Here is a 461,373-nt window from a genome sequence, read left to right on the forward strand (position 1 = left end):
TCATCAAGGCGCGCTCGCATGCCGTGCTCGCGAACCAGTCGGCCGGAGTCGCCGATGTGCTGCTCGAGCGGGTGGCATCGGTCGGAGCCACCGTCGTACGCGAAGGCATCGACTTCGGTGTGTCCGATCGCAACATCGCCGTCGGCGGTCAGCTGTTGACGATCGCGGGCACGGCTCGCTCGTACGACGAGATCTTCCTGCCCTTGCACGGCGCGTTCCAGGCGCAGAACGCCGCCTGCGCGATCGCGGCGGTCGAGGGTTTCGTCGGCGGTAAGGAGCTCGACGAGGACCTCGTACGCGAGGCGTTCGCATCGTTGACGTCGCCTGGGCGGCTGGAGGTCTTGCGCCGCAGCCCAACGGTGCTGCTCGACTCGGCGCACAACCCGCACGGAGTCCGGGCGACGGTCGAGGCGGTGCAGGAGGCGTTCGCGCTGAGCCCGTTGGTCGGCGTTGTCGGTGTGATGGCCGACAAGGAGGTCGACGACATCCTCGACGAACTCGAACCGGCACTTGCCCAGATCGTGTGTACGCAGAACACCACCGACCGGGCGATGCCGGCTGCCGAGCTCGCGGACATCGCCGAGGGGATCTTCGGCGTCGACCGCGTGCACCTTGCGCCGCGTCTCGACGACGCGATCGAGCGGGCCATCGAGCTCGCGGAGTTCGGCGGGGTGCTGATCACCGGGTCAGTCGTGACCGCCGGTCAGGCGCGGATTCTGCTCGGCGGCAGTGAGGACGATCGCTGATGCGCGGTATGTGTGCGGCGATGCTGTTCTTCGAGGCGATCGTTCTCGGCCTCGCGACGCCGGTGATGATCGCGGTCGAGGACGTCGACACGACGGTGGCCCTGGTCACCGGTCTCGGTCTGGCGCTCGCGGCGCTGGTGGTCTCCGGCCTGCTCCGCTGGCCGTGGGCGTACAACCTCGGGCACGCATTGCAGATCGCGGCGATCGCACTCGGGATCCTGGTGCCGATCATGTTCTTCATCGGTGCGATGTTCGCGGCGTTGTGGCTCGGGGCGTTCCTGCTCGGCCGCAAGATCGAGGCGGACAAGGCCGCGCGCTCGACCTAACCCCTCCCCGCTGGCCCGCACGTTTCGGCCCCGAAATCGCCGGATTTGGGGCAGGAACGTGCGGCCCACGGGGGTGGCGGTTGCGCGGTCGAGCGTTAGGTTAGGCTCACCTTCATGGTACGTTCCCGTCTCGCCGTTGGCTCGGCGCTTGCCCTCGCCGGCATCCTCGTCTCCACCACCCTGACCGCGTGCGGTTCCTCCGGCTCCGATGCGTCCGACTCGTCCGGGCCGACCGTCGAGGTCGAGCATCAGTACGGCACGACCGAGGTGGACGGAGTTCCGGAGCGGGTCGTCACCATCGACGTGCAGTGGACCGATGTGATGCTGTCGATGGGCGTCGAGCCGGTCGGCTACAGCGTCGACGGGCTCATGCCCGAGGGCGGCGAGCCTTGGCGAGAGGGCGAGCGGACCGGTGAGGAGCTGAGTCTCGACGACGGCGTACCTGTTGAGCAGATCGCCGCCCTCGAACCCGATCTGATCGTCGGCACGTACTCGATCGCCGACAAGCAGACGTACGAGCAGCTGTCGAAGATCGCGCCAACGGTCGCCGCGAAGTCGAAGATGGCGGTCGAGCCGTGGCAGGACCTGGTGACGACGGCCGGCGAGTTGCTCGATGAGCAGGACGAGGCGAAGGACGTGATCGCCGGCGTCGAGGGTGAGGTCGATTCGGTCGCATCGGACCTGCCGGGCCTACAGGGCAAGACGTTCGCTCTCGCGCAGTACCTGGTGAGCGACTCCTCACTGATCGCCGTCGCCGACGAGAACGACGGATCGAGCGTCCTGTTCAAGTCGCTCGGGATGACGATGCTGCCAACGCTGAAGAAGGAAGGGGAGGAAGCCGACATGCCGCGCGTCACCGTCTCGCCGGAACGTTCCGATCTGCTGGAGGCCGACTTCCTTGCCTTCCTCGTCAACGGTGGCGACGAGAGCGACCTCGTCGATATCCCCGGGTTCGACCAGCTGCCGGCGTCGAAGTCCGGGGCGGTCGCCGTGCTCGACTACGCGACGGTCGTCGGGATCAACACGCCCACGCCACTGTCGATCCCGTACGCCCTCGACCAGATGAAGCCCTATCTCGAGCAGGCCGCGAAGTAGTCGACACGCCGTACCGTCTAGTCTTTCGGCCATGTCAGAACGCACACTCGTCCTGCTCAAGCCCGATGCCGTCAGCCGGGGCCTCGTCGGAGAGCTCATCGGCCGCTACGAGGCGAAAGGACTGTCGATCGTCGCGCTGGAGTCACGCACGATCGACGGCGAGCAAGCAGACCGTCACTATGCCGAGCACGTCGAGCGCGATTTCTACCCGCCGTTGCGCGCGTTCGTGACCTCGGGCCCGATGGTCGCGATGGTGCTCGAGGGCGACGAGGCGATCGACGTCGTTCGGACCCTCAACGGCGCGACCGACGGACGCAAGGCGGCACCGGGGTCGATCCGCGGCGACCTGAGCCTGTCGAACCGCGAGAACCTCGTACACGGATCCGACTCCGCGGACTCCGCCAAGCGCGAGATCGCGCTCTGGTTCCCCGACCTCTGAGCCCGCTGACTAGCGGTGGCTGCCTTCCAAGGCAGCTTGTCGCTGTCCACGCTAAGTGTCCCTTGGGAGAGTGACCACTTGGCTTGGGCGTACGCCTGCGGGGTGCGGCGGTACGAGCGAATGAACTTCTGCCACGGGGGCCACGTACGTACCAACGAGCACGGCAACGACTCACTTTGCACTGCGTACCTGCCATGCGAAGCGGTGCTTCACCATGTTCACTTGGTAAAGCACCAAGGAGCGACCCCGCAATAGCCAGCCGAATCGGGAAAGCCGGCGAGCAACCCGAGCCGGTAGCTGCGGCTCCCGCGTCGCCGCGTCTTTTGCCCAGCCGAAGCAGGGGAAAAGCCGACAGCGATGCGGAATCGGGCAGACGGGTGATCGTACCGAAGATGCGGGAGAGCCGACAGCGACGAGGACTCGGACACCCGGGTAGTCGCACCGAAGGAACGAAACCGATCAGTGGCCGAAGGCCTCTGCGAGCCACCACGCTGGCTCATCGGTCGTGACCAGCGCGTCGACCAACAGCGGTGACGTACGTGGTCCGGCGAGCCACTCGTCGAGCGGGCCGAGATCGGCCGGGCTCCGCACCGTGACGGCCTGGTAGCCGTAGCCCCTGGCGATCGACGCGAAGTCGGTCTGCGGGAACCGTACGGTGGACAGGTCGGCCCCCGACGACGCGAAGTGGTGCACCTCGGCGCCGTATGCCGCGTCGTTGTACACGATGACGAGCATCGGCAGGCCAAGGCGTACGACCGTCTCCAACTCGGCCGCGGCCATCAGCAGCCCGCCGTCGCCGACTGCGGCGACGGGCAGCCGCTCGGGTTGCGCGAGCGCGGCACCGATGGCCGTGGCGAGACCGAGGCCGATCGACTGGTACGCCTGAGTGAAGCAGAAACCGCGCTCGTCCGGTACCCGCAGGAACATGCTCGGGTATCCCATGAAGTTGCCCGAGTCGACTCCGACGACGCGCTCGGCCGGTAGCCGTGCGTCGATGGCCGCGGTCAACGTACGCGGGTCGATGCGCTCGTCGGTGCTCGTATCGTCGTACGGAGTGCGCAGCCACTCGCCGCGCTCGGCGATCGCGGCGCCGACGGCGTCGGTCCGATAGCCGGTTGTCGTTCGTACGCCGAGCTCGTCGGCAACGGCGCGCGCAGTCTCCGCAACGTCGCCGAGCACGCCGAGGCCGATCTCGCGATGGGCGCCGAGCGCCTGTTGCTCATCGTCGACCTGGACCAAGTACGCATCCGGACCGATCAACCTGCCGTGCCGGGTGGTCCACATGTTCAGGGCGGTGCCCCAACCGACCACGACGTCCGCATCGGCGATCAGCTCGGCGGCCAGGGGAGATGCGAAGCCACCCGAGACGTCAAGCGTCCAAGGGTTCTCGCGGAGGAGGCCCTTCGCCACCGCAGACGTGGCGACCAGCGCACCGCATTGCTCCGCAAGGGTTTCGAGCGCCGTGCGGGCGGCGTCGCTGCGTGCACCACGACCTGCGATGAACACCGGCCGCTCGGCGCGGGAGAGCGCCGCGGTCAGCGCCTGTACGTCCGTTGGGTCGGGCGCGACGGGCGGAGGTGCCTCGGGGGCGGGGGTCGGCGCTGCGAGATCGCGAACCTCGGCCTCCGCTACGCCGATCGGCAGGTTCAGCAGCACCGTACGACGTTCGTGCCGTGCCATCGCAACGGCGCGTACGGCTGTCTCGACCGCCGACTCGGCGGCTTCGACCCGCAACGACCGGGCACCGACCGCCTCGGCGAGACCCGCTTGGTCGACGTAGAAGTTCGACCGCGGAGCCGTCGCCTCGGCCGCGACGACGACCATCGGTGTGCGGCTCTTCGCCGCTTCGGTGATACCGGTCATCGCGTTCGTCAACCCGCAGCCCTGATGCACGGTCACCGCTGCGACCCGGCCGCTCGTACGCGCGTACGCGTCGGCCATCGTCGCCGCGCCGCCCTCGTGCCTGGCTGCGACGAACGATGTGCCGGCGGCCACCATCGCGTTGGTCACCGCGAAGTTGCCGGATCCGACGACACCGAAGGTGCGCTCGATGCCGGCCCCGACGAGTGCCCGGCCGACGGCTTCCGCGACGTTCACGGGTGTTCGACCAGCGCGAGCACCCGGGCCGGTGCGCCGGAGCCGGTCACGATGGGGAGCGGCCCGGCGACGATCACCGCGCCCGTCGGCGGCAGCTGGGCGAGGTTCTGCAGCTGGGTGAGTCCGTACTTGTCGTTGCCCATCAGCATCGAGTGGCAGGGGAACATCGGGTCGAACCCGGCCGCCGCACCTGCGTCGGTGCCGACCGTCTCGACACCCATGCCGATGACCGGCGACTCCTCGGCCACCCACCGGGCTGCCTCGACCGACAGACCCGGCGTGTGCGGCCCGGACTCGTCGGCGTTGGTCATCTCCTTCTGGGAGTGAGATCGCGCATCCCACCCGGTGCGTACGAGCAGCCAGCCGCCGTCGGGGAGGGAACCGTGCTCGGCCTCCCAGCTGCGGATGTGGTCGACCTCGACCAGGAAGTCGGGGTCAGCGTCGGCCTCGGCGGAGAAGTCGAGCACCGCTGCCGGGCCGATCAGCCGGCGCGCGGGCACCGACGCGATGTCGGCGCCGTCCTTGCCGCTGACCCAGTGGTTCGGTGCGTCGAAGTGCGTGCCGGTGTGCTCGCCGGTACGGAAGTTGTTCCAGTACCACGCCGGCCCGCGGTCGTCGTACCGGCTGATCTCATCGAGCTCGAACTGTGCGGTCTGCCCGAACTGCGGCGGTAGCTCGAGTACGGGCGTCTCCGCCGACAGCGGCGCGGTCAGATCGACCACCTCGATCGCACCCGAGCGAAGTGCTGTGGTCAGGTCGGAAAGTACGGACATGGTTCCTCCTGCGGAGCGGTGGTGGCGGTAAGACTACGGCCTGGTGGTGGTTACAGAGCTGGGTCTGCGGATACGGGCTCCGAGGGGCGTTCCTTGACCTGGATGCCGCCGGGACCCTCGAACGTACGGCCCCACCCGGTGGCCACCGAGATCACCATGATCACGGTCAGCACGAGCGGGTAGAGGCAGGCAACGAAGATCGTGGTCGGCGAGAGATGTGGCATGCCGTCGACACCGCCGGTCAGCTGGCTTGCGATGAACAGGAACGCGCTCAGCGCCGGAAGGACGCAGGCGATGCCGATCGCGAAGCAGTCCATCACGTTGGCGCGGCGGTACGGATGGAGCCCGACGCTCGCACCGATGCGGTCGACGACCGAGCCGAACGTGACGATGGATGGTCCGACCGCGCCGGCGAACAGTACGGTCACGATGGACTGGCCGCCGGCGATCGCCACCTCGGCTCCAGTGGGCGTACCCGCGAACTTCGACTCGGTGATCTTCTTGATGACGAGCTCGAGTACGCCCGCGCGCTGCAGGATGCCGAGCATTCCGAACACGCTGAGGCTCAGCCCGATGATCGGCAACATGTCGGCGACCCCTGCGACCAGGAAGCCTTCGGCGACGCCGTCGGTTACCGAAGCGACTCCGCTGGGCTCCATCAGGCCCGTGGCGAGCGCGGTGACGGTGCCGACGATGAGGCCGACGGTGATTGCGAGGTAGAGGTTGCGCTTCCAGAACGCGACGACGAAGAGGGCCGCGATCGGGATCAACATCAGCAGGCCTCGCGGTGAGGCGTCCGCGTCGGCCGTTGCCGAGCTGTCGGAGCCGATGAACACGGCGCCGATGACGAGATACAGAGCGAAGCTGATCACTGCGGCGGTGAGCGCGTACTTGACGCGCGCGGCAACGACGCCGCCGACGTCGGCGACGCCGGGGCGTGTCCGGTACCGCTGCGTCGCCGCCGAGACGATCGACGTGTCGGAGATCGGCGCGAGGTTGTCACCGAACAGCGAGCCGGCCAGGATCGCTCCGGCGAGCAGCGTCGGACTGGCGTCGAGCGCCGCTCCTGCGGGGTAGAAGATCGGGAACGCCGTGAACATCGTGCCGAGCGACGTACCGGTCGACATGGACATGGCGCACGCCGCGAGGAACACGATCGCCGGGAAGATGTCGCCACCGACTCCGAGCTCGGTGGCTAGCCATACGAAGCCCTCGGAGACGCCCGTGGACTCGACCAGCGCCGCGAGCGGGCCGACGATGAACAAGATCAACGTCACGGTGATCGCGATCGGGGTCGCGATGCCGCTGACGACGCCGTCCCAGAATGCCTCGTAGTCGGTGGCGAACAGCGCGGCGATCATCATGCCGACGAGCGCGGACATGGTGAGTGCGTTCATGTCGAACGCGTTCAAGAACAGGAAGTACGACGCCGCTCCGATGATGAAGAACAGCGGGGCGATGAAGGCGCCGGCGATCCCTATCCGGAAGGTGAGCCGTTCGGGTCTGGTCTGTTCGGTTGTGTCCATTGGTGACTCCGTTGGTGGTCTGCGGTCCCCGTCGTGCCCCCAGGTGGTGTGTGGTGCCCCTCTTGCTCGGCTCGGTCGTGAAGGTTCAGTTGTCCAGCAGGCTCAGTTGTCTAGAAGAAAGAGCTTCCGGCCGGCCCTCGCCTCGAAGCGGAAGTAGCGGTCGGCGCGCATCCCGTCGACGGTCGTACGCGCGCGGTTGACGATCGCGACGAGCCGTTCGATCGACTCGACCTCGGCCAGGATGAAGAACGCGTACTGCAGCGAACCCGGTTGCCCGACGAGGAAATAGTCGTCGTCGAACGACGCGATCACGTCGAGGCCCATCTCGCGCCAGTCGTCGAGCAGCGCGCGAAGCGCAGGCAGCGCCTGCTCCTCCCGCTCGTGGTCGGATGCGGCGTACCACGTCTCTCGGCAGGCGCCGAAGACCATCACGCGTACGGGATGCTCGAGCGCCGGTGGGTCGTACATGCTCACCTCAGTTGGTGCGGCGGTAGTCAGCGATCGCCGCCAGGGCGGCTTCGACGTCGGTTGTGTCGTTGTAGTAGTGGAACGAGAGCCGCAGCACGTCGCCTCGCGGGCTGCCGACGATGCGGCGCTGCTTCAGGTACGCGCTCAATGCCTCGGGATCGGTGTCGCGCAATGCGACCTGCGGCCCTCGGCGGTCGTCGTCCGACGGCGATGCGAGTGATTCACCGGCGGCCTGCAGCCCGCTGCTGAGTTGGGCGCCGAGCTCGGTCACATGGGTACGTACGGCCTTGGCGTCGAGATCGGCGAGCAGCCGCAACCCCGCGACGGCGCCGTACGCCGACGGCACCGACGGCGTGCCCGACTCGAACCGGCGGGCGTCGGTCGGATAGTCGAGGTTGCGTGGGTCGAACTCGAACGGGTCACGGCGGCCGAACCAGCCCGTCGCGGGCGGGTCGACCTCGTCGTCGAGTCCGCCGCGTACGTACAGGAACGCGATTCCGGAGATTCCGAGGAGGTACTTCAGCGCGCCGCAGACGAGGTAGTCGCAGTCGAGGTCGGCGACGTCGACCGGCTCCGTTCCGAGGCTCTGGTACGCATCGACGAACACCTTGGCGCCGTGCCGATGTGCTTCGGCGGCGACTTCCTTGACCTCGAAACGGTATCCGTTGCGGTAAGAGGTCAGCGGCACGGACACCAGTGCGGTGTCGGGCCCGACGGCTGCGGCGAAGTCGTCGGCTCCGACGCGGCCGTCATGCTCCTGCGCGTACGCGATCTGGGCGCCGCGATCTCGCTGTGCGAGCCAGACATGGCCGATCGAGGGGAACTCGAGATCGGTCGTGACGAGCCCCGATCGCGTCGTCCAGTCCTGTGTCGACGCCACCTGGTACGCGCCCGCCGACGCAGACGGGACGACGGCGATCTCGTCCGGAGTCGCGCCGATGAGATCGGCGAACATGGCCCGGGCCTGCTCGACCTTGCCCATCCACAGGTCCCACGGCGCGCCGAACTCTCGGATGGTGTGCTGGAACTCGAACAGCTCGCCGCTGAGCTGATCTGAGAATGCGCCCTGGCTGCAGCTCGCGAGGTGCACAGTGTCGCCAAGGGCGGGGAAGTTGCGCCGGAAGTCTGCGGGGCTCGGGTGGTCCATGGGTACCTCTTCTCAGTAGCTCGGCGGGGTGATCGCCAGGGTGAAGCGGGTTGGTTCATCGCCGTCGTTGACATAGCGATGGGGGAGACGGGAGTCGAAGTAGCAGGAGTCGCCGGGCCCGAGGCGCTTCTGCTCGCCGCTCACCTCGACGACGAGCGTGCCTGTCGTGACGACGACGCATTCCTCCGACGGGTGCGCCCATGCATCCTCCGAGGAGCTGCCGCCCGGTTGGAGGACGCCCTCGAGCAGCTCGAGCCGCCCGGAGCCGGGGGAGAGGCGTTCGTACGTCAACGCGCCGTGCGGTGAACGGATCGACATTCGCGAGTCCGCGCGTACGATCGCGACGTCTTCGGGTTCTGCGTCGGCGAAGAAGTCGAACAAGGGCGTGTTCAGGACCTTCGCGATCGCGCGCAGCGTCTGCAGGCTCGGATCGGTCAGGCCGCGCTCGACCTGGCTGATCAGCCCGGCGGAGTGGCCCGAACGGGTCGCGAGCTCGCGTACGGAGAGCCCGCGTTCATCGCGCGCCCGGCGGATCCGCGCACCGACGGCCGGACCCGCGCCGCCCGTTTCGTCGCCCATATCTGCGCTCCCTGCGATGAACGGTGTTCAATGTGGGTGAACATGTGCAGCGTAGGCAGACGTCTATAGCAAAGTCAACGGTCGTCACGAATGCGCTATGTGGTGGCCGTCGAGCCAGCGCTCCATGAGTGCGCAGAAGTCAGCCGGACGCTCCATCGACGGCAGGTGTGCAACGTCGTCCCAGTCGACCCGACGCGCGCCGGTGATGCCCTCGACCACGCGTCGTGCGGCGTCGTGGATCGCATCGAGGTCGAGCGTGCCGAGGAGAACCAGCGTCGGTACGCGGATCTCGGAGAGACGCTCGAGCGCAGGCGGATCGAGCTCATGCTCGACGATCTCGTCCCAGTCGTCGGTCAGCTCGAATGCGCGGCACTGCATCTGCCGCACGAGCTCGCGGACCGCGGGGTCGACCTGGTCGGGCTCGCGACGGGGGCTATCGACCCACCAGCGCACGTCGGCGTCGGCTGCGGCGTCGAGGTCGCCCGCCTCCAGTGCAGCGTCCTCGGCCTCGACGAATGCGTGCAGCTCCGGCTGCTCCTCGGCAGTTGCGTCCGGGATCAGCGATCCGCCGGGAGCGGTGAGCAGCAGCGAGCGTACGAGCTCGGGGTGGGTCAGTGCGACCTCGACGGCGACCCCGGCTCCGAATGATGCACCCACCAGATCGCACGACTCGATTCCGGCGTCGGAGAGGGTCGCGACGACGTCGGCGATCGGGTCGAGTGCGTCGTCGGGACGGGTCACGGACTCGCCGAATCCGCGCAGATCGAGTCGGAGCACCTGGCGCTCGGCGGTGAGAGCGGACCACTGGGGGTCCCACATGCGTCGGTCAGCGATGCCGGCGTGGATCAGTACGAGCGGTGTCGTATGACGGGGTCCGGCGTGGTCGTATGCGATCCCGGTCGTTGTGAAGGTCGTCATCGGGAACCAACCAAGCAGGTCGCGACCGTCGGCACAACGCGATATCCGCGGCTCAGCGGCGGCGCTCCCTCGGCGGCAGCGAACGGGCGTACTCGACCCCGCGGTGGACCCATGCCGCCAGCGCGGACTCGGCCTCGAGCTGCTGCGTAGACACCTCGACCCAGCCACGCATGCGCCGGCCGCCCATGACCGCTGCAACGCCTTCGCCGGCGGCGACCAGCTCCTCGGCGTCGGCCGGGCTCATCCGGACGAGCATGTCGTCGGAGCCGATCGCGACCGCCATGTTGCCGCCGATCAGGAATGCCAACCCGCCGAACATGCGCTGCTCGCTCACCCGTGACTCTGCGCCGAGCAGCGCTCGCACCCGGTCGGAGAGATCCTCGTCGTACGCCATGCCCGTGACAGTACGCGCCGCCGCCGACAGGGTCGCTCAGTCGACCAGCTCGCCGCCTGCGCGTACCCAGCGCGCCAGCCCGCCGTCGATGCGAGCGGCAGTACGCCCGGACTCCAGCAGCGCACGGACAGCACGCGCAGATGCGAAGCAGTACGGCCCCTCGCAATACGCGATGACGTCTGCTCCGGCCGGTACCTCGTCGATCCGCCGGTGGAGCTCGCTCTGCGGTATCGACACGGCACCTGGTAGATGGCCCCGTGCGTACTCCGAGGCCGGGCGTACGTCGATCAGGATCGTGCTGCCGTCGGTGAGTCGGCGCTGGAGATCGTCGACGCTCACCCGCTCCATGGATCCCGGGTACGTATGGAGCCGGTCGAGCTCGACCCGCAGCCCGGACAGGCGTTCCTCGGCGAACGCCTGGAACCCGCCGAGAAACGTCGAGACCGACGGATCCGCTAGTCGGTAGTGCACGCGTACGCCCTCGCGTCTGGTCGCGACCAGCTGGCTCGCCCGGAGCTGTTGCAGCTGCGCCGAAGTGTTCTTGACGGGCAGTGATGCGGCGCTCGCGAGCTCCTCGACCGTGTGCTCGCCCTGTTCGAGCAGGTCGAGCAGTCGGATGCGGATCGGGTTCGACAGTGCCTTGCCGAGTCGGGCGAGCTGCTCGTAGACCTCGTCGTCCCAGTGCAGGTTGTCGGGGTCGAAGCCTTCGGGTTCACTGCCGTGCGCCGACGTGCTCATGGTGATTCCTCCCGACCGAGATGGCATGGACGGCGATCACGATGCCGAGTCCCGCCAGCGCAGCGTAGCCGAAGCCGAGGAGTCGAGCAGATCCCAGCGTCTCGGGTCCGCCCGCGGTGACCAGTACGCCGGCGAGCGCCGAGCCGAACGTGTTGGCGATGAGCTGGACGGTGTTGATCCCCGCGGCCGCCTTCTGTGCCTCTTCCGGATCCGGTGTGCTCGCCAGCGCCGCGGGGATCCATGCACCGAAGGCCATGCCGATTCCAGAGCCCGCCACGATCAAGGCGACGAACCACAGACCGATCCGCACAGCGCCGGCGTCGTCGGCTTGGAGCGCGGCGTACGCGGCGAGTCCGACGGCGAGCGACAACGGGCCGCCGACTCGCAGTGCGTTCACGGTTCGCTCGCGGTCAATACCGCTGGTCGCGATCTGGGCTGCGCTCCAGCCCCACGACAGCGAGGCGCCGAGCAGTCCGGCGCCGAGCGGAGACAGCCCGCCGAGGCGCTGACCGAAGAGCGGCAGGAAGGCCTCCGAGGTGGAGCCGATCGCGAGGATCGCGAGGCTCAGGTAGATCCACATCAGTGGTCCGCGGCGGTAGGTCACTGCCGGCAGGATGCGTACGTCCGATCCTCGCTCGCGAAGGATGAAGCCGAGCACCAAGAGCACCGCGACCACCATCAGGCCGCCGCGAAGCGCACCGGAGTCGACGATCGACGACAGGCTGATCGCGGTCGTGGCAAGCGCCAGCAGGATCAGTGCGCCGACGGCGACGGAGCTGCGTGAACTCGATCCGGCGACGGCGGGAAGGGAGCGTTGGGCGAGCCAGGCGATCACGAGTGCGGCAACGGCGAGCAGGACGAACGCGTACCGCCACGCTCCGAGCTCGGCGAACAGTCCGCCGATGATCGGTCCGGTCACGTTGCCGACTCCCCACATCGCCGACATCAGTCCGAACGCGCGCTTCCACAGGCGTTCCGGCAAGGCCTGTCGTACGACTGCGAAGCCCAGACCGGCGAGCAGGCCGCCGCCGAGGCCTTGCAGGGTCCGTCCGCTCAGCAGGACCGGCATCGTCGGCGCGAGCGCTGCGGCGACACTTCCGGCCCCGAACAGCAAGAGTGCGACGTGGTACGCGCGGCGCGCACCGCGACCGGTCAGCAGTCCGCTGACGAGCATCGAGCTGAACACCGCCGCGATCAGGAAGGTGGTCATCGCCCAGGCGTAGAACTGTTCGCCGCCGATGTCGTCGACGGCGTTGGGGAGCAAGCTGGTCGTCACGTACACGTTGGTCGAGAACAGGGCCACGCCGCCGGCGAAGACCGTCACCGCGGCGCGGTTGTCGCGGTTGAACAGCTCGCGCCAAGAGCCGCCGCGTTCCGAATGATCGCTAAGAGTCATGATCTAAGGATCTTTAGACTATCGGCAAATGTCAATCCCTGGCCGGCGCCGAAGTACGGAGTCCCGCCGATCAGGGTCGCTCTATCGGCGGGACTCCGTACCTCGACGCGAGCGTCGGAGCAGTCCCACTCGTCACATGCGTCACCGCCGGCCCGTGCGTGTCGCCCGAGATTCCGGGGTTACGCGGCTTAGCCTGACGGCATGGCCAACAGTCTCATCGGACGGGACATGGCCGTGGACCTCGGCACCGCGAATACTCTCGTGTACGTCCGGGGCCGCGGCGTGATGCTCAACGAGCCGTCCGTCGTCGCGCTCAACGCGCAGACCCGCGAGCTGCTCGCCGTCGGGACCGAGGCGCGACGGATGCTCGGGCGTACGCCCGAAGCGATCACCGCGATCCGCCCGCTCAAGGACGGCGTGATCGCCGACTTCGAGTCGACCGAGCAGATGCTGCGGAACTTCATCCGGCAGGTCCACCGCCGCCGCTACCTGGCCAAACCACGCCTCGTCGTCTGCGTGCCGAGCGGTATCACCTCGGTCGAGCAGCGTGCCGTCAAGGAGGCCGGGTACGAAGCGGGCGCCCGGCAGGTCTACATCGTCGAGGAGCCGATGGCCGCCGCGATCGGCGCCGGGCTGCCCGTGCACGAGGCGACCGGCAACATGATCGTCGACGTCGGCGGGGGTACGACCGAGGTCGCCGTGATCTCGCTCGGCGGCATCGTCACCAGCATGTCCGTTCGTACGGCCGGCGACGAGCTCGATCAGGCGATCATCTCGTGGTTCAAGAAGGAGTACTCGCTGATGCTCGGCGAGCGGACCGCCGAGGAGATCAAGGTTGCGGTCGGATCTGCGTTCCCGCTCGCCGACGAGCCCGAGGCCGAGATCCGCGGCCGCGACATGATCAGTGGACTCCCTCGTACGGTCTCGGTCTCCAGTGCCGAGGTGCGCCAGGCGATGGAGGAGTCGCTCCACGACATCATCGACGCCGTACGTACGACTCTCGACAAGACGCCGCCCGAGCTGGCCGGCGACATCATGGACCGCGGTCTCGTGCTCACCGGCGGCGGCGCGCTCCTGCGCGGACTCGATGAACGTCTGCGGCACGAGACCGGGATGCCCGTGCATCTCGCGGACGACCCGCTGCACTCGGTCGCGATGGGCGCAGGCAAATGCGTCGAGGAGTTCGAGGCACTGCAGCAGGTACTCGTCTCCGAGCCCAGACGGTAGACCGATGCGCAACCTACGAGACGACGAACGGTCGCGGACGGTCCTCGCCCTGCTCGTGCTCGCGTCGATCAGCCTGATCAGTATCGACGCGGGGTCGGGTGACGACTCGCCGGTCGACCCCGTACGCACGGCTACCGGCACGGTCGTCGGACCCGTTCAGTCCGGCTTCTCCGCGGCGACCCGGCCGCTGAGCGACCTCGGCGACACCTTCACCTCCGATGAAACGCTGCGCGACCGCAACGACGCGCTGGAGAAGGAGAACGCCGAGCTGAAGTCGCGTCTGCGCAGTGCCGGAGCCGACAGCGCACGTACGAGCGAGCTCCAGCGAGTCAACCGGGTGACGCGCGACGCCGGCTTCGACACGGTCAACGCGAACGTCGTCGGCTACGAGTCCGCGCAGTCTTTCGGGCGCACCGTCACCATCGACGAAGGTTCCAACTCAGGAATCGCAACCGATATGACGGTGCTCGAGTCCGACGGGCTGGTCGGCCGGGTGATCGATGTATCGCCCGACAACGCCACGGTCTTGTTGATCATCGACTCCGAATCGGTTGTCGGCGGCCGGCTGGGTGCATCGATGGAGCTCGGTTTCCTCACCGGCGACGGAGACCTGTCGGGTGACGCTCGGCTGCGGATGGCCGCCCTCGACAAGACCGCGAAGCCGAAGAAGGGCGACTCCGTTGTGACGTGGGGGTCGCGCAAGGGCGTCCCGTACGTCGCGGGCGTACCGATCGGAGAGGTCGTCGAGGTCGATGACGACCCACGTAACCAGTCGAGCGCGGCCGTGGTCGAGCCGTACGTCGACTTCTCCTCGCTCGATGTCGTCACCGTCGTCGTCGGCTCGGGCGCGGGCAACGACAAGACAGAGGCGGCAGGGGAGGAGTAGGCGGATGGCTCGTGCTGCCGTAGCCCTCGGGCTCGTCATCGTCGCGCTGACCCTGCAGGTCGGTCTGTTCGCGCAGCTGTCGATCTCCGGCGTCGTACCGAACCTCGCCCTGCTCGTCGTCATCGGCGCGGCGATCGTACGCGGACCTCAGTACGCCACGATCCTCGGATTCGTGGCCGGGCTTCTCGTCGACCTCGCACCTCCGGCCGACCACGTCGCCGGACGCTGGGCACTTGCGTTCGTGGTCGCCGGCTACCTCGCCGGTCTGGTACGCCGCGATGCCGAGGAGTCGGCTGTCGCCGCGGTCGCAACCGTCGCCGGCTGCTCCTTCGTCGCCACCTCGGTGTTCGCCCTCAGCGGCCTGCTTCTCGGTGACGACGGCGTCACGGTTGCCCGGGTGTTCACAGTCGTACCACTCGCCGTGCTCTACGACGTGATCCTCGCGCCGCTCGTGATGCCCCTAGTCATCGCCGCATTCCGCAAACTCGATCCACGCCCGCTGGAGGCGGTGCGATGAACAGCGTGCTGCGCGGCCGCATCGTCGTCGTTTACGTACTGGTGCTGTCCTTGTTCATCACGTTGTTCGCGCGGCTGTGGTACCTCCAGGTCGTCGGCGGCGACGAGTACCAAGCCAAGGCGGAGAGCAACGCGGTGCGCGACGTCGTCCAGCAGCCGCCGCGCGGCCTGATCGTCGACGACATGGGTCGGCCGATCGCCGCGAACCGAACCTCCTGGGTCGTCACCGTCGACCGTGACGTGATCGGCGATCTGTCGTCGGACGAGCGCGATCGGGTGCTCAAACGACTCGGGAAGCTGATCGACCTTGCTCCGAAGGCGATCGAGACACGAATCGAGTTGTGCGGTGCCGAGGGCGCGGCAAAGCCGCCGCGATGCTGGAACGGCTCGCCGTACGAACCCGTCCCGGTCGCCAAGGACGTACCGCGTACGACCGCGGCGGCGATCCAGGAGCGTGGTGAGGACTTCCCCGGCATCGCCGCTGACGAACGCCCCGTCCGCACGTACCCGAGTCCGTACGGGATCAACGCTGCACATGTGCTGGGCTATCTCACGCCGATCACGGGCGACGAGTACGACAAGGCGCAGCGCGATGATGTCGAGAGCCTCAACGCTGCTTCTGTCGTTGGCCGATCGGGGCTGGAGTACACCTACGACAAGTACTTGCGCGGCATGCCAGGCTCCGACGGCAAGACCGTCGACGCGATGGGGCGAGTCATCGGCGACGACGAAGGAACGCCCGCCAGGCCCGGTGACACTCTCGTCACGAGCATCGACTCTCGGGTGCAAGCGGTCGTCGAACGTCAACTACACAAGGCGATCATGACTGCCCGGCGTACCCACGACGAGATAACGGGACGCAACTACAAGGCATCGTCTGGCGCGATGATCGTGCTCGATCCGAACGACGGTCGAGTCGTCGCGATGGCGAGCTACCCGTCGTACGACCCGTCGGTGTGGGTCGATGGCATCAGCGACAAGCAACTCGACCGGCTGTACTCGAAGAAGGCCAGCGAGCCGCTGCTCTCCAGACCCACCCAGGCACAGCTGTCGCCGGGGTCGACCTGGAAGCCGATCATGACCGCCGGTGCGTTGACGCACGGCTTCAGCACGCAGACTCGTCTCAACTGCTCGAATGCCTTCCAGGTCGGCAACCAGACGTTCAAGAACTTCGAGTCCGAGGCGTACGGGATGATCGGTTTCGACCGTGCGCTGCAGGTGTCGTGCAACACCTTCTTCTACCGCGTGGGGTATGAGCTCTGGCTGCGGGCCGGCGGCGAGTCCAAGGGCGCGAAGGCCGACGCAGTGCTCGCCGACATGGCGAGGGAGTTCGGCATCGGCAAGGAGACCGGTATCGACCTGCCCGGCGAGTCGGACGGCCGGGTCGCCGACCCCGCCTGGAAGCAGGCGTACTACGAGCAGATGAAGGGCTACTACTGCAAGCGGGACAAGCGTCTGAGCAAGACCGACCCGCGCAGCTTCCAGGCCCTGTACGCGCATGAGTTCTGTCTCGAGGGATACAAGTACCGTGCCGGCGACGCGGTCAACTTCGTCATCGGGCAAGGCGACACGATCATCACGCCGATTCAGCTCGCGGTCGCGTACTCCGCGCTGTCCAACGGCGGCACGGTCTGGAAGCCCCGGATCGGCAAGGCAATCGTCAACCCCGCAGGCAAAGTGGTGAAGAAGATCGCGCCGGAGAAGGCGCGTGAGGTTCCGGTGCCCGCGGCGAAGCTGCGCTACATCGACCGTGCGCTGCAAGGCACGTCGCGAGTCGGTACGTACGCCTGGAAGCTGCAGGGGTTCCCGCTCGACAAGGTGCGCATCCGGGCGAAGACGGGTACTGCCGAAGTGCACGGTCGTCAGACGACCGGCTGGCTCGCGACGTACGACAAGAACTACGTCGTGGTTTCGATGATCGAGCAGGGCGGCACGGGCTCGGGGTCGTCCGGTGACGCGGTACGCCGTGTGTGGGAGGCGCTCTACGGCGTCAAGGGCTCCAAGGTGAACCGCGCCGATTCACTGATTCCGGGTACGCAGCCGCCCGCAGGGCTGCCGGAGTTCAAGCGCGACGGCACGATAGTGGCCCCGAGGGGACGCTGATGCACCGGTCGATGGCGGGTAAGAAGAAGGGCGGCGAGACCGTCTGGGCGGGGCTCGACTGGATCCTTATCGCAGCGGTCGCGGCGCTCACCGTCATCGGTGCCGTGTTGGTGTGGTCGGCCACGTCGGGGCGCGATGAGCTGACCGGGGGAGACAGCACGGCGTACCTGACGAAGCAGGTGATCAACATCGTCGTGGGCGCAGTGCTCGGTGCGCTTGTCGCCTCGACCGACCACCGCTGGCTGCGGGTGTGGGCGCCTGCGGTCTACCTGTTCTCGATCGTCGGCCTGCTGCTGATCTACGTGCCCTCGGTCGGCGCGACGATCAACGGCTCCCATTCGTGGCTGCTGATCGGCGGACTGTCGATCCAGCCGGCCGAGTTCGCGAAGTTCGGTGTCATCGTCGGGATGGCGCTGGTGCTGGCGGAGCGTACCGAGGGCGGCAACCGGGAGTCCGTACGCGCATCCGATCTGGTGCCCGCATTGGCGATCGCGGCCGTTCCGGCGGCGCTGATCCTTGCCCAGCCCGACCTCGGCACGCTGATGGTCCTGATCGCCGTCGTGTTCGGGGTGCTCGTCGTGGCGGGTACGCCGAAGCGGTGGCTCGCGGGGCTGCTCGTGGTCGCCGGAGGTGTCATCGCCGCGGCGATAATCTCGGGTGTGCTCGAGCAGTACCAGCTCGAACGGTTCTCCGCGTTCACCGACCCGACGCTCGATCCGCGCGGCGCGGGCTACAACACGATGCAGGCGCGGATCGCGATCGGCAACGGCGGCATCTTCGGGCAAGGTCTGTTCCACGGTTCGCAGACGCAGTCCGGCTTCGTGCCCGAGCAGCACACCGACTTCGTGTTCACCGTCGCGGGCGAGGAGCTCGGCCTGGTGGGAGCCGGCGCGGTGATCGCGTTGTTCGCGATCGTCCTCTGGCGCGGCCTGCGCATCGCGCGCAACGCCCACGACTTCTTCGGCCAGCTCGCCGCGGTCGGCATCGTCGTGTGGTTCGGGTTCCAGTCCTTCCAGAACATCGGAATGTGCCTGGGCATCATGCCGGTGACGGGCGTACCCCTGCCGTTCGTCTCGTCGGGTGGCACGTCGTTGTTCGCCTCGATGATGGCCGTCGGACTGCTGCTGAACATCCATCGGCGTACGGAGCAGCGGCACGGTCTCGGCGTGGTCGTACGCTCGCGGCTCCAGCGCTCGCGCTACTGACTCAGCGGGGTGTGGCGAAGGTCGACTCGAGGACCGTGCCGAGGTGTTCGGCGATCTGTTCTGCCGACCACCCGACGTCCTTGTGCAACGTCTCGACGACCTCGTTGGACGAGACCGCGAGGAGCATCTCGGATCCGGTTTCCACCGTCCACTGTGGCGACAGTCGATCGTCGTCGACGAGTCGCTTCACCAACGTCGTGCAGAGGCTGCGGCGGGCACGCATCGCGGTGGCCCAGTGGGCGGCAGCGCCTTCGTCGTGGCGGATGGCGTGGTAGATCGCGTTCGACACGGACAGGATCCGAATCCGAAACGTCGCAAGGAACTTCGCGTACTCCTGTAGGGCGCTGAGGGAGTCCGGCGCGTCGTAGACCGGTGCCAACGCCGCTCGGATGTCCTCGACCTCGTTCACGTAGTCGAACAATGCATTGACGAGCTTGGGCTGCGACGCGAAGTGCAGGTAGACCGCGCGGCGCGACACCCCCGCGCGGTCCGCGACCGACGCCATCGTCATGGCTGCGGGCCCGACCTCCTCGACCAATGCCCAGGCGGCGTCGAGCAGCGCCGTTCGCGTACGCCTGCCGCGCGCGTTGACGGGTTCGGGTCGAGACATCTCACGCACCTTCTCATCGCGACTCGGCACGAGTCCAGGAAATAACTTCACGCCATGTGTAGTTGTGTCTAAACTACACGCACTGTGAACTTTCTGGAGGAGTCGTGAACACGAGACGTACGAAGGCGACCGAGCCGAAGAACCGCTGGTCGGTCGTCGCCGCGATGGGGCTCGTCATCTTCATGGCAACCCTCGACATGAGCGTCGTGAACGTCGCGCTTCCGGTGATCGAGGACGAGTACGCCGTCGGTACCGACGCGAGTCAATGGGTGATCCTCGGCTACCTGTTGCCGCTCGTCGCCGTGACCTTGCCTTCGGGGCGCTACCTCGACCGCACTGGTGCGCGGGCGGCGATGCTGATGTCGGTCGGGGGATTCGCGATCAGCAGTCTTGCTGTCGGGTTCGCGCCGACGCTCGCGCTCATCGTCGCGGCACGCGCTTCGCAGGGCGCCTTCGCCGGCATGTTGTTCGCGCTGCTGCCGGTCGTCGTCACCGGAGCCGTGCGGCCGGAGGCCCGCGGTCGCGCCATGTCGATCGCCATCACGCTTGGCCCTCTCGGGTCGGTAGCGGGTCCGGTCGTCGGGGGCGTACTCGTCGAGACCTGGGGATGGCCCTGGATCTTCTGGGTGAACATCCCGGTCGCAGCCGCGGTCATGTACGTCGCTGCCACCCGGATGGACCGGACGGGGCCGCTCGCTCGGCCGGCGCGGTCGATGCTCGTCGAGACCGGACTCATCGGTGTTGCGGGCTCGGCGGTGCTCTTGGCGCTGACGTTCGCCGCGGGCGGTCAGCTCGCCTGGCTGTTGCTCATCGCGGCGGCCGTGCCAGCCCTGTACGCGTGGTACCGGATGCCGACGAGCCCAGCGATCGTCTCCGCCGTACGCGAGCGCACCGTCTGGTACGCGCATCTCGGTCTCGGTGCGGTCGCCACCGCTAACGCTGCGTTGCTCTTCCTCCTGCCGTTCTTCACGATCCGCGAACTCGACCTGAGCCCCGCAGAGGCCGGTGTGACGATCCTCGCGTTCCCCGCCGCGACCGCCGTCGTCGGACCGATCGCGGGCGTCCTCGCCGACGCCTGGGGTCTGGCGCGTACGACCACCGTCGGCGCCGTCGTCCTCGTCGCCGGATCCGCGACCTTGGTGCCTCTGTCCGGCGGCTGGTCGGCGATCGACGTCGCCTGGCGGCTCGCGGTGACAGGCGTCGGGATGGGCCTGTTCTTCGGCCCGAACATGACCCAGTTGATCGTCGCCGCTCCGCCCGCGTTCATCGGCACTGTCAGTGCCACCAGCAGTCTCGTTCGCGAGCTCGCCTTCTCGCTCGGTCCGACGCTCGTGACGGCCGTATGGGCGCTCGCCGGCGACGGGATCACCGGTCTGCGGGCCGCTGCGGTCGTACCCCTCGTCGTCACGGCCGGCGCGCTCGGCGCATCCCTGCGCCTGCTCCGCCCGATGCGGCGGACACCGATTTCGCAACAACCAACGAAGGAGAAGGTCTGATGACCGAAGTGAAAGCAGCGATCGTCTACTACAGCTCGACCGGTAGCGTGCATGCGCTGGCAACCGCCGCGTCGGAGGGCGCGGAGAAGGCGGGGGCGCAGGTACGACTTCGCAAGGTGCCCGAGTTGGCTCCGGCAGAGGCGATCGCCGCGAACGACCGATGGCTTGCTCACGTCGACCAGGCGCAGGAGGTTCCGGAGGCGACGGTCGAAGACCTCGAATGGGCGGATGCAGTGCTCTTCGGCACGCCGACCCGGTACGGCATGGTCTCGAGCCAGCTGAAGCAGTTCATCGACACCACCGGGGCGTCGTGGCATGCGGGACGTCTGGCCGACAAGGTCTACAGCGGGTTCGTATCGTCCGCGACGGCGCACGGGGGCCAGGAGACGACACTGCTCTCGTTGTTCAGCGTCTTCGCCGCGTGGGGCGGCGTGATCGTGCCGCCCGGGTTCACCGACCCCATCCAGTTCGCGATCGGCAACCCGTACGGCGCGTCGCATGTCAGCGGACAGGACGGGGTGCCCGGCGACGTCGAGCTGGATGCTGCTCGCTACCAGGCTCGGCGCGCCGTCGAGACGGCCGCGGCGCTTCGGAGCGGCCGGCGCCGGTGACCTCTGACCGCCGAATCCGTTGAGTCGTCGGTCACGTCCTGACGACTCAACGGTGCAGGCGTGACGAGTCAGCGAACGGAGTCTTCGAACCAGCGAGGTCGCGCGAATACCAGCCCGATCAGGAGCAGCAACGAAGCGCAGGCAACCGCAAGCATCGGCGCCGTCCAGGAGTCGGTCGCGTCATGTAGGAGCCCGACGCCGAACGGTCCGAGCGCCGCGAGGAGGTAACCGCCCGACTGCACGAACCCGGACAACGCGGCGGTGCCGGCCGGGGTCTTGGTACGAAGGGCGATCATCGACAGAACCCACGGGAACGAGCCGCCGCCGACGCCGAGCAGCACCGCCCACAGCCACGGCACGGTGTCGGCCGCGGCCATGACGCCGAGCCAGCCGCCGGCCGAGAGCACCGCGAAGCCGATCGGCAGCATCGTCTGATCGGGCAGTCGTCGGGTCAACTGCGGTAGCAGCAGGGCGATCGGTATCCCGAGTGCCTGGACGATGCCGACCATGACGCCAGCGGCCGCCCGGCTCAGGCCGGCATCGCTGTACGCCTGCGCGAGCCAGCCGAGCACGACGTACGCATTGGACGACTGAACACCGAAGAAGACCACCATCGCCCAGGCCATCGGTGAGCGAACGACCGCCGAGAGCGGAAGCTTCTTCCGGCGAGTCACCGATGGATGGACGTCGTGGCCGAGGAAGCCGAGCCAGGGCAACAGACAGATGGCCGCGAGGATGCCCCATGCAAGTAGTCCGGTGCGCCACCCGCCGGCGGCGTCCGCGATCGGGACGGTCACGGCAGGCGGCAGCGACGCGCCCGCGAGCAGGGCTGCGGTGTACACCGCGGTGATCGTGCCGACTCGGTCGGGGAAGTGCAGTTTGACCAGTGGCGGCAGGATGACGTTCCCGGTTGCCGCGCCCGCGAGGGCTACGGTCGTCGCCAGCATGAAGAGCCAGGTCGAGTCGACGAACGCGCGTACGACCATGCCGATGGCCAGCGCGGCCAGCGATGCGGCGGCGGTGCGATGCAGCCCGACGGTTCTCGCGATTCCGTTGGCGGTGGCTCCGAAGAACGCGAAGGCGAGCACCGGCAGGGTCGTCAGCAGGCCTGCGGCCGGTCCCGACATCGACAGCGCGGGCACGAGCGCCTCGAGCGACACGCCGACACTGGAAACCACGCTGCGCAGGTTGAGCGCGAGCGCGACCAGGCAGGTGAGTGCGAGGACGCGATGCGCTGGCCGCGGGTGAGCCGCAGGGGATGACACCACGGAACAATGGTGCACGACGCAACGACAGATCGCCGTGCCGGGCGCTCGGGTTCGGGATCCGGTCGCTGCGTGTGCGATACTGACGATGGTTGTGCGGTATGGCGTACGCCACCTCGCACAACCCGGCGATGCTTCGGCCGAGTCGCACAGACGCGATCGGCTACGGCGGCGACGAGATTGCACCCGACCGCGACACACGGCCAACGAGAGTTCGGCGTGTCGACCGCGGCGGCGCAGGTCGCTGAGTGACACCGTGGGTTTCGCCGCGACCGTAAAGCTTGCGTTCGCGCCTCCGTGGCAGCGAGCGACCGACACGGGCTTCCGTGAGGCGTACGCCCGGGAGCCAGAGGAGAGCAGATGCTCGACGAAGACAGCGGCTCGGCCACATCGACCGGCACTACGACCTCCGGTACGGCCGAAGCCCCCAAGCGTAGGCGCGCCGTTTCGCGCCCGGCGGGCCCACCGGCGGCGACGACTTTCTCGGCCGCCGAGCCACCCGCAAAGCCCGCGAAGAAGGCCTCGAAGGCCCGCAAACAGGAGCCGCCCGCCTCCGACGCGGCCGAGGCACCCGTCGCAGATCCGACTGCGGAGCCCGAGACCCCGAAGAAGTCCACGAAGAAGGCGGCCGCGAAGAAGACCACCGCGAAGAAGTCCACGAAGAAGGCCGCCGCGAAGGACGACTCGGGCGACGGTGAAACGGCCACGACGGCCGACGCCCCAGAGTCCGCGGAGGCACCGGCACAGTCCCCGGCGCCGTCACCTTTCGCCGCGCCGTTGTTCCAGGCACCCGATCCGGTGCGCGCCAAGGCGAAGCCCAAGGCCGCAGAGGAGCCGGCCCCGGAGCAGCCCTCCGGCGATGACTCACGCGATGACTCACGCGATGACGAGGACGGGTCCGAGGACGGATCCGGCTCCCGTCGGCGCCGCCGTCGCGGTGGGCGCCGTCGCCGCCGCAGCGACGACGACACGAGCGAGAACACCGGCGACAACGCCGCCAAAGACAAATCGAGCGACACCGAAACCGCTCCGAACGCCGACTCGGGCGATTCGTCGGACGACGACTCCTCGGAGAAGTCCGGCGAAGGTTCAAGCCGCCGGCGTCGACGCCGCCGGCGCCGCGGCGAGGACTCCGGCACTGCCACCGACGATCCGGCGAACACCGTCACGAAGGTCCGGGAGCGCCGCAGCGCCGAGGACGAGATCACCAGCGTGTCGGGCTCGACCCGGCTCGAAGCCAAGAAGCAGCGACGCCGCGAGGGTCGCGAGGCCGGGCGTCGTCGCGCGCCGATCGTGACCGAGGCGGAGTTCCTCGCCCGCCGCGAGTCGGTGAAGCGCGAGATGGTGATCCGCCAGCGCCCCGACATGTCACAGATCGCGGTGCTGGAGGACGACGTACTCGTCGAGCACTACGTTGCGGCGGCGTCCCAGTCGTCGATGATCGGCAATGTCTACCTGGGACGCGTACAGAACGTCCTGCCCAGCATGGAGGCGGCCTTCATCGACATCGGCAAGGGACGTAACGGCGTCCTGTACGCCGGCGAGGTCGACTGGAAGGCACTCGGCAACGGTAAGCCGCGCAAGATCGAGGAAGTGCTGAAGTCGGGCCAGACCGTGCTGGTCCAGGTCACCAAGGACCCCGTCGGTCACAAGGGCGCGCGCCTGACCAGCCAGATCAGCCTCGCCGGCCGCTTCCTGGTGTACGTGCCGGGCGGGCACACCAACGGCATCTCGCGCAAGCTGCCCGACACCGAGCGCAACCGGCTCAAGGGCTTGCTCAAGGAGATCCTGCCCGAGGAAGCGGGCGTCATCATCCGCACCGCGGCCGAGGGCGCGACCGAGGAGCAGCTCAACCGCGATGTGTCGGCACTGACCGCGCGATGGGGCGATATCGAGAAGAAGGCCGAGAAGCCGAACGCCCCGCAGCTGCTGTACGGCGAGCCGGATCTGATGATCAAGGTCGTCCGTGATCTGTTCAACGAGGACTTCGCGAAGCTGACGGTCGAGGGCGCCGACGCATGGGACATGGTCGAGGGCTACGTCCAGCACGTCGCTCCCGATCTGGCCGACCGACTCGAGCACTGGACGAACGACGACAAGGACGTCTTCGAGTCGTACCGGATCGACGAGCAGATCGCCAAGGCCGTCGACCGCAAGGTGTGGCTGCCGTCCGGCGGCTCGCTGATCATCGACCGCACCGAGGCGATGACCGTCATCGACGTCAACACGGGGAAGTTCACCGGCTCGGGAGGCAATCTCGAGGAGACGGTGACGAAGAACAACCTCGAGGCGGCCGAGGAGATCGTGCGACAGCTCCGGCTGCGCGATATCGGCGGCATCATCGTCGTCGACTTCATCGACATGGTGATGGAGAACAACCGCGACCTCGTACTCCGGCGGATGGTCGAATGTCTTGGACGTGACCGCACACGCCACCAGGTCGCTGAGGTGACCTCGCTGGGCCTCGTGCAGATGACCCGCAAGCGGATCGGCACCGGGTTGGTCGAGGCGTTCAGTGAGACCTGCGAGCACTGCAACGGCCGCGGCCTGATCATCCACAACGAGCCGGTCGAGCCGAAGAAGCGTACGGAGGAGTCGTCGCGCGGGCGCCGCCGAGGCAAGGGTCGAGGCGGCGACAACAAGTCGGCGACCGACTCCTCCGGTAGCGACAAGTCGGGCAACGAGAAGTCCGGCAACGAGAAGTCGGGCAACGACAAGTCGTCGAACAATGAGAAGTCGTCGAACAACGAGAAGTCGTCGAACAACGAGAAGTCGTCGAACAACGACAAGTCCGGTAGCGACAAGTCGAACAACGAGAAGTCGGGCAACGCCGACGATGCCCAGGCCGACTCGTCGGCCGGCGACGGCCAGATCAAGCAGCAGACCGACGGGGCCAAATCCGACACCGACAAGCCCAAACGCGGCGGCAGACGGCGTAGCGGTAAGCAGCGTGACGACGGCAACGAGCGTGACGACGATCAGTCGGGCGCTTCGGCCGACGGCGATACGCCGGCCGAGACACCTGTCGCGTGACCGGTCGGGCGTACGTACGAGCAGACCCGCTTTGACGGACCCAGCCGAGCATCCGTATTATTAGTCCTTGGTGTGCTATCGCGCGCCCCTTGTTCTCGTCGGCCCCGCGTCGACACCCGAAACACCACCCGAGGAAGTGAGTCGTGTTCGCGATCGTGCGCAGTGGCGGCGGCCAGCAGAAGGTCGCCGTCGGCGATGTCATCGAGATCGACAAGGTGGCCTCGGCCGTCGGTGAGTCGGTCGAGCTCCCGGCCGTGCTGCTGGTCGACGGTGAGACAGTGACGTCCGACTCCGCGTCCCTCGACAAGGCCAAGGTCACCGCAGAGGTGGTCGCCGCGACCAAGGGACCCAAGGTCAGCATCGTCAAGTACAAGAACAAGACCGGCTACCGCAAACGGCAGGGTCACCGCCAGCAGTACACCCAGGTCAAGGTCACCGGCATCTCCGCCTGAGGCCGCCTCACCGACTCAGTACGAAGGACTCACTCTCATGGCACACAAGAAGGGCGCGGCCTCCACGAAGAACGGCCGCGATTCCAACTCCCAGCGCCTCGGCGTGAAGCGGTTCGGCGGCCAGCAGGTCAACGCCGGCGAGATCATCGTCCGCCAGCGCGGCACCCACTTCCACCCGGGCACCGGCGTCGGGCGCGGCGGCGACGACACGCTGTTCGCCCTCACCGCGGGCGCGGTCGAGTTCGGCAGCCGCCGCGGCCGTCGCGTCGTCAACATCGTCCCGTCGGAGCAGTAGGCGTACCTACGTTTCTCGACGTCTGGGGTGGGCCGCAGTTGGCGGCCCACCCTTTTCGTACTCTCTGAGCCCGACAGGAGCAGCCATGGCCGTACCGACCTTCGTAGACACCGTGACGCTGCACGTCAGCGGTGGGGCAGGCGGTAGCGGTATCGCATCGGTTCACCGCGAGAAGTTCAAGCCGCTCGGCGGCCCCGACGGCGGCAACGGCGGTCATGGCGGCGATGTCGTCCTGCGGGTCGATCCCGATGTGACGACGCTGATCGACTTCCACCATGAGCCGCACCGACGCGCCGAACGCGGCGCGCACGGCCGGGGCGGCAACCGCAGCGGGTCCGACGGACAATCGCTGGTGCTGAACGTTCCCGACGGCACCGTCGTGCGTGACACCGACGCGAACGTGATCGCCGACCTCGTCGGTGCGGGCACCGAGCTCGTCGTGGCCGCCGGCGGACGCGGTGGGCTCGGCAACGCGGCGCTGGCATCGTCGAAGCGCAAAGCGCCGGGGTTCGCACTGAAGGGGGAGCCCGGCGAGGAACGTACCGTCACCCTCGAGCTGAAGGTCGTCGCCGACATCGGGCTGGTCGGCTTTCCGAGCGCGGGCAAGTCGAGCCTGATCGCGGCGCTGTCGCGGGCACGGCCGAAGATCGCCGACTACCCGTTCACGACGCTCGTCCCCAACCTCGGCGTCGTCGTCGCGGGTTCGACCACGTTCACCGTCGCCGATGTTCCCGGGCTGATCGAGGGCGCTAGCGAAGGGCGCGGCCTCGGCCATGACTTCCTGCGCCACGTCGAGCGTTGTGCGGCAATCGTGCACGTCATCGACTGCGCGACGCCCGAGCCCGGACGCGACCCGGTCAGTGATCTCGACGTGATCGAGTCGGAGCTGTCGGCGTACGGCGGGCTCGACGACCGCCCGCGGATGGTCGCACTGAACAAGCTCGACGTGCCAGATGCCCGCGAGATCGCCGACCTCGCGCGCGCCGACCTGCTCCAACGCGGTTACGAGGTGTACGAGATCTCGGCCGCGAGCCACGACGGGCTCAAGGAGCTCGCGCACGCGATGGCGGGGATCGTCCGGGTCAGTCGCGACTCCCGGCCGGTCGCGGAGCCGACCCGGATCGTGCTGCGACCACCCGGGCAGGGCGGTGACGACGACTTCACGGTCGAGCGGGTCGGCGATCAGTGGTTCGTACGCGGCGAGAAGCCGGTGCGCTGGGTTCAGCAGACCGAGTTCGGCAACGACGAGGCAGTCGGCTTCCTCGCCGACAGGTTGGCCCGGCTCGGCGTCGAGGAGCGACTGCTGACGCTCGGAGCGGAGCCCGGCGACGACGTCGTGATCGGCCCCGAGGGTGACGCTGTCGTCTTCGACTTCGACCCGCAGGTCGAGGCCGGCGCCGAGATGCTCGGTCGCCGCGGCGAAGATCACCGACTCGACCGGCCCACCCGGCGTACGACCAAGGAGCGGCGCGAGGAGCTCGCCGCCACGCGAGAGTTCGAGGCCGGCGCCGAGATGCTCGGTCGCCGCGGCGAAGATCACCGACTCGACCGGCCCACCCGGCGTACGACCAAGGAGCGGCGCGAGGAGCTCGCCGCCACGCGAGAGTTCGAGGCGTCCGCGCGCGCGGCACGTGAGGCCGAGGTAGACACCGAGAGCGACGACTGATGCGGGTCGTCGTCAAGGTCGGTTCGTCGTCGCTGAGTACGGCCGACGACGGAATCGACAACGCACGCCTGACCGCGCTGGTGAATGCGCTCGCCGATGCGCGCTCCCGTGGTGATGAGGTGGTGCTCGTCAGCTCGGGCGCGATCGCGTCCGGCATCGCACCGCTGGGCCTGCGCGGTCGTCCGAGCGACCTGCCCACGCAGCAGGCGGCCGCGAGCGTGGGGCAGGGCCTGCTGGTCGCGCACTACACCGAGCGTTTCGCGAGGCACGGCTATGTGGTCGGGCAGGTGCTGCTCACCCTCGACGACGTCACCCGGCGCAGTCACTACCGCAACGCGTACCAGACGCTCGCGAAGCTGCTCGAGCTCGGCGTACTCCCGATCGTCAACGAGAACGACACGGTCGCCACCTCCGAGATCAGGTTCGGCGACAACGACCGTCTCGCGGCGCTCGTCGCGCATCTGGTGCATGCCGACCAACTCGTCCTGCTCTCCGACGTGAACGCCTTGTACGACGGCAGGCCGCAGAGCCCTGGGTCGGCGCCGATCACCGACGTGTACGGCGAGGCCGACCTAGAACGCGTCGACCTGAGCTCGACCGGCTCGAAGGTCGGTACGGGCGGCATGGTCACGAAGGTCGAGGCCGCGCGCATCGCCACGGGGGCCGGCATCCCGGTGGTGCTGACCGACGCCACCCATGCTGCCGATGCGCTGAAAGGCAGCGAGGTCGGCACTCGGTTCCATCCGACCGGGCGCCGCCGGCCGACCCGCCTGCTGTGGTTGGCGCATGCGACCGAAGGGCGTGGTCGCATCGTCGTCGACGACGGAGCCGTACGCGCGTTGCGTGACCGCGGTGCGTCGCTGTTGCCGGCCGGTATCGTCGCCGTCGAGGGCGAGTTCGTCGCCGGTGACCCGGTCGACCTGGTGGCGGCCCGCGACGACGACGGCGATGCCGCCGAACCGGAGATCGTCGCCCGGGGGATCACCAACTACGACAGCGCTGAGGTGCCCAGGCTGATCGGCCGGTCGACCAAGGATCTCGCGGCCGAGCTCGGCCCGCAGTACGAACGCGAGGTCATGCACCGTGATGATCTGGTCGTACTCGCGCGCCCTGAGCGCGGCGCCGATGGTAACGAATCGGATGCAACCTGACCCCGCAGCGAGCGGGTGTCTAGGTTAGGTCCCATGAACAACGGGCCCGAGCGGCTGTGGCATGTGACAGTGACGGTTTCGGGCACCCCTCATGCGGCCGATGTCGTACGGGATGCGATGAGCCGACTGGGCGAGCAGCACGCGTTCCTGCATTCGATGCGTTACGCGACCGACCGGGCGGAGATCGCGTACTGGGAGCAGGCGGCCGAGATGCTCGATGCGGCGGCGATGGCGATGCGGGTCTGGAACGAGCATCGGGCGAGCGCCGGGCTTCCCGCCTGGGAGGTCGTCGGCCTCGAGGTTCTCGAACGCGACACGTTCCAACGAAGGGCCCCCGCGAGCGCGGGTCCGGCCGTCGGCCTGCACCGTCCCTCGCCGACCCCGTTCCCGTGACGGCGGTCTTCTATTCTTGAACAGTGACTGACGACACGGCGCGTACGCACGTCCAGACCCAAGCCCGTGCCGCGAAGGCGGCTTCGGCCGACCTCGCTGTTGCGACGCGCGTGGCCAAGGATGCTGCCCTGCATGCGATCGCCGCAGCGCTGACCGAGCGGCGTGACGAGATTCTTTCGGCCAATGCCGAGGATGTCGCCGCCGCCCGAGCCGACGAAACGCCGGAGCACATCATCGACCGGCTGCGGCTGGACGCCGACCGGATTCAGGCGATGGCCGACGGTGCTCGCGACGTCGCCACGCTGCCCGACCCGATCGGCGAGGTCATCCGTGGGTCGACGCTTCCGAACGGTCTGCAGCTGACGCAGTTGCGGGTGTCGATGGGCGTCATCGCGATGATCTACGAGGCCCGGCCCAATGTCACGGTCGACGCCGCCGCGATCTGCCTCAAGGCCGGCAGCGCCGTACTCCTTCGCGGATCGTCGTCTGCGCGGCGCTCGAACGCAGCGATCGTCGGCGTACTGCGCGACGCCGTCGAGTCGGCCGGACTTCCGGCGGATCTGATCTGCCAGATCGACCCGACCGACCGGGCGACGACGGAGCACCTGCTGCGGGCCCGGGGGCTCGTCGATCTCGCGATCCCGCGGGGCGGCGCGGGTCTCATTCAGATGGTCGTGGAGCGCTCGACCGTGCCCGTGATCGAGACGGGCGTCGGCAACTGCCACGTGTACGTCGACGCCGACGCCGATCTCGACAAGGCGCTCGACATCTTGGTCAATGCCAAGACCCATCGCCCGAGCGTCTGCAATGCGGCGGAGTCCCTGCTGGTGCACAAAGCGGTCGCCGACTCCTTCGTTCCGCGCGCGATCGTCGCGCTCAGCGAGCACGGCGTGCGCGTGCACGGCGACTCGACGTTCCAGGCGGCGTCCAGTGAGGTCGTGCCGGCGGAGGCCGACGACTGGTCGCGGGAGTACCTCTCACTCGACCTGTCCGCGGCAGTCGTCGAGTCACTGGACGACGCCGTCGAGCACATCCGTACGTACTCCTCCGGGCACACCGAGGCGATCGTGACGGAGTCGATCGACGCTGCCCGCCGGTTCTCGCTGCTGGTGGACGCGGCCGCGGTCATGGTCAACGCGTCGACCCGGTTCACCGATGGCGCGGAGTTCGGCTTCGGCGCCGAGATCGGCATCTCGACGCAGAAGCTGCATGCGCGGGGTCCGATGGGGCTCACCGAGATGACGACCACGACGTACGTCGTCACCGGATCGGGTCAGGTGCGCTGAGTCGTACGCCCCTGTCGGCGCGAGCGCCCGGACAGGATAGATTGGGCCCATGTCGATTCTCGCCGAAGCCGCCGAGCACGGCCCCGATGTGAACCCGTGGGTCGTCGGCATCGTCGTCCTGGCCTTCTTCCTGGTCCTGATGTTGAGTGTGCTGTCGTTCGGTAAGGGCCGCGAACACAGCTGATGAACCTGCCCCACGCTTCCGGGCAGCGCCCGCGGATCGGCGTCATGGGCGGTACGTTCGACCCGATCCATCACGGACACCTCGTCGCCGCGAGCGAGGTGCAGGCGTGGTTCGACCTCGACGAGGTCGTGTTCGTTCCGACCGGCGAGCCCTGGCAGAAGTCCACCCGTAAGGTCTCGCCGGCCGAGGACCGCTATCTGATGACGGTCATCGCGACCGCCGCCAACCCGAGGTTCTCGGTCAGTCGGGTCGATATCGAGCGTGGTGGACCCACGTACACGATCGACACACTGCGCGACCTGGAAGCCGAGTACGGCGACGCCGAGCTCTACTTCATCACGGGTGCCGACGCGCTGGCCGCGATCGTGACCTGGCGAGAGCCGGGCGAGCTGTTCGAGTTCGCCCACTTCGTCGGGTGTACGCGACCCGGCCACCAGATCGACGCGGCGACCCTGCAGGGGTTGCCGAGCGATCGGGTGACGATCGTGGAGATCCCGGCGTTGGCGATCTCGTCGACCGACTGCCGCGAGCGTGTTCAGCGCGGTGAGCCGGTCTGGTACCTCGTACCGGACGGCGTCGTCCAGTACATCGGCAAGTACCGCCTCTATCGTCCGTTACCCGACCCCGCCGAGCAGGAGACCCGACCTTGACGGCAACCGACCAGGCGCTCGAGCTCGCCCGTACGGCGGCCCGGGCTGCCGATGAGCGGCTCGCCGAGAACGTCATCGCGTTCGACGTATCCGAGCAGCTCGTGATCACCGATGTGTTCTTGATCTGCTCGGCGAAGAACGACCGGCAGGTACGCGCGATCGTCGACGAGGTCGAGAAGCAGTTGCTGGCGATCGGAGCCAAGCCGGTCCGCCGCGAGGGTCAGCGCGAGGGGCGCTGGGTGCTGCTCGACTTCGCCGATCTGGTCGTGCACGTCCAGCATGAGGAGGAGCGGTCGTTCTACGCGCTCGAGCGCCTGTGGAGCGACTGCCCGACCGTTGATCTCGGGGTCGGCGAATGAGCCGGCAGCTGATCCTCTGGCGGCACGGCCGAACCGAATGGAACGCCTCGGGGCGAGTCCAGGGGCAGACCGACGTACCGCTCGACGAGGTCGGCATGGCGCAGGCGGCCTCGGCAGCAGCGCGGCTCGCATCGCTTCGCCCCGACCGAATCGTCAGCTCCGACCTGTCTCGCGCGTACGTCACGGCGCAGGCGCTCGCCGCGTTCTCCGATCTCGAGGTCGAGGTCGATACCCGCCTGCGCGAGATGAACTTCGGTGTGCGTGAGGGCCTGACGATGCAAGAGGCGAAAGCCGCTCATCCCGAGCTGATGAGTCGCTGGCTCGCTGGTGAAGACATCGCGATGGACGGCGCTGAGACGTACGCGCAGACCGCGGAGCGCGTAGCTGCGGCCATTCGCGCCGCGGTCGACGTGATGGGCGATGACGAGACCGTCGTACTCGTGGCGCACGGTGCCGCGATCCGGGTTGGTACGTGTGCGTTCCTCGGTCTACCGCAGGAGCACTGGCGCTCGCTCGGCGGCTTCAACAACTGCGCCTGGGCCGCCCTGCAAGACACCCGTCACGGGTGGCGCATCGCCGAGTGGAACGCCGGCCAGCTCCCTGAGCCCGTGCTCTCCGACGAGATGCACGACGCCAACGGCTGACTCGTCGGTCTTGCACCGCTGACTCGGCGGTTCTGCACGGCTGAGTCGTCACTTCGGCGGAGGCGATTTCGTACGGGTGGGGCCGACGATATATAGTCGACTCCGCATCTGGGGCTATGGCGCAGTTGGTAGCGCGCCTCCATGGCATGGAGGAGGTCAGGGGTTCGAATCCCCTTAGCTCCACAGCTCGGTCTCAAGAGATCGGCGACAAGGCCGGACCGCATCGGGGTCCGGCCTTTCGCGTTCTCGAGGGTAGTCGTGGTCGGGTCGATGGTCAGTGTGCGGCCGAGGCCGTGACTCACCGGTCAGCCCGCGAAATAGCGAAGGTACACATAGATCCACGCCAGCACGGCGCTGAAGATCGTGACCGGGATGCCGTACTTCGTGAACTGCCAGAACGTGATCGGGTGGCCCGCTCGGCCGGCGAGCCCGATCGCAACGACGTTGGCGCTCGCGGCAACCGCGGTTCCGTTGCCGCCGAAGTCGGCGCCGAGTGCGAACGCCCACCACAGGGCATTGCCGGACTCCGGGTCGTCGATGTGGTCGTCGAGCCCTTCGACGATCGGTGCCATCGTTGCGGCGTACGGGATGTTGTCGAAGAAGGCGCCGAGCGCGGCGGATCCGAACAGCAGAGCGGTAGCGGCGCTGAAGTAGTCGTGCCCGATCACATCGACTGCCCAGTTGCCGATGCCGGAGATGACGTTCGTGTGACCGAGACCGGCGACCATCACGAACAGCCCCATGAAGAACACCAGGGTCGGCCACTCGACCTCGCTGAGCACATCGGAGATGTCGACTTCCGTCACGAGGAGCATCACCCCGGCGCCGACGAGCGCCACGATCGACGGCTCGACGTGTACGACGGCGTGCAGGCAGAAGCCGACGATCACCAGCCCCAGGACGGACAGACAGCGCACCAGCAGGCGTACGTCGGTGATCGCCCTGCGCTCCTGCAGCGCCATGACGGCCTCGACGTGCTCGGCGTTGTAGTCGAACGACTTGCGGAACAGGAACCAGCTCAACCCGACGAAGGCGATGAAGACGATCACGACGATCGGCGCCATGTGGATCAGGAAGTCATTGAAGGTCAGCCCGGCACGGCTGGCGATGATGATGTTCGGCGGGTCACCGATCAGGGTCGCGGCTCCGCCGATGTTGGACGCGAGCACCTCGGCGATGATGTACGGCTGCGCTGCGATGTGCAGGCGGTTGCACACGACGATGGTCACGGGAACGACCAGCATGATGATCGTGACGTTGTCGAGGATCGGTGACGCGATCGCAGTGATCGCCATCAGCAGCACCATCAGGCGGTACGGATGGCCGCGTGACTTCTTCGCCGCCCAGATGCCGAGATAGTCGAACAACCCGGTCTGCTTGATCACACCGACGATGATCATCATGCCGAGAAGCAGGAAGATGACGTTCCAGTCGATGCCTTCGTGTTCGGAGAAGAACACTTCCGACCCCGGGATGAGGCCGAGCACGGCCATCGCGCCCGCCGCAACGAGCACCACCTTGACCTTGTCCACCTTCTCGGTGGCAATGAAGTAGAACGCGACGACGAAGATCGCGAGCGCGATCGCCGCGCTCATCTGCGCCGCCCACGTACGAGCGGGGCTTCGCCCGCCGCTACTCGGGCACGGTCAGGATGTCCAGAAGTCGGTTGAGCGTGATTGCCCCGATCAGTACGCCCGCCTTGTCGACAACCGCGACCAGCGGACTGCGCTTGCGCAGCATCGAGGTGGCCAGTTCGAGCATCGTGGCATCGGGCAGCGCCGTGACGGCCTTCTCCGGTTTGGGAGGCAGACAGTCGCCGACGGTGCGGTTGCCCGGCTCCTGCCAGAACAGGTCGGCATGGGCCTCGTCGATCGTACGGACCAGTGCCGGGTCGTCCTGGTAGCTGTGCAGCACGGCCATCCGAAGCACTTGGGTTCCGGGAATCACGAGCCGCGGTTTGCGGTTCTCGTCGATGACGATCAGGCCCGGCAGATGATTCTTGGTCATCACACGTACCGCATGCGAAACCGGGTCGCCGAGCGTGACCGTCGGAACCTGCACGGCGATGTCGCTTGCCCGCATGACACCTATCCCTTGCGCTGGGCATGGCTCGAACCAGGGGCGCATCTGACGCCGGTGACGACGATACGCGCGGACCCGTCCTCTGTGGCGCCAGGCATGGCGATTGGTGCGAGCCCGTTATGAGCGACGCTGTGGCAGGGCCTCGCCACAGATTCCAACGTCGTGCATGGGCGGTCGGTAGTGGCATGGCGCGGGATTCCCGCCTGTCGATCGAGCCTCCGCAGGAGACAGCCGCATGGCGACTCGTAGGGACGCCGCCATCCTTTCATACTCGATTCGACGACCGGACACCTGTGCGAGCCGCCGCCCCGTCGGCCATCGGCTATCAGGTTCGAGCTGGGACCTCGCCCCCTGCCATCACCGCTCCGGCCTCGAAGAACATCGCGACCATGGCCGCTCCCGGATCGAGTACGCCCCGACCGAGCTCGCCGACGTAGCTCGCCCGGCCGCGAGCGGCGACGATGTCGGCGGTCGACTGCGCTCCCGCTCGCGCCGCTGTCGCGGCCTCGTGCAGCGCGCGTTCGGTCGTGCAGTCGGATCCGGCGAGCGCTCCGAGCGCATCCGCGGCCGGTGAGATCGCGTCGACCATCGTGGCGTCGCCGACCGCGGCTTTGCCGAGCCGCTCGACGGCTGCGAGGCCGTTCGCAACGCCCCGTGCGAGGGCCTCGACGGTCAGCTCGTCGGAGTCGAAGGCGTTGCTCATCTCCCGGAAGAACATGCCGAACAACGGGCCGCTGGTCCCGCCGGTGGCGAGGAAGCCGGTTGAGACGGCCGTGAACACGGCGCGCGGGGACGCGTCGCTTCGCGAGGGGAGCGCCTGGTCCACTCGGGTCAGCGCCGACGCGATGTTGGTGCCGAAGTCGCCGTCACCGAGTTGGCGGTCGAGGTCGGACAGCTGCTCCTGCGCACCGGCAAAGCGGTCGGAGAATCCGACTATCCAGTCGTAGGCGTTCGTTCCGTTCACAGTTCGTACCTCTTCTCGGATCTACCAGGTAAGTGCGGGCGTACGCACCGGGGCGTCCCATGCGCCGACGAGGGCGTCGTCGGCGACGGTCAACGTGACCGAAACGCCGTGCATGTCGAGTGACGTCACGTACGACCCGACGAGGGAACGCGCGACGGTGATGCCCGCAGCGTCCAAGAGTCGGTGGACGTTTCGAGCAACGATGTTGAGCTCGAGCGGGGACGCCCCGCCGAGGCCGTTGACGATCGCAATGACGGCGGCGCCGCGGTTGAGCTGCAGATCGGCCGCGAGCGGAGAGACCAGTTGCTCGGTCAGCTCGTCCGCAGAGGCGTACGAAACGCGAGCGGTGCCTCGTTCGCCGTGGATTCCGACGCCGAACTCGACCTCGTCATCGGATAGGTCGAAGGCGGGACGGTCGGCGCCCGGGTGCGTACAGGCTTCGAGCGCGAGTGCCAGGCTCCGCGAGCGCGCGGCGACATCCCGGCCGATCTTGGCGACGATGGCCAGCTCGGCTCCGGACTCGGCTACGGCGCCGCAGACCTTCTCGACGACGAGCGTCGCCGCGGTGCCCCGGCGGCCCGGTCCGTCCGCGCTGGCCGAAGCGAGGTCGTCGTCGACGAGTACGGCCTCGACCACGGTGTCTTCCTCGGCGGTCAGCTCCGCGGCGATCTGGAAGTTGAGCACGTCGCCGGTGTAGTTCTTCACGATGTGGAGCACGCCGGCGCCGTTGTCGGCGAGGGTCGTGCCACGATGGATCTGGTGCGCCGTCGGGCTGGCGAAAAGAGCTCCGCACACTGCTACGTCGAGCATTCCGTTGCCGACGAAACCGGCGTGAAGGGGTTCGTGTCCGGATCCGCCGCCCGAAACCAGCGCCACCTTGTTCGCTGCCGGTTTGGTACGCGAGACGAGCTGCATGGCGGGATCGAGCGTCACGAGGGAGGGGTTGACGCTCGCGAGACCTTCGAGCGCCTCGCGTACGGCAGAGTCGGGTTCGTTGATCAGTTGTCGTTGGCTTGTCGGCATGGGGTCTCCAGTCGTCGCAGGTGGACGTTGCGGTCAGGTGGCGGACACGGTGCTGAGGGGTGCGTACGAAGGGCGTACCTGCGCCAAGGCGCGGAAGAGCAGCTCGGCCGATGCTGCACCGGGATCGAGATGGCCGACGCTGCGTTCTCCGAGGTAGCTCGCGCGGCCCTTCCTCGCCAACAAGGGCGTGGTCGCGTCGCGCCCGGACATTGCGGCGCGATGGCAGGCGCGCAGAGCGGTGGCGAGCGAGGCGCCGTTGCTTGCCGAGCCCTGCATTGATCGGGCGACCGGCGCCAGGACGTCGACGAACGTTTTGTCACCGGGGCCCGCGTGTCCGCGGTCGATGACGCTGGCCAGTCCGCTCTCGAGCATGCCGGCGAGTGCGGTGACGTCGACCGCGGCCCATTTGCGCATGCCTGCGGCCATACCGAGGAAGAACGAGGCGTACAGCGCGCCACCCGCTCCGCCGGCGGTCTCGCGAATCGTTCGGCCACAGATGCTGATGAGCTCGCGCGGGCTCTCCGGCTGGGCGCTGTCGAGGCGGCGCAGGACGGCAGTGGCGCCGGATTCCAGGATCGTGCCGTGGTCGGCGTCGCCGATGGCCGAATCCAAGGCGTTCAGCCAGGCCGAGTTGCGGGCCACCTCGTCGGCGAATCCCTTGAGCCAGCACCCGAGGTCGTCGACGTCGAACAGGTCAGACCTTCTCGCCATCGTGGACTGACCCCCCGTCCTCGATGCCGAGGGTCAGCTCCTCGGGCTTGTTCGCCGGCACCCGGACGAGGAGCAGGAACACTGCACCTGCGACGATCCCGCCGAGCAGTTCGGCACTCACATAGACCGGCCACTGCTCCCAGTGCACGCTTGCGTCGAAGAGCTGCTGAACGACCATCGGACCTGTTGTCCGGGCCGGGTTGATCGACGCTCCGGTTGCGGGCGCGATCGGCACGATTGCCGCGAAGACGACCAGACCGATCACCAGTCCGGCGAACCCCGGTGTTGCGTTGCTATGCGTCACGCCGAACACGGTTAAGACCAGAATGAAGGTGCCGATGAACTCGGCGGTGAACGCCTGTCCGACCGGGATTCCCTCGTACGAGGCGACTCCAAGGCCGAGGTCGCTCGCGTGGGTCCCGAGCGCTCCTACGATCGCCAGTGCTCCGACGCCGGCGCCGACGACCTGCGCGATGAGGTAGCCCGGAACGGATCGCCAGGCGAACCTGCCGGTCGCGGCCAGAGCGAGGGTCACGGCCGGGTTGATGTGGCAGCCCGAGATCGAGCCGAAGACGTACACACATGCGATGACGGCGGTCGCGAAAGAGAGCGCGACGAACCCGACACTCGCCATCGTGAAGGGCGTCGTGCCGTTGAGGATCGTTGCGGCCGGGACGGACCCGACGCCGATGAAGATCAGGAAGGCGGTGCCCAAGCACTCGGCTCCCAGCCGTTGCCAGCCGGCAGGTGTGCCCATTGCCACCTCCCATTTTTCGGTAATGTCGAATAGTATTCGTGATGGATGAATGAAACAGGTCCGGTACGGTTGTGTCAACCCCCCAGGTGCGAAGGTCGGCCGACGACCGGGTAGTCCGCTGCGGCAGGAAGGGAAGACCGGCATGATCCAGTCGATCGACCGCGCCGCGAAGGTGCTCGGTCTCCTCGGCGGCGCACGTCGCCTCGGCATCACCGAGCTGTCCGGCGCGCTCGATCTGCCACCGCCGACGATTCACGGGATCGTCAAATCGCTACAGGCGCACGGCCTTGTTGCCAAGGAGCCCGGCGGGGTTCGTTACATGCTCGGTCCGGCATTGCTGAAGCTGTCCAGTGTCTATCTCGACTCGCTCGAGGTGCGTTCGCGCGCGATGCACTGGATGCACGGGCTGTCCGAGAAGGTCGGCCTCGCGTCCCGCATCGGCGTCGAGCACTTCGGTGAGGTCCTCGTCGTGCATCATGAGCCGCGGCCCGACGGCACTGCGCAGATGCCCGAGACCGGAATCGCGATCCCCAGTCATGTCTCGGCCATGGGGAAGGTGCTCTTGGCGTATGACGACGACCATGCCGCGGAGGTGCTGTCGCGTCCGCTTCGGAGTCTGACCGGTGCCACGCTCACCGAGCCCGACGCGTTGCGCGGCGAGTTCGCCGATATTCGCAGCAACGAGATCGCCTTCGAGAACGAAGAGGCGATCGTCGGCGAGGTGTCTGCCGCTGCACCGGTCTTGGGTGGGAGTGGTCAGGTGGTTGCCGCCCTAGCGGTCGTCGCTCCGTCGAGCGGCTGGCCGCTCGACGACGCTGTCGTCGCTGGGGTGAGGGATGCGGCGCGGAGCATCTCGCGGGAGCTGGGAGGCACTGCCTGGTCGGCCAGGTGACTGCGCCGAACATCGGGTCCGCGTGGCAGACCTACTACGCAGTGTCGTAGTGTGGTCCGTACTGTCGCCGCATGCCAGGAGAGCACGAATGAGCACCACCCAACGCCCAGCGACCGGTCGCGCCGTCGCGTGGTTCCGCGCGATCGCGATCGCTGAAGCCATCTCGTGGGCGGGGTTGCTGATCGGCATGCTGTTCAAGTACGTGCTCAGCGACAACGAGATCGGCGTACAGATCTTCGGGCCGATCCACGGCGCCATCTTCGTCGCGTACGTCGTGGCGACCTTGGTCGCCGGTCGCAGTTGCGGCTGGAGTAAGCCGGTGACACTGCTCGGGCTCGTCGCGAGCATCCCGCCGTTCGCGACATACGTATTCGAGGTCTGGGCCGAGCGCACAGGTCGGTTGCGTACGCCGGACGCCGTCGCGGTGTCGTGACCGCGTCACCGCCCGAGTCGGGGTCCTTCGATCGCCGGGCAGGCGTCCATCACGACATCGAGACCGGCGGCCTCGGCGCGCGCCGCGGCCGTCTCGTCCACGACGCCGAGCTGCAACCACACCGCACCCACCCCGAGATGGTCGCGCTCCGCGATGGCGTCGTCGACCACGCCGCCGACCCGCTTGCTGTTCACGAAGCAGTCGACCACGTCGATCGGGCCGGGCACATCGGCCAGCCGCGCGTACCCGGGCTCGCCTTGCCATGCCTCGGCGCGCGGATTGATCGGCACGATCCGCATGCCGAGGCGGTCACGGATGAACTCCGCGACCCCGTACGCGACGCGGTCGGTGTTGGCGGACAGGCCCACCACCGCCCACGTTGCGGGACTCGTCAGGAGGCGCCGGATCGTGGCGGAGCTGTTGACGTGTTGCATCCATCAACCCTCACATGCACCGACACGTCGTCGTCATCGGGTCCGCCTCATCGGTAAGGAGAAGCATGGAGACCTCAGTCGCGGTCGCGACCGCGATCACCTTTGTCTGGTTGGGAATGGTGCTCGGGATCTCTTTCCTGGAGACGCCGTTGAAGTTCCGCGCGCCCGGGGTCACGATCCCGATCGGTCTTGGCATCGGGCGGCTCGTCTTTCGCGCACTCAACACCGTTGAGGCAGTGCTCGCAGTCGTTCTCGTCGTCGCACTCATCGTCGGTGGGTCGGCGAGTACCGCAGCGGTCGCCGGGGGAGTGGCCGTACTGCTGCTGCTCGCGCAGCTGGCGCTCGTACGCCCGCGGTTGACGAAACGATCCGACCGGGTGCTCGCGGGCCAGGACGCTCCGCGTTCGCATGCGCATCTGGCGTTCGTCGGGTTGGAGTCGGCCAAGGTGGTCGCCCTGCTTGTCGCCGGGGTCGCACTCCTCGCCGGGTGAAGCTCCAAACCGAAAATGCGGTGGCGTCGTCGCCGCCGATGTTCGATGATCCTGGTATGGCCGACGCCGACCTCTGACCGGTTACGTATCCGCCCGAGCCCTCGACCCGATGGCTCGGCAGGCGACCGTGTCGGCAGGAGTCGAACATTTTGCACAGCATCGAGTACGAGACGGCACCGATCGAGATCGCGTGCGACGAGTCGGGATGGTCCGGCGAGAACCTCCTCGACGGCAACACCGACGTGTTCGCGCACGCGAGCGTACGGCTGAAGCCCGAGCACGCTGCATGGATCGTCGACGAGGCACGTCGGCGCATTCGCTCGCCCGCGACGGAGTACAAGGCAAACCACCTGCTCCGGACGAAGCACCGGCGCGTCCTGGAGTGGTTCTTGTCCGAGGACGGCCCGTTGAGCGGATCTGGAAGTGTCTACCTCGTCGACAAGCGCTACCTCGTCGTACGGAAGCTCATCGAGTTGGTGACCGGCGGATCTGACGGGGAAGTACCCGACTCTGCCGCCACAGACCTCTACCGCAGAGGCGAGCGTACGTTGGGTCATGACCGTTGGACTCGGTTGCTCACCGACGCGCAAGAGCAGATCCGCGATGTCCGTCACCCTCCCGGGCCGGCCGATCCCGTCCTGGACCCCCTGCCGACGGCGGTCGTACGCTCCGCTCAGCGCTGGAGCGGCAACCGGCAAGTATTGATCGTGCACGATCGCCAGTCCACGTTGAAGGGTGCGCGTCTCGCGCACGTCGTCGAGGATTCCGGGTCGGGCGTGATCGCCGATATCCGGTTCGCTGCCGCGTCATCGGATCCTCGGATCCAGGTCGCGGACTTCCTGGCCGGAACCGCCCGCGCGATCTCGTCGAACGAGCTGAAGGGGAACGGCGATTCGACACTCACCGACCTCGTCGCACCCTACGTCGACCCGGCGTCACTCTGGGCGGACGAACGGAGCGCATCTCGGTTGTTCCGCTGACGCTCAGGTCTCCGCGTTGCTTGCGATCTGCTCGATGCTGCGGATGTGATGCACGCCTTCGTGCGCGGCGTTGCGTACGAACCAGAGCGCCGTTCGGCGCTCGCCGGGGAGGCGGGTCGCGGTGCGCGTCCAGCCGTCGTCCTTGACCCGCGCGACCTCGTCCCCGAAGCCGTCTACGACCAGTTCGAGCTCGACCAGGACCGACAGGAGGTCGAGCTCGTTGTGCCGGAAGCGCCTCGTACGAAGGTCGTTGAGCATGGGCTCGAGCACTGGATCGTCCTCGGTACGTACGCGGTGCAAGCGAATCGTCGAGCTCACGTACACGTCGCGAAGATGGCACACCAACTCCAGGACCGACCAGACGTCCGGTTCCGGGCGGTGGCGTGGGTCGGCGGCCATGTGTGCCGTCGACCGTGCCCGATCGGGTACTGCTCGAACGATGCTCAGTGCCTCCGGGGCGCCCAGCTTCGCGTACGTGAAGCCGCACTCAACGCATTCGTGGTCTTCACCGGGAAGCGGGTTGATTGCTTGGTCCATCACAGGATTCTCTCCCGCGCCGATGACTTCTGTGGGATCGCGTCGTCTGATCACCAACCGACCAGCGCAACGACCTTTGACTGGGGAGCACCATGCCGCACGGCGGGGTGCTCGCGGTGCCCGATTTGTCCCGGGGGGGGGGAGTCGGGCCCCGCTGCACGCGGCACGAATCTGGGAGACTCTGACCATGGCCCTTCATCTCACCGGCGACACCACCGCCGACCGCCTGCTCGACGAGAACCCGCTCGCCTTGCTGATCGGCATGTTGCTCGACCAGCAGTACCCGATGGAGGCGGCGTTCTCCGGTCCGCACAAGCTGGTCGACCGCATCGACGGCTTCGACGCCGAGCGCATCGCCGCGTACGACCCGGACGAGTTCGCCGCGATCTGCAGCACGCCACCGGCCGTACACCGCTATCCGGGTGCGATGGCCAAGCGCATCCAGGCCGTATGCCGCGTCGTCGTTGACGAGTACGACGGTGATGCCTCGGGTATCTGGACGACCGGTGACCCCGACGCAAAGACGGTGCTGAAGCGGTTGAAGGCCCTACCGGGGTTCGGCGACCAGAAGGCCAGAATCTTCCTGGCATTGCTCGGCAAGCAGCGTGGCGTACGCCCGGTCGGATGGCGCGAGGCCGCCGGAGCGTACGCCGACGAGGGGTCTCGGCGGTCCATCGCCGATGTCGTCGATGAGCAGACCCTGCAGGAGGTACGCGCCTTCAAGAAGGAGCAGAAGGCCGCCGCCAAGGCGGCTAAGGCCACGAAGTAGCTCGCAAGCGGCTCTCCGGCTGGTACTCCGCGATCGGCTACCGCGAGCGCGCCATCCACAGCTGCACCAGCGCAACCAGCCCGGCGACGCACGGTAGCCACATCGCGGTGGCGAGGTATCCGGGCATCGGCACGTACGCCATGGCCATCGCGGCGATCAGGGCCAGGGCGAATACGGTGCTCGACACCCAGCGAATCCGTCGCCAGTCGCGACGCGCGGCGGTGGCCAGCCAGAGCCAGCACGCGATGCCGAGCCCGGCGATCACGTAGAGGCCGGCCGCAGTCGCCCCGGCCTCGGTGGCGACCTCACCGGAGGTGTAGTCCGGGTACTCCTCCCACATCGCGTCGCTGATGCCGTCGATCGCGATCTGGTCGATGAACGTGAGCACGGCGAGCAGTGCACTCAACGCGAGTCCTGCGTACATCGTCGCGGCGGCGCGATTCGTCGCGCCCGGAGTCCTGGTCGTGGTCGAGGTCTGCATCGCGGTCTCCTCCTGCTGGTAGCCTCAACCCCGTTGAAGCTTTGGACTTAGAACTTGAAACATCGTGTCTCAAAGGAGCGTACAGCGCAGTGAATGACGACGGCAACTCGCGTCAGGGGCCGACCCGCCGCCGGCGCCGCCTCTCCGACCAGGAGACCGAGCAGCGGATGGTCGATGCGGCCCTCGCCGTGGTGAACCGGATGGGGCTGACGGTCAGCCTGGAGCACATCAGCCTCGAGGACGTCATCCGTGAGGCCGGCGTCTCGCGTAGTGCGGTCTACCGGCGCTGGCCGTACAAGGACCTGTTCTTCAGCGATCTGCTCCGCGCGCTGGCCCGGGCGACGGGGCCGGCAGAGGTCCCCGATGCGCGGCCGTCGCTCGAGCACATTCGCTCGGTCGTTGTCGATCGGCCCGATTTGCTACGGACCGAGGAGGGCCGACACGCGCTGGCGGTCGAGATGCTGCGCATCGGCAATCTCACCGACCTTGCTGCGATGGCCGAGTCGACGGCGTGGCGTACGTACATGGCCCTGCACGCCACGTACCTCAGCCTGGACGACGGTGAGCTACGTGAGGAGATCGGCGAGAGTCTTGCCGAGTCCGAGCGTGCCTTGGTACGAAAGACCGCCAAGACCTTCGCGGGCTATCTCGACCTGATGGGCTACCGGGTCAGGCCCGAGTTGGACGCGGATGCGGAGACGGTGGCGGCGGTGACCATGCCGCTCATTCGGGGCGCGATCATCGTGGCGCCGGCGCTACCGCAGATCACGGCTCATAAGGTGCACTCGAGTCCGTTCGGGTCGCCGGGATCGGCCGAATGGTCGCCGGTTGCCATTGCGATGGCGAGTATCGCGCTGGCCTATATCGAGCCCGATCCGGACCTCGAATGGGACGAAGCCCGGGTTGCGCGCGTGCTTCTGGCCTTCGGCGAGTCGGCTGGGGTTGGCGCGCAGACCTCGCAGGAATAGACTCGTACCCGCAGTGGTTGAAGATTCAACAGAGACCACGAATGCGGAGGCGACATCATGCAGATCGGCATCTTCAGCGTCGGCGACCTGACCGTCGACCCCACCAACGGCAACCTGCCGACTGAGTACGAACGGATCAAGGCGATGGTCCGGATCGCGCAGAAGGCCGAGGAGGTGGGCCTGGACGTTTTCGCGACCGGAGAGCACCACAACCCGCCGTTCGTCGCACCCGCGAACCCGACCGTCCTGCTCGCGAACATCGCGGCGAAGACCGAGCGGTTGATCCTGTCGACATCGACAACGCTGATCACCACCAACGACCCCGTACGGCTGGCCGAGGACTACGCGTACCTGCAGCACCTGGCCGACGGTCGGGTCGACCTGATGATGGGCCGCGGCAACACCGCTCCGGTCTACCCGTGGTTCGGCAAGGACATCTCGCAGGGGCTCAACCTGGCGATCGAGAACTACCACCTCCTGCACAAGCTGTGGCGTGAGACCGACGTCGACTGGCAGGGGAAGTTCCGTACGCCGCTCAACTCGTTCACCTCGACGCCGCGGCCGCTCGACGGAGTCCCGCCGTTCGTCTGGCACGGGTCGATCCGCAGTCCGGAGATCGCCGAGCAGGCCGCGTTCTACGGTGACGGCTTCTTCGCCAACAACATCTTCTGGCCAAAGGAGCACTACATCCGGCTGATCAACCTGTACCGACAGCGGTACGCGCACTACGGCCACGGCACGCCGGAGCAGGCGATCGTCGGGCTCGGTGGCCAGGCGTTCATCCGCAAGAACTCCCAAGACGCTGTCAACGAGTTCCGGCCGTACTTCGACAACGCGCCCGTGTACGGCCATGGTCCGTCGCTGGAGGACTTCACGGCACAGACACCGCTGACCGTCGGGAGCCCGCAGCAGGTCATCGAGAAGACGTTGACATTCCGTGAGTTCTTCGGTGACTACCAGCGCCAGCTGTTCCTGATGGACCACGCAGGCCTGCCGCTCAAGACGGTGCTCGAGCAGCTCGATCTGCTCGGCGAGGAGGTCGTACCGGTGCTGCGCGAGGAGTTCGCGAAGCGGACCCCCGCCGGCGTACCCGATGCGCCGACGCACCAGAGCCTGCTCGCCGCACGAGAGACGTCCGCCGACGAGGCGGCCGAGGACAAGGAAGGTACGACCACCGCATGACCAGCAGCGAAGCCACCACGGGTACGAAGGTCGTCGTGATCTCGGCCGGACTCGGGCAGCCCTCGACGACGCGCATGCTCGGCGATCGGCTCGGCGAGTCGATCCGACGCCACGTCGGTGAGTCCGGCGGGCTTGCGAGCGTTGACACCTACGAGCTGCGCGGGCTCGCACACGAGATCACCGATGCGATGCTCACCGGCTTCGCGGGTGAGAAGCTGCGGCCGGTGCTCGCGGCTCTCGAAGAGGCCGATGCGCTGGTCGTCGTCACGCCGACCTTCCAGGGTTCGTACGGCGGACTGTTCAAGTCGTTCATGGACGTCGTCGACGCCGAGGCACTCATCGGCAAGCCGGTCTTGGTTGCCGCCACCGGTGGTACGGCCCGCCATTCGCTCGTACTCGACCACGCGCTACGCCCGCTGTTCGCCTACCTGCAGGCGCTCGTCGTACCGACCGGCGTCTTCGCCGGCCCGGGAGACTGGGGCGACGCGGGCGACGGCTCACGCGGCTTGAGCGAGCGGGTCGACCGTGCCGCCGCCGAGCTCGCCAACCTGCTCATCGGAGCGGGCACCGGGCGTCGTCGCGAAGACGAGTTCGACCTGTTCAGTGACTCGATGCTGGCGGCCGCCCGGCCGGTGTAAATCGCGGTCAGGGGGGCGTACCACTCCCTAGCAAACTGTCGCCGCTACCGGGCAAGTTTGCCGGTGAGCGGCGCGGTTTGCCATGGGCCCGTGGTATTCCACGCCGCTACGGCGCAAGTTTGCCGGTGAGTGGCGACAACTTGCCGGTGAGCGGCGTGGCTGAGTACGACCGGCGACGTTTCACCAGATGGAGACGCGCTGCTCCGAGTCGAGCCACAGTGCATCGCCGGGAGTCACCTCGAACGCATCGTAGAACGCGTCGATGTTGCGGACGACCTGGTTGCAGCGGAACTCCGGCGGCGCGTGTGGGTCGATCGTCAGGCGGCGGACGACTTCCGCGGGGCGTACCTTGCTCTGCCAGGCCTGCGCCCACGACAGGAAGAACCGCTGGGCGGCGCTCATGCCGTCGATCTCGGCCGGCTCGACACCGCCTTGCGCGATCCGGAAGGCCTTGTACGCAATGGACAGGCCGCCGAGGTCGCCGATGTTCTCGCCGATGGTCAAGGACCCGTTTACCGTACGGTCGGGTGCGTCTTCGGGCGACAGTACGTCGTACTGGTCGATGAGGCGCGTCGTGCGCTCCTCGAATGCGGTGCGGTCGTCGTCGGTCCACCAGTTCGCGAGCCGACCGTCGCCGTCGTAGTGCGACCCCTGGTCGTCAAAGCCGTGTCCGATCTCGTGGCCGATGACTGCGCCGATCGCGCCGTAGTTGACGGCGTCGTCGGCGTCGGGATAGAAGAACGGCGGCTGAAGGATCGCGGCCGGGAACACGATCTCGTTCATCGTCGGGTTGTAGTACGCGTTGACCGTCTGCGGTGTCATGAACCACTCGTTGCGGTCGACCGGCTTGGCCAGCTTGGCGAGCTCGTACGCGGTCGCGAACGCCGATACCCGGCGCACGTTGCCCCACAGGTGGTCGCGGTCGACGATCAGCGCCTCGTAGTCGCGCCACTCCAGCGGATGGCCGACCTTCGGCGTGAATGCATCGAGTTTGGCGAGTGCCTTCTTGCGGGTCTCCTCGCCCATCCAGTCGAGGGCGTTGATGGACTCGCGGTACGCCTCGATCAGGTTCGCGATCAGTTCATCCATGCGTACCCGGGCCGACGGCGGGTAGTGCCGTTCGACGTACAGCTTGCCGACTGCCTCGCCCATCGACATCTCGACCAGGCCGACGCCGCGTTTCCAGCGGTCGCGTAGCTGTGCGGTGCCACTGAGGGTGCGCCCGTAGAAGTCGAAGTTCTCGTCGACGAACGCCGCCGGCAGGTACGGCGCGGCCGCGTGCACGATGTTCCAGCGCGCCCAGTCGCGCCAGTCTTCGAGGCGGTCGTCGCGCAGGAGCCCGGCGAACTCCGTGAGGTACGAGGGCTGCGAGACCACGACCTGGGCGATGACCCCCGGGTCGAACTCAGAGCTGTCGAGCCACCCGGACCAGTCGAAGCCGGGGGAGAGCTCGTCGAGGCCCGCACGGTCCATCGGGTTGTACGTACGCTGCGCGTCGCGGCAGGCGACGCGGTCCCAGTGGGCTGCGGCGAGGTCGGTCTCGAGCCGCATCACCCGCTCTGCGCGCGCTGACGCGTCGTCGAGGCCGGCCAGATCGAGCATCGCAGCGACGTGGCGTACGTACGCCGCACGCACGTCGGCGAACTGCTCGTCGGTGTAGTACGACTCGTCGGGCAGGCCGATGCCGCCTTGTACGACGTGCAGGACGTTGCGCTCGGGATCGAGCGCGTCGGGCGCGACGTAGAGCCCGAACGCCCCGCCGACGCCGATGCGCTCGAAAACGCCGAGCTGGTGTACGAGCGCGGCGACGGTGGTCACGGAGTCGACGTCGGCGAGGTCGGCCTCGATCGGGCCGCGACCCGCCGCCTCGATCGCGTCTTCATTCATGAAGCTCGCGTACAGATCGCCGATCTTGCGTTGCTCGGTGCCCTCGGCGGCATCGGACGCCCGGGCCTCGTCGAGGATCTCGCGTACAGCGACCTCGGCATCGTCGCGCAGGTCGCTGAACGATCCGGCGACGGCACGGTCGGCCGGGATCTCCGTACGGTCGAGCCATCGGCCGTTGACATGTCGGAACAGGTCGTCGGCGGGGCGTACCTCGGGGTCGAGCTCGCTGGTGTCGATTCCATTCACGCGAGCCACGCTACGGCAGCCGACCAACCGCGCGTGCCGGGACCTGGAACCTCGTGAGTGCGGCGCGGTGATTGCTGCGTCACACCTGGTGGACAGGCGCTTGACCGTGACCGGTGGGTGAGAGTTAGGGTTGCCTCATCTAATAACCGCCCCGAGGAGTACGTTCATGCCCAAGTCCGACAGTAGTCGGAGATACCCGCGCGAGTTCACGGTCGTCGAAACGAGCTGGGTGACGCGGTCGATGCGTCGGGTCGTACTCACCACCGATGACTTCGAGACGTTCCTCTCCCGCGACGGCGGCTTCACCGATCGGTACGTCAAGCTGGTCTTCTGCGACCCCGACACGACCTACCCGCAGCCCCTCGACCTCGAGCAGGTACGCGAGACGCTGCCGCGCGAGGCCTGGCCGGTCCGCCGTACGTACACGGTGCGCTGGATCGACCGGGAGGCTCGCACGATCGCGATCGACTTCGTCGTACACGGCGACGACGGGATCGCGGGTCCGTGGGCCGCAGGTGCGCAGGTCGGCGACCGCATCCATCTGTTGGGGCCCGGCGGCGCCTACGCCCCGGCCGACGACGCAGACTGGCACCTGATCGCCGGTGACGACGCCGCGCTTCCCGCGATGTGTGCCGCCTTGGAGGCGATGCCCGACGGCGCGAAGGTGCAGGCGTTCATCGAGGTCGACGGCCCACAGGACCAGCAGCCGATCACGACGGCCGCGGACGTCACGGTGACGTGGCTGCACCGCGACGGCGCCCCTGCCGGCTCGACCTCGCTCATCACCGATGCGGTGCGCTCGATGGATTGGCCCCAGGGCCGTGCGCAGGTTTTCATCCACGGTGAGTCCGGCCTGTTGAAGGCCCTTCGCTCGCATCTGCTGGACGACCGCGGCGTCGACCGTGGCGACCTCTCCTTCTCCGGCTACTGGCGCAAGGGCGCCGACGAAGAGGGATTCCGTGTTTGGAAGGCCGAGCAGGCGAAAGCGGCAGTCGTCTGAGCGGGCATCCGCGGGCACTAGGTTGACGCCATGAGAACTCCTTGGATCCGTACGCTCGCCGTTCTCGCGGCGACGCTCATGGTCGCGGCAGGCTGCACCGACGACGACTCCGACCCGACCGATGCCGAGGACGGCGATGCACGCATCGTCGAGCACGCGTACGGCGAGACCACCATCGAGGGCACGCCGGAACGCGTTGTCAGCCTCGGATTGACCGACGCCGATCCACTTCTGGCGTTGGGGGTTGAGCCGATCGCCATCCGTCCTGGTTACGGCGTCGACGGAGTCGGTCCGTGGGCGGAGAAGGCTCTTGACGACGCAGACCCCGAGATCCTCGACTCCGGTCAGATCGACGTCGACGAGGTCGCCGCGCTCGACCCCGATCTGATTGTCGCCGTCAGCGCGGACGTCGACGAAGCGACGTACGACAAGCTCTCCGAGCTCGCGCCGACGATCGTCCGGCCAGAGGGCGCCATCGACTACGGCGTCTCCTGGGAGGTCGCCACGACGATGATCGGCACCGCGGTCGACAGACCCGACGAGGCGAAGACGATCATCGAGGACACCAAGGTCGCGATCAACGACACACTGCGGGCCAACCCGCGCATCGACGGTACGAACGGCGCGATCGTGCGGGCCAACCCGAAGGGCGGCTGGTACGTGTACACGCCGGTCGATGCCCGCGGGCAGTTCATGTTCGAGCTGGGTGTGAACCTGCCGCCGAAGCTCGCCAAGCTCGACGACGGCAGCAGCTACTGGATCGACATAGACGCCAAGAAGACCGATCTGCTCGAGGGTGACGTCGTGGTGGCGATCGGGGACGCCAAGGAGCAGAAGCGGTTCAAGAACGACAAGCCGTTCCAGCAGCTGTCGGTCAACCAACGCGGGGGAGTCGTCTACGTACCCTCCGCCCCCCTCGGTCAGTCCCTCGCGTACACGACAGTGCTGAGCATCCCGTACTCGCTGGAGCACCTCGCTCCGAAGATCTCGGGGGCGCTCGACTGATGTCCACTGCCACGGCGGCGCGCCACGACTCCGACCGCATCCAGACCCACGACGTCGAACGTCGCCGGTCTCGCGGTGTGCTGCTCGGCGGGCTTGCCGTGGCGTTGGTGGTGCTCTTCGTCGTGGCGCTGCTCAGCGTCTTTCTCGGCACCCGAACGATCGAACCCGGCCAGATCTTCGACACGTTCTTCCACTACGACAGCACCAACACCGACCACCTTGTCGTCTGGACGCTGCGGGTGCCGCGTACGTTGGCCGGCATCCTGGTCGGCGTCGCGCTCGGGCTCGCCGGTGCGGTGATGCAAGGCGTTGCGCGCAACCCGCTCGCCGACCCGGGCCTACTGGGCGTCAACGCGGGCGCCGCGCTCGCCGTCGTATGTGCGATCAGCATTCTCGGGGTCGGCACGGCGATGGGGTACGTGTGGTTCGCCTTCCTCGGTGCCGCGGTTGCCGCCGTCTCCGTCTACCTCATCGGATCGCTCGGTCGCGAAGGCGCCACCCCGGTGAAGCTGGCTCTCGCGGGAGCGGCGATGACCGCCGCGCTGCAGTCCATCACGACCGCGATCCTGTTGACCGACGTCGCGACGTTCGACAAGTTCCGCTTCTGGACGGTCGGGTCGCTCGCCGGCCGCAAGCTGGAGCTGGTCCTCCAGGTCGCGCCGTTCATCGCCGCTGGCGTCGTACTCGCCTTGTGCACCGGGCGCCTGCTGAACGCGTTGTCGCTTGGCGACGACGTCGCGCGTGGCCTCGGTCAGCGCGTTGTGTTTGCGCGGGCGCTGTCGGCCGGGGCAGTGGTCCTGCTGTGCGGAGCGGCGACCGCACTCGCCGGTCCGATCACCTTCCTCGGACTCACCATCCCGCACGTCGCGCGGCTCATCACCGGCCCCGACTACCGCTGGATCCTGCCGTACTCGATGGTGCTTGCGCCGATCCTGCTCCTCATCTCCGACATCGTGGGTCGCTTGGTCGCGAAGCCCGGCGAGCTGCAGGTAGGCATCGTGATGGCCGTCATCGGCGCCCCGTTCTTCATCGCCCTCGTGCGCCGTCGCAAGCTCGCGGAGCTGTAGCGATGACGACCTTGAAGGACGAGCTGTACGCAGAGCTCGCCGACCGCTCGCCGGTGGCGACGGTCCGCCGTGCCCGTAAGCGCCGCGCCGCGCGGGTCACCGCAGTCACCGCCGTGCTCGCGACGGTCTGCTTCGCGATCTTCTGCGTGTCGCTGTCGGTCGGTGACTTCAACATCCCGCTGCCCGATGTGGTCGCGACGCTCTTCGGCGGCGGCGACCGTGCGACGCAGTTCATCATCAGCGACCTCCGGCTTCCGCGCGCGCTGACCGCGGCACTCACCGGCGCGGCGTTCGGACTGTCCGGTGCGATCTTCCAGACGCTCGTACGCAACCCGCTGGCGAGCCCGGATCTGATCGGAATCACCCAGGGCGCGAGCGCTTCGGCGGTCATTTGCATCCTCGGCTTCGGCCTCAGTGGCTTCGCCGTCTCGGTCGGAGCGTTCGCCGGTGCGTTGGCGACGGCGCTCGCGATCTACTTGCTCGCCTGGCGCGAGGGCATCAGCGGCTACCGGTTCGTACTCATCGGCATCGCGATGGCGGCCATGCTGATGAGTGTCATCTCGTACCTCATGACCCGCGCCGAGGTGTACGACGCACAACAGGCGCTGGTCTGGCTGACCGGCAGCCTGAACGCGAAGACGTGGGCGACCGTGCAGATCGTCGCGTGGGCGAGCGTGGTGCTGATGCCGCTTGCGGTGATGTTCGGCCGTGGTCTGCACGCGCTGCAGATGGGTGACGACGCTGCGAAGAGCCTCGGCCACCGAATCGAACGCTCTCGACTGTCGCTGATCGTGATCGCCGTCGCCCTTGCTGCGGTGGCGACTGCGGCAGCCGGTCCGGTCGCGTTCGTCGCGTTCGTCGCCGGGCCGATCGCGCGGCGGCTCGTCGGCCACAACGGCCTCGCTCTCGTACCGGCGGCACTCGTCGGCGCCGTGGTGATGCTCGGATCCGACTTCGTAGCACAGCATGCGATTCCCGATACGCAGTTCCCGGTCGGCGTTGTCACGGGCATCGTCGGCGCCCCGTACCTGCTCTGGCTACTCGTGACGACGAACCGTGTCGGACGCGGTGGATGAGGAGACATCTGATGACGACCGAACACACCCTCGAAGCGCGCGACCTGAGCCTTTCGTACGACAGCCGCCCGGTCGTACGCGACCTCAGTGTTGCCGTGCCGGCGGGCATGGTCAGCGTGATCGTCGGCGCAAACGCCTGCGGTAAGTCGACACTGCTGCGCGGGTTGGCCAGGCTGCTCTCACCGGTCTCCGGAACCGTCTGCCTCGACGGCAAGAGCATCCATTCGATGCCGACCAAGACGGTCGCGACGATGCTCGGGTTGCTCCCGCAGTCGCCGGTTGCACCCGAAGGCATCAAGGTCGCCGACCTCGTCGGCCGCGGCCGCTACCCGCATCAGGGCTGGTTCCGCAGCTGGAGCAAGGACGACGATGAGGCCGTGGCACAAGCCTTGTTGGCGACAGACACCCTCGAGCTCGCAACGCGTTCCGTCGACGAACTGTCGGGAGGGCAGCGGCAGCGGGTGTGGATCGCGATGGCGCTCGCCCAGGACACCGACCTGCTGTTACTCGACGAGCCCACGACGTTCCTCGACGTCAGCCACCAGGTCGAGGTGCTCGACGTGCTCACCGACCTCAACCGTCGGCGCGGTACGACCATCGTGATCGTCCTGCACGATCTGAACCTCGCTGCGAGGTACGCCGACCACCTGATCGCCATGAAGGACGGCGAGATCATCGGCGAGGGCTCTCCCTCGTCGGTCGTGACCGAGGAGACCGTCGATGCGGTGTTCGGAATGGAGTCACAGGTCGTGACCGATCCGGTCTCCGGAACCCCGATGGTCGTGCCGATCGGTCGACATCACAGCCGACGCGACGACGACGCGCGAGTCGTCGACATCGCCTCGCACGACCTCGTAGAAGGAGCCGCTCGATGACCAGGCAACTCTCGTACTTCGAGACGACGCTACGCAGCAGCGAGCAGCTGACGCCACATCTTCGCCGCATCGTCCTGGGCGGTGGGCAGCTGGACTTCTGGCAGAGCAGCGGTGTGCCGGACGAAGCGGTGCTCCTCGTCGTACCCGATGCCGACGGATCGGTCGACCTCCCCTCCGAGCTCAACGGCCACAACTACGAGCGGTGCCGCTGGTACACCGTGCGTCATTTCGACGAGACACGCCGCGAGCTGACCATCGACGTCGTCGGCCATGACGTCGGTCTCGCGACGCGCTGGGTACGCCGCGCTCAGGTGGGCGACCGGCTCGGGCTGTCGTCGGTACGCAACTGGTACTCGCGCCCGGCCGATGCGGCGTGGCAGCTGCTCGTCGGCGACATCACGGCGGTTCCGGCGATCGCGCGCATCCTGGAGGAGCAGTCCGATTCGGTCCCGACGGTCGTCCGCATCGAGCTCGCCGACCCGGCCGACACGGTTCCACTGCCCGAGCGCGACAACGTGAGCGTCGAATGGGTGCACAACTCCGGTGAGAGCCGGCTCGACGATCTCGTACGTACGGCGGTCCTACCCGACGGCGACGGTTACACGTTCGCGGCGGGTGAGGCGGCAGCGACCCGCGGAGTGCGGCGCTACCTGCGTCACGAGTGCCGGTTGCCCGCGGCGCGGTACAGCGTCATCGGTTACTGGACGGCGCGTTCGGAGGAGTTCAACCGCCGGCTCGAGTCGTCGGGCATCGACCTGCGGGTGATCTACGAGGAAGGTGCCGCCGCGGGCAAGGGCGAGGAGGAGCTCGCCGACGAAGTCGACCGGCAGTTGGTCGCCGCCGGGCTGTGACCTCGTATGCGGGCGGGATGCCGCTCACCGGGGCACGGCTGATCGGGCGGGCTTACCGCCGCGAGTTCCCACGAGTCGTCGGCGGAGCGGCCAGTCTGTCGCTCCATCAGCTCTGTGAGGCGATGGTCCCGGTCGCGATCGGGCTGATCATCGACCATGCCGTCGTCCCGCGCGACACATCGGCGCTACTCGTCGGCATCGTCTGCCTGACGGCGCTGTTCACCGTGCTGATGCTCGCTTACCGTACGGGCGCCCGGGTGCTCTTCTACGGTACGCAGCGAGAGAGCCATCGGCTGCGCGTCGCGATCGCGGAGCATTCGCTGCACGGGCGCGGCGCACGGACGTCGTTGCGATCGGGTGAGCTGCTGTCGATCGCGGCGACCGACGCGGACCTGACCGGCATGACCCTGCGACTGTCGGCGTTCGCCGCAGGGGGAATCACCGCGATCGTGGCGTCGGCGGTCGTGCTGCTGCGCATCGACGTCGTACTCGGCGTCGGCGTCATCGTTGGGGCGCCCGCGATCGTCGGGTTGCTGCACCTCCTCGCGCCCTGGATGACGCGGCGTTCTGCCGCCCAGCAGGCGGCGATCGGACGGACGACCGCGATGGCGACCGACCTGGTCAGCGGAGTGCGGGTCCTACACGGCATCGGCGCCGAAGACCAAGGCACGCGACGGTATACGGACGCCAGCCAGGAGGCTCTCGGAGCCGCGCTGTGGGCGTCTCGCTGGCGAGGACTGCTACTCGGCGCCAGCGAGGCCGCGAGCGGGTTGTTCCTGGCGGCGGTCGCAGGTACGGCCGGCTGGTTCGCCCTCGAGGGGCGGATCTCCGTCGGCGAGCTGGTGACCGTGATCGGGTTGGCCCAGTTCATCTCCGAGCCCGTCAAGATGCTGGGCGGCGTTGCGGAGGACCTCGCATCGTTCCGCGCATCCGCCGACCGTGTCGCGACGGTATTGAACGCACCGCACCTCGCCGACGACGGCGATCGGGAGGCTCCGGGAGACAGCGGGATCGCGGTCGAGAGCCTGACGTACCGATCGCTGACCGGCCTGACCCTCAGGGTCGCTCCGGGAGAGTTGGTCGGTGTGGTCGCCCTCGATCCGCAGGACGCCGAGGCATTGGTCGAGGTGCTGTCCGGACGTGCCGACGCGGCAGCGGTCGAGGGCTCGGTGTCGGTCGGCGGCGTATCGGTCGCGGACGCGAGCCAGCAGAGCGTACGTGCGGCGCTGCTCGTCGAACCGCACCATGTGTCGCTGTTCGAAGGCGATCTCGAAGAGAACCTACGGCTCGCCGGAGTCGACCGCGGCGAGAGCGCACTCGATGAGGCACTCGCTGCGACGAGCGCCGACGACGTCGTTGCGTCGCATCCGGACGGGCTCGCCCGCGTTCTGTCCGAGCGCGGCCGTGATCTCTCGGGCGGACAACGTCAGCGCATCGCGCTTGCGCGCGCTCTCCTGGCCGATCCCGGCGTTCTCGTCCTGCACGACCCGACGACCGCCGTCGACGCCGTCACGGAGGCAGATATCGCGGCCGGCCTCACGGCGGTACGACATGCCGACGGCGGATCCCGCGCAACGATCATGGTCGCGGCCAGTCCGGCGCTGCTCGCCCGCGCCGACCGGGTTGTCGTCGTCGACGGCACCGTCGTGGCCGAGGGAACGCACGACGACCTGCTAGGAGAGCATGACGCGTACCGCGCGCTGGTGGCGCGATGAGCGATATCGAGTCGAGCGAGCATCGCGATGAGCGTCGGGTGCTCCCGATCGCCGACCGGCGTACGACCTGGCGCGTACTCGGACGCGAGCTCCGCGTGCGCCGGGGCACGGCGGTCGTCACCGTGCTCGCGTTCGCCCTCTCCAACATCTGCGGCCTGTTGGCGCCGTGGACCCTCGGCTGGTTGGTCGACGCGGCCATCGACGGCGCCGCACGTTCCGCTGTCGTCCTCGCGGTCGCGGTCCTCGCCGCAGCTGCGCTGGGCGGGGGCGGCTTCCTGCTGGTCGGTTACGTCATGATGGCGAGGCTCGGCGAGGGCGTTCTTGCGGCGCTGCGAGAACGCGTTGTGGCTCGAGCCCTTCGGCTGCCTACGTCGGTCCTCGACCGCGCCGGCAGCGGCGATCTGTTGACGCGGGTCGGAGACGACGTCGCGAACGTGACCCAGGCGATCAACAACACACTGCCCATGGTCGTGGGTGCGGGCCTGGCCACCGGGCTCACGGCGGTCTCGCTGTTCGGGCTCGACTGGCGACTCGGACTCGCCGGACTCGCCTGTGCGCCGATCTACGGACTCGCCGCACGCTGGTACGTACGGCGAGCCGTACCGCTGTACGAACGAGAGCGGCTGGCGGTCGCAGAGCGGGCGCAGACCGTCGTCGGTGCCCTCGACGGCACCGACACAGTACGCGCGTACCGCGCGGGCGATCGGATGGTCGCCTCGATCTCGGGCCGGTCGATGGAAGCGATGAACCTGCGGGTCCGCTCCTTCCGGCTCCTGACGACGTTCTCGGGTTGGATGAACCGGGCGGAGCTCGTCGGCCTCGGTGCATTGCTGTGCGTGGGTTTCCTGCTGGTCGATGCCGACGGCGTATCGGTCGGCCAGGTGACGACGGCCGCGTTGTTGTTCCACCGGCTGTTCGGGCCGATCGGCGTTCTGATGGTGACGCTCGACGACATTCAGTCCGCCGGAGTGAGCCTGGCCCGGTTGGTCGGGGTGATCGAGGTGGCCGAGACCGACGAGAACCCGACCCGTGGCGTGATCGGATCGCCGTCGATCCGAGTCGACGGGCTCAGCTACCGCTATGAGGGCGGACCCGAGGTGCTTCACGACGTATCGCTCAGCGTCGCACCGGGGGAGAGGCTCGCGCTCGTCGGTGCGAGCGGGGCGGGCAAGACGACCCTTGCCACTCTCATCGCCGGACGGCTGTCGCCGACCGAGGGCGAGGTGCGGATCGCCGACGTCTCCACCAGGGACCTCGGCGAGTCGGGTGCGCGTGGTTGGGTCTCGATGGTGAGCCAGGACGTGCACGTGTTCTACGGTCCGTTGCGCGACGACCTGCGACTTGCGGCGCCCGAAGCCGGTGATGACGACCTCCGCGCGGCGCTCGACGCGGTCGGTGCCTTGACCTGGGTGGCCGCGCTCCCCGACGGATTGGCGACGGTCGTCGGCGAGAACGCGCTCCAACTGACCCCCGCGCGCGCTCAGCAGGTCGCGCTCGCCCGACTCGTGCTCGCCGATCGACCGGTCGTAATCCTCGACGAGGCCACGGCCGAGGCGGGCAGTGCAGGAGCGGCCGAGCTCGAGCAGGCGGCCGACTCGGTGGTCGCCGGGCGTACGTCCGTTGTCGTCGCGCATCGCCTGACGCAGGCGCTGGTGGCCGATCGGGTCGCGGTCCTCGAGGCCGGTCGGGTCGTCGAGGTCGGTCCGCCGGCGGCGCTGATCGAGCGCGGCGGTGAGTTCGCCCAATTGTGGGACGCCTGGCATGCGGGCCACCAGCACGCCGATGCTCGGTGAGTGACTTTCGGGCGGGATGTGCACGAAAGCCGTCATTCAGCGCGATAACGTCTGCGGGTGGCTGGGATTTGGAGTCGGCGCGCGATCGTCGCAGCCGCGATGCATCCGGTGCGGCTGCTGCCGTTGGCGTTCGTCGTCGGCATCGTGCTGGGATCGCTCGTCCTGATGCTCCCGGTCTCGCGTACGGGCGATGGCGACGAGGTGGTGATGCCGGCTCTGTTCACGTCGACGTCGGCCGTCACCGTGACCGGGTTGAGCACGGTCGACACGGCGCATTTCTGGACCCCGTTCGGGCAGGGCGTGATTCTCGTGCTCGTGCAGATCGGCGGCTTCGGGATCATGACGCTCGCGACGGTCCTCGGCCTGCTCGTCGGCGGGCGCCTCGGCCTGCGTACCCGACTGATGGCGCAAGCGGAGATGCACATCGTCAACCTCGGCGAGGTGTGGCCGCTGCTGCGCCGGGTCGCGGTGACCATGTTCTCGTTCGAGTTGGTGATCGCGGTCATCCTGGCGTTCCGCTACCGCGCGGCGTACTTCGACGACTGGGGTACGTCGATCTGGCATGCGACGTTCAACTCGGTGATGGCCTTCAACAACGCGGGCTTCTCCTTGCACAGCGACAGCTTGGTGCGCTACCTCGGCGACGGATGGCTGATCCTGCCGATCTGCGTAGGCGTGTTCGCCGGGGCCGTCGGGTTCCCGGTCATGGCCGAGCTGTTCAAGAACTGGCGCAGACCGGCGAAGTGGACGATCCACACCCGCCTCACGGTGTGGGGCTCGATCGGCCTGTTCCTGATCGGCACGGTCACCTTCCTTGCCCTGGAATGGAGCAATCCGGCGACGCTCGGCACGCACGGGGTGTGGGACAAGCTGGTGACCGGCGTCGAAGGCGGCGTGATGCCGCGGTCCGGTGGGTTCAACAGCATCGACTACGCCCTTGCGCGACCGGAGACGCTCGGTATCGCGGACATCATGATGTTCATCGGCGGAGGTAGCGCCAGTACGGCCGGTGGCATCAAGATCACCACGTTCCTGCTGCTCTGGTACGTGATCCTCGCCGAGCTGCGCGGCGACCGGGACGTGATGATCGGTCATCGCCGGATCGGGTCGCAGACGCTGCGGCAGGCGGTCGCGATTGCGCTGTTGTCGGTCTGTCTCGTCGCCGTCTCGACGCTCTTCGTACTGCTCGTCACCGACTTCCGCCTGGAAGCGGTGCTGTTCGAGTGCACCTCGGCGTTCGGCACCGTCGGTCTCTCGATGGGCATCACCGGGGAGCTCCCGCACTCTGCCCAGGTCGGGCTGATGATCTTGATGTTCGTCGGCCGAGTGGGCACGATTACGGCAGCATCGGCGCTCACCATCAGACAGCGCATACGGCGCTACCGACTACCGGAGGAGAGGCCGATCATTGGGTAAGAAAACGCAGCCGCCGCCCGACGCGCCGGTCATCGTCATCGGCTTGGGCAGATTCGGAGCTTCCACTGCGGCATCGCTGATCCGGCTCGGACACGAAGTACTCGCGATCGACGAAGACGCCGAACTGGTGCAGAAGTGGGCGAGCGATCTGACGCATGCCGTCCAGCTCGACACGACCGACGAGGAGGCGCTTCGCCAGATCGGCGCCGACCAGTTCGACCGGGCGATCGTCGGCATCGGCAGCGACATCGAGGCGAGTGTGCTCACCGTGCTGACCCTCGTCGAGCTCGGCGTCAGCGAGGTGTGGGCGAAAGCCGTGAACATCAAGCACGGCAAGATCCTCAAACGGGTCGGCGCAAGCCATGTCGTCTATCCCGAACGCTCCATGGGCGAGAAGGTCGCGCACATGGTGAGCGGTCAGATGATCGACTACATGGAGTTCGACGACGGCTTCGCGATCGCGCGTACCCGCGCACCCGAAGAGGCGTACGACAAGACGTTGACGGAGTCGGCGCTGCGGAGTCGGTACGGCGTCACGGTCGTCGGCATCAAGCGGCCGGCCCAGGACTTCACGTACGCCCAGGCCGACACGATGATCCGAGAACGCGATGAGCTGATCGTCTCGGGCCCGACGCACAAGGTGGAGAAGTTCTGTGCGGTGACAGTCGCGTCGTGACGTGCGCGGCGCGACTGCCACCGACGAGTATTACGGCCAGTCGATGCCGAGCTTGCCCGGACCGCTGGCCAACCGGGTCGTACGCTCACACTTTCCGCCGACCGTGCAGCGAATGTTGGCGGCGACGTTGTGACCCTTGGCGGTGAACAGCACCTTGCGGTTCGACTCCCAGCGTGCCGATGAGGTTGCGATACGCCCGGCGGCTGAGAACGTGCGTACAACGGAGCCGTTGACGAGACTGCGAACCTGCAGCTTGTGCTCGCCGACCTTGGCGAGGAATCGCTTGCCGTCCGGTGAGGCGACGAGCGGACGTCCCTTGTTCCAGCCGGCGAGCGTCGTGGACGTTTCGTCGAATGCGACCAGGCGGTACTTGGCCTCACCGGGCTCGCTGCCGAACAGGACCATGCGATTCGCCGCTGGTTCGGCGAGTGCTGCGGTGCTATCGGTGAAGAAGGTGCGCTTGTCCTTCTTCGGCGCGTACCAATACGTCTCGGCGAGGTTCGAGACCAGCAGACGGTTCTTCCAGAACGCGACGACGCGGGTTCCTCCGATCCTCCAGCGGAAACGGATCTGCTTACCCGAAGGAAGCGCGCGTACCCACAGCATCTCCCTTCCGGTGCGCTCGGGCTCGGTGATCGCGAGGAGCTTCCCGTTGCCGCTGACGGAGTACCTGTCGCCGCCGTTGTACGCCGCCTGCGCAACGACGCCGAGGCGTCGGGCCTTGCGGTGCGGGCGGATCTGCCACAGGTTGCCGTTGTACCGGCCGTATCGGACCGCGGTGTAGCCGCCGGCGCCCTTGCCGACGAGGTCGAGCTGTTTCGGCCCCCGGATCTTGAACGACCGCTTGCCGTCGAAGATCATGCGCTTGTGCCTGTACAGCGACTGCGGACGCTCTCCTCGGTCGAGGGTGCCGGGTTCGATGGCGGTCTGCCGACTCTGCTCATCCGCTGGCGGCGCGCTCGCCTGTGCCGAAGGCTGAGCGAGCGTCGTACCGCAGACTGCGAGTACGCCTAGTGCCGCGACTCCGGCTCTGCGAATACCCATGTTTCCCCCTTTGAAGACTGCTGATCTCGGTCCGAGGGTAGCGCCAACGACGCCGGATTCGGGGCGAACGGAACTATCGAACGAGAGTGCTCGTCAGACGGTCACGCGCAGGATTCTGTCGTCGTCCGGCCCGGGCTCGGACCTTCCGTCGGTGTTGCTCGTGCTCACCCAGAGATCGCCGTCAGGGGCGACGGCGATCTCGCGGAGCCGGCCGTACTCTCCGACGAACCAGTCTTTCGGCGCACCCGTGCGGCGGCCGTCGAGCGGTACGCCGATGACGCGCTCGCCTCGCAGTGCGGCGACGTACGCGACTCCGCCGGTGATCGCGACGGCGGCGGGGGAGCACTTGTCCGGCGACCAGACCTGCAGCGGATTGGTGAACTCCGAGCCGTCCTTGCCTTCCACCTCCGGCCAGCCGTAGTTGTCGCCGCGTTCGATCAGGTTCAACTCGTCGAAGGACGAGTCGCCGAACTCCGAGGCCCACAACCTTTCTGAGTCATCGAACGCGATGCCCTCGACGTTGCGGTGGCCGTACGACCAGATCTCGTTGTCGAGCGGGTTGTTCGGCGCCGGTCGACCATCGGGGCGAATGCGCAGGATCTTGCCGCCGAGGTCGTCGGTGTCCTGCCCGCGGTCGGACTGCTCGGCATCGCCCGTCGACACGTAGAGCATGCCGTCCGGGCCGAATGCGAGACGACCGCCGTTGTGGTGAGTGCTGACGGGAATCCCGGTGAGCACCGGCACCGGTCGCCCGAGCCGACTCCCGTCGATCCGGATGCGGACGACTCGGTTGTCGGTGTTCGTCGAGTGGTACGCGTACACCGTGCGGGCATCGTCGGGGTCGAGGGCGAGGCCGAGTAGACCACCCTCGCCGAAGCCCTCGCTGGGTGCGACGCCGGGCACGTCGCCGAGCGGGCGTACGTCTCCATCGGCGCTCACGCGGACGATGCGGGCGTTGTCGCGCTCGGAGACGAGCGCCGTTCCCGCAGGTTCGAAGACGATCGACCACGGGACGTTGAGCCCGGTGGCGATGGTCGATGCGACTGTCAGAGTAGGGGATCCGGCGCTGTCCGATCCGGCATCCGGCCCGTCTGTATTCGCCTTGCTCCGCGATCCAGCGGTCTTGTCGGAGGGTTCGGCACCGGGGTCGTCGTCGGTGCACGCCGTACCGGTGAGCGCGACTGCGCCGAGCCCGACCAGGAAGCCTCGCCGATTCACCATGTTGCGATCATCTCCGACGCTGCGAGCATCGCCAAGCGCGGCGAGTACGCGCGGCCGTCGGGTGTAGGCCGACCCGATCGCGGTGGCGGCGCGCCGGTGAGCGGAGTGCGGTCGGCGGGCGTACCGTGTCGGGTGCAGGCTGCAACCGACGTTGGCTTCGAAAGGGATCGACGCGTGGTACTCGCACAGGAATCGCTCCGCCTCGACACCGACTTCTTCGACTACGCGCTGATCGCGCTCTACTTCGTCTTCGTGCTCGGCATCGGGTACGCCGCCAAGCTGCGGGTGTCGTCGAGTATCGACTTCTTCCTCTCGGGAAGGTCGCTGCCCGCGTGGGTCACCGGTCTCGCGTTCATCTCAGCGAACCTCGGCGCGGTCGAGATCATGGGTATGTCGGCGAACGGCGCGCAGTTCGGCATGGCGACGATGCACTACTTCTGGATCGGCGCAGTCCCCGCCATGTTGTTCCTCGGTGTCGTGATGATGCCGTTCTACTACGGGTCTGGCGTACGAAGCGTGCCGGAGTTCATGCGCCGACGCTTCGGAACCGGCGCACACCTGGTGAATGCGCTGAGCTTCGCTCTCGCCCAGATCCTGATCGCGGGCGTCAACCTGTACCTGCTCGCGTCGATCGTCGAAGCCCTGCTCGGCTGGGATCTCTGGGTCTCGCTCGTCGTCGCCGCGGTGGTCGTACTCAGCTACACCGCGCTCGGCGGCCTGTCGGCGGCGATCTACAACGAGGTGCTTCAGTTCTTCATCATCGTCGCGGCGTTGCTGCCGCTGACGATCGTCGCCTTGCACAAGATCGGCGGCTGGGACGGCCTGACCGACGCCGTCTCGGACAGCCCGGGCGGCTCCGAGCAGATGTCGTCGTGGCCCGGTCTCGGACTCACCGGCTTCGACAGCCCGTTCTGGTCGGTGGTCGGCATCGTGTTCGGGCTGGGGTTCGTGCTCAGCTTCGGGTACTGGACGACGAACTTCGTCGAAGTGCAGCGGGCCATGGCCTCGAACTCGATCTCGGCGGCGCGGCGCTCGCCGATCATCGGGGCGTACCCGAAGATGTTCATCCCGTTCATCGTGGTGATCCCGGGCATGATCGCGGCGATCATCGTCCCCGAGATCGCCGACTACAAGTCAGGTGCGACCAGCGACGGCGACTACAACGACGCCATCTTGTACCTGATGCGAGATCTGCTGCCCAACGGCATGCTCGGTGTGGCGATCGCAGGTCTTGTCGCCTCCTTCATGGCAGGCATGGCCGCCAACATCTCGGCATTCAACACGGTCTTCAGCTACGACCTCTGGCAGCAGTACGTGATCCGTGACCGGCACGACTCGTACTACACGTTGATCGGGCGGTTGGCGACGGTCGGCGCGACCGTTTTCGCCATCGGAACGGCCCTGATCGCGTCCAGCTACGACAACCTGATGAACTACCTGCAGACGTTGTTCGGGTTCTTCAACGCTCCGCTGTTCGCGACGTTCATCCTCGGCATGTTCTGGAAGCGGATGAGCGCGGCGGCCGGTTGGAGCGGTCTCGTCGCCGGAACGCTCGCGGCAGTTCTGGTCGGCATCCTCAGCGAGGACATGCTCGGTTCGTTGAGTACCGGTGCTCTCGACCTCACCGGACAGGGCGCGAGCTTTGTCGCCGCGGGTGCCGCGTTCGCCGTCGACATCGTGGTGAGCGTCCTCGTCACCCTCGTCACCAGACCGAAGCCGGAGTCGGAGCTGACCGGGCTCGTCTACTCGCTGACACCGAAGGAGACGTTGACCGATCCGGACCAGGAGCATCTACCGTGGTACCAGTCGCCGGTGAAGCTGGCGGGTGTCGCCCTGGTGCTCGTCATCATCTTGAACCTGTTGTTCCTGTGAGCGTACGAAGGGACTGACCGACATGGCATCGACGCAACGTCGCAGCAGCCGTACGGCCGGCGCGTTCGACATCCGACTCGTCATCGGGGCGCTGATCGGGATCTACGGGATCGTGCTGATCTGCCTCGGGCTCTTCAACGCCACCGACGCCGAGCTCGACAAGGCCGACGGCATGAACGTGAACCTGTGGGCGGGCATCGGCATGCTGGTTGTATCGATCCTGATGGCTTTGTGGGCATGGTTGCGGCCGACGGTCATCCCGGCTGACGACGACAGCTGACAGCGACAGCTGACGACGAGGATCCGTTTTCGGCGGTTTGGGTTGCTTGTCGGCTAGCCCGTTCCTTGGGTTGCCGGCCTTCATCGTTTCTCGTGCGCTTCGGTGCAGACCGCTTTGGCGGCGACGAGGATCCCGTTCCGGCTGGTTCGGTTGCTTGTCGGCTGACCCGATCCGCCGGTTTCCCGGTTGCCGGTCTGCCCTCAGCTGACCGGCCGAGAAGATTCTTCAAGAATCTTCGTTTTCCTTGTGGATAAGGGCTTCTGAGCCCTTCGACTGTCAGTGGCGGCTGGCATGATGACGGTTATGAGGACGGCGAACCTGATCGACGATGTCGAGACCACCGATGGTCTCGACCTCGCGGCGGCCGCTCGTGCTCAGCTCGCCCGCATCGAGGCTACACAGTTCGATGCGGTGTTGGCGTATCTGCGGCAGATCGCTGTCGAGCCGCTCGCCCGGGCGGGTGGGGTGAATGAATGGACCCGGTACGGCGGGTCAGGGACACCGTCGGTGTCGGAGTATGCGGTCGCCGAAGTCGGCCCCGTCCTCGGCCTGTCCGCCAACGGGGCACGGGCGCTGATCGCCGACGCGGTTGATCTGGCGTATCGGCTGCCGCGGCTGTATGCGTGTCTGCATGACGGGAGTGTGGATGGGTGGCGGATCCGGAAAGTCGCGCGTGCGACGCGGGAGTTCACCATCGCCCAAGCCTCCGATGCCGACCGGCGGCTGTCGGCTGCGAATGTCGACGGGACCCCGCTGATCGCACGGATCACCATGCCGCGGCTGCAGTTGGTGTTGGATCAGATCCGGTTCGTCGACGACCCCGACGGTGCCGAAAAGAAGCGCCGGGAGGCGCGCAGGCGGCGGGGTGTGACGATCTGGTTCGAAGACGGCGTCGCCCACATTACGGGCACCCTGTCGGTCGACGACGGCCAACGACTCGACCAACGTCTTGATCAGTTGGTGGAGTCGATGCGGTTCCTCGGCGACACCCGCCCTGATCACATCCTCCGGTCGGTGGCGATGGGCATGGTCCACGAACCCGACAACCTCGACGACCTCTACACCCTGGTCGCCGACAAAACCGACGACGTACCAGCCGAACCGGAATCTGAAACCGAGTCTGAGTCGAAGCCGTCGCGCAGGCGTCGCCGTCGTGGGTTGCGGGAGACGGTGCTCTACGTTCATTACGACCGGTGCTGGGGCACCTGGTCACTCGACGACGTCGGCGCCATCACCCGGTCGGAGGCCGAACAGATCCTCGGCAAATCATCGCGGGTGGTGGTGAAGCCGGTGATCGATTTGGAGACGACAATCTCGACCACCGGCTACGTCGCACCACCGCCGCTACGCGAGCAGACCGCACTGATGAACGGCCTCACCTGCACATTCCCGTACTGCAACCGACCGGCGAAACTCGGCGACTACGACCACATCCGCAACTACACCGACGGCGGCCCCACGGATTCCAGAAATGGACACAGGTTGTGTCGGTTCCATCACCGGGCGAAGACGTTCACCGCCTGGACCGTCACGTGCCCGGCACCCGGAATCTGGCTCTGGCTCTCACCCGCCGGACGTTCATACCTCGTCACCGCCGGCACCACCACCAAACTCCCCGGCCAAGTAGACACATGCGTCCACGAGAAGCGAAACGTAGCGCCGCCTGACACCCCGCCACCCGAGCACCACCGTGGCGGGGCACAGGCACGCTCTCGAAGTGCATGCACCTAATGCATCAGGTGGCGGGCGAAGAACCGCACCATGCTGTCCAGTTCGTACGCCGGAATCTCCCCGTGTCTACCCGGGTTGGCGTGCAGGGTCTTCTCGGTGGACCCGAGTCGGTCGAAGAGCTCGATGCACGTCTCGCGTGGCACCCGCTCATCGTCCCATTGCACCAGGAACTCGACGGGAACGGTGATCTGCGCCGCCGCCTCGGTCGATGCGATGGCGCCTCCGAGGCCGAGGACCGCTGCCCGAACCCGAGGCTCGGCGGCCACGAACGGAACGCCGAGCCCGCATCCGAGGGAGACGCCGAAGTAGCCCACCGGACCCGCGCCGACGTGATCGAGTTGCTGGACCTCGTCGAGTACGGCCCGCCATTCGGGCACTGTCTGGCGAGCGACGAGAGCTTGGAACTCCGCGATCAGCGGGGCCAGCTCTTCGCCGGCTTCGATGCGTTCTTGGTTCTCGGCTGCGAGTCGGTCGTACGCCGGCTCGCGCGGCCGGTCACCGTGGGCGGGAGCGTCGACCGCCACGACTGCAAAGCCGCATTCGATGACGAGACGTCGGGCGCGGACGAGCATGCCCGGGGCGAGCTTGTGCTGACCGCCGCCGTGACACATCAGGACAAGAGGCCGCGGGCCGCGGGCGTCAGCCGGAGACCAGAGCACACCGGGGATGTGCTCGAGGTCGAAGAGGTGCTGGGAGACGCCGTCGACAGACGACGCGGAAGTGAAACGCATTTGGGAATCCCCCTTCGGGATGCCTCCTGCGGGAACTCCCTAGGCCATGCGGGGAGGGAGACCCGACCTGTTCGAAGCGTTGATCGGTCTCACCTCCTGAGGTTGCAGTCGAGCACGGCGGGCCCGAACGTACCACGGTCGTTGCGGTACGATGACCTCGTGCACGTAGATGTACTCCTTCTTACGTAGCCGCACTGATCAACACCGACAGTGCGGCAAGCCCTCGTGACCGGGGGCTTTTTTTGTTGGAACGGGCACCTACGTCTGTCCGCGTCGAACGGTCGAACCTCAGCCCAGGAGAGAACCCAGTGAGCGTCGAAGACACCAACCCAGTGCCGCACCGTTACGACAGTGCGCTCGCTGCCGATATCGAGGCGCGCTGGCAGCGGCGTTGGCACGACGACGGAGTCTTCGAGGCGGCGAACCCGGTCGGCGATCTGGCGACCGGCGAAGACGTCTGGAAACGCGACAAGTACTTCATCATGGACATGTTCCCGTACCCATCCGGTGCGGGGCTGCACGTCGGCCACCCGCTCGGCTACATCGCCACCGATGTCATCGGGCGCCATCAGCGGATGCTCGGCAAGAACGTCCTGCACGCGCTGGGCTATGACGCGTTCGGACTGCCTGCCGAGCAGTACGCCGTGCAGACCGGCGCACATCCGCGCAAGACGACCGAGCAGAACATCATCACGATGCGACGGCAGCTGAATCGCCTCGGCCTGGCTCATGACGAGCGCCGCAGCTTCGCGACGATCGATCCCGAGTTCGTCCGCTGGACACAGTGGATCTTCCTGCAGATCTTCAACTCCTGGTACGACCGTGACGCCGATCGCGCCCGGCCGATCACCGAGCTGGAGGAGGAGTTCGCAAGCGGTGCGCGCGCAACGCCGTCGGGCCGCCCCTGGTCGGAGCACGACGCAGGCGAGCGCCGTAACGCGCTCGCGGAGTACCGACTCGCGTACATCGAGGAGACGCCGGTCAACTGGTGCCCGGGTCTCGGCACTGTCCTCGCCAACGAAGAGGTGACGTCGGAGGGCCGCAGCGAACGCGGCAACTTCCCCGTCTACACCCGCAATCTGCGCCAGTGGAACATGCGCATCACCGCGTACGCCGACCGGTTGATCGACGACCTCGACCGGGTCGACTGGCCCGAGCGGGTCAAGCTGATGCAGCGCAACTGGATCGGACGTTCGTCGGGCGCTCGGGTTCGCTTCCAGGTCGGCGCCGAGCAGGAGGTCGCGGTCTTCACGACGCGGCCCGACACGATCTTCGGTACGACGTTCGTCGTGCTCTCACCGGAGCATCCGACGGTCGCTGACCTGGTGCCCGCCGAGTGGCCCGACGCGACCCCTGATGCGTGGACAAACGGACTGGCCACGCCCAGCGAGGCCGTCGAGGCTTATCGCGCCGAGGCGGCGTCCAAGACCGACGCCGAGCGGCAGGACGAGAAGCGCGCCAAGACCGGCGTCTTCACCGGTGCGTACGCAACCAACCCCGCGAATGGCCAGCAGATCCCTGTCTTCGTCTCCGACTACGTTCTGATGGGCTACGGCACTGGCGCGGTGATGGGCGTACCCGGCGAAGACCAGCGCGACTGGGACTTCGCGACCAAGTACGGTCTGCCGATCGTACGAACGGTGCAGCCGCCCGACGACTTCGACGGTGAGGCGTACTCCGGTGTCGGCGCGATGATCAACTCGGCGAACGAGTCGGTCTCGCTCAACGGTCTCGACAAAGACGCCGCGATCGAGACGATCACGGGCTGGTTGGTCGAGCACGACCACGGCACCGCCACTACGACGTACCGGCTGCGCGACTGGCTGTTCAGCAGGCAGCGTTACTGGGGCGAACCGTTCCCGGTCGTCTACGACGAGCACGAGCAGCCGATCGCGCTGCCCGACAACCTGTTGCCGGTCGATCTGCCAGAGGTCGACGACTACTCGCCACGTACGTTCGAACCCGACGACGTGACCTCCGAGCCCGAGCCGCCGCTCGCGCGTGTGCCCGAGTGGGTCAACGTCGAACTCGACCTCGGCGACGGTCCGAAGATGTACCGCCGCGAGACCAACACGATGCCGAACTGGGCCGGCTCGTCGTGGTACGAACTGCGCTACACCGATCCGCACAACAGCGACGTGCTGGCCGACCCGGAGAACGAGCGCTACTGGATGGGCCCGCGCGCCGAAGGCGATGCCGGCGGCGTCGACCTCTACATCGGCGGCGTCGAGCATGCGGTGCTGCACCTGCTCTACGCGCGCTTCTGGCACAAGGTGCTGTACGACCTCGGCCACGTCTCGAGCGAGGAGCCGTTCCAGCGGTTGTTCAACCAGGGCTACATCCAGGCGTACGCCTTCACCGACGAGCGCGGCGTGTACGTGCCCGCGGACCAGGTACTGGAGGAGGCCGACGAGCACGATACGAAGTACCTGTTCGACGGTGAGCCGGTCAACCGTGAGTACGGCAAGATGGGCAAGAGCCTGAAGAACGTCGTCACGCCCGACGAGATGTACGACGAGTTCGGCGCCGACACGTTCCGGGTCTACGAGATGTCGATGGGCCCCCTTGCCGACTCCCGGCCCTGGGAGACGCGCGCGGTCGTCGGCTCGCAGCGCTTCCTGCAGCGGGTATGGCGGCTGGTCGTCGACGAGTCGACGGGCGAGACGATCGCCACCGAAGACGCGGTAGGCGAGGAGACGCTGCGGGCGCTGCACAAGACCATCGACGGCGTGCGTGCCGATATGGACCGCATGCACCTGAACACCGTCATCTCGAAGCTGATCGAGTACACCAGCCATCTGACCAAGTCGGGATGCACGGCGCGCGCGGCGGTCGAGCCCCTGGTGCTGATGCTGGCCCCGATCGCCCCGCACATCTGTGAGGAGCTGTGGTCGCGGCTCGGCCATGCCGAGTCACTGACGTACGAGGCGTACCCGGAGGCCGACCCGGCCCACCTGGTCGACGACACCGTCACCTGTGTCGTGCAGGTCAAGGGCAAGGTACGCGGGCGCATCGACGTGTCGCCCGAGATCGGCGATGACGAACTGCGCGAGCTGGCGCTCGCGGAGCCGAACGTCGCGAAGTACGTCGACGGTCAGCAGATCCGCAAGGTGATCGTGCGGGCGCCGAACCTGGTGAACATCGTCGTCTGACCGAACCCTGCAGCCGGGGGATCTGTCGGCCCGACGCCGATTTGACCCGGGTTGCTCGGGATGGGATATTGGACGGTGGCGCATGTGCTGCATTCTGCCGATCGGTACCGACAGCCGCGCCGCCACGACCCCACACTCGTACCGGAGGATGGATCGACCATGGCCAAAGCGCTGCTCGGCTACGTGGGGCACAACGACCCCGTGCTTACCAGCGAGAATGCCCGTCTTCGACTTCGTGTCCGCGACCTCGAGGCAGAGGTCTCCCGGCTGAAGAACGAGAACGACGCGCTCCACGCCAACCTGTCGGCGTCGCTGACGCCCGAGGATCTGCTCGAACCCGTCTCCCACTGACGGTCGACGCGACACGCGAACGATCACCGTCCGTCGGGCGGCGAGACCGGCGTCGTACGCTGCACTCAGAGGTTCCACGCACCTGCTCGCGGAACTTCTGGGCTCTTCCCCGATGCCCCGTCGCCCGCCGGCGGCCGATAGCATCGCCTCCGCCGAACCGACTGTCTCGAGGAGTCCGCGTTGTATCTGAAGAGCCTGACGCTCCGCGGATTCAAGTCCTTCGCCTCGTCGACGACGCTGCAACTCGAGCCGGGCATCACGTGCGTCGTGGGCCCGAACGGCTCGGGCAAGTCCAATGTCGTCGACGCGCTCGCCTGGGTGATGGGCGAGCAGGGCGCGAAATCGCTGCGCGGCGGCAAGATGGAAGACGTCATCTTCGCCGGTACGTCCGGGCGGCCGCCGCTCGGGCGGGCCGAGGTCGTCCTGACCATCGACAACGGCGACGGTGCGCTGCCGATCGACTACACCGAGGTCAACATCTCGCGAACGATGTTTCGCAACGGCGGCTCCGAGTACGCGATCAACGGGCAGTCGTGCCGCCTGCTCGACGTACAGGAGCTGCTGAGCGACTCGGGCATCGGTCGCGAGATGCATGTGATCGTCGGTCAGGGGCAGCTCGACTCGATCCTGCGCGCGACTCCGGAGGAGCGCCGCGGCTTCATCGAAGAGGCAGCGGGCGTACTCAAGCACCGCAAGCGCAAGGAGAAGGCGCTCCGTAAGCTCGACTCGACCGAAGGCAACCTGACCCGACTCGGCGACCTGCTCAGCGAGATCCGTCGTCAGCTCAAGCCGCTCGGACGTCAGGCCGAGGTCGCGCGCAAGGCGGCCGTCATCCAGGCCGACGTACGCGACGCTCGCGCCCGACTGCTCGCCGACGAGATCGTGACGGCGCGTACGGAGCTGCAGAGCGAGCTCGCCGATGAGTCCGCGATCAAGGAGCGGCGCACCGAGGTCGAGAAGGCGCTCACGGCCGCGCGCAACGACGAAGGCGCGCTGGAGGACCAGCTTCGTGCCGATGCTCCGCGGCTCCAGGCCGCGCAGGACACCTGGTACTCCCTATCGGGTCTGCGCGAGCGCTTCCGGGGCACTGCGAGCCTTGCGACCGAACGCGTACGCCGCGCAGCCGACGACGCCGAGGAGCTTCCGGAGGGTCGCGACCCCGACCAGATGGAGGCGGAGGCGGCACAGATCCGCGAACAGGAAGCGGCGATCGCGCAGGAGGTCGCCGCTGCCGATACGTCGCTGAAGGAGACCATCGAGCGTCGCAGCGGTGCCGAGGATGCGTACACGACCGAGGAGCGTCGCATCGCCGGTCTGGTACGTGCGGCGGCCGACCGACGCGAAGGTCTGGCGCGGCTGCACGGTCAGGTCAACGCCGCCAAGAGCCGTGCACGGGCGGCGGAGGAGGAGATCGGCCGCCTCACCCAGAGCCGTGCCGAGGCGGTATCCCGAGCCGACCAGTCCGACCACGACTTCGCGGCGTTGGAGAGTCAGGTCGCCGGGCTCGACGCGGGTGAGAGCGGGCTCGACGCAGAGCACGAGTCCGCGCAGTCCGAGCTCGACGAGGTCACTTCTCAGCTCACCGACGTACGCGAGCGGGCGCAGGTCGCCGAGCGCGACCGTGCTGCGCTGGTCGCCCGCAAGGAGGCGCTGGAGCTGAGCCTCACCCGCAAGGACGGCACCGATGCGCTGCTGGCGGCTGCCGAGCAGGTGGGTGGTCTGAGCGGTCCGGTCGCCGAAGCCGTCAACGTCCGCCACGGATACGAGACCGCGGTCGCCGCCGCGCTAGGCCCCGTCGCCGACGCCGTCATCGCCGACAGCCCGGCAACGGCCGCGCGCGCGATCGCCGAGCTCAAGCGCAACGACTCCGGCCGTGCCGGCATGTTGCTCGGCGGCAACGGCGGTACGCACACCGACTGGCCAGCGTTGCCCGGCAACGCGGCGTACGCGGTCGACGTACTGGAGGCGCCCGAGCAACTCCTGCCGGCACTGCGGGCGGCGTTGTCTCAGGTCGCCGTCGTCGACGATCTCGACGGGGCCCGCCAGCTCGTCGAGCAAGTACCGGACATCGTCGCCGTCACCCGCGACGGCGACCTGCTCGGTCGGCATTTCGCGTCTGGCGGATCGTCGTCCGCACCGAGCCTGCTCGAGGTCCAGGCCGCGGTCGACGAGGCCGCCGAGGCGCTGACCGAGGCCGGTCACACGGTGGAGCGGCTGACGTTCGACCTCTCCCGGCTGAGCGACCGCCAGAGTGAGGCGCAGAAGCGGGTCGACGTCGCCCTCGCCAAGCTGCACGAGTCCGATGCCGCGATGGCCGCGGTCGCGGAGAAGCTCGGCCAGTTCGGATCCACCGCACGCGCGGCCCGCGACGAGGCCGAACGCCTCGACCGGTCGATCGCGACCGCAGAGAAGAGCCGCGACGAGCACGTACGCACGCTCGCCGACCTCGAGGCGCGGCTGAACGACGCACAGCAGGCGCCCGATGAGGAGCCCGACACCACCGAGCTCGAGTCGTTGGCCGAGAAGGCGAAGCAGGCACGCGCGGCCGAGACCGAGGGCCGGCTCGCGCTGCGTACTGCCGAGGAGCGCGCGCGAGCCCTGCACGGGCGCGCCGACTCGCTGATCGCCGCCGCCACCGCCCAACGTGAGGCCCAGGCGCGGGCCGAGGAGCGTCGCCGCCAGCGCATCCTCGAGGCCGAGGTCGCCCGGGCGGTGCTGGTCGGCACCGACGCCGCGCTGCACCACCTCGACCGGTCGATCGACACCGCGGCGAATGCACGCGCTGAGGTCCAGCACGCACGTTCTGCGCGTGAAGAGCAGCTGACCGGTGTCCGCACCCGCGTACGCGAGCTCAGCGCCGACCTCGAGCGGCTCACCGACTCGGTCCACCGCGACGAGATGGCACGCGCCGAGCAACGGCTGCGGATCGAGGCGCTCGAGCAACGCTCGATCGATGAGCTCGGCCTCGAGGTCGAGGCGCTGATCGGCGAGTACGGCCCGGAGGTGCCCGTACCGGTTCAGTCCGAGGCCGCCGATGAGCGGCCCGCCGACGCCGGCGCCGAGTCGGGCGACCAGCAAGCCTCGTCGGACGAGACTGAGTCGACCGTCGAGACGGTGCCGTTCGATCGTGACGAGCAGCGCAAGCGGCTGCGCTCGGCAGAGCGTGCGATGGCTCAGCTCGGCAAGGTGAACCCCCTTGCGCTGGAGGAGTTCTCGGCGCTGGAGGAGCGGCACAAGTTCCTGACCGAGCAGCTGGAGGACCTTCGTAAGACCCGCAAGGACCTCCTCGACATCGTCGCGGACGTCGATGCGCGGGTCGAGCAGGTCTTCACCGAGGCTTGGCACGACACCGCCGCCGCGTTCGAGGGCGTCTTCGCCCGGTTGTTCCCCGGCGGCGAGGGTCGACTCGTACTCACCGATCCGGCCGAGATGCTGAGCACCGGCGTCGACGTCGAGGCCCGGCCCGCAGGTAAGAAGGTCAAGCGGCTGTCGCTGCTCTCCGGCGGTGAGCGCTCACTCGTCGCGGTCGCGTTCCTCGTCTCATTGTTCAAGGCCCGCCCGAGCCCGTTCTACATCCTCGACGAGGTAGAGGCCGCTCTCGACGACGTCAACCTCGGCAGGCTGCTGGAGATCTACGAGGAGCTGCGCGAGAACTCCCAGCTCGTCGTCATCACACACCAGAAGCGCACGATGGAGGTCGCAGACGCGCTGTACGGCGTGTCGATGCGAGGCGACGGCGTGTCGGCGGTCATCAGCCAGCGCATCCGCGAGGCGCAAGCATCCTGAGCGGCCCCAATCCCGTATCCATGCGATGCTGGAGCCGGTCCGGAAGTAGGTTTCCGGCGGAGGGATACCGACGCGGGTAGATGGGTGAGTCCGAGCGGTGCCGGTGAAGCGAGCCGGCGCGAGTGAGGCAGTGCTTGGACTCAGCCATCTAAGGGGGCACACGTCGCCGTTCACCGTGTTGTGCCTTGCGCCTTGCTTTGCAGGAGGTGTCACGACATGCCAACAACTCGAACAGGTCGCCTGATGGCGACTGTGCCGGTCGTAGCCTCGGCCCTCGTCGTGGGGGCGGTCGGCAGTCCACGAGTCACCGAGTCCGCCGCAGGCGAGCCGGCACAGCGGCAGCGAGTCGCGGACCCGTGCGAGAAGCGATGGCCGCCGAGCTCGACCGCCGAAAGGGATCGCAATCGCGGCCTCGGCCGTCCGGCGCCGTCGAACCGGCCGGCCGCGAAACCCCAGGGTCGCCCGAACATTCTGACGATCATGGTCGACGACATGCGCGCCGATGAGCTGCGCGGGCCGTGGATGAAGAACACCCGTGCGTTGATCGGCCAGCGCGGGGCGAACTTCCGCAACTCCTTCGCTCCGTACCCCTTGTGTGGTCCCGCGCGGTCGTCGTTCCTCACCGGGAAATACAGCCACAACCACGGTGTACGCGAGAACTCCGACCCGTCGGCGTTCAAGCGCTTCAACGACACGAACACGGTGGCGACCTGGCTCAACGGCGATGGTGCGAAGCGCAACTACAACACGGCCTTCCTCGGCAAGTACCTCAACGGCTATTCCAAGGCGAAGTACGTGCCCCCCGGCTGGAACCACTGGTATGCCTCGCTCGGCAAGACGAGCCAGCAGGCGCGGAACACCAAGCTCAGCCGGAACGGTAAGGGCGTGATCGACCTGTCCGGTCAGTTCCAGACCTCGGCGTACGGCAACCGCGCCCGGAAGCTGATCTCGAAGCTGAGCGGGAAGCGCAAACCGTTCTCGATGGTGCTGTCGTTCAGCGCACCGCACGCGGGCGGTCCGCGCGAACCCGACGATCCGAAGGACGTGCGTACGCCTGCCCGGCTGCCCAAGAACCGTCATCTGTACGAAAACCGCATCGTGCGGCCGCGCGGCGTACAAGGCGAACCCTGCAACGACGACAAACCGGCCGCCGTCCGCGATCTGACCAGGATCGACCGCGGTATGCAGCGCCAGATCGTCGAGCTCCGCCAGCAGCGGGCGCAGTCCCTGAAGACCGTCGACCGCCAGATCCCGAAGGTGATCAATGCGCTTCGGCGCTCCGGTGAGTTGTCGAACACGTACGTCATCTTCACCTCCGACAACGGCTTCTTCCTCGGAGAGTTCCGCCAGCGCGTCGGCAAGCGCCTGCTGTACGAACCGGCGTTGCGTACACCGACCCTCGTCCGCGGCCCCGGGATACCGCACGGCGCCCGCCCGCGAGCGCCGTTCACCAGCATCGACTTCGCACCGACGATCGCGGCGATGGCGAACGTTCGTAAACAGGGAAGCGTCGACGGCGTTTCGATGCTCGCGGCCGCCAAGCGCGGGCACGCGAAGTGGCGGCGTGCGATCCTGACCGACGCCGGCCCGTACGGTCTCGACGAATGGTTCGGTCGCGGTGTGCGAGTGCCCGGCTTCTCGTACGGCCGCTACCGCGACGTACTGGCGCCCGAAGAGCTGTTCGACCTCGGTACGGACCCCAACGAGAACCACAACGTCGTCCGCCGGCAGAAGTACGGCGAGGACGTCAGGCGGTTGCGCGCGGCGTATCGCGCATTACAGGACTGCGCGGGCAAGGAGTGCCGCCGAGTGCATCCATGAATGGGTGGTGACACGGATTTACCCCGGTTTGGGCTCCTGTGCGAAACTTGCCGACGGCAGACTTCCCCGCCCGGCCGACAGACCGGGTGTCTACCGGCATGCGTCGTGGTCACCACCATGACGCATGTCCTGTGTCATGGCCCCTACCCGGAGAATGTGCATGCCTCGCAATGGTCAACGAGCGGTTTCGCTCGGCGTCACGGCCCTCGCCGTCACGCTGACGGGCTCGCTGCTCAGCGATGCCGGTGCGGTGACGCCGGCGCCCGGCCCGAAACCGAATCCGGACCAGCTCCAGAAGCGCGGCGCGCAGGCGAGCAAGACCGCGGAGGTCGACGATCTCGGTGCGGCCCGTGGCAAGCGCCCGAACATCGTCTGGATCATGACCGACGACATGCGTGCCGATGAGCTGGGGCGAAAGTGGATGCGCCGCACCCGCCATCTGATCGGCGGTCAGGGCGTCACGTTCAAGAACTCCTTCGCGCCGACCCCGCTCTGCGCGCCGGCCCGCGCGTCGTTCCTGTCGGGCAAGTACATCCAGAACCACCGGGTCCGCGGGGTCAAGGACCCGTACGGTTTCCGGTCGTTCCGTGATCGCAACACGCTGCCGGTTTGGTTACGCAAGTCCGGCTACAACACCCTCTACCTCGGCAAGTACCTCAACGGATACGGGCGCCAGAAACGCCGCAACGGCAGGCCGTCGGAGCGCTACGTACCTCCGGGCTGGACCGACTGGCGTGCCTCGCTGGACAACCACGGCACGTACAACTACTACAACACCAGCCTGAACCGGAACGGCAAGCGGCAGTCCCTTTCCGGCAGGTACCAGACGAACGCGTACGGCCGGATCGGCACGAACATCATCAAGCGCTACGCCAAGAAGAAGAAGCCGTTCTTCTTCAACCTGTCGTTCACGGCGCCACACCACGGCGGGCCGCGCGAGCCCGACGACCGCAAGGGTCTGAAGACTCCGGCCCGCGATATCAAGTCGATCGGCAAGTTCGACCGGCAGACCCGGCGTCTGCCCGACCCCGACGGAGAGCCGGGCAACAGCCGCAAGCCATCGGTCGTGAGCGGTAAGTCGAAGCTCAGTAATCGGGCGAAACGCGGTGCACGCAAGGCCTATCGCCAGCGTGCCGAGGCCGGATCGACCGTCGACAAGCAGGTCAAGCGGCTGATCGGGGTGCTGCGACGGACCGGCGAGCTGAAGAACACGTACGTCATCTTCACCTCCGACAACGGCTACCTCTTGGGAGAGGCGCGCCGCATCCAAGGCAAGACGTTGCCGTACGAGGCATCGCTAGCGACGCCCCTGGCCATCCGCGGTCCCGGCATTCCGCGCGGGCGCGTACGCAAGGATCCGTTCACGTCGATCGACTTCGCGCCGACGATCGCGCGGATGGCGCGAGCGAAGGTACGTGCCAAGGTCGACGGGAAGTCGATGCTCAAGGTGGCGCGCAAGGGCGACCGTGGCTGGCGGCGACCGATCCTGACCAACACCGGAGCGCGTCGGGGCAAGAAGGCACTCGGCCAAGGCATCCGAGTCAAGGGATACCTCTACGCCGAGTACCGCACGCGCGGACGCAAACGCGAGCTGTACGACCTGCGGCGTGACCCGCACGAGTTGCGCAACGTGGCGGGTAAGAAGCGTTATCGCTTCACCCAGAAGCGCCTTCGCAAGGCGCTTCACCGCAGGTGGGACTGCTCCGGTGTGAAATGCCGCAAACCGATCGGCAAGTACGTCCGGTAGCGGAATGCACGATCTGAATATCTGACGCTCCCGACTGGCAACTTCGAGCGGGAGCAGTACGTCAGTACTGGTGAGAAGTACACAGCGCGGATGAGCCGTTTAGCTCGAACGGTCTCCACGCATGACGCGGAGGTGGTTCGGAAGTGTCGACGGTCCGACGACGGCTCAGGCGCACCGCAGTAGGAACGATGCTGCCGGTGGCGGCGCTGTCGTCATTGTTCGTGACGTCCACCTCACCCGCCCAGACAGCGGCCTCCGAACGTCAACCGCTCCCCGACACGCGCGATCAGCTGTGCGACGCCGAGTGGTCGAAGGTACCCGTGGTCAAGGACGAGCTGGATCGACTGCTCGGACTCTGGAGCGGTGGCGCGAAGGCACCGGGCGGCCGCCCGGCCAAGGGCAGCGGGGCCGCGAACGCGCCGGCCGGTAAGGCGCGGACGGCGCCGGCAGCATCGCCCCCCGACCGCGCCAAAGGCGACCCCAACGTCGTGGTGTTCATGGTCGACGATATGCGCGCCGATGAGCTTGCCGGGCCCTGGATGCGGCATACCCGCAAGCTGATCAAGGGCCAGGGAGTCACGTTCGCGAACTCCTTCTCGCCATTGCCGCTGTGCGGACCCGCCCGGGCGTCGTTCCTGGCCGGCCAGTACGCGCACAACACCGGCGTGCGCACCAACAACAGCCCGGCATCGTCGTTCGACCAGTTCGACGACCGCAACACGCTTCCGGTCTGGCTCAAGCGGGCCGGTTACCGCACGGCGTTCCTCGGCAAGTACATCAACGGTTACGCCCCGGGAAGTGCGAAGAAACCCGGTTCGTACGTCCCTCCGGGGTGGGACAGGTGGTACGCCTCAATCAACAAGGGCACCTATAAGTACCGCAACACCGTGCTCAGCAACAATGGTAAGGGCCTTCGCAACCTGAGCGGGCAGTACCAGACGAACGCCTACGGGCGCATCGGCTCCCAGCTCGTGTCCCAGATGGCCGGCAAGAAGAAGCCCTTCTTCCTGAACCTGTCGTTCACGGCGCCGCACAAGGGCGGCCCGAAGGAGCCCGACGACCCCGGCCTCGCGACCCCTGCCCGGCTGAAGAAGATGCGGGGCGCGTACGACGATCGCATCACGACTCCGGGCGGTGTACCCGGCGAACCGTGCAACGGCAGCCAACCACGGGTGGTGAGCGACAAGTCGCCGATCACTCCCGAGCAGCAGGCTGCGATCACCGAGGTCCGCAGGCAGCGCGCGGAGTCGCTCGCGACCGTCGACAAGGCGGTGCAGCGGGTCGTACGCAAGCTGAAGAAGACCGGCGAGCTCAAGAACACGTACGTGATCTTCACGTCCGACAACGGCTACTTCCTCGGAGAGTTCCGTCAGCGCATCGGTAAGAAGCTCAGCTACGAGCCGTCGCTGCGTACACCGACCATCATCCGCGGTCCCGGAATCAAGTCCGGGATCACCCGCGAGCAAGCGTTCACCACGATCGACTTCGCACCGACCATCGCCAAGATGGCCAATGCGCGAGCGGCCAAGAACGTCGACGGCAAGTCGCTGCTGAGAGCGGCGAAGACCAAGGCGAAGCCCTGGAAACGGCCGATCCTCACCGATCCGGGCAAGGGCCTCGGCGAGCTGAACTACGGCCGCGGCGTACGGATGCCCGGTGCGTTCTACGCCGAGTACCAAGACAGCCGGGTCCCGGAGCAGCTGTTCGATCTGTCGAAGGATCCGCACGAGAACCGCAACGTCGTCGCGGACAAACGCTACGAACGCACTCGTTCGACGATGGCACGAATGCTCGCGAACCTCCGAGACTGCAAGGGCGAGACCTGTCGAACGCCGTGGAAGTCGACGAGGTGAGCGCACGGGTGTCGTCGAGATCGGGCTCGCGTCTCGCCGTGCCGGTCGGTGCGGCGTGCGTTGCGGTCGTCGCGGCCGGACTCCCGTCGGGTGCCGCCCCGGGCCCGACCGAAACCGGCGGTGACCAGGCCCGCTCCGACGCCCGGTCGGCAGCCCCCGTCGCCTTCGCACGCGACCGAGCTGCGAAGATCCGCGACCTCTCGGTCGAGAACGTCGCCGACTTCGTCGCGGTGCGGGTACGTCATGCGGGCGCGTACTGGGACGGCCGGACCGACATCAAGATCGGCCTCGGCGGCCAGTCGATGTACCCGTACCGCGTCCGCGTGCACAAGGGCGAGAACTCCGCGGAGCTGAGTCGTTTCGGCGACCAGTCGTGGAAGTGCTCGGGAGTCCGCGCGAATGCCGCCGACTCCGGCTCGGAGACGCTCGTCGTCGTGCCGCGGTCGTGTTTCGACGGCGACACGCAGCAGGTGCGCGCCAAGGCGACGGCCCGTCAGCAGGGCGCCGGCACGTCGAATGCGTCGGCCGGTTACGTCGAGCAGACCGAGAAGCCGAACGTCGTCGTCATCATGTCCGACGACATGCGCGACGACGAGTACAGCGGACCGTGGATGAAGCGCACCCGCAAGCTCGTCGGCGACGCAGGCGTCCGCTTCGACAACTCCTTCGCGCCCCTGCCGCTGTGTGCTCCGGCGCGCGCGTCGTTCCTGACCGGGCAGTACCCCCACAACCACGGTGTGTGGGGCGTCAAATCGCCGTACGGCTTCAGCTCCTTCCGCGATAAGGAGACGCTGCCGGTCTGGCTCAAGTCGGGCGGCTACCGCACGTTCATGCTCGGCAAGTACATCAACGGCTACGGCAAGCCGGAGATGCCGGCGCCGGGCGGCGGCTCGTCGGTACGCTACATCCCGCCGGGGTGGGACGACTGGCGTGCCTCGATCGACAGCAAGGGCACGTACAACTACTGGGGCACCCACCTCAACAACAACGGCCGGATACAGGCGCTCAACCGCAAGTACCAGACCACCGCGTACCGCCGCATCGCCAGCGACGAGGTGCGCAAGCGGTCGAAGTCCGACAACCCGTACTTCATGTACCTCTCGTTCGTCGCGCCACATCACGGTGGGCCGCGCGAGAAGGACGACCCGTCCGAGGTCGAGGACCTCGAAGGTCACAAGTACCGGATCAAGACACCCGCCCGGCCAAAACGCGTACGCGGGGAGTGGAACGACGACATTTCGCGGGCGCCGGGAGCGGGTGCGGAGTCGGATATGTCCGATAAGCCGAAGTTCATGCAGCGCCTTCCCGGTATGAGCCAGAGCGAGCGTGACGGCGTACGCGAGCTCGCACGTCAGCGCGCGGAGAGTCTCGGCCTGCTGGACAAAGCCGTCGCGCGGATCGTCCGTACGCTGCGGTCGAGCGATGAGCTCGACAACACCTACGTCGTCTTCACTTCCGACAACGGTTACTTCCTCGGCGAGCACCGGATGCGGCAGGGCAAGACGCTGCCGTACGAGCCCTCGCTGCGGACCCCGACGGTCGTCCGCGGGCCCGGCATCCCTGCCGGGCAGACCCGGCACGACCCGTTCCTGTCGATCGACTTCGCCCCGACGATCCTCGAGATGACGGGGCTGTCGACCGATCGCAAACCCGCGATCGACGGCCGGTCGATGCTCGACGTCGCCCAGAAGGGCGATAACGGCTGGACTCGTCCGGTGGTCACCGAGAGCGGGCCCTCGACCGTCCCGACGCTGATGGATCTCGACGGGCAGACGTTCGGCCGGGATCCCAACGCGGCGTCCAAGAGCTCGCGGATGCACGGCATCCGCTCGCCGAATTTCCTGTTCAGCGAGACGAGTGGTCGCGAGCCGGAGCTGTACGACCTTCGTACCGACCCCGGCCAGGTCAACAGCGTCGTCGATGACGACCGGTTCTCCCGGGCCCGCGGCGAGCTGAACCAGCTGCTGGAACGCATGCACGCCTGCCTCGGCGCGGAGTGTCGCGACCCTCTGCCCTCGTGGCTCGACGATGTGCCCGATCGAGGCAAGGGTGAGAAGAAGGGCGACAAGGCGGGCGAGAAGAACGCCGAGAAGTCCCGCAAGTCCGACTGATGGGACATTGTCGGAGTTCGCAGGCGGGATTCGGGTCTTCATGAGAACCTGAGAGGGCGCGTAGCGTACCGGGACGGCGGTCCCGTCGGGGTTGTAATCGGGGAGTAGTTGTGATTGTCATAGTTGCGGTGATGGTGGTCATCGTCGCCGGCGCAGGTGCGTTGTTCGCCGTCGTCGCGTCGACACAGAACGACAGCGTCGGATTCGGCGCGAAGCTGGCCAAGCGCGTCGGGGTCAAACGCGTCGACGACCGCGGGACGCTCAGATCACTGAATGCCATGCGTGAGCAATCCACGGCACGGCAAGACTGACGGTCGGGCCGACCAGCACGCCCACCGCCAGCGCGTACGCGCAGGTCGCCTCGGCCAGATGCCGTCGCGGCCGGGCGGATAGCCGTTCGAGTCGTAATGCGGCAGCGGAGCCGGCGCCGAGCGCACCCGCCGGAGTCGGTTGATCGGCGAGTTTGACCAGTGCGCGGGCGAGCGGGAGCGTTCCGTACTCGCTGCGCGCGCGGTCATCGGCGAGGAGCTCGATCATCACGCGGCTCTGCTGCAGCGGCGCATCGCCGCGGGGAATCCTCGGGAACGCGTGGCGTAATGCGATGAAGGCCTCCAGCACGAGGTCGTGCCGGTAGCGGACGTGCGCCCGCTCATGTGCGAGTACCGCCGCCAGCTCCGATTCGTCGAGTTCATCGAGGGTGCCCGACGACAAGACGACCCGCGAGTTGCGGTGGGCCGGGACGCAGTACGCGATCGGCGTGCTTTCGAGCAAGATACGCGCACCGGGTGCGGCGGTGTCGGCGCGCGTGAGCAGGTCGACGCGTTCGCGGTGTCGGCGGCGGCGTCTGCGGGTCTCGCGGGCGACGGCCCACGTCGACCAGCCCAGGCGCGCGACGACGAGGATCGTCAGTGCGAGGACGAGGAAGTGCGCGCCCACGCGCCACCAGACCAGTTCGCCGTCGGGCGGGCGTACCAGCCACAGGGCGGTCGACAGCCCGGCGCCGAGTACCGCGAGTACCGCGGCGAGCGCCATCGCCTGCCACAGCACGATCGCGGCCCGCGGCACGCGGTACGGCCAGCGCATCCTGCCGAGTGCGGCCGGTATCGGATGAGCGAGTAGCAGGCCGATGACGCCGAGCAGGATCGGAGTCATGGCTCGCGCTCGTCGCTCGGGTGCTGCTTCTCGATCCGCGCCAGCGCCGTACGAAGTGCGTCTGCCTCGTCCGCCGAGACGGTCTCGGCGAAGTGCACGAGCGCGGCCGTACGGTCGCCTCCTGCGTCGTCGAGGACTTCGTTCAGCAGGTCTGCGGTCAGCTGCTCCCGTCCGCTGGCCGGCTCGTAGAGGTACGCGCGCCCGCGCTGGGTACGGCGGACGAGGTCCTTGCGTGAGAGCCGGTCGAGCACCGTCATCACGGTGGTGTACGCGAGTTGCCGCTCGGAGCTGAGTAGCTCGTGCACGTCGCGCACCGACAGCGGCTCTCCGGCCGCCCACAGTCGGTCCATCACGACGCGTTCGAGCTCTCCGAGTTGGGTCACGAGTCCATACTACGACGCGGCGTAGTACCCGCCTCGGACGGGCGTCGAGGGACGTACTACCGTAGTTAGTACGACAGCACGTAGTAGATAGGACGAGCATGGACGTACTCGACCTGGCGCGACTGCAGTTCGGCGCCACCACGGTGTTCCACTACTTCTTCGTGCCCATGACGATCGGGTTGTCCGGGCTCGTCGCGGGCCTGCAGACCGCGTGGGTGCGTACCGGTCAGGAGCGTTACCTTCGGCTGACCAAGTTCTTCGGCAAGCTGTTCCTGATCAACTTCGCGATGGGCATCGTCACCGGCATCGTGCAGGAGTTCCAGTTCGGGATGAACTGGAGCGACTACTCGCGCTTCGTCGGTGATGTGTTCGGCGCGCCACTTGCCCTCGAAGGGCTGCTGGCGTTCTTCCTCGAGTCGACCTTCCTCGGCCTGTGGATCTTCGGCTGGGACCGCCTCCCCAAACGCATCCATCTCGCCTGTATCTGGATCGCTGCAATCGGCACGGTCTTCTCCGCGTACTTCATCCTGGCCGCTAACTCGTTCATGCAGAACCCCGTCGGGTTCACCTACAACGCCGAGCGTGGCCGAGCCGAGCTCACCGACTTCGTGGCAATCATGACCAACAAGGTCGTGCTCATCACGCTGCCGCACACCATCTTCGCGGCGTTCATGGTGGGCGGCGCGTTCGTCGCCGCCGTCGCGATGTGGCACCTCGTGCGGCGAACGAAAGACCACGACGCGTTTCGTACCGCACTGAAGCTCGGCGCGATCACGGTCATCGTCGCCGGTATCGGCACCGCCGTCACCGGCGACACCCAAGGCAAGGTCATGACCGAAGTGCAGCCGATGAAGATGGCCGCGGCCGAAGGGTTGTACGAGGACGAACAGCCGGCGCCGTTCTCGCTGTTCACCCTCGGGAGCCTCGACGGATCAGAGGAGATCTACTCGGTCAAGGTGCCCTATCTGCTGTCGTTCCTCGGCACCGGCGACTTCAACGGCGAGGTGCGGGGCATCGACTCGCTGCAGCGGGAGTACGAGCAGACGTACGGGCCCGGCGACTACAGCCCGAACATCCCGGTCACGTACTGGACGTTCCGGATGATGATCACGGCGGGCGGGCTCGCGGCAGCGGTGGCCGCACTGATGCTGTGGTCGATCCGACGCGGTCGTACGCCGAGGTCACGATGGCTCGTGTGGTCGGCCATCGCACTGCCGCTGCTGCCGCTCGCGGCGAATGCCTTCGGCTGGATCTTCACCGAGATGGGACGCCAACCCTGGTTGGTGTTCGGGCTCCTGCCGACCGCGTCCGGGGTGTCGCCGGGTACGACAGTCGGCGAGGTCGCGACCTCACTGATCGGGTTCTGCCTGCTCTACCTCGTACTCGCGGTGATCGAGGTGCGACTGCTGCTCACCTACATCGGCAAGGGCCTGCCCGACGAAGCGCCACCGGAGCCGGGCGACGACACCGACGCGCCGCTGAGCTTCGCGTACTGAGCCGGACCGAAGGAGACAAAGATGGAACTCACTACGATCTGGTTCGCTGCGATTGCGTTCCTCTGGGTCGGCTACCTCGTGCTCGAGGGATTCGACTTCGGCGTCGGGATGTGGATGCCGATCCTCGGCCGCAACGACACCGAGCGGCGGGTCGTACTCAACACGATCGGCCCGGTCTGGGACGGCAACGAGGTCTGGCTCATCGTCGCGGGCGGCGCGATGTTCGCGGCGTTCCCGGAGTGGTACGCGACCCTGTTCTCGGGCTTCTACCTGCCGTTGTTCGCGATCCTCGTCGCCCTGATACTGCGGGCGACTGCGCTGGAGTACCGCGGCAAACGTGACGATCCGGCGTGGCGGCGGCGATGGGACCGGTGCATCGTCGGGGGATCGCTGGTACCCGCGTTCCTCTGGGGAGTCGCGCTGTCGAACATCGTGCGCGGTGTGCCGATCGACGCCGAGCACGAGTACGTCGGGAGTCTGTTCGACCTGCTCAACCCGCACGCCCTGCTCGGCGGACTCGCGATGGTCGTCTTGTTCTTGACGCACGGCGCGATGTTCATCGCCCTGAAGACGACCGGTGACATCCGGGTACGTGCGCACCGGGCGGGTCTGCGGACCGGTGTTGTCGCCGTCCTGCTCGACGTCGGCTTCCTGGCGTGGACGGTCGCCGACGCCGACGTCGCACGTACTGCACCGATCGCGTTCGTCGCCGCAATGGCCTTGCTGCTCGGACTTCTCGCGGCGTCGGTCGGTCGGGACGGTTGGGCGTTCGCCGGTACGGCGGTCGCCATCGCGCTGACGGTGGTGCTGCTGTTCGTCGCGTTGTTCCCCGACGTGATGACGTCGTCTCTGGACGGCGCGTACTCACTGACGACGACGAACGCGGCCGCGACTCCGTACACACTGCGGATCATGTCGTGGTCGGCGATCGTCTTCGTACCGTTGGTGATGCTGTACCAGGGATGGTCGTACTGGGTGTTCCGCAAGCGAATCGGCACACACCACATCCCGGAGGCGTCGTGATGAAGCCACTCGACCCGGAGCTCGTGCGACGGTCGGCGCCGGTCCGCCGGCACCTCGTCGCCGCGGTCGTGCTCGGTACGCTCACGGCCGGTGTGATCGTCGCGCAGGCGTGGTTCCTGTCCAGTGCGGTCGCTCGCGGGTTCGACGGCGACGGTTGGTCGGGCGGGGTCGCCGCCGTCGTGGTCGCAGTCGTGGTTTGCTTCGGCGGTCGGGCGCTCATCGGCTGGGCGCATCGGGTCGCGGCGGTACGCGCGGCGTCGGCGGTCAAGTCGGGGCTTCGGCGCGAGATCGTCGATGCACTGCTCGCGGGCGGGTCGCGCGGAGCGTACGAGTCGGGGCGGGTGATCGCCTTGCTCGGACACGGACTCGACGCGCTCGACGCGTACTTCGCGAAGTACTTGCCGCAGCTCGTGCTCGCGCTGACGGTGCCGGCGACCGTATGCGCGGCGATGCTGTGGGCGGATGTGCTGTCGGCCGTCACCGTGCTGGCGACCCTGCCGCTGATCGTGGTGTTCATGGTGCTCGTCGGTTGGCTCACGCGGGAGAAGACCGAACGGCGATGGGACGCGCTGAAGCGGCTCACCCACCACTTCGCCGACGTGCTCGACGGGTTGACGGTGTTGAAGGTGTTCGGCCGTGCCGCCGGCCAGTCCGACGGGCTCCGTACGACCGGCGAACGGCACCGGCGCGAGACGATGCGCGCGCTCCGGCTGGCCTTCCTGTCGTCGTTCGTACTCGAGCTGTGCGCGACCATCTCGGTGGCTCTGGTCGCCGTCGGGGTCGGACTACGCGTACTCGACGGCGGGCTGCCGCTGCAGACGGCGCTCTTCGTACTGCTGCTGGCGCCGGAGGCGTTCCTGCCCGTACGCCAGGTGGGTGCGCACTTCCACGACAGCGCCGAGGGTGCTGCGGCCGCGCGGGATGCGTTCGTACTGCTCGACGGCGCTCGTGATGGGGCTCCCGATTCTGCCCGCGACTTTGTATCCCTGCGTGAGAGATACGAACCTATTGGAGCTATCACGCATAGCTACAAAACGGGACCCCGAATCGAGCTCCACCACGTACGCGTGCGCTACCCCGACCGCGACGCCGACGCCCTCCCGGCGACCGAGCTGTCGGTCGCGCCGGGGGAGTTCGTTGCGCTCATCGGGCCGTCGGGCTGTGGCAAGTCCACTCTGCTGTCGGTACTGCTGGGCTTCGTCACACCGAGCGACGGCGACATCATCGCGGACGGGGTACGGACGAGCGATCCCGCGAAGCTGCGGTCACGGATCGCCTGGGTGCCGCAGCATCCGGCGCTCATCGCCGGCACGGTGGCCGACAACGTACGACTGGCGACGCCGGCAACCGACGCAGACGTACGCGCGGCTCTCGACGATGCCGCAGCCGCCACGTTGCAGCTCGACCGGCAGGTCGCCGAACGCGGCGCCGACCTCTCCGCGGGGGAGCGGCGTCGCGTCGCGGTCGCCCGCGCCTTGCTGCGCGTGCGCAATGCGGATGCCGACCTGCTGTTGCTCGACGAGCCGACCGCCGGGCTCGACATCGCAGCCGAACGCGAGGTCATCACGGCGCTCCGCAACGCAAACATCACCACCCTCGTCGTCGCCCATCGGGCCGCACTCATCGAGGCCGCCGACCGAACGGTGACGCCGGGCAGAAAGGCGGTGCCTGCATGAACCGCCAGCTCGTCCTCGGCGGGGCGCTCGGCGTGCTCGCGAGCTGGTCTGCGATCGGTCTCCTGCTCACCTCGGGGTGGTTGATCTCGCGGGCGGCCGAGCAACCGCCGGTGCTCTACCTGATGGTCGCGATCGTCGGCGTACGCGCGTTCGGGGTCGCCCGAGGCGCCTTGCGGTACGCCGAACGTCTGCTGACACATGACGGAGCCCTTCGTACGCTGACGAAAGTCCGGATCGCGGTGTACGAGCAGCTCGAGCGTCGTGCGCCCGCCGGGCTCGGCGACCGACGCCGCGGCGACCTCGTCGCAAGAGTCGTCGGCGACGTCGACTCCCTCCAGGACTCCCTCCTGCGCGTACGTCTGCCCTGGCTGGTCACGTCGACCGCGGCCGCCGGAACCACGGTCCTCGTCGCCGTGCTGCTGCCACCGGCGGGCTTGGTTCTGGTCGGGTCGGCGACGATCCTCGTCGCAGGTGTGCCCGCGCTCGTACGGATCGCGGGTGAGCGGACCGCATCGCAGGTCGCCCCGCTACGCGGAGACCTCGCGGCCGCGGCTGCGGAGACGGTGTACGCGGCGCCCGATCTGGTTGCGTACGAGGCAACTCCACTCGTTCGCGATCGGATCGACGTGATCGATGCCCGGCTGCGACGGACCGAACGGAAATGCGCGTGGCTCGAAGGCCTCGGCTCAGCGGTCGTCCTGGTCGTGCTCGGAGCCGCGGTCGGGGCGATGCTCTGGCTGGGCGTCCCTGCGGTCGAGAACGGGACGCTCGCACCCGTGTTGCTCGCCGTCATTGCGCTGGCACCGGTGGCGCTGCTGGATCCGCTCGACGGGCTGGCGGAGATGAGCCAGACCCGTGCTCGGGTCGCGGGTGCGCGCGAGCGGCTCGATCAGCTCGGCCGGTCGCCGCTACCGGTCACCGATCCGACCGAGGAAGCGCGACCGGCCGGGCATGCCGTCGAGGTTCGTGGTCTCGCGGCGGCCTGGCCGAACGGCCCGCTGGTACTGCAGAACGTCGCCCTCGACCTGCCCGAAGGCGGCGTCGTGACCGTGACCGGGCCGAGCGGCAGCGGCAAGTCGACGCTCGCCGCCGTACTGCTGAAGTTCCTCGAGCCGAGTGCGGGAAAGGTACGTATCGGCGGAGTCGACATCGAGTCGTTGACGGGCGACCAGGTGCGCGGCGTCGTGGGCATGCTCGGGCAGGACGAACACGTCTTCGACACCTCCATCCGGGAGAACCTGCGAATCGCCCGCGCGGATGCCGGCGACGAGAGGCTCTGGACCGCACTGGACGACGCCGGCCTGGGCGAGTTCGTACGTACGCTTCCCGCCGGTCTCGACACCGCGGTCGGGGAGAACGGCGCCCGGCTGTCCGGCGGCGAGCGCCAGCGACTCGGACTGGCGCGGCTGCTGCTCGGAGACCACCGGGTGCTGATCCTCGACGAGCCCACCGAGCAACTCGATGAGGAGACCGGTGACGCGCTGCTCGCCGACCTTCTCGCACTGGCCACCGAACGCTCGATCCTGCTCATCACCCATCGCCCGACGACGCAGCTGTCTCACGTCGTGAGAGGCGAAACGGCACTGCTCAGGCGGTGAGGAGTCGGTCAGTCGGTCGAGACGGTGCCGTCCCAGACTGCTCGGGCGCCCGAGTCGCCAACCCGAACGACGTGCACCACCGACCCGACCGCAGCGGCGCTGGCGATCAGCCCGATCACGACGCTGACGACGGTCACCCGAGCACCGACCGTCGTACGCCCGTTGCCGAGGTCGAGCCGCTCGCCGCCTTCGGCAGTGGACCCGACTGCACCGACCGGCTCGGGTCGGCGTTCGGCGCGAGTGCCGGCGGCACGGTCCGCGTACCACCGATGCCACGCCCACTGGCCGACGCCCGCGATCGCGACCGCGATGGACCAGCCCAGCATCAGGTTTCCGAGCTCCTCGTGGCGGGTGACCAGTGGCGTGCCACCGCCGAGCTGATCGCGCAGCCAATCACCGGCGTTCGTGGTGACGGGCACCATCGCAAGGGCGGCGAGGCACGCGATCGGCGTCAGCACACCGAGCCATCGACGAGCACGGGGCCACCACGCCGACAACACGACACACAAGGCTGCCGTAGGGATGAGCACGATCGTCAGATGCACCAGCAGTACGTGCGCGGGCAGTCCGTTGATCTCGACGGGTCCCATAATGCTACGTCGCCACGATCTCGTTGCCCTGGACCTTGACCGACACCTTCGCGAGCGGCTCCGGCGCGGGACCCGACTTCACCTGACCGGTGGCGGCATCGAAGATCGAGTTGTGACATGGGCAGTGCAGCTCCGCTCCGTCGGGCTTCACCGCGCAGCCCTGATGCGTGCAGACCGAGCTGAACGCCACGACCTCGCCCTTCGTGGGCTGCGACAGAAGGATCGCCTCGCCGTTCACATCGGCCTGCGTCGACCCTCCGACCGGCACGTCGCTGACCTTTGCGATCGACTCACCCGACTTCGGTTTCGGCGCATCGCCGGTAGTCGTCGAACCCCCGGAGCCGCCGTCGGACTCGCCGTCTGAGCTGCCGCCGCACGCGGCGAGCACTGCCGCGCCGACCGCGCCGCCGCCGATGCCGATGGCGTTGCGCCGGGTGATGGGATGACTGACGGTCATCTGCCTTCCTCTCCGTTGGTGACGTCTGTGACTACGACCTGCGCCCACGGATAGTTCAATGGGAAACAACATTTCCTCGAAATCGAACCAGATCCGCGTCCGCAGCGTAGAAGGTGGTGGAGGTGCCGATGCCAGACGCTCAGGCCGAGATGCTGCGGTCCTTGCACGACGAGTACGGCGCGGCGCTGTGGGCGTTCGCGCTGCGAGGCACGCGCGGCGACGCAGCGGCCGCCGAGGACGTCGTACAGGAGACCCTGCTGCGGGCCTGGCGCCACATCGACACCCTCGACCCCGAGCAGGGGTCGCCGCGGGCGTGGCTCTACTCCGTCGCGCACCGGGTCATGATCGACGGCTGGCGCAAGTCGTCACGGATGCGAGAGGTGGTCGAGGCAGACGTACCCGAACGTGCGACGCCCGACAACACCGACGGGCTGCTCGACGGATGGCTCGTCGAGGAGGCGCTGGGCCGGCTCAGCGCCGACCACCGCGCCGTACTGCTGGAGTGCTACTACCGAGGGCAGTCGACGCGTGCCGCTGCCGACCGCCTCGGCATCCCGGAAGGCACGGTCAAGTCACGTACCCACTATGCGTTACGGGCGTTGCGTCTCGTACTCGCGGAGATGGGGGTGACGTCATGACCGACCCGTACGCACAGTCGAGCGACCCGTTCGAGCAGTACGACGCGGCGTACGTGCTCGGCGCATTGTCGCCCGGTGACCGGCGTGACTTCGAACGCCACCTCGAGAGCTGCGACCGCTGCGCCCGGTCCGTGCGCGAGCTCGCCGGAATGCCCGGCATCATGGCGCATGCCGATCCGCTTGCCGATGACTGGCCGGCGCCGCCCCTTCCGGACACGTTGCTGCCGCGAATGCTTGCTATCCGCGAGAAGGAGCGTCGTCGGCGGAACTGGCTCGTACGAGGCCTGATCGCCGGTGCGGCCGCGGTGCTCATGGTCGTGGTGGGCGTCGCGGTGACGGTCTCCGACGATTCGGACGACGGGCCGAGTGGCTCCAGCGTGTCTGCATTGGCGTTCAAGCAGCTCGTCGAGAGTCCCGTGCACGCGAGCGGTGACCTGAACGCCGTCGACTGGGGTACGCGCATCGACATCGACTGCACCTACGACGCGGGCACCGGGTACGAGGAGCGCTCGTACAAGCTCGTGGTCGCCGACGCAGACGGCAGCCGCCAGCAGGTCGCGGTGTGGAAGGTACGCCCCGGTCAGGACGTCGCGTTGACCGGCAGCACCGACCTCGCCCCCGGTGAGATCACCGCCATCGACATCGTCGACGCTGACGGCAACAGCCTGCTGCGCGCGAAGCCCTGACCCGCGGTGACCGGTCAGACGTCGATGACCAGATCGCTGAGCGGCTTGGAGCAGCAGAGCAGGATCTTGCCGTCGGCGATCTCCCGCGGACGGATGCCGCCCGCGTGCTGCATATCGACCTCGCCTTCGAGCATGGACTGCTTACAGGTGCCGCAGACGCCTTCGCCGCAAGACGTCGGTACGACGACACCTGCGCCAGACACGGCATCGAGGATCGTCGAGCCGCCGTCGCAGGTGACCGTACGACCGCTGCGGCGCAGCTCGATCGTATGGCCGGTCGCAGATCCGGCGGCGGTTTGAGCTGCCGGCGTTGGCGACTCAGCGATCGTGAAGCTCTCCTCGTGACAGCGCTCCGGGTCCACACCAGCCGTACGAAGCAGCTCGCGCACCGCCTCCATGTACGGGGGAGGCCCGCACGTGAAGACCTCCCGCTCGTGCAGGTCGGGTACGAGGCGAAGTAACAGCGGCAGGTCGAGTCGCCCGCGTGGTCCGTTCCACAGCTCGGTCGACGCGTCGCCCTCGCAGATCGCTGTGACGGACAGAAACGCTTCGCGTGCAAGCGTTTCGAGTTCATCGCGGAAGACGATGTCGACCGGGGTGCGCGCGTTGTGCAAGAACACCACGTCGGAACGATCGCCCCGGTCGTACATCGCGCGCGTCATCGACATCAGCGGTGTGATGCCGCTTCCGGCAGAGAGGAACAGGTAGCGAGGTGCGGCATGGTTGGCGGTCGAGAACACCCCGAGCGGCCCGCGTACGTCTACCCAGTCGTCGACGCCGAGGTTGTCGTGCAGCCAGTTCGAAACCGGTCCGCCGGGTACGCGTTTGACGGTGATCGTGACCGCATCGGGTCGAGTCGGCGGTGACGAGATGGTGTAGCAGCGTTCGAGCGTCTGGCCGTCGACATCGACGACGAGCGTCAAGTACTGGCCGGCGTCGAAGCGCAGCGGTCGCGGCAGCGAGAACGTGAAGCTCCTTACGTCGTGGGTGATGTCGTCGATCCGCGTACACCGCAGCGGCTGGGCTATCTCGTCGACCCCGAGGTCGACTCCGAGGTCGACGGCGGGGGTGCGCGTGAGTATCTCGGTCATGAGTGCAGGTACCTCCCGACCTCGGTGATGTACCAGTCGCAGAACGCGTCGACCTGGTACTCGTTCGGCGCGTACGGCCCCGGCTCGTACGCGGGGCTCCGAACGCCGGTCTGCGCGCGTACGACCAGCTCGGCGTCCTGCTCGTTGGTGCGGATCCAGACCGCGGTCAGGTTGTCGACGTCGTAGTCGACACCTTCGACCGCGTCCTCGTGCACCAACCAGGTCGTACGTACGAGAGTGCGTTCGGCGCTGAGCGGGATCGCCATCGACGTCACGGCGTGGTCGGAAAGGAAGTGCGACCAGAAGTTCGGCTGGTGGTGCAGACTGCAGCGCCCGAGCCGAGTGATGTCGAGATCGCCGAGCAGCTTGCGAGATGCCGCGCTGCCGTCGAGCGTGTACGACTCGCCTGCCCCGTCGAGAGGCTCGCGTTGGATGCGGAACGCCGACTGCCGGCCGCTGATCTCCTCGATCGCCTCGTACGGCATGCCGCGCTGTTCGCAGGCCGCCTCGAGGTCGGCCTGCGCTTGGAGATACCGCGCATGCGCAGGCAGCAACCGCTTCGGGATCTCGTCCTCGGCGTAGCCGTACGTCGGGAAGAAGGTGCACATCAGCTCGGGGTGCCCGGCTTCGCAGTGGTAGCACTCGCGGTTGTTCTCCATCACCAGCTTCCAGTTGGCGTCCTCGATGGTGTCGGTCTGAGCGGCCACCTTGGTGCGGTGCAGCTGATGTGGTGCGAGGTACGGCAGCGTCCGCCCGGCGACCTCCGCGAAGTCGGCCGGCGGTTCCTGCGCGAGGCAGATGAAGATCAGTCCGCCGACGACACGGGTGTGAACGGACTTGAGTGCGAAGCAGCTCCGGTCGAAGTCGGGCGCCTGCTGACCCGCGTGCAGCAGGGTGCCGTCGGGTGCGTACGTCCACTGGTGGTAGCCGCAGACGATGTTGCCGGTCGAGCCGGTTGGCTCGGTGAGTACGCGGGCGCCACGATGCCTGCACACGTTGTGAAGTGCGCGTACCTCTCCATCGTCGTCGCGGATGACCATGACCGGGTACGGACCGATGTCGATGGTCAGATAGTCACCGGGCTCGGGCACCTCGGCGGTACTGGCGACGAACAGCCACTGCCGCGCGAAGATCGCCTTGATGTCCAGGTCGAAGAAGTCATCGCTGGTGTAGAAGGGCGCCTCCAGCGCCCTGCCGGGGACTCGGCTCTCGACGAGCCGTGCGGTCGAGGTGACGGGCGTCGGGTCCGCGAACGTGGTCATGGACGGCCTCCTTTGCGAAGTCAGGTTGCGAGACAGAGCCGCAGCGCGTCATAGATGGCTGCGTGGATGTTGCGGCTGGCGACCGCATCGCCGATGCGGAACAACTGGTACGTGCCGTCGGGGTTGGTGTTGACGGCCTGCGGCTGCCCTTGCAGCAGCGCCTGGTGATCGACCTCGCCGAGGTTCGTCGACCCGCCGACGAGGTCGAAGTACAGCTCGTCGTTGGCGAGCGTGCCGTGCTCGACGACGACGCGGTCGGCGATCCGCTCGGCCGTCGCGCCGGTGTACTCGTTGCACAACGTGACGGCCAACCGGCCGTCGCCTCGGCGGCTCACGGCGATGAGCCGGTAGGCGAGCGTGACCGTGACGCCGTACTCGTCGAACGCACGCAGGTACGCGGGGGAGTTCATGCTGCCGACGAGGGGAGCGACCATACGTTCGGGCGTGACGTACTCGACGTGCGCGCCACCGTGTAGGAGCATTTCGGTCGCATCGAGCGCGGGCTCGGCGCCGTTGTCGTCGTATACAAGGACCGTTCCGCCGGAGCGTACGGATCCATCCATGATGTCCCAGGTATCGAGCACCAGGTCTTGTCCGGTGGAGAGGAAGTCCCGGTTGGGTAGGCCGCCGGTCGCGATGACGACGAGATCGGGCTGCTCGGCGCGTACGTCTGCGACGTCTGCGTACACGCCGTACCGGAACTCGACGCCGGCGTGCTTCGCCTCGTCGATGCGCCAGTCGACGATGCCGATGAGGTCGCGTCGACGCGGTGACGACGATGCGAGCCGCACCTGACCGCCCGGTACGTCTGCCGCTTCGAGTACGACGACGTGATGACCGCGTTCACCCAGTACGCGCGCAGCCTCGAGTCCCGCCGGCCCAGCGCCGACCACAACCGCCTTGCGTGCTTGGGATCTGGTTGCTTCGATGACGTGCGTGAGTGTCTGCTCGCGACCTGTCGCGGGGTTGTGGATGCATTTCGCGTCGCCCGACTCGTAGATGGCGTCGAGGCAGTAGTTCGCACCGACGCATGGGCGGATGCGATCCTCATCGCCCGACGCGAGTTTCGAGACGAGGTACGGGTCGGCGAGTTGGGCCCTCGTCATGCCGACGAGGTCGAGCAGACCGTCGCGGATCGCGTGCCGGGCGGTCGCCACATCGGAGATCCGGGACGCGTGCATGACCGGGATTCTCACCGCTCGGCGTACCTCACCGGCGAAGTCGAGGAACGGCGCGGACGGCGTGCCCATCGACGGAATCACCTTGCTGAGCGTTGCGTCGCTCTCGATCGTCCCCTTGATGATGCTGAGGAAGTCGACGCCGTCGGCGGCGTACGCCTCGAGTGCGGCGACGGTGTCGTCGAGTACGAGTCCGTCGGGTCGGTCCTCGTCCATCGACATCCGGATGCCAACGATGAAGTCGGGTCCGACGGCCGCGCGTACTGCCTGGATCACCCGTCGCGGAAAGGACATCCGGTGTTCGAGGTCGCCGGCCAATTCGTCCGTTCGGAGGTTGGTCGACGGCGACAGGAACGCATCGTGCAGGTGCCCGTACGACTGGATCTCGATGCCGTCGAGCCCACCGTCGCGGCATCGCACGGCCGCCTCCGCGTAGTGAGCGACGATGCGGTCGAGGTCCCAGCGCTCTGCGACTTTGGGGAACGCCCGATGGGCGGGCTCGCGCAGCGGTGACGGGTAGACGACAGGTAGCCAGTCGCCGGCGTAGTTGCTCGTACGCCTGCCCAGATGGGTGACCTGACACATCACCGCGGCGCCGTGCTCGTGTACGTCGTCGGCGAGTCTGCGCAGCCACGGCACGATCTCGTCGCGATACAGCAGCAGGTTGCCGAACGCCGGGGGGCTGTCGGGCGAGACCACGGCGGAGCCACCGATCATCGTCAGTCCGACGCCCCCACGTGCCTTCTCCCGGTGGTACAGGCGGTAGCGGTCCTTGGGCAGCCCGTCCTCGGCGTACGCGGGCTCGTGCGACGTACTCACGACGCGGTTGCGAAGCGTCAGGTCCTTGAGCTCGTACGGCTCGAGGAGCGGGTCCATGGAGCGCATGGCATCAGTGTGAGCGGGATTACTCCTGAAGAAAAGCAAACGTTAGTCAATGAAACCATGCAAGCCGATTGCATGATCTGCGGTGCCGCTACTCGTCCCAGACGATGCCGACGTCCTGCAGGCTCGGTCGGTTGAAACCCCAGGCGATCTGCAGGGTCGCGGAACGGTCGTTGTGAATCCGGTGGCGCGTGCCAGCAGGGATGTAGAGGCCGGTGCCCGGCGTCCCTCTGACCTGCTCGTCGCCGACGGTGAACACGGCGGACCCGGCGATCACGTAGTACCACTCGTCGCCGTACGGATGGTGATGGAGCAGGTGGATGTCTCCCGGCTCGAACCAGGCGAGCCCGACCATGAGTTCGGTCGCTCCGGTCACCTCGCGAGAGAAGAGGTCGACCATGCGGCCCTGGTCGCGCGGGTCGCCGCCGGCCGCGATCCAGGCTTCTGCGTTGGGGTCCGAGAGATAGATCAACGGATGCTCGTCGGCCGATACGACCAGGCCGGCTTGGTCTGCTGTTGAAGTGGCTGCTTCAGGCTTTGGGCTCATGAAGTCAGTGTGAGCGCGGTGATTCCGAACGATAAGCAAACGTTTATCGATATATCTGTGCAAAATGATCGCATGATCGATCGGCGGCTGCATGTCCTCCGGGTGCTCGCTTCGGAGGGCACAGTCACGGCCGCGGCGGCCGCTCTCGACTACACGCCGTCGGCGGTGTCGCATCAGCTCCGCAGCCTCGCGCACGACCTCGGGGTGACGCTGCTCGAGCAGGACGGCCGCGGCGTACGCCTGACTCCTGCGGCGCGCATCCTCGTGTCGCATGTCGATGACCTGTACGCGCAGTGGGAGGAGATTCGCGGGGAGCTTGCTGCGGTCGATGAAGAGCGTGCCGGAACGCTTCGCTTGTGCGGTTTCTCGACGGCGGCGGCCGCGTTGCTGCCCGACCTCGCATTGCATGTCATGGAACGCTTTCCGCGTTGCACCGTGCACATCATCGAGGCCGATCCCCAAGAGTGCTTCGACCTGCTGGTGGCCGACAAGGCCGACATCGCTGTCGTCGTTGCGACTCCGTCGTTGCCCGCTCGATCGGACCCGCGCTTCGAGCAGCAGTCGTTGTTCGACGATCCGCTCGACCTGCTCGTATCGGCGGACCATCCGTTGGCGCGCGAGGAGTCGATCCTGCTCAGCGATGCTGCCGATGAGCCGTGGATCCTGGACCGTCCCGGACGACCACACAGGCAGCTGGTGCTCACCGCCTGTGCGGCTGCAGGTTTCTCGCCCGCCGAGGCGCATCAGTCGGCCGAGTGGGACACCGGCGCTGCGCTCGTCGCGGCCAGGCTCGGGGTTGCGCTGGTGCCGCGGCTCGCGCGTCTGCCTGACGACTACCGCATTGCGCGCGTACCTCTGCGTGGCGACCCGACTCCTGCCCGCCACGTGCTCACCAGCGTGCGGCGCGGCAGCGGTCGGCAGCCGATCATGGCCGATGCACTCGCGACGCTGCACGACCTCGCCGCAAGCGGCGTCGTTGGTCGCTGACTCGCGCTGTTGCGTCCTGCTCAACCCGGTACGCCGGTTGGTCACGATCCAGACACGTCTGGGCAGGCTTTCGGGGATGCCGAGTCTGGAGGACCGCCTGAGTGTTAGGTTGCTGGCTGCGACATTCCCGGGATGCGGACGCCGAAGAGCGGTGCGTTGCGGTGTCGTTGCCGAGGGCACCGGTGTCCGGGCCGGCGCTCGCTGCCACCGGAAGGTGTGTGACCGGGAGCGTGTCACTGATCGAGTTCGCCGACGTCTACAAGGTGTTTGGACGTCGACCACAGCGAGCGATTCAACGTCTCGAGAAGGGCGAGGATCGCGACAAGCTGCGTGAGGAGGGGCTCACCGCGGCCGTGATCGATGCGTCGTTCAAGGTGGAGCGCGGCGAGATCTTCGTCGTCATGGGACTATCCGGATCCGGTAAGTCCACGCTGATCCGGATGGCCAACGGACTCTGGGAGCCCACCGCGGGCACCGTGGAGGTCGCGGGTGACGATCTCACGAAGCTGAATCCCGCCGGCGTACGAGAGGTACGTCGCGAGAAGATCAGCATGGTCTTCCAGCACTTCGCACTGCTGCCGCACCGCACCGTCGGCGATAACGCCGCATACGGGCTGAAGGTCCGCGGCATCAACCGCGCCGATCGCGAACGCAAGGCCGAGGAAGCACTCGAGATGGTCGGCCTCGGCGGTTGGGGCGGCTACCTTCCCGGTGAGTTGTCGGGCGGCATGCGGCAGCGCGTCGGCTTGGCGCGGGCGCTCGCGGCCGAGACCGAGGTGATGCTGATGGACGAGGCGTTCAGCGCCCTCGACCCGCTCATCCGCCGCGAGATGCAAGACCAGCTGGTGGAGCTGCAAGACAAGCTGGACAAGACGATTCTGTTCATCACCCACGACCTCAACGAGGCCATGCGGCTCGGTGACCGGATCGCGATGATGCGCGACGGCCGGATCGTCCAGCAGGGCACTGCCGAAGACATCCTGAACGACCCCGCGACCGACTACGTCGCGCAGTTCATCCAAGACGTCGACCGTACGCGCGTACTCACCGCCGAGTCGGTGATGGAGAAGCCGGTTGCCGTCATCGGGCCCGAGCAGGGGCCCCGTGCGGCGCACAAGCTCATTCGTGAGAACCAGCTGTCGGCGGTGATGGTCGTCGACGCATCGCGGAAGTTGCGCGGAGTCGTCACGGAGTCGGCGGCTGCCGACGGCGTGTCTGCGGGCCGTAACGATCTCGCCGGCGTGATGGAAGAAGCGGCGACGGTGCCGCCCGACACGGCTGTCGCGGACTTGTTCTCGGCCTCCGCCGAGTCGACTGCGCCGCTCGCTGTCGTCGACGATGACCAACGACTGCTCGGCGTGATCGCCCGGGTGACGCTGCTGAGTGCGCTCGGCAGCGTCGGCCCGTCGAACGGTGACCACGCGCCCGAGCTTGCAAGTACGGGAAGTGAGCAGTGATGAGTACGGTCGCGGCATGGTGGGACGAGAAGGTCGACGGCGTACCCCGCATTCCCGTAGGTGAGTGGGTCGAAGACGCGAACGACTGGATCACCGAGCATTTCGGCGACGCACTCGGTTGGGTCTCGGATCGGGTCGAGAGCCTCGTTGAGGCTCTCATTGACCTACTCACGGTGCCTGAACCACTGATCATGGCGGCAGTGTTTGCTCTGCTGGCGTGGCTGGCCCGCGACTGGAGGCTGGGCATCGGCACCTTCCTCGGGATGGCGCTGATCATCTCGATGGAGCAGTGGGACAACGCCATGAACACACTCGCGTTGATCGGCGTCGCCGCAGTGATATGCCTGGTGATCGGCATCCCGCTCGGGATCATGGCTGCGCGCTGGGACGGGTTCAGCAGCGCGATTCGGCCGATCTTGGACCTGATGCAGACCATGCCGGCCATGTTCTGGCTCATTCCGGCCGTAGTGCTGTTCAGCATCGGCATCCCCGCGGGCATCGTTGCGACGGTCATCTTCGCGCTACCGCCTGGGGTTCGCCTCACCGAGCTCGGCATTCGGCAGGTCGACTCCGAGGTCGTCGAGGCAGGGCACGCGTTCGGTGCCACCCCACGTCAGATTTTGCGGGAGGTCCAGTTGCCTCTTGCGATGCCGACGGTCATGGCCGGCGTCAACCAGGTGATCATGCTGGCGCTGTCGATGGCCGTCATGGCGGGCTTCGTTGGTGCAGAGGGTCTCGGCGGCGAGGTCATCGCCGCGATCACCCAGATCCAGATAGGGCTCGGGTTCGAGGCAGGTTTCTCAGTCGTCATCCTCGCGATCTTCCTCGATCGGGTTACGGCGGCCGCCGGCAACTCTTCGACGGGCGGAGGTCGCCTCCGGGCTCTGCGCGAGCGCTTTCGCGGGCGTCCCGAGACCGGGCCTGGAGGCGACGCGTCCGAGCCGGAGCACTCGGAACCTGCGCGGGTATGACGCCAGCGCTCCACAACAATCGGGTCTCGGCCCGCAACGATCGGATGAAGATACAACGGACCGTCCTCACGACGAGAGACGATGGTGTGGGGACGGATGACGCCGTGCGGGTGAGCTGCACGAACGAGAAGGGACGACCGATGAAGAAGACGAACGTGCGGAGGAGAGTCGTCGCAGCCGTGATGGCGCTCGGCCTCGGCGTAGCGCTCGCCGCGTGCGGTGACGATGACAGTGATAGCGGCGGCTCCGGCGGCGGCAGCGGTGACAAGGACCTCACCGTCGGCATCATCGAAGGGTGGACCGACTACACCTCGATGGGCTACATGTGGAAGGACCTCCTCGAGGAGGACGGCTACAACGTCGAGATCAAGTCGATTCCGGACAACGGTCCGATGTACGCCGCCGTCGCCAAGGGCGATATCGACATGATGGCCTCCGGGTGGCCCGAAGTGACGCAGAAGAAGTACTGGGACCAGTACCAGGATGATATGGAGGACCTCGCCACCTGGTACGACAACGCGAAGCTCACCCTGGCTGTCCCCGAGTACACCGATATCGACTCGATCGACGAGCTCGCGGACAATGCCGACATGTTCGACGGTACGATCACGGGCATCGAGGCGGGAGCGGGTCTGACCGGTGTCGTCAAGGACAGCGTGATGCCGGAGTACGGCCTGGAGGACGACTACGAGTTGCAAACCTCATCGACGACCGCGATGCTGGCCGAGTTGAAGAAGGCTACTGACGCCAAGGAGGACCTCCTCGTCACGCTGTGGCGGCCGTTCTGGGCCAACACCGCTTTCCCGGTCAAGGACCTGGAGGATCCGAAGGGCGCGCTGGGCGAGCCGGAGGGGCTGCACGTCCTAGCTCGAACAGGCTTCAGCGATGATTATCCTGAGGTCGCCGACATGATCGGCAAGGCCAAGATGAACGACGAGCAGTATGGTTCGCTGGAAGATCTGGTCGCGAACAAGTACAAGGACGACCCGTCGAAGGCCGTCAGTGAGTGGCTGAAGGAGAACCCCGACTGGGCGAAGACCCTCCAGGGCTGATCCCAGCGACGTACTACAAAGGGTCCCCGGCGGCTGCCGGGGACCCTTTGCATTTCTCGGGACAACTCACTGCGTCGTCGGCGCCGCGTGCTGTCTGATCTCGGGTAGTGCAGACAGTCCCACGACGACGGCGATCACGCCGACGACCCAGGACGTCCAGGACGCTCCGCCGAGATCGGAGAAGCCGATCACCCACGGAGAGATGAACGCGAGCACGCCGAGCACGACATGGGCCGACTCGCTGCTCATGCTCATCGACTTCGGCATGGCCAATGACCACAGCGAAGCAAGGAAAAGTAACGCACCAACCACGATCATCGTTGCCATCGCGCCGTTGGTGGTATCCACCCAGATGGTCGCCAGGGCGAGGTACGCGCCGACGATGAGCGCGACCCAGTCCTGCCATCGGACCCAGGATCTCATGACAACCTCCAATTCCTCAGAGGCCGATCGCCTACCGGTCGACCAATAGTTGTAACGTGCAACTAGCGCGGATTGTTCCCGAGTAGGTACGGGGGAGGCTCGCTCACCGGTGGGCCGATAGGCTCTCCGGTTGTGATTGACTCCGCTTTGCTCTACGTCCTGATCGCCGTCGTACTGCTCGTCGTCGCGATCGGCGCTCTGCTCTACGTACGCGGCCGTGGTGGTCCTGCGGCTCCGCCGGCGGAGCGTACGGCTCCTCCCGTCGAGAAGCCGCCGGCCGACGATGATGCGGCCGAGGCGGTCGAGGTCGAGGAGCCCGCGGCGTCCACGGCGGCGCCGGAGATCGAGAAGCCCGAGCCCGCCGCCGGACGGCTGCAGCGGCTGCGTGCCCGGCTGGCGCGTTCGCAGGGCTCTCTCGGGCGTGGCCTGCTCGCGCTGCTCTCGCGCGACAAGCTGGACGACGACACCTGGGACGAGATCGAAGACACCCTGATCGCCGCCGATGTCGGAGTCGAGCCGACGCAGGAGCTGGTCGAGCACCTGCGTACACGCCTACGTGTCGACGGTGTCGATGATCCCGAGCAGGCCCGCGAGGTGCTCCGCGAAGAGCTCGTGAAGCTGGTCGACCCGTCGCTGGACCGCTCGCTCAACGCAACCGGCACGGATGGCGCACCGGGCGTTGCCCTCGTCGTCGGTGTCAACGGCACCGGCAAGACCACAACGGTCGGGCGTATCGCACGAGTGCTGGTTGCCGACGACAAGAGCGTGCTCCTGGCCGCCGCCGACACCTTCCGCGCCGCCGCGGCCGATCAGCTGCAGACCTGGGGAGAGCGCGTCGGCTGCGAGACCGTACGCGGACCCGAGGGCGGTGACCCCGCCAGCGTGGCGTTCGAGGCGGTCAAGCGCGGCACCGACGAGGCGGTCGACACCGTTCTCGTCGACACAGCCGGTCGGCTGCACACCAAGTCCGGTCTGATGGACGAGCTCGGCAAGGTCAAGCGGGTGATCGAGAAGCAGGCACCGGTCACCGAGGTGCTGCTGGTGATCGACGCGACGACCGGGCAGAACGGCCTGGTGCAGGCACGGGTGTTCTCCGAGGTCGTCGACGTCACGGGCGTCGTACTCACCAAGCTCGACGGCACCGCTAAGGGCGGCATCGTGATCGCGGTACAACGTGAGCTCGGCGTACCTGTCAAGCTGGTCGGCCTCGGCGAGGGCGCCGACGATCTGGCGCCGTTCGTACCCGAGGACTTCGTCGACGCGCTCCTCGACTGACGCTGACACGCGAGAAGCACCACGCTGACACGTGACAATCACCTCGCCGAGACGTGAGTATCGCTATCCAGAACTCACGTCTCAGGGCGAAACTTCTCGCGTGTCAGCGTGGTGCTGTCAGCGGGACTGGCGGAGGAACTGCTCGAGGATCGGGCCGGCCGTACCCGATCCGGACTCGCCGTTCTCCACGAACACCGCGACCGCAAGATCGCCCTGGAACGCAATCATCCAGGCATGCGTACGCGTGGCGTCGCCGTACTCCGCGGTGCCGGTCTTGGCGCCGACGGGCGGGCCCGGCACCGACGACAGGAACGCCCCGCTGCCATCGCGTACGACGCCGAGCATCAGCTTGCGCAGCGCCTTCGCCTCGGACTTCTTCAGCTCGGCGTCGGGCGACGCCTTCTCGGCCTCGTGCGTCTCGACCAGATTGGGTACGACGGTCTCGCCGCCCGCGACGGAGGCCGCGACGACCGCCATCGCCATGGGCGACGCCTGGACCTTGCCCTGACCGATCATCGACGCCGCGTGCTCGGTCGTCGGCGCCTTGGCAGGTACGGAGCCGAAGTAGCTGGAGAATCCCGTGTCGTGGTCCTCACCGAGGCCGAGTGAGGCCGCGGCGTCGGTCAACGCCGACTGCGGCACCTTGGCCTGCTCGTGGATCAGCGCCGTATTGCACGACTGCGCGATCGCCGTACGCATGGGGATCTTGCCGAGCGACGACGTCGGGTAGTCGTCGTAGTTCTTGAAGGATTTGCCCTCGACCGAGACCGTCGGCGAGCAGTCGAGCATGTCGCCGGGGGAGTAGCCGTTGCGCAGCATGGCCAAGCTGGTGACGATCTTGAACGTCGACCCGGGAGCGTACTGCCCGACGGTCGCGGTGGAATATCCCTCGCTACCCGGGCCGCTGGCCGCGGCGAGGATGTCGCCCGTCGACGGCTGGATCGCCACCAGACCGCTCGGTGACTTCACGCCGCTCAGCGACTTCTCGGCGACACCTTGCAGGTCGAGATCGAGAGTCGTACGCAGCGGTTTGCCGTTGGCGGGCTTGGTCGAGAAGAGCTTGCGTTCCTTGCCCGATTTGCGTACGGCTTCGACGAGAAGCCCTTGTTTACCGCGCAGCTGCTCGTCGTAACGCTGCTGCAACCCGGACAGCCCGGTGATGTCGCCCGGTGCGAGCTCGCCGTCGGAATCCTTGATCAGCTCCGCGGTGGCTTCGCCAACCGTGCCGAGGAGCGGCTCGGCGAAGTCGCTCGTCGGCGCGAGCGACATCGTGTCAGCGATCTGCGCGGCACCCTTGATGCTGTCGTACGCGTCCGGGTCGACGTCGCCGGCGTCCGGTTTGCGCAGCACGATCGCTTCGACGAACGCCTCGGGGCCGGCCGCTTTCGCCTCGGCGACGTAGTCGGACACGTTGATGTCGAGCAGTCTCGCGAGCTTGCGGGCCGACGACGGGACCTTCGCTGGTTTCACCTGGGTCTTGTCGATGCCCATGCGGACGACGGGGCGCTCCTTGACGATCGGCTGTTTCTTGCGATCGAGGATGTCGCCTCGCTTCGCGGTCTCGCCGGTGAGGCTCAGATGCTCGCCGTCCTCGAGGTCGGCGAGCACCGTCGGGTCCCATTCGGGCACCCACTCATCGCCGGCGCGTCGCAGGCTCGCCTCGGTCTTGTACGCCCACTCCGAACTCGATCCGGATTTGCCGAGCTTCCACGTGACATCGAGCGATGCCGAGGCGACGTCGCCGTCCTCGCTCACCTCGTCGACGCTGACCTCGGGGAGGTAGTCGCCCATACCGGAGAGCACCTCCTCGTACTGCGACTGGGCATCCTTGCCCGAGCTTCCCTCGAAGGTGAGGTCGCCCACGTCGCCGTCGGAGATCGCGGTCGCAAGATCCTCGGCGGCCGGCTTCGGGTCCGGATCGTCCGAGCCCGTGCACGCGGTCAATCCGGCAAGGCCGGTGACCAGGGCGCAAGACGTCGCCAGCGTACGTACCGACGAGCCGAATCGAATCATGCAGACCTCCCTGTCGTCCCGGGCCAGTCAAGCAGGTCAGGGCAACCCTGTTGCGCCCGGCCGAGCGACCGCGCGCCACGAAACTGGTGCGAAACGCGGGAGCCGAGCCGTCACGCGATCGAAACATCCGTGGACACCAGCCGAAACGCCGACGCCCCACGATGAGGCGCATGCCGATCCGGACAGCGCGGTTCGCCGGCCAACGATTCGGATTCGACCTATCGGAGGTTCCATGGATACCGGCCATGCCGCGTGGGTGCTCACGTCTGCGGCGCTCGTCCTGTTGATGACGCCTGGGCTTGCCCTGTTCTACGGGGGGATGACGCGGGCGAAGTCCGTGCTCAACATGATGATGATGTCGTTCGGCGTACTCGCCGTCGTCCCGGTGGTGTACGTGCTGTGGGGCTGGTCGATGTCGTACGGATCGCAGGACGTCGGCGGTCTGTTCGCCAATCCCTTCGAGCTGTTCGGCCTCGACGGGGTCGCAGACGGCGACTACATCTCGATCGCGTTCCAGGTGACGTTCGCGATCATCACCACTGCGCTGATCAGCGGCGCGATCGCCGACCGCGCGAGGTTCTCCACCTGGCTGGTGTTCGCCGCGGCGTGGGTGACGTTCGCGTACTTCCCACTGGCGCACATGGTCTGGGGAGGTGGGCTGCTCAGCGCCGACGGACCGTTCGCCGACATCGCCGCACCGATCGACTACGCGGGCGGGACGGTCGTACACATCAACGCCGGAGTCGCCGGTCTCGTGCTCGCGCTGCTCATCGGCGTACGACGAGGATTCGGTCGCGAACCGATGCGCCCGCACAACCTGCCGCTGACGATGCTCGGCGCCGGTCTGCTGTGGTTCGGGTGGTTCGGGTTCAACGTGGGCTCATTCGTACCGTCGGAGAGCGGAGACGCGTTCGCGGCGAACTTCGTCGGCGAAACCGGCCTGGTCTGGGTCAACACAACTGTCTGCACGTCGGCCGCGATGCTCGGTTGGCTGTTGCTGGAGAAGCTGCGCGACGGCAAAGCGACCAGCCTCGGCGCGGCGTCCGGCGTCGTCGCAGGTCTCGTTGCGATCACACCCGCGTGCGGCAGCCTCAGCCCGGTCGGCTCGATCGTGCTCGGTCTTGCCGCCGGCGTGCTCTGCGCGCTCGCCGTCGGACTCAAGTACCGCTTCGGGTACGACGACTCGCTCGACGTCGTCGGCGTACACCTCGTCGGCGGGTTGGTCGGGACGATCGGCATCGGCTTCCTTGCCCTCGACGGCGGGCTGCTCTACGGCGACGGCGCCCGTCAGCTCGCCGTTCAGGCGATCATCGCGGCCGTCGCGATCGCGTTCTCTGCGCTCGTGACGCTCGTCGTCGGGGGCGCTCTGAAGCTGACGATGGGCTGGCGGATCACTGCCGACGACGAGCTGGAAGGCATCGACGTGAGCGAGCACGGCGAGTCCGCGTACGACTTCGTCAGCACCTCCGGGTCACGGAGCGTGTCAGGTCCGTCGGCTAAAGTGACGAAACGAGCATCCGAGGGAGCGATCGTATGAAGCTCGTGACAGCAGTCATCAAACCGCACAAGTGGGACGACGTACGCGAGGCGTTGGAGACGTTCGGCGTCAGCGGGATGACCGTCACCGAGGCAAGCGGCTACGGCCGGCAGAAGGGCCACACCGAGGTCTACCGCGGCGCGGAGTACGACGTCGCTCTGGTGCCGAAGCTCCGGGTCGAGATCGTGGTCGAAGACGGCGAGGAGACCGATGTCGTCAACGTCGTCGTGAAGTCGGCGCAGTCCGGCAAGATCGGCGACGGCAAGATCTGGGTCTCGCCGCTGGAGTCGGTTGTCCGCGTACGCACCGGCGAGGTCGACGGAGAGGCGCTCTAATCGCATTGCTCGACGAGCGACCCGAGCGTGCCGCAGCCCGGGTCGACCGGGCACTGCAGATGGATGCGCGGTTGCGCGGGTTGTTCGAGTCCGCTGCGTCGGGCGTCGGGCTGTCGCCTTCGAACGGCTGCGGTCTGGCGCTCGTCGCCGTCGGCGGCTACGGGCGCTCCGAGCTGTCGCCGGCGAGTGATGTCGACGTCGTGCTACTGCACGATCCGGGTATGTCGGCGGCGACCGTCGCAGAGCTCGCCGAGCGGATTTGGTACCCACTGTGGGACGACGCGGTGCTGCTCGACCACGCAGTACGCAGCTCGACCGCCATGCTCGACGCGGCCGCGGTCGATGTACGTACGGCCACCGGCATGCTCGACGCCCGCGGTGTTGCGGGCGATATCTCGATGGTGCAGTCGCTGCGTTCGGCGGTGCTCGCGAGCTGGCGCCGCAACGCGCGTACGCGGCTGCCCGAGCTGCGCAGTGCCTGCGATGAGCGCATCGCGCGGGCAGGCTGGCTCGCCCATGCGGCAGTACCCGACCTGAAGGACTCCGGCGGCGGGCTCCGCGACGGTGTCGTGATGCGCGCGCTGGTCTCGACCTGGCTCGTCGAGGTACCCCGTCACCAGGCCGAGCCGCTGCGACGGGCGCTCCTCGACGTACGCGACGCTCTGCACGAGGTGACCGGCCGCCGTACCGACCGGCTCAGCAATGAGCTGCTCGCCGAGGTGGCCGAGGCGCTCGGCCTTCGACCCGCCGAGCTCGATCTGCACCTACGCGAGCTGGGTTGGCGCACTGCGCATCTGGCGCAGCTGGCGTGGCGGCGTATCGACGACGTACTCCACCCGCATGCCAGGCGCACCCGGTCGCCGACCGGGCCGAAGATCACGACGGTGGCGCGAGGCGTCGGGTTGCTCGACCGCGAGGTCGTGCTCACCCGTGACGCGCGACCGGCGTACGACGCGGAGCTTCCGCTGCGCGCCGCGGTGGAGGCGGCGAGTCGCGGGCGGATCCTCGCGCCCAGCGTCGCGGCACGTTGCGCGCGTGACGGAGCGGCGCCCGAGACTCCGTGGCCGCGTACGACCCGCGATCTGATGGTCGAGCTGCTGGCGAGCGGCTCGGAGCTCGTCTCGGTGTGGGAGGAGCTCGACATCGCCGGCGTCGTCGACCGGTGGCTGCCGGAGTGGTCCGAGATCCGGCTGCGCGGGTCGACGTCGCCCGTCCACACGTACACCATCGACCGGCACAGCCTGCAGACCGCGGTGAACGCGTCGCGCCTCGTACGCAGAGTGCGGCGGCCCGATCTTCTCGTCGTCGCGGCGCTGTTGCACGACATCGGCAAGGGGCGCGCGGGCGACCACAGCGTCGTCGGTGCGCCGATGGCCCGCGAGATCGCCATGCGGTGGGGGTTCGAGGCGGCCGACGCCGATCGGATCGCCGTCCTCGTACGCCGGCACCTGCTATTGCCGACCGCAGCGACCCGACGCGATATCGAGGACCCCGCGACGGCCGAGACCATCGCCGACATCGTCGGCGACCGTGACACCCTCGACCTGCTTGCCGCTCTGACGGAGGCGGATGCGACGGCCACCGGACCGACCGCGTGGACGAAATGGCGGGCCGGACTCGTACGCGGACTCGTCGAGAAGACGCATGAATGGCTACATTCGGGTGTCACGTCGCCCGACCCGGAGGACTACTCGGGCTGGGAGTTCGAGCCGGTCGCCCTCGACGGACGCTCGGTCGTCGTACGCCGCGTCGAGCACCACACCGGCGCATTGTTGTCGATCGTCGCGCAGGACCGTCCGGGTCTGCTGTCCGATCTCGCGGCCGGCGTCGCGCTCGCCGGGCTACGCGTGCGCTCGGTGCGTACCGGAGGCGACGAGGCCGCGTCGTCGCTGTGGGAGGTCGTGGGCGACGAGGTCGATGTGAGCAGACTCGAACCCTTGCTGCGGCGAGTGCTCGACGGTCAGGTCGATATCGCCGAGCGCCTTGCGTACGTCACCGACCCGGCCCGCCCGGTGCCCGTCGTCACCGTGCTGCGAGACCAGTCCGCCACCTCGAGCCTGGTCGAGGTACGCGCCGACGACGCGCGCGGCCTGCTGTGGCAGTGCTGCCGGGTGATTGCGGCGCAGGGGCACACGATTCGCTCGGCCCATGCCACCTCCATCGGGCCGCAGGCCGACAACGTGTTCTACGTCGTCGACGCCGACGACGAGCCGCTCGGTGGCCAGGCGATGGACCAGCTCGCCGTTGCGTTACGGCGTGGGCTCGGAGCCGGCTGAGGTGTTGCGGAGTTTGCGGACTTTTCGGTGCTGTCGCCCGCGCGTACGAACGAAAAGTCCGCAAACTCCGGTCGACCGGATCGGCGGAGCGTACGGCTCACGTGGATGCGTACGCCCGAACCGTTAGGCTGGACCGATGTGTGAGCCGTTGCGGCTCGCCACGACCCGATGCGGCTGCTCGGCCGCGCGACCACGAGGACCGACCCGTTGTTCGACACGCTGCAAGACCGCCTTCAAGCCACGTTCAAGAACCTCCGTGGCAAGGGGCGACTCTCCGAGTCCGATATCGACGCGACCGCGCGCGAGATCCGGATCGCGCTGCTCGAGGCAGACGTCGCTCTGCCCGTGGTCAAGGAGTTCATCGCTGCGGTCAAGGAACGCGCGCGAGGCGCCGAGGTCAGCCAGGCGCTGAACCCCGCCCAGCAGGTCATCAAGATCGTCAACGAGGAGCTCGTCGGAATCCTCGGCGGTGAAACCCGCCGCCTGGAGTTCGCGAAGAAGCCGCCGACGGTGATCATGCTCGCCGGCCTCCAGGGTGCGGGCAAGACGACTCTCGCTGGCAAGCTCGGCCGCTGGCTCAAGGACCAAGGCAACTCCCCGATGCTGGTGGCTTCGGACTTGCAGAGGCCTAACGCCGTCAACCAGCTACAGATCGTCGGCGAGCAGGCCGGTGTCACCGTGTACGCGCCGGAGCCCGGCAACGGCGTCGGCGACCCGGTCAAGGTCGCCAAGGACTCCATCGACGAAGCCAGGCGTACGCTCCACGACGTCGTCATCGTCGACACCGCCGGCCGCCTGGGCATCGACGAGGAGCTGATGAAGCAGGCCGCGGACATCCGCGACGCCGTCAGCCCCGATGAGACGCTGTTCGTCGTCGACGCGATGATCGGCCAGGACGCCGTGACCACCGCGCAGGCCTTCCTGGACGGCGTCGGGTTCACCGGAGTCGTACTCTCCAAGCTCGACGGCGATGCGCGTGGTGGCGCCGCGCTGTCGGTCGCGTCGGTGACCGGCAAGCAGGTGATGTTCGCCTCGAACGGCGAGAAGCTCACCGACTTCGACGTCTTCCATCCGGACCGGATGGCTTCGCGCATTCTCGACCTCGGCGACATGCTGACGCTGATCGAGCAAGCGGAGAAGGCATTCGACGCGGAGGAAGCCGCGAAGGCGGCGGCGAAGCTACAGGGCAAGAGCAGCGACTTCACCCTCGACGACTTCCTGCAGCAGATGCAGGCCGTACGCAAGATGGGCTCGATGTCGAAGATCTTCGGCATGTTGCCCGGCATGGGTCAGTTCAAGGACCAGATCGCCGACTTCGACGAGCGCGAGATCGACCGTATCCAGGCGATCATCTTGTCGATGACGCCCGCGGAGCGGGAGAATCCGAAGCTGATCGACGGTTCGCGTCGCGCGCGGATCTCGAAGGGCTCTGGTACGCAGGTCAGCGACGTCAACGGCCTCGTCGACAGGTTCTTCGAGGCACGCAAGATGATGCAGCAGATGGCCAAGGGCGGTGGCATGCCCGGGATGCCGGGAATGCCCGGGATGCCCGGCATGGGCGGCGGCAAACGATCGAAGTCGCGCCAGCCGAAGAAGTCGAAGAACAAGGGCAAGCGTGGCTCGGGCAACCCGGCCAAGCGGGCGGCGCAGCAGAAGGCCGATGCGCAGAAGCAGTCAGAGCAGCCGGCCGAGTCTCCGTTCGGCGTACCGACCGCAAAGGGTCAGGCCGACGACTTCGAACTCCCCAAGGAGCTTCGCGACCTGCTCTGAGGCCGTAGTGGTCGTACGACACGCGGTACGGTGCGCGAATGGCTGAACACTCCGGCACCCGCGCCCCGCTCGTCGTCATCATGGGTGTCTCCGCCGTTGGCAAGACAACGGTGGGCGAGCGTCTCGCGGCCCGGTACGGCGTGGAATACGCCGACGCCGATGCATTCCACCCGCAGGCGAACATCGACAAGATGAGCGCCGGCGTACCGCTGAGCGACGATGACCGCTGGCCGTGGCTGGAGGCGATCGGCCGGTGGCTGCATGAGCGGCGTGATACGGGAGGAGTCGTGAGCTGTTCGGCGCTCAAACGCGCGTACCGTGACGTGCTCGTCGAGGCCGCTCCCGCGCTTTGCTTCCTCCATCTCGACGGAGACCCAGAGATGATCCGCGAACGCATCGCCCGGCGCAAAGACCACTTCATGCCGCCGTCGCTGGTCGACTCGCAGCTCGCGACCCTCGAGCCGCTCGAACCCGATGAGTGCGGCGTTGCCATCGACCTGACCAAGCGACCCGACGAGATCATTGAGGAGTTCTGCAGGTACGCCAAGCTCCGCTGAGCGGGACGTACGAGTGCGACACGCCGGTGTGTCGCCGCGCGTACGTCCCGCCCAGCGGGGTGGTGGTCAGACGGTCGTACCGACCGCCGGCTCGGGTTCGGGCTCGGATTGTGACGCCGTCAGCTGGGCGATCTTCTCGCCTTCGATGTCGACGTTCGGCACTATCTTGTCGAGCCAGCCCGGGATCCACCAGGCGGCCTTGCCCATCAGGGCGAGCAGCGATGGCAGGATGACCATCCGGACGATGAAGGCGTCGAAGAAGACCGCCGCCGCGAGCGCGAAGCCCATCGACTTGGCCGTGACGTCCTCCTCCATCATGAAGGCACTGAACACCGAGATCATGATGATCGCGGCCGAGACCACGACCCGGGCCCCGTGGTGGTAGCCCTTCATCATCGCCTGGAGCGGTGATTCGCCGTGTACGTACTCCTCGCGCATCCGGGTGACGGTGAAGACCGTGTAGTCCATCGCGAGCCCGAACACCAACCCGATGAGCATGATCGGCATGAAGCTGACGACCGGTCTCGGATCGTCGATCAGGCCGAAGGCGCCCTCTTGGAAGATGACCACCGTTGCCCCGAACGTCGCGGCGACCGAGAGCAGGAACCCGAGTGCGGCCGTCAGCGGGATCAGCACGCTCCGGAACACGATGATCAGCAGTACGAACGCGGCTCCGGCGACGAGTGCCATGTACGGAACGATCGAGCCGAGCATGACGTCGTCGACGTCGGCGTAGATCGCGGTCGTACCCGTCACGCCGTACTCGATGCCGTAGTCAGCAGCCAAACCGTCCTCGGCGTCGCGTACCTCCTTGACGAGGTCCTTGGTGTCCTGGTTGTTCGGGCCAGACTTCGGAACGCCCTGGAAGATCGCGCCGGCGCCGTCCTCGCTCTGGAGCGGCCCGACGACGTAGTCCATGTCGTCGTGTGACTCGAGCTCGGTACGGAGGGCGTCGATCGCCGGCTTGCGGTCGTCCTGCGGTACATCGCTCAGGTCGGCCGCCACCTGGAGCACGCCGTTGCTGCCCTCTCCGAAGCCGTCGGTACGAATGTCGTACGCCTTGCGGATCGTGGTGTCCTTCGGCATGCTCTCGTCGCCGGGCAGACCGAGGCTGAGGTTCAACGCAGGGATCGACAACGCACCGAGTACGACGATGCCGAGCGTCAGCATGAGCGCGGGCCTGCGTCCGATCAGCCGGGCGAACCGGATGCCGTTGGTGACCGCTGTGTCGTCCTCCGGATCGTGTTGTGCAATCAGTGGCAGCTTCGGCTTGAACAGCGCCTTGCCGAACATACCGAGCAGCGCAGGCATCAGGGTCAGCGCGACGATCACCGCGAACGCGGCCGCGAGTGCGCCGCCGAGGCCCATGAACGTCAGGAAGCGCACACCGACGATGCTCAGACCGCCGAGCGCGATGATGACCGTCAGCCCGGCGAAGACGACGGCAGAGCCGGCGGTACCGAGCGCTCGCCCGGCCGCTTCTTCGCGAGTCGGCGCCACGTGCAACTCGTGTTTGTACCGCGAGACGATGAACAACGCGTAGTCGATCGACAGCGCGATGCCGATCATCGATGCCAGGAACGTGGTGAAGCTCGGGATCGAGGTCACCGAGGTGCCGAGCATGATGGTGATCGAAGCCATTCCGGTGCCGACGATCGCGGTGATGATCGGGATGAACGGCGCGATCAGGGCACCGAAGGCGATGATCATGACGATCAGCGCGACGCCCATGCCGATCATCTCGGCGGACCCTCCGGGTGCCTGCTCCTCCATCGCGAGCGAACCGCTCATCTCCACGGTCAGACCGGCGTCGCGGGCGCTGTCGGCAGCGTCGTACGCGGCGTCGCGGTCGGCCTCGGTGACGTCTTGCCAATCCTTGATCGTGAACTCGGTGTCGAGCACGGCCACGCTGGCGGGGTCGTCCTCGCTGAGCACGTTCAGCGGGGCCCCGCTACAGGTCTGCTGCAGCTCGTCGCTCTGCGCGTCGGCGCCGACACAGCCCATCTTCGCCGCCGCGTCGACGGGGTTCTGCAGCGGCTGCTTGTGGTCGATGATGTCGAGCTTGTTCAGATTGGCGACCAGCTCGTCGACGGCCGCCTTGTTATCGGGGTCGGTGAGCTTCTCGCCGGCCGGTGCTTCGATGACGTACGTACCGGTCACCGCATCGAAGTCGAACTCCTGAGACATGCCGGGAAAGTGCTTGTCCATGATGTCGGTTGCACGCTCGGACGGCAGGTTCGGCATGGAGAAGTCGTCCTCCATGGACTGCGAGACGGCGGCGGCCGTTGCGCCGAGGCCGACGAGCAGGAGGACCCAGACGGGTATGACGACCCACCAGCGTCTGAATGCGAACTTGCCGAACCTATAAAGCAGGACGGACACGGTTACTCCTTGAAAGCGATGCGGAAAGTTTCGAAACGTCTTGGGTGGTTGTGAGCTGACGGCCGGGGTACGCCGGCCGTCGAGCCGTCACCGCGACGCGAGTGGGTCGCGTGGGAGAGAGATCTGCCCGTAGTGCTGATGCGGTCGGGCGAAGTGGACGATCCGAGGCTCCGCATCGCAGCATGCATGCGTACTCGTTCTCGCTGCGAGCGCAGCCGGATGGTTTCGCACGTGCTTTCCCCCCTTGGAATGCGGTCGTCCGCCTGATCGACGGTACCCGCGTGGTCATCGATCGTCAAACTGATTAATGATTTCGAGCGTGCACACTTTGGGTGTACCTGTCATGAACGCAGAGTGGTGTCCGCGCTCACGGAACCGATCGTCGTGGACGACGGTTTCGCGGCGGTTTCACGCCGGTTGCGCGCCTCTAGGTCGCTCGGCTCAGAGGCCGACGAGGGCGGTCAGCAGCGTACGCAGCTCGGCGTCGCCCGCCGCTCCCAACCGCTCGGTCAACGAGTCCTGCTCGGTTGCGACGAGATCGACAGCCTTGGCCAGGCGCTCGATGCCTTGCTTGGTGAGGCTGAGGTCGTACGACCGGCGGTCCGAGCTGACCCGAGTGCGGACCACGAGCTCGTCGCGTTCGAGATCGTCGATCGCCCACAACACAGTCGGAGCGCTGACACCGAGCACATCGGCGACGTGCTGCTGTGTGCACGGGCCGTCGCGGTCGATGACTGCCATCACACCGAACTCGCGCGGCTCCAGCCCGAGGGGTTCGAGCAGGTCGATGGAGCGGCCGCGCTGGTCGAGGTGCGCGACGCTGATCAGGTAACCCGTGTGGTCGCGCAATGAGGGAAATGCCGCCAATGCGTCGTCGGGTACCACCGCGCGCAGCAGTGTGTTGAGGCGATCGCGCTGGTCACCGCTCAGGTCGGCGTTGAGCGCTGCATCCGCATCGGTCAGCTCCAGCAGCAGGTCGGCGAGCCGGCGGCGGCCCGACGGCGTGATCGTCAGTACGTACGCGCGTCGGTCGGCGGGATTGCGCTCGCGTACGAGGTAGCCCTCGGCCTCCAACGCCTCCGCCAGCTTGACCATCACGGTTCGGTTCGTCTGGGTACGGTCTGCGACGGCGCCCTGGGACATCGGGCCATGGCTCTCGAGAACCGTCAGCACCCCGACGTCGCGCATATTGGCGTCGGCGTCGAGGGACGTGCGTGCGAAATCCATGGTGCGGGCATACGCCCTGCGCAGCAGGAACCCGGTCAGTGACGACATCGCAGGAGTGCGAGCAGACACCTCCGAGCGCTCAGTCACGCGCAGAGCGTACCTGAACTCGGGCATCGGGGTGGGTAGTCGTACGTGACTCTGCGTTGCCCGCTCCCCGGCCCGTGGTAATCCCCGATGCGCCACCGTCACTGTGCGTGCAGGAAAATCTGATGACCGTCGCAACCAACAGTCGGTACGCTGTCGTCTCGTGCTGGTCTCCCTCCTCCGTACGCACCTGCGTCCGTACCGCGCTGCCATCGGACTCATCGTGGTGCTGCAGTTCGTACAGACGCTCGCAAACCTCTACCTACCCGGGCTCAACGCCGACATCATCGACAGCGGCATCGTCAAGGGCGACACCGACTACATCCTCGAAGTCGGCGGCGTGATGCTCGGCGTCACGGTCCTGCAGGTGGTGTGCACGATCGTCGCCGTCTACTTCGGCGCGCGTACGGCCATGGCCCTCGGCCGCGACCTTCGTACGGCCGTGTTCGCGCGGGTGCAGACGTTCGCTGCGCGCGAGGTGGCGCAGTTCGGCGCGCCTACCCTGATCACTCGCTCGACGAACGACGTCCAGCAGGTGCAGATGCTGGTGCTGATGACGTTCACGTTCATGGTCGCTGCGCCGATCATGTGTATCGGCGGCATCGTGATGGCGCTGCGGCAGGATGTCGAGCTGTCCGGTCTGATCGTCGTCATCATTCCGGTGCTGATCGTGAGCGTCGGCCTGGTGATTGCGCGGATGCGCCCGCTCTTCCGCACGATGCAGACCAGGCTCGACAGCATCAACCGGGTGCTGCGCGAGCAGATCATGGGCATTCGGGTGATTCGGGCCTTCGTCAAGGAGGACTACGAACGCGAACGCTTCGCCGATGCGAACGAGGCATACCGTGACGTCGCCATTGCGACCGGACGTCTGATGGCGTTGATGTTCCCGATCGTCATGCTGGTGATGAATGTGTCGAGCGTCGCGGTCATCTGGTTCGGTGGTCACCGAGTCGCGAGCGGAGATCTCCAAGTCGGCACGATGACGGCGTTCCTGGCGTACCTCATCCAGATCTTGATGTCGATCATGATGGCGACGTTCATGTTCATGCTCGTGCCGCGGGCCGAGGTCGCGGCCGAACGCATCAGCGAGGTGCTCGACACCGAGCCGAGCATCGTGCCGCCCGCCGATCCGGTCGAGCGTTCTGAGTCGGGCGGGTTTGTCGACATCGTCGCCGCCAGCTATGCGTACCCGGGGGCGGAGGAGCCGGTGCTGCACAGCGTCGATCTGATCGCGCGCCCAGGGCAGACGACCGCGATCATCGGCTCAACAGGTAGCGGCAAGTCCACGTTGCTGAGCCTGATCCCGCGGCTGTTCGATGCCACCGAGGGCGAGGTCAAGATCGGCGGCGTCGACGTACGCGATGTGATGCCCGACGACGTCTGGGCGCATATCGGGCTGGTGCCGCAACGCCCGTACTTGTTCACCGGCACGGTTGCGACCAACCTCCGGTTCGGGCGTACGGACGCCAGCGACGACGAGCTCTGGGAGGCGCTGACGATCGCGCAGGCACGCGAGTTCGTCGAGGCGATGCCCGAAGGGCTCGATGCGCCCATCGCGCAGGGCGGTACGAACGTCTCCGGCGGCCAGCGGCAACGCCTTGCGATTGCCCGCGCGATCGTGAAACGCCCAAGTCTCTATCTCTTCGACGATTCGTTCTCGGCCCTCGACTACGCGACCGATGCGGCGCTCCGTAGTGATCTCGCGACAGTCACGAGCGAGTCCGCGGTGATCGTCGTAGCCCAACGGGTGAGTACGATCCGCGACGCCGACCGCATCGTGGTGCTCGACGAAGGACGCGTCGTGGGCACCGGTACGCATGCGGAGCTGATGGACGCATGCGAGACGTACCGGGAGATCGTGCTGTCGCAGCTGACCGAGGAAGAGGCGGGGGTTCAGCGATGAGCGGGCGTGATCCATTGTCGGTGTCGGCGCCGCCGGCGAAGCCGTCCGACTTCAAGGGTTCGACGAGGCGCTTGCTGCGGTTGCTCGCTGCCGATCGCATGCTGCTCGGCGGCGTTCTCGTGCTGGGTGTCGTGAGCGTTGCGCTGAGCGTCGTGGGTCCGAAGATCCTCGGACACGCGACGGACATCGTGTTCAGCGGGTTCTTCTCTGACCAGCTTCCCGACGGCGTCACCAAGGAGCAGGCGGTTGCCGGGTTGCGTGAGCGCGGTGACGACCGGGTGGCCGACATGGTCGCCGCGATGGACATCCACCCCGGTGAGGGCATCGACTTCACGGCGCTCGGGTGGGTGCTGGTCGGTGTGCTCGCGATCTACGTCGCAGCGTCGGCGTTCGCCTGGGTGCAAGGCAGACTGGTGACTCTGACGGTTCAGCGCGCGGTCGCCGGCATGCGCAGCGACGTCGAAGACAAACTCGGCAGGTTGCCGCTTTCGTACTTCGACGGGCGTACGCGAGGCGAGATCCTGTCGCGGGTCACCAACGACATCGACAACATCGCGCAGTCGGCACAGCAGACCATGAGCCAGTTGCTCACGTCGCTGATGACCGTTGTCGGCGTACTCGCGATGATGCTCTTCATCTCGCCGCTCCTCGCGTTGATCGCGGTGCTGACGGTGCCGGTCGCGTTCCTGGTGACGAAGGCGATCGCGAAACGCTCACAGCCGCAGTTCATCGCGCAGTGGACTGCGACCGGCAAGGTCAACGGTCATGTCGAGGAGACGTACACCGGTCACGACGTGGTGAAGGTGTTCGGCCGGCAGGCCGAGGCGCGGCGGGAGTTCGACGAGCGCAATGACGAGCTGTTCGACGCGAGCTTCAAGGCGCAGTTCATTTCCGGGATCATCCAGCCGACGATGATGTTCGTCTCGAACCTCAACTACGTCGCGGTCGCCGTCGTCGGCGCGCTGCGGGTCGGCTCCGGTGCGATCAGCGTCGGCGACGTACAGGCGTTCATCCAGTACTCACGCCAGTTCACCCAGCCGCTCACCCAGGTCGCAGCAATGGTCAACCTGCTGCAGTCCGGAGTCGCCTCCGCCGAGCGCGTCTTCGAGCTTCTCGACGAGGACGAAGAGGAGCCCGATGCCGCGGATGCGCTCAGCCCTGAGCACGTCGACGGCCGCGTCGCGTTCGAGCGGGTGAGCTTCTCGTACGATCCGGACGAGCCGCTGATCGAGGATCTCGACCTGGTTGCCGAACCCGGACAGACCGTCGCCATCGTCGGGCCGACCGGGGCAGGCAAGACCACCCTGACGAACCTGATCTTGCGCTTCTACGACATCCAGTCCGGGCGGATCACGCTCGACGGCATCGACATCTCGCGTATCACCCGCCCGGCGTTGCGTGACGACTTCGGCGTCGTACTGCAGGACACGTGGCTGTTCGGCGGGACGATTCGCGAGAACATCGCGTACGGCGCGCACCGCGCGAGCGAGGAGGAGATCCTGGCGGCGGCCGAGGCCGCGCACGTCGACCACTTCGTACGCACGCTGCCCGACGGGTACGACACGGTGATCGACGACGAGGGTACGAATGTCAGCGCCGGTCAGCGACAGCTGCTCACCATCGCTCGTGCGTTCCTTGCCGATCCGGCGATCCTGGTGCTCGACGAGGCGACGAGCTCGGTCGACACGCGTACCGAAGCCCTTGTGCAGAAGGCGATGGAGCAACTACGCGTCGGTCGTACGAGCTTCGTGATCGCGCACAGGTTGTCGACCATCCGCGACGCCGACCGGATCGTAGTGATGGAGCACGGGCAGATCGTCGAGCAGGGTACGCACGATGAGCTGGTCGCTGCCGGCGGTGCGTATGAGCGGCTGTACGCCGCGCAGTTCGCCGGAGCGAGTACCTGAGGTCAGGCCCAGGGCGGGGGAGGCGGCCCGGGCGGGGGAGGACCGGGGTTCGCGGCGAACGGGCCGTATTGCCCCGCCTTCGCTGCTAGACGCGGGCGGTTCTTCGTACCGATGATCAGCAGCACAAGCAGCCAGACGTACGCCCCGATGAACACGACAGCGCAGAGTGCGGAGGCCTGACTGGATACCCGAAGAGTGCTGTCCGTACGGCCCACGATCTCGGTGAGAACCGACGCGTCCGACTCCGGTGCGTCGCCATAGTCGACCAGGAACGCCCCGAACCCGATCATGGCGGCCCATACGATCGTCTGCGCTATCGCCTGACCGAGCGTGATCCGGCCGCGCTCGTACGGGAGTTGCTGCACGAACACCAGGGCGGTCGTCAGCGTCAGCGCGAGCAGCAGAATGGGCACGAGGGCGAGCAGGACGATGAACATCCATCCGCCGACCCCGAAGAACGCGCGGCCGATCCACACCCACCCCACGCACAGGAGATTCATCGGGATCATCGACCAGAAGACGAGTCGTTGAACCATGATCACGGCGTGAGCGTATCGACCGGTGGTGCCACTACTGGTTAGGCTGTGCTGACCGGTTCATCGAGGGAGCGCGCCATGCCGCGGAGCGATCATCCGTCCCCGAAGCGTCGCCTCGCGCGTGGCCGGCGGCTCATATTCCTGATGACTTTCATCGCGGCGGGCGGGACAGTCGGGGCGTTCTTCGGGATGCGAACGATGTTGCCGGATTGGGGAGCCTTGCTCTTCGCGGCCTTTGCCGGCGGCGCATCGACCGTGCTGATGGGTTGGGTGCTGATCGAAGAGTTCCGCCGGCTGCCCGCGATCGATCCGGTCGCGCGTACCGCTCGGGTCACCGGCATCCGCCGTGCAGGCAGCGATGACGACGAACCGGACTCCGTGCGAGTTCGGGTGTCCGTGCCCGATGGGGACTTCGACACGGCGCTCGCCGACCGGATCCATCCCGACGACGAGGGGCGGTTCGCGGTGGGCTCGTACTGGCAGGTCTATGCCTTCGAACGCAGCCGGGCCTGCGTACTGCTGACCGAGGCGCACGACGACGTGCTGCGCGACGGGTGGAACCTCAGCGGCCTCCGGGCGGGCACTGAGGTCGGCGGCTCCACCGGATACGGATCGGAGCTGCTGGCGTGGGGGTTTCGACCGTCAGCAGGCAATCCGGCACCAGGGACCGCGCGATAGCGTCGGGCCATGAGCGAAGCACTCAAGGTTGCCGGCGTTGTGCTGCCCGACGGCGAGCGCCGCGATCTGTACGTCCGCGACGGCGTCGTCACGTACGCGCCGGTCGATGGCGCACGTGATCTCGGTGAGGGGTGGATCGTGCCCGGGCTGGTCGATGCGCACTGCCACATCGGCATCGACACTCGTGGCGGCGACACCGATGCGGCGAGTGCCGAGGAGCACGCCGTCGTCAACCGCGACGCCGGCACGCTGCTCGTCCGCGACTGTGGTTCCGTACACGACACGCATTGGATCGACGATCGTCCAGACCTCCCGCGGGTGGTGCGATGTGGCCGGCACATCGCGCGTACGAGGCGCTACATCCGCGGCTATGCGCACGAGATCGAGCCCGACCAGCTGGTGGCGTACGTACAACAGGAGGCGCAGCGCGGCGACGGCTGGGTGAAGCTGGTCGGCGACTGGATCGACCGTGGGATCGGCGATCTGGCGCCGGCGTGGCCGCGGGCGGCGTTGCGCGATGCCGTGGCAGCTGCGCATGATCTCGACGCGCGCGTGACCGTGCATGTGTTCGGCGAGCAGGCGCTGCCGGATCTGCTGGATGCCGGCGTCGACTGCATCGAGCACGGTGCCGGCCTCGGGCCGGACACGATCGCGCAGATGGTCGACCAGGGCACCGCGTACGTACCGACGGCGCTGCAGCTGAACAACTTCCCCGACTTCGCCGAGCAGGCCGGTGCGAAGTTCCCGGCGTACGCCAAACACATGCGCGACCTGCACGCGCGGCGCAAGGACACCGTGCTGGCGGCGTACGAGGCCGGGGTGCCGATCTACTGCGGAAGCGATGCCGGCGGCATCCGTCCGCACGGCACCGGCCGCGACGAGATCGCAGAGCTCGCGGCGTACGGGATCCCGGCGTTCGACGCGCTTGGCGCCGGCTCGTGGCGGGCGCGCGCCTGGCTCGGCTTCGACGACTCGCTGGCCGAGGGGAGCGCGGCCGACTTCCTGGTCGTACCCCGCGACCCACTGGCCGATCTGACCGCGCTCGCGAACCCGTCGTACGTCGTGCTGCGCGGCGCGGTCGTCAACCCGCGCTGAGCCGGACGGGGCAGGTGCGTCGGGTCAGATCGGGCGGGACACGTCTGCGGGCACGTTCTCGACGTGGCCAAGGTCGATGAGCGCTACCCGGATCCGCTCGGCAGCGTCATCGAGGCTCTCGTCGGACGGGCTCGGGTCGACGTGCTCGAAGCTGAAGTCGTGCAGGCTGTAGACCGGCCATACGTGTACGTGCAGGTGTGGGACCTCGAAGCCGGCGACCATGAGCCCGGTGCGGGGGCAGTCCCAGGATTCCTTCTGCGCGGTGCCGATCCTCTTGGCGACCGACATGAGGTGAGCGAGCAGGTCGTCGTCGGCGTCGACCCACTCGTCCACGGGTTCGCGGGGGACGACCAGTGCATGGCCGTGCGTGATCGGTCCGATCGTCAGGAACGACACGGCGCGCTCGTCGGACCACAGGAAGCGTCCCGGGATCTCGCCATCGATGATCTTGGTGAACAGCGTGGTCATGGGCGCAAGTCTGCCGTACGTCGTCGGGTGCGCGGCGCCGCCGGTGCCCGCGATTGGATGCGAGCGCGAGGCTCTGGCACAATGAGGGGTCGTATCCGTATCGCTCGGGGACCCTCTCATCCTCGTCCGTCCGGATCCGCCGATCAGGCGGCCCCGCACCCCACACGGCGCCTCCTGTTCACCACGCCTAAAGACTCAGAAGGAGACACCACACTCGTGGCCGTCAAGATTCGTCTGAAGCGGATCGGCAAGATCCGTCAGCCGTACTACCGTGTCGTCGTCGTCGACTCGCGCAAGAAGCGCGACGGACGCGTCATCGAAGAGATCGGCATCTACCACCCCAAGAACGACCCCTCGGTGATCGAGCTCGAGGGCGAGCGGGCGCAGTACTGGCTCGGCGTCGGCGCTCAGCCGTCGGAAGCCGTGCTCGCGCTGCTGAAGCTGACCGGTGACTGGCAGCAGTTCAAGGGCGAGGCCGCGCCGGCGCCGCTCAAGGTCGCCGAGCCGAAGAAGAGCAAGGACGACCTGTTCAACGAGGCGCTCAAGGACGTCGGTGTGGAGCCCAAGGAGGGTGCCACCACGACCAAGTCCTCGAAGAAGTCGTCGAAGAAGGCCGACGAGGCCAAGGCCGATGACGCCAAGGCCGAAGAGCCGAAGGCCGATGACGCCAAGGCCGAAGAGCCCAAGGCGGAAGAGCCGAAGGCCGACGAGGCCAAGGCCGAGCAGTCCGACGAGGGCTGACGCCGGTGATCGCCGAACTCATCGAGCATCTGGTGGGTGGCATCGTCGCGTACCCCGATGACGTCGACGTACGCGCGAAGCAGCTGCGTCGCGGCGTCATCTACGAGGTACGCGTGAACCCGAGCGATCTCGGCAAGGTGATCGGCCGCTCCGGTCGCACCGCCACCGCGATCCGCACGGTCGTCAATGCCGTCGCGGGCAAGGGCAGCGCCCGGATCGACTTCGTCGACGTCGACCGCCGCCGCTGAGAGGAAGCTCCTGCGATGCAGGTCGTGATCGGCCGCATCGGTCGCGCGCACGGGGTACGTGGCGAGACCAGTGTCGACGTACGCACCGATGAGCCCGAACGCCGCTTCGCGGTGGGCTCATCGGTGCAGGTCGAAGACACCGGCCGTACGCTGCGGATACAAGCGGTGCGCCGCCATCAGGGTCGGCTGCTCGTGCAGTTCGACGGGGTCGACGACCGCACCGCCGCCGAGACCCTGCGTGGGTGCGTGCTCGCCGTCGAGGTCGACCCAGACGAGGCGCCCGACGACCCGGAGGAGTTCTACGACCACCAGTTGGTCGGGCTCGAGGTCCGCTCGAACGCCGGCGCCGTCGTGGGAGAGATCCGCCAGATCGTCCATCTCCCCGCTCAGGACGCGCTCGAGGTACGCACGCCGGAGGGTCGCGACCTACTGGTTCCGTTCGTCGAGGAACTCGTGCCGACCGTCGATGTCGCCGCGGGGCACGTGATCGTGTCCGACGTACGCGGTTTGCTCGATCCGGACGTCGCCGACGAGGCTGGCTGATTCCGGTGCGCATCGACGTCATCACCATCTTCACCGACTACCTGAGTCCGTTGTCGGTCTCGCTCGTCGGCAAGGCGCGTGAGCGCGGATTGCTCGACGTCCGCGTACACGATCTGCGCGACCACACGCACGATCGACACCGGACCGTCGACGACACCCCGTACGGCGGCGGCGCCGGCATGGTGATGCGGCCCGAGCCGTGGGGCGAGGCGCTCGACGAGCTCACTGCGGATTCCGCGCAGCTGCCCACCCTGGTCGTACCCACGCCGTCGGGGCGCCCGTTCGGCCAGCGCGACGCCGAGCGACTAGCGGGTCTCGACTGGCTGGTTTTCGCCTGCGGGCGGTACGAGGGGATCGACCAGCGGGTGATCGACGACGCGGCCGAGCGGATGCCCGTCGAGGAGCTCTCCCTCGGCGACTTCGTGCTCAACGGCGGTGAGGTCGCGACACTCGCGATGATCGAGGCGGTGGCGCGGTTGCTGCCGGGCTTCATGGGCAATCCCGAGTCTCTGCGCGAGGAGTCGCACACCGAGTCCGGGCTGCTCGAGTACCCGGTCTACACCAAACCCGCGAGCTGGCGCGGCCGCGACGTACCCGAGGTGTTGCTGTCGGGCAATCACGCCAGGATCGCGCAGTGGCGCCACGAGCAGTCCGTGCAACGTACGAAGGACCGCCGGCCCGATCTGCTGTGACGCGTAGGCGCGAGCATCCGGCAAGGTGCCCGCGATAGCTCAGGTACGCCGGCCTTCTCGCCAGGCGAGCGGCGCGGTGGCCGCGATCAGCGCCGCCGACACGATGAATGCGGCCTCATGGCTCGCGAGTGCGACGACGGCGCCGAGGAGCACCGCACCGACGCCGGCCCCGCCGTCGTACGCCATGTTCCAGACGGTGCTGGCGAGTCCGCGTCCTTGCGTACCTGCGCGGTTGAGCATCACGACGAGCGTTTCGTTCTGAACGGCGCCGAACCCCACCCCGTACGCGAATGCCGCAACCGGGACGACAGCCTGCGGGCCTTCGCCGGTCAATGCGGCGACGCCTGCCATGCCCAGTGTGCCGGCGAGGACCGCGGGCAGCACCATGCGACCGGCGCCGATCTGGTCCGAGATGGCACCGACGCCGAGCCGACCGGCGTTGACTCCGATCGACATCGCGAGCAGCGCGGTCGATGCCGTCACAGGGTGACTGATCGCGAGCGGCAGGAACGTCGACAGACCTCCCAGACCGATCGACACTCCGATCATCAGCACGAATCCCGGTAGCAACGGCCCGAGACGTGCGGACGCCTCGTCGGTAGCGCTGCGATCGTCGCGACGCTCGCTGCTCCGTACAAAGAGCACAGTCGGCACTGCGACCAGGGTCGAGACCGTCATCGCCAAGAACACCGGCGCGAATCCGACTTCCTGTGCGACCCACACGCCGAGAGGCAAGCAGACGACGCTCGGCAGTCCGGTCGCGAGGCCGTAGAGCCCGACGCCCTTGCCGATGAGGGCGGCCGGGATCAGCTCGGCGGTCAGCGCGCTCCCGGCCACCACCACCATGCCGAAGCCGATGCCGCGTACGGCCGAGACCGCGAGAACGGGCGCGAGTGCGTCGGAGAGCAGGTACGCCGGGGTGGCGACTCCCATCAGCAGCGCGCCGACGGAGAACAACGTACGAAGCGACAGCAACCGGAACAGCCAGCTAATGCAGAGCTGGCTGACGACGGTTGCACCCATCATCACGCCAGTTGTCGAGCCGACACCGGTGCCGCCGCTCCCGCCCTCGGCGGCCCACAGTGGTACGACCGACAAGAGCGTGGCGTAGTTGCCGACCGAGAGGAACGTCGCGACCAGCAGGAGTAGGAAGCTCCGGCTTCGCAGCGGGCTCGCCCGTCCGGTTGGGCCAGAGACCTCGCGGGTACGACGCATCAGTCAGTTATAGGCCACCGGTTGACGCCGCGACATGCGTACCACTGCTCGGACGGCGCTCGATTTCGCCGCGTCGAGTCCGTATGGCAAACTTGGTCGTCGGTGCGCCGCCGGTTCTGCTGCCACAGGGGTATGACCACGCGCGTACGCGCCGCCCAATGACCGTCAGTTTCGTGGATGACCTGTGGCACCTGCGAGGAAGAGACTCCGATGACCAACCCGATCGATGCCGTCGCTGCCGAAGCCAAGCGCGACGACATTCCCGAGTTCCGCGCCGGCGACACACTCAAGGTGCACGTCCGCGTCGTGGAGGGCAACCGCTCTCGTATCCAGGTTTTCCAGGGTGTGTGCATCAAGGTCCAGGGGTCGGGCGTCGGCCGCACCTTCACCGTCCGCAAGGTGAGCTTCGGCGTGGGTGTCGAGCGTACGTTCCCGCTGCACACGCCGGTCGTCGACAAGATCGAGGTCGCCACCCGCGGCGACGTACGCCGGGCGAAGTTGTACTACCTGCGTAACCTGCGAGGTAAGGCCGCTCGTATCCGCGAGAAGCGCGAGACGACGCCAGCCAACTGATCCTCGACCCGGATAGGGGCCATCCGGTGCACGACGACAGCGAGACCGCCGCACAGAACGCGGCCGCAGACGCGGCTGCCGCTGATGCTGGGCCCGACCGGCCGGGGCCGAGCTCCGAAGAGTTCGCTTCGTCGCCGACCGGGGCGTCGAAGCGGACGAAGAAGACCCGGCCGTTCTGGCAGGAGCTGATCGTCCTGTGCGTGGTCGCTCTGGTGATCGCCTGGTTCGTCAAGGCGTTCTTCGTCCAGTCGTTCTACGTACCGTCGGAGTCGATGATGCCGACTCTCGTCGGCCACACACACGGCTCGAAGCCCGACGACAGGCTGCTGGTACAGAAGGTCTCGTACTGGAGCGGCGGCCCAGAACGCGGTGACGTGATCGTGTTCAAGGATCCGGGCGGGTGGCTCTCGGACGCCGAGACCCCCGATCCGAACGCGTTCCAACGCACGATGGAGTTGGTCGGCCTCTATCCGACGGGCGGCCATCTGGTGAAGCGCGTGATCGGTGTCGGCGGCGATGAGGTCAGCTGTTGTGACGGCCAGGGCCGCCTGCAGATCAACGGCGAGTCGATCGAGGAGCCGTACGTCAGGAACCCCGCCGCCACGAAGCAGCGCAAGTTCAACGTCACGGTTCCCGACGGCAAACTGTGGGTCATGGGCGACAACCGGGCCCACTCTGCCGACTCGGTGTACCACATCGGTGACAAGGACGGCGGGTTCGTCGACGAGGACGAGGTCGTCGGCAAGGTGTGGTCGGTCGTCTGGCCGCTCGACCGATTCGGCGGGCTGCCCGACGTCGGCGAGATCGGCGACCTGGACTAGTTCAGGGCACTAGGTTCAGGCGTAGGCGACGATCGGTGGTTCGCACCTCGGGAGGCACTGGTCGGGCTATAAGGTCGGGTACGTGAGCTCGTATGACGCCGACGGCGATGGACAATCAGCTGAGTCGCAGCGGCGAGTAGAGCCGGATGACCCGGGCGCGCCGAGACCTCCCGAATCAGCCGCCGAAGCGGAGGACGGTAAACGCGCCAAACGCAAGCATCTGCCGTTGTGGCAGGAGACGTTGCTGCTGCTCGGCATCGCCTTGGTGCTCGCCCTGATCGTCAAGACGTTCTTCGTACAGGCCTTCTACATCCCTTCGGGGTCGATGGAGCCGACCCTCATCAAGGACGACCGGATCCTGGTCGAGAAGGTGTCGTACTGGGCAGGCGACGTCGACCGTGGTGATGTGGTCGTCTTCGACGACCCGGGCGGCTGGCTCGACAAGGAGCAGAGCAGCGAGCCGAGCAATGCGTTGCAGAAGGGGCTCGAGCTGGTCGGGCTCTACCCGTCCGGCGGTCACCTGGTCAAGCGCGTGATCGGGGTCGGCGGCGATCGGGTCAGCTACTGCGGCGGAGCATCCCGGGTCCGGGTCAACGGGCAGCTGATCGACGAGCCGTACCTGCCCGATGGTGGCGAGGGGTTCGAGGTCCCGAAGCGGAGCAAACCCGACTGCTCCGTCGTCGATGTGCCCGCCGATGAGCTGTGGGTGATGGGCGACAACCGCGGCAACTCCGCCGACTCGCGCGCGCATACGGGAGGCCCGGGGGGCGGCACCATCAGCGTCGACGAGGTCGTCGGCAAGGACTGGCTGATCGTCTGGCCGTGGGACCGGATCGGCACGGTCAGCGACGACCACGCATTCGACAACGACGAGCTGGACGAGCTGCAGGCAGAAGTACGCTAGTGCACGGCACTGGAGCGTTGTGGCAAGGAGGTGTGAGCCGGTGACCGTGCGCCCGCGTGGCTCGACTGTGCGTCGCGACGCCGGACTCTACGGGTACGAACGTGCCCTGGGGCGAGCCGGTCTCGCGCCGATCGCCGGCGTCGACGAGGCCGGACGCGGAGCGTGCGCGGGTCCGCTGGTGGCAGCGGCCGCGGTGCTGCCCGAAGGCCGACGCGGCATCGTCCCCGGCCTCGCCGACTCCAAGCTGCTGACGGCGTTGCAGCGGGAGCGCTGCTACGACGAGGTGCTCGCCCGCGCGGTCGACTGGTCGGTGGTCGTGATCGAGTCGGCCGAATGCGATCGGCTGGGCATGCACGTCGCGAACATCGAGGCGCTGCGGCGCGCGCTGGCACGACTCGACGGCGACCCGCAGTACGTACTCACCGACGGTTTCCCGGTCGACGGCCTCGGCCGTCCGGGGCTCGCGGTCTGGAAGGGCGACCGGGTCTCTGCCTCGATCGCTGCGGCCTCGGTCATCGCCAAGGTGACTCGTGACCGGATCATGTGCGAGCTGCACGAGACCTATCCTGCGTACGACTTCGCGACCCACAAGGGATACATCACCCGCGAGCACACGCGGGCGCTCGACGCTCACGGGGCTTGTCCGCAGCATCGGCGGCGGTTCTCCAACGTGCGCGCGGTGCTCGGCGAGGCCGACGGGGCGGTGCTGGAGTCTGCTGCCGCGACGACATTGCGAGGAGAGGTATGAGCGCCGACGACCTGGAGCAGTACGAGGCCGATATGGAGCTCGCGCTGTACCGGGAGTACCGCGACGTGGTCGGCATCTTCAAGTACGTCGTCGAGACCGACCGGCGGTTCTACCTGTGCAACGCCGTCGACGTGAAGGTCCGCTCGGAGACGGGCGACGCGTACTTCGAGGTGTCGATGAGCGATGCGTGGGTGTGGGACATCTACCGCCCAGCGAGGTTCGCCAAACAGGTCAAGGTGCTGACGTTCAAGGACGTCAACGTCGAAGAGCTCGCGACGAGCGATATCGAGCCACCGAAACCCTGATCGGGGCCGCCGCGGAGCGCACGTACGCCGTGCGCTGACCGCTTCGAGCCGGATCTCGTCCACAGTCCTCGCGCAATCCACAGCTCGCCCGATCAGCCCGACACCTTCCCGCCGCACACACGCATGCTGCAAGGCGGAGGTGATCGCGGATGGCGACGTACGAGCAGCGCCGCTCGCTCGGAGAGTACGGCGAGCGACTCGCGGCCAGCCACCTGCGCGCGGCGGGCATGGTGATTCTGGATCGCAACTATCGGTGCAAGCACGGCGAGATCGATATCGTCGCGCGCGACGGAGACACCCTCGTCGTCTGCGAGGTGAAGACCCGGCGCAACCTGATGTACGGCGCCCCGATCGAGTCGGTGACACCGCAGAAGGCTGCCCGGCTGCGACGACTGGCGGCCCATTGGCTCGCCGACTTCGCGATGTCACCGCCGAGCATCCGCATCGATGTGATCGGCGTCGTGGTTCCCGTACGCGGTGCTCCTCGAGTCGAGTGTGTCGCGGGGGTGGCCTGACCATGGGGATGGCACGCACCCGATCCGTCGCGCTCGAGGGCACTCGCGGCCACCTGGTCGAGGTCGAGGCCGATATTTCGCCGGGTCTGCCGACGGTGACCGTCGTCGGGCTGCCCGATGCATCGCTCGGTGAAGCCCGAGCCCGCTGCCGCGCTGCCGTGACGAACTCCAAACGCGCCTGGCCGGACCGCAAGGTGACGATCGGCCTGTCTCCCGCATCGCTGCCGAAGTTCGGCTCGCACTACGACCTGAGCATCGCGATCGCCGTGCTCGCGGCCGCCGGGGAGGTTCCGCGGGCGGCGCTCGCCGACACCATCTTCCTCGGCGAGCTCGCCCTCGACGGAATGCTGCGCGGCGTACCCGGCGTGCTCCCGTCGACGCTGGCGGCAGTCGATGCCGGGTGTGCCCGCATCATCGTGCCCGAGGTGAATGCTCCCGAGGCCGAGCTGGTCGGTCAGGTCGAGGTGCACGCGGTGCGCTCGCTGCGCCATGTCGTCGCGATCCTGCGGGCAGAGCCGATCCCGGACGACCCTCCGGTGCTGCCGATGGTCGACAGCGCGAGCTCCTCCTGGTGCGAGCAGGACCGGCTGGCTCTGCTCGACATGCGCGACGTCGTCGGCCAGGATGCCGGCCGGATTTCGGTGACTGTCGCCGCAGCGGGCGGTCATCACCTTTTCCTGCACGGCCCACCGGGTGTCGGCAAGACGATGCTCTCCGAACGCCTGCCCGGCCTCCTTCCCGATCTCGGCCACCGTGAAGCGATGGAGGTCATGGCCGTGCACTCCGTCGCCGGCATCCTGGCGGCCGATGCTCCGCTGATTCGCCGCCCGCCATTCCTCGATCCGCATCACTCGGCGAGCAAGCCGGCGGTGATCGGCGGTGGCGGTCGCGTCGTACGCCCGGGTGCGATGAGCCTCGCACACAGGGGAGTGCTGTTTCTCGATGAGGCGCCGGAGTTCAACCGCGACATCATGGAGGCGTTGCGCCAACCACTCGAAAGTGGACGGGTCACGATTGCGCGCGCCGCGCGCACGGCAGAGTATCCGGCGCGGTTCCAACTCGTCCTCGCTGCCAACCCGTGTCCATGCGGCCGAGACGGCACGTCGACGTCCGACCTGTGTACGTGCACGACGACGTCCAAGCGCAAGTATCACGACAAGTTGTCAGGCCCGGTACTCGACCGGATCGACGTGCACCGCACAGTCGAGTCGATTTCCGTACGCCAACTGCACGAGGCGGTCGACGACAAGGTCGACACCGCGTCCATTGCGGCGCTGGTCGAGAAGGCTCGGCACCGTCAGCGCGATCGCTATGCCGGCACTCCGTGGCGAATCAACGCCGAAGCGCCCGGTGCCGAGCTGCGTAGACACTGGCCGATGTCGAGCGACGCCGACGCGCTGATCGACAAGGCGTTGGCGCGCAGCAGAGTTTCGCCGCGTGCGGCCGACCGGATCGTTCGCCTCGCCTGGACGGTCGCGGATCTGACCGGTGTCGAGCGTCCTGGTGTCGCGGAGGCACGCGCGGCCATGCAGCTGCGAATGGACGAGCCGATCGACGGCCCGCTGCTGGGAGTCCTGGAATGACCGACCCGCAGGAAGCGTCGTCGATGCAGCAGCCGAGCGCACGGATGCTGATGAGTTTGGTCACCGAACCCGGTGACGTTCGCCTCGTCGAGGCGATCGAGCAGTTCGGTGTCGACGACGTACTCGCGGCCTGCCGAGCGGGCGAGCCGCTCGACGAGGACGTGCTGAAACCGTCGTGGGTCCAGCGGGCGTCGGAGCTCGACCGCCTCGCCGACGACGCCCTCGCAGCGGCCGAACGCGCCGGGCTGCGGTGGATCGAGCCGGGTGCGCGAGGCTGGCCGGACCGCTTGGAGTCGCTCGATCTGGCCGAGCCGTTGAGCTCTGTCGGCGGGGCCCCGCTGGGCCTGTGGGTCCGCGGCAGCATCGAGCTCGCGGCCGTAACCGATCGGTCGGTCGCAATCGTCGGAGCGCGCAATGCGACGACCTACGGAACCCAGGTCGCCGCTGACCTCGCCGCCGAGGTCAGCGTCGACGGATGCACCGTCATCTCCGGAGGAGCGTTCGGCGTCGACATCGCTGCCCACCGAGGTGCGCTGGCCGTCGGCAAACAGACGGTGTGCGTGCTCGCGTGCGGAGCCGACGTCGCGTACCCACGTGCGCATTCCAATATCCTCGCGCGAATTGCCGACAACGGGTTGGTGATCAGTGAGCAGGCGCCCGGGGCGACGCCGACTCGCGGGAGGTTCCTGACCCGCAACCGCGTCATTGCGGCGCTGGCCCAGGGCACTGTCGTCGTCGAGGCGGCGCGTCGAAGCGGCGCGCTCAACACCCTCAACTGGGCGCAGCGCTGCAACCGGGTCGCGATGGGCGTGCCGGGCCCCGTCACGAGTCGGGCATCGGTCGGCGTGCACCACGTGCTGCGTGCGGGAGGCGCGGTGCTCGTCACTCGCAGCGATGAGGTGCTCGAGGCGCTCGGCACGATCGGATCTGTCGACGCGACGCTGCCGTGGGTTCCGCCGACAGGCATCGACCGGCTGTCCGTATCGACCCTGCGCATCTTCGAGCAGGTGCCCGCCGGGTCGAGCGCAACGACCGAGGAGATCGCTGCGGCAGTGCCGTGCCGACCGGAGGAGGTTCGACTTGCGCTCGGTGCACTCGTCGAAGCGGGGTTCGTCGTGGCCGGCGACGACTGCTGGCGGGCCATCCGCCCACAGCGGCGAGCCGACTTGTCGTGAGGGGCGCCAACCTGCACAGTGCGACACATGGGCACACAGTCGGCGGCGGAGGGTGCAGAGAGCACCGTCGCACGAGGCGAGCCGTCCCGCGGTTCGGCGTGGGCCGATGCGCTGACGGCGTACGAACGCCACCTGACAGCCGAGCGTGACCTGACCCCGCACACCGTGCGGGCGTACCTGACCGATCTGCGCGGACTCGCCGAGCATGCGACGGCACTGCGCGTCGAAGATCCGGCGGACCTCGACGTACGCACGCTGCGCAGCTACCTGGCGAACCTGCAGACCCGCGGGCGCGCCCGAACGACCCTGGCGCGGCGTGCGACGGCGGTGCGGGTGTTCGGGGCGTGGCTCGTGCGTACCGGTCGGGCGACGAAAGACCCCGGTGCACTGCTCGCGAGCCCCAAGGCACATCGAGATCTCCCCGCGGTCCTACGCGAGGACGAAGTTCGAGACCTGCTCGACGCAACGGCGGCCGCCTGCGTCGACGACGGAGCGGTCGGGCTTCGTGATCTGGCCGTGCTCGAGGTGCTGTACGCGACCGGCATCCGGGTCGGCGAGCTCGCCGGACTGGATGTCGATGACGTCGATGAGGAACGCCGAGTCGTAAGGGTCTTCGGCAAGGGACGCAAGGAGCGCATGGTTCCGTACGGTGCGCCCGCGGCTCGCGCGCTGTCCGACTGGTCCTCTCGGGGCCGGCCGGAGCTGGCCCGGCAGGGGAGCGGACCCGCGTTGTTCCTCGGCGCACGAGGCGGACGCATCGACCAACGAGCCGTTCGTACGTTGGTGCACCGGCGGCTCGGTGTCGTAGAAGGAGCGCCCGATCTCGGTCCGCACGGGCTTCGACACACCGCGGCAACCCATCTGCTCGACGGCGGCGCCGACCTGCGCACCGTTCAGGAGCTACTGGGTCATTCGTCGCTCGCGACGACCCAGATCTACACCCATGTGAGCACCGATCGGCTGCGCGCGGCCTATCGCCAGGCACATCCGAGAGCCTGACGTCAGAGCCAGGTCTCGGGGTCGACGGTGGTCCCGTTGACCTCGACCATGAAGTGCAGATGGCATCCGGTCGAGTAACCGGTGCTGCCGACAGATCCGATGACATCGCCACGCTGGATCGAGTCGCCGACACTGACTTCCCAGCTGGTCAGGTGGTTGTACGAGGTGGTCGCCGCGCTACCCGCGATCTGGCCGTGGTCGACGATGACCCGGTTCCCGTAGGCGGCGTCGGCGTACGCCTCGGCGACGACGCCGTCCTCCGCGGCACGTACGGGAGTGCCGCAGCCCACGCCGAAATCGGTGCCGTCATGCAGCTTCCAGACACCGAGGATCGGGTGTAGGCGCATGCCGTAGGGCGACGTGATCGGTCCGTCGACCGGCATGCCGAGGCGTCCGTCTCCGTCGACCGGGCCGACCGGCGTCACCGGGGCTACCGGCGGTGGCCCGAACGGTGTCACCAAGCGCACGGCCGAGGTTGACGGCAGCAGCTCGAGCGGGTCTGCGTACTCGCCGGCGACGATCCGACCGAGATGCAGACATGCATCGGGCGCGCAATGGCTCCCGGCCTCGGCGAGCGTGCCGATCGTCTCGCCGGCGGAGATGTCGTCTCCGCGGGTAACGGTCGCATCTACGGGCTGGTACGTGGACTCGGTGCCGCCGTGATCGATGGTGATCACACCCACGCCCGCGATCTTGCCGACGTACGTGACGGTGCCGCTCGCCACCGCATGCACGTCGGCGCCGACCGCGCCGGCAAGGTCGACTCCGCGGTGCCCGGCGCCGTACTCCTCATCGGGTGCGTCGAACGCCTCGACGACCGCGGGTTGGGGATCGAGCGGCCAGACCCAGGAGTCTTCGGCGTATGCCGGTAGCGCGACGGCGGCGAGCCCGGCGACAAGCAGAGCGGCGAGACAGAGCGTGAGAGCCTTCATGCCCGCAGCGTGCGTGTTCCGATACGCGTGTGGCCGGGCATCGCGCGATGCCTGTGGACAAGCCTGCCGATCGGCGCGCGCTGTGGACGATCAGCGGCCGCGAGCCGTCACCGTCGCAGCCGGGCGCGGACGTTCGCCAGGTCGGCATCGGTCGCGCCGCCGTCGCGGAGGTACGTCGGCAGGTCTACGCCGAGCGTCGCGCCGCCGACCAGCTCGTCGATGATGCGTGCCGGTGTCGTTCCGCGTTCGGCGTACAGATGGTCGAAGGCGGCAGGTGTGCGTACCTGGCCGTCGGGTAGGCAGACAGTGGCAACCAGTTCGTCACTCATCGCGTGGTCGTCGGCGATTCGCTCCGCAGGCACGTCGGCAAGGGCCAGAGCGAGCATGCTCACCAGACCCGTACGGTCGCGACCGGCCGCACAATGCACGAGCACGACTCCCGGCCCGGCCTGTGCGATCGCCGAGACCGCCGCTGCGCAGCGTTCGGGCTTGCGGCGCATGAACTCCGGGTAGTACAGCGGTCCGAGGCCGCCGTAGCCCTCGGACTCGAAGAAGTCCCACATCTGCGTGTCGGCCGCGTCGTCGATCGGCAGCCGCACGGTTGTCACCGAATCGGGCCGGGGCGCGTTGTCGGCGCCGAGCTCGTCGTCGTTGCGCAGATCGATCACCGTTCGCACGCCGTACGCCGCCAGTGCCGCCCAACCCGTTGTCGTCAGGTGCTCGACGTTCTCGGCGCGTACGATCCCGCGGAACTCGGTGCGACCGCCGTCGCGGGTTTCGATGCCGCCCAGATCGCGTACGTTGCAGCAGCCGTCCCACGGCAGGACCCGGTCATGACGCATGAGCGTCATCCTGACATGGCCCCGTGCCGCGCAGGTCGCGGTCAGGTATCGATCCGATTGGCGCCGGCGGCCCGGGCTCACGTAAACTACCTCCAGCACCTCTGTAACGAGGTGACTTCGCGTGCCCGCAAGTCATGTCTACCCGTAAGGCGCGATGTGGGCGCGGTCCTGGTCTCCACGAAACGTGGGGTGGGCCGCGTGCCGGGCACCAGGGCATCGGCGACCGTCGATGCGACAACCAGGACGGGGCGCCCGGCGCCCAGAAGGAGAACGGCCATGGCCGTCGTGACCATGCGACAGCTGCTCGAGAGCGGCGTCCACTTCGGACATCAGACCCGGCGCTGGAACCCGAAGATGAAGCGCTTCATCTTCACCGAGCGCAACGGCATCTACATCATCGACCTCCAGCAGTCGCTGAGCTACATCGACAACGCCTTCCAGTTCATCAAGCAGACCGTCGCCAACGGTGGCGTGATCCTCTTCGTTGGCACCAAGCGGCAGGCCCAGGAAGCGATCGCCGAGCAGGCGACGCGGGTCGGCATGCCCTACGTCAACCAGCGCTGGCTTGGCGGCATGCTCACCAACTTCCAGACGATGCACCAGCGCCTGCAGCGCATGAAGGAGCTCGAGGAGATCGACTTCGACGATGTCGCCGGCTCCGACCGCACGAAGAAGGAGCTCCTTCACATGCGGCGCGAGTACGACAAGCTGAACCGCACGCTCGGCGGCATCCGCGATATGGGCCGTACGCCGTCTGCGGTGTGGGTCGTCGACACGAAGAAGGAGCACCTCGCGGTCGACGAGGCCAAGAAGCTCGGTATCCCGATCATCGCGATCCTCGACACCAACTGCGACCCCGACGACGTCGACTACCCGATTCCGGGCAACGACGACGCGATCCGTTCGGTGACGCTGCTGACCCGCGTCGTGGCAGACGGCGTCGGCGAGGGTCTGATCGCGCGCGGTACGGCCAAGTCCGGTGAGGCACCGGCCGGTGCCGAGCTCGGTTCCGATGAGCCGCTGGCCGAGTGGGAGCGTGAGCTCGCCAAGGGCGGCGAAGGCGATGCCCCGGCGGCCGAGGCGCCGAAGACGGAGGCCCCTGCAGCCGAAGCACCTGCAGCCGAGGCACCTGCAGCCGAAGCACCCGCAGCGGAGCCCGCCAAGGACGACGCGGCCGCCGCAACCGAGGCGCCTGCAGACGACGCGAAGGCCTGACTCCACCCTCACGACACAGACGAGAAAGAAGACAATGAGCATTACCGCAGCGGATGTGAAGAAGCTCCGGGACGCCACCGGCGCCGGGATGATGGACGCCAAGAAGGCGCTCACCGAGGCCGAGGGCGACTTCGACAAGGCAGTCGAGAACCTGCGCATCAGCGGGGCAGCCAAGGCCGCCAAGCGCGGTTCTGAGCGCGATGCGACCGCCGGACTCGTCGCGGCGTCGGGCACTGCGCTCGTCGAGCTCAACTCCGAGACCGACTTCGTCGCCAAGAACGAGCAGTTCGTCGCACTTGCCGATGAGCTCGCGCAGGCGGCCGACCAGAGCAAGGCCGCCGACGCCGAGGCGCTGAGTGCGGTCACGCTGTCGGGCGGCAAGACGGTCGCCGAGGCGATCAGCGAGCTGGCAGCGGTCATCGGCGAGAAGATCGAGCTCGGCCGCGTCGCCGTGTTCGACGGCGACGTCGCGACCTACATGCACCGCCGGGCGAGCGACCTGCCGCCGGCGGTCGGCGTACTGGTCGAGTACGACGGCGCCGACGAGTCCGCGGCCCGCGGAGTGGCGATGCAGATCGCCGCGATGCGCCCGCAGTTCGTCTCGCGTGACGACGTGCCCGACGACGTCGTGGCCAAGGAGCGCGAGATCGCCGAGGCCACCGCCCGCGAGGAGGGCAAGCCGGAGCAGGCACTGCCCAAGATCATCGAGGGGCGGCTCAACGGCTTCTACAAGGAGGTCGTGCTCCTCGACCAGCCGGCCGTTCAGGACGGTAAGAAGTCGGTACGCGCGATCCTCGACGACGCAGGCGTACAGGTGAAGCGGTTCGCCCGCTTCGAGGTCGGCGCCTGAACGAGGCAGCCAGCCGTACGAAGAACCGAAGAACGCCCAGGAGGCCGGTGACATGGACCAGGACAACGCAGTCGATGTACCGGCCTCCGGGTCGTTTCGGCGGGTTCTGCTGAAGCTCTCCGGTGAGGTGTTCGGCGGCGGCAAGATCGGGGTCGACCCCGACGTCGTCAACGGCATCGCACAACAGATCGCCGAAGTCGCCCGGGAGGGCGTACAGGTCGCGGTCGTGGTGGGCGGCGGCAACTTCTTCCGCGGAGCAGAGCTGTCTCAGCGCGGTATGGACCGCGCACGCGCGGACTACATGGGCATGCTCGGTACGGTGATGAACTGCCTCGCGCTGCAGGACTTCACCGAGAAGCAGGGCGTCGAGACCCGCGTTCAGTCCGCGATCGCGATGGGGCAGGTCGCAGAGCCGTACATCCCGCGGCGAGCCATCCGGCACCTCGAGAAGGGCCGCGTGGTGATCTTCGGCGCGGGTGCCGGCATGCCCTACTTCTCGACCGACACCGTCTCGGTGCAACGCGCGCTCGAGATCAAGGCCGACAGCGTGCTCATGTCGAAGAGCGGCGTCGACGGTGTCTACTCCGCCGACCCGCGAAGCGACCCCGACGCGACCAAGTTCGACTCGGTGACCTTCGACGAGGCACTGCGCCTCGGCCTGAAGGTCGTCGATGCGTCCGCCTTCGCGCTGTGCATGGAGAACGAGCTGCCGATGATCGTGTTCGGCATGGAGGGTGACGGCAACGTCGCCCGGGTGCTGCGGGGCGAGAAGATCGGCACTCTCGTGCACGGTTAGGGTTGACGGACCGCCGCCTTTCAACTCACGACACTGGAGAGAACCGTGATCGACAAGACCCTGCGCGAGGCCGACGCCAGCATGGACAAGGCGGTGGAGCACGCCCGCGAGGAGTTCGCCGCGATCCGTACGGGGCGCGCGCATCCGGCGATGTTCGCGAAGATCAACGCCGACTACTATGGCGCGTCGACGCCGATCCAGCAGCTCGCCGGGTTCACGGTTCCCGAGCCGCGGGTCATCGTCATCAACCCGTACGATCTCAGCGCTAAGGGTGCGATCGAGAAGGCCATTCGCGACTCCGACCTCGGCGTGAACCCGACCGACGACGGCAAGGTGCTGCGCGTGACGCTGCCTGAGCTGACCGAGGATCGTCGCAAGGAGTACATCAAGCTGGCGCGCGCCAAGGCCGAGGAAGGCCGCATCTCGGTGCGCAACCAGCGCCGCAACGCCAAGCAGACGCTCGATAAGTCCGAGAAGGACGGTGAGATCGGCAAGGACGATCTGACCGGCGCCGAGAAGCGGCTCGACGGCCTCACCAAGAAGCACGTCGAGAAGATCGACGAGCTGCTGAAGAACAAGGAAGCCGAGCTGCTCGAGGTCTGATGAGCGAGTCATCGGAGACCGCGCCGGCGCCGGAGGCGAAACCGAGCCGCGCCGGTCGGAACGTCCCTGTCTCGATCGCGGTCGGCCTGTCGCTGCTCGCGGTGGTCGGGGCGTCGCTGTTCTTCGTCAAGGTCGCGTTTCTGGGCATCGTCCTGCTCGCGGCCCTGCTCGCACTCTGGGAGTTCTCCAACGCCCTTTCGACCGGCGGCATCCGCGTACCCGTCGTACCCGTTGCGATCGGCGGTCTGGCGATCCTGGTCGGCAGCTATCTCGGCGGCATCGAGGCGGTCGGCGTTGCGGTCGCCCTGACGGTCATCGGCACGCTCATCTGGCGGCTCACCGAGGGCGCCGACGGTTTCGTACGCGATGTGTCGGCGGGCATCTTCACCATTGCGTACATCCCCGTGCTCGGGTCGTTCGTACCGTTGATGTTGGCCGAGGACGACGGTCCGTGGCGCATCGTCGCGTTCGTCGTCTGCACAGTGGCCTCTGACACGGGCGGCTTCGTCGCCGGTGTTCTGGCGGGCCGCCATCCGATGGCTCCGACGATCAGCCCGAAGAAGTCTTGGGAGGGGTTCGGCGGCTCGTTGGTGCTCGGTATGGCCGCCGGCGCCCTCACCGTCTACTACGGTCTCGACGGCGAATTGTGGGTGGGTGTCCTGCTCGGCTTCGCGATCGTGGTGATGGCCACTCTCGGCGACCTGAGCGAGTCGTTGGTCAAGCGCGACCTCGGCATCAAGGACATGGGCAACCTGCTCCCCGGTCACGGCGGAATCATGGACCGGCTCGACTCGCTGCTCGTGGTTGCGCCGGTGTGCTGGCTGATCCTGCACCTGCTCGTCGAGGCCTGACAGATCCGCCCAGCGGGGCTGGGGTCAGGCGAGCAGGCCCCGCGCGTACGCCGCCTGACCCAAGTGCTGTAGGCAGTCGCCGAGCAGGCTGACCAGTCGCGCGCTCGCGGTCACGGGCGGGTCCCATCGAGTGTCGACGATCCGCGCGAGCTCGTCGACCGTGACGGTGTCGACGTACGCGAGGCTCATCTCATGAACCGCGGCCTGATACGCGACGAGCTGGTCAACCGGAACCGTCACCTGGCCGACCTGCTCGGGAGTGTGCCCGAAGCCGGTGTCTTCGAAGGCGAACGGCACACCCAGCCGTTCGTACCAGCCGTCGGCCCACACCTGCTCGCGCCGGGCGAGATCGGCGACGTGGTCATCCTGGATCCGGGTCAGATGCCACAGCAGCCAGGCGATCGAGTTCGCGTCGGGCGCCGGTCGCGCGGTGGCGGTGTCCTGATCGAGATCGCTGAAACGCGACATCAATCCGGTGATGCGGTTGAACGAGTCGGTAAGCAATTCTCGTACGGCGGTTGGCTGGTCGTTCGTCATTACCTCATCATGCCCGAGGTGCCGCGCTCGGCGTACCCGTGCAAGTGGCCGGATGAGAGGATGGACCCCGTCATGACAAGCCCAACCGAACCCGACCGTACGTCCGTGCTCCCCGCCGATGGGCCGGCCGATACGCCCGCCAAGCAGCTTCCGCTGGTCTTCAACGCTCCGCGCGGGCGCAAGAAGCCGCCGAAGCATCTCGCCGACCTCGATCCGGCCGCGCGCCGCGAAGCCGTCGAGGCGCTGGGCGAGCCCGCGTACCGCGCCAAACAGCTGAGCACCCACTACTTCTCCCGACTCATCGACGACCCCGAGCAGATGACCGATCTGTCGGCCGCAACCCGCGACAACCTCGTCGGAGAGCTGCTTCCCGACCTGCTCACTCCGGTACGTACGCTCGAGGCCGATCAGGGAACTACCCGCAAGACGCTGTGGCGGTTGTTCGACGGCGCACTCGTCGAGTCGGTCCTGATGCGCTACCCGGACCGCACCACGATGTGTGTCTCCAGCCAGGCGGGCTGCGGGATGGCCTGCCCGTTCTGCGCCACCGGCCAGGGCGGCCTGCAGCGCAACATGTCGACGGCCGAGATCATCGAGCAGATCGTGGCCGGCGCCCGAGCGATGCAACGTGGCGAGGTTCCCGGCGGCCCCGGGCGAGTGTCCAACGTGGTGTTCATGGGCATGGGCGAGCCGATGGCCAACTACAAGGCGATGATGGGGGCCGTGCGCCGCATGGTCGACCCGAGCCCGGACGGCCTCGGCATGTCCGCGCGTGGCATCACCGTCAGCACGGTCGGGCTCGTACCCCGCATCAAGCAGCTCACCGAGGAAGGCATCCCGGTCACCCTTGCGCTGAGCCTCCATGCGCCCGACGACGAACTGCGCGACGAGCTGGTGCCGATCAACACCCGGTTCAAGGTGCACGACGCCGTCGGCGCGGCCTGGGAGTACGCGAAGCGTACGAAGCGCCGGGTCTCCATCGAGTACGCGATGATCAAGGACATCAACGATCAGGCGTGGCGCGCCGACCTCCTCGGCGACGTACTCCGCTCGTACGGCGACTGGGGTTGGGTGCATGTCAACCTGATCCCGCTCAACCCGACGCCCGGTTCGAAATGGACCGCCTCGCGGCGTACCGACGAACGCGAGTTCGTACGCAGGCTCGAGGCGAAAGGCATACCGACGACCGTCCGAGACACCCGCGGCCAGGAGATCGACGGAGCCTGTGGCCAGCTCGCCGCCGTCGATGGGTAGTCGCCGGCCGCGCCTCGACCTCGCTGGGGCTCCGGTGCCGGATAACCAGCAGACGATCGGCCAGGTGTCCGTGGGGTCACCGGCCATCTGACCATTGACCTAGCGGCCATCTGACCACGGTGGCTGCGGCCAAGTGACCACGACCAAGCGTCGGTACTGCATACTTGCGGGTGGTGGGGACGCCAAAGCTGGCATGCGGGCGATCGCTTCGTTGCGGGTTACGTGCTGTACACCGGACATCAAACTCTGCCGTTCGGATCGAAGATCCGGGCGCTCCCGATTGACGCGCTTTGGAGGATGGGTCCGTGAGCAACATCGCCAGGAGATCGACGGAGCCTGTGGCCAGCTCGCCGCCGTCGATGGGTAGTCGCCGGCCGCGCCTCGTCGCGACAGATATGGACGGCACCCTGCTGCGCACCGACGGTTCGCTGTCGGAGCGTACGCGCCGGGCGATCGGCGCGGTTGAGGACGCCGGCGTGACAGTGGTGTTCGTGACCGCGCGACCGCCGCGGCGCCTTGACGGGTTCGCCGACGTGGTGGGAGAGCACGGCATCGCGCTGTGCGCCAACGGCGCGTTCGTGTACGACGTAGCACGGCGGTCCGTGATCGACAGCCAGGTCATCGACAGGTCCGTACTCGAGTCGGTCCTCGCCGATCTGCGTGCTGCAATGCCGGGGATCGTGTTCGCGGTCGAGCACGCTGACGGGATGTCGCGGGAGGACGGGTTCTCGACGGCGGTGTGGGGCAAGGAGGGCGATGTCGCAGAGCGGGTCGCCGACCTGAGCTCGCTACCGGTCGGCAAACTGCTCGGGCGGTCCGAGGAGATGGACCCGGCCGACTTCCACGATCGTGTCGAGGAGGTGGTCGGCGGTCGGGTCGAGCTCGCGTACTCGGGTGCGGTCGGCCTCGCGGAGATCACTGCCAAGGGCATCACGAAGGCGTCGGGGCTCGCGCGTTGGTGCGACGAGCACGGTATCGGGGCCGATGAGGTGTGGGCGTTCGGCGATATGCCCAACGATCTGCCGATGCTGACGTGGGCAGGTCGTGCATACGTCGTAGCCAACGCCCACCCGGACGTACTCGCCGTCGCCGACGAGGTCGTGCCCGCCAACGACGACGACGGGGTCGCGGCGACCCTCGAGCGGATCGCGGCGGTTGCGTCGTGACCTTTCATCACGTCGAGCTCTGGGTAGCCGACTTCGATGCGGCTGAGCCCCGGTGGTCCTGGCTGCTCGACCTGCTCGGTTGGCCGCGCCTCGACACCTGGGTACGCGGAGCGTCATGGGGCTCTGCGACGGCGGGCTATCTGGTGATCGAGCAGTCGCCGGACGTACGCGATCGGCCGCACGACCGTCTTCGTCCCGGGTTGAACCACCTCGCGTTCTGGGCCGCGGACCCCAGCGCAGTCGACGCCCTGTGGGATGCCGCCCCGCAGCACGGCTGGCGACATCTCTTCGCCGAACGCCACCCGTACGCGGGCGGCGCCCATCACTACGCCGCCTACCTCGAGGATGCCGACGGCTTCGAGCTCGAGATCGTGGCGAAAGCTCAACCAGACGGGAGAGTCGATGATCGAGACACGACGTGACGATGCCGTAGCCGTCATCACACTGCGCCGACCGGAGCGCCGCAATGCGCTCGACATCGAGCATTGCGATGCTCTTCGCGAGGCGGTGGAGGCCGCGACCGGAGACGGCGCGCGAGCGATCGTGATCACCGGCGAAGGCACCAGCTTCTGCTCCGGAGCCGACCTCGACGGCGTGTACGGCGAAGCCTTCCGGAGCAGCCTGTACGCCGCGTTGCTCTCGGTGGTCGACACGCCGGTGCCGGTGGTCGCGGCGGTCAACGGTCCGGCGATCGGGGCGGGTACGCAGCTCGCGATCGCCTGTGACCTGCGCATGGCCGCGGAGACGGCGGTGTTCGGTGTGCCGACGGCCCGCAACGGTCTCGCCGTCGATGTCTGGACCATGCGCCGACTCGCCGACCTTGGCGGTGGGGCTGTTGCTCGACGCGTGATGCTGAGTTGTGACCTGGTCGAGACGGCGGCCGCGCTGACCTGCGGGCTCGCCGACCGCAGCGGCGACACCGAGGCGGCGATCGCCTGGGCGAAAGAGCTCGCATCCCTTGCCCCGTTGACGCTTGCGTACAACAAGCTGGTCTTGAACACGCCCGATGCCGAGGCCGATGATGCTCGCTTGCAGGCAGCATTCGATGCGTGCTGGGGCAGCGATGACCTCGAGGAGGCCCGCATGGCGCGAAAGGAAAAGCGCGCGCCGGTCTTTCGCGGACGCTGACTCGTGGTCCATGATGTGGAAGCACCATGACCGAACGCTCTGAACACCCCCGGCTCGCTCGCCAGGTCGGCGCGCGGGAAGGTGCGGCGTACAACTACGAGGGCTCGCGCGTGATGCTGCGGCGTGACCTCATCGGTACCGTCGACGTACCGAGCGGCGAGTTGCTGTTGTGCGACGCCGGGGGATCCACCGACGACTCGGTTGCCGTACGAGTCCCGCGCGGCAGCTATCGCGTATACGTCAACTCTTTTCGCGGCGAGTACGCCGAGGTGCGCGAGCCCATCACCGTGACGGTCGCTGTCCGTCTGCGAGAGACCGGCGGCATCACGTTCGCACCGCTCGGTGACTACGCGCTTTCGTTGCCCGTCGAAGATCCGGACGACCCGGAGGATGACGATCTGCATTTCGTCGGCGTCGACGCTGGTGCGGTGTGCGTCGTCGACCGCAAGACATGGGCAGCCGGTGACGGACTTCCGCTGCGCTCCGACCTCGTGGCAGAGCAGTTGACGCTGGCAGACGGGGCACGTGCGGTTGTGTCCTCGACCGGTCTCGGCGGCGGTGGTTATCCGGTATTCGGCGGGTACGACCTGCATGGCGAGCTCGCGGTCGTGTACGTGTCGTTCGACATGGTCTTCGAGGGCGAGCGTGAGTCGGCCTACGACGCCGCTTCGGGTACATCTGCGGCCCCATACTGAGAGTTAGTGTCCTGCGTTTGAAGTGGTTTTACGGAAGGCGTCGTCCAGGTGGATGCATCCGCAAGGACGAGGAGGACGGGCATAGTCGGTCCTATTTCCGACGACGAGGACGCCGCGGGGCGCCGCCTGGGCGGCGAAAGACGTCAAGGTACTTCGAACGCAGGACACTAGGTATGCCGGTCGCGACCTTCCTGTACGACGGAGACTGCGCGTTCTGCTCGAGCTGTGCGAGGTTCCTCGAGCGTCGGATCGCCCGCGGCGTCGACATCGTGCCGTGGCAGCGAGCCGATCTGGACCGGCTGGGGGTGACCGCGGCGGAGTGCGATCAGGCGGTGCAATGGATGAGCGCGGCAGGGTCGCACAGCTCAGGTCCGGAGGCGATCGCCGATGTCATGCGCGCTGGGCGTACGTGGGCTCGACCGATCGGCTGGTTCCTCGGCCGGTCACTCGTGCTCAGAATCGCGTGGCCCGCGTACCGATGGGTCTCGACGCACCGCGACAAGATGCCGGGAGGCACGGCGACGTGCGCCCTGCCGGCGGCCGACCGGTCCGACCCGCCCGAGTGAGGCATGCCGTCGCCAGGTGCGCACCCGTTGCGTAACGGTGCGAGGATGCCGTCATGGGTGCATACGAAGAGACCTACGCGCGCAGTATCGACGACCCGGCGGGCTTCTGGCGTGACGCGGCCGGTCTGGTCGACTGGATAAGACGCCCGAAGCAGATCCTCGACGACTCGCGCCCGCCGTTCTACCGCTGGTATCCCGACGCCACCCTGAACACCTGCTACAACGCACTCGACCGGCATGTGGTCGCCGGTCGTGCCGACCAGCTCGCGCTCATCCACGACAGTCCCGTGACGGGCGACGTGCGCACCCTCACGTACGCCGAGATGGTCGAGCAGGTGGCGGCGTTCGCCGGTGCGTTGCGAACCCTCGGCGTCGACAAGGGCGACCGCGTGCTCATCTACCTACCGATGGTCCCGGAGGCGGCGATCGCGATGCTCGCGTGCGCGCGTATCGGCGCTGTCCACGCCGTTGTCTTCGGAGGCTTCGCCCCCAGCGAGCTGGCCGTACGCATCGACGACACCCGGCCCACGGTGATCGTCTCCGCCTCCTGCGGGATCGAGCCTTCGCGGGTGATCGAATACAAGCCGATGCTCGACGAGGCGATCGAACTCGCTGCACACGAGCCGGAGTCGTGCGTGATCCTGCAACGTGAGCAGGCCGTTGCCGATCTGATCGATGGGCGTGACATCGACTTCGATACGGCGATGAAGATCGGGCGCGCCGATCCGGCCGGCTGCGTCGCGGTCGCGGCCACCGACCCGTTGTACATCCTCCACACCTCCGGTACGACAGGTAGACCGAAGGGCATCGTTCGCGACAACGGCGGGCATGCGGTCGCGTTGACCTGGTCGATGCGCAACATCTACGACGTCGGCCCGGGCGAGGTGATGTGGGCCGCGTCCGACGTGGGCTGGGTCGTCGGCCACTCCTACATCGTGTACGCGCCGCTGCTCGCGGGAGCGACGACGGTGATGTACGAAGGCAAACCGGTCGGCACGCCCGATGCGGGAGCGTTCTGGCGGGTGATCGAGCAGCACGGGGTCGATGTGCTGTTCACGGCGCCGACCGCGTTCCGCGCGATCAGGAAGGTCGATCCGCGAGCCTCCCTGCTCGCCGACTACGACACGTCCAGCCTGCGTACGTTGTTTCTCGCGGGCGAGCGGCTGGACCCCGACACCTACGAGTGGGCGAGCAAGGTGCTCGGCGTACCGGTCGTCGACAACTGGTGGCAGACCGAGACCGGCTGGCCCATCGTCGCGAACCTCCGCGGGTTGGAGCCGCTTCCGCTCAAGGCGGGCTCACCCTCGGTGCGCGTACCCGGCTATGACGTGCGCATCCTCGATGAGCGTGGCGACGAGGTCGCGCCGGGCACCGAAGGGGCGATCTGCCTGAAGCTTCCAATGCCGCCGGGCACGCTGCCGAGTCTGTGGGAGGACGACGACCGGTACGTCGCGTCGTACCTCTCGGGGTACGACGGCTACTACCTGTCCGGCGACGGGGGAATGATCGATGACGACGGTTATGTGTACGTACTCGGGCGTACCGACGATGTGATCAACGTGGCGGGGCACCGGTTGTCGACCGGATCGATGGAGGCGGTGATCGCGGAGCATCCGGCAGTCGCCGAATGCGCGGTCGTCGGCGTGGCCGAGGAGCTCAAGGGTCAGGAGCCGCGTGGGTACGTCGTGCTGAAGTCGGGCGTCGAGATCGACCCCGAGACGCTCGCCGCGGAGCTCGTTGCGTCGGTCCGGGCGAAGATCGGCGCCGTCGCGGCATTCAAGAGCGTCACGGTCGTACCGGCTCTGCCGAAGACCCGCTCCGGTAAGATCCTGCGCCGTTCGATGCGCGAGATAGTCGATTCCGGATCGACGAGCGCCCCGTCGACGATCGAGGATCCGTCCGTACTCGACACCATCGCCCCGCTCCTACGCTGACACGTGACTAGTACCCCGGTGAGACGTGACTAGTACCCCGCTGACACGTGACTACCGCAGTGTGAAATCCACGTGTGGGCAGGGCACTTCTCACGTGTCAGCGGGGTGTTTCTCACGTGTCAGCGGACGCCCCAGGAGTACGTCTGCTTGCGCAGTTTCAGATAGACGAAGGTCTCCGTACGCTGCACTCCGTCGATCGCCCGGATGCGGTTGCTGATGATCTCGAGCAGCGCGTCATCGCTCTCGCAGACCACCTCGGCCAGTAGGTCGAACCCGCCGGCGGTGATCACCACGTAGTCGATCTCGGTGAGGTCGGCGAGCTTGTCGGCGATCGGCTCGATCGGCCCGTCGGCGGTGATCCCGATCATCGCCTGTCTGTCGAAACCGACCTCGAGCGGATCGGTGACGGCTACGATCTGCATAGCGCCACTTTCGATCAGCCGCTGGACGCGCTGACGCACCGCTGCCTCGGAGAGGCCGACCGCCTTGCCGATGGCCGCGTACGGCCGACGCCCGTCGACCTGTAGCTGCTCGATGATGCCCTTCGACACCTCGTCGAGGACGACGCCGCTGCTCGATCTGCGTTCGGTCATTCGCACATCCTGCCTCATCACTGGCCGACCTATGGATTTCGTTGCGAACTGGGATCATAACAACCGAATCGCTTGTCGACCGCCGACGAGTTTGCGACTATACGTTGTGACGCCGCTCACGTACGTCGTCCGGAGGAGTTACCAGCAGTGTTCGACAACGGTCATCAGTACATCGCGGGCGAGTACCGCGCCGGCACGGGGGAGCGGGAGGTCGACATCGTCAACCCCGCGACGGGAGCGGTGCTCGCAACGCCCGACCTCGCGTCGACCGACGACGTCGACCGGGCAGTACGCGCCGCTCGCGACGCGTACGCCGACTGGTCGACGGCGACACCTGCCGCGCGGTCGGATCTGATGCACGCCTTCGCCGCGGAGTTACGTACGCGTGAAGAGTCGCTCGCGCAGGCGGAGACGCTGCAGACCGGCAAGCCGATCCGGATGTCGCGCGAGTTCGACATCGCGGGAAGTATCGACAACGTCGCCTTCTTCGCAGGCATGGCCCGCCACCTGCCCGGGCTCGCGAGTGGTGAGTATTCCGGCGAGCACACCTCCACCATCCGGCGCGAGCCGATCGGAGTCGTCGGCTCGATCGCGCCATGGAACTACCCCTTGCAGATGGCGGCCTGGAAGGTTCTTCCGGCGATCGCCGCCGGCAACACCATCGTGCTCAAGGCGGCCGAGATCACCCCGTACACCTCGCTGATGTTTGCCGAGGCGGCAAGTGCGGCGGGCATTCCCGGGGGCGTCATCAACGTGCTCACCGGCACCGGTCCCGCTGCCGGCGAGGCACTCGTCGGTCACCGCGATGTGTCGATGGTCAGCTTCACCGGGTCGACGGCCGTAGGCTCTCGGGTCGGCGCGATCGCTGCCGGTGCTGCGAAGCGCGTCCACCTCGAGCTCGGCGGCAAGGCGCCGTTTGTGGTCTTCGACGACGCCGACCTCGAAGCGGCGATCCACGGAGCGGTCGCCGGTTCCTGCCTCAACACCGGTCAGGACTGCACCGCTGCAACGCGAGCCATCGTGCACGAGTCGCTGTACGACGACTTCTGTGCGGGTGTCGCCGACCTCATGGCGTCCATGCGACTGGGAGACCCGCACGACGACGACACCGACATCGGTCCGCTCTCGTCGCAGCGCCATCTCGAGCGCGTGCGTACCCATGTCGAGAAGGCGAAGGCCGACGGCGCCACCGTGCGGAGCGGCTCGCTGCCGCGCGATCCCGAGTTCGCTTCCGGGTCGTACTTCCCGCCGACGCTGGTCTCCGGCATCGACCGCGATGCGGCGATCATGCGTGACGAGGTGTTCGGCCCGGTGCTGGCGGCTGTGTCGTTCGGCACCGACGACGAGGCGATCGACATCGCGAACGACACCCCGTATGGCCTCGCGGCGTCAGCATGGACGCGTGACCTCAACCGGGCCAACCGGGCGAGCCGCGAGATCGAGGCCGGCTGCGTGTGGGTCAACGACCACATCCCGATCATCTCGGAGATGCCGCACGGAGGCTTCAAGCAGTCCGGATTCGGCAAAGACATGAGCGCGTACTCGTTCGAGGAGTACACCCAGATCAAACACGTCATGGTCGACAACACCGCCGTGCCCCGCAAGGACTGGCATCGCATCGTGTTCGCCGACCGCTCGACGGGAGGCAGCTGATGGGCAGAGTCAGCAGGCGTACGCTCCTGCGCGGCGCGGGTGCAACGGCATTCGGCGTCGGCAGTCTCGCGGTGCTACCGCTGTTCGACGCGCCGGGTACGCGCATCGAGGCGGGTACGTGCGTGAGCACGGATCTGTCGGACACCCAGCCCGACCTGATCATCTCGAACTGGCCCGCGTACATCGACCCGCCGAACAAGAAGGGTTCGACGCTTCGTACGTTCGAGGAACGCACCGGTATCTCCGTCACGTACAACGTCGACTACAACGACAATGCGGAGTTCTACGCGAAGGTGCGCAACCAGCTCGGTGCGTGCGAGCCGGTGAAGCGCGACATGTTCGTGTCCACCGACTGGATGGCCGCCCGGATGGTGAACTCGGGCTGGATCCAGAAGCTCGACGCGAGTCGCGTGCCCAACCTGCACGACAACCTGCTGCCGTCGTTGAAGGACAAGAAGTGGGATCCCGACCGGGAGTACTCCGCGCCGTGGCAGAGCGGGCTCACCGGCATCGCCTACAACGCCGCGAAGACCGACGAGCTCAAGTCGTTCGAGGAGCTGCTCACCCGCAGCGACCTCAAGGGCAGAGTCACGCTCCTGTCGGAGATGTACGACACGATGATCTTCATGCTGATCCGAGTGGGCGCCGACCCGCTCGACTTCGACGACACCGAGTGGGAGAACGCGATCGACAACCTGCGGGAAGTCGTCGACTCCGGTCAGATCCGGGCATTCACCGGCAATGAGTATCTGCAGGATCTCCAGTCCGGCAACATCGTGGCCTGCGAGGCGTGGTCGGGCGACATCATCCAGGCCCAGTTCGACAATCCCGATATCAAGTTCGTCGTGCCCGAGGAGGGCTTGTCGCTGTGGAGCGACAACATGATCGTGCCCAACAAGGCCGACCACTTGGGCAACGCCGAAGAGTGGATCGACTACTACTACGAGCCCGAGGTGGCCGCGAAGCTCGCCGCCTGGGTCAACTACATCTGCCCCGTGAAGGGTGCGCGCGAGGCGATGGAGAAGGTCGACCCGAGCCTGGTCGACAACGCACTGATCTTCCCCGACGAAGAGATGCTGGCGAACGCCGTCGACCTGATGCCGCTCGATGCGGATCAGACCCGCAGATACGAAGGAGACTGGGCCGATGTCACAGGTGGATAGCGACGCGAGCACCGAGAAGGGCGACCTGAGAATCGAGTCTTTGACCAAGGATTTCGGCACCTTCACTGCCGTCAAGAGCATCGACTTGGTCGTACCGCAGGGCGACTTCTTCGCGCTGCTCGGCCCGTCCGGATGCGGTAAGACCACGACCCTTCGCATGGTCGCGGGTCTGGAGGTTCCGACGTCCGGCCGCATCCTGCTCGGTGACCGAGAGGTGACGTACGAGAAGCCGTACCGTCGCCCAGTCAACACGGTGTTCCAGAACTACGCGCTCTTCCCGCATCTCGACATCTTCGAGAACGTCGCATTCGGTCTGCGGCGCCGCAAGGTCAAGAACGTACGCGATCGGGTACAGCAGCTGCTCGAGTTGGTCGAACTCGAGTCCCAGGCCAAGAAGAAGCCGTCGCAGCTGTCCGGCGGTCAGCAGCAGCGGGTCGCGCTCGCGCGGGCGTTGATCAACGAGCCCGAGGTATTGCTCCTCGACGAGCCGCTCGGCGCACTTGATCTCAAGCTACGCAGGGCGATGCAGATCGAGCTCAAGCGGATCCAGACCGAGGTCGGCCTCACGTTCGTACACGTCACCCACGACCAGGAGGAGGCCATGACGATGGCCGACACCATCGCGGTGATGAACGGAGGTGTGATCGAGCAGATGGGTCCGCCGTCGGTGCTGTACGACAACCCGGCAACGACGTTCGTCGCCAACTTCCTCGGCCAGTCGAACCTCATCGCCGGGCAGATCGTCGGCAACGACAGCGCCTCGTACGTCGTAGAGATGGCCGGTACGAAAGCCTCAATCCCCAAGGAGCGCTCGCATACCGACTCCGGCTCGGGCTGGGTCGGCATTCGCCCGGAGAAGGTGCTGATCTCCGAGGTCGACGGCGAGCTCGACGCACCGGGCAACCGGATCCCCGGCGGCGTCATCTCCGATGTGAGCTTTGTCGGCGTCAGCACGCAGTACCTCGTCGAGATGCCGTGGGGTCAGGAGCTGATGGTCTTCGAACAGAACACCGGCAGCCGAGGCCTCTTCCAGGTCGGCACACCCGTCGACCTGTCGTGGCGACCCGAGTACGCGTTCCTGCTCGACGCCGACCAGGACGTCAGCGCCGGACGACAGCTCGAGGATGCGCCGGCATGAGCACCGACGTACGCGAGACGCCCGGGGAGGCAGGCGTCCGACGCCGCAGGATCCCGACCGGCTACCTGCTGATGATCCCGGGCATCATCTGGCTGTTCGTTTTCTTCGTCGTACCGTTCTACTCACTTGTCGCGACGAGCCTGTACGACCCTGACGGCTCAGTGCTCGACGGGTACGAGATGACCTGGCATGTCGGCAACTATGTCGATGCGCTGAGTGAGTACTGGGGTCCGCTCGTACGCTCCCTCGTCTACGGCGGCATCGCCACGTTGCTGTGCCTGATCATCGGCTACGTGCTCGCGTACGCGATCGCCTTCAAGGCGGGGCGTTGGAAGAACCTCATGCTGGTGTTGGTGATCGCGCCGTTCTTCACCAGCTTCCTCGTACGCACGCTGTCGTGGAAGCTGATCCTCGCCGACGACGGCTGGGTCGTGAACACCCTGCAGTTCCTGCAGATCGTCGGCGACGAGGGCAGGGTGCTGGCCACGCCGGTCGCCGTCGTCGCCGGCCTCACGTACAACTTCCTGCCGTTCATGGTGCTGCCGCTGTACGCCAGCCTGGAGAAGATCGACGGCCGCCTGATCGAGGCAGCGACCGACCTGTACGCGTCGCCGGCGCGTGGGTTCTGGAAGGTGACGTGGCCGCTGTCGATGCCGGGTGTCGTCGCGGGCACGCTGCTGACGTTCATTCCGGCGGCGGGCGACTACATCAACGCCCAGCTGCTCGGCAGCCCCAACGAGCGGATGGTGGGCAGCGTGATCCAGAACCTCTTCACCGACGCGGGCGACTACCCGGCCGCAGGCGCGATGTCGATCACCCTGATGGCGCTGATCGTGGTGATGGTCGTGGTCTATGCACGCCGGTCCGGAGCGGAGGACCTCGTATGAGTCCTCTGCAGCGAATGGGCCGCTGGATCGCCGACCACCTCGTACTGGCGCTCGGCATCATCGTGCTCATCTACACGTTCATCCCGATCGCCGTCGTCGTGCTGATGAGCTTCAGCAAGCCGAGCAAGGCGTACGTCTTCAACGGGTTCACACTCGACAACTGGGCGAACCCATGTGCCTCGGAGGGCATGTGTCCTGCGGTCGTCCGCAGCGTCGAGATCGGTCTGCTGGCGACGATCTGCGCGACCGTGCTCGGTACGCTGATCGCGTTCGCGCTGGTACGCCATCGATTCGCCGGGCGTACGACCGCGAACGTGTTGATCTTCCTGCCGATGGCTGCCCCCGAGATCGTGATGGGCTCGTCGCTGTTGGCGTTGTTCGTATCGGCGGGCTTCGGCGGACGCCTCGGATTCTGGACCATCCTGATCGCGCACATCACGTTCTGCATCTCGTTCGTCGTGGTCACGGTCAAGGCGCGACTCGCCGGCCTCGACGGGTCGTTGGAGCAGGCCGCGATGGACCTCTATGCCAATGAGCGGGAGACGTTCTGGCGGGTGACCTTCCCGCTGGTGTTCCCCGGTATCCTGGCGGCGGCGCTGTTGAGTTTCTCGTTGTCGTTCGACGACTTCATCATCACGAACCTCAACGCGGGTACGACGACGACGTTCCCGATGTTCGTATGGGGTTCAGCGCTGCGCGGTGTTCCGATGCAGGTGAACGTCGTCGGCACGGTGATGTTCCTGATCGCGATCATCCTCGTCGTCGCGCCGGAGATCTCGCGTCGGCGTAAGGCGAAGGCTGGCGCATGACGTCTGTGCGCGAGCGGGTGCGTGCGGCGCAGCCCGAGCCGTTTTGGCTCGCCGATCCGGCACGCCCCCAGCCGATGCCGCGGTTGACGAGTGACGTTCGTACCGACTTGCTCGTCGTCGGCGGCGGGTACGCAGGTCTCTGGTCGGCGCTGCTCGCTCGTGAACGCAACCCGCACCGCGACGTAGTGCTCGTCGAGGCGGGTACGTGCGGCAACGAGGCGAGTGGGCGCAACGGCGGCTTCTGCGAGGCGAGCCTGACACACGGCTTCGACAACGGTGTGGCGCGCTGGCCGGACGAGCTGCCGGACCTGCTGCGATTGGGTCGCGAGAACCTCGACGCCATCGAGCAGACGGTCTCGAAGTACGGCATCGACTGCAACTTCGAGCGCAACGGCGAGCTCGACATCGCGACCGAGGACTACCAGGTCGACGAGTTGCGCGACGGAGTCGAGACGATGCGCGCGTACGGCGGCGCGGCGGAGTTTCTCGACAGAGACGCGGCACGGACCAGATTCGAGTCCCCGCTGGTCCGTGCGGCGATCTACGATCCGGACGTCGCCCTGGTCGAGCCGGCCCGGTTGGCCTGGGGCCTGCGAGCGGCGTGCCTCGAAGCCGGAGTCGAGATCTATGAGAACTCACGCGCGAGCGAGCTCGACCGCAGCGGCTCGGCTGTCCGTGTACGGGTCGGTGATCACGCGGTGACGGCGCGCCGGGTGATCCTCGCGACGAACGCGTTTCCGCCTCTCCTTCGCCGGCTTCGGCTGATGACCGTGCCCGTGTACGACTATGCGTTGATGAGCGAGCCGTTGACCGAGAGCCAGCTGAGCGAGATCGGGTGGTCCGGGCGCGAAGGCGTCGGCGACAGCGGCAACCAGTTCCACTATCTGCGGCTCAGTCGCGACAACCGCATCTTGTTCGGCGGGTACGACGCGATCTACCACTATGGCAACGGCATCCGGCGATCGTACGAACAGCGGCTCGATACCTTCGAGACGCTCGGCCGGCACTTCGATGCGTACTTCCCGAGCCTCGAAGGCATCGGGTTCACGCATCGTTGGGGCGGGGTGATCGACACGTCCACGCAGTTCTCCGCGTTCTATGGCACGGCGTACGGCGGGTCGGTCGCGTACGCGTTGGGCTTCACCGGTCTCGGTGTCGGTGCGACGCGTTTCGCCGCGCTCGTCATGCTCGACCTACTCGACGGCGCGACGACCGAGCGTACGGAGCTGGAGATGGTACGGAAGAAGCCGCTGCCGTTCCCGCCGGAACCGGTCCGCTACGCGGGCGTACAACTGACTCGTTGGTCGTTGGCACGCGCAGATGCCAACCAGGGCAAGCGAAACCCGTGGCTCAAGCTGACCGATGCGCTCGGGCTCGGCTTCGACTCCTGACACCGCACTCCGACCGCATCCGCTCGCGCCGAGGTACGCCGTCCTGCCACACAGGGGCGCTCTTGTGGCGGGATTACGTACCTCGGCGAGTAGTTGGGCGGATGCGACGGCGGCGCGAGTACGACCTAGCGAGTGCGCCTTGTCGTGGCGGGTTTGTGTCATAGCGCGTTCCCGCCACGTCCGGTTACTACCCGAGGCGGCGGTGACTTGCCAGGGTGAGCCGTACCATCCTCTAGCGCAGGAGTACCTCGATGTCCGCTTCTCGTCCCAGGACACGGCTCGGGCACCGCATCGGCGCCATCCTCGCCGCCGGCACCGTGGTGGTGACCGCCATGGTCGCGGTCACCTCGCCGTCGTCGGCCGACCAGCCCATCGGTGGCACCGCAGCCGGTACGCCGCCCTCGGCGGGCAAGGCCGTCACGCTCGTCACCGGAGACCGAGCGATCGTCACCCGGTCGAGCGACGGCACGCCGTCGGCCGTTCTCGACGGCAGCTCGAACTACTTCACCCGCCGCGACGGCAAGGACTTGTACGTCGTACCGGCTGATGCGACGCCGGCCCTGGCCGACGGCAGCCTCGACCCGGAGCTGTTCAACGTCACGGGCCTGCTGCGGCAGGGCTACGGCGACGACGATCGCGACACGCTGCCGCTCATCGTCAAGGGACCTGCCGCGACGACTCGTGCGCTGAACGGTGTCAGCGTCGACGCTCGTCTGGAGTCGGTCGGCGCGAGCGCTGTGAGTGCGACGAAGAGCAAGCTCTCGACGGCGTACGCTCAGCTGACCCGCAACCGATCTGCGCGCACGTCGATCTGGCTGGATGCGAAGGTGCGAGCGACCGACAGCGACCTCGACCCGGCCACCGGCGTCGAGCAGACCGGTGCTCCGCAGGTATGGGACACCGGCGTCGACGGAAGCGGCACGAAGGTCGCCGTACTCGACACCGGGTACGACGCCGACCACCCCGATCTGGCCGACCAGGTCGTCGCAGCCGAGGACTTCACCGGCGCCGGGGTAGCCGACAGCGATGGGCACGGTACGCACGTCGCGTCGACCATCGCGGGCAGCGGCGCCGCCGACCCCTCGAAGGTCGGGATGGCTCCCGGCGCCGATCTGTTGGTCGGCAAGGTTCTCGGAGTCGGCGGCGGACAGGCCTCCTGGATCATCGCCGGTATGGAGTGGGCCGTCGACAACGACGCAGACGTCGTGAACATGAGCCTGGGTACGTCCGAGCCGACCGAATGCGACGATCCGATCGCCGAGTCGGCGCAGAACCTCGCAGAGCGCAGCGACTCACTGTTCGTCGTCGCGGCCGGCAATGCCGGTATGCGTGACACGGTCAGTTCGCCCGGATGCGCCGAGGGAGTGCTGACGGTTGGTGCGGTTGACGACTCGGGTGCGACCGCTGACTTCTCGAGTCGCGGCTCGACGCTCGGCGACCACCGGATAAAGCCGGATATCGCTGCACCGGGTGTCGGGATCGTCGGAGCCGCTGCGGGCAGTCCCGACGGCGAGAACTACGTTGCGATGTCCGGGACCTCGATGGCGACCCCACACGTCGTCGGCGGCGCGGCTCTGGTCCGGCAGGCACACCCGGACTGGTCACCCCAACAGGTCAAGGACGCGCTCACCACGTCGGTGAAGGCGAAACCGCAGGCGGACGTGTACGAGCAGGGCGCCGGGGAGATGTGGGTTCCGGGCGCTGTGCAGACTCCGGTCGTCACCGACTCCAGCGTCGAGCTCGCGTCGTTCGACTGGCCGCACGACTTCGGCGAGCGAGCGTCGGAGAAGATCACGTACACCAACACCACCGACCGGCCGCTCCGACTCCGGCTCGACGTGGTCGACGTACGGGGAGCCGATGATCGCCGGGTGCCCGCACACGCAATCACGGTGGGTCGCCCGCTCCTCAAGATTCCTGCTGGCGGGTCAAAGCAAGTTGCGGTGACCGCTCGCGGTCATCTCGGTGAGCTCCGCGACGGTGCGTACGGCGAGATCAGCGGACGGGTGATCGCGAAGTCCCTTGGCGGCAAGCGGATCCGTGCAACGACAGCGGTCGGTTACTGGCTCGAACCCAAGACGGTGAACGTGACCGTTCGACCGATCGGCCGCGACGGAAAGCCCGCGAGCATCGGGTATCTCGATGTGACCGACATGCATCAGCCGCTGCGGCAAGCGTTCTACTTGAACGGTGACGACATCGACCTGCGACTCCGGGCCGGGAGCTACCACATCGCGGCGTTCATCGAGACCCGACCGGAGGGGGGAGTCCGCTCCATGGCGTACGTCGGAGATCCGCAGAAGCGCTTCACCAAGGACACGACGTACAAGCTCGACGCTCGCAAGGCAACGCGAGTCACCGTCGATACGCCGCGTCCGAGCGAGATCGACGCCGGGTCGCTGAACCTGACCCGCACTTGGGACAAATGGACCGTCGAGGGGACCGCTTTCGCCGAAGCTGGGAAGTTCTTCGTGTCGCCGACCGGCCGGCCGAAGCAAGGCGGCTTCGAGTTCGCGACCGCATTGCGAGCGCACCAGACCGGCGTACCGACGGAGAAGAGCAAGTACGTCTACAACCTGGCGTTCATCGAGAATGGCCGGATCGGCAAGGACCAGTCGCGGGTCGTACGCAAACGGGACGTCGCGACCGTGCAGGAGAAATGGCACTCGCAACGCAAGACCTGGGACGCCGAAGAATGGGCCAGGGTCCTTCCTGCGGACGGCGGTCAGGCGCTGTTCACCAGCTCCGGCAGTCCGATCACGACACCAACGCCTCGTACGTCGTACTTCACTACCGGACTGCCTTGGCAGCAGTTGGCGTCCAGCGGAGACTACCGGCTGCGGCCCGAGACCTGGTTCGACCCGGTCCGCACCTATCGCGCAGGAGACCGTCGCAAGACGGAGTGGTTCAAGCTGCCGACGCTCGGCGCACTACACACCAACGCCGACGGGTCTCCTTCGCGAGTTGCCGAGCGGCAGGGCAACCTCGTTGGGTTCTCGTTCGGGCCGTGGCAGGACACGGTCTCGGGTCGCACCGCCGCCGGGGGCTTCGGGGACATCGGTGGTCTCGACGTGTACGAGAACGGTGAGTTGCTCCGCCACAGCTCTTGGCCATCGGGCCAGTTCCGGCTGAGCGCCGACGATGTCGAGATTCGGGCCGAGGTGAGCCAGCGGCGAATCTCGCGGGAGCAGGTCTGGGAGCTGGGTCAGCGTACGAACACGTCGTTCACCTTCCGCTCCACCGCGCCCGAGGGCGACGAGGTCGTGCCGCTGCCGGTCGCCATGCCCCGGTACGACGCACCCGTCGACGGGCGCAACCTGGCACCCGCGGCTGAGGAGTTCCCGGTGTCGGTGACCTTCAACGGTCAGCAGGACTACGACCCGGGCGAGATCGAGTCGTTCAGCGCGAAGGTCACGTTCGACGAGATCGCCGAGAACGACCTCGACCTGAGCGATCAGAACTGGGTCGACGTCCCGGTCGTCAAGCGCAACGGCACCTGGGTAGCGCTGGTCGACAACACCGATCATGCGGGCGGCGTGGCATCGCTGTGGATCAAGGCGGTCGATGCGAATGACACTCGCACCGAGCAGTACGTCTTGGGCCTGTACGGCGTCGAGTGACCATGTGGCCGGCTGTTGCCAGGTCGCGTCTCCGCCAAGCAAGATTTGCGGGTGACGGCGCGAAAAGCGGACAGGATGCTCGGTGTGTTGGGGCTCGATGACCTGCAGGAGCGGGCGTACCGGCGGCTCGTCGAAGCCCCGTCGGATTCCGCCGACTCGATCGCCGACGCGCTCGGGGCGACGCTGTCGTCGACGGTCGCTGCGCTCGACGCGTTGGAGCTCAAGGGCATGGTGGCGCGGCCCGTTGCGGACCCTGACCGGTTTGTCGCGTCTCCGCCGGTCGTCGCCCTCGGGTCGATGATCGTGCAGCAGCAGGAGGAGATCCGCGCCGCCGAGCGTGAGCTCGGAGTGCTGGCCGCGCGATATCGGGAGTCTGCCGAGGGGCGTACGCACACCGATGTGATCGACGTCGTCGAAGGGTCACAGGCCGTGGCCCAGCGGTTCGCGCAGCTGCAACGCGGTGCGAGCACCGAGGTGCTGGCCCTGGTCAAGTCGGGGGTCGCGGTGGTCTCCGCCGAGGAGAACGTCGACGAGCAGATCGCCACCGATCGAGGTGTGTCGTACCGCGTCGTACTCGAACGCGCGGCTTTCGAAGCGCCGGGCTTCCTCGACCGTGCCTCTGAATCCGTTGCGGCCGGCGAGGAGGTGCGGGTGACGAACGAGGTCCCGCTCCGGATGATCGTCGCCGACCGTCAACTCGCTCTGCTCCCGCTGCGCCCGACCACGGAGTCGGCGACCGCGGGTGCGTTGCTGGTGCATCCGAGCGGGCTGCTCGATGCGATGGTCACGCTGTTCGATCTCGTGTGGCGGCAGTCGAACCCGCTCGTAGTCGGCGCAACCGGCCTCGACGACGGCGCGGCCGCGGAGGTCGACGACACCGACGTACGTCTGCTGTCGTTGCTGCTCGCCGGGCTCACCGATCAGGCGATCGGCGGCCAGCTCGGCTTGTCGCTGCGCACCGTTCAGCGTCGCGTACACCAGCTCATGCAGCGCGCAGGCGTCGCCACGCGCTTCCAGCTCGGGCATGCTGCCGCGACTCGGGGGTGGCTGGGCAGCGACGTCTGAGCCCGCTGCTCGTGCTGAGCGCACCAACCGCGCCGAGGTACGCCGTCGTGCCACACCGGGCCGCTCTTATGGCGGGACGCCGTACTTCGGCGGCTGCTTGGTACGTGCGGCTGCGGAGGTGGCGCCTGCGAAGATGTTCGGCGGATGAGGCAACCATCGGGGCTCGCCACCCGGTCGGGTAGGGCATGAGCGAGGAGGCCGCATTGGTTGAGGAGCTGGGCAATGCCCGAGCGCGTCCTCGAACGCCACAGCAGGTGCCGTTCGAGGGGTTCGTCGCCGCCCGCAGCGATCATCTGCTGCGCACCGCGTACCTGCTGACCCGCGATCATCAGCTCGCCGAAGATCTGGTGCAGACGTCGCTGGCCAAGGCGTGGGGTTCGTGGAAGCGGATCAAGACCGACCATGAGGCGTACGTACGGCGCATCCTCGTCAATACGTACAACAGTTGGTGGCGGCGCAAATGGAACGGTGAACGCCCGAGCGAGGTCCTGCCCGAGACCGGCGGGTCCAACCCGACCGATTCGGTCGGCGACCGGTTCGACATCTGGGACGCGATCGGCCGGCTGCCGAAGCGGCAGCGTGCAACGGTCGTGCTCCGGTTCTACGAGGATCTGAGCGAGGGCGAGACCGCCGATCTGCTCGGCTGCAGCGTCGGCACCGTGAAGAGCCAGACCAGCAAGGCGCTCGCCAAGCTGCGTATCGACCCCGCACTACTCGAGACGTACGCGTCTCATGGCAACGATGAGGGAGGGCGGTCATGAACCTCGACGATCTACGAGCCGAGCTCGACGCCCGTGCGAACGACGTGGACCCGCGCTCGACCGTCCGAATGGCCGGCATCCGCGCCAAGGTGGCCCAGCGCCGCCGGCGCAAGGCAGGCGCGACTGTCGCCGCGAGCGTCCTCGCCGTCGGCGCGATCATCGGCGTACCCGTCGTGAGCCATCTGTCCACAGCACCCGAGCCGGCCAAGGGCGGCCACTTCCCCGAGAAGATCGACGGGGACAGCAAGATCGCCGAGGAGCTGGGCGACAAGGGCGATGCGACGGTCACGTTGGAGTTCACGCCCGACGACACCGACTTCCTGCTCGATATCGACTGCGATGCGCTCGCTCCGGCCAACCGGAGCACTCGGGCGCTGCGCAAGGCGCCGACGGTCGAGGTCACGGTCAATGACGGGATCCTCACACCGCCGTGTGGCAAGCAGTACAACGTCGGTGTGGGCATGGGGCATGTCGGTGACCTGGCGACTCCTGACCGAGTTCGAAACTACTGGGAGGGAATCGGCGTCACGTCCGGCGAGAAGGTGACTGTGACCGTACGCGCGGCCAACGGGCTGATGGGACAGGGCGGACCGGCCGACATCTCGGGTCGGATCGGCATCGCCGCGTACGAGATGACCGGTGACCGGGAAATACAGGACGGCATCGCGTTCCCGACGTCGAAGACGTACGACGGCGACACCTACGAGCTGGATGGACACGATGTCGCCCGTGCGGGCGGAGGCACCGCAACGGTGTCGATTCCGTCCGGGGCGGATGCACCGCTCGTGACGTATGGATCCCCGTCATATCCCGGTGGGGTGCGCAGGGCGACGGTCGACGGTGAAAGGGGAGTCCTCACCGGCAAGGGGGGTGTGTTCAGTGAGACCTTGCCCGACTCGCGCGCACATACCGTGGAGGTCCGGGACAACGGCGTCGAGATGTCGCCCAAGGTCGTCGTCGCGTACTACACGAAGGTCGCCGATGACGAAGATGCTGAAGTGATGTTCCCGTCGACCCTCGACGGTGACACCAAGATCGCCGAGGAGTTGGGCGACGAGGGCGATACCACGGTCGAGCTGACCTTCACACCAGAGGACACGGACTTCCTACTGGACTTCGACTGCGACGATCTCAACAAGATGCGCGGTACCGACGGGTTTCGCGGTGGCAACGGTCCCAGCGTGCGGGTCACGGTCGGCGACGACGTCACCATAGCTACACCGTCCTGCGGCCAGTTCGCTGGTGGCGGTGTTTCGCACGGTGTGGTCGGCCATGTATGGACGCCCGACAGAGTCCGGCGCTTCTGGGAGGAGGCCGGCGTCCGCCCCGGTGAGTCCGTGACGATGCGAATGGATGTCATAGGCGGGCCGATGGCGCGTCCGCTCAAGCAGCAAATCGACGGTCGCATCGGCATTGCCGCGTACGAGATGACCGGCGACCGCCTCGAAACCGAAGGCGTTGCATTGCTGCGGAATCGAACCATCGACGGGACGACGTACGAGCTCGCCGGGCACGACGTCGCCACTGGGTCCGCGACCGGAGTCGGGGTCGACGTGCCGCAACTCGATGAACCCGCCTTGGTCACGTACGGCGCGACGAAGGATCGCCTCGGGCCGAGTGGGAAGCTGCAGGTCGATGGTCGTCGCGGTGTGTTGACGGGCCGCGACGGCATTCATACCGACGCACTACCCGACAGCAACGCGCACACGGTAAGGCTCAACAACCAGTCCGGCTTGGCCGACGACTCCGACCTTGTCGTCGCGTACTACACCCGCGTGGATGATGGCGACGAGGAGAGCGCGGACGCGATGTTCCCGACAACGCTCGACGGGGACAAACGGATCGGCACGGTGCAGCTCGAGGGCAAGAGCTGGACCGAGCTGACGATTGAACCGACGGACTTGAGATTCCAGTGGGCGCTGGAGTGCAACACGACTGCATCGGTGACGGTGCAGATCAAGGGGTACGCCATGGACTGGGGTACGCGCTGTCGGCCGCACACACTCGGCGAGCGACCATCGAGGTATCAGGTCGGAAACTCGTACTCACCTGCATTCCTTGCCGAGCGCCTTGCGCGGGACCTTGACGAAGGCGGTCCAGTGACGATTCGCGCGCGGGTCTCGAAGGTTCGATCGGCGCCGACGAACGGAGCAGAGCCGACGGTCGGACTCGCCGCGTACGACATGTCCGGTGCGCGTACCACGATCGGGGATGCGGCCATTCCGACCGTGAAGGACATCGACGGCCGTCGTTACGTGCTGGCCGACTACGCGACTGAGCCGACCGACAGCACGGAACGCTCGTTCAGCCTGGATCTCCCGGCTGCCGAGTCGCCAGGAGTTCTCGTGCAAGGAACCCCATCTGTAGCCGCGGGCGAGAACTACGAGATCGACGGACCGGCGGAGCTCGGACTCAAACCAGATTCAGGCGGCGGGTTTCGCAGCTATCGGCTCAAGTCCCAGCCGGAGTCGACCATCACCATGACGATGAAACCGCATGACACGTTCGATGGCAGTCCGGGCGTCCTGGCCTACTACCGGCCCGTGGATGACGTCGACTCCGGGACGCAGCAGTTGGCAATCCCGGACACCACTGACGCACGCGACCCGCTTGTCGCATCTCACATCAGTGAGCCTGGTGAGACCGTGTTCCGTTCGACCTTCACGCCACAGGACACCGATCTCGCGATCGGAGCCGCGTGCACACTCCGGTCGACGATGCCTCCCGACGACGTTCGCGTCGAGCTGGAGGTGAACGGCAATCGGCGGATCATCTCCGGCGGGTGCGAACCGTACGACGGCGAGGTGACCTTCGGCGACCGATCGGAGGCGAACCGTTCGGCGTGGAGCGATTTCGGAGTTCGAGCAGGGGAACCGGTCGAGGTAGTGATGAGAGCTCAACTCGCAACGGGCGCTCGCGGCTCGCTGAAGGACGTTCGACTTGGGTACGGCGCGTATGAGCGCAGCGCCCCCCGTACGGAGGTCGACGGGTTCCGGCTAGATGACTGCCAGCGATGGAACGGCCAGTGGTACAGGTTGGCCGACTACAAGACGGTCGCGGTCGACGATCAGAGTCGCAGTGCCACTCTGACGGTTCCCGAGAACGGCACGGGCGGCCTGGTCGGATTCGGCGATCGCGGAGTTCGACGGGGCCTGATCCGCCACTCGGTTGACGACGATGTCGTCGGGTTTGTGGAGCCATCGGGTGGGTCGTTCGGCGTCGAGCACGTCAACGGCGAGGGTCATGAACTGTCCGCTCGGGCAAACCCGAAGGTCGAAGGCGGTCACCTTGTGGTCGCGTACTACGAGCCCGAGAACTGAGACAAAGAATCTGCCTTTGACGACGGGGGAGCGTCAAAGGCAGATTCCGGTCGATCCGTACGTACCGGTGCTACGAAGGAGCCGTCTCGCGCACCGGCACGTACGAAGTTCTACAAGAGCTCCTGCGCTCGGGTGAGTACGTCGCGCAGGATGTTTTCCATCTCGTCGAAGTGCTCCTGGTCGCAGATCAGCGGGGGAGCGACCTGGATGACGGGGTCGCCGCGGTCGTCGGCGCGGCAGTAGAGGCCGCCATCGAAGAGCGCCTTGGAGAGGAAGCCGCGCAGCAGCCGTTCGGACTCCTCCTCGTCGAACGTCTCCTTGGTGGCTTTGTCCTTCACCAGCTCGATGCCGTAGAAGTAGCCGTCGCCGCGTACGTCGCCGACGATGTCGAGATCGGTCAGCTTCTCCAGGGTGGAACGGAAGCCGGCCTCGTTACGGAGCACATTGCCGTTGAGGTCCTCGCGTTCGAAGATGTCGAGGTTCGCCATCGCGACGGCCGCCGAGACGGGATGCCCGCCGAAGGTGTAGCCGTGCGCGAACATGTTGTGCCCGGTGAGGAACGGCTCCATCAGCTTGTCGCTCGCGATGAGCGCACCGAGCGGCGAGTAGCCCGACGTGAGGCCCTTCGCGCAGGTGATCATGTCCGGCTGGTAGCCGTACCGGTCGGCGCCGAAATAGTGCCCGAGCCGGCCGTACGCGCAGATCACCTCGTCGGAGATCAGCAGCACGTCGTTCTCATCACAGATCTCACGGACGCGCTGGAAGTAGCCGGGCGGCGGCGGGAAGCAGCCGCCGGAGTTCTGCACCGGCTCGAGGATCACGGCAGCGACGGTGTCGGCGCCCTCGAACTCGATCACCTCGGCGATGCGGTCGGCGGCCCAGCGCCCGAACGCCTCGGGGTCGTCGCCGTGCACCGGTGCGCGGTAGAGGTTGGTGTTCGGCACTCGGAACGTACTCGGCACGAGCGGCTCGAACGGCGCCTTCATCTCCGGGATGCCGGTGATCGAAAGCGCGCCCTGCGGCGTGCCGTGGTACGCGACGGCGCGGCTGATCACCTTGTGCTTGGTGGGCTTGCCGGTCAGTTTGAAGTACTGCTTGGCGAGCTTCCACGCCGACTCGACTGCCTCGCCGCCGCCGGAGGTGAAGAACACTCGGTTCAGATCGCCTGGCGCGTAGCCCGCCACGCGGTCGGCGAGCTCGATCGCCGACGGATGCGCGTACGACCACAACGGGAAGAACGCCAGCTCGCGGGCCTGCTTTGCGGCCGCCTCGGCGAGCTCCTCGCGACCGTGACCGGCCTGCACCACGAACAGACCCGACAGCGCGTCCAGGTAGCGCTTGCCCGACGCGTCGGTGATGTACGCGCCTTCGCCCTTGACGATGATCGGCACGTCAGCCGTTTCGTAGGACGAGTGTCGCGTGAAGTGCATCCACAGGTGGTCCTTCGCCTGCTTGTTCAGCACCTCCTTGTCGAGCATCGCGTTGTCAGGGGGCGGTGACGCGGTCATGGTGTCCTCTCATTCCTGGGCAGCCACCGCCAGTATGACCAATGAGCTCGCTCTTTCACAAGGGATTCCGTTGGACAAGCAGAGATTCTGTACGGATTTCGCAGCACACAGCACCGCGGGATGTGCGGTCTGTCAATCCGACACATACCCGATCGCGTGCAGCGCAAGCCAGAGATGCACGCGGTCGCGGGTCTGCGACAGCGATCGCCCGGTCAGACTTTCGATCTGGTCGAGCCGATAACGCACGGTGTTGCGGTGTACGAAGAGCCGCTCGGCCGTCTCGTTCACCGAGCCGCCGGTGTCGAGGAACGTCGTCAGCGTGGTCATCAGCGGATGGTCGGGCGGGTCCTGCTCGAGCAGCGGGCCGAGCGTCGCCTCGCCGAGCTCGCGCATGGGCAGCTCCGGGTTGGCCGTGAGTAGCCGCTCCAAGCTGAGCGGTGCGCCCTGGTGGATTCCCGAACCGCGAGACAGTGCGTCGCGCGCCTCAAGGAAGCTCCACCGGAGTCCGTCGACGCCGCTGTAGTAGCCGCCGATACCGACCGCGGCGTTGCGCCCGAGCGTACGAAGCGCGTGCAGCACCGTCGGCGCGGAGTCGCGGGTGACCTCCTCGCTACCGAAGATCAGCGCCAGGTAGCGGTCGACCTGGGCCGTCACGACGCGTCCCTCGGGGTCGATATCGGGTCCGAGCAGCGGCCACGGCAGCGTACGCAACGCGTCCGGATCGGCTTCGACGATGCCGAGCAGCACCCGGTGGCCGCCGGTGAAGTCGAGCCCGAACGCCTCCAGCCGTCGGGTCGCCTCGGTATGGGTCAGCGCGGAGCGTACGACGTCCTCCATGATCTGGCCGATCTGCTCGCGTCGGCCGTGCTGGACCGCTTGCCGTCGCTGCATCTCCAGGCCCACCAAGCTGACCGCGAACCGCAGGAGCTCCTCATTGCGCCGGCTCCCCTGGGTGGCGAGCACGGCCACCTGGCGCCCGTGCGTGCCGACGGGGAGCACGTACGCCTCCTGGTGCGCACCCTCGAAGATGTCGACCGTGGCGGGCTGGTGCATCTTGTGCAGGCGCCGGACGAGGGCCGGCGCCGGCCACGCGACCCGGATCGGCGCGCTCGCGAGTACGTTCGCCTGCTGGTCGATCACGGCGACGTTGCCGCCGAGCTGATGGCGAAGCTCCTCGCAGAAGGCGGGCAGCCCGCCGCCTGTGAGCAGATGTTCGGCGAGGCGGTCGTGCACAGACAGCAGCCGGCTCAGCTTGCGGGTGTGCGCGTCGACGTCGCGGTCCGATACCCACCGGGTGATCGCGATGAACGGCGTCTCGTACGGCACCTCGATCAGCGGGACGTGGTGCTCCTCGGCGGCGCTGACCAGCGATCGCGGGATCTTGTCGTGGCCGAGTCCGACGCCGAACCCGATCGCGGCGGCGCCGACCGATGCGGCGCATTTGACGAAATGCGCCTGGTCCTTGGTCGAACGAAGGCGTACGCCCGTCGTCAACACGAGCTCGTCGCGCTCCATGAACGGGGTCGGATCGACCTGCTCGGTCACCGAAGCCCAGGAAACGGGCTGGTCGAGGGCGGCCTCACAGGCGCGCAGGCGCAGTCCGAAGCGTTCTTCGGCTATGACGTCCCGAACCGTCGTCATCAGCCCAACGTAGTTCATGCTGTGCACCTGCACAGTGATTCGGTGCCATCTTGGGCAAATGCCTGTCGCCTGAGCATTCGTCAGTCCCTATCTTCTCGAACAACCTCATACGAGGTTCAACGAACACGTACCGCAAAGGCGACAGTGATGACGACACCTGCAGTATCGATCGCGGGGCTGCACAAGCAGTTCGGCGATGTCACAGCCGTCGACGGCATCGACCTGGAGATCGCCCCCGGCGAGTTCTTCTCGATGCTCGGCCCGTCTGGTTCGGGAAAGACCACGGTGCTGCGGATGATCGCCGGCTTCGAGGCGCCCACCGACGGCACGATCCACCTCGACGGCCAGGACGTCACCCGGCTGGCTCCGTTCGAGCGCAACGTGACGACCGTCTTCCAGGACTACGCGCTGTTCCCGCATATGTCCGTGGTCGACAACGTCGCCTACGGGCTGCGCGTACGAGGGGTCGCACGCGACGAACGCCGCGAACGCGCCTCCGCGGCGCTGCGGACCGTCGCCCTCCAGGGGTACGAGAAGCGTCGCCCCAGCCAGCTCTCGGGTGGACAGCGACAACGCGTCGCGCTGGCCCGGGCGCTCGTGGTCGACCCGGCTGTGCTGCTGCTGGACGAGCCGCTGGGCGCCCTCGACCTCAAACTGCGTGAGCAGATGCAGGTCGAGCTCAAGCAGATCCAGCGCGATGTCGGCATCACCTTCGTATTCGTGACTCACGACCAGGAGGAGGCGCTGACGATGAGTGATCGCGTCGCCGTCTTCAACGACGGTCGAATCCAGCAGGTCGGGTCTGCGCACGACGTGTACGAGCAGCCCGCATCGGAGTTCGTCGCCGGCTTCGTCGGTACGTCCAACCTGCTCGAGGGCGAGGCGGCACGCACGATCGTCGGTCGCGACGGCAAGTTCGCCGTCCGGCCGGAGAAGCTCGAGGTCCAACCGGACCTGTCACAACCGGTCGGCAGCGGACGGCTGAGCGCCGACGGCGTACTCGCGGAGAACGTGTACGCCGGCGCGACCACCCGCCTGGTCGTCGACCTGGATGCCGGAGCGCGGCTGACGGTTCTCACCCAGAACCGCAGCGGCGCGGCACGGGAGGTGACGCGGGGCGACCGCGTCCGGGTCGCCTTCGACGAGCAGGACTGCCTGGTTCTCAACGGTGAGCAGGCATAGGGGCCAACAATGCAAGGAGCCAAGCACATGACCAACGGACATGGTCGGACCAGAAGCGTGAAGGTCGCAGCGCTCGCCAGTGCGGCGGTGCTCGCACTCGCGATCGGCGGCTGCGGTACGAGCGGTGGTGACGACGACGAGTCGAGTACGCCCGGCGGGCAGGGATTCCAGCCGCCGGACGTACCGATGGCGAAGAAGCTCGGCGACGGAGAGGGCGAGGTGAACATCCTCGCCTGGCCCGGGTACGCCGAAGACGGCTCGAACGACCCGAAGGTCGACTGGGTGACGCCGTTCGAGAAGGAGACCGGCTGCAAGGCGAACGTCAAGTACTTCGGTACGTCCGACGAAGCCGTGAGCCTGATGGGTACCGGTGACTACGACGTGGTATCCGCATCGGGCGATGCGTCGCTACGGCTGATCGCGGCCGGCGACGTCGCGCCGTTCAACACCGAGCTCACCCCCAACTACAAGGACATCGCACCGTTCCTCAAGGACGGCGACTGGAACTCCGTCGACGGCCAGATGTACGGCATGCCGCACGGCTGGGGCGCGAACCTCCTGATGTACAACACGAAGGACGTGAAACCTGAGCCGACCTCCTGGGCGGCGGTCTTCGACGACGCCTCGAAGTACAAGGACCACGTCACCGCGTACGACTCGCCGATCTACATCGCCGACGCCGCGTTGTACCTGATGAAGCATGAGCCGGATCTGGGCATCGAGAACCCCTACGCGCTCGACGAGGAGCAGCTCGACGCGGCGGTGGACCTGCTCAAGGAGCAGAACGCCAACGTCGGCGAGTACTGGTCGGACTACACCAAGGAGGTCAGCGCCTTCAAATCGGGTACGTCCCAGATCGGCACGACCTGGCAGGTGATCCAGAACATCGCGGAGGCCGACGTGCCGGTGAAGTCGATCCTGCCCGAGGAGGGCTCGACCGGCTGGTCCGACACCTGGATGGTGGCGTCGGAGGCCGAGCATCCCAATTGCGCATACCTCTGGTCGGACTACATCGCATCGCCGAAGGCGAACGCACAGGTCGCGGAGTACTTCGGCGAGGCCCCGGCCAACCTCGAGGCGTGTGACGAGACGGCGAACAAGGAGCACTGCAAGATCTACCACGCCGATGACGCGGCGTACGCGGACAAGATCCTGTACTGGACGACGCCGATCAAGGAGTGCCTCGACGGGCGTACCGACACCGAGTGCACCGACTACGCCAAGTGGACCACCGCCTGGCAAGAGATCAAGGGCTGAACAGGTCAATTCCGATGGCAACTCCCGGAGCAGCGTTCCTGCACCGGCACCCCCGCCTGCGGTTGGCGGGGGTGCTGGGGGCGCCCCTCGTGTGGCTCGGTGTGGTCTACCTCGGCTCGCTGGCGGCCCTGCTGATCACCTCGCTGTGGGCGCAGGACCCGTTCACGACCGAGATCTACCGCACCTGGACGTTCGACAACTTCCGACAGCTCGTCACCGAGCCGCTGTATCGCGACGTGCTGGTACGTACGATCCTGATCGCCGCGTCCGTCACGGTGATCGACCTCGCGCTCGCGCTGCCGATCGCGTTCTTCATGGCGAAGGTCGCAAAGCCGCGTACCGCAAGGTTCTTGGTGATCGCCTGCCTGATGCCGCTGTGGGCCAGCTACCTGGTCAAGGCGTACTCGTGGCGGCTGCTGGTCCTCGACAACGGCGTCTTGGACTCGACCTTCGGATTCACGCCTGGCCTCGGGCTCGTCGCCGTGGTGCTGACTTTGTCGTACCTCTGGCTTCCGTACATGATCCTGCCGATCTACGCGGGGCTCGAGCGGCTGCCGGACTCCCTGCTGGAAGCCTCGGAGGACCTCGGCGCACGCCCGATGCGTACGTTCCTGTCGGTGGTGTGGCCGACGCTGATCCCGAGCATGATCGCGGGGTCGATCTTCACCTTCTCGTTGAGCCTCGGCGACTACATCACCGTCGATGTCGTCGGCGGCGCATCGCAGATGCTCGGCAACCTCGTCGACGAGAACCAGTCGTTGAACCTTCCGTTCGCCGCAGCGATAGCGACGTTCTCCGTCGTCGTGATGGCAATCTACCTCGCACTCGTACGTCGTACGGGCGCGCTCGAGAAGCTCTGAGGAGGCAGCCATGACGATCTCCGGACGTACGAAAGCCTTGCTGTTGAGCGCGGTCGGGTTCGTGCTCCTGGTCGTGTACGCGCCGTTGGCCGTCGTCGTGATCAGCTCGTTCAACGCTGAGAGCACCTTCGGCTGGCCGCCGTCGAGCTTCACCACCAAATGGTGGCGGTCGACGTGGAACAACCAGGGCGCAATGGATGCCGTCGGTACGAGCGTCGAGGTCGGCCTGCTCGCAACGGCCGTCGCCCTCGTACTGGGTACGCTCGCCGCGTTCGCGCTGACGCGCTACCAGTTCTTCGGCCGCGAGTCGATCTCGCTGCTGGTGATCCTGCCGATCGCGTTGCCGGGCATCGTGACAGGGCTTGCACTGAACAGCGCGTTCACGACCTTCATGGGCGTCGGACTCTCGATGTGGACGGTCGTACTCGCGCACTCGACGTTCTGCATCGTCGTCGTCTTCAACAACGTGAGCGCGCGCTTGCGTCAGCTCGGCGGCAACGTCGAGGAGGCGTCGATGGATCTCGGCGCATCTCGCTGGACGACGTTTCGGCTGGTCGTGTTCCCGCTGCTCCGCGGCGGCATCGTCGCCGGTGCGCTGCTGGCGTTCGCGCTGAGCTTCGACGAGATCATCGTGACCCGGTTCACCGCCGACGCCGCAACAGAGACCCTGCCGCTGTGGATTCTGAACAACCTGTTCCGTCCTAACCAGACGCCCGTCATCAACGTGGTCGGTAGTGTCCTCATCATGGCTTCGATCATCCCGATCTACCTCTCGCAGAAGCTCTCCGGGTCCTCGACCGGCGGGCGGATGTGACACCGTCCGGACCGCACAAATCACAAGGGAAATGACTATGGCCGAGCAAGTGATCCAGAACTTCGTCGACGGTGCCGTCGTGCCTGCCGCCGACGGCGCTACGTACGACGTCGTCGACCCGACCTCGGGCAAGGTGTACGCCGAGGCGCCCCTGTCCCGGGCGGAGGATGTCGACCGTGCGGTGAAGGCGGCCGAGCGCGCCTTCGAGACCTGGCGCGATACGACACCCGCCGAACGCCAGCAGGCGTTGCTCAAGCTGAACGCCGCGGTGGAGGAGCACGCCGACGAGATCGTCGCGGTCGAGAGCAAGGACACCGGCAAACCACTCGGCCTCACGTCGAGCGAGGAGATCCCACAGGTCGTCGACGCGCTGACGTTCTTCTCGGGTGCGGCGCGCGTGCTCGAGGGGCGCTCGGCGGGTGAGTACATGGCCGGACACACCTCGATGATCCGGCGCGAGCCGATCGGCGTCGTCGGCCAGGTGACGCCGTGGAACTACCCGCTGTTGATGGGCATCTGGAAGATCGCGCCGGCGCTTGCCGCGGGCAACACGGTCGTACTCAAGCCGAGTGACACGACGCCGGCATCGACCTCGCTGCTCGCGCGGCTGGCCGCCGACATCTTCCCGCCCGGCGTCTTCAACGTGATCTGCGGCGATCGTGACACCGGTCGCGCGCTCGTCGCCCACGACATCCCCCAGATGGTCTCGATCACCGGGTCGGTACGCGCGGGCCGTGAGGTCGCGAAGTCGGCGGCCGATGGGTTGAAGAAGCCGCATCTCGAGCTCGGCGGCAAGGCGCCCGTCATCGTCTTCGACGATGCTGATGTAGAGGCGGCCGCCGAGGCGATCGCCGAGGCGGGCTACTTCAACGCCGGACAGGACTGCACGGCCGCGACCCGCGTACTCGCCGGTCCTCGAGTGCATGCCGACTTCGTTGCCGCGCTCGCCGAACAGGCAAGGGGCTCGAAGACCGGTATGCCCGACGACGAGGATGTGCTCTTCGGCCCGGTCAACAACGCCGCGCAGCTGGAGCGCGTGAGCGGGTTCGTCGACCGCCTGCCCGACCACGCGAACATCGCCGCCGGAGGTGACCGACCGGGCGGAGAGCTGTCCGACGGCTACTTCTACAACGCGACCGTGCTCGACGACCTCCGCCAGGACGACGAGGCGATCCAGAACGAGATCTTCGGCCCGGTCATCACCGTGCAGGAGTTCAGCGACGAGGACCAGGCCGTACGTTGGGCCAACGGCGTCGAGTACGGTCTGGCGTCGTCAGTGTGGACGAAGGACCACGGACGCGCGATGCGCATGGCCAAGCGCCTCGACTTCGGTTGCGTCTGGATCAACACGCACATCCCGTTGGTCGCCGAGATGCCGCACGGTGGGTTCAAGCACTCCGGCTTCGGCAAGGACCTCTCGATGTACAGCCTCGAGGACTACACCCGCGTCAAGCACGTGATGACCAACCTCGACTCCTGACCCCCGCTGACACGTGAGAAGTGTCGCGCTGACACGCCGAAAGAGTCGGCCTGAGTTGCGCGTACTTCTCGCGTGTCAGCGCGACACTTCGCACGTGTCAGCGTCAGCGGGGTAGGACCTTCTCGATCGCGGTGGCGATCTCGGCGACCTGTGCGTCGGTCATCACGAACGGCGGCGAGACCTGGACGGCTCCGCAGCCGAGCGGCCGCGCGCAGACACCGGCGTCGCGCAGGTGGTTGGTGACCGTGCCGATGGCCGAGGCGTCGACCAGCTGAACCGCAGCAAGGGCGCCGACCCCGCTGCGTACCTCTTCGACCGCTGGGTGGTCGGCGAGCGGCGCGAGTACCTCCTGCATCGTGCGTTCGAGCCGAGCGGATTCCTCTAACAGGCCCTCGCTCTCGATGATGTCGAGGTTGGCGAGCGCCGCCGCAGCGGACCCGGGGTGCCCGCCGTACGTATAGCCGTGCCGCCACCACACTCCCGCGTCGGGCCGGAAGAACGGCTCGGCCACCCGCGGCGACACGAACAGGGCACCCATCGGGACGTAGCCCGAGGTGAGGCCCTTGGCCGTGACCATCAGATCGGGTTCGAGGTCGAAGCGCGTCGATGCGAACCAGGAGCCGCCGATTCGCCCGAACCCGGTGATGACCTCGTCGGCGACGAACAAGATGCCGTGGTCGCGGCAGATCTGGCGTACCTCGGCCAGATAGCCCTCGGGCGGCGGCACAACACCACCGGCGCCGATCACCGGCTCGCAGAAGAATGCCGCGATGTTGTCTGCGCCGATGCGCTCGATCGCCTCCAACAGTGCCTTGCCGGAGTCCCACCCGATCGTGATGGCATCTTCCATCAGTCGCCCGTAGTCGGCACGGTTGGCCGGGATGCCCGCGAGGGCGGTGCCGCCGACGTGCATGCCGTGGTACGCCTTCTCGCGCCCGAGCACAATGCGTTTGTCGGGCTTGCCGAGCTCATGCCAGTAGCGGCGCGCGAGTTTCACCGCACTGTCGATCGAGTCGGACCCGCCGGAGGTGAGGAAGATCTTGCTGCCGGGCATCGGCGCGATCGATGCGAGCCGCTCTGCCAGCTCAACGGTCGTGTCGACGGCGTAGTCGCCGAACGTCGAGTACGCCGCGAGGTTGGTCAGCTGGGCCGCGACGGCGTCGGCGATCTGCGTACGCCCGTGCCCGACGTTCGCAAACCACAAGCCTGCGGCGGCGTCGAGGTAGCGGGTGCCGTCGGTGTCCCAGACGTAGGCTCCCTCGCCGCGGGCGAGTACGAACTCACCGTCCCGCTCGAGCGCGCCCATATCGGCGAAGCCGTGCCACAGTGCACCCATCGGACCTGCCTCCAGTCAGCTGTCTGCATCGACCGAGCCACGATATGCCACGCCTCAGACGAGCCCGGCGTCGTGCACGAGGATGGCGATCTGGACGCGGTTCGTCGCGTCGAGCTTGGTGAACAGCCGCGAGATGTGCGCTTTCACCGTCGCGACGCTCATGTGCAGGCTGGAGGCGATCTCGGCATTGCTCAGGCCCTTGCCGACCGCAACGGCGACCTCGAGCTCGCGTTCGCTGAGTGCCGAGTCGAGGTCGACGCGGGCAGAGGTCTGCTCGTCCGGGCCCTCGTCGGCGATCCGGCGCATCAGCCGGGCCGTGACCTTCGGCGAGAGCATCGGCTCGCCTTCGTACACCTTGCGTACGGCGTCGACGATCGCGGGCGGCGGCGTGTCCTTGAGCAGGAAGCCGCTCGCGCCGGCACGCAAGGCGCGAGAGACGTCGTCGTCGGCGTCGAACGTCGTGAGCACGATGACCTTCGGCGGCGAGGGCTGTTGATCGATCAGTGCCGTCGCCTCCAGGCCGTCCATCCGAGGCATCCGGATGTCCATCAGTACGACGTCGGGCCGGTGCTCGGCGATCAGCGCCAGTGCCTCGCGCCCGTCACCGGCCTCGGCGACTACCTCGATCTCCTTCGCGCCGCCGAGGATCATCACCAGACCTGCGCGTACGAGAGCGTCGTCGTCGACGATGAGCACCTTGATCATGAGGGATACGGTAGCCACGCCCGCAGTTCGAACTCGCCGCGCCCGTTGATCCGGTGTCGCAGAGAGCCCCCGGTGAGCTCGGCGCGTTCTGTGAGCCCGACGAGCCCCAACCCGGCACCCGGGGGAGTCCTGCTGTGGCCGACGCGCAGCGGATTGCTCACGTCGACGTTGATCCCGGTGTCGTCGCGGCTGACGGACACCGTGACCCTTGCATCGGGGGCATGCTTGCGAGCGTTCGTCAGGCCCTCCTGCACGATGCGATAGACCGTACGTCCGGTGGCATCCGGCACTGCGTCGCTCGTGGCGATGCCGTTCTCGAAGTCGATGTGCATCCCCGACTCGACGGCCTCCGACACGAGGTCCGGCACATCGCACAACGTCGGCTGTGGACGGTTCGTCGTGACCGCGCCGTTTTCGCCGCGAAGGACGCCGAGGACGCTGCGCAGCTCGGTCAGTGCGTCGTGTGCGTTCGTCTGAATGATCTCGGCACTCCGCGCCACCTCGTCGCGCCCGAGGTCGGTGCGGTATGCCAGGGCACCCGCGTGCATGGTGACCAGCGAGATCCGGTGCGCGAGCACGTCGTGCATCTCGCGCGCGATCCGAGCGCGTTCGTTCGTACGCGCCTGGGTCACCCGTAGGTCCTGCTCCTGCTCGGCGCGGGTCGCCCGCTCCCGCAGCGTCCACAGGAGTTCTCGACGCGAGCCGATGTACATGCCGATGGCGACGAGAGCGACCGTGATGATGATGTTCGTCGTGAACGAGACCCAGACCGGTTCGTTGCCTCCGGCCTGCGCGGGCGCGACTCCGAGGAACGCCGCGCTGCCGACCAGCCCGGCGAGGCTGACGAGGATGATCTGCAGCCAACGACGCAGCGTCGCGACCGAGACCATCACGAGCGACGCCGGCCCGGCGATCGACATCGACACCGCCATGGCGAGGTTGAGCGCCAACGCGATCGTGAAGGGCCACCTGCGGCGGAACTGCATGGCGACGAGGCCGGCGACGCCGACGCTGAGGTCGACCCAGAACAGCGGGCGGTTGTCCTCCCACTCGGGCACGGCGTAAACCGACCACGCCATGGCGCTGACCAACACCACAGTGGCGATCCGCCACAGGTGGGACCACCAGCGAAGGCGCGGCTGGTACGCGGGCCGGTCCGATCTCACCGCACCAGCGTATGGCTGATCGTCGGGTGCGACCACGACCGCGGGGTCAGGGACACTCATACTTTGGTCTATTCGGAATCATCCGCCGGACCGATGTGGCGACCCGACCCGGTCCAGCAGGATATTCGTCATGATCACGGTTGAAGGTCTATCGAAGAGCTACGGAGAGTTCCGGGCCGTCGATGACGTGTCCTTCGTTTGCAAACCCGGGTCGGTCACGGGGTTCCTCGGTCCGAACGGCGCCGGCAAGTCGACGACGATGCGCATCATGGTCGGACTCACACCACCTACCAAGGGCAGTGCGACGATCGGCGGTGTCGACTACCACGCCGTGCCCAACCCGGGCACCAAGGTCGGCGTACTGCTCGACGCGTCGGCGCAGCACGCCGGTCGTACGGGCCGCGAGATCCTCACGCTCGGCGCGATGACGATGGGGCTGCCCAAGAGCCGGGTCGACCAGATGCTCGAGCTCGTCAGCCTGTCCGACAAGGAGTCGCGCCGCCGGCTCCGCAACTACTCGCTGGGCATGCGTCAGCGGCTCGGTATCGCACACGCGCTGATGGGTGACCCCGAGGTGTTGATCCTCGACGAGCCCGCGAACGGCCTCGATCCGGCCGGTATCCACTGGATGCGCGGACTTCTGCGCGACTACGCGAACCGCGGCGGCACGGTGCTGCTGTCCTCACACCTCCTGCACGAGGTCGAGGTGATCGCCGATGAGCTGATCCTGATCGGCAACGGTCGCATCGTCGCTCAGGGTACGAAGGCCGAGCTGCTGCAGACCGCGGGCACGTTCGTTCGCGCGATCGAGCCGGACGCGCTCGCCGCGGCACTGAGCCAGGCGGGTATCCACGCGACCCCGTCGGGTGACGCCGGTATGCGCACCGATGCGGAGCCTGCCGAGGTCGGCAAGGTGGCCGCCAGCGCCGGAGTCGCCCTTCAGGAGCTACGTCCCGCTGACGGCGCCGGACTCGAGGAGATGTTCCTCCAGCTCACCGCCGACAGCCAACGAGAAGGAGCAGAGGCATGAGCGCCGCAACGGTCGAAAACGCCGCGCCCAGTATGAAGGCGGGCTCGCGGATCCCGCTGACCCGGCTGATCGCGGTCGAGCTGCGCAAGTCGTACGACACGCTCGCCGGTCGTTGGCTGCTGATCGCCATCGGGGCGATCACCGCGACTGCGATCGTGATCTTCTTCCTCACCGCCGACTCGGCGGATCGTACGTACGGCAACTTCGCCGGCGTGACCGCGTCGCCACAGGCGATCCTGTTGCCGGTGCTCGGCGTCCTGCTGGTCACCAGCGAGTGGTCGCAGCGCACGGCACTGGTCACGTTCACCCTCGCGCCTAACCGTGGGCGGGTACTGACGGCGAAGATTGCCGCCGCCGTACTCCTCGGCGTCGGTGCGGTCCTGGTGGCGAACCTGTTCGCCGCGGTGTTCACGGTCATCGGTGGAGCCGATGACGCCTGGGGCAGCGGCTCGGAGCTCTTCGAGATCGCGTTCGCGAAGTTCGGGATCTTCCAGTTGATCCAGATCATGTGGGGCGTCGGGTTCGGCCTGCTGCTGCTCAACTCCGCCGCTGCGATCGTCGCGTTCTTCGCGGTGCCGATGGTGATCTCGATCGTCAGCGAGCTCTGGAGCGCGATGGAAGACATCGGCCCATGGGTCGATCTCTCCACCTCGTCGGGAGCGCTGTTCAACGAGGACGGCATGTCATCCGCCGAATGGCAGCACCTGCTGGTCGGGGTGCTGATCTGGGTGGGCATCCCGCTCGTCCTCGGCACCATTCGGCTACTGCGCAGCGAGGTGAAGTAGCCGCAATAACTCGGGGGGATACAAAGGTCCGGGCCGGTCGGGGGACAGCCCGGGCCTTTGCATGTCCTCGTGCTACGCGGGCAACTCTGCCGTGAGAGTGAAGGTCTCGCCGTCGAGGTGGGTGGTGAGTCGACCACCCGCCTCGACGGCGCGCTCGCGCAAGTTTCGGAGGCCGTTGCCGGCCGGCGTTGTGATCGGACCGGCGCCGTCGTTGCTGATGTGAAGGTACGTGGAGCCTCGCTCGTGGCGTACGCCGATGCTGCACAGGCGGGCGGTCGAGTGCCGAACGATGTTCGTGACTGCCTCTCGTACGACCACGGCGAGCACGTGGTCGGCGTGGAATGTCACGGGTTGGGCTTCGACGCCGTCGGCGACGACGCGTACGTCGGCCGCCTCGAGCAGGGTGCGTGCGGCCGCGACCTCGTCGGCGAGGGTGAGCCGGGCGTCTGACTCGATGTCGCGGAGATCGACGAGCGCCGCCTCGGCATGGCTGCGGATGTCGATGACGAGCCCACGGGCACGCTCCGGGTCGGTCGTGACGGTGCGTTCTGCGAGTTCTGCGTTCATCGTGATGGCCGACAGGTGGAAGCCCAGGAGGTCGTGTACGTCGCGCGCGAACCGAAGCCGCTCGGTGGTGCTGATGACATGGGCGAGCTCGTCTGAGGTCTCGTGCAGCCGGCGGCTCAGAATGGGCAAGCGGTCGACCGCATAGAACGTGAGCGGCCCCACTGTCATCCCGAGCACTGTCTGGATGTAGAGGAAGATCTCGGCTCGAATGCTCGGCTGCTGGCCGAAGATGAGCATCTGTGACATCGGTACAACCACCGTGACGGCGAGCCCCAGTGTGATGAACGACCACGGGGTGGGCAGTCGGACGACCATTGCCGAGAGCAGGAGAGTCAGCGCTATCGACATCCCCAGCAAGGTCGGGAACAGCATCGCGACCGGTACGACGAGAACCCACTGGAGGGTGAACGTCCACCACCACCAGCGCGGCGCCGTACCGTCTGGCCGGGTCACGCCGTGGTGGAGGTACAACGTGCAGGCAAGTGGGGTGATGACCGCGTGGACGACCAGCGCGGTCGTGGTGAGCCCACCCGGGATCAGGCCGACGTCTGAGACCGCATTGAGGCAGTAGCAAGTCAGTATTGCGAGCAGTATCGCTCGAGCGAAGCCGAACGGCACTTCGACCCGGTCGCTCTCGGCGAGATTCGGGTAGGTGCGCACCACCGGTGGCGCAGTCGTACGCGCCGCACTGCGTAGCGCCTTACGTGCGGACGTTGCGATCGTCGTGAGGTCGGCCCATCGGTCGCGCACGACCACGGTGTCGGCTCGCGCGATGATCGCCGACAGGCGCACGCCGACGTCGGCTCGCAGGCCGTGGCGCGCGCGGGCAACCTCCTCCTGAGCGCGAGCGGTGGCCAGCTCCGCGCGACGCTGCGCCGTCTCGTCGGCGAGTCGGGCGAGCCGGGTCACTGCCAGCAGGGCGAGCCCGAGGGTGCCGTTCGTGGAGAGATCCGCGAGACCGATCGCGAACGAGTCGTTGAGCATGCCGTGCACGGTCGCGTCGGCGACCGCGAACGCGGCGTACGACAGCCAGGACCACGGTGAGTCGAAGACGAGTAGCACCGCGCCGCACAGCATGCCCGCGAGTTCGACCCAGCCGGCGCCGAGGACGAGGTTCGGCGCGAAGGTGAGCACGACCAGTGCCGCGATGATTGACCGCGGATTGCCTCGCCGCACCACGATCAAGCCGGTGAGAGCGAAGATCGCGAGCGTCGTGCTCAGACCGACCGTCACCGTCACCGGCGTCAGCCGACCGAGGGACTCGAGCTTGTACAGGAGATCGCTGGCGCGCAGCGGCAGCATCATGACGAGCCAGCCGAGCGGGAGCAACGGAAGCCATCGTAGGTGGCCTCTGGCGTCGACGAGCATCAAAGAACTATACGAGTTGTATAGTAACCTGACTAGCGATGACCCGAGACCGCATCCTCGAACCCCGCAACGACCGAAGTCGTCGGACGCGCCGGGCATTGTTGGCGGCGGCGCGGGAGCTGCTCGAGGAGCGCGGATTCGACGCGCTGACGCTCGCCGACGTTGCGACGCACGCGGGAGTGAGCCGGATGACGGCGTACCTGCACTTCGCGAACCGAGGTGAGCTGGTGGTCGCGCTGTTCGACTTCAACGCGACGCTCGAAGGCCTGTCGGAGTCGATGGCGACGGTCTGGGCGTCGCCCGACGCCGTTGCGGCGCTGGACGAGTGGGGCGCGCATCTGGCTCGCTACCATCCTCGGCTGATGGCGGTCGACCGCGCGATCGAGAGCGCGCGTCGGGTGGACGACGATGTCGCAGCATTGCGCGAACGAGTTGTCGCCGCGAAGCTCGCCAGCTGTCGCCGGCTCGCCCGCTGGCTTGCAGACGAGGGGCGGTTGCGAGCCGAGTGGTCTCGCCGGTCGGCCACCGACATGTTGTTCGCGCTGATCTCGTCGGACCTGATCGAGGCGCTCACGGTCGATCGTCGCTGGTCGACGGAACGGCTCGCCGAGCACCTCGGGTTGATGTTCCGGTCGACGTTCGTCGCCGACGTAGGGGGCGCACACGAATGATTCGGGTGCTGATTGCCGAGGACATGCGCATCCTGCGCGACGCCCTCGGTGCGATCCTGGCCGCTGAGGACGATATCGACGTCGTCGGGGCGGTCGACACCGGCGATGCGATCGTCTCGACCGCCCGCCGCGTACGGCCCGACGTTGCTGTGATCGACATCGGGTTGCCCGGCATCGATGGCATCGACGCGGCAGTCGAGCTCAGCGTTGCTGTGCCAGCCTGTCGAACCTTGATCCTGACTGGCGTCGCTCGACCCGCGAACCTCCGCCGCAGCGTCGATGCGCGCCTCGACGGGTTCATGCTCAAGGATGCGCCGGCCGTTGAGCTTGTCGCTGCGATCCGCACGATCGCATCCGGCGGCAAGGTGGTCGATCCGCAGCTCGCGTACGTGGCTATGGACGCCCCTCGTACGCCCCTGACCGAGCGGGAGACCGCCGTGCTGCAACGCACTGCTTCCGGCGCCGCGCCGCGCGAGATCGCGCGCGAGTTGCATCTGTCGTACGGCACCGTAAGAAACTACCTCGCATCCGCGGTCACCAAGCTCGGTGCGCGCAACCGGGTCGATGCGGTGCGGATCGCGTCTGAGGCCGACTGGCTGTGAGGGCCGTGCATTCTGCACGTCCGTAGATGCACCAGGCACTGGTTGCGCCGGTCTGTAGCCGGAAGTCTGTTCGGCATGGCGAACAAAGAGACGACGAAGCCCACGAGCAAGAGGCGGCGGCCCCGGCAGGTCCGCTCCGCGGGTGACTACCTGGCACTCGGCGGCCTGACGGGCGTTCCGTCGCTGCATGGACCTGAGTCGTGCATCGTCGTGCTCCCCACGCCGGACGGACGAGCGAGCCTGAATGCGGCGTACGCATGCTGATCGAACGCAGAAGCCCAGAGGGGGACCGATGGTGGCTGGTCGCCGCCGCCGGCGTCGCGTTGTTCATCGGCCAGCTCGACTCCACGATCGTCAACGTCGCGCTACCGACGCTCGAAGACGAGTTCGCGACCTCGACGGAGGTCACCCAGTGGGTCGTTCTCGGCTGCGCGCTGCCGCTGATCGGCTTCGCGCTACCCGCGGGCCGCTGGGTCGATACCGTCGGCCTGCGGGCGGCATTGACCTTCGCCGTAACGGGGTTCGCGATCGCGAGCGCACTCGTAGGACTTGCCCCGGACATGGCATTTCTGATCGTCGCCCGGGTCGCGCAGGGAACGTTCGGCGCGATCATGTTCACCCTCGTGCCCGTGCTTGCCACCGTCGCCGTCTCCCCACGGGCCAAGGGGCGAGCGATGGCGGTCGTGATGACGTTGGGTCCACTCGGTGCGGTGTCGGGTCCGGCACTCGGCGGCATCGTGATTGACACCATCGGGTGGCGCTGGGTCTTCTTCGCCAACCTTCCGGTCGCGGTGGTCGTCGTCGCGATCGGGTACGCCCAGCTCGATGCCGGCGCTCGACTGCGCTGGCCGGACCGCGCCACGGTGGCCCAGGTAGCGCTGCTCGTCGGTGCCGCGGCCAGTGTGCTGGTGGCGCTTACGTTCGGCGTACGCCAACCTGCCTGGCTGCTGCTCGCAGGCCTCGCGGTTCCGCTCGTCATCATCTGGCTGCGGCTCGACGCGAGTCGCCCGGTCGTCGAGTTGCTCGCGACGCCGGGTCTGCGCGGCATTCACATGTCGCTGCTGCTGGAGATGAGCGCCGTCGCCGCGATGTCGTTCCTCATTCCGTTCCATCTCGTCCGCGATGTCGGCTCCTCGGCGGCCGAAGCCGGATTGGTCATGCTCGCTATGCCGGCGGTGATGATCCTCGCGGGAGGGCCCGCCGGGGCGGCGGTCGACCGCGGTGACGCCCGCCGCGTTGCCCATCGGGGTGCGTGGGTGGTCACGACGGCAAGCGCGATGATCGTCGGCGGTGCGGCGTTCGGCGGGTCGCTCGCGATCGCGGGGGCGCTTGCGCTCCTCGGGCTCGGAGCGGCGTACTTCGCCGGACCGAGCCAGGCGGCCGCGATGGGGGCTTCCGACGCGGGGCGGCTGGGCACGACGGCCGCGACGACGAGTCTCGCCCGTCAGCTCGGGGCCGCTGCTGGGCCGGCGATCGCGACGACCGTGTGGACTGTCGCGGGCGGCGATGAGACCGGCTTGTTGACGGCGCTGGCCGTCACGGTGCCCATCTGCCTGCTCAGCGCGGGCGCTCTTGGCGCGCGCCGTCCGCTGTTCGAGCCCGCGGAAGGCGTCGTCGGCCGGAGGGCGGCCCGATGACCCTGTTTCGTACCAACCCGGCGCCGTCGACGCGGCTCGACCTGGCCGCACGCATCGACCCCGACCTCGCGGCGCGCCGGGTTGTCGCCGACCACGACCGCTTGCTGCGTACTGTCGAGGGCCGAACGGACTTCGAGCTGTCAGCCAGGGACTACGCCGGCAGTGCACGTCCCAACGCGCTCTGGGACTCCTTGCACGATCTGCTGGCGCTGATGATCGCTGGCGACGAGGTCGCGCTCGGCATGCTGCACGAGGCGGATCGCGGTCGCACGCACTGGGCGCTCGACGACGAGTGCGAGACGCGAGACGTACGCAGGCGGCTCGACTCGTCGGGCGTCGCCGCGGGGCGCGTACTACCGGCGTGGCTATTGCTGCACCGGCTGGTGTCGGTACGCGACGCACTGGACCACGAGCTGCGCTCGGTCGACCCACGCCTGTGGCGCGGGGCGCTCGGCGCGGCCGTCGAGGACGCGCTCACCGCCGACGGAGCATCGCCCTTCCGAAGGGCCGGCCATCACCTTTGCCCACCGCTTACCCGGGTCACTTGGACCATCACAACGAAAGGAAGAACCGATGAGTGAGAACGTCAGACTGGCGGTCGTCTACTACAGCGCGACCGGCAACGTGCACCGGCTCGCGACCTGCGTCGCTGAGGGTGCCGAGAAGGCCGGCGCGGACGTACGCCTGCGCAAGGTCGCGGAGCTCGCACCCGCGCACGCCGTCGCTGCGAATCCGGACTGGTCTTGGCACGTCGAAAGCACCCGAGACGTCGAGGAGGCCGACGTCGACGACCTGACCTGGGCTGACGCCGTGATGTTCGGTACGCCGACGCGTTACGGGGCGATGGCCAGTCAGCTCAAGCAGTTCATCGACGTGACGGGGCCCGTCTGGCAGCAGGGCCTGCTTGCCGACAAGGTGTACGGCGCGTTCGGATCCGCGGGGACAGCGCACGGCGGTCACGAGAGCACGCTGCTTTCGCTGCACAACGTCTTCTACCACTGGGGCGGCATCATCGTGCCTCCCGGATACACCGACCCGATCCAGTTCGAGCTCGGCACCCCGTATGGCATATCGCACGTCAGCGGGGGTGGGGCGCCCGATGAAACCGTGATCGAAGGTGCGCGCTACCAAGCGCGGCGGGTGACCGAGACTGCCGCCAGGCTCAAAGCAGGGAGCCGCGTGCTCGCCGCGTGACGCGGACATGAGCCGTGCTGAGACACTTGGGATATGCAGACACGGCGTGACGTGATCGTCCTCGGTTCGACCGGTTCCGTCGGTACCCAAGCGCTCGAGATCGTCGCGGCGAACCCCGAGCGGTTCCGGGTCGTCGGCCTCGCGGCAGGGGGCGGCAACCCGGAGCTGCTGGCGCAACAGGTCGTTGCGGCCGGCGTACCCGCGGTCGCGGTCGCGCGTACGTCGGCCGTGCAGGATCTCCAACTCGCGTTGTACGCCGAGGCGCAGCGGCGCGGCTGGTCATCGGGCGAGTACGCGCTGCCGCGCATCCTGGCCGGGCCCGATGCCGCCGCCGACCTGGCACGGGAGACCTGCGACGTCGTTCTCAACGCGATCACCGGGTCGGTCGGCCTGATGCCGACGATCGCGGCTCTGGAGTCCGGTACGACCCTCGCGCTGGCGAACAAGGAGTCGCTGATCATCGGCGGACCCATCGTCACCGACCTCGCCAAGCCCGGCCAGATCGTGCCAGTCGACTCCGAGCACAGCGCGATCGCGCAGTGTCTACGCGGCGGGCGCCAGGACGAAGTGCGCCGGCTGGTGCTCACCGCGAGCGGAGGGCCGTTCCGCGGGCGTACGCGCGCCGAGCTCGGTGATGTCACGGTCGGGCAGGCGATGGAACATCCGAACTTCGCGATGGGCCCCGTCATCACCATCAACTCCGCGACCTTGGTCAACAAGGGCCTCGAAGTGATCGAGGCGCAGCTTCTCTTCGACGTCCCGATCGAGCGGGTCGACGTCGTCGTACACCCGCAGCAGGCGATCCATTCGATGGTCGAGTTCGTCGACGGTTCGACGATGGCGCAGGCATCCCCGCCGTCGATGGCGATTCCGATTGCGCTGGGGATGGGCTGGCCGGATCGTGTCGTCGACGCGGGCGAGGCGTGCGACTGGACGCGGCCGAGCTCCTGGGACTTCTTCCCGCTCGATGACGAGGCGTTCCCCGCCGTGCGCCTCGCACGTACGGCCGCGGCACACGGGCGCACGGCTCCGGCGGTCTACAACGCCGCGAACGAGGTGTGCGTCGACGCCTTCGTGGCCGGCGAGATCGGTTTTCCCGCCATCGTCGACACCGTGGACTCGGTGCTGCGCGAGCACCTTGGGGGTGACCGCGTACCCTCGGAAGGGGCCCAGTTGAGCGTCGAGGACGTGCTGTCTGCCGACGGATGGGCCCGCGAGACCACGACCGCCATACTGACCGGAAGCCGAGGAGAACGCCCGTGATTTATGCCCTCGGGGTGATCGTCTTCGTCGTCGGCGTGATGGTGTCGATCGCCTTGCACGAGGTCGGCCACATGCTGCCCGCGAAGAAGTTCGGGGTGAAGGTCACGCAGTACTTCGTCGGCTTCGGCAAGACAGTGTGGTCGGTGCGCCGCGGCGAGACCGAGTACGGCATCAAGGCGATCCCGCTGGGTGGCTTCGTCAAGCTCGTGGGCATGCTCCCGCCGCATGAGGGCGACGACCCGACGAAGGTGCGCAAGACCAACACCGGCATGTTCACCCAGCTGATCTCGGACGCGCGTACGAGCGAGTACGAGCACGTCGGCCAGGGCGAGGAAGACAGGCTCTTCTACCGCAAACCGTGGTGGCAGAAGCTGATCGTGATGGCCGGCGGTCCGATGGTCAACGTGGCGATCGCGCTGGTGCTCTTCGCTATCGCTTTCATGTTCATCGGTGCACAGAAGCCGACGACAATCGTCAACGCGGTCTCCGAGTGCGCCATCCCCGCCGATCGTACGGAGCAGACGTGCCAGCCCGGCGACCCCAAGACGCCCGCCAACAAGGCGGGGCTTCTCCCCGGCGACGAGATCGTGTCGTTCGGTGGTACGAAGGTCACCGACTGGGATCAGCTGACCGAGCTGATTCGCGACAACGGCGGCGACAAGACGACCGTAGTCGTCGAGCGCGACGGCAAGGAGCTCCCGCCGAAGCAGGTCGAGACGATCGTCGAGGTGCGACCGTCGCTCAGCGAGCCGGAGCAGTACGAGAAGGTCGGCTTCCTCGGCGTCTCGCCGACGACGGAGTACGAGCGGCAGGGTCCAGGCTTCGTGCTCTCCACGATGGGCGACTACACCAAGGCCACCGGCGAGGCGATCCTGCACCTGCCGCAGAAGATGGTCGAGGTGGCCGACGCGGCGTTCGGCGGTGAGCGCAAGGACGACAGCCCGATGAGCGTCGTGGGCGCCGGCCGAGTCGCAGGCGAGATGGTCACCATCGACGACACGACCTGGACCGACCGCGCGTTCCGGCTCATCACGCTGATCGCCGCGGTGAACCTCTTCATCGCGTTGTTCAACTTCATCCCGCTGCTGCCGCTCGACGGCGGTCACATCGCGGGTGCGCTGTACGAGGCGGTGCGCCGCGGCTTCGCGAAGATCGCCCGTAAACCCGACCCGGGCTACGTCGACGTTGCCAAGATGCTGCCGGTCGCGTACGTCGTCGGGGCGCTGCTACTGGTGATGGGCGTACTGCTCATCTATGCCGATATCGTCAACCCGGTCACACTGACGTAGCCGCTGAGGAGCATCGAAATGTCGACAGTCGACCTGGGTCTGCCCAGCTCGCCGCCACCGACGCTCGCGGAGCGTCGCAAGTCCCGCAAGATCAAGGTGGGCAAGGTCGAGGTCGGAGGCGACGCCCCGGTCTCGGTGCAGTCGATGACGACAACCGTGACCGCCGACGTCAACTCGACGCTCCAGCAGATCGCCGAGCTGACCGCGGCCGGCTGCGACATCGTCCGGGTCGCCTGCCCGAGCCAGGACGACGCCGAGGCGCTGCCGGCGATCGCCACGAAGTCGCAGATCCCGGTGATCGCCGACATCCACTTCCAGCCCAAGTACGTCTACGCCGCGATCGACGCCGGTTGCGCTGCCGTACGCGTCAACCCCGGCAACATCCGCAAGTTCGACGACCAGGTGAAGCAGATCGCCGCCGCCGCCAAGGACGCCGGCGTTTCGCTGCGCATCGGCGTCAATGCGGGGTCGCTCGACAAGCGACTGCTGGAGAAGTACGGCAAGGCCACTCCCGAGGCGCTCGTCGAGTCGGCCGTCTGGGAGGCGTCGCTGTTCGAGGAACACGACTTCCACGACTTCAAGATCTCGGTCAAGCACAACGACCCCGTCGTGATGGTGCAGGCGTACGAGATGCTCGCCGAGCGCGGCGACTGGCCGCTGCACCTCGGCGTGACCGAGGCGGGGCCGGCGTTCCAGGGCACCATCAAGTCGGCAGTGGCGTTCGGTGCACTGCTCTCGAAGGGCATCGGCGACACCATCCGAGTCTCGCTCTCGGCGCCGCCGGTCGAGGAGATCAAGGTCGGCACCCAGATCCTGCAGTCGCTGAATCTGCGGCCGCGCAAGCTGGAGATCGTCTCGTGCCCGTCCTGCGGACGCGCGCAGGTCGACGTCTACAAGCTCGCCGACGAGGTGACGGCCGGGCTCGAAGGCATGGAGGTGCCGTTGCGGGTCGCCGTCATGGGGTGCGTCGTCAACGGCCCCGGCGAGGCGCGCGAGGCCGATCTCGGCGTCGCGTCCGGCAACGGTAAGGGGCAGATCTTCGTCAAGGGTGAGGTGATCAAGACGGTCCCCGAGGCCAAGATCGTCGAGACCCTGATCGACGAGGCGATGCGCATTGCCGAGGAGATGGAGCCGGTCGAGGGCGGCTCGCCGGCTGTCACGGTCAGCTGACGGTCGTAGAGGCCCTGCGATGACCGCGTACGCCATCCGCCAGGCGACGCCCGCCGACGCACCGGCTCTGCACGACCTCGGCGAGGCGGTGACGATTCCGACGTACACGCCGATCGCGGGCGCCGAGTACGCGCGGTTCGTGCGCGACACCTGGTGGCGAGCCGACTACATCGCCGAGTCGATGGATCGTACCGCGCATTTCGTCGCTGAACGTGACGACGAGATCATCGGTACGGCCGTGGTCGGCGCCCTCGACGGCGACCCGGTGCTGTGGAAGCTGTACGTGCTGCCGGCAGAGCACGGCACCGGCGTCGGGTCGGCGCTGCTGGACACCGTCCTCGCGTGGGTAGACGGCGCAGAACGCCTGCTGTTGTCGTACATCGACGGCAACGAGCACGCGGCGGCGTTCTACCGGGCGAAGGGCTTCACGTACCTGAGCACCTCCGAGGACGCCGGCGGCATCGCGAACCACTGGATGGCCCGGCGGCTCTAATCGGTAGGCTCGGGCACCATGCGTGTCTTGGTCTCCGGAGGAGCCGGCTACATCGGCTCACACACCGTCTTGTCCCTCATCGATGCGGGCCACGATGTGATCGTGGTCGACGACTTCTCCAACAGCAAGCCGACCGTCATCGCGCGGCTCGAGGCGCTGTCCGGCCGGCACATTCCGGTCCACGCGTTCGATCTGACCGACGTCGACAAGACGGAGCACCTCTTCGCCACCGAGGAGATCGACGCGGTCATCCACTTCGCCGGGCTCAAGGCCGTCGGCGAGAGCGTGGAGAAGCCGCTCGACTACTACAGCAACAACCTCGGCTCCACGTTCTCCCTCGTACGCGCGATGCAGCGGCATCACGTACGCCTGCTGGTGTTCTCCTCGTCGGCGACGGTGTACGGCACCGACCAGGCGGGTGCCACCGAAGACCGCCCGACGTTCGCGACCAACCCGTACGGGTGGACGAAGGTCATGCAGGAGCAGATCCTTCGCGATATCGCCCAGGCCGACTCGGCGCTGCGGTTCGCGCTGCTGCGCTACTTCAACCCCGTCGGCGCGCATCCGTCGGGCACGATCGGCGAGGATCCGCAGGGCATCCCCAACAACCTGATGCCGTTCATCGCGCAGGTCGCAGTCGGTAAGCGCGACAAGCTGAGTGTCTTCGGCGACGACTACGACACGCCCGACGGCACCGGGCAGCGCGACTACATCCACGTCGAGGATCTCGCCGCCGGCCACGTCGCGGCCCTGGAGGAGTTGGCGCGTACCGACAGGCCGGTCAACACCTGGAACCTCGGTTCCGGGCGCCCGACCAGCGTGCTCGAACTGCTGCACTCGTTCGAGAAGGCCGTCGGCCACGAGCTGCCGTACGAGGTGGTCGAGCGACGCGCCGGCGATGTGGCCACGTCGTACGCCGATCCCTCGAAGGCGAACGCCGAGCTGGGCTGGTCCACCACGAAGACCGTTGACGATATGTGCGCCGACGTCTGGCGCTGGCAGTCGCAGAACCCCAACGGATACCCGTCCTGACCGGAGGCTCCGCTCGCGACCGGCGGGTTCGTACTCGCCGATAGCCGCTCGCGTGCGTACGTACCGGGGGGATAGGCTTCCCGGCACATACCAGACCTCACGGGCGCAGGAGGCACCGCATGCTCGGGACGGCCTCGGGGCTGCGCGTGCTCGGCCCCGACGATCTTCCGGCGCTTCGCGCGCTCGTGCACGAGGACCCGATCGTGAACGTGTTCGTCGAGCACCGGATCGAGGCGACCCAGCTGCAGCCGCGATGGCTCGGCGGCGAGATCTGGGGCTTCCAACGTCGGGGCGAGCTCGTATCGGCATGCCACGTCGCCGCGAACCTCGTGCCCGTGCAGGCGACCGACGAGGCGCTGGACGCGTTCGCTCGGCACGCCGAGGCGCTGGGGCGCACCTCCTCCTCGATCGTCGGGCTGCGCCACGACGTCGTCGAGCTGTGGCAGTCGCTGGAGGCGTCATGGGGGCCGGCTCGTTCGCTGCGCTTGAACCAGCCGTTCCTCGTCGCCGACCGCCCGGCCGAGGTGACGCCCGACCCGCGGGTACGCCGGGTGATGCTCGACGAACTCGACGTCCTTTATCCGGCGAGCGTCGCGATGTTCACCGAAGAAGTGGGGGAGTCGCCCGAGCTACACGGGCGACATTCGTACCGCGCTCGGGTCGCGCAGCTGATCAGCCGCGGCTGGGCGTTCGCGATCATCGAGGACGACCAGGTGTTGTTCAAGGCGGAGGTCGGCGCGGCCACGTCGTACGGATGCCAGGTGCAGGGTGTGTACGTACACCCTCGCGTTCGCGGCCAAGGGCTCGCGTCGCGAGCGATGGCCGGCGTCGTCCGGCTGGCCAGTCGCGATATCGCCCCCGTGGTGTCGCTGTATGTCAACGACCACAACGTCGCTGCCCGCAAGGCGTACGAACGGTCGGGGTTCACCCAGCACGAGACGTTCGCCTCGATCCTGTTCTGACCCACGCCGAGCCGGCGGGCCCCGTTCGATCGAGCCCCGGTGCCGGGGGAGCTGGACCATCGCTGGCGATACGCTGTGCGGTCATGTGCACAGCCCGGGGGATCAAAGCGAGTGCGGCGACGCTCATCGCATTCGCAGCGCTGACGACGGCAATGGCCGCGTGCTCGGGCCACGAGGCACCTGCGGAACCGTCGGCGAACGACAGCGACGAGCCGACCGAGGTCACGATCGCGATGTCCGGCGACGTACTGGTCCACAACACGGTCTGGGCATCGGCTGAGTCCGATGCGACGGCCGAGGGCAAGGACGGCTTCGACTTCGCGCCAATGTTCGCCTCCATGCGGCCGGTCATCGGCGGTGCAGATCTCGCGGTCTGTCATCTGGAGACCCCGCTGGCGTCGGCATCGGGGCCGTTCCAGAACTACCCGGTCTTCTCGGTGCCTCCGCAAGTTCTCGACGGCCTGAAGCAGACCGGGTACGACTTGTGCACGACCGCGTCCAACCACAGTGTCGACGTGGGTTTTGACGGCATTGTTCGTACGATCGACGCGTTCGAGAGTCGAGACCTACCGTTCTCGGGCACAGCCGCATCGCCTGCCCAGTCGAGGCGTACGCCGATCATCGATGTCGCGGGTGCGCGGGTAGCGGTGCTCAGCTACACGTTCGGTACGAACGGCATGCCGGTGGAGAAGCCGTGGTCGCTCAACCTGACCGACTCCGACGAGGTGATTGCCGATGCGGAGCAGGCCAAGGCCGACGGCGCCGACCTCGTGCTCGTCGCGCTGCACGACGGCGCGGAGTACGTCTCCGACCCGACCGAGCAGCAGCGTGAGCTCGTCGACGAGATCACTCAGTCGCCCGCCATCGACCTCGTCTACGGCCATCACGCCCACGTCTCACAGCCGTTCGATGTCGTCAACGGGACCTGGGTGGCGTACGGCCTGGGCAACTTCATCGCGCAGCAGGAGCTGACCCGCCCCGAGACCTACCGCGGGACCACGGCCGTGTTCACGTTCGCCGACGACGACGGCTGGAAGGTGACCGAGGCGAGGTTCGTGCCGACCCAGATCACGATGCCAGGTGAGTCCGCATCGGCGATGCGCGTACTCGACGCGGAGGCGGCGCTGTCGGACCCCGACACCGCGGAATCGTTGAAGCCCAAGCTACGCGAGACGATCGCCGCAGTCCGCCGCGTCACGTTCGACCTCGGAGCGCGTCGCGACGGCTTGCGGATGCTGGCACAAGGAGGACAAGGATGAACCAACGACCATCTCCTGACGTAGCGGCCTTGGCCGTGCTGCTCGCAGGATCCGGGGTGATCCATTTCGTACGCCCCGAGCCGTTCGAGCGGATCGTGCCGAAAGCGCTCCCGTACAAACGCGAGCTCGTCTATCTGTCCGGCGCGGCCGAGCTCGCCTGCTCGGCCGCGCTCGCAGGCACTCGTACGCGCCGCAGCGGCGGTTGGGCGACGGCCGCATTGATGGTCGCGGTCTTCCCGGCCAACATACAGATGTGTGTTTCCGCGATGCGGAGTCGGAAGTCACCCTGGTGGTTCAAGGCCGCGACCGTTGCGCGGCTGCCGCTCCAGGTGCCGCTGGTCAAAACTGCGATGAAGGCGGCCCGCACCGCGCGATAGGCTCGCACCGGTCAGTCTTCGAACACCATCAACCAGGAGTCATCAGTGGTCACTCGCATGTCGAGCCTGTTCGTACGCACACTGCGCGACGATCCGGCGGACGCCGAGGTGCCGAGCCACAAGCTGCTCGTACGCGCCGGCTACGTCCGCCGCGCCGCGCCGGGCATCTACTCCTGGCTGCCGCTCGGCTACACCGTGCTGCGCAACGTCGAGCGCATCGTGCGCGATGAGATGAACGCGATCGGCGCGCAGGAGGTGCACTTTCCTGCGCTGCTGCCCAAGGAGCCGTACGAAGCCTCGAACCGCTGGACCGAGTACGGCGACAACATCTTCCGACTGCAGGATCGTAAGGGCGCCGACTATCTGCTCGCACCGACGCATGAGGAGATGTTCACGCTCTTGGTGAAGGACCTCTACTCGTCGTACAAGGATCTTCCGCTCGCGCTCTACCAGATCCAGACGAAGTACCGCGACGAGCCGCGTCCGCGCGCCGGGATTTTGCGCGGTCGTGAGTTTGTGATGAAGGACTCCTACTCCTTCGACGTCTCCGACGACGACTTCTTGAAGTCGTACCAGGCCCACCGCGATGCGTACATCAAGATCTTCGACCGGCTGGGTCTCGACTATGTGATCGTCGCGGCGCTGTCGGGCGCCATGGGCGGGTCGGCGAGCGAGGAGTTCCTGGCGCGTGCCGAGAATGGCGAAGACACCTACGTGCACTGCACCAACTGCGACTACGCGGCGAACGTCGAGGCGGTACGCGTACCCGTGCCCGATCCGGTCGACTACGCCGATGCGCCCGCAGCACATGCCGAGAACACCCCTGACACACCGACGATCGAGACGCTTGTCGACCATCTCAACGAGCGGTTTCCGCGCGACGACCGCTCCTGGCACGCCGGCGACACGCTGAAGAACGTGCTCGTGATCATCGCCCACCCCGACGGGAGCCGCGAGCCGCTGGCGATCGGCGTACCGGGCGACCGCGAGGTCGATCTCAAACGTCTCGGGGGAGTGCTCGAGCCCGATGAGGTCGAGGCGTTCACCGAATCCGACTTCGAGGCCAACCCGAGCCTCGCCAAGGGCTACATCGGTCCGGGGGTACTCGGTTCGGAGAACACGAGCGGCATTCGCTACCTCCTCGACCCGCGAGTCGTCGAGGGCACCCGCTGGGTCACCGGGGCGGACCAGCCCGGCAGTCACGTCATCGACCTCGTCGCCGGGCGCGACTTCACGGCCGACGGCACCATCGAGGCGGCCGAGGTACGCGCGGGCGACTCGTGCCCGAACTGCGGGTCGACGCTCGACACCGCGCGTGGCATCGAGATGGGCCATATCTTCCAGCTCGGTCGTCGTTACGCGGATGCGCTCGGGCTGCAGGTGCTGGATGAGAACGGCAAGCTGGTCACGGTGACCATGGGCTCGTACGGCGTCGGTGTATCCCGTGCCGTCGCCGCCGTGGTCGAGAACTCCCATGACGACAGCGGCATCATCTGGCCCCGCGAGATCGCACCCGCGCACGTGCACCTGGTGGCGACCGGTAAGGACGAAGCGGTGTTCTCTGCGGCGGACAAGCTCGCCACGGATCTCGAAGCCGCGGGCACGACGGTGCTGTACGACGACCGGCGCAAGGTCTCGCCGGGCGTGAAGTTCAAGGATGCCGAGCTGATCGGGGTCCCGACGATCGTCGTGGTCGGCCGCGGTTTGGCCGACGGCGTCGTCGAGGTCAAGGACCGGCGTACGGACGAGCGCGTGAACGTACCGCTCGCGGACGCCGTCGCCCACCTCTCCGGTCCCGGCTGATCCTCTCCCCGCTGAGCGTGACGTTCGAGTGGCGACACGCCCGTGTGTCGCGCTCGAGCGTCACGCCCAGCGGGCGGCGGCGATGCGTGCGCGAAGAAACCCGGCCTGCTCATCGTCCACTGCGTTGGCGAGAGCTCGCTCGTACGCCGTCACCGCCTCCGCCGGCCGGCCGAGGTCGGTGAGCATGGCGCCGCGGGCCGCCTCGAGGTAGAGGTCGCCCGCGGTACGTACGATCGCGGCGACCACCCGCCCCCACTGCTCGCGATGGAGGCGGGCGATCGACTCGGAGACGGTCACTCCTCGGACATGTCCCACACGGGTCGGATCTCGATCACCGGCTCGGGACCGACCTTGGCGAGCGCGATCGCCTGGTCGAGGTCCTCGGCCTCGATGATGTAGAAGCCGCCGAGCGCCTCTTTGATCTCCAGGAACGGGCCGTCGGTGACGATCGGATCGCTTCCGGTACGTACGGTCGTCGCGGTCTTCGTCGAACGCAGGGCCTCACCGCCGACGATCTTCGCGCCAGCCGCCTGAACCGCCTTCGAGAACTCGTCGTGCAGGCGCATTCCCTCGGCGTACTCCTCCTCGGTCGCGTTCACCCACGGGTCCTCGTCGCCGAACAACACGAACATGTACTTCTGTGCCATTGATCCTCCCGGTTGCAACGGCCCGCCGAGTGCGAGCCTTTCCATCATGACGTCCGGAGGTGACGAGAATCGACATCGTGGCGAAACCCGTTCGCGAACTGTCGGCGCCGTACGCGACACTGCCTCGCATGGAAATCGACGCGGTGATCTTCGACTGGGGCGGCACCCTCACACCGTGGGCGACGATCGACTACAGCGATGAGTGGCGGTCTGTGGCCGAGGCGGCCGTCGCGCCGGCCGACGTCGATGCGGTGACCGCCGCCCTGTTGGGCGCCGCTGAGCACGTGTGGGCACGGGCGCGTGACGACCACCGCAGCGCGACCTTCGATGAGATCTGCTCACTTGCCGGGGTCGAGCCGAGTGCCGAGGCGGTCGCCGCCTACCGCGCGTTCTGGGAGCCGTCGACCGTGACCGATCCGGCGGCGCGCGAGTTGTTCGACGGCCTTCGTGCGCGCGGTATCAAGGTCGGCGTGCTGTCCAACACCGTGTGGCCGCGGGCATGGCACGAGGAGATCTTCGTACGCGATGGGGTGCACGACCTGATTGACGGCGACGTGTACACCTGTGAGCTCGCCTGGACGAAGCCGGACCCGCGTGCGTTCGAGGCCGCGATGTCCGCGGTCGGTGCGCAGAGCGCGCGGTCGTGCGTGTTCGTCGGAGACCGCCTCTTCGACGACATCTGGGGCGCAGCGTCGGCGGGCATGCGCACCATCCATGTGCCGCACAGCGACATCCCGACCGATCAACTCGGTCACTCGGTCGGGGAACCCGACGCCGTCGTGCAGCGTCTGTCGGAGGTAGCGCGGGTGGTCGACGACTGGACGGGCCGCGCTGAGACCAGTTGGTGACACGGTCGCCCGCTGCACCATCGCACCCTTAGACTCTGGTGCGCCTCGAGACGACTCGCGGCGACGCCGACGGAGGACCTACGGGGCGGCGAGCGCGCGGCGAGCAGCGGAGACCCGACGGTCTGGGTGCCAATAGCAGTGATGAGTGCGAAGGAACGCAGGGATGAGCAACCAACAACCACCGCCGGGCAACGGCGGCGGTAACGATCCGTACGGCCAGCAGTGGCCGCCGTACGGTCAGCAGCCGCCTCAGCAAGGTGGAGCGCCGCAGGGCCAATCGCCCTATGGTCAGCCACCCCAGCAGGGACAGTACGGTCAGCAGCCGTACGGCCAGCCTTCGCAGCAGGGACAGCACTACCAGCAGCCGCAGTACGGGCAGCAGTACCAGCAGCCGCAGCAGGGCTCGCCGCAGTGGATGCAGCAGCCCGGTCAGTACGAGTCGATGGGTACCTCCGGCGAGTCCGGAGGCAACGGCAACAAGCTGCCGCTGTTGCTCGGCGGCGCAGGCCTGTTCGTAATCGCGCTGATCGTGGCTGCAGTGTTCGTCCTTCGCGGTGGTGACGGCGGTGCGGGCTCGAGTGCCGACGAGGCGCTCGACACCTTCGTGTCGGCCTTCAACGACGCCGACTGTGATGCGGTCAAGGACGTCACCACTGCGTCCTTCCACGAGGAGATGGACATCGACACGTGCACCGACGACGAGTTCTCCGAGGGCGTCGGCTCGGCCGGCGACTTCGAGTTCGAGGCGGGTGACGTCGAGGAGAGCGGCGACTCCGCGAAGGGCACGATTGAGATCTCCGGCGACGCGAAGGGCATGGCCGGTGCTTCGTTCAACGTCGAACTCACGAAGGACGGAGATGGCTGGCTGGTCGACTCCTTCGAGGTCGACGCGTCCGAAATCGACCCTGACGACTTCTGATTCACATCGAGGACTGAACACATGAGCAACGAGCAACCACCACCCGGTTACGGCAATGACCCGTACGGTCAGCAACCGCCGCAGTACGGCCAGCAGCCGTATGGTCAGCAGCCGCAACAGGGGCAGTACGGGCAGCAGCCGCAATACGGACAGGGCCAGTATGGGCAGGATCAGTACGGCGGTCAGCAGCAGTACGGCCAGCAGCAGTACGGCCAGCAGCCCTACGGTCAGCAGCCGCAGTACGGCCAGGATCAGTACGGCGGTCAGCAGCAGTACGGGCAGCAGCAGTACGGCGGGCAACCCGGGCAGCAGTACGGCGGCCAGCAGCCCTACGGCGGGCAGCCGCCGGGCCAGTACCAGCAGCCCGGCCCGGGTCACAGCGGTGGTGGCGGCGGAAAGCTGCCGCTCATCATCGGCGGCGTCGTACTCGCGGTGATCGTGCTCGCGGTCGGCGGGTTCTTCCTGCTCAACGGCGACGATGACGGCGATGGAGACAGCGGCAACAGTAACACCGCGAGCTCGTCGAAGAAGGACTCCGACGAGGATGAGTCGAATAGCGATTCCGATGAGGACGATTCGACCAGCGAGGCCTCCGGCAGCCCCGAGGACACCATGAACGGCCTGGTATCGGCGATCGAGAATCAGGACTGCGACGCCCTGATGGGCCTTGTGTCGTCCAACTTCCAGAGCACCTACGGCACCGAATGCGATGCCAGCGCGATGTCCGGTGTGATGGAGGGCAACGAGATGTTCGACAGCTTGTCGATGAGCGTCGGTGAGGTCCAGGAGAACGGCGACACCGCCACCGGAGAGCTGGAGATGACGGTCGAGATGTCCGGCGCCGAGTCGAGCATTCCGATCCCGATCGACCTGGTCCAAGAAGACGGCGAATGGAAGATCGACGCTTTCCAGGCTCCGGACACCTCCGATATGGAGATGCCCGATCTGGAGGACTACGAGACCCCGTAGCTCCCCATCGACACCGAGTTAGGTGCGTAGTCGTTGATCCGGACGGCGTACACCAACGACTACGCGCCGAACTCTCCCGACGGGGCAAGCCCTGAGTGAGGGAACGCTCCGCAGTCAGGGCCGCTGCACGCCGGGAAGAGCCACCGGCGGCGCTCCCCACTCCAGACCGGCGACGGCCGATGCCTGCAGTGCGTCGATCGCGAAGGTCCTCGGGCCTCCGGTCGCCGTCGCGACGACGCCGGCGTAGAGCACCGAGCAGCGGTCCTCGATCTGTTGGCCCAGCCGTTGTGCGTCGGCATCGGAAGTGACATCGACCGGCAGATCGTACGCCGCTTGTGCGCCGACCGGATCGGCGCCGGCATCGGCGATGAGCCGGGTCAGCTCCTCGCGGCGGTCTCGATGGTCGCCATGCTGGCGGGCGGCGAGCTCCTGGTAGCGCGTGCCGTAGTCGAGGCGACCGCCGATCACACCGTACGCGTAGACGGCCGCGTGTTCGCCGGCGAGCGCGTCCTGCAATGCGTCCACGACTGCGTCCCCGCTCATGTCCGTACCTCCACGTCGATCATTGCTCGCCGATCGCCTGGTCGAGCAGGTACACATGCTGGGACTGTGATGCCGCGATCGCGGCGAGAACCCGGGCGAACTCCCCCGAGCGCGCCCGCCTCGCGTCGGAGGTTCGATGCTCGGCGGCGGTCTCCTCGAACCGGCGCAGCATCCGCAATGCCTTACCCGGCGCCTGCGGTACGTCGACCTGTGCCCGGCGCTTCGACACCTCGCCGCCGAGGATCTCCACATGCGTACGGTGATGTTCGACGACCGGGCTCAGGGTCTGGCGTAGCGACCGATGCGCCGCGCGTACGGCGAGCGCGCGGGCGAGTATCCGCTCCTGATCGGCCAGCGCCGAGGCGATCAGCCGGTCGTCGGCCGATTCGGACTGATCGGGGGAGGACGGCTCGGAATCGTCACCGAGTACGTCATCGATGGCGCCACATCCGCCGACCAACGTCGCTGCCGCCAGACCTCCGACCGCGAGGAAGGCGCGGCGGTCGAACGTACGCGGAACCCGTGCTTTCACCGCACAGACGGTACCCGACCCAGTTGCTACTCCAAGTCGGGATCCACCCTGCTGGTCGAGCGTGTATAGGGTGAGATCGCAGCGACAAATGAACAGACTAGGAGGCACATCGTGAGCAAGGCTCCCGTCCCCGAAGCCCTCGAACAGGCACTCGCGACGCGTACCTCCGAGCTGGGGCTCGACCTGGAGGCCGTCGAGCTGACACCGGCGGGTCGCCGACGTGTACTCCGCGTCGCGGTCGACCAGGACGGCGGCGTGACGCTCGACGACATCGCCGACGCCACCAAGGAGATCTCGGCGTTGCTGGATGCCAGCGATCTGATGGGCGAGCAGGCGTACACGCTCGAGGTGACCTCGCGCGGCACGGACCGGCCGCTGACCCTTCCGCGACACTGGCGGCGCAACGTCGACCGGCTCGTGCGGGTCACGTTCGACGACGAGGAGGCGGTCGAGGGCCGCATCGTCGAGGCCGACGACGCACCCGACGGCGGCGCGCGGGTGAAGACGGCCGCGGGCCTGCGATCTCTGGCCTACGATTCGGTCAAGAAGGCTCGGGTCGTCGTCGAGCTGAACCGAAAGGAAGGCTGACGTCGTGGACATCGACATGGCGGCGCTGCGCGCCCTCGAACGCGAGAAGGAGCTCTCGCTCGACGTCGTCGTCGGAGCGATCGAGCAGGCGCTGCTGGTCGCGTACCACCGCGAGGACGGCTCCAACCCGCATGCCCGAGTCGTGCTCGACCGAAAGAGCGGGCACGTCACGGTCCTGGCGGAGGAGCGCGGCCCGGACGGCACGGCGATCACCGAGTACGACGACACTCCGAGCGACTTCGGCCGCATTGCGGCGACGACTGCACGGCAGGTCATCCTGCAGCGGTTGCGCGATGCCGAGGACGACCAGCGCTACGGCGAGTTCTCCGAACGCGAGGGCGATCTGGTCTCCGGCGTGATCCAGCAGGGCCGCAACCCCGACGACGTGCTCGTCGACCTCGGCTCGCTCGAGGCGCTGATGCCCGAGGCCGAGCGGGTGCCGGGGGAGCGCTACGAGCACGGGTCGCGCATCAAATGCATCGTGATCAGCGTCCGCAAGGGCGTACGCGGGCCACAGGTACAGGTCTCGCGTACGCATCCGAACCTGGTCAAGAAGCTGTTCGCGCTGGAGGCGCCCGAGATCGCCGATGGCACGGTCGAGATCAGTGCGATCGCGCGGGAGGCGGGCCACCGTACGAAGCTCGCCGTGCGCGCGACGGCCGACGGCGTCAACGCCAAGGGCGCCTGCATCGGCCCGATGGGCCAGCGAGTACGCAACGTGATGAGCGAGCTGCACGGTGAGAAGATCGACATCGTCGATTTCGCCGACGACCCCGAGACGTTCATCGCGCAGGCGCTGTCGCCGGCGCAGGTCAAGAGTGTGACCGTCGTCGACCCCGCGGCGAAGGCTGCCCGGGTCGTCGTACCCGACTTCCAGCTTTCGCTCGCCATCGGCAAGGAGGGCCAGAATGCCCGGCTCGCCGCCCGACTGACCGGCTGGCGCATCGACATCCACTCCGATACGGAGGGAAATGCGCCGAGTGCCTGACGCGGTGTGCTCGCCGGGCGTGCGGAGCCGATGCGACTTCACGGGAGCGACCCGCTAGACTTGTCGGCGGTGCGTACCCCTCGATCTCGGATACCCGGTGGCTCGTCGCGCTCGCAACCCGTGCGTACGTGTGTCGGCTGCCGGAAACGAGAGGCCCGCACCGACCTGGTCAGGATCGTTGCGACCGGAGGCGAGGAGAAGTACTACCTCGCACCCGATCTCGATGGTTCGGCCAAAGGTCGTGGGGCGCACCTGCATCCCACGATCGAGTGTTTCGAGCAGGCGATGCGTCGCCGTGCATTCGGCCGCGCGCTGCGGATCGCGGCGCCGGTCGACGCGAGCGCGGTGCAGCGTTACCTCGAGACCGCACACCAAGACAGTTCAGTTCAGAAATCGCAACCACCTAACGGAAAGCGGAGCAACAGCTCATGAGCCCTCGATGAGTTCCTCGAAATGAGCGTGCACGTCTACTAGCGGTGCGAGACTCCTTCGCGATGTCTCGGACCGCACCAAGAAGGAGAGCAGTGGCTAAGGTCCGAGTCTACGAACTCGCCAAGGAGTTCGGAGTCGAAAGCAAAGTCGTCCTGTCGACGCTGAGTGACATGGGCGAGTTCGTACGTTCTGCGTCGTCGACGGTCGAAGCACCGGTCGTACGTCGCCTCAGCGAGCAGTACGGCGACAAGCTGCGCGAGCAAGGCGCCGCGAAGGCCGCGAAGAAGAGCGCGTCGAAGAAGCCGGCCAAGAAGGCGGAGAAGCCCGCAGAGACTTCTGAGTCTGCGGAGTCCTCGCAGGCCGCGCCTTCCGCGGAGGAGTCGGCCGCGCCGAAGGTCGAGGCCGAGGCGCCGGCGACCGCCGCGGAGACCGCGACGGAGGCGCCGACCCCCGCCAAGAAGCGCGCCGTACCCAGCCCCGGCCCGGTTCGCAAGAAGGCGGCGCCGGAGCCCGAGCCCGAGCAGCCGGCCGCGGAGGAGACCGCACCGGCCCCGGAGCCGAAGGCGGACGAGCCCCCGGCACCCGAGGCGCCCAAGCCCGACGCACGTCCGGGTGGCGCACCGCGTCCGGGTCCGCGTCCCGGCCCGAGCGGGCGCAGTGGGAGCGGCGGGAGCGGCGGTTCCGTACGCCCCGGCAACAACCCGTTCTCGTCGACGCACGGCATGCAGCGTCCCGGTCGGCCGTCACCCGGCAACATGCCCCCGCGGCCGCCGGCCTCGCGAGATGGCGGCGGCAGCGGCGGACGAACCGAGCGCGGTGAGCGCAGCGGCGGTCGCGGCGGCGATCGGCCGAGCGGGATGCCGCGTCCGAACCCCGCGATGATGCCCAAGCAGTCATCGAAGTCGCTCGGCAGCCCCGGCGGCGGTCGCGGTCGCGGTGGCCCCGGTGGGGGGCGCGGTCGCGGTGGCCCCGGTGGCGGCGGTGCACCCGGCGGCGGCGGTCGTCCCGGCGCACCTGCAGGTGGGCGTCCGGGCTTCGGCGGTCGCGGTCGTGGCGGTCGCGGTGGTACGCAGGGTGCGTTCGGTCGTCCCGGCGGCCCGACCCGGCGCGGACGCAAGAGCAAGCGCGCGAAGCGTCAAGAGTTCGACAACATGCAGGCACCCTCGGTCGGAGGTGTGCGCGTACGCAAGGGCGACGGTGAGACGATCCGGCTCGCCCGGGGCGCCTCGCTGACCGACTTCGCCGATAAGGCCGGAGTCGACGCCGCATCGCTGGTCCAGGTGCTGTTCGGCCTGGGCGAGATGGTGACTGCAACCCAGTCCGTCAACGACGAGACGCTGCAGCTGTTGGGCGAGGAGCTCAACTACGACGTGCAGGTCGTCTCGCCGGAGGACGAAGACCGCGAGCTGCTCGAGTCGTTCGACCTCGAGTTCGGCGAAGACACCGGAAGCGACGACGACATGGCACCGCGTCCGCCGGTCGTGACCGTCATGGGTCACGTCGATCACGGTAAGACCAAGCTCCTCGACGCGCTTCGCAACGCCGACGTCGTCGACAAGGAGGCCGGTGGCATCACCCAGCACATCGGCGCGTACCAGGTCGCGACCGAGGTCGACGAGAACGAACGACGGATCAGCTTCATCGATACGCCGGGTCACGAGGCGTTCACGGCGATGCGTGCTCGTGGTGCGCAGGCCACCGATATCGCGGTCCTGGTCGTTGCGGCCGATGACGGCGTCATGCCGCAGACGGTCGAGGCGCTCAACCACGCCAAGGCGGCCGATGTGCCGATCGTCGTCGCGGTCAACAAGATCGACAAGCCGGAAGCCGACCCGAGCAAGGTCCGCGGCCAGCTCACCGAGTACGGCCTCGTACCCGAGGAGTACGGCGGCGACACCATGTTCGTCGACGTGTCGGCCAAGGGCGGGCTCGGTCTCGACGATCTGCTCGAGTCGATCGTGCTCACCGCCGATGCTGCGCTCGATCTGCGGGCGAACCCCGATCAGAAGGCCGAGGGCACGACGATCGAGGGTCACCTCGACCGCGGCCGCGGCCCGGTGGCAACGGTGCTCGTCCAGCGCGGCACGCTGCGCGTCGGTGACTCCGTTGTCGTCGGCCCGGCGTACGGCCGGGTGCGCGCGATGCTCGATGAGCACGGCGAGAACGTCGAAGAGGCGACGCCGTCGCGTCCGGTCCTCGTCCTGGGCCTGACGGCAGTGCCGGGCGCGGGCGACAACTTCATGGTCGTCGCCGATGACCGGATCGCTCGCCAGATCGCCGAGAAGCGTGAAGCGCGTGAGCGCAACGCGATGCTCGCGCAGCGCACCGGCCGTCGTACGCTCGAGGACTTCATGTCCAGCATGGAGAAGGGCGTATCCGACGAACTGCTGCTCATCCTCAAGGGTGACGGCTCGGGTTCGGTCGAGGCGCTCGAGGAAGCCCTGAGCAAGATCGACGTCGGCGACGACGTACGGCTGCGGGTCATCGACCGCGGTGTCGGTGCGATCACCGAGACCAACGTCATGCTGGCCGCCGCATCCGATGCGATCATCATCGGCTTCAACGTGCGTCCGCAGGGCAAGGCGACCGAGGTCGCAGACCGCGAGGGTGTCGAGATCCGCTACTACTCGGTGATTTACCAGGCCACCGATGAGATCGAGGCGGCGCTCAAGGGCATGCTCAAGCCGGAGTACGAGGAGGCCGCGCTCGGCCAGGCGGAGATCCGCGAGATCTTCCGTTCCTCGAAGATCGGCAACATCGCGGGCTGCATGGTCACCGACGGCGTCATCCGGCGCAACGCCAAGGCTCGACTGCTCCGCGACGGCGCGGTCGTCAAGGACAACGTCGAGCTGTCCAGTCTGAAGCGGTTCAAGGACGACGCATCCGAGGTCCGCGAGGGCTTCGAATGCGGTCTGACCTTGCGCGGTTTCAACGACATCAAGGTCGGCGACATCGTCGAGAGCTTCGAGATGCGGGAGATCCCGCGGAGCTGACCCTCACCGGGGCTCCCGCCCCGTGAGCCCGACGTACGGGTGCGACATGCTTGGCGTGTCGCACCCGAACGTCGTTCTCGGCTAGTTCTCGCAGGCGGTCACCGTCTCGAATCTCTTGCACGTGTCGGTACCCGCGCCCCCGTTTCCGCGGTCTCGCCCGGGTCCGCCGTCGAGTGAGTCGTTGCCGCCCAGGCCCTTGACCAGATCGCGGCCATCGCCGCCCCTGATCCTGTTCGAGCCGTCGTCTCCGATGAGCGTGTCCCGGTGTGACGACCCGCGGATGTTCTCGATTCCGGTCAATCGGTGGCGTCCGTATTCACCGGCGTCCGCGCGGCCGCGGTTCAGGTTCACCTTGACCGGATGGTCGAGAACGCTCGGGTACGGCCGCCCGTACGAAACCGTATCTGATCCGGGTCCGCCGAGCAGGGCGTCGTTCCCGGGCCCACCGAACAGGGTGTCGGCGCCTCGTCCGCCGACGATTCGCGCGTCTCCCTTGCCGTTGCGCAATATGTCGGCGCCGGGCCCTCCACGCAGGAGGTCGTCCGAGGTCTCATGTGCCCAGCCGATCACGTCGTCTCCTCGGCGGCCGACGACTACGTCCTTACCGGAGTCGCCGAACAGGTAGTCGTTTCCAGCACTTCCGACGAGTCGATCTCGGCCTCGCCCGCCCCAGAGATAGCAGGTCCAGGGCTTCTCGGCCGTTCCCTCGGTGCGATTCTTCGGGCCCGATTTGATCCGCAGGGTGTCGTTGCCTGCAGCGCCGACTCCGGAGGCGTGGTCTCCTCCGACGGTGATCGTGTCGTCGTACCGGCTACCGATCGCGACCTTGATACCGCGCAGTCGGTCCTGGCCCTGGCCCGAAGCGGTGCCGCGTGGCAGGTTCACTCGTACCGAGCGCTTGGAGCCGTGGTACGTCACTCGATCGGCGCCCCACTTGCCGCCACCGACCATGACGTCATTTCCTGGCCCGCCGGAAAGTCGATCGCCGGTGAACCAGTCCCCGTAGTCCTCCCCGAATCCGTCCTGCTGGCCGTACAGCCGGTCGTTGCCCCGGCCGCCGATCAGGGTGTCGGCACCCCGGTCACCGCAGATGATGTCGTTGCCGCCGAGACCGCGGATCTTGTCGTTACCCCCGAAGCCGGCGATCACGTCGCGGCCCTTCGTACCACGGAGGTTGTCTGCCTTCTTGGTGCCGAAGATCGTCGGCTGCTTGCCGTGGCAGCGGTATTGCGAGTGCTCCGAACCGGACGGCTCGCCTACTGCCGCCGACCTCGCCGAACCGAGTGCGGTGACGAGTCCGATGAGTGCGAGCAGTACGACGACGCCGCGGATTCGCGGCCGAGCCTGCAGGTTGTCGAGCATGTGGTCATTCCCCCTTCCACCGCCCGGAAGCGGCGGTCGCCGGACGTTGCATCGCGACGGCGCCCGGGCCCGTCGTGGCCCGACGCTATCGATGAGTGGAATCTCGCGCAGCGTTTTCCTACGATCGCTGACGGTAACGGCTGCGCTGGTCCGGCACGGTCGGGCAACGATGGCTCGGCCTACTAGACTGGCGGGTGGTTTCACTTTCGACTCACCCACCAATGAGGACGCACCATGAGTTCGCCGCGCGTACGCAAGATCGCCGACCGCATCAAGGTCGTCGTCGCCGAGATGCTCGAGCGCCGAATCAAGGATCCACGCCTGGGTTTCGCGACGGTGACCGACGTACGCGTGACCGGTGACGCCCAGCATGCGACTGTCTTCTACTCCGTCCTCGGCGGCGCCGAAGAGATCGACGGTACGGCCGCCGCGCTCGCCAGTGCGACCGGTCTGATCCGTTCCGAGGTCGGTAAGCAGCTCGGCATCCGGCACACGCCGTCGATCGAGTTCATCCTCGACGGTGTGCCCGAGAACGCCCGACAGATCGAAGATCTGCTCACCAAGGCCAAGCAGTCCGACGCCGAGGTTGCGCGCAAGGCAGCGTCCGCGTCGTACGCAGGCGAGGCGGACCCGTACAAGAAGCGCGACGACGAGCTCGACGTCTGAGCCCGCAGGAGAAGCTCAGATGGCCGATGGGCTCGTGATCGTCGACAAGCCTGCGGGCTGGACCTCACATGACGTCGTCGCGCGGGTACGCCGCCTCGCCGGCACCCGCAAGGTGGGGCATGCCGGCACCCTCGACCCGATGGCGACCGGCGTGCTGGTCCTCGGCGTCAATCGGGCGACCCGTCTGCTCGGTCACCTGATGCTGACGCGCAAGGAGTACGCCGCGACCGCACGGCTCGGCGCGACGACGAACACCGACGACGCCGAAGGCGAGCTCGAGCAGGAGACGGACGCAGCCGGCATCGAAGTCGCCGATGTCGAGCTGGCACTCGCGCCCCTACGCGGCGCGATCGAGCAGGTGCCGTCGACAGTGTCGGCGATCAAGGTCGACGGTAAGCGGGCGTACGCACGCGCTCGCGCCGGCGAAGAGGTCGCGCTGGCGTCGCGCACCGTGCACGTCGACCGCCTTGAGATCGTCGACTCCCGCCGAACCCCGCCGTACCTCGACGTCGATCTCGAGGTCAGCTGCTCGAGCGGTACGTACGTCCGTGCGCTCGCCCGAGACCTGGGAGCAGCACTTGGCGTCGGCGGCCATCTGACGGCGCTGCGGCGCACCCGCGTCGGCCCATTCGGACTCGACGACGCACGCACCCTCGACGCCCTTGCCGACGACTTCGCGGTGCTCGACATAGGCGCCGCAGCTCGGGCGGCCTTCGAGTCGGTGACCCTCGATGATGAGGTCGCGCGCATGGTGCGCCACGGGCGTCCGCTGCCCGATCTGGTGCTCGGCGGCGGCGCGCCGGTAGCGATGTTCGCACCCGACGATACGTTCCTCGCGTTGTACGAACAAAGAGGCGAGACTGCCCGACCGGTTGCCGTGTTCGTCTGACCAGCATTGACGCGATTGACGTAGATTGTGCTCATGTCAACGGGGCACAACTCACGCAGACGCAGCGCGATCCGCGCGTTGCGAAAGGCATTCCGGCGCGGTCTGCTGGCGATGTTCGTCACCCAGCTCGCCATCATCATCTCGCTCATCGGAATCGACAACTGGCGTAAGCGCATCCGGCCGCGCAAGGTGCGTTTTCCCAGGACCGCACCCGCCGACATCGAGGTCGGTAGCTCCCAAGCCACCACGTTCACCTACGGCGAGGATCTGTACGACGACATGCTCGCGTCGATCCGCGCCGCCAAGAGCCGGATCCTGTTCGAGTCGTACATCTGGAAAGGCGACGAGGTCGGCCGCGAGTTCAAACAAGCGCTGATCGAGGCGTCCGAACGCGGAGTCGAGGTCCACGTGATCTACGACGGGTTTGCCAACCTCGTCGTTCCCCGTTCGTTCCTCTCCTTTCCGCCGGCGATCCACGTACTGCGCTATCCGCTGTTCCGCCCCGGCCTGTTGATGTTGAACGTACGAAAGTCCGGCCGCGACCACCGCAAGATCCTCGTCGTCGACGGCGAGATCGCGTACGTGGGCGGCTACAACATCGGGGCGACGTACGCGACCGACTGGCGCGACACGCATATCAAGTTCCGCGGGCCTTCGGCGTGGGACTTCGAGAACGCCTTCGTCGACTTCTGGAACATGCAGCGCGCCGACGGGCTGCCGCTGCTCGCCGATGAAGGTGCGCGTACGTGGGAGCCGCACATCCGTACGCATCGCAATGTGCCCGGTTTGCTGGTCTTCCCGATCCGCGGGATGTACCTCGAGGCGATCGACCGAGCGCGCGAGCACATCTACATCACCCAGGCGTACTTCATCCCCGATCGCGAGATCCTCGCGGCGCTGCTGGCGGCGGCCCGGCGCGGGGTCGACGTGCGGGTACTCGTACCCGAGACGTCCAACCACGTCGTCGCAGACTGGATGTCGCGGGGGTTCTACTCGACCTTGCTGCGCGGGGGCATCTCGATCTGGCTGTACGAGAATGCGATGGTGCACGCGAAGACCGCGACGATCGACGGCAAGTGGACCACGATCGGCACGGCGAACATCGACCGGTTGAGCCTCACGGGCAACTACGAGATCAACGTCGAGGTGTTCGACGAGGGCCTTGCCGAGCAGATGGAGAAGGTGTTCTTCGCCGACAGCTCGAACGCTCGGCGGCTGTCGATCGAGGAGTGGGACCGCCGCGCGATCGCGGCGAAGTTCAGCGAAACCGTGCTCGCACCGTTGCGCCCACTGCTGTAATCACCGTCACGCCGAAGATGAGAGCCGTCTCATGGATGGCTCATGGCCGTCTCACCGCTGCCGCGCATTGTTGATCCCGTAATCGACAAGAAGCGAAGGGGAGACCCATGAAGAAGCTGATCCAGTCCGGCATTGTCGGTGTTGCGGTGGCCGTGGGCGCCGGTGCGCTCGTCACGGGCGTTGCATCGTCCTCGAACGCCGACGCCAAGGACGCCGCGTACGCCAAGCGCGACGACGACAACACTTCCGTGGTGTTCGTCGCCGACGATGATGACGACGATGACGACGACGGCCTGCGGGACAAGTCGAGGTCGAAGAACACGAAGTCGAAGAACTCGAGGAACACCCGCTCGAAGAACTCGCGCGGCACGAAGCATTCGCGCAACAGCGCGAAGAGCCGCGACAAGACCAACAGCCGCAAGAGCCGGGTCAGCCGTGACGGGGAGAAGAGCCGCGCCGACAAGACGCGTGACTGGACCCGCGACGGCAAGGGCAAGAAGAAGCGCGACTGGAGTGTCAATCACACCAACGATCGCAGCAAGAACGACACGCGTCGCTGACGCGCACCGATCGTCGGGCGGGGCTCCCAACCTCGCGGAGCCCCCGCCCGGCGTCGTTCGTACCGATCCTCAGGAGGTTCTTGATGAGCGACAGTGAGTGGGGCTTCGAGCCCGGCGACCAGATCGTGCCGGATCTGATCGCGCAGAACCTGCTCGGCGGCGGCGAGGCGTACGAGGCGTACCTCGCGTTCGACGAGGTGCTCTTCACGCCCGTCGTCGTCAAGGTCGTACGCCCCGATCAGGTCGACAGCGAGTCGACGTTGCGCGGGCTGCGGCGAGAGATCGCTGCATTGGATCGGCTCGAGCATCCGGCGGTCGTACGGTACTTCCACGCCGACGCCGACTACGAGCGCCCGTACGTCGCGCTGGAGAACATCGACGGTCCGAACCTGTCGTCGCTGATCCGCCGGCACGGCGCGTTGCCGGTGCAGCAACTGCTCCCGCTCGGGCTCGAGCTCGCGTCTGCGCTGCATTACCTGCGGCAGCGCGACGTCGTACACCTCGATGTGAAGCCCAGCAACGTGATCATGGGCGCGCCCGCGCGGTTGATCGACCTGAGCGTCGCCCGCTCCGAGCAGGCGGCGGCGGAGCTGACGTACCCCATCGGCACCGACGACTACATGGCTCCCGAACAAGCCGACCCACAGAACTCCGGTACGCCCGGTTTTGCATCCGATATGTGGGGTCTCGGCGCGACGATGTTCCACGCTGCCGCCGGATACCGCGCGTTCGACGTCGGGTCGGGCGACGACGATGCGCCGGTCGAGCAGCGCTTCCGGCAGCTGGTCGACGATCCGTACGACTTTCCTGAATCAGTCGACCCCGTCGTCGCCAAGCTCATCTTGCCGTGCCTTGAACAGAACCCCACGAATCGCCCGACGCCGCGTGAGTTCGCCGAGGCGCTCGAACCGCTGCTCGCGGCGATGCCGAAGGCCCGGCTGTCCGGTTTCAAGGTCTCCCTCACCCGCTGACCAACAACGCTGACACGTGAGAAATACCCCGCTGACACGCTAGAACTACCCGCGTGTCAGCGGGGTACTTCTCACGTGTCAGCGTTCACCGGGGTCGAGGCGGTAACCCATCCCGCGCACCGTCACGATCGCGTCGCTGCCGAGCTTCTTGCGTAGGTAGCCGACGTACACGTCGACGACGTTGGAGCCGGGGTCGAAGTCGTATCCCCACACATGCGACAGCAGCTGCTCACGGGAGAGCACCTGACCCGAGTTGCGCAGGAACACCTCGGCCAGCTTGAACTCCCGCGCCGAGAGCTCCACCAGTTCGCCGTCGACCGTCGCCTCGCGAGTACGAAGATCGAGGCGGATCGGGCCGGCCGTCAGTTCGTCGTCGACGGTCGCCGCGGCGCTTGTCTCGCGCAACCGCAGACGTACGCGGGCCCGAAGCTCATCGAAGCGGAACGGCTTCGGCATGTAGTCGGCGGCGCCCCCCTCGAGCGCTGCGACCGTGTCGCTCACCGAGTCGCGCGCCGTCAGCACGATGACCGGCAGCGTCGCGCGTTCGGTCTGTAGCCGGCGAAGCACCTCGTAGCCGTCCATCCCCGGGAGCCCGATATCGAGCACGATCAGGTCGAACTCGCCCGTGAGCGCGTAGTCGAGCCCGGTGATGCCGTCTTCCGCGACGGTCGTCGTGAAACCGTCGGCCTTGAGGCCCTTCGCGAGGAAGGACGCGATGCGGGGTTCGTCCTCGACGATCAGGATCCGGCTCATCTCTCTCAATCTCTCGCATTCGCATCGATGGGTACGACGATTCGCAAGGTGGCGCCGATGGGCGGGTCGTCGAGCTGTACGTACCCGCCATGCGCCTCCGCGATGGCCGAGACGATCGACAGGCCGAGGCCGAATCCGTCGTCGCGGGTGGTGTCACTGCCGCGGCGGAACCGCTGGAAGATCCGGTCGCGGTCCTCCGGCGCGATGCCGGGACCCGTATCGCGTACCCAGAACTCCGCACTCCCGTCGCGTAGGCGGGCACCGATCGCGATCAGGTCGTCGTCTTCGGTGTGGCGTACGGCGTTGTGCGCAAGCTGCAGTAGCGCTTGGGTGATGCGTTGGCCGTCGAGGCGCACCGATGCGTCGGGGCAGGCATCGATCTTCCAGTTGCGTTCGCCCAGCGCACGGCACTTCTCGAGGACACTGCCTATGAGGTCCTTCAGATCGGCATCGCTCGGCTGGATGAAATCGGGTCGCTGAGACTTCGCCAGCATCAGGATGTCTTCGACCAGGCGGGTCATCCGGGCGATCTCGTCGAGCAGCAGCTCACGGGTCTGCTCGATCTCGGCGGCGTCGTTCGGATCGGTGAGCTCGAGGTGGCCTTGCAGGACGGTCAACGGCGTACGCAGCTCGTGGCCGGCGTCGTCGAGCAGCTGTCGTTGGGTCTGGAACGCCCACTCGATCCGGTCCAGCATGTCGTTGACCGTGACGGTCAGCTCGGTGAGGTCGTTGTTGCCCATGACCTCCATCCGCCTCGACAGGTCTCCCTGGGCGATCTGCTGCGCGGTGGACTGCATCCGGCGCACGGGTCGCAGCAGGCGACCGGTCAGCGCGAACGCGATCAGCGTGACGATCAGCCACGCGATGCCGGCGACGATGCCGAACGTACGCATCACGTCGTACAGCTCGCCGCGTTCGCGGTCGATGAGGTGGACGACGACGAACGCGCCCTCCTCGTCTGCGTCGCTCGCCGGTTGGACCATCACGATCGCCCTGCCCAGCGGGCTGTCGATGGTCTCGGTGCCGCCGCCCGCGCGAGTGAGCCGTGCGACCGTGTCCTTGAACTCGGCTCGCTCGCCGAAGGGCCTGGCCTCGTCGCGCAGACCGGGCCCGCCGAGGTAACGGCCTTGATGGCCCGACAGCGTCGCGAAGATCATCTCGTTGCCCTCCGGCACATTGCGAGACATGAAGGTCTCCATCAGCCGGTAGATGCTGGTGAACCGCTTACCGGTCGCCGGGTCCTCGCCGCGGCTCGCCAGAGTCTTGAACTCCTCGACCTCCTGCTCCATCGACGCCGTGACCTCACGGTCGAGACGACGCATCTCCACCACATACGCGGACACACCGGCGAGTACGAGCGCGAGCGCGGTGAGCAGTGCGACGACGATCGTGATGCGTGCGCGCACCGTCAGCGTCTTGAGTCTGCTCATGAGGCCCTCGAAGGTCGGTGATCTGCTGCGACCGTATCGCGGTACGCGACGAGTTCGGCTCAGTCATCGCCGCCGTCGTCATCCCCGTCATCGTCGTCGTCATCATCATCGTCGTACGTGCCGGGGCTCGGGTTGACCGGCGTCCAGTCATCGTCGTCGTCATCGTCTCGACCGCGTCCAGGGCCAGAGTCGTCGCGGTCGTCATCGCCGCGGTCGTCCTTACCGGAGCTGCCCCGGTTGTCCTTGCCCTTGCCCGGGTTGTTGCCCTTGTCCCGGTCGCTCTTTTGCTCACCAGAGCCAGCCGAGTCGTCCGGGGTCTTCTGCGTGTCGGAATCGTCCGCCGGGCGTACGACGACCGGATCGTCGACCTTCGGATCGGGGCCGCCGGTCGAGACGGCTCGTGCGACGGCGAATCCGCCGACAGCGGCGATCGCGACGACGGCGGCGACGAGGAGCAACTTACGTACTGCGGGCATGTCCCCAGCGTGTCAGGTCGGAGTCAGCATCCGATGAGATGCGAATGAGAAGCCTCTCATGTTCAGCCCGCGGGCGACATGGGAGAGTTGTGCTCGCAACATCTGGAGAGGAGATTCGCGGGTGACGGTGTGGCGCTCGATCGAGGAGGTCGACCTCGAAGACCGGCCCAGCGTGGTGACCATCGGCAACTTCGACGGCGTACACCTGGGCCATCGGCACGTGCTTCGGCGCGCCCATGAGGTCGCTGCCGACAGTCCGGCCGATGCGTCCGTCGTGGCCGTGACGTTCGATCCGCATCCGATGCAGGTGATCGCTCCATCGAGAGTTCCCGCGCGGCTGACGAGCATCGACGTACGCGTACGCCTGCTTGCGGCGGCCGGGGCCGATCACGTGCTGGTGCTTCCGTTCGACCGCGATATGTCGCAGTGGAGCCCAGAGGAGTTCGTCGACCGGGTCGTCGTGAAGGCCCTGCGCGCGGCCGCGGTCGTCGTCGGCGAGAACTTCCGGTTCGGCTCGAAGGCCGCCGGTGATGTTGCGTTCCTACGCGAACAGGGTGCCGCAAAGGGCTTCACAGTCGAGGGTCTCGCGCTCGACGGTGACGAGCAGCCGTGGTCATCGACGTACGTACGCTCACTCGTTGCGTCCGGCGATGTCGCCGCCGCGGCTCAGGTGCTCGGTCGCTTCCACGGCGTCGACGGTGTCGTCGTCGAGGGCGACAAGCGGGGGCGCGAGCTCGGCTTCCCGACGGCAAACATCCCGGCGTCGAACGCCGTTGCCGTACCCGACGACGGAGTCTACGCGGGGTGGCTGCGAGTCGACGGCGTGAAGGACGCCTTGCCGGCCGCGATCAGCGTCGGCACCAACCCGACCTTCGACGGCATCGACCGGCGCGTCGAATCGTACGTACTCGACCGCGACGACCTGGAGCTGTACGGCGTTCACGTCGAGGCGCTCTTCGTCGACCGAGTACGCGGCCAGGTCGCGTTCGACGGACGTGCGGCCCTGATCGAGCAGATGCACCGTGACGTAGCCGACGTACGACGCCTGCTCGCCGCCGCCCCCACCCCCTGAGCGGGACGTTCGCGCGGCGACACACAGGTGTGTCGCACTCGTACGTCCCGCTCAGGGGGCGGCAGGTCAGGCGGAGGTCAGGGGAGGAGTCGCACGAGCCGCTTCACAACGGCGCGGTTCGCAGTCGGTGCACCCGTGTCGTACGGCTTGACCCGTGCGGGTGCCTTCTCGCCGGTCAATTGGCGGTACGTCTGCTTGGCGATGCCGACCATGCCCTTTGCGAACGGGTGGAAACTCATCGCCCGCAGTAGGTCGATCTGCTTGCCGTTGACCCACGCGACGCCGCTCCCGCAGGCGTCGTGTCCGACGGAGGCGGGGTACATGTTGATGTACGTCGCGTCGTTGCGCGTGGCCCCGAGTCGCAGGGACTTGTTCAACCTGCGCTGCAGCTTGTTGCCCCATGCGTAGTCGCCGTCGGCGAACGGGATGGCGTCGCAGGTACCGATCGGCGGCAGAATCCGCAGGTAGCCGACGACGGCCACCTTTGCGTTCGGCGCATGCTTGTGGATCGCGCGGACGCTGCGCGCGATGTGTCCGCGGATGCGAGTCGCGTCGCGGAATTTCGTGTCGACGCCCTTCTTGGTGAACTTCTTCTTGCAGGGAGAGCCCTTGGGGTTCTGGTCGCGGACGGCGGTGCAGTCGGAGAGCAGGCTGCCGAACAGCTCGAAGTCGTTGCCCCCGATACCGAGCGTGACCAGATCGGTGTCCTTGCTGAGTGCGTCGAGCTGGCGCGCGTTCGTGCCGAGCGGCGTCTGCTGTGGCTTCCACAGGTGGCTGGAGTGTGCGGCGCTGCAACTGGCATCGGTGTACGTCTCGACGTCGAAGTACGAGGCGAGCAGAGCGGGGTAGTTGCGTGCGGATACGACGCAGCCGAGCGGGCGGTCGAGGCGGATCGGATGGATCAGCGGGCCGGCCGTGAACGAGTCGCCGAGTGCCACATAGTTGTCGTACTGCGTCTTGCGGGCGGCATCGTCAGGTTCGGCATTCGCACTCGTGGTGCCGGCGACGGTCGCGAGCAGCCCGACGAGCGCGGCCGCAACGGGTAGCCCCAGGGGTCTCCGCATCGGTGTGATCTCCCTCATGTGGATGAACGGTGACCGCAACCTACCAACGGGTAACCAGATGCGACAAGCAACGATGCTCAGTATCTGGACGATCGTCCCACTCGTCACGCAGAGCCGGACAGGTGTCACCCCCTCACACCTGTCCGGCTGGCCTCGGTCGGAGCTAACCGGCCGGGACCCGCTCCGGGGCCGGCGGCTCGACTCGTTCGGGGTTCTCCAGCTCCACCGTCGGTAGGGCACGATCGAGCCAGCGAGGCAGCCACCAGGCCGATCGGCCGAGGAGTCGCATGACTGCGGGAACGATCAGGCAGCGGATCACCAATGCGTCAAGCAGTACGACGACCGCGAGCCCAAGGCCCATCTGCTGCAGCATCCGGCTCGGGCTGGCGATGAAGGCGCCGAACACGACGATCATGATCGCGGCTGCGGCCGTGATGACGCCGCCGGTCGCCGCAAGGCCCTCGCGTACCGAATGGACGGCGTCGCGAGTACGCCGCCACTCCTCGTGCATGCGTGAGACGAGGAAGACCTCGTAGTCCATCGAGAGCCCGAACACGACCGCGAACATGATCACCGGCAGATACGCCTCGATCGGACCGGGCTGTGCGCCGAAGTGGCCGTCTCCGAACACGTACGTCATCACGCCGAGTGCGGCGCCGATGCTCAGCAGGTTCAGTGCCGCCGCCTTGAGTGGGATCAGGACGGATCGGAACACGGCCGTCAGGAGCACTGCCGAGACGGCGACGACCGCGGCGATGAACCAGGGGAGTCGCTCGCCGACGGCGTCGGCGAAGTCGATTGCGGCAGGAGTCGACCCGCCGATGCGGTACGTGCCGCCCGCATCATCGGAGACGCGCGGCAGGACGTCGTCGCGCAGGGTGTGCACTAGGTCGGTGGTCGCCTGATCCGCGGGTCCGGAGTCGGGGAAGACCAGCAGGGTCGAGGCGCCCTGCTCGTCCGTCGGGATCGGGCCGGCCACCCGTTCGACGCCGTCGGTCGTACGTAGCGTTTCTGCTGCGGCGCCGGCCGCGCGCTGGTCGGCTTCGGCAAGAACGATCAGCGGTCCGTTGGCGCCGTCGCCGAACCCGTCGGCCAGTAGGTCGTACGCCTGTCGGCTCGTCGAGTCGGGGGCGTCGGTGCCGGCGTCGGCGAATCCCAATCGCATATCGAGTGCCGGTAGTGCGAGCGCGATGAGCCCCGCGACCGAGACGACGAGTGCGGCGACCGGGCGGCGCTGCACGGCCGCCGCGAGCGACCGCCAACCGCTGCCGGGTGCGCGCTTCGACTTCGCGGCGCGCTTGCGTACGCTCTTCTCGATCCGTCGACCGAACAACGTCAACAGTGCAGGCAACAGCGTGATCGAGGCGACCATCGTCATCAGCACGGTGAGCGCGACCGCCAGCGCGAGACCCTGGATCGCTCCCATCCCGATCAACAGCAGGCCCAGTAGGGCGACGATGACCGTGCACCCTGCGAACAGCACCGACCGGCCGGCTGTGTCGAGGGCCGTACGCGCGGCCGCGGCTCGCGTGAAGCCGTGCAGCAACTCGGAGCGGTACCTCGAGAAGACCAACAGCGCGTAGTCGATGCCAACCCCGAGTCCGACCAGCATCATCATCGGCGCCGCATAGCTCGGGATCGTGGCCGCCTGCGATGCGAGGGCGATGATTCCGACGGAGGTGCCCACCGCGAAGATCGCGACTATGACCGGCAGAGAACCGGCGAGCAGCGATCCGAAGAGCGGAATGAGGATGATCAGCGCCGCGAGGATGCCGAGGCCTTCGGCAGCGCCGCCGCTTTCGCTCGCGTTGCGTACGGCGTCGCCGCCGAGCTCGACCTGCAGCCCGTCGCCGTCGGCTTCCTGTGCCGTGTCGATGATCGTTCGGACGTCGGTCGGGTCGGTCTCGCTCGGCTCGGTGTCGAGGCGTACGTCTGCGAAGGCGATTGTGCCGTCGGGTGAGACCGCGCCGTCGGCTGTGTAGGGGTCACTCACCTCGGACACCTGGGTGAGCGCGTCGACGTCGGCGAGCATCGTGGTCACCCGCGGCCGTATTTGCGACGAGGCGAGGCCGTCGTCGGCGTGCATGACGATCTGCACGGTGTCTGCGGACTCACGGGGGTTCTGGCTCTCGAGGGCGTCGGCGACCGCTTGCGACTCGGTACCGGGCAATGTGTTCTCGTCGCGGTAGTCGTTGCCGATCGAGACCGATGCTGCGGTGACGGCCACGAGGGCGATGGCCCACATTGCCAAGGCCCACCAGTGGTGGCGCTGGGACCAGGCGGCGAGCCGGACGAATCGACCCCGTTGCGTTGACATGCGTTCCCTCCGAATGTGTCGACTCCCAATATGTAAGCACACAACATATGGATTGTCTACGCATCCGATCTTGCGTAAGGTAGTTGATGTGAAGGCCGATGCGCTCCGTGGACAGATCGACGCGCTGATCCTCGCCAGCGTCGAGGATGAGCCGTTACACGGCTACGCGATCTCGGAGCGCATCGCGCGCCGGAGCGACGGCGAGCTCGATATGGCGACCGGTACGTTGTACCCGGCGCTGCGCCGGCTGGAGAAGGCGAAGCTGCTGCGCAGTACCTGGAGCACGGTCGGGGGACGGAAGCGACGTACGTACCAGCTCACGGCCGCCGGGCGACGCGCGCTGAGCGCCGAACGCGACTCCTGGAGACGACTGTCGGCAGTCGTCGAGGCCGTCCTGCGCCCGGCGAAGGGCGCCGGTTAGCGCACTATTCGGCTAGTCGTTGCACGACGTCGACACCGCGCAAGGCGCTGACGCACGCTGCCGTCAGCGCGGTCATGGGTGCCCAGGTCACCGCCGCGGCATAGGCGATGCCGACCAGAGTGGGTACGCCCGTCGCGACCATGGCCATCGCGGTGACGATGATCAGGACGCTGGACAGCGCGACGCTGGTGAGCGCGAGGCGCACGACCCAGTCGCGTACACCCAGGAACCGTGTGCCGATTCCGCAACCGACGACCGTGAGCAGGGCGAAGACCAGGGTGGCGGCGCCGACCGTTTCGACGTACGCGTCGAGGTACTCGAATACGCCACCGCGGGCGTCCGCGTACTGACCGTACGGCAGCGTTGCCCAGAACTCCCAGGCGAAGGGCTGCGCGACAATGGCGGCCAGCATCCAAAGCCCGACGCGCCGCGTCTGGCCGACGGACAAGATGGCTTGGTACGACGGTGCGACTTCCGGCAGCGTGCCGAAGTCGCGAACCGCCCGCTGCTCTGCCGCAGGCATCGTCATGCCCTCGTCGACATACGCGTCGGCAGCGTCGACAAGGTGGTCGCGGGCCTCTTGCAGCAGATCGTGCTTGGCACGCGCCGAACCATGCAGGGCGGCGCCGAGGTCGGCGACGTAGGTATCGACAGCGCTCACCCGACCATCGTCGCGCCCCGTACGACCCGGGACAAGTCGATTGGACCGATCTCAGGGCATCGTCAGGGACAACCCGGGACGGATCGCTCCGGTGTCAGCGCTGCAGCGCAGATCCGGTGATGCGCTTGTACGTCGCGTCGGCGATTCCGCGCATGCCCTTGCGGAACGGGTGATACGACGCGGCGCGATTGAGCTTGAGGTACTGCCCGTTGATCCAGGCTCGCTGGCCGTCGCACGCTGTGTGGCCGACCGAGGGCGGGTACATGCCGACGAACTTGGCGCCGTTCGCCTTCGCGGCGGTGCGCAACGACTTGTTCAGAGTCCGCTCGACGGAGTCGGCCCATTTGTAGTCGCCCTTGGCGAACGGCACGATCCTGCGGCAGTAGCTGCCGTCGACCGGAGCGATGCGAAGGTAGCCGACGACGACGATCTCGGCGTTCGGGGAACGATCGCGGATGTTCTTGATGGCACGCTCGATCCGCGGCTCGATGCGCTTGGCGTCGCGCTTCTTGAAGTCGATGCCCCTACGGTTGAACCACTTCTTGCACGGTGAGCCCTTGGGGTTCTTGTCGGCGAGCTCGGGGCATTTGGCGAGCACCGAACCGAACAATCCGTAGTCGTTGCCGCCGATGCCGAGCGTGACCAGATCTGTGTCGGCGGTGAGCGCGTCGAGCTGCGGGGCGTTCTCGCCGCCATTGATCGACTGCGGCTTACGTAGGTGCTTCGTACGCGCGCCCGAGCAGCTCGCATCGACGTACGAGTCGACGTCGAGCGCCTTCGCGACCATCGCGGGGTAGTTGTGCGTCGACCGAAGGCATCCGGCCGGGTCGTCGCGCATGTCGGGGATGAGGGGACCGGCGGTGTAGGAGTCGCCGAGCGCGACGTACTCGCCGTACGCGGGTGCCTGCTGCGGCTCTGCGCTGCCCGATGGTGCGGCGGCGAACGGAACGGTCGCGACCACGAGGGCGCTCACGAGCGCGCCGAGGCTGCGTAGGGACGGACGGGTCATGCGGACGGCTCCTTCTCGGCCGAGGGATCGGCGTCACCATACTCGCGGTCGGCTGGTTTCGTCCTGAACACGATCAACTTGTACGCCCAGTAGCGCGCGATCGTCGCCAGTAGTAACCCGATGACGTTGGCAGAGATGTTGTCGGCCATGACGGAGCTCTGGTCGAGGACGTATCGAGAGAACGCCAAGCAGAGCGACGGGATCGCGGTGGCTCCGACATTGACAAGTGCGAACCGGATGAACTCGGCGACGATCGTGTCGGAGTCGGCCGCATCGAACACCCACCAGCGGTTGCCCGCGAAACTGACGATCGTGCCGACCGCCATCGCGATGACGTACGCCTCGATCGGGTGATCGAGCAGGACGGGGCGCTCGCCGGTGTGCACCAGAAGGTTGAAGACGGCGATCGTGACGCCGGTGGAAACCAGCCCGATGACCGCGAAACGGAGCCCCTCTGGAAGCCTCCGGCGGTCTCCGACACCAACGTCCACTTCCACCATCGTGATAAAAGCGTACGCAACGGGTGGGTCGCTGCCCTCTACCGGCACCGGATCCGCGCGTGTTCGGGCCTGACGTTGCCCCGCGAAATACCACGGGCCCATAGCAAACCGCGCTACTCACCAGCAAACTTGCCCCCCTAGCGGCGTGGAATACCACGGGCCCATAGCAAACCGCGCGCAGTTTGCTATGGGCCCGTGGTAAACCGCGCCTCAGCGCGGCGCACGTACCCCGGCGGGAAGGGTGAAGTCGTCGAGTGGGGTCGCGGTGGTGGCGCTCGGGCCGCGAGTGCGGAGTACGCGGCCGTGCTCGTCGAACTCGTACCTGATCGGCTCGCTGTACGAACCGTAGCCGGACGTTTCAGCGATGCGCAGGGTCGTCTCGTCGACGACCTCGAGCCGGGTGACGTCCTCGACCGGGTCGGCGTCCGTCGGATCGACCAGATACAGCCGACCGCCGAGCAGGGCGACGTCCGCGACACCCCACAGCGTCGCGAACTGCCCGGTGAACCGCCGCAGGTCGGCACCGCTCGGGTCGGGCTCCGCCGCAGCGGCGAGGTCGATGAGTCGTACGCCCGCGTGCGCGAGCGTCTCCGACGGCCCGTCGATCGCGTTGGTGAACACCGAGACCGCGATGCGGCCGCTCGGATCCGCAACCGACGTCGTGATGTGGCCGGGGTATCCGCCGCCGTGTCCGATCGTCGACCGCTCGCCGACGCGCACCACCGCGAGCCCGTGCGCGTACTCGCGGTCACCTCTGCCCGTCTGCCAGACCGGATGCTGCATCTGGCGCTTCGACTGTTCATCGAGTAGCCGGTCGTCGCCCTCGAAGTGCGCGGAGAAGTACGTCACCGTGTCGGCCGCAGTCGAGTAGAAGCCGGTCGCCGAGGCCAATGCGCCGGTGTCGATGTGCTCGATCGGGACCCTCCGGTCGGAGTACGCCAGCGCGGTGTATCCCGTTGCGTAGTCGGCGCTGCGGGTCGGGTCGAGGTCGGTGCCGGTGTCGGGCAGGCCGAGCGGTTCGATCACCGCGCTGCGCAACAGCTGGTCGTACGAAAGCCCGCTCGCCGCCTCGAGGATCAACCCGAGTACGCCGTACCCGATGTTGGAGTACTTGAAGCGCTCGTTGCGCTCGATCACCGACGAAGCACTCGAACGAGCGATCTCTCGCAATTGGTCCCGGTCCGGAAACGCCCGCCGCAGCTGCCAGAAGTCGCCGTCGTCGCTGTCGCGGACAACGCCGCCACCGTGCGCGAGGAGCTCGCGAACCGTGACATCACCAAGAGGCGCGCCCGCGAGCTCGTCCACCCAGTCGCCGGCCCGGTCGTCGAGTCGTAGTGGTCCGCGCGCGACCAGCTGGAACACCGCCGTGCTGGTGAACGTCTTGGAATGCGATGCGATCCGGAACAGCGATCCGGTCGTCAGCGGCACCTCGTCATCGAGGTCGGCGTACCCGTACGCGGTGGACAGTGCGAGGTCACGGTCGACGAGTACGGCCGCCTGCACGCCGGGCACTCGCAGATAGCGTCGCCGGTACTCGAGCCAGCTGTCGTAGTACGCCATCGCCTCGCGGACGGCGGGCGGATCCGGCACAGTCGGCATGAGTCCTCGCTGTCGTACAGTGGCCGCGGTAGACCGACGCCATGATGGCAGTTGCGTGGCCCGTTGCACGCGATGGTGCCGATTAGGGGCGCCCGCGCTCGGCTGATAGCCTGACAGGTGCCGTATAGCGGCCACGGATATCAGAGTGCCCGGGTGAACAGGCCCCGGCGCGCCGTGCAACGAATCCTCGAAGGGACAATAGTGGCGACGAAGACTGCCAAGAAGAAGGTCAGCGCTTCGGTGACCGAGGCGACCAAGGCCGAGATCATCAAGGAGTACGCGACGAGCGACGGCGACACGGGGTCCCCCGAGGTCCAGATCGCTCTGCTGACCAAGCGCATCACCGGTCTCACCGAGCACCTCAAGCAGCACAAGCACGACCACCACAGCCGTCGTGGTCTGCTGCTGCTCGTCGGCCAGCGCCGGCGACTGCTGAACTACCTGCAGAACACCGAGATCGACCGCTACCGCAGCCTGATCGACAGGCTCGGCCTGCGCCGTTGACGCCGACGAGAGCGGCCCTGTCGCATGACAGCGGCCGCTCTTGTACGTAACAACTACATAGATCCAACGACCATGGAGCAGTTGGCTGTCCGTCCGGCATGCTCGGTCCTCGGTAGTGGCCCTCGGGAGGGCATCTCCCACCCGCAGGCCTCGATCGAAGACCGGCGCCGACCCCGATGCCAGCACTGACATCGGCGTGAACGCGACGCCGACCGCGGCAGCACTGCTCCGCGATCGCACACCAGATTCGTGTGCAGAGAGGGGTTTCCCATGGAGGGACCCGACATCACCTTCGCCGAAACAGTCATCGACAACGGCTCGTTCGGCACCCGCAAGATCCGCTTCGAGACCGGTCGGCTGGCTCAGCAGGCCGCCGGTGCGGTCTCCGCGTACCTCGACGACGACACGATGCTGCTGTCGACCACCGCGGCCGGCAAGCATCCGAAGGACCACTTCGACTTCTTCCCGCTGACGGTCGACGTCGAGGAGCGGATGTACGCCGCGGGCCGCATCCCCGGCTCGTTCTTCCGCCGCGAGGGCCGTCCCAGCGAGGACGCCATCCTCACCTGCCGGCTGATCGACCGCCCGCTGCGCCCCACTTTCAAGAAGGGCCTGCGTAACGAGGTCCAGGTCGTCATCACGGTGATGGCGCTCAACCCCGACGTCGCGTACGACGTGCTCGCCATCAACGCCGCGTCGGCTTCGACGCAGATCTCCGGCCTCCCGTTCACGGGTCCCGTCGGCGGTGTCCGGGTCGCCCTGATCGGTGACCAGTGGGTTGCGTTCCCGACGCACAGCCAGCTCGAGGAGTCCGTGTTCGACATGGTCGTCGCGGGCCGCATCGCCGAACAGCCCGACGGCTCCAGCGACGTCGCGATCATGATGGTCGAGGCAGAGTCCACCGAGTCGACCTGGGAGCTCGTCCGCGGTGGCGCGACCGCTCCGACCGAGGGCGTCGTGGCCGACGGCCTCGAGGCAGCGAAGGTCTTCATCCGCCAGCTCTGCGAGGCGCAGGCTGCACTCGCCGAGAAGGCCGCGAAGCCGGTCCAGGAGTTCCCGATCTTCCTCGACTACGAGGACGACGCGTTCAACGCGGTCGACAACGCGGTGCGCAGTGATCTCGCGCAGGCGCTGACGATCGCCGACAAGCAGGAGCGCGAGTCGCGTCTCGACGAGGTCAAGGCAGCGGCCATCGACAAGCTCGGTGCCGAGTTCGAGGGCCGCGAGAAGGAGCTGGGTGCTTCCATCCGGGCGCTCACCAAGACCCTCGTCCGCGAGCGGGTGCTCCGCGACAAGGTACGTATCGACGGGCGCGGCCTGGCCGATATTCGTACCCTCTCGGCCGAGGTCGGCGTGCTCCCGCGCGTGCACGGCTCGGCGCTGTTCGAGCGTGGCGAGACCCAGATCCTCGGTGTCACGACCCTGAACATGCTCGGCCTCGAGCAGAAGCTCGACACGCTGTCGCCGGAGAAGACCCGGCGCTACATGCACAACTACAACTTCCCGCCGTACTCGACCGGTGAAACCGGCCGGGTCGGTTCGCCGAAGCGTCGCGAGGTCGGCCACGGTGCGCTCGCCGGCCGGGCACTGCTGCCCGTGCTGCCCTCGCGCGAGGAGTTCCCGTACGCCATCCGGCAGGTCTCCGAGGCGCTCAGCTCCAACGGCTCGACGTCGATGGGTTCGGTCTGCGCCTCCACGATGGGTCTGCTCAACGCCGGTGTGCCGCTGCGCGCGCCGGTCGCCGGCATCGCGATGGGCCTCATCTCCGGTGAGGTCGACGGCAAACCCGCGTACGTCACGCTGACCGACATCCTCGGCGCCGAAGACGCCTTCGGCGACATGGACTTCAAGGTCGCGGGCACCCGCGAGTTCGTCACCGCGCTGCAGCTCGACACGAAGCTCGACGGCATCCCGGCCGACGTGCTCGCCGGCGCGCTCAGCCAGGCGCACGACGCCCGCCTGACGATCCTCGACGTGATGAGCGAGGCCATCGACGGGCCCGACGAGATGTCGCTGTACGCGCCGCGGATCATCACATTGCGCGTACCCGTCGACAAGATCGGTGAGGTCATCGGCCCGAAGGGCAAGGTGATCAACCAGATCCAGGACGACACCGGTGCGGAGATCTCGATCGAGGACGACGGCACGATCTATGTCGGCGCCGACAACGGCGAGGCCGCGGAAGCCGCCCGTACCGCGATCAACGCGATCGCCAATCCGACGATGCCCGAGGTCGGCGAGCGCTACCTCGGCACGGTCGTCAAGACGACGAACTTCGGTGCGTTCGTCTCGCTGCTGCCCGGCAAGGACGGCCTGCTGCACATCAGCAAGCTGCGCGCGCTGAACAACAACCAGCGCGTCGAGTCCGTCGAGGACGTCGTCTCGGTCGGCCAGAAGGTCCAGGTCGAGATCGGCGAGATCGACGACCGCGGCAAGCTCTCGCTCGTCCCGGTGATCGAGGATGCTGAGTCTGACGCTTCGGGCAGCGACGAGGAGAGCGCGTCTTCGGACGACGAGTGACACCTATCGCGCTCGCGCCCGACCAGGCGCCCGGCACCACGCGTACCGTCTTCGGTGAGGACGACGGCGGCCTTGTCCGCCGCACCGTCCTCCCGGGCGGGCTGCGCGTGGTGACCGAGGCGATGCCGGGCGTACGCTCCGCGACGATCGGCATGTGGGTCGGCGTCGGGTCTCGCGACGAGACGCCGACCCTCGCCGGTGCATCGCACTTCCTCGAGCACCTGCTGTTCAAGGGCACCCCGAGCCGGTCTGCCGTCGACATCTCCGCCGGGCTCGAAGCGGTCGGCGGCGAGATGAACGCCTACACCGCACGTGAGCACACCTGCTACCACGCGCGGGTGATCGACACCGACCTGCCGCTCGCGATCGACGTTCTCTCCGACATGATCACCAGCTCCCGGCTGGCTGCCGACGACGTCGAGGCCGAGCGTGGCGTGATCCTCGAAGAGATCGCGATGAACGACGACGATCCCGACGACGTCGTGCACAATCTCATCGTCGCGCAGTCGTGGCGCGGCTCGCGGCTGGCCGCACCGGTCGCCGGCGACCCCGACACCGTGACGACGCTGACCCGCCGCCAGATCGCGGGCTACTACCGTCGTCGCTACCAACCGTCGTCCATCGTCGTGGCCGTCGCCGGCAACGTCGACCATGCAGCGGTCGTACGCCGAGTGCGCAAGGCGTTCGAGTCCGCGGGCGCGCTCGACGATCCGGCGGGGACACCAGCGCCGCCCCGACGCGGCGGCCGCGCCGTCACGTTCACCGGCGGCGTGTCCGTGCTCGAACGCGCAACGGAGCAGGCGAACGTCGTGCTCGGTCTTGCCGGGCTCCGGCGCGGCGACGAACGACGACACGCATTGGGCGTACTCAACGTCGCTATGGGCGGCGGCATGTCGTCACGGCTCTTCCAGGAGGTACGCGAGAAGCGTGCCCTCGCGTACTCGGTCTACTCGTTCACCAACCAGTACGCCGATGCGGGCATGGTCGGCGTGTACGCCGGATGTGCCCCGAACAAGATCGACGACGTACTCGACGTGTGTCGTACCGAGCTCGCCAACATCGCCGCGCACGGGCTGACCGCCGATGAGCTGGCTCGTGGCAAAGGGCAGCTGCGCGGCGGCCTCGTACTCGGGCTCGAGGATCCCGCCTCACGGATGGCGCGCATCGGCAAGGCCGATCTGCTGCACGGCGAGATCGCCAGCATCGACGGCCTGCTCGAGTCCATCGACGCCGTCACTCTCGACGACGTACGTGAGGTTGCCGGCGACCTGCTGGCGACCGAGCCGGCGCTCGCAGTGGTCGGACCGTTCGACGATCCGTCCCGCTTCGCCTGACGTCCCGCTAGGCGAAGTTCGGTGCGTAGTCGTTGGTGTTGCGACCGAACACCAACGACTACGCGCCGAACTCCGGTTCATCGGTAGCGGGATTTGACGGTACGGAGCACGCCGTCGGCGTGCGCCAGTCGGTCGAGAACGGTCGCCCACGGGTGAGGGTCACAACCGTGACCAGGCACATGATCGCGGCGGCGACGAGCCCGTACGCAAGACCGCCGAAGGGTCCTCCGGCGAAGAGCGCCGCACTCACCAGCAGCGAACCGACCGTAGCGGCACACTCCAGTACGACGACGTCGATCCGAGTCGTTCCGCTGTCACGTCGCCGGGACAGGTAGTGCGCGCCCGGAACCAGGATCAGCGGCCACAACGCCCACGCCACCGCTGCCAGCCCGATGGCCCTTCGTACGCCGACGTCGAAGTCGCCGACCAGACCGAGCCCAACGGCCACAACCGCAGTAACGATCGCCATCGGCAATCGGATGATCGCGACGACGACGTACGCCACCGCCATCGAGCCGAACGTCGGTGTCGCGCTCTCGCTTGTCATGGTCGGTCCTCATCGTCGCCGCGTCCGAGTTCCTTGCGCAATCGTTGGATTTGCCGCTTAACATCAACGACCAACCCGGATCCGAGCAGCAGGAACGGTGATCCAAGAATGCCACCGAACGCGACGAACAGCAGTTGGCCGCCGATACCCAACTTCTCGTCGGTTGGCATCTGAGATTCCTATCATCGAGTGGCCTCTTGTGCAGAGTGTTACGAGGTGACGGCCGGATCTCGTTGCCCCGAATCGAGAGACGTTCTGACTGATCCATCACGCCAGATGACACCTGATAGACAGGGGGCATGAGCGAGAACTACCGCCCGATCGAGGAGGGCGTCGAGACCGATCTGCGTTCGCAGCTGACGTACGCGAGCTACCTCGACCTCGATCGGTTGCTCGGCGCCCAGCATCCGGTGTCGGGTCACCACGACGAGATGCTGTTCATCGTGCAGCATCAGGTCACCGAGCTGTGGCTGAAGCAGCTCATCCATGAGCTTCGCTCGGCGATCGCGCTGATCGCGGCCGATGACCTGCCGCCGGCGCTGAAGCGGCTTGCTCGCATCAAGCACATCCAGCGGCAGATGTTCGAGCAGTGGTCGGTGCTGGAGACGCTCACCCCGATCGAGTACGCGCAGTTCCGCGACTCCCTCGGCCATGCGTCCGGGTTCCAGTCGCTGCAGTACCGCACGGTGGAGTTCCTGCTCGGCAACAAGACGCCCGGTATGACGAAGGTCTTCGAGCACGATCCCGAAGGCCATGCTCGGTTGGAGGCCGATCTCGCGGCGCCGAGCCTGTACGAGGAGTTCCTCCGCTATCTGCGGCGCCAGGGTTTCGCCGTGCCGCCAGAGGTGGCCGAACGCGACTTCAGCCGTCCGTACGCCGCGAACGACGGGGTGACGGCGGTGTTCAAGACCATCTATGACGCGCCCGACGAACACTGGCAGGCGTACGAGGCCTGTGAGGAGCTGGTCGACGTCGAGGAGAGCTTCCAGCTCTGGCGGTTCCGGCATCTCAAGACGGTCGAGCGGGTGATCGGGCACAAGCGAGGCACGGGCGGATCGAGTGGGGTCGGATTCCTCAAGCGGGCTCTCGACCTGACGTTCTTCCCCGAGCTGTTGGCGGTTCGCACCCAGATCGGCACGTGAGCGCGACTACCATGTGCTCGGCCCAGGAGGTGGCATGACGCTCAGTTACCAGGATGCGCTCGCGCGCGACGAGGCAGACCCGCTCGGTGGGTTCCGTGACGCATTCCATCGGCTCGACGATCCGGTCGCGTACCTCGACGGCAACTCGCTCGGGCGCCCGCCGAAGGCGACGGTCGCGCGGATGAAGGAGGCCGTCGAGCGCGAGTGGGGTGAGCGACTCATCCGCGGCTGGGAGGAAGGCTGGGCCGATCGCGCGGAGCAGATCGGCGACCAGCTCGCGGCGACGTGTCTCGGTGCGGCTCGCGGTCAGACCGTCGTCACCGACACGACGTCGGTCAACATCTACAAGGTCGTGTACGCGGCGTGCGATCTGCAGGGCGGTCGCGACGAGATCGTCATCGACGATGCGAACTTCCCGACCGATCGCTACCTCGTCGAGAGCATCGCGCGCGCCCGCGGACTCTACGTACGCTGGCTGAGCCCCGACCCGGTCGCCGGCGTCACCGACCGCGACCTGGCCGCGGCGCTCGGACCGAAGACCGCGGTCGTCGTCCTCAGCCACGTCGACTACCGCTCGGGCGCCATCGCAGACCTGCCCGGTCTGACCGCGCTCGCCCACGACGCCGGAGCGCTCGTTGTGTGGGACGTCTGTCACTCGGTCGGCGTACTCCCGATCGAACTGGATCGCCACGGTGTCGACTTCGCCGTCGGCTGCACCTACAAGTACCTCAACGCCGGCCCCGGGGCACCCGCTTTCATCTACGTCGCACAACGGCTGCTCGCAGACGTACGCCAGCCGATCCCGGGCTGGTGGAGTGCGCGCGATGTGTTCGCCATGGCAGATACGTACGAGCCGGCGATCGGTGCGCGACGGATGCTGAGCGGTACGCCCGGCATCCTCGCCATGATCGGGGTCGAGGAGGGCGTCCGGCTGGTGGGTCAGGCCGGCATCGGAGCGATCCGGGCGAAGGCCGCCGACCTCACCGGCGTGTGCATCGCCCTGGTCGACGACTGGCTGGCGCCGCGTGGCTACGCCGTCGTCTCGCCGCGTGATGCGGCCAAGCGCGGCGGACACGTGAGCATCCAAGGTCCCGGGGCACGCAAGGTGCGCGACAAGATGGTCGCCGCCAGTGTCATCCCGGACTTCCGCAACCCCGACACGATCCGACTCGGCCTGTCGCCGCTGTCGACCTCGTACGCGGAGCTGTGGCAGTCGATGGATGTGATCCGCGGCATCGTGTCCTGACCGCGAGCCCCTGCGCCGTCAGAGGTACCGGCCGGTAACACCGTGCTGCCAGAGTTCGAGCCGACCCCTCATTTTGTATCTATCACGCACCGGTACAAACCTATTGGAGCTATGCGCGATAGATACAAAATGCGCCCGCCCGTCCCGTCGGTGAAAGGACTCTCCGATGAAACGACTCTGCCTGGGTGCTGCCGGCTCGCTGATCGCGGCCGGTCTCATCCTGCCCACCACGGCCGCGAACGCCAACGCCGCGAACGCGGCACCGTCCGACTCCGGCGACATCCGAAGCGTCGCCACCGACAGTTCCATCGCGCGCGACGCACTCGACGCCCTCGCGCAACACTCGGGCAAGGCCCGGCTGTCGAGCAACGACCGCTATCGGGCGACCGATGCGCTCATCGGTCCGTCGGGTGACCGGCACGTACGTGTCGACCGCTTCTACCGTGGCCTGCCGGTGATCGGCGGCGACATGGTCGTGCACCAGAGCCAGCGTGGCAGGTGGCAGGGGCTCAGCTCCACGCTGCGCCAGGTCGTCGACGTACGGGTGAGACCGCAGGTCGAGCGCAGGGCCGCAGTTTCCGCAGCCAAGAGCTTCGTACGTGCGGAGAAGATCCGTCGGGTGCACCTGCACGGCAAGCGCCGTCTCGTCGTCGATGCACGGGAGTCGGCTCCGCGGCTCGCCTGGGAGGTACGCACGACCGGCGTGCAGAGCAACGGCGTGCCGAGCTACCGCTTCACCTACGTCGACGCCCGTACCGGTGAGGCGATTCGCTCCGAGGAGCAGAACCGGACAGCAGAGGACGGCGAAGGTACAGGCCTGTACTCCGGCACCGTTCCGCTGACCACTAGGAAGTCCGGCGACCAGTACGAGCTGCTCGACCCGACCCGCGGTGGTACGCGCACCGAAGACAAGATGAACAAGATGGACCTGCTGTGCATCCCGTTCCTCGGCTGCCTCATCCCGACGCCGGGCGACAAGGTCATGGACGACGACAACACGTGGGGTGACGGCACTCCTGAGAACCGGCAGTCCGCAGCGGTCGACGCTCAGTACGCGGCGGCGGCGACCTGGGACTACTTCCGTGACGTACACAACCGGCACGGTGTCGCCGATGATGGCAAGGGCGGCTACAGCCGCGTGCACTACGGGAACGGTTACAACAACGCGTTCTTCAGCAAGCTGTGCAACTGCATGACGTACGGCGGCGGCGACGGTGAGACCACCGGATCGTTCGCGACGCTCGACGTCGGCGCGCACGAGTTCGCCCACGGCGTCACGAGCAGTTCGGCGAACCTGACGTACTCGGGCGAGTCAGGCGGGCTCAACGAGGCGACCAGCGACATCTTCGCGACGCTCGTCGACTTCCACGCCAACGCCGACGAGGCCAACTACAACATGGGTGAAGACGTCATGTTGGACGGCACTCCGCTGCGCTGGATGGACGATCCGGCTCGGGACGAGAAGTCGGCCAGTTGCTACACGCCGGATGTCGGCGACCTCAACGTCCACTACTCGTCGGGTGTCGGCAACCACTTCTTCTACCTGCTGGCCGAAGGCTCGGGCAAGAAGACGATCAACGGCGTCGACTACGACTCGCCGACCTGTGACGGGTCGACCGTCGAGGGCATCGGCATCGAGAAGGCCGGCGATATCTGGTACCTCGCCCTTACCGGCTTCATGACGTCCGACACGAACTACGCAGACGGACGCCAGGCGACGATCGACGCGGCCAGCGAGCTGTACGGCGCCGACAGCGCCGAGGTCAAGGCCGTCGAGGCGGCGTGGACGGCGGTGGGCGTCGGCTGACGTCACCCTGCTGCCACGGCGCAGAACCGCGAAGGCGCGATCCGGAGATCCCGGGTCGCGCCTTTCGCGTTCGGCCGGGTGCCGTACGTGCGTCACCGTGAGAGGATCGGGCACATGACTGACGCGGCGACGAAGGTGGGCGTTCTGGGCGCTCGCGGACGGATGGGATCCCAAGCATGCAAGGCGGTCGACGCAGCTGACGGCCTCGAGCTCGTCGCCGGCGTCGACATCCATGACTCGCTCGCCGGCCTCACGGGCGCCAACGCCGAGGTCGTCGTCGACTTCACCCGGCCCGACGTCGTGATGGACAACCTCGCGTGGTGCATCAAGCACGGAGTCAGCGCCGTCGTCGGCACGTCCGGGTTCACCGATGAGCGCATCGAGGAGCTGCGGAACCTGATCGGCGACCGCGACGATGTGACCGTTCTGATCGTGCCGAACTTCTCGATCGGGGCCGTGCTGATGATGCGCTTCGCCGCGCAGGCAGCGCCGTACTTCGAGTCCGTCGAGGTGGTCGAGATGCATCATCCCGACAAGGTCGATGCACCGTCGGGTACGGCGCAGCGCACTGCCGAGATGATCTCGAGCGCGCGTACGGACGCCGGTTGCTCGGCAATGCCCGACGCCACCACGTCGGATCCCGACGGCGCCCGCGGCGCAGTTGTTGCGGGCGTACCCGTGCACTCGGTACGCGCCCGCGGGCTGGTCGCGCACCAGGAGGTGTTGCTCGGCGCTCTCGGGGAGACGCTGACAATCAGGCACGACTCGATCGATCGGGAGTCGTTCATGCCCGGTGTTGTCGCGGGCGTACGCGCCGTGGCGGGCGCGGACCGATCTCTGCGCGGCGTCGTTGTCGGCCTCGAGCACGTACTCGGCGTCTGACGCGTCCGCTCAGCGGGAGCGGCGCGGAGACACGGTGAACGGCTTCTCGATCGACTCCGGTGGATGCGGGCTCGCCGGGGCGAGCAGCGGACCGCGGTCGGCGGCACGCCAGGAGTGCGGCACCGAGCGCAACCCGACAGGGTGCACGCGTACTCCATCGGGGCCGATCCGCAGACGCAGGTAGCTCTTGAAATCCTCGATGCGTAAGGCGGCGAACAGCTCGTTGCCGTGCAGGTCCTGCCACACCTGGCCGAGGTACAGGTAAGCGGCGAGTACGTACGCGCCGGAGATGCCGCAGCCGAGTGAGGCGAGCACAGTGATGAGTATGGCGGCGACGAAGCCGTCGTCCGGCCAGTTGATCGAGCCGACCAGCGAGGTCGCGCCGAGGAGCAGGGCGAGATGTGCGGCCGCATGCAGTACGCCCGCCAGTGCGCGTACGGGCTCTCGAGATCGAGGACGCGCGAGTCCGATCGTCATACCGAGCACCAGCAGACAACCGAACAGCGCGGGGAGCGAACGGGCGGCGAGCTGAGTGTCGGCGATCGAGTAGCCCAATAGGCGGTCGACCGCACCGTCGCCCGGTTGGGTCGCGGCGAGCAGCCAGATCAGTACGGCGTAGACCGGACCGAGCATCGCGGTCAGGGCGGGGTTGCGCCAAGGCAGCCGCCAGCAGCCGCGGGCGAGCCGTCGCGATTCGGCAACGGACGGGAACGTCTGCGTACGCTCGAACTCCGCCTCGCCGTCGCCGGACCAGCGTCCGAAGCGAGTCTTCTTCGGGAGGTGGTGCGTGGGGGAGAGGTACGCGCCTCCGCCGCCGCACGTCACCAGCGCCTGCGGTCCGTCGCCTGTCCGGCGGGAGTAGTGCGAGTAGTGGTGCCGGTCGCCCGACAGGATGAGGCGCACGGCGTCCGCCCGGTCGCCGAGGGCGCTGCTGACGAACTGCTCGATCGTGTCGCTGCCGTGCGGATCGACCCACGTCGGCTTGGCCGTGCACAAGATGATGCTGTCGCCCTCGCCGAGGTGACTCGCCGCCTCGCGGAAGTACGCGAGCTGCGGTGCGTCCAGGTAGGTGTCGAACTGGATGTCGGTGCCCCAGAGCCACCAGCCGTACGGGAGCTTGATCGCGAAGTAGCTGCGCGACTGGATGGTTCGCCACCCGCCGACGAACGACGACACCCGTCGATGTGGGTCGACTGTGCGAAGGGAGCCCTTCCGCGGGACGGGCAAGGGCACATCCGCGAGCCAGCCCTGGCAGAACACCCGCAGGAACGCAGTCAGCCCGTCGTACCAGTCGTGGTTGCCGGGTATCGCCGCAATCGCCGGTGACTGCTCGGAGCGTTCGGGCAGTGCCGCTCGGTAGACGGAGGTAGTGCGGTCGGTGTAGTTGGCCTGCGACGCGACCGGATACGCCTCGTCGCCGCCGAGTACGAGCAGCTCGCCGTGCGTACGGGCAGGATGCTCCTCGTCGGCGGCCCCGCCCGGCAGCGGATCGACGGCGATGCTCCGCGCGACCGCGTACGTGGAGTCGAACCCATCGCCGAGGTCGGCGGTGTAGTCGATCCAGCACTCCCGCTCGGGCAGCGAAAGGTCGTATAGTTCCGCCGGCAGCGCCGCTTCGTTCTCGCGCCGGGCTGCGAAGCCGCCGATCGTACGCGCCATCGCCACCTGCGCTCCGATGCGCGCGAGCTGAGCCGGATGCAGCCAACGGACCGGCGGGAGCCGCCGTAGCCGATTGCGCAGGCGGTCGCGGTCTGCCGCGTTCGGATCCATGCGGCCGAACGTATCGTGCCGGCGGTCGGTAAGGCGAGTGGCGCAACCTCGTTTCCCGGAAGCCCAGAAAACAACGGATCTGCGCCACTCCTGGCGCGATGGATCAGTCGTCGTCCACGACGAGCGAGGTGTGCAGGCGTACCTGTTTGATGGTGTTGGCGCCCGTGCCGTCGACATCGAGCTCACGGTGAGCGCCGTCCGGAGCCCAGCCGGTGCCCTCGACGAACGAGCGCAGTCGGTCGTCGGTCGATGCGATCCACCAGGTGGCCCGGGTGAACTTGTCGGCCCGCAACGTGTCGGTGCATGCCTGCAGTAGCCGCGATCCATGGCCCTCGCCATGGGCAGCCGCGTCGATGACGAACTCCACGATCTCGCCGTCGGCGATCGGGTCGGCGTCGGGGTCGTCGGCCGGAGAGGTCACTGCGAACCCGCGTACCGTCGCGCGCTCCAGGGCCACCAGAACCCGGTTGCGGGCGTCCCCGGGTTTGTCCATCGACGCAGCCCACTTGCGGGCGAAGTCGTCGACATCCAGCGAGTCGACCATCTCCTGCGGGAGTACGTCGGCGTACTGCTCACGCCAAGCCGCGACCTGGCAGCGCGCGACAGCAGGTGCGTCGTCGGCCCAGGCGACCCGGACACTGACGTCGGCGGTGGGGGAACTCATGCAGGCGATTGTGCCGCACGCCCGGCCTGCACCAGCGGGCGGTCATCGGCGGGCGACGATCCTGATCGCGGCCGCGGTGAGCGTGAGTGCCGCGCCGCCGACGGCGAAGCCGATCGAAGTGTCCGCCGATTCGATCAGTACGCCCGCGCCGGATGCGCCGAGTGCACTGCCGACGTTGTTGGCGGTGTTGACCCAGGTGCTCGCCTCGGTGCGTTGATGGGGCGGTGCGAGCTCGTCCGAGGCGAGGTACGCGACGACGAACAGCGGCGCGATCGCGACGCCCGTCAGCGCCATCACTGCGCCGAGTGACAGTAGTCCGGCCGTCGTACTCGCGAGCAGCATGCCGAAGCCGAGGTATCCGACGAGAGCGAAGAGTTGTGTACTCCGACTGCGGTGATGGTTCAGCCTGCCCCAGAGCAGGCCGCCGAGTACGCTGCCGGCGGCGATACCCGCCTCGATGAACCCGGCGACCTCCGGCGTGCCGTGCTCCTCTGCGCGGGCGGCGATGCAGGTGTACACGAGGCTGAGCGCTGTGGCTGTTGCCAGGATGGTTGCAAGCACCGGAGCGAACCCCGTCGCCCGGAGCGGTCCGGCGTCGAACCCCATCGCCGACGCCGGAGCTTCATTGCGTCGCCGGGCGGGTGGTGTGCGCACCATGCCGAGTGTTCCGACGATGAGCAGGCCTGCGGTCGTCGTGAGTGCGAACGCCCCTGAGGCGATGGCGAGTAGCAGTCCGACGAGCATCGGGCCGATCAGGTACAGCGACTCCTCGCACACCGAGTCGAGGCTGTACGCGCGTTGCTTGAGCGAGGTTCCCTCGGTGAGGTGTCGCCAGGTCGAGCGCATCGACGGACCAAGCGGTGGCGCGCAAAGGCCGGCGACGATGCCGAGCGCCACATACCCGTACGTGGTGTCGACATCGCTGCCGCCGAGCGCTGCTATCGCGCCGAGTGCGCCGCCGCTCGACACCGCGAGCGGTGGGAGGACCCGGGCTTGTCCGAGGCGGTCGACGAACCGTGACTTGTACGGCATCGACAGTGACGTGAGGCCGAAGGCGGCGACGACAGCGCCTGCTGTCGCGAACGAGCCGGTTGCGGCATGGACGGTGAACAGCAGGGAGAGCGGGAGCAGCCCGTACGCCAGGCGGCCGACGAGCGCAGCGGCGAACGTCGGCAGTGCGTACGGAAGTGCCAGCACGGCACGATAGCTCCCCGGATGGATATCGGGGGACACGATGGACTCCGGTGACTGGTTCGAGAAACGGGTCGGCAACGTGCGGACTCGAGTCCGCCGGCGTCCGCTAGTCACAGGGATGGTGCATGCCGACACTCTAGCGACTGCGGGTTCGTCTTGGCGGTCACGGCGCCGCGTCTCTCGGAACCGATGCGCGCGCGTGCCGGTCGCAACGACGAGACCGGGCGGCCGGATCTCAGTGGGGCATCACCGAACGAGGCGCCACGGGCGTGGACACGATGAACGAGCTCGTGGTCTGACCGTGTACGAGGAACTTGTCGAGCACGTCTTCGAGCGCCTCGATCGCGGCCACGTGGACCTTCAGCAGGAAACAGTCCTCGCCCGAGATGCGATGACACTCGCTCACCTCGGGCGTACGCGCAGCGAGCTCGGCGAGTTTGGGTAGCTGACCCGGACCGGGGCGGATCCTCACCCACGCGGCGACGGGGAGCCCGATCGCCGCGGGATCGATGTCGAGTCGGTAGCCACGGATGACTCCCGCCTCTTCGAGGCGACTCACCCGCTCGCGTACCGCGGGCGCGGACATGCCGATGCGGCGGGCGAGCTCCGACGTGGTCAGCCGAGGATCGGTGTCCAGCACCTCCAGAATGCGCCGGTTGACCTCGTCGAGGACGAACTTTCGAACAGCGATGTCATTTGGCATAGGTGTTCGTGATCCGGAAGCGGACACGGCGTTTCACCTTCATCTGCTCATGGTGATCTCTCGTTGTGACTCCCAGCATAGAGGTGTGTCCAGATCGCTTCCGCCGCATGCGTACTTCGTCGGCAGTGCTGTGTTCCACTACCTCGGGCCGGCATTCGCGGTGTTGCTCTTCGCCAGCATCGATCCGCTCGGCGTCGCGTGGTTGCGGATCGTGACCGCAGCGGCGGTATTCGCGCTGTGGCGGCGGCCGTGGCATGCGTATGCCCGATTGCGACCGTCGCAACGTCGCACCATCGTCTGGTGGGGCGTGGTTCTCGCGGTGATGAACTCGGCGTTCTATCTCGCGATCGACCGGTTGCCGCTCGGCACGGTCGCTGCAATCGAATTCTTGCCGGTCATCGTGCTCGCGGCAGTTGCCGCGCGGACGTGTCGCAATGCGGCCGCACTCGCATTCGCAGTAGCGGGCGTGTACCTACTCACCGACGTCGCATTCGTGACCGACCCGATCGGGCTCGTCTTCGCGGCGGCCAACGCGTTGCTGTTCGCTGTGTACGTCATGCTTGCGCATCGAGTCGCGAGCGACTCGTCGGTGGCAGGCATCGACGGGCTCGCGATCGCCATGCTCATTGCCGCCGCGGTCGGCGTACCGCTCGGGATCGCCCATGCCGGTCCCGCGTTCGTCGACCCGATGCTGCTCGCATCCGCGCTCGGCGTCGGCGTCGCGTCGTCGGTCGTCCCGTACGTCTGCGACCAATTGGCGATGGCGAGGCTTGCCCGGGCCACGTACTCACTGATGGTGTCGCTGCTGCCCGCAACCGCAACGGTGATCGGTGTTCTCGTTCTGGCGCAGCTGCCAACGCTGGTAGAGGTTCTGGGCATCGGGCTCGTCATCGGCGGCGTCGCGCTGCACCAGGAACGAAAGTCCAACCCGCGGCCGGCGGCTTCGCCGGACCACGTCGACGTCTGAAAGGACCCGATCATGGCCAGCAGGATCAACTCGATTCCCGTCGACTGCACCGACGCCGAGGCGTTGGCGCAGTTCTGGGCGGAGGTGCTCGGTTGGCGGGTCAAGGACCGCGGCTGGCAACGTACTGAGCACGGGCCGGACGGGGTGTCGATCGCCGCACCGGGGGAGGACCGCCTCGAGATCGACTTTCGGTGGACCCCGGACGGACCGCCGAAGGAGAAGAACCGACTTCACTTCGACATCAATCCGACCGATCGCGACCAGGAGTCCGAGCTCGTGCGCCTGCTCGCGCTCGGTGCACGCCGGGTCGACGTGGGGCAGCGCAGCGACTCGACCTGGTTCGTGCTCGCCGACCCGGAGGGCAACGTCTTCTGTCTGTGTTACAGCCGCGTGGGCCCGTGAGTCCTGCGTACGCGCAGTGTTGCGGTGCGAGCGGTCCGCGATAGCAATTCGCTATGAGGCCAAGTATTCGTGCACTGTCCCTGTCTGCGGCAGCCGTCGTCTCGGCGGCGACGCTGACTGCGGTGCCGGCCGCTGCGTACGAGACCAATGCGGCGAGCAACCCGGACGAAGCGTCCCAAGTCGAGGCGCCCGTGCCCGACCTGAACTGGGGCGCGTGCGAGGACGCCGAAGAGCCGGCGCAATGCACGACCGCCGAGGTGCCGCTCGACTACGACGACCCCGATGGCGACACGATCACGCTGAGCCTGATCAAGTATCCGGCGAGTGACTCCGCCGAGCGGATCGGGTCGTTGTTCATCAACCCGGGCGGACCCGGCGGATCGTCGGTGCAGAGCGCAGGTGGATTCATCGACGGGATCGGTGCCGACGTCACGTCGCGCTTCGACGTCATCGGGGTCGACCCCCGTGGCGTCGGCGGCAGCGAGAAGCTGGAGTGCACCAAACCGGCCGACGTCGAGGAGGTCCCCGCGCCGGACATCCGCTACCCCGAGGGGCCGGAGCAGATCAAGGCGAACCAGGAGTACGACGCGTACCTAGCGAAGAGCTGTGCGGCGACTGCCGGACCGATCATCGATCACATGTCGACCGCTGACACCGCTCGCGATATGGATCTGATCCGGCAGGCGGTGGGTGACGAGCAGCTGACGTACTACGGCGTCTCGTACGGCACGTACCTAGGAGCCGTGTACGCGAACATGTTCCCCGATCGCGTACGCGCCGTCGTGACCGACAGCGCGATCGATCCGGTGGAGTGGCAGACCGGCCGCGACGGCAGCGGCGAGACCGAGCCGATCACTACCCGGTTCGGCAGCGCGGAGGGCCTGCAGGACACCTATGAGTACCTGCTCGCCAAATGCGATGAGGCCGGCTTCTTCGCCTGTCCGCTGGCCGGTAATGCGAAGGGCCGTTTCGACCGCGTGGTGAAGAGCCTTCACGATCGGCCGATCGTACTGCCGGGCATCACCGTGACCGATCAGCACCTGAAGATGATTACTCATCAGGCGCTGTACAACAAACAGTTCTATCCGCTGCTCACCGGCCTGGTGAAGGTGATCGACGTACTGAGGTTCCCGTTCCAGCAGCCCGCTGCGACGCGAGCCGAAGGCGTACGCGCCATGCGGGTCGACGCCCGGCAGGACCTCCTCGGGATGCTCAAGCGGGCGGTCGAGGAGTTCGACCACCCGGTTCTGGGTACGTCGGTTGTCGACGACGTTCTCGATCTCTTCAAGCGGGGCCCGGCGACGGCGTTCGAGGGCGTCGCCTGCACCGACGGCGCGAACCCGGTTGACCCGGACGCGTGGACACAGGCGGCAGCGAGCAAGGACAAGGTCGCGCCCATGGGGATCTTGTGGGCCTGGATCTCGTCTCCGTGTGCGCAGTGGCCGGGGTCGGACGAGGACGCCTACCACGGCAGCTTCGACAACGAGCCGTCGACGCCGATCCTGGTCATGAACAACACCCACGATCCCGCGACCTCGCTGAAGTCGGCGCAGGGACTCCACGAGGTCAGCCCCGGATCGCGTCTCGTCACCGTCAACGGCGGTGGACACGGTGTGCTCGGTTCCAGCGAATGCGCGACCAAGGTCTCGTCCGCGTACTTGCTGGAACAGACCCTGCCGGACGATAACGTCACGTGTGACGCCGACGCGGGTCCGTTCGGGGTCGCGCCGTAGGGGGCCACGAGCACGGCCGTGGCGCGTGGTGGAGTGGTCTGCGCGTCACGGCCGTTCCACGTCCGAGTGCGCTGTTAGTGTCGGTCTGTGCGGCAGTATCTCGACTTGATGCAGCGGATCCTCAACGACGGCGTCGCGAAAGGCGACCGGACCGGCACCGGCACGCGTAGCGTGTTCGGCCACCAGTTGCGGTTCGACCTGAGCGCTGGCTTTCCGTTGGTGACGACGAAGAAGGTGCACGTACGCTCCGTCGTCGCCGAGCTGTTGTGGTTCCTGCGTGGCGACACGAACGTCAACTGGCTCCATGAGCACGGCGTGACGATCTGGGACGAATGGGCCGACGAGGCCGGCGACCTCGGCCCGATCTACGGCTACCAGTGGCGATCCTGGCCGACGCCCGGCGGCGACCATCTCGATCAGCTCGCTCAGGTGATCGAGCAGATCCGTACCGACCCCGACTCGAGGCGTCACCTCGTCAGCGCATGGAACGTCGCCGACCTCGACGCGATGGCGCTGGCGCCGTGTCACACGTTGTTCCAGTTCTACGTCGCCGACGGCCGACTTTCGCTGCAGCTCTACCAACGGTCCGCCGACGTGTTCCTCGGTGTGCCGTTCAACATCGCTTCGTACGCGTTGCTGACGCATCTGGTTGCGCAGGTGACCGGTCTCGAGGTCGGCGACTTCGTGCACACGCTCGGCGATGCGCATCTGTACGTCAACCATCTCGACCAGGCGCGCACCCAGCTCTCCCGTGAGCCGCGCGCGCTGCCGACGCTGCGCCTCGACCCGGGTGTCGACACGATCGACGGGTTCGGGGTCGACTCGATCGCGGTCGAAGGGTACGACCCGCATCCGGGGATCAAAGCGCCGATTGCCGTATGAGCGGCGAGGAGAGAGCGAGGGACGAGCGGCTCGACGAGCGCGACCAAACTGCACAGAGCGGCGAGGAGAGAGCAAGGGACGAGCGGCTCGACGAGCGCGACCAAGCTGCACGGAGCGGCGAGGAGAGAGCGACCGACGAGCGCGGTCCGGAGGCGCCGGTCGTCATCCTGCTCGCCGCGGTCGGCGAGAACGGCGTGATAGGTCGCGACGGCGGCCTGCCGTGGCATCTGCCCGGCGACCTGCCGCATGTCAAAGCCACGACGCTCGGCCATGTCGTGGTCATGGGCCGCAAGACGTACGACTCGATCGGCAAGCCGTTGTCGGGGCGTATGACGATCGTCGTGACCCGAGATCCGGCTTGGGCCGCGGCCGGTGTTACGACATGTGGTGACATCGAGTCGGCTCTGCGGGTGGCCGCCGAGTCACACGCCGAGATCTACGTACTCGGGGGAGCGGAGATCTACCGGCTGGCGATGCCGTACGCCCATCGACTCCTGATCAGCGAGGTGCCGCAGGCTCCCGACGGCGATACGTACTTCCCGGAGATCGACCCGCAGGGCTGGGTCGAGTCCGACCGCGACCCGCGCGAGGGCTTCGACGTCGTCACCTACGAGCGCCGACACTGACCCACCTGGGCAGACAGCGGCTCTGCTTACTCGGCGCGGGCTCGCGTAGTCACGTCGGACAGCGAGTCGAGTAGACGTCGCAGGTCGGCGCGGCTCGCGTTCGGGACATTGTCTCGGCCGACTTCGTCGAGGGTCGTGGTCGCACGCTCCCAGCTACGCCTGGCCGCGTCGGAGTCACCGAGTGCGTACTGGGCGACGCCGAGGTGTCGAAGAGCGACGATTTCGCTCGTACGGTGGCTGACGGTCCCCAGTGCCGTGAGTGCCTCCTCGAGCGCATCGACGGCGGCGTCGTTCTGGTCGGTTGCGATCAGCGCCTCGCCGCGAGTGATCAGGGCTTCGCCGAGAACCGTCTTGGCGAGACCGTCGACACCGCGTGCGTCTTGGAGCGCGAGGTCGATCTCATCGAGGGCCTCCTGCGGGCGATCGAGTGTGAGGTAGATGGTCGCCTGGTTGTTCACGATCCCCAGCGTGCCGGCGACGCTCCCGAGCTGGCGTGCGTGGCTCGACGCCCGGTCGTACGCGTCAAGGGCGTCCAGCGGCCGGTCGAGATAGGACAGGGCGAGGCCGAGCGCGGTCGCAGAGACGAGCTGTCCCGGCGCATTCTGCAGCGTCGCGAACCTGGTCTCGGCCGCCTCGAGATGGGTGACCGCCGTCGCCTGGTCACCGAGGTCTTGGTGGCTCTGTCCGAGGTAGCGCATGCACAATGCTTCGAGCATCGAGTCACCGACCGTTCGAGCCGACGCCAGTGCGAGGTCGAACAGCTCGATCGACGTGCTGAACGCGGCGGTCTGCTTCAGCAACCCGTAGCACTGCGGAGCCGTGGCACAGACGAACGCATGGTCGCCGTCTGCTGCGGCGGCCCACAGCACGGACAGGATCGCGCGCTGGTGGGCGGCAAGCCAGTCGAACGCCTCCGAGGCCGACTCGAACCGCGCCGGGTGTACGCCCGCGACGACGTCCGGAACGACGTAGTCGACCATCGGCGTATTCATCGTCGACTGTGCCGAGCGGGCGGAGTGGAGGTACCAGCTGCGCAACCGATCGAGCGCTTCGCCGCTCTCTTCGACGTGTTCGGCAGCGAGTTCGCGGGCGTAGGCGTGCGGAAGGTCGTGCAGCTCGTACCAACCCTCGGAGACCTCGGTCAGCAGATGCCGGTCGGTGAGCCGGTCGAGGGCGCGTTCGGCGGTGCGTTGATCTACGCCGGCTAATGCGGCCGCAGCGTCGGCCGCGGTCTGCGGATGGGGGTGAAGCCCGAGGAGACGGAACATCCGGGCGGAGTCGTCGGCGAGCGAGCGGTACGACCAGGAGAACACCGCGCGTACGTCGGTGAGTGGATCGTCTGCCCAGTCGGTGAGGGTGGCCAGTCGGTCGTACTCGTCGCGGAGCCGGCCGTTGACGTCGGCGAGGCTGGTTCGCTCATCCCGTCCGGCACGCTCGGCGGCGACCGTGAGCGCGACGGGTAGATATCCGCAGAGCTCGGCCAGCTCTCTGAGCTCGCTGTCGTGGGCGGTGACGTCGCGGTCGAAACGGCCGGCGAGCATGGTGACCGCTTCGTCGGCCGGCAGCGGCGCGACCGGGACTCGTCGGGCGCCGTCACGCGAGACGAGCCCGCGCAGCTGACTGCGGCTGGTCACGACGGTTGTGGTCGTACCACCGGCAAGGAGCGGACGCACCTGAGCGGTCTCGCGGGCGTTGTCGAGCACGACCAGGGCGCGTCGTCGGTTCAGCTCGGTACGAAGCATCGCGCTGCGGCCGTCGAGGTCGGCCGGGATCGTCGCGCCGGGCACACCGAGGCCGCGCAACAGGGTGTCGAGAGCGTCGACTGGTTCGACCGGCTCACCGGGCCCGTAACCGCGCAGGTCGACGAACAACCGGCCATCGGGAAACCTGTCGCCGTGCCGTGTCGCCCAGTGCACGATCAACGCGGTCTTTCCGACCCCGCCCGGGCCGTGTGCCGCGATCAGCGGCGCATCGTCTGTGACTACCGCCGAGTCGAGTGCGGCCAGCTGCGAGACGCGCCCGGTGAATCCCGCGACTGCCGGAGGCAGCTGCTGCGCAACACCGGCCGTCGGCGGATCAACGTCGGGAGCAGGCAGCGGTGCGGCGTTGTTCAGCAGCCGGTAGTAGTTGCGTTGCAGGTCAGGCGACGGGTCGACCCCGAGCTCGCCGGCGAGCCGGGTACGCAGCACTTCGTACTGATCAAGGGCCTCGGCGGTACGTCCGGCGCCATGCAGAGCGGTGAGCAGCCGCGCCCACAACGTCTCGCGTAGCGGATGGCGTTCGATGAGCTGGTGCAGCATCGGAATGCGCGTCGTCGCATCGCCCGCGGCCGTGTCGAGGTCGACGCGACGTTCGACGGTATGGAGGTAGCGCTCGGTGAGCTCCGGCACGATGTTCTGCTCGATCCACGTCGACGGAGCGACACCGAACGGGTCGCCGACCCAGAGCGCGAGCGCGGCGTCGAGTCTGTCGGCCGCATCGGCGGCGTCGTCGGAGACCGAGGCGAGCCGTTCGAACCGCAGCAGGTCGACTGCATCGACCGGTAGGTCCAGCCGATAGCCGATCGAGTCGGTCGCGACGGCGTTCGCGCCGAGGACCCGGCGAAGACGTGCCACGTAGGTCTGCAAGCTGCCGCGTATGCGCGCCGGTGGGTCATCGCCCCACAATCCGAGCGAGAGTGTGCTGACCGACACGGTTCGCCCGGTGGAGAGGGCGAGCATTGCGAGCAAGGCTCGGACTCGCGTACCGGGGATCGGCGCCGGGGTTCCGTCGCGTAGGGCGGCGATGGTGCCGCTCAATCGGATCTCGATCTCTGACACTGCACCTCCGACGACCCTCGCGACGATCACACTAATGCCCGGCTAGTCGTCGAACTCGATCGACAGGGAGCTGGCGTACGCGTCGTCGTCATCTCCGTCGTCCCAGTCGGCCCCGTCCGGATCCTCGTCGGGGTCGTGGAACTGCGCGGGTCCGGAAGCGAGCAGGCTGCGGGTCAGCGCCTCGCGATCCGAGAGCAGCTCGTCGAGCGCCTCCGCGAGGTGGGTGTCTGCCGGTGCGGTGTCCGCGATCGCCGCGGTGAGTACCGCGCGACGGATCAGCTCCTTGGCGAACGACGCGGTCACGCCCTCGGCCCGCCGGGCGGCCACACCGAGTGCGTCCTCGGAGAACGGCAGATCTCTTGCGTACAGGCCGAACAGCGCCCGCCGCGCCCCCTCGTCGGGCAGCGGAATCTCCACCGCGAGGTCGACTCGGCCCGGGCGCTGCGAAAGAGCGCGCTCCAGTAGGTCGACCCGGTTGGTCGTGAGCAGAAACGTCACGTCCGCATCGCCGTCGAGGCCGTCCAGCGCCTCGAGTACCTCGAACAGTGTCGTCTCGGGGCCGTCGTCGAAGTCGCGGTCCTGTGCGATCAGATCGCAGTCCTCGAGCACGATGATCGCCGGCTGCATGGCCCGGGCGATCTTGGTCGCCTCGCCGATGAGCGCAAGCGAGCCACCGGAGAGCATGATCGCCGTAGTGCCGCCCGTACGTGTCAGCAGGTGGCGAACTGTGTGGGTCTTACCCGTGCCCGGCGGTCCGTACAGCAGGATGCCGCGTTTGAGGTGCTGACCCGCCGAGCGAAGGCGTTCGCGCAGCTCGCCGAGGCGTACGACATGGCGGGTGAGCCGATCGAGCGTCCCGTCGGGCAGGATCACGTCGCCGGCGGCGACGTCGGGACGATGATGGAACGTGATGCCGCCGAGCGTCGCCTCGTACTCGTCGCCGCTGAAGGTCATCAGCTGTCCGCGCAGCACGCTGTGCTCGACCATCAGCCGCCGGATCTCGTTGAGCAGCCTGGTCACGATGTCTCGGTCGGCGGCGAGCACCTCGATGCTCGCGACGTCGGATCCCCACTCGGGGTTCGCATCGCGCTGCAGGATGGCGACCGGTGCGTCGTCGTACGCGAAGAGATGGATGCCGCGAGTGACGACCTGGCGGGTCGAGTCGGGGCCCGTCGGCAGGCTGATGTAGTCGACCGGACCGATGTCGACGTTGTGGCCGGCCCCGCGCAGGATCGCCGAGAACGACAGCTCGGCGAGCTCATGCCCGCCGGTGAATCCGAGGACGCGATGTGTGGAGCCCGCGATCGCCTCGATAGCGGCTTCGGCGTCGACGAGGCGCGGCCGCGACACCGACTCCTTGACGTGCGGAAGTTCGCGTACGTCCTGGCCGAGGTGCTCGGTCAGGACGGTGGTCAGCGGTGGTACGCCGCGGTCGTTCGCGTCGAAGTCGTGTACGACCTTCTCCAGGAAGGCCTTGTACGTGGCGATGAAGTCGGTTGTCTCGGTTGTCTCGGTCACGCGCCAACCTTGCCAGGTGCGAGACGAGCAGTCGTCCCATTTCGTGCGCAGGTGTCGTCCGCGTCCCCCTGCGGCGGGAGGTTTCGAATCGTCGCCGACGCGATCGTTGTGGAACACCTCGATCAGGGAGACCACATGAGCATGACCACCACCGCCGACCGCGCACCGACCGCCCGGGTACCGCATTGGGCCGTCGTCGCCGCGCATCTGGCGGCATTGGCGCCGGTGCTGTCGTCGCTCTGGCGGATTCCGCTGATGTTCGGCGGTTCGATGGGCCTGGACGACGCGATGATGGACGACCTGATGAGCCATCCGTTCTGGGAACGCGCCGCGTACCTGCTCGGCCTCGGCGTGCTGTCGGAGACCCTCGCGTTCCTGACGATCGGGTTGGTACGCCCGTGGGGCGAGTTCGTCCCACGCTGGGTGCCCGTCCTGCGCGGGCGGCGAATCCCGATCCTCGCGGTGGCCGTACCCGCTGCCCTCGGCGGCGTGGCCACGACGTTGCTGTTCACGATCACCGGACCCTTGGGCTGGGCGGGCAACTTCGACGGTGTCGACGGCTGGACCGTCCTGATGACCGCGTGCTACGCGCCGTTGACCATGTGGGGTCCGCTGCTGCTCGCCGTCACCTGGGCGTACTGGCGCCGTCGCCGCGGGTGAGCCGTGACACAACTGGAGATTTCTGCAGAAGTCGCGTCATAGCTTCACCGGCGGTGCGTCCCATCATCGAACGAACCCGCTCGGATGAGGAGGCGCACGATGCGCACGATGACTCGCAGCACTGTCCAGTACGACGTGACCGACCGGCTCTCGTACCTGCTCATCGGCGGCGGGGCACTCGCGATGGTGCTTGCCGTGGTCGCCGCGCTCACGATCTAGCGAGACCCACGTCCGTTCCGTTCGGTGGACGGTCCGTGGGCCGACTCGGGTGCTCACGGCCCGGACGCCGTACGTGCGTCGAGGTCAGAGGAGTACGGCGAGCTGATGTGACTCGGCGACCAGCGTGCCCGCCGAGTCCCACAGCTCGAAGTTCTCGTCGTGGTAGCCGTCGCGTACGAACCGGGTCGAGTGGCGGCAGGCAAGCCAGCCGGGCGCCGGAGTTGCGTGGATGTAGACCGTGAGCTGCACGGTCGCCGGGTTGACCTCGCCGATCTCGAACACCGCGGGCGCGTACCCGTCGACCATGAACGCGAGAGCGTATGCGTCGATCGGCCGGCCACCTTCGAGGCGCATCCAGAACTCGCCCGTCGGCGCGCCGGACGGCTTGCCGATCGCCCAGCCGGGCGGAGACGCAAGCCGGTACTCCGAACGCTCGAGGATGCTGACGCCCTCGAGTACGCCTGCCGGATTCGGGTCGAAGCAGTCCTCGACGGGCGGCAGCGCGGGTGGCTGCGCAAACGTCTCGGTACGTCCCGATGTCTTGGCGCGGTCGACGAAGCTGGCGACGAGGTGGGCGACGGGCGCGTCGTTCTGCGAAAGCGTCGCCTGCCCGGTGGCGACCGACCGTCCGGCGCGCAACGTCGAGGTACGGACCTGGGCCTCGCCGGGTACGCCGGGTTTGAGGAACGAGACCGAGCACGTCAGCGGATCGGCCAGCGGCATCGTCGAGCCGAGCGTACGAAGCAGTAGCGCGGTGAGGTAGCCGCCGTTGGGCGTCTTGTTGGCGGTCGTCCACCTGTCGGTGAGCTCGACCTGGAACAGGCCGGGCTCGACCGACTCGGCGGACGTGTCGACGTCGAAAGGATGGTCATGCACGCGGCCATCTTCTACGCCCGTTGACCGGCGAACGTGCGCGGGTGCTCGTTGGCCGCCGCGCAGCGCGCGCTCTCCACTTAGTTCCGGTCGAGGGCTACGCCTCGACCAGAACTAAGTGGCCCTCATGAGCGAGCCTGGCTCGGGTTGGTTAAGGTCACACGCGTCGTTCGATGCCGAAAGTCGTTGAAATCAATCCCGAGGGGCCATGCACTCACACACACACACACACCGATTTGGCCTGAGCGCGCTTGGGCTCGTGCTCGTAGTCGCCACCATTAGCGGTCCCGCCTCGGCCGATGCGGACGACTCGGCAATGCAGCGTCAAATAGGACCCGTGCAATCGGACGGCCCCGACCGGTCGCACAGGTCTCTCACGGACGCATCTGGCGGTGCCGCGATACCTGTCCTGTTCCGGGGCAGCGTCCCAGGCGACGCCTCCGAGCTCCAGGTCTACGCCCAACCGGCCAGACCAGATGGCTCAGGGCGGGACGTACGCGCCTGGCCCGTTCCAGCGAGGACGCAACGGACCGGAGATCAGGTCACGGCGTACGCCGATCCCGCCGACCTACCGAGGCGTGTGGTTCGTGCGGGAGGACTCGTCGACTTCGAGGTTGTCGCGCGCAATGACGATCATCGATGGAGTAGCTGGCTCACCGCCCGCCTGGTGCGGGTCGGGTCGGCATTCGAGTGGGCTGATCCCGTGGCGACGTCGGCCAGCGCGAGTGGCGAACGTGTGCGATTGACCACTCGCCATGGCTCGACGGTCAAGGTTCCGCGTCTCCAATCGCGCAGCGCGCTCAGAAGTCATGATGCGCAAGGAGAGGGCGTTTCGCTTGCCCGGTTCTCGGCTCCGGTGCAGGTGCCCGACCGAGGTGCCGCGCATCGAAAGGCCAGCGGACCGTGCAGGTACCCCCACTGGGTCTACACGAAGAAGTATCGGACCAGGCCCACAACGATCGGCACATCGTATCCGGTAGGTAAGGACAGGGCCCGGATGGTCGTGAGTAGCTCGCAGGGAGCTCACTACGGCATTGCCACCAGTGCCGAGAGCGCGCATGCGGGATTCCACGCAACCGGGGGCCGGTTCGTCGAGAGTGGTTGGGGTTTTACCTGGGCGTGGAGCAAGAGAAAGCGTTCGTATCGCAAGGGCATCAGGTACCGGCTCATGAAACTCGAGTGCTACGGGCAGCCGATCGGCACGATGCAATGGAGCTGGCACCCAGTCGGCGAGACTGGAGGTACGGGTACCAACCGTAAGCACGTGACGCGCCCCAGCTGGCATCGGTGTGCGCGGCAGAGCCGTGGCGTGTGGCGCCGGACCAAGGCGAATGGAAATTCGTACTCATATGGTGCGGCGGTCAAGTTCGCGTCACTGATTGGGATCGACCTTACGATCGATCGGAACTACTCATCGAAGCAGCGAATTGAGTACAAACTGAAGAAGCGCGGACGCTTCCTATGCGGGAACAACGCCAAACCAGCGACTGCCGGAAAGATCATGGAACGGCGGCATCGTTGACGGGACCGCGCCCGGCGACGCTCCGTACTCTGCTCGTCACGGTCATACTCCTGGGGTCATTGGTTGGTTGCGACGGTGACGGAGGGTCTGTCGGCGATCGGGTGCGCTTCGGTAACGGCGAGGGTCCGCTCCAGGTGTCCGGTGGTGGGGGCAACTCGATCATTGCGCCCAAGAGGGTGCCGTGGACCGCCACGTTCGGTTCGTCCGACCTGTGCAGGCGTTCGGGCGGTCCGATCACTCTCGAAAAGGTCAGGTACGAGTACTCGGTACGCGCGCGGTCGACGCGAACGGTGGTCTTCTTGGCGACGACGCCACGAGGTGGGTTGTCGTTCGGTTCCGCGATCGGGGCTCCGGAGGGACAGATCGGACCGCGCCGCAACCAGATACCGGGGCGGATACTGGGAGCGCCGGACGGTACCGAGGTCGAACAGCGTTGTGACGACGAGCCGTCTGCCGATGGAACCCTGCAGCTCCTCACGGTCCTGGACGTCGGCCGAAAGGGCGCGGAAGTTCCCCGCTACTACGTCGACTACTCGGCGGACGGTCGCAAGTACACGGTCGAGGTTCCGTGGCAGATGGTGGCATGCGGCTCGCGTACGCCGCGGGGCATGTGTCCACGAATGTGATGCGGATGCCTTGTCAGGGGCGGTAACGGGTTTGGCTGAACTTCTCGCCGCGTCCGAACGCGAGGATCTTCGCCGGGCGTACGCCGAACACCGGTACTGACCCGCCGGTTTCGACGTTCGGCGCGCGGCCGTCCGGCCGGTGGCGGAATCCGTCGTCGGCGACGCCGTACGGCCAGTCGAGTCGTTGCGCCCACATCGCCGCCAGGCGGGTCAGCGTCGAGCGGTCGGTGACGCGTTCGGCGCGTCCCTCGACGACGAGATCGAGCCCGCGCCGGTACTCATTGTGGCCGGTGGTGAGGATGCAGCTCGGGTTGCGTAGCAGGTTGCGACCCTTCTGTTCCTCGAGTCCGGTAGAGAAGTACAGCGCGTCATCAAGCCACATCGCCGGTAGCGGCGTCACATGCGGCCGCCCGTCGGGACGGACGGTGGAGATCCAGAACATCTCGGCAGCATCGAGAGCGGCGACGACGTCGTTCCACGGGGTCGCCATCGCTCCCGGCGTGCTGAAATCGGGATGGAGCTCGGGGTCGGGCTGCTGCGTCGCGGTCATCGGAAGCTCCAGAAGTTCAGCGCGCAGTCTGGTCGTCGAACACCGAGCGTCCGGTGGTGATCAGGTGCTGGAGAGCGTCGTCGATCACGCCGCTCCAGCCGCGTGAGCAGTCGTTGAAGCACTCCTTGTCCGGTGTCAGGCCCTCGTGGGTGAAGTGCAGCCGCGTGCCGTCGCCGTCGGGGGCGAGCTCGAATACGACCCTGGTGTCGTCCCATTCGGCCGGATCCTGCACGAAGCCCGTACGCGAGTCGACGACCTGCCAGACCATGCGTCGGGCGGGTACGACCTCGCTGAGCCGGAAATGACTCATCAGATCGGCGTCGCGGTACGTGAACTCGTCTCCCTCGCGCTCGAAATCGCCCGTCGCACCGGTGCCCCAGTACTGGCGGACGTTCGCGATCGCTGCGAAGACCGTGTCGGGTGTTTGATCGACGGTGAACTCGGTGGTGAAACTGTTGTTCTGCATGGCGGTGCCTTTCGTCTCGGCGGTTCGTCGGTTCAACCCACCGACGAACGGATGCCGAGCAGATCGACAGCCCGGTGAGAATCTCTTACAACTCATCGCGGCGGCGGGCGAGATAGCGACGCTCGGCCTCTGACGGAGCGAGTCGGATCGCCTCCTCGTACGCCGCGCGGCTCTCGTCGTTGCGGTCCGCGCGGCGGAGCAGATCGGCACGGGTGGCGGGGAGCAGGTGGTAATCGCCCAGGTCGCCGGCCGCGGCGAGATCGTCGACGCGCTGGAGTCCGGCGTCGAGGCCGTCGGTCATCGCGATTGCGACGGCTCGGTTGAGCTCGACGACGGGTGACGGCGCGAGCGCAGCGAGGCGTTCGTAGAGTGCGGCGATCTGAGGCCAGTCGGTTGCTGCCGCGTCGGGCGCGACCGCATGACAGGCGGCGATCGCAGCCTGCAGCTGGTACGGGCCCGGCCGTCGCAGCTCGACCGCCTCGTCGAGTACGGAGACTCCTTCGGCGACGAGGGCGTGGTCCCAGCGTGACCGGTCTTGATCCTCCAACGGCACAAGGGTTCTGGCTGCGGTACGCGCGCCGCGCCGCGACTCGGTGAGTAGCAGCAGCGCGAGCAGACCACGCGGCTCCGGCTCGTCGGGCATCAACCGGACGACGACGCGCGACTGGTAGATCGCCTCGGCCGAGAGATCGCGTACGCCGTCCGGTTCGTCGTAGCCCTGGTTGAAGACCAGATAGAGAACCGCCAGCACGGAGCCGAGCCGCTCGGGCAGCTGTTCGGCGGGTGGGACGCGGTAGGGGATTCCGGCGCCGGCGATCTTGCGCTTCGCCCGGACCAGGCGTTGGGCCATGGTCGACTCGGCCACCAGCAGTGCGCGGGCGATCTCGGCCGTGGTCAAACCGGCGAGCGTACGCAGCGTGAGCGCGACCCTCGCCTCCAAGGACAGCGCCGGATGACAACACGTGAAGATGAGCCGCAACCGGTCGTCGGGGATCTGCTCGGTCGGCGGCTCGCGGCGGTCGCGGTCGAGCACCGAGACCTCACGCAGCTTGGTCCGGCCGGTTGCGTCACGGCGAAGCCGGTCCATGGCGCGGTTGCGCGCCGTGGTGGTCAGCCACGCTCCGGGTCGGGCGGGCACGCCGTCGCGTTCCCAGACAGTCAGCGCGCTGGCGAACGCGTCCTGGGTGGAGTCCTCGGCGAGGTCCCAGTCGCCAGTGATGCGGATCAGGGTCGCGACCACCTGGCCCCACTCGTCGCGGTAGGCGGCCGTGACCGCGGCGCGTACGTCCGGGGGCGAGGCGGTCATCGGACGATCGGGGAGTGCTCGGTGCGGCGGCTGCGACGCGCGTACGTCATGGCGCCAGTGTGCCGCGGCGTACCGACAGACGGACATCGTTCGTCGGCAGTCTCGATGCTGCTCTGCATGGCAGACGGCCGGTTTGCACGGCGATTCCGGTGTGCAGAGCGGATGTTTACCACGTTTACATGGTAAGCAGCCGGAGAGCGGGAAAGAATTTCTGCAGAAAGTTGTAACGCTTCCCTCGGCCGCAACGATGTAGCGGTTGTCCCGGTGCTGTCCGGGCCCCCGAGCGGACAGCACCGGGACTGTCAATGTCCGGGCCGGTCTTCATCGCTCGACATCGGGACAGGTTGACCCGGCCCTCTCGGGCGGGCGGTAGCGTATTGCCATGACCTCCGCGTACGCCTCACCACAGCGGCCGTTCGGCCGCATCTTGACCGCAATGGTCACACCTTTCGGGCCCGACGGTGAACTCGATCTCGACACCGCGAAGAAGCTCGCGAACCATCTCGTCGACAACGGCAACGACGGCCTCGTCGTGAGCGGTACGACCGGCGAGTCGCCGACCACCAACCCCGATGAGGACGGCCGGCTGCTGTCCGCGGTACTCGAGGCCGTCGGCGACCGGGCGTCCGTGCTCGCTGGAGTCGGCAACAACGACACCCAGGCGTCGTCGCGTCTCGCGCGACAGGCGAAGGCCGCGGGGGCTCACGGCCTGCTGCTGGTCTCGCCCTACTACAACAAGCCGCCGCAGGCCGGTCTCGTACGCCACTTCGCCGCCGTCACCGAGGCCGGCGACGACGTACCCGTGTTGCTCTACGACATCCCGGGTCGCGCGGGCGTACGCATCGCACACGAGACGTACGCCGAGGTCGCCGAGGACCCCCGCATCGTCGGCGTCAAGGACGCCGTCGGTGACCTGGCCAGCGGCGCCTGGGTGATGAGCGAATGCGGTCTCGCGCTGTACTCCGGCGACGACGCGCTGAACCTCGCCTGGCTCGCCGTCGGCGCCGCCGGCATGGTCTCGACGGTCGGGCACGTCGGCTCCCGCAAGTACGCCGAGCTCGCCGACGCCGTCGAGAAGGGCGATCTCGCGACCGCGCGCCGGATCAACATCGAGATGTTGCCGGTCGTACAGACGATCATGGATCCCGTCACCCAGGGCGCGATCATGTGCAAGGCGGCACTGGAGCTGTCGGGTGTGCTGCTCAACCGCACCGTACGCTCGCCGCTCGTCGACGCCACCCAGGCACAGGTCGACACTCTGCGCGACGTACTCACCGAAGCGAGCCTGCTCTGAGCGCCGCCCGCATCCCGTCGCCGTGCCCGAGCAGTTCAGGAGACCTATGAGCCATACGCATCCAGAGCGCGGCACACCGCCGAAGCTGCAGCCCGGCGCTCTGCGCGTCACACCACTCGGCGGACTCGGCGAGATCGGTCGCAACATGACCGTCTTCGAGTACGACGGCAAGCTGCTCATCGTCGACTGCGGCGTTCTCTTCCCCGAAGACCATCAGCCGGGCGTCGACCTGATCCTGCCGGACTTCGAGTCGATCCGGCACCGGCTCGACGACATCGTCGGGATCGTGTTGACCCACGGCCACGAGGATCACATCGGCGGCGTGCCGTACCTGCTGCGCGAGCGCGGAAACATCCCGGTGATCGGCTCGAAGCTGACGCTGGCCCTTCTCGACTCCAAGCTCCGAGAGCACCGTCTCAAGGACATCCCGCACTACGTCGTCTCCGCGGGCGACGTCGAGGACCTCGCTCCGTTCGAATGCGAGTTCGTCGCAGTCAACCATTCGATCCCGGATGCGCTCGCCGTCGCCATTCGTACGCCCGCCGGCAACGTCGTGCACACCGGCGACTTCAAGATGGACCAGCTCCCGCTCGACGGGCGCATCACCGACCTGCGGGCGTTCGCGCGGCTCGGCGAGCAGGGCGTCGACCTGCTGCTCGCCGACTCCACCAACTCCGACGTACCGGGCTTCACCACCACCGAACGCGATATCACTCCGGTGCTCGACCGGGTGTTCGCGGCATCGGAGCAGCGGATCATCGTCGCCTGCTTCGCCTCCCACGTGCACCGCGTGCAGCAGGTGCTCAACGCCGCCGTCGCACACGGCCGCAAGGTCGCGTACATCGGTCGCTCGATGGTGCGCAATATGGCGATCGCGCGCGACCTGGGCTATCTGCACGTGCCCGACGACGTACTGGTCGACGGCAGGGCGGTCGAGGACTACCGCCCCGAGGAGCTCGTGCTGGTCTCGACCGGGTCGCAGGGCGAGCCGATGTCTGCGCTCGCTCGCATCGCCAACCGCGACCACGACAAGGTGCGCATCGAGCCCGGTGACACCGTCGTGCTCGCATCGTCGATGATTCCGGGCAACGAGAACGCCGTTTTCCGGGTGGTCAACGGGCTGACGCGTCTCGGTGCGACCGTGGTGCACAAGGGCAACGCGCTCGTGCACGTGTCCGGCCACGCGTCAGCGGGGGAGTTGCTCTACCTCTACAACATCGTTCGCCCCCGCAACGCGATGCCGGTGCACGGCGAGGTGCGGCATCTGCATTCCAACGCGGCGCTCGCCGTGGCGACCGGGGTGCCGGCCGAGCAGGTGATCATCGGTGAGGACGGCATCGTCGTCGATCTCGTCGACGGCGTCGCGCGGGTCGCCGGCCAGGTCGACTGCGGCTACGTGTACGTCGACGGGTCGACCGTCGGCGACATCACCGACTCCGAGCTGAAGGATCGCCGCATCCTCGGCGACGAAGGCTTCATCTCGGTGATCGTGGTGATCGACTCGACAACCGGCAAGATCGTGAGCGGCCCGCAGATCCAGGCCCGTGGCTTCGCCGAGGACGACTCGGTGTTCGACGACATCCGCCCGCGCCTGGAGGAGGCGCTGGAGGTCGCCGTACGCGACGGGGTACGCGATACGTACCAGCTGCAGCAGATCATTCGCCGTACGATCGGCCGCTGGGTCAGCGGTGCGCATCGTCGCCGCCCGATGATCGTGCCGGTCGTACTCGAGGCCTGAGCGGTCGCGTCCTGGGCGGTTTGCCTTGGTCCCAAGCCAAACCGTCACCTCCCAAGGGCCACACGCCGTGGGCAGTGACAACCCGCCCTGGGAAGCATCGACCGTACGTGTGCCCTTCCAGATCAGTTCGTAGCCTCGGGCAACCGAATACGGTTTCAACGCCTCTAGTTGGGTAAGAGTTCGCCCAACGAGGGGAGATCGTATGCCGCGCCGCCCGATGCCACCTGCTCGTACGAGATGGAGGCGCGCAGCTGCAGTCGGCGCGGCAGCGGTGGCCGTTGCGATCACGCCGATACAGGTGGTTCCCGCCACTGCGTCCTCCGGGGCACCGAGCGGCCCCGACCCGATCGCGACCGACCGGAGCGGGAGCTCTCGGGTCGTGACACTGGTGACCGGTGATCGCGTGCGCCTGCGCGAGTACGCGGGCTCCCGGACCACAGCTACGCTGCTACCCGGTTCGCCGTCGAGCGGAGACCCTGCCCAACTGGTGAGCTCTCCGGGTCACACATACGTGATCCCGAAGCTGAGCGTCGAGGCTCGTAAGCGGCTCGACTACTCCATGTTCGACGTGGCGACCCTGGCCGAACGATCCGGTCCGGTGGCGGTGCGCGTCCGCTTCGACCGTGATGTGAAGCCACGCGATGTCGTGGGCCTGCACGTCGATGAGTCCTCAGCACGTACGGTGGGCAGCGCCTCGGTCGTAGACGCGACCTACACGCCCGGTGAGGCCGTCGATCCAGCTGCGTGGACGGGTGTCAACTCCGTACGGCTTGCCTCGACGCAGCAGCCGACTCGGTCACCGGACTACGAGATGCGCACCTTGACCATCAAGGCCAAAGGTCCGGGCGGCGGTGACGCGCGGTTCGTAGACGCATACGTGCAGAACGCTCGTAACACCCGTCTGTTCCTGTATCCGGTTGCCGTAGTGAACGGCGTCGGCAAGGTGTCGGTGCCCAAGGGTGACTACTCGGTGGTCGGGCTCGGGTTCTCGAGATCCGATTCGTGGCTCAATATCGCGCCGGAGGTCAAGGTCGTCGATGACACCACGGTCACCTTGCGTGCGAAGCAGGCGGACGTTCATCCGAGAGTGTCCGTCGCCGGAGCACGGACCGTCGAGCGGAGCTTGAACCTCGTACGTACGTCGCAGCAGCACGGCAGCCTCGCGCTGGGCCTCACCGGGTTCGTGCCGAGGTTGCAGCCCGTGCCGGCGAAGCTCGCTCACGGTGGGCTTCGCGCGTACTTGGATTCGACGCTCCGATCGAGGAAATCGTGGCGTCATGAGATCTACACCAAGGACATGTGGGCGGGCATACCCAAGCGGATCTCCGTGCACCATCGACGTAAGGCATTCGCGCGCACCCAGCAGAAGTTCCATGCGCTCGGCGGCGGAGCGGTCTGGTCGGGCGTGTATGGCTTCGCACCCGGTGAGACGTCAGCCTGGGTGTCCGAGTACCGCGTGAAGACGCCTAGTCGGCGACGCATCTGGCTCCAGGCCCGAAAGAACGTGCGATGGCTCCAGTCCGCAAGCGTGGAGGGCAAGGGGCGGTTCGCATCGGTGTCCCACATCCGGCGGTACCAACGCGGAAGGGTGGCGGCCGAGAACTTCCAACGGAGTCCGATCGGGCCCGGGCTCGAACGCGGCAACGACTCGGCGGCCACCGGCCGGTACTGTTCGTTCTGCCGCGACGGCAAGGAGCTCCGCGGCTCGCTGCCGCTGTGGAACAGCGCCGGTACTGCGCAGTTCGGGTCGTTCTGGTTGCGGTCGATGGGGTCGTGGAGCCTGCATCATGGCAAGCAGACCCTAGCCAAGGGCGCCGGAGCGATCGCACCGAAGGTCACGCTGCCCGCGAAGCGCCGGAAGTATCGGCTGAGTGCGACGGCAAGGCCGGGCTTCGCGCCGAGAGCGTTGTCCGGGCGGGTGTCGACGTCGTGGGGCTTCTCATCGGCGAAGTCGAAGCGGGTCGTCCGACTGCTGATGCCGAGCTACGTGCCGCCCGCGGATCTGCGCGGTCGCGTGCGTGCGGGGAAGGTCAGCTACCGGCTGAACTTCGACAACCTCGGGCCGCGCGAGTCGCGGGTCAAGAGGGCCACCGTTCGCTACTCGACGAGCGGCGGTAAGAAGTGGCGGAAGGCCCGGGTACAACGGATCGACAAGAACTCGTTCCGAGTGCGATACCGCAACCCATCCGCCGTCGGTAAACGCCGCTACGTGAGTCTGCAGGTGAAAGGCAAGGACGCCGGTGGTCGCACGGTGAAGGAGACGGCGGTCCGGGCGTATCGCCTGCGGGCCGCGAACAGGTCGGAGACGTCTTCGGCGGCCGCGCCAGGGTTCACGGCGAGGTCGGGTTCGTCGGCCGCTACGACCACGGCGATCTCGGACGGTTCGGCCTCACCGCGTGACCGGCGACGGGCAGAGCACGCCAGACCTGCATGTGCGAAACCCGATCATCGGGCGTACCGCTGCTATGCGCTGATTGAGCGTTCCGGCCGTGAGGCGCTCACTCGTGCGGGTGATCCGGCCGGATGGGGCGCGACCGAGCTACGCGCCGCGTACGGTCTGCCGAAGGACCCGAAGCCGGGGCAGAAGGTCGGCGTTGTGGTGGCGGGCGATTACCCGACGGCAGCGGCCGATATGAACAAGTACCGTCGCCAGTACGGGCTTGCGCTCTGCAAGATCAAGGACGGCTGCTTCAAGAAGATCAACCAGCGCGGCAAGGCGGGCGCCTACCCGAGACCCGACCCCGGCTGGGCGATGGAGGCCGCGCTCGATCTACAGATGATCTCTGCGGCGTGCCCCACGTGCAAGATCGTGCTGGCAGAGTCCGACAACCCAACCGTCGCCTCGATGGGCAAGGCAGTCGACGCCGCGGTCGATGCCGGTGCGGTTGTCACCAACCACTCGTACGGCCTCTACGAGTACAAGGGAGTGAAGAAGGCGAACCGCAAGTACGCCCGCAGCGGCGTCACGGCGGTCTCCGCCTCGGGTGACTACGGGTTCGAGCCCGCGAGCTTCCCGGCGAGCTCGAACAACGTACTGGCCGTTGGGGGCACGACGCTCCATCACGCGGCCACCAAACGAGGCTGGCGCGAGAAGGTCTGGAAGTACGGCGGCTCGGCCTGCTCGGCGTACTTCTCCGGCCCGTCCGGTCAGGACGATCCGGCCTGTCAGATGCGCACCGTCGCAGATGCGGCCGCGGTCTCGGACGGCCTCGCGGTCTACAACTCCTTCAGCGGCGGGAAGAAGCGTCGCTGGTGGGTGATCGGCGGTACCAGCGCATCGTCGCCGTTCATCGCGGGCATGATCGCCGCCGCGAAGGCGGGCGGGCTGAAACCACGCGATCTGTACGCATCCGGAGGCGACGGGTTCAACGACGTACGCAAGGGCCGCAACGGCTTCTGCAAGCGCAGTTACCTGTGCACCGCCAAGCGCGGCTACGACGGACCGACCGGGTTCGGCACTCCTCGTGGACTCGCCACCTTCCGTACGCCCTGACCGGTGACGAGAGGGTTCGTGCGCGGTGCGGACAGACTCACCGCGTACGAGCCCTCTGCCCGTTATGCCCAAGCGCTCTTTGAGACCCGCGGGTTCAATCCGAACCCGCGGGTCGAGTTCGGCGGTAGAGCTTCTGGCCGCGACACGCCCGTCCGTCACTGGCAGACCGCGCGGCTCACGGCGGGTATCGGCGCGGAAATTCGCCGGATTCTCGGCGTGTAACGCGTGGGACTCCAGTGATTTCGGCCTAGGCTGCAGCCATGGCGACCCGCACGTCTTCCCCACCGCGGTCGCGAGGCTCCAAGACGTCCGCGTCGAAGAGCTCTCGATCACGGTCGTCCGGTAGCCAGGCACGCAGTACGTCGCGGCAGCGGTCCGCCGCCAAGAAGCGGACCTCGAAAGCGCGCAGCGGGCCTGGCCTACTTCCACGTCTGCTGATGGCCATCGGCAGGGGCATCGCCGCCGTCTGGCTCGGCATCGCCGGTGTGATCGGCGCGATCGCCCGCAGCATCGGCTCGACCGCTCGCGACCTGTCGCCCGAGCACCGTCGCGACGGCGTTGGGCTGGCGTTGGTCGGCTGCGGCGTCATCGTCGCCGCAGCGATCTGGTGGCAGATCCCGGGTCGCGCGGGCGACGTGCTCCGCGATGTCGTCACCGGAGCGGTCGGGATGGGCGGCTGGGCGGTTCCCGTCCTGCTCGGCGTCATCGCCTGGCGTACGCTGCGCCACCCCGATAAGAACGGTCCCGCGGGCCGTCAGGTGATCGGCTGGTCGTCGATCGCGGCAGGCGTACTCGGCATCGTGCACATCAGCCACGGCCTGCCCAGGCCGAACACCGTCGCCGGTACCGAGGCGATGAACGACGCAGGTGGTGCGATCGGCTACTTCATGTCGGCGCTGTTGGTCGACCTGTTCCGCACCGAGTACGTCGCGATTCCGCTGCTCGCGCTGCTGACCGTATTCGGCCTGTTGGTCGTCACCGCGACACCTGTGTACGCGATCCCGCGCCGGCTCGCGGCTGCCCGCGACACTCTGCTCGGCCGGCATCCGGACGACGAGAAGGAGCCCGAGCCGAAGAAGAAGCGGACCAAGCGCAAGGCCGACGAGCCGCGCGAGGACTCCAGCAAGCCCTACGACACGCCGCTCATCGAGGACGGCAGCGCGTTCGACGATCCGCCGAGCTCAGAGGTGTTCGACGCCGAGCAGCACACCGACGACGCGGCTCCCGCGCCTGCCGCCGAGTCGCGTACGCCCGCTGCCGAGCCCGAGACAGCACCGCCTCCACCGCACAACCCGCTCCCGGACCGCGCCGAGCAGCTGATGCTGTCCGGCGACGTCGTCTACGCGCTTCCCGGTGGCGATGTCCTGCGGCAGGGGACCCCCCACAAGGCCCGCTCTGCAGCCTCCGACGCGGTGGTCGATCGGCTCACCGAGGTGCTCGAGCAGTTCAACATCGACGCGAAGGTCACCGGCTACACCCGCGGTCCCACCGTCACGCGCTACGAGGTCGAGCTCGGCCCGGCCGTGAAGGTCGAGAAGGTCACCGCGCTCACCAAGAACATCTCGTACGCGGTCGCCTCGAACGAAGTACGCATCCTGTCGCCGATCCCCGGCAAGTCCGCGATCGGCGTGGAGATCCCGAACACCGACAAGGAGACCGTCTCGCTCGGTGATGTGCTCCGATCGGGCAAGGCCCGTGGTGATCACCACCCGATGGTCGTCGGCCTCGGTAAGGACGTCGAGGGCGGGTTCGTCGTCGCCAACCTCGCGAAGATGCCGCACCTGCTGGTCGCGGGCGCGACCGGCTCCGGTAAGTCGAGCTTCATCAACTCGATGATCTCCTCGTTGCTGATGCGGGCGACGCCCGACGAGGTGCGGATGATCCTGGTGGACCCGAAGCGCGTCGAGCTCACCGCGTACGAAGGCATCCCGCATCTGATCACGCCGATCATCACCAACCCGAAGAAGGCGGCGGAGGCGCTGCAGTGGGTCGTACGCGAGATGGACATGCGTTACGACGACCTCGCCAACTTCGGGTTCCGCCACATCGACGACTTCAACAAGGCCGTACGCAACGGCAGCATCGAGGCGCCGCCGGGCAGCGAACGCAAGCTGTCCCCGTACCCGTACCTCCTCGTCGTCGTCGACGAGCTCGCCGATCTGATGATGGTCGCACCGCGCGATGTCGAGGACTCGATCGTGCGGATCACCCAGCTCGCCCGGGCCGCCGGCATTCACCTCGTACTCGCCACCCAGCGTCCGAGCGTCGACGTCGTCACCGGCCTGATCAAGGCGAATGTCCCGAGCCGGTTGGCGTTCGCGACCTCCTCGCTGGCCGACAGCCGGGTCATCCTCGACCAGCCCGGTGCGGAGAAGCTGGTCGGCGGGGGAGACGGGCTCTTCTTGCCGATGGGTGCCAACAAGCCCATGCGGATGCAGGGTGCGTGGATCACCGAGTCCGAGATCGAGGCGATCAGCAAGCACTGCAAGGACCAGCTGCAGCCGGTCTACCGCGAAGACGTGACCGAGTCGCAGCAGAGCAAACGACAGCTGGACGACGACATCGGCGACGACCTCGACCTGGTCATCGCAGCGACGGAGCTGATCGTCTCGACCCAGTTCGGGTCGACGTCGATGCTGCAACGCAAGCTGCGAGTCGGGTTCGCCAAGGCCGGCCGACTGATGGACATAGTCGAGTCCCGCGGAATCGTCGGACCGAGTGAGGGATCGAAGGCACGCGACGTACTGATCAAACCCGATGACCTCGACGGCGTGCTCGCCAGCTTGAGGGGAGAGTCGTCATGACCGTTCAACCCGATGCCACCCAAGAGCCGATCGAGGTACGCCGTAACGCCGGCCTGCTCGCGCTCGTCGCGTTCGGCTCATTGGCGATGGCGCTCGCGTACGGATGGCGTGCGGCCGCCGACGGATCGGCCGTGCTGTGGATCGTCGTCGGCGCACTGTGCGTCATCGGCGCGCTGCACGTGGTCGCCTGGATCGATGCGCGCGCACCGCTTCTGGTTGCCGACGAACACGGCGTACGCCTGCGGGTCGGCCGCGACTGGCGCGGACTGCCGTGGGTGTCGATCGATCGAGTCGAGCTGGAGCCGCGCCGCGGCTTCCTTCGAGACGGTCGGATCGTCGTCGTACCCGAGTCGGACGAGGAGCCGCTGTCGCTGCCCATGGGGCTGTCGACGGCCGCGCGCGCCGAGGAGGTCGTCCGCCGGCTGACCGGACTCGCCAAGGACCGCACCGCGGTGTCGGTGCGTGTCTCTCACCCGGAGTCGGAGAGTGCGGCCGACCCCGATGCCCCGCACTGGGAGTCGTCCGCCGCCGAGTACGCCGCGACGCGCGACGAGTACGAACCCGACGTCGACTTCGGCGGTGATGGCGGTGGCGAGCTCGGTACCGATGACGCGGTCGACCACCGTGATGACGAACCAGCGATCAACCCAGCCGGCCCGGTGCTCACCCCCGGGCCGGCGGGTCCCCCAACCGAGCCGTCGCATCCGAGACCGCCGCGGCGCGCACCGGTGCCCGCGATCCAGGGCGCGGGTCGGGCGGTCCGCGCCGACATCGTCCGTACTGCACCGTCGTCGGTGGGCATGCTCGCGCTCAAGTCGGATCCGGCCGATCTACCGGAGGCACGAGAACTGCGCGGCACGGAGGGCCGGGTCGGCCTGGTGATCGAGTCGACGCCCGTGATCGAGAGCGCACCCGAAACGTCGCCGGAGCCGGTCGTCGACGAGGAGCCGGAGCCCGAACCGCTGGTTGAGCCCGAGGCCGAACCCGAGGTCGAGCCGCTGATCGGGCCGACCTTGCGCGAGGCACGCGAGCGGCTGCATCTATCGGTCGACGCGCTCGCGGAGCGTACGCGTATCCGCCCGCACGTGATCGAGTCGATCGAGATGGACGACTTCGCCCCGTGCGGCGGTGACTTCTATGCGCGCGGGCACCTCCGTAGCCTGTCGCGGGTACTCGGGGTCGATGCCGACGAGCTCATCCAGGTGTACGACGCCGCGTACGCGCAGGCGCCGATCGAGGCGCGAAAGGTATTCGAGGCCGAGCTCGCGACCGGGCCGAGACCCTCGATCCGGTTGACGACCGGCGGTCCGAACTGGGCCGCGTTGATCGCCGTGGTGCTGGTGCTGGGCATCGTGTGGGGCGCCGTCCAGTACTTCACCGACACCGGTGACTCCGATGGCGCGGCGGCCGGCAACGACTCGGTCAGCTCGGCGGGGCCCGGAGCCGATAAGTCCGAGCTGAAGAACTTCAAGGCCCCGACGCCCAACGACGTCGTACTGACCGGAGCGCCCGGGCGCCCGAGCCGAGTCGTCGTACGCACCTCCGACGGCGAGGTCGCCTGGAGCGGGATCCTGCGGAAGGGCCAGCACAAGCGCCTTGAGGTGCCCGGCAGAGCGACGGTCGAGGTCAAGAACGGCGCGGGCGTACGCACCGAGGTCAACGGCAAGCGCTCGGGAGTGCTCGACTCCAACGGGCCGAACAGCCAGGCGACGCTCGGCAAGAAGTAGCCGCCGGCGGGATCTGGGCGTAACCGATCGCAAACCGCGACCGCCGCCCGACCGACGATGTGACGCGTACGCGATAATGGCCGTCCCATGTCGACCGAAACCGATCCCACCACCGTCGCCCTGGTCACTCTCGGGTGCGCGCGCAATGAGGTGGACTCCGAAGAGCTCGCCGGCCGTCTCGAGAATGACGGGTTCCGCCTCGTCGCCGACGCGGCCGATGCCGAGGCAGTCGTCGTCAACACCTGCGGATTCGTCGAGTCCGCGAAGAAGGACTCCGTCGACACCCTGCTGCAGGCAGCGGAGCTGAAGGACGGCGGGCGTACGAAGTCCGTCGTCGCCGTCGGCTGCATGGCCGAGCGGTACGGCAGTGAGCTGGCCGACTCGTTGCCCGAAGCCGACGCGGTGCTCGGGTTCGACGACTATCCCGATATCGCCGGCAGACTGCGCACCATCATCGCCGGTGAACGGCCCGAGTCCCATGTGCCCGTCGACCGGCGTACGTTGCTCCCGATCAGTCCGGTCGAGCGTTCCGCCGCCGACGTCGTCGTCCCCGGCCATCAGCCGGCCGAACCCGATCTGCCCGCCGGCGTGGGGCCCGCATCGGGCCCGCGCATCGTCCGTCGCCGTCTCGACGACTCGCCGACCGCGCCGCTGAAGATCGCGTCCGGCTGCGACCGTCGGTGCAGTTTCTGCGCGATCCCGGCGTTCCGTGGATCGTTCCTGTCGCGACGCCCTGCCGATGTGCTGACCGATGCCCGATGGCTTGCGGCCAACGGTGCCCGAGAGCTGTTCCTGGTCAGCGAGAACTCCACCTCGTACGGTAAGGACCTCGGCGACCTGCGGCTGCTGGAGACCCTGCTGCCCGAGCTCGCGTCCGTCGACGGCGTCGAGCGCGTACGCGTGTCGTACCTCCAGCCCGCCGAGACTCGTCCGTCGCTGATCGAGGCGATGACCGGCACCCCCGGCGTGGTGCCGTACTTCGATCTGTCCTTCCAGCACGCGTCTGGGCCGCTACTGCGCCGGATGCGACGGTTCGGCGACGCCGACAGCTTCCTCGAGCTCCTCGGCCAGGTGCGAGATCGCGCACCGCAGGCAGGCGTACGCAGCAACGTGATCGTCGGCTTCCCCGGCGAGACCGAGGCCGATGTGGAGACGCTCTGCGAGTTCCTGGTCGCCGCGCGACTCGACGCGACCGGAGTGTTCGGCTACTCCGACGAAGACGGCACCGAGGCCGCCTCGCTCGACGGCAAGCTCGACGACGACGAGATCGCCGACCGGGTCGAGCACGTGTCCCGGCTCGTCGAGGAGCTGACCGACCAGCGCGCCGCCGACCGCCATGGCGAGGTCGTCTCCGTGCTCGTCGAGTCCGTCGATGACGAGGTGGTCGGGCGCGCCGAGCACCAGGGCCCGGAGGTCGACGGTTGTACGCTGTTGCGCGGCGCGTCGGCGGAGATCGTACGGGGCGCCACGGTGGCCGCACGTGTCACCGGCAACGATGGGGTGGACCTGATCGCCGATGTAGTGCAGGTGAGCTGATGCCCAATGGTGCAAGCGACGCGGCACCCGGCGGAGAGACACAGCCGAGCAATCTGAACATCGCGAACGCGCTGACCGTGCTGCGAATCCTGATGGTTCCGGTGTTCGGCTGGCTCCTGCTGGTCGACGACGGTGAGAGCACGGGTTACCGGCTGGCGGCGTTCGCGGTCTTCGTACTCGCGATGGCGACCGATCGCATCGACGGCGACCTTGCTCGCAGCCGCGGCCTGATCACCGACTTCGGCAAGATCGCCGATCCGATCGCCGACAAGGCTCTCACCGGTATGGCCTTCGTAGGGCTGTCGATCATCGGCGAGCTGTGGTGGTGGGTCACCATCGTCGTGCTCGTACGCGAGTGGGGCATCACCCTGATGCGCTTCTGGGTGATCAGGCGCGGCGTGATCGCGGCGAGCAGGGGCGGCAAGATCAAGACCGTGCTGCAGTCGGTCGCCTTGGGGCTGTACGTGCTCCCGCTGCCCGATTGGGCCATGTGGGTCGCCCACATCACGATGGCCGCGACCGTCGCCGTGACCGTCGTGACCGGGCTCGACTACATCCGACAGGCGATGACGATGCGTCGCACCGACGGCGACGCGAAATGACCGATCCGCGTGAGGTGATCGCGGCGCTGCGAACGGCCGGGCTCACCGTTGCGACCGCGGAGTCACTCACCGGCGGTCTGGTCTGCGCAACGTTGGTCGACGTACCCGGCGCCTCGGAGGTCGTACGCGGCGGCATCGTGGCGTACGCCGCCGACCTGAAGAGCTCGGTCCTCGGCGTCGACCCGGCCTACCTTGCGGCACACGGTACCGTTGACGGCGGTACGGCCGAGCAGATGGCCGTCGGTGTTCGGCAGCGTTGCGGAAGCGATCTCGGCGTTGCGACCACGGGGGTCGCCGGTCCCGACCCGAGCGAGGGTCGACCAGCGGGCACGGTGTTCGTGGCGGTTGCGAGCGAGACGCAGGTCGTCAGCCGTGAGCTCGCGCTAGACGGTGGTCGTTCCGCGATTCGTACGTCGACCGTTGCGGGGGCGCTCACCTTGGTCCTGGAGCGAATCTCGTTCGGCGGGAAGTAATTCGGCGCGTACCGTGTTGGAAATGGTGTCTAGTCAACGAGCGGAGGTCCGAGGGTGGTTGTGCTCCGAGAACTGATCGGCGAGACGCTCCGCACGCATCGCATGCGGCGCGGTATGACGCTGCGCGAGGTCTCCGCAAAGGCCCGGGTGAGCCTGGGTTACATCTCCGAGGTCGAGCGCGGGCAGAAGGAGCCGAGCTCGGAGCTGTTGGCCGCCCTGTGCGAGGCCCTCGAGGTGTCGCTGTCTCGGGTGTTACGCGACGTGAGCGTCCAGCTCGAGGTCGCCGAGCAGCTGGAGACGCTGGTGCCCGACGACGCCGCCAAGCTCGCCGTACCCGTTTCTGTCGGTTGACCCTCGGTCACGACAACGGTTGGCACGACGGGCACACGTAGCACGATCGTTCGGTATCCGGCCCGTCGCCGAGGTGATGACGTTCGACGGGCGTGCCGCAGCGACGGCACGGATGCCCCGCCCTTCCGTAGACCCAGGTCTGCTCGCCGCGACGCCGGTTGCCGGTGGTGACGATTGCGGCGTGCTCTCGATTGGCGTACAGCAACCGCCGGGCGAGCGAGACTAGCTCGGCGAGCCCACGGGTCGCAGCGACCGGCGTACGCGGATCGACGCCGCGTAGGAAGCACACCTCACTGCGGTAGATGTTGCCGATTCCGGCGAGGTTGCGCTGGTCGAGCAGAGCAAGACCGATCGGGCGTTCTCCGTCGGCGCGAAGGTTCGCGACGGCCCGTTCGGCGTCCCAGTCCTGTCCCAACAGGTCGGGTCCGAGATGGCCGACCAGCGTCGACTCGGCCGTACGCGGCACCACATCGAGCGCGCCCAGTGCGAAACCGACTGCCTGATGCTGTGCATTGAGCAGGACGACACGTGCCTGGTGGGCGGGACGCCGCCACCGCTGGCCGGGGCGATACACCTGCCAGACACCCTCCATCTTCAGGTGACTGTGCACTGTCACCGACCCGATTCGGATCAGTAGATGTTTGCCTCGGCTGACGACCTCGTCGACGTTGCGTCCGCTCAGATCGAGCGTGGCATGTGCCGGCACCCTGAAGTCGGTCGCGGTCAGGATCCGTCCGGACAGTGCCAGGTCGAGGGTGCGCGCGGTACGCCACACGGCATCGCCTTCGGGCACGGTCTCGACTCCTTCCGACCGTCGAATTCGGACCCTTTGTCTAGACCTGACCCCCCCTCCGTGCATGATATGCGTGCACGCGGCCAGTCCGGGTCGCATGTTTTCCATCAGGGAGGGAAACCCAGATGATCACCAAGAAGATGGTCGCGGCCACTGCCGTTGCGGCCGGCCTCACGGCCACCGCCGGCGCGTCGTATGCGGCGAACGATGGATCGGATGCGGAGCAGGCCGCAACGGCGAAGACGCAGAGTGCGGTCGTCAAGGCCGACCGGGCGAAGACCGCGGCGGCTGCCAAGACCTCGGCTGAGGCGAAGCGCAAGTGCGTGAGCGTCAAGAAGATGAAGCGCATCCGCGTGTTCATGCCGTACAAGAAGGTCATGAAGATCCTGCCCAAGGCCACCAGGAAGAGCCAGTCGGGCGGCCTGCGGTTCAGGTACTTCAACGCCTGCACGTCGTCGCTCAACACGGACTTCGATGTGGTCTTCAAGAAGCGCAAGGGTAAGTGGACGACTTACGACGTGAGCGTGTTCTGGAGCTGAACCGACAAACGTCGATGCGGCTGTGGGGCGTCAGCCCCGCAGCCGCATTCCTTTTGGCGTCGGATGGAAGCCCGCCGCATCGAGCGGCTCGGCGAGAAGACTCTGCATCGGCCGCTCGCCGTCCACCCGCTCGATGCTGAGGCCGCCGAGCGATCCGCCGGCGACCGCATCCGCAAGGGCACGCACGGCGTCATCGATGCCCTCAGGGGAGAAGGTCAGCACGGTACGCCCGCCGCGTTCGAGATAGAGCACGAGTCGCCCGTCGACCAACACGACGGTTGCGCCCGCCTTACGGCCCGGCCGGTGACCTGCGTCGGCCGAATTGCGTTCGGGCCACGGCAGCGCCGCGCCGAACGGATTCGCCGGATCGGTGGCCGCAAGTACGAGGGCCTCGGTTCGTCCGGCGTCGGTCGGCTCGCGGATGAAGGTGCGAAGCCGGTCGATGGAGCCCGAGGTGCCGAACTGCGCGGCGCCGAGCGAGTCCACGAAGTAGCCGCGTCGGCAGCGGCCGCTCTCCTCGAATGCGCTGAGCACCTTGTAGATGCCGCCGAAGCCACCCGGCGTGCGTTCGGCCATGACCGAGCCGCGGGTCACAACGCCGTAGCGTTCGAGCAGCAGCTCCGCGGCCGCGTGTGAGCGCAGCGTCGGGTCATTTTCGTGTTTGGGGAGCAGCGACCATCGCCCGGCCGCCGTCGGCGGGCCGGTTCGGCTGGGCATTCGTGGCCGGCCGATACCTCCGCGACGAGCCGTGCGGGTGCGCGGAGCGCGCGCGGCCGATCGATGTGAGGTCCGCCCGCCGGATAACAGCGTGCGTAACGGCGCCAGCGTGTCGTTGGTGATGCGCCCGGACCAGACCAGACTCCACAGCGCGTCGTGCAGCTCGTCGTCGGCGACGACCTCGCCGAGGGCTGCCGCAACGCTGTCGGACAGCCCGCGGAAGAAGTACGCCCCGCCGCCCGTGAGCGAATCGAGGACTGCCGATTCGACAGCCGTGAGCTCGTCATCGGCCGGCGGAGGCAGCGTCAGCGGCGCCGAGTCGGCGAGGTGCAGGCAGACCCAGCCGTCGTTGCCGGGTATCGACCCCGCGCCCGACCAGATCACCTCGCCGGAGGCCATCAGCTCGTCGAGCATCGCGGGAGAGTAGTCGCCGACCCGCGATGCGAGCACCAACGGCTCGAGCGCCGATGCGGGCACTGGGGAGCCCGCCAGCTGGTCGACCACCGAGGCGACGCCGTCGACGCCGCGCAGCCGGCCGCCGACGTGCTGCCACACCGGCAGGAACCGGGCAAGGGTGTCGGTCGAGACGGGCTCGACCTCCTTGCGCAGCGCTGCCAGTGAGCGACGGCGGATGCGGCGGAGGACCTCGGCGTCGCACCACTCGGAACCCCTCGCATGCGGGCGGAACTCACCCTCGACGACCCGTGCCGACGGTTCCGCGCGGCCGCCGGGTGGCGCCGTGACCGTGGCGAGCCGGCGCAGCGTGTCGAGTACGACGGCCTCGCCGATGCCCAGTGCGGAGGCCGCGTCGTGCGCGGCGAACGGCCCGTGCGTACGGGCGTACCGGCCGATGAGGTCGCCGAGCGGATCCTCGACCGGCTCGACGAACGCCTCGGGTGTGCCGACGGGGATCGGTACGCCGAGTGCATCGCGCAGCCGCGCGGCATCCTCGATGGCGGCGAAGCGGGGCGTGCCGCCGAGGTTCACCGCAAGGGCGCGGCGCCGATCGACGAGCTCGCTCAGCGCCTCGTCGACGTCGACGCCGGACGCACACCGGTCGCGGATCTCGTCGGGAGACAACGGACCGAGCAGCCGGAGCAGATCGGCGATGCCCTCGAGGTCACGGGCACGCCGGTCGGGTGCGAGCCGTTGCAGCTCGGATTCGACCTGGTCGATCACGTCGGCGTCGAGGAGCTCGCGTAGCTCGGCACGGCCCAACAGCTCCGACAGCAGCCGGGAGTCGAGTGCGAGCGCGGCGGCCCGTCGCTCGGCGAGCGGGCTGTCGCCTTCGTACACGAACGTGCCCATGAAGCCGAACAACAGGGCGCGCGCGAACGGCGACGGTTGTGCAGTGGTGGTCTCGTTGACCTGGATGGTGCGCGCGTCGATGCTGCTCATCAGGGTGTGCAGTGCGGGTACGTCGTAGACGTCCTGAAGGCATTCGCGTACGGCCTCCAGCACGATCGGGAAGCTCGGGTACTTGTGCGCGACCTCCAGTAGCTGCGCCGAACGCTGACGCTGCTGCCATAACGGCGACCGGCGGCCGGGGTCTCTGCGCGGCAACAACAGGGCTCGTGCGGCGCATTCGCGGAACCTGGCCGCGAACAGCGCCGATCCACCGATCTCGGCCGTGACGATCGACTCGATCTCGTCGGGTTCGAAGGTGAACAGCTCCGCGCCCGGCGGCTCCGCATCGGTCTCCGGTAGTCGCACGATGATGCCGTCGTCACCGGCGACGACCGCGCCGTCGAGGTCGTACTGCTCGCGGATCCGCGCACCGATCGCGAGCGCCCATGGTGCGTGCACCTGCATGCCGTACGGCGAGTGGAGTACGACCCGCCAGTCTCCGAGCTCATCGCGGAAGCGCTCGACCAACAGCTGACGGTCATGGGGTACGCGCCCGGTCGCGGTCTGCTGCTCGCCGACGAGCGAGGTGAGGTTGGCGATCGCCCAGTCGTCGAGGCCCGCCTCGCGGCAACGCTCGAGCGCAGCGCCGGAGTCGCGGGAGGCGAGTGCCCGCAGGAACCCGCCGACCGCCCGACCGAGCTCGACCGGTCGGCCGATCGCATCGCCCTTCCAGAACGGGAGGCGCCCGGGCTGGCCGAACGCCGGTGAGACGAGGACCCGGTCGTGGGTGATGTCTTCGATTCGCCAGCTGGTGGTGCCGAGCGCGAAGACATCGCCGACGCGCGACTCGTAGACCATCTCCTCGTCGAGCTCGCCGACGCGTGCCCCGCGGGACCCGGCCTCGGCGCCGGCGAGGAACACGCCGTAGAGCCCGCGGTCAGGAATGGTGCCGCCCGAGGTCACTGCTAGACGCTGGGCTCCCGGACGGCCGGTCAGCTCGCCGGTGACGCGATCCCAGACGATGCGCGGGCGCAGCTCGGCGAACTCGTCGGACGGGTAGCGCCCGGCAAGCAGGTCGAGGGTCGCGTCGTACGCCGACCGCGGGAGGGACGAGAAGGCGGCGCTGCGGCGAACGCAGTCGTACCAGTCGTCGACGTCGATCGCTTCGAGAGCGCAGGCCGAGACGGTGTGTTGGGCGAGTACGTCGAGCGGGTTGGACGGTATCGCGAGTTGCTCGATATCGCCGGCACGCATCCGCTCCGCGACGACGGTCGCGGAGACCAGATCGGTGCGGTGAGTCGGGAACACCACGCCGCGCGAGGTCTCACCGACCTGATGACCGGCGCGCCCGACTCGTTGCAGGCCGCTGGCGACCGACGGCGGGGACTCGACCTGGACGACGAGGTCGACAGCACCCATGTCGATACCGAGCTCGAGGCTGCTGGTCGCGATGACACAGGGGAGTCGGCCGCTCTTCAGATCGTCTTCGATCGCTGCGCGCTGCTCCTTGCTGACCGACCCGTGATGCGCTCGTGCCAGAAGTCCGGGGACGCCTTCGCTCGCGCCGCTCTGCGCCATGATCTGTGCGGGGGGAGGACTCGGGCCGGTCTGCGGCTCGCCGCTGCGCTCGGCGTGGATCTCGTTGATCCGTGCGGTCAATCGCTCGGCGGTGCGGCGTGAGTTGGCGAAGACGATCGTCGACGTATGTGCCGTGATCAGGTCGACGACCCGCTCCTCGATATGCGGCCAGATCGAGGGGCGAGTCGGCGCCTCCTGCGGGCCGGCATCGGTCGACGGCGACGTCAGCTCGGTCATGTCTTCGACCGGCACCGTGACAGACAGGTCGAAACGCTTGTCGGAGGATGGCGCCACGACGCGCACCGGTGCGGCACCGCCGAGGAACCTCGCGACCTCGTCGTGCGGTTGGACGGTTGCGGACAGGCCGATGCGTTGGGCGGGGTGCCGGAGCATGCCGTCGAGGCGCTCCAGCGACAGCGCCAGGTGCGATCCGCGTTTGGTGCCGGCGATTGCGTGGATCTCATCGACGATGACGCAGTCGACAGAACGCAATGACTCGCGGGCCGAGGAGGTGAGCATCAAGAACAGCGACTCGGGCGTCGTGATCAGGATGTCGGGCGGGTGCTGGCTCAGTCGGCGACGCTCGGCAGGCGGTGTGTCGCCGGAGCGTACGCCCGCGCGGACCTCCGGAGCCTCGACCCCGAGCCGCCGTGCGGTCTGTGCGATGCCGACGAGCGGCGCCCGCAGGTTGCGCTCGACGTCGACCGCAAGCGCCTTGAGCGGTGAGATGTACAGCACTCGCGTACCCGAATCGGCGTGATCGCCCTGCACACCGAGCCGGTCGAGTGCCCAGAGGAACGCCGCGAGGGTCTTGCCCGAGCCGGTCGGCGCGACGACGAGGGCGTGCGCACCCTCGGAGATCGCCTCCCAAGCGCCGATCTGCGCCGGAGTGGCCGACGGGAACGAACCCGAGAACCAGGCACGGGTGGGCTCGGTGAAGCGTTCGAGTACGTCGGCCATGCCCCTATTTTGACGGACGGCACCGACAACGGCTTGCGCCGCACAGAGTTCGGTGCGTTGTCGACGGTGTGGAGGGAGACACCAGCGACAACGCACCGAAGTGTTGGGTCAGCGGCCTACGGCAGCGACTCCACCCGCCAAGTCGCTCCCGCGTCGTCGGAGCGCGCGAGCGCGCCGCCGGTCGTCGTCGCGTAGCCGGTGCCGTCGGAGTCGAACCGGATCGAGGTGTAGCCGACCTTGTCGCCCCAGACCTTGTCGCCGGAGAAGGGCACGGTGGCCTCGGCCGTGACGCCGTTGGTGTCGAAGACGTAGAGCATCTTGCCGGACGAGACTATCGCGGTGCGCGAATCGATCCCGCCGAGTGCGGTGAGCTGCGGGGAGACTTCGAGCCTGCTGGACTTCCACGAAGCGCCGCCGTCGGTGCTCCACGACACCGTGCCGAGTCCGTTGGCGCGGCGACAGCCGAGCCAAACAGTGCCGTCGGCGGTGGAGCTCTCCACGGGCCGTGCGCACGGTGCGGGCGAGCGTACCCAGCGACTGCCATCGTGCCGGACGAATGCACTCTTGTCGGTGCCGTTGGTCGCCACGAATGCGACCTCGTCGTCGACTGCCATCGGCGTGGTGATCGTCTCGTCGGCTCGTACCGGTGCTGCCGCGGTGACCCAGTCGTCCTTGTGCTCCTCGGAGGAGGCGACGACCGCTCGACCGTCGGGCCGTGAACCGAAGGCCCAGACACGACCGCCCGCGGCCTGGACGTCATTGACGCTCATCGAGCCGGGCAGGCGGACGGCCTGCCAGGTCTCGCCGGCGTCGTGACTCGCGTAAAAAGCGTCGGTCCACGTCCATGAGTTCGACTCATCGTCGCCGACTTGGATGCCAGGGCGGGTCGCCGTCGATGCCGTGGCCCGCACCGTCACCGGCTTCAGCAGCCGCTCCGTCGTCGGTGCGACCCGGAAGTTGCCGGCAGACTCCGGAGCGCCGGTCACCAGGCAGGGGCCGTCGGAGCAGGAGCCCTGACCGATCAGGCTGAGATCACCCTGATCGCTCAGCGCGATATCGGACACGGCGAGGTCGGTCGCCTTGGTCGCCGAGCCGGCCGCGAGCGTTGCGCGCTCGGCGGTCGCCTTGCCCTTGCGGCGAGGGCTCTCGATAGCGGCACTGCCCTTCTTGTGGAGCTCGGTGCTGTGCAGTGGCTGCTTGTGGTGGGACTTGACCGATGCGGGTCCGTCGGCGACGTTGCTCTCCTGGTCGAACGTGGGTACGACCACGAAGGCGGTTGTCGCCACGGCCGCAACGCCGACGACCGCACCACCGATGCGCCGCCGGCGTACACGGCGACGGGCGCCGGTCTCGACCCGCGACAGCACGGCGTCGGCGTCAGCGTGGGGAGAGGGCACCTCTCGGAGGACCCGGCGAAGCCGCTCTTCGTACTCTGTGTCGTCGTGCTCAGTCATCGTCTCCACCTCGCCTTCGGGCAGACACATCTGCGAACGTCGGAATCAGTGCTCGCAACTTGGTGATCGCCTTCGACGCCTGGCTCTTCACGGTGCCGACGGAGCAGCCGAGGATGGCGGCGACCTCGGCCTCGGTCTTGTCCTCGTAGTAGCGCAGCGCGATCACCGCACGCTGGCGGGGTGGGAGAGTCAGCAGTGCTTCCCAGAGCTCGCGGTCGCGATGGCGGTCTGTGTAGCCGTCGTCGGGAAGCGTGTCGGTGATGCGCTCGCGGCGCAGGCGGCGCCAGATGCTGATGTTGCGGTTGACCATGACCCGGCGGACATAGCCTTCCGGGTCATCGCGTGACTCGACGCGAGACCAATGCATGATGGTGCGTTCGAGCGCATCTTGTACGAGGTCGGCTGCCGCCTCCTCGCTACCGGTCAGGACTCGTCCGAAACGGAGCAGGTCGGGTAGCCGTGCGCGTACGAATGCGTCGAACGTGGCGTCCACATCCGACACCGTCGCCCCCATTTCCTGATCTTTCGAACCAGGATGCCACAACGACTCCAGGCCGACGCGCTGTGGCGCACCGGCGTGGGGGGCAGCCATCGTCGTCGCGATGGTCATCGGGGGAACCTCACGCACGCTAGGACGTGTCACTGCCGACGATGGTTGCCCCTCGGCGGGCGCGAACCACGCAGCGTGACCGATTTCTCATGACGCGCCGAGCCGACCCGCCGAGGCGGGCTCAGCGGGCGAGCTCGTCGGCGAAGATCTGCTCGAGACCGGGCAGTGTGTCGGCATTGATTCCGATCGTTCGGCCGCAGTCGGCCACGACCGTGCGGAACAGCGCCGCGCTGTCGACGATGCCGGGGGCGATGTGGCCGAACACCTCGAGCGCGACGATGCCGAACAGGCGCGTCCACGCCTGGAGGAAGACCCACTGCACGCCCGGAGGTATCTCCGACTCTGCGGGTGTGGCGTCCGCTGGGACGAACGGGTTCATCGGGTCGTCGAGAACGGTTGCGAGCTCGCCGACCTCGGCTTCGTCGGGTAGGTCGAACGGCCGTCGCTGCCAGATCTCGACGAACAGGTCGGCGAAGAACCGGCGAAAGCGGTCTCCGGCGACTGCGCAGGCGTTCTGGTCGGGTTCGTCGGCATCGGTGATCTGGTTGACGAAGCACAGCACGAACTCGTCGCGATGACGCAACGCCCACTGCCGGTACGAGACCGCGGCCGCGATGATCTGTGCTTCCGGTGCCGTCGAGTGGCGGTCGGCGGCACCTCGGAGCACGCCGACGATCTCGTCATAGATCGATGCGGCGACGGTGAGCGTGAGGCCCTCGAGGCTCGAGACGTACCGGTAGAGCGCCGGTGCGGTCATACCCATCTCGTGGGCGATCGCGCGCAGGGAGAGGCCACCGGGCTCGGAGAGCTGGCCGCGAGCGGTACGCACGATCTCGTCCATCGTCGCCTGCCGTTGGCGCTCTCGGCGGCTGCTGCCCGCTTCGGTGGTCTGCCTCGTGCTCGGCACGCAATCTCCTTGACAACTTGGGTCGACGACGTCGATAGTAAACACCGTAAACGGTAAACACCTATAACGCTAGTGACAATGCATCACAGGGGGTACACATGTTAACTCGGTGGGGCGGCTTCATCGCCCGACGCGCCCGCGCCGTGCTGATCGTCGGCGTGCTCGTCGTCGCTGCCGCTGCTGCGTACGGAGGCGGTGTCTTCGACCAGCTCGGACAAGGGGGCTACAGCTACGACGACGCCGAGAGTACGAAGGCCGCACAGACCGTCGAGCGCGACTTCCAGGGTGGCGAGACCGACGTCGCCGTCATCTACTCCAGCGACTCGATGCAGGTACGTGACGCGGGCTTTCGTACCGCCGTCGAAGACGTCGTCTCCAGCCTTCCCGACGACGCGGTCGAGGCCGTCACGACCTGGTACGACACCGGGGCTCCCGGCATGATCGCCGACGACGGCCACTCCACCCTGATGACGATCTCGCTCAACGGCACCGACGACGACGCCCTGATGAGCGCGTACGAGGAGATCGAGCCCGACCTCGAAGCGACCGGCCTCGACACCCAGATCGCGGGGCAGATGGCGGTCTACGGCGATGTGAACGACACCGTCTCGGAGGACATCGAACGGGCAGAGCTGCTGTCGATGCCGCTCGTCCTGCTGCTGAGCCTGGTCATCTTCGGCAGCGTCGTCGCAGCGCTCCTGCCGGTCGGTGTCGGCGCGATCGCCGTCGTCGGCAGCTTCGGCGTCGTACGCCTGCTCACCGAGATCACCGATGTGTCGGTCTTCGCGATCAACATCATCACGCTTCTCGGCCTCGGCCTCGCGATCGACTACGCGCTGTTCATCGTGAGTCGCTTCCGAGAGGAGCGGGACAGTCGGGGGGACGACCGCGATGCCGTCAACGCAGCCGTCGCGGCAACGGTCGCGACGGCCGGGCGCACGGTGATGTTCTCCGGGTTGACGGTTGCGGCGGCGATGTCGTCGCTGCTCGTCTTCCCGCAGGGCTTCCTGCGCTCGATGGCGTACGGCGGCATCGCGGCCGTTCTGGTGGCGATGGTCGCATCGCTCACCTTGCTGCCGGCGGTTCTTGCCGTGCTCGGGCGCAGGGTCGAGGTCGGTGCGATGCCGTGGCGCCGCAAGCGCACCGCGGCGCTGACCGGCAGCCATGGCTGGGCCCGGTTCGCACGCGCGGTCATGAGGCGTCCGGTGGTCAGCATCGTCGTGGTGGGTGCCATCCTCGTCGGCCTCGCGCTGCCGTTCCTGCGCGCCGATTTCGGCAGCGTCGACGAGCGGGTGCTACCGACCGACGCACCCGCGCGGGTCGCGACCGAGGCGATGGAGAGCGGCTTCGACGTTCCGGTGTCGACCGCGTCGGTCGTCCTCACCGGGGCCGGAGACGCACAGGCGCAGGCGTACGCGAACGACCTCGCCGACGTCGACGGAGTCGATCAGGTACGCCCGGTCGAGACGGCCCAGACGGGTGGGTCGAGCGCCACTCTGCTCGAGGCATCGTGGGACTCCGACAGCCAGACGGGGAGGTCGCAGCAGATCGTGCGCGACCTGCGCGAGGTGCCGACGCCGGGTGACTCGACGGCGTTGGTCGGGGGTGAGAGTGCCCAGACGGTCGATCTACTCGACTCGCTGTCCGACCGGCTGCCTTGGATGGCTGCGATCGTCATCGGTGTGATGTTCGTACTGCTGTTCCTGGCATTCGGGTCCATTGTGCTACCGCTCAAGGCCGTCATCGTGAACACGTTGTCGATCGGAGCCTCCTTCGGTGTCGTGACGTGGATCTTCCAGGACGGTCACCTGTCCGGCCTGCTCGGTTTCGAGTCGCCCGGCTACCTGGATGCGACCCAGCCGATCCTGATGCTGGCGATCCTGTTCGGGCTGTCGATGGACTACGAGGTGTTCCTGTTGTCTCGCGTCCGCGAGCAGTGGGACGCAACCGGCGACAACACCGCGGCCGTCGCGGGCGGTGTGCAGCGCACCGGGCGCATCATCACCTGCGCTGCGCTTTTGCTCGCCGTGGTGATCGGTGCGTTCTCGACCTCGGGAATCCTGTTCATGAAGATGATCGGCGTCGGCATGCTGGTCGCGCTGCTCCTCGATGCGACCGTCGTACGTCTCGTGCTCGTGCCGGCGGCGATGAAGGTGATGAACCGCGCCAACTGGTGGGCGCCCGGGCCGATGCGCCGTTGGTGGCAGCGGTACGGCATCCGGGAGGCACCGGACAAGCCTGAGGCGACCGACGAACGAGAGCCCGCAGCGGTCGGCTGAGGCGCGACCAGCACTGCCGGGTACGCAAGTGTGTGTGTACCCGGCAGTGCATCGGTGCCCGTCAGGGCAGGTAGTACGTCGGGTTGGGCAGCTTGACCGAGCGGTCGGCGTACCCGCCCTTGAGATCGGAGAACTGGTCGCCGAAGTTGGCGATGATCCGATAGCCCTGTTTCTCGACGTGGGCCCGGGTCTGTGACTTGTACTCGATCGTGGTGCATTTGTCGGCGGCACAGTCGACGTAGTCGGGCTGGTCGGCCGCGTCGACCCACTTCGTGTAGTAGTTGTCTGCGCTGAAGCCGGTGTAGCCGACCTTCTCGAGGTTGCCGAGCGTTGCCTTCTCCTGCTCGGAGTTGCGCCCGGTCAGACCGACGATCGTGCAACCCGCGTCATCGGCGGCATTGACGAGGTCGACCATGCCCGGTGTCGCCGGGAACCGTTCGTCCTGCACCCAGACGTCTTGCAGGTCGGGGTCGAAGTTGAACCCCATCGCGGCGTCTTCCATGTCGTACGTCCACAGCGTCGTGTCGTCGGCGTCGAGCACGATCGCGGGCTGCTCGCCGTGGCGGTCCAGCCGCTCACAGGTGCGTTCGAGGCGAGGTGCCCACCGCGCCGCGAGCCGCTCGGTCTCGGAGATGTACGCCGAGGAGCCTTTGTCGGCGATGCCGTCGGTGGCCTTGTAGTACGTGCGAATCGTCGATTTCACCGAGTCGATGTTCGGTATCGCCTCGCCGCTCTGTGACAGGCCGCTCGAACCATCTGGCCGCATCGTGAAGTGTCGGCGCGGGCGCAGCTGCGGTTCGTGTCGCCCAGGGAGGTTCGGGCTCGGGAGGTAGTACGTCGGATTGGGCAGCTTGAGCACCTTGTCCGCGTACCCGCCCTGGAGATCCGACCACTGATCGCCGACATTGAGCACGATGTCGTAGCCGAGGTCCTTCTCGATGTGCTTGCGCGTACCGGCCTTGTACTCGACTGTCGTGCACTTGTCGGTCGCACAGTCGACGTAGTCGGGCTGATCGGCGGGATCGACCCATTTGGTGAAGAAGTTGTCGGCGTCGAACGGCGTGTATCCGACCTTGTCGAGGTTGCCGAGCGTGGCCTCCTCCTGGTTAGCGTTGCGTCCGGTGAGTCCGAACACGGCGTACCCCATGTCCTTTGCGTCATTGACGAAATCGACCATGCCCGGTGTCGCCGGGAACCGCTCGTCCTGCACCCAGACGTCTTGCAGGTCCGGGTCGAAGTTGAACCCCATCGCAGCGACCTCCATGTCATAGGTCATCAGCGTGGTGTCGTCGGCGTCGAAGACGAGCGCCGGCTTCTCGTGGTGCCGGATCGCACGCCGGTACGCATGGCGAAGATAGCGTTGCTCGGCGCGCTGGATCCGGTGCAGCTCGGAGATGTACGGCGACGCGGTCATGTTGGCCGTGCCGTCGCCCTGATCTCCGTAGTACGCGGCAATGGTGTCCTTCACGGAGTCGATGTTCGGAATGCCCTCGCCGTCGGCTCTGCGGCCGCTGGAACCGTCGGGGCTCATCGTGAAGTGGGTACGGGGCTCGAGGCGTGGGTGATCGCCGTGCTGGTCGCCCTGCTGGCCGCGGGGTTCTCCCGACGCGCCGGGTGATGCGAGCAGCATCGCCGCTGCGAGGGTCGCGGCGATGGCACCCGCGAGTGGCTTGCCTGGTCCGGACAGAGTCATAGGTGGGTCCTTAGTTTTAGCGTGCAACCGTCTGAACGTACGCCTCCGGCGGGACCTTGGGAAGGGCATCCCGTCGAAGGCGGTCGGACCCCGGCGTCATACTTGCCGCGTGAGGCACAGTGAGTTCTGGGACCGGATGTACGACCACCTCGGTGAGGGGTACGCGCGGGTGTGGGCAGACGACCAGGTCCTGCGCGAGCTCGACGGTCGTACCGTCGAGCAGGCACTCGCGTCGGGAGAGTCGCCCAAGACCGTGTGGCGCGCGGTCTGGTCAGCGCTGGAGCTGCCCGCCTCCGAACGATGACGGCGCTCTCCGATGCCGAGGTGGCATCGGTACAACGCCGTACGATCGGCACGCTGATCGGCAGCCAGGCACTCGGCGGGATCGGGGTCTCCACCGGAATCGCGGTGACCGCACTGCTGGCCGAGGACATCCTCGGCTCAGCAGATCTCGCGGGTCTCGCGCAGACCGCACAGGTGCTCGGCTCGGCTGCCGCCTCGTACCTCGTCGCTCGGATCACGGTGGCACGCGGCCGCCGGCCGGGCCTGACAACCGGTTACGTCGTCGGCGCTCTGGGGGCGGTTCTCTGCCTGGTCGCAGGAATTGTCGAGTCGTTCGGCGTACTCCTGGTCGGATCGACGCTGCTCGGCGCAGCGACGGCGGCGAACTCCCAGGCCAGGTTCGCCGCCACCGATCTCGCCGACCCGGCACACCGGGCACGAGCACTCTCGATCGTCGTCTGGGCCACGACGATCGGTGCAGTCGCGGGTCCGAACCTCGTCGGCCCTGCCGGTGACCTCGCCGAGCTCCTCTCACTGCCCCGACTGACCGGCGCGTACCTCATCGGTGCAACGGGCATCGGGCTCGGTGTCGTGTTCGTCAGCGTGCGAATGCGTCCCGACCCGCTGTTGGTCGCCCGCGACCTGGAGCAGGCATCCGGCGGCACGGTGCCTGTGCGTCGGCGTGCGATCGAGGCAGTACGCGAGCATCCGCGCGCATTGGCCGGCATCATCGCCATCGCGGCGGCGCACGCGACGATGGTCAGCGTCATGGTGATGACCCCGCTGCACATGGGCCACGGTGGCTCGGAGCTCGAGGTGATCGGCTTCGTGATCAGCGTGCACATCCTCGGCATGTACGCCTTCTCGCCGATCGTCGGTTGGTTGAGCGATGCCATCGGTCCGCGGCAGGTGCTCTTGGCTGGTGCGGCGCTGTTGTTCGGCGCAGTCGCGCTCGCCGGCACCGCGCACGAGGGTTGGTCGCTCGGGTTGACCGCAGGGCTGTTCCTGCTCGGTCTCGGCTGGTCGTTCGCGCTGGTTGCGGGTTCGGCGGTCGTCACGGCGGCAGTGCCGCTCACGGACCGGCCGGCCGTTCAGGGCTTCTCCGATATGACGATGGGCATCGCCGCCGGTGTCGGCGGCGCGGTCGCGGGCGTTGTCGTCGGAGCCTGGGGCTTCGCCACCCTCAACGCTTGCGCGGCGGTCATCGTGTGCGTCGTCGTGGCGGCCGCTCTCGCCGTACCGCGGAGCGAGCAGACACGCGTGTGACGAGGATCCTTTGAACGAGTGCGGTATCGCCTCGTAGGATCACGCGGGTGTCCACAGCAGTCCTGATCCGCGAGCGCGTAGGGCGCCGGGTGCCGGCATGGGCCTCGGAGTTCGCCGGCTTCGGTGCCGTCGGCGCCGTGGGGTACGCCACGGACCTGGTGGTGTTCAACCTACTGTGCTACCTCGGAGACCCGGGACTCCTCGCCGACCGGCCGGTCACTGCGAAGCTGATCTCGTCCGGAGTGGGACTCCTGGTCACCTACCTCGGCAACCGCCACTGGACGTGGCGCTGTCGGCCCAGCACCTGTCGCCATCGCGAGGTGATGCTGTTCGTACTGTTCAACCTGATCGGGTTGGCCATCGCGCTCGGCTGCCTCGGCGTCTCGCATCACGTGCTCGGGTTCACCTCGCCCCTCGCCGACAACATCGCGGCGAACATCGTGGGCGTCTCGCTCGGCGGACTGTTCCGCTTCTGGACGTACCGCACGTACGTCTTCCAGCCGGTCCCTGCTGCGGCGTGAACCACACCACGTCCTGAGCCTGACGTTCGCGCGCGACACGCTCGCGAGTCGGCGCTCGAACGTCCGGCCCACGGCGGGGGCGTCGGGAGCCTACAGTTGACTGCACTCAACCAGCCGCTGCTCGGAGGACGCGATGGCCCAGGCCAGCTCGATCAGGCGTCGTATCCGCCTGATCGGCGTGCTGGCTTCGGAATGGCGCCCGACCTGGCCACGGATTCGCGCCATGATCCGGTACGTCCTCACGTCGTACCTCGCGCTCGGTGTGGCTCTGTGGCTGCTGCCCGGTGTGCAGTCCTCGGACGTCGGTGCGGTCGCGCTGCTCGCCATCGTGGTCATCATCGTCGGCGCCGTGCTGCGTACGCTGCTACTCGCGATGACGATCGTCCTCGGATCGTTCGGATTACTGCTTGCCGGCGTCGTCATCCAAATGGTGATTCTCGGCATCGCTCTCTCGATCACGCCGGGGCTGGAGTCCGACAGCACGGCCGATGTCGTTCTCGCGGCATGGATCGCAACGGCGGCCGGCGCGATGATCAACTGGCTGTTCGACGCCGGCAGCGATGATGCGTTCCTCGCCCAGGTGCTCGGCCGCGCCATCCGGCTCTCCGCCGTCAACGGCGAGCGATCCGGCCGTCCGGGGTTGCTGATCATCCAGCTCGACGGTGTCAGCGCACCGCTGCTGCGTCAGGCGGTCACCGGCGGCACGATGCCGAACGTCTCGCGCTGGCTGCGATCCGGAAGCCACGAGCTCCGCGACTGGCACACCGGGCTGCCCGCGACGACACCCGCGGGACAAGCCGTGCTGTTGCACGGCGACACCCAGCACATCCCGTCGTTTCGCTGGTACGACAAGGAAACCGGCAAGATCCTCGTCGCGAACCGGCCGGGAGACGCCGCAGAGATCGAGAAGCGGATCTCCGACGGCCGAGGGCTGTTGGCCGATGACGGAGTCAGCGTCTCCAACCTGTTCTCCGGTGATGCTCCGACCCGGCTGCTCACGATGAGCGATGCCCGGCTCCCGTCGGCCAAGCACGGCGTTGCGGCGTACGCGGTCGCCCGCAGCGGACTCGCGCGGTCGCTTGTCGTGTTCGCGGGCGAGGTCATCACCGAGTGGTATCAGGGTCGTCGCCAGCGGCTTCGCGATGTGCAACCGCGGGTACGCCGGGGAGGGGTCTTCGTACTGCTGCGCGGCGTGACCACGGTGATCCTGCGGGATCTCAACGTGTCGATCGTCGCGGAGCAGATGGCGCATGGCGCTCCGACGATCTACGTCGACTTCGTCGACTACGACGAGGTCGCGCACCACGCGGGCCCGAGCCGACCCGAGGCCGTGCGTACCCTCGACGGTCTCGACCACGTGATCGGATTGTTCGAGCGGATCGCGCACGAGGTCGACCGTCGCTACGAGATCGTGCTGGTGTCCGACCACGGTCAGGCGCAGGGTGCGACGTTCCGACAGATGTCCGGGGCCACACTCGACGAGACCGTTGCGACGCTGGTCGCCTCGGCGTCGAGCGACGCTCGCGAGCACACGCCCGCAGAGCCATGGGGACCCGCTAACGTACTGCTCACGGGTGCGGCCAGATCGGACGACATCGTCGGTGGGGCGACCCGCGGGCTGATGCGTACGAAGGTCGAACCCACGCACGCTCCCGGTGACGTGCAGGTCGATCTCGGTCGTACGAAGCAACCGCAGGCGACGCGCGAATCACCCGACGTGGTCGTCGTGGTCTCGGGAAGTCTTTCGCATTTGTACCTCGCCGATGTGCCCGGCCGGGTCGACCGCGTCGATATCGAGAGACGGCATCCCGCGCTCATCGAGGGCCTCGCTCGACATCCGTACGTCGGCGCGGTCATCGTCCGAGACGGTGATGATCTCGTCGTGCTCGGCTCCGACGGTTGGCGGGTGCTTGTCGATGGCGCCACCATCGGTGGTGAAGGCGTGGATCCGCTTGCCGTGTATGGGGATCGCGCTGCCGGGGATCTGCTGGCGCTCGACCAGCGTGCGCACGTCGGCGACCTGGTGTTGCTCGGCCGGCACGACCCGAGCCTTGGCGATGTCGCGGCGTTCGAGGAGCTGGTCGGCTCGCATGGGGGCCTTGGCGGCGACCAGACCTCAGCCCTGCTGATCCATCCCACCGAGATGCGCGTACCGGAAGGCGATCTGAGTGGCCGCGATGTCTTCGAGGCCCTGCGGGCACGGCAGCGTACGCTCGGGCTGCGCGACGACGAGACGGAGGACTCGAGCAGATGAACATCTCCGTCTCGCTCACCTGGTGGGGACATGCGACCACGACGATCGAGATGGGCGGCGTACGGGTGCTGACCGATCCCGTCCTCACCAGACGCCTCGGCCACCTGAGTCGCATCCGCTCGACCACTCCGACCGGGCAAGCGCGAGAGGCCGATGTGGTCGTCATCTCGCATCTGCACGGTGACCACCTCCATCTACCGTCGATGAAGCTCATCTCCCCGGCGGCGCAAGTCATCGGCCCCCGCGGCACACGTGCGGTCCTCGGCGCCTCCCGAATGCGCGTACGCGAAGTGGAGCCCGGCGACGTCGTGGAGTATGAAGGACTCCGGATCAGAGCCGTGCCCGCCGCCCACGACCCGCGCCGGCACCAGCGGTCGCGCATCAGCGGGCCAGCGCTCGGCTTCGTCCTCGAGCGGGACGGCTGCCGGGTGTGGTTCGCCGGTGACACCGCATTGTTCGACGAGATGGCCGAGCTCGCTCCGGTCGACCTGGCGGTGGTGCCGATCGGCGGATGGGGACCGACCCTTGAGCCCGAGAAGCACATGAACCCCGATCACGCCGCCAAGGCCGTTCGTCTCGTCGGCGCCCGGTACGCCGTGCCGATGCACTACGGCACGTTCTGGCCGACCGGACTGCGGCACGTGCATCGGCCGAGCTTTCGCCGCCTGTTCGTTGAACCTGGCGAGCGATTCCGCGCCGCGATGACGGAGACCGACGCGCAGGCGCGCGTACTGCAGGTGGGCGAGACGACACGTTGGCCGGCGACGTGAGTGACGCGACCACCTTGACGTTCGGTTACCTCGTCGGGATGTTCGCGGTCGTGGCGTTCGGCTCGTTCATCCCGGTGCTGCCGACGGGAGCGGCCGTGAGCGTTGCCGCCGTCCTGGCGGAGCACAACGTCGCGGAGCTCGTCCTCGTCGTCGCGGTCGGCGCGCTGGCCGCGTACCTCGGCGACCTCGCCACCTTCGCCGTGTTGTCGCGCGCGGGTGCGTCGCTGGCGCAGCGGATCGGCTGGCTCAGCCGGGAGCGGCCCGCCGAGCGTCTGACTCAGATGCGTACCCAGGTGGAGCAGAACGAGGTGGCGGCGCTGATGCTCTCGCGGCTGTTACCGGCCGGACGGATACCGGTTCTGCTCGCCGCTGCGATCGGCGGCTACTCGTGGCGAAGGTATGTCACGGCCGACGTCGGCGCGGTGATTCTCTGGTCGAGTGTGTACGCCGCGATCGGCGTCGCCGGAGGGTCGATCTTCCCGCATCCGTGGGAGGCAGTCGTCGCAGCGATGGTGGGCGTGATTGCGTTCAGCCTGCTCGCCCGGTTGGTTCGGCGGTTCATGGTGCGCCTGTGAGGAAGCGTCACTGGACTGTCACGAGCACAGCGCACGCAGGGAGCCGCTACCTGGCAGGCTCGTGAGTATGGACAGTGCCTCTGCTGATCTCGCCGTCATCGGCGGCTCCGGGTTCTACACCTTCCTCGACGACCCGACGGAGGTCGCCGTCGACACGCCATACGGGCCACCGTCGGCACCTGTCGCGGTCGGCGCGATAGGCGACCGTGGTGTCGCGTTCCTGCCTCGGCACGGGCGTCGGCACGAGTTCCCGGCGCATCAGGTCAACTACCGGGCCAACCTGTGGGCGCTGCGCAGTCTCGGCGTACGCCAGGTGCTGGCGCCCTGCGCGGTCGGCAGTCTGCGGGCCGACCTGGTGCCTGGCGCGCTCGTTGTGCCCGATCAGCTCGTCGACCGTACGACCGGGCGAACCCAGACGTACTACGACCAGGGCGCATGTCATATCGGCTTCGCCGATCCGTACTGCTCGCGTCTCCGCGCGGCGATGCTGTCCGCTCTCGACGCCGTCGACGGAGGGACGATGGTCGTGATCGACGGCCCGCGGTTCTCGACCCGAGCGGAGTCGCAGTGGTACGCCGCGCAGGGTTGGTCGCTGGTGAACATGACGGGGCATCCCGAAGCAGTCTTGGCTCGCGAGCTCGCACTCTGCTACGCCAGCGTCGCGCTCGTCACCGACCTCGATGCGGGTATCGACGCGGAGCAAGCGGTCAGTCAGGCCGACGTCATGGCTGTGTTCGCCGCGCACCTTGACGCGCTGCGTACGGACCTGCGTACCGTCGCGGGAACTGTGCCGCAGGAGCGCGAATGTACCTGCGCATCGTCGCTCGACGGCTTGGACCTGCCGATGGAACTGCCATGAGGGTCTTGGTCACCGGGGCGGCCGGCTTCATCGGTGCGCGTACGGCCGACGCACTCGCCGCAGCGGGTCACGAGGTGATCGGGATGGACGCGCTCATACCCGAGGCGCATGGTCAGGAGGCGGTAGCCCCGCCTGACGTCCGCTTCGGTGATGTACGCGACGGCGCGTTGCTCGACTCGCTGCTCGGCGGCGTCGACGCGGTGTGCCACCAGGCCGCGATGGTCGGCAACGGAGTCGACGCGCAGGACTTCCCGCTGTACGCCGCGCACAACGATCTCGGTACGGCCGAACTGCTCGCGGCGATGGCGCGCAACGGCGTCGACCGACTCGTGCTCGCCTCGTCGATGGTCGTGTACGGCGACGGCGCCTATACCTGCGAGTACGACGGCAGCGTCCGACCGGCGCCGCGATCCGTCGAAGACCTCGCTGCGGGTTCGTTCGATCCGCGCTGTTCGGTTTGCGGCGGGCCCGCACGGTGGCGGCCGGTCGACGAGTCGGCGCCGATCCGCCCGCGTACGAGTTACGCGGCGTCGAAGGTCGCGCAGGAGAACCTCGCCGACGCTTGGTGCACCATGCAGTCCGCGCGGTGCATCGCGTTGCGCTACCACAATGTGTACGGCCCGGGCATGCCGGCGGATACGCCGTACTCCGGTGTTGCCGCGATCTTCCGGTCGGCCCTGGAACGCGGCGAGGCGCCGAGGGTGTTCGAGGACGGCAAGCAGCTACGGGACTTCGTACACGTCGACGACATTGCGCGAGCCAATGTCGCCGCGCTTGCGGCGCTCGACTCGCACGGTACGCGGGTGACGCCCTACAACGTTTGCTCAGGCACGCCGTTCACGATCGGCGAGATGGCGGAGGTGCTCGTGCGCGCAGCCGGGGGAGCGGTGCCGATCGTCACGGGTGAAGCGCGGCAGTTCGACGTACGTCATGTGGTGGCATCGCCGGACCGCGCGCGTACCGGTCTCGGGTTCGAGGCGCGCGTACGTCCGGAGACGGGCCTGGCCGAGCTCGCTTCCGCCCGGCTGCGCACTCGGTGACCCAGGCGGTAGGAGAGTTGAGGTGTCGCGGTGCGGGCGAGGTGTCACGCCGCCGGGAGCCGCACCGTGAAGCGACACCCGGGGCCGTGATTCGCGACCTCGATGGTGCCGCCGTGGGCGTCCACCAGGCCGCGGGCGATGGTGAGTCCGAGTCCTGCGCCGACCGGCTCGGCGCCGTTGGAGTCCGTACCGCGGGCGGTGCTCCCGCGGTACGCGAGGTCGAAGACCTGCGCGAGCTCCGATTCGGGTATCCCTCCGCATTCGTCATCGACGCGTACGAACACCGCTCCGGACTCCGTAGCGACCGATAGGGTCACGGTTCCTCCGGTTGGTGTGTGGCGAATCGCGTTGCCCAGTAGGTTCCTGAGCACTCGCACGAGCTCCGGCTCTCCGCCGAGGACGACTGCGTCGGCCTCCTCCACGAGTACGCGCACGCCCGCGGCGTCCGCGCTGGGAGCCGCCGACGTCGCCGCTTCTCGTACGACCGACCGCATCGGCAGCGGCTCGCGATCGACGGCGAACGCGCCGGCATGGATACGTGACAGCTCGAAGAGGTCGTCGACCATGCCCGACAACCGGCCGGTCTCGCGTCGGATCCGGCGCGCGTACTCGCGCACGTCATCCGGGTCGTGCACAACACCGTCGTCGAGCGCTTCGGTCATCGCGATCACTCCGGCGAGCGGTGTGCGCAGGTCGTGGCTGAGCCACACCAGCAGTTCGCGCCGCGACCGCTCGGCGGCGCGTTCGCGCTCGGCCGCCTCGTGTTCCCAAACGCTTTGCCGGGCAAGGGACCTGCCGAACAGGATCGCGGCCGGTACACAGATCAGGGTCACGACGATCCAGACCAGGATGCTCTGGCGCAGCTGGGCGGTGAACATGAAGCCGCTGGTCACGACGACGCCGGCGATGATCGCCAGGAGAGGCACCATCGTGACGACACTCATGGACAGCGCGAGTGTTCGCGAACGCAGCGTGCGTACGACGACGGCGCCCAGCAGCGTGACCGTCACCGAGCATGCGAGCGCGAGAAGTACCGCCTGCAGGTCCGCGGAGCTCATCTCGTCGTCCGCTCGTACCGATAGCCGACGCCGTAGACCGTAGCGATTCGATCGGGCGATGCCGGATCGCGTTCTATCTTGTGGCGTAGGCGTTTGACGTGCACCGTGACAGTGGAGTGGTCGCCGAACGACCACCCCCAGACCTTGTCCAGCAGGTCCGACCGGCTGTACGCATGGCCGGCGTTCGAGAGCAGGAACGACAACAGATCGAACTCGCGTACCGTCAGATGCAGCGGCTCGTCGCGCAGCGTGGCGGTACGCGCCGCACGGTCGAGGCACAGATCGCCGTCGACGAGCGGTGTGTCGTCGGCGACGTCGACGGAAGCGCGGCGCAGTACGGACCGGATCCGGAGCACGAGCTCCTTGGGACTGAACGGCTTCGTCACGTAGTCGTCTGCACCGAGTTCGAGCCCGGTGATGCGGTCGTCGACCTCACCGAGCGCGGTGAGCATCACGATCGGCACGTACGGGTCCGGCTGTCCGCGGATCGCCTTGCACACAGTCAGACCGTCGAGCTCGGGAAGCATCAGGTCGAGGACCACGAGGTCGGGGGAGTGCTCCTGGGCTGCGCGCAGCCCTTCGCGCCCGTCGTGTGCGAGCAGCACGTCGTACCCGTCGTGCTCGAGATATCGGCGTACGACGTCGCGTACGGACTCGTCGTCCTCGACGACCAGGACTCTCATGTCATCACCATCGCGTGAGCAGCAGTAGCTGAACAAGTAGACCTGTTGCGGCCTGGCCGACGAGCATCGGGGTTCGCCACCGGCTCGGTAGTAGCGCCGGGAGCAGCAGCGCCCACAGGGTGAACGGCATCCAGATCCGCTCGACCTCGGCCTTGCTCATACCCGAAAGGGTCGCGACCACGATGCACAGCAGAGACGCGCATCCCAGTACTGCAACTGGATTGCGCTCGCGCAGGCGCTCGAGCCCGGTGGGGATCGCGGCCCACGTGGCCAGGCCGGCGGTGAACGTCCAGGCGGCGAGATTCGCCCACACCCAGTACCCGTACTGGCGTCGGCTCGCCACACCGTCGTAGTAGCGCTCGTGCAGCACCGGGTACGCGTCCCACCAAGCGAAACCGGCGAGGGTGAACGCTGCGGCAACGGCCAACGCCCCGGCGCATGCCCACGGCAATGCGCGTACGGTGCCCGCGGCGATGAGGATCGCCACCGCGAGCAAGCCGAGAAGGACCAGCCCGTACGAGAGATACACGCAGTAGCCGAGGAGCACGCCCGCCGGCACCGCGTACGCAGCGAGGGTACGTCCGCGGCGCCGCGATGCGAGCGCCAGCAGGGCAAGCCCCCACGTCGTGACGGCGACGAACAACGCGTCTCCGCTGACGCCCATCCAGACGGCCATCGGCGCAAGTACCAGCCACGGTGCCGTACGTCGAGCGAGTGACTCGTCGCCGAGCGAGCGTACGGCGACAAGAGCGGCGATGACCGCGGTGGACCCGATGGTCATCACGGTCACGCCGATCCAGAACTCGTCGGTGATGCCGATGCGGTCGAGACCGACGAACGCGAGGAGTGCACCCGGCGGATGTCCAGCGACGTGGATGAACCAGTGGTCGGGTGCGTCGAGCGGAATGCGGTCGATGAATCCCGAAAGGGCGTCGCTCACCGAGGTGACCCGTCGAGCGTCGTACACGTACTCGCCCGGTCGTTCCCACTGCTCGCTCAGCCCCTTGGTCCCGTCGACGTAGGCGAGCGTGAACGTCCAAAGCCAGCTCGCAATCCAGGTGACGGCGACGAATGGTCGCCATCCGAGCCGTTCGATCCGGTTCCACAGCGCGAGAGTGCCGACGGCGACGGCTATCGGGAGGATTGCCCGCGCGTCGAGGCTGGGTACCCAGTTCGCGTGCAGGGGAGGGAACGGCTCGTACGCGGAGACTCCGACGTGCACATCGAGCCCCGACGTCAGAGGTATGAGGATCGCCGAAACGACGAGTGTCACGCCGACGAGGACAGATCCGAGCACCCATGCGTACGTATGGGTGCGCGGCGAGGTCATGGTTCGACGGTAGACGGCAACACCGGTGGATCGCGCCGTGCTGAGGCGATGTCACCGGCTTGTCATCGTTCGGCGCTGATCTGCGGCACGGACATCCCTAAGGTCCAAAGCATGAGCCAGTGCGACATCGTGATTCCGTGCCGCGACGAGGCGCCTGCGCTACCCGCGCTGTTGGCCCGGGTGCCCGCGGGCTTCCGGGCGATCGTCGTCGACAACGGATCGACGGACGACACGGCGACGGTGGCGCGTACGGCCGGCGCGACGGTGGTGTCAGAGCCGAGACCCGGGTACGGCGCGGCCGTCCATGCGGGAGTGCGCGCCGCGACCGGCGAGTACGTCGCGGTGATCGACGGTGACGGGTCGATGGATCCCGATGCACTCCGCAGACTGCATTCCGACGTGCGAGCGGGCCGTGCAGACCTGGCCGTCGGTCGCAGACGGGCAGTCAGCGCGGGCGTGTGGCCATGGCACGCGCGCGTCGGCACGGCGCTGCTCGCCTGCCTGATCCGGCGTCGTACCGGACTCGCAATCCACGACCTGGCGCCGATGCGGGTGTGTCGGCGTGCCGACCTGATCGCGCTGGACGTACGCGACCGGCGGTTCGGCTACCCGCTCGAACTGATGATCCGAGCGGCGCGCTCCGGGTGGTCGGTACGCGAGCACGACATCGTCTACACCCGTCGGGCGCCGGGCACGCGCTCCAAGGTGTCCGGGAGTGTTCGGGGAACGGCGCTCACGATGCTGGACTTCGCGGGCGTACTACGCGAGGTGGGCAGATGATGCGTTCCGATCCTGCCGTCCTGATCGTCGCCCGCGCCCCCGTACCGGGTGCGGCGAAGACCCGGCTGGCGGCGCACGTTGGCGACGAGGCGGCTGCGTCGCTCGCGGGTGCGGCCCTACTCGACACCATCGATGCCGCCGGCGCTACCGGTTGGCCGGTCTGTGTTGCCATGACGGGCTCGCTCTCGGAGTCTCCGATGGGTGCTGAGGTCGAGGATTCGCTGGCGCCGCATCGGCTGATCAGCCAACGCGGTAAGGGATTTGCCGCACGGTTGGCCGCCGCGCATGCGGATGCCGACTACGGTGCCGGTGTCGTCCAGATCGGGATGGACACGCCGCAGTTGCACCCAGAGCTGCTGCACGAGAGCGGACGAGCGCTCGCGGATCACGAAGCGGTGCTGGGCCCGGCGCATGACGGCGGGTGGTGGCTACTAGCCCTGCGGCACGCCGCACACGCCGAGTGTCTGCACGAAGTGCCGATGTCGACCGAGCGTACGGGCGAGTTGACCAGGTCGGCACTCCGTGCCCGTGGCGCAGGTGTTGTGGACGGCGCGGCGCTGACCGATGTGGACACGTGGGCGGATGCGCTCGAGGTGGCGACTATCGCACCGGACACACGATTCGGGCGCGCGGTCGCACGACTCCGGGGCGATGGTCTCGGGTGAGCGTCCCCGCGAAGAGCTCAGTGCAGTCTGAGCGATCGCTCCCGAGCGCGCTACTGCGACGGTCGTCGGAGCAAGTGCGCCGGTCGGCGGGGGAGGCGCTCGACGCCGCGTACGCCGGTGAACCCTGCGAGGTCGTCCTCGAGGACGGCACCATCCAGGCGCTGCCGGTCCGGCGTTGGCAGGATGACGCGGACGCGTCCGATCACGAGCTGTTCGTACGCCCCGCCGGGGGCGATGTACTCGACGTCGGTTGCGGGCCCGGCAGACTGACGTACGCGAACGCTGTCGCGGGTGCCCGGGCGACCGGGATCGACGTTTCGCACGAAGCGGTCAGGCAGACCCGCGCACGTGGCGCAAACGCCTTGCTGCACGATGTGTTCGAGTCGCTGCCAGGACGCTGGAACCACGTTCTGCTCGCTGACGGCAACGTCGGCATCGGGGGCGAGCCGGGCAGGTTACTGCGACGCTGCGCCGAGCTCGTTCACGAGGGCGGTCGCGTACTCGCTGAAGTCTCGGGTTACGGAGGCGTCGAACGACACGTACTGCGGCTGCGAGTCGGCGGGGACCTGAGCGAGGCGTACGCCTGGGCGACGGTAGGCGTCGATGCGATCGGGGCGTTGGCGATGACGGCCGGACTCCGCGTCGAGGACATCGCCTCGGTCGCCGGCCGCACAGTCGCCGTTCTCACCAGGGCGGTGTAGCCGATGCGACTACCGAACGTCGACGACTTCTCGAGCCGCTTGCGCGGCCCGCAGGTCACCAGCCGAGTGGGCGTCTGGCTCGGGGTCACGATGACGGTCGCCTTCGCCACCGGGCTGTGGAGTCATTACCAATACGAGACTCCGTCCTGGTTGACGCTGCCCGTGGGGCCGGTCTGGCTCTACCGGGTGACGCAGGGGCTGCATGTCATCTCCGGCACCGCGGCCATCCCGCTGCTGCTCGTCAAGCTGTGGTCGGTCTTTCCTCGGTTGTTCGTCCGGCCTCCCCGGCCGTCACGAGAGCTCGTGCTGCACCTGTTGGAACGCGGTTCGATCGCGTTGCTCGTCGCGTCTGCGGTCTTCCAGCTCGTCTCCGGAACGGTGAACATCTCGCAGTGGTACCCGTGGGACTTCAGCTTCCGGGCAACGCACTACGCGGTCGCATGGGTGTTCATCGGGGCACTTGCGATCCACATCGCAGTCAAGCTGCCGGTCGTACGCGAGGCCTTCTCGGGCGGTCTCGCCGAGCCGGGGGGTCCTGGCCTCAGCCGCCGCGGCCTGTTGCGCACGACCTGGGCAGCCGCCGGGCTCGCGATCCTCGCAACCGCCGGCCAGTCCGTTCCGTTGCTACGCAACGTCTCGGTTTTCGCGGTGCGATCCGGTTCGGGTCCGCAGAGCTTGCCGGTCAACCGCTCGGCGGCTGCGGCAGGTGTCGAGCCGGTCGATGCTGGCTGGACGCTCGAGGTCGCGTACGACGGAGTCACGCGGCGGTTCACCCGCGAGGAGCTCGAGCGTATGTCTCAGGCGACGGAAACGCTGCCGATCGCTTGTGTCGAGGGCTGGAGCGTTTCCGCGTCGTGGGAGGGGGTGCCGATCGCCGACCTGCTGGCGGCCGTCGGTGCGCCGACGTCATCTCGGGTCTATGTCTCGTCGATGCAGACCCGGGGTGCGTTCAGATCGAGCGAGCTTCCTCCGCAGTTCGCGGCTGACCGACGTACGTTGCTCGCGTTGCGGCTCGGTGGCGACGACCTCGATCTCGATCACGGCTACCCCTGCCGGCTCATCGCCCCGAACCGGCCCGGCGTCATGCAGACCAAATGGGTGGATCGGCTGGAGGTGAGCGCGTGAGAGCGCTGCGTGGGGTGCTCGTCGTCGCCGGGATAGCGATGGTGTGTTTCGGGCTCTGGTCGATGCGGGAGTTCGAACTGGATCAGTTGACGTCTGCGTTCGGCTGGCTGGCCGGTGGTGTCGTCGTACACGACTTCGTACTCGCCCCGGTCGTTGTCGGGCTCGGGCTCGTCCTGTTCAGGGTCGTTCCGGTGCGGATGCGTACGCCGCTCGTGGTGGCGTTCGTACTGTGGGGGTCGTTGACCTTGATCGCGCTTCCGGCGATGAGCGGTCTCGGGGTACGCCCCGACAATCCGACGCTGCTCGACCGCTCGTACTTCACCGCGTGGGTGGTGCTCAGCGGCGTCACCGCCGCGGTGGTGGGTGCGTACGCCTGGTTCCGTCGAGCGCGAGACTGAAGTCGAGCGGAACGAGCGGCGTGTCGGATTCGCATCGAACAGGCGTTCGGCCTATTCTCGTCCACAGGTCGACGTGATCACGCCGCTTTTCCACAGCGGGCGCTTCGATGCGCACCGTTGTCGGTGGCTCGATCTAACGTCGTAGATGACCGGCCGCGAACGAGAGATTGGGACCATTCAGATGGCTGCTGGAGACCGCGACAAGGCACTCGAGACTGCGATCGCGCAGATCGACAAGACGTACGGCAAGGGTTCGGTCATGCGGCTGGGCGACGGGTCGCGGGCGCCTGTCGAGGTGATCCCGACCGGCGCGACCGCACTCGATGTCGCGCTCGGCATCGGCGGCTTGCCGCGCGGGCGAGTCGTCGAGATCTACGGCCCTGAGTCGTCCGGTAAGACCACGGTGGCGTTGCACGCGGTGGCGAGCGCTCAGCGGGCGGGCGGTCTGGCCGCATTCGTCGACGCCGAGCATGCGCTCGACCCCGAGTACGCCAAGGCACTCGGCGTCGATACCGATGCGCTGCTGGTCTCTCAGCCCGACTCCGGCGAGCAGGCGCTTGAGATCGCCGACATGCTGGTCCGCTCCGGTGCGCTCGACATCATCGTGATCGACTCGGTCGCAGCGCTCGTGCCGCGCGCCGAGATCGAGGGCGAGATGGGCGATTCGCACGTCGGTCTGCAGGCGCGGCTGATGAGCCAGGCGTTGCGCAAGATGACCGGTGCGCTCAACTCCGCCGGCACGACCTGCATCTTCATCAACCAGCTGCGCGAGAAGATCGGCGTCATGTTCGGTTCGCCCGAGACCACGACCGGCGGTAAGGCGCTCAAGTTCTACTCGTCGGTGCGCCTCGACGTACGCCGGATCGAGACGCTCAAGGACGGCACCGACATGGTCGGCAACCGCACCCGGGTCAAGGTGGTCAAGAACAAGATGGCCCCGCCGTTCAAGCAGGCCGAGTTCGACATCATGTACGGCAAGGGCATCAGCCGCGAGGGCAGCCTGATCGACGTCGGCGTCGAAGCCGGCCTGATTCGTAAGGCCGGCGCCTGGTACACCTACGAGGGCGATCAGCTCGGCCAGGGCAAGGAGAACGCCCGCAAGTTCCTGCTCGACAACCCCGACCTCGGCAACGAGATCGAGAAGAAGATCAAGGAGCACTTCGGCGTCGAGGCCGCGGCCGATGAGCCGGCGGTTGTCGAGGAGCCCGTGAACGTCGACTTCTGAGCTGTCGAGCCGCGGTCATGAAACCCGATCCGTCCGATTGGCACACCCCCGCTGGCCCGCACGTTTCGGCCCCGTCTGCGCGCAAAACGGGGCAGAAACGTGCGGCCCACGGGGGCAGGCGGGGCAGGCGTACCCGCGAACCCGACGACGCCGAGGCACGCGATCTCGGGCCCGACGCCGATCCGGAGTCCGTTGCGCGCAAGATCCTGCTGCAGCGGCTGACCGAGCAGCCCCGCAGTCGTGCCGAGCTCGAGCGAGCGCTCGCCAAGCGTGATGTGCCCGACGACGTGGCCAGCCGACTGCTCGACAGATTCGAGGACGTCGGGCTGGTCGACGACGAGGCGTTCGCGCGGGCATGGGTCGACTCGCGCCAGCGCACCCGCGGGCTCGCCGGGCGGGCGCTCGCGCAGGAGTTACGTCGCAAGGGCGTCGAGGACGACGTCGTACGTGAGACCGTCGACGACATCGACCCCGAGACCGAACGCGAGAACGCGCGCTCGCTCGTCCGAAAGAAGCTGCGGTCGGTCCGCTCGCTCGACCGGCAGGTGCAGGTGCGCCGGCTCGCCGGCATGCTCGCGCGCAAGGGCTATTCGTCGGGCCTGGCGTACGCCGTGATCCGCGAAGAGCTCGACGTCGAGCTCGACCCCGACCTCTGAGCGGAGATCCGCGTACGCTCGGCATATGTGGCGCTACGCCGCGACGATGTCACTCGGCCTGGTACTGCTGACGGCCTGCAGCGACGAGCCCGATCGGCCGGAGCGGCCGTCGGAGCCTTCGGCCACTGAGTCGTCGACCGAGCCACCGGGCGACGACTCGATGGAGGGTTCGCCGAAACAGCAGCTGAAGCCGTTCGATCCGGACGCCGTTCGCGCAGACGTACGCCGACTCGCGAACGACATCGGGCCACGCGAAGCCACGTCGGCAGGCTTCCGACGCGCCACGCGTTTCGTCTCCCAGCGACTCGCGTCGCTGGGCTACGACGTGCGCCGCACCCGCGTGCCCGTGCCGGCGGGCGACTCCTGGGGCGTGCCGGTTGAAGCCGGCACGTCCTACAACGTGATCGCCGACCCGCCGGACTTCGACCCTCATTCGCCCTACCGCATAGTCGGCGCACACCTCGACTCGGTCGCGGTCTCTCCGGGCGCCGAGGACAACGCGTCCGGAACGTCCGTCGTCCTCGAGCTGGCTCGGGTCGCAGCCGAACGCACGCCGGCCGTACCCGTGCGGTTCATCGCGTTCGGCGCGGAGGAGCCGCGCGGGGAGGGTGACAATCTGCACCACTTCGGCTCTCGCAAGTTCGTACGCCAGCTGTCGGGCGCCGAGCGCAACAGCCTCGACGGCATGGTCTCGCTTGATCGGGTAGGAGTACGCGCTGCCGCGGTGCCGATCTGCCTCGCCGGTTCCGACGGTGGCGATCTGCGACGCGAGGTCGTACGCTCCGCGCGCGCTCTGCGCATCCCCTCCACACAATGCGAAGGCCGAGCCAGCGACCACTGGTCGTTCGAGCGGGCGGGCCTGTCCGCGGTCCGGCTCGGCAGCGTCCCGTACGCCGGCTACCACTCGGCGCAGGACAGACCGCACTACGTCGACCGTCGCCAGGTTCGGCGCGTCGGCCGCATCATGTGGCGATGGCTGCAGTCATCGCGTTGAGAGGTCACCGAGGATCTGTCGTGCTCGGGCGCCGGTCGCGATCCGTGGTGCGAAGTCGTCACCGATGACGTACGGCACCGGGTCGGCGCTGACGACCTCGCCGTCCCAGAGCACGATCTCGAGGAAGACGCCCTCCTGTGTCTTGCGCATGAAGTCCATGTCGAACACGAAGTTGCCGAGTGAGTAGGCGACCACGGCGTTCGGAGCCCGCTCGATCGGCTGCACCCAGTGCGGGTGGCCGCCTGCGACCACATCGGCGCCTGCCCGTACGAACGCAGCCGCCGCGCGACGCTGACTCGGCTCGGGCACATGCGTGTACTGCGTTCCCCAATGGGGCATGACGATCACGGTGTCGACCCGACGATCGAGGCGACGGAGGTCTGCGGAGATCTCTCGGAGTGCCGCGCGATCGAGCGGGCCCGTACGCGGCGGCATGTCGAGGCGGTTCGTTCCGGGGGAGCGTGCGGTGGCGCCCGGCGTCTCGCCGATGGAGTCGGTCGCGTAGAAGCCGATCCGGACGCCGTCGACCTCCCGGACCACCGGCGTACGCGCCTCCGCACGGTTGGCGCCTGCCCCCACGTACTCGACGCCCGTCGACTCGATGCGAGCCAGGGTCGTGCGCAGCGCCGGCACCCCGTAGTCGCCGAGGTGGTTGTTGGCGACGTCGAGGACATCGAAGCCCGCCAGCCGCAGCCCACGCCGCACAGACGGCTCGGCCGCGAACGAATCGTCGCCCTGGGTGGGTGCTCCGGCATCGGACAGCGTCGACTCGAGGTTTCCGACTGTCACGTCCGCGGATGCGAGGCGCCGAGCGAGCGGCCGGAACACCGCAGCCGGATCGTCGGCCGCGGTCAGCTGTTCGCCGACCCGGCGACCGAGCATGATGTCGCCGACGACCGTCACTGTCGTGACCGTGTCGGGTGACTGTCCCGCGTCGGATCGCAGCGGGTACTTCGACGGCGAACGCAGCGGACTCGTCCCGGCCACCTCGAGTACGCGTACGGACGCGTCGACGGCGGTGGCAGGGACGATGGCGAGCGTCGACGGATCCGTACGGACGGCCGCGACCGCTGCCTCATTCGACGACGCCACATGGATGCGACTCGACGATGACACGCCGGGCGCTGCGACCACATGCATCGAACCACCGTCGAGGCCGAGGCTCGACCAGCGCGGCGCACCGTTGGCCACCAGCCGGCGTGCTGCGCTCGTACTCACGCCGCGTCCGACGTCTCGGGACTCGTGCACGACGAGTGCGAGCGGTTCGTCGGGTGCCCCACTAGTCGTCGCTGCCGACTCGGCGGCCCTGGTTGATGCGGTGTCCGAGTCGGTGGGTTCGGGCTCGCCGCTGCACCCGCAAGCGACCAAAGCGATCAGGCCACCCGCGCCGGCGATCGCGCGACGGATCATGGTGCCGAGCGTACGCGCTCGGCGAGAGGTGCACGGCTAAGTTACTTGCTGGTAGCATTGGCGCATGGCATCCACGTACGACCTGTACCGGCGGCTGGCGAAGCTGCCGCTCGGCGATCGGGTCTTCTCCTTCGCGTTCACCAGACGTGCGCCGTACTTCCGTACGGTCAAACCACGAGTCGCCGAGATCCGACCGCATCGTGCGGAGGTGCACCTGCCGAAGCGCAAGGCCGTGCACAACCACATCGGCACCGTGCATGCGATCGCGGTGTGCAATGGCCTCGAGGCTGCGATGGGCATGCTCGCCGAGGCGACGACGCCGAAGGGCTGGCGCTGGCTGCCCAAGGGCATGGAGGTCTCGTACGTCGCGAAGGCGACCTCCGATCTCGTCTGCGTCGCAGAGTCGAGCCAGGCCGACTGGGACGCCGCGCCCGACGTACCTGTCAAGGTGTCCGCCAGACGTGACGACGGCACGGTCGTCGTCGAGGGTGTCATCCACCTCTGGGTCACCGAGAAGCCTGCTACGTAGGCACTCCCTCGCAAAGAGTTCGGCGCGAATTGCACCACTCAGCACCGCGCCAGTGGTGCAATTCGCACCAAACTCCGGTGGGTGGTTTACGAGGCGGCCTCACCGCGCCGCATGCGCTTCTCGTCGTACATGGCCCGATCGGTGCGCTCGATCCAGGCGGTCAGCGACTCGCCATGCCACTCGGTGACGCCGACCGACCAGGTCACCCCGGGCTCAGCTCGCTCGAGGCGTCGTACGACCTGGTACGCGTCCGCGAGCGGAGTGGCCGGCATGTACAGCGCGAACTCGTCGCCGCCGTAGCGGGCGAGTAGGTCACCGCGTCGCAGCACCCCGAGCCACGCGCTCGACAGGCGAGCGAGCAGTGCGTCGCCGCCGCCGTGGCCGATCGTGTCGTTGACCTGCTTGAAACCGTCGAGGTCGAGGATTGCGAGCGAGGGCGTCGCATTCTTGCGCGCCGAGGCGTCGAGGTCGTCTTCGATGTAGGAGAGGAACGCACTACGCCGCAACAGTGCGGTGAGCGGATCGAGTACGACGAGCTGCTGCATCTTCGATACGAGCAGGTTCGTCATCAGCGACAGCGCGCAGGCGGTCGCCATCATCACGCTCGCGACCAGCCCGGACGGCTCGAGTGGACTGACCCACAACGCGACCGCATAGCAACCGGCCATGAAGACGATGTGCACCAACGTGACGCCCTGCGAGAAGAAGCAGGCAACGTAGACGCCGATCCAGATGTAGCCGATCGTGGTGAGCAGTTGCTCCTGGAGGCTGGTCGCCTGAGCCACGAACGACGATGCGATGACGCTGGTGGTCGCGACGACCCCGTGGAGTACGAAGACCGGCGCGCGGCGTCCGGCCCGAAGCAGCGCAACGCCACCGAGTACGCCGGCGGTGCCGACGATCAGTGCCAGCCGGGTCGCCGATTCGGGGGAGTACGGGAACGCAGCACTCAACAGGCAAAGCGATCCACCCGCACAACACGCGAGTCCGAGTACCCGGGCCGGCAGCGACGCTCGCCCCGGCGTGGAACGGTACGCGACGTGCATGAACTCCCTCTCGAAGAGGTCACGCACAGTCTTACATCGGTTGCGTGGTGTTCGCGGAGGTTTCGGGAAGGTCACGCCCTGTCACACGGAGCGATTACACAGCGGCGCCACTCTGGCGCGTGCCGACGGCCGCGACCTCCAGTTGCTTCTTCTCGCCGACGATGCGCTTCTGCACCCAGGTGGCGATCGCGGTCAGGATCAGGTTGACCACGATGTAGATGCCGCCTATCACGAGCGCCGCCTCGAGCTGGTTACCGAACTCGCCGGAGATCGCCTTGTACGCGAAGGTGAGTCCGGGCGCAGTGATCACGTAGCCGAGGCTGGTGTCCTTCAAGGCGACGACCATCTGACTGATGATCGCCGGCAGCATGATCTTCACGGCCTGCGGCAGCAGCACGATGTTCATCACCTGCGTCTTCCGCATACCGATCGCGTACGCGGCCTCGGCTTGGCCGGCCGGCACCGCGAGGATGCCCGCCCGGAACACCTCGGCCAGCACCGATCCGTTGTAGAGCGTCAGCGCAATGACGACAGACCAGTACGGCCCGAATCCGTCGCCGATGCCGTAGGTGAAGAAGATGAAGAACATCAAGAGAAGGACGGGGACCGCACGGAAGAACTCCACGACTGCCCAGGACGGCCATCGCAGCCAGGCATGGTCGGAGAGCTTTCCGACTCCGAAGAGGACGCCGAAGACGAGTGCCGCGACGATGGCCGAGACGGCCATCTTCAGCGTGTCGACCAGCGCTTCGGCGATCACCTGCACGTAGTCGGGAGTGAAGAAGACCTCCCAGTACTCGGCGTAGTCGAGCTGGCCGTACTCATCCATTCGCAGAACGAACCATGCGAGTAGGCCGACGATGACCAATGCGCCGATGGCGGTGTAGATCCGGTGCCGCCGGCGTGCCTTCGGTCCCGGCGTATCGAACATGACCGAACTCATCGGCTCACCCTCCAGCGGCGCTCGAGGCGGTTCGACCCGAACGACATAGCCTCGACGATGATGATGTACCCGAGCGCGATGACTAGGAACAACACCAACGTGTCCTGCTCGCCTGGTACGTACTTCTTGACGCTCTTGAACCGAGCAGTCGCTTCGGCAAGCCCGAATGCGGCGCCGACCGAGGTGTTCTTCGCAAGCGCGATGAACACACTGGTCAACGGAGGTAGCGCGGCCCGGGTCGCTTGGGGCAGGATGACCTGACCCATCGTCTGCGTGAACGTCAGTCCGATCGAGCGTGCCGCCTCGGCCTGGCCGAGCGGAACCGAGTTGACTCCGGCCCGGAGCGCTTCGCATACGAACGCCGAGGTGTAGATGGTGAGCGCGATGCATCCCTTCATCAGGAACGGGATGTCGGCGAGTAGCCCGATTCTCGGTGCACCCTCGACCACGAGGACGAAGACCATCAGCAGCGGGATGTTGCGGAAGATCCATACGTACGCAGTGCCGACCCCGCGGACGACAGGCACGGGGCTCACCCGTGCCGAGACGAGCACCGTGCCGATGGCCATTGAGGCGACGGCGGAGATCACCAAGAGCTGGATGGTGAGCCAGAAGGACTCCAGGATCACGTCCATCGAGTCCCAGATGACGTCCATGAACAGGGTCCTCCTCTCGGTTCGGTTCGGGCTGCGGCGGGCAGATGTCAGCGTTGGTCAGCCGTGGGGCGGCGGTTGATGCCGCCCCACGGCGAGACCGATCGGATCAGGCGGACTTGCAGGCGTCCATCTTCGGCGGCTCGGGTGTCTCGACGCCGGACTGACCGAGGGTGGCCTCGAAGGCCTTCGCCCAGTCGCCGTTGTCCATCTTTTCCTGGACCAGATCGGTGATCCAGGTGCACATCTCCGGGCTGTCCTTCGCGTATCCGATCCCGTAGCGCTCCTCGGAGAACTCCGGCCCGACGACCTTGAGCAGGTCGGGGTCCTCGGCGACGTAACCGAGCAGGATCGAACCGTCGGTCGTCATCGCGTCGACCGTGCCGTCCTTCACCTGGTCGCGGCACTGCGAGTACGTGTCGAAGCCGCGCGGCTCAGCACCCTTGGCCTCGACCTGGTCGAGGGAGGTCGACCCGGTGACCGAGCAGACCTCTTTGCCCTTGACGTCGTCGACGGTCTCGATCTCGTCGTTGTCCTTCTGCACCATCAGCTGCTGACCGGTGACGTAGTACGGCCCGGCCTGTCCGACGACCGCGCGCCGCTCCGGCGTGATCGAGTACGACGCGATGACCAGGTCGACCTCTTCGTCCTCGATGAAGCGCTCGCGGTTGTCGGAGATGGTCTCTTTCCACTCCACGTCTTCGGGCTTGATACCCAGGTCGGCTGCCAACCACTTGCCGACCTCGATGTCGAAGCCGCTCGGGATGTCGTCCGTTGCGCCCTGGAAGCCGATGCCCGGCTGGTCGATCTTGACACCGATGGTGACGCTGCCGTCTTCGGCGAGCTGCTTCATTGCGGTGCCGTCGTCGAAGTTGTCGGCGGCGTTCTCTTCGACCTCCGCCTTCGGCGCGCTGCCGCCCTCATCGTCGTCGCCCGCATCGCCGCAGGCGCTCACTGCCACGAGCATCGATGCGGCCACAACCGCGAACGCGGTTCGCTTGAGTCTCATCTTGGTACTGATCCTCTCAGTGCTTGAGGATCTTGCCGAGGAAGTCCTTGGCGCGATCCGATTGCGGGTTGGTGAAGAACTCGTCCGGGGTGTTCTCCTCGACGATCTGGCCGTCGGCCATGAACACGACGCGGTTCGCGGCCGTACGGGCGAACCCCATCTCGTGGGTGACCACGATCATCGTCATGCCGCCCTCTGCGAGGTCGACCATGACGTCGAGGACTTCCTTGATCATCTCGGGGTCCAGCGCCGAGGTCGGCTCATCGAAGAGCATCACCTTCGGCTCCATCGCGAGAGCGCGGGCGATCGCGACACGCTGTTGCTGACCGCCGGACAGCTGCGCGGGGTACTTGCCCGCCTGCTCCTCGATGCCGACCCGACCGAGGAGCTCGCGGGCACGCTGCTCTGCTTCGTCCTTAGGCTGCTTGCGTACCTTGATCGGGCCGAGGGTGACGTTCTCGAGGATCGTCTTGTGCGCGAACAGGTTGAATGCCTGGAAGACCATGCCGACGTCGGCGCGCAAGTCGGCGAGCGCCTTGCCCTCGTCGGGAAGCTTGTCGCCGTCGACGGTGATGGTGCCTTCGTCGATCGTCTCCAGCCGGTTGATCGTGCGGCACAGCGTCGACTTACCCGAGCCGGACGGGCCGATCACGACAACGACCTCGCCGGGTGTGACGTGCAGATCGATGTCCTGGAGTACGTGCAGGTCTCCGAACCACTTCTGGACGCCGTCCATCGCGACCATGTACTGCGCATGCGAAGACGTCGCGGAACTTCCCGGGAGATCGGACATGGGCAGAAACCTACCGATGCCGCGGTTCAGGTGCCACCGCTGAGCGCCCGGGTAACCCGATCGTGACGTTAACGTGCCTTCACCCGCGGTGACACGCGACCTCCACCCCGGCGAGACGCGGCGAGTCGTACGCAGAACTCTCGTGTCGACGCGGAGCTTCTCACGTGTCAGCGGCGGCGGGCGTACGCACCCGGTGTCACGCCGAGTACGCGTTTGAAGTGCCGGGTCAGATGCGGTTGGTCGTGGAAACCAACCGCGACGGCGACGTCGGCGGCGGGCGTGCCGGCGAGCAGCAACCGCCGGGCATTGTCGACGCGCCGCCCGGTCAGGTAGCGGTGCGGCGGCATGCCGAACTCGTTGCTGAACGTACGTACGAGATGTGTCGGATGGGCCTGGAGCAACTCTGCGGCATCGGCGAGGCTGACGCCCTCGCTCACCCGTGCGTCGAGCAGCTCCCGAAGCTGCCGCGCGAGGCGGGCGTCGCGGACGAGCGCGGGCGGGTCCATCCGGCGGAGGTGTCCCTCTACCCGATCCTGGACCAGTGACAACAGCGACTCCGCCTCGAACTCGTCGCCCGGCCGCACCAGTGCCCGGTGGACACCCGCCAGCCGGTCGTACAGCGCCGGATCGACGATCTCGGGCCGGTCGACGGCGCGTCCGATGAGGCCCTCGCCGAGCACATCGGACTCGAGGTAGAGGACGCGCTTGCGAAACTCGCCACCGGTCGCCGAGCGGCCGTTGTGCGGTACGTGCGGCGGTAACAGTGCGACCGTCGAGCCGAGTACGCCGTGCTCGCCGTGGTCGAGGTCGTACCGGACCGCGCCACGGTCGACGATCAGGACCGTCCAGGTGTCGTGGGTGTGCAGCGGATACACGTGCTCGGTGAAACGTGCATGGAACACCTCCGCGACGCCGGGTACGTCCGGACGCCACGCGCGTACCTGCTCGCGCGGTCCCACGCTAGTAACGTACAAGACGCGCCCAGTCGACCACGCGGACGATGGTCGGTATGGAGAAGCGATTCGACACCAAGATCACCGTGATTCTGCGCGACGACCTGCTGCCGTGGCAGGCATTGAACGTCGCCGCGTTCCTCACCAGCGGAGTCGCGGCGGCCAACCCGGAGATCATCGGCGAGCCGTACGAGGACGGCGACGGCAACACCTACTACTCGTTGTTCCGCCAGCCGGTCGTCGTTCTCCAGGGTGACGGCGACGCGGTGAAGACCGCGCATGAGCGATGCCTGCGCCGCGGGCTGCGCGCGGCGGTCTACACGGCGGATATGTTCGCGACGGGCAACGACGACGACAACCGAGAGGTTGTGCGTGCGGTGGCCGCGGAGAAGCTCGACGTGGTCGGCATCGCGGTGCACGGGCCGCGCAGTGCCGTCGACAAGATCGCCAAGGGCTGCCGGATGCATCCCTGACCGGCGGTACGGGGCCTTGCGGGTCGTACCCTGGTGGGTGCCATGACGACCCTTTCCGCCGAGCAGCGCACGTACCAGGTGCGTACGTACGGCTGCCAGATGAACGTGCACGACTCCGAGCGACTGTCCGGGCTGCTCGAGGACGCCGGTATGTCGCCGGCACCCGAGGATGCGCAGGCCGACGTCGTCGTGTTCAACACCTGTGCGGTGCGCGAGAATGCCGACAACAAGCTGTACGGCAACCTCGGCCATCTCGCGTCGGTCAAGCAGAAGCACCCCGGCATGCAGATCGCGGTCGGCGGCTGCCTCGCGCAGAAGGACCGCAACGAGATCACCCGGCGGGCGCCGTGGGTCGACGTCGTGTTCGGCACCCACAACATCGGTTCCCTGCCAGCACTGCTGGACCGTGCGCGGGTGCAGCAGGAGAGCCAGGTGGAGATCCTCGAGTCGCTCGAGGTCTTCCCGTCGACCCTGCCCACCAAACGCGAGTCGGCGTACGCGGCATGGGTCTCGATCAGCGTGGGCTGCAACAACACCTGCACGTTCTGCATCGTGCCGTCGCTTCGTGGCAAGGAGAAGGACCGTCGGCCGGGGGAGATCCTCGCCGAGATCGAGGCGCTCGTCGCCGACGGCGTCGTCGAGGTGACGCTGCTCGGTCAGAACGTCAACTCCTACGGCGTCGAGTTCGGCGACCGGTATGCGTTCGGCAAGCTGCTGCGCGCATGCGGCGACATCGAAGGGCTCGAGCGGGTTCGCTTCACCTCCCCGCATCCGAAGGACTTCACCGACGATGTGATCGCGGCGATGGCCGAGACGCCGAACGTCATGCCGCAGCTGCACATGCCGTTGCAGTCGGGCTCTGATGCGGTGCTGAAGGGGATGCGGCGTTCGTACCGCCGTAAGAAGTACCTCGGCATCCTGGAGCGCGTACGCGAGGCGATGCCCGACGCCGCGATCACGACCGACATCATCGTCGGCTTTCCCGGCGAGACCGACGAGGACTTCGAGCAGACGATGGAGGTCGTACGCGAGGCGCGGTTCTCCAGCGCGTTCACCTTCCAGTACTCGAAGCGACCCGGCACACCTGCCGCATCGATGGACGAGCAGGTGCCGAAGGCCGTTGTGCAGGAGCGTTACGAGCGTTTGGTCGCGCTCGTGAACGACATCGCGTGGGACGAGAACAAGGCGATCGTCGGCCGGCGCGTACCCCTACTCGTCGCCGAAGGCGAGGGCAAGAAGGACGCAGAGACGCATCGGCTCACCGGCCGCGGACCCGACAACCGGCTCGTGCACTTCGCCCCCGGAGACACCGAGGTACGCCCAGGTGACCTCGTCGAGGTCGAGGTCACCTACGCGGCGCCGCATCACCTGGTGGCCGACTCGGGAGTTCTGTCCGTACGACGCACGCGCGCCGGTGACGCCTGGGAGGCGCGTACCTCCGATCCGAAGCCGGTGGCCGTCGGCCTCGGGATGCCTGCGATGGGCGTACCCGACCCGCTCCCGGAAGCCGACGCACCCGCCTGCCAAACCCGCTGACGGGCAGCTCCTCTCCTCACCGTTCTTCTGCGGTGGACGTGCCTGCGGTGGGATGATCAAGGCGCAGCCGCGGCGGAGGGAGCCTGCCATGACAGCCGCGAACATCGCCGACCGAATCGTTGAGACGGCGGTCGCATCCATGGAAGCGTCGTCGATCGTGATCGGCGTCCGGCTCGGCTGGTGGTCTGCAATCGCCGACGCCGGTGTGCCAGGCATCGACGCGAACGCACTCGCCAAACGCTCCGGCGCGCATCCGCGTTACGTACGCGAGTGGCTCGAGGCGATGGGCGCCGGAGGCTGGCTCGTCGTCGTGGCCGACGCCGGGCGGGACGCGCCCGACGACCGTACGTACGCGCTGGCACCAGGAGTCCGCGAGGCGCTCGTCGACACCGAGAGCGACGAGTACCTTGCGCCCCTGCTGCGCCAGGTCAGCGCCGGCCAGCTCTCGCTGCGCACCCTGGAGCGCGTGTACCAGACCGGTGACGGGTTCGCGTGGGCCGATCACGACCCCGACATGGTCGTCGCGCAAGGCGATATGAACCGAAATCCGTTGCGCAACGACCTGCCTCGGTGGGTACGCGAGGAGCTGCCCGATGAGGCGGCGGCACTCGACCGGGGTGCCTGGGTTGCCGACGTCGGGTGCGGGCACGGCTGGGCGTCGATCGGTCTCGCGGAGGCGTACCCGGACGCGACCGTCCACGCGTACGACCTCGACGAGCCGAGTGTCGCGGCCGCGCGTGCGCACGTTCATGACGCCGGCCTCGACGCCCGGGTCACCGTTCACGGGGAGTCGATCGCGCAGGCGGAGGGCACGTACCGCCTGATCGTGATGGCGGAGATGCTGCACGACGTACCCGATCCGGTCGGCCTGCTGAAGGCGTGCCGGGAGGCACTCACCGAGGACGGCGTTGTCTTCGTCGCCGATATGCGGGTGGCCGAGGAGTACGAAGCACCCGCCGAGCTGGTCGAGCGGATGATGTACGGCTTCAGCCTGCTGGTCTGCCTGCCCGATGCGATGACGGTACGCCCGTCGGCCGCGACCGGCACCGCGATGCGGCCGGCAATGTTCCGGTCGTACGCACAGCAGGCCGGGTTCACCGACGTACGCGAGCTTGCGATCGAGCACGACACCTGGCGGTTCTGGCGGCTTGCGGGCTAACCGACGTCAGAAGCCGCTGGACATGATCGCGGGGACGTCGCCGGATGCCAGCGCGTCGAGCACGTCGCGCTCGTGCGGCGCCATCGGCTCGGGCAGCGCAGCGAGCGGCCACCACCGCATGTCGGCGCACTTCTCGGGCTCCCGGATCGAGGGGCTGCCTTTCCAGACGGTTGCGGCGAAGAAGAAGTCGCAACGCTGCTCGATCGGGCCGCCCCCGCGCAGCGTCCGGTGCACGGTGGTCAACGCGAGCAGGTCTGCGGCGTCGACGCGTACGCCAGCCTCCTCGTACGACTCGCGTACCGCCGCGGCGTACACCGACTCTTCCGGCTCGACGTGTCCGGCGAGCAGCGCCCAGTGTCCGTCGCGGTATCCGGTGTTCTGCCGTAGGTGAAGGAGCACCTCGTCGCCGCGACGAAGGGCGACGTACGCGGCCGGAGTCAGGCTGAAGTCGGGCACGTGCGCGACCCTACCGACGAGCGGCGGACTACGGTCGAGGTGTGCGCATCGCCTTCTGCCCTCATCCGCCGGTCCTCGTGCCGGCGGTCGCCCAGGGCGCGTCCGCTGAGGTGGCCGACCTACGTACGGCCTGCGACGCGGTCGTCCGAGCGCTGATCGCAGGTGACTCCGTCAAGCGGGTGACGGTCGTCGGATCGGGGCACGCGTCGGGCAGGTGGGACGAGAGCGCGGGTGGAACCCTCGCCGGCTACGGCGTCGACGTCGGCGCGGGAGGTACGAAAGCCGCACTGCCGCTGTCCTTGACGATCGGCGCCTGGCTGCTCGACCGTGCAGGCTGGGAGGGCGGCCGTACGTACGTCGCGACCGCAGCTGACGAACCGGTCGACGTAAGCGGTGCGGTGCTCGTGATGGCCGACGGCACGGCGAAACGCGGTGAGAACGCACCGGGGCACGTCGACGACCGGGCGCCGATCTTCGACAAGGCGATTGCGCAGGCGCTTGCCAGCGGTGACGCCGATGCGCTCGGCAACCTCGACCCCGCTCTCGGCGAACAGCTGTGGGCGGCAGGTGTACCGGCACTGCGGGCAGTCGGGCGGCAGATCGTGGCAGCTGGCTCGCGGGTCATCGACGCGCGGCTGACCTACGACGATGCGCCGTACGGCGTCGGCTACTTCGTGGCCGAGTGGACGCTGTCCGAAATGGCTGGCCAATAAAAGCACGATCGTGCTACCTTCGGGAAATGTCGTTGACCAAAGGCGAGTCGACGCGCCTGGCCATCCTCGACGAGGCGCTGCAGCTGACCTCGCGCACAGGCGTGACCTCGCTGAGCATCGGCGGGCTCGCTCGCGAGACGGGCATGAGCAAGAGCGGGCTGTTCGCGCACTTCCGGTCCAAGGAGGAGCTCCAGCTCCAAGTCGTCGGCCGAGCCCGCGATCGCTTCGTCGACACGGTCGTACGCCCGGCCCTGGCGGCGCCGCGCGGTGAGAGCAGGGTGCGGGCGCTGTTCGACGGCTGGGCCCGATGGGAGCGCGAGGCTTTCGACGGCGGTTGCATCTTCGTGACGCTGGCCGCCGAGCTCGACAATCGACCGGGTCCGGTCCGCGACGCGCTGGTCGCCAGTGAGCGCGACTGGCTCGAGCTGCTCGCCTCGACGGCCGCGACGGCCGTCTCCGAGGGTCACTTCCGCTCCGACCTCGACACCGCACAGTTCGCCTTCGAGGTGCACGGCATCATGCTCGCCAACCACCATGCGAACCGGTTGATGGACGACTCGAACGGCCCGACACGTGGGCGCATCGCCTTCGACTCCGTCGTCGCTTCGGCCCGGCGTACCGACTGAACAGATCTATCCAAAGGGGGAAACATGAGCAAGTTCCGATTAAAAAAAAGCACGATCGGTCGCATTCGGCTCAGGGTAGTTCGCGCGGGGTTCCGCGCGGCAGAGGTGATCGCGCCGGCCATCGGGTCCAAGGTCGCGGCCTCGCTGTGGTTCAAGACGCCGAGGCAGCCGCCTGCGGTAGCGGTCCCGGACGGCGGCGTGGCCTTCGAGGTCGAATCGATGGGCAGCATTGTGCGCGGCACGCACTGGGGGAGCGGACCGGTCGTCTATCTCCTGCACGGCTGGGGCGGACGCGGTGACCAGTTGGCGAGCTTCGTAGAGCCGCTGCGCGCAACCGGTCATCGGGTTGTGATGTTCGATGCGTTGAGCCACGGCAGCTCGGAGCCCGGGCCGTCCGGCCCGGGGCGAGCACACGCCGTCGAGTTCGGACGCGCGCTCGATGACGTTGCCGCGAGGTTCGGCCCGGCACGCGCTGTCGTGGCACATTCGATGGGTTCCGTACCGGTCCTTCTCGCTTTGCGGGACGGCTGGATCGGCGTCGACCGCCTCGTGTTCATCTCGCCGATGAACGACCTCGCGACCTACTTCGACAGGTTCGGCGCGACTGTCGGCTTCGGCCCACGTATACGTCGCGGCCTGGACGACCAGACGCGGCGGCGCACGGGCTACCCGGTGGACGAGTTCGAGCTTCCCCGGCTGATGGCCGAGCTCGACGAAAGGCCGCCGACGCTGTTCGTACACGACCGAGGCGACCGGGAGACGTCACATGCCGCGAGCGCGGCCGTCGCCGAGGGCATGGCCGGCGCCAGCATGCTGAGCACCGACGGGCTCGGGCACAACCGGATCCTGCGCAACGCCGAAGTCGTCGACGCCGCGGTGCGATACGTACGCGCGGCGGCCGATCCCGACGGCCGCGAGTACGCCGCGTAGGTCGCTCAGGCCGGTTTGTCGCCTTCGCCTTCTGCGTTGGGCGGCTCATCGGCCTCGGGTGTCGCTGCGTCGCCGCCGCCGTCGTCGCCGGACTGGCCGACCTTGTCGACGCCTTCCTTGGCCTTATCGGTCGCCTTGTCGATCTTGTCCTCGAAGCGCCCGCCGGTGACCTTGTTCACCGCGTCGCCGGCCTTGTCGAGGCCCTGACCGATCTTGTCGCCGTGCTCGTTCGCGAGCTCACCGGCTTTGTGCTTGAGGTCTCCGCTCTTGCCGCGGAGCTTGTCGAGCCAACCCATCGTGCCCTCCCGGGGTGCGGATCCTGATTTCACGACACTAGTCGATCCGGACCGCAGGTGCCGGAGTGCAGGTAACACTCCGGCACCCACGTGCCTGCCCTAGAGGTCAGGCGTTGCTCTGATCGCCGCCCGACTCGTCGGCCTGCTTGTCGATGAAGTCCTTGGCGGTGTCCTTGCCGGACTCGATCTTGTCGTCGAACTTGCCGCCGGTCAGGTCGCTCGCCTTGTCGGCGGCCTTGTCGAGACCCTCTTCGATCTTGTCGCCGTGCTCGCTCGCTGCGTCGCCGGCCTTGTCCTTGAACTTGTCGAACATTCCCATTGGTGCCCCAATCCCTTCGTGAGGAAGCCCGAGTGGCCCCATTCCCCATTACGTTAACTGCCAGAATGTGGGCTGTGAACCGTTCAGCGCGTCCGGGTCGCGTGGTGGCCGTCGTCGGGCCGACCGCCGCGGGCAAGTCCGATCTCTCTGTCGCGCTCGCTCGCCGCATCGGTGGCGAGGTGGTCAATGCCGACTCGATGCAGCTCTACCGCGGGATGGACATCGGCACCGCCAAGCTCCCGCCCGATGAGCGACAGGGGATTCCACATCACCTGCTCGACGTACTCGACGTACGCGAGCCGGCGACCGTCGCGGAGTTCCAGGGCTGGGCTCGCGCAGCGATCGCCGACTGCGTCGCGCGAGGCGTGACGCCGATTCTGGTCGGTGGATCTGCGCTCTACGTACGGGCGGTTCTCGACGACTTCGAGTTCCCGGGCGCTGACCCGGACGTACGTGCCCGGTTGGAGCGTGAGCTCGATCGTGACGGGTCCGCGGCGCTGCATGCGCGGCTGGCCGAGCGGGATCCGGTCGCGGCCGGGAACATCCTGGTGTCGAACGGCCGGCGGATCGTACGGGCGCTCGAGGTCATCGAGATCACCGGCGAGCCGTTCAGCGCGACGCTGCCGAGCCAAACGTACGTCTACGACGATGTGGTCGTCCTCGGGATCGACGTGCCGCGCGACGTGCTGGCCGGACGCATCGAGCGACGCGTCGACCGCATGTGGCACGCCGGTCTCGTCGACGAGGTACGTGGCCTCGACGGGCTGCGGGAGGGACGTACGGCGAGCCGGGCGCTCGGATACGCACAGGTGTTGGCGTACCTCGCCGGCGAGTGCACCGAGGAGGAGGCCAAGGACCTGACCGTCCGGCGTACCCGCCAGTTCGCCCGGCGCCAGGACGCGTGGTTCCGCAAGGATCCCCGGATCCGATGGCTTTCGTACGACGACGTCGACCTGGTCGACCACGCCGTGCGACTGCTCGACACCAGATAGCCTTTCGCCATGACGCATGCGAAGACAGTCGACTGCGACGGTGGTTTGCTGATCGGGCACGACGGGTCGGAGTTCTCCGACGCCGCGCTGTCCTGGACGCTCGATCTTGCCGAGCGGCTCGGCACCCACGTGACGGTGGTCCGGGCGTGGGTGCTCACGACGGCCCCGCGGCCGAAGACCTGGAGCCCCGGCTACATGCCGCCGCTCGTCGACTTCGAGGAGGCGACGGTCGAGAAGCTGACGGCCGGTGTCGCCCACCTCGTCGCCGAGCATCCCGACGTACGGGTGTCGCATCAGGCGGTGCACGGGCGTCCCGCATCGATCCTGGTCGAGGGATCCGAGCGAGCAGACATGCTCGTTGTGGGGCCGCGCGGCCTCGGCGGGTTCCGCGGCCTGGTACTCGGATCGGTCAGCGAGCAGTGCGTACGCCATGCGAAGTGCCCGGTCGTGGTCGTACACGACCGTGGCGAGCCCAAGACGCCGGCCGCCGGTCTCGCCCTCGACGACAGCCTCACGCCCGACGACTGAGTCTGTCCAGGGCGACTGCAGGGCTAGTGCCCTGCGTTTGAAGTACCTTGACGTCTTTCGCCGCCCAGGCGGCGCCCCGCGGCGTCCTCATCGTCGGAAATAGGACCGACTATGCCCGTCCTCCTCGTCCTTGCGGATGCATCCACCTGGACGACGCCTTCCGTAAAGCCACTTCAAACGCAGGGCACTAGGCACGCGACCCCACCATGTAGTACCCATGGGGGACCACCGACGCTGGGAGCCCCATGCCGAAACGTGCAATGACCGCAGCCATCGCGCTGACCTCTGCCGCCGCGCTTGCGACGGTCTCCGCCCCTCTGGCGGTCGCCGGGCCCGACGACTCGGGCGACGCAGCCGCCGTCCGCAGCAGCAGCCCGCCGAAACCGGGTAAGCAGCACGTCGCGCGGGGTAGTGGCGGCGCGGTGGCGTCGGTGGACGAGAGCGCGACCCGGATCGGGGTCAAGGTGCTGAAGTCCGGCGGCACAGCCGCCGACGCGGCGATCGCCACCGCCGCTGCGCTCGGCGTCACCGAACCGTACAGCGCCGGCATCGGCGGAGGCGGTTACTTCGTGCACTACAACGCGAAGACCGGCAAGGTGCAGACGATCGACGGCCGCGAGACTGCGCCGGCGAAGTTCCCGAACGACGCGTTCATCGACCCCGAGACCGGTGACCCGTACCCGTTCTTCCCCGACCGGGTGACGAGTGGCGTCTCGGTCGGCACACCGGGCACCCTCGCCACGTGGAAGGCGGCGGCGGACCGTTGGGGCAAGCGGTCGCTCGCGCGCAACCTCTCCCCGGCGACGCGGCTTGCCCGCAAGGGATTCAAGATCGATCAGACCTTCTACGACCAGACCGAGGCCAACGCCGAACGCTTCGCCGCGTTCCCCTCGACCTCGGACCTCTATCTGCCCGGTGGTGAGCCGCCCGCGGTCGGATCGCGGTTCCGCAACCCCGACCTCGCGCGTACGTACCAGCAGATCGCGAAGCAGGGCCCGAAGGCGTTCTACCGCGGTCCGCTGGCCCGGGAGATCGCGACCACCGTGCAGGAACCGCCCACCTCGGACTCCACCGACCTGCCGGTGCCGGCCGGCTACATGACGCCGAAGGATCTGCACAACTACGACGTCAAGTGGCAGCAGCCGACGCATCTGAAGTACGAAGGTCTCGACGTCTACGGCATGGCGCCGTCGTCATCGGGTGGTACGACCGTCGGCGAGGCGCTGAACCTCCTCGAGAACTACAAGCTCGGAAAGGCACGTACGCCTCGGAGCCTGCATCTTTACCTCGAGGCGTCCGCGACGGCGTTCGCCGACCGGGGCGCGTACGTCGGCGACCCGGCGTTCACCGATGTGCCGACCGACGTGCTCACCAGCCAGAAGTTCGCCGACGGACGGGCCTGCACGATCGACCCGAAGCAGGCCGCCGAGAAGCCCGTTGCGGCGGGCGACCTCGACGGTGATCCGTGCGGTGGGGACGCGGCCGCCAAGCCCGACACCGAGGGCCTGTCGACAACGCACCTCTCGGTGGTCGACAAGTGGGGCAACGCGGTCGCGTACACGCTCACCATCGAGCAGACCGGTGGCTCTGGCATCGTCGTACCCGACCGGGGATTCCTGCTCAACAACGAGCTGACCGACTTCTCCGCGGAGTACGACGAGGCCGATCCGAACCGCCCGCAGGCGTACGCACGGCCGCGCTCCTCGATGTCGCCGACGATGGTGCTCGACGACGGTGAGGTGAAGCTGCTCGTCGGCTCGCCCGGTGGGTCGACGATCATCACGACGGTGCTGCAGGTGCTGCTGAACCGGCTCGACCTGGGCATGACGCTGCCGCAGGCCGTTGCCGCTCCGCGTGCGTCTCAGCGCAACACCGCCGAGGTGTCCGCCGAGCCGGAGTTCATCGACACGTACGGCGATGTGCTCGAGCCGTTCGGGCATGTGCTCGTGCCGTCCGGCGACGAGTTCACACCGGACGCGGAGATCGGAGCGGTCGCGGCGATCGAGGTGCGCCCCGACGGCACCCTGGTCGCAGCGGCAGAGCCGACGCGGCGTGGCGGCGGCACCGCTGGGGTCGTCCGTCCGCGCTGACCGGGCGGCGTAGCCTGGCCGGGTGAGTACGTTCGCATGGGCCAAGGGCCACGGCACGGAGAACGACTTCGTGATCCTGCCCGACGCCGACACCCGGGTCCACGGTGACCTGGCGCCCGATTTCGTTGCCGCTCTCTGCGATCGGCGCCGAGGGATCGGCGCCGACGGGGTGCTGCGAGTCGTACGCTCGTCTGCGGTCGGTGTCGACGACGGCTCGTTGTGGTTCATGGACTACCGCAACGCCGACGGCTCGGTGAGCGAGATGTGCGGCAACGGCGTACGCGTCTTCGCGGCGTACCTCGCTCGTGAGGGTCTCGCTGACGGCGCCGCACCGGTGGCGATCGGCACCAGAGACGGGGTCAAAACGGTCACGTACGAGCCCGACGGCCGATACACCGTCGACATGGGCGTACCGAAGACCTTCGGCGACTCGTCGGTATCGGTCGGGTCGTCGCAGTGGAGTGCGTTGCACGTCGACACGGGCAACCCGCATGCGGTTGCGTTCGTCAGCGATCTCGCCGACGCCGGATCGTTGATCGACGAGCCGGAGTACGACCGCGAGGAGTACCCGCACGGGGTGAACATCGAGTTCGTCGTACCGCGAGGTGAGCGGCACGTGCAGATGCGCGTACACGAACGCGGCTCGGGCGAGACCCGGTCGTGCGGCACCGGTGCGTGTGCGGTCGCGGTCGCAACGGCCGTACGCGACGGGGCGAACCCGTCCGAGACCGGTCAGCCCGCGACGTACCGGGTCGATCTGCCGGGCGGCACCCTCGACATCACCTGGCGACCCGACGGCCGGCTGCTGATGACCGGTCCCGCGGCGATCGTCGCCGACGGCGACCTGATCTGGCACGGCGAGTAGCTGTCCCGGTGCGGGGTGACGGGGACGTTGTGCAATAAGTCGGTCGCCCGTGGCGTTGAACCGTGCAAGGATCGACGTTACGAGCAATTCGATGAGGTGAGCATGACGGTACGACCCGAAGAGCCCATGAGCGACGAGCAGTACGAGGACGGCCTCGAACTAGAGGAACGCAACTCGCTGCGCCGGATCGCCGGGCTCTCGACCGAGCTGGAGGACATCAGCGAGGTCGAGTACCGCCAGCTTCGCCTCGAGCGCGTCGTGCTCGTCGGCGTCTGGACGGAGGGCTCGGCCGACGACGCGGAGAACTCTCTCGCCGAGCTGAAGCTGCTTGCGGAGACCGCGGGCTCCGATGTGCTCGAGGCCATGATCCAGCGCCGGCAGCGGCCCGATCCGGCGACGTTCATCGGCCGTGGCAAGGTCGACGACCTCCGGATTGCCGTCGAGTCGTCCGGGGCCGACACGGTGATCTGCGACGGTGAGCTCGCGCCGAGCCAGCTGCGTAACCTCGAGGATCGCGTCAAGGTGAAGGTCGTCGACCGCACCGCACTGATCCTCGACATCTTCGCTCAGCACGCCAAGAGCCGCGAGGGCAAGGCACAGGTCGAGCTCGCGCAACTGCAGTACATGAAGCAACGGCTGCGCGGCTGGGGCGGCAACCTCTCCCGGCAGGCCGGTGGCCGGGTCGGCGCCGACGGCGGTGGCATCGGCGGCCGTGGCCCAGGTGAGACGAAGATCGAGACCGATCGGCGACGGATCAACGACAAGATCGCGAAGCTGCGGCGGGAGCTCAAGCACATGGGCAAGACCCGCGAGACGAAGAAGTCGCAGCGTCGCCGTAACGCGATCCCGTCGGTATCCATCGCGGGCTACACCAACGCCGGCAAGTCGAGCCTGCTCAACCGCCTGACGAGTGCGGGCGTGCTGGTCGAGGACGCGCTCTTCGCGACTCTCGACCCGACCACCCGACGTACCGAGACCGCAGACGGGCGCGTCTACACGTTGTCCGACACCGTCGGGTTCGTACGCCATCTCCCGCACCAGCTCGTCGAGGCGTTCCGGTCGACGCTGGAGGAGGTCGCCGAGTCCGACCTGATCCTGCATGTCGTCGACGGGTCGCACCCCGACCCCGAGGGCCAGATCGCCGCGGTACGCGAGGTGTTCGCCGAGATCGGCGCGCATGACGTACCCGAGATCATTGTTATCAACAAGGCCGATGTCGCCGATCCGCTGGTCATCTCGCGGGTGCTGTCGAAGGAGCCGCACGCCGTGACGTGCTCCGCGCGTACCGGCGAGGGCATCGACAAGGTGCTCGCGACGCTCGAGGCAGAGCTGCCGAGGCCGTCGATCCAGGTTGACGTCGTGCTGCCGTACGACCGGGGCGATCTGCTCAACCAGATCCACACCCACGGCGAGATCGACTCGGTCGAGCACACCGGCGACGGCACCCATGTGATCGCAAGAGTCAACGACGACCTCGCCGGTGCGCTGGCGACGTACCGCTGAGCCATGGGGTCGGGGCGCCCGGAGGGTTTCGAGTACGTCGACCGGGGCGGTGAGGTCGTCGTACTGCACCACGGCAAGCGCGCGACCGTGCTACGCGGCGCGCGGGCCGAGCAGTTCCGGCGCGACATCGAGTACGACGACCCGCAGGAGCTGATGGCGCGGCTGACCGGCAACTACAAGCGCGGCAATGAGCGGATGGGCAAGAACCACCCGCGCAACCGCGGGGGTCGTCGTTGAGCACCTGTGGACAGACCCGCCGCGCGTACGTCGCGGGCGGTAACCTCGCAGCGTGACCGACACCCAGCCGCCCGCAACCGACGAACGCACCGTGCGGGGCGTACTACACGCGGCCGTGTCGGCGGTCGGTGGTCAGGAGCGTCCCGGCCAGATCGAGATGGCCGAGGCGGTCGCGACGGCACTGGAATCGGAGCAGCATCTGCTCGTCCAAGCGGGCACGGGCACCGGTAAGTCGCTCGGCTACCTGGTGCCGAGCATTCTGCACGAGAAGCGAGTCGTGGTCGCCACTGCGACGCTCAATCTTCAACACCAGTTGGTCGAGCGCGATATCCCCGCCCTCGTCGAGGGTGTCCGCAGCGAGCTCGGGTCGTCCCCTTCGTACGCGGTGCTGAAGGGTCGCGCCAACTACGCCTGTCTGCACCGTATTCGCGAAGGGGCGCCCGACGACCAGGGCGAGCTGATCGAGGTGCCGACCGGATCGCTCGGCTCCGAGGTCGTGGCCCTGCGCAACTGGGCGGAGGAGCAGGCCGACGAGAAGCAGACCGGCGATCGCGACTCCGCGCCCGCGCACACCGATCGCGCGTGGCGCCAGATCGCAGTTTCTGCGCGGGAGTGCCTCGGCGCGAGTCGATGCCCGTACGCAGCCGAGTGCTTCGCGGAGCGCGCCAGAGACCGCGCGATGGAGTCGCAGATCGTCGTCACCAACCATGCACTGTTGGCGATTGACGCCATCGACGGTGTGCCGATGTTGCCTGAGTACGACGCCGTCGTGGTCGATGAGGCGCATGAGCTGACCTCACGTGTGACGCAGGCGGCGACGAAGGAGCTCAGCCCGCCGATGGTCGAGCGTGCGGCGCGTCGTGCCCGCAATGTCGTCGAGGGGTCGGAGGCCGACGATCTCGAGGCGGCGTCCGACGACCTGCTCGAGGCGATCGCCGATCTGCAACCGGGCAGGGTCGATACGATGCCGGGCTTCCTGGCCGACGCGCTGGCCGGCGTACGCGATGCCGCCCGCGCCTGCTTCTCGGCGATCCCCAAGGAGAGCAAGGAGACGCTGCTCGGCTCGGACGACAGCGGCGACTCCGTGCGTACGCAGGCACGGGCACTCATCGACGAGATCCGTCAGATCGCCGACCGGATGGCCGCGAACGTCGAGACCGATGTGCTCTGGATGAGCGAGCGCGACGTCGTACGCGGCGGCAACGAGTTGTTCGTCGCACCGGTCGATGTCGCGGGCGCGCTGCACGAGAACCTCTTCAGCGAGAACACCGTGATCCTGACGAGCGCAACTCTCAAGCTCGGCGGAGGATTCGAGGCGATCGCTTCGTCGCTCGGCCTGGCGTTCGGCGACGACGACTCCTGGGCGGCGATCGATGTGGGATCGCCGTTCGACTATGCACGGCAAGGAATGCTGTACGTCGCGCGTGACCTTCCGCCGCCCGGTCGTGACGGTCTCGGGGAGAAGCAACTGGACGAGATCGCGTCGCTGATCGAGGCCGCCGGCGGGCGTACGCTCGGGTTGTTCTCGTCGCGTCGAGCGGCCGAGGCGGCGACGGAGTCCGTACGCTCGCGTCTTCCCGAGCTGGAGCTGTGGTGCCAGGGCGAAGCCCAGCTCCCGGAGTTGGCGCGACGCTTCGTCGACGACCCGGCGGCCTGCCTGTTCGGGACGCTCAGCCTGTGGCAGGGCATCGACCTGCCGGGGGAGACGTGCCAGTTGGTGATCATCGACCGGATTCCGTTCCCGCGACCCGACGACCCGCTGATGAGTGCTCGGCAGCGACTCGTTGAGCGTCGTGGCGGTAACGGCTTCATGCAGGTCGCGGCCAGCCATGCGGCGCTGCTGCTCGCGCAGGGCACGGGTCGCCTGATCCGCCGGAGTACCGACAGGGGCGTGGTAGCGATCCTGGACCCGCGCATCGCCACGGCTCGGTACGGCTCGTTCCTCGCCGCATCCTTGCCGCCGATGTGGCGTACGACCGACCGGGCGACCGTACTCGGTGCGTTAGAACGCCTCGACCAAGCAGCGAAGTCCTGACCCACCCGCCCCGCTGAGCCGCCCGGCCACCCGCCCGCCCGCCCAGGCCTCCCTCCCCGCTGAGCCGCACGTTTCGGCCCTGTTCTTCGAACTTTTGGGGCTGAAACGTGCGGCCCAGCGGGCGTGGATCGGCGGTCTGTGGATAGCGCCGACCCGACTGTCCATTCGGCACGCACACTGCCGATGTGAACCAACTCAGTCAGGTCCCCGCCATGTCTCGCCGAGTCGCGCGTCTGCGTGCGGACGGTTTGTCCGCCAAGCGCGTACGCGGCCGGCAGTACGCGCGGCCGTATCACGGTTTGCGCCGACCTGCGGACATCCAGCTCGAGCAGCCCGCGCTCCGAGTCGCGGACGCGATCGGGCTGATGGTCGACGGTTGTGTGCTCACCGGATGGGCGTCGCGCTGGATTCAAGGCCAGGCGTACTCCGACGGCTCGCTGTACGGCGAGGACCTGCCGGTCACGATCCTCTGCGCCCCCGGCACGCGCCTGCGCAACAGACCGGGTATCCGAGTGCGCGAGCGACGCCTCGTTCCCGGCGAGGTGATCGACCTCGGCGGGTTCGAGGCAACCACGATGGCGCGCGCAACGTATGACGACATGCTCGACGCGCCCAACCGCCTGGAAGCATTGGTCGCCGTCGAGATGGCGACGAGCACGGTCATCGAACAGGCGCGTACGGCTCTCGACAACGTCCGGGCGACCTTCGCGGCGCACGTGAAGACGCGTGGGCGCGCTCAAGCACGATGGGCGTTGGGTGCGGCGTCGACGCGGTCGGCGAGCCCGTGGGAGCCGCGGACCCGGATGCTCGCGACTGCGGCGCTCGGAATCGAGGACTGGTGCGTCAACCTTCCGGTCTTCGACCGCTTTGCGGAGCTGATCGGCATTCCCGACCTACGGGACCCGGAGACCGGATTGGTGATCGAATCCGATGGCGGTGATCATCGCCGGATTGAGCGACACAACGATGACAACGTGCGCGGAGACGCGTTCGAGAAGCACGGCATGCCGGTCGTACGCATCGGTGCCGCCCAGCATGCCCGAGCCGAGCGCTCGGAGACCATGCGGCGGATGGTCGACGGTCGGGCGCGCGCCGTCGCCGTCGCCGGACCACGGCGGTGGACGACGGACAAGCCGGCATGGTGGTGGGACTGGGCGCCGGGCCGTCAATGGGACTAGCCAGCCCGCCCTACCCACCCGCTGGGCCGCACGTTTCGGCCCTGTTTTTCGAACTTTTGGGGCTGAAACGTGCGGCTCAGCGGGGCGGGAGGCCAGCGGTCAGTCGCGGGAGCGGCGGCGGAAGGCGGCGAGCGCGAGTGGGGCGAAGATCGCCGCGAGCGCGACGGACCAGGCCACCGACATCAGAACCGGATGCTGCAACGCCCACGCGTCATTCGGCCCCGCTGCCGGACCGTTGCCCCACAGCTCACGGCACGCCTGTGCCAGCGCGGAGACCGGGTTCCACTCGGCGATCGGCTGCAGCCAGGACGGCATCTGCTGTGTTGGTACGAAGGTGTTCGCCACGAAGGTAAGCGGGAACATCACCGTGAACATCAGGCCCTGGACGGACTCGACCGTGCGCATCATCGAACCGACCCAGATGCCGAGCCAGATCATCGCGAAGCCGAACAACAGCAGCAGTCCGACCGCGATCAGCGCGTCGCCGAGCCCCTCGCGGATCCGCCAACCGACCAGTAGCCCGGTCACACCCATCACCACGATGCCGATGCTGGCATGGATCAGGCTGGAGATGCTGCGCCCGACGAGCACCGATGACCTCGAGATCGGCAGCGATTTGAAACGGTCGACGATGCCCTTCTGCAGGTCGTTCGTGAGCCCGATCGCCACCGTGGCCGACGAGAAGATCATCGTCTGCACCATGATGCCGGGGAGCAGGAACTCCTTGTAGTCCACATCGGACCCGGGTATCTGGATCGCGCCGCCGAAGACGTACGCGAACAGCAGCACGAACATCACCGACTGCACGGTGACATCGAGCAGCATCTCGGGTTGGCGCTTGATGTGGATCAGGTTGCGCCAGGTGATGGCCAGCGATGCCCGCCCCAGGGATGCGGGTGCGAGCGCCGGGCGCTCGGTCTGGACGGCGGTCATACGGGCATCTCCTGCGTCTCGGTCTCGGGTTGCTCGTCGTCGGTCGGCTCGGCGCGATGGCCGGTGAGGTGCAGGAACACATCGTCGAGACTCGGGCGCTGGAGCCCGATGTCGTCGAGCTCGATGCCGAGCTCCTCCAGACGTGCTCCGATCCGTGTCATATCGGCGAGGCCGCTCGCCTGCGCGGTCAACCGGCGCGAGTCCGCCTCGACGTGGACCTCCTCGCAGATGTCGCGCATGACCTTCTCGGCCTCCTCCAAGCGGGCCGCGTGCGTCAGGGTCACGACGACGGCCGCCTTGCCGGCCTGGTCCTTCAACTGGGTCGGCGTACCGTGTGCGATCACCTGGCCGCGGTCGATCACCACGATGTCGTCGGCGAGGTGATCGGCCTCCTCGAGGTACTGCGTCGTCAGCAGCAGGGTCGTGCCGTCGCGGACCAGATCGCGCAGTACGCCCCACAGTTCGGAGCGACTGTGCGGATCAAGCCCCGTCGTCGGCTCATCGAGGAACAGCACCGGCGGTGCTGCGATGAGGCTCACCGCGAGGTCGAGCCGGCGCCGCATTCCGCCGGAGTATGTCTTGATCGTGCGCTCGGCGGCATCGGTCAGCGCAAACCGCTCGAGCAATGTGTCGCTGGTCTCGCGTACGTACGAGCGTGGAAGACCGTAGAGGCGCCCGATCAGGCGGAGGTTCTCGCGCGCGGTGAGCAGCTCGTCGACCGTGGCCGCCTGCCCGGTCAGGCCCATGCTCCGGCGCACGGCCGAAGGCTCCTTGATGATGTCGTGGCCGGCGACTTTGCCGGTGCCGCTGGTCGGGATGCTCAGGGTTGTGAGCATCCGCACGGTGGTTGTCTTGCCGGCGCCGTTGGGGCCGAGCAGCCCGAGAACACTGCCCTGCGGGACGACGAAGCTGACGTCGTCGACGGCGGTGTTGTCGCCGAAGCGTTTGACGAGGTTGATGGCCTCGACGGCTGGGTCTGATGTCATGAGATCAAGCCTAAGGTCGGGGTCTGACAGGACGCTTGTCATTTTTCGTACGGTTCGATGGTTCAACCTGGAGTTTGGTTGAGGTCATCGCCGTTCGCTGCCGGCGAACGACTCAGACCACGCATTGCACACAACTACCGATCATCGCTGCCGGATGTCGAAGCGTCGTCGTCCCCGCGAACCGTTCTCGCCGTCGTCGTCGCGGACCCCGCCTACCGCCGCACTACATCCGAGGTAGTACGCGACGGCACCGGATGCTGCGGCATTCGGCAGGTCGCGGGTGCCGCCGAACACAAGCGGCCGGCGCGCACTTGGTGGACGAACGGGGTCATGACGTCAACCAAATGCGCACCGGCCGCTCGGGCAGATGCCGGTGTGGCGCTACATCCGGCGTAGCACCGTGGTGACCTTGCCGAGGATCGTCGCGTCGGTGCCGTCGATCGGGTCGTACGCCTCGTTGTGGGGGAGCAGCAACACCTTGCCGCGCTTGCGTTGGAAGGTCTTGACGGTCGCCTCGCCGTCGATCATCGCGGCCACGATCTCGCCGTTCTCTGCGGTCGGTTGCTGGCGTACGACCACGTAGTCGCCGTCGCAGATCGCGGCGTCGATCATCGAATCGCCCTTGACCTCCAGCAGGAAGAGCGTGCCCTCGCCGACGAGCGTGCGCGGCAGCGGGAAGACCTCCTCGACGCGCTCCTCTGCGAGGATCGGGCCGCCCGCCGCGATGCGTCCGACGAGCGGGACGTACGAGGGATCCGGGCGCTCGTCGCCGTAGTCGGTCTCGTCGAAGCCGAAGTCGGCCGACTGGCCGATGGACCGCCGCGCCGCCATCACATCGGGGAGCAGCACCTCGAGTGCCCTCGGGCGGTTCGGGTCGCGGCGAAGGAAACCCTGGCGCTCGAGCGTACGCAGCTGATAGGCGACCGACGACGAGCTGGTCAGACCGACCTCGTTGCCGATCTCGCGAATGCTCGGCGGGTAGCCGCGTGACTCGATCGACTCCCGGATGCACTCCAGGATGCGCCGCTGCCGGGGAGTGATGCCGGAGGCGTCTGCGGGACCGTCGGGGAGTTCTTTGACGTTGTCGGTTGACTTGGGCATCGGCGTTCGCTCCTGCTGGCATCGGCGGCTGCGGGTCGAGGATGAGACTAGTCGGATCGAACGACGCGATCAAACACGTGTTCGATCGCGTGTCGAGGTCGGTCAGTGGCGCCGCAGCGTGCCTTGGGTAGGCTCGCCCGGACGTTCGTCGAGGTCAGGAGTGCCGATGTCGCGCAGGATCCCCGCTCGGGTGCCGACGCACGCGCCGCGGTCGGCCGTCGTCACCGGCGGCGCCGGTGGTATCGGCCGAGCCGTCGCCGAGCGGCTCGTCGAGCTGGGCTACCTCGTCGTCGTGACCGACCTCGATGCGGCCGCGGCAGAGGCGACGGCCAAGGAGATCGGCGCCGCCGACGGATGCGCGTACGACGTCACCGACGAGGCCGCCGCGACCGCTACCGCGCAGCGGGCTCGTACGCACGCACCGCTGGGCGTATGGGTCTGCAATGCGGGTGTGGGATTCGACGGCACTGTCGCAGACCAGGACAGCGCGCTGGTCCGTACGCTCGTCGACGTCAATCTGCTCGGCGTGATCTGGGGCGCTCGGGCCGCCGCTGCCGCTATGCGCGAGCAGTCCGCCGACGGGATCAGGGGCGGCGAGATCGCGATGACCGCGTCGCTGTCAGCGCACGGTCCGGTACCGGGGTTGTCGGTGTACGCCGCCACCAAGGCCGCGGTGTTGAGCCTCGCGACCTCGATGGACACCGAGTTGCGCAAGGACAAGATCCGCATACACGCCGTCTGCCCGGACGGCGTCGACACGGCGCTCCTCGACTCGATGGAGCCCGGGGGTCAGGGCCTCAGCCTGGTGCGTTCGGGCGGACGGCTGTTGACCTCCGACGAGGTCGCCGACGCGCTCGTCGCGATGCTCGGCACGCGCCGCGTCTACCGCACGTTGCCCGTACGCCGCGGTCTCGTCATGCGTGCGTCCAGTCTCTTTCCGTCGGTGTTGATGCGCTTCGAGCCGCTCGCGCGCAGACAAGGGGCTCGCGCCGCGAAGCGCTCCACCTGACGGGTCGTGGTCGGCTCGGGCTGTCGGTGGCGGCTCGTACGTTGCCGGCATGCAGTCACGTGATTCCGCGCCCCGAGGCATGGGGAACATTTGTTCGATGAAGTCATGGACTTTGTCGGTGGCGTCGCGTACCGTCGTACACGTGTTCGATCGAACGCACGTACGACCGCCGCTGACTTCCCCGGAGGCACCGATGACCACCGCCGACCTGCACCTCTCCCGGCCCGCGCCCGTCACCACCGCCCGCCGAGCGGCTGGCCGCGGAGTCGAGGGGCCGCTGCGACTCACCCGTCGTGGGCGGGTCGTCGTCGTTGTGACCGCATTGCTGGTCGTGCTCGGTGGGCTCGTCGCGTTCGGTCCGTCGGTCGTCGCCACGAAGGACGCCGCGCCGGAGCCGGTGACCGTCACGGTGCATCCGGGCGAGACCTTATGGGAGATCGCCGGGCGGGTTAACCCCGACGGCGACGTCAGATCCACCGTCGACGACCTCAGCGAGCTCAACGGCATCACCGATGCCGGCGCTCTGCGCATGGGCACCGAGCTCAAGGTTCCGCGTTACTGATCCGTCGGCCGCGCCGTTGCGGTCTGCGCAGCGGGGCCAGTTTGTGGGTGAGCCGGTGCGCAACCCCGCGGCGCACCGGCTCACACACAACCCTGGGACACGCCCCCGAAGTGTCCCCACAGAAGGAGACGCGTTGGCGGGCCGATTGGTTTCATCCGGATGCAGATCTTTTTTCGTGAGTCCCGACCGGGGCGGATCCGACGAGTGTGCCGACGGTACGTGGCCGGGCGATGGACACCGACCGAAATTGACGCGACCTGCTTGTACGCGCGTCGTAGATTACCCCTATGGGGGTATTACTAAACGAATATCGGACTCCGGATCCGACAGGTCATCGGCCTTTTGCTCACCTCGCGTGGTGGCGCCGCCTCGCACTCGAGGTAGGCATCGTCGCGAGCCTGTGGATCGCCTACAACCTCGGACGCCTGCTCGCCTCTCATCACACGAGCTCAGCCTTCGACAACTCGAACCTGATCTGGCGGTTCGAACGCGCGCTGCCGCTGCCCAGTGAGGAGTGGGTGCAGAGCGCGCTGCTCGCGGCGTGGCCGCACGGCGTCGAAATCGCGAACATCTACTACATATCCGTGCACTTCCCGGCGATGCTCGCATTCCTCATCTACACGTTCATCCGCTTCCCGGCGGCGTACCTGTGGGCTCGACGAAGCTTCGTCCTGGTGACGGCGGCAGCACTCATCGGACATCTGACGTTCCCGCTGGCACCGCCGCGGATGCGACCCGATCTCGGTTTCGTCGACACCGGACACCTGTTCGGCATCACCCCGTACAGCGAGGTGACGACCGACAGCGTCGCGAACCAGTTCGCCGCGATGCCGAGTCTCCACGTCGGGTGGGCGGTTCTCATCGCCGTCGTGATGATCTCCGTCGGCCGCACCCGATGGCGATGGCTCTGGGCGCTGCACCCGATCATCACGATCGTCGTCGTCACCGTGACCGCGAACCACTACTGGTTCGACGGGCTCGTTGCGATCGCGCTACTGATCCCGTCGATGATGATCGCGCGTCGCGGCATCGTCGACCCGCCCCCATGGCCCTGGAAGCCGCGAGTACGCGCGACGCCGGCGACAAGCGGGGCAACGGAGCGTACACCGGAGACCACGCGCTGAGGCTGTCGGGGAACGACTACTCGACGCCGAGGTCGATGCGTACGGTCACGGGCACCGATCCGTGGATCGCCGCGGAGACGTCGACGAGTTTGGCGTCGGCGCGCCGGGCAAGACTCGGGTTCGCCTCGAGGATGGCGCGGACCCGAGCAGGTACGTCGTCGTCGGGCAGCACCTCGGCAGTGCCCGCGCGCCAGCACCCGGCGACCTTGACCCAGACACTCGGATCGGCCTGCAGGTTGCGTACGTAGTCGGCCTGCAGGCCGCGTTCGGCGATGACCCAGAAGGTGTCGTCGACCAAGCCGTTCCCGACCGGGGTGCGGTGCGGACGACCCGAACGCCGACCAGACGTCTCGAGCAGCGCGAGTGCGTCGGGGGCAAGACCGCGGTCGATGAGGCGCCGCATCGCGACGTTCACGCCGTACTTCTCCACGGCGAGGTACGCGCGCCGTGCGGCGCGTAGCGCGGTCGCGGGTACGTCGTTCAACACCTCAGTGCCCTGCACTAGTCATGGTCGTAAGAAGCCCCATCGTCGCAGAAGGACGCAGGGTCACAAAAGGACACGATCCGCGCGCATGAACACCGCGTGAACGGGGCAGGCTGGCAATCTCACCTGCGTAATCGGAGGCACCATGCTCGACGGGCTCGATCTCAGCGTCATCATCATCTACCTGATCGGATCGGCCGGCATCGGTCTGTGGCTCAGCGGCAGGCAGGCCAGCGTCAAGGGCTACTTCCTCGGTAACCGGGAGCTGCCGTGGTGGGCGGTGACTCTCTCGGTCGTCGCGACCGAGACCAGCGCTCTGACCGTCATCAGCACCCCCGCCATCGCGTACCTGGGTGACCTGTCCTTCCTGCAGCTCGCGATCGGCTATCTCCTCGGGCGGATCGTCGTTGCCTTCGTACTGCTGCCGAAGTACTACGCCGGCGACATGATCACCGCGTACGCCTATCTCGGTAAGCGGTTCGGCGGCGCGATGCAGGGCACCGCCTCGGTGACCTTCCTGCTCACCCGGCTGCTCGCCGACGGTGTGCGCATGTACGCCGCAGCGATCCCGCTGAAGTTCATCCTGGACGGCCTTGGCGCTGACATCTCGTACTTCTGGATCATCACCATCCTTTCGCTGGTCACCGTTGCGTACACCTACATCGGCGGTATCCGGGCAGTTGTCTGGGTCGATGTGTTCCAGATGGGTGTGTACCTGGTCGGCGGCGCGATCGCGTTGTTCGTGCTGTTCGACAAGACCGGCGGCTTCTGGTCGGACGCGGTCGACGCCGGCAAGACCCAGATGTTCGACTTCAGCTCCGACATCGTGACAGCGCCGTACGCCTTCGTGACCGCGATCCTCGGCGGTGCTCTGCTGTCGATGGCATCGCACGGTGTCGACCAGATCGTCGTACAGCGGCTCCTCGCGTGTCGTACGCGTAAGGATGCGCAGCTTGCCGTGATCGCCAGCGGCGTGATCGTGTTCCTACAGTTCGGGTTGTTCCTGCTGGTCGGCCTCGCGCTCTGGTCGTACTACGACGGAAAGGCGCTCGCGGACATGGGGCAGGTCGAATCCGGTGACGAGCTGTTCCCGACGTTCATCGTCGAGGATCTGCCGTCGGGCGTTGCCGGACTGTTGCTCGCGGGAATCCTCGCCGCCGCGATGAGCACCTTGTCGTCGTCGCTCAACGCGTTGTCGTCCTCGACGATGACCGACCTCATCGACCGCTTCCGGTCGACCCCGATGGACGACGCGAAGGCGCTCAGTGCCAGCCGGATCACCACGCTGGTGTGGGGCTTCGTGTTCATCCTGTTCGGGAACCTGTTCGTCGGCCAAGACACCCCGGTGCTGGAGCTCGGCCTCTCGGTCGCGAGCATCACGTACGGCGGACTGCTCGGTGCGTTCTTCCTCGGCATCTTCGTACGCCGGGCGCGGCAGCTCGACGTGATGATTGCGTTCGCCGTCGCGGTGGCCGCGATGTCGGCACTGTTCATCTACCAGCAGTGGGTGATCGACGACGGCGAGATCGTGGTCGGGTTCACCTGGTTCACCGCGATCGGCGTGGTCATCACGATGGTCATCGGCACGGCGCTGTCGATGCTCCACCCGGCAGACGCCGACCGCGCGGGGGCGGATGCCTCGGACCGAACCTGACCGTCGTCGGGCGACGACGGTCAGAGGCGTGACCGGCCGTCGTACCCGCCCCTTGGGCTCCCGAGGCCGAACACCTCTCCGATCGTCGGCGCGACGTCGATCGTGCGCGCCCGCGCGGTCGACGTACCCCGACGTACGAGCGGCGAACCTCCGGCGAGGAAGAACGGGATCGGCGCAGTCGCGGGATGCCCGTGGTTGCCGGGGATCGGGTTCGAGATCGGATCCGGATCGCTGAAGCGCCAGCCCGAGCGGCAGTACGCGACCAGGTCGCCGCCGCGCGAGCCCAGGCGCAACGACCGAGGGTCGTGCAGCGACAGGACGCCGTCGACCTCGCGGGCGATGTTTCGCATTCTCCGTACGGCCTTGTCACGCTGACGTTTCGGCCCGGTCCAGGTCAGCAGATCGGCGCCGCCGTTATCGGCGAAAGCGACATTGCCTGCGAGCAGCGAGTCGTCCTTGAAAGCATCCGCGAGGGAGACGAAGGCGAACGGATCCGACCAGTCCATGCTGTGGTCGGCCAGCACCACGAGGACGCTGTGCCGCCATCGCCCCGTGTCCTTCAGGAAGTCGACGAACTCGCCGATCAGCCGGTCGGTGTTCGCGAGCGCGAGTCGACGCAGCAGCTTGATGCTCCCACCCGTCAGATCGGCATGGCCGAAGCGGTCGATGTCACCGAAGTTCGCGAAAACGAAGTGCGGGTCGGCGTCACGCACCATCGCCTCGAGCGCCGCCTGGGTGAACCCGTCGAGCGCGTGCTCGGTGATCGGCAGCAGCGGCTCGGGCTCCCAGCGGTACGTGGCGCGTTCGCCGAAGAGGGTGTAGAGGTACTTCTTGCTCAGCACGCTGCCGGTCGTGAATCCCTTACGACGCAGGCGTTGCAGGATCGTCGGATACTCCAAGTCGCTCGGACGGTCGAGGTCGCGTACCTCACCGTCGGCAGGGTCGTACGCCGAGTTCGCGGGCACTCCGGTGCGGTCCGGGCGTACGCCCGTCATCATCATCGCGTGGTTCGGCAGCGTCTCCATGATCGGCACCGACCGCGCCTGCGGGTACGAAAGGCCTTCGCGCCGCAGCGCGGCGAGCCGTGGCGTCAGCGTGCCGCCGAGCTCATCGGGGCGGCAGCCGTCGATCACGAGTACGTACGCACGCGCGTCGTCGCGGCGAGTCGCGGCTGCCCACGGAGCACCGGCGGCCCCGGACAACACCACCGACGCCCCGCCCGCAGCGCCCGCGCGCAGGAACGTCCTTCTGCTCGGCATCGCGTCATTCATGATTCAGTCCTCCACCGGCGCCGACGCCGGGCGTACCTTTTGGCTGCCGGCCTCGACCGCCCACGACGCTTGATGTTCGACTCCCGTACGCCGATCGGCGCGGTCGCCGATCTTGTACCAATCCATCTGCGTGCGCGCCGCCGTCACAGTCAGCACGGAGTACCCGTGGTCGTCGAAGTTCAGGTAGCGCACATGCCGGTTCAGCGTCTGCAGCGCCGCCTCGACTGCCAGCGAACCGGTGCGCGGCGGGACTCCGAGTAGGTCGTCGAGGTTGTTACTCGTCACCGAGCTGCAGACCAGTTCCGTCGCGACTGTGTCGCCGAGTGGGTAGATCGCAGCATTGCGAGGGATGTCGCATGCCCACGACGAGTGGATGTCGCCGGTGAGGAAGACGGTGTCGGTGATGCCGTGGTCGGCGATGTGGCGGAGCAGACGCTTTCGGTCTGCGGTGTAGCCGTCCCATTGGTCGACGTTGTACGCGATGCCGTCGATGCGCCGGATCGACGCGTCGCCGACCGTACGCTCCACCGAGCGTCGGACATCAGCGCTCAACGGCGGGATCTGCACCGGGGCGATCATCACCGGGTTGCCGATCAGCTTCCACTGGGCGTCGGTCGCGAGACCCTGGCGTAGCCAGTCGAGCTGGCGCTTGCCGGTGATCGTACGGTCGGGGTCGCTCACTCCTCCGAAAATCGGGCTCGACGCCTGCTCGTCGCGGTACGAACGCAGATCGAGCATCGACAGCTCGGCGAGTCGGCCGAATCGCAGCCGTCGGTACAGCCGGACACCGTCTCCGAGGGTCGAGGTGCCACCCATGCGTACGGGCATCCACTCGTCGAACGCCTTGCGTGCTGCGGCCTTCCGTCGGGCCCAGCGGCCCTCCGTCTGCGGATCGTGGTTCTCGGCGCCGCCCTGCCAGGTGTCGTTGGCGACTTCGTGGTCGTCCCAGGTGACGATGAACGGCGCCTTCGCATGCAGCGCGCTCAGGTCGGCGTCGCGCTTGTACTGTGCGTGGCGCCGTCGGTAGTCGGCGAGGTCGACCATCTCATGTGGTGGCTTGTGCTCACGAACATCTGTGTCGTCTTTGCCGTACCCGTACTCGCCCGGGCCGTACTCGTACACGTAGTCGCCGAGGTGGATGACGGCGTCGAGGTCGTGGCGGGCAAGGTGACGATAGGCCGCGAAGTACCCGGCCTGCAGGTTGGCGCAGGAGACGACACCGAAACGCAGGCGCCGCGGTGACGCGTTGGTCGCCGGCGCCGTTCGAGTGCGGCCGATCGGGGAGGGCCGGCCGTCGTAGACGAACCGGAAGTAGTACGTCGTGGCCGGGCGGAGGCCGGTGGCGTCGACCTTGACGGTGTGGTCACGAGCCGGACCGGTACGCATGCGGCCGCTGCCGGCGATCGAACGGAATCGGCGGTCGGTCGCGATCTCCCAATGCACATTGATGTTCGGGCCGCGACCGGAGCCAGGTGATGCGGCCGCGGTGGGGGTGACCCGGGTCCACAGTACGACGCTGTGCGGCAGCGGGTCGCCCGAGGCGATGCCATGCCGGAAGTGCTCGCCGCGGGCGGCGGCTCCCGGTGAGGGAAGGGTGGCCGATACGGCACCGGCCGATACGGCTGCGCCGGTCGACAGGACATGTCGTCGCGAAAGCGTACTCACGGGTAGCATCTAAGCGGCCGCGCGCCGGGTTGTCCACGTACGCGCCGTTCATCCGCCGTTCGGCTGGTCTTGCCGTGCCGCAGACTCGGGTACGTGAGACCAATCCCAGGTCTGCAGGGTGACGAACCCCGTATATGGGAATCCTGGTCAAGAAGCACGCAGCCGGCGCCGCAAGCGGGCTGCTTGCCGCACTCGCGGGCCTCGGCGCGGGCAGCGGGGTTGCTGCGCTGCTCTCTGGCGCCGCGTCGCCGGTGGTGTCCGTCGGCAACGCGTTCATCGACGCCACGCCGGGCGCACTCAAGGATTGGGCCGTCGAGACGTTCGGAGAGAACGACAAGGTGGTCCTGATCGGGGGAGTGCTAGGTGTCGTGTTGTTGATCGCCGCGGGTGCCGGGGTGCTCGGCGTCCATCGTCGGCGTCTGGCGCTCGCACTTGCGGCCGTGCTCGGGCTGGTCGCGATCATCGCGGCCGTCACTGACCGTACGCTGCTCGCCGACTGGTGGGTCGCGCTGATTCCCGGCGTCGTCACCAGCGTCGTTGTCGTCGGTGTGTTCGCCTGGTTGTTGGGGTCGTTGGACGCCGCTCCGGAGCCCGCGGGGGAGACGGCCGGGATCGCCCGTCGTCGGTTTCTGCTCGGCGCGCTGGTGGCCGGCGCCGTTGCGCTCGGCGGTGGCGCCGTCGCTCGGCTGAACTCCGGGCTCGAGGCAGCGGCGTCGCGACTGCGCGTGACCATCCCGAAGCCGACCGACCCGGCGCCGCCGATAGCGCGCGGAGTTGTCACCGGGGTCGACGGCGTATCGCCGTACCTCACGCCGAACGCGGACTTCTACCGCGTCGACACGGCGTTGCAGGTTCCCGACGTACCGGCGGAGAGCTGGCACCTGCGCATTCACGGCATGGTCGATGAAGAGCTGACGTTGACGTATGCCGAGCTGATCGACCGGCCGCTCATCGAGCGGCGGATCACGCTGACCTGTGTCTCCAACCAGGTGGGCGGAGACCTGGTCGGTAACGCGACGTGGATCGGCGTCCGACTACGTGACGTGCTCGCCGAGGTCGGCATCGAGCCCGGCGCGGACGCGGTGCTGTCCACCAGTGCGGATGACATGACGATCGGGACGCCGCTCGAGGCGCTCACCGACGACCGCGATGCCATCCTCGCAGTGGCGATGAACGGCGAACCGCTTCCGCTCGAGCACGGCTTCCCGGTACGGATGGTGGTCCCGGGTCTCTATGGGTTCGTGTCGGCGACCAAGTGGGTCGTCGACCTGGAAGTGACCAGGTTCGCCGATATCAGCGCGTACTGGACGGACCGCGACTGGTCGGAGAAGGCGCCGATCAAGACGGCCTCGCGCATCGACGTGCCTCGTTCGTTCCAGTCGCTGCCGGCAGACGACGTACGTATCGCGGGCGTCGCGTGGGCACAGACCCACGGCATCGAGAGGGTCGAGGTGCGAGTCGACGACGGAGAATGGGCCGAGGCCGAGCTGGCAGCACAGGACAATATCTCGACCTGGCGGCAGTGGCGCTGGCGCTGGACGGACCCGACTCCGGGCACGCACGAGGTGACGGTGCGCGCGACGGACGCGAGTGGTTACACCCAGACAAGCGAGCGGGCCGAGCCCCGACCCGACGGGTCGACCGGGTGGCACAGCGTGCAGTTCACGGTCGACTGAAGCGCGGACTCGGACAGATTGCCCGCAGATCGAACCAATCCGCACCCGTCTCCGCACCGAACCATCCGTATCAAGCACGCGGCACTGTCCGCGTCAGACCACAACGGAAGGACCGATCATGCAGAGCATCCGCAGCAAATCGCTGGCGGTGGCGGCCGTCGCGTCGTTGACGCTTTTCGTCGCGGCGTGTGGTGGCGACGACGACAGCTCCGACTCGTCGTCGGACTCGTCGTCGAGCTCCGCTGACAACGGGTCCAGCAGCGACTCGAGCGGCGACGACAGCACGAACAGTTCGGACTCGGGCATGGACCCGGCGGCCGATCTCGTCGGCCCGGGCTGCGCCGGGTACGCGAAGCAGGTGCCGTCCGGCGCCGGCTCGGTCGAAGGCATGTCGGAGGATCCCGTCGCGGTCGCGGCGAGCAACAACCCGCTGCTGAAGACGCTCACAGCCGCGGTCTCCGGCAAGGTCAACCCGAAGGTCGACCTCGTCGACACGCTCAACGGCGACGAGTTCACGGTCTTCGCTCCGGTTGACGACGCGTTCAAGCAGATCGATGCGAAGACGATGAAGACCCTGTCGAGCCCGAAGGGCGCCAAGACGCTCACGTCGATACTCACGTACCACGTCGTTCCCGGTCAGCTCGCGCCCGACGAGGTCGCAGGTACGCACCCGACTGCCGAGGGCGAGAAGCTGAAGGTGTCAGGCTCCGGCGATGACATCACCGTCGGCGACGATCAGGCGAAGGTCATCTGCGGCGGAGTACACACCGCGAACGCCACGGTCTACTTGGTCGACTCGGTGCTGATGCCGCCGTCGATGATGTGACGGACCCGAGCAAAGTTTCGGAGCGGGCGGTGGCTACGGGGCCGCCCGCTCCGCTATTTACGTGGGGGAAGGGGTACGAACCCGCTCGTCCTTCGTACGTACTCGGCGTAGCCGGGTCGATGCTCGAGATGGGTTTCCATCAGGGGCTTTCCGGTACCCCGGACGAGCAACCAGGTCATCGCGACCGGTGAGAGGAAGGCGACCGCCGCAGCCGGTGCGGACGCGGCGCAGATGTAGAAGCCCCACCACACGCAGGCGTCGCCGAAATAGTTCGGGTGCCGGGTGTAGCGCCATAGGCCGGTGTCGAGTACGTGTCCGCGGTTCGCGGGGTCGGCGCGGAACCGCGTGAGCTGGGCATCGCCAACGGACTCGAAGAAGACGCCGACCAGCCAAAGGCCGACGCCTGGAATGACCCACCAGCGAACGGATGCCGTGCTCGCTTGTGCCAGCTGGACCGGCAGCGAGATGAACCACATGGCGAGTCCCTGTGGGAGACATACCCATAGTGCCGCGGTGCGCATTCGTCCGCCAGCATGGCGCTCGAAGAGGTCCGCGTACCGCTCGTCCTCGCCGGCACCGCGGCTGCGTCGACCGATGTGTTGGGTCAGCCGGAGACCCCACGCGGTCACCAGTACGGCGAGCAGGATCCGCAGCTCGTTGCCCGTCGAGTCCCACGTGATCGCCAGGCCGATCAGGGAGATCGCGGCGAATCCCGCTCCCCACACGGTGTCGATGACACTGACCTCGCCCGTGCGTCTGACCCGCAGCAGTACGAAGACCATCGCACCAGCCACCACTGCGGCGGAGGCAGTCAGCACCGAGACCACGACGTGCGGGTCACGCATTCGACGCGCCGTTGACAGGGGGCCGCACGGCGAGTATCTGGTCGACGCCCATCCGGTTCTCCTCGAACGCCAGCGCGCCGCCGGCCAGGTACAGGCGCCAGATCCTGGCCGTGCGCTCGCCCGCGACTCTCACGACGGTCTGCCAGTTGTCCTCGAGGTTGTGTGCCCAGGCGCGTGCGGTGAGCTGGTAATGGGTGCGTAGTCCCGCGATGTCGCGGATCTCGAATCCGGTCCGCCGCAGCATCGCGCATGTCTCGTCCAGCGGCCGCATGTGCATGTCGGGGGCGATGTAGCTCTCGATGAAAGCGCCACCGCCCGGGTTGCCCGTGCGAGACATCTGCTGCAGGAGCAGCCGACCCCCGGGTCGCAGCGCACCGAACATCGTCGACAGGTACGTGGGGTACTGGCGACGGCCGACATGCTCGCCCATCTCGATCGATGCCACCGCGTCCACGCGGCGAACATCGACGTCGCGGTAGTCGCGAACCTCGACGTCGATGAGGTGGTCCAGCCGATTGCGTTGCACGAGCTCGCGGACGTACGCCGCCTGCTCCGTCGAAAGCGTGACGCCGCTCGCGTGTACGCCGTAGCGCGTCGCCGCATGGATGAGCAGCGATCCCCAACCGCAACCGACATCGAGCAGTCGAGTGCCTGGACGCAGGTCGAGTTTGCGGCAGATGCGATCCAGCTTCTCGTACGACGCTTGCGCGCTGTCGGCGATGGTGGGCGGGTCGTCGGGTTCGTGGAGCCACAGCCCGCAGGAGTACGCCATCGTGTCATCGAGGATCGTCTCGTAGAAGTCGTTCCCGAGGTCGTAATGGTGGCGGATCGCATCGGCGTCGCGGCGCAGACTGTGCAACGGGCCCGAGAGCCGTGCCTCTTCCGGAGGCGGGGATGGTGGGCGTCTGAGCGCGCCTGCCCGGGCGAGCGCACGGACCGACTCGATGATCTCCCCGGACGCGTGCGGAAGCGTACGCCACAGCGGCGGTCTGACTTCGGACGTCCGGCGTACCGCTCGCAGCGCATCGGTCAGGTCGCCCTCGACATCGATCGCCCCGCTCACGTACGCCCTTGCAAGCCCGAGCTCTCCGGGCCGCCAGACGACGTGGCGGACCGCATCCGGTGAGTTGAGGCTCAAGCGTTCTGAACCCGAGCCGAACACGCTGCCGTCCCATGCCCGGATTCTCAGCGGCAGGGTCGTGCCGAGCAATGAGGATGCCGCGCGGTGGATGGCCTCCGCGATTGTTGGACTGGTCACGCGGTTCGTCCCTTCTCCAACACGATCTGCTCAACGTCGAGGTGACCGGAACTGAAGCCCGCTTCGCAGTACGCCAGGTAGAACTCCCACATTCGGCAGAACGTGTCGTCGAAACCAAGGGCGAGGACCTCCGAGTGCGCGGCACAGAAGCGGATACGCCATTGTCGAAGGGTCTTCGCGTAATGAGCGCCGAACGCCTGCCGGTCGCTGATCCGCAGGCCGTGGTCGTGGGCGTTGTCCGCGATTGCGCGTATCGATGGGATGAGACCGCCGGGAAAGATGTACTTGTGGATCCAGCCCCACGAGCGACGGGTGGCGAGCATGTGGTCGTGGTCCATGGTGATGGCTTGCAGGCCGATGCGTCCGTGCGGTTCGAGATGCTCGGCAAGACAGCGGAAGTACGCGTTCCAGTACCGTTCGCCGACGGCCTCGATCATCTCGACGCTGACGATCGCGTCGTACGTGCCTCGTACGTCGCGAAAGTCGCAGAGCTGTACGTCGATTCGATCCAGCAGACCCGCGTCCCGAGCGGCGGCTCGTACGTACTCGACCTGTTCGGTCGACAGGGTGACCGTCGTGACACTCGCACCGCGCTGCGCCGCTCGTAATGCGAGCGATCCCCAGCCGGTGCCGATTTCGAGTACCCGGGACCGCGGGCCGACGTCCGCGGCGTCGAGGAGCGTGTCCAGCTTGCGTTGCTGCGCACGCTCGAGGTCGTCGCCCGGCCCGAACAACGCTGCCGAGTACGTCATGGTGGAGTCCAGGAACAGACTGAAGAGATCGTTCGAGCGGTCGTAGTGATGCGCCGCGTTCGAACGAGCCCCGCGTCGGTCAGCATCTTCCGCAGCGGGCATGGGCCGGTCGTACCATCGCCGCAGGCGTTGCAGACGTGGCGGAACGAGATCGCGAAGGTGGATAGCGAACGCGTGCAGGAGGCCGTGCAGATCGTCGGTCGTCCAGGCGCCGCTCATCCAACCCTCGCCGACGCCGATCAGCCCGTTCGCGCCGACACGTGCGTAGAACTCCTCCGGACGCAGTAGCCGGATCGCGGGTCCGTTCGACTCCGCGTTCTCGAGGCCCGTGAGCACCCGAATACCGGCGATCGAGGCAGCGCGTCGCAAGAGGAGTCGCGCAACCGCTGCCTTGAATGGCGCGTACGGTACGGATGCCACCTGGGGCCAACGGGTGGCGTCGATACCTGCGTTGGGCGTGAGCACGGGCGGTGCTGGGCGTACGAAAGTCATACTTCCTCCTGCCGTCGACGTCTGTTGTCGTTTGTGATCGGTAGGCGGCGTAACCAGAGCCGCACACCTTGCCAACGGATCAGCGCGGACACCCGCAACGTGGGCAGCGGATAGCGCAGGGCCAACCAGAGCAGGGTGCTGGTGCGAGGAGCGTGTCGCTCGCCGATGAGGGTCGCGACGAAGGAGGTTCGCCCGCGTTGTCGGAGCTGTACGCTGACGTTCAGAGTCCTTCCAGGTATGGGGACACGGATCTCGTAGCGGCCGTCGTCGGCGAGGAACGGTGAGACCGGGAGTCGCTTGTCGGTACCGACTCGGCCGTCGGGGCCCGGGCTGAGGACATAGGCGTGCCGGGCGCCGTACGTGTTGTGCACCTCGGCCACCACCGCACGGAGCGCGCCGTCCGCGTCGTAGCACCAGAAGAGTGATAGCGGGTTGAACACGTAACCGAGGAACGCCGGCGAGGCGAGCATGATGACCGGGCCGTCGCCCGACCCGACGCCCGACCGGTCGAGCTCGCGATCGATGTTCGCTCGAAGGCTGCGGTGCGCGTCGCCGATGTGGTCGCGCGCGCGGAACCTCGCGAAAACGCCAAGTGGGGCTCGAAGCCGAGGGAGGTCATCGATGTCGACAAGCCACAGGTACAGGCCGTACCGGAACCGGCGGTGGACGGGTTCGCGGCGGACGTGCACGGTTGTGGCGTCGTACAGCATCGGCGTGAGCGGCGGGCCGGTCGTCACCAGACCACCCCGAGCCGAGCCGCCGCGCGCACACCCGACGCGCACCCGTCTTCGTGAAACCCCCAGCCCTGCCAGGCGCCGGCGAAGAGCACCCGCCCGGTCATCAGATCGGGTATGCGCTGCTGCGCCGCCACCGACTTCGGTGTGAAGATCGGATGCTCGTACGTGACTTCCGCCAGGATCTTGGACTCGGCGACCCGCCCTCGGAGGCCGAAGGACTCGAGCACCCTCGCGCCGTCGCCTCGAAGATGCTGCAACCTGGTCAGGTCGTAGGTGACTCGCGCATTCGTCGCGTGTTCGGCGCCGCAGTCGTCGGCGACATAGTTCCACGAAGCGGAGGCCCCCCGTGAGCGGGGCAACACGTTCGTATCGGTGTGCACGATGCCTTCGTTGCGGGTGGAGGCGAAGGAGCCGAGGACGGCGCGTTCGATGTCCGACGGGTCGTCGAGCAGCCGAAGCGCTTGATCGGCGTGCGTCGCCAGCACGACCTGGTCGTACGCATCGACCTCGTCGCCGTCGGTGCGGACATCGACCCGGTCGGCGCCTCGCTGCACGGTGCGGATCGGCGTGGCCGTGCGCACCGTATGCATCTCTTTGGCTATCCGTTCGACGTACGTACGCGATCCGCCCGCGACGGTGAGCCATTGCGGAGAGCCCGAAACCGACAACATGCCGTGGTTGTCGAGGAACGTGAACAGGTAACGCGCCGGGTAGGCCATTGCGTCACTCGTGCCCGACGACCAGACCGTGGCCACGAGTGGAAGGACGAAGTGGTTCACGGCGTACGACGAGAACCGGTGCGTACGCAGGAACTCGCCCAGCGTCGGTTCATCGCCGGTCGGCTGCTCGGCGAGGAACGTGCGCGCCGCCCGGTGAAATCGGCGGATCTCGGCCAGGAGTCGCAAGAATCGAGGGCGTGCGGCATTGGAACGCTGCGCGAATACACCTCGGATGCCGCGCGCACCTGCGTACTCCAGACCGCATCCGTCGCAGCGGACACTCATGGACATCTCGCTCGGCCGGGTCTGCACACCCAGCTCCGAGAAGAGCTTGGTGAGCAGCGGGTACGTACGCCGGTTGTGCACGATGAACCCGGTGTCGACGGCGACGGCCGCACCGCCCATCGCGAGGTCGTGCGTGTGCGCATGACCACCGAGCCGGTCGGCTTGCTCGTAGAGTGTCACGTCGTACTGGCGCTGCAGAAGGTACGCCGCCGTCAGGCCGGAAACACCGGATCCGACGACCGCGACTCGTGACCGACGTGTACCGCTCATGCCTTCACGTCCTCTCGTACCGGGACACCTGCTCGTTCGTGGTTCGGAGCCGAGCGGGGAGAGGTTTGGTGCGGGACCGAGTCGGATTTGCCGCGGCACCGAACGGCCGACGGTAGGGGGCCGCGGCGCCCGGGTTGCCACCCGCACGAGTCTGCGTGCATGGTGTGGCAATGACCTCGCATCCGGCGCCTCTATGACCACGACGGCGCTGGTGGTCTTCACCCGCGACCTGCGGGTGCACGACAATCCGACTCTGCGAGGTGCGGTCGACGCTGCCGACCGCGTTGTCGCGCTGTTCGTCATCGATGAGCGGATTGCGGATTCGGGTTTCGGCTGCCCCAACCGGGCGGCCTTCCTCGCCGACTGCCTGCACGATCTCGATGCGGGTCTCCGGCGCCTCGGCTCCTTTCTGGTGATGCGGCGCGGAGATCCCATCGATCAGATCGCCCAACTCGCCGACCGACTCGATGCGAGTTCGATCCACGTGTCGCTCGACTGGAGTGCGTACGCGCAACGGCGTTCGGAGCGACTCCGGGCCAGGCTCACGGCCGACGGACGCGCGCTGGTCGAGTATGCGGAGACGATTCCGTTGGTTCCACCGGGGAGTGTGCATCCACAGGACAAGGACCATTACTCGGTGTTCACGCCGTTCCATCGCCGTTGGAGCCAGGCGGTCGTACGTACCCCGTTGGACGCTCCCGAGCGCATATCGAGCAGGCGAGTCGACAGAGGCTCCGTGCCCACGGTGATGGAGTTGGGCGGCGGGAACCCCGCGCCCGAACTCCCTGCTGGCGGAGAGACTGCCGGGCGTGCCCGACTCGACGCGTGGATGCGGGACGCGGTACATCAGTACGCAGACCACGGCGACGATCTCTCCGCGGACGCGACGTCGCACCTGTCGGCGTACCTCCACTTCGGCTGTGTGAGCCCCGTCGAGGTCGCGGCGCGCGCGGGCGACTCGGCCGGCGGTGCGGCACTCGTCCGACAGCTCGCATGGCGCGACTTTCATCTGCAGGTGCTCGCGGCTCGCCCGGATGCGTCACGTCGTGACTACCGTGGTCGTGGCGACCGATGGCGTCGAGGTGGCGAGGATTTCGTCGCGTGGTCGGAGGGCCGCACCGGCATCCCCATCGTCGATGCCGGGATGCGACAGCTCGTTCGCGAAGGCTGGATGCACAACCGTACGAGGATGATCGTGGCGAGCTTCCTCACCAAACATCTGTACGTCGACTGGCGGGAAGGCGCGGCGTACTTCCTGAACCACCTGGTCGACGGGGACATCGCGCAGAACCAGCTGAACTGGCAGTGGGTTGCCGGTACGGGAACCGACACTCGTCCCAACCGGGTGCTGAACCCGATCCGTCAAGCCGAGCGGTTCGATCCGCACGGAACGTACGTTCGGCGGTACGTCGACGAGCTCGCGTCGATCGGCGGACGGCGCGTACACCGGCCCTGGGATCTCTCGCCGGAAGAACGTGCTGAACTCGATTACCCGTACCCCGTCGTCAACCTCGACGATGCTCGACGCGCGTTCCACACCGCCCGCGGCGAGACGCCGGATGCGCCGTGACGCCCGTGAAGTGGACGGGTTCGCGGCCGGACCAATCCGGGTCGACTTCGGCTTCGAACGGTAGTCAGCGAGGCCGTGTCGATGAGTGAGGAAGGTCTGCGATGCCAGAGTTCCGAATCGTGACCGGTCCGTCTCCGGACGACGGTTCTGACGAGACGGTCGGCGCGTTGCTGAACCGGGCGGCGCGCGGAGAGGTCGCCGCGTTCGAGCGAATCTACGATGAGGTCGCCGGCGCGGTGCTCGGAGTCGCGGTTCGGGTGCTCCGCAACCGAGCGATCGCCGAGGAGGTCGCTCAAGAGGTTCTGGTGGAGGTCTGGCGGACGGCTGCGCGATACGAGCCGCGCCGAGGCTCCGGCAAGAGCTGGATCCTGACGATTGCGCATCGACGCGCGGTCGATCGCGTACGCCACGAGCAGGCGATGAGCGAACGCGACTACAACGCCGCCAGCGCCTCGGAGTCACGCGGGTTCGACGAGGTGAGCGAGACCGTCGAAGGCGGCTTGGAGCGCGAGCAGGTACGACGCTGCCTCGAAGGACTCACGGACCTGCAACGCGAATCGGTGACGCTTGCGTACTACGACGGCTATACGTACCGAGAAGTCGCCAGGTTGCTCGACTCGCCCCTGGGAACCATCAAGACTCGAATGCGCGACGGGATCGCCCGGTTGCGCGACTGCATGGGGGTGGCCTGATGTCGAACGAGACAGACGCGCACACGCTCGCCGTTCCGTACGCTCTGCACGCACTACCGCCCGACGAGATCGCGCAGTTCGAGGAACACCTGCGGGAGTGTTCATCGTGTCGCGAGGAGGTCGACGAGGTACGGGAGGTGGCGGCTCGGCTCGGCGCAGCGGAGTCCGTCGATGCTCCAGCGCAGCTGCGGCGACGCGTACTCACAGAAATCGGCGGCGTACGACCGCTCCCGCCCGTGATCTCGGAGGACGATGCGCAGCCCGCTCGTCACCCCGGCAGGGTTCGGCGTTGGTGGCCGCGAGTTGCAGCGGGCGTCGCGGCAGCACTACTCGTTGTCGTCGGTGTGCTCACCTCGATCGTGGTCGACCAGGCCCACGAGCTCGACGAGAACGACGAGCTCCGCGCGGCGATCGGTCGGGTCGCGTCTGCGCCCGATATGAAGCAGGAGTCGGCGAAGGTGGACGGTGCACGAGTCATCTCGATGTCCTCACGAGCGCAGGACACCGCGGTCGTGTTCTCTACGGGCATGGCGGCGCCGCCCGAGGGCAAGGACTACCAGGCCTGGTTCATCGACGGCGATCGGATTCGTTCGGCGGGCGTGATGAACGCGGGTGACGACGGCGTACGTCCGCTGGTCGCCGCCGGCCTCGATGATGCGCCGAAGCTGGGTATCACCCTCGAGCCGGACGGAGGTTCGTCGCAGCCAACGACGAAGCCGATCGCGGTCGTAGACCTGCCTTCGTGACGCCAAGCCGTCCTCCGGCCTGCCTGGTTGCGCCGCGGGCGGTGCACGAGTGGCGAGTCAGCGGGGCTCGCCAGCCAGAGTGCGGGCGTACGAGGCGGCCTCGCCGCGAGTCGAGACATCGAGCTTGGCGAGGATGTTCGAGACGTGGACGCTCGCGGTCTTGGCACTGATGAACAGCTCCTCACCGATCCGGCGGTTGCTGTGCCCGGCGGCGACGAGTCGGAGTACCTCGACCTCGCGGGGAGTGAGCTCGACGGGGCCCGGCTGGGCGGTGTCGTCGCCGAGACCGGCTCTGCGGACGAGGTCGTCGACATAGCCGACAACGAGCCCGGCGCCGATCGTTCGGGCGGCGCCGGCCGCGCGCTCGAGCGCGTCGGTGGCCTTCGTACGTTCGCCCGTCTCGACGTACGACCTCCCCAGCCGGTAGGTCGCGTACGCACGCAGGTGCGCGGGGAGCCGCTCAGCCTCGGCGGCGCGCTGCCAGGCCGTGGTCTGGTCGGCGGTCGCGAGCTCGGCGTCGACGAGTGTCTGCCAGCTCGGCGCGGGCTCGTGAAGAGCGATCGGATCCAACTTGTCGCGCAGCCACCGCTCGGCCTCGTCGTCGGCGCTGCCTGTCCGTCGGCGCTCGCCGAGAACCCGAGCGCCGGTGCCGATCAGCGGGAGCACGTAGCCCGGGATGACGTTCGGGAGTTCGAGGCCTTTGCGTACGCAGTCCCACGCAGCGTCGGCGTCACCGCGGGCAAGGTCGAGCTCGGCGCCGATCCGGGCGCAGGGAATCGAGTACTGCGGATCGATCGCCGTACTCGCCGCGAGCGGCTGCAGCTCGCCGAACTCACAAGCGGCCGCAGCCACTTCGCCACGCCACAGCAGCAGGCTGACGCGTAGCGAGGCGAGCTGCCACCGATGTCGTACGGGCGGATCGAGGGAGAGTCCGCGGTCGATCAGCCGCTCGGCGAGGTCCCATTCTCCCAACGCCAGCAACGGCTCCGCCGCGTTGCCGAGGATGATCGCGCCGAGCGTGCGAGCGCGCCCGATCTCACGCGCGTCGTCGATGCCTGCCCTGGCGATCGCTGCGGCCTCCTCGTACCGCCCGAGCAGGCAGAGCGCGTCGGACGCATTGACGTGGTACGAAAGCCTGGCGCCGGGCGGTGCGGACTTGATGGTGCGGGCACGCTCGAACGCGGCGAGACCCTCGTCGACCTCTCCGAGGTTGACCTGCGCCGAGCCCAGCAAGGTCAGCGCCTTGAGCTGCGTGTCGTGTGCGCCGGTGGACTCCGCGAGAGCCACGGCTTCGGTCGCAGCGGCGACCCCCGTGGCGAAGTTCCCGTTCATCAATCGACGGGAGCTGATCACAGCAAGCAGCCGTGCCCGCCAGACGGCTTCTTCGGCCGGCAGCGAGTCGAGCACCGTCTGGAGCTGTGACTCGGGGAGTGGGCGGCCCAGGTCGCTCAAGATCCGGTACCGCTGCAGGACGAGGTCGGTGCGTACCTCTATATCGGCGTCGTCGCCGAACTCCTTCGTGGCCGCTTCGCCGAGGCTGAGTGCGCGCTCCAGCTCGCCGGCCTGCTTAGCTCGCTCCGAGGTGCGCGCGAGCAGCGTCGCGTGGTCCGCGCCTGCGACGTCGGCGGCATCGGGTACGAGCGACCAGAGCTCGAGCACTCGCTCGAGTGCGAACAGTGCTTCGGGGAACGCATAGGTCCTGGCGGCGTGATCGGCGGCGGCTAGGTACGCGCGGAACGCGCCGGCATGGTCGTTGGCGGCGAAGAGGTGGTACGCGAGCTGCATCGCCGAGGCAGCGGGTTCGCCGGGGTTGCCGTCCGGCTGTGCGGCGAGGGCCGTGGCGAATCGCAGATGGAGTCGGGCGCTCTCGCCGGGCAACGTGTCGTCCTGCACTGCCTCGCACAGCAACGCATGGCGGAACGAGTAGCCGTCGCCATCGACCTGCAGCACGTTGGCCGAGACCGCCTCGCGCAGGTACTCGTCGAGGTCGGCCGCTCCCAAGTCGCTGGCGCCGGCGAGCTGCCAGTGCGCGACTCGGCCCGTCTGCCCGACGGCGACCAGCCGGAGCAGTTGCTGAGTCTGCTCCGACAGCTGCTCGATACGTACCAGCAGGAGGTCGCGCAGGGAGTCGGGGAGTCCGGTCGGTGCGCCGCCTGCCTCGGCGCCGGCGAGCTCCTCGACGAAGAACGGCAGTCCCTCGCTTCGCCGGAACACTCGGTCGACGACATCCGTTTCCACCGGGCGGCCCCAGATACTCGCTACCTGCGCGGCGACGTCGTTTCGCGCGAGCCTTGGGATGGTCACCCGGCGAACACTGCGCAGTCGGTCGAGCTCGGCGAGCAGCGGGCGAAGGGGATGCGTGCGGTTGATCTCGTCGGTGCGGTAGGTGAGCAGGAGCAGTAGCGGAGCTTCGGCGAGCGCGCGTACGGCGAACCGCAGCAGATCGCGCGTCGAGCCGTCGGCCCATTGCAGATCTTCGATCACGACGGCGAGCGAATGTTCATTGGCCGCGCGTTCGAGAATGAGCGTGATGACCTCGAACAGCCTGCCGCGGCCCGGGTCCGGGGCGGGATCGTCGAGTTCCAGCTCGGGGATCAGTGCGGCGAGTGCGCCGGAACCTGCTCCCGCCCAGCCGATCACCGCCTCGGCGCCGAACTCCGCGATCATCGACCGGATGACGCCTGCGAGCGACGTGTACGCGAGACCGTCGCTACCCAGCTCGACGCAGTGTCCGGTGTGTACGCGTACGTCCCCGCGAATGCCGGCGGCGAACTCGGAGACGAGCCGGGTCTTGCCCGCGCCCGCCTCGCCGCCGACGAGGACCGCCACCGCATGACCGTCGCGACTGGTCGCCAACGCGTCGCGCAGCTCACCGAGTTGAACCGTGCGACCGACCATCTCGGGACTCACTACCGGCGGCGCCATGGTTGCCATTGTGTCACCGCGTACGCGCAGAGCGGCCCGCCAGTCGGCGCCCATCGCCGGTCACGCCGTGGTACGTGAGGCGTGGCGCAACCGGGCGAACGGACGGTGACGACGCCGCCGGGGTCGACGTGGCTGGGCGGTGCTGCGCACGAGCCGGCGCCGACGCGCCGCCACCAGATCCCGTTCGCGGTACTCCTGCGTCGAGCGGGCCATCATTTCGTTCAGGATCGGCTGGTTGAAAGACATGGTCGCGGCTCCTTGTGGATCTCGTTCCGACACCCACAAGAGTCGTCTCTGAGGTAACTGCCGCACATCGGACAAATGGGCTATCTCTACTGCACGGAGGTACCTCAGAGGTGTCCTACTCGCGAGCTAAGGCGCCCGCTCGACGCGTAGCGCATGGCTAAGGCGGTACGTTCGACGCCGGCGCCCGTACCTGCCGCTGCAACCGAAGGGGATCTCCGATGACCGATGTCTCACGCACGCTGAGAATCGACAATGCCCTCGTGTTCGACGGGAGCGGCGAGGAGCTGTCCTCCGGGTCGATCCTCATCGAGGACGGTCTGATCGCCGATACGACCGACGGCGATGCCGAGGTCGTCATCGACGCTGCCGGTCGCGTGGTCATCCCCGGGCTCATCGACGCGCACTGCCACGCGTACGGGAGCGGGCTCGACGAGATGGTGCTCGAGACGACACCGCTCAGCTATCTGGCTCTCAAGGGCGCGCAGCGACTCACGCGCGCTCTGATCCGCGGCTTCACGACCGTACGAGACGTCGCCGGCGGCGATCCGGGGCTCGCGAACGCGATCGGCGACGGGCTGATCTCCGCTCCGCGCTACCTCTACACCGGCGCAGCGCTGAGCCAGACGGGCGGTCACGGCGATCCGCGACCGGCCGACTCCGATATGTGCGCGCACGGCGGGCACATGGTCGAGGTGGTCGACGGCGTCGATCCGCTTCGACGGGCTGTACGCGACCGGTTCCGGCGGGGAGCGCACGCGATCAAGCTGATGACCTCCGGCGGCGTCATGTCGCCCGCAGATCCGCTCCGCAACCCCCAGTACTCCGCCGACGAGGTGCGAGCGGTGACCGACGAGGCGGCGCGGCGAGGAAGCTACGTCGCCGCGCATGCGTACTCGCCCGAGGCGATCGCGCACTCCGTAGAGAACGGCGTACGCAGCATCGAGCACGGCAACCTGCTCGAGCCCGACACCGCGCAGGCGATGGCGGCGGCCGACGCCTTCCTCGTCCCGACGCTCGCGGCGTACGCGGCGATCGACCGCAGCGGCGCAGAGCTCGGGTTGACCGCATTCCAGCTGCGCAAGAACCAACAGGTCCTGACCTCGGGGCAGGAAGCGATCGGCATCGCACGCGAGGTCGGCGTACGCATCGGCTTCGGAACCGACCTGATGGGCGATCTGGAGGTTCACCAGCTCGACGGTCTTCGCCTCCAGATCGAGGCCGCCGGCGTACTCGAAACGCTGCGGTCGTCGACGTCGGTCAACGCCGAGCTGCTCGGTCGTGACGACCTCGGCCGCATCGGCGCTGGAGCGGTCGGCGACGTGGTGATCCTCGACGGCAACCCGTTCGAGGATGCGTCGGTCCTGTGGGATCCCGCGCGGCCTCGTACGGTGATCCAGGCTGGCTCGGTCGTCGCCTGAGCCGGAGTCCGCGGAGCCGAGATTCTGACGCTGTGACCTCGGTGATCAGCGTGTCCGCGCCGTCACCAGCCCCGTTTCGTACGCGAAGACCACCAGCTGTGCACGGTCTCGGGCGCCGGCCTTCGTCATGGCGCGGCTCACATGCGTCTTGGCCGTCGTCGGGCTGACCACCATCCGCTCGGCGATCTCGTCGTTGGACAGACCATGGCCGACCAACGCGACGACCTCGCGCTCGCGGTTGGTGAGCTTCTCGAGTCCGCCTGCGGAGATGCTGTCCGGCGGTCGTGCCACGAACTCGCTGATCAGGGTGCGGGTCACCACCGGCGACAGCAGTGCGTCGCCACCAGCTGCGACACGTACGGCTTGGAGTACGTCGTCGGGCTCGGAGTCCTTGACCAGGAAGCCGCTCGCCCCGGCTCGTAGTGCGTCGAAGACGTACTCGTCGAGGCCGAAGTTCGTCAGGATCACGACGTGCACATCGCTGAGGTCGTCGTCCGCGACGATCTCGCGGGTTGCGGCGACGCCGTCGAGCACGGGCATCTGGATGTCCATCAGTACGACGTCGGGTCGGTGCTTCCTGGCGAGCCCGACACCTTCCTGGCCGTCGCCCGCCTCAGCGAGTACGTCGATGTCGTCCTCTGCGTCGAGCAGCGCGCGTAGGCCGGTGCGGATCAGGGGCTGGTCGTCGACCAGAACCACTCGGATCATGTGCTCACCGGGACCGGAATCTCTGCGCACACGCGGAAGCCGCCGTCGACGCGGTTCGCTGTCGACAGCTTGCCGCCGAGGGCCGTGACCCGCTCGCGCATGCCGACGAGGCCGAGGCCGGGAGACGGGTCGGCGTCGGGCGCTCCGATGCCGTCGTCGTCGATGCTGACGGTGAGCAGGCCCGTGTCGTAGGCGAGCTCGACGGTCGCCGTCGATGCCTCGGCGTGGCGCGTGACGTTCGTCAGCGCCTCCTGCACGATGCGATAAGCGGCCTTGTCGATGTCGTTGGGAACCGTGCGCGGCTTACCGGAGATGCGCACCGTCGAGGTCAGCCCGACCGAACGGGTGCGCTCGACAAGAGACGGGATGCGCTCGATGCCGTTGCCAGGCGTCGCGCTCTCCTCGCGGAGCACCTCGAGGGTCGCGCGCAGCTCGCGTACGGCGTCGGAGCTGGCCTCCTGGATGGCGAGAATGGCGTCGGACACCTCCTCACCGCGCTTGCGGGCGAGATGCGCGGCGACTCCGGACTGCACCTTGATCACCGAGATGCTGTGGGTGAGCGAGTCGTGCAGCTCCCGGGCGATCCGCAGTCGCTCCTCCGCTGCGCGACGGCGAGCCGCCTCCTCGCGCCCTCGCTCCGCGTCGACCGCGCGCTGCTCGGACTCGCGTACGCGGCCCTTCCACTGCCGCATCGCAATCGCGACGACGCCGATGGTGACGAACCATTCGGCGATGAAGTATCGCTTCCACCGATGGTCCAGTTTGCTCGTGACAACGCGCATGGGTGAATCGTAGTCGCCGAGTACGTGTCCGCCATCGCACCGAGGTTGCATCCGCCCCGTACTTCGCTCGTAGTACGAGATCTCCCTCGGTCGTGTCACACGACGAGGGGCAATACCCCTCTCATGTACGACGACACCGACCGGTGCCGCCGGTGAGGATCGAGCCATCGATCCGGGAGACCCAGGGGGACGACCAGATGACCGACACGACGACCGAGACAACGACGGCGATCGGCGCCGACCTGCGACGAACGTTCCACGGCGCCGTCATGGAACCGCACGACGAGCGGTACGACGAGGAGCGACTGTCATGGCACCGGACGATCGATCCGAAGCCGCTCGCCGTTGCCGAGGCCGCGAGCGGCTGGGATATCGCGTCGGCGGTCCGCGTCGCCCGCGATCACGGAGTGGAGTTGGCGATCCAGTCGACGGGGCACGGCACGATCGCACCCGCCCGCGGTCTGCTGCTGCGCACGTCGCTGCTGGCGGGAGTCGAGATCGACCCCGCCCGCCGACTCGCCCGGGTCGAGCCCGGCGCGCTGTGGTCGGACGTCATCGCCGCGGCCGCGCGGTACGGACTGGCTCCGCTTTCGGGTACGCCCGCGATCGGGGTGTTGGGCTACACGCTCGGCGGGGGAGCGGGCTGGCTCTCCCGTACGCACGGGTACGCGGCGGACAGCGTGACGGCCGCGGAGGTTGTCACGAGTGACGGAGAGGTACGAAGGGTCGACGCCGAACGCCACCCGGATCTGTACTGGGCGATCCGCGGCGGTGGAGGAGGGTTCGCGGCGGTCACGTCATTGGAGTTCTGTCTGTATCCGGTCGATCGGGTGTACTCGGGATTCGCGATGTATCCGCTCGAACGCGCCGGCGAAGTGTTCGCCGCGTACCGCGACTGGTCGCAGGTCGAGCCGGAGACCCTCAACACCTCGGTGTCGGTGATGCGCGTACCTCCGGTCCCGCAGCTGCCGGAAGCCGTCCGCGGCCGAGAGGTCATGGCTGTGCGCGTGTTCGGCGCGCACGGTGATGTCGCGAGCCAGGTCGAACCACTGACGGCGGTCGCAGGGGAGCCGCTGCTCGGTGGGTTCGGCCCGATGACCTTCGCGGAGGCGGCGAAGGCGGCCGGCCCGCCCCCTCCGCCGATGCCGGTACGCCAGCACATCGAGATGTACGACGTACTTCCCGATGCAGTGCTCGACACCGCAACGGGCGCCCTCGACGCGAACCCGGCGCTGATGTCGGTCGAGCTCCGGCACTGGGGAGGTGCGATGGCGCGTCCGGAGGCGGGGCATGGCCCGATCGGGCACCGCCAGGTTCCGTACTCGGTGCTCGTCACCGGCGTTGACGGCGCATCGAGCGATGCCGCCGACCAGGTGGCGACGGTCGCCGATCGGGTGGCGCCGCATGCGACCGGAGTCTCGTTCCGCAACTTCGAGACGAACCCTGCGCGGATGTACGCCGCGTACACGCCCGACGACTACGCGCGGCTGGCGCGAATCAAAACCACCTGGGATCCGGACGCCGTGTTCGGCCAGGACTATCTGGAGGAATGATGACCACGCAGCTCGAACTCGATGTACGTACGACCCTCGGCACCGCGACGGGGTCCCTACGCATCGTTCTCGGGGACGCCCACGCGGCCCGCCGAGCGGCTCTTGCGATCGAGGACCTCGGCTGGCAGCCGCTCCTCGGTCGTGGCGCCGTCACCGTGGCAATAGCCGAGGTCGATCCGAAGTCGGCCGTCGACGTACTGGCCGAACTCGCCTGGGCCGGGGTCTTGCCGATCGGCTTCTCGCTCGGCTGACGGCGCCACGAGCGGTAGGTCAGTACGGCCAGCTGGAAAGCCCGCAGCCGTCCTTGTTCAGGGCCAGGCTCATGTCCTTGACCCGGTGGTCGTCTCCCATCGCGAACCCGTAGTGAGCCGCCTTGTTACCGGGCGCCGGAGCGGCGTACATCGGGAAGATCCGCTTGTCGACGGCGTACCTCTTGTAGACGCGGCGGATCTTCTTCGCGAACGACCCCGTGGGAGAACCGACGGAGCCCATCCTGATGCCCTGAGGCGTGTGCATCTTCTCGGTGCCTGGGATGCTGACTACTCCGCGCTTCGGCGAGATCACCACGCCGTTTCCCACGTTCATCGCCCCTTCGGACGCGTCGAGGTAGTACCACGTGCACTTCCCGATCTTCTGCGGGTTGACGAGCAGTCCGGTCTTGAGCGCCTTTTTCTTCGGCATCCCGAGCCGAAGTCCCTTGTACCTCTTCGGACCGAGTGTCCACTTGTCGCGTTCGACCGTGATCGACGCTGCCGAGCCGAATGCCGGTGCGGAGCCCGTGGTACGTCCCGGCAGGCTGCGGCTCTCTGTAGCACGGTCGTTCGTCGCCGAGTCGTCGGCGGCGGCTGGCGGAACCATGAAACTTGCGGCGGCCACGACTGCGGCGACCCGGATCAAGTTGGCTGAGCGAGCTGTGGTGGTCATACGTTCCCCCTGGAGATCTCGCCGGAACGACGTCCGTTCCGGACCCAAGCGGGTCACGCTAGTAGCGAACGTGGAGGTTGTGAAGGGTGGCCGGAACCCGATGTCCGCTACCGGACGTCGATGCGTGTCGCGGCTGCGCCAACCCGATCGGGTGACCCGCAACACACGGAACCGGGCTGTGCAACGAGATGTGCCTGAGATCACAACTATATAAGGCGAAAGTCGAAATCACGGAGAGTGCGCAGACGTTACCATAGATGTACACAGTCGATCTGAAACGAGGAGGCAGCTCATGCGTGCTGACGCAGTTGGAACAGGTTCGGTGAAGGCACGTAAGGGCTACGGTGCTCGCTTTGCCCTGAGCATCGTCGCGGCCGTTGCGCTGGCTCTGCTGGTAGTGCCGATGCTGTCGGCCGGAGTGCCGTGGGTGCTGACCGCTGGCGCCGTGGCGCTCGCGATCGTCGCCGGAATCGACGCCGCTCTCGTGGCCGACCGGATGCTCAACGCGCCGGCACCGGCTCGTGAGTCGCTCGACCTCGCTGCCTGACACCTACTCCGACGAGGCCGCCACTACGCGTGGCGGCCTCGTCGTATTCACTGGTGTCTCCACGTCGAGGGAGTGGGATGCGCGCGTACGTCATCGCCGATGCAGACGACGGTGATCCGGGCTTTGTCGGAGCGCGGCTCGTCGATCACGGCTTCGAGCTGAGCTACCTCGACCGTGACGACCTGCCCGATCGCGTTCTGCTCGACGATGTAGGTCTGCTGCTGTTGCTCGGCTCGGTCCGCAGCGCTTGCGCCGATGACCAACGCGACGTCGTCGAGGCCGAGTCGGGCCTGGTACGCGACGTACTGAGCGCCGGGACGCCCGTCATGGGCATTTGCTACGGCGGACAGCTGCTTGCCCGGGCGCTGGGCGGTTCGGTTCAACGCGCCGAGACGGCGGAGTTCGGTTGGCATCGGGTCGACTCGGTCGATCCGCGGTTGTGTCCGCCTGGGCCGTGGGCGCAGTTCCACGGCGACTCCTTCGTGCCCGCCCCCACCTCTCGCGTGCTCGGTACCTCGGCGGCCGGCTGCCAGGGCTACGCCGACAAGTCGATGAAGGGTCGTGCCATCGGCTGGCAGTTCCACCCCGAGGTCGGCGGAATCCGGTTCGCGGAGTGGGTCGACGAGGTGGAGGCGTTCTGTCTCGAACGCGGTGGTGACCCCGACGACCTGCGTCGGCAGGCCGCGTCGTACGCCGACAGCGGCCGCAAACGGGCGTACGACCTCATCGACTCGGCCATCGGCTGGCTGAGCGTACGTCCGCCGCACTGACGACGACGGGCGTACCCGCCATCGTGGTGCGGACCGTGCGTACGGAGATGTCCGGTCCGGCGCCGAGACCGTGCTCTCGAAGCCAGACCGGGATCGGAACTCTGCAGGCCTTCGCGGCGCATTCGGCGCGGGTCCAGCGTTCCCAGAAGTCGTGGTCGCCGAACCGTCGAGCAAGGGCGGTCGGTGGCGGGCCGGTGGCGAGCTCGGCGTCGATCACGATTGCGGTGCCCGACCGATCGGCGGGGGCATGCCAGCCGACGCACCGCCCGTCCGCAAGGTAAGACCGAGCGTGCGCGTTGACGTCGGCGCGCGTACAGATGCGCAGACCGTCGAGCAGGGTGCGTTCAGATGGAGGCGGCACCGTCGACCACGATCGTCTGCCCGTTGATGTTGGTGTGCTCGAGCAGCAGCTGTCGTACGACGGGTACGACGTCGTCCGGGGCGGTCAGCAGCCCGGAGGGCGTACGGCGCAGGATCTGGTCGAGCTGCGTCTGGCCGAGGACGGCCGACATCTCGGAGGCGAAGAAGCCCGGTGCCACTGCGTTGGCGAGAACCCGGCCGTTGAACTCCCGGGCGATCGAACGGGTAGCGGCGTCCATTCCGCCCTTCGTTGCGGAGTACGCAACGAGGCCGGGGTAGCCGCGTTGACCGCAGATCGAGGTGACGTTCACGACGCGTCCGCGACCGGACTTCGCGAGGAGCCGTCGCAGCACCTGTCGGGTGAGCAGCAGCGGTGCCGTCAGGTTCGTCTCGATGATCGCGGCGATCCGCTCGGGGGACGTGTGCACGTGCAGCGAGTCCTGTCCGATCGCTGCGTTGTTGACGAGACCGTCGATGGTGCCGAGTCGCTGCTCCACGTCGCGGGTGAACGATCGGACCGCCGATGCGTCGTTGATGTCGACGGAGCCGAAGTATGCGGTGTCCGGGTACTTCTCGGCGAGCGCCGTCAGCTCCGGAGTCACCGTACGCGCGAACGCCGCGACGCGGACGCCTTCGCCGAGCAGGCTTTCGACAATCGCGAGCCCGAGGCCGCGTGATGCTCCCGAGACGAGCACGGTCTGCGCCGGCGGGACTCGCGGGTCGATGTCGGCGGCAGTCTCAGACATCACTCTTCAACGTCTCCTTCTCGGGTATGCGGTCGAGCAGCCGGATGCGACGAGGAACTCCGTGCTCCGGCAGCTGGCTTCGACACCAGCGGACGAGGTCTTCGCTCAGGCCGCGCGGGTCGTTGTTCGTACCGGCGACGACGCGTGCGGTCACGACCTGGCCGACGACCGGGGCGCTTCGGCCGGACACCGACGCCCAGGACACGCCGGGGTGACGAAGCAGTACGTCGCGTACCGCACTCGCTGAGACCTTCATGCCGCCTACGTTGATCTCGTCGCGGTCGACTCGCCCGACGATGTGCACGCGCCCGTCCCTGATCACCACCCGGTCGCCGGTGCGTACCGGCCCGTCGATGCCGTTTGCCTGGTGGCGCGATCGGACGACCAGCTCACCGTCTGCGACCGAGAGGGCAGTTGTTCCGGGCGCTTCCCGGTCGAGCCAGTTGGCGGGGAACCCGGCCATGCGGTCGTGTACGACGATCGATGCGCCGACCTCGGACGACGCGTAGATCCACGAGATGCGGGCATGCGGGAAGACCGCCGCGAGCTGGTCGAGTACCGCTTGGTCGACCGGTTCGCCGCCGAGCGTCACCTGTTCGAGCGGGACGTCGGCCAGGCGGTCGCCGTTGCGCATCAGCGCTTGGCGCCAGAACGTCGGCGTACCTGACACTGCATCCACTCGGTGCTCGATCGCGGTGTCGACCCAGGTATCCAGCGCGGACGGGTCGACGATGACGAGGTCCTGCCCGGGTTGCATCAGCCCGAGCGTGATCAGCTGCCACCACGCGTACGTGCCGGGGGAGTAGGGGCACAGCCAGCGGCGGGGCGCTTGTGCGCGGCTCACGGTGGTCAGGCTGGCGAGGGTATGGCCGATCCGCTTCGGGCGTCCGGTGGAGCCCGACGTCAGCAGCCACAGCTGTCCCGGCGCCTGCGGGCGCGGGTTTGTCGCGCCGTCGGTCTGGTCGGCTCCGGTGAGGCGGAAGCCGGCGTCGAGCAGCTCATCGCGCAGCGATGCGTCGAGCCGTGCTGCGGCGACGATCAGCAGCTCGACACCCGTACGAGCATGCGCCCAGACGTACGGGAGGGCGTCCATGCTGGTCTCGACCGCGGCCAGAATCGGGCCCTCGTCGTCGGGTGCAGGAAGGTCGCACCAGCGTGTGGCGAGACCGTTACGCGCATCGATGAGGGTGTTGCTCCGACCATCACCGGTTGACGGGTCGGCCCGCTGCGCACTACTGATGCTGCAACTCATCGAGGACGTCGAGTACGTCGGCGACCGTGGTGATGCGGCGTAGCTCCGCGGCCTCGAAGTTCAGCTCGTCGTCGAGCTCGTCCTCGACGCGAAGCGCGAGCTCGGAGAAGTCCAGGGAACGGAACCCGATTTCGCGTAGATCCGCAGACTCGTTGTCTGGAAGGGATTTGCCTTGCACCGCAAGTACCTGCACCATCAAGTCGCGGACGTCATCTCGAGACAGCTGAGCCATGACTCGGACATTACCGACGGCAGTCGTGGCGGAGGTGATCGTCCGATACGGGTAGATGAACTGTTGGGGAACAGATTGGGGTGGCAAGTGCTTCGTGCCGCAGAACCGGACGACGTCGACAATATCCTCCGGTGGCGTAACCAGCCGGCCAATCGCGAGGTCAGCACGTATCGGCATCTGATCTCCGAGGCCGAGCACGCGGCATGGTGGGAACGCACCGCAGCGGATCCGACCAGGCGGGTGCTCATCTTCGAGGAGGAGGCGCGTCCCCGTGGTGTGGTGAACTTCTTCGACCTTGATTTCGCGGGTGCGGAGCGGTCCGGGTCCTGGGGCTTCTTCCTGGACAACGAGTCGGCCGTTGCGGAGGGGACGGCGATGATGCTGTGGGTGCGGATCATGGCCGATGCCGTCGACTATGCGTTCGATGAGCTCGGGCTCGACGTGCTCGAGGGAGAGGTACTGGAGCACAACGAGGTTGTCCGCTTGATGAACCGCAGGTTTCGTTTCACCGAGGGCGATCGCGAGGAGCGGCTGGTGGACGGCCGTACGATCGCGGTGATCCCCATTTCACTGCGTCGCAGTGATCGACGAGTGCGTAGGAGCCGTTGATGTCGTCGCAGCAGACTTTGAGGTTCGGTCCGGTCGAGGTCGGTCCCGACCGGCCGCCGTTCGTGATCGCGGAGATGTCCGGTAATCACAACGGCGATCTCGAGCGGGCGTTGGACATCGTCCGCGCTGCAGCGGAGTCGGGCGCCCATGCGGTGAAGTTGCAGACGTACACCGCGGACACGATCACGCTCGACGTCGACTCGCCGAGGTTTCGGCTGAGCCCGGACCATCCGCTGTGGCCGGACCGTCGCCTCCACGACCTGTACGACGAGGCGCATACGCCGTGGGAGTGGCACGAGCCGATCTTCGACCTCGCTCGCGAGCTCGGCATGGTCGCGTTCAGTACGCCGTTCGACCCGACGGCGATCAGTTTCCTGATGGATCTGGACGTGCCGGTGCTCAAGTCTGCGTCCAGCGAGGTCACCGACCTGCCGTTGATCCGGCGGATCGCGGAGACCGGTAAGCCGATGATCATCTCGACGGGCACGGCCACGCTCGCGGAGATCGATGCGGCCGTACGCGCGGCCACGGAGACGGGTAACGAACAGCTCGTCGTGCTCAGCTGTACCGCGTCGTACCCGGCTCCGCCCGAGGCATCCAACCTGCGTTCGATCCCGGTGCTGCGTGATGCCCTCGACTTGCAGGTGGGGTTGTCCGATCACACGATGGGGATCGGTGCCGCACTCGCGTCGGTTGCGCTCGGTGCGACCGTGATCGAGAAGCATCTGACCTTGTCGCGCGCTGACGGCGGCGTCGACTCGGCGTTCTCGTTGGAACCGGACGATCTGGCCCGACTGGTCGCCGAGTCGAAGGTCGCCTGGCAGGCACTCGGCGAGGCGCGGGTGGGCCCGCGGTCGGTTGAGTCCGAGGGGCTGCGGTTTCGCCGGTCGTTGTTCGTCACGCGTGACGTACGCGCGGGTGAGCCGGTGAGCGCGAGCAACGTACGCTCCGTGCGCCCCGCCGACGGGCTGTCGACCGATGAGTTCGACCGGATCGAGGGACGCGTGTTCCGGGTCGACGTCGAAAAGGGCACGCCGATGTCGCTCGACCTGCTCTGAGTGATCAGGTCGCTAGGAATGCGGTGCGAGGTGCGCGTAGAGGTGCTGCTCTCCGGGTGATCGTCCGTCTGGTGTGATCGGGGTGAGCCACCTGGCGTCGATCCGTGGTCTCGGCGGTGGTTTCGGCACTGTCGGTCTTGGTTCGGCGGCGTCGCCGGTTTCGGCCGTCGTGTGGCGGATCCTCGCGATGAGGTCGCGGACACGTTGTTTCGTGACCCGGGCGTGGTCATCGATGATCGCGCCGGTAGACCGGTGGAACGTGAAGCCACCGTGCCCGTCGGTTCGGATGATCAGCCGGTTTTGGTGGACGAGGTGGTGGCAGCCGCCGCAGATTCCGACCAAATTGTCGAGATCGGTTTTGCCAGCATCGCGGTTCCACCAGTTGACGTGGTGGAACTCCAGGAAGGTCGATCCGCAGCCGGGGTTGGCGCAGATGCCGTCTTGGCGGGCGGTGATCGCTTTACGTTGCGCTGTGGTGGCGAGGCGGGAGGTGCGCCCGACGTTGAGGATGTTGGCCTGCGGGACCGGACCGTCGGTGACGCCGTGGGTGAGGATGCCCGACATGTCGGCGCCGCAGGTGAGGTAGCCGAGGAGCTGGGGGCCGATGGGTCCGAACCCGACGAGCGTGGCCGGACGGGCGCCGGGGAGGCGGAGGAGGGTTTCGAGGTCGGCCAGGACGAGCAGGGAGACATCGGCACGACGGCGCGGCTTCGACGGCTCCTGCTCGGATTGTTCGTCTGCGGGCTGCTGGTTGTCGGCTGGTGGTGGGGTGTTTTGGTCGTCGAGCATTCGTCCGAGTCCGTCGACACGTCGGTCGGAGGGTGGACGGTCATCGCCGTCGTATTCGGGTGCGGACACGGTTTTGAGCCATTGGGAGAATTTGGCGCCGGTGACGGGGTCGAGCATCCCGGACACGTAGTACCCGTCACCGCATTTGGTGGCGGTGATGTCGCGTTTGTTCATGCCGCGCTGGTAGGCCTTATCGCGTTCTTCGCAGTTCACGATGTCGTTGAGTTCGTTGATCGCGACCCGCAGATCCCGGGGCTCACACTCGCGGGCGAGTGGCAGAAGGACGTCTTGCAGGTCGGTCATGATGTCGGCGCCGACCTTGGTGACGCCGACGGTGAACTCGTCGACATGCGCGGCACGGATCTGACCGGCATCCAGAGCGGCGGTGACTTTCGGCAACGTCTTGAGGGTCTGGCCGGCTTTGGTGTACCGGCGTGACTCGCCGAGCCCCATCCGCAACTGCTGGCGGGCCCACCCGGCGACCGTGGAGGCGCCTTCGGTCTTGTGGGCTTCGGTCTCCTTGAGCTGGGCGAACAGGGAGGCGCGTACCCCGTCGAGCAGATCCAACGCGGCTTGCAGGTCCCGCAACGACTGACACAGCTGCTCATCGGTGGCCAAGCCGATCTGGTCAGAGACGCTCGCAGCCTGACCCGCGAGGTCGCGGAGGCGGGTGTAGGTCTGCGGCTCGAACATGCCACCCAGTCTATCGCACAGAGGTTCGATGAACAAGAGAAGGAGGCATCGAATCGCCTTGTTTTAAAGGGAAATCGGCGAATCGGGAAGCGGTGAAGGTGGCAACTGAAGTGGCGGGGATGGTCGCGGGGAGGCGGCCACCGGCGCGTACCCGGCGTCGTCGCCGCCAAGAGGAGAACCCCAGCGAACGGGAACGAAGAAGGAAGCAACCGCAGCGAACGGAAAACGATGAAGGACGGAACCGCAGCGAACGGAAAACAATGAAGGGCAGCAACCAAAGAAGCGCGAAACCTAACCCACCCGCAGCCCGAACACCTCCCCACGCCCGGCCTCAAAGGCAACCTCCCGACCGCTGAGCAGCCGGTTCGCAGGTAGCCGGTGTACGCGGTCGCGGCCGATCGTGACCGTCACTGGGCCGTTCGCCGCAGGTGCGAGAACGTGCCAGCGGGCTGCGATCCGCCCCTCGAGCGGTGCGTTGTGCTCGGCGGCGACGGTCTCGGCGACGAGCGCTGCCACGTCGAGCTCGACGGTGAACGTACGTCCGTCGGTCACTGTGTGGACTCTGTGCTCGATGGCATCGGTGGGCGTGACGAAACAGCGGAGGTCGATGTGCGCGGGGCAGGTCTCGCGGGTCGCTGCGTTGCCGATGATCTCGAGGCGATCGTCAGCGTGCCAGTTGACCGAATCGACCTGTGGGTGCGCGTACGACTCGACGATCATCAGGTTGCCGTGGCCGGTCCGGGTGGCGGCGACTCGGCGGGAGCCGGCGGTGACCTCGGCGCCGTCGAAGTCTGGTCCGCAGGCAAGGACGAGCTCACGACCGTCGTGGATGAGCCGGGGCGTCCACGCCGTGCTTTCCTCGACGGGGTCGTCGTGGTTGCCGTGGTCGATCAGGCTCGCTGCCGCGAGGGTTGCCCGGAACTCGTGGGTCGCCTCGGCGTCGGCTCCGGGCGTGACGTCGACCAGCACCCCCTCCGTCATGCCGCCTGCGGTCAACAGCAGATGGGTGGGGGATTCCGGGCGCGGTCCGTTGAAGGTCCCGCGGAGTTCGATCACCCCGTCGTCGGCTGTCGCGGCGGTGACTTGATGCGGCGCCCTTCGTACCCATAGCCCGAACGGTCCGCGGGCACGGAACTGAGGTTGTACGAACAGGTCGTGACCCAGCTCGAACGGCACTGGCCAGCGGGCGCGTCCAGGTACGACGGCGTTCGCCGTTCCGGTTCGCTCGATGCCGTTGGTCGAGGCCGTCACTTCGACGGCCCAGAAGCCTGCCGGATCGTCGTCGCGGCGGACCAGGTCGCCTACGTCGACTTCCACTCGCACGCCGCACAGGTCCGGTCCGAGGTGTTGCCGTCGCCGGGTGAACCGGACGACCGGGCACTCGAGCGCTTTATCGGCCGGCGCATTCGAGATTCGTACGCTCACTGCGGAGTCGGCCGACATGGGCAGCGAACCGATTCCAACCGAGAGATCCAGCAGGAGGCGATCCTCGCGCCATGCGCAGTCGACGACTTGGACATCGAGACCGAGCTGGCCGGGATCGACGCGGTAGACGGCACCGGGTACGCGCGACCTGCGGTCACCGCGGAACGGCAGATCGACCGCGAGCCGACGGGTCGGTCGCGTCCGTATGATCCGCCCCGAGGTGCCGTGCTCCGCGCGGTACTGCATCAGCTCGCCGAGCCTGCGTACGTCGTGTAGCTCGAGGAGGCGATTCTGGATCCGCTCGAACGGTGTGCCGTCGGCGAGCACCTCGGGAGCCATCCGGCCACGTAGGCGATCGGCGAGGCCGAGCACCTCGGTCGCGCTGGAGTCGTCGTTCTCCCGAACCGCCGCGGCGAGCGCGGAGAGGTCGATCTTGCGTAGATGCGCTTGGACGAGCGGCGCGATCTGCGGTGCGTTGTCGCGCAGGAAGTCGAGTACGTCAACCGCGGACTCGACGCGGTCGCGTAGGTTGTCGACCTCCCACTTGCGCTGGGTGATCGACTGATCGCCGCCGTCTCGCTCGCGCCAGTAGTAGACGGGTTCGGACAGCACGTCGACCGATTCGGCAAGCACGTGCGCGCGGATCGTGACGGGGTAGTCCTCGTACAGGATCGGCGGGAACGTCAGATCGTGCTCGTCCCAGAAGGTGCGGCGGAAGACCTTGTTCCATGCCATCCGGTCGAGCGCGATCCGTTCGTACTCGAGCACGTGGGTCTTCAACCGCTGCTGCGCGAACGCATGCCTGTGCACATAGGAGTCTCGTACGCCGAGCGTGGTGAAGCGCCTAGCGTCGCCGGCGGCGAGATCGGAACCCGTCCGGTCGAGAGACTCGATCATGTGCTGGTACGCCCGGCGCGGGACCAGGTCGTCGCTGTCGACGAAGGTGACGAACTCGCCTGAGGCGGCACGCACACCGGTGTTGCGCGCGGGCCCGAGGCCCTGGTTGTCCTGAGCGACGATCCGGAACCGCGCATCTTCCGCGCACACCTTCTCCGCGATCTCACGAGACGAGTCCTGCGACCCGTCGTCCACCAGGATCGCCTCGAAATCGGTGAAGGTCTGCCGCTGAAGGGACTCGAGGCAGGCCTGTAGGTACTTCTCGACGTTCCAGTACGGAACGACGATGCTCAACCGAGCCACACTGTCCCCGTTTCGTCGTCTGCTGATCGTTCGGCCGATGTCTGCGCAGAGGTGAGCCACCCCTAGCCGATGAGACACGATGAGTTTCCTCTTCGTACACAATCGGCAGTTACGGTCCGGCAACATGTCCGCGAACATCACGGGAAGTCGGCGCACGGCCCGACGTCTGTACCGGCATACGACAACCAGGATCATGGTGCTCGAGAGCCATCGGATCATGTTCCTGCCGCTTCCGAAGTCCGGGTGTACGTCGCTGTTGTGGATGCTCGCCGGCCTGGCCGGGTTGGACGGCTCTCGGTTTCGCGGGTCTACAACGGCCGAGGTGTCGCACGCGATGACGATTCACGACACCTCCCGCTGGGACGACCGGCACCGGTGGGCAGAGCACGACGCCGATGAGCAGGAGCGGATCCAGGCCGATGAGTCCTGGCTGCGATTCACGGTCGTCCGCGACCCGGCGCCGCGACTGTGGTCTGCGTGGCAGTCCAAGCTGCTGCTGAAGGAGCCTCGGTTCGTCGAACGCTTCGGCGATGCCGACTGGTTTCCGCACGAGGTTGCGGGCCTCGACGCCGCAGTCGCCGCTTTTCGGGCGTTCGTACGTGCACTCGACGTACCCGCCGACGACGCTCCGCACGATGCGCACTGGGGCCCGCAGAGCGGCCTGATCGAGAGATTCCGGCTCAATTACGTCGGCCGCGCGGAGCTGCCCGATGCAACCGTCGAGCGCATCGACGCCCACCTTGGTGACGGCGAGCGCCTCGACCCCGGCGTACCGCGTGAGAATTCGGCGCCGGTGCCGTACCACCCGAGCGTGTACGACGAGGAGACCGCGGCAATCCTCAACCGCGTGTACGCGCGCGACTTCGAGACCTTCGGCTACCCGCCGCTCTCGCCGGTCGGGCATGGCGAGTCCGCGGCGTGGCGGGCCACGGCCGAGACGGCCGCCGGTTTCGCCGCCCAACTTGCCGAAAGGCATCTGCGGATCGGCACCCTGCTCGCGGAGCTGGAGCGGTCGCAGGCCGCCGAACAGCGCCTTGCCGTTCGGCTGCAGACTGAGGCGGACCGCGTACGAGCGATCGAGGAGTCGCGTTCCTGGCGGGTCACGCGTCCGCTGCGTGCCATTCGCCGCGGATGACGGCGTTCCAACGACGACTACCCGCCGCTTCGCTCCTCGCCGCAGTCGGCATTCCCTGCTTGCCCAGCTGGGTAAAGACGCGGCAACGCGGGAGCCGCAGCTACGGGGCCGGGTTACTTGCCGGCTTTCCCGTTTCGGTTGGCTTTGCGGTTCGATGGGTGGTGGTTCACCAAGTAGACATGGTGATACTCCGCTTTGCATGGCAGGCCCATCGTGCAAAGTGGGACGTTGCCGTGCCCATTGGTACGCCAGCGACTACCGGTACGGATGTGACGCTGAAACCGAACGTTACCCCGACCCCATATTAAAGTGCTAAGAAGCTGCCAAGCAACCGAACCGAAGTGTCAGCCCGGGCGTTGCCGCGTCTTTTCCCGCCGAAAGATGGGGGGCCGACAACGGACAGCGCCGGGCAGGCGGGTAGTCGCACGGTCGAAGTGACGGGTATTCGCACCGAAGGAAGCGCGAAGCGCGAACCTAGTCGTGGGGGAGTCCCAGCTGGTCCTCGATCCGGCGCAGCCGCTCCTCGTACGTCGTGACGGCCGAGAGCCGGACCCGGATCCGCTCGTGCTCGCGCTGGATCGCGTCGACGAGGGTACGTGCGGCCGCGAGGTCGTCGTCGTCAGCGGTAGGCGGTGTGTCGAGTCGTTGGCGGAGGTCTTCGACCTTGGCTTCGAGAGCGGCCAACTGTGGCGCGACGCGGTTCAGCTCGCGTACGTGGGTCTCTGCGTCCTTCGCGGCTCGGTCGGTTACGCCCTCCACCTTGGTCGCCCGCTCGGAGACCCGGTCGACATCGTGGTGAACGGCGTCGATGCGTTCGTGTACGCCTTGCAGCTTCAGCCGCCTACGAGCCTTCGTGGGGACTTCGCGAATCCTCATCGGACGAACCGTACCTCTCCGTTGTCGATCCAACGCCTAAGCGTTCTGCTCTCGGCCGTGATGTAGTGGGCGCCGCCGATCGGTGACGAGTCGCCGGCCTGATGTCGCCATTCCGTTTGCTGAGGTTGGTCGATCATCGAAAAGCCGGTGATCATCAGATCGGCTGCGGGGAAGCAGGTCCGGGCGATGGCGATCGCCATCATCCCGGTCGTCGGCACGACGAGTCGTTCGCGCCACGGCAACCCGAGCTCGTCGAGCAGCGGAAAGGTGAACGGACCGTTCGGGACCGCAAGGAACCCGAGATCGCGCGGCCACCAGGTCGGCCATTCCTTGACGTAGCGAGCGAGGGCAGCGTCGGCGTAGATCCGCGACGGCTCCGTCACGAGGTACGCACAGTCGCGATACCTCGCGAAGGAGTACGCGGTCGGTAGTAGTCCGCGGCTGAACACGACCGCATGCACAGAGCTTCCCTGTGTCGGCGGGGCACCCGGATCGTCCAGCATGAAGCTGTTGCAGCGGATCACCAGGTCGGCGGCGTCCACCTGCTTCGCGCGTTCGGCGTCGGGTTCGAGCGGTGCGTTTCCGACGACGGCAACCGAGCCGACGCGCCGGCTCGCGGCGTACGACGCGAGTAGATCGCGGACCAACTGCGCCCCTGCGCCGGCACGGTCGCTCCGTACGGAGGTCGAGGTCATCAGCCCACCCGTTCCCTTCGGTCCATCAGTTCCACGACGGCATCGGCGACCCGACGTCGGCCGAGCCCGTCGACCAGACGCATGCCGCGCGTGCGTAGTTGCTCGCGTTGCCGCGGATCGGTGATGAGCGTACGAAGGCGTTTGGTGGCGTCCTCGCTACGATCGACGAGCTCATCGGCAGTCGCAACCCCGACTGCGACTCCGGCCTCCTGAGTGAGGTCGTACGCCTGCCGTTGGTTGTCGGCGACGCACACCAGGCCGGTAGCGGCGCCGAGGCACAGCAGCTCCCAGGTCGACGTACCGGCGGCGCTGACGACGACGTCGGCTCTGGTCACGTGGTCCGCCAGCTGGTCGGTCGGTGGGATCGCTTCGATTCGTTGCCCCGTTCGCGTCTGAAGGTTCGCGATCTCGGCGCGTTGGTCGGAGGAAGCGGCCACGATCGTCGCCGCGAACGATACGTCGGTGGCGATCAGCGCACGGGCGATCATCGCGGCGACTCCGGCAGGATCGGTGCCGCCGAAGAACCCGAACACGTTCGCGGGCCCGGCGCTCGGCCAGCTCCGCGGCTCGTCGGGGCGGGCGTTCACGATCTCATCGCGCAGCATTACGTACGAGGCCCCTGCCAACCGACGCGAGTCTGTCGCGATAGCCGGGTTCGTACGCTCGGCGCCGAGGTTCTGGTCGACGTACAGATCGGCCGAACGACCGGCGATGTCGTAGTCGACGATGGCGACGACGGGATAGCCCGCCGACCGGATCACCGCGTACATCGTGTCTGGCAGCCGGTAGGAGTCGAGCACCACGATGCTCGCGTCGAGCTCGGCCAGTCGCGTCGTGGCATCCGTCGCGTCTTTGAACCCGGCAACGCTCTCGAACCCCCGTCGCCGCAGCTGCTCGGCGGCCAGCGGGACCGCTTCGACCCCCGCGGCGAAGACGATGCGCGCACCGCGCGACCGCAGCTCCTCGGCGAGCGCAACGCAGCGCATGAGGTGCCCGATGCCGATGTCCGGCCCGATATCGCAGCCGAAGACAACTGTTTGCTTTGTGTACGACAACCCGTTTCCTTCTCGAAAGTCCCTGCCGGATTCGGACCGTAACGTCTCGACACGAACACAAAACGAACACCGTGCGTACGAGCAGTCGTCGAAAGGTTTCTCGGTTTGTCCGTCCTCAGTGGGTCTCGAATCCTGGTGACCGGTGGTACAGGTTCCTTCGGCAAGGCGTTCATCCGATATGCGCTGGACCACCTCGACCCGCAGCGTCTCGTTGTCTTCTCCCGCGATGAGCTCAAGCAGTACGAAGCGCGTCAGTTGTTCGACGACGACCCCAGGCTGCGTTGGTTCATCGGCGACATCCGCGACGAGCGCCGGCTGCTGCGGGCGTTGCACAACATCGACTACGTCGTCCATGCGGCCGCGCTCAAGCAGGTCGACACGGCCGAGTACAACCCGTTCGAGTTCGTGCGTACGAACGTCTTCGGCTCGCAGAACCTGATCGAGGCCTGTATCGACACGGGCGTCAAGAAGGTCGTCGCGCTATCGACAGACAAGGCTTCGAGCCCGATCAACCTCTACGGCGCCACGAAGCTCACCGCCGACAAGCTGTTCGTCACCGGCAACCACTACGCCGCCGCGTACGACACGAGGTTCTCCGTCGTGCGATACGGCAACGTGATGGGCAGCCGCGGCTCGGTCATCCCGTTCTTCCGCAAGCTCGCAGCGGAGGGCAGATCACTGCCGATCACCGACCTGCACATGACCCGGTTCTTCATCACCTTGGATCAGGCCGTGCGGTTCGTGGTCGACTCCTTCGACCAGATGCAGGGCGGGGAGCTCTACGTACCGCGGATCCCGTCGATGCGCATCACCGATCTTGCGCAGGCGATCGCACCCGGTGCCGAGATGCACAACGCCGGTCTGCGGCCGGGAGAGAAGCTGCACGAGGAGATGATCTCCGCCGAGGAGGGGAGACGAGCCGTCGAGCTGGGCGACCGGTACGTACTGCAGCCCGACCTCGCCACCTGGGGATATTCGCCGCCGGAACACGGAAAGCCGGTCGCCGACGGGTTCCACTACACCTCCGACCGCAACGACGAGTGGTACGCGCCCGATGAGATCCGGTCGCTGATCGACCATGCCTGCTGAGCCGATGCTTCCGTACGGCCGGCAGTCGATCGACGAGGCCGATATCGAAGCGGTCACGTCGGTGCTGCGCGGCGACTGGCTGACGACGGGGCCGGCGGTCGCCGAGTTCGAGACGGCCGTTTCGAGGTTGGCGCGCGGACACCAGGCCGTGAGTGTCACGTCCGGCACGGCCGCGTTGCACACTGCGTACGCGGCACTCGGTGTCGGGCGCGGCGACGAGGTCGTCACGACCCCGATGACATTCGTCGCGACTGCCGCAACTGCCTCGCTGCTCGGAGCAGACGTCACCTTCGTCGATGTCGAGGAGGACACCGCCCTGATCGAACCGGCGGCCGTCGAGTCAGCCGTGAGCGAGCGTACGAAGGTCATCGCGGCCGTCGACTACGCGGGCCATCCCGCCGACTACGAACGCATCGGGGTCAGCGCGGGGCGCGTCGGTGCCCACACCCTTGCCGACGCTGCGCATTCCGTCGGCGGAACGTACCGCGGGCGCCCGGTCGGCTCGCTCGCATCGGTCACCACGATGTCGTTCTTCCCGACGAAGAACCTCACGACCGGCGAGGGCGGGGCCGTCGTCGCGAAGGATCCCGACGTGGCCCGCCGTGCCGCGGAATTCCACAACATCGGGTTGGTACGAGACCCTGCGCGGTTCGAGGCAGGTGAAACCGGGGCTTGGCACCAGGAGGTACACGAGCTCGGCCTGAACTACCGGCTCACCGATCTCGGCGCTGCCCTCGGTCTGAGCCAGCTCGCCCGGCTCGACGGGTTCGTCCAGCGCCGCCGCGACATCAAGAAGCGGTACGACGCGGCTCTCGGTGGGCTCGACGCGATCCGCGTACCCGTGCAGCGAGACGGGGTCGAACCGGCATGGCACTTGTACCCGATCCGCGTTCTCGACGGTCGTCGTCACGAGGCGTACACGCGACTTCGTGAACGCGGCATCGGCGTCCAGGTCAACTACCTGCCGGTGTACTGGCACCCCGTGTACGAACGCGCCGGGTACCGCCGAGGTATGTGCCCGAACGCGGAGCGCTTCTATGCCGAGCAGCTGTCGCTGCCGATGTTCCCGGCGCTGAGTGACGACGACGTCGATCGGGTCATCGACGCGGTGCTGGAGTGCATGCGCTGATGGCACGCGTTGGGGTGATCACCCAAGCCCGCATGACGAGTACGCGTCTTCCGGGCAAGGTCATGATCGAGGTCGCCGGGCAGACGCTGCTCGATCACCACCTCGACCGGCTCGCGTGGAGTGGCCTCCCGATCCTCGTCGCGACAACCACCAACGACGCCGACGATCCGATCGTCGAGCTGGCGCGCGGGCGCGGGCTCGGGGTGCACAGGGGGAGCGAGCAGGACGTACTCGCGAGGTTCCACGAGTGTGCCGAGGTGTACTCGCTCGACGTCGTTGTACGTGTGACGTCGGACTGTCCGCTGGTCGACGGTCACGTGGTCGCCGACGTGGTCGAACGATTCACCGCCAGGAACAGCGAGTGGCTCTACCTGTCGAACGGTCTGGAGCGTACGTTCCCGCGCGGGTTGGATGTCGAGGTCTTCTCGGCCGCGGCGCTCGCCGACGCACACCGTAACGCCACGGATCCGGCGCAACGCGAACACGTGACTCCCTACCTGTACAGGCAGAACCATCCGCGAATGAGCGTGGAGCACGTGTACGCACGACCCGACAGCTCACGATTCCGGATCACGCTCGACACTGCGGAGGACCTGGAGGTCATCCGCCGGCTGATCGAGGACCACGCAGCTCAGAGACTCGCGTACGCAGACTTGGTTGTGCTGCTCGAACAGCACCCCGAGATCACGAGCTTGAACACCCACGTCGAACAGAAGCGCCTCCCCGATCGGACCGGACACGCATGACCAAAGCACAGACCCTCGTACTCCACTCGGGCACGTTCAAGACAGGATCGACCGCGGTCCAGCGCTTCCTCGCCAACAACACCGATGCGCTGCACGCCGCCGACGTCGCCTTCGCCAAGGCCGGACGGCAGGGCGGCGGCGCCCAGCACACCAACCTGATCGCCGATCTGCGAGGTACCCCCGCGTTCGCGGCGAAGTTCGGAGGATGGGACGACCTGTTCGCCGAGATCCGCGAGAGCGGCATCGACCAGACCGTGATCTCGACCGAGTGGTTCTCCGACCTCTCCGACGCCGACCTGGTGAAGCTCGGCCGGTTGTGTGACCAGGCGGGTATCCGGCTGGTATGGGTGTTCTACGTACGCGAGCAGGCGAGCTTCCTGAACGCCTTGTACGTCGAGCGCCTGATCACGATGCGACCCGAGTACGCCGATCGGGTCGTACGCCCATTCGAGGAGTTCCGCGACTGGAGCCCTGTTTCGCTCGACTTCTTGTACTACTCACGGTTCGCCGACCGCATCCTCGACGCGATCCCGGGGGTCGACCTTCGGGTGCGACCGTTCACCCGCTCATTGTTGGCGGGCGGCAACGTCGTCGACGACTTCTTCGCGGCCCTCGGCGTCGAGGTCGAAGGCGACACCGGATTCCAGGCGAACGTCGGCGCGGGCTGGCGTACGGTCGAGGTCGCGAAGTGGCTCACACCGCTGCTACGGCACGCGATGCTCGCCCGCAAACGTGCCGACGACGTCACACCGGCGACGGGGCGACTCCGCCGAATCAGCCGGGTACGCGGCGATCTGCTGCATGCGTCCAAGCTGCAGGGATGGAACGAGGAGTCGGCGGTGTACTGCACACCAGAGTTCCGCGAGCAGGTCCAGCGTGACTACTCCGACGACAACCGCCGGCTGTCGAAGTACGCTCAAGTCGACTTCGCCGAAGCGTTTGCGAACGAGCGACCCAAGCCGGTCAACCTCGGCCTGCTCGAGGAGATCCCGACAGCGGAGCTGACCGAGGTGCTGTCGTACGTACTTCCGACGGTCATTTCTCCGAAAGGGCAGCCGCGTCGAGAGCGTTGAGCTGCTCTTCGACCTGCCGGAGTCGCTCCTCGTACCGAGCCGCGGCGCTGATTCGCGCGCGCACGCGTTGGTGCTCGCGCCGGACCTCGGCCAGCACGGCGAGCGCCTCGGTGTCGCCGTCGCCGACCTCGATCGGCCGCGCCGCCTGGCGTCGGTCCTCGAGTCGGACCTCGATCGCCGCCACCTGGGTACCGATCCGGACGACCTCGCGTTCGAGCACGCCGATCCGGTGATGCTGGCGGTCGAACCGCTCTGCGACATCGAGATCATCCAACCGTCGCTGCAAGGACTCGACCGACTCGCGGAGCGCGCCGAGCTCGTCGTGTCGCCGTCGACGCAGGCGTCGGCGCACCCGGCCGGCCAACCGGCGGGCGCGTACCCACGATGACGAGCGCGCGTCGTTCGTACCGGTCATCGGACCAACCGTGCTTGGCCGCCGACCAGCCAGGAGCGCATCAGCTCGGCCTCGCTGTCGATGCGGTGCTCTCGCCCAACAGGGCACTCGTCGCCCCATTGATGCCGCCAGCTGGTCTGCGTCGGATCGTCGAGGAACGAGAACCCGCTGAGCACGACATCGGCGTCGGGATACAGCGTGACGGCGAGATACGCCGCGGTCAGCCCCGTCGTCGGTGCGATCCGCTCGTCGCGCCAGGGCACGCCGAGCCGCTCACAGAGCGGCATCGCGACCGAACGGTTGGGGAGGGCCACGAGACCGAGATCGTCCGGCCACGAGGTCGGCCACTCCTCGGGGTTTCCGTACATCCGCATCGGCTCGGCCATCAGGAAGAGCCGGTCGCGGTAGTCCGCGTACAGGAACTCGGTGGCGCGGGTGATCCGGTTCCAGAGCACGACGTCGACGCGGCTGCCTTGGCACGGCTCCGAGTCCGGCCGGTCGAGGACGAAGCTGTTGACGCGGATGACCAGGTCGGCGGAGTCGATTTCCGTTGCTCGCTTGCGGCTTGGGCGCATCGGAGCGTTACCGACCACGGCGACCTTGCGCACCGGCGTCGAGCGCGCGTACGCCGAGGTGAGGTCGCGTAACAACCCATGATCGGCTTCGGTCGATGGCCTTGCGACGGTGACCGTCATGATGACGTACCTCCAGAGCTCGCGAGTCGTTTGCGTAGTCGCTGCACCTGCTGTCGCAGCTCATCGGATCGGCTGACGTTCGCCCGCAGTGCCTCGATCGCGATGCGGGCGAGATCGGCGTCGGTGGTCTCGTCGTCTTCCGGTATCGGGGCCGACGGGCGAAGGTCGTCCCAGCTGCCGATGAAGTCACATTCGAGTGCCTGCAGCTCCGCGATCATCCGCTCCGCACGCTCGGCGACCCATGAGGTCCATTGCGGCGGCAGTGTGATGCGGCCGAGCTGTAGATCGGGCTCGCGCAGGTCGTGCAGCAACCCGAAGGAGACCGATCGGCGGTACGCGCGAGGTGCGGGTACGCGGTCTCCGAGACCTGCGTTGAACCGTCGCAGCAGCTCGATCTGGGCCGCGCCGAGTGATGCGTTGTCTCGCGGTACGTCGAGGTCGAGCCCGTCGGCGCCGATCCCGACGACCTGCGCGAACCGCTCCCACAGCGCGGTGTGCGAACTGCCAGGTGGCGGAACCGCGATGACGTGCAGCCGGTCGGCGGGCAGGTGCTCGCGCCATCGGCGGAGAACGGTCGGCGCATCGTGCCGGTTCCAGACCGGCGCGTCGTCGGCGGACAGCCATAGTAGGTACTCGTCGAAGGTGCGCTTGTCCCGGAACCGCACGGCCTGCTGCCAGACCGATGGTAGGTGCCGTGCGAGGTCTCGTACGGTCACGATGACGTGGATCTCGGTCGGCGCTAGGTCGTTTACCGCGCGGGCGACCTGCTCGTGGGTCGCGGACGCGAGCAGCTCGTCGCTCACCAGCGTCGTACCCGCTGCGGCGTGCGCGTCCTCGACGAGCCGCTGCCACGTCAGCCGCTCGGCAGCCGGGTTGCCGTGGAAGCGAGCGGGGTCGCAGAGATCGGCGGCGGCGTATCTGTGCGCCGCCGTGCTCTCTGCGGCGAGCGGAAGGTGAACGCGCTGTGTGGCGAGCGCGTCGCGGTTATGCCAGAGCAGCTGCTGTACGTACGTCGTACCTGTCTTCGGCAGACCGATGTGCAGATAGCTGCGATCGGGCCGCTCGCCCCTCGTCTCCGTACCCATGACATCGGCGACGCTAACCGCGGCGATCTGCCGGAGGGTTGCGCCGACGTGAACCGTCGGTGGACAACCGCCGACCCGCGACTTCTACAACGCTGACCCGCGACTTCTACAACGCTGACCCGCTGGTTCTGCAGGTCACCCGTCGTCGATGGGTGCGCCGAGGGCGATTGACACGCTGCGCGCGGTGTCGCGCGATCGCTCGCCGAGCTCCTTCGCCCGCTCGTCGCTCATCCGGATCAACGGCACCGACGTGCCGAGCGAGCCGATGACGGCGCCGTTGTGGTCGAAGATCGGTGCGGCGACGGAGCGGATGCCGGGCGTACGCTCCGAGGACGATCCTGCCCAACCGCACTCTCGCGCGACCTCGAGCTCGGCGCGTAGCTCGTCGGGGTCGGTGACGGTCGACTCCGTCACGGCATGGATCGGCGCTTCCAGGCAGCGGTCCTGTGCCGCCGGCGGGAGGAAGGCGAGAATCGCCTTACCGGGCGCGCCGTGCACCAGGTCGATCGGCACTCCGATCTCGGTGTACGTACGTCGCAGCTGCTGATGGCTCTCGACCTGGTCGACCACGACGCGTTGGTGCGTACCCAGCAGCTCGTGCAGACCGACCGTCTCGTCGATGGAGTCGCGTAGCTCGGTCATGTAGGGGAGCGCGGCATCGCGCAGCGCCGTCGGCAGTGCGCCGCTGCGGGCGAGCTGCATCAGCATCGGGCCGAGCCCGTAGCGACGATCGGCGGTCTGGCGGATCAGATGGTTGTGCTGCATCGCGGTGAGCAGTCGATGCACCGTACTCGTCGAAAGCCCTGTCATGCGGGCGATCTCGCTCGTTCCGAGCTCCGGGTGCTGCCCGTCGAAGCACCGCAGTACGGCGGCCGCGCGGTCGATCGACTGCACTCCCGATCGAGTGGCTTCTGCCGCCTTGTCTTTCGTACCTGCCATCGCCCCTCCGTTGTGATCAGTCACGGTATCGCTCTTGACGTGACCCGGCTCACCTCCGTACGCTTCCCGCAATTCAGTAAGTATATCCCACAATACGGGAAGGCGATATGTTGCCCCTCGACGGCTTCCGCGTCCTCGACCTGACCAGATTCCTTTCCGGGCCGTACTGCACCATGGTCCTCGCCGAGCTCGGCGCCGACGTGATCAAGGTCGAGCAGCCCGTCACGGGCGACGACTCCCGACGCCTCGCGCCGAAGGTCAATGGCGAGAGCTATCCGTTCGCGATGCCGAATCGCAGCAAACGCAGCATCTCCCTCGACCTGAAGGCGGATCGCGGTCGCGAGCTGTTCCTCGAGCTCGTCCGCTCCGCCGATCTGGTGATCGAGAACTTCCGCCCGGGTGTGGCGACCCGGCTCGGCATCGACTACGACGCCGTACGCGCCGTACGACCCGACATCCTGTACTGCTCGATCAGCGGGTTCGGCCAGACCGGGCCGTACCGTGACCGTCCGGGCTTCGACATCATGGCGCAGGGCATGGTCGGCTTCCTACGCATGACCGGCCAGCCCGACGGCCGCCCCGCCAAGGTCGGTATCGCGATCAACGACATCGCCGCGGGCGCGACCGCGATCTACTCCATCCTCGGCGCCCAGCTCGTCCGAGAGCGTACGGGCGAGGGGCAGAACATCGACATCTCCCTCGTCGACGCCGGACTCGCCTGGACGGTCTGGGAGTCGGGCGCGTACTTCGCTGACGGTGAGGAGCCCACCGCGACCGGCACCCGCCATCGCCGCTCGACCCCGTACCAGGCGTACCGCACCGCCGACGGGTACGTGACCATCGGCGCCAACAACGATCGGCTGTGGGAGCGGCTCGTCAACGGCGTGCTGAAGCGGCCGGACTGGCTGACCGACGAGCGGTTCGAGTCGCTGTCGGCGCGGATGGCCCACATCGACGAGCTGCAGGCCGAGATCGAGGCGATCACCGCCACCCTTCCCACCCAAGCGTGGATTGATCTGCTCGACGAGGCCGGTGTGCCCGGGGGACCGGTGCTCACGTACGCCGAAGCGCTTGCGGACCCGCATATCCAGGCGCGCGACATGATCACCGAGGTCGAGCATCCGATCATCGGCGCGATGCGCACGATCGGACCACCCACGAAGTTCTCCGGCCTCGAGACGCCGGTACGCGGGCCGGCGCCGTGGCTCGGCCAGCACACCCGCGAGCTATTGGCCGAAACCGGTGTCGACGGCGCAGAGCTCGACGAGCTCTTCGCCGACGGAACCATCTACGACGCACACCCCGAGATGAGCAGGAGCTGACGTGTCCGACCACCTCACGATCGAGCGCGACGAGGCCGTCGCGACCCTCACCCTGAACCGCCCCGACAGCCACAACGCGATCTCGCTCGGGATGTACCGCGAGCTGCCGGCACTCGTTGCCGAGCTGGACGCCGACCGCAGGGTCAAGGTGCTGGTCGTACGCGGTGCGGGAGCGAAGTCGTTCGCCTCCGGCGCCGATATCACCGAGTTTCAAGAGGTACGCGGGGACGCGGCCAGTGCCAAGGACTACAACGAACACGTCGCGGCCGCCGAGCACGCCCTCGAGTCGTTCAGCAAGCCGACGGTGGCGATGATCCACGGCTACTGCATCGGCGGCGGGTTCGGGCTCGCGCTGGCGTGCGACCTGCGCTTCGGCGACGAGCGGTCGCGGTTCGCGATCACACCCGCCAAGCTCGGTCTGGTCTACAGCCTCGAGTCGACCAAGCGGCTCGTCGACCTCGTCGGTCCGGCACGGGCCAAATGGGTGCTCTACTCCGGCCAGCAGATTCGCGCCGAGCGGGCGCTGCAGCTGGGCGTACTCGACGAGTTGCACGATGGCGCCGATCTCGAGCAGGCGACGTACGACTTCTGCAAGCTGGTGACCACCCGCGCGCAGTTCAGCGTACGCGCGGCGAAGGAGATCGTCGGCCGCATCGGCGACGGGCAGACCGCCGACGACGAGCACACCACACAGCTTCGCAACTCGTCGTTCGACACCGACGACTACGCCGAGGGCGTACGCGCGTTCCTGGCGAAGCGCAGCCCGGAGTTCACCTGGTCATGAGTGAGCAGCCGGCAACGATGACGGCGGTCGAACGCGCCGAGCGGGCGACCGCCGAGGCCGAACCCGAGTTCGGGAAGTTCTTCCTGGCTCGATTCCTCGACCTCGACATCAGCTATGACGACGAGCGGCAGACGTGTACGGTGCGCCTGCCGTATGCACCGCACCTGTGCAACCCACAGGGTTCGGTGCACGGGGGAGTGATCACGACGGCGATGGACATCTCGATGGGGCATCTGTGCCATCGCTACCTCCACACAGCCGTCACGATCGAGATGCAGCTGCGGTTCTTCCGTCCCCTGACGGGCGACGCAACGTGCGTCGGGCAGCTCCTGCGGCCAGGGCGCAGGATCGTGCATCTCGAGTCCCGTTTGTACGACGACGACAACCGACTCACTGCTGTCGGAACCGGTTCGTGGCATCGCCTCGACGCCGTGACGGCAGCCCCTTAGGAGACCCCGATGAATCGCATTCTCACCGCGGCGTCCGCGGCCGCGCTCGTACTCGGCCTGACGGCGTGCGCCGCCGGCGGCACGGACAGCGCGTCCGGCGACAACGAGAACTACCCGTCCGAGGACCTCGACTGGACGATCGCGTTCGGACCGGGCGGCGGCAACGACATCATGTCCCGCAAGATGGTCGACATCATCGAGAAGGAGGACCTCTACCCGGGCAACATCACCGTCGAGAACATGGACGGCGGTAGCGGTGCGAAGGGTTGGGGGCACCTGTACAGCCAGTCGGGCAGCGGGTACGACATCTCCACCACGTCGGGCTCGTTCCTCACTACGCCGCTGCAGGCAGACACCGGCTGGACGTACGAGGACTTCACCAGCGTCGGCCTGTTCGCGACCGACGACGCGTTGTTCGTCGTCGACGGTGACAGCAAGGCCAAGTCGTGGGACGACTGGGTCTCGTACGCCAAGAGCAAGGGCAAGGTCGTACTCGGCGGTATCGGAACAGTCAACGTCGACTTCATCTTGCACTCGCTGATCGCAGAGGCGGCCGGGTACGAGTTCGAGTACACACCGTTCAACGAAGAGGGCCAGATGCAGACGGCGCTGTTGAGCGGCGCGCTCGACGGCATCGTCGCCAACCCGGGTTCGATCCTCGGACAGGTCGAGTCCGGAGACGTACGGCCGCTGCTGTTCACGGGCAAGGAGCCGCTCAAGGCGGTTCCGGACGTACCGACCGGCGAGTCGATCGGGATCAAGGACCTTCCCTCGATGCCGCGCGGCCTGATCCTGCCGCCGGACGTACCCGACGACGTACGTGACTGGTGGATCGACACGGCCAAAAAGGTCGTGGAGACCGACGAGTGGCAGAAGTACCTGGAGTCGAACTACCTGAGCGAGGACGTCCGCTGGGGTGACGACTTCGACTCGTACCTGGAGGAGACCGTCGACGAGTTCGAGACCACGCTCGAGGAACAGGGCGCGCTGTGACCTCGCAGACGATGACGCGTCGGTCACGGTTACCGAGTTGGCTCACGCCGCAGGTCGCCTTCCTCGTCGTGCTGCTCATCGGCTTTCTCGCGTACACCGAGATGGCGTTCGGCATGGCGTGGCGGACTCCGGCAGGGCGCATCGGCGCGGGTGTGTTCCCACGGATCGTGGGGTGCCTCGCGATCGTCGCACTGGTCTACGCGCTCTATCGGGAGATCCGGTGTCCGAGTGCTCGTACGGAGACCGAGGCGGGCGAGAGCCGGCATCCGCTCGCGACGGTGGCGATGGTCGCTGCCGCGGCGATGGTGACGTACTGGTTCCTGCTGCTCGGTGCCGTTGCGACCGGTGCGTTGTTCCTCGTCGGCGCGCTGTGGGTGCTCGATCCGCAGCATCGAGTACGAGCGGTCGTACTCGGTATCGCGCTTCCGATCGGCCTGTACCTGCTGTTCCAGACCGGCCTCAACGCCGGATTGCCCGACGGCATCGTGCCGATGCCCTGACGCGTTGCCGATAGAGGAGTAGCTGATGGATCTCATCACCCACGGCATCGTCAACATCCTGACGGTGCACAACCTGCTCATTCTCGGCGCCGGTGTGCTGATGGGCATGGTCGTCGGCGTGATCCCGGGCCTCGGCCCGTCCGCGGGGCTCGCGATCCTGCTGCCGTTGACGTTCGGGCTCGACCCGACCAGTGCGATCGTGATGCTGGCGGCGGTCTACTACGGCGCGATGTACGGCGGCACCATCACGTCGGTGCTGATCAACACGCCCGGTGAGTCAGCGACGGTCGCGAGCACGTTCGATGGGTATCCCCTTGCACGTAAGGGACGTGCGGGCCCTGCCCTGGTGATGGCGGCGATCGCGTCGTTCGTCGCCGGTACGATCGGCGCGATCCTGATGAGCATCGCGGCGCCGGTCACCGCGTCGCTGGCGAGCAGCTTCGGGCCACCTGAGCTGTTCCTGCTGACCGTCGCGGGACTCCTCACTCTCGTCGTGATCCTGCAGGGCAACAAGCTGCTCGGACTCGTGTCCGCCTTGATCGGCTTCGCGATCGCGACCGTCGGCATCGACATCGGCGGCGGTGAGCAGCGGTACACGTTCGGGTCCACCGAGCTGATCAACGGCATCGACTTCATCCCCGTAGCCATCGGCCTGTTCGGCGTCGGCGAGATCCTCTACACGCTCTGGCAGGGCGGGCACCACGAGCGGCTGGGCTTCTTCGGCGTTGGCAGCAAGGGCCGGGAGTTCTGGCCGAACCGCGGCGACTATCGGGAGTCTCGTGGCCCGATGATGCGAGGCTCGTTCCTGGGCTTCGGGGTCGGTCTCGCACCCGGCGCGGGCGCGACCGTTGCCTCGCTGATGTCGTACAACCTGGAGAAGTCGATCTCGAAGACGCCCGAGAAGTTCGGCAAGGGCGCGATGCCGGGTCTCGTCGGTCCGGAGGCCGCGAACAACGCAGCGTCCGCGGGCGCGATGGTGCCGCTGATCACCCTCGGTATTCCGGGGTCGGCGTCGACCGCGGTGCTCGTTGGTGGCTTCCTGATGTGGGGACTGCAGCCGGGGCCGTTGCTGATGGAGCAGAACCCCGACTTCGCCTGGGGTCTGATCGCCAGCATGTACCTCGGCAACGTGATGCTGCTGGTCGTCAACATCTTCTGCATTCCGGCATTCGCGAGCATTGCCCGGGTGCCGTTCCGAGTGCTCGGTCCGATCGTCATCCTGCTGTGCATCTTCGGTACGTACACCGTCAACTCGAGCATCGTCGAAGTGCAGATCATGTTGGCTTGCGGCGTTCTGGGCTTCTTCATGCGTCGGGTCGGCATGTCGCCCGCGGCGCTCGTGATCGCCTTGGTTCTCGGGCCGTTGGCTGAGGAGACGCTTCGCCAGACGATGATCATCTCCGGTGGAGACCTGAGCATCTTCGTTCAGCGGGGCGGGTCGATCGGGCTGCTGATCGCTCTTGCCGTATTGCTCGCGCTGCCGTTGGTTGCGCGTCCGATATCGGCCGCCGTACGTCGCAGCATTGCCCGGGTCGGGCACGCGCGCCGTACCTCTGCCGACGATGTGAGTACGGACGACCGAGAGGATGCGAACCATTAGGTCGAACGGGATCCGGGCCGCGGTCGTCGGCGGTGGCATCGTCGGCGCCGCGGTCGCGCGCAGGTTGTTGCAGGTGGACGAGTCGGCGGCGGTGACGCTGTACGAGAAGGAGCCCGAGCTCGCCGCCCACCAGACGGGCCGTAACAGCGGTGTGGTCCACGCCGGGCTCTACTACACGCCCGGATCCGCGAAGGCACGTCTGTGTCGTCGCGGTGTCGGGATGCTCCGTGACTTCTGCGCCGAGCGCGACATCGCGTACGACGAATGCGGCAAGATCCTGGTCGCTCTCGACGATGACCAGCGGGCACGGCTCGCCGACATCGAGAAGCGTGCGCAGGAGAATGGTGTTCCGGGCGTACGTACCATCGGGCCGGACGAGATCGCCGACCATGAGCCACACGTACGCGGAGTCGCCGGGCTGTTGTCGCCGACGACGGCGATCACGGACTTCCCGGCAGTGACCCGTGCGCTCGCCGAGGAGGCCGCCGCTGCCGGCGCGACCATCCGGCTCGACACCCGGGTCGTCTCGCTCCAACGGCACGGGACCGAGGTGGTCGTCGGCGCGGAGACTCGGGGGAACAGGGACTCCGACGCGTACGACCTCGTGGTGCTGTGCGCAGGCGTGCACTCCGATCGGGTCGCGGCACTCGCCGACGACGCTGCCGATCCGCAGATCGTGCCGTTCCGCGGCGAGTACTACCTGCTGCGTGACGACCGCCGCGACCTCGTCAGAGGTTTGATCTATCCCGTACCCGATCCGCGATACCCCTTCCTCGGCGTACATCTGACGCCGACCGTCGGCGGCGACGTGATGGTCGGGCCGAACGCCGTGATGGCGATGGCCAGAGAGGGATACTCGTGGCGCGACGTCTCAGTGCGCGATCTCGCCGAGACGGCCCGCTCGCCGGGCTTCCGAAGGTTTGCGCGTACGCATTGGCGTACCGGCGTGCGTGAGATGGCAGGCTCGCTGAGCCGACGACGTTTCGTGGCGGCGGCGCGTGCGTACGTACCGTCGCTGCGGGACGAGGACGTCGTGCCCGGGCCGCGTGGCATCCGGGCGCAGGCGCTGGACCCGGACGGTAGTCTCGTCGACGACTTCCGGATTCACCGGCGCGGATCGGTGGTCGCGATCCGCAATGCGCCTTCGCCCGCGGCGACCTCGAGTCTCGCAATCGCCGAGCACATCGTCGACGAGGCACTTGTCGGGTGACCGTACGAGCAACGATCGGAGCAATGATGAACCTTGCGACCGTAACCGGACCCGAAGGCGAGTACACCGTGCTCGCCGGCGAGCGCGGTGTGGTGCGTGTATCGGAGGTTGCACCCGATGCGCCCACGACTCTCCTTGCGTTGTTGGAGAGTGGGCGTGCCGACGACGTCATCGCTGCGGCATCGTCGGCGCCCGACTCCGCGTACGCGCCGGTCGACTCGGTGCGTTTCACAGCGCCGTACCGGCGCCCGCACAAGATCTGGGGCATCGGGCTGAACTACGTCGACCATGCGGGCGACCTGTCTGAGTCGGTGCCGGAGGAGCCCGCGTCGTTCATCAAGGCCGACCACACCGTCATCGGCGTCGACGACCCGATCACGATTCCTGAGCAGAGTGAGCGTACGACCGCCGAGGCGGAGCTGGGGTTGGTGATCGGGCGCGAGTGTCGCGACGTTTCGGAGGCCGATGCCCTTTCGTACGTCTTCGGTGTGTGCACGATCCTCGACCAGACGGCGGAGGACATCCTGCAGCGCAACCCGCGGTTCCTCACCCGCTCGAAGAACTTCCCCGGCTTCTTCTCGTTCGGGCCTCAGATCGTGCCGCTGTCGGCGCTAGCCGGGTTCGCCGACGACCTGGGCGACGTCGAGGTGGCGACGATCCACAACGGTGAGGTGCATCGACGCAACACCGTTGCGCACATGCGATACAGCCCCGCGTACCTCGTCGCCTTCCACTCGCAGATGATGCCGCTGTACCCCGGCGACATCATCTCCACGGGCACGCCGGGCGCCGTCGTCATCAGCTCCGGCGACGTGGTCGAATGCGGCATCCCCGGCGTCGGCCGCCTCCGCAATCCGGTCGCCTGACGCCCTGCGGAATACCACGGGCCCATAGGAAACCGCGCCACTACCCAGCAAGTTTGGTACGTAGTGGCGCGGTTTCCTATGGGCCCGTGGTATTCCACGTACGGGTACGCGCGCTCAATGGCTCGCGCGCGGGTCAACGTCGTGCAGATGCGAAGAGGTACGCGACGACTCCGGCCGCTACGACGAGCATGCCCGCTGCGGAGACCGCCGCCGTGGCGTACCCGTGTACGGCTGCCTCCGTCGGCGCGCTGCCGGAGGCGATCGCGTCCGCGGTGGCGCTGACGGCGATGGTGTTCAGAACCGCCGTGCCGAGAGTGCCGCCGAGCTTCGGTCCGGTGTTCGCTACCGCGGATGCGACGCCCATCAGCCGGCGGTCGACACCACCGATCGCGACGCTGAACGCGGGAGTGGTGGCGCAGCCCATACCGACGCCGAGGAGCACCTCCGCCGGCAGGATCGAGGTCAAGTAGCCGCTGGTCGGGCTCAGGTTCCAGAGCAGCAGGAGCCCGACGGCAGCGGTGAGTAGACCGGGGACGATCAAGGTGCCGGGGGACACCCGGGTCATCAGTTTGCTCGCAATCCCGTACGCGCTCGCCGAGATCGCAAGCGCCATCGGCAGGAACGCCAGACCTGCCTTGACGGCGCCGTAACCCAGCACCACCTGGAAGTGGTAGGTCAGCATCAGGAACAACCCGAAGGATCCGAGTACGCCCGCTGCCGTCGCGACGAACGCCGCAGCACGCGTACGGTGGGCGATCACCTCGAGCGGCAGCAACGGGTCGTCGATCCTCGTCTGCCGGAACACGAAACCGGCGACGAGCGCAATGCCGGCGATTCCGGGTACGACCACCGTGGCCGAGGCCCAGCCGTTGTCGACGACCTGAGTGCACGCGAGCGTGACGCCGACAAGACCCGAGGTCACCAGGACGGCCGAGGTCAGGTCGAGGCGTTGTCCCGGGCGTCCCGGCATCGACGGCAGGTACGCGCGGCCCGCGACGAGGGCGGCGATCGCGACCGGAACGTTCACGTACAGGCAGTACCGCCAGTCGAGGATCTCGGTCAGCGCCCCGCCGATCAGCAGGCCGATGACGGCACCGCTGCTCGCCACCGCGCCGAACACGCCGAACGCCCGTGCGCGGTCGTCGGGGTCGGTGAACGTCATGCCGATCAGGGCGAGTCCGGCCGGTGCCATCAGGGCGGCGAACGCTCCCTGCATCGCGCGGCCGACGATCAGCATCTCGAGGTCGACAGCGGCGCCGGCGATCGCGGACGACAGCGCGAACCCGGCTAGGCCGATGAGCAGCGCTCGGGTTGCGCCGATGCGGTCGGCGATACGCCCGGCGACGAGGAGTAGCCCGGCGAGCGGCAGCGTGTACGCGGTGACGACCCAGGCGCGGGCGCCGTCGTCGAATCCGAGTGCTGTCTGTGCCGACGGCAGCGCGATGTTCACGATCGTCGCGTCGAGCGCCGACATCAGCTGTGCCACCGCGATGACGACGAGAGCGAGCCATCTGCGGTCTCGTACCCGGCTGGTGTCCGCCGGGCGGACGGTTTCGGTAGTCATGGTGTGGGCCTTTCCTAGAAACGGAGGAATGTACTCCGCTTTCAGAATGCGTGCAGCAACGCCGAGTGTCAACCCATTCGGAGGAAATTGCTCCGGTTTTGGTACGGTGGACTTCGTACGCACGGAGGTGTGAGATGGCAAAGTTGCGCGCCGATGCCAAGCGCAATCGGGACGCGATCGTCGTGTCCGCTCGTGATCTCGTGGTCGAGCGCGGATCGGCGGTGCCGCTCGATGAGGTGGCGCGCGCGGCAGGTGTCGGGATCGGGACCCTGTATCGCCACTTCCCGGATCGCGCGGCGCTACTGCGTGCGATTGCTGTCGACGCGCTCACCAAGACCTGCGATGCAGCGCGGCTGGCTACCGACGAGGGCGACGACGCGTTCGATGCGCTGGCGCGCTACCTACGCGCCGCGCTGGAACTCCGCGTCAGTGCGGTCATGCCCGCGCTGCTCGACTCGCTCGACTCTGACGATCCGGAGGTGTCTGCCGTACGCGAGGAGTCTGCCCACCTGGTCGAGACCCTCATCGAGACGGCCGTGAAGGACGGCGCCATCGCGTCCGACCTGAGCTTCGCCGACATCGCCACGATGCTCGTACGCATCGCTCGGCCACTTCCGGGCGACATCGATCGTGAGGTCAACCACCAACTGTCGAAGCGTCACCTGGAGCTGTTCATCCGCGGCCTACGCGCCGACCCCGGCCCCGACGCCGGCGAGCTACCGGGCTCCGGGCTCGACCGCGCCGGGCTGCGCGCCGCTCCACGTACCGAGTAGGTCAGGCGCCGGCGATCAGCCCGCCGTCGCACCGCACCTGACTTCCGGTGACGTACGACGCGGCGTCGCTGCAGAGGAACGCCGCCACTGCGCCGAACTCCGCGGGATCGCCGTACCTACCAGCAGGAATGGTCGCGATCGCGGCGTTCCGGGTGTCCTCGACGGTCTTGCCCGTGCGCTCGGCGGCCGCGGCGTCGAGGGACGCTACTCGGTCGGTCGCGATGCGTCCGGGCAACAGCATGTTGACGGTCACACCGTCGCTGGCGACCTCGGTGGCGAGCGTCTTGAGATACGCGGCGAGGGCGGCGCGTCCGATATTGGACGCAGCGAGTGTCGGGATCGGCTGCTGGACACCGCTCGAGCCGACGGAGAGGATCCGGCCCCAACCCGCGGCGCGCATGGCCGGCAGGGTCATGGTCAGGAGCGCGAGGTGCGTCTCGACCAAGAGGTCGACGGCTGCGCGGGCATCACCCGGGCCGAGTGTCGTCGCCGAACCAGGCTTCGGGCCTGGGCCGTTCAGCACGACGATGTCGGGGTCGCCGTACGCCGCGCGGGTCGCGGCGACGAGTCGCTCGGCCGCATCGGGTTCCGACAGGTCGCACTGGACCGCGGTCGCTGACGGTAGCTCGGTCGCGAGCTGCTCAGCGCGCTCGGCGTTGCGGCCGCTGACGACGACGTTGGCGCCTTCTGCACCGAGTGCCCGTGCGGTTGCCGCACCGAGGCCGCCGGTCGACGCGAGTACGAGGGCGGTGCGCCCGTTGAGTCCGAGGTCCATGTCAGGAAAGCTCCTCTGTCGTTTCGATGTGCTTTGCCAGCAGCGGCACCAATGAGTCGGGCAGCGTACGTGCCGGTGGGCGTACGCCGGACTGGGCGATGAGACCACGGCTGCGTAGACACTCCTTGCGGATCGCGAGCGCGATACCGGCTTGCTGCTCGAAGGTGATCAGCGGAAGGTAGTCCAGCAACGCCGCGCGACTCTTGGCCGGATCGCCGTCGGTCCAAGCTCCGACGCAGGCGACGAGCGCCTCCGGGTAAGAGAAACCGGTCATGGCGCCGGCCGCGCCGCAGGCGAGCTCATCGAGCAGGTTGATGCCGCCGAGACCGCCGAACACCGGTGCCTCGCACCGTGCCGTCAGCGCGGCAACGGACACCGGGGTCGGTGGCGACTCGGCCTTCACTGCTGCGATGAACGGCAACGTGCCCACGTCGCCGAGCGTGGAGGCGGGCACGGACACTCCGCTCGCGACCGGATAGTCCTGCACCACGATCGGCGCCTTTGTCGCTTCGTTGACGGCGCTCAGATGGGTCCGAAGGGTTGCGCCGTCGGCACTGTTCGCCTGCACCATGACTGCGGCAAGTCGGTCGCCGGCCACCTCGACGGCCATCTCCGCCTCATCGATCACCGGTGCGGTCGCGAGGCTCGTACATCCGACGACGAGGGGCAGATCGGTCGCGCCGAGCACGGTTTCGAGGACGAGGCGACGCTCCCGCCACGACAGGCGGGCGGCTTCGCCGAAGACTCCGAGCACGGTCAGCCCGGTCGCACCGGCGGCGGTGGCGTGCTCGGCGAGGCGTCCGACGCCGCTTGGGTCGAGGTCGAGGGTCGTACCGGTGAACGGTGTCGCGAGTACGCCCCATACTCCCGGGCTGAGGTGCGGGCTCATCAATGCCTCCACGTCGTCGGCCGCTTTGCTCAGAACGCCTGCTGAGTGGAGCGTACGTGACCACGACCGAGGCTTCGGCTGCCGTCTCGATGGGCGGATTCACAGCGCTCATCGATAGGGATCGGTGAGCAGCGCGGTCGCCTCCTTCACTTCGAGCGCGACGCTGGCGCCGGCGGCAGTGAGCGGATCGTCGAGCGTGTGCCAGTCGGCGCCGTCGGCACGCCAGCGAACCTCGTACGTGACGTCGACGCTCGGGCGTACGGTCACGTGCGCGTCGCTGTAGAGATGCACGATGTTCTTGTTGGGATAGGGTGCACCCGGCCCGTCGCTGGTCTGCGACGAGCCGTCGCCGTGGTGCCAAGTGTAGGTGGTCGCCGTCGCCTCGATGTCGACGGTGTAGCCGAGGAGCTGCACGGTACGCGCGAACTCCGGTCGCTCGGTGTAGAAGATGGTCTCGAAGTTGACCAGCGTCGCCCCGTCCGGCGGCTGGACCTGGATGGAGGCCTCCGGCAGCCCGATGCGCTTCACCTCGCGGAGCACGATCGCATCGGTGACCTGCGGTCGGACGTCGCCGCCGCCAGGACCCGGCGGCCTGCCCGAGTAACAGGCGCTGCCAACGATGTACCACTCGCCGCCGGGGAGCTCGCGCGCCCAGAGCGTCCATTTGGTCGCGTCGTCGGATTCGCAGGTGTACATGCCCGGGCACGTCGCCGGCGTCTCGCCCGGGCGGTTGATTCCGCATGCGGGGAGCCACTGATAGTCCATCGCCGGGCCCGAGTCGTCGGTGTCGACGTCAACGGTCCCGTCCGGATCGGGTTCGCCATCCGGTCCGCCGTCGACCTCGGTCTCACCCTCGATGTCGACTATGTCTGGGTCATTGGGGCGTACATCGACATCTGCTTCGGCGTAGGCCGCGGGGATAGTGCAGATTGAGAGAACCAGTGCGAGAAGGGCCTCAGTGCTTATCAATCTCCTCCTGCTGGCCAAAGTCGGTCACCACCCAGCGTCCGCTGAAGGAACGGAGTTCGAACCGCAGTTTGTAGGTGTCCTGCTTGCCAACCTTCTCCTCAGCCCCAGCGCGAAGTTTGAATCGCATCCTGGGCGCCCGCACCGTGGTCAGCACACCGACTGACCCATCGCCCTGAACAGCGGCGAACACCTCCGAAGGCTGCCAGCCCGGTTCTTTCATATAGCCGCCGCGCGCGTACGTGTCGCGATACAACGTTTCGTACTTTCGGCACCCGCCACATCCACGGGCAGCTCGGTGTAGCGCACGTACGTCCCCGGTGTTCGCGGCGTAGTTGAGGAGCTCGATGTAGTGCCGGATGAACGCCTCGGCGCCCTTGAGCGTGTCCTTGCGCGCGGCAGGCGGGAGAGTCGGCACTGAGGCGATCACATCGCGTTCGCTGCTTGTCGGCGACTCCGTCGGCGTCGGCGCCGGGTCGTCGGAGGCGGCATCGGAGCAGCCCGCGAGTACGCAGCCGAGCAGTGCGATGAGTGCCAGGGACCGTCGTCCGGCCATGCATCCTCCCAGGGATCGCGCCAGACGATAGCGAGATCGATCACGTTGCGTAACCCCTTGCGCCGCGCCTGTGGAAACCGGGCGGCGCGGAATCGGCGAGTCCTCGAGATCGTTGTGATGAGTAGGGCCGAAATCCTCTCCGGCGACCCGCGTACGACACGCCGGTGAGGCGTCCCGGCAAGCCGCTGACCTGCGAAAACGTGGCTTCTGCGAAAAAGTGTCAGACCCGCCTGGGATCGTCTTGCATGAGCCAGAACCGCGGCGTACGGTAGCCCCTACATCTAGTAGTTACAGGCGTGTAGTTCTCCACATCTAGTTCCACAACGCAGGTGGAGTTACACACAGAACGGGCCGGGATTTCCCCAGTCACTCCACAGTTCGATCCCCAGAAGGAGGGTGTCATGCATTGTCCGTACTGCCGCAACACCGACACCCGAGTGCTCGACAGCAGAGTCGCCGACGAGGGGTCGGCCATCCGTCGCCGCCGCCAGTGCCAGGAGTGCGATAAGCGGTTCTCCACCGTCGAGCAGATGCAGCTCACGGTGGTCAAGCGCTCCGGCACGACCGAGCCGTTCGACCGCGACAAGGTCGTCTCGGGCGTACGCAAGGCGTGCAAGGGCCGGCCGGTGAGCGACGACGACCTGAAGCGGATCGGGCAGCAGGTGCAAGACATTCTCCGCGAGTCCGGCTGTGCGGAGGTGCCGGCCCACGAGGTGGGGCTGGCCATTCTGCAGCCGCTCAAGGAGCTCGACGCCGTTGCGTACCTCAGGTTCGCAAGCGTCTACAAGCAGTTCGAGTCTCCCGACGACTTCGTCGAGGAGATCGCGACCCTCATGTCGGCAACGGCCGACGACGAGGCACAGCGGCTCAGCAACACATGAGGCGCAGGGGCAGGGCACGCGCAGCACGCAGCACGCAGATGACAACGGGGCAAGAAGGAGAAGGCATGACCGACACGGTGAGCGGATCCACGGGTAGAGCCGCACGGGGCACCTCGAAGGCGGGCAAGGGCCTGACCATCGAGCGTGTGTACACCACCGAGGGGGTGCATCCGTACGACGAGGTCACCTGGGAGCGACGCGACGTCGTCCAGACCAACTGGAAGACCGGCGAGTCGGTGTTCGAGCAGACCGGCGTCGAGTTCCCCGACTTCTGGAGCGTCAACGCCTCGACCATCGTCACCACCAAGTACTTCCGTGGTGCGGTCGGCACCGACCAGCGCGAGGGCAGCCTCAAGCAACTCCTCGACCGCGTCGTCTTGACCTACGTCAAGGCCGGTAAAGACAACGGCTACTTCGCCACCGACGCCGACGCCGAGGTGTTCGAGCACGAGCTGACCTGGATGCTGCTGCACCAGGTGTTCAGCTTCAACAGCCCCGTCTGGTTCAACGTCGGTACGTCGAGCCCTCAGCAGGTTTCGGCGTGCTTCATCCTGTCCGTCGACGACTCGATGGACTCGATCCTCAACTGGTACAAGGAAGAGGGCCTGATCTTCAAGGGCGGTTCGGGCGCCGGACTGAACCTCTCCCGCATCCGCTCGTCCAAGGAGCTGCTGCGCTCCTCCGGCGGCACGGCCAGCGGTCCGGTGTCGTTCATGCGCGGGGCCGATGCCTCGGCCGGCACCATCAAGTCCGGCGGCGCCACCCGACGTGCGGCCAAGATGGTCGTCCTCGACGTCGATCACCCCGACATCGAGGAGTTCGTGCACACCAAGGAGCGCGAGGAGGAGAAGATCCGCGTGCTCCGCGACGCCGGGTTCGATATGGACCTCGGCGGCAGCGACATCACCTCGGTGCAGTACCAGAACGCCAACAACTCCGTACGCGTCACCGACGAGTTCATGCGAGCCGTCGACGAGGGCACCGAGTTCGGGCTGCGGGCGCGTACGACCGGCGAGGTGATCGACACGGTCGACGCCCGCAAACTGTTCGCCGACATCTCACAGGCGGCATGGGCGTGTGCCGACCCGGGCATCCAGTACGACGGCACCATCAACGACTGGCACACCACGCCCGAGACGGGCCGCATCACCGCGTCGAACCCGTGCAGTGAGTACATGCACCTCGACAACTCGTCCTGCAACCTCGCCAGCATGAACCTGCTGAAGTTCGTCGCCGACGACGGTAGCTTCGAGGTCGACAAGTTCGTCAAGGCCGTCGAGCTGGTCATCACCGCGATGGACATCTCGATCTGCTTCGCCGACTTCCCGACCGAGCCGATCGGCGAGACGACCCGGGCGTACCGCCAGCTCGGCATCGGCTACGCCAACCTCGGCGCGCTGCTGATGGCATCGGGCCTTGCGTACGACTCCGACGGTGGCCGCGCGCTCGCCGGCGCCATCACCTCGCTGATGACCGGCACGTCGTACCGTCGCTCGGCCGAGCTGGCCGGCATCGTCGGCGCATACGACGGGTACGCCCAGAACGCCGAGCCGCACACCCGGGTGATGCGCAAGCACCAGTCCGCCAACGACGAGATCCGTACGATGCACGCGATCGACATAGCCGTGCACCGCGAGGCATCCAAGCAGTGGTCGCGCAACCTCGAGATCGGCCAGCAGAACGGCTGGCGCAACGCGCAGGCCAGTGTGCTCGCACCGACCGGCACGATCGGTTTCATGATGGACTGCGATACGACCGGCATCGAGCCGGACTTCTCGCTGGTCAAGTTCAAGAAGCTCGTCGGCGGCGGCTCGATGCAGATCGTCAACCGCACCGTTCCGGCTGCGCTCAAGCGCCTCGGCTACACCGGGGAGACCAGCGAGGCGATCGTCGAGTACATCGCCGAGCACGGTCACGTGATCGACGCGCCGGGGCTCAAGCCGGAGCACTACGAGGTGTTCGACTGCGCCATGGGTGAGCGGGCGATCAAGCCGATGGGCCACGTACGGATGATGGCGGCCGCGCAGCCGTTCCTGTCCGGCGCGATCTCCAAGACGGTCAACCTGCCGGAGGAGTCGACGGTCGAAGACATCGCCGACGTCTACCAGCAGGGCTGGCAGCTCGGCCTGAAGGCTCTCGCCGTCTACCGCGACAACTGCAAGGTCGGCCAGCCGCTCGCCGATGCGAAGGCCAAGTCGAAGGATGCTCCCGAGCCGGAGGTGCAGATCGTCGAGCGTCCGATCCGCAAGCGGCTGCCGAAATCGCGTCCGTCGCTTACTACGTCCTTCACGGTCGGTGGCGCAGAGGGCTACATGACCTCTGGTTCGTACCCCGACGACGGGCTCGGCGAGGTGTTCCTCAAGCTCGGCAAGCAGGGCTCGACGCTCGCCGGTGTGATGGATGCGTTCTCGATCGCCATCTCGATCTCGCTGCAGTACGGCGTGCCGCTCGAGACGTTCGTCGCGAAGTTCACGAACATGAAGTTCGAGCCGGCCGGTCTGACCGACGATCCGGACGTGCGGATGAGCCAGTCGATCATGGACTACATCTTCCGCCGCTTGGCGCTGGACTACCTGCCGTTCGAGACCCGCTCGGCGATGGGCATCCACTCCGCCGAGGAGCGGCAGCGCCAGCTCGACACCGGTTCGTACGAACCAGTCGAGGACGAGGCACCGGAGGCAGAGGCGCTTTCGACACCAGCTGTCGCAGCGGCACCCGAGCCGGATTCCGATCCGGTCGCCGAAACCGCCAAGCCCGCCCCGCGTACGGCTCACACCTCGGCGGAGTTGCTCGAGTCGATCACCGGCTCGACAGTCGATGCGCCGCTGTGCTTCACCTGCGGCACGAAGATGCGCCCCTCGGGCAGCTGCTTCGTCTGCGAGGGCTGCGGGTCGACGTCCGGCTGCAGCTGACGTCCGACAACCTGAGTTCGGTGCGTAGTCGTTGATGTTGAGCGCAAACACCAACGACTACGCACCGAACTTCTGATGCGGGTCAGCGGGTGGAAGCCGGTCGACGCTCAAAAAGTCGAGACCACTGCGAGTTGAAGACCGGCTCCGGTCCGGTGTAGCCACCCTCGATGAGGAGGCCGTACGCCCGGCGTACCACGTCTCGCGGAGCACGTAGCCGTTGGTTCGTCACTCGGTAGAAGCGCCAACCTGCGTCGTCGAATCCTTGGACGCGGTCGAGGTCGAGATTCCACTGGGCGGTGTCCTCGGCATGTTGTCGCCCGTCGTACTCGACGACCAGGCGGTACGCGACCCAGACGAGATCGCCACAGCCGAGGAATCGGTCGTCGTCGTAAACGTTGAGATTGCACGTATCCGGCCCGGGCAATCCGGCGAGTACGAGCAGCAGTCGCGTCACCGTCTCGCGCGGCGAGCGCACGTCCTCGCGTACGTATGGCAGTGCGATCCGTGCGTTGCAAATGCCCTCCCAGTTGTCCGTCGCCTCCACGAAGCGCGTCAACCGGGTGAGTGTCGTGGCGTTGTTGTGGATCAACCAGTCCGCGGCGATCACAGCATCGACGAGGTCGAGGTCCAAGCAGGCATCGACCCAACACTGCTCCGGGCACACAGCCGGACCTTGGCAATCGGCAACGCGCATTCGCCTGATGACCTGCACCCAGTCGCAGCGGCTTCGATGTGGTTGGGTGCTCGCGAACCGAACCGGCAATTCCGAGCCAACCTCGACGCCGTAGCATCGCAGGCCGGTCAGATGAGTGGCCCGCGCTTCGTCTCCGAGCAGGAGAATCCCTGCACTGAGGTAGGTCTCGAACGTCATCGGTACGTCTGCGCAGACGTAAACGCCCCGGACCAGACGCTTGAATCGGCTGCCACGTAACGCCTGATCGCTGAGCCCGAGGCGGAGAGCCTCGGCACGCGTGAACGGACGGTCGCGGAGTGCGGGTGGGATCGTCATGGCCAACATGTCGGGCAGTGTGATGGCCGGGCGCCGATCCTGTCGGCGTCGTCCACAGGTCCGCCCGATCATGCGAAGTTCGGTGCGTAGTCGTTGATGTTGAGCGCAAACACCAACGACTACGCGCCGAACTCCATTCGGCCTGGGCGCTCGGACGTCGAAGCGGTCACCGGTCCGCGAGCGAGTCGGACATCCGATCCGCAACTGTGCGCACGGCGTCTCGTAGCTCGGGGCCACCTTCGACGCGGAAGGGCAACGGGATGGCGGCGAGCCATTCGCCGGCGTACATCGATGGGTTGCCGGTGCTGCCGATCAGGACGCAACGACGTGCGTCGAGGGGTTCGAGCCGGCCCATCGGAGGTCGAACCCATGGGGCGACCTCCTCGAACGGAGCCTCGAAGACGACCCGGGTGTCGTACTCCCAGCCGATACCGAGCTGTTGCTCCAGCAGGCCCGCATGGTCGAGGTCGTCGGGAGCAACGAACGTCTCCGTGCGTTCGGCGACCGACTGGATCCGGTCGATGCGATAGGTGCGTACGGCGTCTGCGCGGTGGGAGTGGCAGAGCAGGTACCAGCGCCCATGCCGTACGACGACGGCCCACGGGTCGGCGGACTCCTCCCATTGTTTGCCCGACTGACTGCGGTACTCGATTCGTACGCCGAACCGGGCGGCGGATGCGGCGACCAGCGCACTGGTGATCTCCGGGTCGGGTCGAGCGGCACCGTGTTGTGGCAGCGACGCGGCATGCCCGCGCATCGTGGCGGCTTGCCGGCCGACGTGCTCCGGCAACGCTCGGATCAGTTTGCCCAGCGCCGATCCGACCGGGTCGTCGGCGTCGGCTGCCGCGTGGCTGCCGTCGAGCGCGGCCATCACCAGGCCGAGCGCCTCGGTGGCACTGAACCTCAGCGGCGGCAGCCGGATGCCTCGGCCGAGTCGGTACCCGCCGTAGCGTCCGCGTTCGGAGACGACGGGGATGTCGGCGTCTCTGAGGATCGCGACGTAGCGTCGTGCGGCGCGCTCGGTGACGCCGAGCGTCTCGGCGAGTTCGGACGCCGTGAGGCCGGGCCTGGCCTGCAGCAGTTCGAGCGTACGGAGGGCGCGAACCGTCGGACTCGTTTCGACCGCCATAGCTGCCCACCCTAATCCGGCTCTGAATCGTCCGGTATGCGGTCTACGGTCGACGCGGATTCGAGAACGCGAGAGAACGGAACTGCGATGGACATCGTGTTGGTCGGCGGACTGTGGCTGGACGGTTCGGCCTGGGACGAGGTCATACCTGCCTTGGAAGCGCACGGACACCGGCCGCGCCCGGTGACGTTGCCCGGGCAGGGCGACGGCAACGCATCGGCGACGCTCGACGATCAGATCGCCGCAGTGCTATCCGCTGTCGACTCGAGCGCCGGAAAGCCGATGGTGGTGGGGCATTCCGCCGCCAGCGGACTGGCCTGGATCGCAGCCGACAGGCGGCCCGACAAGGTCGCGAAGGCAGTCATGATCGGTGGATTCCCTTGCAGTGATGGCGAAACGTACGCCGACCTCTTCCCGCGACACGACGGCGCTATGTCGTTCCCCGGCTGGGAACCCTTCGCCGGCGCCGACACAGCAGACCTGGACGATGAGACGAAGTCGGCGATCGCGGCGACGCTGATCCCGGTCCCCGAGGGCGTGGCACTTGCGGCCGTCACCCTCACTGACGACCGCCGTTATGACGTGCCGCTCGTCCTGGTCTGCCCGGAGTTCACACCGGCCGAGGCCAAAGAATGGGTCGACGCGGGCGAGCTGCCGGAGGTGGCGAAGTCGCGCAACCTGTCGTACGTCGACCTCGACACGGGGCATTGGCCGATGTTCAGCGCGCCCGGCGAACTCGCCCGCGTGCTGGCAGAGCTCAGCTGACGAACCCTCCGTACGGCCGCAGGCCGGTGACCGTGAACTCCGAGAGCCCGGAGGCGGCCATCGGCAGACCGTCAACGATCTTGCGCGCATCCGACAGCGCGTCTGCCTCGACGATGAAGCAGGCACCGGGCACATCGTCGCGTAACCAGATCTGGCGTACGACCCCGTCGGCGTACAACTCACGTACGCGTGCCGTCTCCGCCGGTATGACGGCGTCGAAGTCACTGTCGGCGTACGTCTCTGTACGGCGCCTGCTGGTCACCATGAACTGCACGATGTTCCCCCTGCCGATCGGTCTTTACGGGCCGCTGCCCACGTTACGTCGACGGCTGGGCATCGAACTGTTCAGGCGACGCTCGCGGTCGAGTCGTCCGCAGACGTGCCGACCTCGCGGTCGGTGTCTGTGCCGTTGATGCGTCCGTCGAGTCGCGCGGGATCCAGGTCGTCGCGGTGTAGTCGCTGAAAGCCGCTCTTGTGGAAGACGAGCGGCGGCCGGTCCGGATCGGCGTGTACGTCGTGCACCTGCAGGAGCGCAATCACGTGGTCGCCCGCGTCGTACTCCTGATGCATCGAGCAGGTGAACGTTGACACGGCCTCGTCGAGGAGTACGGCGCCGTCGCCGCTGGTACGGATCACCAGGCCGTCGAAGCGTTGCTCGGCCGGACCGGCGAGCTGACGGCACAGCGCGTCGTGGTGGTCGGCGAGCACGCTGACGCCGACAGACCGCGCATCGCGCAGCGCCGGCCAGGTGTTGCTGGTCTTCGCAACGGAGAAGGAGACGAGCGGCGGATCGAGGCTGACCGAGGTGAACGAGCTCGCGGCGATGCCGATGAGCTGTCCGCCGACCTGCGCGCCGACGGCCACGACTCCGCTCGGAAAGGTGCCATACGCATCGCGAAGCGCGCGTCCGTCGAACTGCGTGGTCGTCTCCGTGTCGATGGTGGCAGTCATACGAGAACTCCTGTCGTGTCGTTGCGGTGTCGGAGGATTGCGTCGACCACGGGTCGGGCCGAGGCGAGCCACGGTTCGTACGCGGCGGGGTCGTCGTACTCGGAGTCGCGTACGTACAGCCCGCGTACGGGTGTCAGCGCGCCGAGCTCGGCGAGTACCGGACGCAGCGTGTACTCCGGTGCGAGCGCGTGGCCGGGGCCCGCGCCGAGCATCAGCGGCACGGCGATCCCGGTGAGGCTGCCTCCCGCGAAGCGATCGAGGAACAGCTTCAGCAACCCGGTGATGCTCGCCTTGTACGTCGGGCTGGCGACGATCACGAGATCCGCCGTTGCGATCTGATCGACCAGCCGGGCCACGTCTGCGTCCGCGAAGTCGAGTAACGACGAGCCGCGCTCGGCCAGGTCGACCACGAAGTCGGGCTCGCGTCCGGACAGCTCACGAGCAAGCCGACTGGCTGCGGCGAGCGTACGGCTCTGCGGCTTCGGGTTGCCGACGACGACTGCAACCCGCCGGGCGCTCACGATGCCGTCCTTCCCGCGGATGCGAACGGCACCGCGGCTGGGGAGTGCCGTGAGACCGGTCGCGGGTCCTTCCACAGTCCGCGGTCGGCGAGGATGGGCAGAACGCCCTCGCCGAAGCCGTACGCACCTTCCAGGTGCGGGTACGCGGACAGCACGAACTCCTCGATGCCGAGGTCCGCGTACTCGGCGATCCGGTCGGCGACCTCCTCGTGGCTGCCGACGAGCGCGGTGCCCGCCCCACCGCGTACGAGACCGACACCCGCCCACACGTTGGGGTAGATCTCGAGATCGTCCCGGCTGCCGCCGTGCAGCTCCAGCATCCGCCGCTGGCCTTCGGACTCGCTGCGTTGCAAGCCGGCTTGGATCTTCTGGATCGTCTCGCCGTCGACGTCGTCGATCAGCCGTTGCGCTTCCGCCCAGGCCTCCTGCGACGTACGACGGTTGATCGTGTGCATGCGGATCCCGAACCGGATCGGGCGGTCGCCGCGCGAAGGATCGGCTGCGGCGAGTCGTCGGATCCACTCGATCTTCTTCGCAACGGCCTCCGGCGGTTCGCCCCAGGTCAGATAGACGTCGGCGTGCTTCGCGGCGACGTCGCCGGCCGCCGGCGACGAGCCGCCGAAGTAGATGTCCGGGACCGGGTTCGGGATCTGGTCCAGCCGCGCACCCTCGACCTTGAGGTGCTCACCGTCGAAGTCGACGGTGACACCGGCCCACAGTCGACGGACGATGGTCAGGAACTCGTCGCAGCGCGCGTACCGCGCCTCCTTGTCGAGGAAGTCGCCGAACATGCGTTGTTCGTGACTCTCTCCGCCGGTGACCACGTTGAGGAGCAGCCGGCCGCCGGTGAGGTTCTGGAACGTACCCGACATCTGGGCGGCGAGGTACGGCGCGATGATGCCCGGTCGGAATGCAACCAAGAATCTCAGTCGCTCCGAGACCTGACTCAGCATCGCAGTGGACAGCCAGGCGTCGTCGCACCATGCGCCGGTTGGCGTGAGCGCGGCGTCGAAGCCGCTCTGCTCGGCAGCACGAGCGATCTGACCGAGGTAGGCCACGTCGGCGGGCCTGGTCGAGACGCCTGGGTTGACGCCGTGCCCGCCGCCGACGATGTGCTGGCCGTCGCCGCCGTTCGTTGGCAGGAACCAGTGGAACTTCAATGACATACGAGGACTACCTTTCAGATCTGGCCGTGGTTGGGCGGGAGGACGCCTTCGATCGCGTACCGGCCGAGGTGCTGCACCTTCCATGCGGCCGGGTCGTGGAGTGTGTGCGTACGCGCGTTTCGCCAATGTCGGTTGAGGTTCAGGCCTTCGAGCGCGGAGCGCGTACCGGCAACCTCGAACAACCGGGAGGTGACCGAGACGGATGCGTTCGTCGTTGCGGCGCGAGCAGCAGCGACGGCGAGGCTTGCGGCGCCGGCGGACTCCTCGCTGAGCTCTCGGTCAGCATCGTCGATCGTGCGGGCAGCGGCCGCGGTGAGTTGCTCGCAGCTTCTGACGGCGAGCTCCATCTCGCCGAACGCGTGCACGATCAGCGGGTCGTCGGCCGCCCGGTCCACGCCGGCGTCCGGGTACGGACGGCTCTTCGTGGTCACGAACTCCGCGGCCTCGCTGAGTGCTGCGCGGGCGATGCCGGCGTCGATGGCCGCATGCAGGACCTGTGCGAACGCCCCGTACGTCTGCGGTCCGTCGAAGTTCTCCGCGTACCCCATGACGAGTGCGTCGTCGACGGAGACGTCGGTCAGCCGTACGGTGCCGCTGGCGGTGGTGCGTTGTCCCATGCCCGCCCAGTTGTCGGTCACCTCTACGCCGTCGGCGGATCGCGGCACCCAGGCGACGCCCATCGGTCCGTCGACCCCGCGGTGTGCGAGTACGGGGATCCAGTCGGCGAACAACGCTCCCGTGCAGTAACCCTTCTCGCCGTCGAGCCGCCAGTTCCCGCTTCCGTCCGGCGTGAGCGTCGTGCGGAAGTCGCGTACGTGCTTCGTGCCGATCTCGGACTGTGCGTTGCCGAACGACCCGCCGTCGAGCAAGGCACGGAACAGCCGACGCTTCTGCTCTTCGCTGCCCTGGTGTTTGAGCGCGTTCACGTACACGAAGTGGCTGTGTGGGATCTGCGCGACGCTCGGGTCACCGGCGGCCACCAGCCGGATCACTTCGGCGAGCGTCTCAACGGGCAAACCGGGGCCGCCGTACTCCGGCGGCACGGTCACGGCGAGCAGCCCGGAGTCCTTCAGCGCTTGGACCTCCTGCGTTGGCAGGGTCCGCTCGGCATCTCGGCTGCCTGACTCCTTTGCCAGCAGCGCCGCCAGCTCCCGCGCGGCGACGATCGCGTTCGGCGTGTCGAGAATGGGTACGCTGGTCATGCGACACCTGCCTCTCGTACGTCGTCCGCGTCGATTCGCATGGTGGCGCCGCGATGCTCCGCCGGAAGCCGGTCGCCGCGGTTGAGCAGGCGGTGGCGCAGCGTTCCCTCGCCATAGGCCTTGGCGTACACACCGCGCTCCTGCAATACGGGAACGACGTGTTCGACGACGTCGACGAACGTGGCCGGGGTGATCGCGTACGCGAGGTTGAAGCCGTCGACGTCGGTATCGGCGACCCACTCCTGCAGCTGATCGGCGATCTCCTCTCCGGAGCCGACGATCGTCCTACCGAGTCCGCCGATCGCCGTCTGTCGCGCGATGTCGCGGATCGTCCATTCGTCGCCGTCCTCGTTGCCCTGCTGAAACCCGGCGACCACCGAACGGATCGCGTTGCTCTGTACGTTGCCGACCGGCTCGTCGGGGTCGTACGCGGAGAGGTCGATGCCCATCCAGCCGGAGTTCAGTACGAGCGCGCCCTCCTCGTCGGCGTACGTCAGGTAGTCGGCGTACTTGGCGTGCGCCTGCTCAGACGTCTCCGCGGTGACGATCGTCAGCAGCGAGTAGATGCGGGCCGAGTACGGGTGTCGACCGGCCTCGACGAGCGCGCTGCGGAACTTTCGTACGGTCTCCGCAAGCACCGTCTTCGTGGTCGAGCCGACGAAGATCGCCTCCGCATGCTTGGCGGCGAAGTCGATGCCGCGCGCCGACGCACCCGCCTGGTAGATCACCGGCGTGCGTTGCGGCGACGGCTCACACAGGTGGATGCCGGGTACGTCGAAGTGCTTTCCGTGGTGCTCGATCGGATGGACCTTGTCGGGATCGGTGAAGGCCCGGCCGTCCTTGTCGAGCGTCACCGCGTCGTCCTCCCACGATCCCTCCCACAGCTTGTAGAGCACATCGAGGTACTCGTCGGCGCGGTCGTAGCGCTCGTCGTGGTCGAGTTGGTCGTCGTCTCCCATGTTGCGGGCGGCGGAAGCGAGGTAGCCGGTGACGACGTTCCAGCCGACCCGCCCCTTGGTCAGGTGGTCGAGTGTCGACATCCGGCGCGCGAACGGGTACGGGTGCTCGTACGCGGTGCCCGCGGTGATGCCGAAGCCGAGATGCTCGGTCACGTGGGCCATCGCCGATACGAGCATCATCGGGTCGTTGACGGGCACCTGCGTACCTGCACGCAAGGCGGCTTCGTTCGTACCGCCGTAGACGTCGTACGTGCCCAAGACGTCGGCGATGAAGATGCCGTCGAACACGCCGCGCTCCAAGGTCTTCGCGAGGTCGGTCCAGTAGTCGAGGTCCTTGTAGCGGCGCGACTGGTCGTCGGGGTGCCGCCACATCCCGGCGGACTGATGGCCGACGCAGTTCATATCGAACGCGTTGAACCGGATCTGCCGTTTCCGGCCCTCGGGTGCCGTGCCCGAGTCGCTGTTGGGGCTCATCTCCGTCTCCTATAATGTCAATGTCAACTGACTTAGTGGACAATAATGGACGGTCGGCCGCGGACCAAGCCGTACGCGCGGTTCCGGCGCCTGGTTACGTCACAGGGGTGATCGGGAGAACCTGTCACCGTCGGGTCTCGGAGAGGTGGATTGAGTGCGGGTCGAACAGCTGGAGCATCTGGTCGGTGTCACCCAGAACGGTTCGCTGCGCCGAGCGGGCGAGCGGCTGCATCTGTCGCAGCCCGCGCTGAGCGAGTCGTTGTCGCGTCTCGAACGCGAGCTCGGCGTACTCCTTCTCGACCGACGGCGATCCGGTACGCGCATCTCAGAGCAGGGCCTCGAGTTGTTGCCGTACGTCGAGGCCGTGCTCGAAGCGGTGGATCGGCTACGCGGCGCGGCGGGGGAGCGGCGGGAGGAAGGGCGAGTGATCCGGGTGGGCACTGTCAGCGCGGCGACGTCGACCCTGCTGACGCCGTCACTTCGGGAGCTGGCGTCGCGCCACCCCAGTAGCCGGGTCGAGGTGGTCAATACGCGTCAGAACGTGATCGACGACGGCCTGCTCGGCGGCGGACTCGACCTCGGGCTCGTGAACGTCTTCGCGGGAGACGACCCGCCGGCCGGCCTTGTCGACCTGGCTCTGATCAGCGGGCCGGTCGTTGCTGTACTCCCGGGCGACCACCGGTTGGTCGACAGTGCGTCGGTCGGCGTCGACGACCTCCGCGCCGAGCCGTTCGTGTCGATGCGCGAGGGCTACATCATGCATCGGCTCGCGACTCGGATGTTCGGTGACGACTGGCCGCGCGCGTACGCGAGCACCGACGGCGCCGAGCTCGGCAAGGCGATGGTCGCCGACGGCGCGGGGCTCACCGTGCTCCCGCAGTACAGCGTTGACGGCGACGCTCTCCACCGGTCTGGGGCGATCGTGCACCGCCCGATCGAGGGGGTCGACGTCGAGGTCTCGTTGGTGCTGCGGCTGCGGCGTACGGCGAGAGTGCCAGCGCAGCTGGCGGTTCTCCGAGACATCCTGCTAGCGCGCACTGCCGAGCTGTCGGGGCGTATCGGTAGCAGATCCGCGTGACGTACGTACGTGCTTGCGACAGGTGACTCAGAGCGGATCCATCCGAGGTGAGATCGCTTCAGTTGAGCACGTTCTGCCCGTCGCTCATGTACACGTACATCCGCTTGAACTTGCCGTCCTCGAGGTAGAAGAAGTTGCAGTTCGTCAGCCGGATGTCATTGCCGTCGTTGTCGGTCAGCTCGACGGTGAACTGCGATGCGATGCGTCCGTTGTCGGGATCGGCGATGTGCCGGAAATGGATGTGGCGCATATGGGTGCGAAAGTTCGAGAACAGCTCTTCGTACATCGCCCGGACGCCCGTGTCTCGGCCCTCGTGGACGGAGTGCGCGGTCTGTACGGTGGCGACCGCGTCCTCGGTGAAGCAGCTCAGAACTCCGTCGAGGTCGTAAGTGTCCACGAAGTTGAAGTAGCGCTCCACCATGTCCACCAGATAGCCGTAGCTGGTAGCGCTCGAGCTGTTGGGCAACGTCGTCATCGCGGTCATGTCGATCTCCTCAGGGTCGTGCGACGCCCGCTCGCATCGTGCAGGTGTTCGGACGGTCGTCTCCGGCGGGCGCAAGATTGTATGCACTCAACCACGAGCGGCCCGTGGTGTCCAGACATTGCGGGGGATCGATCGATGAACTGTATGCAATGGCGGACGCCGGTGGTCAGTCCTCTTCGTTCGACGCGACCTGAGGGCGCAGCGACGACCATGCGGCACGGATATGAGACCGCATCACCGACTCGGCCCAGTCGGCATCGCCGTCAGCCAAGGCGTTCACCAGCTCGTGGTGATGGGCGAGGCTGCGCGACAACGCATCGGCCGAGTAGAGGGAGAACGTCTGGGAGACGAGCGGGACGCGAACGACCGACGCGACCAGGGCGCTCAGGCGTGAGTTGCCCGAGGCGTCGAGGATCGCGGTGTGGAAGCGGTTGTTGAGCTCCGTCAGCTCGGCGAAGTCGGGTCGTCGCTTCGACGCGACTGTGTCCATCGCGTCGGCGAGTGCGCCGAGCTGGTCGACGTCGGCCAGTCCGGAGGTCGCCGCGAGGTTGCATCCCCACGGCTCGAGGAGCGTACGAAGGGCGAAGATCTCCTCGAGGTCCTCGGTGCGCCAGCTCTGCACCTGCATGCCTCGGTTGGGCTCGTACAGCACGAGCCCTTCGGCGGCGAGTCGGCGCAGCGCCTCGCGTACGGGGGTGCGGCTGACGCCGATGTCGCTTGCGAGGTCGGCCTCGCGCAGCCAGTGCCCCCCGGGCAGGTCACCCGCGAGGATGCGCTCGCGAATCTTCTCGTACGCGTGCGTTGCGGCTTTGCCGGTCTCGACGTTGGCGGTGTTCTCGGTCATCTCGCCCCTGACCCTAGTGGTCGTGCGACAAGCAGTAGTCGGCCGATCGCATTGAGGAGCAATTGTATGCAATCTGTTTGACGACCCGCCATGCCCGTGCCTACGCTCGGCTTGAGCATTCCGGTCGGGATGCGGGTTGGTTATCGCAGAGTCGTATACGAAAGCAGGTTCTCGGTGACGAACGCGGATGGTCTCCCACTCGACGACCTGCGGGTGGTCGAGCTGGGCCAGCTGCTCGCCGGTCCGTTCTGCGGCCAGCTGCTCGGCGACTTCGGCGCCCAGGTGATCAAGGTCGAAGACCCTGGCGCCGGGGATCCGATGCGCCAGTGGGGTCGTGAGAAGCCGTACGGGCAGTCGCTCTGGTGGCCGGTCGTCGCGCGGAACAAACGGTCGGTCACGGCGAACCTCCGCGTTGCCGAAGGTCAGGATCTCGTCCGCCGGCTGATTGCCGGCGCCGACGTGCTGATCGAGAACTTCCGGCCGGGAACACTCGAGCGATGGGGACTCTCGCCGGAGCGTCTCTGGGAGCTCAACCCCGGGCTGATCATCACGCGCGTCACGGGGTTCGGCCAGGACGGTCCGTACGCACAGCGCGCCGGCTACGGTTCGATCGGTGAGGCGATGGGCGGAATCCGTTATGTGACAGGTGATCCGGACCGCCCGCCGGCTCGTACGGGTGTCTCGCTCGGGGACTCGCTGGCAGCGACGTTCGCCTGCCTCGGCACGCTGGTCGCTCTGCACCAACGAGGCCGCAGCGGGCGCGGGCAGATCGTCGACTCGGCGATCTACGAGGCGGTGCTGTCGCTGATGGAGTCGATGGTGCCCGAGTGGCAGGTGGCGGGCTATCAACGCGAGCGCACCGGTGCGACGCTGCCGAATGTCTCGCCGAGCAACGCGTACCCGACCGGCGACGGCGAGATGATTCTGATCGCCGCAAACCAGGACACCGTCTTCCGGCGACTCGCGGACGTGATGGACCGCAGCGACCTCGCCGGCGACGAACGTTACCGGACACACAGCGCTCGCGGGGCGAACATGGACGAGCTCGATGGGCTGATCGCGGAGTGGACGTCGACCCTGAAGGCCGACGACCTGTTGGAGCGGTTGCACGAAGGCGGCGTTCCGGCCGGGCGCATCTTCCGCGCCAAGGACATGTTCGCCGACCCGCACTTCGCCGCGCGCGAGGCGATCGTGCGGCTCGCGCATCCCGATCTGGGCGAGTTCGCCGTTCACAACGTTGCACCCCGACTTTCCGATACCCCCGGCGCCGTCCGTCACCTCGGCCCAGCGCTCGGTCAACACAACGACGAGATCTACCGCGACCTGCTGGGGCTGACCGACGACGAGCTGTCGTCGCTGCGCACAGACGGCGTCATCTGAAGGAGAGAACCATGACTCACAGGCTCGGCGTCGATGTCGGCGGCACGTTCACCGATGTGCTGCTGATCGATGAGCACACTGGTGCGACGTACCGCGAGAAGACGCCGTCGACGCCCGACGACCAATCCGTCGGCGTTCTGCGCGGGGTGACCAGCGTGTGTGCCGCGGCCGGCGTCGAGCTCGCCGACGTACGGTCGGTCCTGCACGGGACGACCGTTGCGACGAACGCGATCCTGGAGGGCAAAGGCGCGCGTGTCGGACTAGTCACGACGCAGGGGTTCCGGCAGGTGCTACAGATCGCGCGGTCATTCGTACCCGGCGGTCTCGCCGGATGGATCATCTGGCCGAAACCCGAGCCGTTGGCGGCACTCGAAGACACCGTCGAGGTCAGCGAACGCATCGGTCACGACGGTGCGGTCGTACGAGAGCTCGACGAGGACGACGTACGTACCCAGCTGCGCAAGCTCAAGGAGCGCGGTGTCGAGGCTCTGAGTATCAGCCTGCTGAACTCGTACGCCAACCCGGACCACGAGCGGCGGGTCGGTGAGATCGCCGCCGAGGAGCTTCCCGGCCTGCAGGTGTCGCTGTCGTCGACGGTGCTCCCGGAGCTGCGCGAGTACGAGCGAACCCTCACCACGGTCGCCAACGCCTGCGTACAGCCTCGCGTTGCGCGCTACGTCGACCACCTGGAGGCGCAGCTCGAGAGTGCCGGCGCTGACGGCAACCTCTACATCCTGCGCAGCGACGGTGGCCTGGTGTCGGCGAAGGCGGCCGAGGAGAACCCCGTGTCGATGTTGATGTCGGGGCCCGCAGGCGGCGTCACCGGAGCAGTCCGCGTCGCCGAGCAGACCGGATTCCCGGACTTCCTGACCTTCGACATGGGCGGCACGTCGACCGATGTTGCACTCGTACAGAACCTCGCCCCGAGAGTCGGCCGCGAGACCAGCGTCGGCGACCTCACGGTGCGCGCCACGTCGGTCGACGTACGCACCGTCGGCGCCGGCGGCGGGTCCATCGCGCACGTGCCGGAGCTGACCCAGGCACTGCGGGTCGGTCCGCAGTCTGCGGGCGCCGTGCCGGGTCCGGCGGCGTACGGCGCGGGCGGCACCGAGCCGACCGTCACCGATGCCAATGTCGTTCTCGGCTACCTGCCGACCGAGCTCGCCGGCGGTGAACTGACGCTCGACCGAGACGCTTCCGTTGCGGCCGTGAAGTCCATCGCCGACGGCACCGGACTCGGATCGGTGGAGGCGGCGGCCGAGGGCATCATCGACATCGTCAACGAGAACATGCTCGGAGCGCTCCGGCTCGTTTCGGTTCAGCAGGGCTTCGATCCGCGCGACTTCGCGTTGATCGCATACGGCGGCGCAGGGCCGTTGCACGGCAACGCACTCGGCAAGCTGACGGGAGCGTGGCCGGTGATCATTCCGCCGTCGCCCGGAGTGCTGTGTGCGCTGGGCGATGCGACCACCGGTCTTCGCGACGAGTCCGTACGAACGCTGGTGCGTACGTTCGGCCAGCTGAGTGACGACAGTTTGCGGCAGATCCTCGACGAGCTCGCTGCGGAGGTACGTGCCTCGCTCACCGAGCAGGGCGTTCCCGAGGCAGACCAGGAGATCACGTACGGGGCAGATCTCCGTTACCACGGGCAGGGCTTCGAGATCCCGGTCGACATCGACGTCACGGCGTTCGACGGCGCCGGCGCAGGGCTCGCCACGCTGCGGTCTGCCTTCGACGCCGAGCACGAGCGACTGTTCTCGTTCCTGCTCGACAACGAGCACGAGCTGGTGACCGTACGAGCCACCGGTAGTGGGCCGAGACCAACTGTCGCTGAGACCGTTCTGCCGGACGGCGACCCCGATGCGACTGGCGCAGTGGTCGGCCGACAGCCGATCTGGGTCGACGGCGCACAAGTGGAGGCCACGATCTACGACCGCGGCAAGCTCGCTGCCGACAACATCGTCACCGGCCCCGCCGTGATCACCGAGATGGACTCGACGACTCTCGTACTCCCCGGCCACGCGGCGACCGTTCATCGCAGTGGCAGCCTGTTGATCCGCCCGATCGACGAGAACAGCCAGGAGGGCTGAGGAATGGCACGTTTGATCGAGACGGCGACCGAGCCGCTGCGCAAGGTCGACGTAGACGTCGTCACCGTCGACCTGGTGGAGAACGCGCTTCGCAACGCGCGGTACGAGATGGACGAAGTGCTGTTTCGCACGGCGCTTTCGCCGGGCATTCGAGAGCAGCACGACGAGTTCCCGCTGATCGGCGACCCCGAGGGCAAGATGGTCGTCGGCCAGTTCGGGCTATCCATCCCGGACTTCCTGGAGAACTTCTCCGGCACCATCGAAGAGGGCGACGTGCTGCTCACGTCCGATCCGTACTCGTGCGGCGCGGCGATCAGCCACGCGAATGACTGGCTCGTCGTGATGCCGATCTTCTTCGAGGGCCGCATCGTCGGCTGGGCCTCGATGTTCGGCCACATGTCCGACGTCGGCGGCAAGACCCCGGCGTCGATGCCGACCGACGCGCGCACGATTTACGAAGAGGGCGTGGTCATTCCGCCGATCAAGATCTACAAGCAGGGCGTTCTCGACGAGGACGCGTTGTCGATCATCTTGAACCAGGTACGAAAGCCCGACTGGAACCGCGCCGACCTCAACGGTCTCGTCGCAGCGTGCCGCACAGCGGGCAGGCGGATTCAGGAGCTGTGCTCGCGATTCGGTCCCGATACGTACACCTCGACGCTCGACGCGCTGCTCGACCGCAACTACCGGGCCATGAAAGCCCTGCTGCAGATGGTGTTCAAGGACGGCGAGACGCTGTCGTTCACCGACTACATCTGCGACGACGGCGTCGGCTACGGTCCGTACGAGCTCAAGATGAGCCTGACTCGCAACGGCGACAAGGTGCTCATCGACCTGACCGGGAGCAGCCCGCAGGCACAGGGCCCGATCAACTACTTCATCAACGAGAACCTGATGCGGATGTTCTTCGGGATCTACATGATCACCGTCGCCGATCCGCAGATCCTGTGGAACGACGGGTTCTATCCGCTGGTCGACGTGAAGATCCCGGAGGAGTCGTTCTGGAAGCCGAAGCATCCGGCTGCGTTGAACGGTCGCAACCACGGCATCGGCCGGGTCTTCGACCTGTTCGGCGGGTTGCTGGGGCAGACGAACCCCGATCTGCTGAACGCCGCGGGCTTCTCGTCGTCGCCGCACTTCATGTACTCCGGCAACTACACCGATCCGGAGCGCAAGGGGGAGTGGTTCCAGCTGTACTCGATCGGGTTCGGTGGCATTCCCGGCCGGCCGATCGGCGACGGACCAGACGGACACTCACTGTGGCCGTCGTTCGTGAACATCCCGTGCGAGTACCTCGAGTCTTACTATCCAATGCGCATTGAGCGTTGGGAGACGATCAGCGACACCGGCGGGGCCGGTCTACATCGAGGCGGCAACGGCGTCGAGGTCGCGTACCGGTTCCTGGAGCCGGGCACGATCGCGATCCACGACGACCGCTGGCTCACGTACCCGTGGGGTGTCAACGGCGGCGCGCCCGGTGCGCGTGGACGCAAGTGGATCGACCGCGCCGACGGGAGCAGCGAGATCCTGCCCAGCAAGGTGCACGACGTTCACGTCCATCCGGGTGACGTGCTGCATTTCGTCACCTGGGGAGGCGGCGGTTGGGGCGACCCGCTCGAACGCGACCCCGAGCTCGTCTCGCTGGAGGTACGCCGCGGGTTGGTCAGCGCCGACGGAGCCCGCGAGTACGGCGTGGTGTGCGACCGAGACGGTGTCGTGGATGCGGTGGCGACCGAGGAGCTGCGTACGGCGATGCGCTCGTACCGGCCGGACGTACTGCCGACGTTCGACGCGGGACCGCCGCTTGCGACGATCCTCGAGCGGTGCCAAGAGGAAACCGGCCTGCCGGCGCCGAAGCCCCCGGTTGCGTTGTGAGCCGCAGATGACTGTCCATGCTTCAGGTTTCGCGGGCACGTTGACGCCAGGCGAGCGCCCGGCCGTACTCGCGATCGACCTGATGGCCGCGTACTTCACGCCCGGCAGCGAGTTCTGTCTGCCGTCGCGTGACTGTCTCGATTCGGCGGCTCGGGTCGTCGGGTCGGCGCGCAGTGCAGGAGTACCCGTGATTCACACGCGAGTCGAGTTCGCCCCCGCAGGGCTCGACGGCGGTGTGTTCATGCGCAAGGTACCCGCGTTGCGTGCCCTTGCGGGCGGTGGCGACCTCGGGCGGATCATGCCCGAGGTCGCCCCGCTCGCGGAGGAGCTGGTCGTGGTGAAGCAGTACGCGAGTGCGTTCTTCGGCACGTCCCTGGCATCGACGCTGAACGCGCTCCGCGTCGACACGGTCCTGATCACCGGGGTCAGTACGAGTGGCTGCGTACGCGCGAGTGCGGTCGACGCCATCCAGCACGGGTTCGTACCTCTCGTCGTGCGTGATGCGGTCGGCGACCGCGGGCCCGAACCGCACGAGGCGAACCTGTTCGACCTCCAAGCCAAGTACGCCGAGGTCGTCGACGAGGCGAACGCCGTTGCCTACTTGAAGGATCGATGATGGTGCAGATCCTGGAAGTCGCACCTCGCGACGGCCTCCAAAACGAGGCGACGCACCTGTCGACCGACGACAAGGTCGAGCTCGTGGCTCGCGCGGTGGCCGCCGGAGCGCGCCGCGTCGAGGTCACCAGCTTCGTCCATCCGAAGGCCGTGCCCCAGCTTGCCGATGCCGAGGACGTGATGGCGGCGGTCGAGCGCGTCGACGGCGTCAGCTTTGCGGGCCTGGTGATGAACGAACGCGGCCTCGACCGTGCGATCGCCGCCGGCGTCGACGAGGTCGATGTTGTCGTGGTCGCGTCCGACACGTTCTGTCAGCGCAACCAGAACATGACGACCTGGCAGGCGTGCGAGATCGCGACACGCCTGGTGGCGAAGGCGCGTACGGCCGGTTTGTTCACCACGGTGACGATCGGTGCATCGTTCGGATGCCCGTTCGAGGGCGAGGTGCCTGTCTCCCGACTGCGCGACGTCATCGCGCGCGTCGTCGACACGGGTCCGGATGAGCTCGCATTGGCAGACACGATCGGGGTGGGCGTACCGAGCGATGTACGGGAACGCGTCGGGGTTGCGCGGTCGATCGCAGGTGATGACGCCGCATTGCGACTGCACCTGCACGACACCCGCAACACGGGGGTCGCGAATGCCGTTGCTGGGTTGGAGTCTGGCGTACAGACACTCGATGCGAGCATCGGCGGCGCCGGAGGGTGTCCGTTTGCGCCGAATGCGACCGGCAACGTCGCAACCGAGGACCTCGCGTACGCGTTCGCCCGGATGGGCGTCGACACCGGTCTCGACCTGAACTCGCTGATCGACTCCGCCACCTGGTTGGAGGACCGACTCGGCAAACAGCTGCCCAGCGCACTCGCCCGTGCGGGCGACTTTCCGGCGACCTGATTCGGCGGAGTTCGGTGCGTAGTCGTTGGTCTGCGGGCGTGGCACCAACGACTACGCACCGAACTTTGCGGGCGGACTGGCAGTACGCCGGAGACTCAGCCCGATGACTCCCGCGAGCGCGGTGATGGCGGCCAGACAGATGCCCGCGCCGGTGAGACCGTAGAGCGCGAGTCCGAGACCTCCGGCACCGGCACCGATGAAGACACCGAGGCTCATCCCGGCTGCGGTCACGCTCAGCAGCTGTGTCGGCGAGCCCTCCGCGCGCGCGACGATCAACGATGTCACCGCGGCGGCGGTCGCGGCATGGCCGATGCTTATCAACGCTGTCGAGGCGAGTGCCGCGATCAGCTCGGTCGTCGTGAAGACGACCACCGTCCCGATCGACGCCACCGTCACACCAGCGGTGAGCAACACGTACGGTCGCGCGTTCTTGCCGGCGACATTGACCCAGCGACCGGAGACGAGGTTCGAGACAAAGAACCCAGCACCGCTGATCGTCCACACCATCGTCACCTGCTGTGGCGTCGTGTCGAAATACTCGGTGTACGCCACGGCGAGATAGGCGAGGTACCCCATCAAGCCGGCCGTACGAAGGGTTGCGATCACCACGAGCCGCCGTGCGACGGAATCGCGCATGAGCAAGGCGAACGACGCACGGTGCGTGAGAGGCGCCGTCGACGCGGCCGGTTGTGGAGGTCTGCGGAGTACCACCCAGCCAGCCAATGCGATGGCGACACCGGCGACCACGAGCAAGCAACCGCGCCAGCCACCCCACGTCGCAAGAACTCCCACCAGCGGCCCGGCCAGCACGGCTCCGAGCGACTGCGCTGCCGTGACGGTCGTGGCCGCCCGTCCGGCGAGCGCCGTGTCGGCGTGGCGGTCCGCGGCTGCAGCGAGCAGGCTCGGCGTCAACATCGCGATCGCCGTGCCGACGCCGAGGCAGAACAGCAGCGCGGTTGCGATCGAGGCGTACGAAGCCGCCAACGACACCAACGCAAGCAGGCCGAGTGAGATGCTGATACCGCGCGTACGTCCGAGCCGGTCGAGCAGTGGAGCGACCGCCACCCCCGTCACGAATGCCGCGACCCCGCCGACCCCGCGGAGTACACCGAGCACGCTCGCGTCCGTACCGACGTCTGCTGCGATGTCGACGAGGTGCGTGGAGTAGACCGTGAACGGCAGCAGGCCGACGACCGCAGCGAGGCACAGCAGCCTGAGGTCGTACGCCTCGCCCCGCGGAACCTTCGAGGAGGGCTCAGCCGTCGAGGTCACGGAGGTACGCCCCGAACTTCTCGAGCCCGTCGATGTTGCGCGGGCTACTGATGCCTTCGTTGTAGTCGAGGATGAAGTAGTTGTCGTTCTGCACGGCGGGGAGGTCACGGGTGATCGGCGAGCTCTCCAGGAAGTCGATCTTCTTCTTCGCCGGCAGGTCGCCGTAGTCGAGGATGACGATCACCTCCGGTTGTTCCTTCACGACGGACTCCCAACTCACCTGCGTCCAGCGCTCATCGAGGTCGGCGAAGATGTTGCGGCCGCCGGCGAAGCGCGTGATGTCGTTGGGCGGCACCTGGTTGCCGGCGGTGAACGGCTGGTCGGTGCCGGAGTCGTACAGGAACACCGGCACGGGGTCGCCTTCCGGTGCGTTCGCGCGTACGTCGGCGACCCGCTTCTTGAAGTCGGCGACCACCTCGGCGGCGCGGTCTTCGACGCCGAAGATCTCGCCGAGCCGGACGAGGTCGGTGTAGAGACCCTCGAAGGGCGTCACCTCGATCGGGTGCTCGGGGTAGTTGTAGCAGGACTCCGCGTGCATGAAGCTCTGGATGCTCAGGCCGTCGAGGATCTCCGGCGTGATGCCGCGATCGATACTGAAGCCCGACTCCCAGCCGGCGACGACGAAGTCGGCGTTCGCGTCGACGACGAGCTCGCGGTTGAGCAGATCGTCGCCGAGGAACTCGACCTTCTCGTACTCGTCCGCGTACGGCGACTCCTCGACGGGCGGGTTCGCGGGCGGCATGACGTAGCCGTGTACGTGGTCGGCGAGTCCGAGCGCGAACATCTTGTCGGCACTGCCCCCTTCGTACACGACCGCTCGCTCGGGTTCGGTGTACTCGACCTTCTCGCCGCAGCGTTCGACGGTGGCCGTACGACGACCTTCATCGCCGCTCACTTCGGCTCCGCAGGCGACGAACAGGGGACAGGTGATCGCGAGTAGCCCGATCGTGGTTCGTCTCCGGTGGTGGTTCCGCATTGCGGTGTTCCTTTCTGGCTGGTCCAGCGCCGCCAACGGCGTACAACAGCTGGGGCTGGCCGGTGAGTGGATGGCATACGAGCGTTGCGTCGACGCCGAAGACATCGCGTACGAGGTGCGGCGTGAGGATGTCCTCGACTTGGCCGTACGCGACGAGTCGTCCCTCGGACATCACCGCGAGGCGGTCGCACGTCGCTGCGGCGAGGTTGAGGTCGTGGAGCACGACGAGGATGGTGAGCTCCGTCGTGGCGAGATGTTCGAGCACGTCGATCTGATGGCGGAGATCGAGGTGGTTGGTGGGCTCGTCGAGAACGAGCACCGACGGCTCTTGGGCGAGTGCGCGGGCGATGAGCACGCGTTGGCGTTCGCCGCCCGAGAGCGTGGTGACGAGGCGATCGGCGAGGTCGAGAACGCCGAGCTTGCGCATGGCATCGGCGCAGACGTCGTGCTCCGAGTCCGAGAGCGCCTCGTTTCCGCGGTGGTGCGGCGCCCGGCCGAGAGCGACGACCTCCCAGGCGGTGAAGTCGAGATGGGTGTCGTGCTGCTGGGCGAGTGCGGCGAGCCTCAACGCGCTTTGTCGAAGGCTCTGCGTCGCGACGTCGGTGCCGCCGAGGCGCACGACTCCGGTGGTGGGCCGCAACGCGCGGTACGCGCAGCGCAAGACCGTCGACTTGCCGGAGCCGTTGGGTCCGATGATGCCGACCGTCTCGCCTCTTTCGACGTCGAGGCTCAAGGCGTCGACGATGCGCTTGCCGTCGGCGATGACGCCGAGGCCGTCGAACTGTAGGTCCATCAGCGACCCGCGAACACGTAGTTGCGACGCCGCATCAGCAGTATGAACACCGGTACGCCGACCAGCGCTGTGATCGCGCCGAGCGGCAGTTCGCGCGGAGCCGCGACCGTACGAGAGATGAGGTCGACCCACACCATCAGCACGGCTCCGGCAAGCGGAGCGACCGCGAGCACGCGTACATGTGCAGCGCCGACGACGAGGCGCACGATGTGCGGAACGATGAGCCCGACGAAGCCGATCGCGCCGCTGACCGCCACCATCGCGGCCGTCATCAGCGATGCGACGCCGAACAGGAGCGTACGACTGCGCGCGGCGTCGACGCCCAGCGACGCGGCGGATTCGTCGCCGAGCGCCAGTACGTCGAGGGTCCGGCTACGTCGCCAGAGCCAGCCGATCCCGAGCAGCGTGACGCCCGCGACGAGGGGAAGTGCATCCCAGGTCGCGGCGCCGAAGCTGCCCATCGACCAGAACAGCACGGTGCTCGTCGCCTCGGACGAGGGTTGGAGGTAGATCAGCACACTGGTGACGGCCTGGAACCCGAACGACATCGCGACCCCGACCAGTACGAGGCGTAGCGGCGAGACTCCGGTGCGGCCGGATGCAGCGACGTACACCAGAACGGTCGCCGCGAGCGCACCGAGGAACGCGCCGGTGGAAACCGCGTAGATGCTGAGTCCGGCGAGCAGCCCGAACGTCGAAACGACCACAGCACCGACGGATGCGCCCGAGGAGATACCGAGTACGAACGGGTCGGCGAGCGCGTTTCGTACCAGCGCCTGCGCCGCCACGCCGACGGCTCCCAACCCGGCACCGACGACAGCGGCCAGCAGCACGCGCGGCGTACGTATCTGCCAGACGATCTGGTACGTCGTCGCCTCATCGGACCCGACGGTGCCGCCCGTGATCGCGGCCCACAGGTAACGCGCGGTGTCCGAGACCGCTACGTACGCCGATCCGGTGCCGATCGCGACCAGAACCGAAGCAAGTAAGCAGCTGGCGAGGATGCCGCAGACGGCGAAGCTGCGAAGACCGCCGGTGCGGGCGGACGCAGATTGCCCGGGCGTGCCGGCCGTCGGGGCATTTGTACGAAGGAGCACCCGAGCACTCTAATAAGAATGACTCTCACATGCAATAAGGGTTCCCGATGATCCAAGCGCCGCGAAGCAGTCCGTGATCCGGTTATCGTCGAGTCGTGAGCGATGCCGCCTCTCCGTCGGTCTTGGTCATCGGGCTGGATCCGTACCGAGTTCCGGGGCCATGGGATCCGAAGCCGGTCGCCGACGGGATCGACGACGGCCTGGCCGAGTTCGCCCGGCATGGGGTGGACATCGAGACGTGTTTGATCGGCCTCGACGGGAGCGACGATGTCGAGGAGGTCGTACGCACCGCGCTGCGTTCGCGCCGCTGGGACTGCGTCACGGTGGGCGGCGGATTGAGGCATTCCGACGATCAGATCGAGCTGCTCGCAACCGTGGTGAATCTGATCCGCACGCATGCGCCGGATGCCGCCATCGCCTTCAACAGCAAGCCGACCGACACGTACGAGGCCGCAGCTCGCTGGATCGTGTGAGGCGTCGATGCGCTTGCGCGCGGGTTCCGGCACGAAGCAGTTTGGCGTCGGCTAGACACTGACGACCTGCACTAGGTCGTTGATACCGACGAAGTCGCCAGCATTGCGGGTGTACAGGCGTGCCGCATGTGCATGCGCAGTCGCCGCGATCAATAGATCCATCGTGCGCGCTCGAGGCTAGGGTCGACGACATCAGACGAGTGCGGCAGAAGAGGTCGAGCAACTCGTGTGAGCTCGCCTTCTTGCCGATGCATCACACGGCAGCGAGGTGTCCGTAGACGCACGCTCGGTCTCGTGGTCGCCCGCCTACACGTACCGCTTCGCGATCCGAGTGAGTGTGACGGCGCCGACGGGTCGGAGGGGGTGCAGCGGATCGGGGTCGGCCGAACCAGTCGGTCCGCCGAGCTCGGTGTGTGCAACGGCGCTCATGGCGACATACGCGTCCATCGGCTCCCACCCCTTACCGTCGACGAGGTGATGGAAGGCCGCCTCATACGCGGTACGCACCGACTCGTGAACCGGGTCTCCGAGCCCGACGAACACGAGTTCCTCGCCCGTGTCGAGGAACGGGAGGTCAATTCCTGCGGCCGGCAGCACGTCGACCGAAACCGTCGCACGCCCGGCGGCCTCGATGGCGACGAACGAGGACTCGCCACGGCTCATCACGGCGTGGATATCGCCGATCGACAACAGTGCGCCCTCTACCTGGACGGGGAGGTAGACGGTCGTCCCAGGGCGTGCGTCGGTGAGGTCCATGTTGCCGCCGGTCGGATACGACGGCATCACGGTCGATGCCTCGCCGCTCGACGGCGCGACGCCGATGCAGCCGATCATCGGTGCGGGTGCGACGACGAGGGTGTCGCTCAGATGTACGCCGTCGCTGTCGATCGGGATTCTGCGTACGATCATGTCGTCGCCCATGATCGGTGACAGCGCGCCGGCGCCGGGGAGGTAAACCGACCAGCCGTGCGGCGCGAGGTCGACGTCGTGGATGGTCACGGCGAGTGCGTCACCGACCGATGCACCCTCGACGTAGACCGGTCCCGTGATCGGGTTCAGGGGTGACGTCAGCTTCGCCAGGTCCAGGACGTCGGCCATTTCTGCGTACGCGGCGTCGTCGGTCTCGAATGTGATTCGATCACCCGCGCCGGCCACGACGCGCCGGGCCGGGTCGCGGTCCGCGGAGAAGCCGGTGGCGCTCTCGCTCTTGGCGATGAAATGCTCAGCCATCGTTTGCCTCCTGCGCGACCACTGCGTGGGCGGCCCGAATCCCCGTGCCCTTCGAGCGGTAGTAGAGCAACACAACGACACCGATCGCCAGCCAGACCAAGCCGCCGGTCTTCGCGTTGGCTTCGGCGTTCCACAGGACGTACCCGATGATGCAGAAGCCGATGATCGGCGAGACCAGATGGAGGAAGTATCGGCGGCTGCGCGTCCGTACCGTGTAGTGCGAGACGACGGAGACGTGGAGGAGTAGGAAGCTGGTCAACGCGCCGAAGTTGACCAGCGACGAGATCAGTCCGATCTGCCCGACGAAGAACACGCCCAGGATCAAGGTGAGCGCGCCGACGAGCAGGATCGCACGCTCAGGCACCTTGGTCTTGCTGTTGATGTGGGACAGGAAACCGGGAAGCTTTCCGTCGCGACTCATCGAGAACAGAAGGCGCGATGTCGCGCTCTGGGCAGCGACTGCGTTCGCGAGACCGACGGCCAGCGCATTCGCGAAGAGGAAAGCGATCTCCCAGCCATGGGAGCTCACGGACTCGACGATCGAAAAGAACGCGTTGTTTGCCTCGTCGTCGGGGAACGATGTCTTGTCGGGTACGAGTGACGCCGCCAGCCAGGTCTGGGTGACGAAGAACGTCGCGACGAGGACGAGCGCCGACACCATCGCAATGCCGGCCGACTTACGCCCGTGCTTTGCCTCCTCGCTGAGCGTGGCGATGCCGTCGAACCCGAGGAAACTCAAGACGGCGATCGAGAGAGCCGTTGCGGCGAGTCCCGGAGTGAACTCGGCCGAGTTGAAGACCGGCTTGATCGAGAACTCCGCGCCATTGGTGCCCTGCGCGATCGCAGCGACGGCCATGACGATGAAGATGACGACGAAGATGAGTTCGCCGATGAGGAACAAGCGGTTCACGATCGCGGTGAACGAGATGCCGATGTAGTTGATCGCCGTGTTGATGAGCAGGAAGAGGACGACCCACATGAACTTCGGTACGTCGGGGAATATGCCGCTCATCGACTCGGCGGCGAAGACGTACAGCAGGGTCGGGATCAGCAGGTAGTCGAGCAGGATCGTCCAGCCCGACATGAACCCGAGGTGTTCGTTCAGTCCTCTCCCCACATAGGAGTAGACCGACCCGGCGATCGGGAACGCTTTCGCCATCTGCGCGTACGAGAGTGCCGTGAAGATCATCGCGACGAGGCCGATGAGGTAGACCAGCGGCACCATGCCCTTCGACTCGTTGAACACGACGCCGAAGATCGCCCATGGCGCGATCGGCACCATGAAGACGAGGCCGTAGACGACGAGGTCGAGGGTCGACAGCGAACGGTCGAGCTCCTGCTTGTAGCCGAACTCGGCGAGTTCGTTGGAAGACGGCGCGGTGGGGGAGCGATCGGTCATGGAGGGTCCTAGCGGGTGATGTGATGGTGGGTCATGCGACGGAGTCCCCGCGGTCCGCGTCGTTCAGGAAGGAGCCGACGACGTCGAGAAACGCTTCGGGCTCCTCGACGTGTGGCATGTGGCTGGAGTCGGAGAAGACATGGGCACGTGCGCCATCGATTCGATCGAGGAACGGTTGCCAGGTGGCAGGCGTCGCCTCGTCGTGAGCGCCGGCGACGACGAGAGTCGGGACGCGGATCTCGTGGAGACGGTCGATCACCGACCAGTCCTTGAGGGTGCCGATGACGTGGAACTCGCTCGGCCCGTTCATCGTGTGGTAAACGGTCGGATCAGCATCGATCTGCGCGAAGCTGGCGGCGATGTCGGGCGGCTCGGGCACGATGCGGCATACGTGTCGCTCGTAGAAGACCTTCATGGCTTCGGCGTACGCGGGCGCGTCGGTCGTACCTGCGCGCTCGTGCTCGAGCAACGTCGCCTGCACCTCGGAGGGCAGTTGCGCGCGTAGCTCGTTCGCAGCCTTGAGCCACAGCGGCATCGACGCCGGGCTGTTGCAGAGCGTGAGGCTGCGTACGCCCGCTGGATGCGCGAGCACGTACTCCGGCGCGAGCATGCCGCCCCAGGACTGCCCGAGGAGATGGTAGTCGTCGGCGATGTCGAGGTGCTCGACAAGATGGGCGAGCTCGTCGACGAAGAGGTCGATGGTCCACATCGCCGGATCGGCGTTGGGGAGATGAGTGCTGTTGCCACAGCCGAGCTGGTCGTAGTGGATCACCGCACGGTCGTCCTTGGCGAGGTCGGCCATGGCGAGGCAGTAGTTGTGTGCGGCGCCCGGGCCGCCATGGAGGACGACGAGTGGCGTCTTGCCGGACCCCAGATCACCAGCGATCCGGTACCACGTTCGGTGACCGCGGAATGGCATCTCGCCGGTCGTCACCGCGTTGCCCGTGCTGGTCATGGCGCTCCCGTACGATCTGAATTCACAAACAGGCGATAGTGAAACACCTAAAAGGTCTGGTGACAATACCTTTGATGGAAAAGGCGGGGATATGACGGAGCGTGACGGCCCGCCCGTCGAGCTCGGGGGCGTGCAGAAGCTGTCGGCGGTGCAGCAGGTCTACGACAAACTCGTCACGGCCATTGCTGTCGGCGTGTACTCGCCGGGCGATGCATTGCCGGCCGAACGTGACCTCGCCCCGATGCTCGGCGTGAGCCGGGCGACCCTCCGCCAGGCCATCACTCAGATCGTCGACCTCGGACTCCTCGAATCGCGGCGGGGGCGCGCCGGCGGCACGTTCGTGACCCGAAAATCATGGAAAGAACTGGCGCCGGAAGCTGCGCGTCGTGCGCTCGAGTCGAACCTTCCCGATATGGAGGACCTCTTCGATTATCGCTGTCAGGTCGAGGGGATGATCGCGCGCACCGCAGCGCAGCGTTGTACCGAAATCGACCGTGCCGAACTGCGGTCGCTGATGAGCGAGTTCGCGTCCGCTACCGACGATATGTCTCTCGCGCGGCGAATCGACAGACGATTCCATGCCCGCATAGCGACTACAGCGCGTAACCGACATCTCGCTGAGTTGAGTCGGCGACTCACGGCCGAAGCGACGCTTGGCTTTGACTCCGAGCCGTACACCGAGGAGTTCTACGCGCTCGCGCTCGCCGAGCACCGCCAGCTCGCTGATGCCGTATGCGAAGGCGATCATGGACGCGCCAATGACATCGCGGTGCACCACTTCCGTATCACTGCGCTTACCCTTCGCTCGGCGCTCGAGCAGGTACGCAAGGGGTAGCCGAACGGGTTGTCTCCGCCTCTTTGCCTGTGACGCGTCGTCCACCCCAGAGGCGCTCATGCGTACAGGTTCGGAGTCCACGTTCGGGCAGCCGACCGGGTGGGCGCGTCGTCGGACTTGTCGCGTTCGGACTCGTCGAGACCGGTTGTTAAGTGCGCAAAAGTACGACATCTGCGATACTAAGTACGTAAAAATACGTAGTTAGCGGAGTTCTTCGTGGATAGTGTGCTCGTGTTCAGCGGTGACCTGCCGGCGTCCACCATCAGTGCGATGGTCGGGCGTGGGTCGTTGCAGCGCGTCGCAGCGGGCGTCTACGTACGAACCGGAAACGATCCGGCCGAGGTGGTGCGCCGAGAGTGGCACACCATTGTCGGTCGACTGTTCCCCAACGCCGTGATCACCGACAGGTCGGCGCCGTCGGGCGGCCCAGTCGACGGGGTTCTCTACCTCGCACGTGAGGCTCGTGCCCGCGATGCGACGTTGCCGGGTCTTCGCGTACGAGCACGTCGCGGCGCTGGGCCACAGGCCGATGACGTTCCACTTCCGGGCGGCCTTCACCTCGCGTCGGCCGCTCGCGGCCTCGCAGAGAACACTCGAGAGTCTCGGCAGCGTACGGGTGTCGCTCGCACCCTCGATGACCGGGAGCTCGGCGACTGGGTCGATCGGATCTGCCGTAACGAAGGCGAGCAACGCCTGGCGGAGCACCGGCAGCGGGCGAAGGACCTTGCTGACGTACTCGCTGTACCGGCCGGGAGATTGGCGCGTCTCGATGAGCTCGTCGGCCTTGCACTCGCTACGCGTAACGTGACGACGGCAAGCCCCGCCCTTGCATCCCGTTCGACAGGCATCCCCGTCGACCAGGGGAGAGTCGAGCTGTTCGAGAGCCTGGTCAACGCGCTATCTAGGGCGGCCCCGCAGAGTCGGCCCGCACCCGAACCGGAGCTCGTACGCTTCGAGCCATTCGCAGAGGCGTACTTCTCGAACTTCATCGAGGGCACGGAGTTCGACTTCGACGAAGCCGCTCAGATCGTGTTCGATGGCGAGATCCCTCAGGCGCGGCCACAAGACGCACACGACATCATCGGTACGTACCGCCTCCTTGCCGACACCTCGGAGATGCGGGTCGCTGTACGCGATGCCGCCGACTTCGAGGAGACGGTGCGGCGGCGGCATCGCCGGATCATGGAAGGGCGTCCGGAGGTCCGGCCGGGCGAGTTCAAGCAGCGCGCCAATCGGGCTGGTGGCACGACCTTCGTCGAACCGACCTTGGTACGTGGAACCCTTGCGGCCGGTTTTGCCCTACGGGAGCACCTCGATACGGCATGGGAGCGTGCCGTCTACATTGCCTTTGTGATCGCCGAGGTGCATCCGTTCGACGATGGCAATGGGCGAGTTGCGCGAGCCATGATGGCTGCCGAACTCGATATCGGTGCGCAGAGCCGCATCATCGTCCCGACCGTCTTCCGTACCGACTACCTTGACGGGCTACGAATGCTGTCGCGACGGGGAGACTCGTCGGTGTTCATCAAGGCAATGCGGTACGCCCACGACTTCACGGCGAGCATCGACTTCTCGGGCTACAACCAGATGCGTGAGCAGCTGGAGGAGGCGAATGCGTTCAACGAACCTGAGAGCGGTGACCGCCTCCGGATTCGTGGGTCGCATCTGTCCAACGAAGTCACCGCGCCGTGGCGCCGCCGGCGTTGAGGCTTCGTCGGCTGTGCCGTCGATGCGCTCGATGGAAGACCTCAGATCGCTGAGCGCCGGCTCATTGGGGAAGGAGCCTGACCCGGCCAGGCCAACCTGCGATGTCGCGCAGTCACAGTCGGCTCTCGCGGTCGTAGTTCTTGCCCAGGAACGCCGGCTGCCGCGCCCAGCGGAAGGCGAAGATCATCACGATCAGGGTCGCGACGTACGGAAGCATCAGCACGAACTGATGGGGGATCGCGATGTCCGCGACCTGTGCGCGCAGTGCGAGTACGTCCATTCCGGCGAAGAACGCTGCGCCGGCAACGACGTAGTGCGGGCGCCAGCCACCGAGGAAGGCTAGCGCGATCACGAGCCACCCACGCCCGCCGACCAGCCCTTCGGTGAACGTGCCCGTGTAGACCATCGGCAGGTACGCGCCGCCCATGGCGACGAGCGCGCTGCCGGCGACGCCCGCGTAGATGCGTGTGGCGTTGACCTTGATGCCGAGGCTGTCTGCGGCCTTCGGGTTTTCTCCGACCGAACGGAACTTCAGCCCCGCATTCGTACGGTAGAGGAACCAGTACAGCCCGCCCGAGAGCAGGAACGCGAAGTAGACGACAAGGTCGTGGTCGAACAGCGCCGGCCCGATCTCGGGGATCTTCGACAGCAGCGGGATCGGGTAGTCGGTGAGGGTCGGGATGAGCGGCGGTTCGAGCGTCACGCCGATCACCACACGGTAGAGCAGGGTCGCCAGGCCGAGCGACGCGAAGTAGAGCGCCAGGCCCACGACGAACTGGTCGAGTCGCAGCGCCGTGCTGGTGTACGCGAGTACGAGTCCGAAGAGGCCGCCGACGGCCGCAGCGACGAGTAGTCCGACCGTGTTGCTTCCGACCTCGAAGCTGGCCAGGAAGCCCACCGATGCGCCGAGCACCATGACGCCTTCCTGCGAGACGTTGAAGATGCCGGCGCGACCGCTGAGTACGGTGCCCTGGGCGGCAAGGAGGAACGGCACCATCGCCGGGATCATCAACGCAATGAAGTCGACTACCTCGTTCATGCTGCGCTCCTCACGCGATCACGTACGACATCGCTCAACAGAAGGAAGATGAGGATCAACGCCTCGACGATCAGCACTACTTCGACCGGCACCTGAGCGCTCCGTTGCATGGCGCTCGCTCCGACTTCGAGGACCGCGATGCCGAAGGCGACGAGCGGAACGGCCACCGCATGGCCGCGTGCCATCAACCCGACGATGATGCCGAGGATCAGGAAGTTCGACTGCATGCCCTCGAGCATGTTGCCGTGGACGCCGGCGACCTCGATCGCACCGGCAAGACCGGCGACTGCACCACCCAGGATCAGGCCGCCAAGAGTCAGCCGACGCGTTCGTACGCCGTGGACGAGCGATGCTCGTGCGTTCGCGCCGACCGCGCGGAGGTCGAACCCAGATGTGGTGCTGCGCATCGAGACCCCGATCGCGATGCTGAGTACCAGCGCAACGAGTACACCGGTGTGCATTGCCGGCTCACCGATGCCCGGGAGCATCCCGCCGTCGCCGATGGGTGTCGTGGCCGGATGTCCTGCGCCGACGTCCGGCCAGGTTTCGGACGCCACATAGTCGATCACCTCGAACGACACGAAGTTCAGCAGGACCGTGCTGAGGATCTCGTTGACGCCGAACCGCACCAGGAGCACTGCCGCGATACCGGCCCACACGGCGCCGCCGAGCACACCCGCGATGATGACCGCTGGAAGCAGTACGACGCCGGGCAGGTCGGAGAACGTGATGCCGACGGCGACACCGGTAGTTGCTCCGATCAGCAGTTGGCCTTCGGTTCCGATGTTGAACTTGCCCGACGCCAGGGGAATCGTGAAAGCGAAAGCACATAAGGCAATCGGGACCCACTTATGCAACGTCTCGACGAAGCCGAACGATGTCGAGAATGACGTGGTCACTACCGACTTGAAGGCTGCCATCGGATCGTTGCCGAGTGCCACGATGAGAAGCCCGCCGACCACCAGTGCGGCGATCACCGAGAGCGTGTACGGCACCACAGCCCATGCGATGCGCGAAGCGCGAGACTCATGCATCGGAGTGCTCCAATCCGGTCATCGCGCGGCCGACCACATACGGGTCGACGGCTCCGCGCGGCCATTCACCGGTGAACCGACCGGCATACAACGCGAACACTCGGTCCGACAGCGTGACGACCTCGTCGAGGTCCTCGGACAGCACGAGCACGGCGCAGCCGTCATCCATCGCCGCGCGTACCTGCTCGTAGACGAACTGGGTCGAATGCAGATCGAGACCGCGCGTCGGGTTGTGCAGGATCAACAGCTTCGGCTCGTGTGCGAATGCACGGGCGAGGATGACCCGCTGAATGTTGCCGCCGGACAGATCACCGGCCTGCGCGGACGGCCCGCTCGCGCGTACGGAGAACCGTTCGATCGTCTCGACGGCTCGTGCACGCGCCTTCCGCCAGTCGATCAGGCCGTATCGCTTGATCTTGTTGCTGGACTGCGATCCGAGCAGGAGATTCTCGGTGATGCTGGAGGTCGGCAGAATGCCGTCGCGATGCCGGTCCTCGGGTACGTACGCAACGCCGCTGCGCAACCACCGTGCGGTCGGCGCACCGGTCAGGTCGGCGCCGCCGACGTGGACGGTGCCGTGCTCGGCCACGCGTACGCCGGCGAGCGCTTCGGCGAGCTCCACTTGGCCGTTGCCGGATACGCCTGCAATTCCGACGCATTCGCCTTCGTCGAGGGTGAGGTCTAGGCCGTCGATCAGGCGCACACCGTGGTCGTTGCGTACGGTCAGGCGGGCAGCTTCCACGGCGACCGCGCGGTCACTGACCGATTCTCCACCGGTCGCCACGTCGGTGGCCTCGACGACTCCGGTCGCGACGACGGTTGCGCTTTCCTCGTCGCCGGTGTCATCGACCGACTCGCCGATCATCGCCGACGCGAGCTCTTCTGGGCTCGTGTTCGCGCGATCGTACGTTGCGACACGACGGCCCTCGCGCATCACGGTCATCCGGTCGCAGACCTGCATCGTCTCGCGGATCTTGTGTGTGATCAGGATGACGCTCATCCCGTCGTCGACCATCGCACGCAGTGACTCGAAGAGGTCATCGACCTCCTGCGGAGTGAGGTTGGTCGTCGGCTCGTCGAAGACCAGGACTTTCGAGCGTCGGTAGAGGGCTTTCAAGATCTCTACCCGCTGACGTACGCCGACCGGTAGGTCCTCGATGATCGCGTCCGGGTCGACGGCGAGCCCGAACCGTTCGCTCAGCTCGACGATTTCGGCGCGGGCAGGAGCAGTGTCGACTCGCAGCGCACCGGGTTGCCGCGTGCCGAGGACGATGTTGTCGAGTACGGAGTAGGACTCCACCTGCAGGAACGTCTGGTGCACCATCCCGACACGTACGTCGATCGCGTCGCGCGGTGATGAGATGTCGACTTGTACGCCGTCGATCGAAACGGTGCCGGAGTCGGCTTTGTACAGCCCGTACAGGACGTTCATCAGGGTCGTCTTCCCGGCGCCGTTGCCGCCGAGTAGCCCGTGCACCTCGCTGGGTGCGACGTGCAGGTCGACGCCGTCCAGAGCCGTGACGGACCCGAACTTCTTGATGATCTCGCGCATCTCGAGGCGCGGTGGGGGAGTCATCACGAACCCTCCGTCTGGTCGAGCTCAACCTCTATGTCGCCGCTCTCGACGCCGTTGATGGCTTCTTCGGTGGCTTTTCGTACGTCGTCGGGCAAGGCGTCCCCGAGGTCGATACTCGCGCCCGTACCGAAGTTCATCTGGTAGTAGCCAGAACGCTTGCCGTCGTCGATCTGCTTACGTATCTCCTCGATCGGCCCGGTGAAGTCGTAGACGACGGACGCGGCGTAATGGTCGGGGCCGTTCGCCGACTTGTTCGTGTACTTGACCGAGATCCATGCGTCGCCGGGGTCTTCCTCCTTGACCGCCTGGAAGGCGCCGACCACAGCGAGGTTCAGCGACGTGAGGATGACGTCGCTTCCGTCGGAGATGAGCTGGGACGTGAGCTGTTGCGCCCGGATGGTGTCGTTGAAGTCGCCGGTCCACACCCGTCTCAACTCGACGTCCTTGCCCGAGTCCTTGATGCCCTGTTCGACGGCGTTGACCTCTGCGTACGAAAAGGGAAGCGACAGTCCGCCGAGGTAGCCGACCTGGCCGGTCTCCGACAGGTTGGCTGCCATCGTGCCGAGCGGGTAGAAGACCGTGTGGAAGTTTCGGTCGAGGACCCAGACGTTCTTGGGTTGAGACTCGGGTTTGCCGTCGAACTCGCCGATGAACGTGACATCCGGATTGCGTTGGGCGACGGCCGCCGTGGCCTCGTAGAACTGCGATCCGTGGGTCCATACGATGTCGTACCCGTCGGAGACGTACTCCTCGATGACGCGCTCGGCGTCGGGGACCTCGACGCTCTCCGAGTACGCGATCTTGACCGAGTCGCTCTCGATGTCCTCGAGTGCCTTCGCACCGAGTGCGTTGTAGTCGGCATCCGTCGTCGGCCCGGAGAACACACCTGCCATGCGTACGTCATAGTCGTCCTCGACGAGCGAAGAGCACGCCGGCACCAGGATCAGCATCAGCGCCAGCAGTGGCCAGAACAGACGTCTACGACGCATGCGCCCTCATCACCGCGTCACACTCGGACGCGCTCGTGGCCGCCCCCCCATCGGCTCCATCGGATGTTGTACGCAACGTATGTGGGAGGTGACTCGAAGCACACCGTCAACTTCTGCCAGATGCTGGCGCCGAACTTGACGAACAACCGACAGACGAACTCCGCCGGTGCGCCGGCCGGTCGGGGTGTGCCGCATTGAGAGTTTGGTGCGCAGTCGTTGATCTGTCGGCTCAGCACCAACGATTCCGCACCAAACTCTCAGCGGGAGATGGCGAGCGAGGTTGTCGGGAGGTCGCGGAGCAGTCGTGCGATATGCGCTCGTCCGGCGGACTCTGCGACGTCGGGGTCGCCGAGCTGCAGTGCACCGAGGATGACCCTGTGCTCCGCGAGTGCCTGTGCCATTCCGCCGGGGGAGCGGTGGGTCTGATACATGCCGAGTCGGATCTGGCCCTGCAGCATGTCGAGTGACGAGATGAGGCGTGAGCTCCCCGCGACTGCTCGGATGGCGGCATGGAACGCGGCGTCGATCTCGTAGTGCCGGTCGACGTCGCCGGCCTCGATCGCTGAGGCATGTTGGGCCACGAGTGCTTCGAGTTCGGTCGCGGCGTCGTCGTCGAACCGCGGCGCGGCTAGCCGGCACGCCAGCCCCTCGAGCACCTCGCGCAGCTGGTAGATCTCGACGAGGTCGTCCTGGGCGAGGTCGGCGACCACTGCTCCGCGGTTCGGCGTGACGTTCGCCAGGCCCTCGTGCGCAATCCGCGCGATCGCCTCCCGCGCGGGGCTACGGCTGATACCGAGGCGATCCGCGACGACCGGAACCGACAGGCGGGTGCCGGGCCGAAGCTCGTGGGCAAGGATCGAGTCGCGCAGAGAGATGTACGCCTGCTCGGCGAGTCCTACCTCGACGCTGGCTTCGACTTGAGTCATGGTTGCTCCTCAATGCATGCAATCAATCACCCGGTGTGCGGAGTCTATCGTGCTTGTTCGCGGATCGTTGGACGCCAGATGCCCTATGAGTATGCATCAACGTGCCCAGTGATAGTGTATAAAGACACCTGACATATAGATATAACTTACATGCAGAATCTGGCATAGTGGCGGATGCGGCCGTCGCCGTGCCGGGGGCGGCGGCGGACCCAGATCCATCCGCCTCACGCGAACGGAGGAGGTTCCATGACGCAGACCGCCGTGGTCGAGACGCATGGACGTACGGGCGTACGCCATGCCGAGAGCATCGGCGTCGCATCCAGGAAGATCGTGCTGGGAGTGCTCGGGTTCGCGATCGCGATCGCCGTGTGGTGGCTGCTAGCCCTGTGGGGCGTGGGCAATGGACGAATACCTGCGCCGGGAGACGTGCTGAGTGCGACGCGGGCGATGTTCGCCAACCAGCAGCTACTGTTGGACATCAGGGTGAGCCTCACGCGTGTGCTGATCGGTGTCGCCATCGGTAGCGCGATCGCGCTACCCGTCGGATACCTCCTCGCGTGGTTCCGGCCCGTTCGCGAGACGTTCGAGCCACTCGTCAACTTCGGGCGTGCTATTCCTCCGATCGCTCTTATCCCGTTGGCGATCCCGATCTTCGGCATCGGCGAGTCAGCGCGCATCTCGATCCTTGTGTTCGCCGCGTTCTTCTCTGCGGTCATCGTCATGTTCGAAGGCATCTCGAGCGTCGACCCGGTTCTCGTACGCGCTGCACGCGCCCTTGGAGCGAACCGCTGGGAGATCTTCGCGAAGGTGGCGGTCCCCGCGGTTGTGCCCCACGTGTTCACCGCCGTACGCGTTGCGATCGGCGTCTCCTGGGCGACGCTGGTCGCCGCCGAGTTGATCGCGTCGGAGCAAGGACTCGGCGCCGTAATCAAGGACGCTCAGAACTTCAACCGGATGGCCGACGTCTGCGTCGGGATCATCCTGATCGGAGTCTGCGCGTTGGTGATGGACGCCGTGCTCAAGCTGGCCCAGCGTCAACTCACCAGATGGCAGGAGAAGAGCGGATGAGTCTCACCATGGACACGCAGTCGACCGTGACCTCGGATGCGATCACTTTCGACGGCATCGGCAAGCACTACGACCGATCCGGCGAACGCCTACAGGTCTTACAGGACTGCAGTTTCGAGATCAGCGAGGGCGAGTTCGTCTCGGTGATCGGACCATCCGGCTGCGGTAAGACGACCCTGCTGGGCATGGCCGCCGGGTTCACTCACCCTGACAACGGCCAGGTGCGCGTCGGCAGCCAGGTCGTACGCGAGCCGCACTCCAGCCGTGGCGTGGTCTTCCAGCAGTACGCGGTGTTCCCGTGGCTCACGGTTGCCCAGAACATCGGGTACGGCCTGACGCTGCGCGCGAACCGCGTCCCGCGTAAGCAGCGACACGAGATCGTTGCGCACTACGTCGAGCAGATGGGGTTGACCGGGTTCGAAGACGTACACCCAAAGGACCTCTCCGGCGGTATGCGGCAGCGAGTCGCGATCGCCCGGGCGTACGCGACGAATCCGCGCGTACTGCTGATGGATGAGCCGTTCGCCGCCCTCGACGCGCAGACCCGCGAGCACATGCAGGAGCTGCTGCACGAGACCCAGCTCGAGGAGCAACGCACCGCGTTGTTCATCACCCACAGCGTCGAGGAGGCGATCTACTTGTCCAACCGGGTCGTCGTCCTGAGCAACAGGCCGGCGAAGGTGCGCGAGGTGATCGATATCCCGATCGATGCGCCACGTACGCCCGACACTCGCCTTGCCAGGGACTTCGTCGACCTCCGACGCGATATCGAACGGCTGCTGCGCGACAGCTCGGCCGAGAGGAGCACAGCATGACATCACGGCTACGCAGGCGGGTGACGGGCATTGCGGCAGTCCTCGCGCTCGCGGCGATCAGCGCCTGTGCGCTCGAGGACGACGAGAGTGGCGCGACGACGAAGGACGGCGAGACCGTCGTCAAGATCGGGTACCTGCACACGGTAGCGGTCGATACCCATATGTGGCTCGGGATCGAGAAAGGCATCTTCGAGGAGCACGGTCTGAAGATCGACCCGGTGCCGTTCGACACGGGCATCGAGGAGAGCCAGGCGTTGAGCGGTGGATCTGTCGACGTGGCGATGATGGGCGGCGTCCTCTCGAACTTCCCGGCCACTGGCAGCGGCACGGTGTTCCTTGCGAACGACGTCGAGTTCGATACCGCACAGCTCTGGGTTGCCCCGGACTCCGGCATCAAGACCGTTGCGGACCTCGAAGGCAAGAAGGTCGCGACGACGGAGGGTACGACCGCGCATGTGTATCTCTACAACGCGATCAAGGAAGCGGGGATCGACCCGGACTCGGTCGAAATCCTGAACACCGACATGCCGGCTGCCGTGAGTGCGTTCGTCTCCGACAATGTGCCGGCCGTCGCCCTATGGGTGCCGTTCGACGAGACGGTCAAGAACGACGTCAAGGGTGCCAAGATGATCGACTCCGCCAAGGAGTACTACCCGGAGTCAGCGATCTTGGGCGGTTGGGCCGCCAGCGACGACCTTTACGACGGCGACAAGGAAGTACTGGAGAAGCTCTCGGCCGCGTGGCTCGACATCAATGACGAGCTCGTACAGAACACCGACCAGGCGCTGAAGACCGTGCACGAGTCGGCGTACTCCGACACTCAGGAGCTTGCAGACACCAAACGGCAGTTCAGCTTCGCCCGCCTGTACCCGAACGACAAATGGGCGCAGCTATGGAAGGGAGGCGATGTTGAGAAGTGGATCGGCCAAGCGGAGCAGATCTTCGTCGACGTCGGCGGCATCCCGGAGTTCGTCGAACCGAGTGAGTTCGTCGATACCTCGATCTTCCTGGACGCGTACGACGAGTGGAAGGCGGACAGCAAATGAGTACCGATCTCAGCATTCTCGGCCTCGGCACCATGGGCGGCCGGGTGGCAGTACGCGCGGTCGAAGCCGGCCTCGATGTCGTCGGGTACGACCCGGTGCCCGAAGCGCAGGAGCGTGCCGCAGCAGCAGGTGTGACGATTGCTGAGTCCGCCGAAGCATGCGCCGCATCGACCCCGATGGTGATCGTATCGGTGCCGAACCCCGAGCACGTCACCCAACTGGCGCGTGGTCCGCTGCAGAAATGCGTCGTCGGCTCCACGGTCGTGGACCTCTCGACGATCGACCCGATCACCGCACGCGAAGCGGCATCGACCGTCGCGCCAGGCGGCGTCACGTACCTCGACGCTCCGGTGCTCGGCCGTCCCGACAAGGTGGGCAACTGGACTCTCGTCGTGGGCGGTGAGGAGACCGCGGTCGAAGACGTCACTCCTTTGCTCCTTCGCGTGGCCGCAGCCAAGGTCGTACGCGTCGGAGACACCGGAGCGGGTTCGGTCGTCAAGTTGCTGAACAACCTGATGTTCGGCGCGATCAACGCAGTGACGGCTGAAGCGATCGCGCTCTGTCGCGACAACGACGTCGACCCAGCCGTATTCGTCGGTACAGTCGCGGACTCCGGCGCTGCGACGGTGTCGAACCTGTTCCGCGAGCTCGCACCGCGCATCGTCGACGGCGACGACGAACCGCTGTTCGCACTAGACCTGCTGACCAAGGACAACCGCCTTGCCGCCGAGCTCGCCAAGGCATCCGGATCGCGAGCGCCGATAGCCGAGGCGGTGAACGCCTTGAATGCCGAAGCAGTACGGCTCGGATTCGGCAAACGTGACAGCGGTGCGGTCTACCGCGCGTACGACGGCGAGCGGGCGTGACCGGCGGGCAGGCGTCGCTGCCCGTCGAGCTGGTCAGGATCTCGGTGCTTCGGGCACCGCTCGACGACGTGGTGCCGATGTCGTTCGGTCGGCTCGATGCACGGCAGACGTGTCTGGTCGAGTTGCGGGCCGGCGGCCTCACCGGCGTGGGTGAGAGCTGGATCAACTATCCCGGCTGGGCACCTGCCGAGCGGATCGCCACCCTGGCCGAAGGTGTCGCACCGTTGGTCGTCGGAGCCGATGCTACTGAGCCGACTGACGTGCTCCAGCGACTCACCGACGCCCTGTTGCCCATCGGACGTCAGTGGGGAGCTCCCGGGCCGGTGTGGCAGGCGATCAGCGCCATCGACATCGCTCTTTGGGACCTCGCCGCACGCGCCGAGGGGGTGCCGGTTGGTGAGCTGCTCGCCGATGATCCGTCGGCCGCGCGTACGTCGGTGCCAGCGTACGCGAGCGGCGTCGGGCCGACCGACGTCGCGCTCTTGTGCGAGCGGGGCCTGCGCGATGGTTTCACTGCGGTGAAGACGAAGATCGGGTTCGGGCGGGAACGCGATATCGCCACGCTTTCAGAGGCCCGCGCCGTGCTGGGCGATGATCACGGGCTCTTCGCAGACGCCAATCAGGCTTGGGCGATCGGTGATGCTATCGATATGCTCACCGTCCTCGACGCGTACCGGGTCGGATGGCTCGAGGAGCCATTGGCGGGCAACCACATCGACGACCTCGAGAAGCTCGCGTCGGCGACCGCTATCCCGATCGCGACCGGCGAGAACCTCTACGGTCTGGAGGAGTTCGAGGCGTACGCGTCGTCGCGCGCAGTCGGAATCCTGCAGCCCGATCTGGCGAAGTCGGGCGGGCTCACGATTGCCCGGCAGGTGGCGCGGGCGGCGTCCCACAGCGCGACCAGGCTCGCACCGCACTGCTACTCGAGCGCGGTCGGCCTCGTCGCCAGCGCACACCTAAGCGCCGCTTTCCCCGTCGTCGACTGGCTCGAGGTCGACGTACGTGACAACCCGTTACGCACAGAGCTGCTGAGTGAACCGCTCGGTTGGCATGACGGTGCGCTACAACCACCGATCGGTCCCGGGCTCGGCATCGAGCTGGATGAGGCGACCGTTCGCCGCTTTCGTACCCACGTCGAGGAGATCTCCTGATGAGCACCAACCCATTCCTGCCCTCCGCCACGGCCGTCCCGGCTGCTCGGATCGCCGGTCGTACGTATGAAGGCGAGCTGCACGACGTGCCCAATCCCGCAACCGGGGAGACGCTCGCGCAGGTCGGCTGGGCCGACGTCGGCGAGGTCGACGCCGCAGTTGCTTCCGCTCGAGGCGTTGCGTCGGAGTGGGCGGCGACACCTCCGCGCGAGCGTGCTGCGGCACTGCGCCGGATCGCGGAAAGCCTTCGAGACAACACCGGTGCACTTGCCGAGCTGATCTCCGCGGAGTCGGGTAAGCGACTGGCGGAGGCGACGGGCGAGGTCGGCTTCTCGGCGCAGTACCTGGACTGGTTCGCCGATGCCGCGACTCAGCCGCGCGATGAGCACTACGTGAACGCTGCTCGACGATTCATCGTGCAGCGCAGGCCGGTCGGCATCGTGGCGGCTGTGAGCCCATGGAACTTCCCGCTTTCGATTCCGGCCCGGAAGGTTGCTCCGGCACTTGCCGCCGGTTGCCCCGTTGTACAGAAGGCGTCCGAGTTGACTCCGCTGACGAGTGTCGCGTTCACCGAGCTCGCCGAGCCGCATCTGCCCGCGGGTCTGTTGTCCGTACTCGTCGGCGACGGCGAGAAGTTGACGACCGCGCTGGTTGACCACCCCGATGTAGCCGCGGTCAGCTTCACCGGGTCGACGCGCGTCGGTGTCGCAGTCGCCGAACGCGCCATGCGGACGATGACCCGAGTGACGATGGAGCTCGGCGGCAAGGCGCCGTTCATCGTGTGTGCGGACGCCGATCTGGATGACGCGATGGAGTCGCTGATGGTGGCGAAGTTCCGCAACAACGGAGCATCGTGCATTGCCGCGAACAACGTCTTCATCCATGAGTCGGTGTACGACGAGCTGGTCGGACGCCTGCGTGATCGGATCGATGGTCTGAACGTTGCCGACCCGTCGGATCCCGCGAGCGATCTCGGTCCGCTGTTGCGTCCCGAGCATGCGGAGCGGATGCGTACGTTGCTCGAGCGGGCAGCGCTCGACGGGTGTTCCGTCTCGACCGGGCCGGGGGGGCCGGCGACCGGTTGGTACGCCGCCCCCGCTCTGATCGAGGCCGATCGTGACACCGCCGCGTGGGAGGAAGAGATCTTCGGCCCGGTCTGTGCGGTACGCAAATTCTCAGCCGAGGATGACGTCGTGGCCGAGGTCCGCTCATGGCAGATCGGGCTCGGTGGATATGTGATGTCGAGCGATGCCGAGCATGCGGCGTCGCTGGCGTCACGTCTGACCGTCGGAATCGTCGGCATCAACAACGGTGCACCGAACACGCCCGAGGTGCCGTTCGGGGGCGTCGGCTACTCAGGTCTCGGTCACGAAGGCGGGCTCCGCGGGTTGCTGGAGTTCACCGAGGAGCAGACGCTGTCCTTCTCTCGGTGACCTGAGCGTCGCGTACGTGGCGAGTTCGCAGAGTGCGAAGTCTGCTGGCGTCAACCAAGCGATGGCGCAGGTCGCAGCGCGGACAGTCGGCGCCCCTCGGGAAGCAGTCCCGCGAAGAACGCCGGGACGGCCCCACTGGCCGCGACCAGCGGATCCGCTGTGAGGGGCAGTGAGGTCGCGACCGGCGAGCCACCGCCCGCAAGCCAGGAGTCGTCATAACGAGAGTCGACCCCACCCGAGGTGCGTTCGAGGTGGGCCGCGAGCCGACCGCCCTTGTAGACGTCCGCACGCTGGGCGGTGGTGTAGTCGGCCGGCAACCCACTGCCTTCGGCACGACACTCCGATATCATGGAACCTCGTCTTGACCAAGGTCGTACAGGTGGGCCAGCTCCTTGCCAATGGTCACGGTGCCTTCGCGCTGACCTCGCTCGAGCGCGAGGTGGAGCCCGAGCACTCGCAGCACGGAGAGGAGCTTGTCGAGTTGCAGCGTGGACTTCCCGGTCTCGATGGCATGCACGAACCGAGTCGAGCATCCGGCGAGCTCGGCGAGCTCGGCCTGGCGTAGGTCGAGCTCCTCGCGGCGCAGCGAGACGGTGGCCGCGAGCGCGCCATATTCAGATGCACGATCGTGCGCTGAAGTTCGTGATTTTCGTAGTGATGCCATGATGATCGTCCATTGATGCATGTACGTGCATCGGAACACTCCGAAACGGGATCGGATCGGAGATCCGTGGGTCAGAATGATCGTACGTGCATCTCAGTCCTGCAGTCAGCCCGTTGCGGCCCAGCGGCGCAAGCGCGAATGCGCGCCGCCGTACACCTCGTCGAACGGCAGCAGCTGCTTGTCGATCTTCGCGACCATCGTGTACGCGGTGTCGCATACGTTCGCCACCGGCGTGAGCGCCGTCTGCGACACCAGCTGGTACGCATCCATGCGGGAGAGCTCGCAGTTGTCGCAGATCAGGTCGATCAGATCGAGATGAGCGATGCGAAACGCATCTTCGAGCGGCCGGGTCGAGCCCGTGGACATGACGTAACGATCGCTTTCGAGTCGCGGCCAGGGTGTCGGAGTGCCCTTGATGAGCTCGACGATGAAGGCCGTGTCCATTGCGGTCTCGACGGCGACGCCGCACGTCTCGCCCTCGGCCTGACGCGCATGTCCGTCGCCGAGGCTGAGCATTCCACCGGGCACATTGACCCCGAGGTAGCACGTCACGCCGGCCCGCATCTCCGGTGTGTCCATGTTGCCGCCCCACGAGCCCGGCGTGAGCGAAGAGCGCACCTCGCCGAGCGGGGGAGCGACGCCGACGGTGCCGTGCATCGGATCCATCGGTAGGTCGATGGTGATGTCGGAGTCGAGCGCGTCGTAGCGTACGAGCCCGCGCTCGACGTCGAGGTCGTAGATCCACGTCCGTTCCGGAAGCGGATCGTGCAGGAGAGCCGTGAGCGGAGTCGCCGTGAGCGCACCGAACAACGGCACGGTCGTCGAGACTCCCCAGTCGACGCTCGGGGTGATGGACACGAAATGGACGGCGATCGTGTCGCCCGGTTCGGCGCCCTCGACGTAGAACGGCCCGGTCTGCGGGTTCAGGTAGGCGGGGTCGGTCACTACCGAGGTCATGTCGTCGGTCGTACGAACGGCTCCGTTGAAGCAGTCGGCTGTCCACGTCGTGACGAGCGTGCCCGGGCGGATCGAGGCGACCGGCTCGACACCCCCGAAGGTGTAGACGAGTCGCGATCGATCGGCGTCCCGGTCGACCTCGTGGTGCAGGTTGTACGGTGCGTTCACGTTGATCTGTCCGTTCTTGCTGTGCTCACCCGACGATGCATCGGATCCGACCGTAGCGGGTCGTCGGATCGGGCGGCGGTCGGTGTGTTGAGCAGATAGGGTCGAGTCGATGTTCGAACCGGCCCTGGGTACGCGATGCTGAGGCTGCATCGTGGCGAGCGGGCCGACGCGTTGGTCCGCGGGCTTGCGGAGGTGCTCGCCACACCGCCGGAAGACCCGTTCACGCCCGATGTCGTGGCAGTGCCGTCGCAAGGCGTCGAACGGTGGATAGCGCAGCAGCTGTCGACGGACCTCGGCACCGAAGCCGGTCGCCACGACGGCATCTGCGCGAACGTGGAGTTCCCGTCGCCGCGACGCCTCGTCGGCGACCTGCTCGCCGCGGCACTCGAGCTGGAACCCGACGACGACCCGTGGCGTGAACGCCGACTGCTCTGGCCGCTATTAGAGGTCATCGACGACTCCGTCGGCGAACCATGGGCGGCGACACTCGCGCGCCATCTGCACGTCCACGATGACGATTTCGACGCCGGCCGACGGGTGTCTGTGGCGCAGAAGCTTGCCGCGCTGTACACCGCGTACGGCGCCAACCGCCCGCAGATGGTGCAAGCCTGGGCGCGAGGTGACGACGCCGACGGCGCGGGCGCCTCGCTCGCGCCCGACCTGCGCTGGCAAGCGCAGCTGTGGCGCCGGCTGCGGAACCACCTCGCCGTCGAAAGCCCCGCGGAGCGCCTCGACCGCGCCTGCGAGCGCATCCGCGACGACCCCGGAGCCGTCGATCTGCCCGAGCGACTGTCGTTGTTCGGACCCACCCGGCTGACGAGCGAGCAGCTGTACGTACTCGACGCGCTGGCGGTCGGTCGCGACGTGCATCTCTGGCTGCCGCATCCGTCGCACGGGCTGTGGGATCGCCTGCAGGCAGTGTCCGACACACCTGTCGTACGTCGCGACGACTCGACCGCGAGGCTTCCCGCTCATCCGCTCGTGCGTTCCATGGCACGTGACGCACGCGAGATGCAGCTCCGGCTCGCGTCCCACACCGCGGTCGGCGATGACACCTACGAAGGCGACGACGGAACCGCAACGACACTGCTGGCGCAACTGCAGCGCGACATCCATACCGACCGCGCTCCGACCGGAGACCACACCGTGGCCCGCAACGATCGATCGGTGCAGGTCCATGCGTGTCACGGGCGGCAACGGCAGGTCGAGGTGCTACGCGAGGTGATCATCGGCGCGCTCGCCGACGACCCGACCCTCGAGCCGCGCGACATCGTGGTGATGTGCCCTGACATCGAGAGTTGGGCACCGCTCATGACCGCCAGTTTCGGTTTCGCGTACGCGACCGAGGAATCACGAGACGCCTCCGACCGATCTCATCCTGGCCAGCGGCTGCAGATCCGACTGGCCGACCGATCGCTGCGTCAGACGAACCCGGTGCTCTCGGTCGTCGCACAGCTCCTCGATGTCGCCGACGGAAGAATGACGGCGTCCGACCTACTCGATCTGGCCGCGATGCCCTCAGTACGCAGACGATTCACGTTCGACGACGATGCGCTCGAACGGGTCGGCGACTGGGTTCGCCAGTCCGGTGTCCGGTGGGGCCTCGATGCCGAGCATCGTGGGCAGTACGGGCTTGGCGGCTTCGCTGCGAATACATGGCGCACTGGTCTCGACCGGGTGCTCACCGGTGTGGCGATGGGCGCCGACGATCTGCAACCACTGGGGCTCGCGCTGCCTCTCGACGACGTCGACAGCACCGAGGTCGATCTTGCAGGGCGGTTTACAGAGTTCGTCGATCGCGTTGCAGCGTTGTCCGATCGACTCCGAGGGCGCCACCCGTTGCAGACCTGGATCGACACTCTGCTCGATGCGATCGACCTGCTGAACGACTCTTCGCCGTCGGAGCAATGGCAGCTCCTGCACGCTCGCCGACAGCTCACCGCGGCACTGACGGCTGCGGGAGAGCTCGCCGGTCAGATCGGCCTTCGCCTGCCCGATGTACGCGCGCTGCTCGCCGACCGGCTGCAAGGTCGACCGACACGGGCGAACTTCCGCACCGGACATCTGACGATCTGCACGATGGTTCCGATGCGGTCCGTTCCCCATCGCGTCGTATGCCTACTGGGTCTCGACGACGGGGTCTTCCCGCGCACCGGGCGTACCGACGGCGACGACATCCTCGCGCGTGCACCGCTGATCGGCGAGCGCGATCCGCGGTCGGAAGATCGCCAGCTGTTCCTCGACGCCGTGCTCGCTGCGCGCGACAACCTGGTGATCTGCTACACCGGCGCGGATGAGCGTACCGGCGCCGAACGACCGCCCGCGGTGCCAGTGGCCGAGCTGATCGACGCGATCGGACGCACGACTGACGAATCCGTCATCGACCAGGTAGTCGTACGCCATCCGCTTCAGCCGTTCGACGTACGCAACTTCGAGCCCGGAGAGCTCGGTTCAGACCGGCCGTTCAGCTTCGACGCGGCCGCGTACTCCGGTGCTCGGGCAACGCTCGATGACCGGACTCAGCCGAGGCCGTTCCTCCAAGCCCCACTCGAACCAGAGCGGCTCGAGCTCGTCGAGCTCGATGAGCTGATCAGATTCTTCGAACACCCGGTACGCGCATTTCTGCGCCACCGACTCGGTCTCTCGGGCATCCCTGAAATCGACGAGACCGTCGACGCGCTGCCCATCGAACTCGGTCCGCTCGAGGCGTGGAGCATCGGCGACCGGATGCTCGATGCGCGGCTGCGCGGCATCGACCAGGAAACGGCCGTACGCGCCGAGTGGTTGCGCGGCGGTATCCCACCGGGCGGCCTCGGCAGGGCCGAGTTGGACCCAATCGCCGCAGACGTCGAACTCGTCGTGAGCGCGACCGACGATCTCCGGCGAGGCGCGTCGACCACGGTCGAGGTGGCCGCCGACATCGACGGCGTTCGACTCGTCGGCGCGGTCACGAACGTCTACGAACGAGAAGTCGTCCGGATTCTCTACTCGCGGCTCGGCGCCAAGCACCGGATTCGCGCCTGGGTACAGCTGCTGGCGTTGGTCAGCGCTCAACCGCAAGATCGTTGGGGCGTCACAACAGTTGGCCGCAGCAGGGGCGGTGTGTCGATCTCGCGCATCCGCGACATCGACCCGGCCGTCGCGCGTACGACACTCGGGTCACTGATCTCGCTCTACGCGCAGGGCATGCGCGAGCCGTTGCCGATGCCTCCGAAGACGGCCTGCGCGTACGCCGAACGCCGCCGCGGAGGAGTGCGCGTCGACCCGAGCCTCAAGCTCGCCGAACGTCAGTGGCGGAGCTCATCGAACAACAGCGAGTACGGCGAGTTCGACGACGACAGTCACCGGCGCGTATGGGGCGACGCTCAGATCGGCGTGCTGACTGCTCAGCCGCGCATCGGGGACGAGTGGCCGGACGAGCCACACCGATTCGGCCAGCTCGCCCGGCAGGTCTGGGAGTCCCTCCTCGACGTCGAGGAGGTCAGCGGGCCGTGACACCGACGTTCGACCTCTACGGCGAGTTGCCGACCGGCACCACAGTCCTCGAAGCGAGTGCGGGTACGGGCAAGACCCATACGATCGCCACGCTTGCCGTGCGCTACCTGGCCGCAGGCGTGCCGATCGACTCGATGATGATGATCACCTTCGGTCGCGCGGCGACGGTCGAGCTTCGCGAGCGGGTACGCGAACGCATCACGTACGCGGCGCACGCGCTCGCACTGGGTGATGCGTCCGACGACCTCATCGCGTACCTCCTCGATGCCGACGCCGACGAGGTCGCCGAACGCCAGCGTCGCCTGGCCGCGGCCGTCGCCGACTTCGACGCCGCCACGATCGCAACGACACATGGATTCTGCCAACAGATGCTGGCAGGGCTGGGCATCACGGCCGATGTCGACCATGACGTCCGATTTGCAGAAGACACCTCGGACGTCGTCAGCGAGGTGGTCGACGATCTTTACGTGCGCGCGTACGGCGGCCCTCGCAGTTCCGCACCGGCATTCCCCCTCGCCAAGGCGGTCGCCATCGCGATGAACGCGGTCGGTGACCACAACGCCCGACTCGAACCGCAGGACGCCGACCGTGACTCTGTCGCCGACCTCTGCCGCCGCATCGCCGAGGCCTCACGCACCGGAGTCACCGAACGTAAACGGCAGCGCCGGTTGATGGATTACGACGATCTGCTCGTGCAGTTGCGCGATGCGCTCACCGACGACTCGACCGGCGCCGACGCACAGGCACGTATCCGCGCTCGCTACTCCGTTGTACTCGTCGACGAGTTCCAGGACACCGACCCGGTGCAATGGGAGATCCTCGAGAGCACCTTCCACGGCCATCGGACCTTGGTCCTCATCGGAGACCCGAAACAGGCGATCTACGCCTTCCGTGGCGCCGACGTCATCACGTACCTCGATGCGACGGCAGCGGCGGAGGCGACATCGACGCTCGGCACGAACTGGCGCAGCGACGCCCCACTCGTAAGCGCGCTGGGCAGCATCATGTCCGAGGTCAGTCTCGGGGATGAGCGGATCGCCGTGCACGAGGTCGACGCCGCGTACGAGGGCTCCAGCATCGTCGGTGAGCGCGCCACACCGATGCGCTTGCGTACGGTGACTCGCAACCAACTGGAAGTCGGGTCGAACGGCCTCATCCCGGTTGCCGCTGTGCGTACGCACATTGCTGCAGATGTTGCACAGGACATTGTCGCGCTGCTCGCTTCCAACACCATGATTCGAGACCGTGACGATGCCGAGCACGCGGTGAGCCCGGGCGACGTGGCGGTGCTCGTGCAGCGCAATGTCGACGGGCAGACGATTCGCGATGCGTTGCGGGACGTCGGCGTCCCCGCCGTGGTGACCGGTACGTCGAGCGTGTTCCTCTCCGATGCGGCGACCGACTGGCTCAGCCTGCTGACCGCGCTGGAGCAACCTCATCGTCCCGGGCTCATTCGATCGGCCGCGCTGACCTGCTTCGTCGGCTGGACGGCCGAGCAGCTAGCCGTCGATGAGTCCGGAGTCGACCGGCTCGCTGGCACCTTGCGGAGCTGGGCAGACACGCTTGCCAAGAGGGGAGTCGCCGCGCTGCTCGAAACAGTCAGCGCGACCACAGCGCTTGCCGAACGCCTGCTTGCACAGGCGAACGGCGAACGCGAGCTGGCAGACGTACGTCATATCGGGCAGATCCTGCACGCAGAGGCAGGTCGCGCAGAGATGGGCGTCAGCGCGCTCGTCGGATGGCTGCGGACGCGCATTCACGAAGCCCGCGGCGATGTCAGCGAGGAGCGCAGTCGGCGCCTCGAATCAGATGCGAACGCCGTCCAGATCGTCACCGTGCATCGCGCCAAGGGCTTGGAATTCCCGATCGTGTACGCGCCGTTCCTATGGGACCGCTACGTGCCGAAGAACCCAGACCCGTTGCGATTGCACGATGCCGACGGCCGGCGGGTGTTGGATGTCGGTGGCCCAGGCGGGCCCGGGTACGCCGAGCGGCGCCGTGCGCATGCCGACGAGGACGCCGGTGAGTCTCTGCGGCTCGCGTACGTCGCGCTGACGCGTGCACGGTCGCAGGTCGTTGCGTACTGGGCGCCGACCAGTAACACCCCGACCGCACCTCTGCACCGGATGCTGTTCGGCACCCGCGGGCTCGACGGTTCACTACCTGGCTCGGTGTCCGTACCAGCGGATGCGGCCGTACGAACCCGGCTCGCGTCGCTGGCCGAGCGAGCGAGCGGCGCGATCGGGGTCGAGACCGTGGTCGGCCGCGGTGATCTGACGTGGCGGCCGGAGACCGCGGGCGCCCCGGTGCTCGCAGTACGCGAGTTCGATCGTGCGATCGACGAGGCGTGGGCGCGCATGTCGTACTCGCGTCTGACGGCAGGTATGCACGAGTTCGACGACGGCACGACCAGCGAGGCTGCCGATCCCGGGACCGTCGACGAGCCGCCGGTCGACGTCAGCGCGACAGCTGAGGATCACGGACCGATCTCACCGATGGCCGGGCTTCCCGTCGGCGCGTCCTTCGGTACGCATGTGCACTCGGTGCTCGAACAGCTCGACTTCACCGACCCCGACGCAAGGCAGGCGATCATCGACCTGTCGGCGGACTCGGGGCGAGCCATTGGCATCGAACCCGACACCCTTGCCGATGCGATGCTTCCGTCGCTGGCGACGCCGCTGGGCCCGCTCGCATCGAACGCGCGTCTGATCGACGTCACCCGCCGCGACCGACTGGACGAGCTCGACTTCGAGCTGCCGCTTGCCGGTGGTGACCGGACGACATCCGATGTGCACGTTGGTGCGATCGCGGGCCTCCTGCGTGAGCATCTTCCCGCCGACGATCCACTCGCCGCGTACGCCCGAGACCTCGAGGTGCCGCAGCTGTCCTCGCGCCGACTGCGGGGCTTCCTGACCGGCAGCATCGACCTCGTGCTGCGCGTGCGCTCTGATGACGACACCTCACGCCATCTGGTGGTCGACTACAAGACCAACTGGATCGGCACCGATGAGCACCTGACTGCGTGGCACTACCGGCCGGAGGCACTCGTCGAGGCCATGCGGGCGGCGCACTACCCGTTACAGGCGCTGCTCTACTCCGTCGCATTGCACAGGTTCCTGCGCTGGCGCCAGCCTGCGTACGACCCCGATACCCATCTAGGGGGAGTGCTGTACCTGTTCCTGCGCGGCATGTGCGGTGCGGAGACACCCGTCGTCGACGGCGTGCCCTGCGGCGTCTTCTCGTGGCGCCCGCCCAGCGCCTTGGTGGTCGCCCTGTCGGACCTCTTCGACGGTGGTGTTGCCTCGTGACGGCTGGCGATCTCGATCTCAGGTACGACGCGCAACGGGTGCCGCGGGCGACCGGGCTGCTCGCCGAGTTCAACCGCGCAGGAGTCTTGGCGGCGGCCGACGTGCATGTTGCGGAGGCACTCGGGCGGCTCGGTGGAGAGGATTCAGCCGAGGTTCTGTTGGCCGCGGCAATGGCCGTACGCTCGGTGCGACTCGGCTCTGCATGCGTCGACCTCTCGACGGTTCAGGACACGACGGTCGTCGAAGACGTCGCGATCGCCGAGCTTGCGTGGCCTACTACGGCGAGTTGGTGCGATGCGGTTGCACGCAGCCCGCTGATTGCTTCGGGCGGCGATGACCCAGTCGGTGTGCCGCTGCGTCTCGAGGGTTCTGCGCTCTACCTCGACCGCTATTGGCGAGATGAGCGTCTCGTCGCCGAAACAATCGATGCAACCCACGTCCGTACCCCGCCGACGGTCGACGAGGATCGCCTGGGCGGAGCAGTGGCCCGACTGTTCGGAGAGGAAGGCGCCGACCGGCAGCGACTCGCCGCCGTGATCGCGGTGCGTCGCTGGTTCAGCGTGATCGCTGGTGGGCCGGGCACAGGGAAGACGACGACTGTCGCGAGGCTCCTTGCGCTATTGGCCGATCAGCCTGGCCCACCGCCGCGTATCGCTCTTGCGGCGCCGACCGGCCGAGCCGCGGCGCGCCTGTTCGAGGCAGTGACCTCGGTATCGGAAGGCTTCGAGAGCGGCGATCGCGACCGGGTCAGCGGTGTACGCGCACAGACGTTGCATCGCCTTCTTGGTTGGAAACCCGGATCGCGTACCCGCTTCCGCCATGACAACACCAACCCGCTTCCGTACGATGCGGTGATCGTCGATGAAGCATCGATGGTCTCGCTGACGATGATGGCCCGGTTGGTCGACGCGTTGCGGACTGACGCCCGGTTGGTGCTGGTCGGGGATCCCGACCAGCTCGCATCGGTCGAGGTCGGCGCGGTGCTCGGTGACCTCGTCAGGCGAGACGCCGTCGCCGATACGACGCCGGTCGACACGTCGCTCGTAGAGCGAGATGTGGCCGACCTCGACTCGTCAGATCGTCATGCAGTGTTGGCCTCCGGGGTCGTACGCCTATCGCATGTGTATCGGTTCTCCGGCGAGATCGAGTCGCTCGCCGAGGGCGTACGCGCGGGCGACTCGGATGCGGTGCTCGCGCTATTGGACCGCGGATCGCAGAGCGTGGAGCTGGTTGCGGAGGACTCGCTCGGCGCCCTGCGTGCTGATGTCGCGCGTGCTGGGGGAGAGGTGGTCGGCGCCGCGCGCGCGGGTGAGCCAGCTCTGGCGGTCGACGCTCTCGGCGGCCATCGGCTGCTGTGCGCTCACCGCGAAGGCCCGTACGGTGTCGCGCGTTGGAGTCTGCGCGTCGAGGAGTGGCTGCGCGATGACATCGGCGGGTACGGCGCCGACGGGACTTGGTACGTCGGGCGTCCGCTGCTCGTGACGGCAAATGACTATCGGCTCGGCCTGTTCAATGGCGACACCGGAGTGGTCGTCGACGTCGACGGCGCAGCGCGCGCGGCGTTCCGCCGTGCGGGAGGGCTCGACGTACTCCCGACGAACCGGCTCGCCGAGGTGCAGACGATGCACGCGATGTCGGTACATCGCAGCCAGGGCAGCCAGTTCGACCGCGTCACGCTGATCCTGCCGCCGTCCGATTCGCCGATCCTCACCCGCGAACTGCTCTACACCGCCGTCACCCGGGCGAAGGAGCACGTACGCATCGTCGGCACCCGCGAGGCGCTGGCACTGGCGATCGAGCGGCCGATCGTACGGGCCAGCGGCCTTCGTACCCGTTGACCGGGAGAGTTCGGCGCGTAGTCGTTGGTGTACGCCGTACGTATCAACGACTACGCACCGAACTCACTGTGCGCCGAGACTGTCAGCGGCGTGAGGATGCCTGCTCGGACTGGTCGATCGCGCCCGATGCACCGCCGAACTCATCGGCGACCTCGCCGGCGACGTCGGCCGGGTCGTCGTGCTCGGATGCCGGGTGACCGTCTTCGTCGAGTCCCTTGTCGGCGTGCTGCAGCATCGTGTGTGCGCTGAGGAGTACGCCCACCGCGCAGAACACCGCAAGCGAGCCGAGCGCGAATGGCACGTGCAGGTTGAAGTGTTCGACGAGCTTGCCGGCGGCGAATGGCGCAAGGCCGCCGCCGATGAACCGGACGAACCCGTACGCGGCCGATGCGACCGGACGCTCGACCGGCGACACGATCATCACGGCCTGGGTGGTGAGCGTGTTGTTGATGCCGATGAAGATGCCCGCGATGATCACGGCGGTCACCAGTACGGCCCGGGTGTCGGGCCAGATCGCTATGACCGCGAGGTCGATTGCGAAGAGCGTGAGCGCTACGTACAGCGACGGTCCGGTGCCGTATCGGGCCTGCAAGCGCGGGGCACCTGCGACGGAGAAGATCGCGACCAGCAGACCCCACCCGAAGAAGACGAAGCCGAGCTGAATTGCCGACAGCTCCATCGGGAACGGCGCATACCCGAGCATGGTGAAGAAGCCCCAGTTGTACAGGAGGGCAGCAATGCTCATCTTCAGCAACCCGCGATGCCGAAGTGCCTTGAGTGGTGCGGATATCGAGGTGTGGTGTGTTGGTTTGGGTGTCGCGGGCAGCAGGATCAACGTGGCGACGAGCGCGATACCCATCAGCACGGAGACGCCGAAGAACGGCCCGCGCCAGCTGATATCGCCGAGGAGCCCGCCCAACAGCGGACCGGCCGCGATGCCGAGTCCGAGCGCCGCTTCGTACAAGACGATCGCGCCGGCGAAACCGCCATGCGCGGAAGCGACGATGACAGCGAGCGAGGTGGCGATGAAGAGGGCGTTGCCGAGTCCCCAGCCGGCGCGGAAGCCGATGATGCCGCCGATCGACTGGGAGAAGCCGGCCAGTGCCGAGAACGTCACGATGATCGCGAGGCCGGCGATGAGCGTACGTTTGGCTCCGAGTCGACTGGAGACCCAGTTCGTGACGAGCATCGCGACGGCTGTGACGACCAGATAGCTGGTGAACAGCAGGGTGACCTGGCTGGGGGAGGCGTCGAGCTGCGACGAAAGTGCGGGCAGGATCGGGTCTACGAGACCGATGCCCATGAAGGAGATCACGCAGGCGAAAGCGACTGCGTACACCGCCTTGGGCTGGCGGAACATGCTGCTGCCGCCGTGTTCGGTCGTGGGCGCTGTCACCGAGGGTCCTCCTTGTGGCTGGTGTGTACGTGTGCCGCGTCGGCGAGGCGCCGTAGCGCTGGAAGCGCGTCGACGAGCCGGTCGAGGTCGTCGGGTTCGAGGGTGCCGACCATTTGCGCGATCGTGCCGGCGTAGTGCTGCAGCCGCTTGCCGACCAGCGCTTCGCCGGACAGGGTCAGGCCGATGATGACTGCGCGACGGTCGCTCGGGTCGGGCGTGCGGTTGACGAGGGACTGGGCTTCGAGGCGGCGTACGAGACCGGTCATGGCGGGCTGGGTGACCGCCTCGCGATCGGCGAGCGCGGTGAGGCGCATCGGGCCGAGCCGGTAGAGAGCTCCAAGAGTCGACGCCGCCGTGCGGCTCAGGCTGGAGTCGGGAGTGATCCGACGCCAGGCGAGCAACAGCGAGTCGAGCACCTCGGTCGCCTCTGTCAGCGGGGCGGAGACCGGCGTACGTTGTGGCACGCAACCAGTTGTATCACGTGCTTATGTAATTCCACGATTCGCCGTCGGTGACGCCGGAGATTGATTCTGCATGCTGTACGCAGGCATAATGCAAGCATGGTCCAGCTCACGATCCGCGACGTACCCGTCGAGGTCAAAGAAGCACTCGCGTCCGCAGCGACCTCGCGGGGCCAGTCGTTGCAGGCGTACGCGCTCGGCGTACTCAAACGCGAGGCGGATTTCATGACCAACGCCGACCTCATCGCCGAGGTGGATCTCGACCGCGCACACCTCGCAGGTGAGGATGCGCCCGACGCAGCGGAGATCATCGACCTCGAACGCAAGCGTCGCGAGTGATTGTCGTCGACGCGTCGGCGCTCACCGAGATGCTGGCGTTCGCCGGGGAGAGGGGTGAAGCCGCCGCCCGTGCGCTCGGGCGAGACGTCGAGTGGTGCGCCCCCGCGCACTGGTCGGCGGAGGTGTTCTCCGCGATCCGAGGGCTCACGCTCGGCGGCCAGCTCAGCGACGCTGCCGGGCGACAAGCCGTTGCTCGAATCCCGCGCCTGACCATCGATGGAGTCGGCCTCGAAGGGCTCATGGGGCAGATGTGGGCGTTGCGTCCGGAGATCAGCGGCTACGACTCTGCGTACGTTGCGCTCGCTCGCTTGCGTTGTCTGACCCTGGTCACGGCCGATGGGCGGTTGGCGCGAGCGGCCGTGCGCCATTGTCGGGTCGAGGCGCTGCATTGATCCCCGTGGCGTGTGCGGGGCGACGGACCTGTCGCCGTAGGCTGGTCGGGTGCCCTTTGCACTCACCTTGCTCGACGGCGTGCGCTGGCGTGGCGAACCGCTGGTCGGCGAGCGTCCGCGCGCGCTCATCGAGGCGCTGGTCGAGGCCGGCCCCACCGGCCTGTCCACCGATGCCCTGGTCGACGCGGTCTGGGCAGACAAGCCTCCGGCGAACCCGACGAAAGCACTGCAGGTGCAGGTCTCGCGGGTACGCGCGGCTACCGACCAACGGCTGATCGAACGCTCGCCGGCCGGGTACCGTCTCGGCCTCGCTCGCGACGAGGTCGACTTACTCACCCACCGGGACCTGAGTGCGGCCGCCCGCGCGGCGTACGACGACGGCCAGCTCGACAAGGCGCTCGTCGCCGCGCGCCGCGGACTCGAGATCGGGCCGTCCGACGACCTGCGGTTGGTGGTCGCACTTGCCGGCAGCCGATCCGGAGACCACGCCGCGGCGCTGCCGGTCCTCGAGGAGCTCTTCGCGCTCGACCCGACCGACGATGTGCTGTCCTGCCTGCTGCGCAGCGAGGCAGCCGTACACGGACCCGCGTACGCGCTCGATCGCTACGAGCGCCATCGCCGCGAGCTCGCCGACCGGCTCGGCACCGATCCCGGTCCGGCCGTCCAGAGCGTCTATCGGGAGCTGCTCGCCGCCGACCGGCCGGTACGCGACGGTGTGCAGTACGACGGAAACGCACTGGTCGGCCGAGATACCGACGTGCGCGCGCTGCACACCCTCATCGCAAGTGCACGAGTCGTCTCGATCGTCGGTGCCGGCGGGCTCGGCAAGACCCGGCTCGCGCACGTGCTCGGCCGCGATGCTGAGCAGCCGGTCGTCCATTTCGTCGAGCTGGTCGGCATCGCGGCTCCTGAGGACGTCGTCGGCGAGGTCGGATCAGTACTGGGCGTACGTGACTCGATCGTGGCCCGCAAGTCGTTGACGCCCGAGCAGCGCGCCGACGTACGCGCGCGGATCGCGCAGCAGCTGTCCGTTGCGCCGAGCCTGCTCATCCTCGACAACTGCGAGCACGTGGTCGACGCCGTCGCCGATCTGGTCGCGTTCCTCGTCGCGACGTGTCGAGACCTACGGGTGGTGACGACCAGCCGTGCGCCGCTGAAGATCGCCGCCGAGCGGGTGTATGCGCTCGGGCAGTTACGGCCCGACGATGCCGTCGAGCTGTTCGAGGAGCGCGCGGTCGCGGCGCGGCCGAACGTCGCTCTCGACGAGCAGGCCGTCGCGGAGATCGTCGAACGCCTCGACGGGTTGCCACTTGCGATCGAGCTCGCTGCGGCGAAGGCACGGGTCATGTCGGTCGAAGACATCGCGCGGCGGCTCGAGAATCGGTTCGCCTTGCTGCGCGGGGGAGATCGAAGCGCTCCCGACCGCCACCAGACGTTGATCGCGGTGATCGACTGGTCGTGGAACCTGCTTGACGATCCCGAGCGCAAGGCACTGCGTTGGCTGTCGGTCTTCAACGACGGCTTCACGTACGAGGCGGCCGAGGCGATGCTCGGGCCGACGGCTCTGGAGAGCGTCGAGAGTCTGGTGCACCAGTCGCTGTTGTCGGTGCACGACTCGGGCTCGAGCGTGCGGTACCGAATGCTCGAGACCGTACGCGAGTTCGGCCGGATGCAGCTCGTCGACACGGGTGAGGACGCCGACGCCGAAGAGGCGCAGCATTCGTGGATGCGTTCGTACGCAGAACGCCATCTGTTCGTGCTCTGGGGCGAGCGGCAGGTCGACGCGATGGACGCTCTGCGGATCGAGGAAGGCAACCTCGCCGACGTACTGCGTCGGGCGCTCGCCGCTCGCGATCGCGAGACTGCCGTCGTCGTCTTCGCGGCGGTCGGGTGCTTCTGGTCGATCGTCGGGGCGCACGGACGCATCATCGCCCTCATCGACGCGCTCGAGGACGCACTCGACGGTTGGCGTCCGCCGCCCGAGCTCGTCGACCTCGCCCGGGTCGCGCTCGCGATCTCGTTGACGAATGCCGTGATAGCGGTACCCGAAGCCCATCGCTCGGCGCGCTCCATGCTCCGGGACCTCGGCGCGGAGTCGAAGCATCCCGCGATCCGGGCGGTCTGCGAGGTGACGCTCGCGTTCGATCCGTTCGACCCTGACGGCAGCGCGGAGCGCCTCGAGTCGCTTGCCGCAGATCCGGAACGGTACGTCGCGATGCAGGCGACGCAGTACCACAGCCATCTGCTCGAGAACGACGGAGACCCGGCGGGAGCGGCCCGGGCTGCTGAGCGCGCGCTCGCTCTGTGGCAGCCCGACGACGGTCCGTGGATAGCCGCGATCCTGCGTACGTCGTTGGCACAGCTGCTCGGCCAGATCGGCGAGTTCGACGAGGCCGCGAAGTATGCGGTCGAGTCGATCCCGGTACTCGACCGGCTCGAGGCCGTCGATGATGCGATCCAGAGCCGGGCCGTGCTGCTCGGCCAAGCGCTGGCGCACGGATCGTCCGATCAGGCCGAGCGGATCTTCGAGGAGATCGAACGCTGTGATGCGCGAAGGCCGGGGTTCGCCACCGGCTCGATCATCACAACGGGCCGCGCTGAGCTACTGCTCGTACGTGGTGAGATCGAGGCCGGCCTCGCGGCGTACCGAGGGGCGATCGAGCAGTCGCGGACGATTCGCTTCCCCGGGCTCGGTGACGGGTACGTGGGCATGGAGCCCTGGATCCTGGCCGCGGAGTCGACGGCGCTCGCGGCGTACGCCTTGCACACTGACGACGCGGGCGAAGACCTCTGGCAGTTGGTGAGTGACAAGGTGGAGCGAGTATCGCGCCCGGACCGGCTCCACCTCGACTATCCGGTGCTCGGTGTCGTTCTGTTCGGTCTCGGGATGTGGAGCCTGCACCGTGCGTGTGTGCCCGCCGAGGACGGCGTACGACTCTGTGTGTTCGCCGACCGCTTCGGCTACCCGCGGCGAATGCCAACCCTCGCGTGGGACAACGCGGTCGCCGCTGCCGAACGGTTCGCGCCGGGCGCACTGGCGAAGGTGTCGGATGAGTACGCCGACCGCCGTGGTCCCGAGCTCCTGCCCGAAGCACGCGAGTTCATCCTGCAGACCTTCCCAAACCACGCTGACACGTGAGAAGTAGTGCGCCGAGACGTGACTTCTGCTGAGCAGAAGTCACGTCTCGGCGCGGCACTTCTCACGTGTCAGCGTGGAGCTTCTCGCGTCTCGGCGTACTACATCTTGCGTTGGTACGACTTCACCGACAGCGGAGCGAAGACCGCGATCACCGCGGCACAGCCGAGCAGCGCCCAGCCGACCTCGGCCGTGACCGCGCCGTCGTTGGCGAGATCGCGTACGGCGGTCACGACGTGGGAGACCGGGTTGACCTTCACGAACGCCTCCAGCCAGCCGGGCAGCGTGTCCGCTGGTACGAACGCGTTCGACAGGAACGTCAGCGGGAAGAGGATCATCATCGAGATGCCCTGCACGCTCTGTGCCGAGCGGCCGATCGTGCCGACGAACGTGAACGCCCAGGCGAGCGACCAGCCGGCGACGATCACCAGCAGTGTTGCCGCAGCGACGCCGAGCACTCCGCCTCCCGGGCGGTATCCCATCGCGATGCCGGTCGCGAACGTCAGCGACGCGGCGATCGTGTAGCGCAACAGGTCGGCGACCATCGGTCCGGCCAATGGCGAGATGCGTGCGATCGGTAGCGACTTGAACCGGTCGAACACGCCCTTGTCCATGTCCTCGCGCAATTGCACGCCGGTCGCCATGCAGGTCGTCAGCGCGGTCTGCGCGAGGATTCCGGGCACCATCAACGGTAGGTAGCTGGAGACGTCACCGCTGATCGCGCCGCCGAAGATGTACGCGAACATCGCGGTGAACAACAACGGCTGAGCCGTCACGTCGAAGAACTGCTCCGGGTTCCGGCGCATCTTCTTCATCGCCCGCCAGGCGAGCGCGAGCGTCTGGCTGACGGTCTCGCCGATCGACACATGCGGTCGCGTCGCGGCGACCGGGTCCTCTTCGCGGAACTGCGGGGTGAGGCCGACACCCCCGCGACCGGCCTCACTGGTCATCAGATCTGTCATCACGCAACCTCCTCGGTGTGTGTCTCATCGGAGTCCTGTGTTTCGTGGCCGGTGATCGCGAGGAACACCTCGTCCAGGCTCGGTTTCTGCACGCTGACCGACGTGATCGAGACGTCGGCGGTACGCATGGCGATGAGTACGTCGCCCGCTTGGTCGGCCGCGTCCATCGCGACGTTCAGCCTGGCGCGCTCCGGGCTGAGGACCGGCTCGACGCCGAGCACCTCGCGTACCACCCCGACCGCGACGGGAACGTCGCCCTCGGCGGCGAGTTCGAGCTGCAGGGTCGAGACACCGACCGACGACTTGAGCTCGTCGGACGTGCCTTCGGCGACCTTGCGTCCGCGGTCGATGACGGCGATCCGGTCGGCGAGCTGGTCGGCCTCGTCGAGGTACTGGGAGGTGAGCATCACTGTGCAGCCGTCATTGACGAGATCGCGAATGGTGTCCCACATCTGGCCGCGGGTACGCGGGTCGAGGCCGGTCGTCGGCTCGTCGAGGAAGATCAGCGGCGGGCGGGTGATCAGACTGGCCGCGAGGTCGAGCCGTCGGCGCATGCCGCCGGAGAAATGCGAGATCGGCTTCTTCGCCGCGTCCTGCAGGCCGAAGCGTTCCAGGAGATCGGCAGCGGTGCTCTTGGCCTTCGCCGACCGAAGTCCCTGCAGGCGCCCGAACAACCATAGGTTCTCGGTTGCGGTGAGGTTCTCGTCGACGGATGCGTATTGACCTGTCACGCCGAGGAGTTGGCGTATGACGTGCGGTTGCTTGCGTACGTCTACGCCGAACACCTCGGCATGCCCCCCGTCGATGCGTAGCAGCGTTGCCAGCATCGAGAGCATCGTGGTCTTGCCCGCACCGTTGGGTCCGAGTACGCCGAACACCTCGCCGGTGCGGACCTCGAGATCGATCCCGTCGACGGCGCGGTGGTCGCCGAAGACCTTGACGAGGCCTTCAGTACGCACTGCCGTGCGGGTCGCCGGGCGGATGGCCCGGGTTGAAGTCATGGTGTCTGTGCTCATGCCGATGATCGTGCACCGGCACGGTTTCATCGCGGCTTCGAGCCAGTTTCATGCGACTCCGCGCCGTGAGACCGACGTTCGAGTGCGACACGCCGCGCGTGTCGCACCCGAACGTCCGGCCCACGGGGGAGGAGCTGCCGGGGCGCGGCTACGGGATGTCGAGGCTCAACGGCTCCACGTCCGCGTCGGCCAACATCGCGGGCAGCTCACGAACCCAGCCGGCGGGATCCGCCGACGCACGACGCCCGGACGGTACGTAGACCGTCGCCGTATCGCCCGACCGTGCAATCCGTACCGTCTGAGCGTGGTCGCGGAGCAGGTCGGCGGCGGCATCGGCGTCCGAGCTCGCCACCCGGACCGCGACAACGGCGTCGTGCGGCCGGTTGAGTGCTTCGGCGGCCTTGCGTGCCTCGGTGACATCGGCGGACCTGGCTGCCGACCCCGCGCGCGGTGCGAATCCGGCGTCTCGCGCCTGGGTGCCGCGTGAGGTCAGGATCGCGTTGTACAGCAGACGTGCGGTGCCGTCGGAGAACGCTCGGAAGTTCGGATCGGAGGAGAACACCGTGACGTCTCCGCTCCCGACCGGCTCGCTGATCTCGAACGCCGTCTCGCCGATCTCCTCGGCACCCTCCTGGTAACCGGACACGTACCAGTCGGCGGAGTCCGCGGCCGGGTACGCCGCGACGACGCTCGCCGGGTCGGACGCCGTCATCACCGGGTCGGAGTTGTACATCACCCAGTCATCGGATCCGACACCCTTGGTGAGCGGCGAGTTGCCCTCGACGCCGGTGCGGAAGAGCGTGCCGGGAGCCTGACCGGTCGGCTCGGTGAGCACCGCGGTGGAGAGCCCGAGCTGCGCGGCGAGTTGGGTGCCGCCCTGCCACCCGATCAGATGACCACCGTCGCTGACCCAGGCTCGCAGCGCATCGGCGCCGTCCGCACCGATCAGGTCGGCCATGGTCTCGGCATCTGTGTCGGGGACGATGAGCGTGTCGAGGCTCGACAAGGTCGACTCAGAGACCTGCGCCGGTCGTACGTCGACGTGCGGGATCTCCCAGTCACGGTCGAGGCGCCAGCGCAGCCAGCCCGCGCTCTGCGAGGGGCGGAACGGGCTGGAGTCGCGACTGAGCACGCCGACCGCGGCCAGTTTGCCGGGCAGCGGCATCGGGCGAACGCGCTGTCGGGGCAGCAGCTCGAGCGCGGACGCCTTGACCTTCGAGCCGGTGTAGCCGCCTTCGAGGTTCGACAGCAAGGCCATGCTCCAGCCGCTGACATCGTAGAAGTACGGGAACGGTACGTAGGTGTTCTCGTTCAGCATCGCCTGCACCCAGTGCTTCTCGGCCTGGGCAAGCGGCACCCAGTACGTGCCGCGCTGCATGGTCGCCGCGGCCGGCGCGCGGCCGTACTCCCGGAAGTCGGAGACGCGCACCGGTTTGGTGAGGCGATAGACCTTGACGCCGGCATCCTGCAACCGCTGGATCACGACGGAGAGGTCGCGCTGTTTGGCCTTCGTACCCGCGGAGAGGAAGTAGCCACAGACGCGCCGGCTCGGAACCGGTTGCTGCACGGTGTTGCCAGGGTTGAAGACCTCGTTGGGTTCGAGGCGACACTGCTTGCCCTGCCGCTGCGCCTGCACATAGCTGCGATGCCAGTCGGTCAGCACGCTCTTGCGATGGGTTGCACCCGCGTAGAGCGAGGAGATTCCCGACAGGTAGTGCTTGCGCGTCTGCGCGGGGTACGTGGCGGCCTGTCCGACCTCGAAGGTCATCCCGGCCGCGCCGAACTGCGTCGTCGGGACGGTGTCGCCGTAGCCCTGGAAGAACAGGTCGTAGCCGGACTCGTACGTCTCGAACTCGAGGCCCTCCGAGGTGAACGACGCCGCATTGGCAGCGCCGTAGAGGTTGTTGACCCAGTTGACCGACTGGCTCGACGTCTCGTGGTACGTCGGATCGGTGTTGGGCGGGAAGAAGTAGCCGTCACCGCCCATGCCGTGCTCGTCGATGAACAGCTGCGGCGGGAACTTGCGCAGCAGTGCGAGTTTCGCGTTGGTCTCGGGCTGCGTCTGTGCGAACCAGTCGCGGTTCATGTCGAAGGCGTAGCTGTTCTCGCGGGTATCAGCCGTACGGCCGTCGGGGTTCTGGCTGGGCATGAAGCCGACGAGTGCGTTCTTGGCGACCTTCTTGGCCACACAGTCGGTGCGGTCGGCGAGTTCGTACATGATCTGCAGACCCGCGTCTCCCGCGGCGGGTTCGTTGCCGTGCACGTTGCCGGTGAGCCAGAGGATCGCGGGCATCCGCTTGGCGATGGCCTTCGCCTGACCCTTCGGCAGGTTTGGGTCACGGAGCTTCGCGGCGTCGCGGGAGATCCGCTTGAGTGCCGCGGGCTTGACGTTGCCACTCGTACTGAGCAGCGCGTACTTCAGCGCCGTACCTCTGGACGTGTGTCCAGCGGTGCCGGTGACGACCTTGTCGCTGTTGCGGTCGATGACGTTCATGTACCGATACAGCTGGCGAACGGTGGCCGGATGGTCGCCGAGCTCGAAACCCAACGACTCCTTCGGGCTCGGAACCTCGCCCGCATACTTCGGTGTGGTGGTGAGGACGCCGCACGGCGCGGACTGCTTATCGGCGCTCGGCGGGTCGGCGACCCCGGGGGACGTTCCCGCTGCGATTGCACCGCCGCCGATGATCAGTGCTGCCGTTGCCAAGCCGATGCTGATCCGCCGCATGGTGCCCTCTCGTCCAGGTCCGTCGTACGCGCCGAAAAACGTTTCCGTGTGGTCGAACCCCGCGAGAGTCCAGGTCTGGACGTCCGAGCGTGAGCAACGTATCCCGGGCTCGAGCACTCGTCAATGCGGGCTCGACAGCGAATAGACAGGGGATAGGCAGCGGTCTGCGGGACGCTCGGGTGATCGATGTTGACTACCTGGAGGTGTGCGATGCCAACGGAATACGTGTTCGACTCGGCGTCACATCCGTACCGGTGGTCGCTGTCGTACCAGCGGGCATGGCAACGTGTCACGTTGCACGGCGTGTTTGCCGTGGGGAGCGGATGCTTGCCGTGCAGAGCGCGCGGGAAGTGGCGCTTCACCATGCTTACTTGGTAAACGACCACCACCGAATCGGCGAAAACCCAACAGAAACGGGAAAGTCGGCGACGAACCCCCAGGCCGAGGCTCGCGGCCCGCGTCGCCGCGTCTTTGCCCGGCCGTCGAGGTAGCAAGGCCGAAAGCGACGAGAAATCGGGCAGGCTGGTAGTCGCACCGAAAGCGCGGTTGAAGCCGGCAGCGGCGAGGGGTGACGCGGCGGGTTGACGCCGGAGGAGCCAATCTCCACCGGGGCCGTACGAGCAGAAGCCCGGAGCGATTCGCGTTCCGTAGGGGCAGGGCGTTGACAGCGCGAACCGCGAGGGTTAGATTCTGCGCAATCCGTAAACGTTTACGGGCTTCGGCTCGGTCTGTCCTGTAAACGTTTCCGACCTCCGGGAGAAGCACGATGACGCAAGACCCCCATGCTGCGCCGACGATCCACACCGTCGCCGACGCCGCAGGCGTGTCTATCGCTTCGGTCTCCCGAGTCCTGAACGGATTGACGACCAACGAGGAGACGATCCAGCGCGTACGCGCAGCTGTCGATGAGGTCGGGTACGTGCCCAACTCGGCGGCGAAGTCGCTGAAGACCAGCCAGACCGGACAGATCGCGTTCGCGATGGAGAACATCGGCAACGCGGCGTATCTCGCAATGGTGCAGGCGATCCAGCCGGTGCTGCGTCAGGCGGGATACCGGCTGCTGTTGCACAGTACGAATGCCGACACCTCCGACGAGATCGACGTACTCCGCAGCCTCGGCCAGCGTTACGTCGACGGGTTGATCATGTGCCCGCTGCGGGTGACTCGTCGCCACCTCACCGAGCTCAAGCGCGCACAGTCGCCGGTCGTGGTGATCGGTCGGCTGCCCAAGTCCTGCCCCGTGGACAACGTCCATGTCGACTCGCGTCCCGGCGTCGCCCGTGCGGTGGCGCACCTCGCCGAGCAGGGGCGTACCCGGATCGCATTGGTCGATGGGCCGCTCGACACCGTGCCGGGCAAGTCCCGGTACGCCGGCTACCAGGACGGTCTCGCCGAAGTGGGCATGACCGAGGACGCCGCTCGGGTCGCGTTCACTGACTTCACCGTCGAAGGGGGAGCGAAGGCGGCTGCCGAGATGTTGAAAGCCAAGCGGCCGCCGGACGCGTTCTTCGCGGCCAACGACTTGATGGCTCTCGGCGTCCTACAGGCGGTCCGCGAAGCCGGGCTCGACGTACCCGGCGACGTAGCCGTCGTCGGCATGGACGATACGGAGTTGGCGACCTCTTCGTGGCCGCCGCTGTCGAGTGTGTCGCTCGGCGCGCGCGAGCGTGGTCGGCTCGCGGCGGAGCTGCTGCTCGAGCGGCTGGCAAATCCCGGGCGTACACCGCACCGGATCAGCGTCGAGCCCGAACTCGTCGTACGTGCGAGCTCCGGTACGGAGAGCACTCGATGACCGCGACGACAGCGCCGACGGCACGCAAACCGTTCGTCGGCAACGGTGCCTGGCTGCTGCTCCTTCCTGCGCTGCTGCCGATCCTCGTCCTCAGCGTCTATCCGCTGTTGCGCGGCGTCTATCTCGGCTTCACCGACGCTCGCGCCGGCTACAACCTCCAGACGAACTTCATCGGCCTCGACAACTACCGCGAGCTGTTGTCCGATGAGCTGTTCTGGGAGTCGTTCCGGATCGGACTGGTGTGGACGGTGTCGGTCACCGTGATCCAGTTCTTCCTCGCACTCGGCCTCGCTCTGCTCCTGAACCTCGACCTTCGGGGTCGCCTACTTGCCCGCACCCTTGCGGTCGTGCCGTGGGCGATGCCGCCCGTCGTCGTCGGCATCATGTGGTCGCTGGTGTACCGGCCGGATGCCGGTCTGCTGAACGAGATCCTGTACCGCGTCGGCCTCGAAGACCTCGGCGCGAACTGGCTGGGGGAGTTTCACACCGCGCTTCCTGCCGTGATCGTGGTGGGCGTCTGGGCAGGCATGCCGGTCACGACGGTCGTGCTGCTGGCCTCACTACAGGGTGTTCCGCACGAGCTGCACGAAGCGGCGGCGATCGACGGAGCCAGTGCGTGGTCGCGGTTCAAGAACATCACCTGGCCGCATCTGCGCAGTGTGGTCGCCGCCATCACGACGTTGAACTTCATCTGGAACTTCAACTCGTTCGACCTCGTGTACGTCCTCACCAAGGGTGGCCCCGGCGGCAAGACGACGCTACCGATGCTGTTCGCGTACGACGAGGCGTTCCGCTACGGCAACTACGGGTACGCGGCCGCGCTCGGCAACGTGATGGTGCTGATCGTGCTGGTGTTCATCCTGATCTACCTCCGCCGCCGGCTGAAGGAGTCCGCATGAGCACCGAAACGGCGAAGCCGGCGCGGGCGGTGAGCGATCCGGGTCGGTCGACCGCCACGCGCTCGCGGCGTCCGCGACGCCGCAACCCGATGAACCATGTGTCGCCAGGCGTACGCGCACTTCAGTACGCAGCCCTTGCGGCGTACCTGGTGTTCCTGGCGTTCCCACTGCTGTGGATGCTCTCGACCGCGTTCGCCTCGCCCCAGGATCTCGTCGCGTTGCATCCCGGGATCATCCCCGACAACCCGACGCTCGACAATTTCGTCGACGCGTTCACCGAGCAGGCGTTGGTGCGCTCGGCGTTCAACAGCCTGATCGTCGCGGTCGCGAGCGCCGCATTGACCGTCGTACTCGCGGTTCCGGCGGCGTACGCGTTGGTGCGGCTGCGCACGTGGATGACCAAGCCGGTGCTCGGTTGGGTGCTGCTCAGCCAGCTGTTCCCGTTCATCCTCGTGGTGATCCCGATCTTCCTGATGCTGCGTGACGCGCAGCTGGTCGATACGCGGATCGGCCTGATCCTGATCTACGTCGTGTGGATCATGCCGTTCGCCCTCTGGATGCTGCAGGGCTACGTGCGCGAGCTGCCGGTCGACCTCGAGGAGGCTGCGAGCATGGACGGCGCGGGGAGGGTTCAGATCCTGCGCGCGATCGTCTTCCCGCTGCTCCTGCCCGGCATCATCGCCACCACCCTGTTTGCGTTCATCACCGCTTGGAACGAGTTCTTCTTTGCACTGGTGCTGATCAAGAGCCCCGAGCTCGAGACGCTCCCGCTGACGCTCGCGCGATTCGTCGGTCTCGAAGGTGTCGCCCGTCTCGGCCCGCTCGCCGCCGGCTCGCTACTCGCAACGATCCCGAGCCTCGTCTTCTTCTCGTTCATTCAGCGCGGTCTCACCGGCGGACTGATGTCCGGTGCGACCAAGGGATAAGGAGCCCAACCCATGAAATCAAGACTTCTCAGCGTCGTCGCGGTCAGTGCGGCCGTCGTTGGGCTGACCAGCGCATGTGGCGGTGACGACGGCTCGGGCGACGGAGGAAAGGTCGAGCTTCGGTTCCAGAGCCTCGCGTGGCAGGACGCATCGATCGCCGCCAACAAGGAGATCGTCGCCGAGTGGAACGACGAACACCCGGACGTCCAGGTGACCTACGACGGCGCCGAGTGGGACTCCGTACACGACAAGCTGCTCACGGCCTTCGAGGGCGGTGACCCGCCGGACATCATCCATTACGAGGCATCGGCCGGACAGGTGTTCGCCGAAGGAGGCTATTTCGCGGACCTCGACCCGCTCCTCTCGGACGACTTCAAGTCCGGCATCGCCGACGATGTCTGGGACACCGTGAAGTACGACGACTACGGAACGGTCGGCGTACCGTTTCTGATGGAGAACCGTCTTCCGATCGCCAACGCCACGCTGCTGAAGCAGGCGGGCGTCAAGATCCCGACGCCCGATGACCCGTGGACGTGGGACGAGTTCGCGGCGGCGGCAAAGAAGCTCACGAACGACGACACGTACGGCGTTGCGTTCCCGCTCGGTGATCCGGCAAACGCCATGGTCACGCTGTCGCAGAACTTCGGCGGCGAGTACGTCGCCGACGGCCCCGAGATCTCGGCGGGCGACGAGGAGATCGAGGTACCCGAGCGTATTCACTCCATGCTGTACGACGACAAGAGCGCTTCGTCCGACACCGTCAGCTTGACCAGTACCGACGCGCTGCCCGGGTTCTTCGGCGGGAAGTACGCGATGGTCTTCGGCGCGACCTGGCTGCGCCAGCAGATGGTCGAGGAGTCTCCGGACGGCTTCGACTGGGTGACCATTCCACCGATCGAGGGCACCGAAGGCGCGACGCAGGCGGTCAACCCGCAGACCCTCTCGGTGGCCGCTCAGTCCGAGCATCCCGAGGAGGCCGCGGAGTTCATCGAGTTCTTCCTCGACGGCCAGAACATGGCCCGACTCGCCGAAGGCGACTGGCTCGTACCGACGAGTGACGATGCGCTCGACGCACTGCAGAAGCGGACCAACGGCAAGCAGGGATGGGATGTCGCGCTCGCGTCGGCAGATACGCTGACCGCCGCACCGTGGCGTCGTACGCCCGGTTTCCAGGAGTGGATGGACAAGATCGCGACGCCGGCGTTCCAGAAGTACTTCGGCGACGACATCGATGAGGACGAGCTCGTCTCCGAACTGGAGGACGGCAGCGACCTGTTGTCGGAGTCGCGTTGAGTACGAACGGGCCGAGCAGAGAGCGTGCACGCGGTTGCCTGGCGGGACTGGCGGTCGGAGACGCGCTCGGCCGTCCGGCGGAGGGCATGGAGCCCGACGAGATCGCCGAGCGCTGGGGGCGCATCGAGGGGTACGTCGCCGACACGCCCCTCGGCAGTGACGACACGGAGTACGCGTTGCTCACGGCGAAGGCGCTGCTGACGTACCGGGAGAGGTTCAGCGCCGAGACCGTCGCGGATCTGTGGTACGCCGAGGTCGTGACGCAACGCGGAGGTTTCGCGGGCGGCGGCTTCAGCGAGATGGCTACGATCCGCAACCTCGAGCGCGGGCATCGGCCGCCGCGTTCGGGGCAGCACGCGCACGGTTGGAGCGACGGGCTCGCGATGCGGGTCGCGCCGATCGGCATCGTCGCGACGGGCGACCCGCAGGAGGCTGCGCGCTTGGCCGAGCAGGATGGCCTCGTCAGCCACAGCCACGAAGGTATCTACGCGGGCCAGGCAGTCGCTGCCGCGGTAGCGGTCGCGATGGACGGGGCCGACGCCGACCAGGCCTATGCCGCCGCGCTTGCGGCGGTGCCGGAGGACTCCTGGACGGCGCGAGACCTACGCCGCGGGCACGAGATCGTGCGTACCTCGCCGGACTGGTCGACGGCAGGGCGAACGGCGGTCGCCGAGCTGGGCGTGCATCGTTACTACTGGGCAGACCTCGCACCCGAGGCGGTTGCATTGGCGTTCGTCGCCGTGCTGGCCGGTGCGGGTGACTTTCGCGAGACGGTCCTGAATGCGGTCAACCTCGGCCGCGACGCTGACACGATCGCGGCGATGGCCGGCGGTATCGCGGGCGCGATGAGCGGCATCGACGCGGTGCCCGCCGAGTGGCTGCCCGCCGTAGCTGTTGCTCCCGGCGTGTGCCTGCTGACGACGAAGGGGATGGATCCGATGGAGGTCGCCGACGACCTGTGCACACTGGCAGTCGAGTTGGGTGACGGGCGTGGCTGAGCGCAGCATCACCCAACGCACGTACGACACGGTCGCCGGTCTCAGCGCGGGCGATGCCGTGACGTGGTCGTCGTGGTGGCATCGCATGGCCAAACTCGGCCCGCGCCGGGCAGTACGTCTCGGTGAGGCGCGTGACCATGCGCGTGAGGCCGTGACGACCACCATTCCGACGCCGTACCTACATGCGTCGTCACCCGAACTGATCGACCCTGCGGGGCCGACCGACGACACCGAGTGGTTCGTGGTGGCCGTACGCCATCTGCTCGGGCAACGTCTCGACGGGACACCCACCGGCGAGCAGCACGGTGTCTGGGCAGAGCTCGCGGCGCTGCGGGCCGAGGGCGCCGCAGCGGTACGTGCCCGCATCGGTACGTCGATCGCGCTCGACAACCTGCAGCGAGGCGCGTACCCGCCCGTCAGCGGGCACGACAACCCGCACTATTTCGACGACATCGCATGCGTACGTGCCGTGGCGGCCGGTCTGTTGAGGCCGGGCGATGCGTCGGCGGCCGCTGGTCTCGCGGCGACCGATGCAGGGGTGACCCATGCACTCGACGGCGTCTGGGGTGCGCGGGCCACCGCGGCTCTCGTCGCGTTGCTGGCCGCCGGAGGCGATCGTCAGGCGGCCGTCGACGCGGCTCTTCGCGAGCTACCCGCCGAGAGTTGGATCGCGCACGTCGTGAGCGAATGCCTGTCGGTCGTCGAGCCGGCAGCGACTCCTGTCGACCTGGGTGCCAGGCTCGAACGCGAGGCAGTTGACCACGTCTACTCGTACGCGAACCAAGCGCCCGAGTCGCTCGGTCTCGTACTCGCGCATCTGAGCGTGGCCGACAGCTTCGATGCGATGCTGCTCGGTGCGCTCTGCCACCCACGGCACGCCGACGGGCTCGTACCACTCGCGGGAGCCGTTGCAGGTGCGGCGTTCGGCGGGCAGCGTCGCGACCTGCCGAGCCTCAAGGGCGTTTGCGTACGCGACCTCGACGGGGTCTCGCTCGACTCGGTCGTACACGAGATCATCGGCGGACAGGAGACGGTCTGATGAGTCTGCTCGACAAGACGCTCGGATGCCTTGTCGGCGCCGCGGTCGGTGATGCGCTGGGTGGCGCCACCGAAGGCTGGACGCCGGCGCAGATCCGGGAGCGCTGGGGTGGTTGGGTTGAAGGCATCGTCCCGCCGTACTACGACGACTGGCGCACTGCGCGGCCGATTGCGCCGTACCACAAGGGTGATGGGCATGTCACCGACGACACGTTGATGACGCGACTGCTGATGGACGTGTACGCCGACAAGTCCGACCACCTCGACGCGTACGACGTCGCGGAGCGGTTGGTTCCGCGGATGATCTCCGAGCAGGTGTGGATTCCCGAGCTGGAACAGCACGCGCTGCCGCTGCAACGCGTCTTCCTTGCGGAGAAGTACATGGCGCTGCGCCTGCACTGGGGGCACGTCGACCCACGCGAGGCCGGCATCGGCAACGCGGTCAACTGCGGCGCAGCGATGTACATCGCTCCCGTCGGTGTCGTCAACGCCGCCGACCCGGACTCCGCGTACGCAGAGGCGATCGATATCGCAGGCGCACATCAAGCGTCGTACGGACGTGAGGCGGCCGGGGTGATGGCCGCGGCCGTCGCGTCGGCGATGGATCCGGACGCCACGGTCGACTCGGTGTACGACGCGGCGATCCGTCTCGCGCGCGACGGCACCCGCTCCGCGCTCGTAGCCGTGTGGGACGCGGCCGGAAGCGTCGGGACCTGGGCTGAGGCGATCGAGTCCGGCGTACTGCGCGATGCGATGCGTCCGTACGACACGGTCGCCGATACGTACCGCGACCAGGGGCTCGGCGCGAGGCGGCCGAGCCGCGTGCACAGCATCGAGGAGCTCCCGCTCGCGTTCGGGTTCTTGCGTATCGCCAACGGCGACTGGCGGGAGACGGTTCTCGGAGGCGTGAACTACGGGCGTGACTCCGACTCGATCGCGACGATGGGCGGTGCGATCGCGGGTGCACTAGGAGGTGAGTCGGCGGTACCGAGCGATCTCGCTTGCGCGGTCGCCGAAGCGAGTGGTCTCGACCTCGCCGGTCCGGCGCGTGAGCACGCCGCCGTCGCAGAGCGGATCCGGGTCGGCGACCACGAGCGACGCGTACGGATCGAGAAGTCGTACGGGCGGCTGCTTGACGGGCAGAGCCGATGAGCCCGACCATCGCCGTCTTCGGCAGCGCGAACATGGACCACGTCGTACGGGTCGAGTCGGCACCGCAACGCGGAGAGACGCTCACCGGCCGGTCGTACGACCAGCTGGTCGGCGGCAAAGGCGCCAACCAAGCACTTGCCGCGGCGCGTGCGGGAGCGGCCGTACGCATGGTCGGTGCCGTGGGCGATGACGCGGACGGCGCGGCAATCAGAGACGTGCTCCGAAGCGACGGCGTGGATACGAGTTCGCTCGACACTGTGCACGTGTCGAGCGGTACCGCACACATCACCGTCGACGACCGAGGCGACAACTCGATCATCGTGGTGCCGGGAGCCAACGGCGAGGTGCGTACGCTCACCGATTCGCACCGGCACGCGATCGCCGGATCAGACATGCTCCTTCTCCAGCTGGAACTGCCACTGGAGGCGGTCGTCGAGGCGGCGGCGTACGCCCGAAGCGTGGGCGTGCCGGTGATGCTGACGCCTGCGCCGGTGCTGCCGCTGACCGCAGCCCAGCTTGACGACGTCGACGTGCTGGTGCTCAACGAGCCCGAGTCAGCGGGTCTTTCGGGCGTAGCCGATCCGAGAAGGGCCGCCCGCGCCCTCGTCGAGATGGGCGTCGACGTCGTGGTCGTCACCCTGGGGGAGCGGGGATGCCTCTGTGTTGCGTCCGACGCTGACGAGGTGATCGAGGAATCGGCTCCGGCCGTCGAGGCGGTCGACACCACGGCTGCGGGCGACACGTTCGCGGGCTGTCTCGCGGTCGCCCTCGCGGAGGGTCGCGATCGCCGCGCAGCGCTGCTTTGGGCAGGTACGGCTGCGGCGCTGTCCGTACAGAGTTTCGGAGCATCGACGTCGATGCCCACCCGGGCGGCGATCGAGGCCGCCTTGGCAGAGAGGGGCGACGAATGAGCGACACCGCAATGCCGCTCGACGGGTTGCGCGTCATCGACGTGTCGACCCTGTTCGCCGGACCCCAGGCAGCCATGCACCTCGGCGACTTCGGCGCGGAGGTGATCAAGATCGAGCATCCCCGAATGCCCGACCCGGCGCGCGGGCACGGTGCGGCCAAGGACGGCCACAACCTTTGGTGGAAGACGATCGGGCGTAACAAGCGAACGATGACCTTGGACCTCGGCCGGGCCGAGGGGCAAGAGGTCTTCCGCCGCCTCGCGGACACAGCCGACGCGGTGATCGAGAACTTCCGACCCGACACCTTGGAACGCTGGCAGCTGGGCCCGGACCAGTTGCAGGAAACGAATCCCGGGCTCGTCGTGGCCCGTCTCACCGGCTTCGGACAGATCGGTCCGTACCGACGCCGACCGGGCTTCGGCACCTTGGCCGAGGCGATGAGCGGATTCGCTGCTTTGACCGGTGAGCCGGACGGGCCGCCGACATTGCCGCCGTTCGGACTCGCCGACGGCATCGCGGGGCTCGCGACCGCCTACGCCGTGCTCACCGCGCTGCACGCGCGCCACTCGACCGGTCGTGGCCAGGTCGTCGACCTCGCGCTGATCGAACCGATCATGGCGATCCTGGGGCCGCAGGTGAGCCGTTGGGACCAGCTCGGCACGGTCCAGCCCCGCAGAGGCAATCGATCGAGCGATAATGCGCCCCGCAACACGTACCGCACGGCAGACGGCAACTGGGTCGCGATCTCCACAAGTGCGCAGAGCATCGCGGCGCGGGTCATGCACATCGTCGGTCGGCCGGATCTCGTCGATGAACCGTGGTTCGCTACGGGCAGTGGTCGGGTCGAGCACGCCGACCTACTCGACTCGGTCGTCGGAGACTGGGTCGGTCAGCACACGCGCGACCAGGTCGTCGCGACGTTCGAGCGTGCGGAGGCGGCGATCGCACCGATCTACGATGCGTCCGACATCGTCGAGGACCCGCAGTACGCCGCGCTCGGCACGATCCAGACGGTCGACGACCCGGATCTCGGCCCGCTCGCAATGCATAACGTGCTCTTCCGGATGTCGGAGACACCGGGTGGTATTCGCTGGACCGGACGCGGACACGGAGCCGACACCGACGAGCTCCTCGAGGAGCTCGGCGTCGGTGATGTCGACGCCCTGCGTGAGCAGGGGATCGTATGACGCCCGCCGCGCGCGAGCTGGCGGTCACGTACCTCTACGTGCCTGCCGATCGGCCGGAGCGAGTGGCGAAGGCCTTCACGCTCGGCGCCGACGTCGTCATCATGGATCTCGAGGATGCCGTCGCCCCGGAAGCGAAGGTGGCTGCGCGCTCCGCGCTGCCGGCTCTGGTGAGCGCCCGCGGCGAGCAGCGGGTGCAGGTACGCGTCAACGCTGTCGACACCGAGTACGCTGCGGCCGACCTCGCCACGGTCGCCGGTCTCGACACCGACATCGAGGTACGCCTGCCCAAGGTCGAGTCGCCGCAGACGATCGACGAGGTACGCCGACTACTAGGAGGCGAACGCCCGATCCATGCGCTGGTGGAAACTGCGATCGGCATCGAGCAGGCCTTCGACATCGCGAGGTACGGGCCGCCTTTGGCATCGATCGGACTGGGCGAGGCCGATCTCCGCTCGGCCCTCGGCGTCTCCGACGACCGGGCGCTGGAGTGGGCGCGTGGGCGCATCGTGGTGGCCGCCGCGGCGGCCGGCCTACCGGCGCCGGCCCAGTCGCCGTACTTGAACGTACGCGACCTCGTCGGCCTCAGTGAGTCGTCGCAGACCGGGCGTTCGCACGGGTTCGTGGGGCGTTGCGCCATCCATCCCGCGCAGCTGGCGCCGATCCGGGCGGCGTACCGTCCGGTCACTGAAGAGGTGGTGCGGGCGCAGGCGACACTCGACCGGCTGGCTCACGGCGCAGTAGACGTGCTCGACGACGGGAGCTTCATCGACCCCGCGATGGTCGGCGCTGCCCGCCGCGTACTGGACCTCGAACGACTCACTCGGGAGCCCGGCACTCGCTCGGGCTCGGCCAGCTAGCGTTCGGTTTCGGTGTCGCCACCGTACCGGTGGTCGCTGGCGTACCAACGGGCACGGCAACCTGCCACTTTGCATGGCGTCCCTGCCGTGCAGAGTGGAGTTTCACCATGTTTACTTGGTAAAGCACCACCACCGAAGCGACCGGGAACCGACAGCGAAGCAGCTAGCTAGCGCTTGCGGTGCTCGGCCAGCATGTCGACGGACTTGGCGATCCTGCGCTCGCGGGTGGCCGCTGCCTTCGCGCCCTCGATCGACTCCACATGGAAGCGTTTGAGGCTGTACGAAAGGGTCTCGAAGAACGCCTCAGCCGTTGGGTTCCGAGCCAACGCCGCCGCAAAGTCGGCCGGAACGCTCACCTCGCGCGGGGTGGTATCGAGGGTGAGCGTCACATCGAGCTCGTCGTTGGCCGCCACACCCGCCGCCTCGCGGTTTGCTGCACTGACGCCGACCATGAAACGCCCGCCCATCGAGGCGACCGTGCTCCGGTACGTGTGGCCGTTGATGTTCACCTGCACTGGTGGTCGTTTGCCGCCGCCGAGTCTGTCCACGACATCGTCCGGTACCACGATCCCTGTTGCAGTCTTGCCCGACTGCTCGAGGACCGCCCGGAACTCGACGCTCGGCGATTCGCTCATTGCGGCTCCTTCGCGCTCCATTCGGTTCTACCACAGCATGGCACCGGAGGTACGAACGCCGACGCCTCCGCTCCGAGCGATGCGGGTGGGATAGCGTGCGCTGCGGAGGGGGACCGACAGATTGCGAGACAACTGATGGTCCTGAAGAAGAACTCGTACGCCGCTGCGGCCGCATTGGTGTCAGGTCTGCTGCTACCCGCGGGGGCAGCGCATGCCGATGCCGACGCACAGGTCGCCGCTCGAACTGCGCACCAGAAGGTCAGCCTGGTCACCTACAACACCTGTCTCAACGACCGCTGTCGTGACGCATACGGGCTGAAGAGCCATGGCAAACGGTTGAGCAAGATCTGGAGCAACGTCGTCAACCGCAAGCGGGGCAAGAAGCGCGCCGATATCGTCGTCCTGCAGGAGACGGACTGGCGTGTCGTGGGAGCCGACGGCGAGAAGCTGGTCAAGGCGTTCCCCGGTTACCGGATCGCTTCCAAGCGCGATGGCCGATGGATCCTGTACCGAACGGCGAAGCTGAAGAAATTCAATGACGGGTACGTCAATGTGGCGGGGCCGAGCAAGGAGGAGAAGGCATTTCCCTGGGCTCAGTTCGCGAGTCGTGCACATCCGAGCAACAAGGTCACAGTCGTCGACGTGCACTTCGCGTCACGTACGGACAAGCCCGCACAGGCGGGCGAGATCCGCAGGCTGAAGCAGGGACTGAGCGATGATCTTCCGCTCGGTTCGCGCACGGTGTTCGCGGGTGACTTCAACATCCTTGCCGGCGAGCCCAATGCCCGGCTGTTCAGATCGAGCTTTGCGAGGGCAGCCGGCGGGTTGACCGACCGTACGCCCAAGCGCAAGCGCACCAACACGCTGAAGCCCGCAGACGTACCGAAGATCCCGTACCGACCGAGTTCGGGCAAGCCCATCGACCATGTGTACGTCGGCGGCGGGCTCGACGTCATGCGCGGCGTGCGGTACGGCGACGAGGGGGAGAAGCGAGTGACCAGCAAACGGGCCGAACGCAAGCGCTGGAACAAGCTCGTGCCCAAGCGGCGCTCGGACCACAACGCGGTGTACGCGCTGCTGCGCTGGTGACAGACCGTCCGTCGGTGCGGCATACCGCCTATGCCGCACCGACACGGCTCAAGCAGATCCTCGAACGGTCAGGAATCGCGATAGGCCAACGAGGTCGTCGGAGTTGAGATGATCGACACCCGAGTCGGCGAGAACCGACCAGATCGACGTACGCGCCTGCCCGCGAGCGTCCGGTGTTCCCCAGAAACGCAGGCGGTAGCCACCTGCGTGTGCACGGCGGATCAGCGAACGCAGTTTCGCGTGCTCTGCTGCGCCGATAGGGCCCTCGCCTCGCCAGGTGAAGTGGTTCGCCCAGTTGTCGCTGACGAGCGGCATCAGGTTCGGGCTCAGATCGGATCCGAGGTCTGAGAGCCTGCCGTCGTAGCCGGCGTAACGCTGTCGCTGCTGGCGCATCAGGTCGAGTGGTCGATTGCCGCTCACGACCACCTGCACCGCACCGTCTCGCACCTTCGGAGCGAACTTGGTCAGGATCCTCTGGTGTGTACGCAGCTCTCGGTGCAGCGCGCGATACGTACGCGGGCCGTTGCTCTTGAGGTCGACGAGCAACTGAAGGGGCTCGTCATGCCCGTCGTAGACCGTGCCGCCGTTGTCGCGTACCCGCCGCTCGAGCGGGTCGAGATAGAGCGACTCGAGCGTCCGGCTCGGATCTACGTCCTTGCGGTCGTGCGCGACCAGCAGTTCGCCACCGACCAGCCAGACATCCGCTTCGACGCTGGTGAATCCTTCCGCGAGCGCATCGGCGAGCGGGCGGTCGTGCTCATAGTCGTTGTGTGCATGGGCTTGTGCGACCGGCTGGACCTCACCGGCCGCGGGGTCGCGGTACTGTGCGGGCAGGTCGACGCCACGTCTGGACATCAGATCTCGAAGGACGCCGGGTCTGTCGGTGATGAGTCCGTCGACGCCGATGCGCATGAAGTGCTCCATCGTGTCGCGGTCATCGACGGTCCATGGAATCACCGGCATGCCGGCGTCATGGGCATCATCGACCATCGACCGGGTGACGTACGGCTCGAAGTCGGGATCGCCGATCGCACCGTCCTGCGGGAATCCCTGCACCGGCGACAGCGCATCGGCGTCGAAGCTGTCGACCGCCGCCACCAGATCGCCGTCGAAGTCGTCGATGTCGATGCCGCCCAGCCACGGTGACGCACCGGGCTGTCCGGTCTGCAGGAAGTCGCGGTTGGTGAGCGCGATGATCGGTAGTTCGGGCGCCACCTCTCGCATCATCATCAGTGCTCCCCAGTCGAAGCTCTGGATGGTCACCTGGTCGGCGATATCGGCTTCGTCGACGTCGGCGGCGACGGTACGTACGAACTGCGAACGCGGCGCCGTCTCGTCCGGTGCGCCGGCCTCGACCTTGGTCTCGACGTTGAGCATCACATCGTCGGCCTCGTAGGTGTCGACCAGGTCGAAGACCTCGCGCAGTGTCGGCATCCGCGCACCGGGCGCGGCCTCCTGGTCGGGGAACTTCGCCAAGGTGGTGCTTCCGCAGTCGAGGGTGCGTACCTGGTCGAGGGTGAGGTCCTTGACGTAGTCGCCGACGTACGGATACTCCGGATCGCAGGGATGGGCGGGTGCCGTGTCTCGGCATTTCTCATCGCTCACCACACGGTCGTGGGTGACGACTGCGACCCGGTCCTCGGTGATCTGCACGTCCAGCTCGAGCGTCGAGACGCCGACGCGCAAGGCACGGGCGAATGCGGGCAGCGTGCTCTCGACGGTGAGCGCGATGCCGCCCCGGTGCGCCTGCAGATCGAACTCGGAAGCCGGCTCGGCCGATGCTCTCGATGCCGGACTCGTCGGCGTGCAGAGCACCGCCGACGCGAGTAGTGCGGACACGGCTGTGAGCGCAGCAGGGCGTTTGCGCATCGCGAGGCTCCTTCGACTGGACGTCATGCTGCCGCCAGCCAACGGGTCCAGTCGTACGTCTACGTGAACGCCGACCGGAATGCGGGCCAACTTCGATCGAGCACGCAGACGTCGCCGCGCTCAGTCGGCGGCGAATGCACCGTCCAGGAGCTCGTCGGCGCTGCGCTGGTCCGCTGCGTCGCGCGGGCGAGAGACGTACAGGTCGGCGTGATAGCAGCCGTCCGACTCCTTGCCGGAAGGGTCGAGGCCGTGGGCGAGTACGCGCGACATCGCCCACTGGCGTTCATCTGAATCGATGAAGCGGCGCTGCGCGAACGTACGTGACACACGTTCGGTGCGTAGGCCGTGCTGAGCGAGCGTATCGGCGATCGGTGCGTAGTCGTAGGTACGCAGGCAGAATGCTGCCACCCACACCGGCCCCTTTCGGCAACGCATCAGACGGTCGAAGGTGCGTTCGGTGACGTACCCGACGCCACCCGTGGTCGTGATCAGGTCGACGTCGGCAACGAGCTCGGTGAGCCGCTCGGACGGCGGACCCTGCTCGAGGTTCTCGCTGCTGCCGGCGTCCATCGCACCGACGTCGACTCCGTACGCGATCGCGTTGGCCGCGACATCGAGGCCGACGACCCGAGGCGCATCGGGCCGACGTCGGCGCGCCAGCAGCTCGCGATCAGCTTCGCGCAGCGCGGTCGTCGACAGGCCGCTCTTATCGGGATCGGTGAAGTGCCGGTAGACATCGGCCAGCCGCAGATCTGTGCGGAGCAAGGCACCGACGATCCCGTACGAGCTGCAGACGTCGAGCACCGTCGGTGGTGCGTCGGATGGAATCACCTCGAGCAGCCGGGTGAAGGCCTCGGCACCGTGCTGGGGGATCTCGTACGCGTACGGCTGCAGGGTGGTGAAGTACGGGCGGGGGTCGGGCTGATCGTAGATCGCACCGAAATCGGCCTTCTGAAGTGGCTGGTCGCTCATCGTCCTCCAGTCGTTCGACTCGTCGTCTCGCATACTGTAGACAGATCCAGCGCCGCGCCATGCTCCGTCGTCGCAGCTACTCGTCCAACTGCTGGGTGAGGTTGACGGCGTTGCCATCGGGATCCTCGATATGCGCGACGCGCTGGCCCCATGGCATGTCGTTGGCCGGTCCGAGTGCGTGTCCGCCGAGGGACTCGACACGTTCGAGCGAGGAGTCGACCTCGGCCACGTCGATGCTCAGCAGCATCCGCTGGCCGGTCGCCCGTGCCGATCCGGTGTTGGCGTCGTCGCGGGCGACGATGCCGATCTCCGACCCACCGATGCGAAGCCCGAGATAGAAGATCGGGCCATCGTCGGGTACGCGAGTCGCCTCCGACGCTGCGAACAACTGGGTATAGAAGGTGCGCAGGCGCTCGACGTCGGGCGTAGACAGGATCGGGATCACGGTTGCAGCCATCAGGACTCCTCGTCGTAGGTCAGTACGTACTACGACGAAGCCCAGACATCGGACTCATCGGCCACGAGTCCGTTGGGTCACTCACCTGCAGTGCGGGGCGCTCAGCCGGGGAACGGCGGCAACGTCGTGCCGCGCCACCCGAACCGCTTCGCGGCCTTGTTGTCTCCGCGTACCTTGATGCGATGCGAGCCGCGCTTGCGCCAGTCGCCGTGTTTCCAGACGTACCGGGTCGCCTTACCACGCCAGACGGGCCGACTTCCGGCCCGCGAGAGGTGGCGCTCGGTCATCGACACCCGGCCGTGACTGGTGCGCCGGAGCCAACCCGACCCCATCATCGCGGCGCCGTCGGTGAACCAGAACTTGTCCGTGGGCGAATTCAGTCGTTTGAGCTTGCCGCGACGCCAAGTGAGAACGGTGTAGCTCAGCGAGTGGGCACCCGCCGAGGTGAGCAGTACGAGCTCACGTCCCGATCGCCCATCCAGCCTTGCCGCGCCGTACCAGTCTCCGAACTCGATGTACGGCGCGCGCACCACCCGCCGCCGTACCTTGCCGCGGTCGGTGCGCACCCGTACAACGAGCTTGTGCTTGCCGCGTTTCTTGAACCGCACGACATCTCGCTTGCCGTTGCCATTGACGTCGACTCGGGCAACGACGCGCGCCGCTGCCCGATCGGTCGCCTGGATGGGATCGTCTGCGTCCGCGGGCGCTGTCGTCAGGGTTGCTGCAAGCACACCGAGAACGCCTGCGGAGACGGTGAGATGTCGGACTGTCATGTACGTACGGTCTCATGTTCGGGTGTCGCTGGGGTGGTCATTGAGCCGGCTCGTCGTCCGGCTCGGGCTCGGATTCGATCGCGAGGGTGAGCTTGCGCAGGAGTGCGCTGAGCTGCTCGCGTTCGGGCTCATCGAGTACGCCGATCAGCTCCTCCTCGGTGTTTCCGCGCAATGCCATTGCCTTGCGCCAGATCCGGATTCCCTTCGCAGTGGCCTCGACCTCGACACGCCGCCGGTCGCCCTCGACCGTGCGGCGTCGTACGTACCCCGCCCTTTCCAGGGTGTCGAGGCGACCGGTCATGCCGGCGGGAGAGACGTCTGAGTCTGTGGCGAGCTCGCTGGGCGAGGCCGTACCGGGCGTATCGCGAATCATCAGGCTGTGCAGCGTGTCGTACTCGAACCCCTGTAAGCCGGCCTCGCGTACCGATCGCTGTTTGTCGTCGCGCAGATAGCGAATGATCGTGCCGATACGCGCCACGATCGCCTCGACCGTGTCATCGAACTCGACGTCGATCCAATGGTTGCGCCAGCGCGCCACATGGCGATCGGCGTCGTCCTCGGCGGGTGTCGGGGTACGCGGGTCGGTGGACATGTCTCCAAGGTTACAGGTATTTCGTTGACAGATAATTAGCTAGCGAAGTATATTCGTCTCATGACCGCATCCCTTCGGCCCGGCGTACGCGACGCTCTCGCCAGCACGGCCTATCGCTGGCTCGTCCTGGGTGGTGCGATCACGCGGTTCGGCAACGGAATCGCGCCAGTTGCGCTCGCCTTCGGCGTCCTCGACCTCGGCGGCTCCGCCGGCGACCTGGGCTTGGTCGTCGCGCTCTACGCGTTGGCCGACGTCGTGACCGTCCTGTTCGGGGGAGTACTCGGTGACCGGCTGCCGCGACAGTTCGTGATGGTCGGCACGACGGTCCTTGCGGCGATCGTCCAGGCGACGGCCGCGGCGTCGTTGGTCGGCGGGTGGGGAGCGATCTGGCTGCTCGGGGTCCTCGGCATGCTCAACGGTGCGCTCGGTGCGCTCAACGGGCCGAGCTCGATGGCAATCGTCAAGCAGACGATCCCCGAAGCCTGTCTGCAACCTGCAGTCGCGTTCCGGCGCACCCTGACCAACACCGCGCAGATCGTCGCGTACGGCGTAGCGGGTGTGCTCGTCGCA

Annotated in this window: 423 protein-coding genes, 1 tRNA gene and 4 pseudogenes (2 of these 428 only partly in view); 263 read left to right on the forward strand and 165 right to left on the reverse strand. The window is 67.3% G+C overall.

Annotated elements, in window-relative coordinates; translation table 11 throughout:
* From MU582_07285 to ndk, 4 genes are all read left to right on the forward strand, one after another.
* Positions 1 to 746 carry the 3' portion of a bifunctional folylpolyglutamate synthase/dihydrofolate synthase gene (locus MU582_07285; GenBank protein ID UPK76427.1) on the forward strand. The gene continues 568 nt to the left of window position 1, outside the view, so only the last 746 of its 1,314 coding nucleotides appear in the window; its start codon lies off the left edge, out of view; its stop codon occupies positions 744 to 746.
* The gene (locus MU582_07290) at positions 746 to 1,072 is read left to right on the forward strand and encodes a DUF4233 domain-containing protein (protein UPK76428.1); all 327 of its coding nucleotides are present in this window, start codon (positions 746 to 748) and stop codon (positions 1,070 to 1,072) included. Before MU582_07285 ends, MU582_07290 begins: the two co-directional genes overlap by 1 nt.
* Before the next feature lie 114 nt (positions 1,073 to 1,186).
* Positions 1,187 to 2,167 carry an ABC transporter substrate-binding protein gene (locus MU582_07295; protein UPK76429.1) on the forward strand — a complete coding sequence of 327 codons (981 nt, stop codon included), beginning with the start codon at positions 1,187 to 1,189 and terminating at the stop codon, positions 2,165 to 2,167.
* A gap of 31 nt (positions 2,168 to 2,198) precedes the next feature.
* The gene (ndk, locus tag MU582_07300) at positions 2,199 to 2,606 is read left to right on the forward strand and encodes a nucleoside-diphosphate kinase (GenBank protein UPK76430.1); all 408 of its coding nucleotides are present in this window, start codon (positions 2,199 to 2,201) and stop codon (positions 2,604 to 2,606) included.
* A 459-nt stretch (positions 2,607 to 3,065) separates the two neighbouring features.
* Here the strand turns inward: ndk and MU582_07305 are convergent, their stop codons facing one another.
* The 10 genes from MU582_07305 to MU582_07350 form a co-directional block, all read right to left on the reverse strand.
* Positions 3,066 to 4,703: a thiamine pyrophosphate-binding protein gene (locus tag MU582_07305; protein UPK76431.1), complete on the reverse strand. Its 1,638-nt coding sequence runs from the start codon at positions 4,701 to 4,703 to the stop codon at positions 3,066 to 3,068.
* Complete coding sequence (locus MU582_07310; GenBank protein UPK76432.1) at positions 4,700 to 5,476, reverse strand: cyclase family protein; 777 nt, start codon at positions 5,474 to 5,476, stop codon at positions 4,700 to 4,702. Before MU582_07310 ends, MU582_07305 begins: the two co-directional genes overlap by 4 nt.
* A gap of 50 nt (positions 5,477 to 5,526) precedes the next feature.
* Positions 5,527 to 7,002 carry a hypothetical protein gene (locus MU582_07315; protein ID UPK76433.1) on the reverse strand — a complete coding sequence of 492 codons (1,476 nt, stop codon included), beginning with the start codon at positions 7,000 to 7,002 and terminating at the stop codon, positions 5,527 to 5,529.
* Between the two features lie 102 nt (positions 7,003 to 7,104).
* Positions 7,105 to 7,470 (reverse strand): hypothetical protein, encoded by a 366-nt coding sequence (locus MU582_07320; protein ID UPK76434.1) that lies wholly within the window; start codon positions 7,468 to 7,470, stop codon positions 7,105 to 7,107.
* A gap of 7 nt (positions 7,471 to 7,477) precedes the next feature.
* Positions 7,478 to 8,617: an aminotransferase class V-fold PLP-dependent enzyme gene (locus tag MU582_07325; GenBank protein UPK76435.1), complete on the reverse strand. Its 1,140-nt coding sequence runs from the start codon at positions 8,615 to 8,617 to the stop codon at positions 7,478 to 7,480.
* A gap of 12 nt (positions 8,618 to 8,629) precedes the next feature.
* Positions 8,630 to 9,196: an XRE family transcriptional regulator gene (locus MU582_07330; GenBank protein UPK76436.1), complete on the reverse strand. Its 567-nt coding sequence runs from the start codon at positions 9,194 to 9,196 to the stop codon at positions 8,630 to 8,632.
* Positions 9,197 to 9,280: 84 nt separating this feature from the next.
* Positions 9,281 to 10,114, reverse strand: coding sequence for an alpha/beta hydrolase (locus MU582_07335; protein ID UPK76437.1), 834 nt, complete (start codon positions 10,112 to 10,114; stop codon positions 9,281 to 9,283).
* 52 nt (positions 10,115 to 10,166) lie between these two features.
* Positions 10,167 to 10,508 carry a TfoX/Sxy family protein gene (locus tag MU582_07340; GenBank protein UPK76438.1) on the reverse strand — a complete coding sequence of 114 codons (342 nt, stop codon included), beginning with the start codon at positions 10,506 to 10,508 and terminating at the stop codon, positions 10,167 to 10,169.
* Between the two features lie 36 nt (positions 10,509 to 10,544).
* On the reverse strand, positions 10,545 to 11,246 hold the full coding sequence (locus MU582_07345; GenBank protein UPK76439.1) for a metalloregulator ArsR/SmtB family transcription factor: 702 nt from the start codon (positions 11,244 to 11,246) through the stop codon (positions 10,545 to 10,547).
* Positions 11,221 to 12,642: an MFS transporter gene (locus MU582_07350; GenBank protein ID UPK76440.1), complete on the reverse strand. Its 1,422-nt coding sequence runs from the start codon at positions 12,640 to 12,642 to the stop codon at positions 11,221 to 11,223. The genes MU582_07345 and MU582_07350 overlap by 26 nt, the downstream gene beginning before the upstream one ends.
* A 201-nt stretch (positions 12,643 to 12,843) precedes the next feature.
* Between MU582_07350 and MU582_07355 the strand changes: the two genes are divergently transcribed.
* The 5 genes from MU582_07355 to rodA are packed head-to-tail and all read left to right on the forward strand — an operon-like array spanning position 12,844 to position 18,579.
* The gene (locus MU582_07355; protein UPK76441.1) at positions 12,844 to 13,869 is read left to right on the forward strand and encodes a rod shape-determining protein; all 1,026 of its coding nucleotides are present in this window, start codon (positions 12,844 to 12,846) and stop codon (positions 13,867 to 13,869) included.
* A gap of 4 nt (positions 13,870 to 13,873) precedes the next feature.
* Complete coding sequence (locus MU582_07360; protein UPK76442.1) at positions 13,874 to 14,755, forward strand: rod shape-determining protein MreC; 882 nt, start codon at positions 13,874 to 13,876, stop codon at positions 14,753 to 14,755.
* A gap of 4 nt (positions 14,756 to 14,759) precedes the next feature.
* Entirely contained in the window at positions 14,760 to 15,272 is a 513-nt protein-coding gene (gene mreD / locus MU582_07365) for a rod shape-determining protein MreD (GenBank protein UPK76443.1), read from the forward strand.
* The gene (gene mrdA, locus MU582_07370; protein ID UPK76444.1) at positions 15,269 to 17,374 is read left to right on the forward strand and encodes a penicillin-binding protein 2; all 2,106 of its coding nucleotides are present in this window, start codon (positions 15,269 to 15,271) and stop codon (positions 17,372 to 17,374) included. Before mreD ends, mrdA begins: the two co-directional genes overlap by 4 nt.
* Positions 17,374 to 18,579 carry a rod shape-determining protein RodA gene (rodA, locus tag MU582_07375; GenBank protein UPK76445.1) on the forward strand — a complete coding sequence of 402 codons (1,206 nt, stop codon included), beginning with the start codon at positions 17,374 to 17,376 and terminating at the stop codon, positions 18,577 to 18,579. Before mrdA ends, rodA begins: the two co-directional genes overlap by 1 nt.
* Position 18,580: 1 nt before the next feature.
* Here the strand turns inward: rodA and MU582_07380 are convergent, their stop codons facing one another.
* Positions 18,581 to 19,189: a TetR/AcrR family transcriptional regulator gene (locus MU582_07380; protein ID UPK76446.1), complete on the reverse strand. Its 609-nt coding sequence runs from the start codon at positions 19,187 to 19,189 to the stop codon at positions 18,581 to 18,583.
* Positions 19,190 to 19,293: 104 nt separating this feature from the next.
* Between MU582_07380 and MU582_07385 the strand changes: the two genes are divergently transcribed.
* Entirely contained in the window at positions 19,294 to 20,685 is a 1,392-nt protein-coding gene (locus tag MU582_07385) for an MFS transporter (protein ID UPK76447.1), read from the forward strand.
* Positions 20,685 to 21,296, forward strand: coding sequence for an NAD(P)H:quinone oxidoreductase (gene wrbA / locus MU582_07390; GenBank protein UPK76448.1), 612 nt, complete (start codon positions 20,685 to 20,687; stop codon positions 21,294 to 21,296). Before MU582_07385 ends, wrbA (MU582_07390) begins: the two co-directional genes overlap by 1 nt.
* A 68-nt stretch (positions 21,297 to 21,364) precedes the next feature.
* Here the strand turns inward: wrbA (MU582_07390) and MU582_07395 are convergent, their stop codons facing one another.
* Positions 21,365 to 22,564, reverse strand: coding sequence for an MFS transporter (locus tag MU582_07395; GenBank protein ID UPK76449.1), 1,200 nt, complete (start codon positions 22,562 to 22,564; stop codon positions 21,365 to 21,367).
* A gap of 357 nt (positions 22,565 to 22,921) precedes the next feature.
* Between MU582_07395 and MU582_07400 the strand changes: the two genes are divergently transcribed.
* The 11 genes from MU582_07400 to MU582_07450 all read left to right on the forward strand — a co-directional run bounded on the left by MU582_07400 (position 22,922) and on the right by MU582_07450 (position 32,857).
* Entirely contained in the window at positions 22,922 to 25,594 is a 2,673-nt protein-coding gene (locus MU582_07400) for an Rne/Rng family ribonuclease (GenBank protein UPK76450.1), read from the forward strand.
* A 143-nt stretch (positions 25,595 to 25,737) separates the two neighbouring features.
* The gene (rplU, locus tag MU582_07405; protein UPK76451.1) at positions 25,738 to 26,046 is read left to right on the forward strand and encodes a 50S ribosomal protein L21; all 309 of its coding nucleotides are present in this window, start codon (positions 25,738 to 25,740) and stop codon (positions 26,044 to 26,046) included.
* A gap of 37 nt (positions 26,047 to 26,083) precedes the next feature.
* Entirely contained in the window at positions 26,084 to 26,341 is a 258-nt protein-coding gene (gene rpmA / locus MU582_07410) for a 50S ribosomal protein L27 (GenBank protein UPK76452.1), read from the forward strand.
* Positions 26,342 to 26,426: 85 nt separating this feature from the next.
* Entirely contained in the window at positions 26,427 to 28,007 is a 1,581-nt protein-coding gene (obgE, locus tag MU582_07415; GenBank protein UPK76453.1) for a GTPase ObgE, read from the forward strand.
* Positions 28,007 to 29,158, forward strand: coding sequence for a glutamate 5-kinase (proB, locus tag MU582_07420; GenBank protein ID UPK76454.1), 1,152 nt, complete (start codon positions 28,007 to 28,009; stop codon positions 29,156 to 29,158). Before obgE ends, proB begins: the two co-directional genes overlap by 1 nt.
* 33 nt (positions 29,159 to 29,191) lie before the next feature.
* Entirely contained in the window at positions 29,192 to 29,551 is a 360-nt protein-coding gene (locus MU582_07425; protein ID UPK76455.1) for a hypothetical protein, read from the forward strand.
* A 23-nt stretch (positions 29,552 to 29,574) separates the two neighbouring features.
* The gene (locus MU582_07430) at positions 29,575 to 30,837 is read left to right on the forward strand and encodes a glutamate-5-semialdehyde dehydrogenase (GenBank protein UPK76456.1); all 1,263 of its coding nucleotides are present in this window, start codon (positions 29,575 to 29,577) and stop codon (positions 30,835 to 30,837) included.
* A 228-nt stretch (positions 30,838 to 31,065) separates the two neighbouring features.
* Positions 31,066 to 31,671 carry a nicotinate-nucleotide adenylyltransferase gene (gene nadD / locus MU582_07435; GenBank protein ID UPK77131.1) on the forward strand — a complete coding sequence of 202 codons (606 nt, stop codon included), beginning with the start codon at positions 31,066 to 31,068 and terminating at the stop codon, positions 31,669 to 31,671.
* On the forward strand, positions 31,668 to 32,030 hold the full coding sequence (gene rsfS / locus MU582_07440) for a ribosome silencing factor (protein ID UPK76457.1): 363 nt from the start codon (positions 31,668 to 31,670) through the stop codon (positions 32,028 to 32,030). The genes nadD and rsfS overlap by 4 nt, the downstream gene beginning before the upstream one ends.
* A complete protein-coding gene (locus tag MU582_07445) occupies positions 32,027 to 32,674 on the forward strand; it encodes a histidine phosphatase family protein (protein ID UPK76458.1) in 648 nt (215 codons plus the stop codon). Before rsfS ends, MU582_07445 begins: the two co-directional genes overlap by 4 nt.
* A gap of 110 nt (positions 32,675 to 32,784) precedes the next feature.
* Positions 32,785 to 32,857 (forward strand) — tRNA-Ala (locus MU582_07450).
* A 122-nt stretch (positions 32,858 to 32,979) separates the two neighbouring features.
* Here MU582_07450 and MU582_07455 read toward each other — a convergent pair.
* The 6 genes from MU582_07455 to MU582_07480 form a co-directional block, all read right to left on the reverse strand.
* Complete coding sequence (locus MU582_07455) at positions 32,980 to 34,269, reverse strand: ArsB/NhaD family transporter (protein UPK76459.1); 1,290 nt, start codon at positions 34,267 to 34,269, stop codon at positions 32,980 to 32,982.
* A 37-nt stretch (positions 34,270 to 34,306) separates the two neighbouring features.
* A complete protein-coding gene (locus tag MU582_07460) occupies positions 34,307 to 34,756 on the reverse strand; it encodes a CBS domain-containing protein (GenBank protein UPK76460.1) in 450 nt (149 codons plus the stop codon).
* Between the two features lie 325 nt (positions 34,757 to 35,081).
* Entirely contained in the window at positions 35,082 to 35,720 is a 639-nt protein-coding gene (gene dhaL, locus MU582_07465; protein ID UPK76461.1) for a dihydroxyacetone kinase subunit DhaL, read from the reverse strand.
* 21 nt (positions 35,721 to 35,741) lie between these two features.
* Positions 35,742 to 36,743 (reverse strand): dihydroxyacetone kinase subunit DhaK, encoded by a 1,002-nt coding sequence (locus MU582_07470; GenBank protein ID UPK76462.1) that lies wholly within the window; start codon positions 36,741 to 36,743, stop codon positions 35,742 to 35,744.
* A 33-nt stretch (positions 36,744 to 36,776) separates the two neighbouring features.
* The gene (dhaL, locus tag MU582_07475) at positions 36,777 to 37,454 is read right to left on the reverse strand and encodes a dihydroxyacetone kinase subunit DhaL (GenBank protein UPK76463.1); all 678 of its coding nucleotides are present in this window, start codon (positions 37,452 to 37,454) and stop codon (positions 36,777 to 36,779) included.
* Entirely contained in the window at positions 37,438 to 38,211 is a 774-nt protein-coding gene (locus MU582_07480; protein ID UPK76464.1) for an aquaporin family protein, read from the reverse strand. Before MU582_07480 ends, dhaL (MU582_07475) begins: the two co-directional genes overlap by 17 nt.
* Positions 38,212 to 38,353: 142 nt before the next feature.
* On the opposite strand from MU582_07480, the gene MU582_07485 reads away from it, so the two are divergent.
* Positions 38,354 to 39,103, forward strand: coding sequence for an IclR family transcriptional regulator (locus MU582_07485; GenBank protein ID UPK76465.1), 750 nt, complete (start codon positions 38,354 to 38,356; stop codon positions 39,101 to 39,103).
* Positions 39,104 to 39,191: 88 nt separating this feature from the next.
* Entirely contained in the window at positions 39,192 to 39,536 is a 345-nt protein-coding gene (locus MU582_07490) for a DUF3817 domain-containing protein (protein ID UPK76466.1), read from the forward strand.
* A 5-nt stretch (positions 39,537 to 39,541) separates the two neighbouring features.
* On the opposite strand, the gene MU582_07495 is transcribed toward MU582_07490, so the two are convergent.
* Positions 39,542 to 39,970 carry a CoA-binding protein gene (locus tag MU582_07495; GenBank protein ID UPK76467.1) on the reverse strand — a complete coding sequence of 143 codons (429 nt, stop codon included), beginning with the start codon at positions 39,968 to 39,970 and terminating at the stop codon, positions 39,542 to 39,544.
* A 65-nt stretch (positions 39,971 to 40,035) separates the two neighbouring features.
* Here MU582_07495 and MU582_07500 point away from each other — a divergent pair, with 65 nt between their 5' ends.
* Together MU582_07500 and MU582_07505 are read left to right on the forward strand one after the other, a co-directional pair.
* Positions 40,036 to 40,461, forward strand: coding sequence for a hypothetical protein (locus tag MU582_07500; protein UPK76468.1), 426 nt, complete (start codon positions 40,036 to 40,038; stop codon positions 40,459 to 40,461).
* 149 nt (positions 40,462 to 40,610) lie between these two features.
* A complete protein-coding gene (locus MU582_07505) occupies positions 40,611 to 41,441 on the forward strand; it encodes a DUF3800 domain-containing protein (protein ID UPK76469.1) in 831 nt (276 codons plus the stop codon).
* Between the two features lie 3 nt (positions 41,442 to 41,444).
* On the opposite strand, the gene MU582_07510 is transcribed toward MU582_07505, so the two are convergent.
* A complete protein-coding gene (locus tag MU582_07510; protein UPK76470.1) occupies positions 41,445 to 41,978 on the reverse strand; it encodes a DinB family protein in 534 nt (177 codons plus the stop codon).
* A 187-nt stretch (positions 41,979 to 42,165) separates the two neighbouring features.
* Between MU582_07510 and MU582_07515 the strand changes: the two genes are divergently transcribed.
* Positions 42,166 to 42,747, forward strand: coding sequence for a Fe-S cluster assembly protein HesB (locus MU582_07515; protein UPK76471.1), 582 nt, complete (start codon positions 42,166 to 42,168; stop codon positions 42,745 to 42,747).
* A 37-nt stretch (positions 42,748 to 42,784) separates the two neighbouring features.
* On the opposite strand, the gene MU582_07520 is transcribed toward MU582_07515, so the two are convergent.
* Positions 42,785 to 43,228 carry a hypothetical protein gene (locus MU582_07520; GenBank protein UPK76472.1) on the reverse strand — a complete coding sequence of 148 codons (444 nt, stop codon included), beginning with the start codon at positions 43,226 to 43,228 and terminating at the stop codon, positions 42,785 to 42,787.
* Positions 43,229 to 43,317: 89 nt separating this feature from the next.
* Here MU582_07520 and MU582_07525 point away from each other — a divergent pair, with 89 nt between their 5' ends.
* Genes MU582_07525 through MU582_07535 form a run of 3 tightly spaced genes read left to right on the forward strand, consistent with a single transcriptional unit; the run spans position 43,318 to position 46,016 of the window.
* Positions 43,318 to 44,196: a TetR/AcrR family transcriptional regulator gene (locus MU582_07525; GenBank protein UPK76473.1), complete on the forward strand. Its 879-nt coding sequence runs from the start codon at positions 43,318 to 43,320 to the stop codon at positions 44,194 to 44,196.
* Between the two features lie 57 nt (positions 44,197 to 44,253).
* Positions 44,254 to 45,378: an LLM class flavin-dependent oxidoreductase gene (locus tag MU582_07530; protein ID UPK76474.1), complete on the forward strand. Its 1,125-nt coding sequence runs from the start codon at positions 44,254 to 44,256 to the stop codon at positions 45,376 to 45,378.
* Positions 45,375 to 46,016, forward strand: a complete 642-nt coding sequence (locus MU582_07535) for an FMN reductase (protein ID UPK76475.1) — start codon at positions 45,375 to 45,377, stop codon at positions 46,014 to 46,016. Before MU582_07530 ends, MU582_07535 begins: the two co-directional genes overlap by 4 nt.
* Before the next feature lie 180 nt (positions 46,017 to 46,196).
* Here MU582_07535 and MU582_07540 read toward each other — a convergent pair whose 3' ends face one another.
* Positions 46,197 to 48,149, reverse strand: coding sequence for a peptidase M13 (locus MU582_07540; protein ID UPK76476.1), 1,953 nt, complete (start codon positions 48,147 to 48,149; stop codon positions 46,197 to 46,199).
* Between the two features lie 166 nt (positions 48,150 to 48,315).
* Here MU582_07540 and MU582_07545 point away from each other — a divergent pair, with 166 nt between their 5' ends.
* From MU582_07545 to MU582_07590, 10 genes are read left to right on the forward strand one after another with little or no spacing between them, the layout of a single operon-like run.
* Entirely contained in the window at positions 48,316 to 49,149 is an 834-nt protein-coding gene (locus MU582_07545; protein UPK76477.1) for a siderophore-interacting protein, read from the forward strand.
* A gap of 30 nt (positions 49,150 to 49,179) precedes the next feature.
* Positions 49,180 to 50,154: an ABC transporter substrate-binding protein gene (locus MU582_07550; protein UPK76478.1), complete on the forward strand. Its 975-nt coding sequence runs from the start codon at positions 49,180 to 49,182 to the stop codon at positions 50,152 to 50,154.
* Entirely contained in the window at positions 50,154 to 51,221 is a 1,068-nt protein-coding gene (locus MU582_07555) for an iron ABC transporter permease (GenBank protein UPK76479.1), read from the forward strand. The genes MU582_07550 and MU582_07555 overlap by 1 nt, the downstream gene beginning before the upstream one ends.
* 2 nt (positions 51,222 to 51,223) lie before the next feature.
* Positions 51,224 to 52,297 carry an iron chelate uptake ABC transporter family permease subunit gene (locus MU582_07560; GenBank protein UPK76480.1) on the forward strand — a complete coding sequence of 358 codons (1,074 nt, stop codon included), beginning with the start codon at positions 51,224 to 51,226 and terminating at the stop codon, positions 52,295 to 52,297.
* Between the two features lie 11 nt (positions 52,298 to 52,308).
* Complete coding sequence (locus MU582_07565; GenBank protein ID UPK76481.1) at positions 52,309 to 53,172, forward strand: ABC transporter ATP-binding protein; 864 nt, start codon at positions 52,309 to 52,311, stop codon at positions 53,170 to 53,172.
* Positions 53,169 to 54,023, forward strand: a complete 855-nt coding sequence (locus MU582_07570) for a siderophore-interacting protein (GenBank protein UPK76482.1) — start codon at positions 53,169 to 53,171, stop codon at positions 54,021 to 54,023. Before MU582_07565 ends, MU582_07570 begins: the two co-directional genes overlap by 4 nt.
* The gene (locus MU582_07575; GenBank protein UPK76483.1) at positions 54,020 to 55,738 is read left to right on the forward strand and encodes an ABC transporter ATP-binding protein/permease; all 1,719 of its coding nucleotides are present in this window, start codon (positions 54,020 to 54,022) and stop codon (positions 55,736 to 55,738) included. Before MU582_07570 ends, MU582_07575 begins: the two co-directional genes overlap by 4 nt.
* On the forward strand, positions 55,735 to 57,531 hold the full coding sequence (locus MU582_07580) for an ABC transporter ATP-binding protein/permease (GenBank protein UPK76484.1): 1,797 nt from the start codon (positions 55,735 to 55,737) through the stop codon (positions 57,529 to 57,531). The genes MU582_07575 and MU582_07580 overlap by 4 nt, the downstream gene beginning before the upstream one ends.
* A 57-nt stretch (positions 57,532 to 57,588) precedes the next feature.
* Complete coding sequence (locus tag MU582_07585) at positions 57,589 to 58,947, forward strand: TrkH family potassium uptake protein (protein UPK76485.1); 1,359 nt, start codon at positions 57,589 to 57,591, stop codon at positions 58,945 to 58,947.
* On the forward strand, positions 58,940 to 59,623 hold the full coding sequence (locus MU582_07590; GenBank protein UPK76486.1) for a TrkA family potassium uptake protein: 684 nt from the start codon (positions 58,940 to 58,942) through the stop codon (positions 59,621 to 59,623). Before MU582_07585 ends, MU582_07590 begins: the two co-directional genes overlap by 8 nt.
* Before the next feature lie 30 nt (positions 59,624 to 59,653).
* On the opposite strand, the gene MU582_07595 is transcribed toward MU582_07590, so the two are convergent.
* Positions 59,654 to 60,667 (reverse strand): hypothetical protein, encoded by a 1,014-nt coding sequence (locus tag MU582_07595; protein UPK76487.1) that lies wholly within the window; start codon positions 60,665 to 60,667, stop codon positions 59,654 to 59,656.
* 93 nt (positions 60,668 to 60,760) lie between these two features.
* Positions 60,761 to 61,888 carry a PQQ-dependent sugar dehydrogenase gene (locus tag MU582_07600; protein ID UPK76488.1) on the reverse strand — a complete coding sequence of 376 codons (1,128 nt, stop codon included), beginning with the start codon at positions 61,886 to 61,888 and terminating at the stop codon, positions 60,761 to 60,763.
* A gap of 174 nt (positions 61,889 to 62,062) precedes the next feature.
* Between MU582_07600 and MU582_07605 the strand changes: the two genes are divergently transcribed.
* From MU582_07605 to MU582_07615, 3 genes are all read left to right on the forward strand, one after another.
* The gene (locus MU582_07605) at positions 62,063 to 63,760 is read left to right on the forward strand and encodes a sodium:solute symporter family protein (GenBank protein UPK76489.1); all 1,698 of its coding nucleotides are present in this window, start codon (positions 62,063 to 62,065) and stop codon (positions 63,758 to 63,760) included.
* A 22-nt stretch (positions 63,761 to 63,782) separates the two neighbouring features.
* Positions 63,783 to 64,040 carry a hypothetical protein gene (locus tag MU582_07610; protein UPK76490.1) on the forward strand — a complete coding sequence of 86 codons (258 nt, stop codon included), beginning with the start codon at positions 63,783 to 63,785 and terminating at the stop codon, positions 64,038 to 64,040.
* A 279-nt stretch (positions 64,041 to 64,319) separates the two neighbouring features.
* Positions 64,320 to 65,771: an HNH endonuclease gene (locus MU582_07615; protein ID UPK76491.1), complete on the forward strand. Its 1,452-nt coding sequence runs from the start codon at positions 64,320 to 64,322 to the stop codon at positions 65,769 to 65,771.
* Here MU582_07615 and MU582_07620 read toward each other — a convergent pair.
* Complete coding sequence (locus MU582_07620; protein ID UPK76492.1) at positions 65,768 to 66,502, reverse strand: alpha/beta fold hydrolase; 735 nt, start codon at positions 66,500 to 66,502, stop codon at positions 65,768 to 65,770. The genes MU582_07615 and MU582_07620 overlap by 4 nt on opposite strands.
* A gap of 308 nt (positions 66,503 to 66,810) precedes the next feature.
* On the opposite strand from MU582_07620, the gene leuS reads away from it, so the two are divergent.
* The 8 genes from leuS (at position 66,811) to MU582_07660 (ending at position 81,634) form a co-directional block, all read left to right on the forward strand.
* A complete protein-coding gene (leuS, locus tag MU582_07625; protein UPK76493.1) occupies positions 66,811 to 69,654 on the forward strand; it encodes a leucine--tRNA ligase in 2,844 nt (947 codons plus the stop codon).
* A 159-nt stretch (positions 69,655 to 69,813) separates the two neighbouring features.
* Positions 69,814 to 70,005 (forward strand): hypothetical protein, encoded by a 192-nt coding sequence (locus MU582_07630; protein ID UPK76494.1) that lies wholly within the window; start codon positions 69,814 to 69,816, stop codon positions 70,003 to 70,005.
* Between the two features lie 180 nt (positions 70,006 to 70,185).
* Positions 70,186 to 73,791, forward strand: a complete 3,606-nt coding sequence (gene smc, locus MU582_07635) for a chromosome segregation protein SMC (GenBank protein UPK76495.1) — start codon at positions 70,186 to 70,188, stop codon at positions 73,789 to 73,791.
* 216 nt (positions 73,792 to 74,007) lie between these two features.
* Positions 74,008 to 75,612, forward strand: a complete 1,605-nt coding sequence (locus MU582_07640; GenBank protein UPK76496.1) for a sulfatase — start codon at positions 74,008 to 74,010, stop codon at positions 75,610 to 75,612.
* A 160-nt stretch (positions 75,613 to 75,772) separates the two neighbouring features.
* Entirely contained in the window at positions 75,773 to 77,359 is a 1,587-nt protein-coding gene (locus MU582_07645; protein ID UPK76497.1) for a sulfatase, read from the forward strand.
* A gap of 143 nt (positions 77,360 to 77,502) precedes the next feature.
* Positions 77,503 to 79,212, forward strand: coding sequence for a sulfatase-like hydrolase/transferase (locus MU582_07650; protein ID UPK76498.1), 1,710 nt, complete (start codon positions 77,503 to 77,505; stop codon positions 79,210 to 79,212).
* An 8-nt stretch (positions 79,213 to 79,220) separates the two neighbouring features.
* A complete protein-coding gene (locus MU582_07655) occupies positions 79,221 to 81,323 on the forward strand; it encodes a sulfatase (GenBank protein ID UPK76499.1) in 2,103 nt (700 codons plus the stop codon).
* Positions 81,324 to 81,433: 110 nt separating this feature from the next.
* Positions 81,434 to 81,634: a hypothetical protein gene (locus MU582_07660; GenBank protein UPK76500.1), complete on the forward strand. Its 201-nt coding sequence runs from the start codon at positions 81,434 to 81,436 to the stop codon at positions 81,632 to 81,634.
* Here MU582_07660 and MU582_07665 read toward each other — a convergent pair.
* Together MU582_07665 and MU582_07670 are read right to left on the reverse strand one after the other, a co-directional pair.
* Positions 81,585 to 82,475 carry a M56 family metallopeptidase gene (locus tag MU582_07665; GenBank protein UPK76501.1) on the reverse strand — a complete coding sequence of 297 codons (891 nt, stop codon included), beginning with the start codon at positions 82,473 to 82,475 and terminating at the stop codon, positions 81,585 to 81,587. The two genes, MU582_07660 and MU582_07665, sit on opposite strands and share 50 nt — an antisense overlap.
* The gene (locus MU582_07670) at positions 82,472 to 82,825 is read right to left on the reverse strand and encodes a BlaI/MecI/CopY family transcriptional regulator (protein UPK77132.1); all 354 of its coding nucleotides are present in this window, start codon (positions 82,823 to 82,825) and stop codon (positions 82,472 to 82,474) included. Before MU582_07670 ends, MU582_07665 begins: the two co-directional genes overlap by 4 nt.
* A 131-nt stretch (positions 82,826 to 82,956) precedes the next feature.
* Here MU582_07670 and MU582_07675 point away from each other — a divergent pair, with 131 nt between their 5' ends.
* The 4 genes from MU582_07675 to cydC are packed head-to-tail and all read left to right on the forward strand — an operon-like array spanning position 82,957 to position 88,651.
* Complete coding sequence (locus MU582_07675) at positions 82,957 to 84,354, forward strand: cytochrome ubiquinol oxidase subunit I (GenBank protein UPK76502.1); 1,398 nt, start codon at positions 82,957 to 82,959, stop codon at positions 84,352 to 84,354.
* 21 nt (positions 84,355 to 84,375) lie between these two features.
* Entirely contained in the window at positions 84,376 to 85,377 is a 1,002-nt protein-coding gene (gene cydB, locus MU582_07680; GenBank protein UPK76503.1) for a cytochrome d ubiquinol oxidase subunit II, read from the forward strand.
* Entirely contained in the window at positions 85,377 to 87,053 is a 1,677-nt protein-coding gene (cydD, locus tag MU582_07685) for a thiol reductant ABC exporter subunit CydD (GenBank protein ID UPK77133.1), read from the forward strand. Before cydB ends, cydD begins: the two co-directional genes overlap by 1 nt.
* The gene (gene cydC / locus MU582_07690) at positions 87,050 to 88,651 is read left to right on the forward strand and encodes a thiol reductant ABC exporter subunit CydC (protein ID UPK76504.1); all 1,602 of its coding nucleotides are present in this window, start codon (positions 87,050 to 87,052) and stop codon (positions 88,649 to 88,651) included. Before cydD ends, cydC begins: the two co-directional genes overlap by 4 nt.
* Before the next feature lie 8 nt (positions 88,652 to 88,659).
* On the opposite strand, the gene MU582_07695 is transcribed toward cydC, so the two are convergent.
* Positions 88,660 to 89,241 (reverse strand): hypothetical protein, encoded by a 582-nt coding sequence (locus tag MU582_07695; protein UPK76505.1) that lies wholly within the window; start codon positions 89,239 to 89,241, stop codon positions 88,660 to 88,662.
* A gap of 4 nt (positions 89,242 to 89,245) precedes the next feature.
* Complete coding sequence (locus MU582_07700; protein ID UPK76506.1) at positions 89,246 to 89,698, reverse strand: Rieske (2Fe-2S) protein; 453 nt, start codon at positions 89,696 to 89,698, stop codon at positions 89,246 to 89,248.
* 128 nt (positions 89,699 to 89,826) lie between these two features.
* Here MU582_07700 and MU582_07705 point away from each other — a divergent pair, with 128 nt between their 5' ends.
* A complete protein-coding gene (locus tag MU582_07705; protein UPK76507.1) occupies positions 89,827 to 90,336 on the forward strand; it encodes a sigma-70 family RNA polymerase sigma factor in 510 nt (169 codons plus the stop codon).
* Complete coding sequence (locus MU582_07710) at positions 90,333 to 91,022, forward strand: zf-HC2 domain-containing protein (protein UPK76508.1); 690 nt, start codon at positions 90,333 to 90,335, stop codon at positions 91,020 to 91,022. The genes MU582_07705 and MU582_07710 overlap by 4 nt, the downstream gene beginning before the upstream one ends.
* 14 nt (positions 91,023 to 91,036) lie before the next feature.
* Here the strand turns inward: MU582_07710 and MU582_07715 are convergent, their stop codons facing one another.
* From MU582_07715 to MU582_07730, 4 genes are all read right to left on the reverse strand, one after another.
* Complete coding sequence (locus MU582_07715) at positions 91,037 to 92,113, reverse strand: hybrid-cluster NAD(P)-dependent oxidoreductase (GenBank protein ID UPK76509.1); 1,077 nt, start codon at positions 92,111 to 92,113, stop codon at positions 91,037 to 91,039.
* Positions 92,110 to 93,375: an aromatic ring-hydroxylating dioxygenase subunit alpha gene (locus tag MU582_07720; GenBank protein ID UPK76510.1), complete on the reverse strand. Its 1,266-nt coding sequence runs from the start codon at positions 93,373 to 93,375 to the stop codon at positions 92,110 to 92,112. Before MU582_07720 ends, MU582_07715 begins: the two co-directional genes overlap by 4 nt.
* A gap of 20 nt (positions 93,376 to 93,395) precedes the next feature.
* On the reverse strand, positions 93,396 to 95,438 hold the full coding sequence (locus MU582_07725; GenBank protein UPK76511.1) for an NADH:flavin oxidoreductase: 2,043 nt from the start codon (positions 95,436 to 95,438) through the stop codon (positions 93,396 to 93,398).
* An 88-nt stretch (positions 95,439 to 95,526) separates the two neighbouring features.
* Positions 95,527 to 95,982, reverse strand: a complete 456-nt coding sequence (locus MU582_07730) for a cupin domain-containing protein (GenBank protein ID UPK76512.1) — start codon at positions 95,980 to 95,982, stop codon at positions 95,527 to 95,529.
* A 72-nt stretch (positions 95,983 to 96,054) separates the two neighbouring features.
* On the opposite strand from MU582_07730, the gene MU582_07735 reads away from it, so the two are divergent.
* The 4 genes and pseudogenes from MU582_07735 to MU582_07750 all read left to right on the forward strand — a co-directional run bounded on the left by MU582_07735 (position 96,055) and on the right by MU582_07750 (position 100,449).
* Positions 96,055 to 96,969, forward strand: a complete 915-nt coding sequence (locus MU582_07735; protein ID UPK76513.1) for a LysR family transcriptional regulator — start codon at positions 96,055 to 96,057, stop codon at positions 96,967 to 96,969.
* Positions 96,970 to 97,199: 230 nt separating this feature from the next.
* Positions 97,200 to 98,426, forward strand: coding sequence for a glycine betaine/L-proline ABC transporter ATP-binding protein (locus MU582_07740; GenBank protein ID UPK76514.1), 1,227 nt, complete (start codon positions 97,200 to 97,202; stop codon positions 98,424 to 98,426).
* A gap of 164 nt (positions 98,427 to 98,590) precedes the next feature.
* Positions 98,591 to 99,265: pseudogene (locus MU582_07745) on the forward strand (ABC transporter permease subunit).
* Positions 99,266 to 99,537: 272 nt separating this feature from the next.
* On the forward strand, positions 99,538 to 100,449 hold the full coding sequence (locus MU582_07750; protein UPK76515.1) for a glycine betaine ABC transporter substrate-binding protein: 912 nt from the start codon (positions 99,538 to 99,540) through the stop codon (positions 100,447 to 100,449).
* Positions 100,450 to 100,515: 66 nt separating this feature from the next.
* Here MU582_07750 and MU582_07755 read toward each other — a convergent pair whose 3' ends face one another.
* On the reverse strand, positions 100,516 to 100,872 hold the full coding sequence (locus tag MU582_07755; protein UPK76516.1) for an SPW repeat protein: 357 nt from the start codon (positions 100,870 to 100,872) through the stop codon (positions 100,516 to 100,518).
* 135 nt (positions 100,873 to 101,007) lie between these two features.
* On the opposite strand from MU582_07755, the gene ftsY reads away from it, so the two are divergent.
* Positions 101,008 to 102,147, forward strand: coding sequence for a signal recognition particle-docking protein FtsY (gene ftsY, locus MU582_07760; protein ID UPK77134.1), 1,140 nt, complete (start codon positions 101,008 to 101,010; stop codon positions 102,145 to 102,147).
* Positions 102,148 to 102,264: 117 nt separating this feature from the next.
* Here the strand turns inward: ftsY and MU582_07765 are convergent, their stop codons facing one another.
* A complete protein-coding gene (locus tag MU582_07765; GenBank protein UPK76517.1) occupies positions 102,265 to 104,160 on the reverse strand; it encodes a penicillin-binding protein in 1,896 nt (631 codons plus the stop codon).
* Positions 104,161 to 104,392: 232 nt separating this feature from the next.
* Here MU582_07765 and MU582_07770 point away from each other — a divergent pair, with 232 nt between their 5' ends.
* The 5 genes from MU582_07770 to MU582_07790 all read left to right on the forward strand — a co-directional run bounded on the left by MU582_07770 (position 104,393) and on the right by MU582_07790 (position 110,635).
* Positions 104,393 to 105,697: an ammonium transporter gene (locus MU582_07770; GenBank protein ID UPK76518.1), complete on the forward strand. Its 1,305-nt coding sequence runs from the start codon at positions 104,393 to 104,395 to the stop codon at positions 105,695 to 105,697.
* Complete coding sequence (locus MU582_07775; protein UPK76519.1) at positions 105,694 to 106,032, forward strand: P-II family nitrogen regulator; 339 nt, start codon at positions 105,694 to 105,696, stop codon at positions 106,030 to 106,032. The genes MU582_07770 and MU582_07775 overlap by 4 nt, the downstream gene beginning before the upstream one ends.
* Positions 106,033 to 106,037: 5 nt before the next feature.
* The gene (locus MU582_07780) at positions 106,038 to 108,308 is read left to right on the forward strand and encodes a [protein-PII] uridylyltransferase (GenBank protein ID UPK76520.1); all 2,271 of its coding nucleotides are present in this window, start codon (positions 106,038 to 106,040) and stop codon (positions 108,306 to 108,308) included.
* 207 nt (positions 108,309 to 108,515) lie between these two features.
* Positions 108,516 to 110,078 carry a signal recognition particle protein gene (ffh, locus tag MU582_07785; protein UPK76521.1) on the forward strand — a complete coding sequence of 521 codons (1,563 nt, stop codon included), beginning with the start codon at positions 108,516 to 108,518 and terminating at the stop codon, positions 110,076 to 110,078.
* Positions 110,079 to 110,116: 38 nt separating this feature from the next.
* The gene (locus tag MU582_07790) at positions 110,117 to 110,635 is read left to right on the forward strand and encodes a gluconokinase (GenBank protein ID UPK76522.1); all 519 of its coding nucleotides are present in this window, start codon (positions 110,117 to 110,119) and stop codon (positions 110,633 to 110,635) included.
* 66 nt (positions 110,636 to 110,701) lie between these two features.
* Here the strand turns inward: MU582_07790 and MU582_07795 are convergent, their stop codons facing one another.
* Together MU582_07795 and MU582_07800 are read right to left on the reverse strand one after the other, a co-directional pair.
* A complete protein-coding gene (locus MU582_07795; GenBank protein UPK76523.1) occupies positions 110,702 to 113,017 on the reverse strand; it encodes an MMPL family transporter in 2,316 nt (771 codons plus the stop codon).
* A gap of 441 nt (positions 113,018 to 113,458) precedes the next feature.
* The gene (locus tag MU582_07800) at positions 113,459 to 114,331 is read right to left on the reverse strand and encodes a MarR family transcriptional regulator (protein UPK76524.1); all 873 of its coding nucleotides are present in this window, start codon (positions 114,329 to 114,331) and stop codon (positions 113,459 to 113,461) included.
* A 160-nt stretch (positions 114,332 to 114,491) separates the two neighbouring features.
* Here MU582_07800 and MU582_07805 point away from each other — a divergent pair, with 160 nt between their 5' ends.
* Both MU582_07805 and MU582_07810 read left to right on the forward strand, forming a co-directional pair.
* Positions 114,492 to 116,234, forward strand: coding sequence for an ABC transporter ATP-binding protein/permease (locus tag MU582_07805; protein ID UPK76525.1), 1,743 nt, complete (start codon positions 114,492 to 114,494; stop codon positions 116,232 to 116,234).
* Complete coding sequence (locus MU582_07810) at positions 116,231 to 118,141, forward strand: ABC transporter ATP-binding protein/permease (protein UPK76526.1); 1,911 nt, start codon at positions 116,231 to 116,233, stop codon at positions 118,139 to 118,141. Before MU582_07805 ends, MU582_07810 begins: the two co-directional genes overlap by 4 nt.
* 2 nt (positions 118,142 to 118,143) lie before the next feature.
* On the opposite strand, the gene MU582_07815 is transcribed toward MU582_07810, so the two are convergent.
* The gene (locus tag MU582_07815) at positions 118,144 to 118,683 is read right to left on the reverse strand and encodes a hypothetical protein (GenBank protein ID UPK76527.1); all 540 of its coding nucleotides are present in this window, start codon (positions 118,681 to 118,683) and stop codon (positions 118,144 to 118,146) included.
* A 72-nt stretch (positions 118,684 to 118,755) separates the two neighbouring features.
* Between MU582_07815 and MU582_07820 the strand changes: the two genes are divergently transcribed.
* Positions 118,756 to 119,355: a hypothetical protein gene (locus tag MU582_07820; protein ID UPK76528.1), complete on the forward strand. Its 600-nt coding sequence runs from the start codon at positions 118,756 to 118,758 to the stop codon at positions 119,353 to 119,355.
* 9 nt (positions 119,356 to 119,364) lie between these two features.
* Complete coding sequence (locus tag MU582_07825; protein UPK76529.1) at positions 119,365 to 120,450, forward strand: amidohydrolase family protein; 1,086 nt, start codon at positions 119,365 to 119,367, stop codon at positions 120,448 to 120,450.
* Positions 120,451 to 120,474: 24 nt separating this feature from the next.
* Here the strand turns inward: MU582_07825 and MU582_07830 are convergent, their stop codons facing one another.
* Positions 120,475 to 120,918 carry an HIT family protein gene (locus MU582_07830; GenBank protein ID UPK76530.1) on the reverse strand — a complete coding sequence of 148 codons (444 nt, stop codon included), beginning with the start codon at positions 120,916 to 120,918 and terminating at the stop codon, positions 120,475 to 120,477.
* 216 nt (positions 120,919 to 121,134) lie between these two features.
* On the opposite strand from MU582_07830, the gene rpsP reads away from it, so the two are divergent.
* The 4 genes from rpsP to trmD are packed head-to-tail and all read left to right on the forward strand — an operon-like array spanning position 121,135 to position 123,142.
* Positions 121,135 to 121,659: a 30S ribosomal protein S16 gene (rpsP, locus tag MU582_07835; GenBank protein UPK76531.1), complete on the forward strand. Its 525-nt coding sequence runs from the start codon at positions 121,135 to 121,137 to the stop codon at positions 121,657 to 121,659.
* 5 nt (positions 121,660 to 121,664) lie between these two features.
* Positions 121,665 to 121,907 (forward strand): RNA-binding protein, encoded by a 243-nt coding sequence (locus tag MU582_07840; protein ID UPK76532.1) that lies wholly within the window; start codon positions 121,665 to 121,667, stop codon positions 121,905 to 121,907.
* A gap of 15 nt (positions 121,908 to 121,922) precedes the next feature.
* On the forward strand, positions 121,923 to 122,450 hold the full coding sequence (rimM, locus tag MU582_07845) for a ribosome maturation factor RimM (GenBank protein ID UPK76533.1): 528 nt from the start codon (positions 121,923 to 121,925) through the stop codon (positions 122,448 to 122,450).
* Positions 122,451 to 122,455: 5 nt separating this feature from the next.
* A complete protein-coding gene (trmD, locus tag MU582_07850) occupies positions 122,456 to 123,142 on the forward strand; it encodes a tRNA (guanosine(37)-N1)-methyltransferase TrmD (GenBank protein ID UPK76534.1) in 687 nt (228 codons plus the stop codon).
* A gap of 39 nt (positions 123,143 to 123,181) precedes the next feature.
* On the opposite strand, the gene MU582_07855 is transcribed toward trmD, so the two are convergent.
* Entirely contained in the window at positions 123,182 to 124,357 is a 1,176-nt protein-coding gene (locus MU582_07855) for an MFS transporter (protein ID UPK76535.1), read from the reverse strand.
* 210 nt (positions 124,358 to 124,567) lie between these two features.
* Here MU582_07855 and rplS point away from each other — a divergent pair, with 210 nt between their 5' ends.
* From rplS to MU582_07900, 9 genes are all read left to right on the forward strand, one after another.
* Complete coding sequence (gene rplS, locus MU582_07860) at positions 124,568 to 124,930, forward strand: 50S ribosomal protein L19 (GenBank protein ID UPK76536.1); 363 nt, start codon at positions 124,568 to 124,570, stop codon at positions 124,928 to 124,930.
* 26 nt (positions 124,931 to 124,956) lie between these two features.
* Complete coding sequence (lepB, locus tag MU582_07865; protein UPK76537.1) at positions 124,957 to 125,751, forward strand: signal peptidase I; 795 nt, start codon at positions 124,957 to 124,959, stop codon at positions 125,749 to 125,751.
* An 82-nt stretch (positions 125,752 to 125,833) separates the two neighbouring features.
* On the forward strand, positions 125,834 to 126,655 hold the full coding sequence (gene lepB / locus MU582_07870; GenBank protein UPK76538.1) for a signal peptidase I: 822 nt from the start codon (positions 125,834 to 125,836) through the stop codon (positions 126,653 to 126,655).
* Positions 126,656 to 126,695: 40 nt separating this feature from the next.
* Positions 126,696 to 127,403: a ribonuclease HII gene (locus tag MU582_07875; protein UPK76539.1), complete on the forward strand. Its 708-nt coding sequence runs from the start codon at positions 126,696 to 126,698 to the stop codon at positions 127,401 to 127,403.
* Entirely contained in the window at positions 127,400 to 127,708 is a 309-nt protein-coding gene (locus MU582_07880) for a DUF2469 domain-containing protein (protein UPK76540.1), read from the forward strand. Before MU582_07875 ends, MU582_07880 begins: the two co-directional genes overlap by 4 nt.
* Positions 127,709 to 127,857: 149 nt before the next feature.
* Positions 127,858 to 128,223 carry a YraN family protein gene (locus MU582_07885; GenBank protein UPK76541.1) on the forward strand — a complete coding sequence of 122 codons (366 nt, stop codon included), beginning with the start codon at positions 127,858 to 127,860 and terminating at the stop codon, positions 128,221 to 128,223.
* Positions 128,224 to 128,231: 8 nt separating this feature from the next.
* Positions 128,232 to 129,806: a YifB family Mg chelatase-like AAA ATPase gene (locus tag MU582_07890; GenBank protein ID UPK76542.1), complete on the forward strand. Its 1,575-nt coding sequence runs from the start codon at positions 128,232 to 128,234 to the stop codon at positions 129,804 to 129,806.
* Positions 129,803 to 130,981: a DNA-processing protein DprA gene (gene dprA / locus MU582_07895; protein UPK76543.1), complete on the forward strand. Its 1,179-nt coding sequence runs from the start codon at positions 129,803 to 129,805 to the stop codon at positions 130,979 to 130,981. Before MU582_07890 ends, dprA begins: the two co-directional genes overlap by 4 nt.
* 27 nt (positions 130,982 to 131,008) lie before the next feature.
* A complete protein-coding gene (locus tag MU582_07900) occupies positions 131,009 to 131,980 on the forward strand; it encodes a tyrosine recombinase XerC (GenBank protein ID UPK76544.1) in 972 nt (323 codons plus the stop codon).
* A 2-nt stretch (positions 131,981 to 131,982) separates the two neighbouring features.
* Here MU582_07900 and MU582_07905 read toward each other — a convergent pair whose 3' ends face one another.
* Both MU582_07905 and MU582_07910 read right to left on the reverse strand, forming a co-directional pair.
* A complete protein-coding gene (locus tag MU582_07905; protein ID UPK76545.1) occupies positions 131,983 to 132,912 on the reverse strand; it encodes a peptidoglycan DD-metalloendopeptidase family protein in 930 nt (309 codons plus the stop codon).
* A 107-nt stretch (positions 132,913 to 133,019) separates the two neighbouring features.
* Positions 133,020 to 133,754 carry a tyrosine-protein phosphatase gene (locus MU582_07910; GenBank protein ID UPK76546.1) on the reverse strand — a complete coding sequence of 245 codons (735 nt, stop codon included), beginning with the start codon at positions 133,752 to 133,754 and terminating at the stop codon, positions 133,020 to 133,022.
* 276 nt (positions 133,755 to 134,030) lie between these two features.
* On the opposite strand from MU582_07910, the gene rpsB reads away from it, so the two are divergent.
* From rpsB to MU582_07935, 5 genes are read left to right on the forward strand one after another with little or no spacing between them, the layout of a single operon-like run.
* On the forward strand, positions 134,031 to 134,969 hold the full coding sequence (rpsB, locus tag MU582_07915; GenBank protein ID UPK76547.1) for a 30S ribosomal protein S2: 939 nt from the start codon (positions 134,031 to 134,033) through the stop codon (positions 134,967 to 134,969).
* Between the two features lie 34 nt (positions 134,970 to 135,003).
* Positions 135,004 to 135,819: a translation elongation factor Ts gene (tsf, locus tag MU582_07920; protein UPK76548.1), complete on the forward strand. Its 816-nt coding sequence runs from the start codon at positions 135,004 to 135,006 to the stop codon at positions 135,817 to 135,819.
* A gap of 52 nt (positions 135,820 to 135,871) precedes the next feature.
* The gene (gene pyrH / locus MU582_07925; protein ID UPK76549.1) at positions 135,872 to 136,615 is read left to right on the forward strand and encodes a UMP kinase; all 744 of its coding nucleotides are present in this window, start codon (positions 135,872 to 135,874) and stop codon (positions 136,613 to 136,615) included.
* A gap of 48 nt (positions 136,616 to 136,663) precedes the next feature.
* A complete protein-coding gene (frr, locus tag MU582_07930) occupies positions 136,664 to 137,218 on the forward strand; it encodes a ribosome recycling factor (protein ID UPK77135.1) in 555 nt (184 codons plus the stop codon).
* Positions 137,218 to 138,069: a phosphatidate cytidylyltransferase gene (locus MU582_07935; protein UPK76550.1), complete on the forward strand. Its 852-nt coding sequence runs from the start codon at positions 137,218 to 137,220 to the stop codon at positions 138,067 to 138,069. Before frr ends, MU582_07935 begins: the two co-directional genes overlap by 1 nt.
* A 24-nt stretch (positions 138,070 to 138,093) precedes the next feature.
* On the opposite strand, the gene MU582_07940 is transcribed toward MU582_07935, so the two are convergent.
* Positions 138,094 to 138,606, reverse strand: coding sequence for a DinB family protein (locus tag MU582_07940; GenBank protein ID UPK76551.1), 513 nt, complete (start codon positions 138,604 to 138,606; stop codon positions 138,094 to 138,096).
* A gap of 72 nt (positions 138,607 to 138,678) precedes the next feature.
* On the opposite strand from MU582_07940, the gene rlmN reads away from it, so the two are divergent.
* From rlmN to MU582_07975, 7 genes are all read left to right on the forward strand, one after another.
* A complete protein-coding gene (rlmN, locus tag MU582_07945; GenBank protein ID UPK76552.1) occupies positions 138,679 to 139,860 on the forward strand; it encodes a 23S rRNA (adenine(2503)-C(2))-methyltransferase RlmN in 1,182 nt (393 codons plus the stop codon).
* A 305-nt stretch (positions 139,861 to 140,165) separates the two neighbouring features.
* On the forward strand, positions 140,166 to 141,026 hold the full coding sequence (locus tag MU582_07950) for a Cof-type HAD-IIB family hydrolase (protein ID UPK76553.1): 861 nt from the start codon (positions 140,166 to 140,168) through the stop codon (positions 141,024 to 141,026).
* Positions 141,023 to 141,448, forward strand: coding sequence for a VOC family protein (locus MU582_07955; GenBank protein ID UPK76554.1), 426 nt, complete (start codon positions 141,023 to 141,025; stop codon positions 141,446 to 141,448). Before MU582_07950 ends, MU582_07955 begins: the two co-directional genes overlap by 4 nt.
* Positions 141,429 to 142,154 (forward strand): enoyl-CoA hydratase, encoded by a 726-nt coding sequence (locus MU582_07960; GenBank protein ID UPK76555.1) that lies wholly within the window; start codon positions 141,429 to 141,431, stop codon positions 142,152 to 142,154. The genes MU582_07955 and MU582_07960 overlap by 20 nt, the downstream gene beginning before the upstream one ends.
* A 26-nt stretch (positions 142,155 to 142,180) precedes the next feature.
* The gene (locus MU582_07965; protein ID UPK76556.1) at positions 142,181 to 142,849 is read left to right on the forward strand and encodes a DUF4241 domain-containing protein; all 669 of its coding nucleotides are present in this window, start codon (positions 142,181 to 142,183) and stop codon (positions 142,847 to 142,849) included.
* A gap of 173 nt (positions 142,850 to 143,022) precedes the next feature.
* Complete coding sequence (locus MU582_07970; protein UPK76557.1) at positions 143,023 to 143,415, forward strand: DUF393 domain-containing protein; 393 nt, start codon at positions 143,023 to 143,025, stop codon at positions 143,413 to 143,415.
* 53 nt (positions 143,416 to 143,468) lie between these two features.
* Entirely contained in the window at positions 143,469 to 145,349 is a 1,881-nt protein-coding gene (locus MU582_07975) for a propionyl-CoA synthetase (protein UPK76558.1), read from the forward strand.
* A gap of 119 nt (positions 145,350 to 145,468) precedes the next feature.
* Here the strand turns inward: MU582_07975 and MU582_07980 are convergent, their stop codons facing one another.
* Entirely contained in the window at positions 145,469 to 145,942 is a 474-nt protein-coding gene (locus MU582_07980) for an Lrp/AsnC family transcriptional regulator (protein ID UPK76559.1), read from the reverse strand.
* A gap of 147 nt (positions 145,943 to 146,089) precedes the next feature.
* Between MU582_07980 and MU582_07985 the strand changes: the two genes are divergently transcribed.
* From MU582_07985 to MU582_08030, 10 genes are all read left to right on the forward strand, one after another.
* Entirely contained in the window at positions 146,090 to 147,595 is a 1,506-nt protein-coding gene (locus MU582_07985) for a gamma-aminobutyraldehyde dehydrogenase (protein UPK76560.1), read from the forward strand.
* The gene (locus MU582_07990) at positions 147,595 to 148,758 is read left to right on the forward strand and encodes a spermidine/putrescine ABC transporter substrate-binding protein (GenBank protein UPK76561.1); all 1,164 of its coding nucleotides are present in this window, start codon (positions 147,595 to 147,597) and stop codon (positions 148,756 to 148,758) included. Before MU582_07985 ends, MU582_07990 begins: the two co-directional genes overlap by 1 nt.
* A complete protein-coding gene (locus tag MU582_07995) occupies positions 148,742 to 149,896 on the forward strand; it encodes an ABC transporter ATP-binding protein (protein UPK76562.1) in 1,155 nt (384 codons plus the stop codon). Before MU582_07990 ends, MU582_07995 begins: the two co-directional genes overlap by 17 nt.
* Positions 149,893 to 150,783: an ABC transporter permease gene (locus MU582_08000; protein ID UPK76563.1), complete on the forward strand. Its 891-nt coding sequence runs from the start codon at positions 149,893 to 149,895 to the stop codon at positions 150,781 to 150,783. The genes MU582_07995 and MU582_08000 overlap by 4 nt, the downstream gene beginning before the upstream one ends.
* Positions 150,780 to 151,592: an ABC transporter permease gene (locus MU582_08005; protein UPK76564.1), complete on the forward strand. Its 813-nt coding sequence runs from the start codon at positions 150,780 to 150,782 to the stop codon at positions 151,590 to 151,592. The genes MU582_08000 and MU582_08005 overlap by 4 nt, the downstream gene beginning before the upstream one ends.
* A complete protein-coding gene (locus MU582_08010; protein ID UPK76565.1) occupies positions 151,589 to 152,983 on the forward strand; it encodes an FAD-binding oxidoreductase in 1,395 nt (464 codons plus the stop codon). Before MU582_08005 ends, MU582_08010 begins: the two co-directional genes overlap by 4 nt.
* Before the next feature lie 251 nt (positions 152,984 to 153,234).
* Positions 153,235 to 156,603: a S8 family serine peptidase gene (locus MU582_08015; protein ID UPK76566.1), complete on the forward strand. Its 3,369-nt coding sequence runs from the start codon at positions 153,235 to 153,237 to the stop codon at positions 156,601 to 156,603.
* Between the two features lie 51 nt (positions 156,604 to 156,654).
* The gene (locus MU582_08020; protein UPK76567.1) at positions 156,655 to 157,668 is read left to right on the forward strand and encodes a hypothetical protein; all 1,014 of its coding nucleotides are present in this window, start codon (positions 156,655 to 156,657) and stop codon (positions 157,666 to 157,668) included.
* Positions 157,669 to 157,853: 185 nt separating this feature from the next.
* On the forward strand, positions 157,854 to 158,429 hold the full coding sequence (locus MU582_08025) for a SigE family RNA polymerase sigma factor (protein ID UPK76568.1): 576 nt from the start codon (positions 157,854 to 157,856) through the stop codon (positions 158,427 to 158,429).
* Positions 158,426 to 161,749 (forward strand): hypothetical protein, encoded by a 3,324-nt coding sequence (locus MU582_08030; protein UPK76569.1) that lies wholly within the window; start codon positions 158,426 to 158,428, stop codon positions 161,747 to 161,749. Before MU582_08025 ends, MU582_08030 begins: the two co-directional genes overlap by 4 nt.
* Before the next feature lie 110 nt (positions 161,750 to 161,859).
* Here MU582_08030 and MU582_08035 read toward each other — a convergent pair whose 3' ends face one another.
* Together MU582_08035 and MU582_08040 are read right to left on the reverse strand one after the other, a co-directional pair.
* Positions 161,860 to 163,257 (reverse strand): aspartate aminotransferase family protein, encoded by a 1,398-nt coding sequence (locus tag MU582_08035; GenBank protein UPK76570.1) that lies wholly within the window; start codon positions 163,255 to 163,257, stop codon positions 161,860 to 161,862.
* A gap of 132 nt (positions 163,258 to 163,389) precedes the next feature.
* Positions 163,390 to 164,898 carry a PucR family transcriptional regulator ligand-binding domain-containing protein gene (locus tag MU582_08040; protein ID UPK76571.1) on the reverse strand — a complete coding sequence of 503 codons (1,509 nt, stop codon included), beginning with the start codon at positions 164,896 to 164,898 and terminating at the stop codon, positions 163,390 to 163,392.
* Positions 164,899 to 165,045: 147 nt separating this feature from the next.
* Here MU582_08040 and MU582_08045 point away from each other — a divergent pair, with 147 nt between their 5' ends.
* Genes MU582_08045 through MU582_08065 form a run of 5 tightly spaced genes read left to right on the forward strand, consistent with a single transcriptional unit; the run spans position 165,046 to position 170,491 of the window.
* Positions 165,046 to 166,080 carry an ABC transporter ATP-binding protein gene (locus MU582_08045; GenBank protein UPK76572.1) on the forward strand — a complete coding sequence of 345 codons (1,035 nt, stop codon included), beginning with the start codon at positions 165,046 to 165,048 and terminating at the stop codon, positions 166,078 to 166,080.
* Between the two features lie 27 nt (positions 166,081 to 166,107).
* The gene (locus MU582_08050; protein ID UPK76573.1) at positions 166,108 to 167,337 is read left to right on the forward strand and encodes an ABC transporter substrate-binding protein; all 1,230 of its coding nucleotides are present in this window, start codon (positions 166,108 to 166,110) and stop codon (positions 167,335 to 167,337) included.
* Positions 167,338 to 167,351: 14 nt separating this feature from the next.
* On the forward strand, positions 167,352 to 168,197 hold the full coding sequence (locus MU582_08055) for an ABC transporter permease (protein UPK76574.1): 846 nt from the start codon (positions 167,352 to 167,354) through the stop codon (positions 168,195 to 168,197).
* 10 nt (positions 168,198 to 168,207) lie between these two features.
* Positions 168,208 to 169,011 (forward strand): ABC transporter permease, encoded by an 804-nt coding sequence (locus tag MU582_08060; protein UPK76575.1) that lies wholly within the window; start codon positions 168,208 to 168,210, stop codon positions 169,009 to 169,011.
* A 37-nt stretch (positions 169,012 to 169,048) separates the two neighbouring features.
* Positions 169,049 to 170,491 (forward strand): gamma-aminobutyraldehyde dehydrogenase, encoded by a 1,443-nt coding sequence (locus MU582_08065; protein ID UPK76576.1) that lies wholly within the window; start codon positions 169,049 to 169,051, stop codon positions 170,489 to 170,491.
* A 103-nt stretch (positions 170,492 to 170,594) separates the two neighbouring features.
* Here MU582_08065 and MU582_08070 read toward each other — a convergent pair whose 3' ends face one another.
* The 3 genes from MU582_08070 to MU582_08080 are packed head-to-tail and all read right to left on the reverse strand — an operon-like array spanning position 170,595 to position 173,698.
* Positions 170,595 to 171,827: an aminotransferase class III-fold pyridoxal phosphate-dependent enzyme gene (locus MU582_08070; GenBank protein ID UPK76577.1), complete on the reverse strand. Its 1,233-nt coding sequence runs from the start codon at positions 171,825 to 171,827 to the stop codon at positions 170,595 to 170,597.
* 54 nt (positions 171,828 to 171,881) lie between these two features.
* Positions 171,882 to 172,532 (reverse strand): response regulator transcription factor, encoded by a 651-nt coding sequence (locus MU582_08075; GenBank protein ID UPK76578.1) that lies wholly within the window; start codon positions 172,530 to 172,532, stop codon positions 171,882 to 171,884.
* On the reverse strand, positions 172,529 to 173,698 hold the full coding sequence (locus MU582_08080; GenBank protein ID UPK76579.1) for a histidine kinase: 1,170 nt from the start codon (positions 173,696 to 173,698) through the stop codon (positions 172,529 to 172,531). The genes MU582_08075 and MU582_08080 overlap by 4 nt, the downstream gene beginning before the upstream one ends.
* 130 nt (positions 173,699 to 173,828) lie before the next feature.
* Here MU582_08080 and MU582_08085 point away from each other — a divergent pair, with 130 nt between their 5' ends.
* Both MU582_08085 and MU582_08090 read left to right on the forward strand, forming a co-directional pair.
* Positions 173,829 to 174,728 (forward strand): ATP-binding cassette domain-containing protein, encoded by a 900-nt coding sequence (locus MU582_08085; protein ID UPK76580.1) that lies wholly within the window; start codon positions 173,829 to 173,831, stop codon positions 174,726 to 174,728.
* Complete coding sequence (locus MU582_08090) at positions 174,725 to 175,513, forward strand: ABC transporter permease (protein UPK76581.1); 789 nt, start codon at positions 174,725 to 174,727, stop codon at positions 175,511 to 175,513. The genes MU582_08085 and MU582_08090 overlap by 4 nt, the downstream gene beginning before the upstream one ends.
* Positions 175,514 to 175,585: 72 nt before the next feature.
* Here the strand turns inward: MU582_08090 and MU582_08095 are convergent, their stop codons facing one another.
* Positions 175,586 to 177,448, reverse strand: a complete 1,863-nt coding sequence (locus MU582_08095; GenBank protein UPK76582.1) for a histidine kinase — start codon at positions 177,446 to 177,448, stop codon at positions 175,586 to 175,588.
* Between the two features lie 38 nt (positions 177,449 to 177,486).
* Here MU582_08095 and MU582_08100 point away from each other — a divergent pair, with 38 nt between their 5' ends.
* From MU582_08100 to MU582_08170, 15 genes are all read left to right on the forward strand, one after another.
* Positions 177,487 to 178,119, forward strand: a complete 633-nt coding sequence (locus MU582_08100) for a TetR/AcrR family transcriptional regulator (protein UPK76583.1) — start codon at positions 177,487 to 177,489, stop codon at positions 178,117 to 178,119.
* Positions 178,116 to 178,721 carry a response regulator transcription factor gene (locus tag MU582_08105; GenBank protein ID UPK76584.1) on the forward strand — a complete coding sequence of 202 codons (606 nt, stop codon included), beginning with the start codon at positions 178,116 to 178,118 and terminating at the stop codon, positions 178,719 to 178,721. Before MU582_08100 ends, MU582_08105 begins: the two co-directional genes overlap by 4 nt.
* 75 nt (positions 178,722 to 178,796) lie before the next feature.
* The gene (locus tag MU582_08110; protein ID UPK76585.1) at positions 178,797 to 178,985 is read left to right on the forward strand and encodes a hypothetical protein; all 189 of its coding nucleotides are present in this window, start codon (positions 178,797 to 178,799) and stop codon (positions 178,983 to 178,985) included.
* Complete coding sequence (locus MU582_08115; protein UPK76586.1) at positions 178,979 to 180,358, forward strand: MFS transporter; 1,380 nt, start codon at positions 178,979 to 178,981, stop codon at positions 180,356 to 180,358. Before MU582_08110 ends, MU582_08115 begins: the two co-directional genes overlap by 7 nt.
* Positions 180,355 to 180,939 carry a hypothetical protein gene (locus tag MU582_08120; protein UPK76587.1) on the forward strand — a complete coding sequence of 195 codons (585 nt, stop codon included), beginning with the start codon at positions 180,355 to 180,357 and terminating at the stop codon, positions 180,937 to 180,939. Before MU582_08115 ends, MU582_08120 begins: the two co-directional genes overlap by 4 nt.
* On the forward strand, positions 180,932 to 181,552 hold the full coding sequence (gene wrbA, locus MU582_08125) for an NAD(P)H:quinone oxidoreductase (GenBank protein ID UPK76588.1): 621 nt from the start codon (positions 180,932 to 180,934) through the stop codon (positions 181,550 to 181,552). Before MU582_08120 ends, wrbA (MU582_08125) begins: the two co-directional genes overlap by 8 nt.
* 33 nt (positions 181,553 to 181,585) lie before the next feature.
* The gene (gene dxr / locus MU582_08130) at positions 181,586 to 182,815 is read left to right on the forward strand and encodes a 1-deoxy-D-xylulose-5-phosphate reductoisomerase (GenBank protein UPK76589.1); all 1,230 of its coding nucleotides are present in this window, start codon (positions 181,586 to 181,588) and stop codon (positions 182,813 to 182,815) included.
* A complete protein-coding gene (locus MU582_08135) occupies positions 182,812 to 184,104 on the forward strand; it encodes an RIP metalloprotease (GenBank protein ID UPK76590.1) in 1,293 nt (430 codons plus the stop codon). The genes dxr and MU582_08135 overlap by 4 nt, the downstream gene beginning before the upstream one ends.
* An 18-nt stretch (positions 184,105 to 184,122) precedes the next feature.
* On the forward strand, positions 184,123 to 185,274 hold the full coding sequence (gene ispG, locus MU582_08140) for a flavodoxin-dependent (E)-4-hydroxy-3-methylbut-2-enyl-diphosphate synthase (GenBank protein UPK76591.1): 1,152 nt from the start codon (positions 184,123 to 184,125) through the stop codon (positions 185,272 to 185,274).
* A gap of 19 nt (positions 185,275 to 185,293) precedes the next feature.
* The gene (locus MU582_08145) at positions 185,294 to 185,767 is read left to right on the forward strand and encodes a GNAT family N-acetyltransferase (protein ID UPK76592.1); all 474 of its coding nucleotides are present in this window, start codon (positions 185,294 to 185,296) and stop codon (positions 185,765 to 185,767) included.
* A gap of 18 nt (positions 185,768 to 185,785) precedes the next feature.
* Entirely contained in the window at positions 185,786 to 186,799 is a 1,014-nt protein-coding gene (galE, locus tag MU582_08150) for a UDP-glucose 4-epimerase GalE (protein UPK76593.1), read from the forward strand.
* 119 nt (positions 186,800 to 186,918) lie between these two features.
* Complete coding sequence (locus MU582_08155; protein UPK76594.1) at positions 186,919 to 187,761, forward strand: GNAT family N-acetyltransferase; 843 nt, start codon at positions 186,919 to 186,921, stop codon at positions 187,759 to 187,761.
* 83 nt (positions 187,762 to 187,844) lie between these two features.
* Complete coding sequence (locus tag MU582_08160; protein ID UPK76595.1) at positions 187,845 to 189,020, forward strand: CapA family protein; 1,176 nt, start codon at positions 187,845 to 187,847, stop codon at positions 189,018 to 189,020.
* Positions 189,017 to 189,397 carry a hypothetical protein gene (locus tag MU582_08165; protein ID UPK76596.1) on the forward strand — a complete coding sequence of 127 codons (381 nt, stop codon included), beginning with the start codon at positions 189,017 to 189,019 and terminating at the stop codon, positions 189,395 to 189,397. The genes MU582_08160 and MU582_08165 overlap by 4 nt, the downstream gene beginning before the upstream one ends.
* A 45-nt stretch (positions 189,398 to 189,442) precedes the next feature.
* On the forward strand, positions 189,443 to 191,200 hold the full coding sequence (locus MU582_08170; protein UPK76597.1) for a proline--tRNA ligase: 1,758 nt from the start codon (positions 189,443 to 189,445) through the stop codon (positions 191,198 to 191,200).
* 60 nt (positions 191,201 to 191,260) lie between these two features.
* On the opposite strand, the gene MU582_08175 is transcribed toward MU582_08170, so the two are convergent.
* Both MU582_08175 and MU582_08180 read right to left on the reverse strand, forming a co-directional pair.
* Positions 191,261 to 191,497: a hypothetical protein gene (locus MU582_08175; GenBank protein ID UPK76598.1), complete on the reverse strand. Its 237-nt coding sequence runs from the start codon at positions 191,495 to 191,497 to the stop codon at positions 191,261 to 191,263.
* Positions 191,494 to 191,847, reverse strand: coding sequence for a YciI family protein (locus MU582_08180; GenBank protein ID UPK76599.1), 354 nt, complete (start codon positions 191,845 to 191,847; stop codon positions 191,494 to 191,496). The genes MU582_08175 and MU582_08180 overlap by 4 nt, the downstream gene beginning before the upstream one ends.
* Before the next feature lie 128 nt (positions 191,848 to 191,975).
* Between MU582_08180 and MU582_08185 the strand changes: the two genes are divergently transcribed.
* From MU582_08185 to MU582_08195, 3 genes are all read left to right on the forward strand, one after another.
* The gene (locus MU582_08185) at positions 191,976 to 192,695 is read left to right on the forward strand and encodes an HAD family hydrolase (protein UPK76600.1); all 720 of its coding nucleotides are present in this window, start codon (positions 191,976 to 191,978) and stop codon (positions 192,693 to 192,695) included.
* 163 nt (positions 192,696 to 192,858) lie between these two features.
* The gene (locus MU582_08190; GenBank protein UPK76601.1) at positions 192,859 to 193,614 is read left to right on the forward strand and encodes a hypothetical protein; all 756 of its coding nucleotides are present in this window, start codon (positions 192,859 to 192,861) and stop codon (positions 193,612 to 193,614) included.
* 21 nt (positions 193,615 to 193,635) lie between these two features.
* Positions 193,636 to 194,583 (forward strand): hypothetical protein, encoded by a 948-nt coding sequence (locus MU582_08195; GenBank protein ID UPK76602.1) that lies wholly within the window; start codon positions 193,636 to 193,638, stop codon positions 194,581 to 194,583.
* A 114-nt stretch (positions 194,584 to 194,697) separates the two neighbouring features.
* Here MU582_08195 and MU582_08200 read toward each other — a convergent pair whose 3' ends face one another.
* Positions 194,698 to 195,126 (reverse strand): ferritin-like domain-containing protein, encoded by a 429-nt coding sequence (locus tag MU582_08200; GenBank protein ID UPK76603.1) that lies wholly within the window; start codon positions 195,124 to 195,126, stop codon positions 194,698 to 194,700.
* A gap of 19 nt (positions 195,127 to 195,145) precedes the next feature.
* Entirely contained in the window at positions 195,146 to 195,658 is a 513-nt protein-coding gene (locus MU582_08205) for a hypothetical protein (GenBank protein ID UPK76604.1), read from the reverse strand.
* A gap of 111 nt (positions 195,659 to 195,769) precedes the next feature.
* On the opposite strand from MU582_08205, the gene rimP reads away from it, so the two are divergent.
* The 3 genes from rimP to infB all read left to right on the forward strand — a co-directional run bounded on the left by rimP (position 195,770) and on the right by infB (position 200,659).
* Positions 195,770 to 196,246, forward strand: a complete 477-nt coding sequence (gene rimP / locus MU582_08210) for a ribosome maturation factor RimP (protein ID UPK76605.1) — start codon at positions 195,770 to 195,772, stop codon at positions 196,244 to 196,246.
* Between the two features lie 4 nt (positions 196,247 to 196,250).
* Positions 196,251 to 197,234 (forward strand): transcription termination factor NusA, encoded by a 984-nt coding sequence (gene nusA, locus MU582_08215; protein UPK76606.1) that lies wholly within the window; start codon positions 196,251 to 196,253, stop codon positions 197,232 to 197,234.
* Positions 197,235 to 197,758: 524 nt separating this feature from the next.
* Positions 197,759 to 200,659: a translation initiation factor IF-2 gene (gene infB, locus MU582_08220; protein UPK76607.1), complete on the forward strand. Its 2,901-nt coding sequence runs from the start codon at positions 197,759 to 197,761 to the stop codon at positions 200,657 to 200,659.
* A gap of 81 nt (positions 200,660 to 200,740) precedes the next feature.
* Here infB and MU582_08225 read toward each other — a convergent pair whose 3' ends face one another.
* Positions 200,741 to 202,021 (reverse strand): calcium-binding protein, encoded by a 1,281-nt coding sequence (locus tag MU582_08225; protein UPK76608.1) that lies wholly within the window; start codon positions 202,019 to 202,021, stop codon positions 200,741 to 200,743.
* A gap of 234 nt (positions 202,022 to 202,255) precedes the next feature.
* Here MU582_08225 and rbfA point away from each other — a divergent pair, with 234 nt between their 5' ends.
* The 5 genes from rbfA (at position 202,256) to MU582_08250 (ending at position 206,406) form a co-directional block, all read left to right on the forward strand.
* Entirely contained in the window at positions 202,256 to 202,687 is a 432-nt protein-coding gene (rbfA, locus tag MU582_08230) for a 30S ribosome-binding factor RbfA (GenBank protein UPK76609.1), read from the forward strand.
* Positions 202,688 to 202,706: 19 nt separating this feature from the next.
* A complete protein-coding gene (gene truB / locus MU582_08235) occupies positions 202,707 to 203,576 on the forward strand; it encodes a tRNA pseudouridine(55) synthase TruB (GenBank protein UPK76610.1) in 870 nt (289 codons plus the stop codon).
* Positions 203,577 to 203,609: 33 nt separating this feature from the next.
* Positions 203,610 to 204,875, forward strand: a complete 1,266-nt coding sequence (locus MU582_08240; GenBank protein ID UPK76611.1) for a phosphatidylserine/phosphatidylglycerophosphate/cardiolipin synthase family protein — start codon at positions 203,610 to 203,612, stop codon at positions 204,873 to 204,875.
* Positions 204,876 to 204,982: 107 nt separating this feature from the next.
* A complete protein-coding gene (locus MU582_08245) occupies positions 204,983 to 205,435 on the forward strand; it encodes a hypothetical protein (GenBank protein ID UPK76612.1) in 453 nt (150 codons plus the stop codon).
* A gap of 83 nt (positions 205,436 to 205,518) precedes the next feature.
* Positions 205,519 to 206,406, forward strand: coding sequence for a serine/threonine protein kinase (locus tag MU582_08250; protein UPK76613.1), 888 nt, complete (start codon positions 205,519 to 205,521; stop codon positions 206,404 to 206,406).
* A 78-nt stretch (positions 206,407 to 206,484) separates the two neighbouring features.
* Here the strand turns inward: MU582_08250 and MU582_08255 are convergent, their stop codons facing one another.
* From MU582_08255 to MU582_08265, 3 genes are read right to left on the reverse strand one after another with little or no spacing between them, the layout of a single operon-like run.
* Positions 206,485 to 207,159 (reverse strand): response regulator transcription factor, encoded by a 675-nt coding sequence (locus MU582_08255; GenBank protein ID UPK76614.1) that lies wholly within the window; start codon positions 207,157 to 207,159, stop codon positions 206,485 to 206,487.
* 5 nt (positions 207,160 to 207,164) lie between these two features.
* Positions 207,165 to 208,589, reverse strand: coding sequence for a HAMP domain-containing histidine kinase (locus MU582_08260; GenBank protein ID UPK76615.1), 1,425 nt, complete (start codon positions 208,587 to 208,589; stop codon positions 207,165 to 207,167).
* Between the two features lie 59 nt (positions 208,590 to 208,648).
* Positions 208,649 to 209,065: a hypothetical protein gene (locus MU582_08265; GenBank protein UPK76616.1), complete on the reverse strand. Its 417-nt coding sequence runs from the start codon at positions 209,063 to 209,065 to the stop codon at positions 208,649 to 208,651.
* Between the two features lie 121 nt (positions 209,066 to 209,186).
* On the opposite strand from MU582_08265, the gene MU582_08270 reads away from it, so the two are divergent.
* Positions 209,187 to 210,137, forward strand: a complete 951-nt coding sequence (locus MU582_08270; GenBank protein UPK76617.1) for a bifunctional riboflavin kinase/FAD synthetase — start codon at positions 209,187 to 209,189, stop codon at positions 210,135 to 210,137.
* 77 nt (positions 210,138 to 210,214) lie between these two features.
* Here the strand turns inward: MU582_08270 and MU582_08275 are convergent, their stop codons facing one another.
* Both MU582_08275 and MU582_08280 read right to left on the reverse strand, forming a co-directional pair.
* On the reverse strand, positions 210,215 to 211,201 hold the full coding sequence (locus MU582_08275; GenBank protein UPK76618.1) for an SGNH/GDSL hydrolase family protein: 987 nt from the start codon (positions 211,199 to 211,201) through the stop codon (positions 210,215 to 210,217).
* Between the two features lie 163 nt (positions 211,202 to 211,364).
* On the reverse strand, positions 211,365 to 213,518 hold the full coding sequence (locus MU582_08280; protein UPK76619.1) for an MMPL family transporter: 2,154 nt from the start codon (positions 213,516 to 213,518) through the stop codon (positions 211,365 to 211,367).
* A gap of 70 nt (positions 213,519 to 213,588) precedes the next feature.
* Here MU582_08280 and MU582_08285 point away from each other — a divergent pair, with 70 nt between their 5' ends.
* Complete coding sequence (locus tag MU582_08285) at positions 213,589 to 213,939, forward strand: PadR family transcriptional regulator (protein ID UPK76620.1); 351 nt, start codon at positions 213,589 to 213,591, stop codon at positions 213,937 to 213,939.
* A 4-nt stretch (positions 213,940 to 213,943) separates the two neighbouring features.
* On the opposite strand, the gene MU582_08290 is transcribed toward MU582_08285, so the two are convergent.
* From MU582_08290 to MU582_08305, 4 genes are all read right to left on the reverse strand, one after another.
* Complete coding sequence (locus MU582_08290; protein UPK76621.1) at positions 213,944 to 214,600, reverse strand: permease prefix domain 1-containing protein; 657 nt, start codon at positions 214,598 to 214,600, stop codon at positions 213,944 to 213,946.
* Between the two features lie 94 nt (positions 214,601 to 214,694).
* Positions 214,695 to 215,609: an SGNH/GDSL hydrolase family protein gene (locus MU582_08295; GenBank protein UPK76622.1), complete on the reverse strand. Its 915-nt coding sequence runs from the start codon at positions 215,607 to 215,609 to the stop codon at positions 214,695 to 214,697.
* Positions 215,606 to 216,109, reverse strand: a complete 504-nt coding sequence (locus tag MU582_08300) for a GtrA family protein (protein ID UPK76623.1) — start codon at positions 216,107 to 216,109, stop codon at positions 215,606 to 215,608. Before MU582_08300 ends, MU582_08295 begins: the two co-directional genes overlap by 4 nt.
* Positions 216,110 to 216,319: 210 nt before the next feature.
* Positions 216,320 to 217,708, reverse strand: coding sequence for a beta-lactamase family protein (locus MU582_08305; protein UPK76624.1), 1,389 nt, complete (start codon positions 217,706 to 217,708; stop codon positions 216,320 to 216,322).
* Between the two features lie 201 nt (positions 217,709 to 217,909).
* Here MU582_08305 and rpsO point away from each other — a divergent pair, with 201 nt between their 5' ends.
* The 3 genes from rpsO (at position 217,910) to MU582_08320 (ending at position 222,066) form a co-directional block, all read left to right on the forward strand.
* Entirely contained in the window at positions 217,910 to 218,212 is a 303-nt protein-coding gene (rpsO, locus tag MU582_08310) for a 30S ribosomal protein S15 (GenBank protein ID UPK76625.1), read from the forward strand.
* 270 nt (positions 218,213 to 218,482) lie between these two features.
* Positions 218,483 to 220,732: a polyribonucleotide nucleotidyltransferase gene (locus MU582_08315; protein UPK76626.1), complete on the forward strand. Its 2,250-nt coding sequence runs from the start codon at positions 218,483 to 218,485 to the stop codon at positions 220,730 to 220,732.
* On the forward strand, positions 220,729 to 222,066 hold the full coding sequence (locus MU582_08320) for an insulinase family protein (protein UPK76627.1): 1,338 nt from the start codon (positions 220,729 to 220,731) through the stop codon (positions 222,064 to 222,066). Before MU582_08315 ends, MU582_08320 begins: the two co-directional genes overlap by 4 nt.
* 58 nt (positions 222,067 to 222,124) lie before the next feature.
* Here the strand turns inward: MU582_08320 and MU582_08325 are convergent, their stop codons facing one another.
* Together MU582_08325 and MU582_08330 are read right to left on the reverse strand one after the other, a co-directional pair.
* Positions 222,125 to 222,613, reverse strand: coding sequence for a hypothetical protein (locus tag MU582_08325; GenBank protein ID UPK76628.1), 489 nt, complete (start codon positions 222,611 to 222,613; stop codon positions 222,125 to 222,127).
* The gene (locus MU582_08330; protein ID UPK76629.1) at positions 222,610 to 222,783 is read right to left on the reverse strand and encodes a hypothetical protein; all 174 of its coding nucleotides are present in this window, start codon (positions 222,781 to 222,783) and stop codon (positions 222,610 to 222,612) included. The genes MU582_08325 and MU582_08330 overlap by 4 nt, the downstream gene beginning before the upstream one ends.
* 129 nt (positions 222,784 to 222,912) lie before the next feature.
* Here MU582_08330 and kynA point away from each other — a divergent pair, with 129 nt between their 5' ends.
* The 4 genes from kynA (at position 222,913) to dapB (ending at position 227,690) form a co-directional block, all read left to right on the forward strand.
* Positions 222,913 to 223,755, forward strand: coding sequence for a tryptophan 2,3-dioxygenase (gene kynA / locus MU582_08335; GenBank protein ID UPK76630.1), 843 nt, complete (start codon positions 222,913 to 222,915; stop codon positions 223,753 to 223,755).
* Between the two features lie 34 nt (positions 223,756 to 223,789).
* Positions 223,790 to 225,001, forward strand: coding sequence for a kynureninase (gene kynU, locus MU582_08340; GenBank protein ID UPK76631.1), 1,212 nt, complete (start codon positions 223,790 to 223,792; stop codon positions 224,999 to 225,001).
* A 166-nt stretch (positions 225,002 to 225,167) separates the two neighbouring features.
* Entirely contained in the window at positions 225,168 to 226,808 is a 1,641-nt protein-coding gene (locus tag MU582_08345) for a M4 family metallopeptidase (GenBank protein UPK76632.1), read from the forward strand.
* Positions 226,809 to 226,922: 114 nt separating this feature from the next.
* A complete protein-coding gene (gene dapB, locus MU582_08350) occupies positions 226,923 to 227,690 on the forward strand; it encodes a 4-hydroxy-tetrahydrodipicolinate reductase (GenBank protein UPK76633.1) in 768 nt (255 codons plus the stop codon).
* A gap of 9 nt (positions 227,691 to 227,699) precedes the next feature.
* Here dapB and MU582_08355 read toward each other — a convergent pair whose 3' ends face one another.
* From MU582_08355 to MU582_08370, 4 genes are all read right to left on the reverse strand, one after another.
* Complete coding sequence (locus MU582_08355; protein UPK76634.1) at positions 227,700 to 229,460, reverse strand: metallophosphoesterase; 1,761 nt, start codon at positions 229,458 to 229,460, stop codon at positions 227,700 to 227,702.
* Positions 229,461 to 229,563: 103 nt separating this feature from the next.
* Positions 229,564 to 230,124: a GNAT family N-acetyltransferase gene (locus MU582_08360; protein ID UPK76635.1), complete on the reverse strand. Its 561-nt coding sequence runs from the start codon at positions 230,122 to 230,124 to the stop codon at positions 229,564 to 229,566.
* A 42-nt stretch (positions 230,125 to 230,166) separates the two neighbouring features.
* Complete coding sequence (locus MU582_08365) at positions 230,167 to 231,357, reverse strand: MFS transporter (GenBank protein UPK76636.1); 1,191 nt, start codon at positions 231,355 to 231,357, stop codon at positions 230,167 to 230,169.
* 196 nt (positions 231,358 to 231,553) lie between these two features.
* Positions 231,554 to 232,021, reverse strand: a complete 468-nt coding sequence (locus MU582_08370; GenBank protein ID UPK76637.1) for an Lrp/AsnC family transcriptional regulator — start codon at positions 232,019 to 232,021, stop codon at positions 231,554 to 231,556.
* Between the two features lie 85 nt (positions 232,022 to 232,106).
* Here MU582_08370 and MU582_08375 point away from each other — a divergent pair, with 85 nt between their 5' ends.
* The 5 genes from MU582_08375 (at position 232,107) to MU582_08395 (ending at position 236,631) form a co-directional block, all read left to right on the forward strand.
* Positions 232,107 to 232,988 (forward strand): EamA family transporter, encoded by an 882-nt coding sequence (locus MU582_08375; protein ID UPK76638.1) that lies wholly within the window; start codon positions 232,107 to 232,109, stop codon positions 232,986 to 232,988.
* A gap of 12 nt (positions 232,989 to 233,000) precedes the next feature.
* Positions 233,001 to 233,390 carry a VOC family protein gene (locus tag MU582_08380; GenBank protein ID UPK76639.1) on the forward strand — a complete coding sequence of 130 codons (390 nt, stop codon included), beginning with the start codon at positions 233,001 to 233,003 and terminating at the stop codon, positions 233,388 to 233,390.
* 53 nt (positions 233,391 to 233,443) lie between these two features.
* Complete coding sequence (locus tag MU582_08385) at positions 233,444 to 235,123, forward strand: alpha/beta hydrolase (GenBank protein ID UPK76640.1); 1,680 nt, start codon at positions 233,444 to 233,446, stop codon at positions 235,121 to 235,123.
* Between the two features lie 108 nt (positions 235,124 to 235,231).
* Positions 235,232 to 236,005, forward strand: coding sequence for a thymidylate synthase (locus tag MU582_08390; GenBank protein ID UPK77136.1), 774 nt, complete (start codon positions 235,232 to 235,234; stop codon positions 236,003 to 236,005).
* Positions 236,002 to 236,631 (forward strand): dihydrofolate reductase, encoded by a 630-nt coding sequence (locus tag MU582_08395; GenBank protein ID UPK76641.1) that lies wholly within the window; start codon positions 236,002 to 236,004, stop codon positions 236,629 to 236,631. The genes MU582_08390 and MU582_08395 overlap by 4 nt, the downstream gene beginning before the upstream one ends.
* A gap of 26 nt (positions 236,632 to 236,657) precedes the next feature.
* Here the strand turns inward: MU582_08395 and MU582_08400 are convergent, their stop codons facing one another.
* The gene (locus tag MU582_08400; GenBank protein UPK76642.1) at positions 236,658 to 239,450 is read right to left on the reverse strand and encodes a winged helix-turn-helix domain-containing protein; all 2,793 of its coding nucleotides are present in this window, start codon (positions 239,448 to 239,450) and stop codon (positions 236,658 to 236,660) included.
* A 42-nt stretch (positions 239,451 to 239,492) separates the two neighbouring features.
* Positions 239,493 to 240,968: an ATP-binding protein gene (locus MU582_08405; protein UPK76643.1), complete on the reverse strand. Its 1,476-nt coding sequence runs from the start codon at positions 240,966 to 240,968 to the stop codon at positions 239,493 to 239,495.
* Between the two features lie 135 nt (positions 240,969 to 241,103).
* Between MU582_08405 and MU582_08410 the strand changes: the two genes are divergently transcribed.
* Positions 241,104 to 241,628, forward strand: a complete 525-nt coding sequence (locus MU582_08410) for a hypothetical protein (protein UPK76644.1) — start codon at positions 241,104 to 241,106, stop codon at positions 241,626 to 241,628.
* Between the two features lie 303 nt (positions 241,629 to 241,931).
* Here the strand turns inward: MU582_08410 and MU582_08415 are convergent, their stop codons facing one another.
* A complete protein-coding gene (locus MU582_08415; GenBank protein ID UPK76645.1) occupies positions 241,932 to 242,723 on the reverse strand; it encodes a thioesterase family protein in 792 nt (263 codons plus the stop codon).
* 1,818 nt (positions 242,724 to 244,541) lie between these two features.
* On the opposite strand from MU582_08415, the gene MU582_08420 reads away from it, so the two are divergent.
* Complete coding sequence (locus MU582_08420) at positions 244,542 to 244,868, forward strand: hypothetical protein (protein UPK76646.1); 327 nt, start codon at positions 244,542 to 244,544, stop codon at positions 244,866 to 244,868.
* Between the two features lie 13 nt (positions 244,869 to 244,881).
* Here the strand turns inward: MU582_08420 and MU582_08425 are convergent, their stop codons facing one another.
* The 3 genes from MU582_08425 to MU582_08435 form a co-directional block, all read right to left on the reverse strand.
* Positions 244,882 to 245,418 carry a pyridoxamine 5'-phosphate oxidase family protein gene (locus tag MU582_08425; GenBank protein UPK76647.1) on the reverse strand — a complete coding sequence of 179 codons (537 nt, stop codon included), beginning with the start codon at positions 245,416 to 245,418 and terminating at the stop codon, positions 244,882 to 244,884.
* A 16-nt stretch (positions 245,419 to 245,434) separates the two neighbouring features.
* Positions 245,435 to 245,884, reverse strand: coding sequence for an SRPBCC domain-containing protein (locus MU582_08430; protein ID UPK76648.1), 450 nt, complete (start codon positions 245,882 to 245,884; stop codon positions 245,435 to 245,437).
* 85 nt (positions 245,885 to 245,969) lie between these two features.
* The gene (locus MU582_08435) at positions 245,970 to 247,190 is read right to left on the reverse strand and encodes a sigma-70 family RNA polymerase sigma factor (GenBank protein ID UPK76649.1); all 1,221 of its coding nucleotides are present in this window, start codon (positions 247,188 to 247,190) and stop codon (positions 245,970 to 245,972) included.
* A 382-nt stretch (positions 247,191 to 247,572) separates the two neighbouring features.
* Between MU582_08435 and dapA the strand changes: the two genes are divergently transcribed.
* The 9 genes from dapA (at position 247,573) to MU582_08480 (ending at position 261,208) form a co-directional block, all read left to right on the forward strand.
* Positions 247,573 to 248,484 carry a 4-hydroxy-tetrahydrodipicolinate synthase gene (gene dapA, locus MU582_08440; GenBank protein ID UPK76650.1) on the forward strand — a complete coding sequence of 304 codons (912 nt, stop codon included), beginning with the start codon at positions 247,573 to 247,575 and terminating at the stop codon, positions 248,482 to 248,484.
* Between the two features lie 46 nt (positions 248,485 to 248,530).
* Complete coding sequence (locus MU582_08445; GenBank protein UPK76651.1) at positions 248,531 to 250,222, forward strand: ribonuclease J; 1,692 nt, start codon at positions 248,531 to 248,533, stop codon at positions 250,220 to 250,222.
* Between the two features lie 379 nt (positions 250,223 to 250,601).
* Positions 250,602 to 253,715, forward strand: coding sequence for a S8 family serine peptidase (locus tag MU582_08450; protein UPK76652.1), 3,114 nt, complete (start codon positions 250,602 to 250,604; stop codon positions 253,713 to 253,715).
* Positions 253,716 to 253,975: 260 nt separating this feature from the next.
* Positions 253,976 to 256,519, forward strand: coding sequence for a DNA translocase FtsK (locus MU582_08455; protein UPK76653.1), 2,544 nt, complete (start codon positions 253,976 to 253,978; stop codon positions 256,517 to 256,519).
* Complete coding sequence (locus MU582_08460; protein ID UPK76654.1) at positions 256,516 to 258,246, forward strand: DUF4115 domain-containing protein; 1,731 nt, start codon at positions 256,516 to 256,518, stop codon at positions 258,244 to 258,246. The genes MU582_08455 and MU582_08460 overlap by 4 nt, the downstream gene beginning before the upstream one ends.
* Positions 258,247 to 258,333: 87 nt before the next feature.
* Positions 258,334 to 259,782, forward strand: coding sequence for a 30S ribosomal protein S12 methylthiotransferase RimO (rimO, locus tag MU582_08465; GenBank protein UPK76655.1), 1,449 nt, complete (start codon positions 258,334 to 258,336; stop codon positions 259,780 to 259,782).
* The gene (gene pgsA, locus MU582_08470) at positions 259,782 to 260,384 is read left to right on the forward strand and encodes a CDP-diacylglycerol--glycerol-3-phosphate 3-phosphatidyltransferase (protein UPK76656.1); all 603 of its coding nucleotides are present in this window, start codon (positions 259,782 to 259,784) and stop codon (positions 260,382 to 260,384) included. Before rimO ends, pgsA begins: the two co-directional genes overlap by 1 nt.
* Complete coding sequence (locus MU582_08475; protein UPK76657.1) at positions 260,381 to 260,857, forward strand: nicotinamide-nucleotide amidohydrolase family protein; 477 nt, start codon at positions 260,381 to 260,383, stop codon at positions 260,855 to 260,857. The genes pgsA and MU582_08475 overlap by 4 nt, the downstream gene beginning before the upstream one ends.
* Before the next feature lie 102 nt (positions 260,858 to 260,959).
* Positions 260,960 to 261,208 (forward strand): helix-turn-helix transcriptional regulator, encoded by a 249-nt coding sequence (locus MU582_08480; protein UPK77137.1) that lies wholly within the window; start codon positions 260,960 to 260,962, stop codon positions 261,206 to 261,208.
* Positions 261,209 to 261,215: 7 nt separating this feature from the next.
* Here the strand turns inward: MU582_08480 and MU582_08485 are convergent, their stop codons facing one another.
* Positions 261,216 to 262,001, reverse strand: a complete 786-nt coding sequence (locus MU582_08485) for an Fpg/Nei family DNA glycosylase (GenBank protein ID UPK76658.1) — start codon at positions 261,999 to 262,001, stop codon at positions 261,216 to 261,218.
* 125 nt (positions 262,002 to 262,126) lie between these two features.
* On the opposite strand from MU582_08485, the gene MU582_08490 reads away from it, so the two are divergent.
* Positions 262,127 to 262,540 (forward strand): hypothetical protein, encoded by a 414-nt coding sequence (locus MU582_08490; protein ID UPK76659.1) that lies wholly within the window; start codon positions 262,127 to 262,129, stop codon positions 262,538 to 262,540.
* Between the two features lie 30 nt (positions 262,541 to 262,570).
* Here the strand turns inward: MU582_08490 and MU582_08495 are convergent, their stop codons facing one another.
* From MU582_08495 to MU582_08510, 4 genes are all read right to left on the reverse strand, one after another.
* Positions 262,571 to 267,142, reverse strand: coding sequence for an ATP-dependent helicase (locus MU582_08495; protein ID UPK76660.1), 4,572 nt, complete (start codon positions 267,140 to 267,142; stop codon positions 262,571 to 262,573).
* Between the two features lie 116 nt (positions 267,143 to 267,258).
* Positions 267,259 to 268,596 carry a glycoside hydrolase gene (locus MU582_08500; GenBank protein ID UPK76661.1) on the reverse strand — a complete coding sequence of 446 codons (1,338 nt, stop codon included), beginning with the start codon at positions 268,594 to 268,596 and terminating at the stop codon, positions 267,259 to 267,261.
* Positions 268,589 to 269,206: a SigE family RNA polymerase sigma factor gene (locus MU582_08505; GenBank protein ID UPK76662.1), complete on the reverse strand. Its 618-nt coding sequence runs from the start codon at positions 269,204 to 269,206 to the stop codon at positions 268,589 to 268,591. Before MU582_08505 ends, MU582_08500 begins: the two co-directional genes overlap by 8 nt.
* Before the next feature lie 121 nt (positions 269,207 to 269,327).
* A complete protein-coding gene (locus tag MU582_08510; GenBank protein ID UPK76663.1) occupies positions 269,328 to 270,113 on the reverse strand; it encodes a TetR/AcrR family transcriptional regulator in 786 nt (261 codons plus the stop codon).
* A gap of 98 nt (positions 270,114 to 270,211) precedes the next feature.
* Between MU582_08510 and MU582_08515 the strand changes: the two genes are divergently transcribed.
* Positions 270,212 to 272,392: an MMPL family transporter gene (locus MU582_08515; GenBank protein ID UPK76664.1), complete on the forward strand. Its 2,181-nt coding sequence runs from the start codon at positions 270,212 to 270,214 to the stop codon at positions 272,390 to 272,392.
* Between the two features lie 61 nt (positions 272,393 to 272,453).
* On the opposite strand, the gene MU582_08520 is transcribed toward MU582_08515, so the two are convergent.
* On the reverse strand, positions 272,454 to 274,085 hold the full coding sequence (locus tag MU582_08520; protein UPK76665.1) for a hypothetical protein: 1,632 nt from the start codon (positions 274,083 to 274,085) through the stop codon (positions 272,454 to 272,456).
* 109 nt (positions 274,086 to 274,194) lie between these two features.
* Between MU582_08520 and MU582_08525 the strand changes: the two genes are divergently transcribed.
* From MU582_08525 to MU582_08560, 8 genes are all read left to right on the forward strand, one after another.
* Positions 274,195 to 274,389 (forward strand): DUF3046 domain-containing protein, encoded by a 195-nt coding sequence (locus MU582_08525; GenBank protein ID UPK76666.1) that lies wholly within the window; start codon positions 274,195 to 274,197, stop codon positions 274,387 to 274,389.
* Positions 274,386 to 275,633 (forward strand): MFS transporter, encoded by a 1,248-nt coding sequence (locus MU582_08530; protein UPK76667.1) that lies wholly within the window; start codon positions 274,386 to 274,388, stop codon positions 275,631 to 275,633. Before MU582_08525 ends, MU582_08530 begins: the two co-directional genes overlap by 4 nt.
* Positions 275,634 to 275,680: 47 nt before the next feature.
* A complete protein-coding gene (locus MU582_08535) occupies positions 275,681 to 276,154 on the forward strand; it encodes a GtrA family protein (protein ID UPK76668.1) in 474 nt (157 codons plus the stop codon).
* 223 nt (positions 276,155 to 276,377) lie between these two features.
* Positions 276,378 to 278,408 (forward strand): alkaline phosphatase family protein, encoded by a 2,031-nt coding sequence (locus tag MU582_08540; protein UPK76669.1) that lies wholly within the window; start codon positions 276,378 to 276,380, stop codon positions 278,406 to 278,408.
* The gene (locus tag MU582_08545; GenBank protein ID UPK76670.1) at positions 278,405 to 279,178 is read left to right on the forward strand and encodes an MBL fold metallo-hydrolase; all 774 of its coding nucleotides are present in this window, start codon (positions 278,405 to 278,407) and stop codon (positions 279,176 to 279,178) included. Before MU582_08540 ends, MU582_08545 begins: the two co-directional genes overlap by 4 nt.
* Positions 279,175 to 279,753 carry a VTT domain-containing protein gene (locus MU582_08550; protein UPK76671.1) on the forward strand — a complete coding sequence of 193 codons (579 nt, stop codon included), beginning with the start codon at positions 279,175 to 279,177 and terminating at the stop codon, positions 279,751 to 279,753. Before MU582_08545 ends, MU582_08550 begins: the two co-directional genes overlap by 4 nt.
* A 67-nt stretch (positions 279,754 to 279,820) precedes the next feature.
* Positions 279,821 to 280,612, forward strand: a complete 792-nt coding sequence (locus MU582_08555; protein UPK76672.1) for an S-methyl-5'-thioadenosine phosphorylase — start codon at positions 279,821 to 279,823, stop codon at positions 280,610 to 280,612.
* The gene (locus MU582_08560) at positions 280,609 to 281,652 is read left to right on the forward strand and encodes an NAD-dependent epimerase/dehydratase family protein (GenBank protein UPK76673.1); all 1,044 of its coding nucleotides are present in this window, start codon (positions 280,609 to 280,611) and stop codon (positions 281,650 to 281,652) included. Before MU582_08555 ends, MU582_08560 begins: the two co-directional genes overlap by 4 nt.
* Positions 281,653 to 281,696: 44 nt before the next feature.
* On the opposite strand, the gene MU582_08565 is transcribed toward MU582_08560, so the two are convergent.
* Genes MU582_08565 through MU582_08575 form a run of 3 tightly spaced genes read right to left on the reverse strand, consistent with a single transcriptional unit; the run spans position 281,697 to position 284,723 of the window.
* The gene (locus MU582_08565) at positions 281,697 to 282,710 is read right to left on the reverse strand and encodes a HAMP domain-containing histidine kinase (protein UPK76674.1); all 1,014 of its coding nucleotides are present in this window, start codon (positions 282,708 to 282,710) and stop codon (positions 281,697 to 281,699) included.
* Positions 282,707 to 283,393: a response regulator transcription factor gene (locus MU582_08570; GenBank protein UPK76675.1), complete on the reverse strand. Its 687-nt coding sequence runs from the start codon at positions 283,391 to 283,393 to the stop codon at positions 282,707 to 282,709. The genes MU582_08565 and MU582_08570 overlap by 4 nt, the downstream gene beginning before the upstream one ends.
* Positions 283,394 to 283,397: 4 nt before the next feature.
* Complete coding sequence (locus MU582_08575; protein ID UPK76676.1) at positions 283,398 to 284,723, reverse strand: hypothetical protein; 1,326 nt, start codon at positions 284,721 to 284,723, stop codon at positions 283,398 to 283,400.
* A gap of 111 nt (positions 284,724 to 284,834) precedes the next feature.
* Here MU582_08575 and MU582_08580 point away from each other — a divergent pair, with 111 nt between their 5' ends.
* From MU582_08580 to MU582_08615, 8 genes are all read left to right on the forward strand, one after another.
* On the forward strand, positions 284,835 to 285,503 hold the full coding sequence (locus MU582_08580) for a glycosyltransferase family 2 protein (protein ID UPK76677.1): 669 nt from the start codon (positions 284,835 to 284,837) through the stop codon (positions 285,501 to 285,503).
* Positions 285,500 to 286,168: a DUF2064 domain-containing protein gene (locus MU582_08585; GenBank protein ID UPK76678.1), complete on the forward strand. Its 669-nt coding sequence runs from the start codon at positions 285,500 to 285,502 to the stop codon at positions 286,166 to 286,168. The genes MU582_08580 and MU582_08585 overlap by 4 nt, the downstream gene beginning before the upstream one ends.
* Before the next feature lie 20 nt (positions 286,169 to 286,188).
* A complete protein-coding gene (locus MU582_08590; protein ID UPK76679.1) occupies positions 286,189 to 286,869 on the forward strand; it encodes a methyltransferase domain-containing protein in 681 nt (226 codons plus the stop codon).
* A gap of 3 nt (positions 286,870 to 286,872) precedes the next feature.
* Positions 286,873 to 287,994 carry a molybdopterin-dependent oxidoreductase gene (locus tag MU582_08595; GenBank protein UPK76680.1) on the forward strand — a complete coding sequence of 374 codons (1,122 nt, stop codon included), beginning with the start codon at positions 286,873 to 286,875 and terminating at the stop codon, positions 287,992 to 287,994.
* Positions 287,991 to 288,392, forward strand: coding sequence for a hypothetical protein (locus MU582_08600; protein UPK76681.1), 402 nt, complete (start codon positions 287,991 to 287,993; stop codon positions 288,390 to 288,392). Before MU582_08595 ends, MU582_08600 begins: the two co-directional genes overlap by 4 nt.
* 181 nt (positions 288,393 to 288,573) lie before the next feature.
* Positions 288,574 to 289,617: a recombinase RecA gene (recA, locus tag MU582_08605; protein UPK76682.1), complete on the forward strand. Its 1,044-nt coding sequence runs from the start codon at positions 288,574 to 288,576 to the stop codon at positions 289,615 to 289,617.
* A 17-nt stretch (positions 289,618 to 289,634) separates the two neighbouring features.
* Positions 289,635 to 290,273: a recombination regulator RecX gene (locus MU582_08610; protein UPK76683.1), complete on the forward strand. Its 639-nt coding sequence runs from the start codon at positions 289,635 to 289,637 to the stop codon at positions 290,271 to 290,273.
* A 25-nt stretch (positions 290,274 to 290,298) separates the two neighbouring features.
* On the forward strand, positions 290,299 to 291,267 hold the full coding sequence (locus tag MU582_08615; GenBank protein ID UPK76684.1) for a M28 family peptidase: 969 nt from the start codon (positions 290,299 to 290,301) through the stop codon (positions 291,265 to 291,267).
* Here MU582_08615 and MU582_08620 read toward each other — a convergent pair.
* Positions 291,256 to 292,677 carry a CapA family protein gene (locus MU582_08620; GenBank protein UPK76685.1) on the reverse strand — a complete coding sequence of 474 codons (1,422 nt, stop codon included), beginning with the start codon at positions 292,675 to 292,677 and terminating at the stop codon, positions 291,256 to 291,258. The genes MU582_08615 and MU582_08620 overlap by 12 nt on opposite strands.
* Before the next feature lie 64 nt (positions 292,678 to 292,741).
* On the opposite strand from MU582_08620, the gene MU582_08625 reads away from it, so the two are divergent.
* On the forward strand, positions 292,742 to 293,206 hold the full coding sequence (locus MU582_08625) for a DUF4442 domain-containing protein (protein UPK76686.1): 465 nt from the start codon (positions 292,742 to 292,744) through the stop codon (positions 293,204 to 293,206).
* Positions 293,207 to 293,292: 86 nt separating this feature from the next.
* Here the strand turns inward: MU582_08625 and MU582_08630 are convergent, their stop codons facing one another.
* From MU582_08630 to MU582_08655, 6 genes are all read right to left on the reverse strand, one after another.
* Positions 293,293 to 294,159: a GGDEF domain-containing protein gene (locus MU582_08630; protein UPK76687.1), complete on the reverse strand. Its 867-nt coding sequence runs from the start codon at positions 294,157 to 294,159 to the stop codon at positions 293,293 to 293,295.
* 187 nt (positions 294,160 to 294,346) lie between these two features.
* Positions 294,347 to 295,183 (reverse strand): amino acid ABC transporter permease, encoded by an 837-nt coding sequence (locus MU582_08635; GenBank protein ID UPK76688.1) that lies wholly within the window; start codon positions 295,181 to 295,183, stop codon positions 294,347 to 294,349.
* 8 nt (positions 295,184 to 295,191) lie between these two features.
* Entirely contained in the window at positions 295,192 to 295,851 is a 660-nt protein-coding gene (locus tag MU582_08640) for an amino acid ABC transporter permease (protein UPK76689.1), read from the reverse strand.
* Between the two features lie 106 nt (positions 295,852 to 295,957).
* On the reverse strand, positions 295,958 to 296,857 hold the full coding sequence (locus tag MU582_08645) for a glutamate ABC transporter substrate-binding protein (GenBank protein UPK76690.1): 900 nt from the start codon (positions 296,855 to 296,857) through the stop codon (positions 295,958 to 295,960).
* 16 nt (positions 296,858 to 296,873) lie between these two features.
* A complete protein-coding gene (locus MU582_08650) occupies positions 296,874 to 297,602 on the reverse strand; it encodes an amino acid ABC transporter ATP-binding protein (protein UPK77138.1) in 729 nt (242 codons plus the stop codon).
* 215 nt (positions 297,603 to 297,817) lie between these two features.
* Positions 297,818 to 298,609 (reverse strand): AraC family transcriptional regulator, encoded by a 792-nt coding sequence (locus MU582_08655; protein UPK76691.1) that lies wholly within the window; start codon positions 298,607 to 298,609, stop codon positions 297,818 to 297,820.
* Between the two features lie 50 nt (positions 298,610 to 298,659).
* Here MU582_08655 and MU582_08660 point away from each other — a divergent pair, with 50 nt between their 5' ends.
* The 3 genes from MU582_08660 (at position 298,660) to MU582_08670 (ending at position 301,771) form a co-directional block, all read left to right on the forward strand.
* Positions 298,660 to 299,076 (forward strand): DUF2000 domain-containing protein, encoded by a 417-nt coding sequence (locus MU582_08660; GenBank protein UPK76692.1) that lies wholly within the window; start codon positions 298,660 to 298,662, stop codon positions 299,074 to 299,076.
* A gap of 42 nt (positions 299,077 to 299,118) precedes the next feature.
* Complete coding sequence (miaB, locus tag MU582_08665; protein ID UPK76693.1) at positions 299,119 to 300,612, forward strand: tRNA (N6-isopentenyl adenosine(37)-C2)-methylthiotransferase MiaB; 1,494 nt, start codon at positions 299,119 to 299,121, stop codon at positions 300,610 to 300,612.
* Positions 300,613 to 300,700: 88 nt separating this feature from the next.
* Entirely contained in the window at positions 300,701 to 301,771 is a 1,071-nt protein-coding gene (locus MU582_08670; protein ID UPK76694.1) for a class I SAM-dependent methyltransferase, read from the forward strand.
* Positions 301,772 to 301,777: 6 nt separating this feature from the next.
* On the opposite strand, the gene MU582_08675 is transcribed toward MU582_08670, so the two are convergent.
* Complete coding sequence (locus MU582_08675) at positions 301,778 to 302,227, reverse strand: NUDIX domain-containing protein (GenBank protein ID UPK76695.1); 450 nt, start codon at positions 302,225 to 302,227, stop codon at positions 301,778 to 301,780.
* Positions 302,228 to 302,268: 41 nt separating this feature from the next.
* On the opposite strand from MU582_08675, the gene MU582_08680 reads away from it, so the two are divergent.
* Genes MU582_08680 through MU582_08690 form a run of 3 tightly spaced genes read left to right on the forward strand, consistent with a single transcriptional unit; the run spans position 302,269 to position 304,496 of the window.
* Complete coding sequence (locus MU582_08680; GenBank protein UPK76696.1) at positions 302,269 to 302,940, forward strand: hypothetical protein; 672 nt, start codon at positions 302,269 to 302,271, stop codon at positions 302,938 to 302,940.
* A gap of 26 nt (positions 302,941 to 302,966) precedes the next feature.
* Positions 302,967 to 303,566, forward strand: a complete 600-nt coding sequence (locus MU582_08685) for a TetR/AcrR family transcriptional regulator (protein ID UPK76697.1) — start codon at positions 302,967 to 302,969, stop codon at positions 303,564 to 303,566.
* Positions 303,567 to 303,590: 24 nt separating this feature from the next.
* The gene (locus MU582_08690) at positions 303,591 to 304,496 is read left to right on the forward strand and encodes an alpha/beta hydrolase (protein ID UPK76698.1); all 906 of its coding nucleotides are present in this window, start codon (positions 303,591 to 303,593) and stop codon (positions 304,494 to 304,496) included.
* 5 nt (positions 304,497 to 304,501) lie between these two features.
* Here MU582_08690 and MU582_08695 read toward each other — a convergent pair whose 3' ends face one another.
* Both MU582_08695 and MU582_08700 read right to left on the reverse strand, forming a co-directional pair.
* A complete protein-coding gene (locus MU582_08695) occupies positions 304,502 to 304,825 on the reverse strand; it encodes an antitoxin (GenBank protein UPK76699.1) in 324 nt (107 codons plus the stop codon).
* A gap of 73 nt (positions 304,826 to 304,898) precedes the next feature.
* Positions 304,899 to 305,111: an antitoxin gene (locus tag MU582_08700; protein UPK76700.1), complete on the reverse strand. Its 213-nt coding sequence runs from the start codon at positions 305,109 to 305,111 to the stop codon at positions 304,899 to 304,901.
* Positions 305,112 to 305,176: 65 nt separating this feature from the next.
* Between MU582_08700 and miaA the strand changes: the two genes are divergently transcribed.
* The 8 genes from miaA to MU582_08740 all read left to right on the forward strand — a co-directional run bounded on the left by miaA (position 305,177) and on the right by MU582_08740 (position 314,539).
* Positions 305,177 to 306,103: a tRNA (adenosine(37)-N6)-dimethylallyltransferase MiaA gene (miaA, locus tag MU582_08705; protein ID UPK76701.1), complete on the forward strand. Its 927-nt coding sequence runs from the start codon at positions 305,177 to 305,179 to the stop codon at positions 306,101 to 306,103.
* A 9-nt stretch (positions 306,104 to 306,112) separates the two neighbouring features.
* A complete protein-coding gene (locus MU582_08710) occupies positions 306,113 to 306,631 on the forward strand; it encodes a universal stress protein (GenBank protein UPK76702.1) in 519 nt (172 codons plus the stop codon).
* 245 nt (positions 306,632 to 306,876) lie between these two features.
* The gene (gene ggt, locus MU582_08715; protein UPK76703.1) at positions 306,877 to 308,721 is read left to right on the forward strand and encodes a gamma-glutamyltransferase; all 1,845 of its coding nucleotides are present in this window, start codon (positions 306,877 to 306,879) and stop codon (positions 308,719 to 308,721) included.
* A 22-nt stretch (positions 308,722 to 308,743) separates the two neighbouring features.
* Positions 308,744 to 309,586, forward strand: coding sequence for a diaminopimelate epimerase (gene dapF, locus MU582_08720; GenBank protein ID UPK76704.1), 843 nt, complete (start codon positions 308,744 to 308,746; stop codon positions 309,584 to 309,586).
* Positions 309,587 to 309,688: 102 nt separating this feature from the next.
* Positions 309,689 to 311,089 (forward strand): GTPase HflX, encoded by a 1,401-nt coding sequence (gene hflX / locus MU582_08725; GenBank protein UPK76705.1) that lies wholly within the window; start codon positions 309,689 to 309,691, stop codon positions 311,087 to 311,089.
* A gap of 3 nt (positions 311,090 to 311,092) precedes the next feature.
* Positions 311,093 to 311,326 carry a hypothetical protein gene (locus MU582_08730; protein UPK76706.1) on the forward strand — a complete coding sequence of 78 codons (234 nt, stop codon included), beginning with the start codon at positions 311,093 to 311,095 and terminating at the stop codon, positions 311,324 to 311,326.
* Positions 311,327 to 311,378: 52 nt separating this feature from the next.
* Positions 311,379 to 313,361, forward strand: coding sequence for an ATP-dependent DNA helicase (locus MU582_08735; protein ID UPK76707.1), 1,983 nt, complete (start codon positions 311,379 to 311,381; stop codon positions 313,359 to 313,361).
* A gap of 185 nt (positions 313,362 to 313,546) precedes the next feature.
* On the forward strand, positions 313,547 to 314,539 hold the full coding sequence (locus MU582_08740) for a hypothetical protein (protein UPK76708.1): 993 nt from the start codon (positions 313,547 to 313,549) through the stop codon (positions 314,537 to 314,539).
* 99 nt (positions 314,540 to 314,638) lie between these two features.
* On the opposite strand, the gene MU582_08745 is transcribed toward MU582_08740, so the two are convergent.
* The 3 genes from MU582_08745 to lexA all read right to left on the reverse strand — a co-directional run bounded on the left by MU582_08745 (position 314,639) and on the right by lexA (position 317,559).
* Positions 314,639 to 315,472 carry an ABC transporter permease gene (locus MU582_08745; protein UPK76709.1) on the reverse strand — a complete coding sequence of 278 codons (834 nt, stop codon included), beginning with the start codon at positions 315,470 to 315,472 and terminating at the stop codon, positions 314,639 to 314,641.
* On the reverse strand, positions 315,469 to 316,458 hold the full coding sequence (locus MU582_08750) for an ATP-binding cassette domain-containing protein (GenBank protein ID UPK76710.1): 990 nt from the start codon (positions 316,456 to 316,458) through the stop codon (positions 315,469 to 315,471). Before MU582_08750 ends, MU582_08745 begins: the two co-directional genes overlap by 4 nt.
* Before the next feature lie 381 nt (positions 316,459 to 316,839).
* Positions 316,840 to 317,559, reverse strand: a complete 720-nt coding sequence (gene lexA, locus MU582_08755; GenBank protein UPK76711.1) for a transcriptional repressor LexA — start codon at positions 317,557 to 317,559, stop codon at positions 316,840 to 316,842.
* 166 nt (positions 317,560 to 317,725) lie between these two features.
* Here lexA and MU582_08760 point away from each other — a divergent pair, with 166 nt between their 5' ends.
* The 3 genes from MU582_08760 (at position 317,726) to MU582_08770 (ending at position 320,254) form a co-directional block, all read left to right on the forward strand.
* Complete coding sequence (locus MU582_08760) at positions 317,726 to 318,568, forward strand: SDR family oxidoreductase (protein ID UPK76712.1); 843 nt, start codon at positions 317,726 to 317,728, stop codon at positions 318,566 to 318,568.
* Between the two features lie 97 nt (positions 318,569 to 318,665).
* Positions 318,666 to 319,130: a LysM peptidoglycan-binding domain-containing protein gene (locus tag MU582_08765; GenBank protein ID UPK76713.1), complete on the forward strand. Its 465-nt coding sequence runs from the start codon at positions 318,666 to 318,668 to the stop codon at positions 319,128 to 319,130.
* Between the two features lie 287 nt (positions 319,131 to 319,417).
* Positions 319,418 to 320,254, forward strand: coding sequence for a phosphatase PAP2 family protein (locus MU582_08770; protein ID UPK76714.1), 837 nt, complete (start codon positions 319,418 to 319,420; stop codon positions 320,252 to 320,254).
* 16 nt (positions 320,255 to 320,270) lie between these two features.
* On the opposite strand, the gene MU582_08775 is transcribed toward MU582_08770, so the two are convergent.
* Positions 320,271 to 320,756, reverse strand: a complete 486-nt coding sequence (locus MU582_08775; protein UPK76715.1) for a nitroreductase family deazaflavin-dependent oxidoreductase — start codon at positions 320,754 to 320,756, stop codon at positions 320,271 to 320,273.
* A 127-nt stretch (positions 320,757 to 320,883) separates the two neighbouring features.
* On the opposite strand from MU582_08775, the gene MU582_08780 reads away from it, so the two are divergent.
* On the forward strand, positions 320,884 to 322,392 hold the full coding sequence (locus MU582_08780) for a sodium:solute symporter (GenBank protein ID UPK76716.1): 1,509 nt from the start codon (positions 320,884 to 320,886) through the stop codon (positions 322,390 to 322,392).
* A gap of 20 nt (positions 322,393 to 322,412) precedes the next feature.
* Here MU582_08780 and MU582_08785 read toward each other — a convergent pair whose 3' ends face one another.
* Both MU582_08785 and MU582_08790 read right to left on the reverse strand, forming a co-directional pair.
* A complete protein-coding gene (locus MU582_08785) occupies positions 322,413 to 323,663 on the reverse strand; it encodes an alkaline phosphatase family protein (GenBank protein UPK76717.1) in 1,251 nt (416 codons plus the stop codon).
* Between the two features lie 3 nt (positions 323,664 to 323,666).
* Entirely contained in the window at positions 323,667 to 325,328 is a 1,662-nt protein-coding gene (locus MU582_08790) for an alkaline phosphatase D family protein (GenBank protein ID UPK76718.1), read from the reverse strand.
* Between the two features lie 134 nt (positions 325,329 to 325,462).
* Here MU582_08790 and MU582_08795 point away from each other — a divergent pair, with 134 nt between their 5' ends.
* Positions 325,463 to 327,004 carry a molybdopterin-dependent oxidoreductase gene (locus MU582_08795; GenBank protein UPK76719.1) on the forward strand — a complete coding sequence of 514 codons (1,542 nt, stop codon included), beginning with the start codon at positions 325,463 to 325,465 and terminating at the stop codon, positions 327,002 to 327,004.
* A gap of 118 nt (positions 327,005 to 327,122) precedes the next feature.
* The gene (locus tag MU582_08800; GenBank protein UPK76720.1) at positions 327,123 to 327,830 is read left to right on the forward strand and encodes a fasciclin domain-containing protein; all 708 of its coding nucleotides are present in this window, start codon (positions 327,123 to 327,125) and stop codon (positions 327,828 to 327,830) included.
* 53 nt (positions 327,831 to 327,883) lie between these two features.
* Here the strand turns inward: MU582_08800 and MU582_08805 are convergent, their stop codons facing one another.
* From MU582_08805 to MU582_08825, 5 genes and pseudogenes are all read right to left on the reverse strand, one after another.
* Entirely contained in the window at positions 327,884 to 328,675 is a 792-nt protein-coding gene (locus MU582_08805; protein ID UPK76721.1) for a DUF1295 domain-containing protein, read from the reverse strand.
* Positions 328,668 to 329,933 (reverse strand): cyclopropane-fatty-acyl-phospholipid synthase family protein, encoded by a 1,266-nt coding sequence (locus MU582_08810; protein ID UPK76722.1) that lies wholly within the window; start codon positions 329,931 to 329,933, stop codon positions 328,668 to 328,670. Before MU582_08810 ends, MU582_08805 begins: the two co-directional genes overlap by 8 nt.
* Positions 329,930 to 331,177, reverse strand: a complete 1,248-nt coding sequence (locus MU582_08815) for a cyclopropane-fatty-acyl-phospholipid synthase family protein (protein UPK76723.1) — start codon at positions 331,175 to 331,177, stop codon at positions 329,930 to 329,932. Before MU582_08815 ends, MU582_08810 begins: the two co-directional genes overlap by 4 nt.
* The gene (locus MU582_08820; GenBank protein ID UPK76724.1) at positions 331,174 to 331,914 is read right to left on the reverse strand and encodes a DUF1365 domain-containing protein; all 741 of its coding nucleotides are present in this window, start codon (positions 331,912 to 331,914) and stop codon (positions 331,174 to 331,176) included. Before MU582_08820 ends, MU582_08815 begins: the two co-directional genes overlap by 4 nt.
* Positions 331,911 to 333,167 (reverse strand): annotated as a pseudogene (locus MU582_08825) (FAD-dependent oxidoreductase). The gene MU582_08820 and the pseudogene MU582_08825 overlap by 4 nt, the downstream one beginning before the upstream one ends.
* A gap of 214 nt (positions 333,168 to 333,381) precedes the next feature.
* Here MU582_08825 and MU582_08830 point away from each other — a divergent pair.
* From MU582_08830 to MU582_08840, 3 genes are all read left to right on the forward strand, one after another.
* Complete coding sequence (locus tag MU582_08830) at positions 333,382 to 334,758, forward strand: DNA photolyase family protein (protein UPK76725.1); 1,377 nt, start codon at positions 333,382 to 333,384, stop codon at positions 334,756 to 334,758.
* A gap of 101 nt (positions 334,759 to 334,859) precedes the next feature.
* Positions 334,860 to 335,450 (forward strand): ECF RNA polymerase sigma factor SigK, encoded by a 591-nt coding sequence (gene sigK, locus MU582_08835; GenBank protein ID UPK76726.1) that lies wholly within the window; start codon positions 334,860 to 334,862, stop codon positions 335,448 to 335,450.
* Positions 335,450 to 336,196, forward strand: a complete 747-nt coding sequence (locus MU582_08840; GenBank protein UPK76727.1) for an anti-sigma factor — start codon at positions 335,450 to 335,452, stop codon at positions 336,194 to 336,196. Before sigK ends, MU582_08840 begins: the two co-directional genes overlap by 1 nt.
* Before the next feature lie 57 nt (positions 336,197 to 336,253).
* Here MU582_08840 and MU582_08845 read toward each other — a convergent pair.
* Positions 336,254 to 336,445, reverse strand: a pseudogene (locus MU582_08845) (LuxR C-terminal-related transcriptional regulator).
* 2,205 nt (positions 336,446 to 338,650) lie between these two features.
* A pseudogene (locus MU582_08850) lies at positions 338,651 to 339,094 on the reverse strand (AAA family ATPase).
* 491 nt (positions 339,095 to 339,585) lie between these two features.
* Here MU582_08850 and MU582_08855 point away from each other — a divergent pair.
* A complete protein-coding gene (locus MU582_08855) occupies positions 339,586 to 340,785 on the forward strand; it encodes an amidohydrolase family protein (GenBank protein UPK76728.1) in 1,200 nt (399 codons plus the stop codon).
* Positions 340,786 to 340,830: 45 nt separating this feature from the next.
* Here MU582_08855 and MU582_08860 read toward each other — a convergent pair whose 3' ends face one another.
* Both MU582_08860 and MU582_08865 read right to left on the reverse strand, forming a co-directional pair.
* Positions 340,831 to 341,493 (reverse strand): response regulator transcription factor, encoded by a 663-nt coding sequence (locus tag MU582_08860; protein ID UPK76729.1) that lies wholly within the window; start codon positions 341,491 to 341,493, stop codon positions 340,831 to 340,833.
* Positions 341,490 to 342,275: a sensor histidine kinase gene (locus MU582_08865; protein UPK76730.1), complete on the reverse strand. Its 786-nt coding sequence runs from the start codon at positions 342,273 to 342,275 to the stop codon at positions 341,490 to 341,492. The genes MU582_08860 and MU582_08865 overlap by 4 nt, the downstream gene beginning before the upstream one ends.
* 152 nt (positions 342,276 to 342,427) lie before the next feature.
* On the opposite strand from MU582_08865, the gene MU582_08870 reads away from it, so the two are divergent.
* Complete coding sequence (locus MU582_08870; protein UPK76731.1) at positions 342,428 to 343,828, forward strand: FAD-binding oxidoreductase; 1,401 nt, start codon at positions 342,428 to 342,430, stop codon at positions 343,826 to 343,828.
* A complete protein-coding gene (locus MU582_08875; GenBank protein ID UPK76732.1) occupies positions 343,825 to 344,079 on the forward strand; it encodes a hypothetical protein in 255 nt (84 codons plus the stop codon). The genes MU582_08870 and MU582_08875 overlap by 4 nt, the downstream gene beginning before the upstream one ends.
* 19 nt (positions 344,080 to 344,098) lie before the next feature.
* On the opposite strand, the gene MU582_08880 is transcribed toward MU582_08875, so the two are convergent.
* On the reverse strand, positions 344,099 to 344,752 hold the full coding sequence (locus MU582_08880; GenBank protein UPK76733.1) for a hypothetical protein: 654 nt from the start codon (positions 344,750 to 344,752) through the stop codon (positions 344,099 to 344,101).
* A 292-nt stretch (positions 344,753 to 345,044) separates the two neighbouring features.
* Here MU582_08880 and MU582_08885 point away from each other — a divergent pair, with 292 nt between their 5' ends.
* A complete protein-coding gene (locus MU582_08885) occupies positions 345,045 to 345,299 on the forward strand; it encodes a hypothetical protein (GenBank protein ID UPK76734.1) in 255 nt (84 codons plus the stop codon).
* A 77-nt stretch (positions 345,300 to 345,376) separates the two neighbouring features.
* A complete protein-coding gene (locus MU582_08890; protein ID UPK76735.1) occupies positions 345,377 to 346,069 on the forward strand; it encodes a gamma-glutamyl-gamma-aminobutyrate hydrolase family protein in 693 nt (230 codons plus the stop codon).
* Here MU582_08890 and MU582_08895 read toward each other — a convergent pair.
* From MU582_08895 to MU582_08910, 4 genes are read right to left on the reverse strand one after another with little or no spacing between them, the layout of a single operon-like run.
* Entirely contained in the window at positions 346,023 to 346,430 is a 408-nt protein-coding gene (locus tag MU582_08895) for a hypothetical protein (GenBank protein ID UPK76736.1), read from the reverse strand. The genes MU582_08890 and MU582_08895 overlap by 47 nt on opposite strands.
* Entirely contained in the window at positions 346,414 to 347,175 is a 762-nt protein-coding gene (locus MU582_08900) for an SDR family NAD(P)-dependent oxidoreductase (GenBank protein UPK76737.1), read from the reverse strand. Before MU582_08900 ends, MU582_08895 begins: the two co-directional genes overlap by 17 nt.
* Positions 347,168 to 348,427, reverse strand: a complete 1,260-nt coding sequence (locus MU582_08905; GenBank protein ID UPK76738.1) for an AMP-binding protein — start codon at positions 348,425 to 348,427, stop codon at positions 347,168 to 347,170. The genes MU582_08900 and MU582_08905 overlap by 8 nt, the downstream gene beginning before the upstream one ends.
* Entirely contained in the window at positions 348,408 to 348,659 is a 252-nt protein-coding gene (locus tag MU582_08910) for an acyl carrier protein (GenBank protein ID UPK76739.1), read from the reverse strand. Before MU582_08910 ends, MU582_08905 begins: the two co-directional genes overlap by 20 nt.
* Positions 348,660 to 348,746: 87 nt before the next feature.
* On the opposite strand from MU582_08910, the gene MU582_08915 reads away from it, so the two are divergent.
* Positions 348,747 to 349,268: a GNAT family N-acetyltransferase gene (locus tag MU582_08915; protein ID UPK76740.1), complete on the forward strand. Its 522-nt coding sequence runs from the start codon at positions 348,747 to 348,749 to the stop codon at positions 349,266 to 349,268.
* Positions 349,268 to 350,326: a pseudaminic acid synthase gene (pseI, locus tag MU582_08920; protein UPK76741.1), complete on the forward strand. Its 1,059-nt coding sequence runs from the start codon at positions 349,268 to 349,270 to the stop codon at positions 350,324 to 350,326. Before MU582_08915 ends, pseI begins: the two co-directional genes overlap by 1 nt.
* Positions 350,327 to 350,338: 12 nt before the next feature.
* On the opposite strand, the gene MU582_08925 is transcribed toward pseI, so the two are convergent.
* Positions 350,339 to 351,808 carry an HNH endonuclease gene (locus MU582_08925; GenBank protein UPK76742.1) on the reverse strand — a complete coding sequence of 490 codons (1,470 nt, stop codon included), beginning with the start codon at positions 351,806 to 351,808 and terminating at the stop codon, positions 350,339 to 350,341.
* Positions 351,809 to 352,099: 291 nt separating this feature from the next.
* On the reverse strand, positions 352,100 to 354,424 hold the full coding sequence (locus tag MU582_08930; protein UPK76743.1) for a glycosyltransferase: 2,325 nt from the start codon (positions 354,422 to 354,424) through the stop codon (positions 352,100 to 352,102).
* Between the two features lie 133 nt (positions 354,425 to 354,557).
* Between MU582_08930 and MU582_08935 the strand changes: the two genes are divergently transcribed.
* A complete protein-coding gene (locus tag MU582_08935) occupies positions 354,558 to 355,568 on the forward strand; it encodes a sulfotransferase family protein (protein UPK76744.1) in 1,011 nt (336 codons plus the stop codon).
* A 474-nt stretch (positions 355,569 to 356,042) separates the two neighbouring features.
* On the opposite strand, the gene MU582_08940 is transcribed toward MU582_08935, so the two are convergent.
* The 3 genes from MU582_08940 to pseG are packed head-to-tail and all read right to left on the reverse strand — an operon-like array spanning position 356,043 to position 358,194.
* Positions 356,043 to 356,444 carry a hypothetical protein gene (locus tag MU582_08940; protein UPK76745.1) on the reverse strand — a complete coding sequence of 134 codons (402 nt, stop codon included), beginning with the start codon at positions 356,442 to 356,444 and terminating at the stop codon, positions 356,043 to 356,045.
* Entirely contained in the window at positions 356,441 to 357,139 is a 699-nt protein-coding gene (locus tag MU582_08945) for a hypothetical protein (protein UPK76746.1), read from the reverse strand. The genes MU582_08940 and MU582_08945 overlap by 4 nt, the downstream gene beginning before the upstream one ends.
* Positions 357,139 to 358,194 carry a UDP-2,4-diacetamido-2,4,6-trideoxy-beta-L-altropyranose hydrolase gene (pseG, locus tag MU582_08950; protein ID UPK76747.1) on the reverse strand — a complete coding sequence of 352 codons (1,056 nt, stop codon included), beginning with the start codon at positions 358,192 to 358,194 and terminating at the stop codon, positions 357,139 to 357,141. The genes MU582_08945 and pseG overlap by 1 nt, the downstream gene beginning before the upstream one ends.
* A gap of 105 nt (positions 358,195 to 358,299) precedes the next feature.
* On the opposite strand from pseG, the gene pseB reads away from it, so the two are divergent.
* Genes pseB through MU582_08970 form a run of 4 tightly spaced genes read left to right on the forward strand, consistent with a single transcriptional unit; the run spans position 358,300 to position 362,231 of the window.
* Entirely contained in the window at positions 358,300 to 359,283 is a 984-nt protein-coding gene (pseB, locus tag MU582_08955) for a UDP-N-acetylglucosamine 4,6-dehydratase (inverting) (GenBank protein ID UPK76748.1), read from the forward strand.
* A complete protein-coding gene (locus MU582_08960; GenBank protein ID UPK76749.1) occupies positions 359,273 to 360,412 on the forward strand; it encodes a DegT/DnrJ/EryC1/StrS family aminotransferase in 1,140 nt (379 codons plus the stop codon). Before pseB ends, MU582_08960 begins: the two co-directional genes overlap by 11 nt.
* 32 nt (positions 360,413 to 360,444) lie before the next feature.
* A complete protein-coding gene (locus tag MU582_08965; GenBank protein UPK76750.1) occupies positions 360,445 to 361,158 on the forward strand; it encodes a glycosyltransferase family protein in 714 nt (237 codons plus the stop codon).
* On the forward strand, positions 361,155 to 362,231 hold the full coding sequence (locus MU582_08970; GenBank protein UPK76751.1) for a hypothetical protein: 1,077 nt from the start codon (positions 361,155 to 361,157) through the stop codon (positions 362,229 to 362,231). The genes MU582_08965 and MU582_08970 overlap by 4 nt, the downstream gene beginning before the upstream one ends.
* Here MU582_08970 and MU582_08975 read toward each other — a convergent pair.
* From MU582_08975 to MU582_08990, 4 genes are all read right to left on the reverse strand, one after another.
* Complete coding sequence (locus MU582_08975) at positions 362,194 to 362,646, reverse strand: hypothetical protein (GenBank protein ID UPK76752.1); 453 nt, start codon at positions 362,644 to 362,646, stop codon at positions 362,194 to 362,196. The two genes, MU582_08970 and MU582_08975, sit on opposite strands and share 38 nt — an antisense overlap.
* On the reverse strand, positions 362,643 to 363,320 hold the full coding sequence (locus MU582_08980; protein UPK76753.1) for a hypothetical protein: 678 nt from the start codon (positions 363,318 to 363,320) through the stop codon (positions 362,643 to 362,645). The genes MU582_08975 and MU582_08980 overlap by 4 nt, the downstream gene beginning before the upstream one ends.
* On the reverse strand, positions 363,317 to 364,405 hold the full coding sequence (locus MU582_08985; GenBank protein UPK76754.1) for a sulfotransferase domain-containing protein: 1,089 nt from the start codon (positions 364,403 to 364,405) through the stop codon (positions 363,317 to 363,319). The genes MU582_08980 and MU582_08985 overlap by 4 nt, the downstream gene beginning before the upstream one ends.
* A 135-nt stretch (positions 364,406 to 364,540) precedes the next feature.
* Positions 364,541 to 365,368: an IclR family transcriptional regulator gene (locus MU582_08990; protein ID UPK76755.1), complete on the reverse strand. Its 828-nt coding sequence runs from the start codon at positions 365,366 to 365,368 to the stop codon at positions 364,541 to 364,543.
* Between the two features lie 83 nt (positions 365,369 to 365,451).
* Between MU582_08990 and MU582_08995 the strand changes: the two genes are divergently transcribed.
* Genes MU582_08995 through MU582_09030 form a run of 8 tightly spaced genes read left to right on the forward strand, consistent with a single transcriptional unit; the run spans position 365,452 to position 373,068 of the window.
* Positions 365,452 to 366,666 (forward strand): CoA transferase, encoded by a 1,215-nt coding sequence (locus MU582_08995; GenBank protein UPK76756.1) that lies wholly within the window; start codon positions 365,452 to 365,454, stop codon positions 366,664 to 366,666.
* 1 nt (position 366,667) lies between these two features.
* On the forward strand, positions 366,668 to 367,450 hold the full coding sequence (locus MU582_09000; GenBank protein UPK76757.1) for an enoyl-CoA hydratase-related protein: 783 nt from the start codon (positions 366,668 to 366,670) through the stop codon (positions 367,448 to 367,450).
* Entirely contained in the window at positions 367,447 to 367,899 is a 453-nt protein-coding gene (locus tag MU582_09005; protein ID UPK76758.1) for a PaaI family thioesterase, read from the forward strand. The genes MU582_09000 and MU582_09005 overlap by 4 nt, the downstream gene beginning before the upstream one ends.
* Positions 367,900 to 367,908: 9 nt before the next feature.
* Entirely contained in the window at positions 367,909 to 368,892 is a 984-nt protein-coding gene (locus MU582_09010) for a tripartite tricarboxylate transporter substrate binding protein (protein UPK76759.1), read from the forward strand.
* A complete protein-coding gene (locus MU582_09015) occupies positions 368,889 to 369,392 on the forward strand; it encodes a tripartite tricarboxylate transporter TctB family protein (protein UPK76760.1) in 504 nt (167 codons plus the stop codon). The genes MU582_09010 and MU582_09015 overlap by 4 nt, the downstream gene beginning before the upstream one ends.
* Before the next feature lie 25 nt (positions 369,393 to 369,417).
* Complete coding sequence (locus MU582_09020) at positions 369,418 to 370,992, forward strand: tripartite tricarboxylate transporter permease (protein UPK76761.1); 1,575 nt, start codon at positions 369,418 to 369,420, stop codon at positions 370,990 to 370,992.
* Positions 370,979 to 372,202: an L-2-hydroxyglutarate oxidase gene (gene lhgO / locus MU582_09025; protein UPK76762.1), complete on the forward strand. Its 1,224-nt coding sequence runs from the start codon at positions 370,979 to 370,981 to the stop codon at positions 372,200 to 372,202. Before MU582_09020 ends, lhgO begins: the two co-directional genes overlap by 14 nt.
* Positions 372,203 to 372,225: 23 nt before the next feature.
* Positions 372,226 to 373,068, forward strand: coding sequence for a fumarylacetoacetate hydrolase family protein (locus MU582_09030; protein ID UPK76763.1), 843 nt, complete (start codon positions 372,226 to 372,228; stop codon positions 373,066 to 373,068).
* A gap of 133 nt (positions 373,069 to 373,201) precedes the next feature.
* Here the strand turns inward: MU582_09030 and MU582_09035 are convergent, their stop codons facing one another.
* The gene (locus tag MU582_09035) at positions 373,202 to 374,632 is read right to left on the reverse strand and encodes an MFS transporter (GenBank protein UPK76764.1); all 1,431 of its coding nucleotides are present in this window, start codon (positions 374,630 to 374,632) and stop codon (positions 373,202 to 373,204) included.
* Between the two features lie 134 nt (positions 374,633 to 374,766).
* On the opposite strand from MU582_09035, the gene MU582_09040 reads away from it, so the two are divergent.
* Positions 374,767 to 375,405 carry a TetR/AcrR family transcriptional regulator gene (locus MU582_09040; GenBank protein UPK76765.1) on the forward strand — a complete coding sequence of 213 codons (639 nt, stop codon included), beginning with the start codon at positions 374,767 to 374,769 and terminating at the stop codon, positions 375,403 to 375,405.
* 1 nt (position 375,406) lies between these two features.
* Here MU582_09040 and MU582_09045 read toward each other — a convergent pair whose 3' ends face one another.
* The 4 genes from MU582_09045 to MU582_09060 all read right to left on the reverse strand — a co-directional run bounded on the left by MU582_09045 (position 375,407) and on the right by MU582_09060 (position 378,591).
* Positions 375,407 to 376,180 (reverse strand): SDR family oxidoreductase, encoded by a 774-nt coding sequence (locus MU582_09045; protein UPK76766.1) that lies wholly within the window; start codon positions 376,178 to 376,180, stop codon positions 375,407 to 375,409.
* Between the two features lies 1 nt (position 376,181).
* Positions 376,182 to 377,069 carry a dihydrodipicolinate synthase family protein gene (locus MU582_09050; protein UPK76767.1) on the reverse strand — a complete coding sequence of 296 codons (888 nt, stop codon included), beginning with the start codon at positions 377,067 to 377,069 and terminating at the stop codon, positions 376,182 to 376,184.
* Between the two features lie 108 nt (positions 377,070 to 377,177).
* Complete coding sequence (locus MU582_09055) at positions 377,178 to 378,038, reverse strand: hypothetical protein (GenBank protein UPK76768.1); 861 nt, start codon at positions 378,036 to 378,038, stop codon at positions 377,178 to 377,180.
* Positions 378,025 to 378,591: a DUF6318 family protein gene (locus MU582_09060; GenBank protein ID UPK76769.1), complete on the reverse strand. Its 567-nt coding sequence runs from the start codon at positions 378,589 to 378,591 to the stop codon at positions 378,025 to 378,027. Before MU582_09060 ends, MU582_09055 begins: the two co-directional genes overlap by 14 nt.
* Before the next feature lie 401 nt (positions 378,592 to 378,992).
* Between MU582_09060 and nrdR the strand changes: the two genes are divergently transcribed.
* Positions 378,993 to 379,472 carry a transcriptional regulator NrdR gene (gene nrdR / locus MU582_09065; GenBank protein ID UPK76770.1) on the forward strand — a complete coding sequence of 160 codons (480 nt, stop codon included), beginning with the start codon at positions 378,993 to 378,995 and terminating at the stop codon, positions 379,470 to 379,472.
* Positions 379,473 to 379,537: 65 nt separating this feature from the next.
* On the forward strand, positions 379,538 to 382,384 hold the full coding sequence (locus MU582_09070; GenBank protein UPK76771.1) for a vitamin B12-dependent ribonucleotide reductase: 2,847 nt from the start codon (positions 379,538 to 379,540) through the stop codon (positions 382,382 to 382,384).
* Between the two features lie 82 nt (positions 382,385 to 382,466).
* Here the strand turns inward: MU582_09070 and MU582_09075 are convergent, their stop codons facing one another.
* Positions 382,467 to 383,402, reverse strand: coding sequence for a DUF559 domain-containing protein (locus MU582_09075; GenBank protein UPK76772.1), 936 nt, complete (start codon positions 383,400 to 383,402; stop codon positions 382,467 to 382,469).
* Between the two features lie 157 nt (positions 383,403 to 383,559).
* Positions 383,560 to 384,522, reverse strand: coding sequence for a WYL domain-containing protein (locus tag MU582_09080; GenBank protein UPK76773.1), 963 nt, complete (start codon positions 384,520 to 384,522; stop codon positions 383,560 to 383,562).
* Positions 384,523 to 384,609: 87 nt separating this feature from the next.
* Between MU582_09080 and MU582_09085 the strand changes: the two genes are divergently transcribed.
* A complete protein-coding gene (locus tag MU582_09085; GenBank protein ID UPK76774.1) occupies positions 384,610 to 385,287 on the forward strand; it encodes an alpha/beta hydrolase in 678 nt (225 codons plus the stop codon).
* Here MU582_09085 and MU582_09090 read toward each other — a convergent pair.
* From MU582_09090 to MU582_09115, 6 genes are all read right to left on the reverse strand, one after another.
* Positions 385,280 to 385,552 carry a hypothetical protein gene (locus MU582_09090; GenBank protein UPK76775.1) on the reverse strand — a complete coding sequence of 91 codons (273 nt, stop codon included), beginning with the start codon at positions 385,550 to 385,552 and terminating at the stop codon, positions 385,280 to 385,282. The two genes, MU582_09085 and MU582_09090, sit on opposite strands and share 8 nt — an antisense overlap.
* 80 nt (positions 385,553 to 385,632) lie before the next feature.
* A complete protein-coding gene (locus MU582_09095) occupies positions 385,633 to 386,238 on the reverse strand; it encodes a flavin reductase family protein (GenBank protein UPK76776.1) in 606 nt (201 codons plus the stop codon).
* Positions 386,235 to 386,759 carry an NAD(P)H-dependent oxidoreductase gene (locus tag MU582_09100; GenBank protein UPK76777.1) on the reverse strand — a complete coding sequence of 175 codons (525 nt, stop codon included), beginning with the start codon at positions 386,757 to 386,759 and terminating at the stop codon, positions 386,235 to 386,237. Before MU582_09100 ends, MU582_09095 begins: the two co-directional genes overlap by 4 nt.
* The gene (locus MU582_09105) at positions 386,756 to 387,925 is read right to left on the reverse strand and encodes an LLM class flavin-dependent oxidoreductase (GenBank protein UPK76778.1); all 1,170 of its coding nucleotides are present in this window, start codon (positions 387,923 to 387,925) and stop codon (positions 386,756 to 386,758) included. Before MU582_09105 ends, MU582_09100 begins: the two co-directional genes overlap by 4 nt.
* A gap of 14 nt (positions 387,926 to 387,939) precedes the next feature.
* Complete coding sequence (locus MU582_09110; protein ID UPK76779.1) at positions 387,940 to 389,127, reverse strand: SfnB family sulfur acquisition oxidoreductase; 1,188 nt, start codon at positions 389,125 to 389,127, stop codon at positions 387,940 to 387,942.
* Positions 389,124 to 390,560, reverse strand: coding sequence for an LLM class flavin-dependent oxidoreductase (locus MU582_09115; protein UPK76780.1), 1,437 nt, complete (start codon positions 390,558 to 390,560; stop codon positions 389,124 to 389,126). Before MU582_09115 ends, MU582_09110 begins: the two co-directional genes overlap by 4 nt.
* 154 nt (positions 390,561 to 390,714) lie before the next feature.
* Between MU582_09115 and MU582_09120 the strand changes: the two genes are divergently transcribed.
* A complete protein-coding gene (locus MU582_09120; GenBank protein ID UPK76781.1) occupies positions 390,715 to 391,638 on the forward strand; it encodes a LysR family transcriptional regulator in 924 nt (307 codons plus the stop codon).
* A gap of 58 nt (positions 391,639 to 391,696) precedes the next feature.
* On the opposite strand, the gene MU582_09125 is transcribed toward MU582_09120, so the two are convergent.
* Both MU582_09125 and MU582_09130 read right to left on the reverse strand, forming a co-directional pair.
* Positions 391,697 to 392,122 (reverse strand): nuclear transport factor 2 family protein, encoded by a 426-nt coding sequence (locus tag MU582_09125; protein ID UPK76782.1) that lies wholly within the window; start codon positions 392,120 to 392,122, stop codon positions 391,697 to 391,699.
* 166 nt (positions 392,123 to 392,288) lie between these two features.
* On the reverse strand, positions 392,289 to 392,966 hold the full coding sequence (locus MU582_09130) for a GntR family transcriptional regulator (GenBank protein UPK76783.1): 678 nt from the start codon (positions 392,964 to 392,966) through the stop codon (positions 392,289 to 392,291).
* Between the two features lie 174 nt (positions 392,967 to 393,140).
* On the opposite strand from MU582_09130, the gene MU582_09135 reads away from it, so the two are divergent.
* The 5 genes from MU582_09135 to MU582_09155 are packed head-to-tail and all read left to right on the forward strand — an operon-like array spanning position 393,141 to position 399,820.
* Positions 393,141 to 394,346, forward strand: a complete 1,206-nt coding sequence (locus MU582_09135) for a CoA transferase (GenBank protein ID UPK76784.1) — start codon at positions 393,141 to 393,143, stop codon at positions 394,344 to 394,346.
* 11 nt (positions 394,347 to 394,357) lie between these two features.
* Complete coding sequence (locus MU582_09140) at positions 394,358 to 396,436, forward strand: hydantoinase/oxoprolinase family protein (GenBank protein ID UPK76785.1); 2,079 nt, start codon at positions 394,358 to 394,360, stop codon at positions 396,434 to 396,436.
* A 3-nt stretch (positions 396,437 to 396,439) separates the two neighbouring features.
* Entirely contained in the window at positions 396,440 to 398,311 is a 1,872-nt protein-coding gene (locus tag MU582_09145; GenBank protein ID UPK76786.1) for a hydantoinase B/oxoprolinase family protein, read from the forward strand.
* Between the two features lie 7 nt (positions 398,312 to 398,318).
* Positions 398,319 to 398,927, forward strand: a complete 609-nt coding sequence (locus tag MU582_09150; GenBank protein UPK76787.1) for an isochorismatase family protein — start codon at positions 398,319 to 398,321, stop codon at positions 398,925 to 398,927.
* On the forward strand, positions 398,924 to 399,820 hold the full coding sequence (locus MU582_09155) for a hydroxymethylglutaryl-CoA lyase (GenBank protein ID UPK76788.1): 897 nt from the start codon (positions 398,924 to 398,926) through the stop codon (positions 399,818 to 399,820). Before MU582_09150 ends, MU582_09155 begins: the two co-directional genes overlap by 4 nt.
* Positions 399,821 to 399,871: 51 nt before the next feature.
* Here the strand turns inward: MU582_09155 and MU582_09160 are convergent, their stop codons facing one another.
* The 4 genes from MU582_09160 to MU582_09175 are packed head-to-tail and all read right to left on the reverse strand — an operon-like array spanning position 399,872 to position 403,958.
* A complete protein-coding gene (locus tag MU582_09160) occupies positions 399,872 to 401,092 on the reverse strand; it encodes an MFS transporter (GenBank protein ID UPK76789.1) in 1,221 nt (406 codons plus the stop codon).
* Entirely contained in the window at positions 401,076 to 401,987 is a 912-nt protein-coding gene (locus MU582_09165; protein UPK76790.1) for an ABC transporter substrate-binding protein, read from the reverse strand. The genes MU582_09160 and MU582_09165 overlap by 17 nt, the downstream gene beginning before the upstream one ends.
* The gene (locus MU582_09170; GenBank protein UPK76791.1) at positions 401,974 to 402,861 is read right to left on the reverse strand and encodes an ABC transporter ATP-binding protein; all 888 of its coding nucleotides are present in this window, start codon (positions 402,859 to 402,861) and stop codon (positions 401,974 to 401,976) included. Before MU582_09170 ends, MU582_09165 begins: the two co-directional genes overlap by 14 nt.
* The gene (locus MU582_09175) at positions 402,861 to 403,958 is read right to left on the reverse strand and encodes an iron ABC transporter permease (GenBank protein ID UPK76792.1); all 1,098 of its coding nucleotides are present in this window, start codon (positions 403,956 to 403,958) and stop codon (positions 402,861 to 402,863) included. The genes MU582_09170 and MU582_09175 overlap by 1 nt, the downstream gene beginning before the upstream one ends.
* 95 nt (positions 403,959 to 404,053) lie before the next feature.
* Here MU582_09175 and MU582_09180 point away from each other — a divergent pair, with 95 nt between their 5' ends.
* Positions 404,054 to 404,431, forward strand: a complete 378-nt coding sequence (locus MU582_09180) for a hypothetical protein (protein ID UPK76793.1) — start codon at positions 404,054 to 404,056, stop codon at positions 404,429 to 404,431.
* Between the two features lie 306 nt (positions 404,432 to 404,737).
* On the opposite strand, the gene MU582_09185 is transcribed toward MU582_09180, so the two are convergent.
* Genes MU582_09185 through MU582_09195 form a run of 3 tightly spaced genes read right to left on the reverse strand, consistent with a single transcriptional unit; the run spans position 404,738 to position 408,015 of the window.
* Complete coding sequence (locus MU582_09185; protein UPK76794.1) at positions 404,738 to 405,661, reverse strand: acetamidase/formamidase family protein; 924 nt, start codon at positions 405,659 to 405,661, stop codon at positions 404,738 to 404,740.
* Positions 405,654 to 407,060 carry an APC family permease gene (locus tag MU582_09190; protein ID UPK76795.1) on the reverse strand — a complete coding sequence of 469 codons (1,407 nt, stop codon included), beginning with the start codon at positions 407,058 to 407,060 and terminating at the stop codon, positions 405,654 to 405,656. Before MU582_09190 ends, MU582_09185 begins: the two co-directional genes overlap by 8 nt.
* A 31-nt stretch (positions 407,061 to 407,091) precedes the next feature.
* Positions 407,092 to 408,015 (reverse strand): proline iminopeptidase-family hydrolase, encoded by a 924-nt coding sequence (locus tag MU582_09195; protein UPK76796.1) that lies wholly within the window; start codon positions 408,013 to 408,015, stop codon positions 407,092 to 407,094.
* On the opposite strand from MU582_09195, the gene MU582_09200 reads away from it, so the two are divergent.
* Together MU582_09200 and MU582_09205 are read left to right on the forward strand one after the other, a co-directional pair.
* Complete coding sequence (locus tag MU582_09200) at positions 408,014 to 408,850, forward strand: FCD domain-containing protein (protein UPK76797.1); 837 nt, start codon at positions 408,014 to 408,016, stop codon at positions 408,848 to 408,850. The two genes, MU582_09195 and MU582_09200, sit on opposite strands and share 2 nt — an antisense overlap.
* A 216-nt stretch (positions 408,851 to 409,066) precedes the next feature.
* Complete coding sequence (locus MU582_09205) at positions 409,067 to 410,557, forward strand: Fic family protein (protein ID UPK76798.1); 1,491 nt, start codon at positions 409,067 to 409,069, stop codon at positions 410,555 to 410,557.
* A 112-nt stretch (positions 410,558 to 410,669) separates the two neighbouring features.
* On the opposite strand, the gene MU582_09210 is transcribed toward MU582_09205, so the two are convergent.
* From MU582_09210 to MU582_09230, 5 genes are all read right to left on the reverse strand, one after another.
* Complete coding sequence (locus MU582_09210; protein UPK76799.1) at positions 410,670 to 411,596, reverse strand: ABC transporter permease; 927 nt, start codon at positions 411,594 to 411,596, stop codon at positions 410,670 to 410,672.
* Positions 411,593 to 412,630 carry an ABC transporter permease gene (locus tag MU582_09215; protein ID UPK76800.1) on the reverse strand — a complete coding sequence of 346 codons (1,038 nt, stop codon included), beginning with the start codon at positions 412,628 to 412,630 and terminating at the stop codon, positions 411,593 to 411,595. Before MU582_09215 ends, MU582_09210 begins: the two co-directional genes overlap by 4 nt.
* Complete coding sequence (locus tag MU582_09220) at positions 412,623 to 414,206, reverse strand: ABC transporter ATP-binding protein (protein ID UPK76801.1); 1,584 nt, start codon at positions 414,204 to 414,206, stop codon at positions 412,623 to 412,625. Before MU582_09220 ends, MU582_09215 begins: the two co-directional genes overlap by 8 nt.
* Entirely contained in the window at positions 414,206 to 415,195 is a 990-nt protein-coding gene (locus MU582_09225) for a BMP family protein (GenBank protein ID UPK76802.1), read from the reverse strand. The genes MU582_09220 and MU582_09225 overlap by 1 nt, the downstream gene beginning before the upstream one ends.
* A gap of 257 nt (positions 415,196 to 415,452) precedes the next feature.
* The gene (locus MU582_09230) at positions 415,453 to 416,121 is read right to left on the reverse strand and encodes a GntR family transcriptional regulator (protein UPK76803.1); all 669 of its coding nucleotides are present in this window, start codon (positions 416,119 to 416,121) and stop codon (positions 415,453 to 415,455) included.
* A 246-nt stretch (positions 416,122 to 416,367) separates the two neighbouring features.
* On the opposite strand from MU582_09230, the gene MU582_09235 reads away from it, so the two are divergent.
* The 6 genes from MU582_09235 to MU582_09260 are packed head-to-tail and all read left to right on the forward strand — an operon-like array spanning position 416,368 to position 422,503.
* Positions 416,368 to 417,189: an ABC transporter permease gene (locus MU582_09235; GenBank protein UPK76804.1), complete on the forward strand. Its 822-nt coding sequence runs from the start codon at positions 416,368 to 416,370 to the stop codon at positions 417,187 to 417,189.
* Positions 417,186 to 418,004 (forward strand): ABC transporter ATP-binding protein, encoded by an 819-nt coding sequence (locus tag MU582_09240; protein UPK76805.1) that lies wholly within the window; start codon positions 417,186 to 417,188, stop codon positions 418,002 to 418,004. Before MU582_09235 ends, MU582_09240 begins: the two co-directional genes overlap by 4 nt.
* Complete coding sequence (locus tag MU582_09245; protein ID UPK76806.1) at positions 418,001 to 419,050, forward strand: ABC transporter substrate-binding protein; 1,050 nt, start codon at positions 418,001 to 418,003, stop codon at positions 419,048 to 419,050. The genes MU582_09240 and MU582_09245 overlap by 4 nt, the downstream gene beginning before the upstream one ends.
* Positions 419,047 to 419,916, forward strand: coding sequence for an NAD(P)-dependent oxidoreductase (locus MU582_09250; protein ID UPK76807.1), 870 nt, complete (start codon positions 419,047 to 419,049; stop codon positions 419,914 to 419,916). The genes MU582_09245 and MU582_09250 overlap by 4 nt, the downstream gene beginning before the upstream one ends.
* Complete coding sequence (locus tag MU582_09255; protein UPK76808.1) at positions 419,913 to 421,070, forward strand: mandelate racemase/muconate lactonizing enzyme family protein; 1,158 nt, start codon at positions 419,913 to 419,915, stop codon at positions 421,068 to 421,070. Before MU582_09250 ends, MU582_09255 begins: the two co-directional genes overlap by 4 nt.
* Complete coding sequence (locus tag MU582_09260; protein ID UPK76809.1) at positions 421,070 to 422,503, forward strand: aldehyde dehydrogenase family protein; 1,434 nt, start codon at positions 421,070 to 421,072, stop codon at positions 422,501 to 422,503. The genes MU582_09255 and MU582_09260 overlap by 1 nt, the downstream gene beginning before the upstream one ends.
* A 50-nt stretch (positions 422,504 to 422,553) precedes the next feature.
* Here the strand turns inward: MU582_09260 and MU582_09265 are convergent, their stop codons facing one another.
* From MU582_09265 to MU582_09275, 3 genes are all read right to left on the reverse strand, one after another.
* Positions 422,554 to 422,853, reverse strand: a complete 300-nt coding sequence (locus tag MU582_09265; GenBank protein UPK76810.1) for a HipA N-terminal domain-containing protein — start codon at positions 422,851 to 422,853, stop codon at positions 422,554 to 422,556.
* Positions 422,850 to 423,167 carry a helix-turn-helix domain-containing protein gene (locus MU582_09270; GenBank protein UPK76811.1) on the reverse strand — a complete coding sequence of 106 codons (318 nt, stop codon included), beginning with the start codon at positions 423,165 to 423,167 and terminating at the stop codon, positions 422,850 to 422,852. Before MU582_09270 ends, MU582_09265 begins: the two co-directional genes overlap by 4 nt.
* 105 nt (positions 423,168 to 423,272) lie before the next feature.
* The gene (locus MU582_09275; GenBank protein ID UPK76812.1) at positions 423,273 to 424,292 is read right to left on the reverse strand and encodes an acetamidase/formamidase family protein; all 1,020 of its coding nucleotides are present in this window, start codon (positions 424,290 to 424,292) and stop codon (positions 423,273 to 423,275) included.
* A 135-nt stretch (positions 424,293 to 424,427) separates the two neighbouring features.
* On the opposite strand from MU582_09275, the gene recC reads away from it, so the two are divergent.
* From recC to recD, 3 genes are read left to right on the forward strand one after another with little or no spacing between them, the layout of a single operon-like run.
* On the forward strand, positions 424,428 to 427,787 hold the full coding sequence (gene recC / locus MU582_09280; GenBank protein UPK76813.1) for an exodeoxyribonuclease V subunit gamma: 3,360 nt from the start codon (positions 424,428 to 424,430) through the stop codon (positions 427,785 to 427,787).
* Positions 427,784 to 431,095 carry a UvrD-helicase domain-containing protein gene (locus MU582_09285; protein ID UPK76814.1) on the forward strand — a complete coding sequence of 1,104 codons (3,312 nt, stop codon included), beginning with the start codon at positions 427,784 to 427,786 and terminating at the stop codon, positions 431,093 to 431,095. The genes recC and MU582_09285 overlap by 4 nt, the downstream gene beginning before the upstream one ends.
* A complete protein-coding gene (gene recD / locus MU582_09290) occupies positions 431,092 to 432,933 on the forward strand; it encodes an exodeoxyribonuclease V subunit alpha (GenBank protein UPK76815.1) in 1,842 nt (613 codons plus the stop codon). The genes MU582_09285 and recD overlap by 4 nt, the downstream gene beginning before the upstream one ends.
* 82 nt (positions 432,934 to 433,015) lie before the next feature.
* Here the strand turns inward: recD and MU582_09295 are convergent, their stop codons facing one another.
* Positions 433,016 to 434,329 (reverse strand): MFS transporter, encoded by a 1,314-nt coding sequence (locus tag MU582_09295; protein ID UPK76816.1) that lies wholly within the window; start codon positions 434,327 to 434,329, stop codon positions 433,016 to 433,018.
* Complete coding sequence (locus MU582_09300; GenBank protein ID UPK76817.1) at positions 434,326 to 434,793, reverse strand: MarR family transcriptional regulator; 468 nt, start codon at positions 434,791 to 434,793, stop codon at positions 434,326 to 434,328. The genes MU582_09295 and MU582_09300 overlap by 4 nt, the downstream gene beginning before the upstream one ends.
* A 96-nt stretch (positions 434,794 to 434,889) precedes the next feature.
* On the opposite strand from MU582_09300, the gene MU582_09305 reads away from it, so the two are divergent.
* The 3 genes from MU582_09305 to MU582_09315 are packed head-to-tail and all read left to right on the forward strand — an operon-like array spanning position 434,890 to position 438,660.
* Positions 434,890 to 435,129: a hypothetical protein gene (locus tag MU582_09305; protein UPK76818.1), complete on the forward strand. Its 240-nt coding sequence runs from the start codon at positions 434,890 to 434,892 to the stop codon at positions 435,127 to 435,129.
* On the forward strand, positions 435,126 to 435,521 hold the full coding sequence (locus MU582_09310) for a type II toxin-antitoxin system VapC family toxin (protein ID UPK76819.1): 396 nt from the start codon (positions 435,126 to 435,128) through the stop codon (positions 435,519 to 435,521). Before MU582_09305 ends, MU582_09310 begins: the two co-directional genes overlap by 4 nt.
* A 49-nt stretch (positions 435,522 to 435,570) precedes the next feature.
* A complete protein-coding gene (locus MU582_09315) occupies positions 435,571 to 438,660 on the forward strand; it encodes an NB-ARC domain-containing protein (GenBank protein ID UPK76820.1) in 3,090 nt (1,029 codons plus the stop codon).
* A gap of 98 nt (positions 438,661 to 438,758) precedes the next feature.
* Here MU582_09315 and MU582_09320 read toward each other — a convergent pair whose 3' ends face one another.
* The 3 genes from MU582_09320 to MU582_09330 form a co-directional block, all read right to left on the reverse strand.
* The gene (locus MU582_09320; GenBank protein ID UPK77139.1) at positions 438,759 to 439,619 is read right to left on the reverse strand and encodes an ABC transporter permease; all 861 of its coding nucleotides are present in this window, start codon (positions 439,617 to 439,619) and stop codon (positions 438,759 to 438,761) included.
* On the reverse strand, positions 439,619 to 440,635 hold the full coding sequence (locus MU582_09325; protein ID UPK76821.1) for an ATP-binding cassette domain-containing protein: 1,017 nt from the start codon (positions 440,633 to 440,635) through the stop codon (positions 439,619 to 439,621). The genes MU582_09320 and MU582_09325 overlap by 1 nt, the downstream gene beginning before the upstream one ends.
* Positions 440,636 to 440,783: 148 nt before the next feature.
* On the reverse strand, positions 440,784 to 443,363 hold the full coding sequence (locus tag MU582_09330) for a hypothetical protein (GenBank protein UPK76822.1): 2,580 nt from the start codon (positions 443,361 to 443,363) through the stop codon (positions 440,784 to 440,786).
* Between the two features lie 766 nt (positions 443,364 to 444,129).
* Here MU582_09330 and MU582_09335 point away from each other — a divergent pair.
* From MU582_09335 to MU582_09380, 10 genes are read left to right on the forward strand one after another with little or no spacing between them, the layout of a single operon-like run.
* Positions 444,130 to 445,155, forward strand: a complete 1,026-nt coding sequence (locus MU582_09335; protein UPK76823.1) for a LacI family transcriptional regulator — start codon at positions 444,130 to 444,132, stop codon at positions 445,153 to 445,155.
* Positions 445,152 to 446,054 (forward strand): sugar ABC transporter permease, encoded by a 903-nt coding sequence (locus MU582_09340; GenBank protein UPK76824.1) that lies wholly within the window; start codon positions 445,152 to 445,154, stop codon positions 446,052 to 446,054. Before MU582_09335 ends, MU582_09340 begins: the two co-directional genes overlap by 4 nt.
* Complete coding sequence (locus MU582_09345; GenBank protein ID UPK76825.1) at positions 446,051 to 446,980, forward strand: carbohydrate ABC transporter permease; 930 nt, start codon at positions 446,051 to 446,053, stop codon at positions 446,978 to 446,980. Before MU582_09340 ends, MU582_09345 begins: the two co-directional genes overlap by 4 nt.
* Before the next feature lie 12 nt (positions 446,981 to 446,992).
* The gene (locus MU582_09350) at positions 446,993 to 448,273 is read left to right on the forward strand and encodes a sugar ABC transporter substrate-binding protein (protein UPK76826.1); all 1,281 of its coding nucleotides are present in this window, start codon (positions 446,993 to 446,995) and stop codon (positions 448,271 to 448,273) included.
* A complete protein-coding gene (locus tag MU582_09355; protein UPK76827.1) occupies positions 448,270 to 449,271 on the forward strand; it encodes an ADP-ribosylglycohydrolase family protein in 1,002 nt (333 codons plus the stop codon). The genes MU582_09350 and MU582_09355 overlap by 4 nt, the downstream gene beginning before the upstream one ends.
* Positions 449,264 to 450,310 (forward strand): ADP-ribosylglycohydrolase family protein, encoded by a 1,047-nt coding sequence (locus MU582_09360; protein UPK76828.1) that lies wholly within the window; start codon positions 449,264 to 449,266, stop codon positions 450,308 to 450,310. The genes MU582_09355 and MU582_09360 overlap by 8 nt, the downstream gene beginning before the upstream one ends.
* Positions 450,310 to 451,461, forward strand: a complete 1,152-nt coding sequence (locus tag MU582_09365) for an ADP-ribosylglycohydrolase family protein (protein UPK76829.1) — start codon at positions 450,310 to 450,312, stop codon at positions 451,459 to 451,461. The genes MU582_09360 and MU582_09365 overlap by 1 nt, the downstream gene beginning before the upstream one ends.
* Positions 451,458 to 452,372, forward strand: a complete 915-nt coding sequence (locus tag MU582_09370; GenBank protein UPK76830.1) for a ribokinase — start codon at positions 451,458 to 451,460, stop codon at positions 452,370 to 452,372. The genes MU582_09365 and MU582_09370 overlap by 4 nt, the downstream gene beginning before the upstream one ends.
* Positions 452,369 to 453,559 carry a CoA transferase gene (locus MU582_09375; protein ID UPK76831.1) on the forward strand — a complete coding sequence of 397 codons (1,191 nt, stop codon included), beginning with the start codon at positions 452,369 to 452,371 and terminating at the stop codon, positions 453,557 to 453,559. Before MU582_09370 ends, MU582_09375 begins: the two co-directional genes overlap by 4 nt.
* Positions 453,556 to 454,416, forward strand: coding sequence for a CoA ester lyase (locus tag MU582_09380; protein UPK76832.1), 861 nt, complete (start codon positions 453,556 to 453,558; stop codon positions 454,414 to 454,416). The genes MU582_09375 and MU582_09380 overlap by 4 nt, the downstream gene beginning before the upstream one ends.
* Before the next feature lie 167 nt (positions 454,417 to 454,583).
* Here the strand turns inward: MU582_09380 and MU582_09385 are convergent, their stop codons facing one another.
* On the reverse strand, positions 454,584 to 455,051 hold the full coding sequence (locus MU582_09385; GenBank protein ID UPK76833.1) for a YdeI/OmpD-associated family protein: 468 nt from the start codon (positions 455,049 to 455,051) through the stop codon (positions 454,584 to 454,586).
* 135 nt (positions 455,052 to 455,186) lie between these two features.
* Between MU582_09385 and MU582_09390 the strand changes: the two genes are divergently transcribed.
* Positions 455,187 to 456,140 carry an endonuclease/exonuclease/phosphatase family protein gene (locus tag MU582_09390; GenBank protein UPK76834.1) on the forward strand — a complete coding sequence of 318 codons (954 nt, stop codon included), beginning with the start codon at positions 455,187 to 455,189 and terminating at the stop codon, positions 456,138 to 456,140.
* Positions 456,141 to 456,188: 48 nt separating this feature from the next.
* Here the strand turns inward: MU582_09390 and MU582_09395 are convergent, their stop codons facing one another.
* The 5 genes from MU582_09395 to MU582_09415 all read right to left on the reverse strand — a co-directional run bounded on the left by MU582_09395 (position 456,189) and on the right by MU582_09415 (position 460,803).
* On the reverse strand, positions 456,189 to 458,009 hold the full coding sequence (locus MU582_09395; GenBank protein UPK76835.1) for a glycerophosphodiester phosphodiesterase: 1,821 nt from the start codon (positions 458,007 to 458,009) through the stop codon (positions 456,189 to 456,191).
* A gap of 120 nt (positions 458,010 to 458,129) precedes the next feature.
* Positions 458,130 to 458,981 carry a hypothetical protein gene (locus tag MU582_09400; GenBank protein ID UPK76836.1) on the reverse strand — a complete coding sequence of 284 codons (852 nt, stop codon included), beginning with the start codon at positions 458,979 to 458,981 and terminating at the stop codon, positions 458,130 to 458,132.
* A 76-nt stretch (positions 458,982 to 459,057) separates the two neighbouring features.
* The gene (locus MU582_09405) at positions 459,058 to 459,438 is read right to left on the reverse strand and encodes a VOC family protein (protein ID UPK76837.1); all 381 of its coding nucleotides are present in this window, start codon (positions 459,436 to 459,438) and stop codon (positions 459,058 to 459,060) included.
* Between the two features lie 101 nt (positions 459,439 to 459,539).
* Complete coding sequence (locus tag MU582_09410; GenBank protein ID UPK76838.1) at positions 459,540 to 460,211, reverse strand: hypothetical protein; 672 nt, start codon at positions 460,209 to 460,211, stop codon at positions 459,540 to 459,542.
* Between the two features lie 37 nt (positions 460,212 to 460,248).
* On the reverse strand, positions 460,249 to 460,803 hold the full coding sequence (locus MU582_09415; GenBank protein ID UPK76839.1) for a MarR family transcriptional regulator: 555 nt from the start codon (positions 460,801 to 460,803) through the stop codon (positions 460,249 to 460,251).
* 60 nt (positions 460,804 to 460,863) lie between these two features.
* Here MU582_09415 and MU582_09420 point away from each other — a divergent pair, with 60 nt between their 5' ends.
* Positions 460,864 to 461,373, forward strand: the beginning of a protein-coding gene (locus tag MU582_09420; GenBank protein ID UPK76840.1) for an MFS transporter. The gene runs 750 nt beyond the window's last position; the window shows 510 of its 1,260 coding nt (coding positions 1-510); it begins with the start codon at positions 460,864 to 460,866; the stop codon falls past the right edge of the window.

It is taken from the genome of Nocardioidaceae bacterium SCSIO 66511 (assembly GCA_023100825.1).
In the GTDB taxonomy this organism is placed as follows: Bacteria; Actinomycetota; Actinomycetes; order Propionibacteriales; family Nocardioidaceae; genus Solicola.

Bases quoted from the DNA above. Each gene is read 5' to 3' on its own strand.
- MU582_08015 (UPK76566.1), top strand. From the start codon at position 153,235: ATGTCCGCTTCTCGTCCCAGGACACGGCTCGGGCACCGCATCGGCGCC.
- MU582_08070 (UPK76577.1), bottom strand. From the start codon at position 171,827: ATGGGTGCACTGTGGCACGGCTTCGCCGATATGGGCGCGCTCGAGCGG.
- MU582_08445 (UPK76651.1), top strand. From the start codon at position 248,531: ATGAGCCATACGCATCCAGAGCGCGGCACACCGCCGAAGCTGCAGCCC.
- MU582_08745 (UPK76709.1), bottom strand. From the start codon at position 315,472: ATGACCGCCGTCCAGACCGAGCGCCCGGCGCTCGCACCCGCATCCCTG.
- MU582_09080 (UPK76773.1), bottom strand. From the start codon at position 384,522: ATGGCGGTCGAAACGAGTCCGACGGTTCGCGCCCTCCGTACGCTCGAA.
- MU582_07610 (UPK76490.1), top strand. From the start codon at position 63,783: ATGGCATCGACGCAACGTCGCAGCAGCCGTACGGCCGGCGCGTTCGAC.
- MU582_07290 (UPK76428.1), top strand. From the start codon at position 746: ATGCGCGGTATGTGTGCGGCGATGCTGTTCTTCGAGGCGATCGTTCTC.
- MU582_07315 (UPK76433.1), bottom strand. From the start codon at position 7,002: ATGGACACAACCGAACAGACCAGACCCGAACGGCTCACCTTCCGGATA.
- MU582_09140 (UPK76785.1), top strand. From the start codon at position 394,358: ATGACTCACAGGCTCGGCGTCGATGTCGGCGGCACGTTCACCGATGTG.
- MU582_08390 (UPK77136.1), top strand. From the start codon at position 235,232: ATGCAGCGGATCCTCAACGACGGCGTCGCGAAAGGCGACCGGACCGGC.
- pseI (UPK76741.1), top strand. From the start codon at position 349,268: ATGTCGTCGCAGCAGACTTTGAGGTTCGGTCCGGTCGAGGTCGGTCCC.
- dprA (UPK76543.1), top strand. From the start codon at position 129,803: ATGACCGACCCGCAGGAAGCGTCGTCGATGCAGCAGCCGAGCGCACGG.
- MU582_08075 (UPK76578.1), bottom strand. From the start codon at position 172,532: ATGATCAAGGTGCTCATCGTCGACGACGACGCTCTCGTACGCGCAGGT.
- MU582_07970 (UPK76557.1), top strand. From the start codon at position 143,023: ATGCCGGTCGCGACCTTCCTGTACGACGGAGACTGCGCGTTCTGCTCG.
- MU582_09035 (UPK76764.1), bottom strand. From the start codon at position 374,632: ATGACTACCGAAACCGTCCGCCCGGCGGACACCAGCCGGGTACGAGAC.
- MU582_07425 (UPK76455.1), top strand. From the start codon at position 29,192: ATGAACAACGGGCCCGAGCGGCTGTGGCATGTGACAGTGACGGTTTCG.
- MU582_09190 (UPK76795.1), bottom strand. From the start codon at position 407,060: ATGACCGATCGCTCCCCCACCGCGCCGTCTTCCAACGAACTCGCCGAG.
- MU582_07445 (UPK76458.1), top strand. From the start codon at position 32,027: ATGAGCCGGCAGCTGATCCTCTGGCGGCACGGCCGAACCGAATGGAAC.
- MU582_08815 (UPK76723.1), bottom strand. From the start codon at position 331,177: ATGACTTTCGTACGCCCAGCACCGCCCGTGCTCACGCCCAACGCAGGT.
- MU582_09235 (UPK76804.1), top strand. From the start codon at position 416,368: ATGACGCAGACCGCCGTGGTCGAGACGCATGGACGTACGGGCGTACGC.
- MU582_08240 (UPK76611.1), top strand. From the start codon at position 203,610: ATGTCAACGGGGCACAACTCACGCAGACGCAGCGCGATCCGCGCGTTG.
- rplS (UPK76536.1), top strand. From the start codon at position 124,568: ATGACCAACCCGATCGATGCCGTCGCTGCCGAAGCCAAGCGCGACGAC.
- MU582_08025 (UPK76568.1), top strand. From the start codon at position 157,854: ATGAGCGAGGAGGCCGCATTGGTTGAGGAGCTGGGCAATGCCCGAGCG.
- MU582_08565 (UPK76674.1), bottom strand. From the start codon at position 282,710: ATGAGCTCCGCGGACCTGCAGGCGGTACTTCTCGCGCTCGCATGCTCG.
- MU582_08155 (UPK76594.1), top strand. From the start codon at position 186,919: ATGCTCGGGACGGCCTCGGGGCTGCGCGTGCTCGGCCCCGACGATCTT.
- MU582_07295 (UPK76429.1), top strand. From the start codon at position 1,187: ATGGTACGTTCCCGTCTCGCCGTTGGCTCGGCGCTTGCCCTCGCCGGC.
- kynA (UPK76630.1), top strand. From the start codon at position 222,913: ATGAGCGAGAACTACCGCCCGATCGAGGAGGGCGTCGAGACCGATCTG.
- MU582_08580 (UPK76677.1), top strand. From the start codon at position 284,835: ATGAGCCAGTGCGACATCGTGATTCCGTGCCGCGACGAGGCGCCTGCG.
- MU582_09110 (UPK76779.1), bottom strand. From the start codon at position 389,127: ATGACCAGCGTACCCATTCTCGACACGCCGAACGCGATCGTCGCCGCG.
- MU582_08795 (UPK76719.1), top strand. From the start codon at position 325,463: ATGGGAATCCTGGTCAAGAAGCACGCAGCCGGCGCCGCAAGCGGGCTG.
- ndk (UPK76430.1), top strand. From the start codon at position 2,199: ATGTCAGAACGCACACTCGTCCTGCTCAAGCCCGATGCCGTCAGCCGG.
- MU582_08840 (UPK76727.1), top strand. From the start codon at position 335,450: ATGTCGAACGAGACAGACGCGCACACGCTCGCCGTTCCGTACGCTCTG.
- MU582_09320 (UPK77139.1), bottom strand. From the start codon at position 439,619: ATGACAGATCTGATGACCAGTGAGGCCGGTCGCGGGGGTGTCGGCCTC.
- MU582_08980 (UPK76753.1), bottom strand. From the start codon at position 363,320: ATGACGGTCACCGTCGCAAGGCCATCGACCGAAGCCGATCATGGGTTG.
- MU582_09390 (UPK76834.1), top strand. From the start codon at position 455,187: ATGGTCCTGAAGAAGAACTCGTACGCCGCTGCGGCCGCATTGGTGTCA.
- MU582_07675 (UPK76502.1), top strand. From the start codon at position 82,957: ATGGACGTACTCGACCTGGCGCGACTGCAGTTCGGCGCCACCACGGTG.
- MU582_07715 (UPK76509.1), bottom strand. From the start codon at position 92,113: ATGACCGAGATACTCACGCGCACCCCCGCCGTCGACCTCGGAGTCGAC.
- dhaL (UPK76463.1), bottom strand. From the start codon at position 37,454: ATGGCGAGAAGGTCTGACCTGTTCGACGTCGACGACCTCGGGTGCTGG.
- MU582_08710 (UPK76702.1), top strand. From the start codon at position 306,113: ATGACGCATGCGAAGACAGTCGACTGCGACGGTGGTTTGCTGATCGGG.
- MU582_08770 (UPK76714.1), top strand. From the start codon at position 319,418: ATGGGGGTATTACTAAACGAATATCGGACTCCGGATCCGACAGGTCAT.
- nrdR (UPK76770.1), top strand. From the start codon at position 378,993: ATGCATTGTCCGTACTGCCGCAACACCGACACCCGAGTGCTCGACAGC.
- MU582_09115 (UPK76780.1), bottom strand. From the start codon at position 390,560: ATGAGCCCCAACAGCGACTCGGGCACGGCACCCGAGGGCCGGAAACGG.
- MU582_07810 (UPK76526.1), top strand. From the start codon at position 116,231: ATGAGCGGGCGTGATCCATTGTCGGTGTCGGCGCCGCCGGCGAAGCCG.
- MU582_09210 (UPK76799.1), bottom strand. From the start codon at position 411,596: ATGAACGAGGTAGTCGACTTCATTGCGTTGATGATCCCGGCGATGGTG.
- MU582_08255 (UPK76614.1), bottom strand. From the start codon at position 207,159: ATGAGCCGGATCCTGATCGTCGAGGACGAACCCCGCATCGCGTCCTTC.
- MU582_07620 (UPK76492.1), bottom strand. From the start codon at position 66,502: ATGCGTTTCACTTCCGCGTCGTCTGTCGACGGCGTCTCCCAGCACCTC.
- MU582_08670 (UPK76694.1), top strand. From the start codon at position 300,701: ATGACAGCCGCGAACATCGCCGACCGAATCGTTGAGACGGCGGTCGCA.
- proB (UPK76454.1), top strand. From the start codon at position 28,007: ATGCGGGTCGTCGTCAAGGTCGGTTCGTCGTCGCTGAGTACGGCCGAC.
- MU582_08880 (UPK76733.1), bottom strand. From the start codon at position 344,752: ATGACCACCACAGCTCGCTCAGCCAACTTGATCCGGGTCGCCGCAGTC.
- MU582_08855 (UPK76728.1), top strand. From the start codon at position 339,586: ATGACCGATGTCTCACGCACGCTGAGAATCGACAATGCCCTCGTGTTC.
- MU582_08995 (UPK76756.1), top strand. From the start codon at position 365,452: ATGTTGCCCCTCGACGGCTTCCGCGTCCTCGACCTGACCAGATTCCTT.
- MU582_08645 (UPK76690.1), bottom strand. From the start codon at position 296,857: ATGAGACTCAAGCGAACCGCGTTCGCGGTTGTGGCCGCATCGATGCTC.
- MU582_09365 (UPK76829.1), top strand. From the start codon at position 450,310: ATGAGTCTGCTCGACAAGACGCTCGGATGCCTTGTCGGCGCCGCGGTC.
- MU582_08975 (UPK76752.1), bottom strand. From the start codon at position 362,646: ATGACCGGTACGAACGACGCGCGCTCGTCATCGTGGGTACGCGCCCGC.
- MU582_09375 (UPK76831.1), top strand. From the start codon at position 452,369: ATGAGCGACACCGCAATGCCGCTCGACGGGTTGCGCGTCATCGACGTG.
- MU582_08260 (UPK76615.1), bottom strand. From the start codon at position 208,589: ATGAGCAGACTCAAGACGCTGACGGTGCGCGCACGCATCACGATCGTC.
- MU582_07630 (UPK76494.1), top strand. From the start codon at position 69,814: ATGGCCAAAGCGCTGCTCGGCTACGTGGGGCACAACGACCCCGTGCTT.
- MU582_09270 (UPK76811.1), bottom strand. From the start codon at position 423,167: ATGGCATCACTACGAAAATCACGAACTTCAGCGCACGATCGTGCATCT.
- MU582_08640 (UPK76689.1), bottom strand. From the start codon at position 295,851: ATGGACGTCATCTGGGACTCGATGGACGTGATCCTGGAGTCCTTCTGG.
- MU582_07500 (UPK76468.1), top strand. From the start codon at position 40,036: ATGGAGACCTCAGTCGCGGTCGCGACCGCGATCACCTTTGTCTGGTTG.
- MU582_08730 (UPK76706.1), top strand. From the start codon at position 311,093: ATGGGGTCGGGGCGCCCGGAGGGTTTCGAGTACGTCGACCGGGGCGGT.
- MU582_08750 (UPK76710.1), bottom strand. From the start codon at position 316,458: ATGACATCAGACCCAGCCGTCGAGGCCATCAACCTCGTCAAACGCTTC.
- MU582_07320 (UPK76434.1), bottom strand. From the start codon at position 7,470: ATGTACGACCCACCGGCGCTCGAGCATCCCGTACGCGTGATGGTCTTC.
- MU582_08970 (UPK76751.1), top strand. From the start codon at position 361,155: ATGACCAAAGCACAGACCCTCGTACTCCACTCGGGCACGTTCAAGACA.
- MU582_08120 (UPK76587.1), top strand. From the start codon at position 180,355: ATGACCCTGTTTCGTACCAACCCGGCGCCGTCGACGCGGCTCGACCTG.
- hflX (UPK76705.1), top strand. From the start codon at position 309,689: ATGACGGTACGACCCGAAGAGCCCATGAGCGACGAGCAGTACGAGGAC.
- obgE (UPK76453.1), top strand. From the start codon at position 26,427: ATGGCCGTACCGACCTTCGTAGACACCGTGACGCTGCACGTCAGCGGT.
- MU582_08925 (UPK76742.1), bottom strand. From the start codon at position 351,808: ATGTTCGAGCCGCAGACCTACACCCGCCTCCGCGACCTCGCGGGTCAG.
- MU582_07545 (UPK76477.1), top strand. From the start codon at position 48,316: ATGCCCAAGTCCGACAGTAGTCGGAGATACCCGCGCGAGTTCACGGTC.
- MU582_09250 (UPK76807.1), top strand. From the start codon at position 419,047: ATGAGTACCGATCTCAGCATTCTCGGCCTCGGCACCATGGGCGGCCGG.
- MU582_07830 (UPK76530.1), bottom strand. From the start codon at position 120,918: ATGACCACGCTGTTCACCAAGATCATCGATGGCGAGATCCCGGGACGC.
- MU582_08570 (UPK76675.1), bottom strand. From the start codon at position 283,393: ATGAGAGTCCTGGTCGTCGAGGACGACGAGTCCGTACGCGACGTCGTA.
- MU582_08910 (UPK76739.1), bottom strand. From the start codon at position 348,659: ATGGCTCAGCTGTCTCGAGATGACGTCCGCGACTTGATGGTGCAGGTA.
- MU582_07400 (UPK76450.1), top strand. From the start codon at position 22,922: ATGCTCGACGAAGACAGCGGCTCGGCCACATCGACCGGCACTACGACC.
- MU582_08385 (UPK76640.1), top strand. From the start codon at position 233,444: ATGAGGCCAAGTATTCGTGCACTGTCCCTGTCTGCGGCAGCCGTCGTC.
- rpsB (UPK76547.1), top strand. From the start codon at position 134,031: ATGGCCGTCGTGACCATGCGACAGCTGCTCGAGAGCGGCGTCCACTTC.
- nadD (UPK77131.1), top strand. From the start codon at position 31,066: ATGGGCGGTACGTTCGACCCGATCCATCACGGACACCTCGTCGCCGCG.
- MU582_07755 (UPK76516.1), bottom strand. From the start codon at position 100,872: ATGAGATCCTGGGTCCGATGGCAGGACTGGGTCGCGCTCATCGTCGGC.
- MU582_08000 (UPK76563.1), top strand. From the start codon at position 149,893: ATGAGCACCGACGTACGCGAGACGCCCGGGGAGGCAGGCGTCCGACGC.
- MU582_08965 (UPK76750.1), top strand. From the start codon at position 360,445: ATGACGAGTACGCGTCTTCCGGGCAAGGTCATGATCGAGGTCGCCGGG.
- MU582_09325 (UPK76821.1), bottom strand. From the start codon at position 440,635: ATGAGCACAGACACCATGACTTCAACCCGGGCCATCCGCCCGGCGACC.
- MU582_07470 (UPK76462.1), bottom strand. From the start codon at position 36,743: ATGCCGACAAGCCAACGACAACTGATCAACGAACCCGACTCTGCCGTA.
- MU582_07555 (UPK76479.1), top strand. From the start codon at position 50,154: ATGTCCACTGCCACGGCGGCGCGCCACGACTCCGACCGCATCCAGACC.
- MU582_08185 (UPK76600.1), top strand. From the start codon at position 191,976: ATGGAAATCGACGCGGTGATCTTCGACTGGGGCGGCACCCTCACACCG.
- MU582_07515 (UPK76471.1), top strand. From the start codon at position 42,166: ATGGCCCTTCATCTCACCGGCGACACCACCGCCGACCGCCTGCTCGAC.
- rimM (UPK76533.1), top strand. From the start codon at position 121,923: ATGCAGGTCGTGATCGGCCGCATCGGTCGCGCGCACGGGGTACGTGGC.
- MU582_09005 (UPK76758.1), top strand. From the start codon at position 367,447: ATGAGTGAGCAGCCGGCAACGATGACGGCGGTCGAACGCGCCGAGCGG.
- recC (UPK76813.1), top strand. From the start codon at position 424,428: ATGCTGAGGCTGCATCGTGGCGAGCGGGCCGACGCGTTGGTCCGCGGG.
- MU582_09305 (UPK76818.1), top strand. From the start codon at position 434,890: ATGGTCCAGCTCACGATCCGCGACGTACCCGTCGAGGTCAAAGAAGCA.
- MU582_07350 (UPK76440.1), bottom strand. From the start codon at position 12,642: ATGACTCTTAGCGATCATTCGGAACGCGGCGGCTCTTGGCGCGAGCTG.
- MU582_07455 (UPK76459.1), bottom strand. From the start codon at position 34,269: ATGAGCGCGGCGATCGCGCTCGCGATCTTCGTCGTCGCGTTCTACTTC.
- dxr (UPK76589.1), top strand. From the start codon at position 181,586: ATGCAGACACGGCGTGACGTGATCGTCCTCGGTTCGACCGGTTCCGTC.
- MU582_07885 (UPK76541.1), top strand. From the start codon at position 127,858: ATGGCGACGTACGAGCAGCGCCGCTCGCTCGGAGAGTACGGCGAGCGA.
- rbfA (UPK76609.1), top strand. From the start codon at position 202,256: ATGAGTTCGCCGCGCGTACGCAAGATCGCCGACCGCATCAAGGTCGTC.
- MU582_09385 (UPK76833.1), bottom strand. From the start codon at position 455,051: ATGAGCGAATCGCCGAGCGTCGAGTTCCGGGCGGTCCTCGAGCAGTCG.
- MU582_08460 (UPK76654.1), top strand. From the start codon at position 256,516: ATGACCGTTCAACCCGATGCCACCCAAGAGCCGATCGAGGTACGCCGT.
- MU582_09030 (UPK76763.1), top strand. From the start codon at position 372,226: ATGATGAACCTTGCGACCGTAACCGGACCCGAAGGCGAGTACACCGTG.
- MU582_09260 (UPK76809.1), top strand. From the start codon at position 421,070: ATGAGCACCAACCCATTCCTGCCCTCCGCCACGGCCGTCCCGGCTGCT.
- MU582_07340 (UPK76438.1), bottom strand. From the start codon at position 10,508: ATGGCGTACGACGAGGATCTCTCCGACCGGGTGCGAGCGCTGCTCGGC.
- MU582_08355 (UPK76634.1), bottom strand. From the start codon at position 229,460: ATGGATCCGAACGCGGCAGACCGCGACCGCCTGCGCAATCGGCTACGG.
- MU582_09060 (UPK76769.1), bottom strand. From the start codon at position 378,591: ATGGCCGGACGACGGTCCCTGGCACTCATCGCACTGCTCGGCTGCGTA.
- MU582_09130 (UPK76783.1), bottom strand. From the start codon at position 392,966: ATGACCGAGAACACCGCCAACGTCGAGACCGGCAAAGCCGCAACGCAC.
- mreD (UPK76443.1), top strand. From the start codon at position 14,760: ATGGCTCGTGCTGCCGTAGCCCTCGGGCTCGTCATCGTCGCGCTGACC.
- MU582_08860 (UPK76729.1), bottom strand. From the start codon at position 341,493: ATGATCCGAGTGGTTCTGGTCGACGACCAGCCCCTGATCCGCACCGGC.
- MU582_09220 (UPK76801.1), bottom strand. From the start codon at position 414,206: ATGACTCCCCCACCGCGCCTCGAGATGCGCGAGATCATCAAGAAGTTC.
- MU582_08765 (UPK76713.1), top strand. From the start codon at position 318,666: ATGAAGTCATGGACTTTGTCGGTGGCGTCGCGTACCGTCGTACACGTG.
- MU582_07820 (UPK76528.1), top strand. From the start codon at position 118,756: ATGCCGCGGAGCGATCATCCGTCCCCGAAGCGTCGCCTCGCGCGTGGC.
- MU582_08935 (UPK76744.1), top strand. From the start codon at position 354,558: ATGTCCGCGAACATCACGGGAAGTCGGCGCACGGCCCGACGTCTGTAC.
- MU582_09170 (UPK76791.1), bottom strand. From the start codon at position 402,861: ATGGACCTACAGTTCGACGGCCTCGGCGTCATCGCCGACGGCAAGCGC.
- MU582_09075 (UPK76772.1), bottom strand. From the start codon at position 383,402: ATGTTGGCCATGACGATCCCACCCGCACTCCGCGACCGTCCGTTCACG.
- MU582_09195 (UPK76796.1), bottom strand. From the start codon at position 408,015: ATGACCAGCACGGGCAACGCGGTGACGACCGGCGAGATGCCATTCCGC.
- MU582_07665 (UPK76501.1), bottom strand. From the start codon at position 82,475: ATGACTCCGATCCTGCTCGGCGTCATCGGCCTGCTACTCGCTCATCCG.
- MU582_07900 (UPK76544.1), top strand. From the start codon at position 131,009: ATGGGCACACAGTCGGCGGCGGAGGGTGCAGAGAGCACCGTCGCACGA.
- tsf (UPK76548.1), top strand. From the start codon at position 135,004: ATGAGCATTACCGCAGCGGATGTGAAGAAGCTCCGGGACGCCACCGGC.
- MU582_07335 (UPK76437.1), bottom strand. From the start codon at position 10,114: ATGACGACCTTCACAACGACCGGGATCGCATACGACCACGCCGGACCC.
- MU582_08280 (UPK76619.1), bottom strand. From the start codon at position 213,518: ATGTCAACGCAACGGGGTCGATTCGTCCGGCTCGCCGCCTGGTCCCAG.
- MU582_07720 (UPK76510.1), bottom strand. From the start codon at position 93,375: ATGACCACGTTCGCGGACCCGACGCCCGTCACCTCGACCGCACGGCTC.
- MU582_08010 (UPK76565.1), top strand. From the start codon at position 151,589: ATGACGTCTGTGCGCGAGCGGGTGCGTGCGGCGCAGCCCGAGCCGTTT.
- pyrH (UPK76549.1), top strand. From the start codon at position 135,872: ATGGACCAGGACAACGCAGTCGATGTACCGGCCTCCGGGTCGTTTCGG.
- MU582_08985 (UPK76754.1), bottom strand. From the start codon at position 364,405: ATGGGTACGGAGACGAGGGGCGAGCGGCCCGATCGCAGCTATCTGCAC.
- MU582_09090 (UPK76775.1), bottom strand. From the start codon at position 385,552: ATGGTGACCAGCAGGCGCCGTACAGAGACGTACGCCGACAGTGACTTC.
- MU582_09145 (UPK76786.1), top strand. From the start codon at position 396,440: ATGGCACGTTTGATCGAGACGGCGACCGAGCCGCTGCGCAAGGTCGAC.
- MU582_07990 (UPK76561.1), top strand. From the start codon at position 147,595: ATGGGCAGAGTCAGCAGGCGTACGCTCCTGCGCGGCGCGGGTGCAACG.
- MU582_08495 (UPK76660.1), bottom strand. From the start codon at position 267,142: ATGGCCGACGTACTCGAACGCTTCACCGAGCCCACCCGTGCCTGGTTC.
- MU582_08660 (UPK76692.1), top strand. From the start codon at position 298,660: ATGGAGAAGCGATTCGACACCAAGATCACCGTGATTCTGCGCGACGAC.
- MU582_08960 (UPK76749.1), top strand. From the start codon at position 359,273: ATGCCTGCTGAGCCGATGCTTCCGTACGGCCGGCAGTCGATCGACGAG.
- MU582_07485 (UPK76465.1), top strand. From the start codon at position 38,354: ATGATCCAGTCGATCGACCGCGCCGCGAAGGTGCTCGGTCTCCTCGGC.
- MU582_07965 (UPK76556.1), top strand. From the start codon at position 142,181: ATGACCGAACGCTCTGAACACCCCCGGCTCGCTCGCCAGGTCGGCGCG.
- MU582_08530 (UPK76667.1), top strand. From the start codon at position 274,386: ATGACGGCGCTCTCCGATGCCGAGGTGGCATCGGTACAACGCCGTACG.
- MU582_08410 (UPK76644.1), top strand. From the start codon at position 241,104: ATGAGCATGACCACCACCGCCGACCGCGCACCGACCGCCCGGGTACCG.
- MU582_09020 (UPK76761.1), top strand. From the start codon at position 369,418: ATGGATCTCATCACCCACGGCATCGTCAACATCCTGACGGTGCACAAC.
- MU582_09070 (UPK76771.1), top strand. From the start codon at position 379,538: ATGACCGACACGGTGAGCGGATCCACGGGTAGAGCCGCACGGGGCACC.
- MU582_08700 (UPK76700.1), bottom strand. From the start codon at position 305,111: ATGGGAATGTTCGACAAGTTCAAGGACAAGGCCGGCGACGCAGCGAGC.
- MU582_09200 (UPK76797.1), top strand. From the start codon at position 408,014: ATGGCGCTCCCGTACGATCTGAATTCACAAACAGGCGATAGTGAAACA.
- MU582_08515 (UPK76664.1), top strand. From the start codon at position 270,212: ATGTTAACTCGGTGGGGCGGCTTCATCGCCCGACGCGCCCGCGCCGTG.
- MU582_07535 (UPK76475.1), top strand. From the start codon at position 45,375: ATGACCAGCAGCGAAGCCACCACGGGTACGAAGGTCGTCGTGATCTCG.
- MU582_07695 (UPK76505.1), bottom strand. From the start codon at position 89,241: ATGGGACCCGTCGAGATCAACGGACTGCCCGCGCACGTACTGCTGGTG.
- MU582_07880 (UPK76540.1), top strand. From the start codon at position 127,400: ATGAGCGCCGACGACCTGGAGCAGTACGAGGCCGATATGGAGCTCGCG.
- MU582_07735 (UPK76513.1), top strand. From the start codon at position 96,055: ATGATCGATCGGCGGCTGCATGTCCTCCGGGTGCTCGCTTCGGAGGGC.
- MU582_09410 (UPK76838.1), bottom strand. From the start codon at position 460,211: ATGACAGTCCGACATCTCACCGTCTCCGCAGGCGTTCTCGGTGTGCTT.
- rimO (UPK76655.1), top strand. From the start codon at position 258,334: ATGTCGACCGAAACCGATCCCACCACCGTCGCCCTGGTCACTCTCGGG.
- MU582_08830 (UPK76725.1), top strand. From the start codon at position 333,382: ATGACCACGACGGCGCTGGTGGTCTTCACCCGCGACCTGCGGGTGCAC.
- MU582_08635 (UPK76688.1), bottom strand. From the start codon at position 295,183: ATGTTCGATACGCCGGGACCGAAGGCACGCCGGCGGCACCGGATCTAC.
- MU582_08295 (UPK76622.1), bottom strand. From the start codon at position 215,609: ATGACCCGTCCGTCCCTACGCAGCCTCGGCGCGCTCGTGAGCGCCCTC.
- MU582_08090 (UPK76581.1), top strand. From the start codon at position 174,725: ATGAGCGCCGCAACGGTCGAAAACGCCGCGCCCAGTATGAAGGCGGGC.
- MU582_08305 (UPK76624.1), bottom strand. From the start codon at position 217,708: ATGCCGACTGTGCCGGATCCGCCCGCCGTCCGCGAGGCGATGGCGTAC.
- MU582_08275 (UPK76618.1), bottom strand. From the start codon at position 211,201: ATGCGGAGACCCCTGGGGCTACCCGTTGCGGCCGCGCTCGTCGGGCTG.
- MU582_07360 (UPK76442.1), top strand. From the start codon at position 13,874: ATGCGCAACCTACGAGACGACGAACGGTCGCGGACGGTCCTCGCCCTG.
- MU582_07520 (UPK76472.1), bottom strand. From the start codon at position 43,228: ATGCAGACCTCGACCACGACCAGGACTCCGGGCGCGACGAATCGCGCC.
- cydB (UPK76503.1), top strand. From the start codon at position 84,376: ATGGAACTCACTACGATCTGGTTCGCTGCGATTGCGTTCCTCTGGGTC.
- sigK (UPK76726.1), top strand. From the start codon at position 334,860: ATGCCAGAGTTCCGAATCGTGACCGGTCCGTCTCCGGACGACGGTTCT.
- MU582_08900 (UPK76737.1), bottom strand. From the start codon at position 347,175: ATGTCTGAGACTGCCGCCGACATCGACCCGCGAGTCCCGCCGGCGCAG.
- rlmN (UPK76552.1), top strand. From the start codon at position 138,679: ATGACAAGCCCAACCGAACCCGACCGTACGTCCGTGCTCCCCGCCGAT.
- MU582_08865 (UPK76730.1), bottom strand. From the start codon at position 342,275: ATGCGCGTTGTCACGAGCAAACTGGACCATCGGTGGAAGCGATACTTC.
- MU582_08055 (UPK76574.1), top strand. From the start codon at position 167,352: ATGGCAACTCCCGGAGCAGCGTTCCTGCACCGGCACCCCCGCCTGCGG.
- MU582_09380 (UPK76832.1), top strand. From the start codon at position 453,556: ATGACGCCCGCCGCGCGCGAGCTGGCGGTCACGTACCTCTACGTGCCT.
- MU582_07855 (UPK76535.1), bottom strand. From the start codon at position 124,357: ATGCGTCGTACCCGCGAGGTCTCTGGCCCAACCGGACGGGCGAGCCCG.
- MU582_07595 (UPK76487.1), bottom strand. From the start codon at position 60,667: ATGGGTATTCGCAGAGCCGGAGTCGCGGCACTAGGCGTACTCGCAGTC.
- MU582_08360 (UPK76635.1), bottom strand. From the start codon at position 230,124: ATGAGTTCCCCCACCGCCGACGTCAGTGTCCGGGTCGCCTGGGCCGAC.
- MU582_08330 (UPK76629.1), bottom strand. From the start codon at position 222,783: ATGCCAACCGACGAGAAGTTGGGTATCGGCGGCCAACTGCTGTTCGTC.
- MU582_08325 (UPK76628.1), bottom strand. From the start codon at position 222,613: ATGACAAGCGAGAGCGCGACACCGACGTTCGGCTCGATGGCGGTGGCG.
- MU582_07705 (UPK76507.1), top strand. From the start codon at position 89,827: ATGCCAGACGCTCAGGCCGAGATGCTGCGGTCCTTGCACGACGAGTAC.
- MU582_08200 (UPK76603.1), bottom strand. From the start codon at position 195,126: ATGAGCGGGGACGCAGTCGTGGACGCATTGCAGGACGCGCTCGCCGGC.
- MU582_07460 (UPK76460.1), bottom strand. From the start codon at position 34,756: ATGCGGGCAAGCGACATCGCCGTGCAGGTTCCGACGGTCACGCTCGGC.
- MU582_09240 (UPK76805.1), top strand. From the start codon at position 417,186: ATGAGTCTCACCATGGACACGCAGTCGACCGTGACCTCGGATGCGATC.
- MU582_08085 (UPK76580.1), top strand. From the start codon at position 173,829: ATGATCACGGTTGAAGGTCTATCGAAGAGCTACGGAGAGTTCCGGGCC.
- MU582_08035 (UPK76570.1), bottom strand. From the start codon at position 163,257: ATGACCGCGTCACCGCCCCCTGACAACGCGATGCTCGACAAGGAGGTG.
- MU582_07980 (UPK76559.1), bottom strand. From the start codon at position 145,942: ATGACCGAACGCAGATCGAGCAGCGGCGTCGTCCTCGACGAGGTGTCG.
- MU582_08110 (UPK76585.1), top strand. From the start codon at position 178,797: ATGGCGAACAAAGAGACGACGAAGCCCACGAGCAAGAGGCGGCGGCCC.
- MU582_09330 (UPK76822.1), bottom strand. From the start codon at position 443,363: ATGCGGCGGATCAGCATCGGCTTGGCAACGGCAGCACTGATCATCGGC.
- MU582_08490 (UPK76659.1), top strand. From the start codon at position 262,127: ATGATCACCAAGAAGATGGTCGCGGCCACTGCCGTTGCGGCCGGCCTC.
- MU582_08685 (UPK76697.1), top strand. From the start codon at position 302,967: ATGTCGTTGACCAAAGGCGAGTCGACGCGCCTGGCCATCCTCGACGAG.
- MU582_08425 (UPK76647.1), bottom strand. From the start codon at position 245,418: ATGACCGCGACGCAGCAGCCCGACCCCGAGCTCCATCCCGATTTCAGC.
- MU582_08180 (UPK76599.1), bottom strand. From the start codon at position 191,847: ATGGCACAGAAGTACATGTTCGTGTTGTTCGGCGACGAGGACCCGTGG.
- MU582_07530 (UPK76474.1), top strand. From the start codon at position 44,254: ATGCAGATCGGCATCTTCAGCGTCGGCGACCTGACCGTCGACCCCACC.
- MU582_08165 (UPK76596.1), top strand. From the start codon at position 189,017: ATGAACCAACGACCATCTCCTGACGTAGCGGCCTTGGCCGTGCTGCTC.
- MU582_07790 (UPK76522.1), top strand. From the start codon at position 110,117: ATGGCTGAACACTCCGGCACCCGCGCCCCGCTCGTCGTCATCATGGGT.
- MU582_08505 (UPK76662.1), bottom strand. From the start codon at position 269,206: ATGACCATCGCGACGACGATGGCTGCCCCCCACGCCGGTGCGCCACAG.
- MU582_08345 (UPK76632.1), top strand. From the start codon at position 225,168: ATGAAACGACTCTGCCTGGGTGCTGCCGGCTCGCTGATCGCGGCCGGT.
- MU582_07730 (UPK76512.1), bottom strand. From the start codon at position 95,982: ATGAGCCCAAAGCCTGAAGCAGCCACTTCAACAGCAGACCAAGCCGGC.
- MU582_08575 (UPK76676.1), bottom strand. From the start codon at position 284,723: ATGACCTCGCCGCGCACCCATACGTACGCATGGGTGCTCGGATCTGTC.
- MU582_07325 (UPK76435.1), bottom strand. From the start codon at position 8,617: ATGGACCACCCGAGCCCCGCAGACTTCCGGCGCAACTTCCCCGCCCTT.
- MU582_08785 (UPK76717.1), bottom strand. From the start codon at position 323,663: ATGAATGACGCGATGCCGAGCAGAAGGACGTTCCTGCGCGCGGGCGCT.
- MU582_09040 (UPK76765.1), top strand. From the start codon at position 374,767: ATGGCAAAGTTGCGCGCCGATGCCAAGCGCAATCGGGACGCGATCGTC.
- MU582_08030 (UPK76569.1), top strand. From the start codon at position 158,426: ATGAACCTCGACGATCTACGAGCCGAGCTCGACGCCCGTGCGAACGAC.
- MU582_07570 (UPK76482.1), top strand. From the start codon at position 53,169: ATGACCAGGCAACTCTCGTACTTCGAGACGACGCTACGCAGCAGCGAG.
- MU582_07345 (UPK76439.1), bottom strand. From the start codon at position 11,246: ATGAGCACGTCGGCGCACGGCAGTGAACCCGAAGGCTTCGACCCCGAC.
- MU582_08250 (UPK76613.1), top strand. From the start codon at position 205,519: ATGAGCGACAGTGAGTGGGGCTTCGAGCCCGGCGACCAGATCGTGCCG.
- MU582_07330 (UPK76436.1), bottom strand. From the start codon at position 9,196: ATGGGCGACGAAACGGGCGGCGCGGGTCCGGCCGTCGGTGCGCGGATC.
- MU582_08690 (UPK76698.1), top strand. From the start codon at position 303,591: ATGAGCAAGTTCCGATTAAAAAAAAGCACGATCGGTCGCATTCGGCTC.
- MU582_08760 (UPK76712.1), top strand. From the start codon at position 317,726: ATGTCGCGCAGGATCCCCGCTCGGGTGCCGACGCACGCGCCGCGGTCG.
- MU582_08890 (UPK76735.1), top strand. From the start codon at position 345,377: ATGCGCGCGTACGTCATCGCCGATGCAGACGACGGTGATCCGGGCTTT.
- MU582_07580 (UPK76484.1), top strand. From the start codon at position 55,735: ATGAGCGATATCGAGTCGAGCGAGCATCGCGATGAGCGTCGGGTGCTC.
- MU582_09400 (UPK76836.1), bottom strand. From the start codon at position 458,981: ATGAGCGACCAGCCACTTCAGAAGGCCGATTTCGGTGCGATCTACGAT.
- MU582_08585 (UPK76678.1), top strand. From the start codon at position 285,500: ATGATGCGTTCCGATCCTGCCGTCCTGATCGTCGCCCGCGCCCCCGTA.
- MU582_07480 (UPK76464.1), bottom strand. From the start codon at position 38,211: ATGGGCACACCTGCCGGCTGGCAACGGCTGGGAGCCGAGTGCTTGGGC.
- MU582_08475 (UPK76657.1), top strand. From the start codon at position 260,381: ATGACCGATCCGCGTGAGGTGATCGCGGCGCTGCGAACGGCCGGGCTC.
- MU582_07380 (UPK76446.1), bottom strand. From the start codon at position 19,189: ATGTCTCGACCCGAACCCGTCAACGCGCGCGGCAGGCGTACGCGAACG.
- MU582_08005 (UPK76564.1), top strand. From the start codon at position 150,780: ATGAGTCCTCTGCAGCGAATGGGCCGCTGGATCGCCGACCACCTCGTA.
- cydD (UPK77133.1), top strand. From the start codon at position 85,377: ATGAAGCCACTCGACCCGGAGCTCGTGCGACGGTCGGCGCCGGTCCGC.
- MU582_09225 (UPK76802.1), bottom strand. From the start codon at position 415,195: ATGCGTCGTAGACGTCTGTTCTGGCCACTGCTGGCGCTGATGCTGATC.
- MU582_07750 (UPK76515.1), top strand. From the start codon at position 99,538: ATGAAGAAGACGAACGTGCGGAGGAGAGTCGTCGCAGCCGTGATGGCG.
- MU582_08885 (UPK76734.1), top strand. From the start codon at position 345,045: ATGCGTGCTGACGCAGTTGGAACAGGTTCGGTGAAGGCACGTAAGGGC.
- MU582_08040 (UPK76571.1), bottom strand. From the start codon at position 164,898: ATGACGACGGTTCGGGACGTCATAGCCGAAGAACGCTTCGGACTGCGC.
- wrbA (UPK76588.1), top strand. From the start codon at position 180,932: ATGAGTGAGAACGTCAGACTGGCGGTCGTCTACTACAGCGCGACCGGC.
- MU582_09185 (UPK76794.1), bottom strand. From the start codon at position 405,661: ATGGCTGAGCATTTCATCGCCAAGAGCGAGAGCGCCACCGGCTTCTCC.
- MU582_09340 (UPK76824.1), top strand. From the start codon at position 445,152: ATGACCGCGACGACAGCGCCGACGGCACGCAAACCGTTCGTCGGCAAC.
- MU582_07645 (UPK76497.1), top strand. From the start codon at position 75,773: ATGCCTCGCAATGGTCAACGAGCGGTTTCGCTCGGCGTCACGGCCCTC.
- MU582_07560 (UPK76480.1), top strand. From the start codon at position 51,224: ATGACGACCTTGAAGGACGAGCTGTACGCAGAGCTCGCCGACCGCTCG.
- MU582_08520 (UPK76665.1), bottom strand. From the start codon at position 274,085: ATGACTCTGTCCGGACCAGGCAAGCCACTCGCGGGTGCCATCGCCGCG.
- MU582_08615 (UPK76684.1), top strand. From the start codon at position 290,299: ATGTGGCGCTACGCCGCGACGATGTCACTCGGCCTGGTACTGCTGACG.
- MU582_08190 (UPK76601.1), top strand. From the start codon at position 192,859: ATGAGCAACCAACAACCACCGCCGGGCAACGGCGGCGGTAACGATCCG.
- MU582_08545 (UPK76670.1), top strand. From the start codon at position 278,405: ATGAACATCTCCGTCTCGCTCACCTGGTGGGGACATGCGACCACGACG.
- MU582_08800 (UPK76720.1), top strand. From the start codon at position 327,123: ATGCAGAGCATCCGCAGCAAATCGCTGGCGGTGGCGGCCGTCGCGTCG.
- MU582_07670 (UPK77132.1), bottom strand. From the start codon at position 82,825: ATGGACCGACTGTGGGCGGCCGGAGAGCCGCTGTCGGTGCGCGACGTG.
- MU582_09335 (UPK76823.1), top strand. From the start codon at position 444,130: ATGACGCAAGACCCCCATGCTGCGCCGACGATCCACACCGTCGCCGAC.
- MU582_09370 (UPK76830.1), top strand. From the start codon at position 451,458: ATGAGCCCGACCATCGCCGTCTTCGGCAGCGCGAACATGGACCACGTC.
- MU582_07640 (UPK76496.1), top strand. From the start codon at position 74,008: ATGCCAACAACTCGAACAGGTCGCCTGATGGCGACTGTGCCGGTCGTA.
- MU582_08650 (UPK77138.1), bottom strand. From the start codon at position 297,602: ATGGTCGCGATGGACGGCGTCCAGAAGTGGTTCGGAGACCTGCACGTA.
- MU582_09045 (UPK76766.1), bottom strand. From the start codon at position 376,180: ATGGACCTCGGACTCAACGGGCGCACCGCCCTCGTACTCGCGTCGACC.
- MU582_09010 (UPK76759.1), top strand. From the start codon at position 367,909: ATGAATCGCATTCTCACCGCGGCGTCCGCGGCCGCGCTCGTACTCGGC.
- MU582_07565 (UPK76481.1), top strand. From the start codon at position 52,309: ATGACGACCGAACACACCCTCGAAGCGCGCGACCTGAGCCTTTCGTAC.
- lexA (UPK76711.1), bottom strand. From the start codon at position 317,559: ATGCCCAAGTCAACCGACAACGTCAAAGAACTCCCCGACGGTCCCGCA.
- MU582_07775 (UPK76519.1), top strand. From the start codon at position 105,694: ATGAAGCTCGTGACAGCAGTCATCAAACCGCACAAGTGGGACGACGTA.
- MU582_08430 (UPK76648.1), bottom strand. From the start codon at position 245,884: ATGCAGAACAACAGTTTCACCACCGAGTTCACCGTCGATCAAACACCC.
- MU582_08395 (UPK76641.1), top strand. From the start codon at position 236,002: ATGAGCGGCGAGGAGAGAGCGAGGGACGAGCGGCTCGACGAGCGCGAC.
- MU582_08315 (UPK76626.1), top strand. From the start codon at position 218,483: ATGGAGGGACCCGACATCACCTTCGCCGAAACAGTCATCGACAACGGC.
- MU582_08595 (UPK76680.1), top strand. From the start codon at position 286,873: ATGCGACTACCGAACGTCGACGACTTCTCGAGCCGCTTGCGCGGCCCG.
- pgsA (UPK76656.1), top strand. From the start codon at position 259,782: ATGCCCAATGGTGCAAGCGACGCGGCACCCGGCGGAGAGACACAGCCG.
- MU582_08805 (UPK76721.1), bottom strand. From the start codon at position 328,675: ATGCGTGACCCGCACGTCGTGGTCTCGGTGCTGACTGCCTCCGCCGCA.
- MU582_07905 (UPK76545.1), bottom strand. From the start codon at position 132,912: ATGAAGGCTCTCACGCTCTGTCTCGCCGCTCTGCTTGTCGCCGGGCTC.
- MU582_07725 (UPK76511.1), bottom strand. From the start codon at position 95,438: ATGCGCTCCATGGACCCGCTCCTCGAGCCGTACGAGCTCAAGGACCTG.
- MU582_07940 (UPK76551.1), bottom strand. From the start codon at position 138,606: ATGACGAACGACCAGCCAACCGCCGTACGAGAATTGCTTACCGACTCG.
- miaB (UPK76693.1), top strand. From the start codon at position 299,119: ATGACGACCCTTTCCGCCGAGCAGCGCACGTACCAGGTGCGTACGTAC.
- rpmA (UPK76452.1), top strand. From the start codon at position 26,084: ATGGCACACAAGAAGGGCGCGGCCTCCACGAAGAACGGCCGCGATTCC.
- MU582_07310 (UPK76432.1), bottom strand. From the start codon at position 5,476: ATGTCCGTACTTTCCGACCTGACCACAGCACTTCGCTCGGGTGCGATC.
- MU582_09405 (UPK76837.1), bottom strand. From the start codon at position 459,438: ATGGCTGCAACCGTGATCCCGATCCTGTCTACGCCCGACGTCGAGCGC.
- MU582_08555 (UPK76672.1), top strand. From the start codon at position 279,821: ATGGACAGTGCCTCTGCTGATCTCGCCGTCATCGGCGGCTCCGGGTTC.
- MU582_09345 (UPK76825.1), top strand. From the start codon at position 446,051: ATGAGCACCGAAACGGCGAAGCCGGCGCGGGCGGTGAGCGATCCGGGT.
- MU582_07355 (UPK76441.1), top strand. From the start codon at position 12,844: ATGGCCAACAGTCTCATCGGACGGGACATGGCCGTGGACCTCGGCACC.
- MU582_08100 (UPK76583.1), top strand. From the start codon at position 177,487: ATGACCCGAGACCGCATCCTCGAACCCCGCAACGACCGAAGTCGTCGG.
- MU582_09105 (UPK76778.1), bottom strand. From the start codon at position 387,925: ATGTCATTGAAGTTCCACTGGTTCCTGCCAACGAACGGCGGCGACGGC.
- MU582_09350 (UPK76826.1), top strand. From the start codon at position 446,993: ATGAAATCAAGACTTCTCAGCGTCGTCGCGGTCAGTGCGGCCGTCGTT.
- MU582_09150 (UPK76787.1), top strand. From the start codon at position 398,319: ATGACTGTCCATGCTTCAGGTTTCGCGGGCACGTTGACGCCAGGCGAG.
- rodA (UPK76445.1), top strand. From the start codon at position 17,374: ATGCACCGGTCGATGGCGGGTAAGAAGAAGGGCGGCGAGACCGTCTGG.
- MU582_07825 (UPK76529.1), top strand. From the start codon at position 119,365: ATGAGCGAAGCACTCAAGGTTGCCGGCGTTGTGCTGCCCGACGGCGAG.
- miaA (UPK76701.1), top strand. From the start codon at position 305,177: ATGTGGGCTGTGAACCGTTCAGCGCGTCCGGGTCGCGTGGTGGCCGTC.
- MU582_08435 (UPK76649.1), bottom strand. From the start codon at position 247,190: ATGACCGCCTCGCCCCCGGACGTACGCGCCGCGGTCACGGCCGCCTAC.
- truB (UPK76610.1), top strand. From the start codon at position 202,707: ATGGCCGATGGGCTCGTGATCGTCGACAAGCCTGCGGGCTGGACCTCA.
- MU582_08380 (UPK76639.1), top strand. From the start codon at position 233,001: ATGGCCAGCAGGATCAACTCGATTCCCGTCGACTGCACCGACGCCGAG.
- MU582_09215 (UPK76800.1), bottom strand. From the start codon at position 412,630: ATGCATGAGTCTCGCGCTTCGCGCATCGCATGGGCTGTGGTGCCGTAC.
- MU582_08045 (UPK76572.1), top strand. From the start codon at position 165,046: ATGACGACACCTGCAGTATCGATCGCGGGGCTGCACAAGCAGTTCGGC.
- MU582_08105 (UPK76584.1), top strand. From the start codon at position 178,116: ATGATTCGGGTGCTGATTGCCGAGGACATGCGCATCCTGCGCGACGCC.
- MU582_07510 (UPK76470.1), bottom strand. From the start codon at position 41,978: ATGGACCAAGCAATCAACCCGCTTCCCGGTGAAGACCACGAATGCGTT.
- MU582_07490 (UPK76466.1), top strand. From the start codon at position 39,192: ATGAGCACCACCCAACGCCCAGCGACCGGTCGCGCCGTCGCGTGGTTC.
- MU582_08050 (UPK76573.1), top strand. From the start codon at position 166,108: ATGACCAACGGACATGGTCGGACCAGAAGCGTGAAGGTCGCAGCGCTC.
- MU582_08060 (UPK76575.1), top strand. From the start codon at position 168,208: ATGACGATCTCCGGACGTACGAAAGCCTTGCTGTTGAGCGCGGTCGGG.
- MU582_07910 (UPK76546.1), bottom strand. From the start codon at position 133,754: ATGCGTCATGACCGGGTCCTGCCGTGGGACGGCTGCTGCAACGTACGC.
- MU582_07700 (UPK76506.1), bottom strand. From the start codon at position 89,698: ATGACCGTCAGTCATCCCATCACCCGGCGCAACGCCATCGGCATCGGC.
- MU582_09395 (UPK76835.1), bottom strand. From the start codon at position 458,009: ATGCGCAAACGCCCTGCTGCGCTCACAGCCGTGTCCGCACTACTCGCG.
- MU582_07770 (UPK76518.1), top strand. From the start codon at position 104,393: ATGGATACCGGCCATGCCGCGTGGGTGCTCACGTCTGCGGCGCTCGTC.
- MU582_07995 (UPK76562.1), top strand. From the start codon at position 148,742: ATGTCACAGGTGGATAGCGACGCGAGCACCGAGAAGGGCGACCTGAGA.
- MU582_09415 (UPK76839.1), bottom strand. From the start codon at position 460,803: ATGTCCACCGACCCGCGTACCCCGACACCCGCCGAGGACGACGCCGAT.
- MU582_07710 (UPK76508.1), top strand. From the start codon at position 90,333: ATGACCGACCCGTACGCACAGTCGAGCGACCCGTTCGAGCAGTACGAC.
- recA (UPK76682.1), top strand. From the start codon at position 288,574: ATGGCTGCTGGAGACCGCGACAAGGCACTCGAGACTGCGATCGCGCAG.
- dapB (UPK76633.1), top strand. From the start codon at position 226,923: ATGACTGACGCGGCGACGAAGGTGGGCGTTCTGGGCGCTCGCGGACGG.
- MU582_08245 (UPK76612.1), top strand. From the start codon at position 204,983: ATGAAGAAGCTGATCCAGTCCGGCATTGTCGGTGTTGCGGTGGCCGTG.
- ispG (UPK76591.1), top strand. From the start codon at position 184,123: ATGTCGACAGTCGACCTGGGTCTGCCCAGCTCGCCGCCACCGACGCTC.
- MU582_08065 (UPK76576.1), top strand. From the start codon at position 169,049: ATGGCCGAGCAAGTGATCCAGAACTTCGTCGACGGTGCCGTCGTGCCT.
- MU582_08115 (UPK76586.1), top strand. From the start codon at position 178,979: ATGCTGATCGAACGCAGAAGCCCAGAGGGGGACCGATGGTGGCTGGTC.
- MU582_07890 (UPK76542.1), top strand. From the start codon at position 128,232: ATGGCACGCACCCGATCCGTCGCGCTCGAGGGCACTCGCGGCCACCTG.
- MU582_08195 (UPK76602.1), top strand. From the start codon at position 193,636: ATGAGCAACGAGCAACCACCACCCGGTTACGGCAATGACCCGTACGGT.
- MU582_08780 (UPK76716.1), top strand. From the start codon at position 320,884: ATGCTCGACGGGCTCGATCTCAGCGTCATCATCATCTACCTGATCGGA.
- MU582_08225 (UPK76608.1), bottom strand. From the start codon at position 202,021: ATGCTCGACAACCTGCAGGCTCGGCCGCGAATCCGCGGCGTCGTCGTA.
- MU582_09245 (UPK76806.1), top strand. From the start codon at position 418,001: ATGACATCACGGCTACGCAGGCGGGTGACGGGCATTGCGGCAGTCCTC.
- MU582_08265 (UPK76616.1), bottom strand. From the start codon at position 209,065: ATGCCCGCAGTACGTAAGTTGCTCCTCGTCGCCGCCGTCGTCGCGATC.
- MU582_08940 (UPK76745.1), bottom strand. From the start codon at position 356,444: ATGAGGATTCGCGAAGTCCCCACGAAGGCTCGTAGGCGGCTGAAGCTG.
- MU582_09085 (UPK76774.1), top strand. From the start codon at position 384,610: ATGGACATCGTGTTGGTCGGCGGACTGTGGCTGGACGGTTCGGCCTGG.
- MU582_08300 (UPK76623.1), bottom strand. From the start codon at position 216,109: ATGGTGGAAGTGGACGTTGGTGTCGGAGACCGCCGGAGGCTTCCAGAG.
- MU582_08945 (UPK76746.1), bottom strand. From the start codon at position 357,139: ATGACCTCGACCTCCGTACGGAGCGACCGTGCCGGCGCAGGGGCGCAG.
- kynU (UPK76631.1), top strand. From the start codon at position 223,790: ATGACGCTCAGTTACCAGGATGCGCTCGCGCGCGACGAGGCAGACCCG.
- MU582_08620 (UPK76685.1), bottom strand. From the start codon at position 292,677: ATGATCCGTCGCGCGATCGCCGGCGCGGGTGGCCTGATCGCTTTGGTC.
- MU582_07550 (UPK76478.1), top strand. From the start codon at position 49,180: ATGAGAACTCCTTGGATCCGTACGCTCGCCGTTCTCGCGGCGACGCTC.
- MU582_09230 (UPK76803.1), bottom strand. From the start codon at position 416,121: ATGACTCAAGTCGAAGCCAGCGTCGAGGTAGGACTCGCCGAGCAGGCG.
- MU582_08095 (UPK76582.1), bottom strand. From the start codon at position 177,448: ATGCTCGTCGACGCCAGAGGCCACCTACGATGGCTTCCGTTGCTCCCG.
- MU582_08540 (UPK76669.1), top strand. From the start codon at position 276,378: ATGATCCGGTACGTCCTCACGTCGTACCTCGCGCTCGGTGTGGCTCTG.
- MU582_08560 (UPK76673.1), top strand. From the start codon at position 280,609: ATGAGGGTCTTGGTCACCGGGGCGGCCGGCTTCATCGGTGCGCGTACG.
- MU582_09265 (UPK76810.1), bottom strand. From the start codon at position 422,853: ATGATATCGGAGTGTCGTGCCGAAGGCAGTGGGTTGCCGGCCGACTAC.
- MU582_08610 (UPK76683.1), top strand. From the start codon at position 289,635: ATGAAACCCGATCCGTCCGATTGGCACACCCCCGCTGGCCCGCACGTT.
- MU582_08455 (UPK76653.1), top strand. From the start codon at position 253,976: ATGGCGACCCGCACGTCTTCCCCACCGCGGTCGCGAGGCTCCAAGACG.
- MU582_08625 (UPK76686.1), top strand. From the start codon at position 292,742: ATGGCATCCACGTACGACCTGTACCGGCGGCTGGCGAAGCTGCCGCTC.
- MU582_08370 (UPK76637.1), bottom strand. From the start codon at position 232,021: ATGCCAAATGACATCGCTGTTCGAAAGTTCGTCCTCGACGAGGTCAAC.
- lhgO (UPK76762.1), top strand. From the start codon at position 370,979: ATGCGAACCATTAGGTCGAACGGGATCCGGGCCGCGGTCGTCGGCGGT.
- MU582_07495 (UPK76467.1), bottom strand. From the start codon at position 39,970: ATGCAACACGTCAACAGCTCCGCCACGATCCGGCGCCTCCTGACGAGT.
- MU582_08145 (UPK76592.1), top strand. From the start codon at position 185,294: ATGACCGCGTACGCCATCCGCCAGGCGACGCCCGCCGACGCACCGGCT.
- galE (UPK76593.1), top strand. From the start codon at position 185,786: ATGCGTGTCTTGGTCTCCGGAGGAGCCGGCTACATCGGCTCACACACC.
- MU582_07935 (UPK76550.1), top strand. From the start codon at position 137,218: ATGAGCGAGTCATCGGAGACCGCGCCGGCGCCGGAGGCGAAACCGAGC.
- MU582_08905 (UPK76738.1), bottom strand. From the start codon at position 348,427: ATGAGTTGCAGCATCAGTAGTGCGCAGCGGGCCGACCCGTCAACCGGT.
- cydC (UPK76504.1), top strand. From the start codon at position 87,050: ATGAACCGCCAGCTCGTCCTCGGCGGGGCGCTCGGCGTGCTCGCGAGC.
- MU582_07960 (UPK76555.1), top strand. From the start codon at position 141,429: ATGATCGAGACACGACGTGACGATGCCGTAGCCGTCATCACACTGCGC.
- MU582_09095 (UPK76776.1), bottom strand. From the start codon at position 386,238: ATGACTGCCACCATCGACACGGAGACGACCACGCAGTTCGACGGACGC.
- MU582_07600 (UPK76488.1), bottom strand. From the start codon at position 61,888: ATGGTGAATCGGCGAGGCTTCCTGGTCGGGCTCGGCGCAGTCGCGCTC.
- dapA (UPK76650.1), top strand. From the start codon at position 247,573: ATGACCTCCGCGTACGCCTCACCACAGCGGCCGTTCGGCCGCATCTTG.
- MU582_09050 (UPK76767.1), bottom strand. From the start codon at position 377,069: ATGAGCCCGCACCTCAGCCCGGGAGTATGGGGCGTACTCGCGACACCG.
- mrdA (UPK76444.1), top strand. From the start codon at position 15,269: ATGAACAGCGTGCTGCGCGGCCGCATCGTCGTCGTTTACGTACTGGTG.
- ggt (UPK76703.1), top strand. From the start codon at position 306,877: ATGCCGAAACGTGCAATGACCGCAGCCATCGCGCTGACCTCTGCCGCC.
- MU582_08500 (UPK76661.1), bottom strand. From the start codon at position 268,596: ATGACTGAGCACGACGACACAGAGTACGAAGAGCGGCTTCGCCGGGTC.
- MU582_07975 (UPK76558.1), top strand. From the start codon at position 143,469: ATGGGTGCATACGAAGAGACCTACGCGCGCAGTATCGACGACCCGGCG.
- wrbA (UPK76448.1), top strand. From the start codon at position 20,685: ATGACCGAAGTGAAAGCAGCGATCGTCTACTACAGCTCGACCGGTAGC.
- MU582_07765 (UPK76517.1), bottom strand. From the start codon at position 104,160: ATGATTCGATTCGGCTCGTCGGTACGTACGCTGGCGACGTCTTGCGCC.
- MU582_09125 (UPK76782.1), bottom strand. From the start codon at position 392,122: ATGACCGCGATGACGACGTTGCCCAACAGCTCGAGCGCTACCAGCTAC.
- MU582_08480 (UPK77137.1), top strand. From the start codon at position 260,960: ATGCGGCGCGGTATGACGCTGCGCGAGGTCTCCGCAAAGGCCCGGGTG.
- MU582_08160 (UPK76595.1), top strand. From the start codon at position 187,845: ATGTGCACAGCCCGGGGGATCAAAGCGAGTGCGGCGACGCTCATCGCA.
- MU582_09155 (UPK76788.1), top strand. From the start codon at position 398,924: ATGATGGTGCAGATCCTGGAAGTCGCACCTCGCGACGGCCTCCAAAAC.
- MU582_08875 (UPK76732.1), top strand. From the start codon at position 343,825: ATGATGACCACGCAGCTCGAACTCGATGTACGTACGACCCTCGGCACC.